The sequence below is a fragment of the Rhizobium rosettiformans W3 genome, assembly GCF_004912135.1.
Lineage (GTDB): Bacteria > Pseudomonadota > Alphaproteobacteria > Rhizobiales > Rhizobiaceae > Allorhizobium > Allorhizobium rosettiformans.
Genome location: NZ_STGU01000002.1, coordinates 1 through 437,546 on the forward strand (window position 1 = coordinate 1; position 437,546 = coordinate 437,546).

A 437,546-nucleotide genomic window follows, 5' to 3' on the forward strand; every position below is an offset into this window, starting at 1 on the left:
TTTCCCAAGGACCTGAAGACCATCGAGGATCGCGACCTGCCGCAGTTGGCGCGCGAGGTCCGTGACGAGATGATCGACGCGGTGTCGAAGACGGGTGGACATCTCGGCGCCGGCCTCGGCGTCGTCGAGCTGACGATTGCGATCCACAAGGTCTTCGAGACGCCGGATGACCGGCTGATTTTCGATGTCGGCCACCAGTGCTATCCGCACAAGATCCTGACCGGCCGCCGCGAGCGTATCCGCACGCTGCGCCAGGAAGACGGCCTGTCCGGCTTCACCAAGCGCGCCGAGAGCGAATACGACCCCTTCGGTGCCGCCCATTCCTCGACCTCGATTTCCGCCGGCCTCGGCATGGCGGTCGCAGCCGAGCTTTCAAAGTCGGACCGCAAGGTGATCGCCGTCATCGGCGACGGCGCCATGTCGGCCGGCATGGCCTATGAAGCCCTCAACAACGCCGGTGCGCTCGATGCCCGCCTGATCGTCATCTTGAACGACAACGACATGTCGATCGCGCCGCCGACGGGTGCCATGAGCGCCTATCTCGCACGCCTTGCCTCCGGCCGGACCTATATGGGCTTCCGTGAATTCGGCAAGAAACTGACCGCCTATCTCGGCAAGGGTTTTGACCGCGCGATCACACGCGCCGTCGAGCACGCCCGTGGCTACGTCACCGGCGGCACCATGTTCGAGGAACTCGGCTTCTACCATATCGGCCCGATCGACGGTCATTCCTTCGACCATCTCCTGCCCGTGCTGCGCAATGTGCGCGACAACCAGAAGGGCCCGGTGCTGATCCATGTGGTGACGCAGAAGGGCAAGGGCTATCCGCCGGCAGAAGCCGCAGCCGACAAGTATCACGGCGTCAACAAGTTCGACGTCATCACCGGCACCCAGGCCAAGGCCAAGCCGAATGCCCCGGCCTACACCTCCGTTTTCGCCGAGGCTCTCGTCGAGGAAGCCCGCCACGACGAGAAGATCGTCGGCATAACCGCGGCCATGCCCTCGGGCACCGGCCTCGACAAGTTGCAGAACCTGTTTCCCGAACGCACCTTTGACGTCGGCATCGCCGAACAGCATGCGGTGACCTTCGCAGCCGGGCTTGCCGCCGAAGGTTACAAGCCCTTCTGCGCGCTCTATTCGACCTTCCTGCAGCGCGGTTATGACCAGGTCGTCCACGACGTCGGCATCCAGAAGCTGCCGGTCCGTTTTCCCATCGACCGCGCCGGCTTCGTCGGCGCCGATGGCCCGACCCATGCCGGTTCCTTCGACACCGGCTTCCTCGCAGCTCTTCCGGGCTTCGTGGTGATGGCCGCCGCGGACGAAGCGGAGCTGAAGCACATGGTCCGCACCGCCGCCGCCTATGACGAAGGCCCGATCTCCTTCCGCTATCCGCGCGGCGAAGGCGTGGGCGTTCCCCTGCCGGATCGCGGCGACATTCTCGAGATCGGCAAGGGCCGTATCGTCAAGCAGGGCTCGAAAGTCGCACTCCTCTCCTTCGGCACGCGCCTGGCCGACTGTCTGCTCGCTGCCGAAGACCTGGATGCCGCAGGCCTCTCGACCACGGTTGCCGATGCCCGCTTCGCCAAACCCTTGGATCACGACCTCATCCGCCAGCTCGCCCGTCACCACCAGGTGGTGGTGACAGTCGAAGAAGGCGCCGTCGGCGGCTTCGGCAGCCAGGTCGTGCATTTCCTCGTCAATGAAGGCCTGCTCGACAACGGCCTCAAGGTCCGCTCGCTGGTGCTTCCCGATGTCTGGATGGACCAGGCCAAGCCCGAAGTGATGTACGCCAAGGCAGGACTGGATGCCGCCGGCATCCTAAAGACGGTGTTTGCGGCGTTGGGGCAGGACGTGCCGGGTGTCATTGCGGCGGGCTGAGGCAGGTTGACACTGCGCCGAGGATGATGGATTATACGTAAATCCGTATAAATCTTACAGGTGCCCGGTGGAACGTCTCGAGTACGATAACATCTTTGACGCCATGGCAGAGAGCCCGGCGGAAGCTGCGGATCTCCAGTTTCGCGCCGATCTGGTGTTGACCCTCCGCAAGTTGCTTGAGGAAAGAAAGCTGCGGCAGGCAGAGATGGCAGAGGCGCTTGGCGTGTCTCAACCGCGGATTAGCGAACTGATGCGCGGCAAGATCGAGCTCTTCTCCGCCGACAAACTGATTGGTCTGCTTGCGCGCCTGAATGTACGGCTTCGGCCGTCTGTCGACGCGGATGGCCGGGTTGTTTGTGAGGTCGTTCAGGCGGCCTAAGGCTTTGCTCTCAGCATCTGCAGCATGAGCTTGTATCGCTCAGCAGCCGTTTTCATGGCATGTCTGTCAACGCTGTTGGTGGTCTTGGTAAAGGCGTGCAGGATGTAGACCGTCTCCGCGAACTTGGCGCAGTAGATCGTACGATAAGCATTGGGTGCATTCTCGATCAGTTCTATGGCGCCCGGGCCGACCGTCTCGGTCAGATGCTTCCAGCGTGAAAACGGCGGTTCACCCCGCTGCACTGCCTGAAGGTCGGTGCCGAACTGTCGCTGGATCTCCCTTGGCAGATCGAGAAAGGCGCGTTTGGCCGCTTCGTTGACAAAGACGAACTTCTTCATGCGTCCACCCAGCCGCGCAATCCAAATAGACTTCAGGTTGCATTTCCGCATATCCGCGTAGAAACGGCAAGTCCGCCCCGCTCTGGACTTCCCCCGATCCCCCCGCTAGACCGGAGCCTCATCAGCAGACCCTCATACGGGTTCTGGAGGCTTCATGCAGACGGCTCACACCACGGATATCGCACCGGACGTCGCGCCCGATTGGGCGGCGATTGCGGTCGTCATTCTGGGTGTCACGGCCTTTGCGGTGGGGCAGGGGCTCACCTATCCGTTGATCTCGCTGATCCTCGAAAGCCGGGGTGTCTCCTCCAGCATGGCGGGCTTGAACGCCTCCGTCTTTGCGCTCGGCCTCGCCTCCTCGACGCTTCTGATCGGCAGGCTGACGCAGGTGGTGCGCGGCGACAGGCTGATTGTCGCCTCGCTGTGCGGCGTCTCCCTCTGTCTTGCCACCTTCTCCGCCTTCGACAGTCTCACCGTCTGGTTCATTGCCCGCTTCCTGCTCGGCTTCTGCACCAGCATAATCTACACAGTGTCCGAAGCCTGGCTGAACACCGCCTGTCCAGACCGCCTGCGCGGCCGCGTCTCGGGTGCCTATAGTGCGGGAATGTGTGCGGGCTTTGCCGCCGGGCCGCTTGCCATTCCGCTTGTCGGCATTGAGGACGGTTTTGCCTTCGCCATGACGGCGGCCTATGTCGCGCTCGTCGCCTTTGCCTCTGTCATGCTCGGCCGCTATGCCAAGACCAAGCCGGAAGCCTCGCAAGCCGGCGGGCTCCTGACCTTCGTCAGGCTCGCCCCCGTGCTGACGCTGATGGTCGTCGCCTTCGGCTTTTCGGATATCGCGGCGATCTCGATGATCCCGCTCTATTTCGTCGAGCGTGGCTACAGCCAGAATTTCGCGGCCTTCGTCGTCACCATGGTGGCGCTGCCGACGGCGCTGGCCCAGCCTTTCGTCGGCTGGCTCCTGGATCGCCTGTCGCGGCCCGTGATCGCTGTTTGCGGCTCGCTGGTCACGGCTGTTGCCTTCCTGGCGCTGCCCTTGATGACGTCGCAGGCAGCCCTGCTGATCACCATCTCGATCCTCGGGGCCGCGAGCTTCTCGCTCTATACGGCGGCCCTCACGTTGCTCGGCGAACGCTTTCGCGGCGGCCTGCTGGTCTCGGGCGCTGCCGTCTTTGCACTCGCTTATGCCATTGGCAGTGCCGCCGGCTCCGGCAGCACGGGCCTCACCATGGATCTCGTCTCGGTCGATGCCGGCCCGGTCTTCGTTGGCCTGCTGATGCTGGGCTTCACCGGCTTCTTCGCCGTGAATCTCATCCGTCTTCGCGCCGCGAAGGGCTGAGCTCATGCTCGAGACATCCCCGCCCGAGATCTTCGATTGCCAGACCTGTGGCGCCTGCTGCGCCTATTCTGCTGACTGGCCGCGCTTTTCCATGGAAAGCGACGAGGAAATCGCCGCCATCCCCGAAGCGATGATCGCCAGGGACGAAAGCGGGATGAAGTTCGAGAACGGTCGCTGTGCGGCCCTCACGGGAGAGGTCGGCAAGCATGTCGGCTGCGCCGTCTATCTCGTGCGCCCGCATGTCTGTCGAACTTGCATGCCCGGTGACGAGGAATGCAAGATCGCCCGCGCCGAGTTCGGCTTTCCGATCGAAGTCTTGCCGGAACCGGAGGCCTACGAGGCCTGACACGTCAGGGAATGGTGATCGTCACCTGGTCGGACGGCAATTCGCCGCCGATTTCAGCCGTTTGCGTCTTCTTGTCATAGACGCAGATCGAGCTGACGATTGCATCCGTCCCGACGGCCTTGCCGGTCAGGATGGCCACGCCATAGTTCTCCGTCCCGAAGGGATCGACAACCACTTTCGGCTGCTCAATGCGGCCTTCGGCGAGCGCTGTGCATTTGGCTGCAACATCCTTGGCGAATTCCTCCCAGGCGTCATCGGAAGAGGCGAGTGCCGCAAAGCCGGTGGGCAGGCTCAGCAGGACGGAGGCAAGGACGAGGCGGGGAAAACGGGACATGGCGAACCTTTGCGTGACGGGCAGGGTGCAGGCAAGATCGGGCGCAAACCGACTGCCTTCAAGTCCAAAAACGGAAGACATTTCTTTCGCCGACAGGCCGGATTTTGGAAGGGCAACGGTTGCCTGAGCGATGTTCCGCACCTATGTTCCCGTCACCTGCCAAAACGCAATCCATTTGCCAAAAGGAGATCTCACATGGCCTTCGAATTGCCCGCCCTCCCGTACGCTTACGACTCGCTGGCACCGTTCATGTCGGCTGAAACGCTCGAGTTTCACCACGACAAGCACCACCAGGCCTATGTGACGAACGGCAACAACCTCCTGAAGGCTTCCGGCCTCGAAGGCCTGTCGCTCGAAGAAGTCGTTAAGCAGTCCTATGGCAAGAATGCCGGCCTCTTCAACAATGCCGGCCAGCACTACAACCACATCCATTTCTGGAACTGGATGAAGAAGGACGGCGGCGGCACCAAGCTGCCTGGCAAGCTGCAGGCTGCGATCGACAGCGACCTCGGCGGCTACGACAAGTTCAAGGCCGATTTCGTCGCAGCCGGCACCACGCAGTTCGGCTCCGGCTGGGCCTGGCTCTCCGTTAAGGACGGCAAGCTCGAAATCTCCAAGACCCCGAACGGCGAGAACCCGCTGGTCCACGGCGCGTCCCCGATCCTCGGCGTCGACGTCTGGGAACACTCCTACTACATCGACTACCGCAACGCGCGCCCGAAGTATCTCGAAGCCTTCGTCGACAGCCTGATCAACTGGGACTACGTGCTCGAAATGTACGAAGCCGCAACGAAGTAAGCGGCTCCGCCACTTCATGAGTTTGAACGCCCGGTGCCCAGCGCCGGGCGTTTTGCTTTGCAGCAACATTTGGTCCAACGGTTCTAAGCAGTGGAACCATCGCGCGTCGCTCACGTTTCTTGGGCAAGATCCCGAAACAAGAAAAGGAGCCGACCATGGCGACGTCCAACCTGCAGGCAGAACTGCGTGAACTGCGCGAACAGATGACCGAGTTGAAGGATGTCATCGGCCGCCAGGCCTCGCGCACCGGCTATGATGCGCGCCACCGCGCAGCCGAAGCATGGCATGGTGCCGCCCGTGCGGCAGGCACGGTTGCCGATTATGCCCGTGACGGTGCAGACAGCGTGGCCGGCGTCGCCCGCCGCCATCCGGCCGCCACCTCCACGGCACTCATCACGCTCGGCATCATCGGCGGTGTCATCGGTTATCTCGTTGCCACCTCGACGCCGGCACGTGACAACCGCTGGCGCTGGCACTGAGGTCGCCGCATGGTGAAGGTGACCTATCACGTCGTCGCTCACGACGAGGGCTATGCCTACCGACTGGGTGACGTCTATTCAGAGCCCTATCCGACACATGAGGAAGCGCTTGCCGCCGCAAGGCAGGCAGCCGGGGCTCAGCAACTCGCAGATGGCGATGCCGAAATCAGCTGGCAGGACGCCGAAGGCGAGTGGCATCACGAACATGCGGACGGTGCGGACCGCCCCATGACGGACGTCGTCGACGATGTCGAGGACGACCGGTAGCCTGACTGTTTTGAGTCCAGGCAAAAGGGAAGCCCGTGGCGCGAGCCACGGGCTTTCTTAATTGAGGCCACTTCTGCGGCGTATGTCAGAACTCGGTCCAGTCCTGTCTCGCCGGTTCGGCGACAGCCGCCGACCCCATGCCGAAGGCGCGACCGAGCTTGCCTGCAAGCGCGCGTGCAGGCGAGGGGGCCGGGCTATCAACGGATGATGCCGCAGTTGGCAGGCGGCTGGCCGGCTGATGAACTGGCGCTGACGAAACTGTCCGATGCTGGCCGGCGGTCCGTGTCTGCGCGGCATCACCCTGGCCCAGGCGGAACTGGGCAAGCAGCGTATTGAGCGAATCCGCTTCCGCCGCAAGCGTATGCGACGCTGCCGTCTGCTCTTCGACCATGGCAGCGTTCTGCTGTGTGCCCTGATCCATCGCCGTCACGGCAAGATTGATCTCCTGCAGACCGGTCGACTGCTCGCGGGCCGCGACCACGATCGCACCGACATGATGACTGATCTCCTGCACGGCGCTGACGATCTTCTCGAGTTCCACGCCGGTTTCGCCGACAAGCGCAACGCCGTTGCCGACCTGCGCGGTCGACCGCGAGATGAGCGACTTGATCTCCTTGGCGGCATTTGCCGAGCGCTGCGCCAGTTCACGCACTTCCTGTGCGACGACGGCGAAGCCCTTGCCGGCCTCGCCCGCGCGGGCCGCCTCGACGCCGGCATTCAGCGCCAGAAGGTTCGTCTGGAAGGCGATATCCTCGATCACGCCGATGATGCTGGAAATCGACTGCGAGGACTGCTCGATCTCGGTCATTGCGGAGACCGCATTGCGCACGACCTCGCCGGATCGCTCGGCGCCGGAACGGGTGCTTTCGACCAGCTGGCCGACATCTTCGGCGCGCTTGGCGGTATCGCGCACGGTCTTGGTCACCTGTTCGACGGCGGCTGCGGTTTCCTCGACGGAGGCCGCTTGCTGTTCGGTGCGTCGGGCAAGGTCATCGGCGGAGGCGCGAATTTCGGCAGCACCCGCATGGATGGCATGCGCGTTGGCGCCGACGGTTCTCAGAGCCGCGTGCAGCTTCTCGAGCGAATCGTTGAAGTTGCCGCGCAGGCTGTCGAGATGGGCCGCAAACGGCTTCTCCAACCGGAAGACCACGTCGCCATCGGAGAGTGCGGCGAGACCCTTGGCCAGTTCGGTCATGGCAAAGCGCACTTCCTCAGCCTCCCGGGCCTTCTCGGCCTCGGCCTTCTGGCGATCCGCCTCGGCCTGTTCGCGCATCGTGCGACGTTCCTCGGCCATGCGGGCGCTGTCGATCGCTGCGTCCTTGAACACCAGCACGGCCTTCGCCATGCGGCCGACTTCATCCCCACGGTCAACGGCCGGCACTTCCACGGCATGATCGCCGGCGGCAAGACGGCTCATCGCATTGGTCATGCCGGTGATCGGCGTGACGATCGAGCGGGCAAGCAACCAGATCAGGCCGACGGCAAAGACGCCCGCGACGCCAGCGCCAAGCACCAGCGCCATTTCAAGCGCGAAATGCGCGCCGTCCACACGGGCGCGGGTCGCCGCCGTTTCAGCGGCAAGTGCAGTCTTGATGTCGGCGGCGGCAGCTCGGAAGGCATCGAGAGCGCCAGCTGCGCCAGAGGCGCCGATGGTAGCGATCTCTTCGAGAGAGGTCTGGCCGGCCTTGCGGGCGGCAATCTGCGGATCCGCGACTTCGGCTGCATAGGTCTGAGCGGCCGCGCGCATGGCATCCAGGCGCGCCAGGAGGGCACTGTCACCGGCCGCCAATGTCCGGGCTTCGGTGATCGCAGCATCGAGCGCCTGCCGCTCGGTGGTGACGGCGGCAAGCGTGCTTTCGCTGCCGAACAGCAGATAGCCGCGCTCGTTGGCTGCCTGCTCGGCCATAGCGGTTTTTGCGGCATCGACGAGAGTGACGATGCGCTGGGCGCGGTCCTGGTCGATCAATGCGGTCTTGGCCGTATAGGCCTGGACGAAGACCACGACGGAGGCCAGGAAGCATCCGGCCATGATGGTGCAAAAGGTAAGGATCAGCTTCTTGCTGAGAGAAAGGTTCTTGAGAAACATGTCTGGACTTTCGGGCGCGCGAAGAGGGCAGGGACAGCCGGAGAGACGGCGTCGCACTGCTGCGGTGACATGATCCGTTCGGGCGTTTGCGTCTCCATCATGGAGCGCTCAGGGGGACACCGGAAGCGACCGATCGCGGCGATCCTGTCGGAAACGATTTTACAAGCCGTTACCGCGACAAGGCAGAATTGTCGCAGTCGGACGATTTAGTCGCAGTTGCGACCGTTACTCGGCATCCTGCATGGCCACCTTGTTCGACACGACGAGCAGGATGTGGAGATCCTGTTCCGGGTAGTAGTCCTTGGCGCGCATCTCGAAGGTGGTCGGGCCGGTCTTCTTCACCCCTTGGCCGCAGAAGCTGACGATCGTTTCGGTGTTCAGCTTGTCGACGGTCAGGCGAAAATCGCCGATCGGCCCAAACCAGTTGTTGCCGGTGGTGAGGATGTAGGAGAGCCACTGTTCGAAATAGTAGATCCCGGCATCGGGGTTCTGCCTCTTTTCGAGCTTGATCGCGGCGTTAAGGAAAGCGTTGTCGGCGCAGTAGCGCTTCTGGACCTCTGAAAAATACTCCGTCGGCTTTCCATCCCAGACAAAGCTGAGACCCGAAATGCCGCCGACGCTTGGCTTGTATCTGTGCTCGACCGCAACATCGGCACCGGCCGGGAAGGTCGTCTCCCACCAGTAGATCGATTCGAGTTCCCAGACCGGCGCGTATTCGGGCTGCACGTCGCTGCCCGACCCGGCATTGATGTCGACGATCAGCCCCTTGGCGAGCCAATCCTCGATGACATCAGGCTGAAGCGTCTTCAGCGCCTCCGTCGTTTCCCCCGCGAGCGGTTGAAGCGGGATCTCCTGGTCTTCCACCTCGGTGGTGAAATCGATGCCACGCACCAGCACCCGCTGCTGCAGGTTCGGCTCGATCTCCTCGCCGTCCTGCGTCACGGAAAAGTCCATGAAGTTGTCGCTCTGTTCGTCCGGCACCGCCGACATGATCTCGACCGGGCCGCCGATCTTCGGCATGGGGAAGGCGACGATGGTGCTGACCGCCTTGTCGCTGGTGTTGCGATAGAGGTATTTCACCTCCACTTTTTCCGGCGAGATATAGAGATCCTCCCGCGCCATGGTGATCTCGTCGCTGCGGGTAAAGACCAGGCCGCCGGCCTCCAGCGTCGCCATCGTGTCATTGGCCAGTACGGATGTCGTGGCAAGCGCCGGCAAGGCGCACGCGAGCAGCAGTCTCGGCAGTGTCGTCACGGTCCAAATCCCCCGGAACCTGAAACAGAAAATGCCACCTTAGCGGTGGCATTCCGATTCTTGAACGACGCTTTCTGGGTGTTATGCGCGGGCCGGCAGAAGCGGGTAGCCGGCAAGCACGGCACGCGCTGCAAGCGTGGCAATCGTCGCCTTGACCAGGTCGCCCGGAATGAAGGCGAGCGAGCCGAGGACCACCTTGTCGAAAGGCGTGCCGGCAACGACCGACAGCCACGGCATGCCGCAGAGATAGACGACGCCGATGCCGCCGACGACGGAGGCGATGAAGAAGCCGGCCATCTGCCTGGCCGCCGACTGGCCTTCGCGCACGAGCTTTTCGGCGAGGAAGCCGGTGACGAAGGTGCCGATGATCCAGCCGAAGATATAGCCGCCCGTCGGGCCCATCAGCACGTTGAGGCCACCACGACCACCGGAGAGAACCGGCAGACCAACGGCGACGAGCACCACGAGCAGCGCATAGGCGGCCGCACCGCGCTTGGCGCCGATGATGCAGCCGGCAAGCATGACGCCCATGGACTGGGCGGTAATCGGGACCGGCAGCAACGGGATCGGCACGGGCGGAATGAAGCCCAGGACGATGATGATGGCGGTGAAGAGGGCGGAAAGGACGATGTCTCTGGTGGTCATGCAAGGGGTCCCCGGTAACTTTGAGGGTTTTAGTGACCCCTAATCCCCCGCGCGTCAATCGCCTCGGCGATCCGGTCCGCATCCTTCAACGTCGAAATGATCAGCGGGCCCAGCATGCGCGACAGCCTGACCGGGATGCCGCGCGCTGCATGCGCTTCCCTCAGCGCCTCGTAACGTGCAGCAATCTCGGGCACGAAACGTAAGACCAGCCCAAGCGCCAGCCCGAGGTCGGAAGCCTTGATCAGCCCTAGCCGCTCCAGCGGCCTGGCGAGATCCGTGATCGCGGCCATGAAGTCGGCAATGGTGGTCGAGGCCGTAACGGCAGCCGCGAGGAAAACGATGGCAACGAGCCGCAGCGTGATAACGAGCGCCTCGAGCGGCGGCAAGAGCAGCAGATTGACGGCGGCAAGAAAGGCAATGGTAAAGAGCACTGGCTTCAGCCGCCGCAGCCCTTCGCTAAGACCGACACCCGTGGAGAGATAGGCAAGGCCGGACAGGGCGAGCGCGGCGCCCAGCACCCATGGCCGGTCGACGAAATAGAGCGCGAGCCCGAAGGCCATCAGCCCTGCAAGCTTCGGCTTCACCGAAAGACGATGCAGCGGGCTTGTACCCTCGATATGCAGGCTCGTCAGCATCCGGCGATCTCCCGGTAGCGTGTGATGGCCGCTTGGCCAGCACCATCGAAGGCGAGCGCTCCCTGATCGAAGACCAGCACCCGCTCGAAATCTGCGACGAGGTCGAGATCGTGGCTGATGACAACGGCCTGTTCGGCCAGCCCCTCGATCGCGGTCTTGACGCGGGCGCGGTTTTTCAGATCCAGCTGGTTGGTGGGTTCGTCGAAGATCACCAACTCCGGACGGTTCACGCAGACGGCAGCAAGTGCCGCGAGCTGCAATTCGCCACCGGAAAGCTCATGCGGTCGCCGCGTGCCGAGATCGCCGATGCCGAACCGGTCCAGCGCCGCGTCCACCAGGCGCTCGACCTCGCCAGCGGCAAGCCCCCGCGACTTCGGCCCGAGCGCGATATCCTCGCGGATATTGGGCAAGATGATCTGGTTGCCCGGGTTCTGGAAAATGAAGCCGGTCTTCGCCCGTGCCGCTTGTTCGTCGGCAACGGTATCCAGCCCGTCCAGCGTCACCTTTCCCGACGTCGGCTTGGCAAGCCCCGCAATCAGCCGCGCAAAGCTCGTCTTGCCGGAACCGTTCAACCCGATGACGCCGATGCGCCGCTCGACGAGCGACAGCGTCAGCGGCAAGAGGGCCACGCGGTCGCCGTAACGCAGCTCGGCCTGGTCGAAACGGATATGCAAGGCGGATGGTCTCCGGGTGTCGTTGGTGATCCTATAGACCGACCGAGATCACGGTGCCAGAGACGAGTATCGGTGAGCCGAAGCAGACCAAGCTAACGCTTCGTGTCCCCGCTCTCCACAACCGTCGATTTTCCTTTATTGAACAAACCACGAACATGTCCTAGCCTCACGCCATGTCGATTCCCGTCCCCAATGCCCTTGCGCGCAAAATCTTCCTCGAACGGCAGGGCCTGTCGCGCTCGCCGACCAAGGCGCTCGGGCGTCAGGGGCTCTACGACCTGATCCATGATCTGGGCTTCGTTCAGGTCGACAGCATCCAGTGGGTCGAGCGGGCGCATCATCAGATCCTCTTTTCGCGCAACCAGACCTATCGAACGAAGGATCTTCGGCATCTCCTGGAAAAGGACCGCTTGCTCTTCGAGCACTGGACGCATGACGCCTCGGTGATCCCTTCAGCCTTCTTTCCCTATTGGAAGCACCGCTTCGTCCGCCGCGAGGCGCGCATCCGGCAGAACTGGGCGAGGTGGCAGGGGGAGGGCTTCGATCAGGCCTTCGAGGAGACCTATGCCCGCATCCGCGACCATGGCCCGGTCATGGCCCGCGACGTGAAGGCCGAGGATCACAAGTCCGGCGGCTGGTGGAACTGGCACCCCTCGAAGACGGCGCTCGAATTCCTCTGGCATACCGGCAAGCTCTCCATTGCCCGCCGCGAGGGCTTCCAGAAGGTCTATGACCTTTCCGAGCGTGTCATCCCTGCCGAACATCACGCGGCCGAAGTCGAACACGAGAGCTTTGTCGACTGGGCCTGCCGGGCGGCACTTACCCGCCTCGGCTTTGCGACCTCGGGCGAGATCGCGGCCTTCTTCGATATCGTCACGCCCGACGAGGCCAAGGGCTGGGTGACGGCCCATCGTGATGAGCTCGAGGAGCTGCAGCTCGAAACGGTCGACGGCAAGCCGCGCGCCTCCTTCGCCTTCGCCGACCACCTCGCGACCCTTCTCGACGCGCCCGAGCCGCCGGCACGCATCCGCGTACTCTCGCCCTTCGATCCCCTGATCCGCGACCGAAACCGCACCGAACGCCTCTTCGGTTTCTTTTACCGCATCGAGGTCTTCGTGCCCGAGCCGAAGCGGCAATACGGCTATTACGTCTTCCCGCTCTTGGAAGGCGACCGGCTTATCGGCCGCATCGACATGAAGGCCGAGCGCAAGGACGGCGTGCTCGATGTCCGCCGCCTCTGGCTGGAGCCGGGCGTGAAACCCTCTGCCGGCCGCATCGAAAAGCTGGAAGCCGAACTCCAGCGCGTCGCCCGCTTCGCCGGCATGGAGGCCGTACGCCTTCAGCCCGACTGGCTCGCCTGATCATCAGCAACACTGACGAGAAAGTCTCCTGGCGTGACCGACAACAGTGCCTACCGCATCGAACTCCGTGTGCCCGCCATCGACGATTACATGCGGCTACGCCTCGAATCCGGGCTGACGCCCTTCTCCCGCGAAGCCGCCGAGAAGGGCCTGCCGAACTCGATCTTCGGCGTCAGCCTGATGCTGGGCGACGAGACCGTCGGCATGGGCCGCATCATCGGCGACGGCGGCTGCTTCTTCCAGGTGACCGACATCGCCATTCTGCCCGGTCATCAGGGCAGGGGCTTTGCGAAATGGATCATGCAGGCGCTGTCGGATTTCATCGCGACACTGCCCAAGACGGCCTATGTCAGCCTCATCGCCGATGTCCCGGCCAATCGTCTCTACAGCCAGTTCGGTTTCGACGAGACGGCACCGCGGTCCGTCGGCATGGCGCGACGGGTCTTCTAGTCGCCTTGATAATCCCTTCAAATGACGTATATTGTTATTGTCAATTGAAGGGATTTAACCGTGCTTCACGCTGCTGAAAATCCTCTGGTGCCGATTCCGCGATCGCCGGGCTTTGCCGACGAAGCCGATCGCAGGCGCCTGTCGCAGACGGCGCTCAAGGCCTTTCGCCGCCTCGTCACCCACTGGGACCTCACCAGTCAGCAGTCGGCGGCTCTACTGGGCGTGTCGCTCAGCACCTGGGAGCGCTTGAAGCCGGATACTGCGACCAAGACCCTGAGCCAGGACCAGATGACCCGCATCTCCGCACTCACGGGCATCTACAAGGCGCTGCACCTACTCTTTGCCGATGCCATGGCCGATCGCTGGCCGATGCTGGAAAACAGCGGCCCGCTCTTTGATCGCCGCACGCCCGTGGCCGCGATGATCGAGGGTGGCATCCCGCATATGCTTGAAGTCCGCCGCTATCTCGATGCGGTGCGCGGAGGTCTCTGAGTGGAGGTGTCAGGCCTCCCGGTGGTGACTGTCGCTCATCCGAGGACGGTGCGGCTTGTCTCCACGGCTCGCCTTCGCGCGCCGGTGCTCGCGCCGCTGGCCGATAGCGATGACGAACTCTCTGAACTCGCGGAGATCGAGGCGGCGACCTCCAGCCGCATGCAGGCACAAGTGACGGGCATCTCAGGTCTGGCAGCCAATGAGCTCGTCTATGACGTGCCGCACGCCCATTTCATCAATGCGAGCTTCGCCTATGCCAAGCCCCGCGAGCCGAACCGCTTCAATGGCGAGACGCGTGGCGCCTGGTATGCGGCGCTCGCCGTCGAAACCTGCCTCGCCGAGATCACCTTTCACATGACGAACTTCCTCGCCCGCACCGGTGTCTTCGAGGCGGTGGCCGACTATGCCGAGATGTTCTGCAGCGTTTCCGGCGATTTTCTCGACCTGAGACCAATGCCTGCCCATCCGGCGCTGTCGGCGGACAAGGCGCGCGGCTATCCCGAGGGCAATCGCCTCGCGCTGGAAGCAAGACGGGCCGGGCTGAACGGCATCGTCTACCCGTCCGTCCGCCATCCCGGCGGCACCTGCTTTGCCATCCTGCGCCCTGCGGCGGTCCAGTCCGTGCGGCAGGGCGATGTCTGGCGGCTGATCTGGAAGGGCAGGCCGGAGCCGGTGGTCGAGGGGCCGGTCGGGTTTTGATCGTTTTCTAAGTCCTCGTGGGATGACTTTGAGCCTTTTGCCCTTCCCACAGCACCGGGTCACCCCCACCCGACGCTCCGCGTCGACCTCCCCCCTCAAGGGGGAGGTGGGTGGCCGCCGGTTGCGGCGATGACATACGTAAAGGGCGGCGGGAACCCTGCCGCAATTCCACCCTCCCCTTAAGGGGGAGGGTCGGACCGAAGGTCCGGGGTGGGGTGATCAGGCGGCTGCAAGCCGCCGCCACAACATCGATGGATCAAGGAAGACCCACAAAGCCTTAGACGATCTCCGTCGCCGCAATCCGGATTCCGAAGCCCTCAAGACCGACATAGTGGCGTTCGCGCGACGAAAACAGCCGGATCGAGGTAACGCCAAGATCCTTGAGGATCTGGGCACCCAAACCGATCTCCAGCCATTCGCTTTCGCGCGCCTGGGCTTCCGAATGATCTTCGCGATCCTGCTTGCCGCTGCGGGCTGTCGTCGAGATACCAACGCCGACAGAGCCTTCGCGCAGATAGACGATCACGCCGCGGCCCTTGTCGGCGATCCGCTTCATGATCCCGTCGATCTGCCTGTCGGTCCCGAAGACGTCCTTGCCGACATGCTCCAGATGCAGGCGCACCGGAATGTCCTCGCCATCGCGGATGTCGCCGAAGACGACGGCGAGATGTTGCATCGGATCCCAGGGCAGGGAATAGGCATAGGCCTTGGCCGGACCATAGGGCGTCTGGAGGTCGAACTTGGAGACGAGTTGGATCAGCGTCTCCTTGCGCTGGCGATAGGCGATGAGATCGGCGACCGACACCTGCTTGAGGCCATGCTTGACCGCGAAATCCGCAACCTGCTGGCCACGGGTGACGGTTCCGTCATCGTTGACGAGTTCGCAGATGACGCCGATCGGCGGCAGGCCGGCGAGCTTGCAGAGGTCGACGGCCGCTTCCGTGTGGCCGGAACGCATGAGCACACCGCCTTCGCGCGCAACGAGCGGGAAGATGTGGCCAGGGCGCACGAAATCGGAGGGGCCGACATTCGGATTGGCGAGGTTGCGCACCGTCAGCGTGCGGTCGTCGGCGGAAATCCCGGTCGTCGTCCCATGCTTGAAGTCGACGGAGACCGTGAAGGCCGTCGTATGCGCGCTGTCGTTTTCCGCAACCATGGCCGAAAGGTTCAGGCGCTTTGCCTCTTCCTTCGGCATCGGGGCGCAGACGATCCCCGAAGTGTGGCGCACGATGAAGGCCATCTTCTCCGCCGTGCAGTGGACCGCGGCGACGATCAGGTCGCCTTCGTTCTCGCGCCCGTCATCATCGGTCACGACGACGATTTCGCCGGCTTCGAAGGCGCGGATCGCCTCGACGACGCGCTTCTGGTCATAGCTCATGGGGCAAGTCCTTATCTGGTCCGGCCGTTCTGGCCGCGGTCTCTCAGGATATGATCGAGCAGGATGCAGGCGAGCATCGCTTCGCCGACGGGCACGGCGCGGATCCCGACACAAGGGTCGTGGCGGCCCTTGGTGCGCACATCGACCTCATTGCCATCGGCATCGATCGAGCGCTTTTCGGTCAGGATCGAAGACGTCGGCTTGATGGCAAAGCGCGCAACGATCGGCTCGCCGGTCGAGATCCCGCCCAGCACGCCGCCGGCATGGTTGGACAGGAAGACCCGCTTGCCATCGGCGCCGATCCGCATCTCGTCGGCATTCTCCTCGCCGGTGATTTCAGCGGCCTGGAAACCATTGCCGACTTCGACGCCCTTGACGGCGTTGATCGACATCAGACCTGCGGCGATATCCTGGTCGAGCTTGCCATAGACGGGCGCACCGATCCCGGCCGGAACACCCTCTGCGACCACTTCGATCACCGCGCCGACAGAGGAGCCGGCCTTGCGGATGCCGTCGAGATAGTCCTCGAACACGGGTACCATGGCTGCGTCAGGGCAGAAGAACGGGTTCTGGTCGACCTGCGCCCAATCCCAGTTGTCGCGATTGATCTTGTGCGTTCCGATCTGCACCAGCGCGCCGCGAATGGTCACACCAGGCATGGCAAGCCGTGCCAGCGCACCGGCCGCAACACGAGCCGCCGTCTCGCGGGCAGACGAACGTCCGCCGCCGCGATAGTCGCGGATCCCGTATTTCAGATCATAGGTGTAATCGGCATGGCCGGGGCGATAGCGCTTCGCGATCTCGCCATAGTCCTTGGAGCGCTGGTCGGTGTTCTCGATGAAGAGCGAGACGGGCGTGCCGGTCGTGATCATCGTCCCGTCTTCCTGCGGCATCACGCCGGACAAGACCTTCACGATGTCGTCCTCGCGCCGCTGCGTCACGAAACGCGACTGGCCGGGCTTACGCTTGTCCATGAAGACCTGCAGGTCCTCCTGACGGAAGCGGACGCCGGGAGGGCAGCCGTCGACGACCGCGCCGAGCGCCGGCCCGTGGCTTTCGCCCCAGGTGGTGACGCGGAAGAGGTGACCGAAGGTATTGTGCGACATGCGTGAGCTACCGTTCCATTCTCGTCCACCGGAACGTCTTCCGGCGGGCCCTGCCTTGGATGGTGTCACTCATAGAGCAAATCCGCGAAGGCTGTGAAGCGCTTTTGCGCCCGTTGCCGCCGATTTGCGACAACACAGTGTCACCGCAGGCGCGATGATCCGGAGCCCGAGGAGGCTTACGAGGCCTTGCGCTGCGGCAAGCGGTCGACGAAGCGGGTGAAGTCCTCGAAGGAAAGCGGCTTGGCGAAAGCATAACCCTGAAGATAGTCGCAGCCGAGCTGACGCAGAATGCCGGCATGCTCGTGTGTCTCCACGCCTTCCGCAACCGTTTCGATGCCGAGCGAGCGGGCGATCTCGACGATGTTGCGCACCAGGCTGCGTTCCTGCGGCTGCTGAGTCACCGGCATCACAAGCTGCCGATCGATCTTCAGCCGCTTCGGCTTGAGCTTCAACAGCGAGACGATCGAGGTATGGCCGGTGCCGAAATCGTCGATTTCGATGTCGATCCCGAGTGCCTTGATCTTCTCGATATTGTCGGATGCCAGCGTATCGCTCTCGTCGAGGAAGATGGATTCCACCAGCTCGAAGCAGATCGAACCAGGCGTGATCGCAAGCCCTGTCAGTTGGTCGATCAGATTGTCGTCATGCAGGCGCCTGGAGGAGACGTTGACGGAAATGCGCGGCACCTGCATGCCAAGCGCTGTCCAGCGCATCTGGTCCTTCAGCGCCGTCTGCAGCACCAGTTCGTCGATGCGGGCCATGACGTTCAGGTCTTCCGCCACTTTCAGGAAGTTGCCGGACGCGAGAATGCCGCGGTCGGGATGGCGCCAGCGGATGAGGGCTTCCGCACCGCAGAGCTGCATGCTCGATGCGTCGAATTGTGGCTGGTAGAAAACGACGAATTCATCCCGGTCGAGCCCGGCCAGCATGTCGTCGGCCATGCGCTTCTTGGCAACGATATTGGCCTGCAGGTCCGGCGTGAAGAACTCGTAGCAGTTTCTGCCCTTTTCCTTGGCCTGATAGAGCGCGATATCGGCATTGATCAGGACCTTGCGCGCATCCGGCGCGGGGCCATGCGCCTGGGCGATGCCGATCGACACGCCGCAGCGACAGTCGAAGCCTTCGAAGTCGAGCGGCTGGCGCATTTCCTCGATGATCTTGTTCGACAGGGTGGCGAGTTCGTCCACCGTCGTCTGGCGGCGGGCCAGAACCACGAACTCGTCGCCGCCGATACGCGCCACGAGATCACCGCGCGGCACATGCTTCATCAGGATGCGTGAGGCATGGACCAGCATCGCATCGCCCGCGGCATGGCCCAGCGTGTCGTTGATTTCCTTGAAGCGGTCGAGGTCGAGATGGAGGATCGCGAATTTGGCGGACTGACGGTCACCGCTGCGCGCCAGCGTGTCCAGCTCGAGATCGAGCTTGCGGCGGTTTGCCAGCGAGGTGAGCGGATCGTGCAGCGCGTTGAATTCGATCCGGTTCTTGGCCAGTTCCAGTTCGATGTTGCGCATGTCGGCTTCCGCCTTGGCGGTACGCAGCTGTTCGGCAAGCAGCGCATCGGCGGTCACGTCGAAGGCAATACCGATCAGCTTCTTTTTGCCGTCACGGCCGACATGCGGCTGCCCGACGGAGCGGATATAGCGTATCTCGCCGTTCTGCAGCACCACGCGCTGGGTGGTGTTGATGACCTGGTCGAGGGTGACAGCGCGCTTGGTGGCGAGCTGGATCTCGCCCCGGTCGTCGGGATGAAGGCGCGAAAGCCACACATGTTCGGGAACGGCCTTGTCGCTGAAGGGCACGCCATAGAGCTGGTGCATGCGCTCGTCCCAGATCGCGCTGCGCGTGACCGGATCGCCCTCCCAGGTGCCGCAATTGTAGGAGCCGAGAGCGAGGTCGAGACGCTGTGACGCTTCGGCAAGCTGATGCTCGCGACTGGAAAGCTCCTCGAGCGCGAGCTCAAGTTCAGCATTCTTGATGTCGCTGTTTTCCTTCGCCTTGCTGAGCGACTGGGTGACGAGGGTATCGGTCGTCACGTCGCAGACGATACCGGTAATGTTGCCGTCCAGCGTGCGTGCACCCACGGAGCGAAGATAGCGGAAGCTGTCGTCGGATAGGGGAACCCGATAATGGATGTCCCACCGGTCGGCGGACGCGGCGATGACACAGTCGAAATAAAGCTGCTCGGCGCGCCCGATATCATCCGCATGCAGCGAGGCGAACCAGTCCGCGAGCCTGTCCTCGTCTTCCGCGAGACTTTCGGGAAGACCATGCAGTCCGGCACTCCGGCTATCCCAGATCAGGGCATGGCTTGCCGTGTCGATCTCCCAGATGCCGATATTGGAGGTTTCCAGTGCCAGCTGAAAACGCTCCGACAATTCGAGCAGACGCTGCTCGCGACCCCTCAGGCGGGCAATGTTCAGATTGCGCTCGCGCAGCAGGTAAACGGCGAGAAGGACCGAGATCATCATCGCGGCGACGCCGGCAAGGACCAAAAGGCGGCTCGGAAGCAGACGGTTCATGGCTGCGTCCCAGCCGTCGTCCGGCACGCCATAAATCTGGAAGGAAAGGCCGTCTTTCGAGAATGCCATAGACACTGGCTGCTCATCGAAAAGCGAGACATCGCCGAAGACGATATCATTCCCGCTGGTCGAAGGCAGTGTCACCGCCAGCTTCGTATGATCATGATCCTCATGTTTCGGCATTCCGTCTTCCGACAGGAGCTCACCCGCATCGAAGAAGCGATCTCCATCAATCTCGAAGACGAGAGAGATCCATCCTTGATGCGCGTTCCAGGGCAGCGGAGGAACGGGAATGTCGATCGTGAAATTACGCTCCGACTGGGTAATTAAGGGAGTGAACGCCATACGTGCGGGATCGTTCAGAGCAGCAAAATGAATCGACCGGAGATGGTCGTTGTCGCGAAGAAGTCGTGAAATGGTCCGATTGAGCTCCGGGGGGGACAGCGTGTCATTGTCTGCGATGTCGTCGGCCAGACCCAGCGCAAGATCGATATCTCGGGCAATCTTTATCAGGATCTGGGACCGCAGATGGTCTATGCGGTCCAGCACTGCGTGCTCCACCCGGCCGCGTTCGCTGAGCGCCGTCTGCCGGTCGATCATGAACCCTGCGGAAACGATCAGGACGCTGAGTAAAGCGCCGCCGATCAGCCAGAGCATGCCGTTGCCCCACCTGCTATCGGCCCGCGAGTCCTTCATCAATTTACGCAAGTCTAGGTATCCCCTGATCCCGTTCCCGCTAAGTCTATGGCCCGGCGGTTAATTTAGGATTTCGGGAGACGCTGGCTTTTTTCCGTCGCTCTACTTTATCGCGGGTACACCAGTTGCTTGTGGATCACGGTAAAGAAATACAATCCAGGACTATTCACCCAAGGATAACCCGAGCGCAGCGCTTGATCCGGGGCTCCATTCGGGTCAACAATCCCATTGAAAAGTCATGATCGCGGGCGAATTCCGCCATATTCGGGAGGCTAGTTTGAAGTCGTTTTCAGCATTGATTTGGTCGAAGGTGGTTCGCATGCGTGTCGTGATATCCCTGCTTCTTGCCACGGCAAGCTTCCTCTCCCCCGTCGCCGTCCTCGCCGGCAGCGCCGATGTCGAAGCCACGATCCGTGACGTGAACATCGAAGGCATGAGCCTCGAACTTGATGACGGCAAGAGCTATGCCGTCCCGGCCGAATTCAATTTCGAGGGTCTGGAGCCGGGTCAGAAGGTCATCGTCTTCTACACGGAAGTGGACGGCAAGCGCGTCGTCGACGATCTGGAAGTCCTGCAGTGACGTGAAGCTCTGGCTGCTGATCTCAGGCAGCCCGCAGTCGCGATCAGATCCAGCCGATGCGCTTCTGGTCGCGATCGATCTTCAGAATACGGTCCTGCGGAATGTTCATCTCGCAGGCCTCGTCTTCGCCGACATCGCCGATCAGCCGGAAGCAACTGCGGATGACGCCGCCATGGCTGACGCAGACGGTCGGCATCTCCACTGATTTCAGCCAGGCACCGATCCGCCAGGACAGGATCTCGTAGCTCTCGGCATCGTCGCCGGGCGGAATGAAACCCCATTTCTGCCGTGCCCGCTCCGCCACGCGCTCCGGCGATACCCGTGCCAGTTCCGGCAGCGTCGAGCCTTCCCAGTCGCCGAAGGAGAGCTCCTTCAGCCGATCATCCATGCGGTATTGTGTGGGGTCGAGGTCCATGGCGGCACGCAGCCGCTCCATGGTGTCGCGCGTCCTGCCCAGAGGCGAGCTGACAAAATCGAAATCCCCGGCGCTGTCGCCAAGGATCTGTGCGAGCTTGCGGCCGTTTTCGCTCGCCTGCTGGCGGCCGACCTCGTTGAGGCCGATATCCTTCTGGCCCTGCATCCGCCCTTCGGCATTCCAGTCGGTCTGGCCGTGGCGGATCATGTAGATGAGCACGGCGCAGTCTCCGATGTCAGTCCTTGCCGAGAACGATGTCGGGCGCGTCGACCGACTTCATGCCGACGGTGTGATACCCGCAATCGACGTGATGGACCTCGCCCGAAACGCCGGTCGAAAGGTCGGACAGGAGATACATGCCCGACTTGCCCACCTCGTCGGTCGTGACGTTGCGCTTGAGCGGCGAGTGATACTCGTTCCACTTGAGGATATAGCGGAAGTCGCCGATGCCGGAGGCGGCAAGCGTCTTGATCGGACCCGCCGAAATCGCGTTGACGCGGATACCGCGTCCGCCCATGTCGACGGCGAGATAGCGAACAGAGGCCTCGAGCGCGGCCTTGGCGACACCCATGACGTTGTAATGCGGCATGACCTTCTCGGCGCCGTAATAGGTCAGCGTCAAAAGCGAGCCGCCATCATTCATGATCTTTTCGGCGCGGGCGGCGACCGCCGTGAACGAATAGACGGAGATGTCCATGGTGCGCGCAAAGTTGTCACGCGTCGTCTCGATGTAGCGGCCGGTCAGCTCGTCCTTGTCGGAGAAGGCAATCGCATGCACGACGAAGTCGATCTTGCCCCACTTGGCCTCGATATTGTTGAAGACGGCGTCGATGCTGTCGAGATTGGTGACGTCGCAATCCCCGGCGAGGAAGGCATCGAGTTCCTGGGCGAGCGGCTCGACACGCTTCTTCAGCGCGTCCCCCTGCCAGGTCAGAGCAATCTCTGCGCCCTGATCGCGGCAAGCCTTCGCGATGCCCCAAGCAATGGAGCGATTGTTGGCGACACCCATGATGACGCCGCGCTTGCCTGCCATAAGGCCGGAACCCTGAACCATATCGAGACCCTTTGAGACTTTCGGTGGACTTGCCTATGGCATAGGCCGTTCCGGCGTTCAAGATTGAAGCAGATCATCGAAAGGCCGACAGGGAACATTGGCTGTATACTTCAAAAATCCCTCATAAATCAGCGAGCAAGCTTCCGGCACTTGCCCGTGCGGCGTCGCAGCGCTCCGCGCAATCGGAGAATCTGGAACTCTCCGTCGCTCCTGCTGTTGGGGTCTCTTCACAGGAGGGCATGAGATGAACAAGATATCGAAGGCAGGACGACAGGCGGGTTACGCGGCCATGGCGTCCGGTGCCCTGGGCTTTGCGCTTGGAGGCTTCTTCGATGGCATTCTGCTGCACCAGATCCTGCAATGGCACCATCTCCTGAGCGGCCTGCCGCAGGCGGCGGCCGACCTGCGCTTCCTGATCCTGACCGACGGGCTCTTTCATCTCGCCATGTATCTTGTTGCGGCTCTCGGGCTGTTGTGGTTGTGGCGCGGCCGGGCGGCGGTCCTTGCGCCGGCTGCAGGCCGCCTCGGGCTCGCCTGGGGGCTGATCGGCTTCGGCTCTTGGCACATCACCGATGCACTCCTCTCCCACTGGCTTCTTGGCATTCATCGCATCCGCATGGATAGCGACATGCCGCTGGTCTGGGACATTCTCTGGCTGTGTCTCTTCGGTCTTGCGCCGGCTCTTCTGGGTGTCTGGCTCAAACGCGGGGGCAGGGGGAGCGGTTTCCATGCCGCACCGCTCGCTCTGGCAGTGATCACCGTCGCCGCGGGTGCGGTTCAGGCCTTTCCACCGGCCTCCGAGGGCCCGGTTGTCGTTCTCTTTCGATCGGGCATGGATGAGACGGGCGTGATGGCGGCGATCGCGGCCGTTGACGGATCGCTTGCGGGTCGAGACCCCTCCGGCACATTATGGGCCGTCGCTTTACCGGAAGGCGGTCCAGCAAGCAGCCTTTACGCCCATGGTGCGCTGGTGGTGAGCGGCGCCGGTTTGCCGGCGGGCTGCCTCGATTACACGCGACCGGATGAAGCCTGAAGCGCGCTCAGGACGAGATCAGATGTAAAGCCCTTCGCGCATGAGGCGCATGAGATCCGTCACCTTCTCGTCCGGCTTTTCCCACAGCATGACCCGCAGTTCTACCACAAGCGCACCGCGCCCGCCTTCGCCATTGGGAAGGCCGAGTTCGTCGATGCGGATCACCTGATCGGAATTAGACCATGCCGGAACCGTCACGGACACCATGGTGCCATCGGGACCTTCCACCTGACTTTCGCAGCCGAGCACGGCATTTTCGAGCGTGATCGGCAGCACGGTGCGGATGTCGAATTGGTCGACGAGGAAACGCTCTGCCTTGGCCACCTTGATGGTCACGGCAACATCGCCCCGCTGCAGACCCTGGAATTTGAGGCCTTGGTTCTTCAGGCGAACGACATGGCCGTCGGTCACCCCTTCGAGCGGCACGCGCACTTCGCGACCATCGTTCAGCGTGATCGGCACGGATTTCTGGTCAAGCAGATCGGTAAGCGCAACGACGGCCTCGGCAAAGATATCAGGGGCCTTTTCCGGCATCGGCGGCGGCGCACCCCGCAGGCGGCGGACCAGTGAGCTGAAGAGTTCGATCGGCGCAAGCAGCGGCGAGGCAGCAGGCTTGAGCGGCAGCCCCTCGGAAAGATCGGCCGCCTCCTGTTCGCGCCGCAGGTTCTCCGCGGCTGCAGCCGCTTCCGGACTGTCGCCGAAGATGCGGGAGACCGTTTCCTCGGTGCCGGACGCCGTCCCGCCAACCGATGCCGTTGCCCCTTGTGAGGCGCCGGCAGAGGCACCGCCTGCTGCCGCCTTCTCGGCGCCGGAGGCAGCGGTCGTCTCGGCGCTGTCGCTCGACGCGCCGGCCTGCGCCTTGGTTTTGGTCTCGGCGGCCTGATCCTTCGCGGCCTTGGCTTTTGCCGCCTGCGCGGCCTGCGCGGCATCTGCCTTGGCTTTCTCCGCCTCGGCGCGGGCGAGCTCTTCCAGCACGCGTTCGGCATTCGCCTTGGCCTGCTTCGCCTTTTCGGCTGCCTCGCGCGCTGCCTGGCGCTGCTGCATGATCGTCTGTTCGCGTTCCAAGGCTTCGACCTTCATGCGTTGTTGATCATACCGGCTGCGTTTGGCCGGATCCTTGAGCACTTCATAGGCACGGCCGATCTCAGCGAAGCGGTTATGCGCCTGCGGATCGTCCCGGTTCTGGTCCGGATGCACTGTTTTCGCCTTGGTCCGCCAGGCGGCCTTGATCTCATCTGCGCCTGCATCGCGCTTCACGCCGAGGATCGAGTAGAAATCACGCATCGAGGACACCAACACACCTCATGCGGAAGAGCCCGATCATGGCGCCCATCCGCGAAATTTTACGCCGCTCCGCGAAATTCATGCGGAGACGATTGCTACAGTTGGAAGGAGCGTCGCACGGGAGTTGCTAATCGAAGGTTACGCCGCATCGGGGCAGGGCGGGCTATTTCTTCGAGTTTGCTTAAGCAAATCTTTCGAATGCGACCGAAATCGATCCGCCGTTTACGATTGGCGGTCGAAGCTCATGAGCTGCCAGTTCCCGGTGCCGGAGGTGCAGGTCTTGCCGGAGAAATAGGCGATGCCTTCATAGGAATGGCGCGTGGTGGAGAAGTTGCGGCAGATGACGCCGTCACCCTTTTCCTCCTGGATCGCGGTGACCACGCCAGCGCTGCCGGTCGTGGCGTTCGCCCAGGGCAAAGGCTTTCCATCCGTCTTGGAAAGGTCGGCCGAAGACACTGCGCTTTGCACCGTGAGTTCGTCGGAATGGCTCGTGCCATTGCCCTTCTTGGCGATGGTGGAGGTGGAAATCGAGCTGTCGACGGTGTCTGAACCGAAGAGGTCCATGCTGCTGCCGAAGCACCCGCTGAGCGGAAGTGTCGCAGCGATGACGAGCAAGATCGAGCTTCTACGCATGCACCAACCCTTTGTACGCTCGACCGACTTTGCTATGTCTTTCAACGGGCCTAGGATCCAGTGCTTCGTCATCCGCGGCCAATATGCATATCGGGAGCATTTTACACAATATGTCAGATATCGGGTTAACAAGTGGTGACTTCACCGAAGAGAGCGAACCCTTTGCCCTCTTCGCGACCTGGCTGAAGGATGCCGAGGCCTCGGAGATCAACGATCCCAATGCGGTGGCGCTCGCGACCGTGGATGAGGACGGGCTTCCGAATGTACGTATGGTGCTTCTCAAGGGGTTCGATGCCAGAGGCTTTGTGTTTTACACGAATTTCGAGAGCCAGAAGGGACAGGAAATTCTCGGCCAGAAGAAGGCAGCAATGTGTTTTCATTGGAAATCGCTGCGCCGCCAGATCCGCCTGAGGGGTGATGTCGAGGTGGTTTCCGACGCCGAGGCTGACGAATATTACCAGTCCCGCCCGCTCGGCAGCCGCATCGGTGCCTGGGCGTCGAAGCAGTCGCGTCCGCTGGAAGGCCGGTTCGCGCTGGAAAAGGCGGTCGCCGAATACACGGCGAAATATGCGCTCGGCAACGTGCCGCGTCCGCCCCATTGGTCGGGCTTCCGCATCATCCCGCGATCGATCGAATTCTGGCACGACCGCAAGTTCCGCTTGCACGACCGCATCGAATTCCGCCGCGACGGCGACGGCTGGTCGAAGGTCAGAATGTATCCTTGAGCAGAGGGGAGGGGCTCAGCCGCCGACGAGCTTCGACGGCAGACCGGAAGCCAGCGCCTCGACATAGCGAGACTTCTGGTAGAGCCCGTTGAGCGAGATCCGCGGCAGAAGCTGCGGGCTCGCCATGGCAGCCGGTGTCAGCGTGCCCGGCCGCGTCGTCACCGAGAGTTTGAAACCCGCCCAATCGGCGTATCCCGCCGTCCGCAGTGTGGCGCTGCGCGCATCGCCGTAGGGGTAGGCGAAAGTAACAGGCCGCGTGCCGGTGATGCCGGCCACATATTCGGCGCTGTCATTGTATTCTCTGAGCAGATCGTCGTCGTTCAAGTCGGCAAGACCGCGATGGCTGACGGTATGCGCGCCGTAGGAGACGAGTGTGTTTCGGCCAAGCGCTGTCAGCTCCTCCCGGTCCATCACCGCTTCGGAGACTAGCGCATGCGGATTGATGCCCGCGGCATTGGCTGCCGCATCGAGTTGCGCCACACCCTTCGCCTCGTCTCCCGCCATCAGCATGCGGGCAACCGCATCGAACGCCGCCGTCTTGGCCTTCAGAGAGTTGCAATCGAGGTCGATCCGCCCCGCCGGCAGGCAAAGCGCCACCCGCGGCCGGGCTGCAATCAGCGCGCCAAGCGTATCCCACCACATCGTATGGCTGCGTTCTGAAAGCCCCTTGCAGACGAAGATCGTAAAGGGCACGCCATGGCGTTCGAAGACCGGCAAGGCATGGTCGCGGTTGTCGCGGAAACCATCATCGAGCGTGAAGACGGCGAAGGGCTGAGCCCCGTCCGGCTCCGCAAGGGCGGCCGGCACCTCGTCGAGGCCGATGAAACGATAGCCGCGCCTGGCCAGGATGCGGATCGCGGCATCGAGAAAGTCCGGCGTGATCGAAAGATGCCGGTTCGGCTGAAAGGCCTCGCTCTTTTCAGGATGAACGTGATGCAGCGTAAAGATCACGCCACGCCCTTCAAGACCGCGGGTGGCGCCGAGCCTGGACAGCAGGAAGGAAAACTCCAACCCAGCCGTGATCGACGCTCGCTTCAGCGCCTGTTTGAACCGTCCCGCCATGACCCCGCCTGAAACATCATTGTCCGCAATATCAGGCAGGCTACCTCTCGAGTCCTTAAGCGAGGTTCAACACATCGGCTCAATATTGTGGCGAATGCGGCCGCTCCGCAGCCAGGCGGGTGGCACGTCGAGCCAGCAGCATGGCAGGGATCGTCCAAAGCACCGGAATGAGGAATGTTGTCGAGAACGCGACCCGCGATGTGTCGCTTGCCGTCGCCTCTGCTAAGCCCAGACTGTTGCCCGCCAGACCGGCGAAGGCCGCACCGATTGCAAAACCCGCCGATTGAAGCGTCGGAATGAGCCCCGACGTCTTGTCACGCTCGCCAGGAACGCTCGCTTCCATTAACATCTGGCTGAGAAAAGCCCAGCTCGCGCCAAAGGCCGCGCCGACGACGATCTGCCCTGCAACGAGGAGCGGCAGCGTGCTCCAGTGGAACCCTGCAGCAACGATCACCATTCCGGCAAACTGCAGCACCGGACCCGCCTCGATGGCGCGGCGCCGCGCGCCTGCGGTCCCGACATGGGCAATGAGAACCGCAACGAGGCTCCAGCTCATCGCCATGATGGCCCCAAGACCGCCGGCGGCGAGCGGACCGAAACCGAAGCCACGCTGCAGACCGAAGACGAAATAGACGCCGCTTGTCGCCTGCGCCACCGGCATCAGCAGCACCAGCCAAAGTCCGGCTCCGACCGTGGATGTCAGGCCAAACGCGGTATGCGGCATCAGGCTAGAGCGCGATCTCCGATCCTGGCGAACACTGAGGCCAAGCAGCGCGAGCCCGAAGACCAACAGCATGGCGGACAGCCACACCCCCTGGGCCACGCCGGATGACAGGATCATGAGCAGCCCCACGGCGAGCATCACGAGCGGAGCGATCGGCACGGGCGCCTGCTCGCCAAGGCTCTCGCGTGTACGCGCTGTGATCAAGGCAAGCAGCAAGAAGACGAGCCCCAGGGGTAGGTTGATCAGGAAGGCGGTCCGCCAAGAGAAGCTTTCGGCAAGCCAGCCGGATGCAAACGGTCCGCCGAACGAAGCGCAGGTCCACACGATGGCTTCGACACCGAAGACCTTGGGCACCAGGCGGGACGGATAGAGCGCCGGGATGAGCGCGTAGCAGATGGCGGCAACCACGCCTTCGCCGAGCCCCTGTCCGACCCGCCCGAGGAGGACTTGCTCCATGGTATCGGCAAGAGCGGCCGTCAGTGTCCCGCCGAGAAAGACAAGCGTTGCGACAACAAGAACGCGCCGCGCACCGAAGCGCTGCTTGAGCCGGGCAGCCGTCACGCCCGCGACGATCGAGCCGATCAGATAAAGCGACACCGACCAGGCAATGAGGTGACCACCACCGATCTCCGCGATCGCACTGGGCAGCACGGTCGAGACGAAGAAGCTGTTGAAGGCGAAGAGGGCGACACCCATGCTCAACATCAGGGTGGTTGCGAGATGCGCTGGCAGAAGCAGCTCGTGCCATCCGCACTCGGTCCGGATCACTGGTGGAGGTTCCACGCTGCCATTTTCGGACAGGTCGACAAGCGTGTCGGTGGCGGTTTCGGTCATGGAGGCTCTCTCTGCAGACTGCGATTGGACGCGATTTCGGGTCATGCTACAACCTCAACCGAAGTTGAGGTAAAGTCATGGGCAAACAGAAATTGCATCTGACCGTCGGAGACGTTGCCAGACGCACCGGTCTCGCCGTCTCGGCTATCCATTTTTATGAGCGAAAAGGCCTGATTTCGGCCGACCGGACCGGCGGAAACCAGCGTCGCTACAGCCGCGACGTGCTGCGTCGGCTCGCCCTGATCCGGGCCGGGCAGGAGGTGGGGCTGCCGTTGTCGGAGGTCGCGGATGCCTTGTCGGCACTTCCGGAAGGCCGAACGCCGACAGCGGAAGACTGGCGGCAGATAGCGACCGGATGGGCGTCGAAGCTCGATGCGCGCATCCGGGTGCTCGAACGGCTGCGCAATGACCTCGATGGCTGCATCGGTTGCGGCTGCCTATCGATGCAGCGCTGCCAATTGATCAATCCCTCGGACGTACTCGCCGAGCAGGGTACCGGTGCCGTTACGCTGTCACGGTGACGGCAATGGCACTGTCAGCATTCGCCCGAGCGGTTAACCTTCCATTCACCATGTTCGAGCGACGTTATGTGGAATGATGGTCGCATTTGATCCCGATCGGCTGATTGTCGCCCCATTCTTGCCATAGGGCCTCAACCTCAAGACGGCGGATCGATCGAATCGAGCCTGTCACAGTCATCATTGAAATCCGGGCGGCATTGGAGTTTTCATGAGCAAGTTGTTGATCGCGTTCTCGTTTTGCGTGGCGATCCTCTCCCTCTCGAGCGCAGCTCACGCAGGCAGTGCCCAACTCCTCCTCGATGCCCGCACCGGCGAAGTTCTTGCCTCCGAAAATCCCGACGCACTCAATCATCCGGCCTCTCTGACCAAGATGATGTCGGTCTATATGGTCTTCGACGCCATCAAGGCAGGCAAGCTCAGCTGGGACAGCCCGGTTCCCTTTTCGAAACATGCCGCCTCTCGCCCGCCGACCAAGCTTTTCGTGAAGGCCGGTGACTCGATCACCGTGCGCGAGGCGGTTCTCGCCATGATCGTGAAGTCTGCCAACGATGCGGCGGCCGCCGTCGGCGAAAAGCTGGGCGGCAGCGAGGAAGGCTTTGCCGCGCTGATGACGCGCAAGGCCCGTTCGCTCGGCATGATGAATACCACCTTCTTCAATGCCTCAGGTCTGCCGCATGACCAGCAGTTCACCACGGCCCGCGACATGTCGACCCTCGGTGTCGCCCTGATGCGCGACTTTCCGAAGGAATACGAACTCTTCGCCACCAAGAGCTTCAAGTTCCGCGGCAAGACGATCAGCGGCCACAACAACCTGATGTATCGCTATAAGGGCATGGACGGCATCAAGACCGGCTATACCAATGCATCCGGCTTCAATCTCGTGAGCGCCGTGGAAAAGGATGGCCGCCGCGTGATCGGCGTGGTGATGGGCGGTCGCACGGCCGCCAGCCGGGACAAGATCATGGAGCGGCTGATCGACGCCAACATCAAGAAGGCCTCGACCGGCAGCCAGCTTCTGGTCTCCCGCTCGACGGGCGTTCAGATGGATATCGCCCGTCTTGGTGATGAAGTGCCGGTTCCGGCGTCGCGCCAGTCGGCCCTTGCCGCAGTCCAGAGCCTGGCCGGCGTCACCGGCGTCTCCGCGCCCGAAACCGCATCGGCGTATGCTCCCTCGGCGGGCACGCCCGTCCCGGCCGAACTCGTGCCCACCCCGGCAAGCCGTTTCGCCCCTGTCGATCCGCAGCACACCGCAAACACGCTCCCGGCTTCGACCGAGCGCAAGTGGCAGATCCAGATCGCCGCCGCGACCTCCGCCCAGGCAGCGATGGATCTCCTCTCCCAGGCCCGCCAGAAGGTCGGCGGCCCGCTTCAGGACCTCGACACCTATACCGAAATGGTCACCCGCAACGGCATCACCTTCTACCGCGCCCGCTTCACCGGCTTCGACAACAAGGAAGAAGCCCGCACCGCCTGCGACAAGCTGGTCCGCCAGCGCTACGACTGCGTGCTGATGCCGGCACGGGGGTGAGTGTTCGGCCCACTCGGATCGTCATTTGACAGCTTGGTCCGATCAGCAGGTTAGTCAGGGATGTCTGCAGGCTGACCGATCTTCGTCAGCAGTGCGACCGCGTCCTTGTCGAACGAATAGAACAATTCGCCGCCTAGCCATCTGCCCTCATGAGCGATCACGCCATCGGCGAAATCGCCGCCTGCCTCCAGCATGGCCAACCCGGCTTCGACTGCCGGACGGTTCATCGCGACATTCTCCGCTTCCAGGAGATCGCGGATCGACTGCCCCACTTCGCTCACAGACAATTTCGCACCGCGCCTGAGAACCCAGACGAATTCACAGAGGCAGGGCAGGGAGATCGCAATCAGCGAGGCTTCGGACATGATCCTGGCTGCAGCCGCTCCCTGAACGGGGTCATCTTGGAGAACGGCACGGATCAGGACATTCGTGTCGACCGAAATGTTCATTTCTCGTCGGCCCAGCCGGACGCTGCAATCTCGTTGATCTCGTCAACAGTGAGCGGCTTCTTCATTTTGCCGGCGTGACGGCCGATAAACGATGAGATGGTTCCTGCTGGACGTTCAGCTCGAACACGCAATTCACCGCCCGGCAACTTCTCCAGCGCGATCCTCTCTCCCGGCTTGATCCCGAGATGCTGCAGAAGCTCCCGCTTCAGCGTAACCTGACCCTTCATGGTGACCGTAAGCGATGTCATGGGACACTCCTTCACCTGAATTGTAATGGAAAATTACATTCCGGCAAGCTGCTCAAGGCAGGGCACGGGGTCCCATGTCCTCGAACAGCCGCAGCAAGTAGCCATCCGGATCCGCAACGACGAATTGGCGGTTGCCGACCTCATGGTCATCCCGGCGATACCATTTCTCTTCGAGCGGCAGATAAAGCGGCACCCCTGCCGCAGCGAGGCGGGTGAGGATGTCATTTACGCTCGGCACCAGGATCTGCAGATTAAGCCCGCGCCCGAAAGGCCGTTCCAAAGGCGCCTCATCGATCTCGAACGTGCGCCCAATGCCGATCTGATCGATCATCAGCTGTGCCTCACCAAGCGTCAGATAGCTGAAGCCTTCCTCCGGCCGCTCATAGGCAACCTCAAATCCGATCAGGTCGCAGTAGAATTCGCGGCTCGCCCGCCAGTCGCCAACGGCGAGTTCGGCGACGAGCCCATTCACCCTCAAGCCTTCGTCCCGCCCACCGTGATCTGGTCCATCCTCAGATGCGGCTGGCCCACGCCGACGGGCACCCACTGGCCGGCCTTGCCGCAATTGCCGACGCCCGTGTCGAGCTTCGTGTCGTTGCCGATCATGGTGATGCGCTTCATCGCGTCCGGCCCATTGCCGATCAGCATGGCGCCCTTGACCGGCGCGCCGATCTTGCCGTTTTCGATGAGGTAAGCCTCGGTGCAGCCAAAGACGAACTTGCCGGAGGTGATGTCCACCTGGCCGCCGCCGAAGGAAACGGCATAGATGCCTCTCTTCACCGATGCGATGATCTCTTCCGGCGTCTTGTCGCCCGAGAGCATGTAGGTGTTGGTCATGCGCGGCATTGGCTGGTGGGCATAACCCTGGCGACGGCCATTGCCAGTCGCCTTCATGCCCATCAGGCGGGCATTCTGCCGGTCCTGCATGTAGCCGACGAGCTTGCCGTTCTCGATCAGCACATTGTAGCCGGAGGGGGTGCCTTCGTCGTCCACGGTGATCGAGCCGCGCCGGTCGTTGATCGTGCCGTCATCGACGACGGTCACACCGGGGGCCGCCACCATCTCGCCCATCAGCCCGGCAAAGGCCGATGTCTTCTTGCGGTTGAAGTCACCTTCCAGCCCGTGGCCGACCGCCTCGTGCAGCATGACACCCGGCCAGCCATTGCCGAGCACGATGTCCATCGTCCCGGCCGGCGCTTCCTCAGCTTCGAGATTGACCAGTGCCTGCCGCAGCGCCTCGTCGGCACTCCGACGCCAGCTCTCTTCGGTCAGGAAATCCTGAAAGCCCATACGCCCGCCGACCCCGAAGGAGCCGCTTTCCTGGCGGTCTCCCGCACCCGTGACCACGGAAATGTTGATGCGGGTCATCGGCCTGATTTCGCGCACCCGGTGACCGTCGGCGCGCAGGATCTCCACAACCTGCCAGCTGGCGCCGACGGTTGCCGTCACCTGCCGCACCTTGGGGTCCTTGTCGCGCAGATAAGCGTCGATCTCGGACAAGAGCTTCACCTTCTCCTCGAAGGTCGGCGAGCCGATCGGGTTGCCGTCGCCATAGAGCTTGGCATTCGTCCGCTGCGGCGCCGTTGCATAGGAGCCGGAATAGCCGTGTGTCACCGCGCCCACCGCATCGGCCGCCCGGGAAAGGGCGGAGAGCGAGAGTTCGCCGGAATGGGCATAACCCACGGCCTCATCGGCGACAGCCCGCAGGCCGAACCCCTGGTCGGTATTGAACGAGCCGCCCTTCAGGCGCCCATTGTCGAAGGTCAGCGATTCCGCCTGCGCATGCTCGACGAAGAGCTCTCCGTCGTCTGCGCCCTTGAGTGCATCGGCGACGCGACGCGTCAGCGTGGCTTCGTCGCAATCGAAGAGGGAGAGAAGGTCCTGGGTCATGCAAGTCTCCTTGGGCGCTGGTCTCTGCATGTAGGCGCGCCACGAAAAAGGGGCAAGCCCGCCGGACTTGCCCCTGGATGGAATGTCATCACGATCCGGCGACCGGATGTGGCTTCAGGGCAGCTTGTCGTAACCTTCGCCGAAGCCCGCCAGTTCGATCGGGATACCGACGCGGTCCTGGTCAGCAGATTCGCGCAGCGCAAAGACCGCGGCCTTGCCGGCGCGCAGGATCTTCATCAGCTCCTCGTCGATCTCGACCTCGACATAACAGCCTTCCGAGAAGCAGCGGGTGAAATAGGCACGCCCGATATTGTTGCCGTCGACGAAGAGCTCCATCCCGTCCTTCAAGAGCACGCCGAGCGGGGCGAGAATGCGCAGGATGCGAGCCTTGCGGTCGGCCGTCTTCAACACGACGACCGAAAGGCCAACCTCCGGCCGGTCTTCGGCGATGACGTTCTGCATCAGGGCGCATTGCTCTTCTGCAGCGCCCGCCGGCTTGTCGCAGATGACAGACCAGGCGCCATGATTGGAACGGATCGAGCCCGGCTGTTGTTGGGGTTGCTGGCTCTGGGCTGGTGTGGCGAGTGCAGCGATCAGCACGGCGCTCGCGGTCAGGCTGGACCAGGCAAGTCTTGGCAGACCCATGAAAACCTCTGGAAAACGAATCATTGCCGACATTCTTGTCGCCGGGGGGTGCAAATGGGAAGCCCCGATGCCTGTTTTAAGGCCGAGTGCGGCATAATTGGGACTTCGCTTGCCGGGTGGAAGCGCAATCATGCGCCTCCTGCGGGTGCATCTGGGGAAAGCCTGTGCATCACGGGCGCATGTATTTGATGAAGCGCAAAAATGCCGCACCGGCTTTCGCGCGGGCGTATTGCGATTGCGGCCAATCTGTGATTTGAAACGGCGACACTAGCATGATTTTTGCGCTATGGTTTGATGTGGATCAAGCGCTTGTGGGAGACCAAACCGTGATGAAGAGAACCTATGCAGCCTTGGCCGGCTTGGCCTGTCTGCTTTTCGCTTCTGTAGGCTTCGCCGATCAGCCGAGGCCCTGGCAGATGGGTATGCAGGAACCAGCGACCTCCATCATGGAGTTCAACAGCTGGTTCGAGCAGTACACTCTGTGGTTCATCGTTCCGATCACCATCTTTGTTCTGATTCTTTTGATCCTCGTGGTCGTGAAGTTCCGCGCCGCCGCCAATCCGGTGCCGTCGAAGACGAGCCACAACACGGCGATCGAAATCGTCTGGACGGTGGCTCCGGTCCTCATTCTCTTCGCCATCGCGATCCCGTCCTTCAACCTGCTGACCTATCAGTTGAAGATGCCGGAAAATCCCGACGTCACGATCAAGGCGACCGCCACCCAGTGGCTGTGGTCCTATGAGTATGAAGGCGAGCAGGCCGTCTCCTTCGACAGCTACATGCTGAAGGACACCGACCGTGCAGCCATCGGCAAGGAAGACGTCGCCCGCTATCCGCGTCTCCTGGCTGTGGACAACGAAGTCGTCGTACCCGTCGGCAAGACGGTTCGCCTGCTCGTGACCGCTGCCCCGACCGACGTTATCCACGCTTTCGCGATGCCGGCTTTCGGTATCAAGATCGACGCCATCCCGGGCCGTCTGAACGAGACCTGGTTCCGCGCCGACCGTGAAGGTCTCTACTATGGCCAGTGTTCGGAGCTGTGCGGCAAGGACCATGCGTTCATGCCGATCGCCATCCGCGTGGTCTCAGACGAGCAGTATGCGACCTGGCTCCAGGCTGCGACCTCGGATCTCTCCGGCGCCAACCGCGCTCTTATGGCTGCTGTCGATGGCGCTCCCGCCGCCGTCCAGACGGCTGAAAACATCACGAACTGAGAGGAGTGAGGTCAATGGCTGGCTCTGTTGCCCACGACGAACACGCGCACGGCGCACATCACGACCATAAGCCGAGCTTCTTTGCTCGCTGGTTCCTGTCGACCAACCACAAGGACATCGGCACCCTCTACCTGATCTTCGCGATCGTGGCGGGTATCGTCGGTGCCGCTCTCTCGGTTGCCATGCGCATGGAGCTGCAGGATCCGGGCATCCAGATCTTCCACGGTCTGGCGTCCATGGTCTACGGCTTCGAAGGTGACGCTGCCATCGACGGCGGCAAGCACATGTACAACGTCTTCACGACGGCGCACGCCCTGATCATGATCTTCTTCATGGTCATGCCGGCGCTCATCGGCGGCTTTGCCAACTGGATGATCCCGATCATGATCGGTGCTCCGGACATGGCTTTCCCGCGCCTCAACAACATCTCCTTCTGGCTGATCGTCCCGGCCTTCCTGCTGCTCGTGCTTTCGATGTTCGTCGAAGGTCCGGCAGGCGCCTATGGCGTCGGCGGTGGCTGGACGCTCTATCCGCCTCTTGCGACCTCGGGCCAGCCCGGGCCGGCCGTTGACCTTGCGATCTTTGCGCTCCACGTCTCCGGTGCGTCTTCGATCCTCGGTGCGATCAACTTCATCACCACGATCCTGAACATGCGCGCTCCGGGCATGACGCTGCACAAGATGCCGCTCTTCGCCTGGGCTGTTCTGGTCACTGCCTTCCTTCTGCTGCTGTCGCTCCCGGTTCTCGCCGGCGGCATCACCATGCTTCTGACCGACCGCAACTTCGGCACGACCTTCTTCTCGCCCGAAGGCGGTGGTGACCCGGTTCTCTACCAGCACCTGTTCTGGTTCTTCGGTCACCCGGAAGTCTACATCCTGATCCTGCCCGGCTTCGGCATCGTCAGCCACATCGTCTCGACCTTCTCGAAGAAGCCGGTCTTCGGCTACCTCGGCATGGCCTACGCCATGGTCGGCATCGGTGCCGTCGGCTTCGTCGTCTGGGCACACCACATGTATACGGTCGGCCTGTCGCTTGCCGCTCAGCGCTACTTCCTCTTCGCAACGATGGTTATCGCGGTGCCGACTGGCATCAAGATCTTCTCCTGGATCGCGACGATGTGGGGTGGTTCGCTGAGCTTCAAGACCCCGATGGTCTGGGCCATCGGCTTCATCTTCCTCTTCACGGTCGGTGGCGTCACGGGCGTTCAGCTCGCCAACGCCGGTCTCGACCGCTCGCTCCATGACACCTACTACGTCGTGGCTCACTTCCACTACGTTCTGTCGCTCGGCGCCGTCTTCGCGATCTTCGCCGGCTGGTACTACTGGTTCCCGAAGATCACCGGCTACATGTACAACGAGTTCGTCGGCAAGCTGCACTTCTGGATTATGTTCATCGGCGTCAACCTGGTGTTCTTCCCGCAGCACTTCCTCGGCCTCGCAGGCATGCCGCGCCGCTACATCGACTATCCGGATGCCTATGCCGGCTGGAACTATGTCTCGTCGATCGGCTCCTACATCTCGGCCTTTGCGGTTCTCGTCTTCCTATACGGCGTCTTCGAAGCCTTCGCCAAGAAGCGCGTCGCCGGCGACAACCCCTGGGGTGAAGGTGCGACCACGCTGGAATGGCAGCTGTCTTCGCCGCCGCCGTACCACCAGTGGGAACAGCTGCCGAAGATCAAGTAAGCAGCACCTGATCTGCCCAATGATATCGGGCGCCGCGGTCTTCAAGGATCGCGGCGCCCGCAAAACCAACGAAAGACGGAATTCGGAAGCATGACGGTCATCGACAATCGCGACGTATTCGGCATCGAAGGCGAAGTCCGCCTGTCCGAAGCCGGCCCGCGCGATTTCTTCGCGCTCCTCAAGCCGCGTGTCATGTCGCTCGTCGTCTTTACGGCGCTTGCAGGCCTTGTCCTCGCGCCGGGCGAAATCAATCCCATCATCGGCTTCATCGCCATTCTCTGCATCGCGGTCGGGGCAGGGGCCTCCGGCGCGCTCAACATGTGGTACGATGCCGATATCGATGCCGTCATGAGCCGCACGGCGACCCGCCCGGTTCCCGCAGGCCGCGTCACGCCGGAAGAGGCGCTTGCCTTCGGTCTCGTTCTCTCGGTCTTCTCGGTCGGTCTGCTGGGCCTCGCGGTCAACTGGTTCGCAGCCGGCCTGCTCGCCTTCACGATCTTCTTCTACGCCGTCGTCTACACGATGTGGCTAAAGCGCTCGACGCCGCAGAACATCGTGATCGGCGGTGCGGCCGGGGCCTTCCCGCCCATGGTCGGCTGGGCCTGCGTCACCGGCGGCGTGTCGCTCGACAGCTTCATCCTGTTCATGATCATCTTCCTCTGGACGCCGGCGCATTTCTGGGCGCTCGCGCTCTTCAAGATGAAGGACTACGGCGCGGTCGGCGTGCCGATGATGCCGAATGTCGCGGGCATCCCCTCGACCAAGCGCCAGATCGCGGTCTATGCCGTGCTGACCGCCGTCACCGGCGTATTGCCGACCTTCACCGGCCTGTCCTCGATCGGGTACGGCATTGTCGCAGCCCTTCTCGGCGCCGTCTTCATCCACTGTTCCATCGCCGTCTGGCGCATGGCCGACGGCGATGAAAAGATGGTCCCGGCCAAGAAGCTCTTTGCCTATTCGATCTTCTATCTCTTCGCGATCTTCTCGGCTCTGATGATCGACTTCTATGTCGCGCCGCTCGCGGCAAGCTTCGGAGGTGCCGCCTGATGGACACCGTGGAATTGAACGAGAAGCAGAAGAAGTCCCGCCGCGGCCGCAACATCGCGCTCGGCGTGGTCCTCGCAGTGCTTGTGGTCATCTTCTACGTTGTGACCATCATCAAGATCGGTAACGTGGGTTAACGAGGCTTCGCACCGTGACTGTACAGAACGACAACACGAAGGTTTCGAACCGCCGCAATATCGGCGTGGCGACCGCTTGCGTCGTCTTCGTCGGTGGCATGGTCGGCATGGCCTATGCGGCCGTTCCGCTTTATCAGCTCTTCTGCCAGGTCACCGGTTATGGCGGCACGACCCAGCGGGTTGAGCAGATGTCGGAAGTGGTCCTGGATCGGACGATCAACGTCACCTTCGACGCCAATGCCTCTTCCGGTCTGAACTGGGATTTCAAGGCGGTCGACAAGAAGGTGACGCCGAGGATCGGCGAGACCGTCCAGATCATGTACACCGCGACCAACAATTCCTCCCACCCGGTCACGGGGGAGGCGATCTTCAACGTCACCCCCGGCGAAGCCGGTGCCTACTTCAACAAGGTCCAGTGCTTCTGCTTCACCGAGACCACGTTGCAGCCGGGCGAGACACTCGAAATGCCTGTTGTCTTCTTTGTCGATCCCGCCATCGTCGAGGCGGAGGAGACCAAGGGCATCGGCACGATTACCCTGTCCTACACCTTCTACCCGCGCGATGATCAGGAGCCGGTGGCCGCATTGTCGGTCGGGGAAGACAAGGAACAGCCGAAACTGTGAGAGGGCTCCGGTTCGCCGGAACTCGTAATGAAATTGACATTCGGGGATTGCTGAAATGGCCGAAGCGCACCAGAAGAACCACGACTACCACATCATCGACCCGAGCCCCTGGCCGCTTCTGGCCTCGATCGGTGCCTTCGTCCTCACCTTCGGTGGCGTCGGCTACATGCGCTACCTCAACGGCGGCTCGCTGAACCTGTTCGGCATCGATTTCGCCACGCCGTGGCTCTTCTTCATCGGCCTTGCCATCGTGCTCTTCACGATGTTCGCCTGGTGGGCCGACACGATCAAGGAGGCCCACGACGGCCACCACACCCGCGTCGTGTCGCTGCATCTGCGCTACGGCATGATCATGTTCATCGCTTCTGAAGTGATGTTCTTCGTTGCCTGGTTCTGGGCCTTCTTCGACGCCAGCCTCTTCGCCAACGAGGCGATCCAGGCCAGCCGCGTCGAGTTCACCGGCGGCCAGTGGCCCCCGGTTGGCATCGAGGTTGTCGATCCCTGGCACCTGCCGCTCTACAACACCGTCATCCTGCTGCTGTCGGGCACCTGCGTGACCTGGGCGCACCATGCGATGCTGCACAACGACCGCAAGGGCCTCGTGTCCGGCCTCGTGCTGACCGTTCTGCTCGGCATTCTGTTCTCGTTCGTTCAGGCCTACGAGTACATTCACTCGCCGTTCGACTTCAAGAACTCGATCTATGGCGCCACCTTCTTCATGGCGACCGGCTTCCATGGCTTCCACGTTCTGGTCGGTACGATCTTCCTGATCGTGTGCCTGTTCCGCGCCATGGCCGGCCACTTCACGCCGCAGCAGCATTTCGGCTTCGAAGCCGCTGCCTGGTACTGGCACTTCGTTGACGTCGTCTGGCTGTTCCTCTTCTTCGCCATCTACATCTGGGGCGATTGGGGTGCACCGCTCGCCCATTGATCCGGGTGATGAAAGTCTTGGAAGGGCGGCGAAAGCCGCCCTTCATGCGTTATGGCCTGCGACGATCCGGCGCTCGCCGGGAACCCCGGCTTCCTCTAAGGGTTGGCCGGGGACGAGAAGCAGCATGAAGGAGAGGTCTGATGACCGAAGACAACGCGAAATTTCCGCCGGTAGATCCGGTCAAGGCGGCGCTGACGGCGTCCTGCCCGCGCTGTGGCAACGGAAAGCTGTTTGACGGTTTGACCAAGCCAAAGTCCCGCTGCAGCTCCTGCGGCCTCGACCTCTCCTGGATCGATGCAGGCGACGGCCCGGCAATCTTCGTCATCCTGCTCGCTGATCTGCTTGTGGTCGGATTTGCCGTCTGGGTGGAGCTTACCTACCAGCCCTCCGTCTGGCTGCACATCCTGGTCTTCGCGCCACTCGGCGTGGCCCTCACGCTCTGGCTCATGCGATTCCTCAAGGCATTGCTCATTGCCCTGCAATACAAGCACAACGCCTCCCAAGGGGTAATCGACCGTGGCTGACACGCGGCTGACCGGGGAAAAGGGTGCTGAGAACCGCCGCACCTGGCGCTTCTGGGCGGGCCTGGTGCTCGTGCCCATTGCCCTTGTTGTCCTGTTGTCGCTCGGCACCTGGCAGGTCAACCGGCTGCACTGGAAGGAAACCCTGCTCACGGACATCCAGCAGCGAAGCAAGGCTGCACCAGTGGATGTCGCCGAGCTGGAACGCCTGATCGCCGCAGGAGAGCCCATCGACTACCGCCATGCCACGGCAAGCGGTGCGTACCTGCACGACAAGGAGCGCCACTTCCTCGCGACCTTCGAAGGCCAATCCGGCTTCTATCTTTACACGCCGCTGCAGCTCGCCGACGGCCGCTACCTCTTCGTCAATCGTGGCTTCGTGCCCTACGACCGCAAGGATCCCGCCAGTCGTCCGGAAAGCCTGATTGCGGGCGAGCAGACCGTCACAGGTCTCGCGCGGGCGGAACTTGAGGAGAAGCCTTCGTCCCTGGTGCCGGAGAACGACGAGCGGGCCAACATCTTCTACTGGAAGGACCGCGCCCGAATGGCGGCCTCCGTCGATCTGCCGGAAGACCGCGTCCTACCCTTCTTCCTGGATGCGGACGCAAGTCCGGTAGCGGGTGGCTTGCCGAAGGGTGGAGTGACGCAGATCGACCTGCCGAACAATCATCTGCAATATGCGATCACCTGGTACGGCCTTGCCGTCGCGCTTGTCGCCGTCACCATCGCGGGCCTTGTTAAGCGCAGAAGCTGATGGTCGCTCTCGGGCTTTTCCGCTAGAGACGTCGGACAGACCGCCGGAATCGCAGGCGGGCAGGGGGAACTGCATGTCCTATATCGCATCGACACTGGTCGCGCTCGTCGCGCTCGAACACATCTACATCCTCGTCCTCGAGATGTTTCTCTGGACGACCCCGACCGGCCGCCGCGCCTTTGGCCTGAAGCCGGAACAGGCAGAGGCCACCAAGGTGATGGCTGCGAACCAAGGTCTCTACAACGGCTTCCTCGCCGCCGGCCTGATCTGGGGCCTGCTGCATCCCGATCTGGCCTTCGGCTATCAAATCCAGTTGTTTTTCCTTGGCTGTGTGCTGGTCGCGGGCCTATATGGGGGTGCAACGGCCTCGCGGAAGATCTTCGTCATCCAGGCGCTTCCGGCGGCCATCGCCATCCTTGCTGTCCTGATTGCCGGCTGACCACATGAACATGCACATGAACCGCCCCCCTCTGACGATCAGGCTTTGCGGCCCGCGCGGCTTCTGCGCCGGCGTCGACCGCGCCATCCAGATCGTCGTCCTGGCTTTGAAGCGCTATGGGGCGCCGGTTTATGTGCGCCACGAGATCGTCCACAACAGGTATGTCGTGGAGGGGCTCGAGGCAAAGGGCGCAATTTTCGTCGAGGAGCTCGATGAGATCCCCGCCGAACACCGGGAGCAGCCGGTCGTCTTCTCGGCGCATGGCGTGCCGAAATCGGTTCCCGAAGATGCGGCGAGCCGCAACCTCTTCTACCTCGACGCCACTTGTCCTTTGGTCTCCAAGGTCCACAAACAGGCCATGCGTCACCAGCGCTTGGGTCGTCACGTGATCCTGATCGGCCATGCCGGTCATCCGGAAGTGATCGGCACCATGGGCCAGTTGCCGGAAGGTACCGTCTCGCTGGTCGAGACCGTCGAGGATGCCGCTGCCTATCAGCCCGCCGATGCCGACAATCTCGGTTACGTCACGCAGACCACGCTTTCGGTCGACGACACCGCCGGTGTCATCGCCAAGCTGTCGGAGCGTTTCCCCAACCTCACGGCCCCCTCGGCCGACAGCATCTGCTACGCCACCACCAATCGCCAGGAAGCGGTGAAGCACGCGGCTCCAGGCTGCGACCTCTTCATCGTCGTCGGCGCGCCGAATTCTTCCAATTCCAAGCGTCTCGTCGAGGTGGCCTTGCGGGCCGGAGCCACCCGCTCGCTGCTCGTGCAGCGCGCCTCGGAAATCGATTGGGCCGAGATCGGCGAGATCAAGACGCTCGGCATCTCCGCCGGCGCCTCGGCGCCGGAGGTCATCGTCGACGAAATCATCGACGCCTTCCGCGAGCGTTTCGACGCCAAGGTCGAGCTTGCCATCACGGCGGAAGAAAACGAGCATTTCCTCGTCAATCGCGAACTGCGCGACGTGGAGCTCACCCGCGAGGACATGGCCTGGGTGAATGGGTGAGGCATTGCGGATGGCTGTCCGCCGTACCTGGCTCTTGCAGCGGACACGTTTGCAGAATCCACACTGAGTGTGTATTATCATCGGCATGAAGAGCGCTGATGTCATTGCGGCATTGAAGGCGGATGGATGGTTCGTGGTCTCAACAAAAGGGAGCCACGTGCAGTTCAAGCATGCTCAGAAGCCCGGCCGGGTTACCGTCCCTCATCCGAAGCGGGATCTGCCGATCGGCACGCTCAAGAGTATCGAGAGACAGGCAGCTTTGAAGCTGAGGTAAACCATGCGCAGCTACATCGGATTGATTCATAAGGAGCCGGAGAGTGACTACGGCGTATCCTTTCCAGATTTTCCTGGCATCGCGACTGCCGGTACCAGTCTGGACGATGCACGCCAGATGGCAGAGGAGGCGCTCGCCTTCCATGTCGAGGGCATGGTCGAGGACGGTGAAGCAATCCCGGAGCCTTCCTCACTCGAGCAGATCATGGCCGACCCGGCCAACATGGATGCTGTTGCGGTCCTCATTCCGCTCAAGAGCCAGGCAAAGAAATCCGTCAGGCTGAACATAACGCTGCCCGAGGATGTCCTGCGGGAAATCGACGCCTATGCCGAAGCGCATGGCCTCACGCGTTCGGGCTTTCTTGCCCAGGCCGCAAAACGGCAGATGAAAGACGATGGTAATCCCGGCAATGCCAAAGGCTATGCACTTTCTGCATGAAACTGCTCTGCCGGTGACGCCCCATTTCCTGTGCCCCATGTCGTTCCAGGGCTGGCACAGGCGGCCGGCCCGTTATAGGACTCGGGACCTCATCGAAGCGGCACGGAACCTCACCTGTGGCAGTCTATACGGATATCAACGAAGTCGACCTCAAGGCCTTCCTGGCTGAGTATGATGCCGGCGAGCTCCTTTCCTACAAGGGCATCGCGGAAGGTGTCGAGAACACCAATTTCCTGCTCCACACGTCAAAGCAGCCGCTGATCCTGACGCTCTACGAGAAGCGGGTCGATCGCAATGATCTGCCCTTCTTCCTCGGCCTGATGCATCACCTCTCCGAGCGTGGGCTGTCCTGCCCGCTGCCTCTGCCGCGCAAGGACGGCGAGTTGCTGGGCGAACTCTCCGGTCGCCCTGCTGCGCTGATTTCCTTTCTGGAGGGCATGTGGCTGCGCAAGCCCGAAGCCCAGCATTGCCGCGAAGTCGGCAAGGCGCTCGCCGGCATGCATGTCGCGGGCGAGGGGTTTGACCTCACCCGCCCGAATGCCCTGTCGCTCGAGGGCTGGCAGACGCTTTGGGCCAAATCCGAGGCGCGTGCCGACGAGGTGGAAACGGGGCTTGAAGAAGAAATCGGCGCCGAACTCGATTTCCTCGCCGCCCACTGGCCTGGGGATCTGCCGGCAGGCGTCATTCATGCCGATCTCTTCCCCGACAACGTCTTCTTCCTCGGCGACGATCTCTCGGGCCTGATCGACTTCTATTTCGCCTGCAACGACTTCCTCGTCTACGATCTCTCGATCTGCCTCAATGCCTGGTGCTTCGAGAAGGACGGTGCCTACAACATCACCAAGGGCAAGGCGATGATCGAAGGCTACCTCTCGGTCCGCCCGCTTTCGGCCGAAGAGATCGCGGCCTTGCCCGTGCTGTGCCGTGGCTCGGCCCTCCGCTTCTTCCTCACCCGGCTCTACGACTGGCTGACGACGCCGGAAGGCGCGCTGGTGGTGAAGAAGGATCCGCTCGAATATCTGAAGAAGCTGCGCTTCCACCGCGCGGTGACCAATGCCTCCGAATACGGACTGATTTCATGAAACATGTCGAGATCTTCACCGATGGCGCCTGCTCGGGCAATCCCGGTCCCGGTGGCTGGGGAGCTGTCCTGCGTTACGGCGAAGTCGAAAAGGAACTCTCCGGCGGCGAAGCGGATACCACCAACAACCGCATGGAACTGCTAGCCACCATCACGGCGCTCAACGCGCTGAAGGACGCTTGCGAGGTCGATCTCTACACCGACAGCAAATATGTCATGGATGGCATCTCCAAATGGATCTTCGGCTGGAAGAAGAACGGCTGGAAAACCGCCGACAAGAAGCCGGTGAAGAATGGCGAACTCTGGCAGGCGCTCGACGCCGCCAACCAGCGTCACAAGGTCAAGTGGCACTGGGTCAAGGGCCATGCCGGCCATCCCGAGAACGAACGCGCCGATGAACTCGCCCGAAAAGGCATGGAGCCGTTCAAGAAGTCGGGCGGCTTCCCGAAGTCCCTGATGGTGAAGTGAACGAAGGGGCGGGGGAGAGCGCCGCGCATCATCCCCTTGCCCTTTCCCCCGATGCCCCTATGCTCCCGTCAAAACAACATCACGGGAGACATCCATGATCCAGCACTGCGTGTTCCTGCGCTTCAAGGCCGCCGTTCAGGAAGCCGAGAAGCAGGCGATCTATGCGGCCATCGCCGACCTGAAGGATGTCGTGCCGGGCATGATCGAGGTGAAGTCAGGCTCGAATGTCTCGCCCGAGGGGCTGAGCGGCGGTTATAATGACGGCTTCATCGTCACCTTCGAGGACGAGATGGTGCGCGACTATTATCTCAAGCATCCGAAGCATGTCGAAGTGGGCGAACGCATCGTCAGCGCCACCGATGGCGGCCTTGCCGGCATCCTCGTCTTCGATCTTGCCCACTGACCTCGGTCTGAAACGAAAAGAGGCCCGGTTTCCCGAGCCTCCACAATCTGTAACTTAAGACGGCGCCTCAAGCGCCGAGCTGCTCGATCATCGTCGCGGCAGAGGAAACCGTCGCCTGGCCCGGGTTTTCCTCGACATTCAGGCTCTTCAGCACGCCATCTTCCACCAGCATGGAATAGCGCTTGGAGCGAACGCCGAGACCGCCTGCCGAGAGATCGGCATCAAGGCCGAGCGCCTTGGTGAAGGAGGCATCCCAGTCGGCGAGGAAGTGGATCTTGCCCATGCCGCCGGAATGCTGGGCCCAGGCGCCCATCACGTGCCAGTCGTTGACGGCAACCACGGCAATGTCGTCCACGCCACGCGCCATCAGCGCATCACGGTTTTCCAGATAGCCGGGCAGGTGGTTCAGCGTGCAGGTTGGGGTGAAGGCGCCGGGAACGGCGAAGACGACGACCTTCTTGCCGGCAAACAGCTGCTCCGTGGTGATCTCTACCGGACCGTCAGCGGTCTTTTCCTTGAAGGTGGCCTGCGGAAGCTTGTCGCCAATGGCAATGGTCATGAAACTCGTCCTCGCTTGGTTGCGCCATCCAGAACCCCTCGGGATGGATGACGCGAATATAGGAACGGGTCATTCAAAGGCAAGCGTGGTTTCCATCGCCCGGTCGCCGCTGATCACCAGAATGCCCCATGTCTTCCCGGCGATCTTGTACTTCTTCGGCAGCTTGCCGATCGGCAGCGTCAGAAGCGTTTCACCGTCCACGTCTTGGGATGCGACGGCGTCGATGAAGACATGGCCGCTCGGCCCGCTGACAAAGGCCTTCGGAGTGGCTGCGCCCTTGGGCATCTTGAGCCGCACCAGCAATTCCTTCTGGTCGCTGCTCATCCGATGGTCGACGACATGGAAGTCGGCTGACGGCCCAGGCGGCACCTGCGCCTCGGCCGAGCGCACAAGCGCGGCCTCGACGGGGTTGGCCACCCCCGCAGCATCCGGCGCCACGCTGAGATCGGCCTGGAAGGGGATGCATATATTCTGGCAGACACCGACAAAGGCGCTCAAGGTCACCGCTTCACCGTTCGGCGCACCCTTCAGGGTCAGCGGCAGCGTGACCGGGTGATCGTAGCCGACATCCATCATGTCGCCGCTCATCAGCACCTTAGGCACGGGAAAGCCGACGCTCTGGACGGTATACTGCGCGCCCGGGGCAGGGGTGATGGCCGGCGGAATGCCGACATCGCCTGGCTCCTTCCAATAGGTGATCCAGCCTGGCTTCGGCTCGACGACCAGCGCACCGTGCCTCAGACCATCGCCGTCTTCCGGCAGCAGGATCAGCCGCATCCGGCCGCCTTCGTTCACGGCCCAGTCGCTGCTCGCCGCCACAGCCGGATCGGTGGGCAACAGCGAGACGAGAGCAACGGCCGCTGACAGCGCCAACACTGTCAGGCGGGAATTCGCCCGCATCAGGGCGGAACAAGACGGTTGTTTTCGTGTTTTCAAGCTCATGCTTTCGGCTCTAGAAGATCGCCGTGACCTTGGCCAGTCACGCTTGCTTCATGGTCATCATTTTGGGTTGATCGGAACCTGCTTCTGCCCCATCTTGAATAAGAGACCACATCTGAACCACGCATGAAGCCGATTGCCCACGAGGCAAACCAGGGAGGCAGGCATGGCATTGTCGTCGAAAACCGATCTGAGAGAACGCGGCTTCCTGGATGGCCAGTTGCTGATTGCCATGCCCGGCATGGCCGACGGCAACTTCGCCCGCGCGGTCGTCTATATCTGCGCCCATTCCGACGCCGGCGCCATGGGCTTCATCATCAACCGGTCGCAGTCCGTGACCTTTGCCGATCTGCTGCTGCATCTGGAACTGATCGACCGAAACGACGCGATCATGCTGCCCGATCACGCCCGCCATTTCCCCATTCAGTGCGGCGGCCCGGTGGAACAGAACCGCGGCTTCGTCCTCCACTCGGACGATTACCTCTCCGACAGCTCCATCCCCGTCAGCGACGACATCTCGCTGACGGCGACCCTCGACATCGTCCGCGCCATCTCGGATGGCCGCGGCCCCCGCCACGCCACCATGCTGCTCGGCTATGCCGGCTGGGGGCCCGGTCAGCTGGAAGAGGAGATTGCTCAGAACGGCTGGCTGCATTGTGCGGCCACCGAAAGTCTGATCTTCGACCGCAGCCTCGACAACAAATACGACCGGGCGCTGGCCCTGATGGGCATCAACCCGGCCATGCTGTCGATGGATGCAGGACACGCGTGAGGCAGATGGAAGAGGCGCCTGAGCGCCTCCTCACGCCCGCTTCATCAGCGGAAAGCGCTCCTTGAGCAACCTCAGAACCGACTCGGCGCCCAGTGGCGGCCCGAACAGGTAGCTCTGACCGTAGTCGCAGCCCATCATCGCGAGATCGGCGGCGTCCTGATCGCTCTGGATACCCTCGGCCACGACCTGCATGTCGAGCCCGCGCGCCATCGAGACGACGGAGCGCAGGAGGACCGAACGCTTGTCGGACTGGTCGCAGACCAGCGCCTTGTCGAGCTTGATCGTGTCGAAGGGGAAGCGGGTGAGGTAGGCGAGCGACGAATAGCCGGTCCCGAAATCATCGAGCGCCAGGCTGATGCCGGTGTCCTTCAGCTTCTCCAGCATCAGGCGCGCCTGCTCCGGATTTTCCATCACGACGCTTTCGGTCAGCTCCAGCTTGATCCGCCTCGGATCGCATTGCGTCTTCACCAGCATGGCGCGGATGTCGTTGTAGATATCGCTCGAGATCAGCTGGGCCGAGGAGAGGTTCACGGAAACGAAGATTGGCAGTTCGCCGGTCTGGCGTTCCCAGTCCATCAGGTCGCTCGAGGAGCGTTCCAGCGCGAACATGCCGAGTGGCTCGATCAGGTCGGACATCTCAGCAATCGGAATGAATTCCGTGGGCGAGATGTTGCCGCGCTTGGGATGATCCCAGCGCATCAGCGCCTCGAAGCCGGCAATCTCGCCATTGGCGAGCTTGACGATCGGCTGATAGGCCATCGACAGCTCCTTGCGCTCGATGGCGCGGCGAAGGTCGGTTTCGAGCTGCAGGCGATCGGTGCTGACGGTGCGGAAGGCCGGGCGGAAGGGCTCCACGCGGTTGCCGCCGGTGCGTTTTGCCCTGAACATCGCAAGCTCGGCATCCGCAAGCAGGCTCGCAGCACTTTCCTGCTGATCGACCCAGGAGACGAGCCCGATGGAAGCCGTGAGGCTGATCTCGCGATTGGCGAAGTTGAGCGGCACCATGATCGCCTTGGAAACGGCATCGGCGAAGTCGGCGATCTTGGCGGGATCCTTTTCCGACACCAGGATCAGACCGAATTCATCGCCGGAAAGCCGCGCAAGCGTATCCTGTGGCTTCAGGAGCCGCCGCAGGCGGCGCGTGATCGCGATCAGGATGTTGTCGCCCGCCGCAATGCCGAGTGCATCGTTCACCTGCTTGTAGCGGTCGATATCGATCGCCAGCACCGTCGGGCGCACGCTCTCGGATGATCCGGCGAGCGACAGGATCGCCTGGAGGCGATCGAGGAAGACCTCGCGGTTCGGCAGGCCGGTCAGATTGTCATGCATGGCGTCGACGAGGAGACGGTCGATCGAGTTCTTCTGCTCGGTCACGTCGATGATCGTGCCGACGCAGCGGATGACTTCGCCGTTCGAGCCGAGCACAGGCCGCGCGCGGATCTTCAGCCAGTGGAAGTGGCCATCCTCGGCGCGGATGCGGAATTCGTGGCTGAGCCGCCCCTTGCGGTGTTCCAGAAGCACGTCGAGCGTGGCGCGGAAACGGTCGCGATCGTCAGGGTGCAGGCGTGGCAGCCAGTTGCGTGCGGGCCCATGCATCGTGCCCGGCGACAGGCCAAGCCGCAGGGAAACATCGGGGCTAGTGACGACACGGTCGCGCGCCACGTCCCAGTCCCAGACGGTGTCGCCGGAGCCGGTGAGAGCCAGCGACTGGCGTTCCAGATCGGAGAACAGGCCCTGCTGATAGGCGCCGCCGGCAAAGGCATGCTGCATGACGGTAAAACCGATCAGGAGGACGATGAGAACGAGACCACCGCCCAGCGCCGGCTGGATGATGTCGTTGTCCAGCTGACCCGTCACCGTCATCCAGCCGCCGAACAGCCAGACAAGAATCAGCGCCCAGGTGGGCACCAGCAGCACCGCACGGTCATAGCGGTTGATGCCGAGATAGATGATGAGGCCAATGCCGGCGACGCCGGTCAGCGCGAAGGACACGCGCGCAATGCCGGCTGCGATCGACGGATCGAAGATCGCCACCCCGAACAGCACCGAAAGCCCCAGCATCCAGGCAAGCGTCGCATAGCCGAGATGCACGTGCCATCGGTTGAGGTTGAGATAGGTGAAGAGGAAGATCACGAGCGAGGAGGCAAGCGCAACTTCAGCCCCGGCACGCCATATGCGCACATCGGACGAGGTGAGCGAGATCAGCTTTTCGAGGAAGCCGAAGTCGACGCAGATATAGGCGAGCACCGCCCAGGCCAGTGCTGCTGCCGCCGGCAGCATCGATGTGCCCTTGACCACGAAGAGGATGGTGAGAAACACCGCCAGCAGGCCCGCAATGCCGAGCACGATGCCGCGATAAAGGGTAAAGGCGTTGACCGTATCCTTGTAGGCGTCAGGTTCCCACAGATAGATCTGCGGCAGTTCCGGCGTCGCGAGTTCGGCCACGAAGGTAATCACCGTGCCCGGGTTCAGCGTGATGCGGAAGACATCGGCATCGGGGCTAGCCACGCGATCGAGCGCGAAGCCTTCCGAGGGCGTGATCGCCATGATGCGCTGCGACCCCAGATCCGGCCAGAACATCCGGGACCCGGAGAGGCGGAAATGCGGAGCTACGATCACGCGCTCCAGCTGCTCTTCGGAGACGTTGGCAAGGGCGAATACGGCCCAGTCGCCCTGATGCTCCGGCGAGCTCGAGCGCACCTCGATGCGCCGGCGAATGCCGTCCGCCCCGGCGGCTGTTGAAACCTGGAAGGCCTCGCCCTGGTTCGTATAGATCTCGGTGGTCGCGGTCAGGTCCAGCGCATTGTCGTCGCGCGCAATCTTGACGGGCTCGACCGCAAGGGCCGCAGACGCGACGAGCGAGATCGTAAGCGCAGTGAGGACTGCGAGACAAAAGGCAGCGAGGCGTGACAGGGCGCGCCAGGAGGTTTCTGTACTGGTCATAAGGGCGTCTTGCCGTTCCGCGCCCTATGGCCGCCGATCAGGGAATAGAGCAGGTGATCGCGCCATTCCCCGTTGATTTTCAGATAATCCCGCAAAAGACCTTCCCGTTCAAATCCCGTTTTTTCGAGTAGCCTCAGGCTGTTGACGTTGTCCGGAATACAGGCTGCTTCAATACGGTGCAACTCGAGTGGCCCGAAGATGTAGGGAATTGCCAGTTGAAGTGCGGCAAACATGTGGCCTTGGCCTGCATGCCGCTGTCCCATCCAGTAGCCGATCATGCAGCTTTGCGCGGCTCCACGGCGGATCAAACCGATCGTAAGCCCGCCCAGCAAGGCGCTTTCCTCCCGATCGAAGAGAAAGAAGGGCACCGCCATGCCGGAGTGAAATTCCTGTTCATTACGCAGAACGCGCTGCCGAAAGGCACGCTCGGTCAGCTCGTCGGCGCGCCAGGTCGGCTCCCAGGGCTGGAGGAAGGCGCGGCTTTCGCGGCGCAGCTGGTGCCATGGCTCGAAGTCGCGAAAACGCGGGAGGCGCAGAAGATGCCGGTCGCTGTGAAGCTCCGGCATGTCCGGCTGCCGGGACAGAAACCGAAAGACCGAACGCGTCATCTTCAATCCCCGAGCGACAACCGGCGAGAATGCCGCCGGTAGAATTCAATGGATGCGGCGATCAGCCGACAGCCTTGCGGGCACCAGCCGGCTGATGGGTGAGGGCGCCTGCGATTTCATTCAGCGACACCAGCTGGTCGACCGGGCCGATCGCCGAAAGCGTCGGGGCCGTGTCGAAGAACAGGCGTCCGGCAAGATCGGTGAGCCGCTGCGTCGTGATCCCGGCAATGCGCTCCATCATTTCCTGGTTCGGAATGGTGCGACCATAAAGCATCATCTGTCGAGCGATCTGGCCGGCGCGGGCGGCAGGGCTTTCCTGGCCCATCAGCAGCTGTGCGCGGATCTGCGCCCGCGAGCGCTCGATTTCCTGGCTGTCGATATGTTCGGACGCCTTGCGCAGCTCCTCGATGATCACAGGCACGAGCTCCGGCAGGTTTTCGCCGCCGGTCGCAGCGTGAATGCCGAAGATGCCGGTATCGGAAAAGCCCCAATGGAAGGCATAGACCGAATAACAGAGGCCACGGATCTCGCGCACTTCCTGGAACAGACGCGACGACATGCCGCCGCCCAGAATATTGGCGAGGATCTGCGAACAGTAGAAGTCCCGCATGTGATAGGCCTTGCCCTCGAAGCCGAGCAGGACCTGCGTGTCCATGAGATCGCGTTCGACGCGGGACTCACCACCCGTGTAACGGGCCGCATCCATCACCGGCGTTGAAGACGGCGTCGTCGGAAGCGAGGCAAAGCGCTGCTCGACCTGCTTGACGAAGGCGTCATGGTCCACCTTGCCGGCGGCAACGACGAACATCCGGTCGGTCGTGTAATTGCGCGAGAGATAGTTGCGGATCTGGCCGCTGGTAAAGGACTGGACCGTTTCCGGCGTCCCGAGAATGCTGCGTCCGATCGTCTGGCCGCGATAAGCCTGCTCGGAGAAACGGTCGAAGACGACATCGTCCGGCGTATCATCGGCCGCGCCGATTTCCTGCAGGATCACGTGTTTCTCGCGCTCCAGCTCCTCTTCGTCGAAGACGCTGTCCGTCAGGATGTCGGCGAGAATATCGACCGCGAGCGGCACATTGTCCTTCAACACGCGGGCGTAATAGGAGGTTGTCTCGGTCGAGGTCGCGGCGTTCACTTCGCCGCCGACATTCTCGATTTCCTCGGCGATCTGTCGGGCGGTCCGCTGGTTGGTGCCCTTGAACGCCATGTGTTCGAGCAGGTGCGCGATGCCATGTTCGGCTTCCGTCTCGTTGCGCGAGCCGGATTTGATCCAGGTGCCGAGTGCCACGCTTTCCAGATGCGGCATGTTCTCGGTTACGACAGTCAAACCCGATGGAAGCCGGGTGCACTCAACATTCATGGTCCGTCTTTCCGCGCTTCCTACCTGACTGCCCTCGCATGTTCACTGATAAAGCCTTCAACGGCTTTCAGTTCCGCGGGCAGGACTTCGAAGCGCTCCTCCCTGTCCATCAGATCAGCAAGCCACGCCGGAAGCGCGGGGTCAATACCGGAGGCCGATTTTACTGCCGCCGGGAATTTCGCCGGATGGGCAGTGGCGAGCACGACCATGGGGCTCTGCAGCTTCTCGAATTTCTTCGCGACATGCACGCCGACAGCCGTATGCGGGTCGAGCAGATAACCGGTCTCGTCGAGCACGGCCCGGATCGTCTTCGCGACTTCCTTCTGCGTTGCGCGGCCGGCGCGGAAATCCTTGCGAATGAACTTGAGCGCCTCCGGCTTGATCTCGAAGGCGCCGGACTGCTTCAGGCCCTCCATCGAGGAGCGGATGGCGGACGCATCGCGGCCATAGGCTTCGAACAGCAGGCGCTCGAAGTTGGAGGAGATCTGGATGTCCATCGAGGGCGAGGTGGTGGCAGACACGCCCTTCATCTCATAGCGGCCGGTCTTCATCGTGCGCGCCAGGATGTCATTGTCATTGGTGGCAATCACCAGCTTGTCGATCGGCAGGCCCATCTTCTTGGCGACGTAACCGGCAAAGATATCGCCGAAATTGCCGGTGGGTACGGTGAAGGACACCTTGCGATCAGGCGCGCCGAGCGCGACCGCTGAGGTGAAGTAATAGACCACCTGCGCCATGATGCGCGCCCAGTTGATCGAGTTGACGCCCGATAGACCGACACGATCGCGGAAGGGCACGTCGTTGAACATCGCCTTCACGAGGTTCTGGCAGTCGTCGAAATTGCCCTCGACGGCGATCGCATGAACGTTTTCGTCCTTCGACGAGGTCATCTGGCGCTGCTGCACCGGCGAAACCTTGCCATGCGGGAAGAGGATGAAGATGTCGGTGCGGGACCGTCCGGCAAAGGCGTCGATAGCAGCGCCGCCGGTGTCGCCCGACGTCGCGCCGACGATCGTCGCGCGCTCGCCACGCTTTTCCAGAACATGGTCCATCAGGCGGGCGAGCAGCTGCATCGCCACATCCTTGAAGGCGAGCGTGGTGCCGTGAAAGAGTTCGAGTACGAAGGCGTTCGGGCCCGTCTGCACCAGCGGTGCAACGGCCGGATGCTTGAAGGTCGCATAGGCTTCGTCGATCATCGCCCGGAACGTGTCGGGCTCGATCTCGCCATTGGTGAAGGGCAGCAGAACCTCGAAGGCGACCTCTTCATAGGATTTGCCGCGCAGTCCGCGGATCGCCTTCTTCGACATCTGCGGCCATTCGCGCGGCACATAAAGACCGCCGTCACGGGCGAGACCCGCCAGAAGCGCGTCACAAAAGCCGAGGCTCGGAGCCTCGCCGCGGGTCGAGATATATTCCACGTCGCTCATCCCTATAGTTCAAGAAGTCGGAGCCGAAGCCGCCGTCAAACCTATGGCGTTTCCGATAAAGAGGTTTGCCCGTTTGCGCCAGTGCGCCGGCCAGGATTTCGCAAGCCCGGCAATTGGCTGTGGCCTCGTCGATGTCGGCCAATGTGCCGGCTTTTGCAGAGCAATCGAATTTTGACTCAAATTGCCGGCTACCCAATCGATTTTTGTCTTGGCCGCTGGTATAGACCATCCGCGAGGGCGCTGAAAAGCCTCAAGTTTGACTGTTTTTCGGCCTCTGGCCGAGCATGCGGAAGGTGAAGTCTCGTGTCTGTAAACGTGTCGCGCGGTGTTGTCGCCGTCTCGCTGATGATGGTTCTTTCGGGTTGCAACGCCGGCGGTCTCGGCAGCGGCCTTGGCCTTTCTTCGTCTCAGCCCGCCGCGGCGACCCCGGCAGCAGCGCCCGGGCAGGCGGCTTTCGTCCAGGGCTTCTGCCCGCAGATCGCATTGCGTGACGGCACCTCCTTCTACCGCAGCTATGTTCGCGGCAAGGACGGCGACGCCGAGCAGGTGATCTTCCAGGCCTCGCTCGCTGACACCACGCGCTCCTGCGCCCGTACGGAAACGACTCTCACCATCAATGCGCTGGTTCAGGGCCGCCTCGTTGCCGGTCCGCAGGGCAAGGCCGGCACGATCAACCTGCCGGTGCGCGTCACCGTCATGGATGGCGATCAGGAAGTGTTCAATGAGGTCGAGCAGTATCCGGTGACGCTTGCCGATGTGAACCTGCCGACGCAGTTCATCTACAGTAAGGCCGTCAACGTCCCCGGCAACGTCTCGGGCACGACCCGCGTCACGATCGGCTTCGAACAGCCGAAGAAGAAGTAAGGTCTCAAGACAGAGCGGGCCAGGCTTCTCGCAGCTAAGCCCGCCGCGTCAGCGCCACCAGATAGGTCGTTGCGCGCCCGCTCTCATTGACGAAAACACAGTCGGCAGGCGCGCCGAGTTGCAGGCAGTCGCCCGCCGAGAGCCGATGGCTGCGCACCCCTTCGACGAATTCGAGTTCGCCGTCCAGCACGTAGATCTGCTGATGCTGGAAGCTGAAGGCGGAAGCCGGATAGGGGATCCTGACGCCCGCGGGGAGCACCACTTCCAGCAGTTCCAGCTGCCCGCCATTCGCCGGCGAAAGCGTGCGCCGCGTGTAACCGGTCTCCGGATCGGTCCAGACCGGCTGCTCGAGCCGTCGAGCCAACCTCTCGCCTTCACCCTCCGCCAGAGCCAGCAAGACCGAGAGCGGCAGGCCGAAGGCGCCGGACAGTCGACCGAGCACGGTTGCCGTCGGACTTGCCTCGCAACGTTCCACCTTGCTGATCATCGCCTTCGAGACCCCGGACCGCGCCGCAAGCTCGGCGAGAGACCAGCCCCGATCCTCGCGTTCGCGCCGGATCCGATCGGCGATGGCGCGCGCCTGGCGATCCTCGTCCCGCGCATCGTGCCTGCGTGCCGTCTCTGTCATCTTAAGCCCTTGCCAAAATCAAAAGGTCCATCTTCTATAGTGGACGAAAGAATAAGATGGAGGACGGGGCGTCCACAAGCCTCGGGTCCGGCAAAACAACAAGAGGGGCACATCATCATGACGCGCGAGATCCGTTTCAACGCCTTCGACATGAACTGCGTCGGCCACATCCAGCAGGGCCTCTGGAGCCATCCCCGCGATCGCTCCATGGCGTATCGCAGCCTCGCTTATTGGACGGATTATGCCAAGCGCTTGGAAGCCGGCCTGTTCGACGGGATCTTCCTCGCCGACGTCGTCGGCATCTACGATGTGTTGAGCGGCAGTCCCGCGCCCGCACTGCGCGGCGCCGTGCAGGTTCCGGTCAACGACCCGATGATGCTGGTCCCGGCCATGGCCTCGGTCACGCAGCATCTGGCTTTCGGTGTCACCGCCAACCTGATGTACGAGCAGCCCTTCCTCTTTGCCCGCCGCATGGCAACGCTCGACCATCTGACGGGCGGCCGGATCGGCTGGAACATCGTCACCGGATACTTGGACAGTGCCGCCCGTGCGATCGGCCTCGACGGCCAGATGGCCCATGACGATCGCTACGATCTGGCCGATGAGTATATGGAAGTGGTCTACAAGCTCTGGGAAGGCAGCTGGGAAGAGGGAGCCGTCGTCGCTAACAAGGCAGGCCAGATCTATGCCGATCCGGACAAGGTGCACCCCGTCCACCATCATGGACGCCAGTACCGGGTGGACGCCTACCACCTTTCGGAGCCGTCCCCGCAGCGCACGCCGGTTCTCTATCAGGCAGGCTCTTCCCCCCGCGGCCGCCAGTTTGCCGCCACCCATGCCGAATGCGTCTTCGTCAACGGCCAGAAGAAGGAGGGCGTGCGCGAGATCGTCACCGACATCCGCAGCCGCGCCGAAGCGATCGGCAGACGGGCCGACGACATCAAGGTCTTCCTCGGTGCCACCATCGTCACAGGCCAAACCGAGAAGGAAGCGCAAGAGAAGTTCGAGGATTACAAGCGTTACGTCAGCTCGGAGGCTGCCCTGACCCACGCGGCGGCCTCCATGGGCATCGATTTCGCCAAGTTCGACATGGATGAGCCGGTGGAGACCGGCAAAAGCCAGGCGATCACCTCCAACATCAAGGCCATGGACCGGGCTGCCGGGCCGCAATGGACCAAGCGCAAGCTGCTCGAGCAGATGGTGCTCGGCAGCCGCCAGCCGCCGCTCGTCGCCTCCGCCGATCAGGTGGTCGACTGGCTTAAGGACTGGGTGGAGGAAACCGGCGTCGACGGCTTCAATCTCTCGCGCACCGTCGTTCCCGAATGCTTCGACGACATCGTCGAGCTCGTCGTGCCACGCCTGCAGGAGCGCGGCCTCTACAAGACGGAGTATCGCGAGGGACCGCTGCGCGAAAAGCTCTTCGGTGCGCCACGCCTGAGCGAGCGCCATGTGGCATCGAGCCATCGGTGGGGCCGGGGCTGACGCGTCGAGATCGCCGTGCACGGTTGCGCTCCCTTGAGCGGCCTGCCTTGCCCTCCGCGCGGGCCAAGTGCTAGCGTGGCGCAAATCCGGCGATGGCGCGACAGGCGTCCCGACGTCCGGCACAAAATGAGCGGGAGGCATTGCGTCGATCATGCCTCTCTGGGGGAGGCCTGATTGAGAATTGCAGTCGTGAGAAACCCCATTGCGGGTGGCCGCGCAGGTCAGAAGCAATGGGCACCTTTGCTCGCCGCCTTCAGCAACCGCTTCCCCGATCTGGAAATCCACGAAAGCCGCTCAAGCGGAGACGCCCGCCGGCTTGCGCGCGAGCTGGCAGCGCGCTCTTATGATCTCCTGGTGGTCGCCGGCGGCGATGGCACGATCAGCGATGTCGTCGATGGCGTCTTGATGTCGACCAACCCGGACATGCCGCTCGCTTTCCTGCCGACCGGCACGGGCTGCGATTTCATTCGCAATTTCAATCTTCCGAGCGATCCGGCAGCCCTGGCCGAACACATTGCGCAGGCACCTCTGCGCAAGATCGACGCCGGGCTGCTCATCTCCCGTGACGCCGAGGGCAACGAGCAGCGCCGTCACTTCGCCAACATCACCAGCGTCGGCATTTCCGGCGAGATCGTCGAGGCCGTCAACGCGCCCGGCAGAAGGCGCATTCTCAACGGACCCATCCGTTTCCTATTCCATTCCGCCCTCGCGATCCTGCGCTACCGGCCCTATGATTTCGAAGTGCTGATCGATGGGATGCGCGTGCATCACGGCAAGCTCGCCTTGACGGCGATCGCCAATGGTGGCTGGTTCGGCGGCGGCATGCATATCACCCCGGACGCCAATGTCGCCGATGGACGGTTCGAAATTGCCGTCATGCGCGAAGAGAGTGTCTTTGGTCTTCTGAATTTACTGGGACGCCTGCATAAGGCCGGTCATGTCGGCCATCCGCTCCTGAGCTTCCACAAGGGGCGCCGCGTTGAGCTCCGGCCGCGGGATCCTGCCCGTTTTCCGGTCGACGTCGATGGTGAGACCGCCATCCGCGGCGGCTTCATCGCCGAAATCCTGCCCGGGGTCCTGACGGTCAGGACTTGAGACCTGAGGCCTTTCGCCTCAGAACGCGCCTTCCCATTCCGCCATGGCGGCGATCACGCCCGGCAGATCGTTCATGCGCGAAATGACGGTTTCCGCGCCGGCATCCGTCAGCTTGTCGGCATGCGACGGATAGGTGTGCGAGGCGCCGGTGAAACCGACCACGCGCATGCCCGCCTCACGCGCGGCATGAACACCATGCACGGAATCTTCCACGACGATGCATTTGCTGGGGCTGACGCCGAACTGGCTGGCGGCATGCAGGAAGATATCCGGCTTCGGCTTGACCCTGTCAGCACCGAGATCCTTGGCCGAATAGATATGCGGCGCGAAGAACTCCTTGAGCCCGACCTTGGTGAGCATCATGTCCAGGCGATGCGCCGACGAGTTGGAGCAGATGCAGCGCGGACCTGAGATCCGCGACAGCGCATATGGCACGCCCTCGATTGCCTTCACCTCGCGTGCCAGGCGCTGGTCGAGAAGCTGCTCGGACTTGTCGATCAGGCTCGCCGACAGCGGAATGTCGATTTCCTTCTCGATAGAAAGAAGAATGTTCTTCCAGGTCATGCCGGCGAAACGCTCGCCCATCTCCTCGACCGAAATCGGGTAACCGGCTTCGGTCAGAAGCTTGGATTCGACCTTGGCTGCGATGATCTCGGAATCGACGAGCACGCCGTCGCAATCGAAAAGGGTGAGGTCGAAGCCGCTCATGAAAATATCCGTCGTGTCGTCCAGAAGAAGGCGGCTTCCTACACGATCGAGGGGGCGAGGACAATCGCGGCGCGCGCAGAGCTGCCGTGCCGAGGTTATCTCACTGCGAACTGGGCGCGTCGTGGTAGCTTGTAAAATCGCTGGCTGCGAAGTTCAGAAATCGTGCGAGATTAAGTCTAACTGTCACTCAGGAGGTGCTCCGTGTTTTCTGGCGTCGAATACAACAACGATTTCGAAGAAGCTTGCCAGGATCTCGCGGTTGAGCGTGACCCCCGCCAGGTGCGCCAGCGATTGATGAATATCGAATGGGTCTTGTGGGAAGCGATCAGAGGTTTGTTCATACAAATATCGAGCATTTTGGCGTGTCTGATCGTGCTTCCGCTAACCTACCTTATATCCCCGGATCGCTCTTGGGTCGTCGCGATAGGCGGCCTCCTGACATTCCTGATTTTGGGAACACTTATTTACTGGGTTTGCCGCATAGTCTTTTACTTTGAGATATCGAGGCATGTGCGGCCTCGCTCTTTTGGCCAGCCGGATTGGCGCTAACGCGTCGCGCTCCTACCTTTAGTCCCTTGCCATCGCCAGCAGCACTGCCTCGAAATCTTGGCCGTAGCGTTGCAGCCCGCCCGCCTTTTCCATCATGTCGGCCAGCCAGACGCCGTCGGCGGCGAGCCTGACGGCAATGAGCTTCGGATCCCCATCCGTCTCGGCGTGCCGCGCCATGCGCCCGTCGAGCCAGGACGACCAGAGAGCCCGCAGAGCCGGCTCCGAGACGATCGCGACCGACAGCGCCGCCCAGAGGCTGCGCTCGCCGAGCAGCCGGTCGGAAAAGCAGGCCCGCACATAAGCCCGCGTAAAGCGCCCGCGCGCCACGGGATCACCGGCCATCGTGCGGTCGATCTCGCGGTCCATCTGCTCGAGCAGGTCGGAAAAGACAGCCGCCAGCAGCGCCTGCTTGCTGTCGAAGTGGTGCAGCAAGCCGCCTTTGGTCACCCCGGCGCGGTCGGCGACCGCCTGGATGGTGATCGCTTGCGCCCCCTGTTCGGCGGCGATCTGGGCGGCGCAGTCGAGAAGCGCTCGCCGCACCTGCTCCGGCTGCTTTTTGCGGTGATGGGCGGAGATCGGCGCGCCGGCCGGCGAGGAAGCGGCAGGCATCAATGCGAGACCGTGTTCGACAGCGTGTTCATCACCACCACGCCGGTAACGATCAGCGCGATACCCGCGAGCGCGGCAAGATCGAGGCTCTGCTTGAGATAGAACACGCTGATCAGCGCCGTGAGCACAATGCCGAGCCCGCCCCACATCGCATAGGCGATCCCGAGCGGCATGCCCTTCAGTGCCTGGGAGAGCAGATAGAAGGACGCGACATAGAACATCACCATGCCCGCCGTCGGCAGAAGCTTGGTGAATTGCGCCGACTTCTGCAACAGCGTCGTGCCGATGACTTCGAGCACGATGGCCGCGGCCAGCGCGCCATAGGCGGTGAGGGTGGGGTTCATGGGCGGAGCTCCAGAAAAGAGAAGCTCAAAACATACCGTACGGTCGGTTTCTTTTCAAGGCATCTAACACCGACTGCCGAACGCTTCAGCCGGGCAGGGGAAACCACGCCAGAAACTGCCTCTCCCCCTCGGGCGAAAAGCGAATGATCCGGCTCTCTTCGACCCGTCGGGCAAGGCCGCGTTCGAGAAAATACGTGAGCAGTTCAGCCCCCAGGCTTCCCGCGAGATGTGTCCGCCGTTCGCTCCAGTCGAGGCAGGCGCGGCAGAGCGGACGGCGCTTGGCGCGGAGCCTGCCGATATCGAGACCCCGCGTTTCAAGCAGCGCCTCACCCTCTGTCGTCAGCGTCAGCGCCTCGTCCTCCGCCCGGATCGCCCCTTGCGCGACGAGACTGTCGAGCATCCGCACGCCATAATCGCCGGCCAGATGGTCGTAGCAGATCCGGGCTTTTCGCAGTTCCGGCTCCTTTGGCCCGGTGCGATGACGCAGATGCCCGCGCGTCGCCGAAAAACTCATCAGGCCTTCGATCATTTCGCCGACATGACCATCGGCCAGCGCGAAATAGCGGTGCCGACCCTGCTTGCGCTGGGCAAGCAGCCCGCCCTCTTCGAGCTTCGACAGATGCGAACTCGCCGTCTGCAGCGTCACGCCCGCAGCCCCCGCCAGCTCCGTCGCCGTCAGCGCCTTGCCGCCAAGCAGCGCCAAGAGCATGTTCGAGCGCGCAGGATCGCCGATCAGCGAGGCGATGCGTGCAATGTCGGGGCCTTCCGCCATGTGATCCTCTCCGGGTTTCAACCGCAGTCTGCCTCGCCAGTGTAGCCAAAGCTTCGATCCCGGTCGAACTGTCGAAGACAGGTGTTGGACAAAACTTCGATCTCGATCGAAGCATCCCATCTTTCCTTCATGGCAAACCCGCCTCGCAACCAACGAGGAGTTTCCCATGATCACCTGCATCATCCGCTACCGCATCGACCCCTTCGGCCGCGAGGACTTCGCCACTTACGCCCGCAACTGGGGCGAGGCGATCCCGCGCTGCGGCGCCGATCTCGTCGGCTATTTCGCCCCGCACGAGGGCTCGGCCACCACGGCCTATGGCATCTACCACATCGAGAATTTGGCAGCCTACGAGGCCTACCGCGCGAAGCTCGCCGCCGATCCGCTCGGCAAGGCGAACTACGAATTCGCCAGAAATGCCCGCTTCATCCTGGAGGAAGACCGCCTCTTCCTGAAGAACGTCTCCAACCCGGTATCCTCGAAGGTCCAGCCATGATCGCCGTCATCTTCGAGGTGACGCCCTTTCTCGGCGAGCGTCACCGCTATCTCGACCTCGCCGGGGACCTGCGTGCCCATCTGGAGGCGACCGACGGCTTCATCTCCGTCGAGCGCTTCGAGAGCCTGACGACGCGCGGCAAGCTGCTCTCGCTCTCCTTCTGGCGTGATGAAGAAGCGGTTCGCCGCTGGCGCAAGACGGAAGAACATCGTGCTGCCCAGTCCGCCGGCCGTGGCGGCGTCTTCGCCGCCTACCGCCTGCGGGTCGCTGAAGTGCTGCGCGACTATGGTCTGGACGACCGCGCCGAGGCGCCGGAGGACAGCCGCGCCCGGTATGGGTGAGGGGAGGGTTTTGGGGGTGAGGTCAGAAGTCCTCTCCCTCGACAAGCCATGCCCCGCTCTCTATGCATGACCGCATGCCCAAGACGCGCGACGATTCCTTGAAGGACACGGTGGCGAGCCGCATCAGCCGCGCGCTGGCGGAGCGCATCATCCATGGAGAACTCGTGCCCGGCGCGCGTCTGGCCCAGGATCATATCGCCGAGGAATTCGGCGCAAGCCATGTGCCGGTGCGCGAGGCCTTTCGCCGGCTGGAGGCGCAAGGCCTTGTCATCTCTCTGCCCCGCCGCGGTGTGCGCGTCGCAAGCTTCGACCTGAAACAGGTGCGCGAAGTCGCCGAAATGCGCGCGGCCCTCGAGGTGCTGGCCCTTCGCCACGCCGCCCCCAACCTCACGCCCGAGGTTCTGGCCGCCGCCGAGCAGGCCGCAGCCGATGCAGACGACGCCAAGGATGTCCGCACCTGGGAGGAGGCGAACCGCCGTTTCCACCGCCTGATCGTCTCCACCTGCGGCATGCCGCGGCTGCTCTCGGTCATCGACGATCTGCATGCCGTCTCCGCCCGCTTCCTCTTCGTCGCCTGGCGCGCCACCTGGGAAGCCCGCACCGACCACGACCATCGCGCCATCCTCGAAGCGCTGAAGTCCGGCGACGCGGCCGAGGCTGCCCGCATTCTCGAGCGTCACGTCCAGTGGATCGGCCGCGCGCCCCTGCCGGTGCCGGGACGTACAGAGACCGAGGGTTTCGCGATCGTCGGCTGAGTATCGCCAACGGGCTGTGCTGCACTCCACCTCCCCCTTGAGGGGGGAGGTCGCCGCAAAGCGGCGGGTGGGGGTGAACCCCGCGGACCTGTCCGACTTCCGCCACCGGCCGCTTCTTTGAATCGAAAAACCACCTCGCCATCGTCTCCGGCAAGCATCGCCGTCACCCCGCCCCGGACCTTCGGTCCGACCCTCCCCATCAAGGGGAGGGTGTTGGCGGCGCCTGCCATACGCCAGCCCTCATCCTGAGGTGCGAGCGAATACTCCCCTCGAAGGACGAGGGCGGATGTGATCTCTGTGGCCTTGCCCTTCGAGGCCTGCTGGCGCAGGCCCCTCAGGGTGAGGCTTCGAGCGCTCCGCCCGTTGAGCGCCACTTGCCTGCCGCTGGGAGAGGACCCTTGCTCCGCCCGCGGGGAAACCGAAGTCTGCCCGCGGGCAAAGCCTAAGCGCCGACGGCGCATGCCTCCCTCTCCCGCTGGTGGGGAGAGGGCAGGGGTGAGGGGCTGGTTCGTAATCCTGGTAAAAATTATAGATAAATATAAGCGCGCGCTTCGACTAAGTCGACAGTTTCCACCCCTTTCGTGGCGCTCCGCCTAAGATTCCTGATTTGCCGATCTTGGCATTCACGGATTCCATAGATAAAAGATTCTATGCCACTTAAAATTATCTATAAAACGGAGATTGCCCATGACGACCATTCTCGCACCCGCCGTCCGCGGTTTCGATCCTCTCGGCGTTTCAGGCCGTTCGCTTCCCGTGCAGGCCGCTCTTCTCCTCTTCGGCACCGGCGTGCTGGCGCTTGCCTCGCAGATCTCGGTGCCCATGGTGCCGGTGCCTATCACCATGCAGACCTTCGCGATCACCATGATCGGCGTGCTCTATGGCTGGCGCCTCGGCGCGCTGACCGTGCTTGCCTGGCTCGGCGAGGCGATGATGGGGCTGCCGGTGCTGGCCGGCGGCAGCGGTGGCCTCGCGCCCTTCGTCGGGCCGACCGCCGGCTACCTCGTCTCCTTCCCGATCATCGCAGCGCTTGCCGGTTATCTCGCCGAAAAGGGCTGGACGGGAGAGCGCGTGGTCAAGAGCTTCCTCGCCCATCTCTCCGCCAACATCCTCTGCCTCGCCATCGGCGGCGCCTGGCTTGGCACTCTCATCGGTGCGGAAAAGGGCTTGGCGCTCGGTGTCACACCCTTCATTCTGGGTGCCGTACTCAAATCCGCGCTCGCTGCTGCCCTGCTGCTGGCGCTGGCCCGCCGCCAGACGAGCAAGCTCGACCTCTGAGACGCTAACAACCGGCTAAAGCAAGCATGACCGTCCGGCTCCGCGCCCACCACCTGCTCTGCATGCTGACCTATGTCGGCAAGGGCTATTCGCCCGCCTTCGTCGAGAACTACGAGGTGATTGCCTCAAGGCTTTCGGGTGGCGAGGAGATCGAGCTGGTGGCGGGGCCGGACGATATCTGCGTCCCGCTGACCGCAGACCCTGACGCCCATTGCCATGGCGCAAGCGTCATAGAGCGGGACCGGGCAGCAGCCGACGCCGTCGCCTGCCTCATCGGCAGCCCGCTTGCGCCGGGTGCCGGCATTGTCCCGAGCGCAGCCTTGCTCGCCCGCCTGAGAAAAGCGTTCGCCACCGGTCAGATCCGCACAGCCTGTTCCGGCTGCGAATGGGCAAGTCTCTGTGACGGCGTCGCCGAGGGCGGCTATCTCGGTGCACGCGTCGATCCCGTGGACCAGGATGCGCGAAAGCGGCTGGGAGGGGTGGAGATCACGGGTCGATGAACTGAAGGAAATACTGTCCTTCCGCGGCGTTCCCCGCCAGGGTTTTCAGTTCCTCGGACCGTGTCGCATTGCCGAGCTTCTGCTGAATGACGCTGCGCCTCGCGAAATAAGGAGCCCAGTCCTCGGCATTCTCCGATGCCTTTTCCAGCAGGGCGTCGGCCTCGGAAAACTTGCCCTCTGCGGCCATGAGAGCGGCCCGGCTATCGAGAACGATGGCATCGTCCGGTAAGAGAGCAGAGGCGCGGTCGATGAGATCGGCCACCTCCGCCTTCGGCGTGCCAACGAGGAGACCCAGCTGCCCCTTGAGCGCCAGCGCCTGCGCGCGCAACTCGTTGTCCGTCCCCTCGGCCATTGTGTCCAGCATCTGGCGCAGTCTGTCCGCCGCCTGCAGGTCACCGTCCCAGCGGGCGATCTCGATCAGCGCCAGATAGATCCCGGCCCAGCCTTCGCCGAGATCATAACCTCTCTTCAGATGCACGGAGGCGGCGATCGGATCCACGGGCAGTCCATACTGACCGTTCAGATAGGCATAGCCGAGATCAGCGCTGCCAATTCCATCATTGCGTGACGCAGCCTCTACCAAGGCGGCGACCAAGGGCTTTGGATCGTCCCCCTCCTTGTAGAGCTCCGCCAGCGCCATGGCCTTTCGGCCGAGGGCCGATGTATGGCCGCGCGCAATCGACTGCTCATAAAGCTCCAGTGCCTTCTGCAGATCCTGCTCGACGCCCAAGCCGAGGCGGTAAAGATCGCCGAGATTGGACATGCCCACGGCCCAGCCGTCATCGGCTGCCTGCTTGTAAAGCTCGGCCGCCTTGTTGAGATCGGCAGGCAAACCCCGGCCGACATCATAGACGAGGCCGAGTTCGACGGCGGCGAGCATGTAGCCCTTGCTGACCGCTTCTTCCAGAAGCGTCTTCGCGCGCACATGATTCTGCAGTTTGACTTCGGTGCGGGCGAGCTGAAACGCAAGCCGCCCCATGTCGGGGTTTTCACGATAGGCGGCCTCGCAGGCGGGCTTCGCCTTTTCGGGGTCCAGATCCTTGAATCTGACGCCCGCTCGGCCGGCCGTGGTGCCCGGGTCGTTGTTGCTGGCGGCATAGCGGTCACAGTCGAGAACCGATTGTGTCTCGGCCTGCGCCGCGGAGAACAGCAGCAGAGAGAGTGCTGCAGAGCCAACAAGTCGACGGATTGAAATCTGAACCATGCGCATTCGAACCCCTTCGTCATCCCAGCCCGGTAGTGCAGGGAGATCACAGGACAGGAGCATTTCCGTCAACCAGCGCAAGCGGCCAAAACTGGAGGTATCCTAAAGGAGAGAATAAGGAAAAAATTATTGCGATACAGTGATTTAATTGCCCGCACGGGTGTCGGCTTGGGGCATAGGCCGCGAGCCTTGCCGATTCCGCACGGCTGGCATTCGACGGCAGGAACACACGCCGTGACAGCTCGCTCCATCCATGGCAATTTTGCCTGACGGAGGCCGCTCGATGATCACCCTCGACATGCTGCGCCAGATTATTCTCGCTCTGCCGACCACGGAGGAAACCACCTCCTGGAACGCCGTGTCCTTCAAGGTCAACGGCAAGGCCATGCTGTTCTGGAATCCGGCCCACGACTGCCCGGTCTTCAAGGTCCCCTTCGAGGAGCGCGACCACCTGATCGAGATTGACCCCGACACCTTCTTCACCACGGATCACCACCGGCCTTACCCCATGGTGCTCGCCCGTCCGGACCGGCTCGATATCGAATGGGCGAGGGAAAACCTCACCCGCGTCTGGCGGGCACAGGCGAAGAAGGCGGTGGTGAAGGCCTGGGATACGAAGCGGTAGCGGACCCGGTCGCGTCCTCCGGCGCAGTCCAGATCACAGCGCCAGCAGCGCCGACAGTGGCCCGCGCACCTCTGCCACCAGACCGGTCGGTGCATAGGTGATGCTCGCCGCGCCGTTGATATAGCCGACCAACGCCTTCTCGATCATCCGCGAGCCGAAGCCCTTGCGTTCCGGGGGCACGACCACCGGTCCACCGCGCTCTTTCCACTGGAAATGCAGCTCCGGCTCACCATCGCCCGGCTCGACGGACCACGAGATGGCGACCTTGCCCTCGGCATTCGATAGCGCGCCGTATTTCACGGCGTTCGTCATCAGTTCATGCAGTGTCAGCGCAAAGGCCAGGCTGCTTTTCGAAGACAGATGCACGTCCGGACCGCTGACCTCGACGCGGCTCGGATCTTGGATCGAGATCGCCGACTCGACCAGATGCGACAGTGTCGTCGACACCTGATTATGGCTGCTGAACAGATCCTGGGCATGGCTGAGCGCATGCAGACGCTCAAGAAACGCCACCCGCGATGTTGCCATGTCGCTGTCGTTTCGCAGCGTCTGGTTCGCGAGTGACTGGACGAGCGCCAGGATGTTCTTGATCCGATGGGAAAGTTCGCTGCGCAGCAGTTCCTGTTCGGTCTCGAAATTCTTGATCGCGGTGATGTCGCGCGACACCGAGAGGATACTCTCGACGCTGCCGTCTTCGGCGAAGATCGGGCTCACCTTGACGTCCCAGAAACGTCTGGTTCCCTTGACCGTATCGGCATAGCCGGTGAAGCGGGAGTCGCGGCCCTCACACGCCGCTTCGATCGCGGCGACAGCCGCCCGATTGCCCTCGTCACGCCAGAAGTCCGGCCAGGGGCAACCCTTGATGGCGTCGAAATCATCGACTTCCATCACACGCCGTCCACCATCGGTCATGTATTGCAGGCTGCCGTCCAGGCCGATGATCTTGATGCAGTCATCAGATGAAGCCAAAGCAGCCTGGACGAAACGATGATGTTGAATTTCTCTGGGAGACATAGGCATCCGGCACGCGTGACAAGGCTAGGCTGTTCGACTGAAGCTGTTGGCGACCGAATTTTTCAAACGCGCCCGACTGGCGCCTGTCCGATCCGATGTCTCCTATATAGCTCGCAACATCGTGACAGGACAGGGGCTGTTTTTAAAGGCACGGCGCGACGTGCCGCCCCTCGACAAGCTCCGTCAGATCGTCCTGATGTTGCCGAGCAGGAGGAACAGGGCCTTCGGACTTCCCATGTCCTTCATGGTCAACGGCAAGGTCTGGTATACGTAGCAACGAGGCGCCTTTCTTTTCTCAGCGATAGAAGGTGGCGCGTATCGCTGAGGAGAAACCTTTTGCGTCAGGGATGCAGGGGGTCTCAGTTCGCCAAGTTCCGGCTGACATCCTGCTTCTGATGCAGGACGCGAAGGACCTCGATCCGGTCTGGCTTGTCTCGGAAATAGATCACATGCGACCCAATCGACTGTTTCAGATAGCCTGCACGAACATCCGCCGGACGACCTCGTAAGGCGCCAGAAGCAAGCTGCACACAGGCCGTGCGGATATCATCCGTATAGGCGTCGGCTTGGTCCACGCCCCAAGTCAACGCTGTGTAATCCCAGATCTGGTCAATATCGGCTTCTGCGGCTGGCGAAAGCGCGAGCGCCTTCATTGGCCTTTGAACTCGGCTCGCTTGCGTGCCTTGAAGGCTTCGAAATCGAAGGGTCGAGGCTCGCCGGACTGCTCGCCTTCAATCAAGGCATCCTGCAGCGCCTTTACCTTGGCTTCGTGTTCTTCGAGTAGCCGAAGTCCCGCCCGCATCACCTCGCTGGCAGAGCCGTAACGCCCGGTCTCCACCTGCTCATTGATGAAACTGGTAAAATGGTCACCAAGCGTCACGGATGTATTGCGCGGCATATGCACGTCTCCTTGCTTGTACCAACATATAATACCAGGTGTGGGAAGACAAGTTTATCGCCGTGCGGCTGGCTTGATATGGGTTCGACGAGCTTAACTGCACTTTTCAACCTGGCTGCTATGAGCTTTGCAGCTTCCGCCTCCGCAAAGGCCCCACATCCCACCCCCGCACAAAATCTCAGCCCCTCTTCACCCTTCGGTAACCAACTTCGGTAACCATAAGCATCGTGTTCCCGTGCTGCGTCAGCGTAAGAGTGAGTAACCGATGGCTTCTGTATTCCCGATTGCCGAACTCCGCCGTTCGTCCGACCCGCTCGCCTGGGTCGACAGCATCATCAAGGGCGATTGCGTTTCCGCCCTCGAAGCCCTTCCCGACAAATCCGTCGACGTCATCTTCGCCGATCCGCCGTACAATCTGCAGCTCGGCGGCGCGCTGCATCGCCCGGACCAGAGCCTCGTCGATGCCTGCGACGACGAATGGGACCAGTTCGCCTCCTTCGAAGCCTATGACGCTTTCACGCGCGCCTGGCTGCTCGCCTGCCGCCGCGTGTTGAAGCCGACCGGCACGATCTGGGTCATCGGCTCCTATCACAACATTTTTCGCGTCGGCGCGACGTTGCAGGATCTCAACTTCTGGATCCTCAACGACATCGTCTGGCGCAAGACCAACCCGATGCCGAACTTCAAGGGCCGTCGTTTCCAGAACGCTCATGAGACGATGATCTGGGCCTCGCCCGATCCCAAGGCCAAGGGTTACACCTTCAACTACGATGCGCTGAAGGCCTCGAACGACGACGTGCAGATGCGCTCCGACTGGCTCTTCCCGATCTGCTCGGGCGGCGAGCGGCTGAAGGGCGACGACGGCAAGAAGGTCCATCCGACCCAGAAGCCGGAAGCGCTGCTCGCCCGCGTCATCATGGCCTCGACGAAGCCTGGCGACATAGTGCTCGACCCCTTCTTCGGCTCCGGTACCACGGGTGCGGTTGCAAAACGTCTCGGCCGTCATTTCGTCGGCATCGAACGCGAGCAGGATTACATCGATGCAGCCTCGGCCCGCATCGCCGCCGTCGAGCCTTTGGGCAAGGTCGAACTGACCGTCCTGACCGGCAAGAAGGCCGAACCCCGTGTCGCCTTCAACGTTCTGCTGGAAGCAGGCCTCGTGAAGCCCGGCCAGGTTCTGACCGATGCCAAGCGCCGCCATTCGGCCATCATTCGCGCCGACGGCACGCTGACGGCAAACGGCGAAGCCGGCTCCATCCACCGCGTCGGCGCCCGCGTCCAGGGTATGGATGCCTGCAACGGCTGGACCTTCTGGCATGTCGAAGAGAAGGGTGCCCTGAAGCCGATCGACGACCTGCGCGCGGTCATCCGCAGCCGCATGGGCGGCCTGGAATAGGCGGTTTCATACAGCGAGCAACCGGCGCGTCTCCGCGCGCCGGCACAGCTCTCGGTCAAATATTAGAACAATATCACATATTTATGACAAGCTTCGAGCAAGTCGAAGCCTCTAATCGGGCTGCATTCGATCTCTTGAGATCGATCTGGCGCGGGCAGGGGTCCGCCAACTCCACCCGCGCCAGCGCCTCATTCCTTCGAGGCTCGTTCCGTAGCACTATCCCGAAGCAGGCCACTCAACTGCACCGGTTCCCGATCCGGAAAACGGGCGATGATTTCCAGGTTGCCTCCCATCGCCTCCACATAATCCCTGAGTGTCGACAACAGCAGATCGTTGCGCCGTTCAAGTCGCGAAACGTTCTCCTGGTTGATGCCGAGCAGGGCGGCAAGCTTCTCTTGGGTCAGGTCGCGAGATTTGCGCAGTTCCTGCAGGGTTTGATAGTCCTCGAGCCGGGCCTGTCCGCGCGCTTCAAGGTCTTTCCGCTTTTCGATCGGTAGTTCCGACAGGAGATCGTCCAGTGCACGTGCCATGATCATTCATCCTTGAGGGTTTTGAGATGCGCGGCAAAGCGCCTGTCGGCCTTGTCGATCAGCACCTTGTAGAACCGCTGCTCGCTTACGCCGGATTTGTCGGCTGCCACCAGCAGGATCGCCTGCCGTTTTGGATCAAAGGCGAAAGCAAGTCGCCAGACACCGTCTGCAGCCCGAAACCGCAGTTCCTTCATATTGGCGTATCGCGAACCTTTAAGCGTATCCGCCCATGGTCTGCCGAGCATCGGTCCGTATGTCTTCATCAATGGCAGCGAGACGAAGATTTCATCCCGCACCGCTTCCGGCAGGGCCTGAAACTCCGGCTCGAAATCCGGATGCAAAAGAACGGGCCAACTCATGGCTCAATATGCTCTTGAATGCATATGCGTTCAAGAGCATTTTTCTTGATCAGAAAGAGACACCCAGCCCCTGCAGATCCGCTTTCAGCTTTTCCGCGCCCGTAAAATGCACCGCCTGCCAGCCGGCAGCGCGGGCCCCTTCGACATTGGGCAGACTGTCGTCGATAAAGACGGAATGCTCTGGCGACAGGCCGAAATCTGCGACATGCCGCTCATAGATCGCTACATCAGGCTTGATCAGCCCGACTTCGCCCGAAACCGTGACACCGCGCGGCAGGTTGAGGAAGGGATACATCTTGCGCGCCTCGGTGAAGGTATCGGCGGCAAAGTTGGTGAGCATGGTAACGTCCCGACCGGCATCGATGAGGCCGGTCATGATGGCGACGCTGTCGTCATAGGCGTGAGGCACCATCTCGGCCCAGTATGTCCGAAAGGCGCGGATATGCGCTTCCTTCTCGGGAAACTGCTCGATCAGCAGTGCTTCTGCGTCGGCCCAGCTGCGGCCGCGATCCTGCTCGATGTTCCAGTCATGGGTGCAGACGCGCTGAAAGAAGTCCGCCCGCTCGTCGGCGTCCGGAATGATCCGCGAAAAGGGCAGGTTCGGATCGTAATGGATGAGCACCTTGCCGATGTCGAAGACGATATGGCGGATTTCGGTCATGTCTTAGCCCTTAGGAGTTGGAAAGGCGGTTGGAATAGCCGCTGCAATTGCCTTCTTCATGACAGTCGGCAGCGCTTCCCCATCAAGTTCGGTGACCGGCACCCAGAAACCGTGATCTCCAGATGGCTTGTCGATTGGACCGACGCGAAAGATGGAGAGCCTCAGTTCGAAATGCGTGAAGACATGGGAGATGCTGCCCGCCGCCTGCCAGTCGGCCGGGAAGGGGGCCGCCTCTGTCCCGGTCTCGCCGTCCTGCCGCGAGGTCCAGTCCGTTGTCGGCACCTCAGTCATGCCGCCCAGCAGCCCGCTCTCCACCCGCTTGCGCAAAAGAAGTCGCCCCTCGCGATCAACCGCGATGAAGGCAGCTCCAAGCCGCACGGGCTTCGCCTTCTTGGCGGCCTTGACCGGGAAGCGCTCAGGCTCGTCGGTGGCGAGCGCGAGACAAGCATCATTGAACGGACAGAGCGCACAGGCCGGCCGCTTCGGCGTGCAGATCGTCGCGCCCAGATCCATCATCGCCTGGGCAAAATCGCCGGGACGGTCGATTGGCGTCAGCTCCGCCACCTTCGCCTTCATCTGCGGCTTCGATCCCGGAAGCGGCGCTTCGATCGCGTAGAGGCGCGAGATCACCCGCTCGACATTGCCGTCCATGACAGCCGCCGGCCGATTGAAGGCGATCGCCGCAACCGCTGCCGACGTATAGTCGCCGATGCCGGGCAGCGCGCGCAGTCCCTCTTCGGTATCGGGAAAGATGCCGCCATGCTCAAAGGCCACGGCCTCCGCACATTTCTTCAGGTTGCGGGCGCGGGCGTAATAGCCGAGCCCCGCCCAGGCGGCCATGACATCCTCGCTTGGTGCTTCCGCAAGATCCGTGACCGTCGGCCAGCGCGCAACGAACTTGGCAAAGTAAGCCTTCACGGCCGCAACCGTCGTCTGCTGCAGCATGACCTCGGACATCCAGATGTAATAGGGATCCGGCTTCACCCCGCGTTTGGCAGCCGAGGGCGAGATCCGCCAGGGCAGCTCACGGTGATGCCGGTCGTACCAGGTAAGAAGCGGAGCGGACTGCGGGGCTTTCATGGCCTTGTGGCTCGAAGGGATTGCGGCTACCTGTCGCGTCAGTTTGAGGGGACGGCTAGAATGCATCTATTGAAACGCACGATGAATGAAAACAACCTGGTTGCGATATACCTCGTTTTTGGTCTGGCAGCCCTGGGTGGATCGGTCGTGACCATTTTGTTCGCTGCGTCGGCAGTTTGGGCGATTATCTATCTCTCGATTGGCAAAATCGGTTGGGTCTGGCGAGATGGTATTCGCGCATTTGCGATCGCGATCGGCATCTACATCATTATAAATATTGGCTTTTTTGCTTTGAATTTCGGTCAGAATTTTGCTTCTCCGCTCTCGGAAATCCGCAAGCTTGCCCCGCAGATCCTCTTCCTCGGCGCAATCCCGGTGATGATGCGTCTCTCTTTGACATCTCCAGATGTGCTGCTTCGGAGCGCCCCTAGGGCTGCGGCGATCGGCGCGATCCTCGTATTGCCGCTCGCCGCCTTTCAGGCCTTCATCCTGGGGGAACGTGCAGAAGGCGGAAGCGGCAATGCGATTCCCTTCGCACTCACCTGCGCCTTTCTGTCTGTAGCCTCCCTGGTGTTGCTGCTGGAGCAAGACCGCCGTGTCCGTCTCCTCGGGATCCTCGGATTTCTCAGTGGATATCTGTGCATATTTCTGTCCCAGACCAAGGGAATGATGCCGGTTCCGCTCCTGGGCCTGGCTTTGGTCTTGGTCGGGCACCTTCGCCACAAATTGCGCTTGAGCCAGATCGTTATGATTGTTCTGGCTGTCTGTGTCTTTGTGGCTGTTGGCATCTTCGCGTCGGGAAGTTACCACCGGCTGACGGAAGTCACGGCGTTGGCAGGCGGCGCAGGTGACGCAGCCCTCAGCCGCTCGACATCGATCCGCCTTGATCTCTGGCAAAAGGCCCTGGCGGCATTTCTCCAGGATCCGATCTCCGGATACGGCTTGCAAAATCGTCGAGCGCTGATCCAGGAGTTCGGCTACGGCTACTCCCATCTCCACAACGGCTACATAACGGCGCTTGTTGACAACGGCGTGGTGGGGCTCTTGGGGCTTGTGCTTCTCTTGTTTGCACCCGTCTACATCGCCTGGAAGGCTCCGAATGACGCCATGCGAGAGCCGCGTCTGTTATTGGCGCTCGCGCTCGTCTTGACCTATGCCTTCGGCGGCTTGTCCAATTTCATCTTTGGCCATGATATATATGACGCCCTCTTCCTCTGGGGGGGCACGATCATTGCCGTATCGGCCACGCCGAAAGTGAGTGACGATGTCGAAGGATCAGCCTAGCCGCTATGGCGCAAACCAGATCGCCGAGATTGCCAATGGCATCGTCGACCCGGTGCTGGCGCGCCGTGCCGGCATCAACACGGCCTTGCTCGGCTCCTGGGAAGACATTGTCGGCGAAAGCTTTGCTGATTGCACGCGGCCGGAGAAGATCGCCTGGCCGCGGCGCTCCGATCTGCCGGAGGAGGGGGGGCACCGTCCCGGCGTGTTGACCATTGCCTGTGAAGGCGCGCGCGCGCTCTTCCTCTCCCATGCCCAGGGCGAGCTCATTGCCCGTATCAACGGCTTCTTTGGCTACCCCGCCATCGGCCAGGTCCGCATCGTGCAAAAGCCGGTCTCGGTGGCAAGCGCAAGGCCGAAAATTCGCAAGCTCGAAGGCGAAAAGGCGCGCCGGCTCCAAGCCATGATGGATGGTATCGAGGACGAGAATCTGCGCCGCGCGGTCGAACGGCTCGGCACGGCGGTGCTGCAGGCCAGGCGCAAATGAGATCGGCGGCCCGGCGGCATCCAACCCTTCGAAACTGAAGGGTTTCTGGCTGTTTAGTGCCGTCCGCCGATGTTCCGAGAGACCAAGTTTGGGCCAATCTTGGGCCTCGCGTTGCTCCTCCTCGATGCCGCGGCTACCAGTCGTGCGGGGGCCTTTGCTGATCGCAGGCCTGTTGAGCAGCAGGAAAAGCCGTGAACATCCACAATCCAGCGCCAGCTCCGGATCGACAGGTCGCGACCGGGAACACCGCAAAACCGCGAAAATGGCGGTACCCGGTTCCCCGCGCCGCAGCACCCTATGTCGCGCCGGTCTTGTTTGCGATCATCGCCGGCATTGACGGCCTCGGCACCAGCATTGCCTTTGCGGCACTGATCTTCGCCGGTCCGCTGGCCGCAGGTTTCGGGATGGGCGTCGGGGTCATCCTGCTCTCCAGCATCATCATCGCCTTGTGGATCGCGCTGCGCAGCCGTTATCCCTCCAGCATCGGTCAGGTGCAGGAAGCAAGCATCGCCATCCTCGCCACGGCAATTGCGGCGGCCACCGCGCAGCTGGAATTCGCCCCCGGTGAAATAAAGGTTGCCACCGCCTTTGCCATGCTCGGCACCAGTGCCGTGCTGACCGGCGCGGTCTTCTGGCTTTTTGGCCTTTTCCGGTTCGGCCGTCTCGTCCGCTTCATGCCCTATCCGGTGGTGGCCGGTTTCCTCGCAGGCTCCGGCTGGCTGCTCATCCAGGGCGCCGTCATGATGATCATTGGCGAGCGCGGTTTCGTTGATCTCCTGGTCCGCCCCGAAGGCCAGCAGGCGGTCGCCAATCTCTATGTCGCGGTTGTCTTTGCCATCGTCATGGTCTTTGCCCTGCGCCGGTCCACAAGCCCGCTCACCATGCCGCTTGTCCTCCTGGGTGGTGGGCTCGCCTTCTATGCCATGCTTGCGGTCATCGGCGTCGAAAGCGAGCAGGCACGAGCTCTGCAATGGCTGCCTGCTCTGCCGGTTGACGGCGGATTTGCCTTGCCGCAACCGATCGAGATCGTCACGTCGGCGGACTGGGGCGTGGTGCTCCAGGGGCTGCCCGCAATCGTGTCCGTGGCGCTGCTCGGCATGGTCGGGCTCCTCCTCAACACCAGCGGGCTCGAGGTCGCGACACGGCAGGAGATCGATGCCGATGCGGAACTGAGCACGACCGGCATCGCCAACATCGTCGCCGGCGGCTTCGGCGGTGCGCCGGGCTTCACCGGCCTGTCGATGACCCTGCTCGCCAACCGCATGGGCGCAAAGGCCCGCTCGGTCGGCATCGCCACAGCCGTCATGCTGGCACTGATGCTACCCTTTGCCGGAGAACTCGCCGGTGCCATGCCGACCTTCGTCGCGGCGGGTCTGATGATCGCACTCGGTGTGGAGTTGATCCATGACTGGCTTTGGCGCACCCGCACGCAGCTTCCCCGCATCGAATGGCTTGCGGTGCTCGCCATTCCGCTCGGCATGGCGGCCTTCGGCTTCATGGGCGGCATGGCGCTTGGCCTTGCGCTTTCCATCGCCACCTTCGTCTACAATTACGCCCGCCTTTCGGTGATCCGCATCAATGCCACCCTGCGCGAGCGCAAGAGCAGTATCGACCGCCCGCCGGCCGAAAACAGCCTCATCGAACTCGAAGGCGAACAGGTCCAGGTCTTGGAGCTGCAGGAGTTTCTCTTCTTCGGCACGGCAGAACAGATCATCGAGGCCATTCGCCGCCGTCTCCTGGATCGCAGCCGTCTTTCGCTGCGCTTCGTGATCCTGGACTTCCGTCGCGTCAGCGGCATGGATGCCGCCGCGGCCGCCACCTTCGTCAAGATTCGCAACCTGCTGGTTGGCAGTGAGGTCGAACTCGTCTTCAGCAGTCTGTCGCCCGAGATCGAGCAGGCTCTGACGCGAAATGGCATCGATTTCTCGTCGGATCCTTCGGTTGCCAGAGAACGCGATCTCGACCACTCCCTGGAGCGTTGCGAAGAAAAGCTGATCGCCGCGATCAGCCGTGAAGAGACCTGGCAGGACATCGAGGATTATTTCGCCCAGACGATCGGCCCGAGCGCGCGGTTGAAGGATCTCGTGGCTTCGATGGAGGAGATCCGTCTGCAGCCGGGCGACCGTTTCATCCGGGCCGGCGAACCCGGCGAAGATCTGTTCCTCCTGTGGACCGGCCGCGCCAAGGTCGAAGCCGTGCTCGCCAATGGAAAGCGCCTGCGTCTCAGAACCGTGAAGCCCGGCGTCGTGCTGGGCGAGATCGCCATCTACCGGGGCGGACCGCGCACGGCGGATGTCGTCGCCGAGGTTCCCTCGACGGTCTATCGTCTGGCCCGCCGTCAGCTGCGTTATCTCGAGCAGGCCGATCCGGAGCTGGCGCTTCTCGTCCACCGTCTCTGCGCCACCACGCTGGCCGAACGTCTGACCATCGCCAATCGCGTGGTCCAGTCCTTGCACGAGTGAGGTCGGGAAGCGCTGTGACCCTCCAGGATACCTCTCTTCCGCCGAAACCGAACGTCTTGCGCGGCAGCCCGTCCACCAGCGCGTCGCCGCTTCGCCCCGCAACGATGACTGCGCTGCTGGCGCCGCTGCTCTTCGCTGTGATTGCCGGCATCGATGGTCTTGGCACCAGCATCGCCTTCGCCGCCCTTATCTTTACAGGCTCCGTCTCAGCCGGCTTCGGCATGGGGGTCGGGGCCATTTTGATGTCGAGCATCGCGCTCACCCTGGTGATCACCCTCGGCAGCCGTTACCCCGCAAGCATCGGCCAGGTGCGCAAGCCCAATGTCGCGATCCTCGCGGCCGCGATTGCCGCAGCGCTGGCCTCGCCGGCACTCATGGATGCGCCCGATGAGGTCCGCATCATGACGGCCTTTGCCATTCTCGGAACGAGTGCCGCAGCGACCGGTCTCGTATTCCTCGTCTCCGGTGCCTTCGGCTTCGGCAAGCTCGTCCGCTTCATGCCCTTCTCTGTCATCGCCGGCTTTCTCGCCGGCTCCGGCTGTCTGATGATCCAGGGTGCGGTGAAGATGCTGCTCGCGGACCATGCGCTGTCGGATCTCGTGATGACTGTGGATGGCCGTCAGGCGCTCGCCAATCTCCACATCGCCCTGATCTTCGCCTTCATCCTGAACTTCTCGTTGCGCCGATCGAAGAGCCCGCTCGTTGCACCCGGCATCATGCTTGCAGCCGCGCTTCTGTTTTACGCAATGCTCGCCGCACTCGGCGTGGATGCCGAGACTGCCCGCAGCTTTCACTGGCTTCCCGCCCTGCCGGTCGAGGCAGGCCTTGAACTGCCGTCTCCGGTCGCAGTCCTGACGCATGCCGACTGGTGGGCCGTGGCCGATGCAGCACCCGCCATCGCCTCCGTCGTGCTGCTCAGCATGGTGGGCCTGTTGTTGAACACCAGCGGCCAGGAAGTCGCCACGCGACGGGAGATCGATGCAGATTCCGAGCTTCGCACGACCGGACTTGCCAATCTCCTTGCCGGTGGTTTTGGCGGCGCACCCGGCTTCAGCAGCATGAGCATGACCTTGCTTGCAACCCGCATGGGTGGCGCAAGCCGCCTGCCGGGTCTTGCAACGACTTTGGTCCTGGTCCTGATGTTGCCGTTTGCCGGGCAGCTGGCAGGCGCGATGCCGACCTTCGTCGCCGCCGGCCTGATGATCACGCTCGGCTATGACATGGCGGAGGAATGGCTGTGGAGCGCCCGCCATCAACTGCCGCGCAACGAATGGCTGGTGGTGCTGGCCATCCCCTTCGCCATGCTCGTCCTCGGCTTTCTGACCGGCATGGCGATCGGCCTCGCACTCGCCATCATCTCCTTCGTCTACAACTATGCGCGCCTCTCGGTTGTTCGCAGTGATACCTCCTTGATCGCCCGCCGCAGCAGCGTCGACCGACCACTGGTCGAAACCAGTCACCTCGAAGGCAGAGGCGATCAGGTTCAGGTGCTCGAGCTGCAGGAGTTTCTGTTTTTCGGTACGGCGGAACAGGTGGTCGCAGCGGTGCGCAATCGCCTGCAGCATCCGGAACGCCCGAAGCTGCGCTTCGTCATCATCGACTTCCGCCGCGTGAGCGGCCTCGACGCTGCTGCTGCGGCAGCCTTCGTCAAGATCCGCAATCTGCTGGCTGCAGCCGGCGCCGAACTCCTGCTCAGTGGCCTGTCACCGGACAAGCGGATGACGCTGAGGCGCAACGGTCTGGATGGGCTCGGCGATGCTGCAACACGCTTCGCGCCCGATCTCGATCATGCCATCGAATATTGCGAGCAGCGACTCCTGAGCGATGCCGGCAGCGACGAGAGCTGGCGGCGGGTCGAGGATTATCTGGCCCAGACCATCGGCCCCAGCGCTCGCCTGCAGGATCTTGTCGCCTCGATGGAGGAAATCCGTCTGCAGCCCGGCGACCGCTTCATCCGCGCAGGCGAACCGGGGGAAGATCTCTTCCTGCTCTGGGCCGGTCGCGCCAAGGTGGAAGCCGTGTTCGCCAGCGGCAAGCGCTTGCGCTTGCGCACCGTGAAGCCCGGTGTGGTGCTCGGCGAAATCGCCATCTATCGCGGTGGTCCGCGCACGGCTGATGTCGTGGCGGAAGAATCCTCGATCATCTACCGGCTCGCCCGCCGCCAGCTCCGCTATCTCGAACAAACTGATCCGGAGCTTGCGCTCCTCGTCCACCGCCTCTGCGCCACCACGCTGGCGGAACGCCTGACCATCGCCAACCGCGAGGTCAAGGCTCTGCATGAATGATCAGGTCACTTGCTGCTTGCGGTGAAGACCCCGTCCCAGTCGGCCGGTGCCGTTTCCGGCAGTTCCGCCAGCCTGTCGCGATAGAGCGCATGGGTGCCTGAAAGCGGGTTCGGCGACCGTTGGAGCAGGTCCTGCAGGTGGAGGCGTGCGGAGGAAAAGTCGCCTTCCTGCCAGGCTGAAATGAACATGGCATGGGCGGACAGCAGATCTGAATCGGCTGCGCTCTCTCCCTCTTCTCCGATCAGCGCATGGAGTGTCACCGGAGCGTTTCGTCCCACGACACGCACGCGATCGACTTCCGCGAAGGCGAGGCCGCTGGTTCTTGCCCGCACATCCTCTGTCACCAGGACCGAGACCTCATAGAGCTTGGTCATGCCCTCGACACGCGAGGCGAGGTTGACGCTGTCGCCGAGGCAGGAATAGCTGAAGCGTTGGTCGGATCCGAGATTGCCCACACAGGCCATGCCGGTATTGAGCCCGATGCCGATCTTGAGGTTCAGGCCGCTTTCGCGGTTGAGCCTTTCAAGCCCGGAGACCATGTCGAGTGCGGCGAGACACGCTTTTTGCGGATGGTCGGCAATGTCGAGCGGTGCGTTCCAGAAGGCCATGATGGCGTCGCCGATATATTTGTCGATCGTCGCCTCGCGCTTGAGAAGCACATCGGTCATCGGCGTCAGGAAGTTGTTGAGCAGACCGGTGAGCTCGGTCGGCGACAACCGCTCGGAGAGCGTGGTGAAGCCGCGGATGTCGGAAAAGAGCACGGTCAGTTCCCGGTCCTCGCCGCCGAGCGTCAAACCTTCCGGATTTTCCGAAAGCCGCTCGACCAGGGTCGGCGACAGATAGCGGCCGAAGCTCTCGCGCACGAACCGCTTCTCGCGGTGGGTGAGCATCAGAAGCAGGGGCAGGGCGGTCAGAAGCACTGCCGCGAGGCTCGTGAGCGGCAGCAGCGGATCAAACAGCGTCAGAGCGCGGGAAAAGGCAAGCCACGAGCCGCCGGTGATCAGGGCTGCGAGCACCAGGGCAACCACAACCGAGAAGGCCGGGGTGGCGGTCGCCAACACAGCAAGCAACACAAGTCCGGCCAAAACGGCGGCTGCCCGCTCAGCACCCACGATCCAGTCCGGCCGCTGCAGGAAGACCCCGCTCGCGATCTGATCGATGATCTCGGCATGCACCTTCACGCCCGCCATCGCGCGATCGACGGGTGTCGCGACGATATCGCGCAGACCCACGGCACTCGTTCCGACCAGGAGGATGCGCCCCTGGATCTGCGCCATCAGCGTCGCTGCCCTGGCGGGATCGAAGAAGTCGGCTGCGGAAATGACGGGCATGTTCGGCAGGCCCGAATAATAGATCCAGATCTCGCCATCGGCGGAGAGGGGAATGTCCAGCGCGCCGACCCTCAGATCCGTCATCGCCGACCCCTCCGCCGTTCCGGCAGAGCGCAGGACGAAGGAGCCGGCCTGCTGTGCGATCCTGAGCGTCTCGATCGAGAGCGCCGGATAGAGCTGGTCACCGCTTTTTGCGATGAGCGGGAAGGTGCGAATGATGTTGTCGGCCGTCGGCGGGAAGGAGAAATAGCCGAGAGCCGTTGCCCGCTTTGTCAGATCGGGCAGGTTCGACAATGCGCCGGAATAGGGGATCAGGCGTGCGCGCGGATCCGGTCCGACGAAGGAGAAGCCGGCCTTCGGCTCCGGTGCCGGCGAAGACCTCTCGTTGGTGAGCGCAATTCCAAGCGCCACGGCATTCGAGGCAACGGCCTCCGCCAGCTGCGCATCCGGATCCGGCAGGCCGGATCCCACCTCGATCGCAATCCCTTGGGCGCGCATCTCCTCGACCAGACGGCCAGGCGCTGTCCTGTCCGGCTCGGAAAACACGATGTCGAAGCCGATGGCAGCAGCCCCGAGCCCGCTTGCCCGCTCCACGATCTCCGCCACCGTGCGGCGCGACCACGGCCACTGCCCGAGCTTGCCGATCGAAGCCTCGTCGATATCGATGACGGCGACCGGCGGATCGGTCGCCTCGCGCGGCTTCAGCGTCTGGTAGGTGTCAAACACCAGCGCCGTCAGCCGGAAGGCCTGGGGGGCGAAGGCGGCATGGGCTGTCAGAACGGCAGAAAGCGCAGCCGCTCCAATCAGCGAGACGCCGAGCTTGCGTCGCTGTGAGGACGACAGTCGGCGCCGAGGAGTGTGGGCTGCGGCCATCGCGCGGCTTAACGGCTGCCGGCGAAGATGCCGGACGAGGACCAGGTGCCGTCCTCGGCAGAAAAGTTGCCCATGATGCCCTTGACCGGGTCGGTGCCGTTGGAGGCAAAGGCGCCGGTGACGGAGCTGCTCACGCCATCGGTTGTGCCGCTGCCGCTGAAGGTCGCCGCGCCGCTACCGAAATTGACGTTAGAGGTGAAGTCCCGGCCATCATAGTCCGTGATCTCCACGTCGCCCGTGCGGGTGCCGAAGTTCATCGTCGATCTCATCGTGCCAGTCGCGATGTATTGGTCACCGTTATTCAACACCGTACCTACGGCGTTTCCATTATAGGTGGCCGATCCAGAGGACGGTAGCCTGCCAACCTCCGGCGTCTTGCCGATGATCCAGTTGCCGAGATGGACAGATTGGGAGCTTTCGCCGCTAGCCGCCTTTCCCCACCAGCCCCAGGTCATGAAGCTGCAGGAATTGCAGATGGCGGAACTTGTGTCGTCGGCGAAGATCTTGGCGGGCACCACGTCCGACGACACGAGGTAGGAGCCGTCGACATCGCTGGCGGCGCCGATCAATCTATCATTCAGATAGGCGGTTTCGGAATTGCTGGAGGTCAGGTAAATCTCCTCGCGCTCGTCTGCCGTATCGATATCAATTGCACCTGTGAAGCTGTTGGTGCCCCCGTTGAACGAGAGCGAAACCGTTCCTGTGTCGAGGTCAATGCCGCTCCATGTTTTTACCGCCCCTGCTGCAAAGCCAGTCAGTGTCTGGTTGGCGAACGAGCGCGATACGTTTGTCTGCGTGAGGTTGTTGTTGCGGCTCAAGACATTGGCGCCAACGTCATAGGAGATGGTGCCCTCACCCTCGCCGGGGTCGGGAACATAGGTTTCGCCGCTCGCGACGATCACCATGTACTCGCCGTTCTTGCCGAATAATTCGTCGGAGCTCTCGCTGCCCCCGACAGTTTCCACAACGGATTGGGTATTCTCCACGTGCCCGGATGGACTCGTCAGGTAGCCGCCGCTGCTCAACGCCGCCAGACCGTGGCCTCCTTGCTCCAGACGCGCGAAAGTTCCGGCAGTGACATTGATCGCGCTGAACTGGCCTGTTCCGGTTCCATTGATCAGGATCGAGGCTTGAATGGCCTTCCCGACGGCCGCACTCTCCGAGCTGTTAACCCCTGACGCGGCCACGACGAGAAGGTCACTGTTGACCGCTCCCGATCCCGAAAGGGCCCGAGCAAGATCCGCATTGACGGCCCCGATCGACACGGCACCGGTCGCCGGATCCGGTTGCACCACATAATGCAGCACCTTCGTGCCAGTGAAGGTAGATGACATGCTGGCCGTCTGCCCACCGACGACAATAAAGGCATCGTTGACATCATTGCGCATGAGATAGGCGAGGAACTCGCCGCTGCCGGCATAGGCCTTGCCTTCCAGTTCACCAAGCAGCGTGCTCGAGCCTGATACGGTCGCGCTGGTTAAGCCAGACGAGGCGCTTTTGCCGTCAAGGGTGAAACTCTGTTCCTCGCCATGCGTGCCAGCCCAGCTGCCGTCCGCTTGGCGGGTCATCTGCCCGAAGCTGCCACTAAGCTCCCTGTAGCCCTCGTCCTCGGAAACGACCCCAACCGAGCCATCCCATGGTTCACCGCCGTCATCCGGCACCTCCGGCCGTGTGCCCACATCCCGCTGTGACTCACCCGCCACCTCTTCCACCGGCGTGGTCACGATCGGGCGCGGTTGCGGCACGGGGATGGTATTTTCGGACGGGAGCTGTGCCGAATTCGTCTGGCTGACGGCGCTGCTGGCTACTGTCTGGTCGGTGGGCGTATTGCTGGCGCCGCCACTCTGTCCGGGCCGGCCCGCAAGGAATTGCTGCAGCCCGCTCACCCATTGCGGCGGCGTGCGCTGGATGCGCGGCTGGCCGTCGCCGGCAACGATGGAAAAGCCCTGCTTGAACAGCCGCTGCGGCGCGCCGTTTCCGGTGAGCTGGACTTCCTTGCCATAGACCAGCGTCATATGCGGCGGCAAAGGCTGGCCATCCGGCGTCTGGCCGTTCAGGTTGATGTCGACCACGGCGCCACGAATGCCGGCGGTGCCGATCGGCGTATCGATCTTCACGTCGCCGCTTGCCTTGGAGGCCTTGCCGCCGATGAAGCGCAGCGCGCCCTTGGTCATGGTGGCCGCGAGCGAGGCCGTGTTCTTCTCGGGATCGTAGACGAAGCTGTCGATCACCACGGAGGAATTGGGGCCAACGGTGAAGGATGTGCCGTCGGCAAGCAGGATCTGCACCAGCCCCTGGCCGCTGGTCTCGATCCGGTGGTTGCGGATCACGGGATCCCCGAGCGAGATCAGCTTCGGTTTGCCACCCGCGTCGAAGGACCGCGCATCCGGATTGACCGCGGCAGTCACCCCGGCAATGTTCGTGTCGGCCTGCGCTGGAGCGGATGCCAGCAGGAGCAGCGCGGCAGAAGCGCAGAGCAGGGCGTGACGTCTGGTCGTCTTCATCATTGTGCTCCTAGAAAGCGGCCTGGATGCCGATCGACATCGAGATGTTGTCGAACGCCTTGATGTCGTAGTTCGACCAGACCTTGCGGTAGCCGGCCTCGGCCACGAGCGCCACCCGTTCGTTGAACGGCGTGATCTGACGCAGGTTCAGGCTGAATTCCCGGTCGCGCTGGCTTTCGCCGGCGTTGATCATGGCATCCGGATCGTCGTAGCGGCGACCGGCCACGGCGGCTTCCAGCCCGATGATCCAGGCCGGTCCGTCACCGATCAGCGCTGCATAGCGATAGGTGCCCGAAAGCCCAGCCCCCAGTTCGGTGGAGGAGAGATAGCCCGTCTCGGCATCGCGCCGGGTCGCCAGCAGGCGGCCGGTCAGGCTCAAATCCTCGCTGACATTGTGCGACCAGGAGAGCTGCCCGTCGTACCGGTTGCCGCTCTGAAGCTCCGCGGTCTGGCGCGATTTGGTGTTGGAATAGTCCTCGTAGCGATATTGCAAGCTGGCCGAGAGACTGTCGACCGGGGTCACCTGCCAGTCGAAATTGGTGGAGACGCCGGCCGAGGCCAGATAGCGGTCGCCCTCGATCAGCACGCCGCTGGTCAGCAGCATTACGGACAGCGACCGATCGTCGAGACCGAAGCGGCCGAGGTCGAAGACGGGGCCGGCATAGGCCTCGACGGCCGCCGTGTTCAGCGTGTCCCGATCGCGATAGCCGGCGCCATAGCCCGAGATGCCGGCCTCCAGCGCAATTCCCTGCAGATCGGTGTCGTGACGATAGCGGACGGCGCCGTTGATGAAGGCGTTCAAGTCGTCGCCGGCGACACTCAGGTCGTCGAGCGTGTAGGACAAGCCGTTCAGCGTGACGGTCGAATTGCTCGGGCCCGCGTTCGCGTTGCTCTGATAGCGGATCCCGGTCCGCACCATGCCAGAGAGCTGCGAAGGTGCCCCGCGCTGGTCGATGGCGGCGAGATATTGGTCGACCTTCGCCAGAACCTCCGGCGGAACGTCACCGACCGCCTTGGCTCCGTCGAAATACTGCCGCGCCGTTTCGTAGGCCCCGAGGCGATAGTAGAGCACGCCGAGTTCCAGCTGCAGCCGCGGCAGGCCGGGTGCGTAGATCAGCATGCGCTCCAGCGTCGAGATTGCACCTTCCAGATCGCCCGCCTGCGAGGAGAGTGCTGCATATTCGAAGGCCGTGTCGAGATCGTCCGGGGCGGCCATCATTCGTTCGAACAGCGCCTTCCGCTTGGCCTCGATCTCGCCAAGCGATGCGGCTCCCGTGCGCGGCGCGACATTCTGCGACTGTTGCGCAGCGGCTGGAACGGTGGAGAGGGTCAGGCTGAGCGCCAGAAATGCCAGGCTCAATGGATGTGCAGCGGAAGGGAATACTCCCGGGCTCTTTGGCAAGGGCATCTGAAAACTACTCGGACCAGGAATGGATGAAAGTCTTTAAAACAGGTTAAGCTTTTGTTTGAAGCGGAGAAACCGGAGATCACCGGCCAAGTTTGGGTTTTTCCCCGACTTCGGTTCGCTCGGCTTTTGCCCTTCACGAGCCGATCACAGATCGAGCCATGCGCTCGGCAGCAAGTCCCGGTCGTCACTGCCGGCGCTGCGATCTTCCCCTTGTTCTCGGTCTGAAATCGCGCGGGGGAGGTGGGAAAAGGTCACAGAACTTTGATTTTTCGAGGGGGTGCCTGCCTTGTTTGCCGCTCTTTGGCGTTATAACGGTGGACCCATCCAAGACCCTTGCAAGCAGGTAACTGACCCATGTCGACTTCCGAACTCTCGATCACCAAGCGCCGGCTCCTCGGCGGCATCGCCATCGCCGCCGTCTCCATGGCTCTCACCGCCTGCAGCGATGCCGAGGACAAGGCGGCGAGCGCTGAAGCCAATCCGGCCGTCAGCAACGAGACCACAGCCTCGACCACGCCGGCCGTCGAAATCCCGACCGCTGATCGCGATGTCGACATGGAAGCGGCCCTGAAGCCCGGCCCGTTGAAGGAAATGGCGCTCGGTGACCCGAACGCGCCGGTCAAGGTCATCGAATACATGTCGATGACCTGCCCGCACTGCGCGAATTTCCACGAAAAGACCTTCGACGCGATCAAGACCAAGTATGTCGACACCGGAAAGGTCTATTTCGTGCTGCGCGAATTCCCGTTCCCGCAGGACACCGCCTCGCTCGCCGCCTTCATGCTGGCCCGCTGCACCACCGAAGACAAGTTCTTCCCATTCGTCTCGATGTTCCTGAAGCAGCAGCGCACCTGGGCGGCTCCGTCCGATGGTGACGTGCGCAACGCCATGCTGCAGCTCTCCAAGCTCGGTGGTTTTACACAGGAGACCTTCGACGCCTGCTTGACGAACGCCCAGCTTGCCGGTGATGTGTCGGCAGTCCGCGATCGCGGCGCCCAGGAATTCGGTGTCCAGTCGACGCCGACCTTCCTGATCAATGGCAAGGCCTATTCGGGGGACATGTCGGTTGACACCATGTCGGCCCTCATCGACAGCCTTCTCTGATCGACGTTCCGTTCTGACGACGGGCGCCGGGGAAACCCGTGCGCCCGTTTTTCATGCGATGGCGTGGGGCATGACGCGATGAAATTCAACCGCCTGCGCCTGCTCGGCTTCAAGTCCTTCGTCGAACCCTCCGAATTCGTCATCGAACGCGGCCTCACCGGCATTGTCGGTCCGAACGGCTGCGGCAAGTCGAACCTTGTCGAGGCGCTCCGCTGGGTGATGGGCGAGAACTCCTACAAGAACATGCGCGCGTCCGGCATGGACGACGTCATCTTCTCCGGTTCCGGCAACCGTCCGGCCCGCAACACGGCGGAAGTCGGCCTCTATCTCGACAATTCCGACCGAACGGCACCGGCTGCCTTCAATGATGCCGATGAGATCCAGGTCACCCGCCGCATCGAGCGCGGTGCCGGCTCCGTCTATCGCATCAACGGCAAGGAAGCCCGCGCCAAGGATGTGCAACTGTTGTTTGCCGATGCCTCGACCGGCGCCCGCTCGCCCTCCATGGTCGGCCAGGGCCGCATCGGCGAGCTGATCCAGGCCAAGCCTCAGGCCCGCCGTCAACTGCTCGAAGAAGCCGCCGGCATTTCCGGCCTGCATTCCCGCCGTCACGAGGCGGAACTCAGGCTGCGCGCCGCCGAAACCAATCTCGAGCGGCTGGAAGACATCACAGCCCAGCTCGAAAGCCAGATCGAGAGCCTGAAGCGCCAGGCCCGCCAGGCCAATCGTTTCAAGCAGCTCTCCGCCGACATCCGGGCGCATGAGGCTATGCTCCTCCACATCCGCTGGGCGCAGGCCAAGCAGGCGGAAGGCGAGGCGGAAAGCGCGCTCAATCAGGCCATGTCCATCGTCGCCGAAAAGGCGAACCACCAGATGGACGCGGCCAAGCTTCAGGCGATCGCGAGCCTGAAGATGCCGGAGCTACGTGAGGAGGAGGCGAAATGTGCCGCAGCGCTCCAGCGCCTGCAGATCGCCCGCAGCCAGCTTGATGAGGAAGCCAACCGGATCCTGCGCCGTCGCGACGAGCTTACCCGCCGTCTCGCCCAGCTAGATGAGGACATCCGCCGCGAGGAGCGCCTCGTCTCCGAAAATGCCGAGGTGATCAATCGTCTGGCCGAAGAAGAGGCCGAACTCGAGGAGATCCTCGCCGATGCCGGACGATTCGCTGAAGAGGCCAAGGAAGCCTTCGACGCGGCTGCCGCGACGCTGGCCGACAGCGAACGCGATTTCACCCGCCTGACCGCCGAACGCGCCGAAGCCGCCGCCGGCCGCAACCAGCTGGAACGCGCCATCCGCGATCTCGCTGATCGCCGCGCCCGCCTGGAACGCCAGGTCTCCGACGCCTCCCGCGAAATCTCCGAGATCTCCGAACGCATCGCCGCTCTCCCCGATCCGGACGAAAAACGCGAAATGGTCGAGATCGCCGAACAGGCCGTCGCCGACGCCGAAAGTGCGGTCATGGAAGCCGAGGCCGCGCTGACCGAGGCCCGCCGTACGGAAAGCCACCTGCGCCAGCCGCTCGAAGCCGCGCGCGCCCGCGTCAACGGTCTCGAAACCGAAGCCCGCACAATCGCCCGCATCCTGGCCTCGACCACGACAGGGGACTTCCCGCCGGTCGCTGAAGAGCTATCCGTGGACCGCGGCTATGAAACCGCTCTCGGTGCCGCCCTTGGCGACGACCTCGACAGCGCCCTCGACCAATCCGCGCCCGCCCACTGGCACGGCAATGGCGACGGGGCAGGGGATCCCGCCCTGCCGACCGGCGCGAGGCCGCTCATCGCCCATGTCCGCGCCCCCGCAGCGCTCACCCGCGCGCTCCGCCAGATCGGCGTCGTCGAGGAGGCCGATGCGCTTGCCCTCATGTCGAAGCTCGCCCCCGGCCAGCGCCTTGTCACTCGCGATGGCGCCGTCTATCGTTGGGATGGCCATGTGACCGGCGCCGATGCCCCAAGCGCGGCCGCACTTCGCCTTGCCCAGAAGAATCGCCTAGCCGAAATCGAGGTCGAGACCGAGGAAGCCCGCGACCAGATGGTCGAGGCAGAGGATCGCCTGGCCGAAGCCGCAGACGCCATCCGCACCGAAGAGTCCCGCCTCACCGACGCCCGTGACCGCAGCCGCCTGACGGTTCGCACACTCGCCGAAGCCCGCGATGCGCTCGCTCAGGCCGAACGCGCTTCAGGCGATCTCATCCGCCGCCGCGAGGTGATCGAGGAGGCGGTCAACGGTCTGAAAGCGCAGATCGAGGAGATCGTCGAGCAGGAGGAAACCGCCCGCATCGAGATGGAGGAGACGCCCGACCTCTCCGCCCTCGACGCCCGCCTGCGCGAGGCAGAATCCGTTGTCGCACGCGATCGGGGCCTTCTGGCCGAAGCCCGCGCCCGTTTCGAGGGCCTTGCCCGTGAAGACGAGATGCGCCGCCGCCGCATCCTCTCGATCCGCCAGGAAAAGCAGAACTGGCAGAGCCGCGCGAAATCCGCCGAGGAGCAGATCGCGACGCTGCGCGAGCGCGAGGCCGAGGCCCGCGAGGAGATCACCGATCTCGAAATGGCGCCCGACGAATTCGAGGACAAGCGCCGCAACCTGATGACCGCCCTCGACAAGGCCGAGAAGGACCGCCGCGACGCAGCCGATCGTCTGATCGAGGCCGAGACCCGCCAGCGCGAGGCTGACCAGAAGGCGGCAGCGGCGCTCGCCGAACTTGCAGAAAGCCGGGAAAAGCGCGGCCGCGCCGAAGAGCGGCTCGTTTCCGCCCGCGAATGGCGCGTCGATGCCGAGGCCCGCATTGCCGAAGCGCTGAACGTCCCCCCGCACGAGGCCTTTCGCCTCACAGGCCTGAAGGATCCCTCGCAGATCGGGGATCTCCGCGAAGTCGAGCGCAATGTCGACCGGCTGAAGATGGAGCGCGAGCGCCTGGGCGCCGTCAACCTGCGCGCCGAGGAAGAGCAGAAGGAACTGTCCGACAAGCTCGCCGCCATGATCAAGGAGCGCGACGACATCATCGATGCGATCCGCAAGTTGCGCGGCGCGATCCAGAGCCTCAACCGCGAAGGTCGCGAACGCCTGATCGCCGCCTTTGACGTGGTCAACGCCCAGTTCCAGCGCCTATTCACCCACCTGTTCAACGGCGGCACGGCCGAACTGCAGCTGATCGAAAGCGACGACCCGCTCGAAGCCGGCCTCGAAATCCTCGCCCGCCCGCCGGGCAAGAAGCCGCAGACCATGACGCTGCTCTCAGGCGGCGAGCAGGCGCTGACCGCCATGGCCCTGATCTTCGCCGTCTTCCTCACCAATCCCGCGCCGATCTGCGTTTTGGACGAGGTGGACGCGCCGCTCGACGACCACAATGTCGAGCGCTACTGCAACCTGATGGACGAAATGGCCGCCTCCACCGAGACCCGCTTCGTCATCATCACCCACAACCCCATCACCATGGCCCGCATGAACCGCCTCTTCGGCGTCACCATGGCCGAACAAGGCGTCAGCCAGCTCGTCTCTGTGGATTTGCAGACGGCGGAGGCGCTGCGCGAAAGGGAGGCGGTGTGAGAAAGCTACTTCTCGCCATTGGCACGTTGTCCGGCTTGAGCGCCGCTCCCGTTCACGCCCAGATTGCCTCCCCGTCACTCGCCGGCAACTACCTGCCGAGCGTGCTGGCGACGTCTCCGGCGCATCGCGACAGTCTGATGGAGATGATCAAGGGCAAGCCCGGGCTGCCCTTCTGGGTGCGTGCTCTTGTGCGCCAGCCGCGCTACGTCGCGCTCGCCTCCGAAGAGGTGAAGGTCAAGGACAAGCGCATGCAGCTCTTCCGTGCCTGCGAGCCGCGGACATGCGAATCGAGCTGGATAAGGGTGCTCTATTCCGAGGATGGCAAGCGGGCACTGCTTTACGTGTCGGACGCAAAACTCGGCATCAAGATCTTCGGTGATCCGACGCCTGAGGAACTGGCCTTCCTCACCCGCTGATTTCCCTCCGGACTACAATCTTAAGAAGCGCATACGTGTATGCCGTTCTTCACTATGCTTTCCCACTTGGGTCCTAGAATCTCGCGAGCTGAAATGGCTTGGTTCGCTCCGGCTTCACCTTCCCGGAACATCTTGATCGCAAATGCCTGATCATAAGATCCATACACGATCGTCGGACCTGGCTGATAGGTTGTCGTGGCGTTGAAGGTCCCGTAATTCCCGTAGACGTTTGCTGTGCCATAGGTGTTATAGTGACCGGGCATTTGAGTAACGCCGACGCTGTTGTCGCTTGCGGCGCCGGTAATGATATAGCGATCGAAGCCAGCCTTGATTGTCTCAATGGCAGCCTGTTTTTCCGCGACTTTAGCAGCGCCAATGCTCCCACACATGGGTTCAGCACTCGTCTTCACGATGAGGGTGTCATTCGACGTACGCACTGCGGTGGAAGTTGTACATCCACTGAGGGCTGCTGCCGCTATCGTCAAGCATCCGAAAAATTGACGCATTTCATTCCCCTCTTTACCCCGGATCCAGAAGATCGAAAAACTGGAGCCCTTACAAGCAGGAATGGCGTTTTCAACAGACCTATCGTTTTAGGCTGCTATATCATGCGACCGCCTCACGCCGTGCCGGTCCGACCGGGAGCGCACCGCTGGCAAGGATCGAGCCGAGCACCAGCGGCAGGCAGACGAGATAGGCATTGCGGATACCAAAGGCTTCGGCGACGAAGCCGAGCAGCGGCGGTCCGAGGAAGAAGACGACGAAGGCCATCTGCGCGATCGCCGCAACATTGATGACGGCGGGCCGATCGGTGCGCTGGGCAGCCGCGGAGACGGCCATTGGATAAACGGCGCTGCAGCCGGCTCCCATCAATGCAAAGCCGAGAAGCGCCAGATAGGGGTGCGGCGCAAGCCAGGCCATGGCGATGCCAAGGGCGGCGACGGACAGCAGCACACGGCCCACCAGCCGCGCGCCGTATCGATCGACCACCGGATCGACGGTGAGGCGCGCGAGCGCCATGAAGAAGGCAAAGAGCGTGAGACCGGAGCCGGAGATGAAGGGCGAGACGTCGAAGGCCTCTTCCATGTAGATCGTCGACCAGTCGATGCCGGCGCCTTCGATCAGGAAGGCCGATGTGCCGATGATGCAAAGCGGCAGCAGCGAGAGCGTCGGCAGGGCGAAATGCGGTTGCTTGTCGGTGCTGCCCGCCTGAACGAGATGGGGTGCGTTCTTCATGCCGGCGATCGTGATCGCACCAATGACGAACATCGTGCCGAGAAGCACATGCATATGCGTCTGCATGGGGATGCCGGCCTGGCGCACCAGCGAGGCGGTCACGGCGGTGACGAAGAAGCCCAGGCTCCAGCAGCCATGGGCCCGGTTCATGATGCCGAAGCCCACCTGCGCCTCGATCCGTCCTATCTCGACATTGAGGCAGATTTCCAGCGCGCCGGCGAGAAGCCCGATGGAAAACAGGGTGACGAAAACATAGGGCGCCGAGGGCAGGAGCGGGATCAGGCTGAGCAGCAGCATGACGCCGAGCAGGGTAATGGCAAGCGTCACCCGCGATCCGAGACGCACGATGAGCGGCGACGAGAAGGTGAGCGAGATCAGCGAACCGATGGCCATGCCGATCAGCGTCATGCCCAGTTCCGCCTTGTTGACGGAAAGCTGCGTCTGCAGGTCCGGCAGGCGCGAAAACAGAGATCCGGTCGACATGGCGAACAGGAAGAAGGCGATATAGACGCGGTACTGCGGCTGAAATTGCATCGGTGAGACTCGATTTGTCTGATGACCCGTCAACGGCGTGCCAGCATTTCGCGGGCAAGTCCAGTGACGCCAGACGCCGATCGGTTCGCTTACGGAATAGACCGTCATCCTCGGGCTTGTCCCGAGGATCTGCCGAAAGTGGTCATAAGGGTGAGATCCAAGGGAAGGCCCTAAGCGTCCAAGTCGTGTCGAGCGGCAGTAGATCCTCGGGACGAGCCCGAGGATGACGAAAGGGGGGAATGGCGCCGCGCCAAAGAAGAAAAGCCGGAAGCCGTCACGCGGCATTCGACCCGTTGCCACTCGCCCATCCGCCGGCCCATGCGAGCCGTCATCCTCGGGCTTGTCCCGAGGATCTGCCGAGGGTGGTCATGAAGGTGAGATCCGAGGGAAGGCCCTAAGCGTCTAAGACGTGTCGAGCAGCAGTGGATCCTCGGGACAAGCCCGAGGATGACGACCGTCGGGGGCGCCCGCCCAAAAAAGAAATGCCGGAAGCAGGCTCCCGGCATCGTTCTATTGGCTATTGGCTACTGCCTACCCGCTACTCGCGCTCACCCAGCCTTGTTGATCTGGCGCGCCACCACGTCGTGGTTCAGCCAGAGCACCGGGGCCGACGGATTGGCCATCGCGCCGAAGATCAGCGCGCCGGTCGCTTCGACCACGAGCACGCTCAGGTAATCCGAGATCAGCGCCTTGGCGTCCTTGTGCATCTGGGCGATCTCCTGGGAGGTGCCGATCGTGATATCAGACTGGCCTTGGCTGTTGGGCATCGGCCAGTTGTTGAAGTCGTAGAACGGCTTCATGACGTCGCTCACCTGGAAATCGGCGATCTTCTGGAGCACGTCGTCGACGGTCGCGCCTTCGACCAGGAGTGCTTCGCAATCGGCCCAGATCTTCTCGGCGCGGGCGCCGGGATTTTCCTTCTTCAGCGCCTTCAGGAGCGGCAGAAGCGGAAGCTCGATGCCGGCAAAGACGTCGGACGAGTTGGTGCGGATTTCCGGGCAGTTGAAGACGGTCGCCTTGATCCCCGAAGCAAAAGCCTCTTCGGCAATCGCCTCGAGCTTCATCTTGGCATAGCCCTGGGTGTAGTTCGTATAGGTCTGCCAGCGATATTCGTCGCCGATCAGGATGCCCGTGCCGTGATAGCCATAGGCCGAGTAACGCACCTGGCCGCCGCTCTTCTCGATGCGGGCGCGGATCGCGGCACTGCCTTCGATCAGGTGGCGGAAGGTGTTGGCCGAGACTTCGTCGAAGTTCTGCAGGATCAGCTTGCCGAGATCGCTGTCGAGCAGCACCTGCGAGGACATGTGGCGTGCGCCACGGCCCTTGTAGATGCGGTTGGCGATCACGAGGAAGACCTTGGCCTTCGGAATGCCGCCAGCCATGGTATGCGCGAAATGCACGTTCTTGCCGTCGGCGATCATGCCTTCGAGCTCGGCCATGATGTCGGCCACGGCCTTCTGGAAGCGGGATACGCCAACCTGGCGGCACTTTTCGATATGCGCCCAGTCGAGCTTTTCCGTTTCCCAGTTTTCGAGCGTCAGCGAGGCGAGCAGGTCGGTGGGCGTTGCTTCGCCTTCCGGAGCGTCGAGATCGAAGCCGGCCATGGCGGGAATGTTGATGATCCGGCCACCGAGATTGGCTTCCGCCTGGGCAAGCTCTTCTTCCGTCAGCGGACGCAGCTTGTTGTTCTCGTCGCGGCGGCCAACGGTGATCCCGATGATCTCCATGCCGGCCTTCTTGGCCTGGTCGAGCAGGCCCGTGACATAGCCGCGCCCGAACAATTCACCGAAGAGAACGAAAACGTCGCCCTTTTTGTAGAGGTTGTTCTGCGGGATCTCGATCAGGGAAACCGGGCTGGTCAGGGTCATGTTTGATTCCAAATTACAATTGGCGTGCATGCCCACTAGCAAAGTGTGAGCCGCAGTGCATCATCCCGAAGCGATTTCTCCGGTCATTTTAAGTGACCGTTTATCGCAATGCGTGATGAGCTGTAACAATCGGTCCTTGCCAAGCGACGCCGAACCGGCTGCGCCGAAGCGCCAGAGCCTCCAGCCTCGGCATCCCGGTCGTTCTGACGACTTCTCACGCCGCCGTGAGCACGGACTGCCCACACTGCCGCAATTATGATGCATTGCAGCATAAACTTCGGGCCGTGGCGTTTCCAATCCGTCACAATTGCTGTAAACGGTGGAAAAACAAGCCTGTTCGGGTGGAGAGGGCAATGCGTAAATGGGTTTACACCTTCGGCGGAGGAGCGGCCGAAGGGAGTAGGGCCGAAATCGATCAGCTGGGAGGCAAGGGGGCCAATCTCGCCGAAATGGCGGCGATTGGCCTGCCGGTGCCGCCCGGCCTCACGATCGTGTCAGACGCATGTGGCCTCTATTACAAGAATGGCAAGAGGCTGTGCGAGGACTTGAAGGCCCAGGTGCTGCAGGGCATTGCCGGCATCGAAACGGCCACCGGCCGCGCCTTCGGCGACACCAGCCAACCGCTTCTTCTTTCCGTCCGCTCCGGCTCGCGCACCTCCATGCCCGGCATGATGGACACCGTCCTCAATCTCGGCCTCAACGACCGTGCGGTCGAAGCGCTCGGCCACCATTCCGGTGACGCCCGCTTCGCCTGGGACAGCTATCGCCGCTTCATCCAGATGTATGGCGATGTCGTCATGGGCCTCGATCACGAGGTCTTCGAGGAAATCCTGGAAGACGAAAAGGCCCGCCTCGGCCATGAGCTCGATACCGATCTCTCCGCCGTCGAATGGCAGCATGTGGTCAAGCTCTACAAGGAGATCCTCGAGCAGGAACTGGGCGAGCCCTTCCCGCAGGATCCGCATGTCCAGCTCTGGGGCGCGATCGGGGCTGTCTTTTCGAGCTGGATGAACCCGCGGGCCCAGACCTATCGCATGCTGCATTCGATCCCCGAAGCCTGGGGCACGTCCGTCACCGTCCAGACCATGGTCTTCGGCAATCTCGGCTCCACCTCGGCCACCGGCGTTGCCTTCACCCGCAATCCCTCGACGGGCGCCAAGGAGCTTTACGGCGAGTTTCTCGTCAATGCGCAGGGCGAAGACGTGGTTGCCGGCATCCGCACGCCGCAATCGATCACCGAGGCTGCCCGCATCGACAGTGGTTCCGACAAGCCCTCGCTCGAAAAGCTGATGCCCGAAGCCTTCGCCGAGTTCGAGACGATCTGCGCGCGGCTGGAATCCCATTACCACGACATGCAGGACCTCGAATTCACCATAGAGCGCGGCAAGCTCTGGATGCTGCAGGCCCGCTCGGGAAAACGCACCACGAAGGCGGCGATGAAGATCGCCGTCGACATGGTGGCCGAAGGCCTGATCACCGAGGAGGAAGCCGTCCTGCGCATCGAGCCGTCCTCGCTCGATCAGCTCCTGCACCCGACCATCGACCCGCGTGTCGAGCGCCATGTCATCGGCTCCGGCCTGCCGGCCTCCCCGGGGGCTGCCACCGGTGCGATCGTCTTCACGGCGGAAGAAGCGGTCGAGGCGGAAGCCGAAGGCCGCAAGGTCATCCTCGTCCGCGTCGAAACGAGCCCCGAAGACATTCATGGCATGCATGCCGCTCAGGGCATCCTGACGACCCGCGGCGGCATGACCAGCCATGCGGCCGTCGTCGCCCGTGGCATGGGCATCCCTTGCGTCTCCGGTGCCGGCACCATGCGCGTCGATCTCCGCAACGAAAAGCTCATCGGCATGGGTGTGACGCTCACCAAGGGCGACATCGTGACCATCGACGGCTCCTCCGGCCAGGTGCTGAAGGGCGAAGTCCCCATGCTGCAGCCGGAACTGTCGGGCGATTTCGCGCAGCTGATGGAATGGGCGGACCGCGCCCGCCGCATGACGGTGCGCACCAATGCCGACACGCCGGGCGATGCCCGCGCCGCCCGCTCCTTCGGCGCCGAAGGCATCGGCCTTTGCCGCACCGAACACATGTTCTTCGAGGGCGACCGCATCCATGTCATGCGCGAGATGATCCTCGCTGAAGACGAGGCCGGCCGCCGCGCAGCCCTCGACAAGCTACTGCCCATGCAGCGCTCTGACTTTACCGAACTCTTCACCATCATGCACGGGCTGCCTGTCACCATCCGTATGCTCGATCCACCGCTGCATGAGTTCCTGCCGAAATCCGACGAGGAGATCGAGGAAGTGGCGAACGCCATGGGGCTTGAGCCCGGCTTCATGCGCCGCCGCATCGATGCGCTGCATGAGTTCAACCCGATGCTCGGCCATCGCGGCTGCCGTCTCGCCATCTCTTATCCCGAGATCGCCGAAATGCAGGCCCGCGCCATCTTCGAGGCGGCAGTCAGCGCTGCCCGCGAAACGGGCGCTGCCGTCGTGCCGGAAATCATGGTCCCGCTGGTCGGCCTGCGCTCCGAGCTCGATTACGTCAAGGGCGTGATCGACCGCGTCGCAACCGAAGTCATGGGCGAGGCGAAGCTTCAGATCTCCTATCTCGTCGGCACGATGATCGAGCTGCCGCGCGCCGCGATCCGCGCCCATATCATCGCCGAAGCCGCCGAATTCTTCTCCTTCGGCACCAACGACCTGACCCAGACCACCTTCGGCATGTCCCGCGACGATGCCGCCCGCTTCATCCCGACCTACCAGAAGAAGGGCATCATCGTGCAGGACCCCTTCGTCTCGCTCGATTTCGACGGCGTCGGCGAACTCATCCGCATCGCCGCCGAACGCGGCCGCAAGACCCGCCCCGACATGAAACTCGGCATCTGCGGCGAACACGGCGGCGACCCGACCTCGATCCACTTCTGCGAGGATGTCGGGCTGGACTACGTCTCGTGTTCACCGTTCCGCGTGCCGATTGCACGGCTGTCGGCAGCCCAGGCGGCGATCAAGGCTAGGGCGTGAGGGGTGGGTGACGGCTGAAAATGTCGTTGGCCAACGTCCCGCTAAAACCCGAGTACTTCGCGCGTCATAAACACCTTCAACGGTGTATCCGCCATGCGCCCGAAATGGGCCAAGTGAAATTCAAGGCTGGCGGGTGAGCACTCAAGCGGGCTGTCCAGCATACCTGATCAACAATACTTCCCAGTCAGGTCTCTAGCGAGCAGCACTTGCCGTCTTCGCAAACCGCCCCGGAGGCACGCCCACATGCCGGCTGAAGGCCGTGCTAAATGTGCTGGCCGAGCCATAGCCGATCTTTTCGGCCACCGCATCCAGGCTCAGCTCTTGGTGTCGCAGCAGGTCCTTGGCCAATGCCATGCGCCAAGTCATCAGATATTCCATCGGCCGCAGGCCGACGGTGTGGCGAAAGCGGTCGAAGAAGGCGGAGCGGGACATGGCCGCCAGCCGTGCCAGCGCCTCCACTGTCCAGGGGCGATCGACTTGCGCATGCATGGACTGGAGCGCAAGCGCGATGCGCGGCTCGGCCAGCCCGCGCAACAGGCCGGGCGGAGCCTGTTCGGCTGGCACACTGCGCAGCGCCTCGATCAGCAGGATTTCGGCATAACGTTCCAGGATCAAATCGCGCCCGACATCTGCGCGCCGCGCCTCATCCCCAAGCAGGTGAACGAGTTGCGTCAAACGGGCCGCGCCACGCACATGGATCATGCGCGGCAGGAGCGACACGAACAGCGAGGCATCGGGGGCATCGAAGGAGAAATAACCGCCAAACTGCCGCATGTCAGGCTCGCCATCAGGCCGCCCATGGCGTTTCTCGCCGTCGGGTGCCGAAACCAGGGTCGTTGGATCGATCGAGACGGGCGGCGCAGGCTCGATGCTGCCCATGGTGAAGGCGGGCGTTGCCGGCAGCAGCAGAAAATCCCCTTCTTCGAGAATGACGGGCTCTTCGCCGTCAACAGCAAACCGGCAGCGTCCTTTGGTGATGGCGCAGAAACCGGGCTGGCCGAAGGAGGCGTAGTGAACCGCCCAGCGACCGGCGCCGCTAATGCCCTTGGAAAACACGGTGCGCGGTTTCAGAAGCGCGATGACATCGGAGAGCGGATCACGCATCTGGACTATCTCAAATGAAATTTGGAGTAATGGTCGATGATAGTCCAGCCTAGCGCGGCTAAACCTGGAACGTCAACAACAAACGCGTCCAGGAGTTTTCCATGCCAACCATCCTCATCACCGGCTGCTCGTCGGGCTACGGCCAGCATATAGCCCAGTATTTTCTCGACCGCGGCTGGACCGTGATCGCCACCATGCGCACGCCCCGAACCGACGTTTTTGCCCCGTCGGACCACCTGCGCATCCTGCCGCTCGACGTCACCAAGGCGGACAGCATCCACGCGGCGCTTGAAGCTGCAGGCCCGATCGACGCGCTGGTCAACAATGCCGGCATTGGCGTGGTCGGTGCCTTCGAGGCAACACCGATGGAGCATATCCGCAAGGTCTTCGAGACCAATACCTTCGGCACCATGGCCATGACCCAGGCCGCCATCCCAGCCATGCGCGAACGGGGCTCAGGCGTCATTGTCAACGTCACGTCCAGCGTGACGCTTGCGCCGATGCCGCTTGCTGCGGCCTATACGGCAAGCAAGCAGGCGATCCAGGGTTTCACCCAGTCGCTCGCCTATGAACTCGCCCCCTTCGGCATCGTCACCAAACTGGTCGAGCCTGGGTATGCGCCGACGACCCGCTTCTCGGCCAATACCGATATCAATGTCATGGATCTGCTTCCCGGCGCCTATCTCGATTTCGCCCGGCCGATCTTCGAGGCCTTTGCATCCCCAACGGTCGTCACCCGCGAAAGCGATGTTGCCGAAGCCGTCTGGCATGCGGTGACGGACGGCACCACGCAGCAGCGCTATCCGGCCGGGGCCGATGCGGTCGCGCTCGCGGCGGCTGCCTGATCGATCGGAACTAGCCCCGCAAACGCGCCTGCGGCAGTTGCCGCAGGCGCCGGGCCGGGTATAAATCCGGGTGCGTCGCATTCCGCGCTGCCATCACCCGGAGACCCCCATGCCCGGCTATTCCGCCCGTCTGCCCGCCATCCCGACCGTTGTGCTCGATGATGCCGTCACCCGCATCACCCGCTGGGATTTCGAGCCGGGCGCTGCGACCGGCCATCACACCCATGGCCTCGGCTATGTCGTCGTGCCGCTCACCGATTGCCATTTCCTGATCGAGGATGCCGCAGGCGAGCGCCACGTGACGTCGAAGGCCGGCGAGGCCTATCGGCGCGAGGCCGGTGTCGAGCACAATGTCATCAATGGCGGCGAGCAGCCGATGAGTTTTGTCGAGATCGAGTACAAATGAGCGACGACCAGGCATTGCCGCGTTTCGTCACCGACTTCGAACCGCATCATGGCCTCGCGGTCCCGGTGGCAGATGGCGTCCAGCGACTGACGGCGCCCAATCCTGGCCCGTTCACCTTCCACGGCACCAACACCTATATCGTCGGTCAAAAATCCGTCTGCGTCATCGATCCCGGCCCTGACGATGACGCGCATTTCGACGCCCTGATGGCAGCGCTGAAGGGCAGGGAGGTCACCCATATCGCCGTCAGCCACACCCATCGCGATCATTCCCCGCTTGCCCGCCGGCTGAAGGACAAGACCGGCGCCGTCGTCGTCGCGGAAGGCCCTCATCGGCCCGCCCGACCGCTGTTCGAGGGCGAGGTGAACCCCTTTGCCGAGAGTTCGGACACGGATTTCGTACCAGACCGCACTCTGGCAGACGGCGAGAGTATCGAGGGCGACGGCTGGCGTTTAAGCGCGGTGCACACGCCGGGCCATACGGCGAACCACGCAGCCTTCGCGCTCGAAGACACCGGCATCCTTTTCTCCGCCGATCATATCATGGCCTGGGCCACCTCGATCGTCGCGCCGCCCGATGGCGCCATGAGCGACTACATGGCCTCGCTCGATCGGCTGCTGGAAAGGCAGGACAGCCTTTATCTCCCCGGCCATGGCGGGCCGGTCGACGATCCCCAGACCTTCGTGCGCGCGCTCCGCACTCACCGCCTGATGCGTGAAGAGGCAATCCTCGCGCGCATCCGCTCGGGCGACCGGTCGATCGCGGACATGGTCAAGGTCATCTACGCCTCAACCGATCCCCGCCTGCACGGCGCGGCTGCCTTGTCGGTGCTCGCCCATCTGGAAGATCTCGTGGAGAGGGGGCAGGTCGTCACGGAGGGCGCGCCGAGACTGTTGGGGGAATATCGGCCGGGTTGAGCCTTATGCGCGCGGCCCCCCTCTGTCGGCTTCGCCGACATCTCCCCCGAAGGCGGGGAGAGTGGCCACCCCGCAAGCCTGTTGCCCCTATTGATGAGGTAAAGTGGTCCGTTAGACGCGACGCTCCGCTCTCCCCCCTTGTGGGGGAGATGTCACGCCGTGACAGAGGGGGGTAACACGCGGCAGCAAGTCAGACGTCTTCGAGGGTCCCATCTCAGTTCCCTGCGATCCCCAGAAGCTCCGCATCCAGCGCATGCAGGAAACCCTCGGCGATCTGGTCGCTGATCCCGAGATCATGCGGCCCGTAACGCGCGGCAACGCGCATGTCGACAAGCGTCATCTCCGCCTCTTCGCGAAGCCGCACCACGGCATCGAAGGGCAGGCCGAGCACCAGCGTGCGGGTGGAAAACTGCAGCCGCGCCACGCCCTCCGGTTCGCCGTCGGAAAGCGGCACCATCAGCCCCGGCTCCGGACGCGCGGTGGGCAGCGGCCCGCTTTCCGGCAAGGCTTCGTCCTGCGGCGCGGGGTTCGCTCCGGCGGCGGGATCGACGGGCTCGAGCGGCGTCTCCGTCGTCGGACGAAGCTCCAGCGCCGGCAACCCATATTCCTCGCCGCGGCTTGCCGTCAGCACCAGCCGGTTTTCGCCCGCCACCTTGCGCACCGCCTCATAGACGCGGTCGATCGCCCCTTCATAGCGCCGCCCGTTGAGCCCGGGATAGGCGGCGGTCTGGGCATCGGCGGCGTTAGGGGGCAGTTCAGGGCGCGGCAGGAGATGCTGCTCCGCCGCCGGTTCCGATACCCAGGCGGGTCGGTCGGAGAGATCGGTCGCCACTTCGGTCAGCGGCGGCTTGGTCATGTAGAGATAGTAGCCATAACCGGGCAGCGCGATCGGCAGCGCCGCATAGATCAGCGCCCAGGCCGAGGCGATGCCGCCGAGCGCGCCGATCTGCCAGAGCCGCGCGAGCCCGAGCAGGGCAAGCGGCACGGCAAGCAGCGCCGGCACGGCCGCGGCGAGAACCAGCATCACGAAATCGGGTGTCTTCAGAGGGCCGAAACGATGCGCCAGCACCACGATGACAAGCATGACCAGCGAAAACAGCGCCAGCCGCCGTGCAAAAAAGGCGGAGCGGGACACCGGACGGTCATAGCGGATATGCATGCGGATCTACCGGAATCAGGAGTTTGCACCAGATGTAACGGCTCGCAGGAAGGCCGTCGATATCTAAGCGGATCGTTCTTGTCTCAGGGCTCGGTCGCGCCCCTGCCGCCCAGAAGCGGATTGTCTCCCAGCACCGGCCCTGGAATGCTGCCACCGTCGGGTGCCGTGCCGAAGTCGTCGGGCGCTGGCACGAGCCCCTCTTCGACGCCCGGATCAAGCGGCGGCAGCGCCGGCGCGTCGAGCGCGAGACCGCCATCGGGCAGGCTCGGATCGGGCAGCGGCGGGGCGTCAGGTGTCAGCGGCACATAAAGCGAGACGGTGACGATGACGGCGATCACCATCAGCCAGGAGCCGATGATGCGGGCAGGGATGACGAGCCAGCCCCCCTGGAAAGGCCTGAGCATCAGGCCTGGCACCAGCAGGATCCACAGCGCGCCGAGCACAGCGGAAAAGGCGAACTCCTTGATGCCGATCCCGAAATCATCGAGCCCGATGAAAAGCGAGAAGGAAAAGCCGACGACAGCGGCTGCCACCGGCGCCACGACACGCCGGATCCGGGCAGGTAACCACAGGACCACGCCCGACAGCATCACCGCGATCGGCGCAATCAGAAAGAGTTCATGCCCGAGCGGGCTTTGCAGGATGGCACTGAAGATCGGGTCGAAAAACAAGAGCATCGGCGCGATGATGCCGAGAAAGGCAAGCGTGATCGACAAGACCTCGCTGCGGCGCTCGGCAAGGCCGATGGCGACGGAGAGCCCGAGCATGGCCAGCACTAGATCATAGATCGACAGCGTGAAGAGATAGCCGAGCTCGAAGAAGGCAAATTCATGGGGAATGGCCAGCGAGGCGGCCACGATCGACACGCCGCCGAGAAAGAAGGCGAAGGCAATGCGAAACGCGGGACTGCGCAGACCGGCCTGCAGGCGCAGACGGGCAGCCCCGGCTTTGCCGACCTCGGATGAAACCGAGCGCTCGACCGGCCCGCCAACCTCCGCCGCAGCGCGAGCTTCAGCCTTGGCGCGGCCGGAGCCGGACTCGGCGCGCCCCGTCTTCTTCTGTGGCTGCTTCTGCTTCTTCATGTCCTCGACCTGATCCCGCGCCGCAAGCTGCGTGTCCATGCCTATTCCACAGCCCACTTGATTTGTCACCGCTGAGGACTGCAGAGTGTCGCGAGTGCGGGAGGTCCGATCATGGCCATTGTCATGCTGTCAGCCGTCACGCGCATCGAGCGCAAGGCGGCAACGAGCTTCGTCTTCGACACCGTCAACCGGCTGGGCGGCTGGATCGACGACGTGCACATGTATTCCAACCTCATGAACACCATCCGCTTCACGCTGCCCGCCGGCGCTTTCGCGGATCTGGTCGCTGCTCTTGAGGCCGAGGCTATCCTCGTTGAACCGCTCGCTGGCCTCGGAGACATGCGCGATCCCGCCGCCGAACGCATGGGCACGCTTCAACTGACCTTCATTCACGACGAGCCGGATCTGAAGCGGGAGGTGCCGTCGGTGCCGGGCTAGCTTTAAGCTCGGTGATCGCGGGGGGCCTCAACGCAGAAACCCGGCAGTTGCCTGCCGGGTTTTTGTATCTTGGGTGAGGTGTGGAAGACCTTAGGCCGCGCGACGGTCGTGGCGGCCTTCCTCGACCTCTTCCACGATCTTCGCCACGAAGGCATCGAGATCGCCGGGATTGCGCGAGGTGATGATCGCCTGGTCGGTGACCACGGCCTCATCGCGCCAGTCGGCACCGGCATTGATCAGGTCCGTCTTGATCGATGAATAGGAGGTTGCCTTGCGGCCCTTCAGGCCACCGGCTTCGACCAGAAGCCACGGACCGTGACAGACGGCTGCGACAGGCTTGCCGGAATTGAGGAAGGTCTTCACCAGCTCTACCGCCTTGTCTTCCTTGCGCAGGAGGTCCGGATTGATCTGGCCGCCGGGAATGACGAGTGCGTCGAAGTCGTCGAGCTTGACCTCGTCGAGCGTCAGGTCGACATCGACGGTGTCGCCCCAATTGTCTTCGTCCCAGCTCTTGATCGGTGCCTTTTCGAGCGAGGCGATCTTGACCTTGGCACCCTTGGCCGAGAGCTGATCGAGCGGCACGCGCAGCTCCGAGCGCTCATAGCCATGGGTGGCGAGGATGAGGATGCGGGCGGATGTGATGGAAGGCATGGTATGTCCTTATCGTTGGGTTTCGTCGCGGGGGATGCGAGGGAAACGGCCTCGCCGCCGCATCGTTCCGGGAAAATCGCATGAGACCCCATCGGAAGGTGTTGCCGCCCGCCTTCCGCTTTGCTAATCAGGCCGCGATTTGCAGCGCCGCCCGCGGCCTCGCAATCCAGTTGGGGCGTCGCCAAGCGGTAAGGCACCGGTTTTTGGTACCGGCATTCCCAGGTTCGAATCCTGGCGCCCCAGCCACATTTTCCCTAAGCGGCACCAAGCCTCATCATCGTCTCGATCTCAATCCATCCATGGCAGCGTGCCTTTTGGCAGGCGGCGGCCGGCGAGGGTGGCGATGGCGGCGAGAGCCAGCACCATCAATGTCGACAGCACGGCAACGGCGGCGGCGGACGTGGAATTGCCCTCGTATTGCAGGGCAAACACCATCACCCCGATGGTCTCGTGACCGGATGACCAAAGCAGGGCGGAGAGGGTGAGCTCGTTGAGAGCCGTCATCACGACGAGGATCGCGCCGGCGGTTGCGGCCGGCAAGATGCCGGGCAGGAAAATCGAAAGGATGCGGCGGGCAAGACCGGCCCCGGCCACGCGCGCTGCCTCGTCGAGGGATGGATCGGTCGAATGGGCCGCCGCAGCGACCGGTCTGAGGACCAAGGGCAGGAAGCGGGCGAGATAGGCGATGACGAGGATGGCCGAGGTCCCGTAAATCGACACACCGATCAGCGGCAGCGGCTTCAGGAAGGCGAGGATCATCCCGAGAGCCACGACGGTCCCCGGAACGACCCAGGGCGCTTCGATGACCATGTCGAGCAGTCGCAGCAGCCGGTTTTTGCGGCGCACGCCGAGAAAGGCGAGCGGAACTGCCACCAGCACGCAGATCGCGGCCGTCATTGTCGCCAGCATCAGGGAATTGCCAAATGCCCGCCGCACGGTCTGATTGTCGAGCACGGCGCGGAACTGGTCGAGGTTGGCCGTGTCGGGTCCGAAGGCGACACCGATCGCGGGCAGGAGCGCTGTCATCGTCAGCGCCGCAAGCGGAACCAGCGAGAGGACCAGCACGACCAGCCAGAGCAGGGCCTCTATCAAGGGCGCGGATCGTCGGGGCACGAATGGTGCGCCCGCCGGCAATGGCACCGCGATGCGGGTGGTCACCAGATTGCGGGCCAGGATTGCAAGTGCTGCCATCAGCGCAAGCACGAGCGCCAGCGTGGCGACCTGCCCTGCCGTAGCCGGGCCGAAGCCATTGAGCCGCTGATAGATCAGCGTCGTCAGCACCGAGATGCGGCCCGGAATCCCGAGCAGCGCCGGCACGCCGAAATTGCCGATCGCCGCCGTGAAGGCAATCAGGCTTCCGGCGAGCACCGAGGGCATGACGATCGGCAACACGATGCCGCGTCCAATCCGGGCAGGCGGTATGCCGAGAATGCGCGCCGCTTCCACGAGGTCGGCGGGCAGCGCACGCAGGGCTGCGCGCACGGCGATGAAGACCAGCGGCATGTGCTCGATGCCCATGACGAACGCGATCCCACCCATCGAGTAAAGCGGATTGGTCGTGCCGGGTGGTGGCGCGAGTCCCAGTGGTTTCAGGATCGGTGACTGAGCGCCGCTGAGCTCGATCCACGCGAGCGCCATGGTCTGCGAAGGGATGATCAGCGGCATCAGGATGAGGAAGGTCAGCGCTGCCCGCGTGCGCAGCTTGAGGAGGCTGACGGCGAAGGCGAGAGCAACACCGAGAAGTGTCGAGACCGCGACGGACAGCAGCGAAGTCTGCAGCGTGCCGGAAAGCGCGCGCAGTGTCGAGCGGCTTGAAAGCGTGGAAAGCATCAGCCCGAGTGCCGCGCCGTCTTCCCCTGCCTGAAAGGCGCTGGCGAAGAGCCGGACGAGCGGCCAGAGCGTGGTGATTGCGACATAGAGAACGAGAAGGGAGACGAGCAGATGCTCGCCTCCCGAAGCACGCGGCTGGCGCATGATGAGATCAGCCGCCGAACAGCTCGGCGAACTTCTCCTTATTCTCGGTGTCGGCCTTCAGCATGGCGTCGCTGTCGGCAGGCAGGATCTTCAGCGTCGAGAGAGCCGGATAGCCGTCCGGCTGGGTGACGCCGGGCAGGATCGGGAAATAGCCCTGGGCGGTCGCCTGTTCCTGAGCGGCCTTCGACAGCTGCCAGGCGACGAAGGTCTTGGCAGCCTCGACGGCATCCGAGCCCTTCAGCACGGCGACTGGCTGGGTGATCGAGCTGACACCCTCCTGCGGGAAGACGAAATCGACCGGCGAGCCCTTCTTCTTGGCGTTGAGCGCCATGTATTCGATGATGATGCCATAGGCTTTTTCGCCGCGCGCCACGGCCTCGATGACCGTGCCATTGCCCTGACCGGCGACTGCGCCGGCCTCGGCCAGTTTCTCGTAATAGGCCCAGCCGAATTCCGGCTGCTGGGTCATCGTGCCGACATGGATGACGGCCGCACCCGAATAGAGCGGGCTCGGCATGATCAGGCTTTTCGCCGCATCGGCTTCAAGCAGGTCGTTCCAGCTTGTCGGCGCAGTCTTCACCAGGTCGGTATTGTAGACGATGCCCGTCGTGATCACCTTGGTGCCGAAGAAGGTCTTGTCAGGGTCGATAAAGGCGGGGTCGATGCCTTCGACCGGCGCTTCGGCAAAGGAAAGCAGGCGGTCATCATTCTTGAGCTGGGTCATCGCCACAGTGTCGGCGATCAGGATGACGTCGGCCGGGCTGTTGCCGGCGGCATATTCGGCCTGGAGCTTGGCCATGACTTCGGTCGTGCCGGAGCGGAAAAGCTCGACCTTGATCTCGGGATGGTCGGCATTGAAGGCCTCGATGACCTGGGTCATCTGGTCCTGCGGCTGCGACGTGTAGACCGTGATCGTATCCTCGGCATGCGCGGAGAGGGCAAGACCGGCAAGGATGGTGGTGGCGACGAGAGTGCGAATGGACATGGGATCCTCGTTGAATGGGCGGGGCGCAAATCGTCTCCGGCCCGGACGATGGGGGACACCCGCCGGGGCGGCGGGCAGGCGTAGTCGCCTAGCGCAGCGAGATGACGGCCGGACGACAGGCCGATGATGTTCCCGTGACATTGGCGGCCTCGCGGCTGGCATTGCCATCGCCGATCACCCACCCGCCTGTGAAGGCGAGTTTGATTGGCGTGCCGGGCGAAAGCCGCTCGGAAAGCGGCAGGCTCACCACGTCCCCGTCGACCTCGGTCGGCAGGCAATGGCTGAGAAAAGTGCCGTTCTGAAAGACTTGCCCGACCAGTTCGGTTTTCAGCTGGCCACCCTCTGTCACGTGTCTCAGATCCGAGGCGTGGAAGCAGAGCCAGCCATATCCAACGGGCGCGTCTCCGGGCAGGTCGAGAAGCTCTCGTCCCAGCATGACCAGATTGCGACCGCCTTCCGACTTGATCACCTTCACCGGGAGGGTTCGGCCCCGGCCGATGAAGCGGGCGACCATCGGCGAGGCCGGTTTCCGATAAAGCTCTTCGGGTGTGCCGACCTGCTCCAGTTGCCCCCTGTCCATGACCGCAACATGCGTGGCAACCGCCATGGCCTCGTCCTGGTCATGCGTGACGAAAACGAAGGTGGCGCCCGTCAGGCTATGGATACGGCGAAACTCGGACAGCATGGTCTCACGCAGATGGGCGTCGAGATTGGCAAGCGGCTCGTCAAGCAGGATCAGCCGGGGCCGCGTGGCCAGTGAGCGGGCGAGCGCCACCCTCTGGCGCTGGCCGCCCGACAGTTCATGCGGGCGCCTGTCGCCAAGCCCTTGAAGACCGACAACCTCGAGCACCTCGTCAATGCGCGCTGCACGCTCCACAGCGTTCAGGCCGGCAACCCTGAGCCCGAATTCGATATTGCCGCGCACCGTCATGGTCGGCCACAGCGCGTAGGACTGGAAGACCATGCCGATCCGCCGTTTCTCGGGCGGAACGAAAGCCACCTCGCTTGCAACCGCCTCGTCGTCGAAGTGGATCGCGCCGCCATCGGGCATTTCCAGTCCCGCGATCAGCCGCAACAACGTGGTCTTGCCGCAGCCGGAGGGGCCGAGCAGGGCGAGAAAGGCACCGTCGGGGATGGCAAGCGACACGGCATCGAGTGCGAGATAGGTGTCGAAGCGTTTCGATACGGCTTGCAGCGTCAGTCGGGGCAAAGGGGCTTTCTCCTGATTTCGAGGCACCCTTGCCACCGGGAAATGACATCAGCATGAAGCTGCGAAGCTGCGGAAAGGCTCCGCCGGTGTCCGGCGGTGCGTGCTGGCGATCATCAGGCAAAATAGTTGACTATTCTGGTTATGTATTGCATGACGACAGCCACGATCAATCCGCGGCCCGCAAGCCTGGCTGCCATCTTCACCCGCATCGAGCCATTCCCGGCGGTGTCTCATGGCCTTTCGCCCTCGCATGCAGACGCAGACGCGTCACTATCGCACCATTGAGCCGTTGCGCGTCCGAACCTGGCCGGGCGTGGTGGCCGATGTCTGGCATGTTCAGGGCGCTCAAGGGGCCGGGGGCTTTTACCTGTCACCGGATCCGCGCCTTGTCGTCTTTCTGGGGACGCTGCCGCGCAGCCTGTCCTTGAGAACGAGCGAGACCGGTCATCCGATGTCCGATGTCGCCATGCTCTATGTGCCGGCCGGCCAGCCGCTGTGGAGCGCCATGGAGGGCGAAGAGACATTCGCGCATCTCGATTTTCATCTGGAAGCGGGGCCACTGCAGCAAAGACTGGCGGGCCTCATACCCTCCGGCAAGCTGACAGAGACGGTGATGCTGGCCGATGCGGCAGACGTGAAGGGAATGCAGAGCCTGGCGCGCATGGTGGCCGACGAGATCGAGCGCCCTTCGCGCCCGGCCATGATGCTAGACGGTCTCCTGTCGGCGATGCTGGCAGAGGTTCTGAACCTGCCGCACGAACCGATGGAGCACACGGGCGGCCTGTCGCCGCGACAGATATCCGCCATCAGGCGCCACGTGTCCGAAGCGCTACCGAGGCGCACCAGCGTCGCGGAACTGGCAGATCTCTGCGGCCTGTCCGAAAGCTGGTTCAGCCGGGCCTTTCGCCAGAGCACCGGGGAGACGCCGCAACGCTGGCTCACCCGTCAACGGCTCGAGACCGCCATGGAGATGATGCTGTCGACAGACCGTGGCCTGGCGGAGATCGCGGACGCCACAGGCTTTGCCGATCAGGCCCATCTCACCCGCGTCTTTCGCGCATCCAAGGGGCTGCCGCCGTCGCAGTGGCGACGCATGCGGGCCGGTTGCGACTGAGGAAAACAAGGCGAAATTGCGAAAATTGAGCAGATCCAGTCAAATCGCGGAGCTTTCGTTCAAGCGCCGTCCAAAAACAAGACTTATTCAGTCATGAATTCCCTTCGTCTTGTTGGATGGACCATGAACACCAGGATAGCCCTTTTCGCCGGAGCCAGTCTCCTTGCCCTTCATGCCGCTGCTGTCGCCCAGGAGGCCGCAACGACGGAATTGAACGAGATCGTCGTCTCTGGGCAGGGCGATCCGACCGCGCCGACAGAAGGCTATGTTGCAAAGAGCGCAGCCTCGGGCACCAAGACCGGCGCGCCGGTCCTTGAAACCCAGCGCTCGGTGTCGGTCGTCACCCGGGACGAAATCGACGATCGCGGAGCCGAGACGCTGGGCCAGGCCTTGTCGACCACCGCCGGTGTCGTTGGCGAGCCCTTCGGTGCCGATCCGCGGTTCGACAGCCCTGTGCTGCGTGGTTTCGACATGCGCAACGCTCAGTATCTGAACGGCCTGCGGCTGATGCGGTCCCAAGGCGCGCCCTCCTACGACATCTATGGTCTGGAGCGGGTCGAAGTGTTGAAGGGCCCGGCTTCCAGCCTCTATGGCTCCGGCACGCCCGCGGGCGTGATCAACATGGTGCAGAAGCATGCCCAGTTCAAAGATGCCTATGAAGCAGGAACAGGCCTTTCGATCGATGGCGATGCGGAAGTCTTTTTCGATGCCAACAAGGCCCTGACCGACACGTTTGCGGCAAGGCTGACGGGCAAGCTCGCCAAAACCGAGGAAGACATCGACGAGCTGACCAACAAGCGCGGCTATCTCGGTCTCGCCACCCGCTGGTCGCCTTCGGATGCGACCACAATCGATTTCCTCGGATCCTATCAAAAGGATTCCCCCATCACCCCGGCCGGCATTCCCTTCGCTCTGACGGGGCAGGGCAATGACGAAGACCTGCGCGACCTTTACGCGGGTGACGCGTCGGTCGACGACTCCGATCGCCGGATGACGAATCTCGGCTATGAGCTGCACCATGAGTTCGACAGCGGCTGGGCGCTCGACCAGTCGGCGCGCTACCAGAAGTTCGATTGGGACTATACGGGCTTTTATGTCTCAACCCTGACGGCACCCTCGACGATCAATCGTGGTGTGATCTTCCAGGATGAAGACACCTGGACGGCCAACCTCGATACCCGCGTCTCCGGCGACGTGCAGACGGGCGTGGTTGATCACAAGCTGCTCTTCGGCCTGGATCTGCGCAAATATGGTGACAACACCACGACCGAATTTGCCACCTCTTCGGCGCTCGATTTGACGAACCCTACATCCGCGACTGTCGGCGCGCCCTGGTACATCAAGACCGACGACCTGACGCTCGAACAAGCCGGCATCTATGCCCAGGATGAGCTGTCTTACGACAAGTGGCGCGCGACGCTTGGTATCCGGCACGACTGGACAGACCAGCAAGGCACGTCGACCAACAACTTCTCCGGCGCGACGGTCATCGACCAGCAGGACAGCGCCACGACAGGCAATGTCGGTCTGTCCTATGTCTTCGACAGCGGTTTTGCCCCCTATGTCAGTTATGCAACCTCATTCGATCCCGAAATCGGCACCGACATCGACGGCAACCAACTGAAACCGACGACTGGTGAACAGTGGGAAATCGGCGTGAAATACCAGCCGACCTCGTTCGAGGGTCTCTTCTCTGTCGCCCTCTACGATCTGACGCAGGACAATGTGAGTGTGACGGTCAGCGAGGGCGGCCTGAGCGGCATCCGCCAGATCGGTCAGGTCAAGTCGCGCGGTCTTGAGATCGAGGGAGCCGCCGAGATTGCCATGGGCTGGAGCGTCAAGGCGGCCTACAGCTACAACGACGCCGAGCAGGTAGGCACGAATGACGGCAAGATGCCGGCCAACATGCCGCGCCACACCGGCAGCCTCTGGCTGGCTTACGACTTTGCCGAGGATACGGCTCTGGAAGGGCTGACCCTTGCCGGCGGCATCCGCTACATCGGCGAGCGCTTCGGCGACAATGCCAACACCTATGAACTCGATCCCGTAACGCTGGTCGATCTGGCCGCGAAGTACAAGGTGACGGATAAGGCCACGCTTGCGGTGAACGTGAACAACCTGACAGACGAAACCTATGTCGCCAATTGCGGCTCGTTCGGTTGCTATTACGGCTCCGGCCGCTCCGTCATGGGAACCCTGACCGTCCGGTGGTAAAGCTCGATCGATCCTATCGCCGGCGCGCCTTCCTGCAGCTCCTTGCTGCCACGGGGTTCGCCGGCCTCTCGTCTCCGCTTCACGCGACCTCTGCGGCGTCTTCAGGCGCCGCAGACCTGCGTCTGGCAGCCATCGACTGGGCCATGCTGGAAACCGCCTGGGCGCTGGGGCATAAGCCGGTCGCGGCCTGCGAATTGATCCGCTTCCGCGTCGAAAGTCCGGCCGTTCCGCTGCCGCAAGAGACGCTCGATCTTGGCCTGCGCGGCGCTCCCAATTTCGAGCAGTTGCGGTTCGCAGCACCCGACCTGATCCTTTCCTCCCCATTCTACACCCGGCACGAAGCAGCTCTTTCGGCGGTCGCACCCGTCTTCAGCCTGCCGTTGTTTGTCCGCGGCGAACCCTCGCTGCCGCATGCGCTCAATGCCCTCGAAGGGCTCGCCGAACGACTAGGCGATCGACAAGCGGGAGAACGGGCACGACGGGCGGCGGAAGACCGGTTCGACCGCATCGCCAACCGTCTCAAACCGCAGGTCGGCCGGCCCGTCATGCTGATTGATTTCGGCGATTCCCGTCATTTCCGCGCCTTCGGTTTCGACAGTCTCTACGGCTCGACGCTGACACGGCTCGGCCTCGTCAACGCCTGGCAGGATGGGACGCAATTCTCCTTTGCCGCCCCCGTGCCGATCGATCGCCTGGCGGAGATGTCCGACGCCAGTTTCGTGATCGTCAGCCCGATCCCGATCGAGGCACAGGCGCAGTTGCAGCGTTCCGTGCTGTGGAATGCGCTTTCCCCCGTCAAGGCAGGCCGCGTTCACCAACTGGCCGCCACCAATGCCTTCGGCGGCGTGCCCTCTGGCCTCGCCTTTGCCGAAGGCCTCGCAGACGCACTGGCCACCGCATGAAATTGCTGCCCCTTCTTCTCCTGGCTGCAGGCGCGTTGCTGTGGTTTGTCGCCGCAAACGCCCTGCTGCCGCTCGCTGCCTGGCCCGAGGCGCTTGTGCCGGCCGGCGATCGCAGCGTCGCCGAGATCCGCCTCGTCTTCGGTCTGATGCCGCGCGCTGTGGTCGCGCTGCTGGTCGGAGCGGCACTCGGTCTTGCCGGCGCCCTGTTGCAGCGTGTGCTGCGCAATCCGCTCGCCGATCCGACCGTGCTCGGTGTCTCCGCCGGAGCGCAACTGGCTCTCGTTTGCGCCACGCTCTTTGCGCCGGCAGTTCTCGCGCAAGGCCGGTTGCCGGTGGCTCTGGCCGGCGCCGCCGCGTCTGCAGCCCTCGTTCTCATCCTCGGCCAGAGACGGGGCTTCGAGCCGGCCCGCATGGTCGTGGTCGGCATGCTTGTCGGCCTGATGGCCTCGAGCCTTGCCACGGCATTGACCCTTGCCCGCGGCCAATACCTGCTGTCGCTGGTGATCTGGAACGGCGGGTCTCTGGTCCAGCAGGATTGGTCGGCCGTCATCCGTCTCGCTTTCGCGCTGGGCGTCTGCCTTGTCCTGGCCCTCGGTCTGATCAGGCCGATGCAGCTTCTGGCGATTGGCGCGGAAACGGCCGGTGCCCTCGGCCTGCGCGTCGGTCTCGTCCGCTTGGTCGTCATTGCCGTTGCCGTTCTCCTGACCGCCATTGTCTCGGCCGAAGTCGGGCTGATCGGCTTCATCGGTCTGGCGGCGCCAACGATCGTGCGCACGCTCGGGCTGCGGACCGAAACCACAAGGCTTCTCGCCTGCATGGCCGCCGGCGCTGGCCTTCTTCTCCTCTGCGACAGCGGCGTGCTGCTGATCGATCACGCCGTTGGCGAGATGTTCCCGGTCGGCGCCGTCACGGGCCTGATCGGCGGGCCGCTGATGCTCTGGCTCCTGCCGCGGCTGTCCGGCCGCACCCCGCCCGCCTCTGGAGAGGCGACAGCGACGCAGCAGACCGGTTCAGCCTGGCGGCCGCTTGCGGTCCTGGCGGTCCTGCTGGTCGCCGGATCGCTGATCGGGCTGGCGCTTGGCCGCGGCCCCGGCGGCTGGAGCTTCCTCCAGGCCGGCGACATTGCCGCCTTCTTGCCGCTGCGCCTGCCACGCCTGGTCGCGGCCATTGCTGCCGGCGCGTTGCTGGCCGGTGCCGGTGCCATTCTGCAGAGAACGACATCCAATCCGCTCGCTTCGCCAGAGGTCATGGGCGTTTCCGCCGGTGCGGCCCTCGGCTTCGGCCTGGCGGTCTTTTTCGTGCCCATGCCCCAGCCATGGATGTTCCTGATTGCCACAGCACTGGGTGGAGCCGTGGTCTTGCTGATCGTCGCGCGCGCGGCGATGAAGGCGGGCCTGCCTTCCGAACGCATCCTGCTGATGGGACTGGCGCTCAGCGCGCTGGCATCGGCCGTCCTCTCGGCCATGATGGCAGGCGGTGATGCCCGTGCCTGGATCATCCTCACCTGGCTTGCCGGCTCCACCTCGGCGATCGGCATGGTCGAGGCGGTGATCCTGGTTGCGCTCGCCGTGCTCCTCATGATCTTCTCTCTGCTCGCGGCGCGGTGGCTGGCTGTCTTGCCGCTCGGTGTCGAAATCGCCTCCGCACTGGGGCTCTCGCGCTTTGCCCGTGTCAGCCTCTTCCTGGTCGCCGGGGTCGCCACCGGCACGGCAACCGTTTTGGTCGGGCCCGTCAGCTTCGTGGGACTGATGGCGCCGCATATCGCCCGCAGGATCGGGCTCAACTCGGCCGCCGCCTTCACCGCCGGCGCCATGCTGATCGGCGGCTTCCTGATGATGCTGGCCGATGCCGGCGCGCGGCTCGCCGCCTTTCCCTACGAACTCCCGCTCGGCCTGTTTGCGACCCTGATCGGGACGCCCTGGCTCCTGCTCACCATGACGAGACAGACGCGATGACCTGCCTGTTTGAAATCCGCGATCTCACCATCGACCTCGGCGGAGGCCGCACGCCGCGCCGGGTGATCGACGGCCTCGACCTCGACATTCCCGCAGGCCGCACCGTCGCGCTGATCGGCCACAACGGCTCGGGCAAGTCGAAGGCCCTGGCGCGCCAGATCGAAGTCACCGCCGGCGAGATCCGCACCATCGGTCGGCCGCAACGGGACTGGTCGCCGCGCGACCACGCCCGCGCGCTCGCCTATCTTCCGCAATACACGCCGCCGGCCGAAGGCATGACGGTTCGCCAGCTCGTGGCGCTCGGCCGTTATCCCTGGCACGGCGCGCTCGGTCGTCCGAGTTCAGAGGATCGGGCAGCCGTCGAGGCCGCAATCGCCGAATGCGGTCTTGCAGACTATGAAGGTCGCCTGGTCGACACGCTCTCGGGTGGTGAACGCCAGCGCGCCTGGCTTGCGATGCTGCTTGCTCAAGGGGCGAATGCGTTGCTCCTGGATGAACCGATTTCGGCGCTCGACATCGCCCATCAGATCGAGGTCATGAATCTCGTCCACCGTCTGTCGGAAGCCGGTCGTTCGGTGGTCGTCGTGCTGCACGACGTCAACCTCGCGGCCCGCTTTTCCGACCACATCGTCGCGCTGAAGGGTGGAAAGGTTGTGCTGAACGGATCACCTGATGATCTGATGCAACCGGAAGCCTTGTCACGGGTCTACGGTCTTGCCATGGATGTGGTGACACGTCCCGGCCGCTCCCCGCTCGCCAGCGCCCTTTAAGGGTGCAGAGGACCATTGCAGGATATCGCATGCTGAAACAATTTTTTGCCTATTACCGCCCCTGGAAGGGCCTGTTCTGGCTGGATTTCTCCTGCGCGGTCGCTTCCGGCCTCTTGGAACTTGCCTTTCCGCTCGCTGTCACCGCCTTCATCGACAGGCTGCTGCCGACCGGCAACTGGACGCTGACGCTGATTGCGGCAGCGGGCCTGCTCGCGATCTATCTCGTCAACGCCGCCCTGATGGCGATCGTGATCTATTGGGGCCACAAGCTCGGCATCAACATCGAAACCGCCATGCGCGCCAAGGCCTTCGAGCATCTGACGACGCTGTCTTGGCGCTGGTATGACACGGCCCGGACCGGCAAGTTGGTCGCCCGTGTCACGCGGGATCTGGAAGAAGTGGGCGAGGTCGCCCATCACGGGCCGGAAGACCTGTTCATCGCCATCATGACCTTCGTCGGCGCCTTCATCCTGATGCTCAACCTGCATGTGGAGCTCGCCCTGGTCACCGCCCTCATCGTGCCGGGCACGGTCGCCATCGTCTCGATCTATGGTGGCCGCATGACGCGCACCTGGCAGGAGATCTACGGCCGCATCGGCGCCTTCAACGTGCGACTGGAAGAAACCATCGGTGGCATCCGCGTCGTCCAGGCCTATGCCAACGAAGAGCACGAACGCAAGTTGTTCGCCAAGGACAATGCCCGATACCGCAAGACCAAGCTCGACGCCTACCGGGTGATGGCCGCCTCGTCCTCGCTGCATTACATGGGCATGCGCTTCGTCCAGGTGGTGATCATGGTCATCGGCTCGTCCTATGTGCTGTCAGGTGCCATGTCGACGGGCAGTTTCGTCGGCTTCCTGCTTCTGGTCGGCGTCTTCTTCCGTCCGCTCGACAAGATCAGCGCCGTCATCGAGACCTATCCGCGCGGCATTGCCGGCTTCCGTCGTTATCTCGATCTGCTGGCGACCGAACCCGAAATCACCGACAGCCCGGATGCGCGGCCGGTTTCCAATCTCCGCGGCGAGATCGTCTTCTCCGACCTCTGTTTTGCCTTCACCCCGGGTCGCCCCGTGCTGCATGACATTTCACTGCATGTGAAGCCGGGGGAGACGATCGCCTTTGTCGGCGAGTCCGGTGCCGGCAAGTCGACGCTTCTGTCGCTCCTGCCACGCTTCTACGAGCCAACCTCCGGCACGATCACCATCGACGGCATGGCACTGCCTGCAATGACCGTCGAAAGCCTGCGCCGCCAGATCGGCCTCGTGTCGCAGGATGTCTTCCTGTTTGGCGGCACGCTGCGGGAAAACATCGTCTATGGCCGGATCGGCGCAAGCGACGACGAGGTCCTGGAGGCCTGTCGGCGCGCGCAGCTGTCGACCATGCTGGAGAACCTGCCCGAGGGGCTGGAGACGATTGTCGGCGAGCGCGGCATCATGCTCTCCGGCGGTCAGAAGCAGCGCGTCGCGATCGCCCGCGCCTTCCTGAAGGATCCGCCGATCCTGCTGCTCGACGAAGCGACCTCCGCCCTCGACAGCACGACGGAGCGGGAAATCCAGTCGGCGCTGGAGGAATTGTCCAAGGGCCGCACGACGCTCGTCGTCGCCCACCGGCTCGGAACGATCCGCAATGCCGACCGCATCGTCGTCATGCAGCAGGGCCGGATCGTCGAGGTCGGCAATCATGCCGAACTGATGAAGCGGGAAGGGGCCTACGCCAAGCTCGCCGCCTGACGGGGGGACCAGAGGCCAGACCTCTGCGCCTGGAGCCTCAACTCCAATAGGCCGCAGCCGTGAACCGGTTCTTCGCCAGACCGAGGCCTGCCAGATGGCTCCGCGCCTCCCTGGCACGCTCGGCATCGGCAGCAAACCAGACGTAAGTGTCATCCGGGACCGCAGCGGATTTCAATGCTTGGACCAGGTCGTCGGTTCGCGCCACCCTCTCGTCGGCTGCGAGATGACCGAGGTCTTCCCTCGCGCTGGTCAGGACGGCCGTCACCGTCCCTTCGGCGAGCGACAGCATCCGAGCGATGGCTGGCTGGGCTGTCTCGTCGCCGAACAGAAGCAGGTTCGGCGCGGCCGGGCACCAGCCGCCGCCGGGTCCCATGACCCCCACCGTCTCTTCAACGGGCTTCCGGCCGATCCAGTCGCAAGTGGGGCTGCCAGCGTGGTGGAAGATGTCGAAGTCGAGCCAGTCCTCGTCCTGCGCCGCCACCGTGTAGACAGGCCTGTGGATCTTCTGCTCCGGCCAGACGGTGCGCCCCGTGCGCGCGATCCGTGGCCATTCCGGCGCGTCGGGATCGGCAGACAAAAGCAGGCGGAAATGCAGGCTGCCGGTCGCAAAGCGTGGCGCTTCATCGCCTCTCAGACGCACACGGCTGAAGCCGGGCGAAACGCGGATGATTGACTCGACCTGCATCAGGGAAAGCCCGGGGGCCAGCGCCCCTTCGTTGACCTGTTCCCATTCAATGGTCATACCGCGTTCATCGAACACTTCGGCAAGATTGCCCTGCAATGTCAAAAGCAGGCGCTGCTCTGGGCTCTCAAGTTCAACGACGCAATCGCCATCGAGCCGACGAAACACGGCCGTGCTGCTCCAGATCGAAAACCGTCGTTCGTCGTCTGTGCCCGTCAAGGCAACGTCAAGACGCGAGGCATGCGCTTCAAGCAATTCAAGAGCCTGGCTATGCTGCCCCTTGATCGTCCCGGCCAACCGGTGCGTCATGTTTCACCCTCACGCTAGTGGATCTTCTCCGTCTATAAACATGAGCAGCAATGTCAACTATAATCGCCCGTTCGCGCGATAGGGCCGTGTGACCCAATTCACCCCGAAACAAGCCAAAATCCGCCTTATCCTGCTCGTTTCGCGGCGAAACATGCCGCTTTTGCCAAAGCGAATCGTTTGAAATCGCGCTAAACAATCCGTCCATGGGGAATTCTCTGTGGGGACTGCATGGCACATCTTGCCGAGGGTGAGATCGCACTACCGCGCATTGCGCGCATCGAATGGCCGACCGTTGCACTGGCCGCTCTGATATACGGAGGCTTTGGTTGCCTCACTTATTTCTGGCGCGACATTCCCATCTGGATACTGGTCCCGCTCGGGGCCTGGCTCATCGCCTGGCACGGCTCGCTGCAGCATGAGGTCATCCACAATCACCCGACCCGCCATGTCTGGCTCAACGATGCGATCGGCGTGCCGCCGATCTCGCTCTGGCTTCCCTATCATGTCTACAAGGAAAGCCATCTCGCCCATCATCGCGACGAGCATCTGACCGATCCGATCGAGGATCCGGAATCCTATTATTTCACAGCCAAGGACTGGGACCGCTTCGGCTGGTTCGGCCGGACGCTGCGCGAATTCAACCTGACGCTCGCCGGCCGCCTGACCGTCGGCCCGGCCATCATCCTCGGCTCCTTCCTCTGGCATGAGGCGATGAAGGTCATCCGCGGCGAGGGCGACAGCCGGCGTCTCTGGGCGGGCCATGCCATCGGCGTCGCTGCCGTCCTCTGGTGGGTGCTGGTCATCTGCGAGATGCCCTTCCTGCTCTTCTTCTTCGGCTTCGTTTATTGCGGCACGGCGCTGTCGCGCCTGCGCTCCTATGCCGAACATCGCTTTGCCGACAATCACGAGGAGCGCACGGCCATCGTCGAGCGCAGCCCGCTCTTCGGCCTGCTCTTCCTCTACAACAACCTGCATGTGCTGCATCACCGCGTGCCGGGCCTGCCCTGGTACATGCTGCCCCGCTTCTACGAGCGCCACCGCGATTTCCTGGTGCGGCTCAATGGCGGTCTCGTCTATCGCGGCTATGTCGATGTGGCCCGTCGCTTCCTCTTCCGCAAGCACGATCGCCCGACCCATCCGAGGCACTCCTGACCGGGGCGGGAAAGACGAGGCTCGCCAGCCTCGCAATGTATGTCGCACCGCCGGTGGTGGTGGAGGCTGAGCGCGCGCTCTGGGCCTTCCTGCGCGATCACCTGCGCGGGGCGGGCATGACCGGCGTTCCCGAGACCCTGGACGAGCAAGTCGCCCATCACGAGGCCTGGCTCGATCCGCGCCTCATCCTCGCCCAGACCTGCGGCTTCCCCTTCGTAAAGCGCCTGCGCGGCCGGGTGCGTCTCGTCGCAACCCCGGTTTATGATGCACCGGGCTGCGAAGGCTTCAATATGTGCAGCGTCATCGTGATGCGCAAAGCGGATGCGCCGGCAGACCTTGCCGCCTGCGCTGGCTTGACGGTGGCGATCAACGAGCGCGGCAGCAATTCCGGCTACAATCTCCTGCGCGCCGCCATCGCCCCGCATGCCGGAGGCAAGCCCTTCTTTTCGCGCGTCGTCGAGACCGGCGGGCATATTGCCAGCATGGCGGCCGTGCAGAGAGGCGCCGCCGATCTCGCAGCCATCGATTGCATCACCTTCGACCTCCTGCGCCGACACGCCCCGGAGCGACTGGAGGGCCTCGTCGTTCTCGACAAGACCCCGTATGGCCCTAATCTTCCCTTCATCACCCGACTGTCGGCAACCGACGAGGAACTGACCGCCTTGCGGTCTGCCCTGAAGGCCGCGATGACCGCCCCCGAGCTCCTGGAAGCCCGCGCCGTGCTCGGCCTGAAGGATGTGGTGGTTCTGGAGGAGACGGCTTACGACATCCTTCTGCAGCACGAGCAGGCGGCAATCAGGGCAGGTTATTCGGATCTCCCTTGAGACCGGCTTCGACCAGTTACAGCTTCACCTTCACCGGGCGCCAGACGATGGTCTCAGGCGTGCGGTCATAGGGATTGCCCATCAGCGTGATCTTGCTGTTGCGCGTGTCGCAATGGGTGCAGCGGAATTTGAGCGAATGGGGGTCGCGACCCTGTCCGTAGAAGGTCGCGAGGTCCTTGGCCAGGAACCGCCCCTGGCGCTGGCAGTCGCGACAGGTCGCGACCACGAGCATGTTGTGGCGGATGGCTTTTCCAAGAGTATCGATCACGCGGGTCATGAATGGTGATCTTGAACAAAACAAGAACATCGTCAAGTGCTGAGATAAGGCGGGCATACTGGAACGCCTGGTTTTCAAGGCTTTCCACAGCCTCGCAGAGCTTGTGGCAGCGTCTCGACAAGAACTGCTAGGTCACTGAAAATTAACCATAAACCTCACGGTCCGTAAGTCATCTGTTAACCTTGATCTCTCTATATAGAAGGCGCTTCCACCAAGGTAATGCGTCGCGAAGCGCTCGGTTTCTGTATTGCGTATCGGGGGAGGGCGTCATCCACGGCGCTCTCCCAATTTCGCATCACCCGGGCGTTCCCTCTGGGGCATGAGGCCCTCGCGACGAGAAGCATGGCCCGATCAGCGGGCATGGCAGAATTTGCGTTTCACGACATGAAAAAGCCTCCGCGCCAGATCGGCCGGAGGCTCTTGACTGTGCCGTCAGTGTAAGGTCAGTCGGCCGTCAGGAACTCGGCGCAATAGCTCTTGCCGCCATTGGTGCCGGGGCGATCGACAACGGTGCGCACGCCGCGGATGACATAATCGGAGGAGACCGTGAGCTGGACTTCGCAGCGCAGATATTCGGTGCGCGCGCGGGTCAACAGTTTGCCCTTTTTGCCGTCGCCGAGATCTTCATAGGTTGCCGGAACGGTGCGGGTGTTGAAGCCGCCGCGCCAAGTATAGAGCGTCGAGGCACCGGAGGCGGCATCCGAGACGGGCGGACCGAACTTGGCGAAGAAGGCACCCGCCTGCTGGCCGTTCCACCGCGTCTCGATCTCGTTTTTCGGAAGTCCCCCTGTCGTCGTGCAGCCCGCGGCAGCAAGGCAGGCTGTCGCGATCAATCCGGATGTCATGCTCTTCAGCAAATTCATGTGAGTGTCCTTTGAACCCCTGTAAGGCCGGTCCCACAGTCGTCCACGACGCACCGTCGGCCACAACCAGCCCATGACTGCTTTACTGCGAAACCATCAGGCGCGAAATGGATGGATGCGACCGATACTTGAAATTTCCGACCGGTGACTTCTTGGCAACGGCACCCGTCTTGTTGAGCGGCGTAACAGCTCTTTGGCCACTATCAGCCGCACCTTTGTCCTGCCTGATCGGTCGCACAGACCCAAGAAATCAGGGCGATACGCGGACCTGTCACGAATGTTTCAACTTTCTCGCGGCTTTTTGCGATTCCCTGCTTGTGCAACGAAAAACGCTGGTCTATAGAGGCGCCGCTGGTCACGGAGTGTAGCGCAGTCTGGTAGCGCACCACGTTCGGGACGTGGGGGTCGAGTGTTCGAATCACTCCACTCCGACCAGCTGATCTTCCCGAAAATCCCGACTTCCTCTAAACCATCCCCGAGACGCTCTGACGCCCGTTAGCGCGTTGTTTTGGCCGTTCCGGCCGCTCTGGTGTCAGGTTGTATTCTTTACAAACAGTGGTGGTGAATACCTATCTCGGCTTCACTTGAGAGTTGGGGGTATCCCCTGCAAGCCGTTGCTGAGGCATGTAGATTAGGCTATCTTGAATTGCATTTGAGAGCCTGTGCCCTGATGGCGGCATATCGGCGGCTGCTACCAATGATTGCAAAGAAACGGTCTGGTGAGCATGACTTCAGGTTCAAGAAAACGTCGCCAGCGCCAGGACAAGATCACGTTGTCCGATGTTGCCCATCAGGCCGGGGTCAGCGCAATCACGGTCTCCCGCGCCTTGCGTGAACCGGAAAAGGTCTCTCCGCCCTTGCGCGAAGCGATCCTGAAAGTCGTTGAAGAGATGGGTTATGTGCCCGACCTCGCGGCCAGAGCACTGGCCAGCAAGAACAGCGGCCTCGTCGGCGTCATGTCTCCCGGCCTGACCAGCCACGCGTTCCTTGCGCTGATCCGGGGCATCGAGGATCGGGTGCGCTCTTCCGATCTCCGGATTCAGTATGCAAGTGCCGAGACGGACACCGAGGACCAGCTTCGTCAGTTGCGTTTCTTTCTCTCGCAGAACCCGGCAGGCCTCATCCACGTCGGCCAGATTGGCGATCCGGCAATTGACGATCTCCTGCGACATGCCCCTTGCCCGGTGGTCGAGATCATGGACGTCAGTCGCGAACCGTCGGATATGGCGATCGGCATCGACCATCGGCAGGCTGCCAAGACCGCCACGCGTCATCTGCTGGAGAAAGGCTATCGCCGCATCGCCATGCTCGGCGGCGCCTGGGATTTTCGCGCCCGCCGTCGTCTGGAGGGCTTCCGCGCCGTGCTGGAGGAGGCTGGCCTCTTCGATCCCGCGCTCGTCCTCTCCATCGATGGTAGCACCAGCGTCGGCTTGGGCTGCCATCTTCTCGACCGTTTGAAAAGCGAGGCGCCCGATGCCGAGGCCGCCTTCTGTCACAATGACGATATCGCGCTCGGCGTGCTCTTCGAATGCCAGCGGCGGGGATTGGCTGTGCCTCAGGATTTCGGCATCTGCGGCTTCAACGATCTCGATTATGCCGGCTTTGCCTTTCCAGCCATCACCTCGGTCCGTGTCCCGCGCTATGAGATCGGCTATCGCGCCGTCGACATGATCATCAGGGCGGCGGGATCCGACACCTCGCCGACGAAGCGGGTCGATCTCGGCTATCAGCTGGTCCAGCGCGGCTCGACAGCCCGAACGGGGTGACACGACGTCACCCCGGTCGATCCGCAGGCGTGACGGTCAGGCGGCGCGCGCCTGGCGGTGCATCGCGCTCCCGCCGTGATTGCCGAGATTGAACTGGCCGATCATGCCCTGCAGCTTCTGGGTTTCGTTGGAAAGGGTTGCGGCCGCCGCACTGCTTTCCTCGACCATGGCCGCATTCTGCTGGGTCATCTGGTCCATGCCGTTGACGGCGCTGTTGACCTCGACAAGGCCGGATGACTGTTCGCGTGCGGCGGTCGAGATTGCCACAACATGGTCGTTGATTTCGACGATGAGCTGACTGATCGACTTCAGCGCCCCACCGGTGTCACTGACCAGCTTCACGCCGGACGCGACCTCCGTGGCGGAATTCTGGATGAGATCCTTGATCTCCTTGGCGGCCTTGGCCGAGCGCTGCGCCAGTTCGCGCACTTCCTGGGCAACGACAGCAAAGCCGCGCCCGGCTTCGCCCGCGCGGGCCGCTTCGACACCGGCATTGAGCGCCAGCAGGTTGGTCTGGAAGGCGATTTCGTCGATCACGCCGATGATGTTGGAGATCTTCGACGACGAGTCTTCGATGCGGCTCATCGCATCCACCGCATGGGCCACCACATCGCCGGATTTTTCGGCGCTGGACTTGGCAGAGCCGGCCACCGTGCGGGCTTCCTGGGCGCGCTGGGCAGACGAGCCGACATTGGCGGTGATTTCTTCGAGCGCTGCGGCCGTCTCTTCGAGATTGGCCGCCTGACTCTCCGTGCGCCGCGACAGGTCACCGACGCCCTGGGTGATTTCCCTTGTGCCCTGGCTGATCAGATCCACGCTGGTGGAAATCTCCTGGAAGGTATCGCGCAGCTGCGAGACCGAGCGGTTGAGATCATGGCGCAGGAACTCGAATTCGGCCGAGAAGGGCTCCGTCAGTTGGAAGCCAAAGTCGCCCGAACAGAGACGCTTGAGGGCCTCGCCGAGCGAACTGACGGTCCGCACGCGGGCGGTGACGTCAGTCGCGAACTTCACCACCTTCACCACCTTGCCATTAATATCCAGGATCGGGTTGTAGGAGGCCGAGATGATGACTTCCTTGCCCGTCTTTGTGACGCGCTTGAACTCCGAGCTCTGATAGCGACCTTCGCGCAGGGCCTGCCAGAAGGCCTTGTAGTCATTCGACGTGGCATAGTCTCGCTCGACGAACATGCTGTGATTCTTGCCAATCAGCTCCGGCAGCGAGTAGCCCATCAGGTTCAGGAAGTTCTCGTTGGCCCCCATGATCGCGCCATCGACGGTGAATTCGATGATCGCTTGGGACCGCGAGATGGCGGCGATTTGGGCAGCATAGTCGACATTCAGCAGGCGTGCCTTGGCGTCGGCCCATTCCACGACGAAGCCGACGGTCTTGGCGCCCTGTTTCAGTGGCGTCACGAGCAGGTCGAACACACGGTTGCCGACCGTGATGGTGGCGCTGTGGCGGTTTTTCAGCGCGGCCAGCATGTTGCGCTGATGCGACGGGTTCTTGTGGAAGACGTCGATATTGCTGCCGATGAGAGAGGCGACGCTGAACTTCGGCAATTCCTTCTTCAGGTCCGATTCCGCTTCTTTCAGCAGCTCCATGACCGCCGGGTTCATGTAGGTGATGTTCAGATTGGCATCGGCCACCATCACGTTGGCCTGCAGCGCGTCCAGCGCCAGCGTCTTGGCAACAGTCTTGGCATTCGCAAACCCCGGCAGTCCCATCATTTCCTCCGATCGACCAGCAGCCCCTGCGCTGGCACTGAGAACATTAGCTGGAGAAAAAATGCATACAAAAAATAAATGAAGAGCTAAAATATGAACGGCTTGTCTATCTTTCATGCGAAATTTTGCAGTGCCTGACCCTGGCTCTGACACGTCGATCTCGAACGGAAGCGCCTTCCGCGACAGGACGGCGCGAAGCATGCAATGGAAGTGTAGGGGCCGGCGGAGGGCGCTCAGCCGGCCGCGCAGAGATGTGACGCCGAACGGTCGAGGGCGTCGAGAAAGACTTCGAGATCGGCCATGTATGTGACGCCGTTAAGGGTCGAGACCGGCCGATAGGCGGCCCCCCCGATCCAGATCCCGATGTCTGCAGAGAGCGCAGTGCGCAACTCGTTCAGGTGCCGCTCGAGGGCTGCTTTCCGTCCGGTCAGGGCACTGAGGCAGACGCAGGAGACATCCCGCCGATGCGCGGCATCGGCGATCTCGGCGGCGGGCAGATTGGCGCCGAGGAACAGGGCGTTCCACCCCCTCAGCCGGGCAAGAAGGGCTGCAACCAACGCGCCGATGTCGTGCTCTTCCCGCTCCGGGGTGGTGGCTATCAGACGCGGCGCATCGCCTGCCGGCTGAGGGCACTGGTCGAAAAAGCCGCCCAGGATACGCTTGATCTGGGCGGTGGTCATGTGCTCGGCCGCGATCGTCGCATCACCCTTGGCCCATAAGGATCCGATTTCCCGCATCAGCGGAAGCGCGGTCGTTCGGATGAATTGTTCCGGCGTGTCCCGTTCGGCCCGCGCCTGCAACAGGCTCTGCAGCCGGTCGCTGTCCATCGCCTTGACGGCCTCGAAAACCTCCGACAGATCCGCGCGGGCCCGCAATTCCGCCTCGAGCCGCAAGAGCGCATCGGTCGGCAGTGATACGAGATTGCCGATCCGGTGGCCGCCATCGCTGCAGGACTTCAGCAGTCTCAAGCGTTCCACCTGCTCCCGTGTATAGAAGCGGCGTCCCGTCGGGCTGCGTTCGGCCGGCTCGATTCCATAACGCCGTTCCCAGGCATGAAGCAGGAGTTTTGGAACCCCGCTCGTGGTGAGCGCCTCGGCGAGGCCGATCAGCGCTTCCCCCTTGTCCTGCCGTTTTCGATGCATGCTAGCTCCGGTTCGTACGGAGTATATTAGCCAATCATTCCAAAATGGAAAGCTGCCGAAGGCATGCCCTCGGATGCAAACGAAACGGCCCGCGCGAGGCGGACCGTTTGCGGGATGCTTAAAAGGCGGCTCAGCCGTCGATGTCGTCGAGAAGCTGCCGTGCGGCACTGGTGGTGACCCGGCGGGTCTCGACCTCGTCCCGCCGGCTTGCCAGCAGTTCGGTGGCCAGAAGCTGTTCTGCAAGATCAGCCGGCAGCGAAAGAATGACCCGGCCTTCATGCGCATTCAGCCCGCCGAGCTCCGTCCGCTTGGCCGTGATCATGCCGCCGGCCACCGTGTTGTTGGTGTCGGGGTCGATCAGGATGAAGGCGCCGGTGCCGCGGTTCAATTCGTAAGGATCGAATATCGCCGTCTCGTCGAAAGACAGATGCACCTTGCCGATAGCGTTCATCTGCAGCATCTCGGCTGCCTGCCACTTGCCGGACTTGAGATCGAGCTGCTGCACCGGCTGCACCTGCACGCGCTGGCGACGCGAGCCGGCCTTCAGCCAGTAGCGCTTGCCTGGCACGATACCGTCAGGCTGCAGCGCAACGAGCTGCGCGTCGAAGGCAAGGCCCGTCTGCGGCTGGGCATCGAGCGAGACGATCATGTCGCCGCGCGCCACGTCCACCTGGCGGTCGAGCACCAGCGTGATCGCGTCACCCGCGACGGCGGCGTTGCGCACGAGGTCGAAGGTCACGATCTGCTTGACGTTCGCCACCTGACCGGATGGCAGGATGGCGACGCTGTCGCCGGGCTTCACCGCACCGCCGGCAACCGTGCCCTGATAGCCGCGGAAGCTTTCGCCTGGACGCGAGACGCGCTGCACGGGCAGGCGGAAACCGGTCGACTGGCCGGAGCGCAGGGTGGCGAGCTCCAGCGTCTCGACCAGCGTCGGGCCCTCATACCACGGGATCACCGCGCGGGCGGAATAGACGACGTTTTCGCCCTTCAGCGCCGACATCGGGATCGCGGTCACCTGGCGCACGCCAAGCGTGAGCGCGAGTGCCTTGAACTCGGTGCTGATCTGATCGAACACGGCCTTGTCGTAAGAAACGAGGTCGAACTTGTTGACCGCCAGCACGAACTGCTTGATGCCCATCAGCGAAGCGATGGTGGCATGGCGGCGGGTCTGTTCCAAAAGGCCGGCGCGCGCATCGACGAGCAGGACCGCGAGATCCGCCGTCGAGGCGCCGGTCGCCATGTTGCGGGTATATTGCTCGTGGCCGGGCGTATCGGCAACGATGAAGGAGCGGCGGTCGGTGGCGAAATAGCGATAGGCGACATCGATCGTGATGCCCTGTTCGCGCTCGGCCTGCAATCCGTCGAGCAGCAGCGCGAAATCGGGCAGGCCGAGATCGTTCTGGCTTCCGGAGTCACGCTTCAGGCTGGCGGCCTGGTCTTCCTTGACGGCCTTGGTGTCCCACAGCAGACGACCGATCAGCGTCGACTTCCCATCATCGACGGAGCCGCAGGTGATGAGACGCAGCGGACGCGAGTCGCGGATGACGGGTGCGGTGTCGGTATGCGGAGCCTCGGAAACGAGGGCGGTGCTGGCAGCTGCGGTCATCTCAGAAATATCCTTCGCGCTTCTTCTTTTCCATCGATCCGGCCTGGTCGCGGTCGATGGCGCGGCCCTGGCGTTCGGAGACGGTGGCGATTTCGAGTTCGGCGATCACCTCGTCGAGGGTGGTCGCATGGGAACGGATGCCGCCTGTCAGCGGCCAGCAGCCAAGCGTGCGGAAGCGCAGCATGCCTTCCTGGATCTGTTCGCCGGGCAGGGCCTCGAAACGCGGGTCTTCGGCCCACATCAGCATGCCGTCACGCTCCACATATTTCTGCTTCTTGGCATAATAGAGCGGCGGCAATTCGATGTTTTCGGCCTGGATGTAGCGCCAGATATCGACTTCGGTCCAGTTCGACAGCGGAAAGGCGCGCACGCTCTCGCCGCGGCGGATCATGCCGTTATAGATGTTCCAGAGTTCCGGGCGCTGGTTGCGCGGGTCCCATTTATGGTCGGGCGTGCGGAAGGAATAGATGCGCTCCTTCGCGCGGCTTGCTTCCTCGTCGCGGCGCGCGCCGCCGAAGGCTGCATCATACTTGCCGGCGTCGAGCGCCTGGCGCAGAGCCTCCGTCTTCATCACGTCGGTATGATAGGCCGAACCATGGGTGAAGGGGCCGATGCCTTCTTCCTTGCCGCGCGGATTGGTGTGCACGATGAGGTCGAGATCGAACTTTTCCGCCGTCGCATCGCGAAACGCGATCATCTCGGGGAACTTCCAGCCGGTGTCGATGTGGAGCAGCGGGAAGGGCACGCGGCCGGGGAAGAAGGCCTTGCGCGCCAGGTGCAGCAGCACGGACGAATCCTTGCCGATCGAATAGAGCATGACCGGCTTCTCGAACTCGGCTGCCACTTCGCGGAAGATATAGATCGCCTCATTCTCGAGCGCCTTCAGATGCGGATCGAGCGGCGGCTTGGTCTGCGCGTCCCGCGAATGCGGATCGAATTCGGATGTGTGTACGTGCATGGTCTTCTTTTTCTTTCCCTGGGCTCTCGCCCTCTATCTTCGGTCGCTTTGCCCCTCATCCCCCTGCCGGGACCTTCTCCCCGCAGGCGGGGAGAAGGGGCAGAACGGTAACCGCGTTGCCCTTCTCCCCGTTCACGGGGAGAAGGTGGCGGCAGCCGGATGAGGGGCAGCTACCTAAGCGAAATCAGTTCAAGCCGGCGTCGGCACCAGAGACGTCGCCGCCTCCGGCACGTGCAGGCCGCATTCGCGCTTCTCGTCATTCTCCCACCACCAGCGACCCGCGCGCTCCGGCTCGCCGGGCTTGATCGCCCGGGTGCAGGGCTCGCAGCCGATCGAGGGATAGCCGCGCTTATGCAGCGGGTTGGTCGGCACGCTCTCGGCCTCGACGTAAGTGTTGATGTCGTCGAGCGACCAGTCGGCCAGCGGGTTAACCTTGATGAGGCCGCGCTCGGCATCGTATTCGGCAAAGGGCGTGGCAGCGCGATTGCCAGACTGGGAGCGGCGCAAACCGGTGATCCAGAAGCGGGCGCCGGAAAGCGCCTCCGCCAGCGGGACCAGCTTGCGCACATGACAGCAGGCATGGCGGGCTTCGACGCTTTCATAAAAGCCGTTCAGGCCGTATTTCGAGGCATAGGCGTCGATATCGTCCTGCTTCGGGTAGAAGCGCTTGATCGCGATGCCGAAGCGCTCTTCCGTCTCGGCGATCAGATCGACCGTCTCCTTGAAGAGGCGGCCCGTCTCCAGGGTGAAGACATCGATTGGCAGGCCGGCAAGCCCGATCGCGGCCGTGATCACCTGGTCTTCGATGCCCAGCGACGTCGTGAAGACGGCGCGGCCATCAAGACCGGCGACGATGCGCAGGCGCTCGGTGAGGTTTGCGGAGGCGAGTTGCTGGTCCAGTGCTCTGGCCAGATCTGCGGCGGTGGTGACAGTCATCATGGAATCCCTGCTCAGTGGCGCCATTATCCGGCAAGAGCAGGGAAACGGACAGAAATCGACGTTCGCCCTGTCGCGGTCAAAGAGCAAATATCTCTCTTGCACGCGCGGATCGCGGCAATTCGTCCCCTGAGCGCTGAAATCACCCGTGGAACCCGGCGGTAAATTGCGCTATGGCCTGAACCCAAGAATGTGGGGCCGTTTCTGGCGGACGTTGACGATCGATGATCACACAGAAAGCCAAATATGCGCTGCGGGCGCTGACGCTTCTTGCCCGCGCCGAGCCGGGCGAGCCGATCCAGATCCCCGACATTGCCGATCAGCAGAAGATCCCGAAGAAATTCCTCGAGCAGATCATGCTCGATTTGAAGCGCGGCGGCATGGTGGAAAGCCGACGGGGAAAGCAGGGCGGCTATCTCCTGCTCCGGCCGGCAAGCGAGATCACCTATGGCGAGGTCCTGCGGCTGATCGACGGTCCGGTGGCGCCGCTTCCCTGTCTCTCGCTCACGGCCTATCGCCGCTGCGAGGATTGCGACGGCGAGACGGATTGTGAGATCCGTCGCGTCTTTGCCCGCGTTGCCGATGAGACCCGGGCCGTGCTGCTGACGACCAGCCTGGCGGATGCCGCGGCCGATGCGGGCGACGCGCCGCACTGAGCGCCGATCGAGGCGATCCCATCACCTGAAATACGCGCACAAAAAAAAGGCCCCGGGGCCGAAGCTCCGAGGCCCATCACGCACCCTTGGATCAGGAAGCGTTGGAGATGGTGCGGTTGACGAGGGTCACCGACTTGTCGGCATTGACCTTGTAGACTTCGCGAACGTCACGGCCGTCACCGTTGGCAAAGGTGTGGAAGAAGGTCGAACCGGCCGGTGCCTTTTCCAGCTGAACATTGGCGTTGTCATAGGTGATCGAGCCCGGGATCGGTTCAACGGCTGCAAAAGCGGCCGAGCCGGCTGCGAGGGAGATGAGGGCTGCAGAGATGATGGTCTTCATGGTCTTGTTCCTTTCAAGGGTTGGGGTGGCGGCGGCCTGGTTGGGGGAAGGGGGAGAGGGGAACCGAGCCGGCCGCCGAAGGGTGCGTCCTTTAGAGGCGCGTTGATTACGAAGCGTTGGAGACAGTGCGGTTGACGAGGGTCACCGTCTTGTCGGCGTTGACCTTGTAGACTTCGCGGACGTCACGGCCGTCACCGTTGGAGAAGGTGTGGAAGAAGGTCGAACCGGCAGGTGCCTTTTCCAGCTGGACGTTTGCGTTGTCATAGGTGATCGAGCCCGGGATCGGCTGAACGGCTGCAAAAGCGGCCGAGCCGGCTGCGAGGGAGATGAGGGCTGCAGAGATGATGGTCTTCATGGTCTTAATTCCTTGTGCGTTGTGTGTGGCGGCGGCTCGGGGCGGTGGAGAGGGGCCGAGCCTGCCGCTGGAGGTCTTCAGCGTCTTGGGAGGCGCGTTCGTTCAGGCGCTTCGGATTAGGAAGCGTTGGAGATCGTGCGGTTGACCAGGGTCACCGACTTGTCGGCATTGACCTTGTAGACTTCGCGAACGTCACGGCCGTCACCGTTGGAGAAGGTGTGGAAGAAGGTCGAACCGGCAGGTGCCTTTTCCAGCTGAACGTTTGCATTGTCATAGGTGATCGAGCCCGGGATCGGCTGGACGGCGGCAAAAGCGGCCGAACCGGCAGCAAGCGAGATGAGGGCTGCAGAGAGGATGGTCTTCATGGTCGTATTCCTTATCTTGAATTGAGCAACACCGCATGTGTTCAGCTCATGATTGTGGATATGGGTAGAGTTCTACCCGGGATCTCAGATCGTCTGGCGCGTCAGTCGTTCGCTACGGAACGGGAAACGAGGGAGACGGTCCGGTCTGCGTTCACCTGATAGATCTCGTGGACTTCGGATCCATTGGCGTAGAAGGTATGGAAGAAGTTCGAACCGGCGGGAGCCTGTTCGAGCCTCGGCTGCGCACCGCCATAGGTGATGGAGCCCGGGATTGGCTCGATCGCGAAAGCGGCCGAAGCGGCTGCGATGGTGGTCAGGAGTGCTGCTGCGATGGTCTTCATTTGCATGTACCTTTAGAACCTTGCGGATCGAACTGCTTGGTTCGATGAGTTGTATTTGGCGCAGGATGATTGGGATTACAATACCCCTTTGCGCACAATCGAACTGATTGGTTCGGTGAAAGTACCCGGTATCACGGGAGGCACTTGAAATTATGATTGAATGAAAACAGCGGGTTAGGCTGTCTTTTTGCCGTCATTTAACTATGACATACAACGATTATTTTTTATTTCTTTCCTTTTGTGACTGCTGTTTGAGGGCAGGAGGGGGTGGAAGAGGGCGCGGGGGAGGCCTGCTCTGGTCGCGCCGGGGCGCGAAACCGAAACGCTTCGCCACACAGTCTGCCCACCTCATCGCGACCCGCACCGCGGTCGAAGCGTTTCGCCGAAATCGCTCCTGATGAAAAACTTCGGCCACTTCCCCGTCTCAAGGCAGAACGACCATCGCGTCGACCACCCGTGGCAGGGAAACGCTTTTGCGAACTTCTCACCCCGCGTTGACTAAGATGACCTGTTCGGTAGTCTTAAATCGTTAACGCCAGAGAGGAGGCACAGACATGACGTGCATTGGGAAAAATCTTGCGGCGTTTCTCGTCGGATTGAGCCTGTCCACCGGCCTCGTGCTGCCGGCAGGGGCGGCGGAGCTCTTGAACGTCTCCTATGATCCGACCCGCGAATTCTATCAGGACTACAACGCAGCCTTTGCCAAACACTGGCAGCAGGAGACCGGTGAGACCGTCACCATCGACCAGTCCCATGGCGGCTCCGGCCGTCAGGCCCGCGCGGTCATGGAAGGTCTGGAGGCCGATGTCGTGACCCTTGCCCTGCAGAGCGACATCGACATCATCGCCGAGCGGGCGAAGCTACTCGCCCCGGACTGGCGCAACCGCCTGCCGAACAATTCCTCGCCCTACACCTCGACCATCGTCTTCCTGGTGCGCAAGGGCAATCCCAAGGCCATCCAGGACTGGGGCGATCTGGTGAAGGGCGACGTGCAGATCGTTACGCCCAACCCGAAGACCTCCGGCGGCGCTCGCTGGAACTATCTCGCCGCCTGGGCCTGGGCCAACAAGGAATTCGGCGGTGACCAGCAGCAGATCCGCGATTACATCGCCGAGATCTACCGCCGCGCTCCGGTGCTCGATACCAGCGCCCGCGGCGCGCTGACGAGCTTTGCCCAGCGCGAGATCGGCGACGTGCTGATCTCCTGGGAAAACGAGGCCTATCTCGCCGGCAAGGAATTCGGTGCCGACCAGTTCGACATCGTGACCCCGTCGCTGTCGATCCTTGCCGAACCGCCGGTCGCCGTCGTCGATGTCAATGTCGAGAAGAAGGGCACCCGCAAGGAGGCCGAGGCCTACCTCGACTACCTCTATTCGGCGGAAGGCCAGACCCTCGCGGCCAAGCACTTCTACCGTCCATCGCGCCCCGACCTCGTGCCGGCAGGCTCCGGTCCGGAATTGCCGAAGCTCGACCTCGTCACCATCGACGATCCGCTCTTCGGCGGCTGGGCCAAGGCGCAGCCCGAGCATTTCGGCGAAGGCGGCGTCTTCGACCAGATCTACCGCCCCTGATGGGCGGCTCCTCCCGAGAGAAGAAGGCGGCTCGCCAAGGGCCGCCTTCTTTGCTTTTGGCCGCAGAGGGAAGTGCAGCGCGCGGGCCTGTGGCCTTCCCGGTGTTGCCCTGCAGCAGGCTTTCGGCTAAACGAGAGCCATCCACAAGGACCCGGTGAAACTCCGGGTGGCTCTTCTGGCCGCCGATCCGTCAGACAACACAGCAACGCAACCATCCTCTTTTCCTGGCCCGAGACCCGCTCGGACCGTTGCAACAACTGTGAAAAATCAACAATGCAAAGCTTTACCAATTACCGCCGCGAGTGGTTCTCCAACATCCGTGGCGATATCCTCTCGGGCATCGTCGTCGCACTAGCCCTGATACCGGAAGCCATCGGCTTTTCCGTCATCGCCGGCGTCGACCCCAAGGTCGGCCTCTACGCCTCCTTCGCGATTGCCTGCGTCACCGCCTTTGTCGGCGGCCGTCCCGGCATGATCTCGGCCGCCACCGCTGCCACCGCCGTCATCATGGTGACGCTGGTCAAGGAACACGGCCTGCAATATCTCTTCGCCGCCACCATCCTGATGGGCGTGATCCAGATCCTCGCGGGCTATCTGAAACTCGGCCGCGTCATGCGCTTCGTCTCCCGCTCGGTCATCACCGGCTTCGTCAACGCGCTCGCCATCCTGATCTTCATGGCTCAGCTGCCGGAGCTGATCGGCGTGCCGGGCTTGACCTATGCCATGATCGCCGGCGGTCTCGCGATCATCTACCTCTTCCCCTATGTCACAAAGCTCATCCCGTCGCCGCTGGTTGCCATCATCGTCTTGACGACGCTCGCCTGGTGGACCGGCATGGACCTGCGCACCGTGGCGGATCTCGGCGAACTGCCCTCGACGCTGCCGGTCTTCCTCCTGCCGGACGTGCCCCTCAATCTCGAGACGCTGCAGATCATCCTGCCTTACTCCGTGACCCTTGCCGCGGTCGGCCTCTTGGAATCGCTGCTGACGGCCCAGATCGTCGACGACATGACGGACACGCCGAGCAACAAAAGCCAGGAATGCATCGGCCAGGGCACCGGCAACATCGCCTCGGCCCTGATCGGCGGCATGGGCGGCTGCGCCATGATCGGCCAGTCGGTCATCAACGTCAGTTCGGGTGGCCGCGGCCGTCTCTCCGCCTTCGTTGCCGGCGCCTTCCTGCTCTTCCTGATCGTGGTGCTCGACGATCTCGTCCGCATCATCCCTATGGCAGCGCTGGTTGCCATCATGATCATGGTCTCGATCGGCACCTTCTCCTGGCGCTCGATCCTCGATATCAGGCGCAATCCCTGGCAGTCTTCTGTGGTCATGCTGGCAACCGTCGTCACGGTGGTCGCGACCCACGACCTCGCCAAGGGCGTCATCGTCGGCGTGTTGCTCTCCGGCATCTTCTTCGCCGGCAAGGTGGCCAAGCTCTTCCGCGTGACCCGCCATGCCGACGAGATCACGGGCGCGGTTACCTACCGCGTCACCGGCCAGATCTTCTTCGCCTCGGCCGAGAGCTTCATCCATGCCTTCGACTTCTCCGATGAAGCCCGCAAGGTGATCATCGACGTCAGTGCTGCCCATCTCTGGGACATCACCGCTGTCGGCGCGCTCGACAAGATCGTCCTGAAGTATCGCAAGGCCGGTATCGAGGTCGAGGTTCTCGGCTTCAACGAGGCAAGCGCCGACATGGTCGACCGCTTCGCCCTGCACGACAAGGACGAGCGGCTCGCCGCCAGCGCTGCCTTGCACTGAGCTGTCTTGCACTGAGATGAAGGGCCGGGGGCGCCGTTCGAATTGGCGCTCCCAGCCTTCTTACCGCGCGATCAAGCAAAGGTGACGTCGAAAAGCCGGGCCGGCGCACTACTCTTGCAGGTGTGTCCCAACCTGGAGAATGATCATGAACCGCGCAGTCTCCCCCGCCATGCCTGTCCTTGCCACCCTTGCCGGCGCCGCCCTGTTCGCCGGCGCTGCCCTGTTCGCCGGCGCTGCCATGGCCCATCACGGCTGGTCCTGGGCCGAAGCAGACCAGATCGACCTGACGGGCAAGATCACCGCGATCTCCTTTGCCCCGCCGCATCCGACACTGGAACTCGACACAGCCGACGGCGCCTGGCGCATCGAGCTCGGCAATCCCAACCAGACCCAGCGCTCCGGCTTCGTCGAAGGCGTCGTTGCCATCGGTGACGAGGTCACCGTGCGCGGCAATCGCTCCCTCGATCCGGATGAAAAGCGCCTGAAGGCCGTGCGGGTGATTGTGTCGGGCAAGAACTACGACATCTATCCGAACCGCATCGTCACCAACTGACCGGCATGGAGTGGCTGGCAATCCTCACGGCACCCGTGGGCCAGGCGCTCATCCGCTGGCCCATTCTCTACATCTTTGCCAATGCCAGCCACATCCTCTCGCTCGCCATGCTGATCGGCGCGAGCGCCCTCCTCGACCTGCGCCTGCTCGGCGGCCTTGCCCGCCTGCCGCTCGCAGAGACGGCGGTCACCCTGTCGCGCGCGGCGGCCCTGGCCTTGGGCGCAACCATCCTCACCGGCGCGCTGCTCTTTACCGTCCGCCCGCTCGAATATGCCGACAACACCGCCTTCCTGATCAAGATCGGCCTGGTGTTCCTCGGCACGATGAACGCACTCGCCGTTCGGGCCTCAGGGCCTTGGGCAGCCCTGATAGCCGGCGCCAGCCCAACGCCGGCGCTGCGGCTTGTGGCATCCGCATCGCTGGCCATCTGGCTTGCCGCCCTGCTTGCCGGCCGCTGGATCGGCTTTCTCTGAGGCAGCCATCCGCCTCGGACCAGACGCCCGGGTTTCCCCCTAAAATGACAATCGTCAGATCATTGCGCTTGCCGCGGGCAGTGCTACTCTCATCCCGTTGTTTCGGGGGATTTCAACATGCCACAATTGTCTATCTGGTATTTCCGCACGGCCATTCTGTTCCTGATCGCCGGCATCTGTCTCGGGCTCTACATGTCGATCACGCACCAGTTCGAAGCGACCGGTGCCCATGCGCACATCAACCTGCTCGGCTGGGTGACGATGGCGATCTTCGGCATCTACTACGCGCTGAACCCGATCCAGGCCGCAAGCCGCGTCGCGAAGGTGCAGTACATGCTCTACACGGCAGGCATCCTCGTCATGGGCCCGTCGCTCTTCCTGATGCTGAGCGGCAACCAGGCGCTGGAACCGATCGTCGCCGTGTCCTCGCTGGTCACCTTCGCCGGTGTGCTGCTCTTTGCGGTGATCCTGTTTACGCGTCGGGCTTAAGGGGCAGGGGCGCTTCCGGCTGCCACCGCAAAAGCGCCTCCAACCCCACAGGCGTCAACCCATAGACGCCTCGTTCCACGCGTTCGAACCAGCCATAGACATTGCCCTGCAGGATCTTGGCCGCCTCCGGCACATGGTCGCGGATCTCGCGCACCTTGAGCGGGCCGGCCTTGAGTGCCGCTGCACAGCCCAATGCCTGCTGGCGATAGGCGGTCATCAGTGGCGTTCGCGTGCTGCCGCCGACGGCAGGGTCGCCCTTCCGCTTCTGGTGTTCGCGCATCAGCCGCGACCGCCGTTTCGGATTGGTCCGCGGCATGGGCGTGACGGAGCCGACGATCACGCTGACCTCGCCGCGATCCGAAATGCCGAGCATGCCGATCCCGAGCCGCCGGCAGAGGTCGCGGTAGCGTTTGTCGCTCTCGCGGCCCCGGCGCTTGGCCGAGACACGGGCGGCGATCCAGACCTCGTCGGCGATCGAAGCGCGATCGACCGCCTGCAGGATGAGTTCGAGATTGAAGCTGAGCTTCAGTTCGCACACGACGAGGAGCGTCGGATCCCCGTCGCTCACCCCCACCACATCGCAGCCGCCGACTTCACCCTTCACGGTATAGCCGGCGCCTTCGAGGAAGGCTTTGACGGGTTGGTAGAGTGAAGTTTCCATGCCGTTCCAGGATTCGGGTTGCGGATCGGTCCGACACCTACCGCGCTTCGTCCCCGCGCGTCACCTCTAAAGCGTCCGTGATGCCCGCAGGAAACGGGTGGCTCGTCCCCCTTCATCGGGTGCATGCTGACGCTCAAGCTGCAAGGAGACCCCAGCATGAACCCCGATCCGACCGAAGACCCTCGATGGCAGGCCATCGCACGCCGTGATGCAGCCATGAACGGCCGCTTCGTCTATGGCGTTTTCTCGACCCGCATCTTTTGCCGTCCGTCCTGCCCGTCGCGTCCGGCGGGGCCGCAGAGCCTCACCTTCTTCGAAACGGCAAAAGCCGCCCGTGAGGGCGGCTTCAGGGCCTGTCTGCGCTGCTGTCCCGACGAGCCGGACAGCGCCCCGGTCGATGACCCCGCCTAGACGAGGAAGATCGAGATAATCGGAAAGGCCGTCAGCAGAATGATGCGGAAGACGTCTGCGGTGATGAAGGGGATGATCCCCTTGTAGGTCTCACGGATTGGCACGTCGCGCGCCATCGCCGATATGATGAAGAGATTGAGCCCCACGGGTGGCGTGATCATCCCGATCTCGGCGACCATCAGCACCAGGATGCCGAACCAGATGGCGAAATGCTCCGGGCTCATGCCGAAATCCATGGCCGTCACGATCGGGAAGAAGATCGGGATCGTGAGCACGATCATGGAGAGCGAATCCATGATGCAGCCGAAGATGATGTAGAGAAGCAGGATGATGATCAGCACCGTCATCGGCGCAAAGCCCTGCGCCGTCACCCATTCCGCGCCCACCTGCGGCAGACGGGAGAAGGCGAGGAAGGAGTTGAACACCGAGGCACCGAGAATGATGAAGAAGATCATGCCGGTCGAAACTGCCGTCTCCTTGAAGCAGTCGAACAGCGACTTGCGATCCAGCCCGCCATTGACGAAGGCGACAAGCCCGGCACCGGCAGCACCCACAGCAGCCGCCTGGGTCGGCGTGAACCATCCGAGATAGATCCCGCCGACGACCGCAAAGAAAATCGCAACAACCGGCCAGACGGCAATCAGCGCCGGCACGCGATCCTTCCACGGAATGCGTGCGGCATGGCCCGCCGATTCCGGCTTCAGCCGTACATAGATGGCGATGACAACGAGATAAGAGATCGCCGCGATAATGCCCGGCACGAAGGCGGCGAGGAAGAGCTTGGCGATGTTCTGCTCGGCAAGGATCGCGTAGATCACCAGCACCACCGAGGGCGGGATCAGGATCCCGAGCGTACCGCCGGCGGCAAGCGAGGCCGTGGCAAGGCCGCCGGCATAGCCGTTGCGCTTCAGTTCCGGCAGCGCCACCTGCGCCATGGTTGCGGCCGTGGCAAGCGACGATCCGCAGATCGAGCCGAAGCCGGCAGATGCGCCGATCGCAGCCATCGCGACGCCGCCCTTGCGGTGCCCTAGAAAGGCCGCCGCCGCATTGAACAGCGCCTGGCTCATGCCGCCGCGCGCCGCAAACTGGCCCATCAGCAGGAAGAGCGGAATGATCGACAGCGAGTAGTTCGCATTCGTGTTCCAGGCGAGCACCTTCATCTGCGCCAGAACGGGCGTCCACCGGTCAAGCACCAGATAGGTGCCGACAACGCCGGTGGCGAGCATGGCCGCCCCGATCGGCACCCGCAGGAAGATGAGCAGAATGAGGACGGGGAAGGACCAGAGTCCGATTTCAATGCTGCTCATCAATGGGCTCCCATCGCAGCGACAATGGTCTTGCCGCGGCGCATGTCACGGATATCGGCAGCGATCACGAAGAGGCAGACGATCACATTCACAACGAGAAGGGCAAGCGCGACCGCAAAGCCCCACCACACCGGCATCAGGAGCAGCGGCGTGGTTTCACCATTGCCGATCTTGTCCATCGTGCCGACGGCATGGCGCCAGGTGACGAGCCCGATCAGCACGGCGATCACGATGTCGCCGATCAGTTGGGTCCAGTTCATCGCTTTCGGGCCGAAGGCGGAGATCAGGATATCGACGCCCACATGGCCGCGCTTCAGCTGGCAATAGGGCAGGAAGGCGAAGACGGCGAGGCCGCACAGCGCCTCGACCAGCTCGATCTCGCCGGGCAGGGGACGCAGGGTCAGCCCCCCGAGGATCGAGGCCACGGTCAGCCCGCAGGCGACGACGAGACAGAGGCCGCCGAACAGGACCAGGCTCGCGGCAAGCCCATGGCAAGCCCGCTCCAGTCTGTCGAAGCCGGTGGAAGAGGCAGTCGCCATCAAGAAGTCCTCTGGTAGGCTCAAAAGGTCCGGGCGCCTTCCGACAAGCGCCCGGACAAGTCGGGGAGGTTATTGCGTGTTCGCCTGGATCAGGGCCAGCGCGTCATTGTAGAGCATGGTACCATCGAGGCCCTTGCTGTCCATCTCCGCGATCCAGGCCTTGGTCACGGCCTCGCCGGCGGCCTTCCAGCGCGCGGTCTCGGCTTCGTCCAGCGTGATGATCGTGTTGCCGGCCTTGTCGGCAATGTCCTTGCCGCGCACATCGCCCTCATCCATGGCCTTGCCGAAGAGACGGGCGAGTTCCTTGCCGGAATTGTCGTCGATCACCTTCTTCAGGTCGTCGGGCAGAGCATCGTAGCTGTCCTTGTTCATCGCAAAGACGAACGTGCCGGTGTAAAGGCCGGTGGATCCGGAAAAGCCGGTATGGTTTGGCGCAAGCTCGGCGATCTTGATCGCCGGCGTCACTTCCCACGGAACGACGGAGCCGTCGATGACGCTCTTCGACAGGCTTTCCGGCACGGCGGTGACCGGCATGCCGACGGCAGAAGCGCCCATGGCTTCGAGCATCTGGTTGACCACCTTCGACGTGCCGCGCAGCTTCAGGCCCTGCATGTCTTCAAGCTTCTGCACGGGCTTGGAGGCGATGGTGTGAATGAGGCCCGGACCATGGGTGTGGACTGCCAGGACATGGTAGTCGGTGAGCTCGTCCGTCAGATGCTTTTCGGCATATTCCTGGAAGGCGACCGAGGTTGCTTCCGCCGTGGTCACCATGAAGGGCAGTTCGAAGGCTTCCGACTTCGGGAAGCGGCCGGGCGTGTAGCCGAACAGGGTCCAGGTGAGATCGACGACGCCGTCCTTGACCTGGTCGACGAGGTCGGACGGTTTTCCGCCGAGCTGCATGGCCGGGTAGAGTTCGACGGCGATGCGGCCTCCGGAATCGGCCTGGATCTTCTCGGCCCAGGGGGCCAGCACCTTGGCAGGGATGGTCGCCTGCGGCGGCAGCATCTGGTGCAGCTTGAGAGTAACATCCGCAGCAAAGGCTGCGGCTCCGGTCAGGCAAAGTGCAGCACCGGACAGTCCGGCGATCAGAAATTGGCGCAACATGAATTCCTCCTCCCATGTTTTGTCAGCTTGGAAAGTCCCCGGCTCGAGGCGTCGAAGCGATCACAATCATGACCTGGAGTCATGTAAAGTTCGCGTCACCTGGCTCCTCACTCCCACCCGGCAGACCTTTCCTTGTCAGTTATGATTACAGAAGGGATGCAGGCAGGCAAATAATTATGTAGCCGGAACCCATAACCAAATCTGTATGGATCGCCGCCCTCAAGCCTCGACCGAATGCGGCCTGTCATCAGCTCTTCCCCGGCGCATCCCAAGCCTGTCATGCCGTCGGGCCTTGGCGGCACTTTCATCAGCGGTTATAGCTCGCGCTTTCCGCCCGGTCATGAAGATGCGGGGCGAGCTTGTGTCGATCTGCAAGGATGATCCTGAATGCGCTTTCCGACCGTTGACCTATCTCAGACGTCGCGTCGGCTGCTTGTGGCCTTCAGCCTGGTGTCGGCTGTCGGCCTGACATCCTGCGCCGGGCGTCCGGGACCGGAAACGCTCGGCACCGTCGCCCTGAACGACTATCAGCCGAGCCGGGTCGAAACGCTTTACAGCGTCACCACGCGTGATCGCGCGGAGCCGGGCACGAATGTCTTCACCACGACCCGGACGCGCGAGCCGAACTACGCCAGTTTCGACATCTCCATCCCGCCGAACCACAAGCCCGCCAATATCGAATGGCCAAAGCCTGGCCGCAAACCCGATCCGAAGACGGATTTCGCCGTGGTCTCGCAGTCGGTGCTGGATCGCGCTGCCCTGCTGCAGGCCGTGCGGACGCAGGACAAGGCGCCACCCGTCGTCTTCGTCCATGGCTACAACTACAATTTTCAGGAATCGCTCTTCCGCCTCGCGCAGCTGAAGACGGACAGCAATCTCGACGGCACGCCCGTGCTCTTCTCCTGGCCTTCGCTCGCCGCCCTGCCGGCCTATGTCGCCGACAAGGAATCCGCCACCTATTCCCGTGATGCGCTTGCCAATCTCCTGAGTGACATGACCCGCGCCCGCAACGGCCAGGTCGACGTCTTCGCCCACTCCATGGGCGGCTGGCTCACCATGGAGGCGCTGCGCCAGCTCAGGCTGGAGGGCAAAGGCGACGTGCTGAACCGGCTGCGGGTGATCATGGCCGCGCCCGACATCGACGAGGGGGTCTTCACCGCCCAGCTCGACGTCATCGGGCGGATGCGCACACCCATCACCGTTCTCGTGGCGCCCGATGATCGCGCGCTGCAGGTCTCCAGTTTCCTTGGTGCGGGCAACCGCGTGGGCGCGCTCGACGCGCGCAATCCGGAAGTGGCCGAAGCGGCCAAGCGTCATGGTGTCGCAATCATCGACATCTCCTCGCTGGAGCCGACGGATGTCACCAACCACAACCGCTTCTTCGACGTGAAGCAACTGGCCACGACCCTGAGCAAGCCCGCCGCCGCAGCCACGATCGGTGATGCCGGCGCCTTTGTCCTGGATGCCGCGGCACAAACCGTCTCGAGCCCGTTCTCTCTCGCCGCGCGGGTTCTCCGCCGCTAGACCTCGGACCGAATCCTCCATCTCGGCATCTTCTCGCCTTGCAAGGCTGGCTTGCATTTCCTCGGCTTGACCGTGACGGAATTTGCGTGTCTTGCGCAATTTATACGCTGGTTTACCGACTCGTTTACTCCTTGGTGTCACAAGCTTCGGTCCATGCATGGACGCTAATAAGCGTTCGATCCCCTTCAGTTCGTGGTCCGGTTCATGGCTTCTTCTCTGTCCGATGCCGAAGCGGCTGCGCCTGCGCTCGCCGTAGGTCGCGCCAAGCCTCTTTCGATCGTTGCTTTATCCCTCGTTCCGAAGCTCGTATTGCGTGCCCCGCGAACGGGATTGGTGCTTACGGCGCTCGCCGTCCTGGCATTGCTCGGTGCTGTTCTGGCGGAGGAAAGCCTGCTGAAGTTCGGCTGGGGCCTGGTGCTTGCCCGCCACGGCATCGATGCGACCGAAGGCACGCTCGGTCTGTCCATGGTGCTCGGCGTCATCGCCTCGCGCGGCCTCGTCCGCTTCCCCCGCCGCAGACGGGAAACGGAAGACGAGACGGCCGATGATCTCGCGCGCGCCATCGCGCTCCTGCCGCAGCAGGAAAACGCCAGCGCCGGCCTCGTGCGTCTCGGCGACAAGCGCATCCTTTTCTCCGATTGTGGCCAGGGCTTCATCATGTATGCGCGCCAGGGCCGCTCGCTGGTCGCGCTCTTCGACCCCGTCGGACCAAGACATCTCTGGGCGCCGCTGGTCGAAAAATTCGTCGCGGAAGCACGCCGCAGCCGCAGCCGCCCGGTCTTCTACCAGGTCTCCGCCGATTTCCTGCCGGTGGCCGTCGACATGCGCCTGCAGGCGCTGAAACTCGGCGAACAGGCCATCGTCGATCTTACCCGCTTCTCGCTGGCCGGCGGCGATTGGGTGAAGCTCCGCCGCTCGATCAACCGCGCCGAACGCGATGGTCTCTGCTTCGAGCTCGTGTCCGCAGACGCCGTGCCCCCAATGCTGGACCAACTGCAGGCGGTATCAGACGCCTGGCTGTCTGCGCACCAATCCGGAGAAAAGGGCTTTTCCCTCGGCACCTTTGACCGCGCCTATGTGGCCTCCGGCCCCGTCGCCGTCATTCGCCTCGAGGGCCGTATCGTCGCCTTCGCCAGCCTGATGACGGCTTCCTCTGATGGAGATGCCTTCATCGATCTCATGCGCCATGTGCCGGGTGTGCACCGGGGCATGATGGATCTGCTCTTCGTGAAGATCATGGAGACGCTGAAGGCGGAAGGGTTTCGCACGCTCAACCTCGGCATGGCGCCGCTGGCCGGGCTATCCGATCACAGCCGCGCCCCGGCCTGGAACCACGTCGCCCGCCAGATCTTCGACCACGGCGAGCGCTTCTACAATTTCCGCGGCGTGCGCGCCTTCAAGGAGAAGTTCGATCCCGACTGGCAGCCCCGCTATCTCGCGGTCCCCGGCCAGGGCCTGCCGGTCCTCTCGCTGATCGATGTGACGCTCCTGATCGGCGGCGGTCTGAAGGGCCTGATGCGCAAATGAGCGGCGTGATCGCCAAGACGCGCCACAGCCACCTGCACAGGCTCGTTGCCGCAGGGGCCTTGGCCCTGCCGCTCGTGACCGGCGTCGCAGCCGCATCGAGCGCAGACGGCATCGTCAGCCTGCCGCAGGATCGCATCGTCGCCCCGGATGACGGCAATATGGGGGGCGTCGTTGTCATCATCTCCGACGCCAATGGCTGGGATGGCGCCGAGCAGGCCGCGCTGGAGACGGTCGTTCACGCCGGCGCAGTCGGTGTCGGCGTTGATCTGACGACGTGGCGCGCCGCCCTCTCGCGTGAGACCGAACGCGACTGCCTCTTCCTGCCGGCCGATATCGAACGCCTGACGCGACGATTGCACCGCAGCCACAAGGCCGATTTCTACCGTCCGCCGCGCATCCTCGGCTTCGGCGAGGGAGGAGCGCTCGCGCTGGCCATGGCGGCCCAGACCCCGAACGGGAGTTTCGCGGAGACGATTGGAGAAACGGTCGCCGTCGATCCGACCGAGGCGATCGCGCTGCCGAAGCCGCTTTGCACGCCGGCCCCGCGCCGCGAAACGCCCGAGGGGACGTCCTACGGCCTGTCGCCCGGCAGCCTGCCCAATCCGTTGCGTGTGGTCTTCTCCTCGGCCGCCAACAAAGCGGCACGAAACCATGCGCAAGAGCTGAAATCGAGCCATCCGGATGTGGTGATCGCAGAGGGGGAGGGCGGTGCCGCGCGCATCCTCTCCGCCGAAGCGTCCGACCTCGTGGCCCGGCTGACCCCGGCTGATGAGGCGCTGGATCTTCCCCTGGTCGAAGACATCGTCGAGCCTGAACACGATACCGTCGCGATCTTCTATTCCGGCGATGGCGGCTGGCGCGAGATCGATCAACGGGTCTCGGCCCGACTGAACGAGAAGGGCGTGCCCGTCATCGGCGTCGACGCCCTGCGCTATTTCTGGAGCGAGAAAAGCCCCGAAGCCACCGCCGCCGACCTGAGCGCGATAATCGCGCACTACCGCAAACGCCTCGGCGTCTCCAAAGTCATCCTGATCGGCTATTCCTTCGGCGCCAACATCCTGCCCAAGGTCTATGGCCTCCTGCCCGAGACGGACCGCACTTCGGTCACGCTCCTTTCGCTGCTCGCTCTGTCCCACCAGGCCGATTTCGAGATCGTGCTGGGAAGCTGGGTCGGCGTGACCGGCCCCGCCAAACACGGCGATCCTGTCGACCACCTGGCCGAGGTTGAGGCCTCCAAGGTCCAATGCGTCTACGGTCAGGAAGAAGAAGACAGCGGCTGCCCCGCGCTGGAGCCCCGCGCAAAGCAAGGCCTCCAACTCATCCCCCGCCCAGGCGGTCACCATTTCGACGAGAATTACGAACTGGTGGCGGATCGGATACTCGAGCGGATCGTCGGACGGTGACCTAGTGGAAGGCCCGCACAACGCGCGCCGCGCGACATGAAGCCCATCACCGGTCGCTGGTTTCCCAGCGTGGGTTGATCCAGGGTTCCTGGTTGGACCGGGGGAGCGGCGTGTTGCCGAGGATGTGATCGGCGGCCTTCTCGCCGGTCATGATCGAGGGACCGTTCAGGTTGCCATAGGTCAGCCGCGGGAAGATGGAGGAATCGACGACACGCAGGCCGTCGACGCCGATCACCCGGCATTCCGGATCGACGACGGCCATCGGATCGTCCTTGGCGCCCATCTTCGATGTGCCGCAAGGGTGGTAGGCGCTTTCCAGATGTTCGCGCAGGAAGGCATCGATCTGATCATCCGTCTGCACGGTCTCGCCGGGCTGGATTTCCGGTCCGCGGAAGGGGTCGAAGGCTTTCTGGCCGAAGATCTCGCGCGTGAGCCGCACGCAGTGGCGGAACTTCACCCAGTCTTCCTCGTGGCTCATATAGTTGAACTGGATGACCGGATCGGCCATCGGATCGGGCGAGCGCAGCGTCACGGCGCCGCGTGACTTCGAGTGATTGTAGCCCACATGCACCTGGAAGCCGTGGCTCTTCGCGGCCGCCTTGCCGTCATAGGAGATGGCGACCGGCAGGAAGTGGAACTGGATGTCGGGCTGCTTGACGCCGGGGGCGGAGCGCACGAAGGCGCAGCTCTCGAACTGGTTCGAGCCGCCGAGCCCGGTGCCGGAGAACAGCCATTGCGCGCCCGCCACCCCCTGCCAGAACCAGGGCAGCCAGGAATACAGCGAAACGGGTTTCGTCGAGACCTGCTGGAAGTAGAATTCCATGTGGTCCATGAGATTGGCGCCGACCCCCGGCCGGTCTGCCTTCACCTCGATGCCCATGTCCTTCAGATGCTGCGCCGGACCGATGCCGGAAAGCATCAGGAGTTTCGGCGAGTTGAAGGTCGAGGCGGAAACGATGACCTCGCGATTGGCCTTCACCACCTCGATTCTGCCGTTGCGCTCGATCTCGACACCGGTGGCCCGGCCGTTTTCGAGGACGATTCTGCGGGCAAAGCAACGTACAAGCTCCACATTGCCCCGCTTCATGGCGGGCTTCAGATAGGCATTGGCGGCAGACCAGCGCCGCGAGCGCCAGATGGTCTGCTCCATCAGGCCAAAGCCTTCCTGCTTCTCGCCGTTATAGTCTTCAGTCGTTTCGAACCCAGCCTGCTTGCCCGCTTCGACAAAGGCGCGCACCAGAGGATTCTTCGCCGGGCCACGCTGGACATGCAGCGGCCCGTCAGTGCCACGCCAGCCCTCCTGGCCGCCATGCGAATTTTCCATGCGCTTGAAGTAGGGAAGCACGTCTGCATAGCCCCAGCCCTTGGCGCCACTCTCTTCCCAGCGGTCGAAATCATCGGCCGAGCCGCGCACATAGACCATGCCGTTGATCGAGGACGACCCACCGATCACCTTGCCACGAGGTGCTGTGATCCGCCGATTGTTGAGGTTCGGCTCGGGCTCGGAGAGATAACCCCAGTTGTAGCGCTTCATGCTCATCGGCCAGGCCAAGGCCGCCGGCATCTGGATGAACGGCCCGACATCCGATCCGCCATATTCCAGCACCATGACGCTGTGCTTGCCGTCTTCCGACAGTCGATAAGCCAGCGCCGAACCGGCCGAGCCGGAGCCAATGATGATGAAGTCTGCGTTCTGCATGCCTATCCCCAAAACAAACTGTTTCTACTGCCCATTCCAGCTCTCGTTATCGACCCCTTAACAGGAGAGCTGAGCCGGCGCCGGCGGCGTCTCAACACCCTCCCCTTGAGGGGGAGGGTCGGCACGCAGTGCCGGGGTGGGGTGATCCTAGGAATGGACAACCTCAAGAAGGTCACCCCCACCCGCGCGTGCCGCGCGACCTCCCCCCTCAAGGGGGAGGTAAAAGCTCAATACGGCGCCTCGCACTTGCCCATGCCGACATAAACCGTCTTCAGCTCGGAATAATGTTCCAGCGCCGCTGCCGAGTTCTCGCGGCCGAAGCCCGACTGTTTCGAGCCGCCGAAGGGGATTTCGACCGGGCAGAGATTATAGGTGTTGATCCAGAGCGTGCCGGCTTCCAGCTGATCGACCACGCGGTGCGCGCGGGAAAAGTCGGCTGTGAAGACACCAGCCGAGAGACCGAATTCGGTGGCATTCGCCCGTTCGATCACCTCCGCCTCGTCCTCGAAATCGAGCACGCACATCACGGGCCCGAAGATCTCTTCGCGCGCGATGGTCATGTCGTCGGTGACATCGGCAAAGACAGTCGGCTGGATGTAGAAGCCTTCACCCGTGACGCTGTTGGGAATGCCGCCGCCGGTCACGAGCGTTGCGCCCTCGGCCTTGCCCTTGTCGATATAGGAGAGCACCTTTTCGCGCTGCGCGAGCGACACCATCGGCCCCATCTGGGTTGCCTCGTCCTGCGGATCACCGATGACGATGGCTTCCGTGCGCGCCTTCAGGCGGGTGAGGAAGGTCTCCTTGATCGCCTTGTGCACGAAGACGCGCGTGCCGTTCGAGCAGACCTGGCCGGTCGAATAGAAATTGCCCAGCATGGCGCCCGAGATCGCGCTGTCGACATCGGCATCGTCGAAGACGACGAGCGGCGACTTGCCGCCGAGTTCCATGGTGACATGCTTAAGTTGGCTGGCAGCCGCCCCCGCCACCTTGCGCCCCGTCGGCACGGAGCCGGTCAGCGACACCTTGGCGACATCGGGATGGCTGACGAGCAGTGGCCCGGTCTCGCGATCCCCCTGGATGACATTGTAGACACCCTTCGGTGCGCCGGCCTCGATCAGGATCTCGGCGATCTTCAAGGCGCCGAGCGGCGTCACTTCCGAGGGCTTGAACACCATGGCATTGCCGGCGGCGAGTGCGGGTGCGCCCTTCCAGCAGGCGATCTGCTGCGGATAGTTCCAGGCGCCGATGCCGACGACCACGCCGAGCGGCACGCGTTTGGTATAGGCCCAGTCGCCGCCCAGCGGGATCTGGCTGCCGTTCATGGCAGTTGCGATAATGCCGCCGAAGAATTCGAAACTGTCGGCGCCCGACGACGGGTCGGCGACGATCGTCTCCTGGATCGGCTTGCCGGTGTCGAGCGTCTCGAGCTCGGAAAGCTCGCGATTGCGCTCGCGCATGATCTCGGCGGCCTTCTTGAGCACGCGGCCCCGTGCGGCGGGGCTCCAGGACGCCCATTCCTTCTGCGCTCGCTTGGCAGACGCGATCGCCTTTTCGATGATCTGAGGCGTTGCCGCATGCAGCCTGGCGATCACCTCGCCGGTGGCGGGATAGATGCTTTCGATAACGGTGCCGTCGGTATCCTCGACATACTCGCCATCAATGAAGTGGGAGGCCTGTGGTTGAGCTTTCATGTCCTGTCTCCAGACGGGTGGTTTCTCTCCACCTCCCCCTTGAGGGGGGAGGTCGCCGCGGAGCGGCGGGTGGGGGTGATCTTGGCTTCTGGCGTCGCTACGGTCATCACGCTTCACCCCACCCCGGACCTTTGGTCCGACCCTCCCCCTCGAGGGTAGGGTGGGAGGCGAGCTGCCCCGTCACATAATCCTCGACCAATGCGACAGAGGCATCAATCGACAGGGGGGCGGCCTTCAGCGATTGACGGATGTAGAGCCCGTCGATCATGGCGGCGGCGCCATCGGCGATCCGGCTCGCTTCGGCCGGGCCACAGAGCGGCCTCAGCCCCGACATCAGGTTGGAATGCAGCCGCCGGGCATAGAGCGCCAAGAGCCGGCGCACCTCTTCCGACCGCTGCGCCTCGGAATAGAAGGCGAGCCATGCGGCAACGACCTGGCTGTCGAACTGGTCGGCCTGAAAGGAGATGCGGATGACAGCTGAAATCCGTTCGCGGGGCGTCGCCGCGGCCGAAAGGGCTGCTCCCGCATCGGCGCGCAATTGCCGCAGCAGCGAACGGATCGTCTCGATCAGCAGCCGGTCCTTCGAGCCGAAGTAATGATGCGCCAGCGCCGCCGAAACACCCGCCTCGCGGGCGATCTCAGACATGGTCACGGTCAGCGAGCCATGATGGCCGATCGTCTTCAACGCGGCATCGACAAGCGCCTTCCGGCGCACTGGCTCCATTCCAACCTTCGGCATGCATCCTCTCCAATCTTGACCCATGATAATTTTGATTGACTGATCAATCAATAAAAAATTGCAGGAAATCCCGCCCTTCTGACGCCCGTCGTTTAACCGTAAACCGGATGCCGTGCGCTGCCGGCGCTGGCATGAAATCGCCCGCAGCTTTGCGACGCAGGGCCCCTTGAAACCCTTGCTGCGCAGGCACTTTCGCCGGATCCACGAAGCGCGTGTGATGCCAAATCCGAGATGGTTGCGACATGAAACTTTCATCCAGCTGTCACACTACGGAAAGCCTTTGTTGACGATTGCTCGCCACATTTCTGCCCATAAAAACAAATGCATACTGGAGTATCGCGTATGGGTGCGGGGGTGGCGGAAGATTTGGGCGCGCTGCGGCGCTTTGCCAGCGATCAGCTGGTGACGCTGGCGAAACTCGTCGTCGAAAATGCCTTCCAGCCCATTGTCGAGGTCGGCACCGGGGTCGTCTTCGGCCACGAAAGCCTGATGCGCGGCCATGATCGCATCGGTTTCCAGAGCCCCCTCGATCTCCTCGATCAGGCCGCCGAGACCGGCCAGCTCCTACCCCTCGAACAGATGGTCGCCACCCGGGCGCTCGCCAAATTCGCCACGCTGCCCGATTGTGCCGGCGCCACGCTCTTTCTTAATCTCGATGTCCGCTTGATCCCCGAAGGCAATGCGCTGGTCGACACCCTGCTCGACCAACTGCGCAAGGCCCATGTGCCGCCGTCCTCCGTCTGCTTCGAGCTCTCGGAGCGCTTCGACAACACCCGCGTCCCGGAATTTGCAGCCCTCGTCGAGCGCCTGCGCCGCTCCGGCTTCAAGCTCGCGATCGATGACTTCGGTGTCGGTCATGGCGAGATGAAGCTGCTCTGCGACTATCCTGTCGACTATGTGAAGATCGACCGCCATTTCATCGCCGGCCTCGACAGCAATCCGCGCAAGCGCCACCTCGTCAAGAACATCGTCAACTTCTGCCATGTGCTGGGCGTGCGCGTCATTGCCGAGGGCATCGAAACCGAAAGCGAATTCCTCGCCTGCCGCGAATTCGGCGTCGATCTCGTCCAGGGCTGGTACATCGCCCGCCCCAGCACGCTCGTTTCGGAGCTGAAGAGCGCTTTCCCGCATCTCCAGGATGTCGGCAAGGCGCGCCGCACCAGCCAATCCCTCGACGAGATCCTGATCCGCAAGCAGATCGAGACGCTGCCCACCGTCTACGAACACGAGAACATCGACCACGTCTTCGATCTCTTCCGCCGCAATCCCGGCCAGTCCTTCTTCCCGGTGCTCAATGCGAATGGCGAACCGCGCGGCATCATCAACGAGCGGCATCTGAAGGAATACATCTACCAGCCCTTCGGCCGCGATCTCTTGAAGAACAAGCTCTATGAGCGCTCGATCTCGCATTTCGTCGACCGCGCCCCGATCGTCGGGCTCGATGCCGAGGCCGAGCGGCTGATGACCATCTTCGCCAATATGGAAGGCTCCGACTGCGTCATCCTGACGGAAAACATGCGTTACGCCGGTGTCGTCTCGGCCGGCTCGCTGATCCGCATCATGAGCGAAAAGCAGCTGAAGACCGCCCAGGACCAGAACCCGCTGACGGGTCTGCCCGGCAACCGCGCCATCCGCGATTTCATGCGCACGGCAGCCCTCGATGGCGATGGCCCGCGCTTCTTCTGCTACTGCGACTTCGACCACTTCAAGCCGTTCAACGACCATTACGGCTTCCACCAGGGCGACCACGCCATTTCGCTCTTCGCCGCACTGCTCCGCCGCTACTTCTTCTCCGAAGGCGATTTCCTCGGCCATGTCGGCGGCGACGATTTCTTCATCGGTGTCACCGACTGGACCCGCGAGGAACTGACCGAGATCCTCGACCGCCTGCTGTCCGATTTCCACGACGACGTCATCGACCTTTACTCTGAAGCCGACCGCCAGACCGGCCATATCAAGGGCCTCGACCGCCAGGGCCGCGAGCGCGAATTCCCGCTGATGCGCTGCTCGATCGGCGTGCTCGAACTCCCAGCCGGCCTCGTCATCGACGACGTCAACCGCATCAGCGGCGAGATCGCCGACCTGAAGAAGCAGGCCAAGGAGAACGAAGGCGGGCTGTCCTTCGGGCTGATCGATCTCTGATCAATAGGCCGGGCTGGCAACTCCGGAAATAGATGCGAGATCCCTTCGGTCTCGCTTGATTGCCCGTCAAAGATGCGCAAGATTGCGATGCACTCCAGACGGGATTCTCCAATGAAAAAACCGATTGCTTTCCTCGGCGGCCTGCTCCTGCTCGCCAGCTGCCAGACAGACGTGCCGCAGTCCGTGGCCGACTCGCAGGTTCCGCCATCCGCGTCCGTCCGCAATCAGGTTGTGCAGATTGTCTTGAACAATGGCGGCAAGATCGGCGATTTTGTTCGGCCCGAGATCTCCAGCGTCGTGCTCCTCGACCCTCAGACCAGGACCTATGCCTTCTGCGTGCGCGCCTGGAGTGCGCAAAGACAGCGCCAGCCTGATGTTGTCGGCATTTCGGTGCGTGACAACAAGATCCTGGGCTCGACGGCCAATGACTATCGCTGCCGCGACAAGCGCCTGCGTTACTATCCCTATCCAGAACTCAAGGCCGTCCGCGGCTCTAGCTGATGATCGGCAAGCAGCCTGGGAGCGTCGAAGGTCTATCGGTGCGCCCGGAGCCGGCTGACCAGCCGGATGTCCAGCGCCTGCTCGATCTGTCCGACGCAGTGGCCGCCAGCCTCTACCCGGGCGCCTTGCGCCAGCCGTTGAACGCCACCGGTCTCGCGAGAGAAGACATCAACGTCTTCCTGGCCCGCGACGCTTCCGGTCAGGCGCTTGGCTGCGCCGCACTTCTCGACCTTTCCGACAGCACGGCCGAACTCAAGCGCATGATCGTCGACCCTGACCATGCCGGCCGGGGCATCGGCCGCAGCCTTCTGTTGACAATCCTGCAGACGGCCAGAGGTCGGGGCCTCCGGTCCGTACTGCTCGAAGTCGGCATCCGCAATGTCGAAGCGCGCCGGCTCTATGAAAGCGTCGGCTTCCGCGACCGAGGCCCCTTCGACCGCTACCAGCAGACGGAGATTGCCACCTTCATGGAAATCGAACTTTGAGGGAGGCTGCTCCCTCCCGATACCATTTGCCACGTCGGACAAAGGGCCTCCTTTTCATCGCATTTCAGAGGCTCTATGCCTGACCTCAAGCATTCGATCCAAGGAGCTTCCCATGTCACTGCCTGCCACCATGCGCCATGTCGATCTGTCCGGACATGGCGGCCCTGAGGTCATGCGCTTTGTCGAGGGGCCGCTTCCGGTTCCCCGGCCGGGCGAGATCCTGGTGAAGGTCGAGGCGGCAGGCGTGAACCGGCCGGATGTTGCCCAGCGTCAGGGCGCCTATCCGCCGCCGAAGGATGCAAGCCCGATCCTTGGGCTAGAGATCGCTGGCGAAATCGTCGGCCTCGGCACTGGCGTCACGGATTTTCAGATCGGCGATCGGGTCTGCGCGCTGGCCAATGGCGGCGGTTATGCCGAATATTGCGCCGTGCCGGCCAGCCAGGCCCTGCCGTTCCCCAAGGGCTATGATGCGGTGAAGGCCGCGGCATTGCCGGAAACCTTCTTCACCGTCTGGGCCAATCTCTTCCAGATGGCGGGTCTGACCGAAGGCGAGACCGTGCTCATCCATGGTGGCTCGTCCGGCATCGGCACGACGGCGATCCAGCTGGCGAAAGCCTTCGGCGCCACGGTCTTCACGACCGCCGGCTCGGCGGAGAAATGCGCCGCCTGCATGGATCTCGGAGCCACCAGGGCGATCAACTACAAGGCAGAGGATTTCGTCGAGATCGTCAAGGAAGAGACCGACGGCAAGGGTGTGGATGTCGTGCTCGACATGATCGGTGCGGCCTATTTCGATCGCAATCTGCAGGCTCTCGCGAAAGACGGCTGTCTCTCGATCATCGCCTTTCTCGGCGGCTCCACCGTCGAAAAGGCGAGCCTTGCGCCGATCATGGTGAAGCGCCTCACCGTCACCGGCTCCACCATGCGTCCGCGCACGGCTGAAGAAAAGCGCGCCATCCGCGATGACCTCGCCACCGAAGTCTGGCCCCGCCTGGAACGCGGCGAAGTTGCGCCGGTCATCCATCAGGTCATGCCGTTCGAGGACGTGGTCGAGGCCCATCGGCTGATGGAAAGCTCGGCGCATATCGGCAAGATCGTGCTGAAGTTGGTATAACGGCTAGCGAGGCGAGGGCGCTCGTGCGGTCTCTTGGGAGCGGACCTCCGCTCCCTCAAGATGGCCTCGGCTCTTACCGCCCCGGCAGCGATCGCGCCGTGAGCTTGTTGCCGTCGGGGTCCCGCAGATAGGCGACGAACGAGCCATCGGGCCGCGCGCAGGGCGGCGTCTCGATCGAGGTGCCGCCATGCGCCACGCCGTCATCGTGCCAGGCCTGAACCTGATCCGGATTGTCGGCAAGCAGGCCGATCGTGCCGCCATTGGCAGCCGTTGCCGGCATGCCGTCGATCGGTGCGGTGATCATCAGTCGCCCGCCCTTGTGCTTGTAAATGAGCCTGCCGCGCGCATCCGTCTCACCGGGCGTCCCGCCCAGGGCCTGAAAGGTGGCGTCATAAAACTGCTTCGACCGTGCAAGGTCGTTGCTGCCGATCATGATATGCGTGAACATCACGTCTCCAGATAAAATGCTTCAAAATACCGGTCGGCCGTGCCGCCCGTACGGTGTGGTCTGCCGGTTCATGCTCAGATCCCCGAGCCGTCGAGCTCGGCCTCGTCTTCGCCCTCCCAGGCAGGTGGCCGCACCATCGCGTCCATGTTGACCCCGGGCAGCGGCATCCAGCATTTGAGCTCCGGCTCGGCATACTGAACGATCAGTCCCGGCGTCGAGTCAGAAGATCTCCAGCCGTCGGCCCCGAACCGGTCGCCCTTCGACCAGTAGACGAGATCGACCGCACCCGGCCCTTGTTCGGAGGCGCGAATGGTCACGAGAATGCGGCTACCGTCGCGCGGCGCCGTGCGCATGTTCCGCCAGCGGATGGATTCGTTCATGGTGATGTCCTCCCGTTTTGAAGCGGAGTGTCGCTGTGGGAGGAGGGGCGGTCAATAAGAATTGCCGGAAGTGCGTCAGATGACGCGGGCAGTGTTTTCCCAGTTGGCGGGAGCGGGACTTTACTTCTGAGTCAATGATGGCAGCTTGCGTAGTGAGTTTGAAGGTGTTGCTGGGACTTGCACGAGATGAGCGAGCGACTGACGACCGCGGTCAAGATGGGCATCAGTGCCCGTCAGATTCTGAACAAGGCGCGGACGTTTCCGGATGCCAATGTCAAAAACCCATTCGGTTTAGATGGGTCCCATATCGGTGTCGAACCCATGCTACTCGCTCTATCAATGGAATTGGCGCTGAAGGCTTGGTACGTTTTTGACTACGACAAGACGAGGAAACGCTGGTACCACGATCTCGACAGGATTTTTGACAGCCTGACCGAAGGAAGCCGGCAGAAACTGGACACCGCCTTCAAAGCGACTGTGGCGCCGCTCCACCCTAGCTTCTTCTGCATTGATTATGGGATCCGAGACGTGCTTTTCCAGCACAGAGATGCATTTGTTAGGTGGCGTTATCTCCACGAAAGGGGAGAGCCCATGATGTTTGAGCGATCGGTTTTTGAAGCAACGCTTGAAATGGTTATCGTGGAATTTGAGAAGCGTTATCGCACGGAGCAGATAGGTGTGCCGGCGCTTTCTAGGAGGCTCTAGATCAGAGCCCATCAAAGCCCTATCGGTTTCGTGTGACCGTCACTCCAACTCTCCACCCAAGCCAGTACCGCCTCGCCGTCATGGCCGATGTCGCGGTCGACATCCGCCAGGGCTTGCTCCATGTCCGCGTGCCACCGGTTCAGGCCCTCGACATAGGTCTCGATGGCGCGCTGAACGATGTGCTCCCGCGTCTGCCCGGTCTGGCGGGCCAGACTGTCGATGGCGCCGCTCGCCGCCTCGGGTAACATTATTTCGAGCTTCGTCATATTTCGTGCCTTGCCGGATCCACTCGACGCACCTACCTTACTCTCATCGGCAACGTAACGAAAGGAAGGTGATCCAATGTCTAATGAGATTTCGGTCTGCGTACGTGACTTTGGAAAGGGTGCGGTTTTGACGGGGCAGCCCTCGGCCTGATCCAGCCTTCCTTCGGGTGGTCTTCCACCCGGGTCCGGACAAAGGACTAAAGCTCATGGGAGCCACCCTCAGGGTGGCTCTTTTGATTCCGAGCCCATGCTGCTTGTGAAGGGCGCTTAGAGCCCGACCGTGCCGAAGCCCGGCACCTTGATCCCCGGCCGCGCGAAATCCACACCCGCCACAAGCCCGAGGAAATTCACCTCCAGACCGCTGCGCACACCGACCGAAAGCCCGGCCAGACCGCCGAGGCTCAGATGCAGGTCGCGCCCATCCTTGTCGAGATGATAGAAGGCGCCGCCGGGCAGATAGTCGCGGCCGACCGCATCGGCCGGCAGGACGGCTCCGAGTTCCGGCACCTCACGCAGCACATGCGCAACGAATGTGTTCGAGTTCGGCCCCGGATAGATCCGGTAGCCGCCGGGCTTTCCATAGGCATAGCCGGCGATCGCCGCCTCCACCATCGGGATCAGGCGCTTGGCCTCTTCGCCCTTGATCTCCACCACCAGCCTTGGCGGGTTGGAATACCAATAAGCGTCCGGCGCCCGGTGGTTGCGGCGGATCGGCGAGCCCCAGCCGACCTTGTCATAGCGCTGGTATTCGCCGTTTTCCTCCTTGGTGACGATCCAGGCATGGCTGGCGATTGCGCCCTTCAACCCGCCGGTCATGGCGGAAAAGACATAGATCGCAGCCTCCGGGCTTTCCTTGGCCGTCGGCAGCAGTCCGGAAGAGCTCCACCGCGCCGAACTCCAGCCATCCGGATGGTCGCGTGTCGCCCAGAGACCGGCCGAAACCAGCGTCGGCAACACGAAGACGAGCAGGATGACGGAGACGATGCGCAGCAGAAATTTCAATCCGGACCTCGAACAGCGGGACAATGCATGCTTTAACAAGCATCAGACAATATTGGCATTTTGAGGCAGGTCATGGAAAATCCGATCACGGTAGAGGTCACGCGCGGTCAACTCGTCGAGAGCCGCCATCGCGGCATGGCCGTGGTCGTCGATGCCGAAGGTCGCATTGTCTTCTCCGCCGGCGATGTCGATTCCGGCGTCTTTCCCCGGTCCGCCTGCAAGGCCATGCAGGCCCTGCCGCTGGTCGAAAGCGGTGCCGCGGATGCCTATGGTTTTGGCGATAGGGAACTGGCACTCGCCTGCTCCTCCCATTCCGGCGAGCCGGAGCATGTCGCAACCGCCGCCGCCATGCTGAAGGCGGCGGGGCTCGATGAGAGCGTTCTCGAATGCGGCGCCCATTGGTCCTCGCATCAGTCTGTCCTCATCGATCAGGCCCGCACGCTCGACAAGCCGACGGCGCTTCACAACAATTGCTCGGGCAAGCATTCGGGCTTCGTCTGCACCTGCAGCCACACCGGCGAGGAGCCGCGCGGCTATGCCGGCTTCGACCATCCGCTGCAGCAGGCAATCCGCGCCATCATAGCGGATCTCACCGGCGCCGTGCTGTCGCGGGACAATTGCGGGACGGACGGCTGCTCGATCCCGACCTATGCCGTGCCGCTCACCGGCCTTGCGCGCGGCTTCGGCAAGCTCGTCACCGGCAAGGGCTTGGAGCCGCTGCGCGCCGCCGCCGCCCGCCGGCTGATCAATGCCTGCATGGCCGAACCCTTCTACGTCGCCGGCACGAAGCGCTTCTGCACCAGACTGATGCAGGTCGCGCCTGGCCGCATCTTTGCCAAGACCGGGGCCGAAGGCGTCTTCTGCGCCCTGCTGCCGGACAAGGGTCTTTCCTTCGCCGTCAAGGCGGAAGATGGCGCCACCCGCGCCGCGGAAGCCATGATCGCCGCCCTGCTGGCGCGCCACTTCGATGAGGACAGCGAAGAACGGGCCGCCCTTATGCGCCTTGCCAATCACGGCATGACCAACTGGAACGGCCTGGCAGTCGGCTCGGTCCGCGTGACCGACGTTCTCTTCGCCTGAGCCTCGTTCTCTGAAGCGTCCCACGCCCGCGATCGCGCCGGTTGCGTCGGCCAGATCCTGCCTCAAGGGAGGTTTAACCCTTCACGGCTAGACTGGCGGTCCGATGGATCATGCGCAACCGATGAGGCCGCATTCATGGATGTTTCGAGCCGAGGGATGAACCGGACCTCCGGCAGCAATGCCGGTCGTCGCTGGACCCTGCCGATCGTACAGAACGGCCGCCGGCTCGAGCTCGAATGCCTGGAAACGCTGGATCAGCTTCTCGCCCTCAAGGAGGAGTGGCAGGCGCTGGAGCGGCGCACGCCCGAGCCCTTCACCTATTTCCAAAGCTTTGACTGGTGCATCAGCTGGTGCCAGGCCTTTCTCGACGGGGAGGCGGCAGCCGATCAGAAGCCCTCGGTCTACGTGCTCTGGGACGGCGGCGACTGCCTGATGATCTGGCCGCTGATGACGCGTCGTGTCGCCGGCACGGTCCGGGCGGTCGTGCCCCTGTCGGCGCCGATGAACCAATATGCCGCGCTGCTCTACGATCCCGCCCGTTTCGACCTCACGCTTGGCAAGCTTGTCTTCGACGGCATCTGCGGCCGCGGCGAGGGGGATGCGATCTGCCTCGATCACGTGCCGCAGACGGCGTTGCTGGCGCGCATTATCGGCGGCCGGGGCGTCTCGCCCCTCACAGAACAGCAGTCCTCGATCCTCAATCTCACCGACATCGCCGATTGGGAAAGCCACCACCGCGCACTTCCAAAAAAGCAGCGCCTGCAGCGCAACAGCCGCCGCAACCGGCTTGAGAAGCTCGGCCGGCTCGACTACCGGGTGCTGACCCCGGCCGATGCCGAGTATGCCGATCAGGTCGACCGCTGCATCGCGATGAAGCAGGACTGGCTGAAAGGCACCGGCCGCCTCGGCCGTGATCTCTTCGACCCGCGCTTTGCCGCCTTCCTGCGCGGTCTCGGCCAGGGTACCGGCCCGGACGAAGGTTGCGTCTATCTCCATGCGCTGACGCTCGATGGCGTTCCGATCGCCATGGAACTCGGCATGCGCTTCCACAAGGATTATTATTGTTTCCTTGGCGCGATCGATCTCGGCTATCAGCAATATTCGCCCGGTAAGGTGCAGATGGAAAGCGCCCAGCGCTGGGCGATCGAGAGCGGCATCCACCGCTTCGATTTCCTCAACGATCCCTCCGCCTACAAGTCGAGCTGGACCAATACCAGCGAGCCGCTCACCGCGCTCTACGTGCCGCTCACCGCCCTCGGCCAGGTCTATTGCCGCCAGTGGATGGCGGGCCTGCGGCCGCGTCTGCGTGCGCTCTATCACGGTCTGGGGCCGGCCTGGCGGGGACGCTTCCGCCATGTGCTAGACAGGCTGCAAGCCCTTGTCGGCCGCGCCGGCGGCAGCATGAGCCTCGTCTTGTGCTGCATACCATGATCGCAAGGCTGAGGCAGAAGGCCGTCCATGCCGTGCGCGATCCGGGCTTGCGCGGCGCGCTCGTCAGCATCACCGTGCGCATCGCCGCAGCCTTCGTCGGCCTCGGCCTGCAGATCCTGCTCGCCCGCCTGATGGCGCTGGAAGACTATGGCGTCTATGTCATCCTCTGGACCTGGGTCAGCGTCGTCGGCCAGATCGGCGTTCTCGGCTTCTACGATTCCGCCGCCCGCTTCATTCCCCGCTACGGGCGAAGGGAAAAACAGGCCCATCTCACCGGCTTCCTCGCAACGGGCTTTACGGCCGTCATCGCAGGCTCCGGTGTGATCGCGGCCCTGGCGCTGGTCTTCCTGGTGGTGCTGCCAGGCCTCGTCGATCGCGCCTTCCTGCTGCCGCTTGCAGTCCTTGCGCTCGGCTTTCCCGTGCTCTCGCTCGAAACCTATCTGACCGGCGTCTTCAGAGGCTTCGGCTGGTATGCGCTTTCTACCATTCCGGGCTTCATCTTCCGCCCGGTGCTGATCATGCTCGGTGTCGGCATCGCCCGTCTCACCGGTCTGCCTCTGGATGCCGTAACGGTGCTTGTCATCGTCGTGCTCGCCTCCGTCGTCGTGCTGGTTGCCCAGGCGCTGCTGTTGCGCGCTCGCCTGCCGAAGCGGGAGATGCCTGTGACCAGCCATGAGCGTCGCCGCTTCTGGCTGCTCGCCTCCGTCCTGATGATGCCGGCCATGACGGCGGAGGAGCTCTTCGTCTGGATCGACGTGCTGATCCTCGGCTTCCTCGTCTCGCCCGACCAGGCCTCGCTCTATTTCGCTGCTCAGCGTTCCCTCTCGCTCGCAGCCTTCGTGCAATATGGCTTCATGCTGGTCGCCGCCCGCGGCTTCTCGCTCTCGCTGGCCTCGGCCGACCGGACAGGCCTGCAGGCCCGCATCACCCGCTCCACCAATGCCACCTTCTGGCTCACCATCCCCTCGGTGGCGCTGACGCTGGTCGCCGGTTATCCTTTGCTCCACCTCTTCGGCGAGGCCTTCGTCAAGGCCTATCCCTGCCTCGTGCTGCTCGGGCTTGCCTATGTCATCCGCGCCGCAACCGGCCAGGCGGCCGAACTCCTGGTCGTCCAGGGCCGCTACCGCCTGAGCCTCGTGATCGTCTCGATCTCGGTCTTTGCCTGCGCCCTGCTGATGCTGCTGCTGGTGCCCCTCTGGGGCATCACCGGAGCCGCCGTCGCCATGGTCCTCGTGCAGACGCTGCGCCTCGTAGTGGTCACGGCACTTGTGCATCGGCACACCGGCTATTGGGTCCTAGTCCGGCCGTTTGCGCGCGTCAAAGCGTAGTGACCAGCGGTCAATCCACCTCTGCCAGCCGCTTCTCCCACATCGCCTTGAAGCCCGGGCGGGACTGGATGCGGGCAAGCCAGGCTGCCGTCTTCGGATGAGCATCGAACAGCGGCTGGTAGGCCTGGGCGTAACGCACGATCTCGCCGAGATTGATGTCAGCCACGGTGAAGCGGTCGCCGACGGCAAAGTCGTGGGCGGCAAAGTGCTTTTCCAGAACGCCGAAGGGTCGCGACAGGATGCGGGCAACGGCTTTCGCCTCCTGCTGGCCGGCCTCGGTGGAAAGCCGTCCTTCGTTATTGGCCATGGAGATCTTCAAGGCTTCCGTTTCGATCGAGGTCGCACCAAACAGCGACCATTGCAGCATCTGCGCCTCTTCGATGAGATCGCGCGGCGCGGTCGGCCCACCATGTTTCTTGGCCACGTAAAGCGTCTGTGCGAGCGACTCGTTCAGCACCAGCCCGTCATCCTCGATCGTCGGGATGCTGCCCATCGGATTGATCTCGAGAAACGCCGGTGACCGCGTGTTGAGCCGTGCATCGGCCGCCATCGGGTCCGCGAGCTTGTAGGCCTGCAGTACCGGGACCAGTTCGAAGGGCGAGCCAAGCTCCTCCATCAGCCAGAGAATGCGCGTCGCGCGCGACTTGTAGACGCCGTAGATCTTCAGCATTTGGAACTCCCGTGATTGTTGCTGCGGAGGCTATCCCGCGTCAGGTCTCCGGGAAAGCCGGTTGCGCTGATGGGACCGATGAAATTTCCTGATTGCTGGTGGAATTGACAGAACCGGCCTGCCGCGCGTATTTCTGCGCTTCCAGGGTCTGCAGTTCACCCAGGCGTCACCGCCCCGGCAAGGGGAGCTAAACCTGCCTTTCTTCTGATCGACGAAGCTCGTTTTTCCGTGCCCCGTCGGAAGTCGGTGACCACCGGCCATGTTGGCTGCTCAAGGCAGCCGGGCACGACCAGGAGAAATGAGATGTCAAGGACGTCACATGCCTATTCCGCGCCCGATCTGTCGGCGCTGGCCAAGACCCTGAAGCGCGAACTCGAAGCACGGGCGCAAGTGCCCGGCCATGTCGAGCTTTTGAACATGCTGACGCGTGCCGTCGGCTATCGCAACTACCAGCATTTTAAGGCTAGCCGCGCCGCGGAAGATCGACTGGCCAACCCGCCGATGATCGAGGCCGAACCGGCGGCCGATTTCCGTCGCGTGGAGCTCACCGCCCGCTGCTTTGCCGGCACCGACACTCTCATGCGCTGGCCGGGCAAGCTCAACCAGCAGCAGCTGGCGCTCTGGGTGCTGTGGTCCTTCCTGCCCGCAGGGGAGGAGATGCCGGAAAAGACGGTCAATGAGGTGCTCTCGCGCCACAACGGCTTTTCAGATCACGTGCTGATCCGCCGGGAACTCGTCAACATGGGGCTTTTGAGCCGCACGCGCGATTGCAGGCTCTATCGTCGGATGGAGAAGCGCCCGCCGCCGGAGGCGCGCGAGCTGATCCGCCTCGTCACGGGCCGGCGCCGCAGCGCCTGATCACAAGAGGCCGATCGGCGCTGGGGCGCGATATCGTGCAGATGTCGCGTCTCAGCCGGCCTTGTTGAACAAGAGCCGGTTTCTGTCGCTGACAAAGCGCGACCATTCCGGGTGGAAATTGCTGACCTCCAGCATTTCCCGCACGCTGTCGCGATCGACCGGATGGGAGAAGTAGTAGCCCTGGCCGGCCTTGCAGTCGAGCGAGAGCAAATGCTCGGCCTGTGCCTGTTCCTCGATGCCTTCGGCAACGACCCAGATGCCGAGGCCGCGCGCAATATCGAGAAGCCCCTTGGTGATGACCCCGCCACCACCGGCATCCGACAGGCGGCGCACGAAGCATTTGTCGATCTTGATGATATCGACCGGCACGGTCAGGAGATGGGTGAGCGAGGCAAAACCCGTCCCGAAATCGTCGAGCGCCACCTTGATGCCGGCTTCGCGCAGCGCATGGATCTCTTCGGCAACGACATTGTCCTTCTGCGCGAGATAGACAGACTCCGTCACCTCCGCTGTGATGGTCATCGGCTCGAGCCCCGCCCGAGCCAAGGCGTCGATAATCCGTCGCGTCAGCCCGCCGCGATGAAAATCGGCCGCAGACAGGTTCAGGCCGATACGGGAGAAGAGAAGACCCTCGCGCTTCCACTCGCTGGCTGCCGCGGCGATCCGCTCCAGCATGCGCTCGGTGATCTCGATCGCCACATGGGCGTCCTTCATCGCCTCGTGAAAATGGGCTGCCGCCACCAGACGCCCGTCCGGCATGGTCATGCGGCAGAGCGATTCAAACCCCATGATGCGGCCCGTTGCGAGCTCGACCACCGGCTGGAAATGCGCATCGATCCTGTTATCGCGCAGCGCCTGATCGACCTCCTGCACTGAGCGGAAGCGCTTGGCGATCGAGGTGCCGAGGCCTGCCTGATATTCGAGATAGCGGCCGCGGGCCCGTTCCTTGGCATGGTAGAGCGCGTAGTCGGCATTCTGCCGCACCTGCTGCGGGCTGCGTTCCGCGCCGGCCTTGGCGCCGCCCAGCGTCGCTGCGGGATAGATCAGGTGTCCGCCGCAATCCGCCGGCTCCTTGATCCGCGAGATCAGCGTTTCGGCGAGCGCTGCAGGCTCCGTCGTCACGATACAGGGAACGATCACGGCAAATTCGTCGCCGCCGAGGCGAAACGCCATGCCGGCCGGCGCTTCCTGTTTCATGCGTTCGGCCACGATCCGGATCAGATCGTCACCGGCACCATGGCCGAAGGTGTCGTTGACCATCTTCAGATTGTCGAGATCGATCAGCATCAGGGCCCAATCGGGCTCGCGCCGCGAGACTTCGGCAATGACCTCGTTGAACCGGCTGCGGTTCGGCAGACCCGTCAGGCCATCGGTATCGGCCAGACGCCGCCGCTCTGCCATGCGCTGATCGCGCTCAATGGCGATGGCGCAGAGATGTACGCAGGCCTTGACGATCTGCCGCTCCTGCTCGGAGGGCCCCCTGATGTTGCGGTAGTAGAAGGCGAAGGTGCCGAGCACCTTGCCCGATCCGATGATCGGCGTCGACCAGCAGGCCTTCAGACCAAGCGGCAGGGCAAGCTGCTTGTAGGGCTGCCAGTATTCATGGCTGTCAATGTCCTCGACCAGCACCGGCTCGCCGTAATAGGCCGCTGTCCCGCAGGATCCGACGCCATGACCGATCGCAACGCCGTCGATGGCAGAGGTGTATTCCAGGGGAAGGGAGGGGCCGGCCAGATGCCGCAGCCGCCGATCCTCGTCAAGCAGCAATACCGAGCAGACGATGTCGTCGGTCGTCGTCTCGACTTCGCGGCACAGATAATCCACGGTCTCGGCCAGTGACTGGCCGGTCGCAATCTTCTCGAGGATTATGTTCTGCAGAGGAAGAAGCATGTGACCCACGACAGGTTAACTGCCGCAAGTAAATCAGAGTGAGCTTAAACAGAAATTACGAGAGTTCGAAAGGTCGCATATTGGTTTCCGCGCGGTTAACGTCACGCCTTGCTCGTGCCGCTCATCCGCCGGCGATGACGTTCCCGCGCAATGTGAGATGCGCATGGGTCGTGTCGCCATCGGAAAGGGCGCCGCCCACCCGATCGTTCCAGCGATAGCCGACGACCGCGCCCTGCTGCGCCCCGTCCACGACATTGCCGCTGATCAGCGTCTGGCCCGAACCCTCGACCACGCTCACCCGCATGCCCTCGGGGCTGCCGCGCAGGATGTTGTCGCTCACGATGACATTGCGTAGATAGGGCCCCCAGCCGATCGCAAGTGCTGCCGTCTCCGCACCCTCGACGAGATTGCCGGTCACCAGCGTGTCCGCCTCGACCGAGATGCCAAAACCGAAGCCGCTGACCGTCGGCTCGTAAGGTCCCTTGTTGACGATCCCGCGCACGACGTTGTCGCTCACCGTCGAGAGCCGCCCGCCATGATCGAAATTGGCAACCGAGATCCCGATGGCCGCCCCGTCGACGATATTGCCAGTGATCAGCGCGCCCTCGAACTCGAATTCTGCGTAGATGGCCGTCTCCCCGGAGCGGAAGGCCTGGTTGCTGCTGATCGTGATGTTGGAGGCGGAATTCGCCCGGATGGCGGAAAAGGCGCAATCGGAAACGTGGTTGCCCGAGACCAGCACATTGTCGGCCCTGAAGATGTTGATGCCGTTGCCATACTGTCCGGTGCCGCCATTGGTCGCGCCGATGCGCGCCACCCTGTTGCCGCTGATGACGGTGCCGTCTTCACCCTTGGTCCAGCGATGAACCAGAATGCCGCCATTGCCGCAGTCGAAGACTTCGTTGTCCCGGATCGTGAAGGCTCTGCCTTCGATCGCCCAGATCCCGGCTTCTGCCGCACCGGACAGACGCGAGCCTTCGATGCGCCCGCCAGACCGCGCGACATAGATCCCGCATTGCGGCTGCCGACGACTTCGCAACCGTCGATGACGACCTCGTCGACACTGCGAAATGAGAGAAGCCCCTCGGTGTAATCGGCAAGCCACCGATTGGCACCGTCGAAGGTGATGCCCGAGAGGCTGACGCGCCTGATGTCCTGGGCGGCGATCAGATGCCCGTCACCGCGATAGACGAGCCGGGTCAGGCCGGGCACACCGGTCAGGCGGGTACCATCGCGCTGTTCCAGATTGGCAACTTCATAGGTGCCGACCGGCAGGAAGACCGGCTGGCCCACGGCTGCCGCCCGATCGATCAGATCTTGCAGCCGGCGGCTCTGGTCGTCTTCCGTGCCCGGCAGGATGCCGGCCTCGGCCGCATCGAACCCGCCGCGCAGCTCCGCCATGGCCAGCGTCTGGGCTTGCGCCACGGGCCTGCGCCCGGGCAGGCCCGCCGTCGCGAGCAGCCCGCCAAGGCCGATCATGACTTGGCGTCGAGAAGGCATGGCCTGTCGGTTCCCTGTGGAATCGTGATGTCCGGGACCTTGGAGGAAGCGGGCAGGGGCGGCAACAACAGGCTTAAAACAATGTTAACGGCGAGACTGAACGACTTCGCCTTTGGTCTAAGCATTTCCTGTCAAGGATTTGAGCCAGATCAAGGAAAAAGTTGCCGCTCATCTTATGGTGAAGCTCGAAAGACATGAACGCGAAGGGAGTTTCGTCATGCTTCGTCTGGCCGCAGTTCTCTACATCCTCGTCGCAAGCGCCGTTGGCGGTGCTTCGGTGATCGCGGTCCTGTCGCTCGACATGCGGGAAGGCTGGCAGATAGCGGCGGCCTTTGCGGCCGGTCTGGTGATCTCCATTCCGATCGCCGCCGTACTGGGGAAGAAGATCTACAACGCTCTTCAGGGCCCCAAGCCCGTCTGATCCATGCCATTCGGCGTGGGACACAAACCCTTTCTGTCCTGGCGGAGCGGCAAGGGGTGGTGGATAACCGGTCCCATGACGACCGGCCGGCGTTTTCTCGGGGGAGGGAATGCCGGCCGGGTCTATGTCCGCAGGGATGTGCGGCTAGCGACCTTCGTCCTGTTCGAAGCGATCAAACTGCGCTTCCAGCCCCTCGGTAAACCGCATGTAGAGGCGCCCGAAGGTCTCGACCTCTTCGTCCGACCATCCGGCCGTTGCTTCCATGATTGTCTCCCGCTTGATCGCCTCGATGTCGTCAAGCACCTTGCGACCGGCCTCCGTCACCCGCACCAGGCTCCGGCGTCCGTCCTCCTGTGAGGCGGCGCGTTCCAGAAGACCCTGTTTCACCAGATCGGCCACGATCCGGCTGCCGCGCGACGGATCGATGCGGAGCTGCTCGGCAATCGTCCCGACCGTCACTTCCTGCTGGCTGCCGATCCGCTTGATCACGCCGATCGCGTCGAGGTCGGAGAGCTCGAGCCCCGTGCCGATCCGTCTCAGCGCCATGCGCCCGATGAAGCGGCGCCCGATCAGGAGCCGCATGCGCGTCATGGCGTGACCGATGGCGGCCAATGGCGGGGCGCCGACAGGCGAGGGGCCATCGGTGTCGGGCAGATCTTCAAGGACCGTGGGTCTGGAATGCGAAGCAGATGTCATGGGCGGACCATAGCAGAGCCTGACGGCAGCGAAAAGCAAAATAGATGCGATCAGCAAATATGTGCTATTGACATATAATTGCGAGAGGCACATTTTGCGGTCAGACAGGAGCCCCCGATCCATGACCAAGTCCAGCACAGCCGCGCCAGCCGGCCCGGAACCCCGCTTTGAACCCCACCCGACGCCGCGTTCGGCAGCAGGCATGACCGCGCCCGCCGAGGGCCCGCTGGTCACCGATCCCAGGCTCCGCCTGTTCGTCTATCTCCTGCTGATGTCTGCCATGTTCATGGCGACCCTCGACAACCAGATCGTCTCGACCGCGCTTCCCACCATCGTCGGCGAGTTCGGCGAACTGGAGCGCTTCGGCTGGGTCGGCTCCGCCTATCTGCTCACCACCAGCGCCGTCATGCCGCTCTATGGCAAGCTGGGTGATCTCTTCGGCCGCAAATACGTGATCATGGCAGCGATTGCGATCTTCACGCTCGGCTCGCTCGTCTGCGGTCTCGCCGTCTCCATGGACACGCTGATCGCCGCCCGCGTTCTCCAGGCGCTCGGTGGCGGCGGCATCATGGTCTCGATTTTCTCGATCAATGCCGATCTCTTCGAGCCGCGTGAACGCGCCCGCTATCAGAGCTATTCGAGCCTCGTGCTGATGGAGTCCGGCGCACTCGGTCCTGTCCTCGGCGGCACGCTCTCCGATCTCTTCGGCTGGCGCTCGATCTTCCTCGTCAACCTGCCGATCGGCATCGCCGTCTTGATCGGCCTTGCCTTCCTGCTCCCCTATCGCAAGCCTGATAGAAAGCCGAAGATCGATTACGCCGGTGCCATCCTGCTGGCCGGTGCCGTCGCCTCGATCGTCTTTTGGGCCGATAGCGGCCAGATCTTCGGCTCGCTGATATCATGGGAGAGCCTCGCCGTCGTCGCCTTCGGTGCTCTCTGCGCGGTCGGCTGGGTCCTCGTCGAACGCCGGGCACCGGAACCCGTCGTACCGCTCTCCCTCTTCTCCAAGCCCACGATCAATCTGCTCTTGGTCATCTCGCTCGTTTCGGGCGCCATCGGCATCGGCTCGGTCAACTATATCGCCCTTTACCTGCAGACCACGACTGGCCTCTCGCCCTCGATGGCCGGCCTGCTCTTCGTCGCGACCACGGGCGGCATCGCCTTCGGCTCCATCGCCGCCGGTCGCCTGATCGCCCGCACCGGCCGCTACAAGCCCTTCTCAATCGCGTCTACAGCGCTTGGCGTCATCAGCCTCGGCATCTTCTCCTTCCTGCATGCGGGAACGCCGCTGATCTTCATAGCGCTCGTCATGCTCCTGCAGGGCTTCGGCGTCGGCATCGGCCAGCAGGTCCCCGTCATCGGCGTGCAGAACGCTGCCTCGCGCGCTGACGTCGGCGCTGCCACCGGCACGGTGACTCTCACCCGCATGGGCGGCGCTGCAATCGCCATCTCCATCTACGGCGCCATCGTCAGCTCCGGCCTCACCCATGTGCAGATCGCGCTGCCCGGCGGCGTCGACTTCCGCAACCTCACACCCGAGGGCCTGGCTGCCCTGCCGGACGCCGCCCGCGCGCTCGTCGCCAATGCCTATTCCGAGGCCTTTGTCCCGCTCTTCCTGACGGCGTCGGGCATGATGGTCATCGGCCTGATCTGCGCGCTTCTGCTGCCCAACATCCGCCTGCCGCGCGAAGGCGAGGGGAAGGTTGCGGATGCGTCACTTCAGCCTGCAGAGGCCTGAGACTGAAACAGGGGCAGATACACCCGCACCTCTGCCCCGCCGCTCGGTCCCCCGGAGATCTCTATAGTGCCGCCATGGGCACGGGCGAGCGTCTGAACAATAGCGAGGCCCAACCCCGCGCCGCCAGTGTCCCTGGCCCGCGACGGCTCTCCGCGCGTAAAAGGTTCGAGCAGCAGCGCTCGCATATCCTGGGGCACACCTGGCCCCTCGTCGCGCACGAAGAGCACGGCCTCTTCTCCGATGCGCCTGACCCCAACTTCGGCCTGGCTCCCGTATTTCACCGCATTGTCCACGAGGTTTCCGAGGATGCGCTTGATCGCCAGCCGGTCGGCCAGCACTTCGATCGTTCCGTCGGGGATCGATCCGAGCGTGACCGGAAGTCCGTTCTGCCGAAGATCGGCAGTTTCACCTGTCACCCATTCACCAAGGTCGATCAGTTCCTCGTCCAGGCTCCCCTGTGCGCCGCGGGCAGTCAAGAGCGCGTCGTCGAGCAGCCGGATCATGTCCTCGATGTCGCGGATCGCCTTTTCACGATCGGTTGCCTCGGGGATCGCCTCGACCCTGAGCCTCAGCCGCGTCGCAAAGGAGCGCACGTCGTGCTGCACGCCGGAGATCAGCGCCAGCCGCGAGGAGAGCAGCAGCTGCAGGCGATCCTGCATCCGCCCGAAGGCCTGGATCAGGCTGCGCACCTCCCGCGTCCGGCCCGAGACCGCAGGCAACCGGATCGGCGGGCCGGACGGATCCATCCGGTCGGCGGCGCGCGCCAGTGTCAGCAGCGGGCGGATTTCCCGCTGCACCAGCAGCAGCACCAGGAGCCCCATGATCGTGCCGACCAGCCCGGCGCCGAGCCCGACCGGAAGGCCGAAAAGGTTGAACCCGGGTGCCACGCGGCCCGCGACGATCAGGAGCGACCCGTCGTCGAGGCGCAGGATATAGGTGAGCGGCAGAAAGCTCGCTCCGCCCCAGCGCAGCAGAAGCGGCCGCAGGACGCGCCCCTCGGCGATCCGGATCGAAACCAGGCTTTGCCCGAGGACTTCGCGATGGCGGGCAAACTCGGGGCGTCCGGTTATGTCTTCGCCGCCAGGATGCGCCGGCACCTCAGTTGATGGCGACAGGCGCCCCTGTGTTTCGTCGGCGGCCAGGGAAAATGAGAGCGGCGGGGAACTCAGCGCCGCCACGAGCCCCGCCCGCTCGCCAGGATCGGTGCGTGACAGGATCCTGGTGATCGTCGCCAGCCGTTCCGGCGAGGTGTCGTGCAGGTTGGAAACATTGCTTCTGTAATAGGCCGCAAGAATGAGCAGCCAGAGCACCAGCAGCACGCTGGCACCGATCGCCATCAGGCGTGCCGAAAGCCCGAGCCGTCCCATCACGGCGCCTGCCGGACGGTTGCCGTCATCAGATAGCCGCCATTGCGCACGGTGGTGATCAGCCGGCTCTCCGGGTCGAGCGTTTCGAGCTTGCGCCTGAGCCGCGAAACCAGAATGTCGACCGTGCGGTCGAGCGGGTCGGCTTGGCGGCCATGGGTATAGTCGAGGATCTGATCGCGCGACAAAACCCGGCGCGGATGCTCGACGAAACAGGCGAGCAGGTCGAATTCCGCGCTGGTCAGCCCCGCCGGCTCGTCCCCGAACATCACCACGCGCGCATCGAGATCCAGGATGAACCGATCGAAGGCAAAACGCCGGACCTTCGGCTGGCGCAGCTGCTCGTTCAGGCCGGCCCGCCGCAGGATCGCCCGCACGCGGGCCAGGAGTTCACGCGGGCCGAACGGCTTGCTCAGATAGTCGTCGGCGCCGAGTTCCAGTCCCACCACCCGGTCGGTCTCGTCGCTTTTCGCCGTCAGCATCAGGATCGGCACATGAGATGTCGTGCGCAGCCGCCGGCAGATCGACAGCCCATCCTCGCCCGGCAGCATCAGGTCGAGGATGATAAGGTCGGGCATGCCTTGCCTGAGGGCGACATCGAGCGCGCGTCCGCTTTCGGCGGGCGTCACGGCAAAGCCTTCCCGTGTCAGCAGGTTGCTGACCAGTTCGCGGATATCCGGGTCGTCGTCGACGAGGATGATGGTGGGGGCGGCATGAGGCATGGTGGAAAGCATGCTGGCGCCCCCCGCTGAAATCAAGTCACGGCGATGCATTGATACAAAATGCTACATTCGGTTCATCGGCCAGAAAAGCGCCCCTCCCATTGTCATCCTCGACGAAGCGACTGGCTCTCCGGTCTTTCGCCACAGACCCACTTCATCCGCAAAGAGGATTGACCCGATGAACAAGACCGCCCTTCTGCTCACCGCGCTGATGAGCGTCGCCATGGTTTCCGAGGCGGCCGCCTGGAGCCGCAATCGCACCGTCACCAGCAATCAGGGATCGTCGAGCATGAGCGCCACGGGCACCTGCGCCGGAGGTACATGCACCCGCAGCGCCGTGCGCACCGGTCCGCGCGGCAATTCCATGAGCGCCAACGGCTCGGTCACCTGCGATCCGAGCTACCAGAACTGCACCCGGACCAAGACCTACAACGGTTCGAACGGCGGTTCCGCCACCGTTACGGGCAGCGTTAGCCGCTGACGTTGCCCGGCCGGACGGTTCTCTCTCACCCCCACGCGGAATCGTCCGGCCTCTCTATCCCTGACCGGCAGCAATGCCCTGCCATGGAGTCGCTCAAGCCCGTCCCGCTTGCCGGAGCGGCTATCCCGTTTCCTTGATGCCCTGGCCGCCGCGAGCGCGGTTGCCGAATTCCCCCGATAGAGACGAGGTCTCCGATGTTCTCCCCGTTGACCGAAACCACCTTCCGCCTTGCCGTACTGCCGATGGCCGCCAGCCTGATGCTGCTCGAATATGGCCTCGCACGCCTCGCCCATCACGACGAAAGCCACGACCTGCGCGAGACGGCCGCCTCCCTCGGCGTCGCCCTTGGCCATGTCCTGCTCAGGGGGGTGGAATCGGCCCTGCTGGCAGTGCCGTTCCTCTTCCTCTACGAGCACCGGCTTTTCGAGTTTTCGAGTGCATCGCCGCTTGCCATGCTGGCGCTCTTTTTCGCGGCCGATTTCCTCTACTACTGGCAGCACCGCGCCAGCCATGTGATCCGCTGGATGTGGGCCACCCATGCCGTCCATCATTCGCCCACCCGCATCAACTTCACTGCAGCCGTGCGCCTTGGCTGGACCGGAGCGATCTCCGGCCAGTTCCTCTTCTTTCTGCCGCTTGCCTGGTTTGGCTTCCATCCGGCCGCCATTGTCGCTGTTCTCAGCCTGAACCTTTTCTATCAGTTCTTTCTGCATACCGAGCTTGCCCCGCGTCTCGGTCCCCTTGAATGGGTGCTGAACACGCCGGCCCATCACCGCGTCCACCACGCATCGAACGACACCTGCCTCGATCGCAATTTCGGCGGCATTCTGATCGTCTTCGACCGGATGTTTGGCACCTTTGCCGAGGCACCCCGCAATGAGCCTTTGCGCTATGGCCTGCGTGGCCGCAGTCCGAGCGTGAACCCTCTGCGCATCGCCTTCGGCGAATGGGCGGCAATCCTGCGCGACCTTGGCAGGGCGGCCAGCCTGCGCGCTGCCCTGTCCATCGCCTTCGGCCCGGTCACCCGCCGGCCGGCGGGCCGAAAGCCGGAGGCAGGCGCTGCCGAACCATGCCGGCAGGCGCCCAACCCCTTGCCCTTGGGCGAAAGACAAACTCAACCAGCACAGACAGACGGAGACACCGCATGACCGCCACCCGGAATTATCTCGCCATCCTCATGGTGCTCGCCGGCGCCGGATTGGGCCACGCCCAGCAGGGCATCACGCTGACCCCGGAAGGACGGGCAAAGCTGATGGAGGCGGCCCGCCTGTGCCGGGCGGATATCGAGCGCTTCTGCGCCAATGTGAAGCGCGGCGAAGGTCGCATCCTGCTCTGCCTCTCGGACCACCTTGCCGAGCTGCAGCCGGACTGCCGCACGACGCTCGACGCCGCGCGCAAATCCTGAAACGGGGCGCGAAGCCGGCCTTTGCCATAAGCTTCGCGCCAGCCGCGACTGACAGGGTACAGGCAACGATGTCAGTGAATCGGTGCAGCATGTCCAAACCCACCCCCTCCGGCCCGGTCTCCCTCCTGTCCAGACGCCTTGTGTCGCTCGGGCTGGGCACGGCGCTCGTCGGGTCGCTATCGGGCTGCATCCTCGTGACAGACACCAGCCGGATGAACATCGACGTCTTCCAGGATGAGGTCGCCCCCGTCTGGTATGATCCGGCGCGCACGCCGCCGGCTGCCGATCAGACCGCGCCGCAAAAGCGCAATCTCTACCAGACGCAGTTCCACCAGACCTATGGTCTGCCGGTGACCAATCCGCTGCATCGGACCATGTATGGTCTGGTGGTGGATGACGGCCACACGCTGTCGCCGATCCCGCTTGACCGGGTGCGCTCCGACATGCTGCGTCAGGAAGTGGTCTATCAGACCGTCGAAGCCCCTGGCACCATCGTCGTCGACACCAAGGCGCACTACCTCTATCTCGTCCAGCCGGGCGGCAAGGCGATCCGCTATGGCGTCGGCCTTGGTCGCGACGGCTATGCCTGGTCGGGCAGGGGCGTGATCCAGCGTAAGGCGAAATGGCCGCACTGGACCCCGACGGACGACATGGTGGAGAACAATCCGAACCTGCGCTCTGTGTCTGCCGAACGGGGTGGTCTCGTCGCCGGCCGCAACAATCCGCTCGGCGCCCGCGCGCTCTACATCTACCAGAACGGCAAGGACACGCTTTACCGCGTCCACGGCACGCCCGACTGGCAGTCGGTCGGCAAGGCAACCTCATCCGGCTGCGTGCGCATGTTCAACCAGGATGTCATCGATCTCTTCGACCGGGTGCCGGACAACACCCCGATTGTTGTCATTTAGCGACACTCTTTTGCGACCTTCCCCCTCTCTCCAAAACGTGAAAGGGGGGCGGCGTTGCTTTAATTGAACCTTTCCTGTTTGCATCCCATCATCGCGGAACAAAGCGCACCTCCCAGCGTCTTCATCCGCAGAACTGCTACAGGAAACTCATACCTTCATGTCCTCAACATCGAATCTGACCCGCCGTTCGCTTCTGTCCTTGACAGGTCTCGGCGCGGCATCCCTGCTTGCAAGCTGCACCACCTCGCGTCCTCTGCCGCCGGGCACCCGGCTGGAAGGCCCCGTCGTGCCGGCTGCCCCGAAGGGCCGCACCCCCGAACTCGACGCCATGTATGGCGAAGTCTATGACGGCGGCTACGTCATTCCGGCTGTTCCCTACTGGCGCATCCCGGAGCGCTTCTACCGCCAGCAGGTCATTGATCCCACCGGCGAGGCCCCCGGCACCGTGGTTGTCGATACGCCGAACCGCTTCCTCTATCTCGTCGAGCGCGGCGGCACCGCCATGCGTTACGGCGTCGGCATTGGCCGTGATGGGTTTGCCTGGGGTGGCCAGGGTGTCATCCAGTGGCGCCAGAAGTGGCCGAAATGGACCCCGCCGGATGAAATGATCGCCCGCCAGCCGGAACTCGAGATCTATTCCGTCCGCAACGGCGGCAAGCCCGGCGGCCTCGACAATCCGCTCGGGGCGCGCGCTCTCTACATCTTCCAGAACGGCCAGGACACGCTCTACCGCCTGCACGGCTCGCCGGAATGGAATTCCATTGGCAAGGCCGTGTCCTCGGGCTGCGTCCGCCTGATGAACCAGGACATCATCGACCTCTACGAGCGCGTGCCGACCAAGGCAAAGATCCTCGTTCGCCAGTAACGGCAGGCGACCGCCTTCCGAAATTGCCCGACAAACGAAAGGCCCCGCCGATGACGACGGGGCCTTCTTGTTTGGTACTGTTGCTGGATCAGGCCGCCTCAAGTGCTTTTTCGATCTCCAGCACCGAATGGCCGGTGAGATCCTTGTCCAGTTCGCCGACGAGCACGGCCGAAAGCTGCTTGTGATAGCCTTTGCGCATTTCGCCGAGCGTCCGCGGCGCCGCAACGATCACCAGGTCCTTGATCTTGCCGTCGAGGACCTGGCGGTTGAGCATGTCGGTCACGCCACCGCTGAAGCCGTCCTCTTCCTGCTGGTCGTCATCCGGATTGGCAGCACTGCTGGGATGACGTCCGCCGGAAGCGATCTTCGAGCTGTCGATCTCCTCCGCCGGAATGGCCCGGAGCTTGATGTTCAGCGCATTGCCTTCGTTCTGGAACAGGCTCAGCTTCTCGCCATCAGCGACGGCAATCACGGCGTTCTGGGGCACTTGCATGGGCATTCTCCTTCATGGTCCGCGCGGCAGCCACGCAACGTGGTCGCCGCCATTGACCTGGAGTTAACCCCTTGAAAGAAGATGAGTTCCTTGTTCCATGCCGTGTCCAAGACAGCGCAATGCGGACACTCATCCGCGGCATCTAAAGGGGCTGAACGAGCTCGCAGCCCCGGCATTCATGGTTGCGATCGTCAGCCCGTTGGCGATCTCGATCTCCGCCTCGCTTTCCGGACAGGCATCGACATCGGCAAGGCAGCCGCTGTCGATGAAAGCCTGGTTCTGGGCGAGGAAGTGCTCGGACACGGCCTCACGGCCCACATGGTCGAGGATCTCGGCCAGCGCCTTGGCATAGACATCGCACTTCTTCGTCTGCCAGTCCGAGCGCTCCCCGACGACCGTGCCCGCCTCCTGCTCGGCCGCCGCCGCCTTGACGGCAATCATCGTGCTGCCGGCGAGAAACAGGGAGAACGCGAGGCTTAAGGAAAGGCTGAAGCGAGCTGTCATCGGTCTCATCGCTGATAGGTCTCGAAGATCGCCGCGCCGATCTCCGCAATCGCCGCATCCCGCACCTTCAGCGGATGATCAGTCCGGTCCATGTAGATGGCAACGATGAGAGGCGCCCCCTGAGGGGGCCGAACAAGGGCAATGACACCGCGCGTGCCATGGCCGCCAGCGCCGCTCCTGTCGGCAATCTGCCAGCCCTCGGGCAGCCTCGAGCGCAACAGCCCGCCGGCCACGGCATTGCCCGCCATCCACTCTTCCAGCTGGTCACGCGCCTGAGGCTCCAATACGTCCTGAAGCAACAGCCGGCGCAAGGTCTCGGCCATCGCTTGCGGTGTCGTCGTGTCGCGCGGATCGCCCGGCTTGGCTTCGTTGAGTTCAGGCTCGTACCGGTCGAGCCGCGTCGTTTCATCGCCGATCTGCCGCAGGAAGCCCGTCACCTCCGCCGGCCCACCCAGTGCCTTCAGGATAGCATTGGCGGCCGCATTGTCGCTGGTGCGCAGCGTCATTTCGCAAAGCGCGCGGGTGCTGATGCTCGTGCCGACACGCCTTTCCGTGACCGGAGAATACGGACGGAGATCCGCCTGTCGGATCGTCGTCTTCTTGGCAAGCACCGCCTCGCCGCGCGACAGCGCGGCCGCACAAGCAAACGCCTTGAAGGTGCTGGCCATGGCAAACCGCTCGTTCTGCCGGTAACCGGTGACGGTGCCATCGCCGGTATCGATGACGGTGAAACCCACCCGCATGTCGAGCTTCTGTTCGACGCGCTTGGCCGACGCCACGATCTCCTCCGGACCGGCCTCCGCGAAAGAGGGCAGGGCAGCGAGAACGATCAAGGGCAAAAGGAGGATGCGGATCCCGGTTGCGATCCGGTGGGGCGAATGAAGTGGTACTGAAATCATGCAAGTCTCCTGTTCGCCCTGCATCGAGGGCAAACAGGGCGGCAGCAAGGCGTGACCGGACCTTTCCCGTCTCGGCTTCAGGTCGGCATGCGGGCGCAGTCTCAGACTTCCTCGATCGCCTCGAGCTGCGTCTTCAGCCGCTTCAGGCTTTCCCGCAGGCTTTCGATCTCGCCGATGTCGCAGCCGAGCTGGCTGCCAATCGACTGGAAGACTTCCAGCGCGCGCGCCTTCAGCTGCCGGCCTTCTTCGGTCAGCGTGATGAAGACGACGCGCTCGTCGGCCGCATCGCGACGCCGCGCGACATAGTTGATCTGTTCGAGCCGCTTCAGGAGCGGAGAGAGCGTGCCGGAATCAAGCCCCACCTTCTCGCCAAGCGCCTTCACCGAGATGTCGTCCTCTTCCCACAGGGCCATCATCACCACATATTGCGGATAGGTGAGGCCAAGCGGCGAGAGCAGCGGCTTGTAGGCACGGGTGAAGGCATGCGCGGCGCCGTAAAGCGCGAAGCACAGCTGCCTGTCCAGCTTCAGTTCCTTTTCCAGCGTTTCCTTGTCCATAGCCCTTGATGAACCCCCATCGGCTTCTATTGTTTCCACAGTGACCAAAACGGCCGTGAATTTCAATGTGCAAAAAACAATTGCACACAATTCAATTGTGTTCTATATAGAAGCTCACCAACCCGAAAACAAGGAGAACACCCTATGGCTATTCTTTACACCGCACATGGACATGCCACCGGCGGCCGCTCCGGCCACGGCGCCTCTGACAACGGCGTTCTCGATGTGACGCTGACCACCCCGAAGGAACTCGGCGGCGACGGCGCGACCGGCACCAATCCCGAACAGCTTTTCGCCGTCGGTTACTCCGCCTGCTTCCTCGGGGCACTGAAGGCCGTCGCCGGCAAGGAAAAGGTGAAGATCCCGGAAAATGCCAAGGTCTCCGCCGACGTCGGCATCGGCCCGCGCGAAGACGGCACCGGCTTCGGCATCGAGGTGAAGCTCTCGGTTGAAATCCCCGGCATGGAGCGCGAACTGGCAGAGCGTCTGGTCGCCGCTGCCCATATCGTATGCCCCTACAGCCACGCCATGCGCACCTCGACCGAAGTGCCGGTCTCGGTCGTCTGATCGATCGCAATCGAGATTGTTAACCGCCCGAAGGCCGGCCTCGCGCCGGCCTTTTTGCGTTCGGGGCAGGGGGGGCGGGAACACTTGGCCGGGATTTCGGTTCGCTCTTGAGACCCACAAAACTCGAGGACAACCCCATGCACACGACCACGGCCAATGAAATCCATGAAGACGCCCGCCTCTCGCCGGATGCCCCGGTGGACGAGAGCACCCGTTACCAGATCCGCCACCGCTATCCCGCAGCCGCCTTCCGGGGCCCGCTTTTCGAGGGACGTGACCGGATTGCGCTTGGCATGGCGACCTTGATGCTGCTCGGACCGCTGGCCGCCATGCCGCTCGGCCTAGCAGGCTAAGGGCTTTATGCGCTGATTTCGAGCAGCCCCTGACGCAGCATCACCGGATCGCTTGCGATCCCGGCCTCGATCTCGGCATGCACCTCTTTCCAGATCGGCACGGCACTGGCGAGTGCCGCCGCCCCCTCGGCTGAGAGCTTCAGCCGCTTGCCGCGCTTGTCCTTCGGATCCGGCTCGATCGTCACCCATCCGCGGGCGGACAAGGGCTTCAGCGCCGCCGTCAGTGTCGTGCGATCCATGGCCAGAAGTCTGGCAACAGGTCCCATCGGCGGCGGCTCCGGCCGGTTCAAGGCCATCATCAGAGAAAACTGCTGGTTCGTCAGCCCCGTCGGCTTCAAGGCGAGATCGAAGCGTCGGGCAAGCGCCCGGGCTGCCCGCTGCGCATGCAGGCACAGACAGGTATCGCGCACATGAATGGTGGTGGAATAGGGAATCAGGGGCATGTTTGACATGGGCTAAATATGTTGATATCAACGTAAATGTCAAGAGGAGGATCAGAACAATGGAATATGCCGCCAAACTGGAGACGGAGGTCGATCCGGCCTCGCGTGTCGTCTCGCGCGAGGAATGGCTTGAGGCCCGCAAGGCCCTGCTGCAGCAGGAAAAGGAGCTCACCCGTCAGCGTGACCGGGTCAATGCCGCCCGTCTGGCGCTGCCATGGGTGAAGGTGGAGAAAGACTACCGCTTTGAGACGTCGTCAGGCGAAAAGACGCTGTCGGATCTCTTCGACGGCCGCAGCCAGCTGATGATCGACCATTTCATGTTTCATCCCGATTGGGATGCCGGCTGCGAGGGCTGCTCCTTCTTCGCCGACCACATCGACGGCATGCTGCCCCACCTCAACAATCACGACGTGACCCTTGTGGCCGTATCGCGCGCGCCGATCGAGAAGATCGAAGCCTATAAGCGCCGCATGAACTGGCATTTTCCCTGGGTCTCGTCCTTCGGCAGCGATTTCAACTATGACTTCCACGTCTCCTTCACCAAGGAAGAGCTCGCCTCCGGATCGGTGAACTACAACTTCCGCCAGACCCCGAGCGAGCAGGCCTTCGACGAACTCCCCGGCCTCTCCGCCTTCTACAAGAACGAGAAGGGCGAGATCTTCCATACCTATTCGCAATATGCCCGCGGCGGCGAAGAGGCGCTCGGCGCGCTGATGATCCTCGATCATGCCCCGCTTGGCCGAAACGAGACGGGCACGCTGAGTTTCGTCAAGCGCAAGGACGAGTATGTCGCAAAGCCGGCCGCATCGTCCGGCTGCTGCCACTGAGGGAGAAAAGGTCATGGAATTTCCCAAACCGAGCGAACACCACAAGGTGCTCGACCGCCTCGTCGGTGACTGGCTCTATGTCACCTCCAGCGCGGTAGAAGGGTATGATCCGGAAGATCCCTTGAAACGCTGGACCGAGAAGGTCCGTTCCATCGGCGGCCGCTGGGTCGTGGCCGAAGGGCAGGGCGGCATGGGTGACGATACCGCCACCATGATCATGACCCTCGGCTATGATCCGCGCAGCGGCCACTATGTCGGCAGCTGGATCGGCTCGATGATGGACACGTTCTGGGTCTACAAGGGCTGGCTCGAGGACGAGGGGCAGACGCTGGTGCTGGAGGCCGAGGGCCCGAGCATGCAGGACCCAGAACGCACCGAGCTTTATCGCGACGTCATCCACTTCATTGATGATGACACGCGCAGCTTCTCCGGCAGCGTTCGCCAGCCGGACGGCAGTTTCAAGACCTTCATGACCAGCCAGGCAAAACGCATCGGCTGAAGCCGGGCATCACAAGAGAGAGGGACAACGCATGCATGGCACATTCATCTGGCATGAACTGATGACCCCGGACCCGGCCGCAGCCAAGGCCTTTTACGGCCCGCTCCTCGGATGGGAACCGACCGACATGGACATGGAAGGCTTCACCTACACCACCTTTGCCGTGCCGGGCTTTCCCTCGGGCGTCGCGGGCATGATGGCGCTGACCGACGAGATGAAGGGGCAGGGCATTCCGCCCAACTGGACCGGCTACATTGCCGTCGACGATGTCGACAAGACCGCCGCGGAATACGAGGCAGAAGGCGGTGCGGTCCATCGCGCGCCGGAAGACATCCCCGGCATCGGCCGCTTCGCCGTCGTCGCCGATCCGCAAGGCGCGGTCGTCTGCATCATGACCCCGAAAATGCCCGACGGCGAGACCGGCAGTTGGCCAACCCCCGGCAGCACTGGCACGGTCGGCTGGAACGAGCTGATGGCCGGCGACTGGGAGAAAGTCTGGGATTTCTACGCCACCCGTTTCGGCTGGGAAAAGGACATGGCCGTCGACATGGACGCCATGGGCATCTACCAGACCTTCAAGCTCGGCGATCGCGGGATCGGCGGCATGATGACCAAGCGTCCGGAAATGCCCATGCCCTATTGGGGCTTCTACTTCATCGTCCCGGCCATCGATGCTGCGATCGAGAAGATGCAGTCGCTCGGCGGTGAGCTATTGATGGGCCCGCATCAGGTCCCCGGCGGCTCCTGGATTGCTGCCTGCGTCGACCCCCAGGGCGCCTATTTCAACCTGACGGCCGCGCAAAAGTGACAGGCAAAAGGCCGGAGCACGTATCGCGCTCCGGCCTTTGAACTGGTCTGCTGAAGGATTTCTCGAGCGCCGGCCTCAGCCGCGCTTCACGGCCTTCTTGACGGCGCGCTTCTTCGGCGCGGGCGCCTGTTCGGCCTCAAGCGCCTCGCGTTCCAGACGCAGCGCCTTCAGCGCTTCGGTCTTGCGTTCGCGCGCGGTTGCTTCCTGCGCGATCAGGGAACGGGCGACACTGTCGGTGGTCGCGGCCTTGTCCTGCGGCGAAATCTTCTCGGGCTTGAAGAATGTCTCTTTGGTGGCGGTCATGTCCGGGTCCTTCCTGCAGCCTGGCTGCCTGTCGCGGCATGGGTGGAGGGGGATGGCTTCAGTCCAGGGGACCGGAACCGGGTGACGGAGGAAGGCGTCGCGCTTTCCTCGGGCAGACATCCGCGCGCCCGAAGGCGCACGGAGGGTGTCGGCATCAGCGCGCGCGCACAGCCTTCTTCGGCGACGGCAGCAGGCCTTCGCGCTGCATCTTCTTGCGCGCGAGCTTGCGCTGGCGGCGAACGGCTTCAGCCTTTTCGCGAACGCGCTTTTCAGACGGCTTTTCAAAGGCGCTGCGGGCCTTCATTTCGCGAAACAGGCCTTCGCGCTGCATCTTCTTCTTCAGCACGCGGAGTGCCTGGTCGACATTGTTGTCACGAACGAGAACTTGCACGGTCGTTTCCTTTCCGGGCTTTGGGCCCGATTGATCTGGAGTTGCGAAAAGGGGATACGCTAGGCTAACGCGCCAGGCCCCGGCGGAGATCCCGAACAGGTCGGGAAAGATGGCAAGCGAAACGCAGGAAGCGTTCGAAGCAAACAAAAAAGGCCGGGCGAAACCCGACCTTCCCTCGCCACTCAGCCCCCCTCTGCCAGTACTTCCGTGGTCAGCGGGGCGAGCGACAAAATATTAAGCGGCGCGCAGGTTGTCGGCCGAGCTCTTGCCCGAGCGCTTGTCCTGGACGATGTCGTACGAGATCTTCTGGCCTTCGACCAGATCACGCATGCCGGCACGCTGAACGGCGGAGATGTGGACGAACACGTCGGCAGAGCCTTCATCCGGCTGGATGAAACCAAAACCCTTGGTGCTGTTGAACCACTTAACGGTACCTGTGTTCATAACGATTTCCTTTCAATCGTTGGAGATGCCGGCGAGACATTCGCACGGCGGGTATATCGACGTTGAAGGAAATCTGGCGTGCGCCGGAGGCGCGTAGACAAAGTCGCTCGCAATCTTCGATAGCGTCAATATAGGGGCTCAAAGCCCCTGACACAAGCTCAAATGGCCAAAGCCGCCTACAGGCCCCCGCCACGACCGGGGTCGAACCGGCCCAACGACCTGATATGATTGCCACAATCGCGGTCGGTCGCCTTACTGAAAAATGAATCCGGAGGCCAGATCGAAGAGCCGGTTCGGCGATTTTTATCCATATCGGAAAATTGCGATGATTTTGTTCGCCGGAAGCGCAGTTCCCACAAAAACAGTACGAGAATTTTCACGCGCGATAGTTAGGAACAGGCCGGTCGGCGCTGCGCTTCAGTATGTTGCGCCGGCCTGTCCTCACTCATCCACGGGCTCATCCGATGAACAAGTTTCTCGCCGCCACCGCCATTCTCCTGATCACCGCCACGACCTCCGTCGCCGGCACTTTCTCCTTCCCGTCCGACGATCCGGCCGCTTCCGTTGAAATCCCTGACGATTGGCAGCCGAACGAGACCGATTACGGTGTCGAAGGCAATTCGCCCGACGCCGGCACCTATATCTCCTTCGATGTCGCCGGTGACGAGGACATGGACCAGGTCATGACCGACGTCTTCGCCTTCCTCGAAGAAAACGGCGTCGTGCCCGATCCGGCAAGCCAGCACGAATCGAAGGATCAGCTGAACGGCATGCCGTTCCAGACCATCGACTGGAAGGGCACTGACAAGGACGGCCCCGTCTCGATCGGCGTCGGCATCATCGGCCTCTCCGAAGAAAAGATCGCCATCGTCACCTATTGGGCATCGACGGAAACCGAAGCGGAGAACATGCCCGAAGTCGGCAAGATCCTCGCTACGCTGAAGCCGGTGAACTGAGCCAGCGGCTGCCTGCCTTCCGAAGCCAACACCATGACACCCCGCATGTTCAGCGCGGGGTGTTTTGCATCTACGCTCGCATCGATTTGACAGGTGCGGTGAAAGCATAGCCCCGCCCGTAGATCATCTTGACCGGGAGCGGCCGTCCGCAATGGCCCTGCACCTTGCGTCGCAGCCGGCTGACGACGGAGTCGAGATGACGGCTATCCCAATGGGGAATTGGCCGCGCAATCTGGCGGACAAGATCATCGCGCGAGATCGGCTCGCCTGCGCGCTCCAGCACCAGGGCGAGGAAGGCGAACTCCGTCGCGGTCAGTCGGGTGACGCAGCCGTCTGGCGCGGTCAACTGCCAGCCCTCGCGGTCGAGTGACCACGCATCCCGGGCGCCCACCGATTCGGAGCCTTGCCCCGCGCGGGCAGACAATCGACGCGCAAGGCTCAGCACTGCAGCTTCGATCTCGCGCAGTGTCGCCTGCTTCATCAGGTAGATGTCGGCCCCCGCCTCGAAGCCCCGAATGCGATCTTCAGGTTCGGCAAGTGCCGTCAGCATGATGATGCCGAAGTCCGCAGTTCGGCGGATCTCTTCGGCCAATTCAAAGCCATCCGCGTCCGGTAGTCCGACGTCGAGAATGACGATCTCGGGAGCATCTGCCGCAACGGCGTCCCGGAAGCTGGCGCCATTGCCAACGCCGCGGGCATTCAGTCCCTTGAGTGTGAGATAATCGACGAGATCGGCGCGCAGGGACGGCTCGTCTTCGACCACGAGGACAGAAATCATGACGGATCCTGGATTGGTGTAGGCCGGGCGGCGAGCGGCAGGCGGACCTCGGCGATCGTGCCGCCGCCTTCGCGGTCAGAAAGCGAAATTGTACCCGCGTGATAATCGATCAGCTTGCGGGCGCTGTAGAGGCCGATACCAACCCCGGCCGTATCGGTGGTATTGGCGCCGCGATAGAATCGCTGGCCGATCTTGCGGCTGTCCGTTTCAACGATGCCGATTCCTTTGTCGGCAACACGAAAGACAAGTTTTCCGTCAAGAACGCTGACGCTCAGGCTGACGGTCTCTTCGGCGCGTGAGTATTTGAGGCCGTTGTCGATGAGGTTGGTCAGAACCGTCACCATCATCGCCCGATCAAATGGAGCTGCAATTGCGGCATGATCACGCGATATCTTTAGGCGGCCATCCTGCTGAACGGCGACAAAGTGTTGCCGGACATCGTCCAGAAGAGCGTCAATCGCCGTCATCTCGATCTCGGGCCCGATGATCTGGTGGCGTTCCGTAATCAGGAAGCGATCAATCAGGCCGAAAAGGCCCGCTGCCGCTGAGGCGATCTTTGCCAGCCGGTCGCGAATGGATGGGGCTGGTTCCTCGAGCGTCAGCGCGATCATTTCGGCGGAGCGGCTGATCACGGCAAGCGGCGTGCGCAACTCGTGACTGACCAGCCGCACGAATTGATACTGCTCCTCGCGCAGCGTCGTCTCCGCCGCCAGGCGCTCGGAAAGCTCCTCCTGCAGCCGCCGCCGTTCCGCCACTTCGGCTTCGAGCGCTTCGACCGAGGTGGTCAGCGAATGCGCATACTGCATGACGAGCGTCACCAGCATGAAGAGATTGAGTAGGCTGAAGAACAGGCCCCACTCGAGGAACATCCAGGCCTGTACTGGGTCGTCGAGCAATTGTGCCTGAGGCGGTGCCTTGAAGAATTGCGCGCCGCTGCGGACAAACAGGACCAGGACATGCAGGGCCATGACGATCAGGATCGTCACCCGTAGCAGTTTCGGTTGGAGCATGTCCTCTGCCACCGCACGCGAAATGACGATCAGCACGATCAGCGCCACGAGATTGACCGTATGCACTCGGATGGCAACATTCTCGGGCGTCGTGTCGAAACCATAGGCGAAGCCGGCAACGGTGATCCCGATGCAGGCTGCAAGCACCCGGAAGCTGAAGCGTTTGCGCATCAGCTCCAGATAGCCTGCCACAAGCAGAAGGATGCCCGTCATGACGAGCGTGTTGTCCGTCAGAAGATAGAGCGCACTGGGATCTGGCCCCCGCATTCCGATCCGCCAGAAGCCAAGAGCGCCGCAGAGCGACCCGAAGACGATGAGCTTCGGCCCGGCAAGCCGCGGACGCAGCATGGCCAGGATGATCCAGATGATGGCGTTGAGGACCTTTCCTGCGACGACGCTTGTCAGTGCGGTCACCGGATCGAGGGCGGGTAGCATCTTGAGCCAAGTAATGTAAGTTTTCGTGAAAGTATTGCTTCGCGATCATTAGCTTCGTCGCGGAAGAGTTTCTGTGTCGTCCGTCACAGATGCTTGCGTAAAGAGCCTGCCGACAGAATTGGACAGAATTGATCCGAATTCGTTCGTGGCAAGCCGAGCAACCTTCCTCCAAAAACCGGTCGACGGCGCGGAAAGCGCCAGAAGAACTGCTTGAGAGGATCATTATGAAACCCTTTACGCCAGCCCATGGCACGACGCCGCGCCGCCGGATCCGCACCGGCCTCTTGCTCGCCTCGACGGCCATGACGTTCGTCGTTGCTGGTCCGGCGGCGGCCAACGACGTCAACGGCACCGTGATCTGGAACGCCGATTTCAACTATGGAGGCCACATTCTGGTGGGCAACGGCACCACGGGCTTGATGATCGTCGAGGATGGCGCCGAGGTTCTCAATACATCTGCCTTTGTCGGGGCGAGCAGCAGCATGACTTCGCCGAATGGCGAGGTGATCGTCCGAGGCGCCGGCTCGTCCTGGCTGAGTTCCGGTGAAGTATATGTCGGTTACGGGAGCGATGGGCTGTTGCAGGTGCTCGACGGCGGTTATGTCGCCGTCGCGGGCTCTATGCACGTGGGTGCCTCGTCGGGGCGAGGCGATGTCATCATCGATGGGGGCTCGCGCTTGGAGATCGTCGGCGGCGATCTGATCCTCGGCGGCAATAGTTATGGTACGGTAACGGTCTCTGGCGGCTCGACCCTTGCCGTGGGTGGCGGAACTGGCGACATCGTCCTGGGTAGTTCATCGTCGGCTGCTGAGCTTAACATAGGCGCGGGTGGCGGCACAGTCAGTGCAGGTGCCGTTCAGTTCTCGAACTCGACGTCCTCATTGGTCTTTGATCATGGTCTTTCGTCGTTCACATTCGATACGAAACTTGAGGGCGGTGGGCAGATATTCAATGACAGCGGCACCACGCTCCTCAGCAGTGATGTCCAAGACTTCGCCGGAACGGTGTATGTTCGGGGAGGAGCGCTCATTCTAGACAATCTCGCGATCAGCGGCGCGGGGGTTGTTTTCGGCGGCGCTCTCGGTGGAATCGGTTCGCTCTCGGGCGTGATGTACGTCCAGAACGGCGCGACGCTAGCGCCAGGCAGCAGTGCGGGGATTGGTCAGCTCGACGTCGGCGGCAACGTGAACTTATTCACCGGCTCGACCTACGAGGTGCATGTCGACAGCGCCGGCAATGCCGACAAGGTCGTCAGCGGCGGCGGCGTCTATATTGATACTGGCGTCACGCTCAACGTCCTGGCGCAGAACGGTACGGACACCGGGTCAACCTACAATCCGTCCACGACCTATACCATTCTTGAGGCCGGTTCCAGCCTCACGGGCACCTTCGACACCGTCAACGAGAACTTCGCCTATCTCGATGCCAATGTCACCTATGATGCGACCAAGGCCTATCTGACACTCACCCGTTGTGTTAGCTGCGGCACCTTCGCCTCGCTGGCCAATACGCCAAACCAGTCGGCGGTTGCCGGTGCCATCGAAAGTCAGGGATCAGGCGCCCTCTACAACGCCATCCTCGCTTTGCCTGTCGGCGAGCCCGGTGCGGCCTTCGAACAGCTCTCCGGTGCCGCACATGCCTCCGTCGAGACTGGCTATCTCGACCGGAGCCGCCTGACCCGAGACGTCATCTCCAACCGCCTGCGCGATGCCTTCGAAGGCGTCGGCGCACCTGCCAAGGGAGAGCGCATCGCTGGCTATGACAAGGCGCCGCAGCAGCTTCTGCCGCGGGACAACCAGCCGAACGGCGTCTGGATGAGTGGTTTTGGCGCTTGGGGCCGGTATGACGGGGAGGGCACCGGCTCGAACTTCGATGTCGATGGCGGCGGCGTGCTCTTCGGTGGCGACCGCGAGCTCGAAAACGGCTGGCGCCTCGGTGTTGCCGGCGGCTATTCGCGGGAAAGCTTCGGGGCCGACGGCGTCTCGGCCAGCGGCTCCGCCGACAGCTACCATCTCGCCGCCTATGCGGGCCGTCGGGCCGGGCCGCTCGGCCTGAAATTCGGCGCCGCCTATGGCTGGTCGGCCATCGAGACCGAGCGCAATGTCGCTTTCACCGGCTTCTCGGACACCTTGACCGCCGATTACAACGCCCGCACCGCCCAGGTCTTCGCCGAAACCTCCTGGCGCATCGACCGCGACCTCTGGCATTTCGAGCCCTTTGCCGGCCTCGCTTATGTTCATGTCGACCGCGACGGCTTCACCGAGCAGGGCGGTGTCGCAGCGCTGACCGCCGATGCTCATTCTGCCGGCCAGTGGCAATCGACACTTGGCGTCAAGGTCGATCGTGACATCGCGGTCAATGGCGCACTCGGCAAGGTAAAGGGCTCGCTCGGCTGGCGCCACGCCTTCGGCGACACGGCGACGGAGGCAAGCTACGGTTTCGCCACCGGCGATACTTTTTCCGTCGCATCCGCCGCCATGGCGCGTGATACGGCGCTCGTCGGCGCCGGTGTCGAGTTCGAGCTCGGCAAGGCCTCGACCGTCTCCTTGTCCTATACCGGCCAGTTTGGCCAGGAGGGTTCCGAGCATCTGGTTTCTGGCAATCTCGGTCTGCGCTTCTGAGCCTCTGACCGTTAAGCTCACCTCGGCCTTCGGGCCGGGGTTGGGGGTCGCCAATCACCCCGGCGGCCCCCTTTGTTGTCACCGGGCTGCGCATTCCCCCGCTCATTCGCGCCTCGGCGAAATGCCGCAGGTTGCTTGAGGCCGATGTTCCATGGCGACAAGGCGGCGCTGATCTGTTAGGAGACCCACGCCCGCTGAGGAGTGGCGGGCGATTTTCAAGCCACGAAAGCCAGCCTGTCATGACCATTGCTGAGGGCCTCTCCTTCGGATGCCCCCTGTCGCGCGCCCCGATCCTGGGCGCATCCAGCCTCTTCGCTGCCTTCCTTTCTCGCATCCATCCGTCGGAGGTCCGCCTGTGAGTGCTGCATTCGACTATCGCGACGAACAGATGGCCGAGGAGACGACACCCGATGCCAAGACCTGGCTGAAGATCGTCAATGCCTATCGCAAGCCCAACCTGACGCGCTCGAGTTTTGAGCTCGGCGTAACACTTGTGCCTTTCATCCTGCTCTGGCTCGGCGCCTGGGCAAGCTTCGAATTTTCCTTCTGGCCGGGGCTCGTGCTCGTCGTGCCGGCCGCTGCCTTCCTGCTGCGCCTCTTCATCATCCAGCACGACTGCGGCCACGGAGCCTTCTTCGCCCGCCGCTCGGTCGACGACTGGACCGGCCGCCTGCTCGGTGTCCTGACCTTCACGCCCTACGACTACTGGCGCCGGGCGCATGCCGAACACCATGCCACCGCCGGCAATCTCGAAGAACGCGGCGTCGGCGACATCACCACGCTGACCGTCTCCGAATATCGCGCTCTGCCGCGCTGGAAGAAGCTCGGCTACCGCCTCTATCGCAACCCTCTCGTGCTCTTCGGCATCGGCCCGATCTGGGTCTTCCTCCTGAAACAGCGTCTGCCCTTCGGCATGATGAAGGACGGCGCTTTGCCCTGGGTCTCGACCATGGCCACCAACGCCGGCATGGTCGCGATGGCCGCGCTGATGATCTGGCTTGCCGGTCTCGATACCTTCCTGATCGTGCATCTGCCGATCGTCCTGCTCGCAGGAGCCCTTGGCATCTGGCTCTTTTATGTCCAGCACCAGTTTGAAGACACCCATTGGTCGGCCCCGCCGGAATGGCAGTTCCAACACGCCGCCCTGCATGGCGCCTCGCATTACGACCTACCCTGGGGCCTGCGCTGGCTGACCGGCCATATCGGCGTGCACCACGTGCATCACCTTTCCAGCAAGATCCCCTTCTACCGACTGCCGGAAGTCCTGCGCGACCACCCGGAGCTGAAGTCGATCAGCCGCATCACGCTGAGGGAAAGCCTCGCCTGCGTGAAACTCGTCCTCTGGGACGAAGCCCGCGGCCGTCTGGTGTCGTTCCGCGAAGCGCGGCGGATGGCTGTCGTCGCCTGATCTCTGCAGTACGATCTGGAAATCGGGACGCCCGTTGCTCAGCCGAGCAGCGGGCGTTTTTTTCTCTATGATGGCAAATGAGACCGCAGCTCAGCTTTTCGTACCCGTCTCCCAACCCGCCACCCATAGTTTGCGCAGCCTGTCGCCCTCGCGGCGAAAATGCGTTGCCGTTGCGCGGCAGTCTCTGATCCTGTCGACCCGGAAATTCCTAATCCCCTCCCGCAACTCGCACCAGCCGACGATCACAGCCGCGTCGGCATAATGAATGACGGCGATCGGCTTGATCGTCCGTGTGGTCGCCTGCTGCTGTTCGTTGACATAGTCGATCTCGAGCTTCTCCTCGTCGCGGATCGCCCGGCGGATCATCGCAAAGTCGATGGCCTCGGGCGCTTCCGCGACGCGGCCCCAGGCATAAAGCGTGCGCGAGATCATGGCCTCGCGCAAAGGATCGGGAAGGGCAGCCGCGATCTTGTCCAGCACCCGCGCGGAGGCGTCGCGCAGCTCAGGGTCGGCTGTCCGCTTCGTCAGCGCCATGCCCAAGACGATCGCCTCGGTCTCCTCGGCTGAAAACATCAGCGGCGGCAGGTGAAATCCGGGGCGCAGGATATAGCCGATGCCGCGCTCACCCTCGATCGGCACGCGCATCGCCTGAAGGGCGGCGATATCGCGATAGATCGACCGCTGCGTGACCTCGAGCTTCTCCGCGATCTGCTGCGCGGTAATCGGGTGGTCCGCCAGGCGCAGGATCTGGATGATCTCGAACAGCCGGGAAGCCTTGCGCATGCGATGTCCTCGTCACAACTGACACACCTCTGTCAGTTGGCTCCCGGTATAGCATGGCGCAACAGGCTGAAAAACAGGTGAGAATCTGGGTCAGCCATCCATCGCGCAACCGAGACAACTGACATGGCCTATGCCGAAAATCTCTGGCTTTTCACCCTCCTGCTCGCGGGCATCATCGTCGTGCCCGGCATGGACATGATCTTCGTCATCGCCAATGGCCTGACCGGCGGTCGACGCGCCGGCATTGCCGCCACCTCCGGCATCATGCTCGGCGGCGCCTTCCACACCCTCTTCGGCACTATTGCCGTCACGGCCCTCTCGACGTTGGTGCCGCAGCTTGCCGGCCCCATGCTGGTGATCGGTTCCGCCTATATGATCTGGATCGGTTATACGCTGGCCAGAAGCGCCATCGTCATCGACGGCATCGAGGCGTCGAAGCTGCACCGGACGGTCCGCATCTTCAGCCAGGGCCTGATCACCTGCCTGCTCAACCCGAAGGCCTGGCTCTTCATCCTCGCCGTCTATCCGCAATTCATGCGCCCCGAATACGGCCCCTTCTGGCGCCAGGCGCTGATCATGGGTGCTCTGACCTTAATCCTGCAGGCAACCGTCTATGGCGGACTGGCCATCGCGGCGGCCAAGGGGAGGGATGCGCTCACCGCGAAACCTGAAGTCACGATCTGGATCGGCCGCGCCGCCGGCTGGCTGCTGGTGGCTGTGGCGGCGCTGATGCTGGTGGAAGGGTGGCGAAGTTGGTGACGGTTCGGGAAGGCAGTCGGCGCCCTACAGTCCCACCGCCTTGCGCAAGGCCTCGTTCATCCGCGACTGCCAGCCATCGCCGGTCGCCTTGAACCGGTCGATGACCTCCTGGTCGAGCCTCAGGCTGATCGCCTTCTTCGGCGTTTCGGCCTTGGGGCGCCCCAGCTTGCGGTCGATCGAGGCAGCAAGTTCGGGAAACACCTCGCGGAAGGGACGCAGTTCCTTCAACTCCTCCTCGGTCATCTCCGGATTGTCAGGATCAGACGCAATCATCGCCTGGATCTCTGCCTCTTCCGCATCCGTAAGTGGCCGGGTCGATGAGAATTTGCCCTTCATATCTCGCTCCTTTCCTTCCGGCTGGCCGGTCGCATGGAGATAATGGAGATCGCCTCGCGTCCCATTGGCAAAAAGACAACCGCGACGATGATGCGCCCTTGGAACTCACCGATCGCGATGGCCCGACCGGTCTTTGCCACCCGGATCGAAGCGCTCAGGAAGAACGACACGTCCAGATCCGCGAAGTCCAAGCCGTGCTTCGCCAGATTCTGCTGCCGCTTCGGTTCATCCCAGACGATCACCATAGTTTATGTATATACGGAAAATCCGCAAGCCGGCATCCTTGCTTTTGAGGGGAAACCGCTCAACCTCTGGAAGGCAAGAGGATCACCGCAGCACCCACAAGGCAGATCGCAGCGCCCGTGAGATCGAACCGATCCGGCCTTTGCCCCTCGATCACCCAGAGCCAGATCAGCGACGCGGCGATATAGACGCCGCCATAGGCCGCATAGGCGCGCCCCGCCGCCTCAGACGGCACGAGCGTTAAGAGCCAGGCGAACAAGGCGAGCGAGACGAGGCCGGGCAGGAGCCAGAGTGGCGACCGGTCGAGCTTCAACCAGGCCCAGAAGGCAAAACAGCCGGCAATCTCGGCAAGCGCCGCAAGCGGATAGATGAGGAAGGTCATGCCGGCGATCCTGCCATGTCGCGCCACGGCGGGAAAGGGCAGGGGCAAGTTCAGCCCGAACGGCCCTGCAGATTGAGCACGTGGCAGACGCGCGGCACGAGCTCCGCCTCCTTCGGCACGCAGACGAAGAAACCCTGCACGCTGTCGAAACCGAGCTGCACGGCGGTTTCCATCTGGTCTTCGCTTTCTACGCCCGCTGCCGTCACGATCATGCCGAGATCATGGCCAAGCGCGATCACATGGCGCACGATCGCCTTGTCGACGGGATTGGTCAGCGCGCTGCGCATCAGCGCATGGTCGATCTTCAGGCGGCGGAAGCGGTGGTTGCGCAGCGCCGAAAGCCCCGCATGGGTGGCGCCGAAATTGTCCATGGCGAGCGAGAAGCCGCAATAATGCAGCGCCTCGAGCGCCAGCCCCACGGCCTTGGAGAGCGGACCGTAAAAGGCGGGCTCCGCCACCTCGATCTCGAACATCTCGGGCGTCAGGCCGAAATCCTGCACCATGTCGGTCAGCCTGAGGGCGAAGTCTCCGGCGCAAAGGTCGAATGGCGTCGCATTGATGCTGATCCGCCCCAAATCGTGGCCCTCGGCCCGCCAGCGCGCCGCCTGGCGCAGCGTGGTCGACAGAACGAAATCGCGAATCGAGAGCGACAGCATCGGGTCGCGAAAGACGGAGCGGAAATCCTGCGCGACAGCCAGCCGGCCCGGGGACAGACGCCAGCGCAACAGTGTTTCCACGCTGTCCACTTCGCGATGATCGACGGAATAGATGGGCTGATAGGTCAGCTCGAAGCGACCGCGTTCAAGCGCGCGCTTCGCGTTGTTGATCAGAACGATGTGATCCAGACTGCTGTCCACGCTCAACCCCATGTAACCCCCGCGCGCTTTCGCGGGAATTGTGGCGACGCCGAGTATATATCAGGGATGGTTGCGGGGAGGTGAACAAAATCTGGGGACGATGCCGAGCTTTCGTCACTCAGTTCTTGTGTTTTGTCGCAAAATTGAAACCTCAGCGCCGGAGGCTGCCGAGGATCCCCCGCACCAGCGCCCGGCCCACCGAAGTCGCGACCGAACGCGCCGCGCTCTTCATCGCCGCCTCGATCACCGTTTCGCGTTGGTAACCGGAGCTCCGCTTCGTCGTCCGCCCGCTCGTCGTTTCCGCGGGCTCGTCGCCAAAGCCGGGCAATGTCCAGCGGCCGGCCGCGCTGTCGCCGCCGGCGGCCTTTTCCTCCGCTGCGCGCTTTGCCGCTTCCGCCTCCGCCGCCTTCTTTGCCCGCGCCGTCAGGATCTCGTAGGCCGATTCCGAATCGAGATCGATGTCGTATTGGCCGGCAACGGGGCTCAGACCCATCACCTTCTGCCGTTCGGCGTCACTGAGCGGCCCGACGCGACCCGAAGGCGGGCGGATCAGCGTGCGCTCGACCATGGAGGGGATACCCTTGGCCTCCAGCGTCGAGACCAGCGCCTCGCCGATGCCGAGCTGGGTGATCGCAGTGGCACAGTCGAAGGCCGGGTTGGGGCGGAAGGTATCGGCCGCCGTCTTCACCGCCTTCTGCTCGCGCGGGGTATAGGCTCTGAGCGCATGCTGCACGCGGTTGCCGAGCTGGGCGAGCACGGTCTCCGGCACGTCAAGCGGGTTCTGCGTGACGAAATAGACGCCCACTCCCTTGGAGCGAATGAGCCGCACCACCTGCTCGACCCGCTCGATCAGCACCTTCGGCGCGTCGTTGAAGAGCAGATGCGCCTCGTCGAAGAAGAAGACGAGCTTCGGCTTGTCGAGATCGCCCACTTCCGGCAGCTCCTCGAAGAGTTCGGAGAGCAGCCACAGCAGGAAGGTCGCGTAAAGACGCGGGTTCATCATCAGCTTGTCGGCGGCAAGGATCGAGATCGCGCCGCGCCCGTCATGGGTGGTGCGCATGATGTCGGTCACGGCCAGCGCCGGCTCGCCGAAGAAATTCTGTGCCCCCTGCTGTTCTAGGATCAGCAGACCCCGCTGCAGCGTCGCGATCGAGGCCTTGGAGATCAGGCCGAACTGGCTGGAAAGCTCGGTCGCATGTTCGGCCATGTAGGTCAAAAGCGCCTGCAGATCCTTCAGGTCCATCAGCGGCAAGCCGCCCTGATCGGCAATCTTGAAGGCGATGTTGAGCGCGCCTTCCTGCGCCTCCGAGGCATTCATCAGGCGTGAGAGCAGCAGCGGGCCCATCTCGGCCACCGTGGTGCGCACCCGGTGGCCCTTTTCGCCATAGATGTCCCAGAAGATGACGGGAAACTCCGCCGGCGCATAATCGGTGAAGCCGATCTGCTCCGCCCGCTGGGTAATCCAGTCTTTCGGTTCGCCCATGGCCGCAATGCCGGAGAGATCGCCCTTGATGTCGGCGGCAAAGACGGGAACGCCGGCCTCGGAAAAGCTTTCGGCCAGCACCTGCAGCGTCACGGTCTTGCCGGTGCCGGTCGCGCCGGTCACGATGCCGTGGCGGTTGCCATATTTCAGCGCCAGATATTCCGCCTTGTTCAGGCTGTCGTCCGGATTGCGGCTGGTGCCGAGATAGAGCGAACCTTCTTGCAGCATGCGGACCTGTCTCCCATTCGTCATCAGGACTTCAGCTTGTTCTTATAGGAGGAGTGTGAGACATCGACAACGGTCGGATGACCCGCCATGATGCGGTTCAATTCGTGGGCGGCATCGAAGGACGGACAGCACCTTTCGTCCCCGCAATTTTCAGGGGCTCGAGGCCACCGGTGCTTGAGTTCGGAAACAACATCCATTACGTTGACGTTAACGTCAAAAATCGCCTCAGGAGGACTCTGTAGATGAGCGAAATCGTCACCCGCATCGCCGATAACGTTGGTATTTCCCCGGACAAGGCCGAAACGGCCCTCGGCATGATGCTCGGCTTCCTGCAGCGCGAAGCAGCAGACGGTCCGGTCGCCCGCATGATCGAAGCGATCCCCGGTGCAGCCGAACTCGTTGCCAAGCACAATGGCGAAGGCGCCGGCGGCGGCGGTCTCCTCGGCGGCCTGATGAGCGCCATCGGCGGCGGCGGCATCATGGGCCTCGGCCAGCAGCTGATGTCCCAGGGTCTCGGCATGGGTGAAATCTCGACGCTCGCCAAGGAAACCATGGCGGTCGCCCGCGAATACGCCGGCGCCGACGTGGTGGACGAGGTTGTGGCCTCGGTCCCGGGCCTGAGCCAGTTCGTCTGAGACGAATTGCAAGGTTTGAAATGACAAAGCCGCCGGGGCAACCTGGCGGCTTTTTTGCGTCTTGCAGGCAGAGCGCCAGCCGCTCCTCCTCTCCCCGCCTGCGGGGAGAGGGTGGCCGAGCGAAGCGGAGGCCGGGTGAGGGGAGTCGCGAGCGCTTGGCCGCCCTATGGTTGCAGATGAGAAAGCCCTCAGCTAGTGTTACGATTACATTGAAAACCTGGGGCGACCATGCTGATCCGAACCTATGCCGATATTCAAAGCCTCAAGGGCAACGCCGCCTTAAACCCCGCCGAGAAGAAAGTGATCGACAACTGCATCCGCGGCGAACTGACCATCCTCGGTAGTGGGACCCGACCTAAGCGCTCGAGCAAAGCACGCACTATCCGCGCGGACCTGCTGCGCTACCTTATACTCGGCGGCTGCGATCAATGCAGGGTGCATGAGATGGGTGTGCTGGTGGATGGCGCATGGATCGTTGGCAAGCTCGATCTGAGTTTTGCACGAGCCAAGGGCGCTGTTCATTTAAGCAATTCCACTTTCGCCGAACCCTTCTTGGCGAGTGAGGCGTCTTTCGATCGGTTGGTACTCAATGGCAGCAGCCTGGTCGGTCTCAATGCGGAGGGCGTCAGGATCAGGGGCCATGTCCTCCTTGACGAAGCGAAGAGCACGGGCCCCGTGTCATTCGGCGGAGCCGAGATTGGTGGTCAATTCTCATGTAGTGATGCAGAGTTGAATGGCGAGCAGGATAGCGCCCTGAATGCGCAGAGTGCAATGATAAGGGGAGGGGTCTTCCTCCAGAATTTGAAGAGCACCGGTGAGGTCTCGGTTGCCGGCGCCGATATCGGTGGTCAACTCTCGGCGAAAGGCGCCGAGTTGATTGGCGGCGAGGGCTTTGCCCTGAATGCTCAGAGCGCCACGATCAGGGGCGGCGCCTTCCTCGACAATCTGAAGAGCACTGGCGGGGTCTCGTTTGCCGGTAGTGAAATCGGCGCTATCCTCTCGGCGAGAGGCGCCGAGTTGATTGGCGGCGAGGGCTTTGCCCTGAATGCTCAGAGCGCCAGGATCAGGGGCAGCGCCTTCCTCGACAATCTGAAGAGCACTGGCGGGGTCTCGTTTGCCGGTAGTGAAATCGGCGCTATCCTCTCGGCGAAAGGCGCCAAGTTGAATGGCGGCGAGGGCTTTGCCCTGACTGCTCAGAGCGCCACGATCAGAGGCGGTGCCTTCCTTGAGAATTTGAAGAGCGTTGGCGAGGTCTCGTTCGCCGGTAGTGAAATCGGCGCTGTCCTCTCGGTGAAGGAGGCCGAGTTGGATGGAGGCGAAGGCAACGCCTTCAATGCGCAGAGCGCCACCATCAGGGGGACGCGTTCCTCGACAATTTTAAAAGCACAGGCGAGGTCTCGTTTCCCGGCGCGGAGATCGATGGTCAACTCTCATTCCACGGTGCCGAGTTGAATGGCGGCAACGGCTATGCCCTGAACGCCCAGCGTATCGTCGTTAGGGAGGGTCTTTACTGGCGGCAGCTAAAAATCGTTGTTGGGAGGATAGACCTCAATACTGCGCATCTCGGCGATCTTGTGGATGACGAGCAAAGCTGGAACGAGGTGTTTTCATTGAGTCTGGTTGGTATGACTTATGAGGATCTCGCCGGCCCCCATGATCTCCCCTCCCGTAAACTTTGGCTCAAGAAGGGGGCCAAATTTATCGGCCAATTCCACCCCCAACCCTACCAGCAACTTGCCAAATTCTACCGCGAAACGGGCCATCGCCATGAAGCCCGTGAAATCTTGATCGAAAAAGAAAAGGAGCAGCGCAAGGCGGTGAGAACATCGATCTGCAGCGCAACAAAGGAGCTCCATAGCGGTAGTCCTCCCCCGTTGAGAACTATCCTGCCGTGGTTAAAGTATGTTCGTCGGAGATACATCGATTTCTTTTTGTTGCCTTGGCTGAAGTTTGGGTTGAATTGGTTCTGGGACAAGCTCAGCCGAAGGATTACTGGATACGGCTACAAGCCATGGCTCAGCTTCGGGCCGCTGCTCACCCTCGTCGCCGCTATGGCCATTCTTTCGCACATTACCTGGAAGCAAGGCGATTTCGCGCCCAATTCTGATGTCATTCTTACCTCAGCTGACTGGAAGGCCTATACAGAAGGTACGACCGAGCGCCCACCATCCGCCACACCGGCTGCCGATTGGTCTAATGGCCCAAATCGGCAGACGGGCGAAGGGGCGGGCCCAGGTCGTGACTATGAGACCTTCAACGCGCTCGCCTATGGGGTTGATGTTGTCGTTCCGGTTCTTAATCTCGGCCAGACAGCTGCCTGGGCTCCCTCGACCAGTCGCGGGCCCTGGGGTTGGTGGCTCTTTTATCTGCAGAAACTCTTCATCATTGCGGGCTGGGGAGTTACTGCCATCGTTGCCGCTTCCATCTCCGGCATGATCCGCCGCGACGACTAGCGCTCCGTCCAGCCACAGCAAAACCTCGATCAACCGCCGGGTGCAAATCCGGCGGTTTCTTTTTTCCAATCTCCAAGCCGCTCTTGTTCCATCCCTGCAACCACGGGACACGTGACGAACACCGAAGCTCGACACTGTTTGAGAGGCGAAATTCAGCCTCCTCAAAAATGGGGGTGCCCCTTTCTCGCAGGGGCATCGGCTGTTTTCGGCTTCAACCAATTTTGGATGCAAACGGCATTTTTCCCGTTTGACGTTTGTTATTTTTGCCAAACGGCCAAGTCGCTTTAGCAGTCGTTAACACAACGCAGGCTTGATGAAGGCATTGTCTTGTGCCGAGGGGCTCTCATGCTGTCGAACTACCTGAACGCGAATAAACTTGCCGATGATATGAAAGCGATTTCGACGGCCCAGGCCATGATTTCCTTCAGTCCGGATGGCACCATTCTTCATGCCAACGAGAACTTCCTGACGACGCTCGGCTATACGCTCGATGAGATCGTCGGAAAGCATCACCGGATGTTCTGTGAGGAAGCGATCCGCACCTCGCCGGATTATCAGCGCTTCTGGTCGGATCTCGCCGCCGGCAGGTTCCAGAGCGGCCAGTTCCGCCGATTGAGCAAGGCCGGCGACGATGTCTGGATCGAGGCGACCTACAATCCGGTCTTCAGCGGCGGCCGCGTGGTCCGCATCCTGAAGATCGCCTCCGACATCACCGCAAGCAAGATCGCCTCGCTGCATGACGGCAACCGCTTGAGAGCGATCGACCAGTCCCAGGCGATCATCGAATTCGAAACCGATGGCACGATCGTCGAAGCCAATGAGAATTTCCTGAAAGCCATGGGCTATGAGCGGGCCGAGATCATCGGCAAGCACCACCGCATGTTCTGCGACCCCTCTTATATCGAGACCTCCGAATATGCAGGCTTCTGGGAGCGGCTGCGCGGCGGCGAATTCATTTCGTCCAATTTCGTGCGCTACGGCAAGGGTGGGCGTGAGGTCTGGATCCAGGCCGCCTACACGCCGGTCTTCAATTCCCGCGGCAAGGTCTACAAGGTGATCAAGGTCGCAACCGACATCAGCCAGCGCATGCGGGCGGTGAAGATCATCGGCCAGGCGATCAAGCGGCTCGCCGAGGGTGATCTCACCCTGCGTCTCACCGAAGTTCTCGACCCGGTGCTTGAAAACACCCGGCTCGACGTCAACACCGCCGCCCAGGCGCTGGACGAAACCATGGCCGGCATCGTGCGCGCCGCCCAGGCGCTGTCGGAAAATGCCGCCGTCATCAGCGACGTCTCCAACAGCATTGCCGCAAACGGCGAGCGCCAGGCCGCGACCGTCGAGGAAACCGCAGCAGCGCTTGAAGAGATCAACCGGACCGTCAAGGACACGAGCAGCCGCACCCATGCCACAACGCGCCTCGTCAGCGAGACCCGCGCCAATGCGGAGGCCTCCGGCACGGTTGTCACCCAGGCGACATCAGCCATGGACGAGATCGCCGGCTCCTCGCGCGAGATCGAAAACATCATCGGCGTCATCGATGAGATCGCCTTCCAGACCAACCTTCTGGCGCTCAATGCGGGTGTCGAAGCGGCCCGTGCGGGCGAAGCCGGCAAGGGTTTTGCGGTCGTGGCCCAGGAGGTGCGCGAACTTGCGCAGCGGTCGGCCAGTGCTGCCAAGGACATCAAGGGGCTGATCGCGAAATCTGCGGATGCCGTGCGCCATGGCGTCACCCTGGTCGACAAGACGGGCCACGCCCTGCAGTCGATCGTCAACCAGGTGCAGGAGATCGACACCAATGTCGACGCGATCTCGATCTCCGCGCGCGATCAGGCGCAGGGCATTGGCGAGATCAACAGTTCGATCAACATGCTGGACAAGGTAACGCAGCAGAGTGCCGCGACCGTCGAGGAAGCGAGCGCTGCCGCAACCTCGCTCGCCGAAGGCGCCCGCGATCTCTACGCGCTGGTCTCCCGCTTCCAGACAACCGTCTGCAAGAACGGAGCCGTCCCGCATCCGGTGAACCGGGCGGCGTAAGGGGCGCGCCGCTGGCCAGTCAGTCGAGACAAGAGGTTCGTCCTTAGACGATTCCGTCTCTGACATTGGCCCATAGGAGGATCGCCTGCCCACGCCCGGCGATCCACCGCTTTGACATGGCAACGTCTTCGAACTGAGACTTGGTGTAGGCGCATCTCGCGGAGCCGGGTTGCGCGGGCTGGTGTACACATCCTTGGCGTTTATCAATTTTAGCAGTCGATCCTGAAGAGTTTAGCAAACTTTAATGTTCGGGTGATTATCTGTGTTCGCCGCTCGTCAAGAGGTTTCGAATATGCTCACTGATTTCCTGCGCACTGCCAAATATGCCGATGACATGAGAGCGCTCTCGAACGCTCAGGCCATGATCTGGTTCAAGCCTGATGGCACCATCCTGGATGCGAACGAAAACTTTCTGAAGACGCTCGGCTACCGCCTGGACGAAATCGTGGGCAAGCATCATCGCATCTTCTGCGAAAAGGCCATCCGCAGCGCTCCCGAGTATCAGCGCTTTTGGTCAGACCTCGCGGCAGGAAAGACCCAATCCGGTCAGTTTCGTCGTCAAAGCAAGGCCGGTGAAGACGTTTGGATTGAAGCGGCGTACAACCCGGTCTTCCATGGTGGCCGCGTGGTTCGAATTCTGAAAATCGCGTCCGACATCACTCCCACCAAGATCGTCGCGCTACACGACAACAACCGACTGCGCGCCATCGATCAATCCCAGGCGATTATCGAGTTCGAACCCGACGGCACAATCGTCGAGGCCAACGACAACTTCCTCAAGGCCATGGGATACGATCGTTCGGAGGTCGTCGGCCAACATCATCGCATGTTCTGCGAGCCCATGTATCGCGAGACATCGGAATACGCGCAGTTTTGGGAAAATCTTCGCGCGGGGCACTTCAATTCAGCGAATTTCTTGCGTCTCGGCAAAGGAGGCCGTGAAGTCTGGATCCAGGCAGCTTACACGCCGGTCTATAATTCCCGTGGCAAGGTTTACCGCGTGATCAAGGTGGCGACCGACATCAGCGGTCGCATGCACGCGGTGAAAATGATCGGCGCGGCAATCAAGAGGCTTGCCGAAGGTGATTTGACCGTACGCCTCACCGATCCGCTGGATTCGGTCCTGGAAAAGACCCGAGTGGACGTCAACACCGCTGCAGAAGCGCTCGACAAGACCCTGAGCAGTATCGTTCGCGCCGTGGAGGCTCTGTCTGCAAATGCAACGGTGATCAACGATGTCGCCAACGGCATCGCCACAAACGGTGAGCGTCAGGCGGCGACGGTAGAGGAAACGGCCGCCGCAATCGACGAGATCACGACGACGATCAAGGACACCACGAAACGCACGCAGGCAACCATGCAGTTGGTGGGCGATATGCGCTCCAATGCGGAGGGCTCCGGTCTCGTCGTCAAGCAGGCCACGTCTGCCATGGACGAAATTGCAAGCTCATCGAAGGAAATCGAGAACATCATCGGCGTGATCGACGAGATCGCCTTCCAGACGAACTTGCTTGCGCTCAATGCCGGTGTCGAAGCGGCACGCGCGGGCGAAGCCGGGAAGGGGTTCGCGGTCGTTGCCCAGGAAGTCCGCGAACTGGCGCAGCGCTCCGCCAGTGCTGCAAAGGATATCAAGGGTCTGATCGCAAAGGCGTCCGGCGCTGTCCAGCATGGCGTCTCCCTTGTCGACAAGACGGGACAAGCACTGCAATCCATCGTCAATCAGGTCCAGGAAATCGACGGGAACGTGGATGCCATCGCCGTGGCCGCCCGCGAGCAGGCGCAAGGGATCGGTGAGATCAACAGCGCCATCAATACGCTGGACAAGGTCACGCAGCAAAGCGCGGCAACAGTGGAGGAGGCCAGTGCTACGGCCGCAGCGCTTGCCGAAAGTGCCCGCGAGCTCTACGCGATGATTTCACGCTTCCAGACCTCGATCGCCAAGAACGGTTCGATACCGCATCCGGTGAACCGGGCGGCTTAAAGGCGCGCGCCTCAGGCGCAACCGCCCGTCACAGCCTGAAGCGGATCACGTATCGCGTGCCACCATCCACTTCCCGGCGCATCTCGCCGCCCACCTGGGCGACGAAGGCATCGACCAGACTGGTGCCTGAGCGCCGGGTCGTGTCGTCGGGAATGCCGATCCCGTCATCATCGACGGTGAGCTGCGCTTCTTCATCGCCGAGCCGGACCAGGGTCAGCTGGATCGTGCCGCCCTCACGTTCGGCAAAGGCATGCTTGACGGCATTGGTGATCAGTTCGAGCGTCGCAAGCGCAAGCGGCGAGGCACGGTCGGCCGAGATCAGGATGCCCTCGGCCAGTGACGCCACGAGCGTGATGCCGCGATCCTCCGGAACGAGGGTCGCCGGATCGCAGGCGCGGGCCAGGAGATCACCGAGATCGATGTTTTCGCCGTGGTTCGAGCGGTAGAGCAGATCATGCACCTCCGACAGCGCCCGAACCCGGCTCTGCAGATCCTTGGCGTCGAAGCTGCCGCGGCGCGCCTGAATGCTGATCAGGCTGGTCACCAGCGCCAGATTGTTCTTCACCCGGTGGTTCATCTCGCGCACCAGCTCCGCCCGCTGCTGCGCCAGGCTTTCCGCTTCGGCAAGTTTCAGCGCCCGGATATCGGCCTCCCGCTGAACGAGCATGCTGCGCCGGGCAAGAAAGGTTGCAGCCAGGGTGAAGCCGCCCATGGCGAGCATCAGCAGCCAGACGGGAAAGGCGCTGCGCACCGTCGCGGAAAGCACATCCCCCGTGGGCACGCCGAAATTGGCCACGAGCGGAACCCCTCCCAGCCGGCTGAAGGCATAGATGCGGCGGATGCCGTCGGAAACGGCGAGCGCCTCGTAGACCCCTTCATTGGCTGCGGCCATGTGCTGCCGCGCCGGCGTGTCGGCTGGCAGTGTGATCGCTTCGCCCGGCTCCTGCCGCACGAGAAGCTTGCCGTCATTGCGCATCAGCGACGCCGCCTCGCCGCTGCGCGCCGCCACCGAGCGCAGGAAGGTGCGGGCCGTATCGGTTGCGATCGAGGAGACGATCATGCCGCGAAAATCGTTCGTCACGAAGGGGCTTGTGACGATCAGCGCATCTTCCCCGCCGGGCTCGAGCTTTATGCGGTCGACAAAAAGGTCCGCTCCGCCGGTGATGGCATCGATATAGTCGCGCTGGCCCATCTCCATGTCGACGGGGAAGCGGCGGCTGGAGGCGACCATGCGCCCCTCATTGCTCACCACCACCATGCCGAAATTGTCGGGCATCCGCCCATCGAGCCCCGCCAGGAAGCTGTGAAAGGCCTCCGACTGCAGGAACTCCGCCGTCTCGCCATTGGCCCGGCTGCGCGCCGCGCCGTGCTTGATGAGTTCGGTGTCGAACATCCGCTGCGAATATTGCCGCACCAGCGTCACCGTATCGACGGCATGGTCGGTGGCAATCGCCTGCTGGTCCTGGAACGCGATGCCGCCCCAGATCAGGCAGCCCAGCACCGGCAGCAAGATGCCCCCGATCTGGATCGTCCGAAACCAGCGCAAGACAATATCGGGACCCCAGACAGTCAAGCCACGTGTCCTTTTGCAGATGCGTTCAATTGTTCAAGGCTGTTCGTTTAGAGCAGGTTGAAGCCGCCTTGGCAACACGCGGAGCGATACTGGACGCCACTTCTCGTTCAGCGTTTCGGAACGATCTGCCCGGCCATGCCGTTGGGGAAGGGAGACCCAAGCAAGACCGGAGAATGACGATGACAGAGAGTGCCATGAACCACCGCGAAAACGGCGTGCGCAAGCTGAGCGACGGCAAGAGCCGGGAGCGCGTCGATGAAACGCTCGAGGCTTCCGTGGATGCCACAAGCCATGATGCTGTGCGCGAGGCAAGCCGCCTCGGCGCCTCCGACACCTATCTGGTCGACCAGGACATGGAAGACATCGACCAGCGCCAGGGCGAAGACGGCCTGGACGGTCGCCCGTCGCCGATGGCCAATGCCGACAATCCGGAGCGCTAAGCTCGAAAGCAATCCAGGCCGCCGGTGAGGCGGCCTTCATGCATGAGGGGGAAGACGAGATGGACTGGCAGAACATGCTGTTCCAGGGATGGCCGGGTATCGCACGGACCCTGCTGGTCGGAACGCTCGCTTACGTCACCCTCGTCCTGTTCCTGCGCATCTCCGGCAAGCGAACCCTGTCGAAGCTCAATGCCTTCGACCTCGTGGTCACCGTGGCGCTGGGGTCGACGCTCTCGGCCATCCTGCTGCAGGAATCGATCGCGCTTGCAGAAGGCGCGACAGCACTCGGTCTGCTCATCCTGCTCCAGTATCTTGTCACCTTCGCCTCAGTGCGATCGAACAGCGTCGCCAAGCTCATTCGCTCGGAGCCCACCCTTATCGTGCGCAGCGGCAGTTTTTGCCACGATGCCATGATGCGCCAGCGCATCACCGAAGACGAGATCATGAGCGCCGTGCGCTCCAATGGCAGCCAGGGTCTGGACGAGGTCGAGGCCGTCGTTCTGGAAAGCGATGGCACGCTGAGCATCATCAAGGGCTAACTTAAGCGATCCTGCACCAGCTCTGCACGGCTGGCGAAGCAGGCAAGTCTCAAACGACACCCTCGTCCGCCGACGGACCCGTCTTGCTGCGGTTCACCGACTCTTCGCCGCGCTTACCCTGCCAGGGCCAGCGGCCGGAAATCTCCACCTCCAGCGACAGGCTAAGGAAGGTTCGGATCAGAACGATCACACCGAGCACCAGCACCGAGTTGAGGCTCGGCTCCACCGCCACGGTGTTGATGATGTCGCCGGCCACCATCAGCTCGAGCCCGAGAAGGATCGCCCGGCCCATGTCGGCCCGCAGGTTGCCATAGGAGGACAAGCTGCGCGGCGCCGTCAGGTAGCGCCAGCCGGCAATCGCAATCCCGATGACGATCACCGCAACACCGACGGCTTCGATCAGCCGGGTGATGACATGCATGATGCTGGCAAATTCCATGGGGGCCCCTCCTTGTCTCAAAGGGGGCAACGTGTGCCGCCGCGATCGGTTGCAAGGAAGATTTTTGAGCGACGGCACCTTTCGTCCACTCGCGCGTTGAAGCTGCGAACACTCCTCTCACGACAAAACAGGGAGACCGACATGCAGGATTTCGATCTGAGCGCCATGACCGAAGACGAGCTGGATCGGCTGATTGCCGATGCCAAGCGCGAGCGCAGCACCCGCAGCGACCCGAGCGAACGGGCGGCTGACGCAGACGGCGTACGCGGCCAGGACGTCAACGATCCGAACCACGGCGCCATCACCACGCCGGCCCCGCATCAGGTGCGCGAGCATGGGCCTGAAGGCCTCGAACCCGGCGCCCGCGTTGAGGGGAGCCGCGTGATCGATGCGGATGAGGCGCAAGAAAGCGACCGTATCGAACAGGCCGCCCGCCGCGTCGTCTGACACGTCCATAAGCTTCGATGGCCGCCCCCCGGGCCATCCGCGGCCGCCATGCATCGTCCCCCGGATGCATGGCGGCCTTTTTGATGCGCGACCCGCAGGGGTCAACGTCCCCAGGCATGCCATCGGCAAACACGTCGCATTGCGTGTGATCGGGTCTCGCGCTAGATCGCCTGCGTGATCACCGCTCTTGCCGCCTATCTCGCCTTGTTTCTGGCTGCCTTCCTCGCCGCGACCATCGTCCCGGCGCAGTCGGAAGCCGTTCTGGTCGGCCTGATCCTGGCAGACAAGCAGCCGCTGCTTTTGCTGCTCCTCGTCGCCACCACCGGCAATGCCTTGGGTTCGGTGGTCAACTGGCTGCTCGGCCGCTTCATCGAACATTTCCGCGATCGCCCATGGTTTCCCGTCTCGCCGGAAAAGCTCGCCCGCGCCGAAGCTTGGTATCGCCGCTTCGGCGTCTGGTCGCTGCTCCTGTCCTGGGTCCCGATCATCGGCGATCCGCTGACGGTCGTCGCCGGCGTGCTGAAGACACCCTTCCTCACCTTTCTCGCCCTGGTCACCCTGGCCAAAGCCGGCCGCTACATCGTGCTGGCGGTCGTCACGCTGGGAGTGATCGGTTGATACAATCTGTGCCTGCGTGTCATCGCGAGAGAATCTGCTAAAATTCGAATGGACGTGTTGACGCGATCGTCACCCCTGCCTGCGAGACTTCCCACTGAAGGCCGCTCGACCCGAGCATCTCTGACCGGTCTGGAGGAACATCATGCACATTTCGAATCTGGCCGCGCTGGCCACGCTGACCCTTGCACTCACCGCGGCTCCCATAGCACCGCTCCCGGATGACGCAGGGTTCGGCGCGCCGGTTGCCCTCGCCAAGGATAAAGGCGGCGGGGGAGGCGGCGGAAACGGCGGTGGTAATGGAGGGGGTAACGGCGGTGGCAATGGTGGTGGCAAGGGCGGCGGCAAGGATCGCGGCTCTGAAACCCGGGAGGCCAAGGCTGCAGACCGGGGCCGGTCCAGCACCACGGGTAAGGAAAAAGGCCGTCGGGGCAATTTTCTGACCGAGACATTTGCCGTCATCACCGGCAAGGCCCAGCGGCCCGGCAAGACGCAGCTTTCGGAAAAGCGGACGATGCGCCCCGGCAAAAAGCAGCCGCTCGCTGCGCCGGTTGAGCCTGTGACGACGCTTGCATCTGTTCCAAAGGTCAAGCCGGACATCCGCCCGCTGAAAGCTGACCTGGCAGGCCTCAACTCGCTCAATCGCAACTACCACGCATATCTGAATTCGGCAGATCCGCGTATGAGCGCGATCCGGGACTATGCGGTCACCTATGCGACATACGAGCTTGCAAGCGGCATCGACACGCTGCCCACAGATGTGACCTTGGGAGATGAGGCGTTGCGGGCAGCGCTCGAGGCGGCGGCCAAGCCGGGAGCCGTTATCGACGATGATACGCTTGCCTGGGCGAAAGATGTTCTCGGCGTTGGTCCAGCCGTCGGCAAGATCGACGAAATCCGTGAGGATCTCGCCGCGGCCGAGCCGGTCGAACCGCCGCTCGATCCGATCACTGATCCCGTAACGGATACGGTCACCGATCCCGTGGTCGATCCGGGCACAGATGTAGTCGAAGAGCCGGTGCCGGTGGGCGAGCCTGTAGACGAAGCGGCTCTTCTCCCATCAGCCTCGGCGGTTACGCCGAGCGAAACGCAATAATGCGAGCCGACCTCGATTAAGGTGGAATGGCGGTCAGGCGGTGAACTTCACCCCGGCCTCCATGGCCGCCGAGATCAGGGCCTTGCGGCCATCCTCTTCCTTGGCCTTGCCTTGCGCCACGGCAGCAAGCACGAGAAGCGCCTTGTCCAGCTGCTCGCCGTCTTCCTCCGGCCAATCCTCGATCAGCGCCCAGGATGCGCCGAGCGAGCTGTCGACCACCACATCCTCCCCCTCTTCGCCGATCCCGTGCAGGATCACAGGCTTGCTCCAGGTCTTGCTCATTGTCTTGCATCCTCGTCTCGTCCCGGAAGGCACGAAAGCCCAGGGGTCACATCTGGCGGTCTCCCTAGCCGAGAATGCCGGCAACTACCACCGATTCCGGTGACCCTTCTAAAGAGACCGTTGAGCGCGCCCAAAGGCAGCAGAAAGGCCTCTCACGTCTCCACCACCTCGACCACCGGTCTCCCGTCGATCTCAAGCCTGACGCGCCCGCGCTCAGTGCTGACAAGGCGGATCGGCCCTGCCTTTTCCGAAAGGCGTCGACGCAGCAGGATCAGCCGCGTTTCCAGATTATCCTTGATATCAGGCAGCATCAGACTGCCCTCGCGACGGATCTCGCGGTTCAAGAACTCCTGCTTTCCGCTCTTCAGATATTCGTCGATCAGATATTTCAGCAACCGCCCCGGCACGCCGCGGATCAGGTAGTCGTCGTCGAGGAAGAGCGAGCCGTCGCGCGGATAAAAACGCAGCCGGAAGATCTTGGCTGACGTCGCGGCCGCCTGCGGTTCCGCGGTTGCGGCTGGCCGGGGCGCGGGGCGCTCCCGTTCCTGCTCGGCAAGCAGCAAGGCATGCGCAAGCTGCCCTGCGATGATCTCGAAGGCCTGCTCGTGGCCGTGGCGAAAGGCAAAGCGCGCCTCGGATTCGGCAAACAGCAGCCCGACGAGCCGTCCATGCGCCACCAGCGGCACGGCGATCTGGCTATAGGGCATGGAAAGCGCGGGCAGGGGAATGCTGTCGGCGTGCGACAGCCCTGCCATCGAGCGCACCGCCTCCGCATAGCGTCGCCCGCGGCTGAGATCCGTGATGCGCACGGTCTGCCGGGTCGCCGCGGACACACCGATGATGCCTTCGCCGATCGGAACCTCCGCCCCGAAGCCGAAGCGGTCATAGCCATGGCTGCCGATGGTGATCATCCGCCGGGCGCTTTCGTCGGGCACCAGCACCATCGCATGTCCGACACCGAAGAGGTGAGCGAGACCGTCGAGCGTCGTGTCGAGCAGGCTTTCCGTGTCGCCCGCCTGGCTGAGCAGCCGCGAGAGCTTCGACGTCGCAGCCATGAGGTCGGGCGGATCGCGCTCAGGCGCGACCTCCAGCGGATGCGGCGCCGGCACCTCGCGGCAATCGGTCACCCGATAGATGTCGGCCGCCTTCAGCCGCATGACACTCGCCATGCCCTGTTCCAGGATCGCAAGATGCGCCGACAGCTTGTCGAAGAGTTCGCCATCGGTCTCGGAGCGATCGAAGACGAGGTCGAGTATATGCTGGACGCCGGTCAGCCCGTTCACCACCATGACCGTGGCAAGCCCATTCTTTGCAACATTGTGGGCCGTCTTGGAGAAGAACTGGTTGGACAGCGCCACGTGGTGATCGTCGACGTAATGCACATGGCTGAGATAGGAGACATTCGGCATGCCGTCCGCATCGGTCGTGGCGATGACGGACGGGATGACCCCTTCGAAACTGTCGCGGATGCGGCTGAGCGGGATCATGCAGGGTCTCGCGCAAGCGAAAGATCGCCGAGCCGTCGCCCGGCGCCGGGCCCCGGTGTCTGGTCGAAGACGTCGGTCGGCCGGAAGGAGATGTGGAAGAGATCTTGGTCCGAGAGCGTGCTGGAAAGCTGCAGCCGGGTGACGCCGAGGCTCGTCATCAGCGCGAGTTGCGCGCGCACATAATGCTGCCCCCAGGCCGTCGCGGCCTCGTCCGCCGGCCCGCATGCGGCAATGATCCCCTTGATCTGGCAGGAGCGGTAATTGTCGGCCTGAACGAAGGTGGTAGAAACGGGCCGGCCCGGTCGGGCTTCGGCCGCCGCCCGTGGCCACTGGCTCCGCGACACCAGTACATGCACGAGCCCGGTGCCACGGTCATGGCGCGCGCCGGATCCGCGGCCGATCATCGGGCGGTGCGTGTCGTCGCGCGTCGCCACCAGGATCATCACCTGGCCCTCGATGAACTGTGCCACCTCGGATTCAAGCACCTTTCGCCCTCCGGAAAGGCCGCAGATTATGCGCTTAGGATAGTCTTAGCAATCGCGCCTACGCCTTAGGATTGTTTTAGGAAGCCCCTTTTTTGGGACTGATCTATGCCCCTCGACATTCTCGCCGGGCCAGGGGGCAGGCGAAAGAAACATGAGGGAAAGACCATGACACATCAGCATCATTCCATCACAGCCGTTCCTGATCTGAACGATCGTTACGATCTCTATGGCGCCGTCCACAAGGGACTGCGCAAGGCAGGCTGCGACCTGCTGGTCCGGCTCGGCGCAACCGATTTCGATGACGCCGCAGAAACAGAAGAGGTGCTCGGCCTGCTGCGCACCTATCTGATGCTCGCCGCAGCCCATGTCGGCCATGAGGATGATCACATCCATTCGGCACTCGCCGCGCGCGGTGTGGCAACCGACACCGTCGATCATCAGCACGACGATCACCGGGAGGCCTTCGAGGACCTCGAAAAGCTGGCCCGCGGCGTGGAGACATCCTGGCCCATGCATCGGCGCGCCAATGGCCGCCGTCTCTATCTCGCTTTCGCGGCCTATCTCGCGGAAGACCTCGGCCACATGCATGAGGAGGAAACGGTGACGGCACCGGCCCTCTGGCGCCAGTTCACCGATGAGGAACTGCTTGCCATCGAGCTCAGGATCGTCTCGTCGCTGTCGCCGGAGAAGAACATGGCCTTCATGCGCATCATGATCCCGGCCATGAACCCACAGGAGCGCGCCGCCATGCTTGGCGCCATGCAGAAGGGCGCGCCGCCGGAAGTCTTCGATGCCGTCATCGAGTTTGCCGTCCGGCCGGCGCTCAACGCCAGGGCTTTCGGCGATCTCGCCGGCCGCCTGCAAATCGCAGCCTGAGGAGTACGACCATGCATCGCATCGCACTCGCTTTTTTTCTGCTCGCCCCGGTTCCGGTTGTTCTGGCAGCACCCGCCGACACTGCGCCGACCGGGGTCTATGTCACGGACCCTGCCCATACGAGCCTCACCTGGAAGATCAGCCATTTCGGCCTCTCCAACTACACGGCCCGCTTCACCGGGCTGGAGGCGCGGCTCGACTGGAACGCCGAGCGACCGGAAGTCTCGACAATGACGGTCAGCGTCGATCCGCTCTCGGTGAGGACTGACTGTCCCCATCCCGAGGTGGAGGATTTCGACGGCAAGATCGGCGGCAATGCCGATTTCCTGGCGGCAAAGCCTATCAGCTTCAAGACCCGCTCGATCACCATGACCGGGGAGGGGACGGCGACGGTTCTGGGTGACCTGACCTTCCGCGGCGAGACCCATCCGGCAAGCCTCGACGTGCGGTTCAATGGGTCGGTCGCCGAACACCCGATGGACAAGAAGCCGAGGCTCGGCTTTTCCGCCACGGGCGTCGTCCACCGCACCGATTGGGGCCTCGGCTTTGCCGTGCCCGCACTCGGCGAAGACGTCGACGTCATGATCGAGGCGGAATTCGTGCCGTTCGAAGGCTGAGCGGAAACCCGTCCCGAATACGGCCTCCGCAGGATCCGACGGTCCTGCGGAGGCCTCTATGCGCGAACAGCCATCAGGAAGAGACGGGGAAAGGCAAGCAGCCGACGCCCGTCGGCCATCGGCGGATAGGCAGCGTCGATGCGGGTCAGATAGGCGCGGCGAAACGCATCGCGCAGCCCCGGTTCGACAGCCGCCAGATAGGGGCGAAAACCCGTGCCCTCGACCCAGTCGACGATCGCCTGCGCATTCGCCATCGGATGATAATAGACCGTGTGCCAGACCTCGACTGTGCTCGACAGGGGCTGGAGACGTTCGAGATAGGTGGCAGGGCTCGGCAGCGGCCGGCGCCGCACCCGGCCATCGGCAAACGTTTGAGCCCAGGGCCCGTCCGCCCCCGTTTCCTCCATCGCCCTGTGGCTTGGCTCCCCGAGATTGTCGGGCATCTGCACCGCCAGCACGCCGCCCGGCGCCAGTGTCTGCATCAGATCGGCGAGCACATCGAGATGGCCCGGCACCCATTGGAAGACCGCATTGGCAAAGAGCAGGTTCGCCGGCGCGTCAGGCCGCCAGGTGGAAAGATCGGCCTTGAGGAAGGATGTGAACGGCAACCGCGCACGCGCCTTCTCCAGCATGTCATCATCGCTGTCGAGGCCGCTCACGGCGCCGAGCCCGAAGCGCTCGACGAGCTGTTCCGTCGAATTGCCCGGCCCGCAGCCGAGATCGATGACCCGCTCGGCCGCCTCAATTGGCACCCGCGCGAGCAGATCCCGTGCCGGCCTCGTCCGCTCGTCTTCGAATTTCAGGTAGTCTTGCGCATTCCAGGCCAAATCCGTCTCCTCCGGCATCTGATGCCGAGCGATGTCATCACGCCGTGCGGCCACCTTCGGCGAACGCGCGCCGCGCCCGCTCGATCTCGTCGCGATGCTCTTCGGCCCAGAGCCAGACGCCACAAAAGGCCTCGCCGAGGCTCTGCCCGAGGGGGGTAAGTTCATAGTCGACACGCGGCGGGATCACCGGATGCACCGTACGCTTCACCAGCCCGTCCTCCTCCATGCGGCGAACGGTCTGGGTCAGCATCTTCTGGCTGATGCCGCCGACGGTCCGCCCAAGCTGGGTGAAGCGCAGCGTGCCATGCTCCTCCAGCGCTTCCAGGATCAGCATGGTCCACTTGTCCGCCACCTTGCCGATGATGTCGCGCACCAGCGCTTCCACCGCCGGATCGACGGGCGGATAGGCGGAACCGACCGTCTCAGGCTTGCGTTCCGCCGCGGCAGTCGCCTTGCTCATCAGTCACTCTCCAATCGGTAAGTATAATTCTTTTGGGTGCCTACTTCGTTATGGAGAGTATGGCGCCTAGTTTAGGTCAGCACAACAGCAATGAGGTTTTCCCATGCAAATGACAGGCAACACCATCCTCATCACCGGCGGCGGCTCGGGCATTGGCGCAGCACTCGCGCATCGCTTCCATGATCTCGGCAACACCGTGATCATCGCGGGCCGTCGGCGCGAAGCCCTGGAGGAAGCGATCGGCGACCGGGCGAACATGCACGCTCTGGTGCTCGACATAGAGGATCCGGCCGCCATCAAGCGCTTCGCCGCAGAACTCGTCACCCGCTTCCCCGACACCAATGTGCTGATCAACAATGCCGGCATCATGCGCTTCGAGGTGCTCGACAAATCCCGCGACCTCGGTGACGCGGAAGCGACCATCACCACCAACCTGCTCGGCCCGATCCGACTGACCGATGCTCTGGTCGAGCATCTCTCGGCGCGTCCGAACGCTGCCGTCGTCAACGTCTCCTCGGGGCTTGCCTTCGTGCCGTTGGTGGACACACCCACCTATTCGGCCACCAAGGCCGCGATCCACAGCTATACGCAGAGCCTGCGGGCGGCGCTCGACGGCACAATCGAGGTCATCGAGCTCGCACCGCCTGCCGTCCAGACCGAGCTGACCCCCGGTCAGTCCAACCGCGAGGGCTATCTGCCGCTCGATGCCTTCATCGACGAAGTCATGTCCCTTTTTTCGAAGGACCCCACGCCAGCCGAAATCCTTGTCGAGCGCGTCGGGTTCCTGCGCAAGGCAGAAGCCGAAAACCGCTTCGATCAGACCTTCGCCGCGATCAACGACTTCGCCCGCAAGGCGCGCGAAACAAAAGCCTGAACAGCCAGCCTGTTCCGCAGAGAGGGCCGCGCCGCTTCCGGTGCGGCCTCCGCTCACGCAGACCCGAGCAGTCCATCGAGTGATGCGACCACCTTGTTGGGCGCAAACGCCGCATATTCCTCCGGTGCATTGCTTCGGTTGATCCATTGACAGGTGAAGCCGAAAGCCTTGGCGCCGGCAATGTCCCAGCGGTTGGAGGACTGGAAGGCGATATCGGGCGCGGCAAGCCGATAGGTCGAGGTGACAAGCGCATAGGCCGCCGGCGCCGTCTTGTAGATCTTCAGCGCATCGACAGAGAAGATGTCGTCGAGCAGATGCCCGATGCCGGCAGCCTCGACGGCCTCGTCGAGCATTCGCCTCGTGCCATTGGAGAGGATCGCGATCTTGGCGCCGCTCTCGCGCAGTGCATAAAGCACGGCCGGCACTTCGGGAAAACAATCGAGCTTTCGATAGGCATCGAGAAGGTCGCCCCGCAGAGCCTTGTCGACGCCGGGAAACCGGCTGAAACAGAAGTCCAGTGCATCCTCGGTCAGCGCCTGGAAATCGCGGTACTGCCCCATAAGGCTCGTCACCCAGGTATATTCGAGCTGCTTCACCCGCCAGAGATCGGAAAAAGCCTGTGCATCCGGCCCCAGCGCTGCCGCATGACGCCGGACGGCGGCATGCACATCGAACAGCGTGCCATAGGCGTCGAAAACATAGGCCCTGGCCTCGCTGGCGCCAGCTTCACGGGGTGCGGTCTCGTCTGTCATGAAAGCTCCTCCTCAAGGGAGGGTAGGGCGCAGTCACCACAGGTTCAAGCGCCGGAGTGACCAGTTCGGGCACCCCTTCGTGCGCAGATCAGCTCCGCCGCGCCGCCAGTCTGCCCCGGTCGTGCTCTACCATCGAAAAACCGCGCTGCGTCAGCCGGAACTGCCGCTTCTGAAACTCGCCGCGCACCTCGACCAGCCCCTGTTCCTGCGCTTCGAAAAGCGTCTTCAGGCTCGTCCCCTTCGGCGGCGTCTGCCACTCCCGACCTTCCGCCGCATGCAGCAATACCATGATCTTGATCATCGGGGTCTTTCCAAGCTCTCGTCTAATGTGCTGACCGTGCCCGCAGAAGGGTCGTCAGGATCAGGCGCTTCTATGCATGAGCTTACTTTGAAGGTCGATCGGAAATCTAAAGGCGTCATAGGGTCGCGCACACGACTCACCCACCCAGATCCTGATCGATCTCCGTCAGCGCCCGATCCACATGCCCCTCGAAGACCAGCGTCTCTTCTTCGGTGATGATCAGGATTTCCGGCGCGCCGCGCACGCGCACATGCTGCGATTGCGCCAATCCCTCGTCCAGTCCGCGGGTCAGGAGATCCATGAAGCGCGTGCCCGGACCGGTGATCGCGATCGGCATCGTCTCTTCCGCTAGGCTCAGCATGCGCGACAATCCCTGACCGAGCGCAAGTCCCGCCTGGCGGAAGGCATATTCAGATGCCCGGTGGCCCTGGCGGGCACGGCTTGCGATCTTCTCCATCTCGAGAAGCGGCACGAATTTCGCCGGGATCGTGTCCGGCGGCACTTCAAACGCCATGCGCAGGATGCCGTAGAAGCCGGCAGAAGCCTCGATGCAGCCGATCGCGCCACAGCGGCAGCGCTTGCCGTCATCGGCATGCAGCATATGGCCGAAATTCGGCGCCCGGAATTCGAGGTCGCCATGCTGGTCGCGATAGGCAATCCCGAGCCCGATCGAATGGCCGAGCGACAGCGTGGCGAGCGAGACGAGCGGCGCGCCCCGGTTCTTTTCCAGCCGCAGCGCCAGCGCATGGGTCACAAGCAGGCTCTCGTTGAAGAGGTGGACCCGACTGCCGGCGAAATCCGCCAGTGCCGATTGGAAGTCGAGCTCCTCATAGCCGAAGACCGGCGACCAGAGCAGTCTGGCGCCGTCGCGGTCGACCAGACCCTTGCTCGAAATCGAGATTGTGGAGATGGCGGCAGCCGGCAGCCGCGAGCGCTGGATCAGCCGTTCGATGGCAGCACGAAACGCCTGAAGAAAGCGCCGCGGCGATTCCGGCCCCTGTTCGCGCGCCTCCTCGAATCGGTCGATCATCGTGCCGCGATAGTCGGCCAGGGAATACTGAACGGCATGCGAGGAGATGCGAACGGCAATCACGTGCGCGGCGTCTCTTTTGCGGGCGAAGAGCGCGCGTGGACGCCCGCGCTGGCCGGCATTGGCGACTTCGCGCCGTTCCAGCAAACCATTTTTCTCGAGATGCGAGGTAATTGCCGAAACGGTCGCGGACGAGAGCCCCGTCGCTGCGGAAAGATCGGTATGCGCCAGCGGCCCCTCCCGCCGCAACGCCTTGAGCACCAGCCCGTTGTTCTGATGGCGAACGGCCTCCGTGCTCGCCCTCGGACTGGCAGTCATGATGGGTCTGTCGCCCGCTCTTGTATGGTCCACCGCATGCTCCTCCCAAAGCATTTGGTCACTGTCTTTGCAAGCCTCCTCCGGCCTGTGTTGACAGGGTGGGAATCTTCTGCCAGTTATTTTCTCGACTGTCGAGAAAAACCATTGGACGGGGGTCCATGGGGTAAGGGCAGTTTCGCAGCGGGTCGTAGGTTGGGAGGTCTTCCGACGGTCCGCTATCACCTTGGGAGGTTTAAAATGAAATCCGTTATGAAGCTGATGGCAGCCACTGCCGTCATCGTGAGCCTGCATTCTGTCGCCAACGCCGAAGGCCTGACGGTCGGCGTTTCCTGGTCGAACTTCCAGGAAGAGCGTTGGAAGACCGACGAAGCCGCGATCAAGGCAGCACTTGAAGCCGCTGGCAACAAGTACATCTCTGCCGACGCTCAGACGTCTGCCGCCAAGCAGCTGACCGACATCGAAAGCCTGATCGCACAGGGCGCAAACGCTCTGATCGTTCTGGCCCAGGATTCCGAAGCCATCGGCCCGGCCATCGAAAAGGCCACCGCTGAAGGTATCCCGGTCGTCGGCTACGACCGCCTGATCGAAAACCCGGATGCCTACTACATCACCTTCGACAACAAGGAAGTCGGCCGCATGCAGGCCCGCGAAGTGTTCAAGGTGAAGCCGGAAGGCAACTACGTCTTCATCAAGGGCGCCTCGACCGACCCGAACTCGGACTTCCTCTACTCCGGTCAGATGGAAGTGCTGAAGGAAGCCATTGACTCGGGCAAGATCAAGAACGTCGGCGAAGCCTATACCGACGGCTGGAAGCCGGAAGCTGCCCAGAAGAACATGGAGCAGTTCCTGACCGCCAACAACAACGCCGTTGACGCTGTTGTTTCGTCGAACGACGGCATGGCCGGTGGTGTTGTCGCCGCTCTCGAAGCCCAGGGTCTCGCTGGTTCCGTTCCGGTCTCCGGTCAGGACGGCGACAAGGCCGCTCTGAACCGCGTCGCACTCGGCACGCAGACCGTGTCTGTCTGGAAGGACAGCCGCGAACTCGGCAAGAAGGCCGCCGAAATCGCCAACGAACTCGCCGCTGGCAAGTCAATGGACGAAATCGAAGGCACCGTGAAGTTCTCCGGCGGCCCGAAGGGCACCGAAATGAACTCCTACTTCATCGCTCCGCTGCCGATCACCAAGGAAAACCTCAACGTCGTCATCGACGCTGGCTGGATCTCCAAGGAAGAAGCATGCCAGGGCGTTGCCGCCGGCTCGGTTGCCGCCTGCAACTGATCGCGTGACTGACCTTTAGAGCTTGAGCCGGGACGCCGCAGCCTTTTGCGCTGCGGCGTTTCGACTGATCGGGAGCATCGCGGCAGGAGCGCGGCGGACGGCTTTAAGGGGCCAGCCTTCGCATACTCCATAGCCGCCGAAGAACGAGAGATGCCTCGATCCGCATGGCGGGCACGATGCCCGCAAGCCGCACGCCGGATGCGTGCCCTTCGCAAGCCGACAAACGACTGGGGAGAATTATTCGTATGGCGGATCACAGCCTAGCCACACCCGCGCATGGTGCCCGGGCATCCAATGTTTCAGCGCTCAAGCGCTTCTTCCAGGCCACCGAGATCGACACGCGCCTGCTCGGCATGGTCATCGCGCTCGGCCTGATCTGGGTCGGCTTCGACATCCTGTCGAACGGCCTGTTCCTGACCTCGCGTAACCTCTGGAACCTCTCGGTTCAGGCGGCCTCCGTGTCGGTCATGGCAACCGGCATGGTCCTGGTTATCGTCACCCGCAACATCGACCTGTCGGTCGGCTCGATCCTCGGCTTTGTCGGCATGATCATGGCCGTGCTGCAGGCTCGCATCCTGCCGCCGATCATCGGCTTCGAACATCCGATGATGTGGATCATCGCGCTGTCGGCCGGCATCCTCGTCGGCACCTGCATCGGTGCGCTGCACGGCGCCATCATCGCCTTCCTCGGCGTTCCCGCCTTCATCGTCACGCTCGGTGGCCTGCTCGTCTGGCGCGGCGCGGCCTGGATGGTCACCTCGGGCGCGACCGTTGCCCCGATGGACACCACCTACCGTCTGATGGGCGGTGGCGCGGATGGTTCGATCGGCGTGACCGCCAGCTGGATCGTCGGCATCGTCGCCTGCCTGATGATCGTGCTGTCGATCCTCAACACCCGCCGTCAACGCCGTCGCTTCGGCTTCCCGCTGCGTCCGATCTGGGCGGAGTATTTCCTGGTGGCCTCCGGCTGCGTCGCCGTGCTCAGCGCCGTCTGGGTCGCCAACAGCTATTACATGCCGGTCAACCTCGCGCGCCGCTATGCCGAGGAAAACGGCATCGCCTGGCCGGAAGGCGGCCTGCAGATTGGCCTCGGCATCGCCGTCCCGGTTCTGATCGCTATCGGCATCGCCATGGTCATGGCCTTCATCACCAACCGCACCCGCTTCGGCCGCTATGTCTTCGCCATCGGCGGCAACCCGGAAGCCGCTGAGCTCGCCGGCATCAAGGTGAAGTGGGTCACCGTCAAGCTCTTCGCTCTGATGGGCGCCCTCTGCGCCATCGCCGCCGCCATCTCGACCGCCCGTCTGAATGCTGCGACGAATGCCCAGGGCACGCTCGACGAACTCTACACCATCGCCGCAGCCGTCATCGGCGGCACGTCGCTTGCCGGCGGCGTGGGCACCATCGCCGGCGCCATGCTCGGCGCCATCGTCATGCAATCACTGAATTCGGGCATGGTCCTGCTCGGTCTCGACACACCGCTCCAGAGCATCGTCATCGGTATCGTGCTCGTCGTCGCGGTCTGGCTCGACACCGTCTACCGCGCTCGTGCGAAGTAAGGGGAGTTGAACTCATGTCTGAAAATCGCACCCCCCTCGTGGAAATGCGCAACGTTTCCATCTCCTTCGGCGGTATCCACGCCGTGGACGACGCCACGATCGACCTCTTCCCGGGTGAAGTCGTGGCCCTGCTCGGCCACAACGGTGCCGGCAAGTCGACCCTGATCAAGATCCTGTCGGGCGCCTACAAGCGCGACAACGGCGACATCCTGATCAAGGGCGAATTCGCCGACATCAACAACCCGCGCGACGCCAAGAAGTATGGCATCGAGACGATTTACCAGACGCTCGCCGTCGCCGATAACGTCGATGCCGCCGCCAACCTCTATCTCGGCCGCGAGCTGCGCACCGCCTGGGGCACGCTCGACGATGTTGCGATGGAAGCCAAGGCGCGTGAAGTCATGGGGCGCCTCAACCCCAACTTCCAGCGCTTCAAGGAGCCGGTCAAGGCTCTGTCCGGTGGTCAGCGTCAGTCGGTGGCGATCGCGCGTGCGATCCTCTTCGACGCCCAGATCCTGATCATGGACGAACCGACGGCCGCCTTGGGTCCGCAGGAAACCGCCCAGGTCGGCGATCTCATCCAGCAGCTGAAGAAGGACGGTCTCGGCATCTTCCTGATCAGCCACGACATCCACGACGTCTTCGACCTCGCCGACCGCGTCTTCGTCATGAAGAACGGCCGCGTGGTGGGCCATGCCCGCACCGAAGACGTCACCAAGGACGAAGTCTTGGGCATGATCATCCTCGGCAAGTGCCCGCCCGGCGCCATCCCGGGCCCGGGTGCCATGCAGACGGCATGAGCGTCGCCAAGATGAAGTGAGACAGGCGAGGGGGCGTTAAGCTCCCTCGTTTTCGTTTATCGGGTCAGTAACCGGCTTCCCGTTGATGCCGGAACGCAAGGATATAGACCAGGTCTGCTTCTTCGTCATAGCGATAGAGGGCGACATACCCCGTCTCGCCAAACGGGATGACCAATTCGCGCATAGGGGAATGGCCCTCGATGGGGCGCCCGATTAATGGAGATATCTCAAGTCTGAAAAGAGACTGTTCTACAATCCGACCCGCCCTTGCCGCGGCCTCGGGGGAATGACGGCTCAAGAACACGCGGCACCGCCCGATGCCGGCAGCCCCCGCTTTGTGACGACTAGTCGTGGCACTCCGGCGGCGCCTTCTCGTCCGGAGATCCCCAGCTGCACAGCCAGGCACTCACTTCTCCACCCGTCAGATGTTGGCCATCTGCCTGATAGTCCTGCCAGGATTGTTCCGCTTCCGCAAGAAAGCCGGCACGACCATCTTGCCGCTCCAGATAGTCTCGCACAGCCTCATCAAGCAGCTGGTCCTCGGTGCGTTGCGTGCGGCTCGCGAGTTCCGCAAGCCGAGCCTTCAGCGCATTATCGAGAGTGAACGGGCGGTTCATCCGGGTCACCTGACCTTTTGGTGTGTGGAATGAATATACGACAAGCCTTTCGCTCTGTCGACGCGCCCCGCTCCATGGAACAACACCCTGAGCCCCGCGGTTGGCACCATCAGCCGGTCCGTCCGCAACGCCGCCCGGCGCCTCGATCTGATCCCGGAGCCTACCCGATGTCTTATTCCCGTTTCGCCGCGATGATCGCCACGTCGACTGTGGTTATGTTCGCGCTGATGTATCTGAACACCTACGCCCTGGACCATGTCACCTACAGTCAGACGCGCACTTGGATGGCGCTCCTGATGGGGGCCGTCATGGCTATGATCATGATGGGCTTCATGGCGTCGATGTACAAGAACCAGCGCTGGAATGCCGTGATCATCGCCGGCAGCGTCGTCGTCTTCGCCTTCTCTCTGTGGCTCGTGCGCAGCCAGGAGACGGTCGGCGACGTGAGCTACATGAAGGCGATGATCCCGCATCATTCGATTGCGATCATGACCAGCGAGCGGGCGCATATCCGCGATCCGCGCGTGCGGGAACTCGCCGACGGGATCATCGAGGCGCAGGTGCGCGAGATCGCGGAGATGAAGAGGCTGATCGCCGAACTCGAAGCCAATCCGCCGGCGGATGATGCCCCGGATCTTGCCCCATCGCCGCAGACGACGCCGCAGCCGTGAGGAATGCGCGGGGGAGGGGCGATCAGACGCCCTTGATCAGGGCCCCGATCGTGCCGCCGACGAGCAGCACGATGCCGATCAGGAAGGTGAGCGCCGCCCCGGGGCCGCGAGTCTTGGCATCGGCGTAATATTCTGCCGCATAAAGCGCCCGCGCCGCCGTCCAGCCGAGACCCAGCAGCCCGGCCAGCATGTCGGAGACGTAATAGCCGAAGATCCAGAGCGACGGCAGGAAGAGCACCAGCTGCTCGACGGTGTTCTGCTGGACGCGAAAGATCCGCTCGAAATCCGCATTTCCGGTGGTCTTGGGTGCCTCCACCCCGAACTTGCGGCGGGCCTGACCGACTTTCAGCAGGAACCAGCAATAGGTGAGCAGGGCGGCAAAGGTGGAAAGTATGGTGAAGCGCATGATTTTTCTCGGCAACACATGTCGATCGTAACCATTGATTGGTAGGCGGCGTGTCATGATTAGGCAAGCAAGGAAGGTTACGATCACAGTGCGTTTGTGAAGAGCGCGGCGCTTGTGGGATGAGACCGTTTCCGCCATCATCAAGCGCAATGCTTCGCAAGCGCAAGCTGCAGCCCGTGTGACAAGACAAAGAGACGTGATGAGTACCGATCCATTCAAGTTTGGCCGCGCCTACGACCTGCATGAGCTGGTCGCCGACGGGATCATCCATGGCATCGGTGTCGTCTTCGCGCTGGTCGGCGCCACCGCGCTGATCTTCTATGCCACCGTCTATTCCGACTATGCCAATATCGCCGCGAGCTGGATCTATGGCCTCGGGCTGATCATCGCGCTCGGTGTCTCCTTCACCTACAACATGTGGCCGCATTCACGCGTGAAGTGGATCCTGCGCCGCTTCGATCACTCCGCGATCTTCATCCTGATCGCTTCCACCTACACGCCCTTCCTCGTGCAGGGTGCCGACCGCCCGCTGATCCTGGCACTCCTCATCGGCATCTGGATCACGGCCTTTACCGGCATCTGGCTGAAGTTCCGCTTCCCCGGCCGCTATGACCGTCTCGCCATCCTGCTCTATCTCGCCATGGGCTGGAGCGGCGCCTTCGCCATGGGGCCGCTTTCGGAAATCATCCCGGGCGTGACGCTGACCCTGATCATCGTCGGCGGCTGCATCTATTCCGCCGGCGTCGTCTTCCATGTCTGGGAACGCCTGCGCTTCCAGAATGCCATCTGGCACGCTTTCGTGGTGACAGCCGCCATCGTCCATTACTCGGCGGTCTTTACGGCGATCAGCCTCGGCTAAAGCGTACTCACCCTTTCCCCGAACGTCATCCTCGGGCCTGTCCCGAGGATCTACCGACGCCTGCCTCACACTTGACGCCTGCGTCCTTGCCGAGCCCGTCACCACAGGTCCCAGAGCCCCAGTCACAACTCCACATTCGACGACCGAAACCAGCTCCCCCTCAGATCCCAGTCACCTCGGCCTGCTTGGCAATCTGCTTGGCAGTCGCCGACGCACCGATGCGGAAACCCGCGAGCGTCATGGGAAAGCTCAGCGCCAGCGAGACGCCTGCCAGCACCAGCGTCGCCGTCAGCGGCATCATGCCTATCTGGGCCGCAAGCAGCTGCAGTTCCGCGCTGGTGATGCCGTTCACCCAGACGATCGCGAGCAGGATCAGCGACCCGAGCAGCACCGCCACCACGGCAAGCAGCGCCGAAAGTTTCAGGCTCAGGCCCCAGCCGGGCCGCGCCTTCAGCCGCTGCGTCACATAGCTGCCCGCCGAGGAGCCCGCGGCCATCAGCACGGCCACATTCCCGGCAGACGACATGCTGTCGCCCCAGCCGAAGGCATCGAGCGCCAGCACCAGGAGATAGATGGCGAGCTGCGCTGCGATGAAGACGAGCGTGTAGCGAAGCAGGAGGCCGGGAAGCATGGAGGTCATGAAATCTGTTTTCCGTCTGGGGTGGTCTTGCCTTTAAGCTCTTGTTGCCCGATGTGTCGACGCGGCGAAGTAACGCCCGTCACACCACCATCTCGCGCGGCGCATTTTCCACCGCAAATTGCAGAAGCCCCATCATGACCACGTCTCTCATCCTCCGCGACGCAACCGAAGCCGATCTGCCCGCAATCCTCGCCATCTACAATCACGCAGTGGCCGAGACGACGGCGATCTGGAACGAGATCCTGGTCGATCTCGACAATCGCAAGGCCTGGTATGATCTCCGTCAGGCGAGGGGCTTCCCGATCCTCGTTGCCGAAGTCGATGGCCGCATCGCCGGCTACGCCTCCTACGGCGACTGGCGCCCCTTCGATGGCTTCCGCCAGTCGGTCGAGCACTCGGTCTATGTCGAGAAGGACCATTATGGCCGCGGCCTCGGCAAGGCGCTGATGTCAGCCCTGATCGAGCGGGCGAGGGCGGGCAACATCCATGTCATGGTCGCCGCCATCGAGGCCGGCAACACGGGCTCCATCGCCCTCCACAAAAGCCTCGGCTTCCGCCTCGTCGGCACCCATCATGAAGTCGGCAAGAAGTTCGGCCGCTGGTTGGACCTCACCATGATGGAGCTGAAGCTCGACTAAAGGTCCTCCTCGGCGATCCCAAAGGGGGGCCGCCGTCAGGCCCGCTCCATGCCGCGCCAGCGCACGCCGGAGATGATGAAGCCGTCCGTCGGTCCCGTCGGCACGGTAGTGAGCGAGACTGACAGATCCTGTTCCGGCACCTCGTAGTCGATGACGCCGGCCAGCAGCCGCGCTGCCTCCTTCAGGATCTCGACGGTCGCCATCTCGCCCGGACAGCGATGTCCGCGTGCGGTCGATCCTGCCCCTTGCGGAATGAAGCTGTAATCCGCCTCGTCCCGGCGCACCCCGCGCCCGGGTCGGAATTCGTCCGGTGCGCGAAACGCCTCTCCGGCATGGCAGCTGCCATAGAGGTCGAGCATCAGCCATTGACCGCGCCGAATACGGTAACCCTTCCAGTCGAACGACGCCCGGGCCACCGCACCGACAAAGGGAAAGAAGGGCGAAATCCGCCGCACTTCCTCGGCAAAATCCGTCAGCCGCTCGGCATCGGGTTCGGCCAGGATCTCCTTCCATTGCGGATGCCGCTCGAACCGCAGCGCGGCAAAGACGATGTAGCGGCCGATCGCAACCAGCGGGCGGATCAGGTTGATCAACTCGACAGCCGCGACCGTCGGCGAGAGCAACTGGCCATGCACGTCGCGATAGCCCGCAAGCATGGCCATCGGTGAGCCCGGCATCGGCGTGAGCTTGCCGCGCCGGATCTCGCGGAACGCCGCGCGAAACCGCCGTTCGAGAAGCGAGCGGCGAAACAGCGTGCCGAAGGTCCGAGGCCCGACATGGCCGGCATTCTCGATCATGTCGGCAACCAGCGCGGCATCGTCTTCGAGCAGGTCTGCATCCACAGGCGCCTGCGTCCAGGAAAGGGCCGTGCGGAAGAGGATGAGGTCGAGCTCCTTGCCGAGCGCCACGGCCCCCATGCGCGACCAGTCCGGCACCCGCTCCAGGAACTGCCGGCGGAAGGTCGCGACAAGACGGTCGAGCGACCCCTTGTCCTCCATCAGGATCCGCACGAAGAGCGCCTTGCGATGGCGATGCGCGGCCCCATCCAGCTGCTGCACGCTGCCCCTGTCCTGCAAGAGCCGCAGCACGGTCTGCGGCATGGCGCCGACGCGCGTCAGTCGGGCATCGTCGTAAATCAGCCGCGCCGCGATCGGCCCGGTCATGCAGATCACGTCGCGCAGCATCAGCCGGGTGCGGAAGATCGGCGTATCGAGATCGGCAAAGCGCCGCGGCAGGAAGCCATAGCCTTCGCGCATCAGGGAAAGCGTTTCGTCGAAGGCGGGACTGCGCGGGATCTTCGGCGGCCAGAACCGGCTGCCTCCGCCGCGGTAATCGACCACGCGATCTGGCGTCCCGGTCGCCTCCAGCTGCACCGGTCTAGTGTCCTGCACGATCATCTCAAGTCTCCCCAAGCCGAGGCACCCCACGCACCTCGCTTGCGGGCGAACATCGCGGCGGACCATTTGTTCCGCGCGTTTCTGGAAAATGGCGAAAAAAAGGTGGGAACGAAGCTCGCGGCCGCCGGTTGGCTCTCTGCCGACGCTCGGAAGTCGGCAAAGAACGAGGAAAAACAACAGGAGACACGGCCATGGGCAGCGGCACAGGCGACAGCAAACACTTCGGCAAAGGCAGCCAGGGCAAGGGCGATGGTTCAGGCGGCATGACCAACCTGCAGGAAGGCATGCTGGAGGAAAACCAGGTCCTTTCCAACCGCGATAAGGCGCAGCATCCTGAGACACGCGGTCTCGACAGCAAGAATGTCCAGACGGAGCAGTATCAGGATCACTCGGCCAATCGCCGGTCGAGATGATCGGCCGGCCCGGAATTGCTGACTAGCCGGAGCACGGTTCGGTTGGTCTGGGCGGGCCACGAGGCGCAAGCGACGCGGCCCAGAGGTTTGCCCGGCCTCTTTACAAAGACGCGGCCTTGAGGATTTATCCTGTTCTTTGGCAGGAGACTCCTATGACCTTCGAAACCTGGCTTGCCTTCGCCGCCGCCTCTGCGGTTCTCTTGATCATTCCTGGACCGACCATTCTTCTGGTCGTCTCTTATGCGCTGGGGCAGGGCTGGCGCAGCGCGCTGCCCGTGGCAACCGGCGTGGCGCTTGGCGATTTCACCGCCATGACGCTCTCCATGCTCGGCGTCGGCGCGATCCTTGCCACCTCGGCCACCATTTTCACGGCGCTGAAATGGCTGGGTGCGGCCTATCTCGTCTATCTCGGCATCAAGCTCTTCCGCGCTGGCGGCACCCTTGATGTTAAGCCGCAGACGGACCGGGCAACGACCATGAAAATGGTGGGTCACGCCTGGGTCGTCACTGCCTTGAACCCGAAGAGCATCACCTTCTTCGTGGCCTTTCTGCCGCAGTTCCTCGACAAGCATGGCGACTTCTTCACCCAGATGGTGATCTTCGAGACCACCTTCCTTGTCCTCGCCTTCCTGAATGCCGCCGGCTATGCCCTGATCGCCTCCCGCGCACGAAACCTCGTCCGCAGCCCGCGCGCCATTGGCCTCTTCAACAAGACGGGCGGGACGCTGCTGATCGGTGCCGGTGTCGCAACCGCCACGCTCCGCTCCGCGCCCTGATGGTGCAAGACGGGCGAGGCCTTGGCACCCCGCCCGTCCAGTTGGAAAAGATCAGAGCAGTTTCAGGAGCGCCTTGGCGGCCTCTTCCGAAGACGCCGGGTTCTGCCCCGTGACCAGCTTGCCATCGGTCACGACATGCACGCCCCAGTCGGCACCCTTCTCGTAAAGCCCGCCGCGCTCCTGCAGCATGTGCTCGACCAGGAAGGGCACGACCTTGGTGAGGCCGACGGCCTCTTCTTCCGAATTCGTGAAGCCCGTCACCTTGCGGCCCGAGACCAGCGGCTGGCCGTCCTTGCTCTTCACATGACGCAGCACGCCCGGCGCATGGCAGACCGCGCCGACCGGCCGATCCTTGGCGGCAAAGGCTTCGATCAGAGCGATGCTGTCCTTGTCTTCGGCAAGGTCCCAGAGCGGGCCATGGCCGCCGGGATAGAAGACCGCGTCGAAGTCGGAAGGATCGATCTGCGAGAGCGGCGTCGTCGAAGCCAGCAGCTGCTGCGCCATCTGATCCGCCTTGAAGCGATCCGTCGCCTCGGTCTGTGCATCCGGCTCGTCGCTCTTCGGGTCGAGCGGCGGCTGGCCGCCCTTCGGCGAGGCAAGCGTGATCTCCGCGCCGGCATCCTTCAGCACGTAGTAGGGCGCGGCAAACTCTTCCAGCCAGAAGCCGGTCTTCTTGCCGGTGTCGCCGAGTTTGTCATGGGAGGTGAGAACCATCAGGATTTTCATGGGTGGTTTCCTTTGTAAGATGTTGATCGTGTTTTCATGCTGGCCGCAGGAGCCTCACCCTTCGAGGTCCGGCTGCGCCGGATTCCTCAAGGCGAGGGGAGATCTTGGTGTTTCAGGCGGCAGACGCCCTCATCCTGAGGAGCCCTCGCAAAGCGAGGGCCTCGAAGGATCATTCTCTTGCAAATCAGTCATCCGGGCCGACGCGGATCACCCGCTTGCCGAAGGCCTCGCCGCGCAACAAGCCGATGAAGGCGCGCGGTGCCTCTTCCAGCCCGTCGATCATCTCTTCGCGATAGGTGATCTTGCCGGCCTCCACCCAGCCGCCCATTTCCTTGGCAAAGTCGCGATAGAGGTGACCGAAATCGTCGAAGACGATGAAGCCGCGCACGGTGATGCGCTTCTTCAGGAACATGCCCATCAGCCAGCCCAGGCGGTCCGGGCCGTCGGGCAGGGAGGTCGCATTGTATTGCGAGATCAGTCCGCAGAGCGGAATGCGCGCGCCGGTATTCAGTTGCGGTGCCACGGCATCAAAGACCTTGCCGCCGACATTTTCGAAATAGATGTCGATGCCCTCGGGCGTTGCGGCCTTCAGCTTTTCGGCAAAGCCATCCGCCTTGTAGTCGACGCAGGCGTCGAAGCCGAGCGTATCGACCGCATGACCGCATTTCTCCGGCCCGCCGGCAATGCCGACGACCTTGAGGCCCAGGATCTTGCCGATCTGTCCGACGGTCGACCCCACAGGTCCGGTGGCACCCGCAACCACCAGCGTCTCGCCGGCCTTGGGCTTGCCGATTTCCTTCAGTCCCGACCAGGCCGTGAAGCCCGGCATGCCGGTCACGCCCAGCGCCCAGGACGGATGGCTGGGATTGGCACCCAGCGGCGTCACGCCCTTTCCGTCCGACAGCGCATAATCCTGCCAGCCGGTAAAGCCGACCACCCAGTCGCCCTCCTTGAAGCCTTCGAGCTTCGAAGTGACCACGCGCGACACCGTGCCGCCCACCATGGTCTGGCCGATCTCGACCGGCGCCGCATAGGACGGTGCGTCGCTCATCCGCCCGCGCATATAGGGATCGAGCGAGAGAAAGACGGTGCGCAGCAGCATCTGCCCCTCGGCCGGCTCGGGGATGTCGGCGGTCTCGAGCCTGAGCGTCTGGTCGGTCGGTTCGCCCTTGGGGCGCTCGGCCAGAACGAAGCGGCGATTGCTCGTGGTCGATTGCGGCATGGAATGTCTCCTTGTCTGGCGGGCCCTGCCGATGAGGCAAGTCCCTCTGGAAAGGGCACCGCCACCCGCGGCCTTGGGAGGCAGGCACGGGTGGCGGCGTTCATGAGCCGGTCAACGGGTCTCTTCTATCGTTGTTCCATGACATTCTGTCGCGGCCATGGCAGGCCGCCCGCCTCCCCTTGAGGGGGGGGGAGGTCCCGCAAAGCGGCGGGTGGGGGTGAAGAACGCTGGCTTTCTCCGTCGCCCTCAATCGATCCGCACCCGCGCCATCTCGCCACGAATGCGGATGTCCGGCTTTGCGCCCGGCGTGTTCGGAAGCGCGCTGTCGACATAGGAGGCGATGGCGTCCACGCCGTAGGAAACCGGCGTCGGCACCAGGAAATGCAGCGAGGCATCAAGCATCTTGCCGGAAATGCGGATCTCCTCGGTGTTCAGCACGCGCTCGAAGGCAAGCCGCGCTCTCAGGGCCGCTCCGCTTGCCGCGACGCTCGCCGCATGGCCGGTGAAGAAGAAGTCGCCCGCGTCGCTGTCGACATCGATTGTCGCAAAATCCCCGTCGAGCCGCATGCGCGCGGCCTTCTGCCGGATCGAGATCCGGGCATCCGGCGCAAGCCGCGCGTCGAGCATCAGCGTGCAATCGTCCCAGTCATCCCAGCCGAAGAAGCCGCTGCGCTCGCCCATATGGACGCGAAGCGTATCGCCATCCCGTTCCATCCGCGCCGCACCGGCGCAGTCGCCGCCGAACCAGCCCGACCGCCAGATTGCGCCCCAGCCGTGGCGGGTGCCGGAAAGAACGGCCTCCCGCGCGCCATCGCCGCGGGTCGAGATCCGGATGTCGCTGGCGGCACCGGTGACCGAAAGCTGTGTGACGCCAGCAAGATCCACCGGGCCGGAGATTGCATCGCTCGCACGGATCATCTGCATGCCGCCATCGATGACGGCCAGCCCCACGAGACCACCGAGAAGTGAGAGGATGACAGTTCTTTTGCGCATCAGGGCTACTCCTGTTTTCGGCGCGCCGCTCGGCAGCGGGCCGGTTTCGATGCCGTCATCTGCTGCCTCGTGAGCCTGATCCGCGACCTCGATCGCGATCCGGGTCGACCGGGATCGCGCTTTCGGTCATGGTCACCGGGCATTCCGATCCGTTATCACCGAAATATTCGCATGCTTCTTGTCCCGCTCTCCTTCCTTGTCGCCCTGTTCCTCGCCGTTTTTCTCGTTCGCCTGCTCGGCGAGGGGCGGGAGACCTGGCGCCACAATGGCCTCTTCCTCGCCTTGCTGGCACTCTATGTGGTGCAGAGCCTGCTGGTCGGCCTGCGCTGGGGCTATGGCGTGATGGCGGTCCTGCCGCTGCTGCCGGTCATGGCGAGCCTCGTCCCCGCCCTGTCTTATCTCGCCTTCCGCGATCTGACCCGCGAGACACCGGGGCTTGACCTCAGCGACTGGCCCCATCTCCTGCCGACTTTGGCCACGCTGCTCCTGCTCGTGATCGGCCGGGCGCCGGTCGATCTCGTCATCATCGCCAACTTCCTGGGGTATGGCCTGGCCGTGCTCTGGCTCGCCCGCCTCGGTCCGGATGGACTGGTTGCCGCCCGCCTCGACGGTTCGCTGCGTTCTTATCGCGCTCTGCTGCTGACCGGCATTGCGCTTGTCGCATCTGCGCTCACGGATGTGGCGATCAGCCTGGACATGCTCTGGTCCGGTGGTCGCTATTCGCCGATGGTCGTCTCGGCCGCCACCACCCTCATCCTGCTTCTCCTCGGCATCGGCGCCGTGACGGCAGGTGCCGAGGAGGCGGGCGAGGGGCGCCTCGCCGATCACGAAGGATCAGCAGGAGAGAGCGACGACAGGAACCCGCGAACCACGCTGCCCACGCCGAGCCCACAAGCGGATCAACCCGCTTCCAACGAAGGCGTGGCTGCCTCCACGCCATCGGCCAAGACCGCCAGCGACGAGCACCGCCGCCTCGCTGCTGATCTCGACCGCCTGATGACGGAAAAGCGCCTCTGGGCCGACCCGGACCTCAACCTCGCCCGGCTCGCCCGTCGCCTCGGATCCCCCGCCCGCGCCGTCTCCGAAACGGTCAACCGCGTCCATGGCATCAGTGTCTCGCACTACGTCAACAACCACCGCATCGAGGAAGCCTGCCGCCTGCTGTCCCAAACGGACATGCCGGTAACCCGCATCCTCTTCGAAGCCGGCTTCGTCACCAAGTCAAACTTCAACCGGGAATTTTTGCGCGTCACCGGCCAGAACCCCAGCGACTGGCGACGGCGAGCACTCCCACCTCCCCCTTGAGGGGGGGAGGTCGCCGCGAAGCGGCGGGTGGGGGTGGATCCATTCAAGAGAGCGGAGGTTCAGTTCCTCCGATGCCCACAAAGTCCCTTGCTGGCACTCAATCGCAATCGAGGATATATTGCGGCCCTAGAAAGGATATGCCGCCATGCCGCTCTACATCAAGGACCCGGAAGTCGACAGGCTCGCGACCGAGTTGATCGGGCTGACGAACACGAGCAAGGTCGATGCGGTCCGGGATGCCCTGAAGGGCGCCATCGCGAGCCACAAGGCGAAACTCCCCGTGCGCGAACGCCTCGCCAGGACCCTCGCCATGGCCGAGGCCGCCGGCCCGTTTCACCCCGGTGATCACAGAAAAGAAACCGATGAGATGTGGGGCGAGACCGACGGATGATTTTCATCGATGCGTCCGTCGCGGTTGCGATCATCACGCGAGAAGATGACGCCGCCGATCTGATGGAGCAACTGGACCAGGCAGGCGGCCCCTTTTTCGTCTCCGGCGTCATGCGGATGGAAGCGACGCTCTCGATCGCGCGGCGGCTGGCCGAGAGAGACAGTCCGGCAGCGCCGGACATGGTGGCAACGGCACGAAGGCTCGTCGACCAGTTCATTGCCGATTTGGATGCAGTTGAACTTCCAATCACGACTGAAGTCACCGCGAGGGCTTTGGACGCGGCCCAGCAATACGGCAAGATCGTCAATTATCCAGCGAGACTGAACCTCGGCGATTGCTTCAGCTATGCCTGCGCCGCCATTTCCGGAGCGAAAGTCGCCTTCAAAGGCGACGATTTCGTCCACACCGACCTGGGTTGGTAAACACGCCTACCCTTGAGGAGAGGGCTCCCTTTCACCGCGAATAGGCCGTGATCACCTCGAGAAACGCATCCCCATATCGCTCCAGCTTCGACTGGCCGATGCCGGAAATGCCGAGCATCTCGTCCTCGTCCATCGGACGCTCCGTGGCGAGCGCAATCAGCGTGGTGTCGGGGAAGATGACGTAGGGCGGCACGGATTGTTCGCGCGCCAGTTCCATGCGCCTCGCCCTCAAGGCCTCGAACAGTTCCTGATCCGCCTGGTCGAGACCGGCCTTGGCATTGGCGGTCCGCGACGACTGTCCGCGCGCCGCCTTGCCGGTCGTTGGCCTATCCTTGCGGAACCGCACCTCCACCTCGCGCTTGAAGACCGCGCGCGCACTTTCCTCCAGTGTCAGCGCGCCATAGGCGGTGTGGTCGACGCGGATATAGCCGGCTGCCAGCAGCTGTCGATAGACCGACTGCCAGGTCTTGGAGGGCAGATCCTTGCCCGCGCCGAAGACCGGCATATCGCAATGGCCGAAGCGCTGCGTCTTCTCGTTCTCGTTGCCGAGGAGCACATCGATCAGATGGCCGGTGCCGAAGCGCTCGCCGGTGCGGTAGATGGCGGCCAGCGCTTTGATCGCGGCGTCGAGCCCGTCCCAGGTCTCGACCGGTTTCAGGCAGGTGTCGCAATTGCCGCAGCCGCCCGCGTGGCTTTCGCCGAAATGCTTGAGAATTGCTTGTCTCCGGCAACCCGGCGTCTCGCAGATCGCGAGCAGCGCATTGAGCTTGGCCCGCTCGACCCGTTTCACCTCGTCGGAAGCGCCACCCTCGTCGATCATCCGCCCGCGCTGGATGACATCCGCCATGCCATAGGCCATCCAGACTTCGGACGGGAGGCCGTCACGCCCTGCGCGGCCCGTCTCCTGGTAATAGGCCTCGACCGAACCCGGCAGGTCGAGATGCGCGACATAGCGCACGTTGGGCTTGTCGATCCCCATCCCGAAGGCGACGGTGGCGACCAGACACAGCTCTTCCTCCTTCAGAAACGCATCCTGATTGGCATCGCGGAGCGCCCGGTCCATGCCGGCATGATAGGGCAGCGCCCTTATCCCCTGATCGTCGAGCCAGTTCGCGATCTCCTCCACCTTCGCGCGGGAGAGACAATAGACGATGCCGCTCGAGCCCTTGTGGCGCGAGAGGAAGCGCAACAGTTGTTGCCGCGGCTGGTCCCGCTCGACGATCTCGTAGGCGATGTTCGGCCGGTCGAAGGAGGTGGTGAAAACCGCGGCATCCTGAAGCCCCAGCCGCTCGATGATGTCTTCCCGCGTATGCGGATCGGCGGTCGCCGTCAGCGCCATGCGCGGCACGCCGGGAAAGAGATCGGCGAGCTTGCCGAGTTCGCGATATTCCGGCCGGAAATCATGCCCCCATTGCGACACGCAATGCGCCTCGTCGATGGCAAAGAGCGCGATCTCCACCCCTTGCATCATCTCGAGGAAACCGGGCGTCACCGTCCGCTCCGGCGTCACATAGAGAAAGTCGAGCTCGCCGCGATCGAGCGCCCGCCGGATCTCGACATATTCCTCGCGCGACAGTGTCGAGTTGAGCGCCGCGGCTCGGACTCCGAGCCCTTTGAGCGCCTCCACCTGATCTCGCATCAGCGCAATCAGCGGCGACACGACAACCCCGACGCCGGCGCGGCAGAGTGCGGGCACCTGGAAACACAGCGATTTGCCCGCACCCGTCGGAAAGAGCACCACCGCATCCCCGCCCGACACGACGTGGGAAACCACCTCCGCCTGCCGCCCGCGAAAGGCCGGATAGCCATAGACGCGCTTCAAGACGGAAAGCGGGCTCTCCTGGGGCTGGTCAAAGAGCGGATCGGTGAGGGAATGAGTCGGCATGGGGCATGGTGTAGCCGACGGGGGAGGGGATGGCCACGGGCAGGCCGAGTTTCCCGGTGGAGAAGTCCGATGCTGCCTTGCCAGTCCCTCGGTCGACTGCTCCTGATCGGGTCCTCCTCCCAATGTTCCGGATCCTCCTCCCATGCCATCCGCATCCTTCAAGCTCTATCTCGCCGGCCCCGAAGTCTTTCTGCCCGATGCCCGCGCCATTCTCGACGCCAAGGCAGCGCTCACCCGCGCTTACGGTTTCGAGCCGATCTGCCCCGGCGATCTCGCCATCCCGCCGGCGCCGACCAAGCACCAGTTCGGCCTGAATATCTCGGAGATCGACGAGAGCTTCATGAACCGGGCCGATGGCATCATCGCCAACCTGACGCCCTTTCGCGGCATTGCCGCCGATCCCGGCACGGTCTTCGAACTCGGCTACATGTGCGGCGCCGGCAAGATCGTCGCCTGCTACACCAATATCGCCGACAGCCACTTCAAGCGCAGCGCGGATTTCTATGCCGGCGCGGTTCACCTCGCAGAAGATGGGCGCAAACGGGCGCCGGATGGCACCATGCTCGAGGATTTCGAGATGATCGAAAACCTGATGCTGCACGGCGGCGTCGAGCGCCGCGGCGGCCCGGTCTGTGTCCATGCCGCAGAGCCCGACAGGCTCTGGACCGATGTCACCGCTTTCGAGCAGTGCTTGAAGGTGCTCGCGGCGAAGGGATGATCTGACCGTTTGGCTCGGGGCTCAGAAGTCCCAGGGGTTGACGAGCTCGACCCCGCAATCGCGAAAGTCATCGATGTTGCGTGTCGCAAGGGCCCCCGCTTTGGTCCGGGCGACCGCCGCAATCATGCCATCCGGCGCGGACATCGGCTGCCCCCGACGTTTCGCCTCGGCCATGATGGTGCCATAGGTTAGGGCCGCCTCTTCGTCGAAACCGTAAATGCGGCCGACGAAGCGGCTCCTCCAGTCCTTGAGTGAGAGTTCGAGCCGTGGTGCGCGCTCCTCATCGCGTATCTTCGCAATCCCATACGCGATCTCGCCAATGACGATGCTGGAGAGTGCCAGCTCCGCATCATGGCGTATGAGCCAGGCAATCACGGCCTCGTTCGGCACCTTGCGGAAGGTTTCGGAGACGACATTGGTGTCGAGAAAAATCAAAGCTCCGGCCCCTCATGGCCCATGCTGTCGGCGCGGATGGAAGCATCCAGATCGATGTCGAGCGCCGACTGTGCGCTGATCCGGCGATAAAAGTCCGCAGCGGCTTCGCGACCCGTTTGCTGCGTCTCATAGGCTTCCAGCGCCCGTTCGACGATATCGGCGATCGAGCGGTTCTCTCGACGCGCCAGGCGATGCGCCAGATCACGGGCACGAGCGCTGCGGACGGAAAGCTGTGGTTCGGCCATGGGAAGTCTCCTTGGAGGAGAAATTTAGTATGATTATGGCGTGCCATCAAGATGGCAGCAGATGGCTAGCCATCCGATTACGCCGTGCGGGGGCGACAGAGGTTCCCCTTAAACCCAGGGCTTGCGAGCCGCCCATGCCGGTGCAAGGCTGCGGCTCCTACCGGAGAGTTCCCCCGTGAATCAGCATGTACCGCCGAAGCCGCCGCTCGGCCCCAGTTTCCATCGGCTCTTGGCGTCGAGCGGGCTGGCCAACCTCGCCGATGGCATCGGCATCGTCGCCTGGCCCTGGCTTGCCTCGCTGATTACCCGCGATCCCCTGGCGATCGCGCTGGTCGGCGTGGCACAGAAACTGCCCTGGTTTCTCTTCGCCTTGCCGTCCGGCGTGATCACTGATCGTTTCGATCGCCGCCGGCTGGTCATCGCCATGGATGTCCTGCGCTTCCTCGTCTTGATCATGCTTTCGGTGGCCATGCTGATGCCCGGCATGCTTCCGGAGGTTCCGGTCGATGAATTTCCGGCGACGCTCCTTTACGGCCTGTTGCTGATCTCGGCGCTCGTCGTCGGTTTCGCCGAAGTCCTGCGCGACAATTCCGCCGTCACGCTCCTGCCGGCAATCGTGCCCCATGCCCGCCTTGAAACGGCCAATGGCCGCATGGGCAGCGTGGAAATGGTGATGAACATGATGATCGGCCCGCCGCTTGCGGGACTGGTGATCGGCCTCGCCTTACCCTTGGCCTTCGGGCTTTACGGCCTCGCCTTTGCCTGTGCCGGCCTGCTCGTTCTGTCGATCCGGGGCAACTTCCGCTCGCAGCGGCCGGAAGCGCGCCACTGGATCTCGGAGATCCGCGAAGGCACCGCTTATCTCTTCGCCCGGCCGTTGCTGCGCGACCTTGCGATCGGCCTCGGCGGTCTCAATGCCATCGAAGTCATGCTGCTCACCGGCCAGCTGCTTTATGCACAGGAGGTCATGGGCCTCAGTTCGGCAGGCTACGGCGTGTTGCTGAGGGGTCTTGCCGCGGGCGGCCTTGTCGGCGGTCTCTTAGGTGAGAGCATCATCCGCCGGTTCGGCGCATCCGCTTGTTTGAGAGCGACCATCGTCGGCTGCCTCACATGGGCCTTGGTCATCCTTGTCATGCCGCGGCCGGTCTTCGTCTGGGCGGCCCTGATGCTGTCCAGTCTCACCGGCATGGTGTGGAACATCATCACGATGTCGCTGCGCCAGCGCCTCATCCCCCCGCATCTGCTCGGCCGCATCAACAGTGTCTACCGCTTCTTCGGGCTCGGCACCATGCCGCTCGGCATGCTGATGGCGGGCGCGAGCGTCAGCCTCACCGAGGCTTTCCTCCCGCGCAGCCAGGCGCTCGCCATGCCCTTCGTACTCGGCGCGGTACTCTCCCTCCTGCTGCTCGCCGGCATCTGGACCCGCGTTTCGCCGAAGGCACTCGCTGCATTCCAGGCGGGGTAAGGCTGTGTCCTTCTCCCCGCCTGCGGGGAGAAGGTGCCCGAAGGGCGGATGAGGGGCGGCCTCGAAGCCCCCGTCTGGGAAGGTCAGCCTTTCTTGGGCGCAGGCTTCGCGGTCGGATCTTCAAACCGAATGCCGCAATTGTTCTTGAGCGACGCCATTTCGATCGCCTTCATCTCACCCTTCAGGCGCGCCACTTCTGCGGCGGATGCGCCGTCGCCCTTGGCGAAGAACAGCGCTGGCCAGAAGATCACAAGGCCAACGCCGACGGCCACCGCGTCATTGTCGGCCTTCTTCTGCTGAACTCCGCTTGCTGCGATGGCGCGGGCCGAAACGGCTGTTGCCTCTTCCCGCAGGCGATCGCAGGAGAGGCTTTCGTACAGTGTCGGTGAGACATAGGCTGCTTCGATTTCCGATGGCTTGCTCGCGCAGGACGAAAGAACTGCGCCAAGGCAGATGGCAGAGACGATTTTGATGTTCATGAAAACCCCCGGTTGTTGACCCGAGAGCGGTTTCATCCCGTTGCCGGGAGGTCAAATGCAAAACCTGCAGGTCTTTGGCGAGGCGCCAGATGTCCACAACCAAAAGTGATTCATGCCTGTCGGTCCCATGCCGGCAAGGGCAGAGGGCAGCCGCCCCCGCCCTGTCTCAAGAGCCGGCCTGCCTCACTTCAATGGCTCAAACACCATCGAATGACCGTTGATGCAATAACGCAAACCCGTCGGCTTCGGGCCGTCGGGGAAGACGTGGCCGAGATGGCCGCCGCAATTGGCGCAGCGGATTTCGGTGCGCACCATGCCGAAAGACATGTTGCGATGTTCGGTCACGGCGTCAGGCTTCACCGGCTCGAAATAGCTCGGCCAGCCACAGCCGGCGTCGAACTTCGTGTCGGAGACGAAGAGCGGCTCGTCACAGGCGGCGCAGCGATAAAGGCCCTTTTCGAAATTATCCCAGTAGGGGCCGGTAAAGGCACGCTCGGTGCCGTGTTCGCGCAGGATCCGATACTGCTCCGGCGTCAGCTGTTCGCGCCATTCGGCATCCGACTTGACGACCTTCGGGGCGGTGGTGGAAGCGGTCATGATCTTCTCCTTGTCGAGGCCGGGTCCGCGGCAAGCATTGCCGGCCCGGCGTTGCACTATAGATAGGGTGCGCCATGTCGAGCGGCAATTGTCCCTCTCGCCCCTTTGGTCGTTGAACCCCTCTCGTCCTTTCACGCAAAGCTGAATGACTTGGCCCCGATCTCACCGAATCGTGGGTTGACGCGTCCGTGAAGGGGACGTGTTCCGTTTTTGCTTGAGACGAAGGTTGGCTTGTCCTAACACGGTCGCACCTTGTATCGACTGACACTGAAGACCCGATCCGATGCCCACGGGGAGATGGAATGCCTGAGATGACGAGCGACCTGACCTGGGTCGCCATGCTCTTGCCCTTCGCGGCAGCCGTTGTAGCGCCATGGCTCACAGCCCGCTTCGGCGCCGCCGCTGCCTGGTTTCTGGCGCTTGCACCAGCGCTTGCTTTTGCCCATTTCGCCGGCTTTCTGCCGGAGGTCGCCGCCGGCGAGCGGGTGACCGGCGGCTATGCCTGGGTGCCGAGCCTGAACCTCTCCTTCTCCTGGTTCATCGACGGCCTATCGCTCACCTTCGCGCTGCTGATCACCGGCATTGGAGCCCTGATCGTGCTCTATGCCGGCGGCTACATGAAGGGCCATCCGCAGCAAGGGCGCTTCATCGGCTTCATCCTGCTCTTCATGGGCGCCATGCTGGGTCTGGTGGTGTCCGACAGCTTCCTGATGCTCTTCGTCTTCTGGGAGCTGACATCCATCACCTCCTTCCTGCTGATCGGCTTCGATCACAGCCGCGAGGCCTCGCGCCGCGCGGCTCTGCAGGCGCTGGTCGTGACCGGCGGCGGCGGTCTGATCCTGCTGGCCGGCATGATCTTCATCTGGAACATCACCGGCGTCAGCCAGCTCTCGCTGCTCCTGTCGACGGGGGACGCGCTGCGCGAAAGCCCCTTCTATCTCGCAGCCCTGCTTCTCGTCCTCGGCGGCGCCTTCACCAAGTCGGCCCAGTTCCCGTTCCATTTCTGGCTGCCCAATGCCATGGAAGCGCCGACGCCAGTCTCGGCCTATCTCCACTCGGCCACCATGGTGAAGGCCGGCGTCTATCTCCTGATGCGCCTCAACCCGGTCATGGGCGAAACGCCGGCCTGGGAAATCCTGCTGCCCTTCTTCGGCGGTATCACCCTTCTGGTTGGCTCGATCCTCGCCGTGCGCCAGACCGATCTGAAGCTGATGCTCGCCTATACGACGGTCGCCTCGCTCGGCCTGCTCGTTATGCTCACGGGCTTCGATACCGAACATGCGGTCGAGGCGGCGGTGCTTTATCTCGTCGCCCATTCGCTCTTCAAGGGCGCGCTCTTCATGGTCGCCGGTGCCATCGATCACGAGTCCGGCACGCGTGACATCCGCAAGCTCGGCGGCCTCGGCAAGCTGATGCCGATCACCTTTGCCGCGGCACTTCTCGCCGGCATTTCCATGGCCGGCCTGCCGCCGCTTTTCGGTTTCCTCGCCAAGGAAGAGATCTATTACGCGCTCGCCGGCACCAGCCCGCGCGCCATCCTCTTCACCGCCGTCGCCGTCATCGGCAATGCGCTGATGTTCGTCATCGCCTTTGCCGTCGGCCTGAAACCCTTCATCGGCCCGGATGGCGATACGCCGAAACATGCCCATGAAGGGCCCGTCATGCTCTGGATCGGACCGCTGACGTTGTCGGTTCTGGCGCTGCTTGGCGCACTCTTCTCCGGCATCGCCCACCGCTTCGTCACCTCGCCCATGGCAAGTGCTGTGGATGGCGAACTGCAGACCGTCACCATCGGCCTCATCCCGTCCCTGGGCGCCGCCCTTGCGCTCTCGGTCGTCACCGTCATCCTCGGCGTGGTTCTCTACATGGGGCTCGAGCGCCTGCGTGCGGCTGTCGACCGCGTGGTCACCGGCCTTGGCCTGAGCCCGGACAGAGGCTTCGACCATTTCATCTCCGGTCTCGTCCGCTTCTCGACCTCGGTCACCCGATACGTCCAGAACGGTCGCCTCGAGACCTACATCACCGCCTCCTTCGTCTTCGTCGCCATCGCGCTCCTGGTCACTCCCTTCGTCTATGGCGAACTGCCCACGGTGCTCAATCTGCCGACGGAGTTCGACCTGCACGAGATGGCGATCCTGGTGATCGCGGTCATCGGCGTGATCGCGGTGCTGACGGCCAATGACCGCCTGACCGCCATTGTCTGCCTCGGCATCCAGGGCTTTGCGGTCGCCGTCATCTTCCTGCTCTATGGCGCACCGGATCTGTCCTTCACCCAGTTCATGGTCGAGACGCTGTCGGTCGTCATCCTGGCGCTGGTCATGACCCGCCTGAAGCTGTCGCCGTCCGATCACCGCCCGGCGCTCGCGCGCCTGATGGATGGTTCGCTCGCCATCGCCTGCGGCCTCGGTTTCGGCCTTATGCTGGTCGCCGCCACGTCCGGCCCGTTCGATGGCTCGCTCTCGGCCTTCTTCGCCGAATATTCCAAGATCATCGCCCATGGCGCCAATGTCGTGAACGTAATCATCGTCGACTTCCGCGGCGTCGATACATTGGGCGAAATCGGCGTCGTCATGATCACCGGCCTCTCCATCCTCGCCCTGATCCGCATCCGGGTGGGCGGTGCGCCGGCAGCACCGGTTCTCGCCGAGCCCGTGCCCTCGGACGTCGCGCCCCATCCGGCGCCGCCGAAAAAGAAGCGGGGGACGGCGAAATGAGCATGATGTCTAGAAGCCTTTCCGCGATGGAGGCCCAGCGATGAACACACTGATCTTCCGCACCTTCGCACCCTTCCTCACGGTGCTGATGCTGGTCTTCTCCATCTTCGTGCTGCTGCGCGGCCACAACGAGCCCGGCGGCGGCTTCATCGGCGGCCTGATCGGGGCTGCGGCCTTCGCCATGTATGGCATCGCCTTTGGCGTCCAGGCCGTGCGCCGCGCCATGGTTTTCCACCCGATGTCGGTCGCCGGCTGCGGCCTTCTGGTGTCGACGCTGTCGGGCGTCATCTCTGCGCCGCTCGGCTATCCCTTCATGACCGGCGTCTGGGTTTATCCCAGCCTGTTCGGCGTCGAAGTGCCGCTCGCTACGGTCATCTCCTTCGACATCGGCGTCTATCTCGTCGTGGTCGGCACTTTCACCTCGATTGCCCTTGCGCTCGAAGAAAGGGATGACGGCTGATGGAAGTCATCTTCTCCCTCGTCGTCGGCATTTTCTTCGCCGCCGCCGTCTATCTCATGCTGTCGAAGAAGATCGTGCGCATCCTGCTCGGCATCGTCCTGCTCGGCAATGCCGTCAACATGCTGATCTTCACGGCCGGTCGCTTGACGCCCTCCATCCCGCCGATCATTCCCGGCGGCGTGGACGTGCTGCCCGCCGGAACCGCAAACCCGCTGCCGCAGGCCCTCATCCTGACGGCGATCGTTATCTCCTTTTCCTTCTTCTGCTTCCTGCTGGTGCTGACCTACCGCGCCTATCAGGACCTTGGCACCGACGACACCGATGAGATGCGCGTTGCCGAACCGAAGGACGAGCCGCTGCCGCCCACCGGCTACTGAGCAGGAGATTGAAGGACACCATGGCTGCCCCATCCACCACGCCTGTCGATTACGCCGCCGCCTATGTCATGGAGCCGATGACGGCTGCCCATTGGCTGGCCGTCACGCCGATCGCGCTCTGCATCTCCGTCGGCGCCGCGCTGATGATGATCCGCCACCGCACGCACTGGCATTCGGCCGTGGCTCTCGTCGGGCTCGGCCTGCTGGTCCTCGTCGATGTGCTTCTTCTGCTCAAGGTCATGGCGGACGGGCCGCTCACCATGATGATGGGCCGCTGGCTGCCGCCTTTCGGCATCGCGATCACCGTAGACCTCACCGGCGCGCTTCTGGCGCTCGCTGCCGCCATCGTCGCCTTCTGTGGCGCGCTCTATGCCCATGTCGAGATCGACAACAGCGGCCGCCGCTACGGTTTCTATCCCCTGCTGATGATGCTGATGGCCGGCGTCTCCGGCGCCTTTCTGACCGGCGACCTCTTCAACCTCTATGTCTGGTTCGAAGTGCTGCTGATCTCTTCCTTCGGCCTGCTGATCCTCGGTTCCGAGCGGGAGCAGATCGATGGCGCGCTGAAATATGCCGTCCTCAACCTGATGGCGACGACGCTCTTCCTGATCTCGGTTGGCTATCTCTATGCGATCTTTGGCACGCTCAACATGGCCGACATCGCGCTGAAGGTCCCTGAATATGCCGACACTGCGCCGCTGATGACGCTGTCGGCGCTCTTCATCCTCGCCTTTTCGATGAAGGCGGCGGCCTTCCCGGTCAATTTCTGGCTGCCGGCCTCCTATCACACCCCGCGCGTTGTCGTGTCGGCCCTCTTCGCCGGCCTTTTGACCAAGGTCGGCGTCTACGCCCTGCTGCGCGTCACGGTCATGCTGATGCCGGTCGAGCGCGAAGCCCTGAGCCTCGTCATCGCGGTCGTCGCGGCTCTCACCATGATCTTCGGCGCACTCGGTGCACTGGCCCAGAGCGACATCCGCCGCTTCCTCGGATTTGTCGTCGTGGCCGGCATCGGCAACATGCTGGCGGGCGCGGCAATCGGCGGTAATCTCGCCGTCGGTGCGGCGATCTTCTATGCGCTGCATTCCATCCTGTTGATGACCGCGCTTTACCTCGTGGCCGGCGAAATCGGGCGTCTGGGCGGCAGCTTCCGTCTCGACCGCGTTGCAGGCCTCTGGACCGCAGCACCCGCCTTCGCGGCCATTTCGCTTGCGCTCTTCTTCGCCGCAAGTGGCCTGCCGCCGTTCTCGGGCTTCTGGCCCAAGGCACTTCTGGTCAAGGCCTCGATCGATATCGGCGCCTGGTGGCTCGCAGCCTCGGTGCTCGTCTCCGGTTTCCTCACCACCATCGCCTTCGGCCGCGTCTTTCTCTTCACCTTCTGGCGTCCGGTGTCTCAGCCGGCGGATGGCTCGGCTGCAGCAACGGTTCCACTGCCGTCTCCCGGCCGCTCCGCAATCCGCTGGCGCATGGCGCCGATTGTCCTGCTCACCGCCTTCACGGTCTGGTTCGGCCTCTTCCCCGACAGCCTCATCGTGCTGACGCAGCAGGCCGCGGGAGGTCTTTCCGATCCGACAGCCTATATCCGTTCGGTCTTCCCTGAAGGAGGTGTGCGATGAGCCTTTATGCGATCAGCATCCTGATGGCGGTGATCTGGGCCACCGTGTCCGGCAGCTTCACGCTCCTCAACCTGATCTTCGGCTTCGTCCTGTCGCTGCTGACACTCTACCTCCTGCGCGAGCGTTTTGTCGGGCGTGACTATACGAGCCGCACGCGCCGCGTTCTGTCGCTCGTCTTGCTCTTCCTCGTCGAGCTCGCCAAGTCCGCCTGGCGCGTGGCGACACTGGTTCTGAGCCCGAAGATGGACCTGAAGCCCGGCGTCTTCGCCTATCCGCTGACGGTGAAAAGCGACTGGGAGATCTCGTTGCTTGCCAATCTCATCACGCTGACCCCGGGCACGCTCTCGGTTGACGTCTCCGAGGATCGCCAGACGCTCTACGTCCATGCGCTCGACTGCTCGGACATCGAAGCCGCTCGCCGCGATATTGCCGATGGCTTCGAGAAGAAGATCATGGAGGCCTTTGCCTGATGACCCCTGACCTCATCGTCGAATATGCCGCCATCTTTGCCATTGTGATCCTGGTGATCGCGCTGCTCTTGACCGTCTACCGCGCCGTGGTCGGCCCGACCCTGCCGGACCGCGTCATCGCGCTCGACATGCTGGTCGGTATCGTCATCGGCTTCATCGCGGTCATTGCGCTGAGGACCGGCTACACGCTCTATATCGACATCGCGATTGCGCTCGGCCTTGTCGGCTTCCTCGCGACCGTCGCCTTTGCCCGCTTCATCCTCGCCCGCGGCTGCGTCGGAGAAGGGGAGGGCGTGGAGACGGCAAAGCCTGCGGCGTCGAACACGGGGAAGGCGGTTGCCTCCGGCACTGCAAGGCTCGCGGCAGCCAAGGCCCCTAAGAAACCCAAGGCAGTCAAGCCGGCCGCACCGCTCGGCAGCAAGGAGGCCAAATGATCTCGCTTCTCGCAGCCTTGGGCGTTGCCGCCCTCATGATCGTCGGCGCGCTCTTCTCGCTGATTGCCGCCATTGGCCTCAACCGCCTGCCTGACCTCTATACCCGCATGCATGCGGCCTCCAAGGCCGGCACCGTCGGCTCCGGCCTCCTGCTTCTGGCCGTAGGCCTGCACGCGGCGGATGTCGCGACCTTCGGCCGTGCGGTCGCGGGAATCGTCTTCTTCGTCCTGACGGCACCCGTTTCGGCCCATCTTCTCGCACGCGCCGCGCACAAGGTGGGCTATCCGCTTTGGTCCAAATCGGTTCGTGACGATATGATCAGATAATCATTCTGACGTATTACTGGTTGCGCTCACCTGTTCTTTAAAATCGGAAACATGTGATCCCAGTGAAAAACGCGTCACATTCAAAATAGAAAAAGATTTATACCCGTCAAATCTAGTAGAAATCTGCAGTGGACATTTACGCTCGGAATGTTAATTCACGTTCGAGAGCGCTGACCTGTTGCGTTTCCGGTCTGTAAGCGAAGTTGAGTTTCAGGTGCGACTGCACCGCAAGGCCTGATCTTCGCCATAGTCGGCGTACAGAAAAACCGAACGGTTTGGGGACCGTGTCGGACGTTTGGTGATCTTTGTGGGGTTGAAAATGATCTGCCGGATTGCACTGCGTGCAGTCTGGCTGACGTGTCGAATATTGTCTGCGAGCTTCGGCGGATGCTCGTGGGAGATGAACAGGAGAAGTGAATGAGTGAAGAACAACAGGGTCCGAACCAGCAATTGCTGGTGGAACTGACAGCCGACATCGTCTCGGCCTATGTCAGCAACCACGTGGTCCCGGTCACCGATTTGACCAATCTGATTGCCGACGTCCATCAGGCCTTGAACAACACTGCCTCGCCGACCCCGGCTCCGGCTGTCGTTGAAAAGCCGAAGCCCCCGGTTCCGATCCGCAAGTCGATCGAAGACGATTACCTGATCTGCCTCGAGGACGGTCAGAAGTTCAAGTCGCTGAAGCGTCACCTGATGACCCACTACAACATGACCCCGGAAGAGTATCGCGAGAAGTGGGGCCTGCCGGCCGACTATCCGATGGTCGCTCCCGCCTATGCCGAGGCCCGTTCGCGCCTCGCCAAGGAAATGGGTCTCGGCCAGCGCCGCAAGCGCGGCAAGTAAGATATCGCCACCATCAGGATGGCGACACGAACAGGGGCCGGTCATTCGACCGGCCTTTTTTGCGTCAGGGATAAGGAAAATTTTCCGTATCCTGCAGCGGTCTCGCCAGGGGGGGGAAGCGCCCGAAATCTATCTCGTACCATCTACCCCTAAATTCACGGGGTTCACAGGCGTAAGATCTCTGCTAGCTTTAATAGGAAGAAAATCCTATTTCGAGACAGTCCATGGCAGATGACCCTGCACCCGTCCCACATGTAGTCCTATCCGATGCCCAAAGCATGGAATGGGAGCCGACAGGCGACCCCATCCAGACAGACGAAGCCGACCCGGCGAGACCGATCACCGCAGAACGCCGGCTTCTTTGCATGATCGTGCGCCAGCTGACCGAGGAATTGCTGCGCGCCACCGGCCTTGAAAACGATGGCGATCCCGGCCGTCGTGCCACGAGCCATGTTCGGCAGGTGGCCATGTATGTCTGCCACGTCGCCTATTCCATGCCGATGGGGGAGGTGGCCCAGGCTTTCGGACGTGACCGCTCCACCGTCGGCCACGCCTGCCGCATGGTCGAAGATCGCCGCGACGACCGCGCCTACGACACCTTCGTCGCAATCGTCGAGCGCATGGCAAGTGCCGTCCATCTTCTGGCCGGCCATCGCATCTGAAAGGGGAAAAGCATGACCCGGAAGAACCACCAAGCGGAGAGCGCTCGCAGGGTAGGAGGGGAGGCACCCCCTCCGGGCAGAACGGGCAGTTTCACGAAAACCCTGTCCCGGAGCGAGCGCAAGCACATCCGTCAGCTGCTGCGGCGGTCTCTCGCCGGTCCGATGAGGCTCCAAGCGGCCTCCACCATGTCGAACACCGACGCCGCAGCGGGCGAGCCATCCGCCGCTCTCGTCGCGCGTCTGGTGTCGGCAGGGCTTCTGACGCCTTCACCGGAAGGATACCGCGCAACTCCGGAGACGGCCGCCTGGCTCCGCCGCGATCTCTGCGATCTGCCGGACGAGGCGCATCAGAGCCAGCATCGGGTCGTAGAGGTTCAGACGCTGGCCATGCCGGAGGGCCGCCAGTCCGTCCGCCGCAATCTGCAGGAATCGCCGCTCTTTCCGCTGCTTCGCCTGAAGGAGAAGGATGGCCGTTGCTTCCTGCCCCAGGAAGCGGTGGGAGCCGGCGAGCGGCTGGCCGCCGATTTCGACTTTGCCGGCCTGCAGCCCCGCATCACCGCCAGCTGGGAGCCGCGCCTCGCGAGCCGAAGCTCGGGTGCGGCTCCACCCGCGGTCGAACTCGCCGACAGCACACTGGCTGCCAGACGCCGCGTGACCCGCGCGGTCGAGGCAATGGGGCCGGAACTCGCAGGCGTGGCGCTCGATGTCTGCTGCTTCGGCAAGGGGCTGGAAACGGTGGAGCGCGAACGCCAATGGCCCGCCCGCTCCGCCAAGCTAATGCTGCGCGCCGCTCTCCTCACGCTCGCCCGCCACTACACCCCGCCACCGTCCCGTCCAAGACCACGCCACTGGGGCGAGGAGGGTTTCCGGCCGGAGATCGGGTAGGGGAAGTACGCGTCGGCAACCCGCTTAAACCATCCGTCGGGCGGCCTCTTCGCGGATCCGCTGGATCATCGACCGCAAGCCGTTGGCCCGCTGGGCGGTCAGGTGTTCCAGAAGACCGAGCTGCTTGAAGAGATCGAGCGCATCGAAGGCGACCACCTCGGAGGCTCGTTTGCCCGAATAGGCTTCGAGCACGATCGCAACCAGCCCGCGCACGATGAAGGCATCGCTGTCGCCGCGAAATGTCATAACGGGATCCGGCCCGTCGCCGGATGTCACCGACAGCCAGACCTGGCTCGCGCAGCCCTGAACCTTGTTCTCCGCCGACTTTTCCGCATCCGGCAGATCCGGCAGCGCCTTGCCGAGCTCGATGACATAACGCATCCGGTCCTCCCAGTCGTCCAGGAAGCCGAAGTCGTCGATCATCTCGTTCAAAGTTGCCATGCTGCCCACCCTGCGTTTTGTCGGACCGATATAGTTGAGACATCGCCGCTTTTGAACCGGCTGCGGCAAGGAAACCTGTCGATGACTCAACTCACGCCAGTTGTGGGTTCAGGTGGGGGCGGATGGGCCAGGCTCATCGATCTCCGGCAGGACAATTTGCATGCGTCCATGCCGGATCGTGGCGATTTCAACGCGAGCATCTGCGACACGATAGTCGATAAGGTAGTCGCCGACGACAAGCGTCCGGAAGCCGGCGATCTGCAGGCCGTGCTGGGTGTTCCCCGCATCCGGAAAATCCTGCAGCGGCTGGCGTGCCCGTTTCATGACCTGCAAGAAGCTGCGCGCGGCAGCCGGACTGTGATCCTTCAGATAGGCGCTCTCACGGCGAACAAATGCTGCAGCCTTTCGAGAGAGCCGGATCGGTCTCATGCCACCTTACCGGCGATCATGCGTTCCATCTCCGCGAGAACGGTGTCAAAGTCCTCGTGCTCCCCCGCATTCAGCTCTGCACGCGCCTCGATGGTCGCGATGATATCAGCGCCTTCGTTGAGCAGATAAGTCTTCAGCGCGCGCAGGATGATGTAACTGCGGGAGCGCTCCGTGCTTTCGGCAATTCGGTCGATGTCTGCAAGAATGTCCGACGGAATGCGCACCGTGACGGAATCGGTCTGCTTGGGCGAGGCCATGTCCTGCTCCTTCTTCCCCGTAAGACATCGTAAGACAAGTTGCCTGGTTTCTCAACGCTTGGCCGGTCCGATCGGCAGACCAGAAGAAAAAGCCGCGCAGCTTGCGCTACGCGGCCCGGCAAATGCCGAAGTCAGTCAGGGACAGGCAGACAGGCATCCGGTCCATGGCAGGGCCGGCTGCAAGCGGGAAAGGGGCGGGCATCCGCCCCGGAATTCTTGGAAAGATTGCGGGAGCAATCGAGGCGAGCGCTGAAAGCCTCAGGGCTTCGGCGGCTGGTAGGGTTTGGGCAGGTGCTTCGGGCGTTCCGTCGGTGTGACCGTGCCGGTGATGACCGGCGCCTCGATCTCGACATTGGCGAGCTGCGGCGTCTCCACCTCCGGCTTGACGATGTCGACCACGCCGCGCTTCGGCAATGGGTTTTCGTCGGCCACGGCGGTTGCGCCATCCTCGGTGAACTGCTTGTCGAGCAGCTGATAGGCGACAAGCGCACCTTCGCGGGCTCGCTGTCCGAGCGCCTGGAAGGTCGCGGCACCCTTTTCGCAGACCTCCGGCTTCTCGACGCAAAGCGAGGTCACATAGTCATAGGCGCCGCTGGCGGCGGTAATGGCGGCACCCATGTCGAAGCCCGCGCCGTCCTTCTCCTCGGCGGGCGGTGCCGCCAGGAAGGACAGGGCGACGAGCGTCGCGGTGCAATAGAAAGTTCCCTTGATCAGAAACCACATGGTCTTCACCAATTCCCTGTTGCCCGGTCTTTGCCGGAACGGTCCGGGTTTCCTCCCGAACTCATGGACGCCACCCTAGGTTTGATTCGCCAAAATCGCTTTTCGAAACCCGCTCGGCTTTGAGACGAATTCGAGTAAAATTTGAACGATCGCTTGGTTCCCGGGCCCTTGTCTCGGAGTTTATCGATCGGCGTTAAGCATAAATGTGGCAGGCGCCCGGCAATCCACCGCTTCTCGGCAGCCTCGCCGACCACAAGCGTTAACGCCATTTCTAAAAACTGAATGATTTCAGCGCTTACGCCCCGTTAACCATGTTTGGGAAAGCCTCCGTCGGCTGTCCTGTTTCGGGTCAGAACGGCCGTTCCGGGCCGTTCGCAGGCCTCTGCCTTATCTATTCCTTAAGCGCGTCCGGCCTATCCTTGAGCGGTAAATCAGAGGAAGCGGTCGCGGATTTCTGGCGTGGTTGTATTGCGTAAAATGTCGGATGGACTGACGATGTCGATGGACGGGCTGCTGGCCCGGCTCCTCTCGCGTCACGCCGCCGGCCGCCCGGTCGATCGGGCGGAAATCGCAGCGCTTCGCAAGCTGACCTTCGCGCTCTCGCCCACCTTCTTTGCCGTGCCGGTCGCACTGACCTTCCTGTTCGGTGCTGCAACCGGTCTGCCGATCGGCTTTGCTCTGGCAACGGCGCTGTATCTCTTGGCCGCGGTGGCGCTGGTTGCCGGCCGCCGCCTGGGCGCGAACGGCACTGAACCCACCGTTGGTGGTGCAGAGGCATCAGCCGCCGACCCATACGAATTTTGCCCCGGCCTCTTCCTGACGCTGGATGCATCCGGCGTGGTGCGTTCAGCCGGTGGCCGCGACCGCCAGATGTTCCTGTCCTTCCTGCGCGAGCCCCTGTCGCGGCCCTTCGTCGATCAGGTGCATGTCTCCGACCGCCTGGCTTTCGTTCAGTCGCTCGACGAGCTGCGCCTCGGCGCCGATGTCGTCGTCACCGACCTGCGCCTCGATCGCCCTGTCATCGGTCTCGATCAGGCCCAGTTCCTGAACGTCCGCCTCGACATGACCGCCGTGCGCGCCGAAGACGGATCGCTCACCTCTGTCCGTGCCCAGATGCTCGATATCGAGGGCGAAATGCAGATGCGCGCCGCCGTCGCCCGCAAGGAAGAAGAGGCAAGCGCTGCCCACGAGATCAAGAGCCGCTTCCTGGCTGCCGTCAGCCACGAGATGCGCACGCCGCTCAACGCCATCCTCGGCTTCTCCGACATCCTGATCGGCGAATACTTCGGCAAGCTCGAAAACGACCGCCAGCGCGAATATGTGCAGCTGATCCGCCAGTCGGGCGCACATCTGCTGTCGGTCGTCAACACCATGCTCGACATGTCGAAGATCGAAGCCGGCCGCTACGAACTGCTGCTCGAGGAATTCGATCTCGCCGCGTCGCTCACCGAATGCGAGCGCATGCTCTCGCTCCAGGCCCAGACCAAGGGTGTGAAGCTGACGAGCCGCCTGCCGAGAGGCTTGGGCGAGGTCACCGCCGATGGCCGTGCCCTGCGCCAGATCGTCATCAATCTGGTCGGCAATGCTATCAAGTTCACCGACGCCGGCGGCGCGGTCATCATCGATGCCGCGCGCCACGGCAACGAGGTCGTCATCAGCGTCAGCGATACCGGCATCGGAATTCAGCCGGAAAAGATGGCCCTGATCGGTCGACCCTTCACACAAGTGCAGAACGATCTCAATCGCAACTACGAGGGTTCCGGCCTGGGGCTTTCGCTGGTAAAGGGATTGACGGCCCTCCATGGCGGCACCTTCCGGATCGAAAGCCGGCCGGGCGAGGGCACCGTGGTCATGGTCACCCTGCCGGCAGACGGCTCGGGTGCGCAGGCCGCAGGCGAAACCAATATGGTCGAGTTCCCGCCGCGTCTGGCTGAAGCGGGATCCGAGGCTAAGAAGGGTGGGAAAGCACCGGAGTATGACGAAGCGGAAGCGAAAATCGCCTGAGAAGAAGAAGGCGGGCGGAACGGCCCTACTCCTTCTGTCCAAGGGCGCAGGCGCAGTCGTGCGTCTGGCCGGGCGACATCCGCGCGCCGTCGGCGGTGCCTTCTGCTTCACCCTCGTATTCGGCACGATCGCCGCCAACGCCCTCTGGTACCAGCCGGGCCAGCATCCGTCGCCCTTCCTGCGCACGCGCAATGCCGAGGACTTTACCGCCCTTGCCGGCGTGCCGCGGGCCCCGCTCCTGAGCGAGCGGGACCCCGAGACCGTGACCACCTTCCGCATCGAACGCGAGAAGCCCGGCACGGCCGAAGCGCCTGCAGCAGACGGGTCGACAACGGCGCCCGCAGCGCCAGCGGCCGGAGGCCAGACCCTCGCCACGCTGCCGGCAAGCCTGCCGGCCAATGCCGAGGAAACCGCAAAGCTCATTCGCGAGGTCCAGGCCGAACTCCTGCGTCGCGGCCTCTATGACGGCGAAGCCGATGGTGTCATCGGTCCGCGCACTGAAACTGCGATCTCTCTCTTTCAGAAGACCGTTGGCATGGAGGCAAATGGCCTGGTGACCCCGGAGCTTCTCGCCGCCCTGACCCTCGACCGAGGCGTCACCGCCGCAGTGCCCGCTCAGCGCCCTGTGATGGATGTGAAGGCAGACACAGAAGATCCGGTCGCCGCAGCGATCCGCAGCGCCGAAACCCAAGTCGTCACCGCGCCGCGCCGTCCGGTTGTTCCGGTCCAGGCGCTGCCACCCAAATCCGTGGAACGCAATGCGCCGCCCCCGGTCCAGCAGGCCAATTTCGACCCGGGCCTTGTCATGGAGATCCAGCGCGGCCTCAGCAACATGGCCTATCGCAACGTCACCATCGACGGCGTCGCCGGCGAAGACACCCGCGCCGCCATCCGCCGCTTCGAGCGCCACTACCAGCTTCCGGAAACCGGCGAGCCGAGTGCAGCCGTCCTGAAAAAGCTGAAAGATATCGGGGCGCTTTAATCCCTTTGTCTAGGTGAATTTTCATAGTCCCTAAAGTAATCCCTCATTAATGATACGATTGGTATTCTTCCTCGATTGGAGGAGGACAATCCATGATTGCTGCGATGAGCGCGCGCTTTGAGGACGATCACCAGGCGACGGTGCCGGAGGCCCCGCAAACCGCAGAGGTCGATGCCGCCACCCTGCGGGGCATCGTCCAGCGCCTGGCGGAAGAGGCATCCACGCTCGGGGTTGACCTGGTCGATATTGCCGGCGCAATCCAGGATGTCGCCGGCATTTCCAAGCGTCATGCCGTCACCTTCGATGGCATCACCCGGACAGCGCTGTCCATCGCCGAGACCAACCGCGAGGTGGCCGCCTCGCTGCGCGAGACGGATCAGACCGCCGGTGAAGCTCGCCGCATGCTGACGGACTCTGCAACCCGCCTGACCGGAGCGGTCGGCAAGATCGACCACATGGTCGAGACATCGGAAGAGATCGGCACCGAGATCGGCAGCTTCTCCCAGTCGCTGACGGAAGTCGACAAGGTGGCCGAAGAGATCGGCACGATCGCCCGCCAGACCAATCTGCTCGCGCTGAATGCCGCGATCGAAGCCGCGAGAGCTGGCGAGGCCGGCAAGGGCTTTGCCGTTGTCGCCGCCGAAGTGCGTGCCCTGGCACTCCAGACCTCCCAGGCGACCGGCGCGATCCAGGAAACACTGAACCAGATCCGCCAGAAGATCGTCCGCCTGACCGAAGCGGGCCATGGTGCGACCGCCAGCGCCCGCGACGTGCGCGAGACCTCGCAGGCCATGAACAATTCCTTCTCCTCCATGGAGCAGGTCATCACCCGTATTCTCGACGGTTCCTCCGCTATGGCCCAGACGACGGACCAGGTGGATCGCCAGTGCTCGGAATTCGTCGCAACGCTCAGCGACATGTCGGCCGAAGTGCGCCAGTCCGACCACCACCTGCAACAGACCGCCGGTCGCGTCGACAAGGTCGTGGCGCTGTCGGAAACCTTGATCCAGTTGACGGCCAGTGCCGGCATCCGCACGGCAGACAGCGACTGGATCGATACTGCCGTCGATGTCGCCGCCCGCATATCCGAGGTCTTCCAGCAGGCGGTCGATAGCGGCCGCATCCGGACAAGTGACCTCTTCGACCGCAATTACCGCCCGATTCCCGGCACCGATCCGGTGCAGATGATGACCGGCTTTACGGAATTCACCGATCAGGTCCTGCCCGCCATCATCGAGCCCGTCGCCGGGTCCTCGGAGCGCATCGGCTTCTGTGCTGCCGTGGACGAGAACGGCTACCTGCCGACCCACAACAAGAAGTTCTCCGCCCCGCAGCGCCCGGGCGACACCGTCTGGAACACCGCCAACTGCCGCAACCGCCGCATCTTCAACGACCGCGTCGGCCTCGCCGCCGGCCGCTCGACTGCACCCTTTCTCGTCCAGACCTACCGCCGCGATATGGGCGGCGGTAATTTCGTCCTGATGAAGGACATCTCCGCCCCAATCTTCGTCGCCGGCCGCCACTGGGGCGGGCTGCGTCTGGCGGTGAAGGTGTAAAGCGTCGCTTGACGCGCTACAGTCCGCGTCTTATCTTTGCGCATGAGGATCAGCTCCGTTCTGCACAAGGGACTGCGTCGTTTGATTGAGGCGGATGATAGCTCCGGCCTCCAACTCGCCGTCGTGCCGAAGCTTCGGCGGATGTTGTCCTTCCTGCAAGACATGCAGCGTGAAGACGAACTGCATGATGTGCCCAGTTGGAAAGCCCACCGCCTGAGCGGAGATCGGAAGGGCACCTGGAGCCTCTTTGTGACCAAGAACTGGCGCCTGACCTTTCGCATCGAAGCTGACACCGTTGAGATCGTTGATCTCGACTACGAGGATTATCACTAGGAGGCAGGGATGAATATGGATGCGGGCTATCGCATGAAGTCGCCGGCTCATCCGGGTGAGTTCATCCGTCATGAAATCATAGAGCCGCTCGGGCTTAACGTCACAAGCGCTGCCACCGCCTTGGGTGTCACTCGTGCAGCCTTGTCCGCGTTGCTCAACCAACGGGCAGGCCTGTCCCCGGAGATGGCCCTGCGCATCGAAAAAGCCTTCGGCGTATCGATGGATACCCTGATGCGCATGCAAAACAGCTTTGACATCGCGATGGCAAGGCGCCGGGCCGACGAGATTGTGGTGGCTCCATACAAGGCAGCTGTCTGAAGCAGCCTGATCCCTCCACGCCCACCCTCGACGCCGACCCCGCAATCCCCTAAACCCATGCCCCATGCGCATCCGCTCCGACATCTTCGTCTCCGCCCTGACCCGCCGCGTCTTTTCCGATGGCGGTTATGCGGCCGTCGTCGCAAAGGGCTCGGAGGCGTCCGGCGCCATCTTCGTGCGTCAGCGATTTCGCGATGGTCTGGAGACGCTCTATGGTCCGGCGCCGCAGGCGATGATCGGGGAGGGGGAGCGCGATGACAGGATCTTTGAAGCGCGCCTCACGCGCGCCGAGCCGGAGGCCGTCGAAGCGCTGATTATGCGCGAGCAGAAATTCGACAGCGATCTCTGGCTGGTCGAGATCGAGGTGGACGATCTCGGCACCTATCTCAGCCTGACGGATCAGAAGGGTTGATCACCGCATAAGCTATCGAACCCACCTTCCCCTTGAGGGGGTGGGGTGACCACCGCGCCGACAGCGGCCAAGGTCGACCACCATCGCTCAAATGCCCAAAGCCTGCCCCTTACCGCTTGCGCGCCCGCAGCACCTGCCGCCCGTGCTCGTCGCCGACCGGCTGGCGTTTCGCCGAGCCCTGGTTCGCCGCCTTGAGGCTTGTCGCACCCGGGGCGGGAACCTCACGCTGGTCGGTCTCGCGGGCCACCACCGGCAGTTCGTCCCCGGCAAAGGTGTAGCGATCGGCGCGGATCCAGCTGTCGATGCGCGCTTCCGCCTGATCCGGATCCATGCCGAAGAGCAGGGTCTCTGCGCGGCTTGCGTCATTCTCGCGCCGCGCGAGATGCGGGTAGATGTGCTCGAGGATGAAGACCGCGTCACGATCGTCCATCGCAACGCCTGCCAGCGTCGTGGCCAGCTGCCGGCCGGAAATGTCGAGCAGGATGCGCTCGGCGAGCCACCGGCTGGAGGACAGCATGTCGGCTAAGGTCGTTGCGAAGAAGCCGCCGTCATGGGCACGTGCGAACCGCACCAGAAGCGCCGTCTGCACCGGCGTTGCCTGCCGGCGACCGAGCCGATCCTCGCGTGGCGGCCGCTGCTGATAGGCCATGCGCTTGATGGTCTGGCGCAGCGCCTCTTCCCGCGCCACAGGCTCTGGCACGATCTTTTGCGGTGCAACCGCGCCCGACAGATCGCTCATCTCGAGATCCGCCATCACCTTGTCGAAGCTCGACGGGGCGATCTTTTGGAGTGGCTCGACCTTGGTCTCTTCCACCTTCGCCTTTTCCGGGCGCGGCGGCAGCGCGTGGCGCAGGGAAACCAGCGCGTCGATCACGGTTGGCGACAGCCGCTCACGCTTGACGATGGCGCGCGCATGATCGGCCCCTTGCGTGCGCGCGATCATGATCAGCATGTCGTCGGACAGGGCCGGTGAGGAGGCGAGGAAGGGTGCCGCAATCGAGATCGGCTGGCTTGCAATGAAGGCCGCGACCGATAGGGGCAGGTTCGGGCTTCTTGACAAGGCGGCCACCGCCTCTCGGCGGGCTTCCATGGATGACCCTGCAAACAGCGGCTGGAACAGTTCGGCAAATTGTCGGAGTTCGGATTTGCCGGGGAAGGAGAGCGCCTGGAAACTCGTGACCGTGGCCATCAGAACGACATCCTTGTTCCGCGCGCCGGCCGGCTTCTCAAGCTCCCTGAACTGTTCGCTCACCACAAACCACTCCAACGCAATACAGATGTGATCGAGATTAGAACAAATTTGTTAGCAAGCTGTTAACTAAGCTATGGCTTCCTGTGGACAGGTGGATGGTCAAGGCAGGCGATTCACCGCATGTTTCCGATATTAGGCATATGCGTACCCCGTTTCGTGGGGTGAACCGCGACATAGGGGAACGCGTCGGAGAAAGGCGCAGATGACCCCGGTGCGTGTAAGACATTCCGCAGCATGAACCGGATTGTGCCGGCCCTCGTAATGGGAGGGCAGGGCGAGATGACCCTCTCGACCCTCTCGATCTTTCTTCTCGAAAGGAGACGAGCATGGCGGACATCATCAGGATTTCGGATCGGCTGAACCCTTCGCGCCGCTCTCCCCGCACGGGCGAGCACAAGGCAGAGATCCTCTTCTTCACCGGCATTCGCTACGAGCGGCTGGACCCCAATGCCATATGGCCGCGGGTGGAACTGCCGACCTTGCCGGCCTTGCCCGCGCCTCAGGGCCCTGCCTTCGGCCCAGGACGCCGCCCCTACTGATCTGCCCCTGAGCGGATGCACGCGCCTCCACTTGTCGTGCGCGGCATAATCCAGCGTCGTCACGACCGGCAGCACCGCGTTGAGAGACGGACGTGTGCCAATCCGCGATCACAACTTCGTGCAACTCGTCGACAACTGTGACGCGCGTTACTGGTTTAATTACTTTTACAATACAATATAAAATTAGAAATCGCGGTATATTGCTGCAATGCCTGCAGGTGTGACGTCCTCGCCTGCACCAAGCGGAGACCTGGTGCCAATTCATGCTGGTGAAGATTGCCAAGGACCGTATCCGCAAAGGCATGTTCGTCGAAAGCGTTGCCTGCCCCAGTCGTGAATTTGCCCGACGCCGTTTCCTGATCAAGAGCGATGCCGAACTGGCCGCCATCCGCGCGACATCGGCCCAGGAAGTCTCCATCAACATCCGGCTCGGCCTTGATGCCGAGGGTCGCGCGCCGCAGGCGGACAAGGGCCGGCAAGCCCTCGACCGTGCGCAGGTCGCTGCAGTGCGCAGTGACGTTTCCCAGTCGGCCAAGGCCCTGCGCACCAGCCTGAACGGTCTCGTCGAAGGCGGCGCGCTGGACATGGACAATCTCTCCCAGGCGGCCGATGAAAACGCCTCCCTCTGGTCCGACAGCACGGTCGTCGCTCTGGAAGTGACCCGCTTGAAGAGCAAGGACGAGACGACCTACGTGCATTCTCTTGCCGTGAGCGGCATGATGACGCTTCTCGCCCGCTCGCTGGAGATGGCCGAGGATACGGTCCGCATCCTCGGCGTCGCCGGCATGCTGCACGACATCGGCAAGCTGCTCATACCCAACGAAATCCTGACCAAGCCCGGCAAGCTCACGGATGAGGAGCGCCATGTCATCCGCAACCATCCCGAGGGTGGTTACCGCCTGCTGCAGACCTATCCGGAATTGCCGCAGGTCGTGCTCGACATCTGCCGCCTGCATCACGAAGCGCTGGATGGCTCCGGCTATCCGCTGGGCCTGAAGCAGAAGGAACTGAGTCTGCCAGTGCGGCTCAGCACCGTCTGTGACGTCTTCGAAGCATTGACCTCCGTCCGGCCTTACAAGCGCCCCTGGACGTCGACCCAGGCACTCGACTGGATGTTTGCAAGACCGCAATTCTTCGATCGCAAGCTGGTCATCCGGCTCGGCAGCGTGCTGGCCGACGCGCCGCAGCCCTGATCGGATCTCAGCGCCCGGTAAACGGCAGGCATTCGGCGTTGGCCAGGAACGCCCGCGCCTCCGGTTCATAACTTGCCTGCGGGGCAAGCACGCGCAGCACCACATAGCCTTCGGTGCCCGGATGTTCGACGAGGATCGTCTCGGCGAGTGCTGCGATCGGCGTCTTTCTGAGCTGCGCCACCTGCACTGGCGTGGCCACCAGCACATCGAGATCGCCGGCCACCGAAGTGCGGTCATTCATTGAAAAGACTTCGTTTGCGTCGCGGTCGTAGAGCGCGACCGACCAGAAATCGACGCCCTCTCCCAAAGCAACGAGCGAGAGCGGCTGGCGCTCGATGTCGAAATGGCAGACCGCGACCCTGAGATAAGGATCAAGGCTCGCGAGCCCCACCGCATCGGGACGTGCCGAAAGCGGGTGGAAGACGAAGGGCGCCCCTTCCGAGGTCACGCGCGTATAGGCGTCGCGACCCGTGAAATGCGGCACGCCCAGGATGATGATGATGTGCAGGAGAGCGGCACCGATGATACCGGTGATGATGGCGTAGAGAAACTTGCTCATTGGCCGCATCCGATCTGCTCGATGACCGGCATGGAGAGACCCGATAGGCCGGTGGAGGCGGCCGCCGGTGTGTCGAGCAGCGTCAGCACCAGCTGAAATGCGCCCGTATCGGGAATGGCGAGCCAGTTGCCGGATTTCGCCGTGCGCGAAATCACAATGTCAAAGGATCCGTCGCGGCGTCGGAGCACGGTTTGCGAGTTCTTGGCCGTCGGGCGCTCCGCGCCGGCATCCAGCGGATTGCCGTCGGCATCGGCGGCATAAAGCGTCCAGAGCCGCGTCGTCGGCGTGCGTCCGCTCATCCGGTAGGAGCAGGTTCCGGTCAGCGTCAGCCCATCCTTGTCACGCACGGCGGTGAACTGCAGCCCCTCCGCTGATCCATAGAGCAGGCGCCCGCCCTTGGCCCGATGCGCCTTGGCATAGGGATCGGCAGAGGCCGTCTGCGCCGTCGGAAAGGCCCGCCATCCGGCCACCTCGATCGCCCCGAAACCAACCGAGGCATTCAGCATCGAAAGGGCCGACAGGATCCCGCCGGCAAAGGCGATGATCAGCGCAGTGGCGACAATGAAGGGAACACGAAACACGGGCGGGTTGAGACCTCGAGGCAACGGCGGCAAGGCCGCTCTGGCAGTGCCCGAGGCGTATCACTGATTCGGGGGTGAGGGAAGTTTGGGAAGAGGAGGATGCTCGCAAGGCTCTCGCCGACTACCCGGCTTTGCGTGGCCGACCGCCTTTGGCACCGTTCGCGCGCGCAGCCGCAGCTTTAGCCTCCGACTTTGCCTGCCCGGCTAGGCGAGCAAACTCCCGCGTCATCCAGGCCTTTGTCCCGAACACCCCAGCAATCAGAGCCGGCACGAACAAATCGACATCCAGCTCAGGCCAATGAAGGTTGAAGCCGAGCCCGTCGATTTCAACAGCGGCCAGGGCTTCGGGCGAGGCCGACTGCAGATCCTGAACCAGGGCCGTGGGAAACGCATAGACGCATCCGTTGGCCAAATCGATCACAAGGCGGCCGGTCTTTTTGTCGTATCGCGCGGCAACGGCGCGGGGCTCTGTGTTAAACATCGCGCGGCCTTGCGCTTCTGCAGCGTCAAGTTGCTTTTCGTCCAGATCAGCCATGAATCCGCTCCCATTCTTTCAACAACCGACCCTGCACGGCGGCAACTTCGGTCATGATACGTCTAAGGTCCGCGCGCGTGATACCGATGCTATAAATCAGTTCCGGCTTGCCATTTTCGCCACGAAGATTGATTTTTGCCTGTCCTGGCCCGGTGACGTGAATATGTGCGGGTTCGTGATCCTGCGTGTAGATCACGAAGCGAAAACCGAACGCGCGATGGACGACGACCATACCCTAGAATAACCCATCCGTTGGGTTCGTCAAGAATGGTGGAGGCTACCGCAACACCCCCGCCGCCAAGGCCCGCTGAATGCCGCGCACATCCGTGCCCTTCTTCAAGGTCTTCGTCACCGGATCGGCGCTGCCCGAAACCCAGATCTTCAGCTCGCTGTCGAGATCGAAGGTGCCGGCCGTCTCGACCGAGAAGCGGGTAATCGCCCGGTAGGGCACGGACATGTAGTCGACCTTCGAGCCGGTAATGCCCTGAACGTCGATCAGGATCAGCCGCTTGTCGGTGAAGACGAAGACATCGCGGATGACCCGGAAGGCAAGCGAGACCTGCTCGCCGTCGATCAGCACGCCGTCCAGGCGCTTGGCAAGATCACCAGGATCGACGCTTGATCCGTGGCCCAGCAATCCGTCGAACAGTCCCATGGTGATCCTCCTGCTGTGTTGAGAAGGGAGATGGGGAGGGGGCGCGAAGCCGTCAAGACCGGTTCGGCCCCATGGCCATCACAGCTTTTCGCAAAAGGCGATGCGGTTGCTGAACGGGTCGGTCACCGTCATCTGCAGGCCCCAGGGCGCATTCTCCAGGCCCGGCTTCAGATAGCGGTAGTCTTTCGCGGTCAGTTCGGCGTGAAAGGTCTTGATGCCGCGCATCCAGGAGAAGGCCTTGGCGCCGGGCGAGGCGTCGCCGGCATGTTCGGAGAGATGCAAGACGCAAGTCCCGCGCGACACCTGGCAGTAAAGCGGAAAATTCTCGCCGAAGCGGTGCTCGAAATCGACGGAGAAGCCCAGGAAGTCACGGTAGAACTCCATCGCCTTGTCGACATCGAAGATGCGGAAGATCGGAATCGGGGCTTCGATTGCGATGTCGGCTTGCGGGCGCTCATTGGCCGCGATCCGGGCCGCGAGAATGTTCCAATGCTCGAAGCCCATTTGCCTGGCCACCAGTTCCAGTGCCCGGGAATGGGTAATCTCAAGATTGGCTTTGGCCAGTTCCGCCTTCAGCGTTCTTGCCATCAGTTTGGCATCGCGAAAATCGCGCATGGTCTTTCCTTCCTCGGTGGCAACAGGTCACATCAGTGTCCGCGTTTGCTGATCCGTCGCCATCTTCCGGAGAGGGAAAGGATGAGGAGGTGTTCTTTATGCATTCACCATCGCGTTCCAAGGAACGCCGCGGAGCGGCAGGCTGCATCGGCCTGCCAGAGAGGCTAGCAGACCCCTTCGCCAAGGCAAGATGGGTAAGGCGCCTTTCTGCGTTCCTGTCGCTTCCGCCGGCCCCGTCTCACCCCACCCGTTCGTAAAACGCCTCGATCGTCGCCACTTCCAGGCCGAGTTTGGTCAGCGATGCATGCACGCTCATGTGCCGCTCGTCATGCAGGATGAACCAGTCGTCGAAGCCGAAACGCGTCTTCGAGCCGTCGGCATCCGGCACGTCGCGGGAATACTGCCAGCGGAAGGCGCAGCCGGCCTGTTCGCCGTCCGCCGTGCCGTCGATCAGTGTTTCCCGGCCCTCGTAGCGGTTTTCGCCGCGCTTCAGGATCGTCCAGGCCAGCGTGTCGGAATGGCCGTCGTCGAAGAAATAGTCTTCCGTCAGCGAGAGCACGTTGGCCGAGGCATCGAAGCGTCCGCGAGCATCGATCGTGAACCGGTTCTGGAAGCCGCCGAGGCGGCCGATCGTCATGCCGTAACCACGCAGGGTGCCGGAGAAGAATTCCTCCAGGATGAACTTTGGCTCTCTGTCTGCAAATTCCTGAAGCTTCACGGCGTCTCTCCTGGGTTGCCGGTTGGACCGGAGAAACACGGGGAGGGCGGCCCGGGTTCCCTGAGCCGTCAACGGGCCTTTGCCCCCTTACTCTTTTGCCGATGCCGCGCTATCTGGTGATCCGACAACCCAATCCCAAGAGGAGGATCACCATGGGCAAGCGGATCGTGTTTACCGGCGGCAGCGGCAAGGCGGGGCGCCATGTCGTGCCTTATCTTCTGGACCAGGGCCACAAGGTGCTGAATGTCGACCGCGCCGTGCTCGATCACCCCGGCGTGCACACCCTGCTGACGGATGTCACCAATGCCGGTGAGGTCTTCAACGCGCTGTCCTGCCATTTCGGCTACGACGGTTACGAAGAAGAGGGCGGCCCGAAGGCGGTCGATGCCGTTGTGCATTTCGCAGCCGTGCCCCGCATTCTGATGCATCCCGACAATAAGACCTTCGCGGAAAACACCGTCTCGACCTACAACATCCTCGAATCCGCCGCCAAGCTCGGCATCAAGAAGGTCATCATCGCCTCCTCGGAAACCACCTATGGCGTCTGCTTTGCCGAGGGCGACAAGGACTACAAGGAGTTCCCCCTGACGGAGGACTATGACACCGACCCGATGGACAGCTACGGCCTGTCCAAGGTGGTCAACGAAAAGACCGCCCGCGCCTTTGCCATGCGCTTCGGCATCGATGTCTATGCGCTGCGCATCGGCAATGTCATCTCGCCCGAAGATTATGCCGCCTTCCCCGGCTATCTGGCCGATCCGCCGGTGCGCAAACGCAATGCCTGGTCCTATATCGATGCCCGGGATCTCGGCCAGATCGTCGATCTCTGCGTGAAGAAGGACGGCCTCGGCTTCCAGGTCTTCAACGCCGTCAACGACACGATCACGGCGACCATCCCGACGCGCGAGTTCCTCGCCAAATACGCGCCGAATACACCGATCACCCGCGACATCGAGGGCTTCGAGGCGCCGCTCTCGAACCGCAAGATCCGCGAAGTTTTAGGCTTCAAGGAAGCGCATGACTGGCGCAAATATGTGAAGGTCTGAACGGACTTTCTGAAGTCGATCCACCCGCCCGGACAGTGTTTCGGGCGGGGCGGCCTGTTCACAACCTGCGCTTACGCGGGCGAAGCACCCAATCCCTGCGATTTTGCTGGGCATAATCCCAAAAAGACACACCAAACCCAGCCCTCCTCGTATATGAGAAAAGTAGAAACCCCTACAATGGCGGGGTCGGGAAGGTGGAGCCTTGACCGAAAAGCGCATCGCGATTGCCAACCTCGCGCAAAGCGAGATCAAGGGACGCAATTTCGTCACCTTCGACGTGGCGATGAACGGCCATGTCATCGCGACCGTGGACGCACCGCTGATGTCGGGCCGCATCCTGTGGACCCATGCGGCCTTTCACGGCTTCAGCGATTTCAATCCCGGCGAAAAGGTCCTGCTCGAGGCCGAGGTCGACCGGGCGCTTTCGCCACCCGCAACCGTGGGACAGGCGCCCTTATGGCGCCATCATTGATCTCTGTGCCTTCAGCCGTTCCACCGCGGCAGCTGCGTCGCCAGTACAAAGGCGATGGCAAGCGATAGGATCATCGCGAGCACGAAGGCGAGCAGGAAGAGCCCGAAGGCCCTGACGAGCCCAAGGCCCAGATCCTGCATGAACCAGCGGATCTGCGCCTGCCCGTACCACAGGACTGCGGCGGCGAAGATCAGCACGGCCGCCATGATCCCGCTTCTGCCCGGCACCGCAATGAAGTCCACCGAAAGCCCGATCAGCATGACGAAGGGTGCGGCCACATAGCACTGGCTGAAGAAGGGCGGCCGAAGGGTCGAGCGGGTGAGAGCCATGCGCTTGAGCTTGATGAGGGTGACGGCCATGGCCATCGGAAAGATCCCGAAAATCACGCCACGTGCGATCAAGAGGTTGGAGGTCGATCGGGTCAGAGCCTCGATGTCGGCAGCACTCGCCCCGAGTGGCGTCGGAAAGGCGGCGGACAGTGCCTGTGACAGAAGAAGCGTGATCAGGAGAAAGAGCGGCGGGCTCACCGTATCGTCATACTGGTCCTCGGGCCGGTCGCTGAGCTCGATATCGGCATATTCCATCATGCTGAGCGGCCGCGTCAGCGCCCGCCAGAAGGTGAGGGGATAGAAGACCAGCCAGGACACGAGCTCGTAAAGCAGCTCCTCCAGCGACTTCAGCAACCTCATGAAATCCATGGCCAACTCCATCCGACCGAATGCGGCCCAACACTCTTGGCCGGCCCGACGATGCCAGCAGGGAGGACAGGGCGCAAGGGAGGCATGACAAAGCCGCGTCCCCACCCACCTCCCCCTCGAGGGGGGAAGGTCGCCGCAAAGCGGCGGGTGGGGGTGACCACATCTGCGGTGTGCTCAAGCGTCACCCCACCCCGGAGCTCCGCTCCGACCCTCCGCCTCAAGGGGAGGGTGGATGCCCGCCGCCGCCGGTCAGCCCTCATCCTGAGGCGCGAGCGAAGCGACATCGGAAGAACGAGGGCGGGTGGTCAAGCCGGCCTCGATCCTTCGAGGCCCTCGCAATGCGAGGGCGCCTCAGGATGAGGGGTATTGTTTGGTCACTCCGACATGAGCTGCACACTGCTCCGAACGGTAATCCACCAGCCCTTGTCCCGAAGCGCAAGCCATCTGCCACCCACCTTCCCCTTGAGGGGAGAGGGCGCCGCGAAGCGGCGGGTGGGGTGCGACCACATCTGCGATATGCTCACGGGTCACCCCACCCCGGAGCTCCGCTCCGACCCTCCCCCTCTAGGGGAGGGTGGATGCCCGCCGCCGACGGTCAGCCCTTGTCCAGACCATAGGCTATCTCTACACACCTCTCTTGGGGGACGCTACCGGTCAGCCCTCATCCTGAGGTGGGAGCGAAGCGACCCTCGAAGGACGAGGGCGGGTGGCCAAGCTGGGCCTCGATCCTTCGAGGCCCTCGCCTTGCGAGGGCGCCCTCAGGATGAGGGGGACCATCTGCCACCCTGACGTGAGCTGCAAACTGCTCCGAGCGATGATCCACCAGTCCTTGTCCCGAAGCCTCTCGTCAGCCCTTCGCCTCAGGGGACGGGCCAATAGGCCTTGAGAATCGCCCCACCCCCTGCCAGTGTCGCGGCCATTGTCAGCTCCGGAGATGGAATGCTCGTACTCTTCCGCAAGACGCCGATCCTTGGCGCGCTTCTGGCCCAGGTCGTGGCCCTGCCGGTGGTGGCGGCCGTCACGGCGCCGCTTACCAGCTCGGTCGAGCGGCTGCCGCTGATTGCCATCGCACTCCTTCTTCAAGGGGCGCTTGCGGCGCTGATCTGCGGCCTGCTGAAGCTGCCGCGCTGGTGGCTGCTGATCGCCTTTCTCTTCCCGATTGCCATGGGCTCGGCGCTGCTGGTCGGCAATCTGCCCGCCTGGCCCTTCGGGCTCGCCTTCCTCGTGCTGGCGCTCGTCTTTTCCAACACCACCCGCGGCCGCGTGCCGCTTTATCTCACCAATGCCGAGACTGCCTCGGTGCTCAAGGATCTGATGCGCGATCGAAGCGCCACGCGGGTGCTTGATCTCGGCTGCGGGCTTGGCGGCGTCGTGCGCGCCCTCAATGGCGAAGGCCGAAAGGCACGCGGCGTGGAAAACGCCCCCGCCGTCTATCTCGCCGCCCGTTTCCTGGCGGCCGTCACCGGCCGCGGCGAAATCCGCCGCGGCGATCTCTGGAAGACGGATGTATCCCAGGAAGACGTGGTCTACGCCTTCCTCTCACCCGCCCCGATGGCCGCGCTCTGGCAAAAACTCTCCACCGAAATGAAACCCGGCAGCCTCTTTGTTTCCAATAGTTTCGCCGTGCCGGATGTCGACCCGGACGAGATCTGGGAGCTCTCGGATAGTCGCAAGACGCGGTTGTTTTTGTATCCGATCGGGAAGGCGGAGTGAGGCGTTATCTTCTCCCACGCGTGCGGCAAAACGGTGCACAACGGCCGATGGCCCGCAAGGTCCGTCGCGTGCCGCAACCGCACGGGCAAGCGGTGCGACGGTGTGGGATCCATCTCTAGGCTACTATCGGGGCCGCAGGTGGCGAGAGGTTTGCGCCATAAGCGGACATTGCGCTCCTATGAGCCGGCCTTATGTCCGGTCTATTGCGAGAGGTTGCTGATTTGAAGCTGGTACGGGTATCGAGCCAACCTGAATGGGAGGCGTATCATCGGATTCGACGGCATGTGCTGTTCGATCTGCGTGGACTGTCTGGATACGACGAGCACCATCCCGACGACAGAAAGCCGAAGCACATTCCGCTGATTTTTGCCGATGGCGATGAGTTTGTTGGCGCGGTCCGTCTTGATTTCACTGGGGACGGGAATGGAGTGGTTCGCACCGTCGCAATCGTCGCCGAGCGCCAGCGGCAAGGTATGGGACGAGCCATGATGACCGCCGTCGAGACTCAGGCAAGGACTTATGGCCTTAATGGGCTTGAGGCGCACGTAGCGCCGGACGCAGTCGGTTTTTACCGCAAGATCGGCTGGGAACTTGTCGATGCAAATCGGCCCAACCCTCTAATGGCAAAGCATTTTGCGTGACCGCTTTGGACCATATCCGGACAAACGCTCGAAGCGGCAGGCTTCACCTCGCCCCCATACCCTCACGCCACCCCGCGCTCGGTCTCTTCGTTGAGGCTCACCCGCCAGCTGTTGCGGCCGTCGGCCTTGGCGGCGTAGAGCGCCCGGTCGGCGAGGTCGAGCAGGCGGTCGAAATCGCCTTCGTGCTGGATCGTGCCGCAGGCGGCGCCGACGCTGATCGTCACATGCTGGTTGCGGTCGCCGGTATGGGCATGCGCGATGCCGAGCTGGCGCACGGCGCGCCGCAGGCTCTCGGCAAGCGCTGCTGCCATGTCCTGATCCGCATCCGCCAGTATCGCCACGAATTCCTCGCCGCCATGGCGGGCGAGATGCGCCTCGATCGGCAGCGCCCGGCGCATGGCACGCGCCACGCGTTTCAGGCAGTCGTCGCCGGCACCATGGCCATAGGCATCGTTATAGGCCTTGAAGTGATCGACATCGGCGACCAGCAGCACGACGCGCGAGGCCGCATCCGGGCTTTCGCCCGTCAGCCTTGAAAGCTCCATCTCCGTGCCCCGGCGATTGGAGAGGCGGGTGAGCGGATCGGTGACGGAGAGACGGGCGAGATCCTTGTTCTGGCGCGACAATTCCCGCTTCAGCGCCTCGTTTTCCTCCATCTGCAAATGGCTGGTGAGCGCCTCGACCTCGAGCTGGTAGGAGACGAGCAGCGTCATGATCACGGTCGGCATATAAACCGCCAGATGCTGGATCACATAGGACGGTGTGACACCTTCGAGGAACCAGATCGCCGAATAGTTCAGACAGAAGGTGAAGATGCTGGCGCGCAGCGCCGGGCGGAAGGGGGAGGCGGCGGCAATGGTGATCGCCATCTGGAAGCTGGTCGCCGCATAGAAATAGGTCAAAACCCCCGGGCTCGAACTCGACACCAGGATGATGCACCAGCAGACATTGGCAAGAAGCGCCACGAGGATCGCGGCGATCTCCTTCTTTTCGATCGGGTGGTTGCCGGCGATATAGGCAAAGAGGCCGATGGTGATCGGCACGATCACGGCAAAGCGCAAAACGGCGGAAAGCACCGTGACATCGCCCAGCAACCAGAGATCGAAGAGAAAGCAGCTGAGATAGAAGGTGAGGACACAGAATACGGCGGCTCGGAGCATGCGGCTGCGGAGAGGAGCCCGGTATTCCAGAAAGGCCGCATATTGCTCCGCTGAAAGCCGCGGTCGTGCGGGAAGTCCGAGCCATCTCATCATGGATGTCCAATCACCGATTGAAAAACTGGTCCTTAGAAAACGAGACGAAGCTAGGGCAGGCCCCCTTAATTTGGGGTGAAGCTTGTGTCCCAATACGAGAAATCAGGGATGAACAAAGAGGCTATGGTAAAGGAAGAGTCAATGCGCTTGCGGCAGATTGGTGTTCCATGCACAATCCTGTTTCAATTCAGGATGGTATCCGCCGGCAGGTCGTGGGATCGATCGTAGACAGACTGCAGATCGGTCGAATCAGGCCGGCGGACGTCGCGCGGGAAAGACCGCATCGTAACCGCACCGTAAACCTGCAATTGTCTTAACGTGTGGTTGCGCCGGTCGTTTCCGGCTCGATGGCCGCCTGGGCCGTGCCAGTGGCGGGCGTGGCAAGCGCCTGCGCCGCCTTCAGGCGCGCGGCGAGATCGCGGATCAACCGCGTCGACTGCGCCGAGAGCGAGCGCGGGCGTACCATCGGCGGTAGCGCATCCGGATTGGCGGCATCCGCGACCTCAGGCTTTTCTTCCCGCTCCGGCATGGGCTGGTCGATGCCGAAGATCGGCTTCAGGTCGATGCCCTGGTGGGCATAATCCATCAGCTTCTTGAAGGTCATCGCCGGCAGCGAGCCGCCGGTCATGTTGTTGGTCGAGGTATAGTCGTCATTGCCGAACCAGACGGCGGCCGTGTAGTTGCCGGTGTAACCAACGAACCAGGCGTCGCGATAGGCCTGGGTCGTGCCGGTCTTGCCGCCGGTCAAGACCCCATCGACGGCGGCGCGCCGCGCCGTGCCGATATAGGGGATCTTGGTCATCATCTCGTTCATGCAGATCGCGGCCTGCTCGGTCAGGATCTGGGCCGGTGCCGGGGCATCGCGCTCGAAATCATAGAGCACGTCGCCGGCATAATTGCTGATCTGGGCAATGCCATGCCGGCGCGAGGCCTTGCCACCCGCCGGCAAGACGGCATAGGCGGTCGCCTGGTCCATGACGGTCACTTCCGCCGTGCCGAGCGGGATGGTCACATCCTTTTTGATCGGCGTCTCCACACCCATGGCCTTGGTGGTCTGGATGATGGCGTCGATGCCGAACTTTTCCTTGGCAAGGCGCACGGGAACCGTGTTGATCGACTTTGCCAGCGCCGTTTCCATGGTCACCCGGCCGGCATAGCTGCGGCCGTAATTCTGCGGGCTCCAATTGCCCCAGGAGACGGGACCGTCGGTCACCACGGTCTGCGGCGTATAGCCGTTCTCCATCGCGAGCGCGTAAGTGTACATCTTGAAGGACGAACCCGGCTGACGCAGCGCCCGTGTGGCGCGGTTGAACTGGCTTTCGCCATAGTCGCGCCCGCCGACCATGGCGCGCACGGCGCCGCCATTCTCGATCATGACAAGCGCGCCCTGGCGCACATTGTAGCTCTCGCCATATTCGCGCAGCGACGAGGCGACCGCTTCCTCCGCCGCCTGCTGCAGGCCGAGATCGATGGTCGTGCGCACGACGAGCGTGTGATCCTTGAACTTGGCGGCGATCCTCTGCACTTCCTCGAATGCCCAGTCGAGGAAGAAGTCGGGTGCATCCTTCTCGTCGCGATCGATGACGGAAGCCGGGTTGCGCCGTGCCGCCACGACCTGACCCTCGGTCATCAACCCGCTCTGCACCATGTTGGTCAAGACGTCATTGGCGCGCGCACGCGCCGCCGGCAGGTTCACATGCGGGGCATATTTCGCCGGCGCCTTGAAGAGGCCGGCCAGCATCGCCGCTTCCGCCAGCGTCACCTCGGTGATGTTCTTGCCGAAATAGAATTGCGAAGCCGCTGCCGCCCCGAACGTGCCGCCGCCCATATAGGCGCGGTCGAGATAGAGCGAGAGGATCTCTTTCTTCGAGAGGTTCGCCTCGAGCCAGAGGGCCAGATAGGCTTCCTTGATCTTGCGCTCGATCGACCGTTCATTGGTGAGGAAGAGGTTTTTCGCCAGCTGCTGCGTCAGCGTCGAGCCGCCCTGCACCACGGTGCCGGCCTTGGCATTCTCGGTCATGGCGCGGGCGAGGCCCATGAAGTCGATGCCGAAATGCTCGAAGAAGCGCCGGTCTTCGGTCGCAAGCACCGCCTTCACCAGATGGTCGGGCAGCTCGTCCACCGGCACGGAATTCTCGTGGATGATGCCGCGGTGGCCGATCGTGTTGCCATAGCGATCGAGGAAGGTGACGGCGAAATTGTCGTGGTTGCGCCAGTCTTTCTTCGTTTCCTCGAAGGCCGGCTGGGCAAGCGCCAGAAGCACCACGGAACCGGCCGTACCAAGCGTCATCGCCTCGCCGGCAAGCTCGAAGCCGAGCTTCTTCAGTCCACGCACCCGGAAACGGCGGAAGAAGATGGTGATCTCTTCCCAGGCCTCGGTGAGTTCGTAGCCGGCATTCCACAGGGTGGAATCGAGCCAGCTGTCGATCTTCAGAAAGATGTGGCGCTTGAGCCGCGGCGGCTTCTCGGGCCTGCCTTCGGTCGGGCCGGAGGCCAGTCGATCGTCCGCACCGGCAGCGTCCACACGCTCCATCGGCTCCAGATCGTCAGGCTTGTCCTTGTCGGCCACCGTGGCTTTTCCCGAAAACTTGTTGTCTGCGCCCTTGACGCGCCCGCCGATAAGGATCAGGACCCGGAGGAACCGTAGAGCAGGCCGTCGTCCTCGAAGTGATGGGCGATTTGCCGACAAAGGACAAGCGCTTTCGCTGACCATGGTGAACCCGGCCGCGGCGGATAGGTGCTTTTGCCGATCAGCGTTGCACCCCTGCACCGGCCGCGGCTGTCGACCATGAGGCAGGCGCCGATGACCGCGATGCCTTGCACAGCAAGAGCCAGTTGAACGAGACCATGACCGACCAACCCTTCTGGAAAACCAAGACGCTCGCCGAGATGAGCAATGCGGAGTGGGAAAGCCTCTGCGATGGCTGCGGCCTCTGTTGTCTCAACAAGCTCGAGGACTGGGACACCGGCGAAGTGGTCTTCACCTCGGTCGCCTGCAAGCTGCTCGACGGCGACAGCTGTCGCTGCGCCGACTACGAAAACCGCCAGCAGACCGTGCCCGACTGCATCCAGCTGACGCTTCAGGGCCTGCGCGAAATCAAGTGGCTGCCGCCGACCTGCGGCTATCGCCTGATCGACGAGGGCCACGACCTCTATTGGTGGCACCATCTGGTCTCCGGCAATCCCGAAACCGTCCACGAAGCCGGCGTCTCCGCCCGTGGCCGCACGATCTCGGAAGAGGGGTTGGATGTCGAAGACCTCGAGGACTACGTCGTCGACTGGCCGCTGAAGGTGGGCGCGGAACGGGGGTAGGGGCTCGCGAGGCTTGAGCCTTTTCGTCGACCTGAGCGTCAGCCGATGCCGAGGAAGACCGCGAGATTGCGAGTGACTGCGAGCATCTTCTCTTCGCGCACCTGTCCGATCACCCGTCCGACCCGCTCACGCTTCACCGACATGGCCTTGTCGATCATCACCCAAGAGGGGTGCATGAGCCCGTTTTCTGCATCGGGTTCCAGAGGCACGCGCACGAGGGGAGCGTCAATGGGGGTGCTGGTGACGAGAAGCAGTGTCACCGTGCCAGTCTCTGCGAAACTGTCACTCTGAACGATGAGTCCGGGGCGCGGCTTGCCGAAGTCACCCGACATGGCGACCGTAACAAGGTCGCCGCGTTTCACGTCGGAACCTCAGGCAGGTGATCATCAAGATCCTGGAGCACGTCGTCGAGGAAGGCGTCAAGTCCGACGTCCAGTCTGTCGGCCTCGGCCGTCAAACGCGCCTGGCGGGCGCATTCTTCGTTGAAGCCGGCTCGGCGCGTATCCGGGAGCCAGATCTGCACAGGGCGCAATCCCTGGGCTCTCAGATGTTCGCGCCGCTTTTGCACGCGCCGTCCCACGGGTGTTGCCATCACGGATCTCCATTCAGGAATGTTACATGTAACGCATCCGTGCCTTCCGGACAAGATCTCCCTTGATGGTCTGCGCCTTGTCCCGGTCACGCCCGTCCCCCACCCCGGAGCTGCGCTCCGACCCTTCCCCTCTAGGGGAGGGTGCTTCGCGAGTGATTGTTGCCGTCATTCAATTGAAGTACAGTATGGCAGGAGAACGCCATGACCAACGCACTCGTCCAGACACGCATCGATCCCGAGATCCGCGACCGCGCGGCCGCCGTGCTGGAGGGCATGGGGCTGACCGTGTCCGATGCCGTGCGCATTCTGCTCACCCGCACTGCCAATGAAGGCGCTCTGCCGATCGAGCTCCTGTCGGACCCTGCCGTTCACGATGCCTGGTTTCGCGCCAAGGTGCGAGAGGCGCTGGAGGATGCGCGCGACGATGTCGAGGATAATGCTGTGGCGGACATCTTCGCGCAACGCAGAGCAGCAGCCCTCGCCAAGGAGACGGGGCGGTGAGGCTTACCTGGTCAGCACTGGCAATTGCTGACCGTTTGGCGATGTTTGACTTCATCGAGCAGGAAAATCCGGCCGCTGCCGTTCGCATCGACACGAAAATTGAGCTGGGTATCCGTCAACTGCTCCAGTTTCCTGAGAGCGGACGGACCGGTCGGGTAACGGGGACGCGGGAACTGGTGATCTCCGGAACGCCCTACATCGCCGCCTATGCCGTCCTTCCGGATCGCATTCGCGTTCTGCGTATCCTGCATGGGGCACAGATCTGGCCTCACGCGCTTTAGTCGCGTCCTTCCAAAAAATCCTCACGCCACCCCTTGACCCTCCCATGATGGGAAGGTCCATGTATCATGGCGGAGGTGACCGCTATGAACATGCAGTCCAGGCCTGATGGGGCCAAGAAGACAATTGAACCGATCCTTCTGCCCGTTGAGGGCATGACCTGCGCTTCCTGTGTGCGCCGGGTCGAAAAGGCGGTGGCCGCCGTGCCGGGCGTGGAACAGAGCGCGGTGAATTTCGCGACCGAGACGCTCTCGGTGACGCCGGGTGCGGGCTTCTCCGCCGAGGCCTTGCTCGAAGCGATCGACAAAGCCGGCTATGAGGCAAGGGCCGAGACGCTGGTGCTCGAGGTCGAGGACATGACCTGCGCCTCCTGTGTTTCGCGGGTCGAAAAGGCGCTGAAGACGGTGCCGGCGGTCGAGACGGCGAGCGTCAATCTGGCGACCGGCGAGGCGGTGGTGAAGGTGCTGGGCGGGGTCTCGGCTGTGCCGGCACTTGCCGCAGCGGTGGCCAAGGCGGGTTATGCCGTCAGGCTGTCCGGTGGTGACGGCGGTGCGCAGGCGAGCGGGCAGGGGGGTGCAAGCCATGACGTCCCGGGAGAGGCAACGTCGTCGGCGCATTCGGCGTCCTCCGCAGGCCAGGCCGTCGATGGCCGCGAGATCCGGCGCGAGAAGGAGATCTCGGCTCTGAAGCGGGACTTCCTGGTCGCGCTCGTGCTCACCCTGCCGCTCTTCATCATGGAAATGGGTGGGCATCTCTATCCGCCGCTGCATCATCAACTGATGCAGGTTTTCCCTGGCAACACGCTGTATTATCTGCAGTTTGCACTGGCGACTGCGGTGCTGGCTGGTCCCGGAAGGCGCTTCTATCTGAAGGGCATCCCGGCACTCGTGCGGCTGGCACCCGACATGAATGCGCTGGTCGCGATCGGCACGGGGGCAGCCTATCTCTATTCCGTCGTGACGACTTTTGCACCCGGTCTGCTGCCGGAGGCCGCGCGCCATGTCTATTACGAAGCTGCGACCGTCATTGTGTCGCTGATCCTGCTCGGACGCCTGCTCGAAGCCCGGGCCAAGGGCCGGACGGGGGCGGCAATCCGCAAGCTGGCGGGCCTGCAGGCCAAGACCGCGCGCGTCGAACGCGACGGGCAGACTCGCGACGTGCCGCTCTCCGAGGTGAAACTCGGCGATGTCGTCGTGGTCCGTCCGGGCGAGCGCATTCCGGTCGATGGCCGGGTGATCGATGGGGCGAGTGCCGTCGACGAGGCGATGATTTCGGGCGAGCCGATCCCCGTCGAAAAGTCTGTAGGGGCGACCGTCATCGGCGGCACGGTCAACGGCTCCGGCTCCTTCCGCTTCGAGGCGACCGGTGTTGGGTCAGACATGATGCTCTCACGCATCATTCGCATGGTGCAGGAGGCACAAGGGGCGAAGCTGCCGATCCAGAAGCTCGTGGATGAGGTGACCGCCTGGTTTGTGCCCGCGGTCATCGGCGTCGCCGTCTTCACCTTCCTGATCTGGCTGATCTTCGGGCCGGAGCCTGCCTACACCCATGGCCTGGTGGCGGCGGTCGCCGTTTTGATCATCGCCTGCCCCTGCGCCATGGGGCTGGCCACGCCGACCTCGATCATGGTCGGCACGGGTAGGGCGGCCGAACTCGGTGTGCTCTTCCGCAAGGGCGAGGCATTGCAGAGCCTGAGCCAGATCGACTGGGTGGTGATGGACAAGACCGGCACGATCACGGCCGGGCGTCCGGACGTGACGGAGATCGTGACCGCTAAAGGTTTCGACGAGGCGGAAGTGCTGCGTCTGACCGCAAGCCTCGAGGCGCGCTCGGAGCATCCGCTGGCGGATGCGATTGTGCGGGCGGCCGAGGCACAGGGCATGGCGCTGGCGTCGGTGGAGACCGTCGAGGCGGTGGCAGGCTTTGGCGTGACCGGCATGGTCGAGGGTAGGCGGGTTGCCGCTGGTGCTGATCGGTTCATGGTGAGGCTCGGTGTGATGCCACACGGTCTCTCCCCCCTTGTGGGGGAGATGCCCGGCAGGGCAGAGGGGGACTTTTCGTCAGGTTCGCTGTCAGATCAAAGACCCCTCCCCAACGAGGGGAGAGGGGCTGACGCCACCGCCAGCCTGCAGGCTGCCTTGACCCGTCTTGCCGATGAAGGGGCAAGCCCGCTCTATGTTGCGATCGACGGTAAACTCGCGGCCGCCATTGCAGTGGCGGATCCGATCAAGGAGACGAGTGCGGCGGCCATCGCGGCGCTCAAAGCCCGCGGGCTGAAGCTGATGATGGTGACCGGCGACAACAGGCGCACGGCCGAGGCTGTGGCGAAGAAGGCAGGCATTGATGCCGTGGTGGCGGAGGTGCTGCCCGAGGGAAAGGTGAGCGCGATCAAGGCGCTGCAGGCGAAAGGTGAATCAGTCGCTTTTGTCGGCGACGGCATCAATGACGCGCCGGCGCTGGCCACTGCGGATGCCGGGGTTGCCATCGGCACCGGCACAGATGTGGCGATCGAAAGCGCCGATGTCGTGCTGGTCGGCGGCGACCTGATGGGGGCGCTGCATGCCATCGAACTCTCGGACCGTGTCATCGGCAATATCCGCCAGAACCTCTTCTGGGCCTTCGGCTACAATGTCGCGCTGATCCCGGTGGCGGCGGGGCTGCTCTATCCGTTCTTTGGGCTGACCTTCTCGCCGATGCTGGGGGCGGCTGCGATGGGGCTGTCGAGCGTGTTTGTGTTGACCAATGCGCTCAGGCTGCGGACGGCGAAGGTGACGGGGTGAGGGGACACTCTCCCCCCTTGTGGGGGAGATGTCGGCGTAGCCGACAGAGGGGGGCGAACTGTTGGGACGCTGGCGGTACAAGGTCGGTGCCTCTCGGCACCCCCCTCTGCCCTGCCGGGCATCTCCCCCACAAGGGGGGAGAGCGGATTGCGGCCGGGGCCGCTGCTCCGCCCCGTCCTCCCCCGCCTGGGGGCAGGTATCGCGGCCTCTGCCCACAATGGAGAGAGAACGATAGGAGAAACGCCATGACGATGAACATCGGGGAAGCCTCGTCCGCTTCGGGCGTGTCGGCGAAGATGATCCGCTACTACGAGGAGATCGGGCTGATTGCGCCGGCGGGGCGGACGGCCTCGAATTACCGGTTTTACGATGCCGACAGCGTCAACCGGTTGCGCTTCGTGCGGCGGGCGCGAAGCCTGGGCTTCTCGCTCGAGGAGACCGAGCGGCTCCTGAAACTCTGGGACGACAAGGCGCGGGCGAGTGCCGAGGTGAAGGCGCTGGCGCTTGATCATGTCGAGGAGCTCGACCGCAAGATTGCCGAGATGCAGGCGATGCGCGACACGCTCTCCCATCTTGCCGAACGCTGCCACGGCGACGACAGGCCGAACTGCCCGATCCTGGCCGATCTCGAAGGCCGGCCGCTGCGGCAAAAAACCGCCGCGAAAGAGGCCCGTGGAGGCTGTTGCGGGGATTGACCTTGCCCCCGTGGGAAGGTGCAGAAAGGAAGCCAGAGCTGCGGCTGACGGCCGCCGGCAACACGGAAGGATAACACCATGATCGGACAGACGGTTTTCAAGATCGAGGACATGACCTGCGGCCATTGCGAGAAGACCGTGGTCAAGGCGCTTGCCGAGGTTCTGCCGGGCAAGGCGGTCACCATCGATCTCGCCGCCCGCAAGGCCTTCGTCGAAGGCGATGCGGCTCTTGCCGAACAGGCGATCCGCGAGGCGGGCTATACGCCGGTGCGGGAAGTGTGAGGGAATAGGCAGTAGCCGATAGCCGATAGCCAATAGCCAGTAGGGAGTAGGGTTGGTCCGCAGCAGAATCCAAGCACTGCGCGGGGTTGCCACGTGCCCCCGGAACCATTCCAATCTCTCTGCCTACTGCCTACTGCCTACTGCCTACTGCCTACTGCCTACTGCCTACTACCTCCTGCCGCCCTTGCAATCCCCGCAAGCCTCAATATATATGAAGTATCGTATATATTTTTGGAGGCAGAGCCGTGAGCAAGGACTACATCGCCATCACCAAGGAAATCTCGAGCGGAATCAAGATCCTGCGCAAGGACATTCCGGACGTGATGCAGGGTTTCTCCGCCATGGCGGGCGCTGCCACCAAGGACGGCGCGCTGTCGAAGAAGGTGAAGGAACTGGTGGCGCTCGGCATTGCCATCTCTACCCGCTGCGACGGCTGCATCGGGTTTCACACCGAAGCCCTGATCAAGCTCGGCACCACCAAGGCGGAATTCGAGGAGACGCTCGGACTTGCCGTCTATATGGGCGGTGGCCCCTCGCTGATGTATGCCGGCCATGCCATGGCCGCCTGGGAGCAGTTCGGCGGGCCGGACGCCTGAAAAGGAAATAGAGTGGTGCTCCCGTGATGATCTGCGGGGGCCTCCGGCCGGCGCGGTCGGCCCTGCAATTTTCCCTGAAAATGTACGGGATATTCGCATTTGCGTTACCTAAATTAGCGAAATATTTGTAAGCCTGACCGATGATTGTTCCCTAGAGCTGCTGTGGGGGCGGCCGGACAGGGAATGACAGGAATTGAGTGACGCGGATGTGGGCGCCGGACCCTCGGGAGCAAGGGGCCGGATGGACTGTATGTTGCGCATGCCGCCCGAAGTGGAGCGCGCCGAGGAGCGGGATTTCGGCGCCGAGCGGATCCGGCATCTGCGCCATGCCATCATCGTCGGCCTGATCGTCTACAACATCTACAATCTGACCAGCCTGCACCTGATGGCGGATATCCAGCCCTTCACGGTGGCGATGCGCCTGCTCGTGCTGGTGCCGGGCTCGCTGGCGATCTTCTACCTCGTGCCGCGCGTGCCGCCGGCCTTGCGCGAACTGCTCCTGCTCGGCGGCATGTTCGTCGCAAGCCTTTTGCCGCTCTACCTCCTCTACATCTCGCAATCGGCCTATGCGAGCTATACGCTGGGCGAGCTGCCGCTCGTGCTTCTCTTCGGCAACATGTTGCTTGTTTTGCGGTTTCGCCTTGCGCTGATCTTCACCAGCGTCACCTCTCTGGCCGCTCTTTGGGTGATCCACTACAAGCCGGACTTCGACCCGAACCTCGTCTTTCCCCTGACCGTGCAGGTGGTGACCGGCCTCTTCTTCACGCTCTACGGCAACTGGCATGTCGAGAGACAGCGCTGTCTCACCTATCTCGCCCGGTATGATGCGCAAAACCGCGCCGACCGGGCCGAACGCCGGGGCGACGCGCTGCGCGACCTGACGCTGACCGACATGCTGACCGGCATCCCGAACCGCCGGCATCTCGACGAGACGCTGCATGCCTGGCTGGAGCGGGACGGCGAGGTTCTGCTGATGATGGTCGATGTCGACCACTTCAAGGCCTTCAACGACCGTTTCGGCCATGTTGCGGGCGACGATTGCCTGCGCCGGATCGCCGAAGCCCTCTCGACCTTCGCCGCCCGCCATGACGGCTTTGCCGCCCGCTACGGCGGCGAGGAATTCACGCTTCTGTTCGGAAGCGAAGCCGCCGCCGGCGGCCCGTTCATCGCCGACCGGCTGGTGCGCAGCATCCGCGATCTCGCCATCCCGCATCCTGCCCGCACAGACGGCCTGACCCATGTCACCGTCTCCGCCGGCTACGCCGCCACGGGCGAGGGCGGCGTGCGGGAGGCGCGCGATCTCGTGACCCGGGCGGATCTCGCGCTTTACGAGGCGAAGAGCGCCGGGCGGAACAGGTCGAGGGCGGGGTGAGGATGGTCGGTAAGGTGTGCCTTAACGGAACGGCACGCCTCTATTAGAAAATCTGAAGTTGAGGCGTCCTACGATGTTGTAGCGCGCGATTTTGAAATTCTCGTTGGCTTCCGGCGTACTTCGGGTAGAATTTCTGAAAGTCTCCGAGGCTGAGATATTCTACGAGGCAAAGGGCCAAGACGCGAGCCGCCTTTAATGTGTTTTCTCACGCTATGAGTATTGTCCATAGCGAACCGCAGTGCGTCAAGCACCTGCGCCATATCGAGGTGTAAATCGTTCAGCTGCTTTAATGTTACCCACTGCATTACTCGCCTTTTTGATTTTTTAGTCAGCCTCTCTACAATTAGTCCACCATCTGAGCGTTGATGTATGAGGCCATGCGCCAGAAAATTTCGATTATCTCGGCAAGCAAGGAAATCCTTGCGTAAGTCTACACAGTGCTGCTTGAAGCGCTTATTCCGGTTTTCAATAAGGAGGTAGCTTATGAGCAAGTCAATTTTCGCCTCACCTCCGAGAGTTTCTACCAAATCGTACCCAACCGGATGCGAGGCTAGGTACGCATGTAGAGTGGCTTCAATCAGGTTCTCGATCTTTGCCCAGCCAACAATCAGCAATCCAATGAAGTATATTCCAGCATGATCTCCGGGTATATTTACCTCGTCTCTCTTGGTGGTCATATTCTGAATCGCCCCTTATGTTGGATCGAATTCAAAGTTACCTAGTGTTTTTTCAACGGTCCATAATAAGTTTACAGTACACCTCTAAGTGGGAGTTTGTTTTTTTTGATCGCTCTATCTAGTGCATTTGTCGATGTAACCGCCAAATTTGATGCGGCAGGTATATCGCCTCGGCGTTCGATGGTCTCAAAGGCAAAGTCGAATCTTGCAGAAGGAGGTAGTAATTACCTCCCCCTTCTGCTGTGCTGGGCATCTCCCCCTCAATGAGGCAGATCGGATTTCATCTGCCTCTCACTTCGCAATAGGAAAATAATCCTTGACAGTGTGACGGTCATTCGCTAGGGTTTTGGCATGATCGGAAAGCTGTGGCCTTGAAGGCCGGGGCGCTTCCGGAAGAGGTTTCGGTAAGGGTCCGCTTGGCGGGCCCTTCTTTCGTTTCGGAGGCGGCCATGCTGGACGGGGATAAGTGCGGCGAGGCGCTGCCTGATGTCATCGAGGTGAAGGCGGCGGGCGCTGGCGATCTGGAGCGGTTGCTGCAGGAATTCACCGCCGAGATGCGCGCCCAGTTCGACCTGTTTCGCCGCTTGCGGGCCGGCGCCGAGAGCCTGATCGACGGGGCCGACGAGGGGCTGGCGAAACTGGCACGCGCCGACATCAAGGCGGCGACCGATGCGATCGCGCTGATCGTGCGCACGCTGGAAAAGATCGATGCGCTGTTGCGCCAGCTGGAGCGCGATCGCTTGGACGCCGAGGAACGGCTGATGGAGGCGCGCGATCCGGAGGTCTTGCGCGGCGAGGTCGAGGCACTGATTGCGGCACGGGTCGAGGCGGAGCTGGCCGCACGACTGGATATGGCGGTGGCCGCGCGTATGGCGGAGGTTTCGGGATTGGCCGAGGGAAGGGGACCGCCACCCTCCCCTTGAGGGGGAGGGTCGGAGCGCAGCTCCGGGGTGGGGTGTTGGGGGCAGATTTGCCCCTGTTTGAGGGGAAGGACTCGCAGCCCGGGTCACCCCCACCCGCCGCTTTGCGGCGACCTCCCCCCTCAAGGGGGAGGTGGAATCCGCGGTTAGGGCATCGTCCCCTGTCCCCTTTGTGGCATGGGCTTCCGGGGATAGCTGCGATGAGGGGGAATCTGAGTTGATCGTTTCTCGCTAGATTTTGTTGATGGATTGCCAACTGAACGGATCCCCTCACCAACAAAATCTGAGGTTTAGCCCTGATAGGGCTAAGCCCTCTCATAGCCTTCGCGCGACGTCGCGCTCAGGCCTCCGTTCGCTGAAATCGATTCACCGGATCGATTTCTGGCCTTCGGCCACCGCTTCGAAGCCTCTCCCACAAGCGGGAGAGGTGTCGATCTGGCTGGCCGCGCGTTCCTTCTCCCCCCGCTGTGGGGGAGAAAGCGAAATCGAAGGTTTAGGCGAGCGCAAGCCGCCTAAACTTCAGATTTCGCAAGTGAGGGGATCGGTTACAGGCACCGGACCAAACGGACGCTTCGAGGCCCGCTGGCGCGGGCACCTCAGCATGAGGGCGGAGTGAGACCTTACGTTGTTTTGCATAACCGCCGGGGAGGCTGCCGATGACGCCGAAATCCCTTGGGCGGCGGATGAGGGATCGGGTGATCGAGACGGAACGGGCTGCGTCCCTTGTGATCGGCGAGACGGCGGTGGAAGCCGAGGCGCTGGCCGGGAATGGCAGGAGGACCATGGCCGCTTTCGAGACTGTTTCCACGACCATTGCGCCCGAAACCTGGGCGGCGGCGGGGCTTGATGCTCCTGATGCTGAGATACGGCATCGGGCGCGGGATATGAGGATGGCGGCAGGGGCGGTCGGGGATGGTGCAGGTGTCGCCGCCCGCCCAGATGGACCGCTCGACCTCGCAACGCTGCCCCCTGCCGATCTCGCCTTTCTCGCCCGCGACTGGAAGCTTCTGGCGCGGCCCGAGCAATGGCCGCCGGAGGGGGACTGGCGAAGCTGGCTGATCCTCGGCGGGCGCGGATCGGGCAAGACGCGGGCAGGCGCCGAATGGGTGCAGGCGCAGGTGCTGGCGGCGGGCAGAAGGACGGATCTGCGCATTGCGCTGGTGGCGGAAACGCTGGGCGATGCGCGGGAGGTGATGATTGACGGCGCCTCGGGGCTTTCGCGGATTGCCAGGCGCATGCGGCCGGAGGTGGAGATTTCGCGGCGGCGGCTGGTTTGGCCGAACGGGGCGATTGCGCAGATCTTTTCCTCCGAAGATCCCGAAAGCCTGCGCGGGCCGCAGTTTCATCTCGCCTGGTGCGACGAGCTCGCCAAATGGAAGCACGCCGAGGAGACCTTCGACATGCTGCAGTTTGCGCTGCGGCTCGGCGAAAACCCGCGCCAGGTGGTGACCACGACGCCGCGGCCTGTGCCGCTGTTGAAGCGGTTGATGGCGGACGAGGCGACGCGGCTGACGCGGATGGCGACGGCGGCCAATGCGGCGCATCTGGCGCCGGGTTTTCTGGAGGCGCTCGCTGCCCGCTATGGGGGCACGCGGCTCGGGCGGCAGGAGCTGGATGGCGAGCTGATCGAGGACCGGCCGGATGCGCTTTGGAAGCGCGCGCGGCTCGATGAGATCGTGGTGAAACTGGCCGAACCCTTGCGGCGCATCGTCGTGGCGGTCGATCCGCCGGCGGGTGGGGTGTCCGCCTGCTGCGGGATCGTGGTGGCGGGGCTGAAGGAGAATGGCCAGGCGGTGGTGCTGGCGGATTGTTCGGTGGAGGGGGCTGCCCCGGCAGGCTGGGCCCGGGCGGTGGTTTCCGCCTACAGGCGGTTCGAGGCCGACCGGGTGGTGGCCGAGGTGAACCAGGGCGGCGACATGGTGCGCGCGGTGCTGGAAGGCATCGAGGCGCGGCTGCCGGTGACGACGGTCCGGGCGACGCGCGGCAAGTTTTTGCGCGCCGAGCCTGTGGCGGCACTTTACGAGCAGGGCCGGGTTCTGCATGCGGGGCGGTTCGTCGAGCTCGAGGATCAGATGTGTGACTTCGGGCCGGAGGGATTGTCGAACGGGCGCTCGCCGGACCGGCTGGACGCGCTGGTCTGGGCGCTGACGGCGCTGATGCTGGAGGGCGGTGGCGAGCCACGGATACGGGGGGTGTGAGACCCCTCATGCTGAGGTGTTCGCACGCAGTGCGGACCTCGAAGCATCCGGCCCGCGTGAGGTTGGCCTCGACCCTTCGAGGCCCTCGCAGAGCGAGGGCTCCTCAGGGTGAGGGGCGAAAGAGCATGCGGCCTTCGCCCCTCATCCCCCTGCCGGGACCTTCTCCCCGTGAACGGGGAGAAGGCGGATCCGGCCGCCGGCTGCGCCTCCTTCTCCCCGCTTGCGGGGAGAAGGTGCCCGAAGGGCGGATGAGGGGCATTGGCCAGCAAACAAAAACCGGCGCCCTCTCAGGCGCCGGTTGATCATGCAATGCGGTGGATCGGTTTACTTGACCGACGGGGTCGGCTGGGATGGCTGGCGGACCTGGCGCCATTCGTTTTCGAGGCGCTGCAGGACATGGGCCGGGATCGTGGCCGGGGCGGCGGTCTTGGGCGAAGTGGTGGTCGTCGTCTGCATGTCTTCCCTCCTCATGCTGGAAGTGTCGGCTTCCAGAACGTCTGCGTGGGCGGAAAGTTCCACACTGTTAAAGCTTTGTAAATGTGAACGGAACGCGCTCTAAACGATTGAAATTTCTTCAATCGTTTTAGTTTTCAACTTTTTTTCCTGAAAGCTCTCGAGTGCCTGGCGGCCGAGGGCGGCCACCGTCTCCGAAACGAGGATCTGATCATGCGGATCGACCGGCGAATCGTCTTCGCGGGGCTGCGCCATGCCGTCTTCGGCGGGCGGTTGACCCAGGGGCAGGTGGAGGGGATCGAGGCGGTGCTGACGCGCTTTTGCGCCCGCGGCTGGGCCGATCCGCGCTGGCTCGCCTATATGCTGGCAACCGCACATCACGAGACGGCCGGCACGATGCAGGCGGTCCGCGAGACGCTGGCTGCGACCGACGAGGAGGCCGTGGCGCGGCTGGAGCGGGCCTGGCGCGGTGGCAAGCTGCCGACGGTAAAGACACCTTATTGGCGGCGGGATGCCGAGGGGCGGAGCTATTATGGGCGGGGGCTGGTGCAGATCACCCATCGCGAGAATTACGCCAAGATGAGCCGGGTGACCGGGCTCGATCTTGTGGCAGAGCCGGATCTGGCCCTCAGATTGGACGTCTCCGCGACCATTCTGGTGGTCGGCATGACCGAGGGGCTGTTTTCGGGCGCAAGGCTTTCCGACTTCTTCTCCGGCACCACGGCGGACTGGACGGGCGCGCGAAAAATCGTCAACGGCACGGATCGGGCGAAGAAGATCGCGGTGACGGCAAGGAGCTTCGACGCGGCCATCCGCGCCGGGCTGGTGGTGTGAGCGGGCGCATTGAGCGGTGGCGCCGGCGGTGCTATCGGCTGTTGCGCTGCAACAGCTCTTGAAGGTGCCCCATGATCCGTCACATCGTCTTCTTCACTGTGAGCCCCGAACATCTCAAGGCGGTCCGGGCGGGGCTGTCGATCCTGACGGAAATCCCGAGTGCTGCGCGGCTGGAGATCGGCACCAATGTGAAGACCGACGGCTTTCACCGCAGCATCGACCTCGTGGTTTACGGCGAATTCGAGGATGAGAGAGCCCTTGCCGCCTACAAGGCGCATCCGCTCTATGAGGAGAGCATCCGCCGGGTGAAGCCGCTGCGCGAGGAGCGGTTTGCGGCGGATTATGTGGTGGAGGATGCGGTGCGAGGGCGGGTGTGAGTGGCCTCTCAGGCCGGGTTTAGCAAGGGCTCCAATCGGTCTGCAAGAAGGGACGGATCGTCCGTTCCGATGATCAGCGCCTCGATCACATATTTCAGCTGCTCCTGCTGTTCTACATCGAGAACCAGATTGTAGCCGTTGATGGCGATGAAATAGCGACCCGAAAGCCAGGCTGTCCGCTTGTTGCCCTGCTCGAAGGCATGTGCCTTGCCGATTGCCTGGACAAGGCAACTGGCGAGCCAGGAGACGGAGGATATCTGGCGATACTCTGCCTGGAACCGCGGACGGTGCAGCGCACCTTCGAGGGCGAGGCGGTCGCGCAGATAGTGGTTCTCCGAAGTGCCGCGAAGCAAACGTCTGTTGATCGCAATCACATCCTCGATTGCAATCCAGAGGGGTTCGCTCATGTGGTCACTTGGCCAAATGATCCAAGATGATCTTGTCGGTCACGAGCAGGTCTTCGACGAAATCGTCGACCTCCGGAGGATTTGACACCGGCTTAGCAGCCTTTGCCAGCTGTGCGCCGGGTACGACAGCCGCCTGCGCCCGGTCAGCGCCGGGTCCGGCATCGATCTTGTTCGTTTTCGAGCGCGGGGTCATGGGAGAAATATAGAGTACCTTCGAGTTTATTGCCAGATGCGGCGTGGCGGAGGTGGAGCTTGGGCTGCCCCTGCGGCAGGCGATTTGCGGAGCAGCGGGGCGCCCGGTTCAGCTCTGCTTCAGCACGACTTGGCCGAGATCCGCAGCATGGGCCTCAAGGGCCGCCATTGCTTCCGGCCAGATGGTCGCGTCGATATTGAGGGCGGTTCTCAGCCAGGCGAGCGTCATGCGTTGGGTGACGGCGAGGCGTTCGGGATCTTCGTCGTCGGTTTCCCTGGCGTCGTAACCGGCGATGCCGCCGAGGCCGTGTTTGCCTCTGAAGAGGGTCAGCAGCGCTTCGGCGCCCGGGGCGTGGCGATAGGGATCGACATGCCAGTCAGCGCCGCGGGGTGTCAGATGCGGATTGTCGTCGGCATCACCGGCAACAACCAGGGTGCGGGTCGTGAGCGTCGAGAAATCCGGGTTGAGCGTGGTGTAGTTCTTGCGGGCGTGATCGCTGAGGCTGTCGCCGCCGAGGCCGGGGGCGGCGAGAAGCACGCCGGCCTTGATGCGCGGCTCCGGATGGCGGACGCGGGTGACGGCCGGGTCGGCGGTGTCGGTAAGGCCGGCGCCGAGCAGCATGCCGACGGTCTGGCCGCCGAGGGAATGGCCGATCGCCGCGATGCGGTCATGGTCGAGCCGGCCGGCCAGTATGGGCGCGGCCTCTTCGATGGCGGCCAAATTGTCGAGGATCAACCTCATGTCGTCGAGCCGCGACTGCCAGAAGAAGGGATAGCCGGGTGCTGCCTCGCCCAGGCCCGCGACCTTGGAATTGGCATGGGTCGGCTGGATGACGATGAAGCCATGAGCGGCGTAGAAATCGACAAGCGGGCCATAGCCATCCTTCGAAGGAATATAGAGCGAGGGGCCGTGTCCATGCGAGAGCAGGATGATCGGGAGATCGCCTCCGGTCATGGGGGCGGTGACGCGCAGCTCCAGGGGGCGGCCGCGGTCCGGCGCGGGCAGGGTGATCGGGTTGATGGTGATGGTGGTTTGCGGCGCGAGCGAGGGAATGGCGCGGGCCTTGGTGACGAGATTATTCATGGGAAGCCTCCGGGGACTGGATTTCGAGGGGCGATCGGGCTAGGGATTAATCGGAACACTGTTCCGAATGCTGGATGGATATACGGAACGAAGTTCCGTTTAGCAAGGGCTGCGCGAAATTTTGGCGTGCGGCAGGAGAATGCGCATGGGCGATGAGGCCGAGAACCACCAGGAAAGCGCGCCGCAGGAGGAGATGCCGCGGGTGCGCGCCGATGCGCGGCGCAACGAAGATGCGCTGCTGGAGGCGGCCAAGGCGATCTTTTCGGAAAGCGGCGTCGACGCCCCGGCACGCGAGATAGCAAGCCGCGCCGGCGTCGGCGTCGGCACGCTCTATCGCCGCTTCCCGAGCCGCGCGGAGCTGGTGATCGCTGTCTTCAAGCGCGAGGTCGATACTTGCACGGCGGAGGCGGCCGTGCTGGCCGAAAACCACCCGGCCGGCGAGGCGCTCACCCTGTGGCTGCGCCGCTATACGAAGTTCATTGCGACGAAGCGGGGTCTGGCCCAGGCCCTGCATTCCGGCGATCCGGCCTTTCAGGGTCTGCCCGACTATTTCCGTCAGAATTTCGAGCCGGCACTGACACGGCTCTTGGACGCCGCCGTTGAGGCGGGTGTGGTTCGGCCCGGAATCGAGCCGTATGAACTGCTGCGCGCCATCGGCAACCTGGCGTCGATCAAGACTGCGGCCCCGGACGGGGAGACGCCCGTGATGGTCGAGCTTCTGATCGATGGTTTGCGGTTTGGCGCTGGCAAGGACATGGCTGGCTGAAGCAGCCAGATGAAGCTGAGAATGTGCACAGACGAGGCCCGGGCCGACCTTTGATGGCCGCCCGATCCGTTTTTCATTCCTGTCGAGGAACAGATCCCATGAAACTTCCCTTCCGTCTGCCCTGGGCTGAAGCCCGGGATCGAGCCGCCATGCCTGAGGAGAAGGCGCTCACTCCCCGTCCGGGAACGGCGCTGGCGCTGATTGCCGGCGAAGGCGAGGCCCGGTGGACGGGGAGGTCCTATGCGGCGCTGGCGCGCGAGGGCTTCATGAAGAACCCGGTGGCGCATCGCTGCGTGCGGCTGGTGTCGGAGGCGGCCGCGAGTATCGCCTTCCTTGCTTATCAGCGGGAGACGGAGCGGCCGGAGCATCCGGCGCTAACGCTTCTCGCCAGGCCGAACGGGGCGATGACGGGGGCGGATTTTCTGGAAACGCTCTACGGGCAGCTGCTGCTTTCGGGCAATGCCTATGTGGAGGCAGTGGCGGCCGGTGGGCGCGGTTCGGAGCGGGCGGCGGAGCTGCATCTGCTGCGGCCGGATCGGGTGAGCGTGGTGACAGGCGCCGATGGCTGGCCGTCGGCCTATGACTATCGCGCCGGCACCAGGGCCAGGCGGATTGCGTTGGACGGGCTCTTGCATCTCAAACTCTTTCACCCGCTCGACGATCACGAGGGCTTTGCGCCGCTCGCGGCAGCGCAAGTTGCGCTTGATCTGCACAATGCGGCGGGGCGCTGGAACAAGGCGCTCTTGGACAATTCGGCACGGCCTTCCGGTGCGCTGGTCTATCAGCCGAAGGAGGGCGGCAATCTCTCCGCCGACCAGTATCAGCGGCTGAAGACCGAGCTCGACGAGGGCTATTCCGGCCCGATGCGGGCAGGGCGACCGCTGCTGCTCGAGGGCGGGCTCGACTGGAAGTCGATGGGGCTGTCGCCCAAGGACATGGATTTCGTCGAGGCGAAGAACGGCGCTGCCCGCGACATCGCGCTCGCCTTCGGCGTGCCGCCCATGCTGCTCGGCATTCCCGGCGACAACACCTATGCCAATTACCAGGAGGCCAACCGCGCCTTCTATCGCCTGACCGTGCTGCCGCTCGTGACGCGAACCGGGGCATCGCTCTCGGTGTTTCTGGGCGAGCTGACGGGCGAGGCGGTGAGGCTGGTGCCGGATCTGGATACTGTGGCGGGCTTGGCAGCGGAACGGGATGCGCTCTGGGCGCGCGTCGGCGCGGCGGCGTTTTTGACGGACGAGGAGAAGCGGGAGGCGGTGGGGTATTGAGGGGCTCTTTACCTCTCCCCCCCTGTGGGAGAGGTTACAAAATCGAGGGCTTGAGAGCGATCAGGGCTAAACTTCAGATTTTGTTGGTGAGGGGACCGGTAAAGATGGCACCTGGGTTGGGGCGCGCGCGCCACTCTGCTGGACGGAAGGGTGGGGTGTCACGGGCGCAGTGGCAACTGAACGGATCCCCTCACTTGCGAAATCTGAAGTTTAGGCGGCTTGCGCTCCCCTAAGCCTTCGATTTCGCTTTCTCCCCCACAATGGGGGGAGAGGGAGCGGGCCGCACAGCACTGCGCCTATTGCTGCTTAACGAGTTTAGATCCTTCAGCCCTTGTCGTTTTCGCCCGTTGACGGCGCCGGCGAGAGCAACAGTGGCGCGACAGAAAGCCGGCGGCTGATCATAGCGAGCGCGGTACGACGCAGGGTATGCAGGCGATGGCCGAGTGCGGTCATCTCCGCTTCGAGTTTGATGTCGCAGGCTTGAGCACCCTTGCGGCCGTAGAAGACATAGGCGAGCGCGATCGACAGCATGGCCATGAGACCGGCGGCGATCAGCACGTCGGAGAGGAAATGCGCGCCAAACGCGATGCGGTTGAGCGCGGTCAGCGCGGCAAACAGGCTGAGCAGCACGAAGACGCAGCGCCGCCAGACAACAGGCACGAAGAAGGCGAGCGGGACGAGGCAGACGACGACCGCGGCCTCGCCCGAGACGAAGGAACGATCGTCGAAGAAATCGCCGCCGAAGGCCCAGGCATGCACGAAGAGATCGTCTCCGCCGAAGTCGATGGTGCTGCGCGGGCGCGGACGGTCGAAGATCGGCTTGAAGATGCCGTTCACCAGAAGTGCCGGGCCGAGCAGGAAGAGACTTGCGAAATAGAGCGTGAAACGTGGCGGGAAAAGCGACGGCCGCGAGGGATAGATGAGTTTCAGCACCAGGCCGAAGACGAGCACGATGGTGAGCGTCAGCGGGAAATACTGGCCGAAGGCGCGGAAGGTGTTGAGCGCGGTCATCTTGCTCGCCGGAAAGCCTCGGCCTTCGACATAGAACAATCGGCTGACGGCGATGTCGATCTGCGGGAAGGTGACGAAGATTGCCGACAAGGTCAGCGTGACGAGCAGCGCAATGAGAAGCGGTTTTTCCTGGAAGGTGCCGCGCGGCGCGCGCACATCCTGCGTGACATAGACCATGACCATCCCCCGATGTCCTTGAACCCATGCCTTTGATCGCCCGGCAGGATGAAAGCCGTATGACGATTGCATTGTGGTTTTGTGGCAAAGGGCGGGACGACCGGCCACTTCCAGTTCTGCTTGAAGGAGCTGAATCGGTCTGTGAAGGCCCGGCGCCAAGCGATTCACCAGACTCAACAATCGGGTGACGCGGGAAGGGCCTCGCAGACGACGGATGATGGGAAAAGAGACGCCGGCCGCAGCCTTTTCGGGCGGGATCGTACCGGCCGGCGTCGATCCAGAAGCTAACCGCGAAAGATGAACAAATGACTGATCTCGGCCATGACGGCGGAGTGACTTCCGCACGTCTGATCGGTGCTGTCGCGGGCTCCGCGATTTCGCTGGTCTACCTGCTTCCCAAGCATCGCCGCGAGGCGGCGGTGCGCTTCCTGACCGGGGTCGCCTGCGGGCTGATCTTCGGCGGCCCGACGGGTGTCTGGGGCGCGACGCGGCTTGGTCTGGAGGGTCGGCTGTCGCCTTCGGAGGTGATGCTAGCCGGCGCCACGCTTGCCTCCTTCACCGCCTGGTGGGGGCTGGGGCTGCTGGTGCGGCTGACCGGCCGGGCGGGGGAGAAGGTGCGATGACATGGCGGCTTCCGTATGGAGAACAGCCCCTCATCCGGCTGCCGCCACCTTCTCCCCGCAGGCGGGGAGAAGGGCATCGAGGCCGGCGTCTTGCCTCCTTCTCCCCGTTCTCGGGGAGAAGGTCCCGGCAGGGGGATGAGGGGCAATCCCAAGGGCATCTTTCTTCCAAACGGGATCACCCCCACCCGCCGCTTTGCGGCGACCTCCCCCCTCAAGGGGGAGGTGGGTGCCAGCACAATCAACATCACGAGGAGACGGGCCCATGCAGGCTTTGGAAACGGAGGGTAGGCCGCGGTTTTGTTCTGCCGGGCTGACGCTGAAGGGCGTGGCGGGCGACGGGCGGTTTTCGGGTTATGCAAGCCTGTTCGGCGAGGTGGATCTCGGGCGCGATGCGATCGAGCCGGGGGCCTTTGCCGCGTCGCTTGCAAAGCGCGGGGCAGGCGGCGTGCGCATGCTCTACCAGCATGATCCGGCCGAGGTGATCGGCCGCTGGACTGATATCCGCGAGGATGAGCGCGGGCTTTATGTCGAGGGCAAGCTTGCCACCGATGTGGCCCGTGCCCGCGAGGTGCATGCGCTGATGAAAGCGGGTGCGCTCGACGGGCTGTCGATCGGCTTTCGGGCGGTGAAATCCCGCAGCGATCGCAAGAGCGGCGTGCGGCGCATTCTGGAGGCCGATCTCTGGGAGATCTCGGTGGTGACCTTTCCCATGCTGCCGACGGCCAGGGTCTCCAATGTCAAGCACAGGCGGTTTTACCGCGACAGGGAAACCGAGCTTGTCCGGCTGATGCGCCGGGCGGCCCGGTCGATGGCGAACAATCACTTCATGAAAGGATGAGCGACATGGAAGAGGCGATGACGGCAGGTGAGGGCATGATGGAGGCGGTGGGCAAGAATGCCACCGCTGCGGGCGGGGCAGGCGGCAGGCGCGGCAAAGGCGGGCCGGCAAGGCTGGCGCCGGAGGTAAAGGCGGCGCCCGATACGGTGACGGCGGCCTTTGCCGAATTCATGACGGCCTTCGAGGCGTTCAAGGAGGCCAATGACGAGCGGCTGGGCGAGATCGAGGAGAAGCTGTCGAGCGATGTCGTGACTCGCGACAAGGTGGAGCGCATCAATAAGGCGATCGACGAGCAGAGCCGGCTGCTCGACGAGATCGTCTTGAAGAAGCGCCGTCCGGCGCTGGAACGGCCCGGCCGCGACGAGGCGGGGCTTGCCGAACACAAGGCGGCCTTCGAGGCCTATGTGCGCCGCGGCGACGACCAGGCGCTGCGCGATCTCGACGAGAAGGCGCTGTCGGCGGGCGTTTCCGGCGATGGCGGTTATCTGGTGCCGCCGCAGGTGGACGAGGAGATCGGGCGGAGGCTGCGGGTCATCTCGCCGATCCGGTCGCTCGCGACCGTGCGGCAGGTCTCCGGTTCGGTCCTGAAGAAGCCGTTTGCTGCCTCGGGCTTTGCGAGCGGCTGGGTGGCCGAGACTGCAGCGCGGACCCAGACCGGCACGCCGGAACTCTCCGAACTCGCCTTCCCGACCATGGAGCTCTATGCCATGCCGGCGGCAACGCAGGCGCTGCTCGACGATGCCGCCGTCGACATCGAGGCCTGGATCGCGGCCGAAGTCGACATCGCCTTCGCCGAACAGGAGGGTGAGGCCTTCGTGTCGGGTGATGGCGTGCTGAAGCCGAAGGGGTTCCTCGCCTATGACCAGATCGACGACGCCGCCTGGGAATGGGGCAAGATCGGCACGGTTGCCACCGGCGCGGCCGGGGCCTTCGCGGCAAGCGGGGCCTCCGACGTGCTGATCAACGTGGTCTATGCGCTGAAGGCGGGGCACCGCCAGAACGGCAGCTTCGTGATGAGCCGACGGACGCAAGGGGCGGTGCGCAAGCTGAAGGATGCCGACGGCAACTATCTCTGGGCACCGCCGGCACGCGCCGGTGACCCTGCCTCGCTGATGGGCTTCCCGGTGGCGGAATCCGAGGACATGCCTGACATCGCGGCCAATGCGACGGCAATCGCCTTTGGTGATTTCCGGGCGGGGTATCTGGTCGTCGATCGGGTGGGCGTGCGGGTGCTGCGCGATCCCTATTCGGCCAAGCCTTATGTGCTGTTCTACACGACCAAGCGCGTCGGCGGCGGCGTGCAGGACTTCGAGGCGATCAAGCTGGTGAAGTTCGGGGTGTGAGCGTTTGACCCTCCCCTCGAGGGGGAGGGTCGGAGCGTAGCTCCGGGGTGGGGTGAAACCGCGCCGGACTGGGGCCCGGTCACCCCCACCCGCCGCTTTGCGGCGACCTGCCCCCTCAAGGGGGAGGTGAGGTGGTGGCCGCCCTTGCTTTGCCATTTCGCCCCTCATCCGCCTGCCGGCACCTTCTCCCCGCAGGCGGGGAGAAGAGCGAATGCGGCTGGCGGCGGCGCCTCCTTCTCCCCGTTCACGGGGAGAAGGTGCCCGAAGGGCGGATGAGGGGCAGTCACCTAGGACATCAGCGTATTCTCAAACTGTAGGACACCCTCATGACCATCATCGAACTCACTTCACCTGCGGTGGAGCCGCTGACGCTTGTCGAGGTCAGGGCGCATCTCAGGCTCGAGACGGAGGAGGAAGACGCGCTGCTTGCAGCACTCGCCATCGTCGCGCGCGAGCATCTGGAGCGCGAGACGGGGCTGGTTCTGGCGGCGCGGGATTTCAGGCTGTGTCTCGACGACTGGCCGGCGGATGGGATCGCGATGATCCCGCGTGGGCCGGTCAGGGCAGTGTCTTCGGTGACGGTTTACGATGGCGAGGGTGAGCCGCAGGCGGTGGATATTGCCGGGCATCTGCTCGATGGCGAGGCCCGTCCGGCAAGGCTCTGGCTGCGCGCGGTGCCGGAGCCGGGACGGGCGATGAACGGGATCGAGGTGGAGTTTTCTGCCGGCTTTGGCGAGAGCGGCGCGGATGTGCCGGAGACGCTGAAGCGGGCGATGTTGCTGCATGTCGCGGCGATGTTTGCGACCCGCGGCGTGGTTGCGGCCGAGGCCCAGCCTGCGGTGGTGCCGCCAGGCTATGACCGGCTGATTGCGCCCTTCTGCCGGCGGGGGCTCTGACCATGGCGCTTCTGGATATCGATGCCGGTCGGCTGACAGCGCGGCTGGTGCTGGAACGGCCGGAGGCGGTTGAGGACGGCCAGGGCGGGGCGGTGGCGGGGTTCGTTGAAGTCGCTCGCGTCTGGGCGCTCATCGAACCGAAGGTCTTTGGTGAGGCGGAGAAGGGGCCGGGGCTTGTGTCGGAGGTGACGCATCATGTGACGATCAGGGCACGGAGCGATCTCGTCGCCGGCCAGCGGTTTCGCAAGGGGACGCGCATGTTCGACATCCTGGCCGTGCGCGACCCCGATGAGACGGGGCGGTTTCAGGTCGCGCTCTGCCGCGAGGTGACGGGATGACCCGGGCGCGGGAGGGGGCCGCGCTGGAGGAGACCGGGATGCTGCTCGGCGACTTGCTGCGACGCGCGCTGCGGAAGCGGCTGGCGCGGCGGCCGGAGCAGGGTGGATCGGCGGAGAATGATCTCCCGTCCGTGGAACGGGACCACACAGGGCGCGGTGACGCGGCGAGCGGACAAGCCATTTCGGATCGTTGAGCGACGGCGCAGGCAACGGGGTCTTGTCACTCTGTGCGGCCCCTGAAGCGCGCACAGTCGAACGCAATTCAAGACGGGAAGTGTGAAACATGACCAATGCAGTCAATGCCTTGCTGGCGGCGCTTCAACAGGCGGTGAAGGCGGATGCGGATCTGATGGCGGTGCTGGGACCGCAGGGGATCCCCGATCGGACGGTTCGGCCGCAGCGCTTTCCGGCCGTGATTGTCGGCTTGGTCGAGGCGCGGGATTTTTCCACCGGCGAGGCGGAAGGGGCGGAGATCCTGCTGACGCTTGAGGCCTGGAGCGCGGTGTCGCGCCGCGAGGCCGAAGCGCTGGTCGCTGAGGTCCGGCGGGTGGCGCACGGTTTGCCGGAGACCATGGACGGGTTCCGGCTGGTCAATTTCCGCCACCGGCGTACGGTCAGCCGACGCGAGGTGAAGGCCGGACTGTTTGTCGCGGAGGCGAGCTTTCGGGCGGTGGTGGAGTGAGGGCTGGCTCGTTGGCGTTGAGGCGGCGGCTCTGGAAACGCACCGGACATTGAGTTATGTTTTCTGAGGGTTTCAATGGGCTTCACATATGGGTGTGATCGCGCAAAGCATGAACGGACGTGTGGCGGATCCGGAGAGGTTTCCGGAGCTCAGAACGCTGCTCGCGCGCATCCATGCGGCTTGTGACCCGATCGAGGTGATCCTTTATGGCAGTCGGGCGCGCGGTGAGGCGACAGCACAGAGCGACTGGGACCTGAAGGTTATCGTCGCCGACGAGGCGCCGGAAAGCTTGCTGTCTCCGTTGTTCGGCTGGTCTCTGCAGGAGGGCTCGGGTGTTCATGCGGACGTGTCCGTGGCGCGTCTTTCGGACTTTGAAGCCGATTTGAACGTCGCGAATTCGGCGGCCAGCCATGTCGCCGACGACGGCATTCTGCTTGTCCGCTGAACTGCATATCGCCAACGCCTTGCGTCTGGCCCGGGACGACCTGGAGGCGGCCCATCTGCTTTTTCAGGCTGACAATCGCAACGACGCCTACCACGCACAGCAGGCGGCAGAGAAGATGCTGCTTGCGCTGCTGACCTCCGAGGGTATTCGTGCCGAGCGCCGGGATGCCCATCGCATCGACGTCTTGCGGGACCTGCTGCCGGACGCTGATCCGTTCAAATCACGCTTCTCGAAACTCACCTATCTCACCGTCTTTGCAACGACTTACCGTTATCCCAAGGATGCCGGCCGGATCCCCATGCGAGCGGAACGCGATCAGCTGGAGGAGGCTTTGACCCTGCTGGAGCAGATCCTGATCGATCTGGCTGAGCATTTTGGCGTCGAGCTTGTCGCTTCCGATCGCTTGCCGGCGGCGCGGGTCACGCCGCCCCGGCGTTAAGCTTCCACCCGCCCCCGCCTTGCAATCACCGCCAGCGCCAGGATCGCCGCGAAGCCCGTGGCGGCAAGCAGAGTGGCGAGGACGAGGCCGGCATGGATGCCGGCGCGGTCGATGACGGCGGTCATCAGCACGGGGGCGGTGGCGTTGGCGAGGTTTTGCGGAAGGGAGAGGCGGGCCGATTGGCGGGCGAAGCGGCTGGCCGAGAAGAAGGCGAGCGGCATCGTGGCCCGTGCCAGCGCGCTGACGCCGGAGCCGAATCCGTAGAGCGCGGTGAAGATGAGCAGGCTCGACGGCGTGCCGGAAAAGAAGATCAGCATGAGCGTCGAGGCGGTCAGCATGGCGCCGCCGGCAAGCCCCGTGGTGACGGGCGAGGAGCGCTTGCCGAGCACCAGATCGAAGGCGCGGGCGGAAATGCCGAAGACGGCGCGCAGCGATCCAAGCTGGAGCGCGAGCGCCGGCGTGGCGCCGGAGAGTTCGAGAATATGCAGGAGCTGTGGCGAGAGCCCGAAGGTCATCAGGCTCGAGAGCGAGCTCGACAGGGCGATCAGCAGGAAGGCGGCAAGCGCCATGCGGTGGCTCAGGGCGAGCGGCTCGATCGCATCGGCGGCGCGGTCTTCCTCCGAGCGGGTGATGGCGATGCGTCCGACGGCGAGATGCACGGGCAATGCGATGAAGACCTGGGCGGCGGCGGCGGCGAGAAGTACACCGCGCCAGCCGAAGGCTTCGCCGGCGAGCGTCAGCAGCGGCCAGCAGACGGCCGAGGAAAGGCCGGTGAAGATCATTAGGATGCCGATCGCGCGGCGGGCCCCGTGACCTTCGCGTTCGACGACGGCGGCGAAGGCCGGCACGGTGAGCGCGAAGGAGCCGCCGGCCCCGAGGATGAGCCAGGCGATGGCATAGGTGACGAGGCCAGTGGAGAGCGAAAGGGCGATGAGGCCCGCGGCCATCAGGACGGACCCCATGGCGAGCACGCGGGACGCCCCGTGGCGGCCGATCATCCGGCCGGTCCAGGGTCCGAGAAAGGCCATGGTCAGCATCATCACGGTGAGCCCGGCAAAGGCCATCTCATTGGCGAGCCCGAGTTCGGCGGCCATGGCACGCCCGAAGACCGCCGGCATTTCATAGGTCGTGCCCCAGCCGAGGATCTGCGAGACCGCGAGCGCGGCGACGAGGAGAGTACGGGAGAGGTTCATGCGGAGACTCGAGACGGGGAGAGGCGAAGCGGCGGGTGGCTTCTTCTAGGCCGGTTGCCGGGTGGGCGATAGGGCGAAATCTTGTGGGGGGGCAGCACCTCTGCCTGGACCTCATGCTGAGGTGCCCGAGCAGGGCGAGGGCCTCGAAGCATCCATCTGTTTTCAAGCTCTGGTGGCCTCGACCCTTCGAGGCCCGGCTAAGCCGGGCACCTCAGGGTGAGGGGACATGCATGCGTTCGCCGCGACCCTGCCTTTAAGGGAGGGTCGGACCGCAGGTCCGGGGTAGGGTGATCGCTCCCGAAAGTATCCGCGCTTGACGCTGGTCACCCCCACCCTCCGCTTTGCGGCGACCTCCCCCCCTCAAGGGGGAGGTGGGTGGCGGACCCGAGCGTCTCGTCCCGGCAGCAGTCAGCATTCACATCATCAAGGAGAGACGCCATGGGCGCGCAGAAGGGCAAGGATCTCTTGCTGAAGGTCGAGGATGGGGCAGGATTTGTCACGGTGGCGGGATTGCGGGCGAAGCGGCTCTCGTTCAATGCGCAATCCGTCGATGTGACCGACAGCGAAAGTGTCGGGCGCTGGCGGGAGCTGCTGGAAGGAGCCGGTGTCCGGCGGGCGGGGCTGACCGGCTCGGGCCTGTTCAAGGACGCGGCGTCCGATGCGCTTATCCGGGCGGCGTTCTTTGGCGGGTCGATCCTGACCTATCAGGTGGTGATCCCGGATTTCGGCACGGTAACGGCGCCGTTTCAGGTGACCGCGCTCGACTATGCCGGCAATCACGACGGCGAGGTAACCTTCGAGATCGCGCTGGAATCGGCCGGTGCCGTTTCCTTCGCGGCGCTGTGAGGCGGCCATGCGGGGATATGGCGCAGAGGAACGGGCGGAGCCGATGACGGTGAGCCGCGCCAACCGCCATCGCGGCGAGGTCGAGGCGGTAATTGATGGCGAGCGGCGGATCCTGTGCCTGACGCTCGGCGCCCTGGCCGAACTGGAAACGGCCTTCGGAGCGGAGAGTCTGACCGATCTTGCCGCACGCTTTGCCGGCGGCAGGCTGAAGAGCGCGGATCTCACGCGCATTCTGGCCTGCGGCTTGCGTGGCGGCGGAAACCGGCTGTCGGATGCCGATGTGGCCGAGATGGCCGTCGAGGGCGGGGTGGCGGGTGCGGCAAAGGTGGTCGGCGAGCTGCTCGCGGTGACCTTCGGCGCGCCGATGGTTGAAGCCGGCCTGGACACGTCGAGACCGGGCGAGGGTCGCACCTCCCCTTGAGGGCCGCAGGCGGGCAAGAGATCAGGCGCGACGTGCGGCCCTTCCCCTGGGAAAGCGCCATGACGCTTGGGCTCTCCCGCCTGCGGCTTTCACCCGAAGTGTTCTGGCGCCTGAGCCTGCCCGAATTGGCGGCGATGGCGGGGGCGTTTGCTGACCAGAGCGGGCTGACGCGGCGCGAGGTCGAGACGTTGATGCGGAGGTTTCCGGATTGAACGTGGGCGTGGGTAACGTCAGGAATGAACCTAGGCGCTGATCGTGGACCGGCGGCCCATGGCGATGGTTCACCCCACCCGCGCGTTCCGCGCGACCTCCCCCCTCAAGGGGGAGATGGGTGGCACGAGCACCGGGGTCGCCTCGGGGTTAGGAGGACTGAGCGGCGAGCAGGTTGTGCAATGCAGTCAGTCGTTGAACGAAGGCCGGATAGGCACGCTGGAGCCGCTGCACGTTGTCGACGACCTTCTCGGGCCTGAGGTCGAAGCCGTATTTGTGACGGACGAGGTGACGAAAGCCCTTGAGCTCGGTCAGATCGATATGCAGATCTGGCGGCAACAGCGCTGGCCTGCGGCCTGAAATCTCCGAGGCCATCTGGTCGAGGACATCCTGGTGAATCGTCGGCCCTGAGGGTGCAGATCCGTCGAGATCACGGGCAAGGCTCATGAGGATGTCCTCGATCCCGTTATAGACATTGTGCACGCCGAGCGAAGCCGCCGAGACGGCACCCCAATCCCCATCATCAACATCCTGGCGGTGGCGATCGAAGAAGTCTGCGAGCTGACCGAGTTCGCGTTCGCATCGCTCGAGCCTCGGCGACAGCCTGGAGAATTCAGCCAGCGTGAACGGCGTCATGCAGGAGCTCTTCTACCCGGGCAGGGTCAAGATCGGTTTCGAAGATGAGGTCATAGTCGATGTCGGCTCCCCGCAAGTGGGATGCGACGAGCTGTTCGGCGCGCAGACGGCGCACGGGGTCGAGCCTTCCACGCACCAAGAGGTCCACATCCGAATGGAGCCGGAATTCGCCGCGCGCGAGGGACCCGACGGGGGTGATCTCGAAGTCTTGCCTAGCTGCGTCGAGCACAATCTCGTTGACCAGACGCTGCGCAAGCGCGCGTCGAGGTTCGAGCCTTTCGGCAATCAGCCTTTGCATCTGGTTCATCGGTCGTTCTCCTAGCATCACCCTAGCGCAAGCAAGACCGTGCCGGAAGTCGCCTTCGTTTCTCCAGTCTCCTCGATGCTGGAGAGCCGCCTTCCACCTTCATGAAAGGAACATCCCATGACCGATGACGATGTGCTTGACCTGTTTGTCGATCTCGATGCGGGCGCGGCGCTGGCCGTGCTGGAGGATCTCGAAAGCCGGTCCGCGAGCTTTGGTCGGGCGCTGACGTCCGCTTTGCGCGGTGCGACCACGGGCGGCAAGGGGCTGGAGGAGGTCTTGCGCAGCGTTGGCATGCGGCTGACCGACATTGCCCTCTCGGCAGGGTTGAAGCCGCTGGAAGGGCTGCTGGGAGACGCCGCCGAAAGCGTGATCGGCAGCCTGAGCGCCGGTTTCGACCGGATTTCGGGCGCCGGCGTGACGGCCTATGCGGCGGGCGGCGTGCCAGGGCGGGTCATGCCCTTTGCCGAAGGGGGCGTGGTCGCGGCGCCGACCTATTTTCCGATGTCCGGCGGAATGGGCCTGATGGGCGAGGCAGGCGCTGAGGCGATCCTGCCTCTGAAGCGAGGGGCCGACGGCGCGCTCGGCGTGGCGGCGGAGGGCGGCGGCGGGACCACGGTCATCCATTTCCAGGTGACGGCAAGCGATGCCGCAAGTTTTGCGAGAAGCGAGGGCCAGATTACCGCCATGCTGGCGCGCTCGGTCGGGCGCGGGCGGCGGGGGCTTTGAGGTTGGCGGTAGGTGGTAGGTGGTAGGCAGTAGGCGCCAGGCAGTAGGGAATGGGGAAGCTAGTCCTTCGAGGCCCACGCGGGGCGCGGGCGCCTCAGGATGAGGGCGGTTGCGGCGGATGGGTGGTCACGGGTGATAGGTCCTGGACCAGATAATGTAACCAGCCAACTTATGAGACGACCTGTCTCAGGCGATGACGTCCAGATCCGTCTGACGAAACTCGTCGGCGGTGGCGAGGATCGGAACGCCGTGAAATTTGGCGCAGGCATAATGCAGGCAGTCGCCGAGGTTCAGGCCATGCCGGCCGCTGCGGTAGCGATCGGCGGCCAGAAGAGCGAGCCTCGTCGTCTCGGCGGCGGGTGGCAGATCACGGACGTCGATGCCGCGTGCATCGAGAAACTCGCGCACCAGATTTTCAACGGTCGGGATCGGCAGGTTGAACTTGTCAGGGCTGGCAAGGCCGAGCACGGTTTCAAGAACGGCCACCGGTGAGGTGAAGGGATCACTGGGTCCAGCCAGCGACTGCGATACGCGATCGGCTTCCGGCTCGTTCGACAGAAGCGCAATGATGGCGCATGCATCGACGAACATCAGCCCTTGTCCCACAGGGTATCGAAGGCCTGGCGGGGAAGCGGCTTCTGCGCTTGCTCCTCGAGCACCACCTGATGCTTGGCGCGGAGGCGGGCAGCCGTCTCGAGCGGCGTCTCGGCAAGGCTGCGCCGCTCGATCGCTTCGCGCATGGCGATGACGATGGCGTCGGTGATGCCGACGCCGGCCATCTGCGCGAACTGCCGTGTCAGCGCATCGGCCTCCGGATTGTTGACGTTGATGGCCATTTTGGCTCCATGTAGATTTTCTCGTCTCACAATGTAGATCAGGCTCGCCGTTTTTCCAAGGTTGCCCCGCTGGACGCTCGCGGGTTCCGGCGCGTACGCAGGCGGTTCTCCAACCAAATCCATCAGATGGAGGCATTCATGGCCTTTCATGAGCAGCGTTTTCCGCTGCGGCTGTCGCTGACATCGAGCGGTGGGCCGGGGCGGCAGACGGATATTGTGTCGCTGTCGAACGGGCGCGAGGCGCGCAATCGGCGCTGGCGGTTTTCCAGACGCCGCTACGATGTTGGGACGGCGGTGCGGTCGGTGGCCGATCTCTATGCTGTCTTGGAATTCTTCGAGGCGCGCGGCGGGCAGCTGCACGGCTTTCGCTTTCGCGATCCCGTCGATGGTTCCTCCGCGCGGCCGGGCGAGGCGGTGACGCCGCTCGACCAGTGGATCGGGACAGGCGACGGCGAGACCGCGGCGTTTCAGCTGGTGAAGGCCTATGGCGATGGCGCGGCGGTGGAGCGGCGGCCGGTGGTGAAGCCGGTGGCCGGGTCGGTGCGGATCGCGCGCGATGGTGTCGAACTGACCGAGGGGTTCACCTGCGATGCGGCGACCGGGATCGTGACGTTCGCGGCCGGGCATGTGCCGGGTGAGGGTGCCGAGATCCGGGCGGGCTTCGACTATGACGTGCCGGTGCGGTTCGACACCGACCGGATCGAGATCGATCTCGAAGCCTTTCGGGCCGGGCGCATTCCCTCCATTCCGCTGATCGAGGTGATCCCATGAAGCGACTTCCGCAAGCGCTGGCCGCGCATGTGGCGACCGGCGAGACGACGCTTTGCCGTGCCTGGCGGGTGACCTGCCGCGATGGCTTTCGGCTGGGCCTGACCGAGCACGACCAGCGGCTGGTCTTTGACGGCACGGTGTTCGAGCCGGGCACGGGGTTTGCCGCGACCGAGGCAAGCAGCGCCAGCGGGCTCGCCGCTCCCGGCGCGGAGGTGCGCGGCGGGTTTTCGAGCGAGGCGATCACGGAAGCCGATCTGGCCGCCGGGCGTTATGACGGGGCGCGGGTCGAGCTTTTTCTCGTCAACTGGCAGGCGCCGGAGGACCAGCATGTGCTGGTCACGGTGCAGGAGATCGGCGAGGTGAGCCGGGCGGGGCCGGGCTTTTCAGCCGAACTCCGGAGTTTTGCCCATCGCCTGCAACAGCCGGAGGGGCGGATCTACAACCGGCGCTGCGACGCCGATCTCGGTGATGCCAGGTGCCGGGTGAATATGGCGGTCGCGAACCGCCGCGTTTCGGCTGTGGTTGCGCAAGTGCTCGCGGCAGACCATGTGGCGGTGTCGGGGCTGCCGGATCTGGCCGAGGGGCATTTCCGGCTGGGCCATCTGCGCTTCGATGCCGGCCTGCTTGCCGGGCGGCGGGTGGCGATCGAGGAGAGCGGGGCGGCGGAAGGCGGGCTGGTGATGCTGAGGCTCTGGCTGCCACTGGAGGCGCGACCGGCAGCCGGCGATGCCGTGACGCTGACGGTCGGCTGCGACAAGAGTTTCGCCACCTGTCGAGAGAAGTTTGGCAACCAGCTGAATTTTCGCGGGTTTCCGCATATGCCGGGCAGCGACTTTGCCTATTCCTATGTCAGCGGCGACAGCACCCATGACGGCGGGGTGCTTTATCGGTGAGGCGCAGGCACCTCCCACCCGCCCTCGTCGTTCTGATGTCGCTTCGCTCCCACCTCAGGATGAGGGCTACCGCTCGGTCTGCTGGATCTATGCCTCTCAGAGCCGCTGCCTCATCCTGAGAAGCCCTGCGCAACCAGGGCCTCGAAGGATCCTATTTCGCATGTCCGAGCGTCAGAGCCCTCTCCGGGTCACCCCCACCCGCCGCTTTGCGGCGACGTCCCCCCTTCAAGGGGGAGATACGGGCGCTGGCGCCCGGCCCATCTTCCCCCAGCATGAAAGGACTACATCATGAAAATCATCTGCCCCGACGGAGACGGCTATTCCTACTATGTCCAGGCGGTCGACGAGACCCGGTATGCGCGGGTGAACGGCGTCGAGACATTTCTGGTGAAGGCCGGCGACTACTGGAACGGGCCTGACGGCAGCGATGCGCAGAACTATCGCGAGCGCTGCGAGGCGCGGGTGACGACGGAGGATGCGGTCGGCTCCACCTGGCGCTATGCCTTTCACCTGAAGATCCCGGAGAACTATCCGGAATTCAGCCCGAAGCAGACGCTCGGGCAATGGCATAACGGCTCCTATGACAGCGTCTTCAACCGTTACGAGGAAGGTGTCTTCACCATCTGCCTCAACAACAAGGAGACGGGCGTGTTCGACGAGACCGAGGTCACCGTCACCAAGGGCGTCTGGAACACCTTCAGCTATACCTTCACCTGGCACCCGACCGCCGGTGCCGTGGCAGCGTCAGTCAACGGGCGCACCGTGCTGCGGCGAAGCGGGTTTGCGCTTCTGCCGGCGGCGACGACCTCGGTCTATTTCAAGTATGGCATCTATCGCAACATGGCAGCGGGGCTCGTCGGGCCGGATCAGCAGGTGAGTTATCGCCGGGTAAGCCGGGCGGCGGTGTGAGGGGGTAGTGACTTGGTAACACCCTCCCCTCGAGGGGGAGGGTCGGACCGGAGGTCCGGGGTGGGGTGACGACCGCCTGCTCCTCAAGTTCACCCCCACCCGCCGCTTCGCGACGACCTCCCCCCTCAAGGGGGAGGTGGGTGGCTGCAGGCGGTCCGCCCTCATCCTGAGCTGCCCCGCGCGAGCAGGGGCCTCGAAGGACCCTGTTATGGGCCTCGACCCTTCGAGGCCCTCGCGCAGCGAGGGCACCTCAGGGTGAGGGGAAATCTTGGCGAGTGTCGCGGCAATGCCGCGCTTCGCCTCAATCTTATGGATCTGCGTCCATCGGCAGATCCGGAGGCCGCATGCGGCCGTGGCGGATCGTCACGAGGATGATCCGGTCTGCCTCGATCCTGTAGTCGATCAGATAGTCGCCGGTCACCAAGGTGCGGGCACCTGGGACGGGGAGGCTGCGGGCAACCGGGCCGGCTTCGGGATGGGCCGTGAGAAGAAGCTTCGCATCAGAGATCCGCGCGGCGAAAGCTTTCGCTGCCGCTGGATTGCGTTGCTGCAGATAGTGCATTTCCGTTCGAAGCCAGCGCGCCGCCGATTTCGAAAGGATGACGTGCATCAGGCGACCTTATCGGATGCGATGCGCTTCAAGTCCTTGAGGACCTCGTCCAGATCTTCCACGTCGCCTGCTGCGACCTCGGCGAGGCCCTGTTGATAGGCAAGAATATCTGCGCCTTCCTGTTGAAGATAGGCTTTCAGTGCCCGGACCATGACCCAGCTGCGTGAGCGTTCGGTCGCCCGTGCGATTGTCTCGATATCGGCGAGCACGTCCGCGGGTATGCGGAGCGTAATCGGATCAGACAGTGTGGGCTTGGTCATCGGAGCCTCCATGGCGAATGTAATACATTGTAATACGGATTGGCTGCAGGGTGAAGGGGGAGATGCGCGAGGCGGGGTTACCTTCATCCTGAGGTGCCCCTGCGAAAGCGGGCGTCGAAGGATCCTTCAATGGGCCTCGACCCTTCGAGGCCCTCGCGGGGCGAGGGCGCCTCAGGGTGAGGGGCGATGGCAGCGCGCAGGCTCTCCCCCCGCGGTCGGGCGTTGCGGCGCGCGCGATCCCCGCGCTTTTGCTTCCGAGACCCATCACCTGTTGGCACCATACCAACTCACAGGAGCCTCCCATGTCCATCAATGCACAAGTCCTGGCGGTGGCCGGGATGTGGATCGGCACGCCCTATCGGCATCAGGGGGCGGTGAAGGGGGTGGGGTGCGATTGTCTGGGGCTCGTCCGCGGGATCTGGCGGGAGCTTTATGGGCAAGAGCCGGAAGCGGTGCCGGCCTATGCGCCTGACTGGGCGGAACGGGGCGGAGAGGAGCGGCTGTTGGCGGCGGCGGCTCGGCATTTTTTGAGCGTGCCGTCCTTTGCGGAGAGCCGGCCGGGAGATCTGGTGCTGTTTCGCTTTCGACCCCATCTGGCGGCGAAACATGCGGGGATTTTGGCGCGGCTGCCAGACGAGTGTAGCGGCACGGACGGCGCTGCCTGCCTTGAAAGAGCCGGCGCCGTGCCCATCCCCGATGCCTTCATCCACGCTTACGAGCAATCGGCGGTGACGCTGTCGGCGCTGGTGCCGGGGTGGCGGCGCAAGATTGCCGGCATCTATCGCTTTCCTGAGAGGATCTGACGATGGCGACCATTCTTCTGCAGGCGGCGGGGGCGGCCCTTGGTTCGGTCTTCGGCCCTGTCGGTGCGATCATCGGGCGCGCGGCGGGGGCACTGGCGGGCAGCGTGATCGATCGCAGTCTGCTGGGCGGAACGCGCGAGGTGAATGGCGCGCGGCTCTCCTCGGCGCGGCTTGCCGGCGCGAGCGAGGGAACGGCGATCCCGCGGCTCTATGGCACGGCAAGGCTTGGCGGCACGCTGATCTGGGCGACTCGCTTCGAGGAGGAGACGGTGACCGAGCGGACCGGCGGCAAATCCTCCGGCGGCACGCGCACGACCACCTATCGCTACTATGCCAATCTGGCGCTCGGGCTTTGCGAGGGGCCGATCGCCGGCGTGCGGCGTGTCTGGGCCGACGGGCGCGAACTCGACACGGCCGAGATCGAGATGCGGGTATACAGCGGCACGGAAAGCCAGCCGGCCGATCCGCTGATTGCGGCCAAGCAGGGCAGCGGCCGGGCGCCAGCCTATCGCGGGCTGGCATACGTTGTCTTCGAGCGGCTGCCGCTGGATGATTTCGGCAATCGCATTCCGCTTCTTCAGTTCGAGGTCATCCGGCCCGTGGGGACGCTGGAGGAGAAGATCAAGGCAGTCACGATCATTCCCGGTGCGACCGAGCATGGTTATGCGACCACACGTATTTCGGATGCACCGCGCGAGGGCGAGAAACGCTGGCTGAACCGCAACACGCTGTTTGCGTCGACCGACTGGCAGGCCTCGCTGGATGAGTTGCAGGCGCTCTGCCCCAACCTCGAAAGCGTGGCGCTGGTGGTCGCCTGGTTCGGCACGGATCTGCGCGCCGGAAATTGCCGGGTGCTGCCGGGCGTCGAGGTGAGCTATCGCCGCGAGGAGAGCCGGGCGTGGGGCGTGGCAGGCTTGTCGCGCGATGAGGCTTACGTGGTGTCGCGCCATGCTGGTGGCCCGGCCTATGGCGGCTCGCCGAGCGATCAGAGCCTCATCGAAGCGATCCGCGACCTGAAGGCGCGCGGCTTGAAGGTGACGCTCTATCCATTTGTTTTGATGGACATTCCCGCAGGAAACGGTCTGCCCGATCCCTATGGCGGAACCGAGCAGGCGGCCTATCCCTGGCGGGGGCGGATCACGGCCTATCCGGCGAGCGCCGACAAGACGGCGGCGGCGCGGGCACAGGTTTCGACATTCGTGACACGCAGCGAGGGCTACCGGCGGTTCGTGCGGCACTATGCGACGCTCGCGGCCTCGGCCGGCGGGGTGGACGGATTCCTGCTGGGCTCGGAACTGAAGGGGCTGACGACGCTGCGCGATGAGGTCAACGCCTTTCCCTTCGTCGAGGCGCTGGTGTCGCTGGCCGGCGAGGTTCGCGACATTTTGGGAGGCGCAACGGCGATCTCTTATGGAGCGGACTGGAGCGAATATTTCGGCCATCAGCCGGCGGATGGCTCGGGCGACGTTTTCTTCCATCTCGACGCGCTCTGGGCGAGCCCTGACGTCTCGGCTGTCGGCATCGACAATTACATGCCGTTGGCCGACTGGCGGGATGACGATCTGGAGGAGGCGAGCCCGGACGGGTTTGCGGGCGCTGACGATGCGGAGGCTTTCGCCCGCATGCTGACGGCGGGCGAGGGCTATGACTGGTTCTATGCCAGCGCGGCGGACCGGCAGGCGCGGGTGAGGACGTCGATCACCGATGGTGCCTATGGCAAGCCCTGGGTGTTCAGGTTCAAGGATCTCGAAAGCTGGTGGGGCAACCGCCACTACAACCGGATCGGCGGGATGGAGCAGGCAAGCCCGACGGCGTGGATGCCTGAGATGAAACCCTTCTGGTTCACCGAACTCGGCTGCGGCGCGGTGGACAAGGGGGCGAACCAGCCGAATGTCTTTGTCGACGCGAAATCGGTGGAGAGCGGCAGGCCGTATTTTTCAGCGGGTCAGCGCAGCGACAGCCAGCAACGGCGGTTTCTGGAGGCGCATCTCGACCACTGGCAAGGCAGTGACGCGCCGGCGGGCATGGTCGATCCCGAGGGCATCTATGTCTGGACCTGGGACGCCCGGCCTTTTCCCGCCTTTCCGGAGAATTCCGGGCTCTGGGCCGACGGGTTGAACTGGCGCACGGGGCATTGGCTGAACGGGCGGTTGGGCACGGCGACATTGGCCGATACCATTGCTGCGATTCTCAGGGATCACGGCTTTGATGACTTCGATGTGTCGGAGGTGGCGGGCGATCTCGGTGGTTACGTGAAGGGGGATCTCACTTCGGCGCGCGATCTGATCGAGCCGCTGATCGAGCTCTTCCAGATCGACGTGATCGAAGAGGGCGGGCGCTTGAAGTTTCGCACGCGGCCGACGGCGAGCCTGCCAGCGCGGGAGATCACCGTGCTGGCTGACCTCGCCGACCAGCCGCTCTGGAGCGAGACGCGTGGCCATGACAGCGATTTTGCCTCGGAAGCGCTGGTGACCTTCTACGATCCGGCCGCCGATTATGCCGAGGCGAGCGTGCGCTCGCGCAAGGTGGAGGCGGCGACCGAGCGACAGCTTGTCCGCGACCTGCCGGCGGCGATCCCTGAAGAGACGGCGCTCGCCGCGGCCGAGGGCTGGCTGCGCGACAACCGGCTGGCGCGGCGCACTCAGCAACTGGCGCTGGGGCCGGGGGAGGTGGCGGTCGAGCCGGGGGATGTGCTGCGCTTTCCCGAGGGGCCAGAGGGGCGCTTTCTGGTGCAAGGGATCGAAGACGGTTTCGAACGGCGGCTGACGCTCAGGGCCTTTGCGGGAAACGTGTCTGCACCGGTTGCCGTTGTGGATCCTGATCGTTTGCCGGATGGTGGCGGTGCCCAGGGTTTCGCGCCGGTGGTGACCTTCCTCGATCTGCCGAGGCTGGAGGGTGCAAGCCATTCCGGCGATGCGAGCGTCGCGGCTTTTGCGCGCCCCTGGCGGCGGCTTGCGGTGTCGAGCTCGCCGGAGGCGGAGGCATACCGGCTCAGACTGACGCTCGATCGCCCGGCAACGATCGGGCGGTTGGTCGAGGCGTTGGGGCCGGGGCCCGTCGGACGCTTCGATCCGGGGAATGCAGTCTTGGTCGATCTCATCGGCGGGGCCTTTGCCTCGGCCAGCCGCTTGGCCGTGCTTTCGGGCACGAACCGGCTCGCCGTCCGCGCGGCACATGGTGGCTGGGAGGTCTTGGGCTTTGCCGAGGCCGAGGAGGTGGCGACGGGTCGCTTCCGGTTGACGGGTCTGCTGCGCGGGCTGGGCGGCACGGAGGATGCGACCGCTGCCGGGGCGGTGGTCGGAGCCGAGGTCGTGCAGCTCGACGAGGCGGTGCGATCGCTGGGGCTTGTAAATGCCGAACGCGGCGCGGCGCAGAACTGGATCCTGGAGCCGATGGGGCTGGTGACGGAGCTGTCGGGACCCTTTGTCTTCGACGGCGGCCTGCGGGCCGAGACGCCGCTTTCGCCGGTGCATGCGCGGGTGGTGCGGCTGGTGTCGGGCGATCTGCGGATCTCCTGGATCCGCCGCAGCCGCATCGATGCCGATGCCTGGGCTGAAGGGGAGGTGCCGCTTGACGAGGCGGAGGAGCGCCACCGGCTGGAAATCATGAATGGCAGCGCCGTGGTCCGCACGGTGGAGGTCGGCGAGGCGGAGTTTACCTATGCAGCTGCCGATGAGCTGGCCGATTTCGGAATACCGCAGACGGTACTTGGCTTGCGCCTGCGCCAGCTGGGGCGGCTTTCCGCCGGTCTGCCGCTGGAGGCGGTGGTCGCAGTTCGATGATGATCAACGAAGAGGAGAAGGACATGCTGGAGATGAAACCCTGGTATCAGTCGAAGACCGTCTGGGGCGCCCTGATTGCGATGGCGGCGCCATTGTTCGGTCGCGCCGGGCTGGAGCTGGGCGGCGCCGAGCAGGCGGAGATTGCCGACGCGCTGACCACGCTCGTCGGCACACTTGGCGGGCTTCTGGCGCTTTACGGGCGGCTGACAGCGACGAAGGGCGTGGGCGGTTGAGGGGCGGCACCTTTACGACGTAAGGAATTTCCATTACCTTGGGCACGATCAACAGGTCCAGGCCCATGAATACGATCATTCGCAAAGTCAGCACCATCACCGACAAGGGACAAACTACGATCCCGAAGCCCATTCGGGACGCGCTGGGGGTGGGTTATGGCGGTCGGATCGCCTTCAGTCTGGATGAGAACAACCGGGTCATTGTCGAACGGGATGATGCGGACGAGCAAGATCCGGTGCTCGACGGATTTCTCGATCTTCTGGCCAGAGATATGGCAGCAAGACCTGAGGCCTTCGGGGAGATCCCGTCCGGCCTCAGAGCGCGGATGGAGGCTTTGACCGCTGGCGCGGATGTGGATCTCGATGCCCCGATCAAGGGTGAGGTCGATCTTTGAACGATGGAGACCGTCAACGGCTGGATCATCCGTACTCACCCGCTGTTCCTTGATCAATTGGAGCGGTTGACCGCTGCCGTTGAACGAGAAGCGCGGAAAAAACCGGGCACTTTCCGGTCAGGCGCCAATTTCAAGCTTCTCAGTGCGCTCAACAAGTTGGTTTTCGAAGTCATTCCGGCCGACCCGACATTGGCCATGTTCCGGCAGGGCGGGACATTGGGGGCTGAGCGCAAGCACTGGTTCCGTGCGAAGTTTGGCAATGGCCGATTTCGGCTCTTCTTTCGCTACAATTCGGCTGCGAAGGTCATCGTTTTCGCTTGGGTCAACGATGCGGAAACACTGCGCAGCTATGGCTCTCGCAGTGACGCCTATGCCGTCTTCCGCGGCATGCTGGAGGACGGAAACCCGCCGGACAGCTGGAAGGAACTGCTGGATGCGGCTTCAAGTGATGTCGCTACGAGGCGCTTGGAAGCCCTGACTGAGGCCTCGGCCAAGCTGGACAAGAACAACCCGTGAGATCGGGTTCCGCCCGCTTCACACACAAGATTACGAGGCATTCATTTGCCATTCAGACGCCTTGCGGTACATAATTTGCCGAAGTGGACGTCATCCAAGAAGTAGCAGCAATGGCATCTTTCATGAAATACACGGGCCTGGCACTGGCCTTGACCGTGGCGGCTTTGCCGGCGGGCGGGAGCGATGCCGTGGCGGCGGACTGCAGGGCGGCGGCGGCGCGCGTCGTGGCCGAAGTGGGCGGACAGTTGCTTTCCGTGCGCGGATCGGGCGGTGAATGCGTGATTGTCGTGCTCGTTCCGGGCAGTGGCAGCGAGCGGCCGCGTAAGGTCACCATGCGTGTCGCACAGTGACCGTGGCCGCGTGACTGTGCCGAAAGCCTGACTCTCCGCCGATCAAGGGGTGAACCGCATGCGCATTCTCGTCGTCGAAGACGATGTCAACCTGAACCGCCAGCTCGTCGAAGCCCTGCAGGAAGCAGGCTATGTGGTCGACAAGGCATTCGATGGCGAGGAAGGTCATTTCCTCGGCGACACAGAACCCTATGACGCCGTTATCCTCGATATTGGCCTGCCGGAAATGGACGGCATTACCGTTCTGGAGAAGTGGCGTGCGGCAAGCCGGGTCATGCCGGTCCTGATCCTGACGGCGCGTGACCGCTGGTCGGACAAGGTCGCCGGCATCGACGCCGGGGCCGACGACTATGTGACCAAGCCCTTCCATGTCGAGGAAGTGCTCGCCCGCATCCGGGCGCTGATCCGCCGTGCGGCCGGTCATGCCTCCTCGGAAATCGTCTGCGGCCCCGTCCGGCTCGACACCAAGAGCTCCAAGGCGAGCGTCGAGGGCGTGACGCTGAAGCTCACCTCGCATGAATATCGCCTGCTCTCCTACCTCATGCATCACATGGGCGAGGTCGTCTCGCGCACCGAACTGGTCGAGCATCTCTACGACCAGGATTTTGACCGGGATTCCAATACGATCGAGGTCTTTGTCGGCCGTCTGCGCAAGAAGCTCGGCGTCGACATGATCGAGACCGTCCGCGGCCTGGGCTACCGCATCCAAGCGCCGGCGAAATGAAGATCCGCTCGCTCACCGCGCGCGTCCTGCTGCTTGCCACCCTCTGGTCGGCACTCGGTCTGGTGACGATCGCGGTGGCGATATCAGCCCTCTATCGCCAGGGCGTCGAACGCGGCTTCAACAATCTGTTGCGCGCCCAGCTCTACAATGTCGTCAACTCCGTTTCGATCGGTGACGGCGAGAGCCTGACCGGCTCTCCGGCGCTGGGCGATCTTCGCTTTTCCCAGCCTGCCACGGGGTGGTATTGGCTCGTCGAGCCGCTCGGCAATTATGCGACGGCGCCGCTCGCCTCTGCCTCGCTTGGGGTCGCCAATCTGGCGGTGCCCGATGTGGAGGTGACGCCCTTCGACCAGAATTACGAGCGCTTCTACGAAATGACGGACGAGGCCGGAAACGCGATCCGCGTCGCCGAGACCGAGGTCGTGCTCGATGACCAGGGGCGGGCGGCGCGCTTCCGCGTCTCCGGCAATCTGCAGGTGATCGAAGACGAAATCGCCTTCTTCACCAGCCGGCTCTATGCGGCGCTCGCCGTCGTCGGCATTGGCGGCTTGATCGTCAATGGTCTCGCCATTCTCTACGGCCTGAAGCCGCTCGACCGGGCCCGTCGGGCGCTGGAGCGCATCCGCCGGGGCGAGGCCGAGAGGATCGAAGGGGACTTCCCGAGCGAAGTCCAGCCACTCGCCAACGAGATCAACGCGCTGATCGACAGCAACCGACGTATCGTCGAGCGCGCCCGCATGCAGGTCGGCAATCTCGCCCACTCGCTGAAGACGCCGATTGCCGTTCTCGTCAACGAGGCCCGAACGCTCGAAAGGCAGCAGGCCGAGGTGATCTCCACCCAGGCCGAAGCCATGCAGGCGCAGGTGACGACCTATCTGAACCGCGCCCGCATCGCCGCCCAGCGCGACAGCGTTCTGGCGCGAACGGAAGCCCAGCCCGTGCTGGAGCGGCTTGTGCGGGTGATGCGCAAGCTGAACACGGAGGTTTCCTTCGAGCTCGACATGGCGCCGGATCTGACCTTCGCCATGGAGCAGCAGGACGTGGAGGAAGTGGTCGGCAATCTCCTGGAGAACGCCTCGCGTTTCGCGCGCTCCAAGGTGGTCACAAGGGTGACGGTGACCACCCGCGATGACGACGTGACCGATGGCCGGCGGGGCTGGATCGAAGTGCTGGTCGAGGACGATGGTCCGGGACTGGCGCCGGAGCAGATCGGCGAAGCGCTGAAACGCGGCCGCAGGCTCGACGAGAGCAAGCCGGGTACCGGCCTTGGCCTCTCGATCGTCAAGGAGATTTCCGGGGAATATCAAGGCGCCTTCGGACTTTCGCGGGCCGCGATCGGCGGTCTTCGCGCACAGTTGATCCTACCGGCTGTGACAAAGGACACTGCGTGATTGATTTTCCTGTGAAATTACATAGGTGTATAGGACCGGTTCCGGCGGGTTGACCTTCGTCTCCTCCGAATACGGGACATTCGCCTTCGGGCAGCAACGATCGACGGGATTTGGAACGGCCTGATGGGTGTGAAGCGCTTCGGAATTCTGACAGCCACCGTTCTGGTGTCTCTCGCGCTTGCGGGCTGCACGACCTCGGGCGGTGGACGCACCGTCGCAGCCAACTCCGCAGTCTATATCGCAGCCCTTCAGGGCGGTATCGTTGCGCGCACCGGCGTGAAGCTCTCTCGCAGCGAAACCCAGCGGGCGCTGGAAGCCGAATATCGCGCACTGGAAGCCGCCCCCGGCGGCCAGCCCGTCACCTGGGCCGGCGGCGATGTGCGCGGCGAGGTCGTGGCAGCGGCACCCTATCAGGTCGGTCAGCAGAATTGCCGCCAGTTCACCCACAAGGTGGTCAGCGGCGGTCGCGAACTGCAGGCGCGCGGCGCGGCCTGTCGCAACCCGAACGGCACCTGGACGCCGCTGAGCTGAGGCTCAGGCCCAGTCTTTTCTATGAAGGTGACATGTTGAGCTGTCACGTCCACTTGACTTAGGTCAAGGCTGGGCGGGTTATGACAGCTTAACGAATTCTTGCGGCCAAACGCCTCAACTTTGCGTCAAGGGAGGTTTGGCTGTTGGAATGCACCCGTCCTTGCCGTAATTGAGTTTCATGTTGTTCTGGATCATCTCCGCCCTGCTGACGGTCGTTGTTGCCGTCCTTTTGTTGTCCCCCCTGATGCGGGCTTCGGCCCGCGCGACGCGTTATGACGAAGGGGAGGCGGCCGTCTATCGCGATCAGCTGCGGGAGCTGGAAAGGGACAAGGCGGAAGGTCTGATTTCGGCCGAGGATGCCGACTATGCCCGCGCCGAAATCGGTCGGCGCCTGCTTGCCATTGCGGGTCGCGAGACGGCAGGTGAGGAGGGGGCCGAGGTCGCTGCTGAAGCGCCCGCGCCACGCCGCCGCTATACGCTCTCCCAGGCCTTCATCCTGCTCTGTCTTCCCGTCATCGGGCTCGCGGGCTATCTCGAAATCGGGAGCCCGGGAACGCCGGATGCGCCGCTTGAGGCGCGCATCGAAAATCCCGGCGAAGACGTCGATCTACTCGTCGCCAAGGTCGAGCGGCATCTGGCGACCAGCCCTGACGACGGTACTGGCTGGAATGTGCTGGCGCCCGTCTATTTCCGCATCGGGCGCTATGCCGATGCCGAGCTCGCTTACCGGAACGCGATCCGGATTCTCGGGCCTGATGCCGAGCGCATGAACGGACTGGGCGAGACACTGGTGCTGCGCAATGACGGGATCGTCACCGACGATGCCCAGATGGCCTTCCAGGCGGCGCTGAAGCTCGAGCCGAACAATCCGCGCGCCGATTTCTACCTGGCGCTGGCCCTCGAACAGTCCGGCCGTCGCGCCGAGGCGCTCGCCGCCTTCCAGGATATCGCCAAGGCTTCGCCCCCGACAGCGCCGTGGATGCCGCTGGTCAACCAGCACATCGCAGCCAACAGCGCAGGCATGCCGCTCGCGAACCCGCCGGCTGAGACGGCCGCCGCCGGCACCGCGCCGGCCAATTCCGCAGCACCCGGCAATCCCTCTGCAGAAGACATCGCTAACGCGCAGTCCATGTCGGAGGCCGATCGCGGCGAGATGATCCGCGGCATGGTGGCAAGCCTTGATGCGCGGCTGAAGGAAGATCCCAACAATTTCGAAGGCTGGATGCGGCTCGTCCGCTCCTATGCCATGCTGAAAGACAAGGAAAAGGCGGAAGCCGCGCTGCAGGATGGCCTGAAGGCCTTCCCGGCCGCAGGCGCCGAGGGCCAGCAATTGCTCGCGATGGCGAGGGAGCTTGGCCTTGATGTCGAGGAGGTGAGCCAGTGACCCGCAAACAGAAACGCCTGGCCGTGATTGCAGGCGGCATGGGCTTCATCCTGACCGCCGTGCTTCTGGTGATGTTCGCCTTCGGCCAGTCGATCGCGTATTTCTACGTGCCCAATGATCTCGCGCAATCCGATGTCCAGCCCGGCACCCGCATCCGCCTTGGCGGACTGGTCGAGGCAGGCTCCGTGGTGCGGGGCGAAGGCTCGACCGTCACCTTTACCGTGACCGACACGCTGAGCCAGCTGCCGGTGACCTATACGGGCATCCTGCCGGATCTCTTCCGCGAGGGGCAGGGCGTTGTGGCCGAGGGCCGTTTCGAGGGCATGGACAAGGTCTTCGTGGCCGATACCGTGCTCGCCAAGCATGACGAGACTTACATGCCGAAGGACGTGGCCGACCGTCTGAAGGCGCAAGGGGTGGAACTCAGCGGCAAGGAAGAGATCCAATGATCATCGAGCTTGGCCATTATGCTCTGGTGCTGGCGCTTGCGACCAGTCTGATCATCTCCGTCCTTCCGGTGATCGGCGCAAGGCGGGGCGACGCCGCGATGATGGCGGTCGGCACGACCGGGACCTATGCGCTTTTCCTGCTCGTCGCCTTCTCGTTCGCCGTGCTCACGTATGGCTATGTCGTCTCCGACTTCTCGGTCCAGAACGTCTACCAGAACTCCCACTCCTTGAAGCCGATGATCTACAAGGTCTCGGGCGTCTGGGGGAACCATGAGGGGTCCATGCTCCTCTGGGTGCTGATCCTCGCCTTCTTCAGCGCCATGGTCGCCTTTTTCGGCACCAACCTGCCGGACCGGTTGCGGGCGAATGTCCTGGCCGTTCAGGCCTGGATCACGACAGCCTTCACGCTCTTCATCCTCCTGACCTCCAATCCCTTCATCCGCTTGTCGCCGATCCCGGCGGAGGGCCAGGATCTCAATCCGGTCCTGCAGGACATCGGTCTCGCGATCCATCCGCCGCTGCTCTATCTCGGCTATGTCGGCTTCTCCGTCTGCTTCTCCTTTGCGATTGCGGCCCTGATGGACGGCCGCATCGACGCGGCCTGGGCCCGTTGGGTGCGGCCCTGGACGCTGGCCGCCTGGGTGTTCCTCACCGCCGGCATCTCCATGGGCTCTTACTGGGCCTATTACGAGCTCGGCTGGGGTGGCTGGTGGTTCTGGGACCCGGTCGAGAACGCCTCCTTCATGCCCTGGCTTGCGGGCACGGCGCTGCTGCATTCCGCGCTGGTCATGGAAAAGCGCGATGCCCTGAAGATCTGGACGGTGCTGCTCGCCATCATCGCGTTTTCGCTGTCGCTGCTCGGCACCTTTCTGGTTAGATCGGGCGTGCTGACCTCCGTACATGCGTTTGCCACCGACCCGACGCGCGGCGTCTTCATTCTCGGCATTCTCGTCATCTTCATCGGCGGGGCCTTCACGCTCTTTGCGCTGCGCGCGCCGATGCTGAAGGCCGGCGGGCTGTTCCAGCCGATTTCGCGCGAGGGTGCGCTCGTCCTCAACAACCTGATCCTGACCGTATCGACCGCCTCTGTCCTGATCGGCACGCTCTACCCGCTGCTCCTGGAAACGCTGACGGGTGAGAAGATCTCGGTCGGTCCGCCCTTCTTCAACATTACCTTCGGGCTTCTGATGATCCCGCTGCTGGTGGCGGTGCCCTTTGGGCCGTTCCTCGCCTGGAAGCGTGGCGATCTCTTAGGCGCGCTGCAACGGCTCTATGTCGCGGCTGCACTCTCGCTCGTGCTGGGCCTCGGTCTCTGGTATGCGCAGAATGGCGGGCCTGTCATGGCGGTGGCTGGCCTTGCGCTCGCCTTCTTCGTCATGGGCGGGGCGATTGCCGATCTCTGGTATCGCGCCGGTTTCGGCAAACATCCGCTTTCCACCGCCTGGAGCCGCTTCAAGGGCCTGCCGCGCTCGGCCTTCGGCACGGCGCTGGCGCATTTCGGCCTCGGCGTGACCGTGCTCGGCGTCGTCGCAGTCACCACCTTCGAGACGGAAACGGTCGTGGAGATGAAGCCGGGCATGACGGCGGAGGCCGGCGGTTATGTCGTGACCTTCGACGGCATCCGCGCCGCGACCGGCCCCAACTACACCGAGGACCAGGGGCACTTCACCATCCGCGAAAGTGGCGTGGAAGTGGCCGACGTCTGGTCGTCGAAGCGGCTTTATACGGCACGGCAGATGCCGACCACGGAAGCCGGCATTGTGACCTTCGGTTTGAGCCAGCTCTATGTGTCGCTGGGGGATCCGATGGCCGATGGCGGCATTGTGGTGCGCATCTGGTGGAAGCCGTGGATCCTCTGCATCTGGTACGGCACGCTTGTGATGATGGCGGGCGGGATCGTCTCGCTGTCGGATCGCAGGCTGCGCGTCGGCGCTCCAAAGCGGGCCAAGGTGGCGGCGAAGCCGACGCTGGAGGCTGCGGAGTGACGGCTCGGATCAAAGACATTGCCCCTCATCCGGCTGCCGCCACCTTCTCCCCGCAAGCGGGGAGAAGGGCGGACCCGCCGACGTCGGCCATCCCCTCTCCCGGCTTGCGGGGAGAGGGCCACGGTGAGGGGCTGGGACGTCCCACACTCCGGCGTCTTTTCCTCTGTCTCGCCCTTCTGTTCACCCCCATCCACGCGCTTGCCGTGAACCCCGACGAGGTGCTTGCCGACCCCGCTCTCGAACAGCGGGCACGGGCGCTGTCGGCGGAACTGCGCTGCATGGTCTGCCAGAACCAATCGATCGACGATTCGAACGCCGAGCTGGCCCGCGATCTTCGCATCGTGGTGCGCGAGCGGCTGGTGGATGGCGATACCGACGAGCAGGTGCTCGACTATGTCGTGTCGCGCTATGGGGAATTCGTGCTCCTGAAGCCGCGGCTCAGTGTCCGCACGATCGCGCTCTGGGGCGCGCCGGCGACGCTTGCGATCATCGGTCTGATCGTGGCTGTGGTTTATACCCGCAGGCGCGCCGTGCAGCCGGTGGCGAAGCTTTCGCCGGAGGAAGAGGCGCGGTTGCGGAGAGTGCTGGACGCAGAGTGATGGCCGCTAGTCCTGAGCGCTCATAGAGCCACGATGAAGCAATCCAGGTGCGTCAGGAAGGCGGCTTCCGTAATCTCTCGCCTGATGATTCTTGTCATCTCCTCCCCGATGAGTTGGTTCGCCTCGATGGACGGCAGCACTACGTCGTAGCCATTGATATTCAGGAACATCACGCCTGCAAGCCATGCGGTGCGCTTGTTTCCCTGAATAAAAGCGTGGGCGCGGCTAAGGGCTACGATAAGCCTGCAGGCGAGAACACTGACATCATCTTCGCTCTCGTACTGAAAAAGGTTTCGCGGGCTCATGACCGCGCTTTCGAGCGCGCCCGGATTAATCAGCAAGTGCTGCTCTCGGGTGATGATGACGGCGCCCTTGTTAAGGGCAATGACCTCGGACAGTTCGATCCATCCGGGTTCAGTCATCACTTGGCGAGCAGATCCATCAGGTGTTTGTGACGTTCATGTTCAAGCCTGACGACGTCGTCACTTTTCGGTCTCGGCTTGCCGACATGAGCAGGCTTCCGCGCCGGACGCTTCACCGGCGAAGATGTTGTCGCTTCCGACAGATTTGTTTCTTTGCTTGGTTTGTCCATCACGTCACCTCAACAACAACATAGCCTCGGAAGAGTGTTGTTTCCAGAGACGCTTCCAAGTCTCTGGATTGGCTCGAATTTTCGGCAGAAATTCGTCTTAGCAGTGCGCTCCAGACAGTCCCTCAGGGCGTCTTTCCGACGGCGACCATGAAAGATTACGAAGAATTCATCTGCCGTACAGTTCGTCGTAACGTGACCCTCTCTATATCTCACTTCATCCACCGCTTCCCACCCGCCGGGTTGTCCGGCGGCTCCAGTCAGAAGAACAGATGAAGGTAGATTCCATGTCTGAACATAACGGTCGCTCCCTCAAGACGATCCTGAAGACCTCCACCGCTGCCGGCCTTGCCGCCGTCATGCTGGTGACGGCCGCTCCCTTCGCCGCCGTTCCGGCGCTTGCTGCTCCCGTCGAAGTCGATGCCCCGCAGGTTCCGAGCTTCGGCGACGTCGTCGAGGCCGTCCTCCCGGCCGTGGTGTCGGTTCGCGTCCAGTCGAACGTCCAGCCGGCATCGAACGATGAAAGCAACTTCTCCTTCAATTTCGGTGGCCGCAGCTTCGAAGATCTGCCGGATGACCACCCGCTGAAGCGCTTCTTCCGCGAATTCGGTGGCCCGGGCATGGAAGGCCCGCGTGACCGTGGTCCGCGTGCAGAGCGTGGCCCCGGCCGCCTGCGTCCGACCGCTCAGGGCTCCGGCTTCTTCATCTCCGAAGACGGCTATATCGTCACCAACAACCACGTCATCGACGACGGCCAGGCCTTCACCATCGTGATGAACGACGGCAAGGAATATGACGCCAAGCTTGTTGGCAAGGACAGCCGCACGGACCTCGCGCTGCTGAAGGTCGACTCGCCCAATACCAAGTTCACCTATGTGAAGTTCGCCGACGACGAGAAGGTTCGCGTCGGTGACTGGGTCGTGGCCGTCGGCAACCCCTTCGGTCTCGGCGGTACGGTGACGGCCGGGATCATCTCGGCCCGCGGCCGCAACATCGGCTCCGGCCCTTACGACGACTACCTGCAGATCGATGCCGCTGTGAACCGCGGTAACTCCGGTGGCCCCGGCTTCAACCTGAACGGCGAAGTCGTCGGCATCAACACCGCGATCTTCTCGCCTTCGGGCGGCAACGTGGGTATCGCGTTTGCCATCCCGGCCTCGGTTGCGACCGACGTCATCGCCAAGCTCAAGGAAACCGGCACGGTTTCGCGCGGCTGGCTCGGCGTCCAGATCCAGCCGGTGACGGAAGACATCGCCGACAGCCTTGGTCTCGCAGAAGACTCTGGTGCGCTCGTCGTGGCACCGCAGGCAGGCTCTCCGGGTGAAGAGGCCGGCATCCGTCAAGGTGACGTCGTGACCGCCGTCAACGGTGATCCGGTCAAGGATCCGCGGGATCTCGCCCGCCGTATCGCAGCCTTTGCGCCGGACACCACGGTCGATGTGACCCTGTGGCGTGATGGCAAGGCAACCGAAGTGAAGGTCAAGCTTGGCGAACTGCCGGCCGACCAGGCAGCAAGCGCCGAAACCGAGAACAATGCCGCCCCGGCTCCGGAAGCCGAGCAGGAACTCTCGGGCCTTGGTCTCTCGGTTCGCCCCGCAGAGGGTGGCAAGGGTCTCGCGATCGTCGACGTCGATCCCGAAAGCGAAGCCGCCGACAAGGGGCTGAAGTCCGGCGAGACGATCACCTCGGTGAACAACCAGGAAGTCTCGTCCTCCGCCGACGTCCAGAAGGTTCTGGACCAGGCCAAGAAGGACGGCCGCACCCGCGCGCTCTTCCAGGTCGAATCGGAAAACGGCAGCCGCTTCGTGGCTCTCCCGATCAGCCAGGGCTGATTGTGATCTGACAAGGGGCGCCGGCGGTCTTGGACCGGCGGCGCCCTTTGTCGTTTCTGACGGTCGGTGACCGTCACTAATCAGGAAAGGACGAAGCATGGGGATCGCGGAACACGGACAGCCGAAGTCCGGCGAAACCGGCTATACGGTGGCGGATGCCGACGCTAATGTCGCCCGTATGAAGATACTTGTCATCGAAGACGACCTGGAAGCCGCAGCTTACATGACCAAGGCCTTTCGTGAGGCCGGCATTGTCGCCGATCACGCAAGCGATGGTGAGAGTGGCCTCTTCATGGGCACCGAAAACACCTATGACGTCATGGTGGTCGACCGCATGCTGCCGCGCCGGGATGGCATCTCCGTCATCAGCGAGCTGCGCAAGCGCGGTATCGACACGCCCGTCCTGATCCTCTCGGCACTCGGCCAGGTGGACGACCGCGTGACCGGCCTGCGCGCCGGCGGCGACGACTATCTGCCGAAGCCCTATGCCTTTTCCGAATTGCTCGCCCGCGTCGAGGTGCTTGGCCGCCGCAAGGGCAAGCCCGAGCAGGACATGGTCTATCGTGTCGGCGATCTTGAGCTTGACCGGCTCTCCCACGAGGTGAAGCGCGCGGGCAAGGAAATCCTGCTGCAGCCGCGCGAATTCCGCCTGCTCGAATATCTGATGAAAAATGCCGGCCAGGTTGTGACGCGCACCATGCTGCTCGAAAACGTCTGGGACTATCACTTCGACCCGCAGACCAATGTGATCGATGTGCATGTCTCGCGGCTGCGGTCGAAGATCGAGAAGGACTTCGACCGGCCGCTTCTGAAGACCGTGCGTGGCGCAGGCTACATGATCAAGGACGAAGGCTGACATGCGGCTGAAGTCCCGTCTCGGGGTGCTGGCGAAGTCCACGGCCGTCCGGCTCTCCGCTCTCTACATCCTGCTTTTCGCGCTGTGCGCAGCCTTCCTCGTCTTCTACGTCACCGGTCTCGCCGAGCGTATACTGAGCAATCAGACGCGCGAGTCGCTGAAGCAGGAGGTGACCGAGATCCAGGGCGCCTTCGAGCGCGGCGGCATCAACCAGCTGCTGCGCACCATGGAGCGCCGCGCTCGCCAGCCGGGGGCGAACCTCTATGTGATCGCAAGCCCCAATGGCGAGATCCTTGCTGGCAATGTCGCCTCGCTGCAGCCCGGCGTCTTCGACGAGGAGGGCTGGACCAATTTCCCCTTCCGCTACCAGCGTTATACCGACAGCGGCGGCGTCAAGCGCCACTTGGCGACCGGCCATGTCTTCGTTCTGGAGAACGGGATCCGCGTGCTTGTCGGCCGTGACCTCGGTGAGCCAGGCAAACTGCGACAACTGGTGCGCCAGGCCCTGATGGTGGCGCTGCTGATCATGGGTGTCGGCGCCGTGGTTATCTGGTTTGCCATCGGCCGCAATGCCTTGAAGCGCATCGACCGCGTCTCGGCCGCCAGCCAGAAGATCATTTCCGGCGACCTTTCGCAGCGACTTCCGGTCTCCGGCTCGGGTGATGAATTCGATCGCCTCTCGTCTTCGCTGAACGGCATGCTGGGGCGGATCGAGCAGTTGAACGAGGGACTGAAACAGGTCTCCGACAACATCGCCCACGACCTCAAGACGCCGTTGACGCGCCTGCGCAACAAGGCCGCCGATGCGCTGAACGAAGACGATGCGCAGGCGAAGCGGGCAGCACTCGAGACGATCATCGCCGAATCCGACCAGCTGATCCGCACCTTCAACGCGCTTCTGATGATCTCCCGTGTCGAAGCCGGTTCGATTGCCGCTGAACTGTCGGAGATCGATGTTTCCGCAATCGCCGCCGACAGCGCCGAACTCTACGAGCCGGTGGCGGAAGAGGCAGGCCAGGTGATGATCTGCGAGATCGCACCGGGCCTCTCGGTCCGCGGCAATCGCGAACTGGTGGGGCAGGCGATCTCCAACCTGATCGACAACGCCATCAAATATGGCAGCCAGGGCGAGACCGGCTCCGAGATCCGGGTGCGGGTATCCAGCGGACCGCAAGGCGTCGAGATCGCGGTTTCCGACCAGGGACCCGGCGTGCCGGAGGACAAGCGCGCCGAGGTGGTGAAGCGCTTCGTTCGTCTCGACAAGAGCCGCTCGAAGCCTGGTACGGGCCTCGGCCTGTCACTGGTCGAAGCGATCATGGCGCTGCATGGCGGACGGTTGGTTCTGTCCGATACGCGATCGGATCCGGACAACCCCGGTCTGACGGTGACCATGGTGTTCCCAGGCATGAAGCCTTGAGCGGAACCACGCTCATTCGGCGGCATGCGTTCTCATCGCAGATCTTTGGTGTAACCTGACCCGGTTTGAGATTCGCAAGAAATCTCGACCGGGAGAGGAGACACTGATGGGGAACGGCAGGACGAGCAGATTGTCCGAGGTGGCCGACGGGGTGATCCGTCCGCTGAATCAGACGGAACTGAAGGCGGCAACCGCGCTCCTCAAGGACCTCGTCAAGCAGGAACCGGGCCTTGCGGACCATCTGGCTGCCGACGGGCCGCTGCGCAGCTTCATTCTATCAGCCTTTACGCTCTCCCCCTATCTGCGCGACATTGCCAATCTGAAGCCCTCGCTTCTGCTGGATGCCGTGGCCTTGCCGCTGGAGCCGCAGATCCTCGATGCGGTCGAAGAAGCCCGCCGGGCCTGGATGCCGGATGAAGCCGGCGCCGTGCCGGGGGAAGCCGAGGTGATGACCCGGCTGAGACACGCCAAGCGCAAGGTGGCCTTTCTGACGGCACTTGCCGATCTCGCCCGCGTCTTCATGGCCCGCGACACGACGGCCTGGCTGACGGCGGTTGCCGATGCGGCGGTGGCCGCGGCGATCGACCACCTGCTGCTCGCCGGTCACGAGAGCGGCAAGCTGACGCTGAAGAACCGCGAGAACCCGGCGGAAGGCAGCGGGCTCGTGGTGCTCGGCATGGGCAAACATGGCGCCCGTGAGCTCAACTACTCCTCCGACATCGACCTCGTCATCTTCTACGATCCCGACACCGGCATCCTGAAGGAGCCGGACGATGCCATGGAAACCTATGGCCGCATGATGCGCCGTCTGGTCCGCATCCTGCAGGAGCGGACGGCCGATGGCTATGTCTTCCGCACCGACCTGCGTCTCAGACCCGATCCGGGCTCGACGCCGCTTGCGGTGCCGGTCGAGGCGGCGCTGATCTATTATGAGGGCAGGGGGCAGAACTGGGAGCGCGCGGCCTTCATCAAGGCGCGGCCGGTGGCCGGCGACTTGAAGGCAGGCGAGGGCTTTCTGCGCGAACTCGTACCCTTCGTCTTCCGTAAATATCTCGATTATGCGGCGATTGCCGACATCCATTCGATCAAGCGCCAGATCCATGTGCACAAGGGCCATGGCGCGATTGCGGTGAAGGGCCATAATGTCAAGCTCGGCCGCGGCGGCATCCGCGAGATCGAGTTTTTCGCCCAGACCCAGCAGCTGATTGCCGGCGGTCGCATGCCGGACCTGCGCTGCCGTCCGACCGAGGAGGCGCTGAAGGCGCTGGCCGCGGCGCGCTGGATCGACGAGCAGACGGCCGATGAGCTCATCGACTGCTACTGGTTCCTGCGCGATATCGAGCACCGCATTCAGATGGTGCATGACGAGCAGACTCATGTGCTGCCGGAAACGGAGGCAGAGCTGAAGCGCATCGCCTTCATGCTCGGCTTCATCGACACGACGGCCTTCTCCCGCGCGCTCGAGACAACGCTGCGAACGGTGGAGAAACGTTATGCCCGCCTCTTCGAGAAGGAAGAGGGCCTGTCGAGCGCGACGGGCAATCTCGTCTTCACCGGCCAGCAGGACGATCCGGATACGCTCAAGACGCTGAAGGCTCTCGGCTTCGAGCGGCCCGAAGCGATCTCTGGCGTGATCCGCACCTGGCATTATGGCCGCTACCGCGCGACCCAATCGGTCGAGGCGCGCGAGCGGCTGACGGCGATGACGCCGGACCTCTTGAAGGCCTTCGGCGAGAGCAGGCGGGCCGACGACGCGTTGCTGCGCTTCGACAACTTTCTCTCAGGACTGCCGGCGGGCATCCAGCTCTTTTCGTTGCTCGGCAACAATCCCGCCCTTCTCGACCTGATGGTCAACATCATGGCGGCCGCCCCCCGGCTTGCCGAGATCATCGCCGAACGCCCGCATGTCTTCGACGGCATGCTGGACCCAAGCCTCCTGGTCGAGCTTCCCACCCGTGACTATCTCGGCAAGCGGCTGAAAAGTTTCCTGTCCAGCGCAAGGCATTACGAGGAAATCCTCGACCGTCTGCGCATCTTTGCCGCCGAACAGCGCTTCCTGATCGGCATTCGCCTGCTGACCGGTTCGATCGGCGGCGCCCAGGCGGGGCATGCCTTCACCGATCTCGCCGGCCTCGTCATCGACGAGGCACTGAAAGCGGTGATCGCCGAAATGGAAGCGGCCCATGGCAGGATCCCCGGCGGCCGCGTGGCGCTGGCCGGCATGGGCAAGCTCGGCTCCTACGAGCTGACGGCAGGGTCGGATGTCGACCTCATCCTGCTTTACGAGCATGACGACGACGCGTCGGAATCCGATGGCACAAAGCCGCTCGATCCCGTGCGCTATTTCACCCGGCTTACCCAGCGACTGATGGCGGCCCTTTCGGCGCCGACGGCCGAAGGCGTGCTCTACGAAGTCGACATGCGGCTTCGCCCCTCCGGCAACAAGGGACCGGTCGCCACCCGGCTGCGCTCGTTTGCCCGCTATCAGCGTGAGGAGGCCTGGACCTGGGAGCATATGGCGCTCTCAAGAGCGCGCATGATTTCAGGTGATCAAAGCCTGATCGAAGAGGCCGAGCGCATCATCGAAGAGGTGCTGGCTGCCCCGCGGGATCAGGCGAAGACTGTCAAGGACGTGGCCGAGATGCGCGCGCTGATCGAAAAGGAGAAGCCGCCGAAGGACATCTGGGACCTGAAGCTCATCCCCGGCGGCCTGATCGACATTGAATTCATCGCGCAGTATCTCGCCCTTATCGCCCCCGGCAAGGGGCATCGGGTCCGCACGAACGAGCTCTCCACCGCCGATGCGCTGAAGGCACTGGGCGCGCTCATCGATCCGAACGACCTCGACACCTGCCTGATAGCGCTGAAGCTTTACACCGATCTCTCGCAGGTCATCCGCCTTTGCATCGACGGTCCCTTCGAGCCGGGCAATGTCCCGGCAGGTCTGACCGACCGGGTGGCGCGCGCCGCCGAAAGCCCTGATTTGAAAACCGCTGAGGCCGAGGTGAAGCGGCTGTCGAAGGCGGTGCGCAAGGTGTTTTCAAGGGTGATGGCGCGGTCTTGAGGGACGCAGCAGCCGGCAAGGTCAGGCCGGGCGGTTGGCGATCAGTCTCAAGGGCTTCATCGCAAAACCGACAAGCAGGTTGAAGGTTGAGCGGTCGAGGAGGAAGACCAGGAGCGCCACGATCGGCCAGACGGCGCAGGCGAGAATGAAGGCGGTAAGCCAGTCGTCGACGGTCAGATGCGCAAAGGTTGCCGCGGCAAGCAGCGCGAAGGGCAGGGCAAGCGGTCCCGCGACGCGCCGCATGATGCCGCTCAGCGTCAGGTGACCGCCGAAATCGAAGAGCGAGCGAAGGGCTGCCGCGCAGGCCGCGCCGACAATGCCGAACTGCATGGTGAGCAGCACCAGCACGCCGGCAAAGGGCAAGAGCAGCCCCAGATGCAGCTTGGCGATGAGGTCAGGTCGGTGCTGGCTGTGGATCAGCCAATAGGGCGCAAAGATCAGCGAATTGAGCCAGATCGAGGTGACGAGGATCGTCGCGGGCAGACGCGCCCGCTCGGCAAAGGCCTCGCCGAGCCAGAGCGTCAAGAGCGGATCCATCAGCAGGATCGTCGAGGCGCAGATGCCGCCATAGAGCAGGGCGGTGACGATCAGCACGCGCGCGGTCAGGGCTTTCGCCTCTTCCGATTCCGAACTCGCAAGCCGTGGGAAGATGGCCCGGGAAATGGCACCGGGAATGATCTGGCTGCGCGAGATGAGGTTCAGCGGCACGGCATAATAGGTCACGGCGGCCACGCCGAAGAAGCGGCCGATCATCAACTGGTCGAGCGAACCAAGGATCGGCGTGAGCACCGAGGAGATCGTGACCCAGCCGCCATAGGAGAGAAGCCGGCGGGCCCGGTCCCGGTCGAAATCGCGAAAACGCAGCGGCCCTTCGATGTGGTTGATGGCGATGAAGATCGCGAGCATCAGGAGCACGCGGGCGAGCACGGCACCTGGAATGACCGTGCCCAGATCCGGAGAGACGAAGACGGCGAAGGCGAGCGGCAGGATCTGGGCGAAGATCGCGCCCGAGACCTGCAGCACATTGGCGAGCGCAAAATTCTCCCGCGCTTCGATCGCGTCGATTCCGGCGCCGTTCAGAATGACGAGCGGCAGAAGGAGCGCGATCCACGGCATGGCCGCCTTGACCTCGCCCTCGATCTCGGCGGGCACCTGCACCACGCCGCCGACGATGTACGAGCCGAGCAGATAAAGCAGGAATGCGCCGAAACAGGTCATCGACGCGTTGATGGTGAAGGAGGTGACGATGACGCGCGCGCGTTCTCGCTGATCGGATCGGTCGAGGCGGGCGAGTGCATTGATCGTGGCAGGCGCAAGGCCAAGCTCAAGAAATCCGAGATAAGCGATCATCACCCAGATCAGCGAAATCACGCCGTAACGGGCGTCGCCGACATAGTCGATGTAGACGGGAACCGTCAGGATCATCACCGGAATCGGCAAGAGGGCGCCGATCAGGTTGATGATGAAATTGACGTAAAGCCGATTGCGCGGCTTGCCTTCGCTGGCCATTGCGGTCCCTGTCTGTCCCTCCGGTTTCCACCGGATTGTCCCGACCCTGTCATGGACCGGGGACCCTTACGGATGGGTAAGTCCGGCCGCGCAATCGGCAGGAAGGGTTAAGGGCGGGTAAACGGGGCCGCCCTTACGCGCTGCGCTTCAGGCCCTGGGCGACCACGACATCCGGGATGCGCAGCGACACGACGGTGCCCTGGCCTTCGCGGGAGCGGATCTTCAGCGAGCCGCCGTGGAGGGCGACGAGGGAGCGGGAGATGGCGAGGCCGAGGCCGGAGCCGCCCTTGGACTTGGCGTACTGGCTCTGCACCTGTTCGAAGGGATTGCCGATCTTGCCGAGCGCGCTCTTCGGGATACCGATGCCGGTATCGACGATGGAGACGAGGACCGCGCCTTCGACCTTGCGGGCGCGGAGAGCGATCCGTCCGCCCTCATCGGTGAACTTCACCGCATTGGAGAGGATGTTGAGCAGGATCTGCTTGATCGCGCGGCGATCGGCGACGAGCGAGAGGCCGCAATCGACGCGCTGCTCGACGGTGATGTTCTTTTCTTCGGCCGGGATCGCGGTGAGACGCATGCTCTCTTCGATCAGCGGGCAGAGGTCGATCGTCTCGCAGCGGATCTTCATCTGGCCCGCCTCGATCTTCGACATGTCGAGAATGTCGTTGATGACGTTCAGGAGATGTTTGCCGCTCTCGTGGATGTCCTTGGCATATTCCTCGTATTTCGGCGAGCCGACAGGGCCGAACATGCGGGCAAGCAGGATCTCCGAGAAGCCGAGAATTGCGTTGAGCGGGGTCCGGAGCTCGTGGCTCATATTGGCGAGGAATTCCGACTTCGCCTTGTTGGCAGCTTCTGCGCGCTGCTTCTCGGCGAGATATTTTTCGTTGGCGTCGGAGAGTTCAGTCTTCTGGCGCTCGAGGATCTTCTGCGAGGCGGACAGGTCGCCGATGGTGGCCATCAGGCGGCGTTCCTGCTCGCGCAGACGCTCCTGGTGGCGCTTCAGAAGCGTGATGTCGGTGCCGACCGAGACGAGACCGCCGTCACGGGTGCGGCGCTCGTTGATCTGCAGCCAGCGCTCGTCGGCGAGCTGTACTTCCGAGGTGCGGGAATTGGTGCCGTCATCGGCATCGGCGATGCGGCGCTGGATGATCGGCTTGCCGGCGGCCGCGAGCACCAGAGAGCGTTCCTTGCCGGGCACGAGCACGTCGTCGGGCAGGCCATAGACCTTCTGGAAGTGGCCGTTCCAGGCGACGAGCTTGTCGTTCTTGTCCCAGAGCACGAAGGCTTCCGAGGTGCATTCGATGGCGTCGGCGAGACGCTGGTCGGCTTCGGCATAGCGCTGGGCGAGGCGATGCTGCTCGGTGACGTCCATGGCAATGCCGATGACATGCAGGTCGCCGGTGCTGGAGGAAATGATCTGGGCGCGGGCGCGCATCCAGACATAGTGGCCCTGGGCATGGCGCATGCGGAAGATCTGGTCGATGTGGCGGGAGCTGCCACGACCGACGGAGCGGGCGAGCGCGTAGAGATTGCCGTCATCGGGATGCATCAGGCGGGCGGCATCGGCGAAAGCGAGCGGCTCGGTCGAGGGGGCAAGGCCCAGCATCTCATACATCGAGCGCGACCAGACCAGCTTGCGGCTTTCGAGATCGAAGTCCCAGAGACCGCAGCGGCCGCGCGCCAGGGCGGTTTCGACACGCAGATTGGATTCGAGGAAGGTGTCGTCGGCCTCACGGGCCCGCTTCACCTGGTAGAAATAGGCGTAGAGGATGACGAAGAGAATGACGGTGATGCAGGTGAAGAGCGTGACATTGAGCGAGAGCTCGCGGCGCCAGAAGTCTTCCACCGCCTGCAGCGAATGAGCTGCAACAATCATCGCGCCGTCGGTGCCGACTGGCGTGAAGATCGCGTGATGCGGGATGCCGTTGAGATCCGTTTCGATCGCGCCGGTCCGGCTGCCGGATTTGCGGATGGTCATCACTTCCGGCAGGAGGCTCGACAGCATCAGGCCAACCTGGGCGGTGGCTTCCGGCGAGGAGCCGAAGACGCGGCCGGCCGGATCGACCAGAAGCACGAAGGCGCCATTGGCGAAGTGCTCCCGGTCGAGGAATGTGGAAAGCCGCTTCTCGGCTTCGGCGCGGTTGCGGGTTTCGAAGAGGGCCTGATGCTCGCCAAGGGCCGCATTGACGGTGGCGGCGATCAGCGCCGTCGACTGGCGAACCGCACTTTCCATGCGCTGGTGTTCGCTCATGATCCCGATCGTGCGGGCAAGCGCCACGACGGCGAGAAATGCGAGAATGAGGATTGGGATGGCGCGCCGCAAGGCCGTCTCGATGCGCCTTGAGCGGGCCGTGGCCTGGCTCTGTCCCGAATGAGACGCTCCGAACAGGGACCGTCCCAGCCTTGCGAAGAATTCACCCATGTCCGAAAATTTGATGCGCAGCCGCTCATCGGCTGCGGTGACCCGCCGCGCGTCCAACATCGTCCCTGCCTCTGTCCCTCGTGTGATTCGCAGCGCCGCTTGCCCGAATCTGACGCCAAGGAATCATGACCGATTCGCCTTGTCCAGACCGGGTGCGTAAAGAAAATATTAACCCATTGCTCCGACTCCGCTTTTTTATTGGCGTATCGGCAAGAGGCTGAATCTGATGGAGAATCCGCGCGTGTTCAAAGGCTGATAGTGGTCCGCAGAACGAAAGAAGGCGCCGATTTGACCGGCGCCTTCCTAGTCTAATTTGCGGCTGCGTCAGCCCTTGAGAATACGCTCGACGATGTCGCGGACGTCTGTGGACAGCGAGGCCGAGGCTTCGATGGTTGCAAGGGCCGCACGAGCCTTGTCGGCGCGTCCGGATTCGAGCAGGCGCCAGGAGCGCATCGCGGTCAGAAGTCGGGCGGCAAGCTGCGGATTGCGCGGGTCGATCGCGAGGATCTTTTCGGCAAAGAACTGGTAGGCCGCACCATCCGCACGGTTGAAGCCGGTCGCATTGCCGAAGGCGAAGGTGCCGACGAGCGAGCGGACGCGGTTCGGATTGGTCGGCTGGAAATGCGGGCTCGTCATCAGCGCCTTGACCCGTTCGAGGCTGGCAGCCCCGGGGATCGTGGCCTGGATGGTAAACCACTTGTCGAGGACCAGCGCATTGGAGGCGAAGCGGGCTTCGAAGGCGGCGAGTGCCTCCTTCGTTTCCGCCGCATCCGGGAAGCGGTGGGCAAGAATGGTGAGCGCCTGCGACAGATCCGTCATGTTGTCGGCGCGGGCGAAGGCGTCAGCAGCCAGTGCCGGCGCGTTTTCGGCGATCGACAGGAAGGAGAGGGCGATGTTCTTCAGCGCCCGCTTGCCGGCACCCGCGGCATCCGGGGAGAAGGGGCCGGAGGCCGAGTGGGCGGCGTGAAGCTTGCGGAAGACATCCGCGCCCGCCGTCGCGATCGCCGAGAGCACGGCCTGGCGACCGGCATGTATGGCATCCGGATCGTTGTTCCCGCCGAGTTCGCGCGCGATGTCGGCTTCGCTCGGAAGTGTCAGTGCCTGGGCGCGGAAGGCCGGTTCCAGCGCTTCATCGGCAGCGACCGCGAGCAGGACGTCGACGAAGGCAGAGTTTGCGGCGACGGCGCCACCGTCACGCGCGGTCTTGGCCGCGTCTGTCAGGACCGGCAGCGCGAGGTCGGTGATTGCCTGCCAGCGCGCGAAGAGATCGCTGTCGTGGCGGGCGATGTGGCCGAGATCCTCGGCGCTCTGGGCGAAATGCAGGGTGACCGGGGCCGAGAATCCACGGTTGAGCGAGACGACCGGGCGGCTGCCGATGCCGGAGAAGGTGAAGGTCTGGGCACGCTGGGTGAGATGCAGCACGTCGCTGGTGACATCGCCGCCCGCAATAGCGGAAGCCGAGGCTTCCGAGCCGTTTTCGGAAATGAGCGCGAAGCGCAGCGGAATGTGCATCGGCTCCTTCGTGCTCTGGCCGGGTGTGGCCGGGATCATCTGCTCCAGTGACAGCGTCAGCGTCTTGGCGCTCGCGTCATAGGTGGAGGAGACGGTGATCTGCGGCGTGCCGGCCTGATGGTACCAGAGCGAGAACTGGGTGAGATCCTTGCCGCTTGCGTCTTCGAAGCACTTGACGAAGTCTTCGACGGTCGCGGCATCGCCATCATGGCGCTCGAAATAGAGATCCATGCCCTTCTTGAAGTCGTCGCGGCCGAGAATGGTCGCGATCATCCGGGTGACCTCGGAGCCCTTCTCGTAGACGGTCGTCGTGTAGAAGTTGTTGATCTCGCGATACTTCGTCGGGCGCACCGGATGGGCGAGGGGACCGGCATCTTCCGGGAACTGCTCCGAGCGCAGATGACGGACTTCCGCGATGCGCTTGACCGAGCGCGAGCGCATGTCGGCCGAGAATTCGTGGTCGCGATAGACGGTGAGGCCTTCCTTCAGGCAGAGCTGGAACCAGTCGCGGCAGGTGATGCGGTTGCCGGTCCAGTTGTGGAAGTATTCATGCGCGATGATCGCTTCGATATTCGCATAGTCCTGATCGGTCGCGGTCTCGGGATCGGCCAGGACATACTTGTCGTTGAAGATGTTGAGGCCCTTGTTCTCCATGGCGCCCATGTTGAAGTCGGAAACGGCGACGATCATGAAGATGTCGAGATCATATTCCCGGCCAAAGACCTCTTCGTCCCATTTCATCGAGCGCTTCAGCGCGTCCATCGCATAGGCCGCGCGCGGCTCCTTGCCGTGCTCGACATAGATCTTCAGTGCGACTTCGCGGCCGGACATGGTGGTGAAGGTGTCTTCGACCACGCCAAGGTCGCCCGCGACGAGCGCGAAGAGATAGGACGGCTTCGGATGCGGGTCGAACCAGGCGGCGAAATGCTTGTCCGGGCCGAAGCCGGCGCCACCGAGGAAGTTGCCGTTCGACAGCAGGAGCGGGTTCGCAGCTTTGTCGGCGATGATGTTGATCGTATAGACGGCAAGCACATCCGGACGATCGGGGAAATAGGTGATGCGGCGGAAGCCTTCCGCCTCGCACTGGGTGCAGTAGATGCCGTTCGAGCGGTAGAGGCCCATCAACTGGGTATTGGCCTCAGGGTTGATCATCGTGACAACGGTGATCTCGAAAGGCGTCGATTCCGGCAGATCGCGGATCGTGAGGCTCTCGGGCGTCGCGGTGTAGCGCGCCGGATCCATCTCGATCTGGTCGAAGAGCAGGCTCGTCATGGTGAGGTCGTCACCATCGAGCACCAGCGGCGCAGTCGCATCGACACCTTCGCGGCGATGAAAAATCAGGCGGGCTTCCACCTTGGTCTCGGTCGGATCCAGTTCGAAGGTCAGATCAACCCGTTCCAGAACGAAGTCGGTGGGGCGGTAGTCTGCCAGATGAACGATCCGGCCCGTATCTGTGCGCATAATATGTCCTGGTCGCTGCGGGGTTGGCCACCACGGCGCAGACTTGAAGATGCCTGGAGCCGAATGGGGTCAAGTTGCGGGCGATGATTGCAGCAATTTCTGAACGATTGTTAAAACACGAGTTATTTTTACGATGCTCTGGTCGCAAGAAGCGGATTTCATCGCTCGAACTGCGTCAATCGCACGCGAAGTCCAAGAATAGTCGGACAATTGATCTTGCGAAATCTCTTGCGCAGCTGTGACGCGGCTCACTTCAGCCGTAGCTGCTGCCGCAACTCGTCGTCGCTGTCCATGCCCTGGATGATCACGCCCGACCAGCCGAGCCCGTCGTAATCCTCATATCCGAGCGTCTTGGCGAAGGCGACGATGGCCCCGCTCTGATCGTAGTAGCTGCCCTTGGCAAGCTGCTGCGGATTGTTGAGCGCGAAATGCGTGTAGATCCGCTCCGGACGCGATGAAGCAATCACCATGTTGCTGCCGTCGAGCAACAGAACCTCGGTCTTCTCTGCGACTTGTGGCGGCAGGTTGGCTTCCTTCTCGACGATTGCCTGACCCTGAGCCTGCCAGTCGAAATAGACGCCGAGCGTGCCGAGAAGCGCGCCATCGCTGCGGCCGGCCGCGCGAATGCCGGTGGCATAGACGAGGACGTCGCGATTGTCGTGCAGGGGGCTGCGCTTGACGGTGTCGACGATGTAGTCGTCACCGGTCTGGCAGCTGCGCGCAGCTTGGAACCAGGTGTCGCCCGAGAGGTCCCGGTCCTTCAGGCTGCGGTGGTAGCGGGGATTGGCGGAAGCAATGACCTTGCCCTTCGTGTCCGTCATCACGAGATCCAGATAGACGGTATAGAAGCGGTTGATCACGCCGAGGCGGGCGGCGGCATGCTGGGCGCGGTCGGCGGATGGCTGTTCAAGAGCTTCCCACAGCGCGCTGTCGGTCGCCCACCAGCGCACATCGGCCGTGCGCTCGAAAAGATTGCGCACGATGAACTGGACGAGCGTCTGCGCGAGATCGATGAGCCGGACGCCCTCCATCTGCTCGACGAGATCGTCTGCCATGCTGCGGCTCTGCCGGATGCGCCCAAGCACGTTCTGCTGGAACCGTTCTGCCGTCTCATTGGCTCCCTGCGCGAGGCGCTGGACCTCGTTGGCGACCACCGCGAAACCCTTGCCGGCCTCGCCGGCGCGCGCGGCCTCGATCAGGGCGTTGATCGCCAGAAGCCGGATCTGCCGGACGATATGGGCGTTGTCGGCGCTGAAGACTTCGAGGTCGGATCCGATGCTCTCCGTGACGAGGCGCATGGACCGGGGCGTGGCGCGGATCTCTGAAATCGGATTGGTCTGATAATCGGCCTGCGGCATGGCGCCAAACCCCGGTTTGAAAAAGACGAACCTGAAAAGTCGGCAGCACGCTGCCGAATAAATATGACTTATTAAGAGGAAATATATTTTCCCGCATTAAACGAGCAGTTAACGCTTCATGGCGGGAATCCCGGGGTTTTCAGGCCATTTCTGGGGCCAATACCGCAAAAATCCGCACTTGCACCCACCCGGCACCCATGCAACCTAGGTCCGGTCGATTCAGATGTTTCGACCTCTTCGAAATCATCCCGAGGCGCTTGTCCGCGCCGGCCCGCATTCAAGACAGTCGTGACCATGGCCTTTGCCGATCCCAATCCCTTGCGCGGCATCGTGCTGAAAGTCTGTTCGGTCACGGTCTTCGTTGCCATGCAGACCTGCATCAAGCTTGCCGGCAACGGCATTCCGCCGGGCCAGATCAGCTTTCACCGGTCCGCTTTCGCGATCCTGCCGATCGTTGCTTATCTCGCCTGGCGCGGGGAGCTCAGGGTCGCCATGCAGACCGACAACCCGTTCGGGCATGTGAAGCGCGGCCTGCTTGGGGTCTGCGCCATGGGTGCGGGCTTCTACGGTCTTGTGCACCTGCCGCTGCCGGACGCGATCGCCATCGGCTATGCCATGCCCCTAATTGCCGTCGTCTTCGCCGCGATCTTCCTGAAGGAGACGGTGCGGCTCTATCGCTGGACGGCCGTTGTCATCGGGCTCGTCGGCGTGTTGATCATCTCGCTGCCGAAGCTGACCCTGTTCGGGGAAGACGGGATGGGCTCGGAAGCTGCCGTCGGGGCGGTCGCCGTCCTGATTTCGGCAACGCTCGGGGCCGGAGCCATGCTGCAGGTCCGCCAGCTCGTGCGTGAGGAAAAGACCTCGACCATCGTCCTGTTCTTCTCCCTGACGGCAGCCTTGCTGTCCGCGCTGACCTGGTTCTTCGGCTGGGCGGATCTGTCCTGGCAGGCGCTGGGCCTTCTGGCACTCGCCGGCTTCTTCGGCGGGCTCGGGCAGATCTTCCTGACCGAAAGCTATCGCTTCGCCGACGTCTCGACGATTGCGCCGTTCGAATACTGTTCGATTATCCTGGGCTCGATTGCCGCCTACGCGCTGTTTTCAGAAGTGCCCACCGCAACGACCCTCATCGGCGCAGCGATCGTCGTTTCCGCCGGCATCTTCATCATCTACCGCGAACACCAGCTCGGCCTTGAGCGACGGGCTGCCCGCAAGGCGTCGACGCCGCAGGGCTGAAGCTCAGCGCCCGGGCTCGATTTCAAGCTCCATCTGCTCTTCCGGATCGGGCTCAGGCTCGGGGAGGGGGGAGGCGTTGTCCGCGCCCTGCATCGGCAGGATGGTGGCCTGGAAGTCGGCCTTGTCCTCCGGCGTGACAGCGTCGGGACGCCGCGTGATGCGATAGGCGGCGTAGCCGGCATAAAGGGCGAAGGCCAGTCCGAGGAAACCGATCAGCGCATTCGGGCCAAGCCATTCCATCAGCGTGCCGGCCATGATCGGGCCCGTCACCGTGCCCATGCCATAGAGGATCATGATGGCACTGGACAGGGTGACATATTCATGCGGCTCGGCCAGATCGTTCGCATGGGCGACGTTCAGCGAATAGACGGGGTAAAGCACCGTGCCGACGAAGAAGCCGGCGACATAGAGCGCAGTCGGCTCGTCTGCGCCAAAAGCGATCATCAAGGCGCAGGCGCCGACGCCGAATAGGCCGGAGGCGATCATCACGAGGCGGCGGTCCATGCGGTCCGAGATGCGTCCGATCGGCACCTGGGAAAGCGCCCCGCCGGCAAGGAAAGCGGCAAGCAGCGTGGCACCCTGCGCGGTGGTCATGCCGATCGTCTGGGAATAGACGCCGCCGAGGCTGCCCCAGGTACCCGACAGGGCACCCGACAGAAGCGAGCCGAAAAAGGCGATCGGCGATCGCCGATAGAGACGTTTCAGATCGAAGCGCGCCTCGGCAATGGGGCTGGGGGATTGCGCGGTGGACAGCGCCACCGGGAAGAGCGCGAGCGAGAAGATCAGCGCGCAGATCATGAAGAGTTCGGGCCCGTTCACATCGCCCAGCGGCACGATGTATTGCCCGCCGATCGAGCCCACCAGGCAGGTGACCATGTAGACCGAGAAGAGCGCGCCGCGATTGTCGTTGGTGACGCGCTCGTTGAGCCAGCTTTCGATCAACAAATAGGCGCCGGCAATCGCAAAGCCGGACAGGCCGCGGAAGATCATCCAGGCCCACCACTCGACGACCAGCGCGCAGAGCAGGATCGAGACGGTGAGGATCGTGATGAGGGCGCCGAAGACGCGCACATGCCCCACCCGACGCACGAGGATGGGCGTGACGACGCAGGAGACCGTAAAGCCGAAGGTGTAGCCCGTGGCGATGACCGAGATGATGAAGGTCGACCAGCCCTCGTTCAGCGACCGGATCGGCAGCATGTAGCCCATTAGGCCGAAGCCGGCCATCATCATCAGGGTCGACAGCATCAAGGTGGCGATCGAGGCGAGACTGGACAGCATTGGGCCTCCCGGAAGCAGTCTGGACAAGAATAGTGCCAGCATCGCCAGCCGTTTGAAATGTCGAATACGACGCGACGGGGCGCAATGCGAATGCAATCTGCGACTTGAGCAGGGGTAGCGTAATAAATTATTGAAACATCGCGAGGAATTCGTTTACCTTGACAACTGTCACAAGATGAGAGGCCTCGGACGAAGGGACGGGGTCCGCCAAAGGGATCGAATGAAGCCGACACGGGCGACGACACGGCAGACCGCTTGCAGGCCAGAGCGCCTGCGCGTGCCGTTTGTTTCCGCCTTCGCAGATAGCGCAATCAAGTCCGGGAGCGTGTCATGACGCTGTCTGTCTCGGAGATCGTCGGCCATCCCCAATTCGTTCCGGCCCTGCGCGCCTATGCGGCCAAGCTGCGCGGCCAGTTCGACCAGAGCCCGCGCCTGTCGCGCATGCTGGCTTCGCATCAACGCTGGCTTCTGAGCCAGGCGGCCTTTGCCTTGCAGCTTGAATACGATCCCTCGCAGCCGGGAAGCGGGCTCACCACCACCAATCTCCGCGAGATCATCACCTCCAACAATGCGGCCAGCCGCAACACGGTGCTGAACTTTCTCGATCAGCTGCTGAGCTACAAATTCGTCCGCATCGTGGGTGATCCCAATCGTCGTCCAAAGCGCTACGAGGCGACCGAGCTGCCGACCCAGGCCATGTATCAGTGGCTGATGACCAATTTCGAGCTTCTCGATCACCTTGATGGCGGCGACCGGGCAGCCACGCTTGCCGCGCAGCCGGAGCTGTTCAAGCTGATCCAGCCGCAGGTTGCCCGGCGCGCCTGCCTCAATCCAAGCTGGCTGGAACCGCCGCCGCGGGTCGCGCTGTTTCTCTGGACGGAAGCCGGCGGTCTTGTCATGGACGAGCTTGTGCGCCGTGCTATGGAGCTCTCCCCCGATGGCGAGGGCTACAATATCGGCCGCATCGACGCGCGCGTGATGGCCGAGCATTTCATGATCTCGCGTACCCATCTGCAGCGCCTCTTCCGCCGTGCGGTGGAAACGGGCTGCCTGCATTGGCCGGACGGCGACCGCAATCACTGCATCCTGCGGCGGGATTTCCTTGACGAATATTGCAAGTGGCAGGCGATCAAGTTCTCGATCATCGACTTTGCCCATGAGAAGATCTGCGGGCCTGTCCGCCTGGGAAAGCATGATCCGCGCCTCGGCGTGGCACGGGAAGCCTGAACCTCGAAGAGGGCGAGGTAGGCGAGCTTCCGTTGTCTTCCAGCGCCATCAAAAAAACGAAAAGGCCCGCAGCGATGCGAGCCTTTTTGTATCTGAGAGGTGTGGGAGAGGATCAGAAGCCGAGCGGCTGCAGAGCCCGCTGCTCGCCACGATCCTGCGCCTGCTGGCGCTTGCGGGCGGCCTGGGAGAGTTCGGCCGATGCGTTGACCGCTTCGCCGATGTGATGCACGGCCTGACGCAGGCTGCGGACGGGATGAAATGAGATCATGGTCGTGTCCTCTGCTTTTGACGCATGGCAAATTCGATGACCGTATTAGTTCATCGATGGACCGTTGTTGCAATGCACAATGCGGAAGGGCTGCTATGCAGGCGAAGCAGAACGGCGCGCAGATCGCTCCGCGCAGACCGGATCAGAGACGGCTTTCGGCAAAGCTGGCGGCCGGGCGGGCGATGCGGCCGGCATGACCTGCGAACCGGGCGCTGAGCTGCTCGACAGCAACGGAGGGGCTGGAGCGATTGTAGGGCGTGCCGGTACGGCCATGATCGCCAGCGAGACGCAGGGTCTCGAACTTGCAGTGAATGGGGCGGGTCCGAAGGCTCACGACGGTATTCCTTGTAAAGTGTACCTCCCACTTTGCCGATTGAATATCGCAGTGCAGCATAGATTCGGCAAGCAGCCCGACTGCGGGCCTGCCATGCGTCAATCGCATGGCAGATTTCATAATTCGTTTACATTGCCTGAAATTTAGCCGTTGGGCGGTGTCTGGAGCCGCTCGGAGAAGACGAGCAGGTCCATCCAGGCGAGCGCCTTGCTGGCCGGTGCGGCGAGCAGTTCCTGGGGGTGCAGGGTCGCGAGTGCCGGAACCGTATGGCCGCCCGCGCCGATGTCGCGCCATTTGCCACGCAGAGCGTGAATGGTGCCCGTCTCTCCGAAGAAGAAGCGTGCGGCGAAATTGCCGAGCACGAGCACGAGGCGTGGCTCCACCAGTGCAATCTGCCGCTCGATGAAGGGTCGGCAGATGGCGGTCTCCGGTCCTGATGGCATGCGGTCGCCCGGCGGACGCCAGGGGATGACGGTGGAGATGACCACGCTCTCACGCGTTTGGCCGATCGCCGACAGCATGCGATCGAGCAGCAGACCGGCGCGTCCCGAAAAGGCCATGCCTTCGCGGTCGTCGTCTGCGTTCGGCATGGGGCCGATCACCATGATGCCGGACGTGCCTGCGCCCTGGGCGGTGATCGTGGACCGGGCCGACGTCTTCAGGTTACAGCTCGTGAAGCCTTCGATGGCGGTCTTGAGTTCGGCGAGCGATCGCGCGCTTTCGGCCGCGAACCGCGCCTCGGCAATCGCGTTCTCGTCCGGGATGGCCGGCAGGGCGGAGCCTTGTGCGGGCTGGGCACGCGCCGGCTGGCGTTCGCTCTGCGGCGCGCCGCGTGCGGCAAGCGTGCGGGCCGGGAGATTGCCCGAGGACGCGTCGGCCGCCGGCCGTGCCACCTGGCGGGCAGCCTTTTCCGCCGCAAAGGCTGCAATGCGATCGACCGGATCGTCCTCCACGAGCCAATCGACACCCGCTTCCGCATGAAATGCGAGAAGCGCGGCGAGCTCTGCTGGCGTCATGTCGCGGGCCTGGATCATGAGGCTGTTCTAGTGTGTTTGGCCTGGTCAAGGCAAATGGAAAGCGGGGAGGTGCACTGCCGTTTAGCCCCTCGTGTTCACGCGACGCTGGCCGCCCCTCATCCGCCCTTCGGGCACCTTCTCCCCGCGAGCGGGGAGAAGGCCATGACGGCCACCGCTGGCGCTCCCTCTCCGCGCTTGCGGGGAGAGGGCAGGGTGAGGGGCCGTGGCAGGACCGACGGGGCGGTGATCATCTACGGCGCCCTCAACAAGGCGAGTTCACGCCACCCACTGCTCGATGTCGTCGCGCTCGCCGATCAGGGACAGGCCGTGGGCGATCGAGACCAGTTCGCCGCCGGTTTCGATGCGGCTTGCGTCGAAGCGGCGGTGGAAGATGTCGCGCACGGCCGGCACGAAGGAGGTGCCGCCGGTGAGGAAGACCTTGTCGATGCTGTCGGCTTGGGTGTTGCTCGTCGTCAGTACCTCATCCAGCGCCTGTTCCATGCGCGTCAAATCATCCGCGATCCAGCTCTCGAAGTCGCGCCGTGTCACCCGCTTTTCGCCGGCCTTGCCGAGCGGGGAAAAGCGGAACTCGGCCTCCTCTGCGGAAGAGAGCGCCATCTTGGTCGCAGAGACGGCCTGATACAGCGGATAGCCTTCGTCATGGTCGATCAGGTCAATGAAGAGCTCAAGCTTTTCCGGCTCTTCCGCCTGACGCACCAGAGACTTGAGATCGGTGAATTCCTTCATCGTCTTGAACACCGACAACTGGTTCCAGCGCGAGAAGGCGAGATAGTAGTTGCTCGGCACGTCGAGGAGCTTGCCGAAGCTCTTGAACTGGCTGCCCTTGCCGATCTCGGGTGCCACCAGCTGGTCGATGATGCGCGCATCGAACTGGTCGCCGGCGATGCCGACACCGGAATGGCCGATCGGGGTGGCGCTGAGCTTGCCGCCTTCGGTGGAAAAGCGGATCAGCGAGAAGTCGGTCGTGCCGCCGCCGAAGTCGGCAACCAGAACGGTCGCATCGCGCTTCAGCGTGCGGGCAAAATAGAAGGCCGCCGCGACCGGCTCATAGACATAGTGGATTTCCGGAAAGCCGAGACGGGTCAGCGCCTCGTTGTAGCGCGTGACGGCGAGTTGAGGATCGGGGCTTGCGCCGGCAAAATGCACCGGCCGGCCGGCCACCAGCCGTTTCGTCTCGTCAGGCCAGCCCTCGCCGGCATAGGCCTGCAGGCGCTTCAGGAAGACTTCCATCAGATCCTCGAACTGGAAGCGCCGCGCATGCACCAGCGTGCCCTGGAACAGGGCCGAGGCCGCAAAGGTCTTGATCGACTGCAGGAAGCGGCAATCGCCGGGATTGTCGATGAAGGCACGAATGGCGGCCTGGCCCGCCTCGACCTTCAGGGCGCCGGCTCCGAGCTGCGGATCCTTGAGGAAGGAGAGCGCCGTGCGCATGCTGTCGGTGGTGCCGGCAGGAGAGGTGAAGGAGACGGACCGGGTGTCGTCTCCGCTTTCCGCGACGGCGATCACGGTATTGGTCGTGCCGAAATCGAGCCCCAGCGCCTGAGCCATGGCCATCGCTCCTTTGATCTGAATGATTGTCTGTGGGAACCGGCATGCCGGCTGTCGTCGGCGTAACCGAGAACGAAAGAGGGCGCCTGATGCCACAGGGACCGGGCAAGGGCAAGCGACCATTTTGTGACATCTACGGCAGAACGCGCTCCTGCGTGCTGTCATCCCGCGCGGCCGCCCCCTCTGCCTGGCTTGATGCGGGCACCATCAGGCGGTAGGGGAAGGGCGCAAAGCGATCACCGGAGCCGGAAAGATGTCACGCACCGACTATCAGACGGCAGTAGGCCAGCTCGGCATCATTGAAACCCTTGCGGCCTATGATCCGCACATTGCCGGTACCCCGCCGCTCGGCATCCACACCGAAACGAGCGACATCGATATTCTCTGCCATGCGCCGGACCAGGCGACGTTCGTAGCAGACATCTGGCGCGCCTATGCACAGATGCCAGGCTTCCGCCTCTGGCAGTGGAGGGCAAAAGACCGGCCGGTCATCGCGACATTTCACGCCTTCGATTGGGACTTCGAGCTCTTCGCGAGCCCCATGCCGGTAGCCCAGCAATCCGGATGGCGCCACTTCACGGTGGAAAGACGGCTGCTGTCTCTTGGCGGCGATGGCTTCAAGCGCGCCATCCAGCTTTTGCGGCAGCAAGGCCTCAAGACCGAGCCGGCATTCTGGTCGGCGCTGAAGCAAGAAGGCGATGGCTATCTCGGACTGCTGTCGCTGGAGCAAGCGACGGACGCGGAACTCTGCGTTCTCCTGGGCGCTGCGGGGTTCGGCCAAAGCCGGTCCGGGTGAGCTGCTGCGTGTAGGCGAGCATCAGACGTCGAGATAGGGCCGAGCCGCGAGGATCGGCGTGTCGAGCGTGTCGAACTCGTCGTCATAGGATTCGAGCTTGGTCAGGAAGTGATCGATGATCCGGCCATAGCTTGCATGGCGAGAGCGCGGAACACGCACCCGCTCTTCGACGATGGTCTGTTCGGTTTCGGTCGCGAAAGCGGCAGGGTCGAGCGCCTGCAGCATCCGGTCTTCATGTCCGGCATCGGTCATCACGGGAACTCTCATCTCCCAGGTTTCTCGCTTTGGAGTAAACGCAAGAGATTTCCAAGCCGTTCAGCCGATCAGTCGCATTTTAGGCAATGCGAATTTGAGGGCTGGTCTCAGCCCCCTCAGATCGATTTTGCCGCCCCGCCATCGACCCTCAGCATCGTGCCGGTGATGTAGCTCGCCGGCTCCGAGCAGAGAAAGGCCGCGGAGGCTGCGAATTCCTCGACGCGTCCGAGCCGCTGCGCGGGGATCGACTTGACGGAGGCCGCGCGTACGTCGTCGAGCGACTTGCCCTGCTTCTTGGCATTGGCGCCGTCGAGCTCGTCGATGCGGTCGGTATGGATGCGGCCCGGCAGGATCATGTTGGCCGTGACGCCGTAAGAGGCAAGCTCGGCCGACAGCGTCTTGTTCCAGCCGACCAGCGCGCCGCGCAGGGTGTTCGAGAGCGCGAGATTGGGGATCGGCTCGAAGACGCCGGACGAGGCGACCGTGAGGATACGGCCAAAACCTTGGGTCTTCATCAGCGGCGCGAGCGCATTGGTGAGCGTGATGACGCGCACGACCATCGACTGGAAGAAGGTGTAGAGCTTCTCCGCATCCATCTCCTCGGCCGTCCCCGGCGTCGGGCCGCCGGTGTTGTTGACGAGAATGTCGATGCCACCGAGCTTGTCGTGCACGGCATGCAGCATCTGGTCGACGAAATGCGCATCCGCGAGGTCGGCCACTACATAATCCGCCTTGCCGCCGGACGCCTTGATCGCCTCGACATTGGCCTTAAGCTTTTCCTCGGTGCGGCCGCAGATCAGTACGTGAACACCTTCTGCGGCAAGCGCCTTGGCGATGCCGAGGCCGAGGCCGCGAGAGGCGGCGAGCACGAGCGCGCGTTTGCCGGAAATGCCGAGATCCATGGGGTATCCTTTCGTGATGCGATATGATCGCGTCAACCTATCAATGCATCCCGGCAAGGGGAAGCTTGGAAGATCGAAGGTCGTCGGTGTGGAGTTCAGCGAGAGCGCAAGCTGCGCTCGGGCAGGCGGCCACTTTTCAGAGGCGCGGCCTTTCCATGCAGCCAGCCTTGGAAACGCTGCGCGCCGGCAATCCTGGCGCATTCCTGCTGCGTCTGCGTTTCAACGCCTTCCGCGACCATCACGATATCGAGCGATTTCGCAATCTCACCCACAGCGGAGACGAAGACCTGAGCAATCCTGTCGTTCTCCAAACGCTGGATGAAGCTCTTGTCGATCTTGACGATGTCGATCGGCAAATCGCGCAGGAGGGTGAAGGAGCTGTTGCCGGTGCCGAAATCATCGAGTGCGATCCTAAAGCCGAGTGCCCGCAGATCGCCCAACAGGCGGAAGACCTTCTGGTCGGCGTTGATCAGAACCGTTTCGGTCAATTCAAGAATGAAGCTGGAGGCGCTGCGGTTGGTTTCCCGCAGTACCCGAACAAGCATGGGAAGCAGACCGTCGTGACGGAGCTGAGCGCCTGAGATGTTCACCGAGATCAGATCAACGTCGAGGAGGTCGAGATCCTCGCAGGCCTTGCGGAAGACCCATTCGCCGAGGCGGTCGATGAGCTCCGATCTCTCTGCAACCTGGATGAAGGTATCAGGCGGTATCGAACGGCCTGTCTGGTCGGTCCACCGCAACAGTGCCTCCACTGCCACTCCACGTCTGTCGACGTCGACGATCGGCTGATAGTGAAGGTCGAGTTGGTTGAGGATGATCGCTGCATGCAGGTCGCGGGAGATCTGGCGATCCGCCGCTTGCTTCCGCTGCATGTCGCCATGATAAAATGTGACTTGTCCGCGCCCGGAGCGCTTGCCGACATAAAGTGCCATGTCGGCCTTCTTCAGCAGGTCTGACCCTTGATCCGCGTCGGCGGGTGCCGAGGCGACCCCGATCGAGATGCCGTGAAAAGCGCGCGTCTCGCTGTTGGCGTGCAACTCCTCCCCGAGGCGCTCGAGGAAACGCCGCGCGTCATGGGCGATCGCCCGGTGGTCGTTTCCGGGGACAATGACTGCGAATTCATCGCCTCCGAGTCGCCCGACGACCCAGTCGGCTTCCTGTTGGGCGCGTCGACCGAGCGTTTCCAGTACGGCGTCGCCGGCGTGATGACCAAAGCCGTCGTTCAACAGCTTGAAATGGTCGACATCCAGCAGCATCAGGGTGAAGTCGTCATAGGGCAGGCCGTTAATCTGCCGACGGCGTATTTCCGCCAGCCTGCCGTTGAGCACCTCCAGAAATCGGCGCCGCGTCAGGCAGCCGGTCAGGTCGTCGCGGGAGTAGTCCTCGCTGACCCGTTCTGTTGTAAGTGCACCGGCTTCGACAGCCGTGCGCATCCGCGGACGGCTTGCCATAAGGGTGAAGGCGATAAGGCTGCAGCCGACTGCGACCGTGGAGAAAAGAGAGGGCAACGGGCCGGTGCCGGGGAATGTGGTTGCCGCGAAGGCGCTCCCGGACGCGACACAACTGACCGCAAGGCACATCGCCTCCGATTGAGCGAGATCTCTCAATCTCTTCAAGGGGCCGACCTTCATCACAAATTCGTCGCTCTAGGAGAGATGATGCGCCGCATGACGACAGGTTTCCCGCTCGATCAAGATTGCACCCAGTTTTGGCACATAGCGATTGAAGGTCGGTTAATTCCGATCAGAACGGCACCTTGCCGGGATTGAAGATCCTCTCTGGGTCGAGCAGGTTCTTGATCTCTCGGGCGAGTACCTGCTTCACCGGGTCGACATGGGAGAGATAGGCCGAGCGCTTGTCGAGGCCGACGCCATGTTCGGCGGAGAAGCTTCCACCGGATGCCAGGATGCCGGCATAGACGCCGTCTTCGACCTTTGCCTTCAGATCCGCGAGCAGAGGGCCGGGGGCGGCAAGCGCGATATGCAGGTTTCCGTCGGCGATATGGCCGTAGACATAGGCCTCGTAGCCGTCGCCGATGGCCGATAGGCGCTCGGTCAGATCGGCGACATAGCGATCGAGCAGGGAGGGCGGCATGGAGACATCGAAGGAGGGCGCGTCGGGAAAGGCTGCGAAATAGAAGCCGGAATCCTCGCGCAGATCCCAGAAGCGGCGCGCCTGGTCCGACGACTGCGCAACGAGCCCGCCCTTCAGATCGGCCTCCTCCCAGACGTCGGCGAGCGCTTCCTCGAGGTGCGTGACGGCCGCTTCGGCGCTCTCACCGGAGACCTCGACCAGCAACAGCGCGCTCCCGCCTTCGAGCCAGGAGAGGTCGAAGCCCTTGAGCGCGGCATGATCTCTCACGTAACGCGGCCACATCATTTCGGCGGCTTCGAGCATGAGGGCAGGATGGCGGCGCAGCCGGGCGGCAACAAGAAGCGCCCGGGCGGCATCCGCGACGCCGAGGAGGGCAACGGCGCGGTGCTGCCGGATCGACTCGAGTTTCATCACCACACGCGTGACGAAGCCGAAGGCGCCTTCACCGCCGATCAGAAGCTGCTTCAGGTCCGGCCCGGCGGAGACCTTCACCACCCGCGTCATGTCGGAGAAGATTTCGCCAGAGGGCAAGACGGCTTCGAGGCCGAGGATCTGGTGGCGCATCACACCATTGCGGAAGGCGAGGATGCCGCCGGCATTGGTCGAGACCATGCCGCCAATGGTCGCCGAGCCACGCGAGCCGAGATCGATGCCGGTGGTGAGACCATGCGGTGCAAGTGCCGCCTGCAGTGCCTCGAGCGTGACGCCCGCTTCGACCTCGACGGTTTCTTCGTCGACATGGATGGCGAGGATACGGTTGAGCCGGTTGCTGGACAACAGGACCTGGCCGGCAAGGCTCGTGCCGCCGCCGACAAGACCGCTCAGGCCACCCTGTGGCACGACGGCGACATGGTTTGCGCGGCACCAGGAGATCAGCGCCGCGGCCGCCTCCGTCGAAGCGGGTTGCGCCATGACACCGGCCTTCAGATTGCCAGGGTCTTCGCCGGGATGCCGGCCGGCAAGGGCCTCCGGGCCGAGGATGCGGAGCTCCGGATGCAGCCCTTCGAGCGCAGGGGCAAGGTCATGGGGCGAAAAGGTCGGATGCGAAGACATGGGGGCGCCTGATCTGTTTGCCGCTTCTTCGCCGGAAACGCCGGTCGCTGCAAGCCGCCCGGCAGCCTTTCCCGCCCTGTCCGCTCGCCTCAAAGCTCGGCGGGGAAGCCGGGCGCTCTGAGATCCGTGCCGACAGCGTCTTCGAGGAGCTTCACCACCTGCGACGACCAGGCGTCGCCGCCATAGGCCGAGCGGGCGCGGATGAAGGTCTGCATCGCATGGGAGGCCAAGTCGAGCGGCACGCCGAATTCGCGACCGAAGCCGAGCGCAAAGCCGAGATCCTTCACGGCGAGATCCATGGTGAAGTTGATGTTGTAACTGCCGTTCAGGATCACCTGGCCCTCGGTCTCGTGCACGAAACTGTTGCCCGAGGAGGCCTTGATGATGTTGAAGGCATCGGTGAGGTCGATGCCGCCCTTCTTCGCCAGCATCAGCGCCTCGCCGGTGGCGATTAGGTGGATGAAGGCGAGCATGTTGGTAATGACCTTGATCACCGCTGCCTTGCCGAGCGGCCCGGCGCGGAAGATCCGCTTGCCCATGGCCTGGAAGGCCGCAAGATGCAGGTCGTAGAGGTCGCTGTCACCGCCGATGATCACGGTGATCTCGCCGGAGGCGGCCAGATGCACGCCGCCGGTCACAGGCGATTCCAGCATGCGGATGCCGGCAGCGGCTGCGATCTTGCCGAGCCGCAGGACTTCCTGCTCGTCGAGCGTGCTCATCTCGATCCAGGTGCTCCCCGGTTTCAGCCCCTTGAGGATGCCGCGTTCGCCGGTCAGAACCCGTTCACTGACCTTGGGCGAGGGCAGGCAGGTGATGACGGCATCGGCGGCTTCGGCCACGGCCTGCGGATCGGCGGCGAATGTGGCGCCGGCGGCGACCAGTTCGTCGGCATTCTTCGGATCGAGGTCGTTGACGACGACGGTAAAGCCTGCCCTGACCAGACTGCCGGCGAGGTGGCGGCCAAGATGACCAAGCCCGATGAAACCATATGTGAGTGCCATGTCGCGTTCCCCTGCTGGCGTTTTGGCAGAGACTGCGACAAAGCGGGAAAGGGTTCAAAGACAGATTTTGGCCTGCGACGGGTTTTGGCGCAGGCGGAACAGAGCCCAGCGATTTTCGTTGCGGGTGAGGATGCGCGGCCGCCGAGAGCAGCCGTGCCGGCAGCGAAATCGTCGCATTGACCCTTACGTTCACGTAAGATATTCTCGCGCTTCACACCGCCCTGCCGGAATTTGCGCCTCTGCGCGTCGCGCTTCGGCTCGACAATCCGGTTGGGTTTTGTCAAGGAGGATGGCGGAAAGCACCGCCTGGCGAGGAATGATTGATGAGCACCGAGATGGAACTGCCTGAACGCGAAAGCATGGAATTCGACGTCGTGATCGTGGGCGCTGGTCCCGCAGGTCTCTCGGCGGCGATCCGGCTGAAACAGGTCAATCCGGATCTCACCGTCGTCGTGCTCGAAAAGGGTGCGGAAGTCGGCGCGCATATTCTGTCCGGTGCCGTGGTCGATCCGATCGGCATCGACCGGCTGATCCCGGGCTGGCGCGAAGAGGCCGATCATCCCTTCAAGACCCCCGTCACCGACGACCAGTTCCTCTTCCTCGGCCCTGCCGGCTCGGTTCGCCTACCGAACGCCCTGATGCCGCCGCTGATGAACAATCACGGCAACTACATCGTCTCGCTCGGCAATGTCTGTCGCTGGCTGGGCGCCCATGCCGAAGCGCTCGGCGTCGAGATCTATCCGGGCTTTGCCGCTTCCGAAGTGCTCTACAATGACGACGGCGCCGTCATCGGCGTGGCGACCGGCGACATGGGCATCGAGAAGAACGGCGAGCCCGGCCCGAACTACACCCGCGGCATGGCGCTGCTCGGCAAATATGTGCTGATCTCGGAAGGTGTTCGTGGCTCGCTCGCCAAGCAGCTGATCGCCAAGTTCGATCTCTCCCGCGAAAGCGATGTGCAGAAATACGGCATCGGCCTCAAGGAACTCTGGCAGGTCAAGCCCGAGCATCACAAGCCGGGCCTGGTCCAGCACTCCTTCGGCTGGCCGCTCGGCATGAAGACCGGTGGCGGCTCCTTCCTCTACCATCTCGAAGACAACATGGTCGCCGTCGGCTTCGTCGTGCACCTGAACTACAAGAACCCCTATCTCTATCCCTTCGAGGAGTTCCAGCGCTTCAAGACCCATCCGGCGATCGCCCAGACCTTCGAAGGCGGCAAGCGTTTGTCCTACGGTGCCCGCGCCATCACCGAAGGTGGCTACCAGTCGGTACCGAAGCTCTCCTTCCCCGGCGGCGCGCTGATCGGCTGTTCCGCCGGTCTCGTCAACGTTCCCCGTATCAAGGGCTCTCACAACGCCGTGCTCTCCGGCATGCTGGCGGCCGAGAAGATTGCCGACGCGATCGCGGCCGGCCGCGCCAATGACGAGCCGATCGAGATCGAGAACGAATGGCGCAAGACCGATATCGGCAAGGATCTGAAGCGCGTGCGCAACGTCAAGCCGCTCTGGTCCAAGCTCGGCACGGCGCTCGGTGTTGGCCTCGGCGGCATCGACATGTGGATGAACCAGCTGCTCGGCTTCTCCTTCTTCGGCACGCTGAAGCACGGCAAGACGGATGCAGAATCCCTGGAGCCGGCGGCACAGCACAAGCCGATCGCCTATCCGAAGCCCGATGGCGTCCTGACCTTCGACCGTCTCTCCTCGGTGTTTCTCTCGAACACCAACCACGAGGAAGACCAGCCGGTCCATCTCAAGGTCAAGGACATGGAGCTGCAGAAGCGCTCCGAACTCGGTGTCTATGCCGGTCCTTCGACCCGCTACTGTCCGGCAGGCGTCTATGAATGGGTGGAGAAGGACGGCGAAGAAACCTTCGTCATCAACGCCCAGAACTGCGTGCACTGCAAGACCTGCGACATCAAGGACCCGAACCAGAACATCACCTGGGTGCCGCCGCAGGGCGGCGAAGGTCCGGTCTATCCGAACATGTGATGTCAGTTCGAAGGGCGGTCGAGAGGCCGCCCTTTTGGCATCTCAGGGGGAGTAGGCGCGCGAAAGGCGGTCTGCTGCTGCGCGTAGGCGTCTGTCTCTCGTCCACAGGGACATTTCAGGTGCGAGCACCGCCGATGTCAGGAGATGCGCATCAACATATCCTATTCCACTGCCCATCAGGCTATGCTGTCGGATGATCGACAGCACCTCTCGCTCACGGGCAACAGCAGCTTGCGGTAGTTTCAAGAAGGATTGGATCACGAAATCGTAGTCTCTCATCGGACCGAGCGCAATTTCTCCGATGACGAAAGGATGAGCAAAGGCTTGCTTCCGCCGGAGCAAGGCCTCAAGCCTATTGTCGCTGCGGCGCAGGTGGTCGATCCATATCGATGTGTCAACCAGTACCCTCATCTTGACCGAACGTGCCGTCTGAGTTCCAGCGTCTGCGAGGCGGCGCCTTCAGATCCGGCTGGCTACCACCCAGTGCAATTAGTCTGCGCGCGGCCTCGCGTTGCACCAGCGCAGTCAGTGCCTCTTTCATGACCTCCGAGGTACTCGCGATGCCGGTGAACTCCTTGGCATCCGCAAGCAGTTCATCATCGACCCTGATCGTTGTGCGCATGATCTGCCTCCTGTGGTGCAAAACTACCATCCCTGTCGCCGTGCTTCAATCCGATGCCAGACGTCTGGCTCCGCCCCATCTTCGCCATCTCTCTTAACGCGCACCCTCAGATTTAACCCGCCATTAACCATAAATTCCTAGGCTCCTGGGCAACGAATCGTATCCCAAGGACCTCTGAATCATGACCATTTCCCGCCGCGGTCTCCTGTTCGGTCTGCCGCTTTTCCTGGCCGGCTGCCAGTCCGTTCCCAATCAGCAGGCCATGTATGGCGACATGCCGGACGAGCCGCATCCGCTGAAGAAGGTGCCGCTGGAAAAGATCAAGCCGGAGCTGCGCCGGCAGGAAGTGGCCTATGAGACGAAGCATCCGGCCGGCACAATCGTGGTCGATACGCCCGAGCGCCGGCTCTATTACGTCATGGGCGGCGGACGCGCCATGCGCTACGGCATTGGCGTCGGTCGCGCTGGTCTTGCGCTTTCCGGTAATGCCTATGTCGGCCGCAAGGCGGAATGGCCGACCTGGACGCCGACACCGAACATGATCCGCCGTGATCCGGAAAAGAACCTGAAATATGCTGGCGGTCTCCCGGGCGGCCCGAACAACCCGCTCGGCGCCCGCGCCATGTATCTCTACCGTGGCGGCAATGACACCATGTTCCGCATCCACGGCACCAACCAGCCCTGGTCGATCGGTCAGGCCATGTCGTCCGGCTGCGTGCGCATGATGAACCATGACGTGATCGATCTCTATGCCCGCGTTGATGTCGGCAGCAAGGTCGTGGTCATCCAGGCCTAGAGGTCTCCTTCTCCTGCAAATCAAGGGCGCTGGTCTGTCGACCGGCGCTTTTGCGTTTGGTCCTGCCTGTGGGCAGACGGTCACGCGCGGTCACGACTGCGAAATCGATCTTTCCGCCTCGCGACTTCGCCCCAATCTTCAATCAGTGAAACTTTACGCCGTGCTTCGGCGTCCTATGAGCTGTTGACGCTGTGTCGACCAATGCCGACCGCTTTGAGCCTTTCCGCTCAAGCCGGTCAGGACTAAGTGGGAACGGATTTTCCGGCTTTCGGGCCGCATCGATGATTCGAGAAGGGAGATTGAATGACACAGGACACCAAGGCGGCAATGTCGGATCTCGGCGGTTGCCAGATCGAGGCGACCCTTCAGCTTCTCGACGGCAAATGGAAGGGCGTCATCCTCCATCATCTTCTGAAAGACGAGGTTCTCCGCTTCAACGAGATCGTCAAGCGGCTGCCATCGATCACGCACCGCATGTTGTCGAAGCAATTGAGGGAGATGGAAGTGGCCGGCCTTGTCGCGCGCACCGTCTATCCCGTCGTCCCGCCGCGGGTCGACTATTCGCTGACGCCACTCGGACGCAGCCTTGAGCCGGTGATCCAGGCCCTGGGCCGCTGGGGGCAGGAAAACCTCGTGACCGTGGAAGGTGCTGCCCTGAAGCCGAGCGAGAGCCCGACCGGCAGCGCCGCCATCATGCGCTCTGCGGCGTAATCGGAGTATTTCAGGAAACGACCTGTCGGCGGGAAAGAAGTCCCGTCGACAAAAGCACGCCGAGCCCCGTGACGAGAGCTGCAGCAAGCGTCGAGACACCCAGCGGCTCGGCAAGCAAGACCGCGCCACCGATGGCCGCGGCCACAGGCGTGATCGCCGTATAGGCGGCAGCCTGGGTTCCGCCGAGAGCCCGAACCGCCGTTCCGTAGAGCAATGTGGCAACGAGGCCGGAAAGAAGCCCCTGCGTGACGGATTGCAACGCGATCTCTCGCCATGGTGCCGTCGGAAACTGTGTGCCGACGAACGGCAGGGCGGCGAGATTGAGGATCGTCGACCAGACGCAGATCAGAGCGGCACCTTCGAAGGCATCGAGGCCGCTGCGGCGGAAGGCATGGGTGTAGACCGCCCAGAGCGTGGCGCCGATCGGCAGGATGGTGAAGCTGATCCAGCTCAAGCCCTGATCTCCCAGATTGCCGAACAGCAGCACCGCGCCACCTGCCAGGATTGCCAGCATCCCGAGCTTGCGCCACCTGTCGGGCCGCTCCCCGAGAAAAACCATGCCGATCAGCGCGACCGCGAGCGGCATCAGCCCCGGAAGCAGGACACCGGCTGCCGAGGCCGGCGTGTGGCGCATGCCGAAGGCCACGATCTGGAAGAAAGGCGCGCCGGAGCCGAGAACCATCAGCGCGAGCGGGCCCATGGCACCTTTGGGAAAAAGCCCGGTCCGCCACCAGACGGGTGCGAGCACGAGCGCGGGGATCCCGTAGCGCAGAAGGCTCAGATCGAGCGGCCCGAGCCCGGCGCCGACGCTGTGGCGGGTGGAGACCAGCCACGAGGCCCAGATCAGCACGACCGACAGGGCCGACAAGGCGCCGAGTGCCGATCGGCCGGAGCCGGGAAGGGGAGTGGTGCCGATGGCGGACATGGGAGCTCCGGGAGAACCTGTTCGGGCGCTATCTTAAGTCCACTGCTCCGATGTGTCCTTGCGCAGTTTGCGTCTCAGGACTACGAATTTGGCAGAATCTGTCAAATAGAGCCACCAAGGTGAGGCATGCTGCCAAAACTCGACAAGTTCGATCATGCGATCCTGAAGATCCTCCAGGATGATGCTCGCACCACCAATGTCGAGATCGCCGACAGGGTCGGCCTGTCGCAATCGCCCTGCCTCAGGCGCATTCGCCTGATGGAGGAGAGTGGCGTCATCCGCGGCTATCGTGCCGATCTCGATCGACGCATGCTGGGGCTGGAGCTCACCGTCTTCGTTGCTTTCAAGGTGGCGCGCCACACGCGTGAGAATGCCGATGCGCTGCACGAAGCCCTTCTCGATATTCCCGAGGTGGTCGCCTGCTACATGATTTCGGGTGAGTCCGATTTCCTCGCCGAGGTCGTGGTCGAAAACCTCTCGGCCTATGAGACGCTGCTGACGGAAAAGCTGCTGGTCCTGCCGAACGTCACCGACATCCGCTCGAACTTCGCGATCAGGAGCGTCAAGACCGGCGCGCCGTTGAAGCTTCCGGTCCAAACCTGACGGATGACGTTTCGGCCGCTGCCGAGGCAGCGGCCGCCAGTCAACGGCCAGTGCACACCGGCTCAGCCCGGGAAGCCTTCCAGCACGATCTTGCCACGCGCCCGGTTGCTCTCGATGATCCGATGAGCTTCGCGCAGGTTCGTCGCCGTGATCGGACCGAGCACGGTGTCGAGCGTCGTGCGGATCTTGCCGGCGTCGATGAGTTCGGCGACATGCGTCAAGAGCTTGTGCTGCTCGATCAGGTCGGGTGTCTGGAAGAGGGGTCGCGAGAACATGAACTCCCAGTGCAAAGACACGACCTTCTGCTTGAAGGCGAGGATGTCGAAGCCTTCCGGAAAGTCGTCGATCAGGCAGATCCGGCCCATCGGCGCGATGATCTCGGCCATGGAGAGGCGATGCTGGCTGCTATGCGTCACCGAGAAGATGAAGCCGGGAGCGCCGATGCCGAGCGCCGCATACTCTTCGGCGAGCGGCTTGCTGTGGTCGATCACGTAATCGGCGCCAAGCGATTTTGCCCACTCGGCCGTCTCCGGGCGGGAGGCGGTCGCGATGACGGTCAGATCGGTCAGCTTCTTGGCGAGCTGGATGGCAATGGAGCCCACGCCGCCGGCACCGCCAGTAATCAGGATCGCATTCTCCGCGCCGAGCACGGCGTCCTTCACCTTCAGCCGGTCGAAGAGCGCTTCGTACGCGGTGATCGCCGTCAGCGGCAGGGCGGCGGCCTCTGCGAACGAGAGGGTGGCCGGCTTGCGGCCGACGATGCGCTCGTCGACGAGATGGTATTCGGCGTTGGTACCCGGCCGGTTGATGGCGCCGGCATAATAGACCCCGTCTCCCGGCTGGAAGAGCGTCACGTCACGGCCGACGGCCTTGACCACGCCGGCCGCGTCGTAGCCGAGGATGCGCGCCTCGCCGGCGGCCGGCGTAAAGCTGCGGCGGACCTTGGTGTCGACCGGATTGACCGAGATCGCCTTGATCTCGACCAGCAGGTCGTGGCCTTCCGCCGTCGGCATGGGCAGATCGAGATCGACCAGCGCCGTCTCTGAGGTAATGGGCTGGGGGTGATGGAAACCGATGGCTCGCATGGAAAAACTCCTGTCTTGCGTTTGCACGCCGCCCATTAAGAACATAGATTGCCCGGGCGCAAGAATGCACATTTTGTGTTTGTAGGCACAAAATCAGACCTCGGTACACAAAAGGATACTGTCGATGTCGCGACCCCGCGCCAAGATGACCAACAACTTCCCCGGCTGCCCGGTGGAGACCACCTTGAGCTTTCTCGACGGCAAGTGGAAAGGGGTCATCCTCTATCACCTGCTCGTCGACGGCACACTGCGCTTCAGCGAACTGCGCAGACGCCTGCAGGCGGTGACGCAACGCATGCTGACGAAACAGCTGCGCGAACTGGAAGAGCAGGGGCTGGTCGTGCGAACCGTTTATCCGGTTGTACCGCCGCGCGTCGATTACGCGCTGACCCCGCTTGGCCAGAGCCTGCGGCCGGTCATCATGGTCCTCGAGCAATGGGGCAGCCGTCACGTCCGCTGTGAGGATGGCCAGCGGCTCCTCGTCACGCCGGACGCGATCGAAAACGAGGCCTCAGCCGCGTGACGGCTTCTTTTCGAGCGCGATGGAGATGAGGAAGATCACGAGGCCGAGCGCCGAGAGGACGGAGCCGACATAGCCGGTGGCGCCGTAGCCATAGCCGGCCGCGATCACGAGGCCGCCAAGCCAGGCGCCGATGGCATTGGCAATGTTGAAGGCGGAGTGGTTGGTCGCAGCCGCAAGCGTCTGGGCATCGGCGGCGACATCCATGAGCCGGGTCTGCACGGCCGGGCAGGCGGCAAAGCCACAGCCGGTGAGGAAGACGCAGATGCAGAGCATGACCGGGTTATGCGCGGTCAGCGAGAACACGGCCATCAGCGCGATGTTGAAAGCGAGCATGCCGCCGATCGTGCCCTTCAGCGAATAATCGGCCATGCGGCTGCCGACGATATTGCCGACATTCATGCCAATGCCGAAAAGCGCCAGCACGACCGCGACCATGCTGGCCGGCAGGCCTGCTGTGTCCGTGACCGTCTTGGCAATATAGCTGAAGATGGCGAACATGCCGCCGAAGCCGACGGCGGCGACGCCGAAGGAAAGCCAGACCTGCAGCCGTGTGAAGGCCGACAGCTCCCGGCGGATGCTTGCTCCTTCCGCCACTTCATCTTTCGGCAAGTAGAGTGCGATGAGCGCAACCGTGATCGCCCCGATCGCGGCCACCATCAGGAAGGCGGCGCGCCAGCTCATCAGCTGGCCGAGAAAGGTCGCGATCGGTGTGCCGATCAGGGTGGCGATGGTGAGACCCAGCATCACGCGGCCGACGGCGCGCACGCGCCGGTTCGGCGGCGCCATGGAGGCGGCGACGAGGGCAGCAACGCCGAAATAGGCGCCATGCGGCAGACCGGTGACGAAGCGAAGGGCCGTGAATGCGGAAAACTGGGTGGCAAGGGCGCTGGCGAAATTGCCAAGCGCAAACAGGCCCATGAGCAGCAGAAGCAGCGTCTTGCGCGGAAGTTTTGCGGCAAGCGCCGCAATGATCGGTGCGCCGATGACGACGCCAAGTGCATAGGCGCTGATCACATGGCCCGCCTGGGGCACGGTCACGCCATAGGTCTGCGCGACTTCCGGCAGGAGGCCCATGATCACGAATTCGCCGGTGCCGATGCCAAAGCCGCCGGCCGCGAGTGCCACTTCGATGAGACGGATGGTGCTGGGCGTGAGGGGCGGCACGTCACGGACGTCGGCATCAAGCGAGGGCGTGAGGCTCGGGCAATCGGTCATGAAATCACCATGGGCCCGCACGAGGCTGTGGGGCGCAAATACGCTTCCGGGGAAGCCGGGATGAAGAAGAAAAGCCCTTAGGCCGCTTGGAAAGGAGAATTGTTGTTTATCATATCCGTGTGCACTGCGGCAAAGGCTTTTGCTCGCCATCTTGAAATTTGCCCGCGCACTCTCGATCTGCAGGCGCGTGTCGAAACTTTTGAAGTATCAGCACGTTGTGCGGTTTGGCCTTCCCAAGGCCGCGAGAGGGCGAAATGAAAATCAAGGCAGTACTCAATCGTGACGGTGGCACCTTCAAGACCACCGACATGCAGACCTATTGCGAAAGCGCGACCCGTGCTTTTGCCGCAAAGGGACACGAACTTGTCTGCGATGTGGTGCCCGGCGCAGAGATTGTCGAGGCGCTGGAATCCGCAAGCGGTGAGGCCGGTCTCGGCGCGCTTCTGGCGGGTGGCGGTGACGGCACGATCTCCACGGCCGCAGGCATCGCCTGGAAGGCAGGCCTGCCCCTCGGCGTCATCCCCGCCGGTACGATGAACCTCTTTGCCCGTTCGCTGAAGCTGCCGCTCGACATCTGGAAGGTGCTTGATCTGCTCGCAGGCGCCAAGGTGGCGAACGTGGACATCGCGACGGCCAACGGACGCCCCTTCGTCCACCAGTTTTCCGCAGGCCTCCATGCGCGCATGGTGCGCATGCGCAACCAGATGGACTTCGCCTCGCGCATCGGAAAAATCCGGGCGAGCACCAGCGCCGCCTTCGGCGTGATGCTCGATCCGCCGCGCTTCGAGGTCGTCTTCGACATCGATGGCGATGGCCGCAGCGACGAGCGACCGATCTCGGCGATATCAGTGTCGAACAATCCGCTGGGCAATAATTCGCTGTTCTTCGCCGACCGGGTCGACACCGGCAAGCTCGGCGTCTATCTCGCCGAACCCCTCGAGCCGACGGGCGTCGGCAAGCTCGCCTTTGATATCCTGCGCGGCAAGTTCAAGGAAAACGAGGCGGTCACGGCCTCCACCGCCGAGCGGGTGCACCTGCATTTCCCGAAATACCGCAAGGGGGCGGCCTGTGTGCTCGACGGCGAGCTCTTGCGCATGCCGCCCGATGTCGAGATCAAAATCCATGCCGGCGAGCTCAAGGTGCTCGTGGCGCCCGAACAGCCGACAGCCTGACAAGAAAACGCCCGGCAGAAGACCGGGCGTTTTAGATTCTAGTGGCTGAAGGCCGCCGCGATCAGGTCGCGGGTATAGGCCTCCTGCGGATGGTCGAAGATCGCCTCCGTCTCGCCCTGCTCGACGATCTTGCCGTTCTTCATCACCACCACATGGTCTGACATGGCGCGGATGACCGAGAGGTCATGGCTGATGAAGACATAAGACAGGCCGTGTTTGTCCTGCAGATCTCTCAAAAGCTCGATCACCTGACGCTGGACGGAACGGTCGAGCGCAGACGTCGGCTCGTCGAGGATGACCACCTTCGGCTTCAGGATCATCGAACGGGCAATCGCGATACGCTGGCGCTGGCCGCCCGAAAACTCGTGCGGATAACGGTTGCGCGCTGCCGGGTCGAGGCCCACTTCCTTCAACGCCGCAATCGCCCGGGCGTCCCGCTCGGCCCGGCTGAGCTGCGGCTCGTGCACGTAGAGGCCTTCCGTGATGATCTCGCCGACCGTCTGGCGCGGCGAGAGCGATCCATAGGGGTCCTGAAATACCAGCTGCAGCTGCTTGCGGAAGGGGCGCATACCGGCCCGGTCGAGGTTCGAGATGTCCGCCGTCTCGAAGCGGAACGCGCCATCGGCTGCGAGCAGCTTCAACAGAGCGCGACCGAGCGTTGACTTGCCCGAGCCGGATTCGCCGACGATGCCGATGGTCTGGCCCTGGCGGAGCCGGACGCTGACCTGATCAACGGCCCGGAAGGTACGGTTCGGACGCAGGAAACCACCGCTGCCGATGTCGAAATCGACGGTGACATTGCGGCCTTCCAGGACGACCGGGGCATCATCCGCCGGTGGCGGCTTGGTGCCCGTCGGTTCGGCGGCCAGCAGCATCTTCGTGTAGTCGTGCTGGGCATTGCCGAAGATCGCGTCGCGGCTGCCCGTCTCAACAATCTCGCCCTTGCGCATGACAGCAACGCGATCGGCCACGTGTTTGACCACGCCGAGATCGTGGGTGATCAGCACGATCGCCATGCCGAAGCGCTTCTGCAGATCGGCCAGCAGATCGAGGATCTGTGCCTGGATGGTGACGTCGAGCGCGGTCGTCGGTTCGTCGGCAATCAGCACGTCTGGCTCGTTGGCCAAGGCCATCGCGATCATCACGCGCTGGCGCTGGCCACCGGACATTTCGTGCGGATAGCTGTCGATACGCCGCTCCGGGTCGGGAATGCCGACCAGCTTCAAGAGTTCCAGCACGCGGGCGCGGGCCTGAGCCTTGTTCATGCCGCGATGGTGGATCAGCGGTTCCGATATCTGCTTGCCGATCCGGTAGAGCGGATCGAGCGAGGTCATCGGCTCCTGGAAGATCATGGTGATCTTTGCGCCGCGCACCTTGTTCAATTCGCCGACCGGTAGGCCGACGATGTTTCGTCCGCCATAGACGGCCTCGCCCGTGACATCGCCGTTCTTCGCCAGCAGGCCCATGATACCCATCATGGTCTGGCTCTTGCCCGAGCCGCTTTCGCCAACGATGGCCAGCGTTTCGCCCTTTTTCACCGAGAAGCTGATGCCCTTCACCGCTTCCACTGGGCCGTCGGGTGTTGCGAACGTCACCTTCAGGTTGGAAACGTCGAGCACGGTTTCGTTGTGTGTCTTGTCGTCCATGCTCATCGGTCCTTCGGATCCAGTGCATCCCGCAGGCCGTCGCCCACGAAATTCAGCGAAAACAGGGTCGTCACGAAGAAGATCGCCGGGAAGATCAGAAGCCATGGGGCATTCTGCATGCTGGCCGCACCTTCCGAGATCAGCGTTCCCCAGCTGGCAAGCGGCGCCTGGACGCCGAGGCCGAGGAAGGAAAGGAAGCTCTCGAGCAGGATGACCTTCGGCACGATGACGGTGACGAAGACGATGACCGGGCCGATCGTGTTCGGGATGATGTGACGGCGGATGATCTGCCAGTCGGTCAGGCCCAGCGCTTCTGCGGCTCCGACGAATTCGCGGCGCTTGAGCGACAGCGTCTGGCCGCGCACGATACGGGCCATTTCCAGCCACTCCACCGCACCGATGACCAGGAAGATCAGCACCACTGATCGCCCGAAGAAGACGACGAGCACGACGACGAGGAAGACGAAGGGCAGCGAATAGAGGATCTCGACGAGACGCATCATGACGTTGTCGACGCGGCCACCGAGATAGCCCGATGTGGCGCCATAGACGACGCCGATGCCGAGCGAGACCAGGCTGGCCGCCAGGCCGACCGCAAGTGAGATCTGCCCGCCGAGCATGACGCGAACCAGAAGGTCGCGGCCGTTCGAATCCGTGCCGAAGGGGAAGGTGACCTGATCCACGGTTCCGGACACGGTAAGGCTTCGACCGTCCGCCGCCGTCTCCACGACTTCCGAATTCTTGAATTCGTTGTTGCGGTCGAAATAGCGGATCGTCCGGGGATCGATTTCCTCATCCGAGCTGACCACGGCCGTGAAGCGGCCATCCTCAACGGTGAAGCTGTCGAGGGTCACTCTCGCCCGCTGGGCGACACTTTCGGCGACTTCCTGGAGTGTCTCAGGATCAGGCCGTGGAGAGAGGCTCGGCGGCACGCTGACATAGGAGGAGAAGACCTGGTCGTAGCTGTGGGCCACGAAGAAGGGACCCGCAAAGGAAAACAGCGTGATGAAGATCAGGAGCACGCAGCCGGTAATCGCGGCCTTGTTGCGCCGGAAGCGCATCATGGCGAGCTGTGCCAGGCTGCGTCCGGCGATCTCGGGCTGAGGGATAAGGGTGGTATCAGTCATTGCGAACCCTCGGATCGAGCAGGCCATAGGCGATATCGACCAACAGGTTGAAGACGATCACGAACACGGCGACGAGGATGACAGTGCCCATGACGAGGGGATAGTCGCGGTTGAGCGCGCCGAGCACGAAGTAGCGACCGACACCGGGGATGGTGAAGATCGTCTCCACCACGGCAGAGCCGGTAAGCAGGGCGGCAGCGCAAGGTGCGAGATAGGAGACGATCGGCAGCATCGCGCCGCGCATCGCATGCGTGACGACGACCACGCGCGATGGCAGGCCGTAGGCGCGTGCCGTGCGAATATGGTCGGTATGCAGGGCCTCGATCATCGCGCCGCGGGTGAGACGGGCGAATACGGCAAGCTGCGGCAGGGCAAGTGCCGTCACCGGCAGGATCAGGTAACGCAGCGATCCATCACCCCAGCTGCCCGCGGGCAGCCAGTTGAGGATCACGGCAAACAGGAGCGTGAGCACCGGACCCACGACGAAATTGGGGATCGTCACGCCGATTGTCGCAAAGGACATGACGGCGAAATCGATCGTGCTGTTTTGCCTGAGTGCTGCGACCGTGCCGAGCAGGACGCCGCCGACAAGCGCGACGAGGATCGCAATCCCGCCAAGCTGGATCGAATAGGGCAGGGCCTTGCCGATCAGTTCGGAGACGGTGTTGTCCTTGTAGATGAAGCTCGGACCGAGATCGCCGGTGACGGCATTGCCGATATAGCTCAGATACTGGCTGATCAGCGGCTGGTCGAGTTTGTAGGTGGCCATGATGTTGGCCATCGTCTGAGGCGGAAGCGGGCGCTCGAGATTGAAGGGGCCGCCCGGCGCAAACCGCATCAGAAAGAATGAGATGGTGACGACAATGAAGATCGTCGGGACGGCGCTCATCAGCCGTCGCAGCACGAAGGATGTCATGTCCTGCTCCTGAATGGACGACGCGCGGCTTGAACCGTGCGTCGTCCGGTCACGTGACGAGATTATTCAGCGACGCGAAGGAAGCGGCTGAGATGCTCGTTGGCAGCATTGTCCTGCCAGCCGCTGACGCGGTCGGAGACCAGCCACAGGTTCGCCGTGCTCATCAGCGGAGCGATCGGCTGATCACGCATCAGGATGACTTCGGCATCATGCAGAATCTTCTTGCGGGCGTCGGCATCGCCTTCGGTGTAGGACTTTGCCATCAGCGCGTCGAACTCCGGATTGTTGTACTTGCCGTAGTTGAACGAGGTGTTGGTCGAAACGTTCAGCGCCAGGAAGTTTTCCGCATCGGCGTAGTCGGCAACCCAGCCGGCACGCGCGACGTTGAAGGCGCCGCCTTCCTGCAGATAGGCATAGTGCGAGGCCACGTCGAGGTTGGTCATGGTGACATTCGCGCCGAAGGTGTTCTTCCACATGTCGGCAACAGCCGTCGCCACGCGCTCGTGGTTCGGGTTGGTGTTGTAGCGGATCTCGATGTTGAGCGGCTTGCCGCCTTCACCGTACCCGGCTTCCTTCATCAGTTCGATTGCCTTGTCTTCGCGGTCGAGCTGCGACATCTCGGCGAAGTCGGCCTTGGCTGCAGCATAGCCACCGAGACCATCGGGAACGAGGGAGTAGGTCGGCAGCTGTGCACCGGAGTAGATCTCCTCGGCCAGGAAGTCGCGATCGACGGCCATAGACAGGGCCTGGCGGACGCGCACGTCGCTATAGGGCTCCTGACGGGTGTCGAAGACGTAGTAATAGGTCGAAGCCGACGGCGAAACGCGGACCTGTTCGCCATAGCTTTCCTTCAGGCGGTCGATCTGGTCGGCCGAGAAGTTGTAGACGAGGTCCATTTCCTTCGCTTCGAAACGACGGACCGAAGCGGCCTGATCGTCGATCGGGTAGAAGACGACCTTGTCGATCTGGGTGTTGGCGGCATCCCAGTGGTTCTCGTTCTTCACGACGACGAGGTTGTCGTTCGGTACATGGCTTTCGAGTTTGTAGGCGCCGTTCGAGACCATCACGCCGGGCTTCACGAAGTCCTTGCCGTTCTTTTCGACGCTTGCCTTGGAGACGGGAAGGGCGGTCTGGTGGGCCAGCAGTTCGAGGAAGAAGGGGGTCGGGCGCTCAAGCGTGATCTCGAGCGTCTTGGCGTCAACGGCTTTCGCGCCGATTTCTTCCAGCTTCGCTTCACCCTTGTTGGCCTTTTCGGCGTTCTTGATCGGGTAAAGGATGTTGGCGTATTTGGCAGCGGTTTCCGGGTTCTGGACGCGCTGGATCGAGTAGACGAAGTCTTCAGCCGTTACCGGCGAGCCGTCTGACCACTTGGCGTTTTCGCGGATCTTGAAGGTGTAGACCGTGCCGTCGTCAGAAATGGTCCAGCTTTCGGCCGCACCCGGGACAATCTCGCCCTTGGCATCATAGATGGTCAGACCCTCGTAGAGATCCTTCAGAATGAAGGCCTCGATATCAATCGAGGTATTGGCCTGATCGAGCGTCTGCGGCTCGCCGGAATTGCCGCGATGAAGCACGACTTCAGCCAGCGCCTGGCTCGCGCCAAACATCAAGGAGGTGAGGAGAAGAGAGGTGCCGAGCAGCCGGCGCGTCTGGATAGACATTCGTTTGGAACTCCCAGTTCACGTTAACGGAAGGGACAGAAGAGTATTCCTGATGGCGTGACAACCCGCATTTTTTACGGCTACCCCATTTTTGAGGTGGAAATTTGGGGGATGGCCTGTGACTTGGCACGAAGATTTCGCATGACCGTTTTATGACGAAATAAAATTATCGCGCCCAATTCTGTGCAAAATGCGACAGGGACGGCTGAAGCGCCGTCCCTGCAGGGGCTCTCGTCATAACGGGGTCCAGAAGCGGCGTCAGATCCGCGGCAGATAGGTCTGGTAATCGAAGCTCGACACGGTACGCAGATAGGCCATGGCCTCCTTGCGCTTGGTGTCCCCATAGATCCGCTGATACTCAGCCCCGAAGATGTCCTTGATGAAAGCCGAGGCGCGGAAGCGCTCGACGGCGGTCAGGAAGTCGTAGGTCAGCATGTCAGGGTTTTCAGGCGCGCTGTCCGGCGTCGTCACCGGACCTGGATCGAGATCCTCGTCGAGGCCAAGCAGGATGCCCCCGAGGATGGCGGCGAGCAGCAGATGCGGATTGGCGTCCGCACCGGCCACACGGTGTTCGATACGGGCGGCGGGGCCGTCCTTGTCGGGGATACGGACAGCCGTACCGCGATTGCCGAAACCCCAGTCGATCTTGTCGGGCGCAAAGGAGCCCGGCTGAAAGCGGCGATAGGAATTGGCAAAGGGCGCGAAGATCAGTTGCGCATCCTGCATGCTCTTCAGCATGCCAGCGGTGATCGACTTCAGCTTCACCGGATCGCCGCCCTTGGCGTCGAGGATGTTCTTCCCGTCCTTGTCGATGATTGAGGCATGCACATGCAGCCCGGATCCGGCGTGGTCGCCGTAGGGCTTGGCCATGCAGGTGGCCTTGAAGCCGTGGCGGCGGGCGGCGAAATCGACGACGCGCTTCAGATAAATGCAATCGTCGGCAGCGGCCATCGCATCCGGCTTGTGCAAGAGATTGACCTCGAACTGGCCGGGGCCGAATTCGGCGGTCGTCGCATCCGCCGGCAGACCCATGTGGTCGCAGTATTCGCGGACGGTCTCAAGGAAGTCTTCCATCGCGGCGGTCGCGCGCATGTCATAGAGCTGGTAGCCCTCGACTTCGCCATTCATGACAAGCGCCTTCGGCGGCATCGGCACGCCGGTGTCGCGGAATTCCGGCTCCATGACGTAGAATTCGAGTTCGGTGGCGACGACAGGCGTGAGGCCTTTGGCCTCGAAACGCTTCAGCACATTGGCCAGGATCGCGCGCGGGCAGACGTAATGCGGCTCACCATCAAGCGTATGCATGGTGGCAAGCACCTGCTTGGAGCCGGCTGGCCCCCAGGGGAGCGTCGTCAGCGAATTCTTGTCCGGCGTACAGATGCCATCGGGATCCCCCAGCGTCAGCGAGATCTTGGTGATGTCGTCATTGTCATCGCCCCAGATGTCGAGAGACTGGGTCGAGGCCGGCAGACGCACGGTATTCTTCCAGACCTTCTCCTCGGCTTTCAGCGGAATCATCTTGCCGCGCAGGTCGCCATTCATGCCGACAAGCAGCACCTCTATGCGTGCGGAAGGGTCGGCTGCGGTCTGATCGGCGGCCTCGGTCGATGCTGTCATGGAGAAACTCTCGTTGGCTTTCGGGGCGGATTTGGCCGGAGGAACGCGGCAATCGGTGCCTTGCCAAACGCGTTTTGGACGGTCATGTTCGTAGCCGATAATGTTCCGCCTTTCAATGCGGGGCAAGACCGTCACACGGACCATGTTTGGCCGTGAAACCAACGGCTTCCGCCCCGATCGAGGATCCGACCCATGAACAAGCCAGTAACCGCCGTCTCCAACCTCGGTGCCATCGACGCTGCCCATCATCTTCACCCCTTCTCGGACATGAAGAAGCTGAACGCGGCCGGCACCAAGATCATCACCCGGGCGGAAGGCGTGCATATCTGGGATGCGACGGGCAAGCAGTATCTCGATGCTTTTGCGGGACTCTGGTGCGTCAATGTCGGCTATGGCCGTAAATCGATTGCCGATGTCGTGCATGCCCAGATGCTGGAACTGCCCTATTACAACACCTTCTTCGGCACCACGACGCCGCCGACCACGCTGCTTGCCCAGAAGATCGCCGAAAAGACCGGGCCGAAGCTCAACCGCGTCTTCTTCTCCAATTCCGGCTCGGAAGCCTCAGACACCTGGTTCCGCATGGCGCGCGTCTATTGGAAGGCGCTGGGTCACGAGACCAAGACGCAGGTGATCGCCCGCAAGAACGCCTATCATGGCTCCACCGTCGCCGGCGCCTCGCTCGGTGGCATGAAATGGATGCATGAGCAGGGCAACCTGCCGATCGAAGGCATTCACCACATCAACCAGCCCTACTGGTATGCCGAGGGCGGCGATCTCTCGCCGGAGGATTTCGGCATCAAGGTCGCTCGAGAACTCGAGGAGAAGATCCTCGAACTCGGCGAGGAAAATGTCGCAGCCTTCGTCGCGGAGCCGATCCAGGGGGCAGGCGGCGTGATCGTGCCGCCGTCCACCTACTGGCCGGAAATCAAGCGCATCTGCGCCAAGTACCAGATCCTGCTCGTTGCCGACGAGGTGATTTCCGGCTTCGGCCGTCTCGGCTCGTGGTTCGGCCATCAGCACTACGATTTCGAGCCGGATCTCGCGCCGATCGCCAAGGGGCTGTCGTCCGGCTACCTGCCGATCGGCGGCGTGCTGGTGTCTGACCGGGTGGCCGAGGTCATGGTCAACGAGCTCGGCGACTTCTACCACGGCTACACCTATTCCGGTCACCCGGTGGCAGCCGCCGCTGCACTCGAGAACATCCGCATCATCGAGGAAGAAGGCCTGGTCGAGCGCGTCCGCGATGACACCGGTCCCTATCTCGCCCAGGCACTGGCCTCGCTCAGCGATCATGAGCTGGTCGGCGAAGCCGTCAGCGTCGGCCTGATGGGCGCCGTCCAGATCACCGCCGACAAGGCGACCCGCCGCCGCTTCAAGAAGCCTGACGATACCGGCACCGCCGTGCGCAACCAGTGTGTCGACGCCGGTGTGGTGCTGCGCGCCACCGGCGACCGCATGCTCTTCTCCCCGCCGCTGATCATCGAACGGTCGCAGATCGACCAGGCGGTGGATACACTGCGCAATGGTCTGGACTGGCTGAAGGACAATCGCGGCGAGGGGTGAGGGGCATGTCTGGTGCCCTGCACCGTATGGTGATATATACGTGTGATATCACTCGGAGGATGGCATGCGCACATTGGTGAACATCCCAGATGCTGACATTGAAGCCTTGGACAGGATCGCTGCCGAAAAGCAGGTATCGCGTGCTTCATTAATCAGGGAAGCCGTGGGTGACCTGCTGGACCGACACAAGGACGATGTTGTTATGAACGGTTTCGGACTGTGGGCTGGATCTGAGGTCGAAGACGGCTTGGTCATTCAGCGTAAACTTCGTGCCGAATGGTGAAGGTGCTTTTCGACACGAATATCGTGATCGACATGCTGAAGGGCGTTCCAGCCGCACGGGACGTGCTGAGCAATTATCCACAGCGGGCAGTCAGCATCATCACCTGGATGGAAGTCATGGTCGGCACGCCCGCCGCCCTCACTAACGCTACCCAAGATTTTCTGAAAGGATTTGAACTCATCGGCCTTGACGAAAACGTTGCCGAGCAGGCCGTTGTCATACGGAAGGCCCATAGACTCAAATTACCTGACGCGGTGGTCTGGGCTACCGCTAAGGTGAACGGCCTTAGCTTGCTGACGCGCGACACCAAAGGCTTTCCGCGTCAGCATCCCGATATCATCGTACCTTATGTACTTTGATACGCCGCCGGCCCAAAGCCCTCACGGCATGAACTGCCCACCATTCACGTCGATCGTCTGGCCGGTGATGTAGCCCGACAGCATGGGCGAGGCGAGGAAAAGGTATGCGCCGACGCAATCGGCTGGCGTGCCTGTACGCTTCAGCGGCACGCTGCCGGCAACCTGATCGAGCTGACCCGGCAGGGCATATTTCTCCTGGAAAGGCGTGGTGATGAAGCCGGGCGCCACCGCATTGACGCGGATGTTGTGCTTGCCGAATTCCAGCGCCATGCCCTTTGTCACCGCGCCGACAAAGGCCTTCGATGAGCCATAGACGCCCGAACCCGCCGTGCCGCCCGTCCGGGCTGCAACGGACGTGGTGTTGATGATGAAGCCGCCATGCGCTTTCAGATGGGCGACTGCCGCTTGGCTGGTGGCAAGCACGGAGCGGGCGTTCACATCCATTACCTTGTCGTAATGGGCATCGGTCATCTCTTCGTAGAGCACGCGCGCGATCATGCTGCCGGCATTGTTGATGACGCCGTCGAGGCGCCCGAAGGTCTTGGCCACATGGTTGACCGCCCCGGCCATTGCCTCTGAGGATGTGGCATCCGCCTTGACCAAGACAACGCTGCCGCCCGCCGCCTCGATATCGCGGGCAATCGCGTGAGCGGCTTCGGCGTTGGAATTGTAGTGCAGACCGACAAGAGCACCCTGGGCTGCGAAGGCCCGGGCGAGAGCCTCGCCGATGCCGCTCGATGCGCCGGTGATCAGCACGGCCTTTCCGGCGAGATCGGGGATTGTGAGTGTTGTCATGGCCTGGTCCTCCTGTTGTCAGACAAGCTTAGAGCGGCCTTGCCGGCATTTGGCAAGGCCGCTCCTGGCCTGTGAGATCTAACTGGGGCGGATCAGGCCGATTTCCAGTCGAAGGGAAGCGGCGCCTCGCGGAAGGCAAAGCGGTCGAGATGGCTCGAGACCACGCCCTTCATCCGCTCCAGCACCTCGTCTGACTGAGCCTCGATTTCGACCGTAAGAGCATGCTCCTCCGAGGTCATCACGGCCGTCGCCTCGGCGAATTTCACGACGCCCTTCTGGTCGGTCAGTTCCACCTCCAGCTTGTGCGCCCAATGCTTGCAGAGCTGCTGCAGATATTTCCAGCCGCTGTCGGTCGGGACGACTGCGATTGCTTTTGCCATGGTCAGAGCCTTTCGATCTTGCCGACCGCTTCGTCGAGGATGCGGGCGACTTCCAGTTGGGTCTCGCGGGTAACGCCCTCGCGGGACAGACAGTCGTGCAGCGCCTGCTTCAGGTTGCCCATGGCGCGGCGGACCGGCGCCGCGTCCGTCCGTTCGCTGACCTTGGCAAGAGCCGTCAGGCGGCCGATCGCGATGGCGACCTCGTGGGCGCGCTCGGCCAGATGCTGGCGCCCGGCTTCGGTGATCGACATCAGCTTGCGCGGACCTTCGCTATCGACCTCTTCCGCGAGCCCCATGTCGAGCAGCAGCGTCATGGTCGGATAGACCACACCGGGCGAGGGGGCATAGGCCCCACCCGAAAGGCTCTCGATCTCGCGGATCAGGTCATAGCCGTGCCGCGGCTGGTCCTCGATGAGCTTCAGCAGCACGAGCCGCAGTTCGCCGCCTTCGAACATGCGCCGGCGCTCGCCGCCGCGCCCGCGCGGGCCGCCCTGCATAGGCCCGCCAAAGGCGCCGCGGTGGCGCATGGCATGCATGGCTTCACGAAAGGCGAAGAAGGGATTTCCGCGCTCGCCGCGGCTCTGGTGGCAGTGTCTCATGGAAATCATCTCCGTTGGAATTGCATCTAAGATATATCTTAGAGTTATCACTGCAAGAGCGAAATCGGAAAAATTCACAGGCCGACGCGCTTTGCGCCTTCGTATCGGCCACCTATGATGATTGCGGATTCGTCAGGATGAGGGGCAGCGCCGATGGGCGAGAAGCGGCATGAATACCGGGTGACCGTCACATGGCAGGGAAATGCCGGAACAGGGACCTCTGGCTACCGCGATTACGGCCGCGACCACATCATATCGGCCGACGGCAAGCCGGACATTCTCGCGTCTTCCGATCCGGCCTTTCGCGGCGATCCGGCACGCTGGAACCCGGAAGACCTCTTCCTTGCCTCCCTCTCGGCCTGTCACAAGCTCTGGTACCTGCATTTCTGTGCCGTCTCCGGCGTCATCGTGACGGCCTACGAGGATCACGCGGAAGGCGTCATGGAGATGGACGCAGACGGCACGGGCCGCTTCATCGACGTGCTGCTGAAGCCCCGCGTCACGATCAAGCGCGGAACCTTCCCGGATCTCGCGCTCGAACTGCATAGCGACGCACATGAAAAATGCTTCATCGCCAATTCCGTGAATTTCCCGGTGCGGTGCAAGGCGGAGATTGTGGAGGCCTAGCCGGCGGCTGGATCGATCCGGACCAATGCATAGCCGAAGGTGGACGCATCACCAGGTCGTCCGAAGTTGTAGGGAACGCTCACCTTGCCTGATGTGTAGGGACGGGGCACGCCAATCCGTTCAATCCACTTGCCGAGGGAACCAGGCATGTCCTCAGTCTTCCCGACGCGCCAGACGACCAGGAGAGGTGTGGATGTCGAAATGCGTGTGTCCCCCATCAATTGGGAATAGCCAGCGATGAACACGGGCAGATCCGGACGAAGGATGCGGAGATTGCCCGCCAGATGGACGTCTGACGCCAGGATCGCCATGGGCTGTTCTTCGACCCGCTGCAGGATCTCCGACAGCGCGGCACCATAGTCGGTATTGAGCTTCGTATAGTCACCGAACCAGCCATGCGCGGGTATGCGAACGAGCATGACCAGGGGCATGCAGATCAGGATGACCTTCGCGAGCGACCACATCCGAGAGAGGTAGGGCTCAATCTCTATATCGAGCTGATCCAGCTTGGTCGCCAGATATAGAGGCAGGATCAGAAAGATCGGAGACAGCCAGCGGTCTTTGATGTTGGTGCTATCGCTGACCAGAATGAGCACCAGAAGCAATGCAAGAGCGCAGAGCATGATGCGGCCAAGGAGCAGGCTCCACCGGTTGTTTCTCCGGATCGTCTGCGAGAGGCTACGGGGGTAAAGCAGAAGGAATGTCAGGAAAGTGAGACCGGCGAAACCGATCAAGGCACCAGCCAGCGAGATCGTTCCGAGTGCGACTTGCGCCCACTTGCTGGTGACATCCTGGCCTTCGAGCTTATTGATCGTTCCCTGCGTTGCGAGATCCAGATGGTCGAGCAGCCACAATGCATGGGGGAGGATCACGAGAAGACCAACGATGGCAGCAACAAGAATGCGAAGGTCGAACAGTCTCTTGCGGAATTCGGGATCGATGACAACCGCGAGGAAAGCTGCCGCCGGCAGCAGGGCGAAATTGTATTTCGAGATCAGACCGATCCCGGTGGCAAATCCGAGCAGCGCGTAACTGTACCAAGATGGCGTGTCGAGCGTCCGGATGAGCGCATAAATGAACAGCGCCGAAGCGAACACGGCCGCCACGCTGTGGGTCAGGTCACGTTGCGATTCGAATACGAGCTGCGGGAAAGTGAGAAGCCCCAGAACGGCAACCACCGCCAGTTCCTTTGACCGGACCATGCGCATCGCGGCGAGACCGAGGAACAGGTAGGTCAGGAAGAGAATGACGTTCTTCAGGAATGCCAGAGCGAAAAGATGGGTGCCCAGCACCTGGAAGAGGGCCGTCTGCACCCAGTTGTAGAATGGCGGCTGCGTGTCATAGCCGAAGGCCGGCCATTGGGCATAAAACACCTGCGCCGATTCATCGAGTTCGAGCGAATGCGGGATCAGCAATCGAACGCAAAGTTGCGTCAAAAAGTATCCGCCGAGGATCCAGAAGACGAGGCTTGGACCGTTCTTCAGTCGTGTGATCATGGTCAGGCAGAACCGTTCCGAAACACCGTCCGCACGATGTAGTTGGGCTGGGCATCATCGCGGTAATAGGTCCGAGCGATCATCTCGGCGAGAATGCCGGTGGTGATCAGCTGAACGGACGACAAAAAGAGCATGAAGCCGAGGATCAGCAGCGGTCGGCCGCCGATGTCCTCGCCGAAGATGACCTTTTCGATGAAGAGCCACGCAAGAATAAGCGCGCTCAAGAAACCGGTGCCGAGACCGAGAGAGCCAAAGAAGTGCCCCGGCCGCGCCTTGTAGCGCATGAAGAACATGACCGAGAGCAGATCGAGGATCACGCGGAATGTGCGGGAGATGCCATATTTCGATGTCCCGTGCTGGCGGGCATGATGGGTCACTTCCATCTCGCCGATGCGTGAGCTTGGCACGACGCTCGCGACCCAGGCGGGGATGAAGCGGTGCATCTCACCCATCAGCTTGACCTGCTTGATGACCGAGGCGCGGTAGATCTTCAGGCTGCAGCCATAGTCGTGCAATTTGACGCCCGTGATGCGGCCGATCAGATAGTTGGCGCACCAGGACGGGATCTTGCGCAGGACGAGACCATCCTTGCGGTTCTTGCGCCAGCCGACGAGTAGGTCGAGCTCGCGCTCTTCCAGCGCCTGGACCATTGTCGGGATGTCCTTCGGATCATTCTGCAGGTCGCCGTCGAGTGTGGCGATCAAGCGGCCGCGAGCCGTGTCGATGCCCGCCTGCATGGCAGCCGTCTGGCCGAAATTCCGCTGCAGTTCGACGATCTTGAGATCAAGGCCCGGGCGGCTGAGATAGCCGCGAGCGGTCAAAAGGGTCCGATCGGCGCTGCCGTCATCCACCAGCACCAGTTCCCAGGCGCCGGCATAGGCCGCCATGGCGTCCATGACCCGCTCGATCAGCGGGCCGACACTTTCTTCTTCATTGAAGATCGGCACCACGAGGGAGAGCTCTGGAGCTTCTATCCCTGGGACGGTTTCCAGGCCGGTTTCGATCACAGCACTCACGCATAAACTCCATGTCGACCCGATGGTCCCGCCTTGGCAATTCGTGCTAAGGCGGCCGGGACCAAGTGTGGGTGCACGACTATATGAAATCGAATCAGGATGCCAGCCAGGAGCGGTGGTTCCACCGCAATCGCATGTGGCTCGTGACCGCCGCGACACTGATCGCCTATGTGGCTTTTCTTGAGGTGGCCTTCGGCATCCGTGCCCTGGCCTCCGAGCTGTCTGCGATCGGCATCGCGCCGCTTTTGACCGCGCTGATCCTGCTGGTCGCAACCTATGTCGTGCGCTGCTGGCGCGTCGCGGATTATTTTCCGCGCGAAACTGAAGGCCGGTTCCGTCGCCTGCTGAGACTGACGCTCGTTCACAACCTTCTCAACATCATGCTGCCGCTGCGCTCGGGCGAGGCCAGCTTTCCGCTTCTGATGCGCTCGGAGTTCGGCATGCCCCTTGCGCGCGCAACGGCTGCCCTGCTGGTCATGCGCCTCCTGGACCTCCATGCGCTGCTGGCCGCCGCCGGCATCGGTCTCGTCATCGGCAAAGACTGGGCCCTCCCAGCGCTTCTTCTCTGGCTCGCCTTCCTGCTGGCGCCGATCCCGATTTTTGCTCTGAAGGGGCCAATCCTGAAGCTTTCTGCCCGCCTGCCGAAACGTCTGCAGACCCTGGTCGACGAAATCGAAAACGGATTGCCGGCAAGCCCTGTCGCCTTCCTGCGTGCCTGGGGCGCGACGCTTCTCAACTGGGGTGTGAAGGTCGTGGTCCTGGCCTGGGTGCTGCGCCTGATGGACGTGGCGCCGATCGCCGCAAGCTTCGGCGGGGCGCTCGGCGGCGAACTCTCGTCGGTGCTACCGGTGCATGCGCCGGGCGGCGTCGGCACCTATCCCGCCGGCATCGTCGCCGGGACCCTGTCCTTCGGCGCCGATGCTTCTTCTGCTGCCCTGGCTCAGATCGGCAAGGCGGCCGTCAACGCCCACCTTCTGATCCTGATATCGGCCTTCGTGGGGACCGGGCTCGCCGTCCTGATTGCGCCGTCGAAAAAGTTATGACCGTGAATTCGCAGTTGTAACCTCGCATTCGAGTCTGTTTCGTGTTTCGATCACTCTCGCAATGCCGATATCAGCGCGCGCAGCGCCGGCGGAGATTGGCGTCGGCTGGGGTGGTAAAGGTGGAGACCGGGAAAGGGCACGCACCATCGATCCAGCACCTGGATCAGGCGACCATCGGCGATCTCCTCAACGACTTCCTCTTCCATCATATAGCCGAGTGCCGCACCGGCGCGGACGGCCGCGGCCATCAGAGGACCGTCATTGGCGACGAACTGGACGGTCGGTCGGATCTGAAATTCGCGGCCGGCTTCCTCCAGATCCCAGGGCATAATGGCGCCGGATTTCAACCGGAAACCAACGCAGACATGATCATGCAGATCTGACGGCACGCGCGGCTGCGGGTACCGGTCGAAATAACTCGGCGTGCCCACGATGACAGCTCTCAAGGCGGGGCCGACGGGGATGGCGATCATGTCCTTATCGACTGACATGTGAAATCTGATACCCGCATCGAAGCCCGCCGCCACGATGTCGGTGAGACCGTCTTCGACATTGATCTCGACATGCACATCCGGATGAGCCAGCAGGAATGCCGGAAGCTTGCGGAGTAGGATCGTCTGCGCCGCATAGGTGGACGCGGTGATCTTCACCTTGCCGGAGACACGTTCGCGCCAATGCGCGAGAGCCGCCAGGCCCTCATCGATATGGGCGAGTGCAGGAGAGACCGTATCCAGCAATCGCGCACCGGCTTCGGTGGGCGCGACGCTGCGCGTGGTCCGGGCCAGCAGTCGCACATCGAGCCGCGCCTCGAGATTGCGCATGGCGTGGCTGAGCGCGGAGGCCGAAATGCCGAGCTTCGCAGCGGCGCGCGTAAAGCTGCGTTCCTGGGCCACCGTGGCGAAGGCAAGCAGATCGTTGAGGTCGTTGCGTTCCATTCCTGAATTTTGTTCACAAGCACGTGCGATCGGCAAGCGGTAATCCTCACGGGGATGCCGGTTTATCTCTTGGTGAACGCAAACCATGGAGCTTCAACATGAACCTTAGAGATTTTCGCACGCTGGGTCGTTCGGGCCTGATCGTTAGTCCGCTGGCTCTGGGGACCATGACCTTCGGCGCCGAGCGTTGGGGTGCAGGGGAGAAGGTATCGAGAGAGCTGTTCGATACCTATGTCGCGGCCGGAGGTAATTTTCTCGATACAGCCGACATCTATTCCGGAGGGCACAGCGAAGAAATGCTGGGTCGGTTCGTTGTCGACAGCGGTCTGCGCGACCGTCTGGTCATTGCAACCAAATCCGGGTTTCCCCGTGGCCAGGGCACGCCGCTCTGGGGCGGCAACGGAGCCAAGAATATCCGGCTGGGCATCGAGGGCTCGTTGACGCGGCTGAAGACCGATTACATCGACATGTACTGGATGCATGTCTGGGATCAGGTGACGCCGGCGGAAGACGTTCTGGAAACGCTCACCCGGGCCGTGCGCGCCGGCAAGATCCTGCATTATGGCTTCTCCAACACACCCGCCTGGTATGTCGCAAAGGTGGCGACGCTCGCGGCCGCCCATGGCCTGCCGGCCCCGATCGGTCTGCAATACGGCCATTCGCTGATCGAGCGTGGCGTCGAACTGGAAATCTTGCCGGCGGCAGCCGAATTCGGCATGGGCCTCGTGCCCTGGAGCCCGCTGGCTTTCGGTCTGCTTACCGGCAAATACGACCGCCGTATGCTGGAGCACGCAAACCGGCCAACAGAACTGCCCGACAGCGGTGCGAAGAGCGCCGAGAGCGAAAGTGACGGCCGGCTGAACGGGGATAACCCCTATGGCGGCATGCTGTTCACCGCGCGCAATTTCGCGATCGTCGATGTGGTGAAGGAGGTGGCCGCTGAACTCGGCCGGTCTCCGGCGGAAGTCGCGCTTGCCTGGGTCACCGGACGCAAGGGGGTCTCATCGGTACTTGTGGGTGCCAGCCGCGTCGAGCAATTGACCCAGAACATGGCCTCGCTCGACATCATCCTCGACGCGGATCAACTGCTCAGGCTCGATGAGGTGAGCGCGCTGCCGCTGCTCAATCCCTACTTCATCTTCAAGATGCCCTCCGAAGCTCTCTTCGGGGGGGCCAGAGTGACTTCCTGGCAAGGGGCCTGAACGAAAGCGGGCGGCTTATGGGCCGCCCGCTTGATCTTGTCATTGAAACGCCGTCTCGAAGAAGCTTCGAAGTTTGCGCGAATGCAGCGCCTCGGTCGGCATGGCGCCGAGCTTTTCCAGCGCCCGGATGCCGATCTGCAGATGCTGGCTGACCTGGGTCTTGTAGAAGGCCGTCGCCATGCCCGGCAGCTTCAATTCGCCATGCAGCGGCTTGTCGGAAACGCAGAGCAGCGTTCCATAGGGCACGCGGAAGCGGAAGCCGTTGGCGGCGATCGTGGCCGACTCCATGTCGAGCGCGATGGCGCGGGCCTGGGAAAGCCGCTTGACCGGACCGCGCTGGTCGCGCAGTTCCCAGTTGCGGTTGTCGATGGTCGCGACCGTGCCGGTGCGCATGATGCGCTTGAGCTCGAAACCTTCGTAGCCAGTGATCTCCTCGACCGCATCTTCGAGCGCCAGCTGCACTTCCGAGAGCGCCGGGATCGGCACCCAGACGGGCAGGTCGTCGTCGAGAACATGGTCTTCGCGCATATAGGCATGCGCCAGCACGTAGTCGCCGAGCCGCTGGCTGTTGCGAAGCCCGGCGCAATGGCCGAGCATCAGCCAGGCATGCGGCCGCAGCACCGCGATGTGGTCGGTAATCGTCTTGGCATTTGATGGTCCGACGCCGATATTGACCATGGTGATGCCGCCATGGCCCTTCTTCTTCAGATGATAGGCCGGCATTTGCGGCAGGCGGCCGAGCGCCACACCTTCGGTCGGCTCGGAATGGCCCGACGGTGTCAGGATATTGCCGGGCTCAACGAAGGCCGTGTATTCGCTGCCGCCTTCGGCCATCAGCTTGCGGGCATAGGCGCAGAACTCGTCCACGTAGAACTGGTAGTTCGTGAACAGCACGAAGTTCTGGAAATGATTGGCGCCCGTTGCCGTGTAGTGCGACAGGCGCGCCAGCGAATAGTCGATGCGCTGCGCCGTGAACGGGGCGAGCGGATGCGGTTCTCCGGGCAGGGGCTCGTATTCGCCATTAGCAATCTCGTCATCCGTGACCGTGAGGTCAGGCGTATCGAAGATGTCGCGCAGCTGCATGTCGACGAGGCCGCCGGCCGAGGCTTCCACATGAGCGCCTTCCGCGAAGGCGAAATGCAGCGGTATCGGGGTCGAGGATTCGGAAACCGTGATCGGCACCTGGTGATTGCGCATCAGAAGCGCGAGCTGTTCCTTCAGATAATGGCGGAAGAGCTGCGGGCGGGTGATCGTCGTGGTGTAGATACCGGGTGAGGTGACGTGACCGTAGGAAAGGCGGCTGTCGACATGACCGAAGCTCGTCGTTTCGATGCTCACCTGCGGATAGAAGGCGCGGTATCGCCCTTCGATCGCGCCGCCCTTGGCGAGCGCCGAAAAGGCGTCGATCAGGAAAGTGGTGTTGCGATCATAAAGCTCGGTCAGAGCGTCAACCGCGGCTGTGGCGTCGGTAAACACCTGCGGCTGGAAAGGCTCGGGGCTGATGGAGTTCTGCGGTGCTGGGGACAAGATTCGTGTGTTCATGACGCATTATAGGAAACGAAACTTGACAAGCAAACGACGTCGGCGATCGAGCGACAAGATTTCTTTGGGGGCCTATAGGCTGCTCTGCGTCAGCAGAAACTCAGAAGCTCGGACGGCAGCTGTTGAGGCCGGTCGGCGCGCAGCTCGCCACGAGGCCCGAGGAGAGGTGCCGGACGGTTGGCTGGTTGTTGACGACGAGTTGGGCAAACATGAAGGCAAAGAGTGCCATGCTCAGGGAGATGATGGTGAAACGCCGTGCCAGCTTGGCCATGTCCTTGCTCCTTTCCGATCCGATGGAAAGGTTTTAGCGCCGCGGCGCTGAACGTGATCTGAGACCTCAGTTCATCTGGCATTCAGAAGGGTTAACCGCTCCGAGCCAAACCCACGTCTGTCCTTGTTTTCTCGATCGGGATCGGGATAACATCTCCTCGGCGGGCATCGTCTCGCCAGTCTTTCCCGCCGGGCCTCATTCGCGACTGCTGCACCGTCAGCGTCGGAAGGGCAGTCCCGGCAACTGGTGTTTTCCCATGACTGATACAAATGAAGTTCCGCTCCGGTTTGGCCGTATCGCGGCGACCTTGCCGGTGAAGGATATCGAACGCGCCAAGGCGTTCTACTGGGATCTGCTCGGTTACAAACCGGTCTTCGAAAACGGCGATCCCGTAGGCTTCGTCATTCTGGAGCGCGACTCGGCCGAACTTCACCTGACGCTTCAGAAGAGCCACAAGGCGGCCGACTTCAACATCGCCCACATGATGGTCGAGGGCATCGACCAGCTTCATGCGCTCGTGCAACAGCGTGGCCTGAAGGTCGTCAAGCGCCTGCAGGACAAGGACTACGGTCTGCGCGCCTTCGTGTTCGAGGATCCGGACGGCAATCGCATCGACGTCGGTCAGCGTCTCTGATCGCAGCTTCGAAACAAAAAGGGGCGCCGGTTTCAGCCGGCGCCCCTTCCTGTCTCAATGTCTCGCGGTCTTAGAGGCGGGTCCAGGTCTGGCTCTTGCAGAGCACGGCCATGACACAGCCCTTCATCTTCAGCGAATTGCCGGAAACGGAGCCGGAGCCGGCATAGGTCTTGTCGGTTTCCGGATCGGTGATCTCGCCCTTGTAGCTGTCGCCCGAGCCGGACATCTTGCCGATCTGCTTGCCAGTGAACTTGCCGCTCTTCAGCGTCACGCAGAAGGCGCCGCCGCAGGGAGCGATCTGGGCCGTGGCGCCGGACGCGGTCTTCCAGTTGCCTTCGATGGGCTCGGCGGCCTGGGCCGCCATGGCCGAAAGTGCAAGCGCTGCCGCAATGATGATGGAACGCATGGTCTGATCTCTCCTCCCGAGATGATGGTTCGCTCCCGTGGCCGGAGACGGTCCTCTCCGCAGCCGGTCCAACGGTTAAGAATTATCTTACGCACACGTAAAGGTAAAAAGCAATGCGCCCGCAAAACGGAGGCGTGGAAAGCTGCCATTCGCTGGACATCCAGCACTTTTCCAAAATCGCTTCGGAAAACGTGGTGAAGATTCCGTTGATTTGCCAGCGTGAAGCTTTCGTAAATTTTGAGCGGAATGCCTTGGGTTGCAGGGGATGTGATACTTAACGGAATCCGAAGTTTACGAAGCTTTTGTACTTTGTTTTCAGCAAATTAAGGATGCATTTTAAGCGACTTTCAAAAGCCCTTTGGCATAGTCGACCCATCAAACGAGCAGGGAAAAACCCCGCCAAACCTGACCCAAGCGAGAATGACCGGACAAAGAGCCGGCGCCGCTTCGGAAGGGCCCGCAAGGGAAAACAGGGACGACCGAGAAACTAGGCAAACAGGGACAAAACCAATGGCACGCTTTGAAATGCACAATTCCGAAAATGCCACGATGGGTGGCGAAACCCGGGCTGACGTCTTCCGCGACATGGGCCTGATGTATGCAACCGGGCGCGGTTGCCCGGTCGATCTCGTCTCGGCCCACAAATGGCTGAACATCGCTGCGATCAAGGGCTGTGACCGCGCTGCCGAGCTGCGCGCCGATCTCGCCCAGACCATGAGCAAGGTCCAACTCGCCGAGGCGCTTCGTGCCGCCCGCGAATGGATGACCATGCACTGATCAATTCCGGCCGCGACCGCGGCAGGAGCTTTCAACGACAATAACCCGAGTGGGGAACGTGGCGGGGACCTTTGGACGGGGCCAGGGCCAACACTTCATCAAGACCGCGACCGGCAGGAACAAGGCCGGCGCGGTCTTTTTCATTGGGCCACGGTCAGCCGATCGCCTTCAGCACCTTCGGCAGCGCCGCTTCGAAGAGGTCGAGATCGGCGGGTAGACCGGTGGAGACGCGGATGCAACGGTTGAGCGGAGCGACGCCCGGCATGCGGATGAAGACGCCATGCTCCATCAGACCATCGACGATCGCACGGGCATAGACACCGTCTCGCCCGGCATCGATGGCGACGAAATTGGTGGCCGAGGGCAGGGGTGTCAGCCCGTTTGCCTCGGCGATGCCCGCAATCCGTTCGCGCGCAGCCTTGATCCGCCCGACGACGTCCACGAGGTAGGCCTTATCGGCAAGCGCGGCCAATGCCGCTTCGGTGGACAGGCGCGGCATGCCGAAATGGTTGCGGATCTTGTCGAAGGCCGAAACGGTCCCGGGCGTGCCGATGCCATAGCCGACACGCGCACCGGCCAGACCGTAAGCCTTTGAAAATGTGCGGGTGCGGATCACGTTCGGCAGATCGATCAGCGCATCGGCGGCGGGGATCGAACCTTCAGGTGCCGTTTCGCTGTAGGCTTCGTCAAGGACGAGAAGCGTGGTCGGGGGCAGGGCGCGGGCGAAGGCGATGACGTCTTGCGCATCCCACCAGCTGCCCATCGGATTGTCGGGATTGGCGAAATAGACGAGCGGCGCATCTTCCTGGCGCACCAGCGCCAGAAGCGCGTCGAGATCCTCGCGGTCGTCCCGGTAGGGTGCCGTGACGAGGCGTCCACCGAAACCGTTCACATGGAAGTTGAAGGTCGGATAGGCGCCGAGCGAGGTGACGACCGGCATGCCCGGCTCGATGACGAGACGGACGATCAGGCCGAGCAGATCATCGATGCCTTCGCCAATGACGAAATTCTGCGGCGTGAGGCCCAGATGGGCAGCAAGCGCACCCTTCAAGGCATGGTTTTCCGGATCGTTGTATTTCCAGATCTCGCCCGACTTTTCGGCGATGGTCGAAAGAACCGAGGGCGCCGGGCCGAAGCCGCTTTCATTGGCGCCGATACGGGCGCGCACCGCAAGTCCGCGTTGCCGCTCGATGGCTTCGGGGCCGACAAATGGGACGGTTGCGGGAAGGGAGGCGGCAAGCGGCGTGAAGCGGGAAAATGCGGTCATTGCGAAGCGGGTTCCGGCAGATCGATGTCGATCTGCTCACAATAAGAAGCGCAGCTTCTGACGCAAGGCCGGATCCGCCGTGAACGGATCGGTGAAGATCGATTGTCTTAGCGGCCGAGCCGGGCGCCGTTGCCATTCTGGAAGGGCCTGATCGGTGCCTTGATCTCATCGCCCAGGAGGAAGTCGGCGCGAACGATCCTGTGCAGCATGTGTTCAGAGATCGGCGCAATGAATTTCACACCGACGCGATTGCCGTTGCGATAAGCCTCCGCACAACCGATCCGGTCGGCCAGACCGACGATCTGCAGATAATAATGGGAGGAAAGGCCGATTGCGGTCGTCAATTCGAGCGCCGCACCGCCTTGCGAGATGTCGACCACTTCGCAGCTGCGGATCGTGATGCCCGTCAGGCCGGGTCTGACCGACATGACCTTGGCCGGCCGGCGGACATAGAAGCGTTCCCACTTCCGTTCGTACATCTCCGAACGAACCCCGGCCAGATGCGTCGCATTTTCCATCGCCATGTCCGTCACCCCCAGTTCCTGTTAGTCGCACTGTGGAGGTGATTATTTGCATTAGCATCAAGAACTTCGATCAAGTTTTAACGATGCCGAATATTACGTTTCAATCCGATGGCTATGCGGGGCAAGGGCTCACGCGCGCGCGGATACGACGGAAAGAGTGGTCCAAGGCCGGCGCTCTCGGTCGGCGCGATGCCCTCAGTGGCTGGTCTCGAAGGACAGCCGGACGACATGATGGAGAAACTCGGGGTCGATCAGCATGTTGAAGCCGATCGTGAGCTTCTCGGCTTCGCGCCGGATGAGGGTGCAGCCGATGTGATCGCGGATCCCCAGGATTTCCAGGAAGAAATTTGCGGGTACGATGACATGCGGCGAGACTTCGAGTTCGGCGCCGTAAAGCGAGATGGTGCGGATCAGGCAGCGCTGGGTTTTTGCCATGCTGAGATGATGGCCGACAAAGACGATCTTGCCGGGGCGATCGATCTTGAATTTCTCGAACATCTGATCCCGAGGGATGTCCGATCTTGCGTCCGGTATTCTTTGCAAGGGCATGTCACCCTCCCACCGTGTCACATTGTAAGAAGAGGTTACGGCAAGGTCGTTACCGGATGGTGCAGAAAGTGGCTCGATTGCAAGCGATGTGAAATTTTCCCCATGGAGACAAACGCTTCCCGACTTTGCCGCTGTCTCATTTCGACAAGTGATGAGGAGCCTGGGCGGGAAAGCAGGCTGAGTGCCGCGGGTCCTGAAGGCGCGTCTGTTCCACTTTGTCCCAGCGGGCCAAACTTGACCGAAAATCGCCACAAGGCTAGGCCTTCCTGCATGGCATCGCCGCCGGTCCGGCCGACGCGATTCTAAATGGTGGCATTCGGGAGTGCGGCGCGTGACGGGACGACTGGTGATTGTCGGGGCAGGGCAGGCAGGTTTTGCGCTGGCTGCAAAGCTGAGAGCTCTGAAAGACGACAGACCGATCACCATCCTCGGCAGCGAGCCGGAGCTGCCCTATCAACGCCCGCCGCTATCGAAAAAGTATCTGCTCGGCGAAATGAGCTTCGACCGACTGCTGTTTCGGCCGGAAGCCTGGTACGGCGAGAACGACGTCGAAATCCGCCTTTCCACACCGGTCGAGGCAATCGACCGTCCCAACCATCTCGTGCGTCTCTTCGACGGCAGCGAAATTGCCTATGAGACACTTGTGATCGCAACTGGCGCAACCCCGCGAAAACTGCCGGCAGCGATCGGCGGTGCGCTGGATGGCGTCTTCATCGTACGAGACAAGGCCGATGCCGATCGACTGGCGACCGTGATGAAGCCCGGGCACCGGCTGCTCATTGTCGGGGGCGGTTATATCGGGCTTGAGGCTGCCGCGGTCGCGCGCAAGCTGGGGCTCGAGGTGACGCTGATCGAAATGGCAGACCGGATCCTCGCCCGCGTTGCCGCCCGTGAAACCGCCGATGCGATCCGGAAAATTCACGAGGGCGAGGGTGTGGTGATCCTCGAAGGGACGGGGCTTACCCGTCTGATCGGCGACGAGGTCCGCGTGAAGGCCGCAGAGCTTTCAGACGGCCGCGTGATCGACGCGGACATGGTGATTGTCGGGATCGGTGTCACGCCGAACGACCAGCTCGCCGCCGATGCCGGGCTTGAGGTTCAAAATGGCATCGTCGTGGATGGTTTCGGCCGTACCACTGACCCGCAGATCTATGCTGCCGGCGATTGTGTCGTGCAGGATTGGAAGGGCCAGTCCGTCAGGCTTGAATCCGTCCAGAATGCCGTGGATCAGGCAGAGGCGATTGCGGCTGTATTGGCCGGCGGGTCCGCACCCTATGATCCGAAACCCTGGTTCTGGTCGGATCAGTATGACGTGATGCTCCAGATCGCGGGCTTCAATCTGGGTTACGACAGGACCGTCGTTCGCCCGGGCGCCCGCGAGGGAAGCCTCTCCATCTGGTATTTTAAGGGAAGCGACTTCATCGCGGTCGACGCGATCAACGATGCCAAGGCCTATGTGACCGGCAAGAAGCTGCTGGAGCTCGGCAAGCCCGTCGATCCCGCTCTGATTTCCGATCCGGAACTGGATCTGAAAAGCCTTCTGGCCTGACGGAGCCCATTTGCCGATCTCGCGGCGGGGCAGGGGAGCATTCGCGGAAAAAAGGAAAGGGCCGGACAAAGCCGGCCCTTGAGACTGAAACCTGATGCGCCACTTAAATGGCGGCAGCGCGCTCCAGGATGGGAACGCACATGTCGAGATCATGCGACGCCAGATGCGCATACCGCATGGTCATGGTCAGGGTCTGGTGACCGAGCCACATCTGCACGCGACGTATATCGATCCCGCCTTGCACGAGACGCGATGCGCAGGTGTGGCGCAGCACGTGAGGCACCACATCCTTGTCGTCGGCAAAGCCGACGGCATCCTTGGCATTGTGCCAGGCAATGCGGAAACGCTGCTGGTCGATTTCCGCGAACGGGCCCGAGTAACGCCGATCCGAGGCTTCGATGGCCGCGAAGGCACGCTGCGTGAGGGGAACCGAACGCGACCGGCCCGATTTCGTCACCCAGAAGGTCACGCGATCCTTGTGTATGTCGCCCCAACGCAGGTTCAGACCTTCGCTGAGACGCGCTCCGCTATCCACCAGGAAGAGGCAGAACCGGTAGTAAAGTTCAGAATGCGCCCGGATTTCGGAAAACAGGAGGTCTTCCTCATCCCTGTCGAGAAAGCGGATTCGCCCTGCCTTCTCTTTCTGACGCTTGAATTCCGGCAGGCTGTGAACGTCTCCCATCTTATACGCCTTTCGCAGCAGTTTGCTTAAGGCCGCCATCTTTCGATTGATGGTGGCGTTGCTGTTACCGCGTTTGCGCAATTTGCCGATCAATTGGTCGAGCATCTCCTGGGAAAAAGTCGAGAAACTCGGAAAATCAAGGAGATCGTGAAGCTCTCCGATAAAATTGGTTACGTTATATTTGTGGCTGCCATTCATCCACAACAGGTCGCCATATTTGCCGAACAGTTCGCGTAAATTGGTCTCGCGCACCTCGTGCAGGATCGTTCCCTGACTGTACTGATAATGAACCGAATAATCGGGCACGCCTTTAAAGACGTCAAAACCCTTCACGGCCGGCATTTCCACCTGCATGTATCCCCCAAATTTCCCTTTGGCGAGCACGCGAACGAGCTCACCGCCCGTCCCCACGGGCGCTATATATCGTTATAACTTATAAAAAGTATAGTGCAGAACAGCACAAACTTTTTCGGAGTGGCTCGCTTCGAGCCGTCTGAATGCTGTCGATGGGTATCCTTTCGTTCAGATCTTGTGGGCAGAGGCCCGGGTCAAGTCATTGAATTTCCGACAGGAGACGAACTGATCCCCGAATGGTCGAAAGGGGTCCGGCTCATGACAAGCCGGACCCCACACTTTTTCGTTAATCCGCTGTGGATTAGAACGAGCGGGTCAGGCGAACGAAGCCGTCCCAGTTGTCGTCGCCACCGTCCAGGTCGACGTAACGAACGTCGGCCGAAGCGGTCAGGCCAGCAGCAAGCTTGTACTCGACGAGCAGGTCAGCGGCCCAAGCGTCTACAGAGGTGAAGTCGCTGCCAGTTGCGCCGGCGGCTGCTACGTTGCCGAAGTAAACAACCTGAGGGGTGATCGAGAGCTTTTCGGTCGCCTTGAACGTGTAAGCAGCGCCAACGGTCCACTCCGATTCGAAGTCGTAACCATAGGAGTAACCAGAGGCCCATGCAGCAGCGATGCCGAGCGTGCCCGGGCCAAGGTCTGCCGACAGAACACCAGCAACTGCACCTTCTTCAGAACCGAAGTCGTAAACGCCGTTGACAGTTACCGTAGCAACGCCAAGCGAAGTAGACACTACGCCTTCGATGCCGACTTCGTTGTCAAATTCGCCGATTGCCGCGCCTGTTCCATCAAGAATTTCGATGTCAGAGAGGTCGTCTACGCCGAGGCCAACGGTGAAGGCATCAGACGTGTAGGTGTAAGAGATGGTGTTGAAGCGCGTGTTGTTGAAGAATGCGTCGGATTCACCAGCCAGACCCCAGTCGTCAGCCCAGGTGAGCGCGCGACCAACCTTGAAGCCACCAACGGTGATGTAGGCCTGCTCAAGATCAACCGACTGGTTGTCAGAGCTTGCGCCCTGGCTGTCAGCCTGAATGCGTACATAGGAACCAATCGTGCCGATTTCCGAGTCGTTCTTCGCTTCGAAAACGAGACGAGCGCGAACTGCGGTGTCGAAGTCTTCGTCGTCAGATTCGTCGAAGCCGAGGGTCGCACGAACTTCGCCGCCGATCTTGAGGCAGGTTTCGGTGCCGGGGATGTAGAAGTAACCGGTGCCGAAGGCGTCGCAAACGCGAACGTATTCCATGGGCTCGGGCTCAGCAGCGACGATTGCGTCAGCAGCCTGAGCGCCGGAAACTACTGCGAGAGCAGCAGCGGAGCCGAGAAGAAGGCTCTTGATGTTCATTATTGACCTCCAGTCAAGTTTCGTATGGGTCTGGGTTATTTGGCTGAAGGACAGCATTCCCTGCCCCATCCCCGTCGGTTTCAGAAGACGGACGATCCACCGCCTCGCTTCCGAGGTTGAAAATACAAAACCCCGTCGGTCATGCAATCACCAAAGAGTGGAATGGTGGAAAAGCTGCCACCCTTCCGGCTGCGCTGTTGCTCAAACGCCACAAAGTCACCCACGCACCCCTCCATTCATTTAGGTTTCGTTAAGAAAAGCCAGCCAAAACCGGCGCTTATCGAGGGTTTTCGTCGGTCGTTCGTGGTGGCTACCCTGCGCTCGCTTTCCCGTTTTGAGACAGAATTCTGCGAAAAGTTGCACTTAAAACCATCATCGCTCGCGCCAGGGTCGCAGCCGCGTTCCCGCCTTTATAACGTCATGACACACAAAATCGGCCGAAGCAGGCCGGTGCGGCGGCAGAATCATGTCGCGAGTCACGGACGATTCGTCTTGCCGAGCAAAAACGCGCGGTCGCATCGCCTTCGCTAAAATGTTGAGAGCGGAGAAAAGGCCTTGCAATCGCTGATTCAAGCAAATAATCAGGCGGCACCGGAGAGGTGGCCGAGTGGTCGAAGGCGCTCCCCTGCTAAGGGAGTATACGTCAAAAGCGTATCGAGGGTTCGAATCCCTTCCTCTCCGCCATCGAATCTTTTCCTTCACACAATCTCCCTGAGCGTCGCGCACGGCTGCCGCGTGCCTTGTTCCGGCAGCTTGCCTGAGCGCCAGGAGCTGCGCTGACGGGCGTTCAATCGGCACCAGTTCTGTACACAACGGCCGCCTCGCTGCGAGCGGCGCCACGCCGGAACCAACCAAACTCTTGAAAAGACGTGATTATTCCTTCAGGTCGGCGCCTTCGCTGTTATAATTGACTGGAGGTCAATAATGAACATCAAGAGCCTTCTTCTCGGCTCCGCTGCTGCTCTCGCAGTAGTTTCCGGCGCTCAGGCTGCTGACGCAATCGTCGCTGCTGAGCCCGAGCCCATGGAATACGTTCGCGTTTGCGACGCCTTCGGCACCGGCTTCTTCTACATCCCCGGCACCGAAACCTGCCTCAAGATCGGCGGCGAAGTTCGTACGCAGGTCGTTTTTGACGACGGCGTAACCCTCGACTTGAGCAATGACCCCGCTTGGGAAACTGGCGTCCGCGCTCGCGTTGCTTTCGAAGCTCGCAACGACAGCGAAATTGGCGTTATCGGCTCCTACATCCGTCTGGAAGGCAGCAAGATCAACAGCGGCTCCGGCAGCGTTGGCGTTGAGCAGGCCTATATCGATGTCGGCGGCTTCCGCGTCGGTAACTTCACGACCTTCGTTGACGACTTCGGTCTGCCGGGCGAAAGCGACTTCTTCTTCTCGGGCACCAAGTTCAACGCCATCCGCTACGTTTACGCAGCTGACGCCTTCACGGTCGGTCTCGGTCTCGACCACGTCGCCGCTGAAGACGACGGTCTCGGCGCAGAAGGTATGGTTTCCGCAACCTTCGGTGCTGTAACCGCCACCCTCTACGGCGTTTACGACTTCAACGCTGAAGAAGGCGCTGTTGCCGGTACGGTCGCTGCTGACCTCGGCCCGGGCACCCTGACGCTTGCTGCTGCCTACACTTCTGGCATCAGCGCTTACACCGACCCGAGCGCCACTTCAGTTGTGGGTGGTCTCGTTTGGGAAGACAACACCGCTGAGTGGACCGTTGGCGCTTCTTACGGCTTCCAGGCAACTGAAAAGCTCCGCCTGACGGCTACCGCCAACTACTACGGCGACTTCCTGATCGAGTCTGACGTTGACGCCTGGTCCGCTGACCTGCTCGCTGAGTACAAGCTCGGCACCGGCCTCACCGCTTCTGCCAGCGTTCAGTACTACGACGTAGAAGACAACGGCGACGACTGGACTGGCTTCCTGCGCCTGACCCGTTCGTTCTAATTCGATCTCCAGATCGGATAAGGGAAGCCCGGCCTTGTGCCGGGCTTTTCTGTTCCAACGAGCGACAGCGCGTTCGATCGCTCCAATCGGCTAAACTCCCGCGCCTCACCTAGCCAGGAACGCCCCGATTTTCTCCGCCAGTCCATCCACATGCAACATCGGCGCATGGCCCTGGCCTCTGGCCTCGACGGCGACGAGACGCGGATGTCGGCGCTGCATGTCCTCCACTGTCTCGCGCGACAGCAGCCGCGAAAATGCGCCTCGAACCACCATCATGGGCTTGTCGACAAGCAAGGTGAATTGCGGCCAGAGGTCCGGCAGCCCTTGGGCGAGATCGGCGGCGCGGAATTGTTCGGCAATCGCGGGGTCGAAATCTGCCACCAGCTTGCCCTCGATCTCTCGATAGAGCGCTCTGGCCATCCCGGCCCAGTCTTCGGCGCCGAGCGCTGGAAACTCCGCGCCATGCGTCGCTTGCAGGATTTCGGCGGCCTCGCTGAAGGTAGACGGAGCCCGTCGGCTGCCGAGGTAGCCCTGGATCTGCTTCAAACCCTCTGCTTCCAGCACCGGACCAATATCGTTCAGCACGAGGCGCTCGATCCGCCCGAGATGTGTCATCGCCAGCACATGCAGGATAAGGCCGCCGCGCGAGGTGCCGATAAAGTCTGCCGTTTCGATGCTCAACCGGTCCAGCACGCTGATGACATCGCCGGCCTCGACCGGGATCGTATAGCGCTCCGGCTGCGGGTCGCGGTCCGAGAGCCCGCGGCCACGCGAGGAGATTGCGATCACCCTGCGGTCATAAGGCGCTGCCGCCAGAATCCGGGCGAGATCCTCGAAATCGAGTACGTTGCGTGTCAGGCCAGGCAGGCCGACGACCGGTATGCCGCCATTGCCCTCGCCATGGATGCGCACATGCAGCCTGAGGCCGTCGGGAACGGTGATGAAGTGGTCGATGCTCTCGCTCATGTGCTCTCCCCGCATAAAGAAACTGACGGGAGCCTAGCGGAGGTGATGCCGCCGGTCATCCAACAATCAGGGGAGGGCGCGCGCTATCGCCCGAAGCGCAGGTCGTGCACGATGTCGGTCTTCTGGCCGAGCCGGCTCTTGTAGACCTGGTAATTCTCCATCACCCGCATGACGTAGTTGCGCGTCTCGGGGAAGGGGATGCGCTCGATCCAGTCTACGACCTCGTCGATCGACTTGCCGCGCGGGTCGCCATAGCGGTCGATCCATTCCGGCACTTTGCGCGGACCGGCATTATAGGCGATGAAGGTCAGGATATAGGAGCCGCCGAAGGCGTCGATCTGCTCGCCGAGATAATGCGCGCCAAGCGTGGCGTTGAAGCCGGCATCCCGCGTCAGCTTCTCCGGGGCATAGGCAATGCCATGCCGCGCCGCCACGCCCTTGGCCGTTGAGGGCAGAAGCTGCAACAGCCCGCGCGCATCGGCCGGCGAGACGGCGGCCGGATTGAAGGCGCTTTCCTGGCGGGCAATGGCGTAAGCCAGCGCCTTGCCGGAACCTGCAATATTGGCCGACGACGGGATGACGCCGACGGGGAAGGCGAGGGCCGGCACATCGATCCCCCGTGCATAGGCCGTCTTGCCGATCTGCAGCGACAATTGATGCCCGCCCTCTGATTTCTCCGCCCGTGTGCTAAGGAGGGCCAGTTCGCCGGGGCTGTCCAGCTGGTCGGCGAGCGCCCGGTAAAGGCTCTGCGCCCGCCAGCCATGGCCGGCCGCCTCGTAGCGTGCAATCGCCTGGATCGCCTCGCGGCCCTCGAAGCGGGCGCGGTCGGCGCTGCTCGGGCGCGGATAGGGGATCTCGATCCCCGCGCGATCGATGCGGGCTGCGGCGAGCTGACCGTAAAACGTGCTGGAATGCTGTGCGGCGCGGGCGAAATAGTCGCGCGCCTTGCCGTCCTTGGCCACCTCCGAGGCGCGGCCCAGCCAATACCAGGCGCGGCTTGCCGAAAGGGGTCGGTTGGAGACCTCGAGGATGCGGCCGAAATGCCGGCTTGCGGTCTTGGGATCGTTCAGCGCCCGCAGCGCATACCAGCCGGCGTGGAATTCGGCGTCCGCCACATCCGTCGCCTCGGTCGCCACGTGGCGGGAGACGATCCGGTAGGCCTCGCGATATTGGCCGAGATCGGCAAGCCCGCGGGCGACGATGCGCTGCTCGTCCCACCAAGCGCCGCCATTGATCAGCACCTTGGGGTCACGCGGCATCTGCTCGATCAGCTTGGCGGCCGCTTCGAATTCCTGTTTGCGCCGCAGGTTTTCAATCCGGATGAAGAGATAGGCCGGGTCCTTCGCCCAGGACTTGTCGACCGCGGAGATCAGTGCATCGACATTTCGCGCGCGTGCAATCAGCCCGGCCCAGGCCTTGTAGAGCGACTGCGCCTCGCCGAGCGTCGAAAACCGTTTCGCCTGGCTCGCGCGCTCGCGATAGAGCAGATAGTCCATGCGGGCGCGGTGGTCGGCGGTGGTGAGCAGGCCGGAAAACTCCGCCATCACCCGGTCTTCGGTCGCGACATCGAGCGCATCGCCGCGCCAGAGAGTGCGGATGAGGCTTGTGGCCTTCGCCTTGTCGCCGGTTGCAAGATGGGCGCGCGCAAGCAGCATCGTGCCTTCGGTCGTCTCCGGCGCGGTGTCGCCGAAGGCGGCGAGAACGGCCGAGGGTGCCGGGTTTTCGCGGAAAAGCGCTTTTTCCGAATTGGCACGGAAGGCTTTAAGCCCCGGCCAGCCGGTGAGCTGCCGTTGTGCGGTGGCAATCTCGGTCGCCGGCACGTCGCGCAGGCCCGACATTGCAATCGACCAGGTCAGCATGTGCCGGTCGAGTCCTTCGGGCATGCGGTTGCGGATTAAAATCGCCTGAGCGCCATCGCGATCGGAGAGGGCATCGAGCCCGGCCTTCAGCTGCGGATTGACGGCGGCGAGCCGCTCTCCGCGCGGAATGGCACCCGTCGTCTCGAAGGAGGGCGGCGTTGCCTTGGTCGGGGCAAAGCCGAGCGGCTTGATCGCCGGCACGGGCACGGACGCCGGTGGCTCGGCAAGCGCTGGCAGCGACGACACGGCAAGGCCGAGGCCGAGAACGGAAGCTGAGAGAAGGGTCGTTTTCATCCACACACCGCAATCATAGCACCACGCGGGAAGTAGGCCGAGAACGGGGTTAACAAAGCCTTGACGTGATCGATCACATTCTCTCGAACGAAGCCCCGGAAAACCGTCACAAAACTCCCTTGCATGCGCTTGTCGCACCCGAAGGTGCGAAGTAATGTGCCCCCGATTTAGTTTCAGAATGCGGCCGAAGCGTGAATCTCGGCCCCCGGGGAGTTCATTGCATGTATCAGGGATCCATTCCCGCACTCGTCACGCCGTTCACAGATGAGGGCGCCGTCGACGAGCAAGCCTTCGCCGCCCATGTGGAATGGCAGATTTCCGAAGGCTCTTCCGGCCTCGTTCCCGTCGGCACCACGGGGGAATCGCCGACGCTGTCCCATGACGAACACAAGCGGGTGGTCGAACTCTGTGTCGAAGTCGCCGCCAAGCGCGTGCCGGTCATTGCCGGCGCCGGCTCCAACAACACGGTGGAAGCGATCGAACTTGCCCAGCATGCCGAAGCCGTCGGCGCCGATGCGCTGCTCGTCGTCACGCCCTATTACAACAAGCCGACCCAGAAGGGCCTGATCGCCCATTACAAGGCGATCGCCGAAGCCGTCTCGCTGCCGATCATCATCTACAACATCCCCGGCCGCTCGGTCATCGACATGTCGCCGGAAACGATGGGGGCGCTTGCCAAGGCGCACAAGAACATCGTCGGTGTGAAGGATGCGACCGGCAAGATCGAGCGCGTCTCCGAACAGCGCATCACCTGTGGGCCGGATTTTGTCCAGCTCTCGGGCGAGGATGCAACCGCACTCGGCTTCAACGCCCATGGCGGCGTCGGCTGCATTTCCGTCACCGCCAATGTCGCCCCGCGCCTCTGTGCCGAATTCCAGGCGGCAACGCTGGCTGGCGACTATGCCAAGGCGCTCACTTATCAGGACCGCCTGATGCCGCTGCACAAGGCGATCTTCCTCGAGCCCGGCCTCTGCGGCGCGAAATATGCGCTGAACCGCACTCGCGGCATGAACCGCACCGTCCGCCTGCCGCTGATGGCGACGCTGGAAACCTCGACGGAAGGGGCGATCGATGCGGCGCTGAAGCATGCAGGGCTGACGAACTGAAGAAATGACCTCAAGGCCGGCGGAGACGCCGGCCTTTCTGTTTGAAGGGCCAGCCGTCATCGCGATCCCCGGTCGAGGCGCCCTTTTGATCTGCACGAAGCGCTTGGGCGAGCCGCGCTTCCGATCCCGCACGCACGGGACATCCGCCAGAAAACTTGTTCCCTGATGGGAACGACACGGCCCCCGCAGGCGTATAGCCGGGCGGGCTTTGTGGCGTGGCGGGTTTTTTGCCGCCGTCGCGAAGCCCAGCGGACGAGACATCGAAGAGGAGTGCCGGATGACTGTCGTGCTTGCCACCGTGTGCGAAGATGGCGTGGTGCTGGGATCGGATTCCCAGATCACCGACAAGGGGCGGGGCATGACCTATCCGGCCGAAAAGCTGCATCCGCTCGGCAAGGATGCCGCCTGGGGCGGCAGCGGCGCGCGCTCCGTGCTGACCGATGTCGCCCGGCTCTTCACCGAAAACAACGCCGCGATCCTGGAAGCCCCCGATATCGGTCGTGCGCTGCAGGCCCAGGTCCTGCCGATTCTGCGCCACCACTACGAGACCTTCATCCCCGATGTGCCGGGCGAGGAGGGCGGCGGCACGCCCTCGGCCTATGTCATGGCGGCGGGCTGGCGCGACGGCGAGCCCTGGATCATCGAAATCACGCCGTCCGGCATGATCGGCCATTATGCCGATATCGGTTTCCACGCGATCGGCAGCGGCGCGCCCATGGCCCAGCAGGCGGGCGCGCTTCTCTCCCACTTCCACCTGACGGAACGCTCCACCCGCTTCGGCTGCGCCGCCGTCCTGCGCGTGCTGCAGGCGCTCGACCTCACCTCGGCGAGCGTCGGCAAACCCTTCAGCCTCTGCCGCATCGACGCCGACGGCGCCCATCACCTGAGCGACAAGGAGATCGAGGAGGTCGCGACCCTTGTGCGCAAATGGGAAAAGGCCGAGCAGAAGGTGATCGGCGATGTGTTTGATTGAGGGGGGCGGAAGATGTGCCGAGCGTCATCGCCTGCCTGCCGCTGATGGCACGTTGGAAGCCGAGCCGGAGCATGCAGGGCCCATGAACCGAGGGAATGAGCTCAAGGCCGGCGAAGACGCCGGTTTTTTTAGGTTGGGGGGCGCTGTTTACGATAGCTTTTATCACGTCGCTCCCACCGACGTGTCAGGTTCATAGTTCACGGAAGCATGACGTATTTGTCAGCCTCCGCAGATGCGAAGTTGATACGGACTTCGTTCTTGGCCAGCCGGAATGCCTTCTCGTACGTTTCACCATGAGCGAGTGCCCTGTAGAAGGAGCGGGTGAAGGCAATAGCAGCATTGTCGTCGATTGAGGTGGTGCAGCCTATGACGGCCTTCACATGTGGTGACGCAAGCCTTGCGACACTCTCTGAGTAACACGCGTTCAGTAGCAAGCAGTCGACGCTAGGATTTAACTCAATCAACTCGGCGATTGCCTCGGCAGATACCTCTGATGCATTACCATTGACGTCTTCGAAGAGGAGGACTCCTCGATCTCCATGGCCGCTGAAGTGAAGGATCTGTGGTTTAACGTTCATGACCTCCATCTGCAGTTGGTTGGTCCTCACCGCCCAGCGATGTTCGATTTGGACCACAGTCATGGGCTCGTTGACAAGCTTCAACTGTTCCCGCAAATCCCTAGCCTCTTCATCCAGGCGAAGGGATTGCTGATCGACGGGGGACGCGGCTAGCATAAGAGCCTTCATTGTGAGTTTTGCCTTCCTTATGAGTGGCGCCCCGCGGAACATTGTCTCCAGATCGGTTGAATTCTGGAAAAGATCGAGATTGCCTTCCGCTGGAGCATTGCTTTTTAAAGCCGAGTACAACTCGGTTTGCTCGGCACCAAGCAGTATCCGGTCTAGGAGGTAGGGCTCTGCTTCCGCTACTGCGCATGCCTTGTCCCAGTAAGGAGGGCATTCTTCCGAGAAACGCCCAAAATGTTCAGCCAGTAGACTCTTCGCATCTCGATCATCTTCAGTGTCGAACCACCCGATCGTTATCTCTTCGAGGCCGTCATAATAATTTGTCAGCAAGCCTTTCGCGAGGCCTAGACGCGCTTCGGGATTCGACAAGAAAGAGCCGCGATAGATGATTTCGTGCCTCTCCATTCGGTTCGCTACCTTCTCCGCTCCAAGTTGAAGGAGCTTAGCCTGAACGTTGGGCGGTTGCTTTTCGAGGCTATCAAAAGACATGCCTAGGTCGGCGATAGTGAGATGGCGATTTTCAAGTACGCACCAGACACAGTACTGCCTGACGATGTCATCCGGATATGAGCCCAATGCTTTGACGATCTGACCGTTCGAATGCCTCGGATCGAAGAGGTTCTCGATATCCTTGTTCAGACCTACCGTGATCAGCGCGAGCTTCAGAACCTGGGGATCCGCAGTGTCGATGTTGATCTTGAGTCCAGACAGATCAAGCCTACTAGGATCACTGACCTGCATTGCGGCCAGAACTCGTACAATTGGATCGACTGTCTTCAGCGAAGGTACTTCTTCAATGCGACCGTTGTACATCCGTGACAGGGCGGCGACGGCTGCTGCCACGATCTCGGGGTTGCCTTGGTGGGCCTGAAGGGCGAGTTCCACGTAGCGAGTGCACCCAGCGCGAGTGCCAAATTGGGCGAGTGCGTTCAGACACCAGCGAATTACTTTATGGTCTGCATGTGCGAGCACAATACCGTTGACGATTTGCTCGAAGGCGTTTCGATTGTCAGGTCGTAGGGTAAAGCCTTGGCGGTAAAGGCGTGACACGTCCTGCAGCGCAGTCTTTTTGCGCCGGGCGCTACCGTTCTCGATTTCGTACTTAAGGAATGCCGTCTTTCCGGCGGAAATAACTGGCGACACTACCTGTGATCGCCGCGCGCTGACACAGCATCGAGGACAGCGAGCGTCCATGGCTCGAAGTCGTCAATGTTGTTTGGTTTGGTTCGGATATCCATCCATCGAGGATCATTGATCGATAGCCGCCGTGTGGTGGGTTCGAACCAATCCGGACACGTCCAATCCATTAGAACAATGATCGCGCCACGATGCTCGTCACGATCGACCTTCATTACGAGGATTGGCTGCGGGTGTGAGATCGCCTCTCCATGGACTGCTGCCGCAGAAATATCTAAATCGGAAAGAATTGCCTCAAGAGCATTCTCACTAGCGCCATAATCGCCATCAGAGAACAGAGTGCGGTCGTGGAAACTCACACCTCCAGGGAAGCCGATGGTGCGCTTGTTGGCAAAGGTGTCATGATCGTCCCGATATCGCCCCAGCCTGTAAGAAAGTACCTCGCATCCTCGCCTGACGACTGAGAAGGTCCATACGGGGAGCCTGTCTTGATGCTCGTCGGTATGAGCGTAGTGCAATGCATTTGCAAGTTCCGCACTACGTGCGAACTGCCTCCAATCGGCTAACAGCTCAAGTTCGCAATCAGCAACGAAGCTCGCGTCGATCAATAGCGCCGGTTCTTGGTGGAGGTCGCGCGTCCGACGCCGGGCGGCAAAACGCTCCTTATACTTCGGCGGAATCTCAGGGTCTGATATCAGTGCGGTCAGAAAGAACATTCCCGGCTCAGTGCGAAAAAAAGCCGAAGTCGATCGCCGCTGAAGAATGTCCGAACTCAGTCTCGCCTGAAGGGTTTTCTCCTGGGTTTTGCCGTAGAGGTGTTTTGGCACCAGACGGGCCTTGTAGGCCGCGTCCAGGATGCCCTTCGCCGTCATGGGGCGGCGCGAAACTCTGAGAACCTTTTGCGCGATTTCGAGATAGCTATCCATTGCTCTTCAAGTTTCCAAAGCCGCAAAATCATACATTGTCGCACGTAATACAACAAGTAGTCCTGCGGGCTACTCAACCGGGAATACTCATAACGTTGCCTTCTGTCCCACTTAACATTTCAACATTCCGCAGGCTCGCGCGATTCTGTCGCCAGATCGATCTCCACTTTTGGCCAGGCGCCATAACCGATTATGGCGGCGCTGAACGCGCGTGGCCACCATCTCCCCACCTTTATTTCCCCCCCATCCTCCATTACATACCTGTCATACCCGCAACGCCCCGCCCGGGCGCTAGGCGACACACGACAAAATCACGGGCGAAACGGAAGATCAGGCCATGGCCCCCAAAGGCTCACAGCGCGTCGTCAACAAGATCGTTGCGGAAAACCGCAAGGCGCGCTTCAATTATGAGATCGTCGACACCTACGAGGCCGGTCTGGTTCTGACCGGCACGGAGGTCAAGTCGCTGCGTGAGGGCAAGGCCAATATTGCCGAATCCTATGCCTCCGACGAGGGCGAGGAGATCTGGCTGATCAATTCGCATCTGCCGGAATATCTGCAGGCGAACCGCTTCAATCACGAGCCGCGCCGCCGTCGCAAGCTGTTGCTCTCCAAGCGCGAGATCAACCGCCTGCGCGCCTCGATCAATCGCGAGGGCATGACGCTGGTGCCGTTGAAAATCTATTTCAACGAGAAGGGCAGGGCGAAGCTGGAGCTGGCGCTCGCCAAGGGCAAGAAGCTGCACGACAAGCGCGAGACCGAGAAGGAGCGCGACTGGAACCGCCAGAAATCCCGCCTGTTGAAGACGGGCTGATCATGGCGCTCTCGAATCTGAAGGTCACCGTCGGCCCCTTCGTCTTCGAGGCGAGGTTCGAGCGCGAAAAGGCGCCCGAGACCTGCCGCATTTTCGAGACCTTCCTGCCCTTCCGCAATCAGGCGATCCATTCGCGCTGGTCGGGCGAGGCGGTCTGGGTGCCGCTCGGCGATTTCCAGTTCGGCGCCGGTTTCGAAAACCACACGGCCCATCCCTCCCGTGGCGACATCCTGCTTTATCCCGGCGGCTTCAGCGAAACCGAGCTGCTGTTTGCCTATGGCTCCTCGCAGTTTGCGAGCAAGATGGGCGTTCTGGCGGGCAACCATTTCCTGACGGTGACGAAGGGGCAGGAGCAGCTGGAGGCCATGGGCAAGATGGTTCTGTGGCAGGGCGCGCAGGACATCGCCTTCGAGGCGATGTGACTTCATGAAATAGCTTACAGGGGAGGGGGCGCCAGAATACCCCCCTCTGCCCTGCCGGGCATCTCCCCCACAAGGGGGGAGAGCGGCTGAGCCGCCGGCCTATCGCCCAGCGATGTTTTTTTGGGATCGAGCAGCAAATGGGACGCCCCACCTCCCCTCGAGGGGGAGGTCGCCGCAATGCGGCGGGTGGGGTGAACCCTGCTTCGAGTTCGATGTTTTCACGATCTCTGTAAACTTTGGGCCGTCACCCCACCCCGGAGCTTCGCTCCGACCCTCCCCCTCAAGGGGAGGGTGTGGCCGCGTCGCAGCCATGCCCCACTCTCCCCCCGTGTGGGGGAGATGTCACGAAGTGACAGAGGGGGGTAACGTGCGGCTAAGCGATAATCGTGGGGCCGGGCGCCCGCTCGCCCTCAATGCTCGTCTTCGCTCGCCGTCGCCGGCTCCGGCGCGCGGGGCATGCCGCGTTCGGAAGGGTCGCGGCCGATTTCGGCCTTCAGCGTCATCAGGTCGATGAAGTGGTCCGACTGGCGGCGGAGATCATCGGCGATCATCGGCGGCTGGGTGGCCATGGTGGAGACGACCGAAACCTTGCGGCCCTTGCGCTGCAGCGCTTCCACCAGCGTAGTGAAGTCGCCGTCGCCGGAAAAGAGCACGAGATGGTCGACGGTTTCCGACTGCTCCATCGCGTCGATGGCCAGTTCGATATCCATGTTGCCCTTGACCTTGCGGCGGCCCATGCTGTCGGTGAATTCCTTCGCCGGCTTGGTCACGACCTTGTAGCCGTTATAATCCAGCCAGTCGATCAGCGGGCGGATCGAGGAATATTCCTGGTCCTCGATGAGGGCGGTGTAATAGTAGGCGCGCAGCAGATAGCCGCGCTTCTGAAAAGCCTTCAGAAGCTTGCGATAATCGATATCGAAGCCGAGGCTCTTGGAGGCAGCATAGAGATTGGCGCCGTCGATAAAGAGTGCAATTTTCTCGCGGGGGTCGAACATCTCGATATCCTTACGTCAAAAAATGATCAGTCTCGGCAATTGGCAATCAAAACAATACCTTGCCCCTCCACATATGACCACTGCTTTACATTATGAAATGATCATATAAAAATCTATCTAGGGCATCGCATGACGCAATCCAAGCAGCTTGCGGTTGAAATGTGGTGTAAAGAGGGTCTTTTCCGGCCTTCATTTTTGGGCTTGGCGGGGCGACGGCACGAAAAACTTGAATTTGCCGTCCATTGCCTGTATCGCACCCGTCAATCCCACGCATTCAAGATCGCAAAGGACAGGCAATGGCCCGTGTCACCGTTGAAGATTGCATCGACAAAGTCGAAAACCGCTTCGAGCTCGTTCTGCTCGCGAGCCACCGCGCGCGCCAGATCTCCCAGGGCGCGCCGATCACCATCGATCGCGACAAGGACAAGAACCCGGTTGTGGCGCTGCGCGAAATCGCCGACGAGACGCTTTCGCCCGACGACCTGAAGGAAGATCTGATCCATTCGCTGCAGAAGCACGTCGAAGTCGATGAGCCGGAGCAGGAGCCGAGCTCGATGCTCGCCAACACCGGCACCGCCGGCAAGGGCGAGGAAGAGGACGACCTGCCGGAAACGCTCACCTTCGACCAGATGTCGGAAGAAGAGCTGCTCGCCGGTATCGAAGGCCTGGTTCCGCCGGAAAAGAGCGACGATTACTAATCGTCAACCTGTCGGAAATTAGTCTGCTTCGGACTGTAGGATAAGCGTGCGCCAGTCGTCTCGACTGGCGCGCTTTTTCGTTTCTAGGAGACGCGTGGAATGATGCGGCAATACGAGCTCGTGGAGCGGGTGCAGAAATACAAGCCCGATGCCAACGAAGCTCTGCTCAACAAGGCCTATGTCTATGCCATGCAGAAGCACGGCAAGCAGACACGCGCCAGCGGGGACCCCTATATCTCCCACCCGCTCGAAGTTGCCGCCATCCTCACCGACATGCATCTCGACGAATCGACGATTGCGGTTGCGCTGCTGCACGATACGATCGAAGACACCTCGGCCACCCGCGCCGAAATCGACGAACTCTTCGGCGAGGATATCGGCCGCCTGGTCGAGGGCCTGACCAAGATCAAGAAGCTCGACCTCGTCACCAAGAAGGCCAAGCAGGCGGAAAACCTGCGCAAGCTCTTGCTCGCGATTTCGGATGACGTGCGCGTGCTGCTCGTCAAGCTCGCCGACCGCCTGCACAACATGCGCACGCTCGAGCATATGCGCGACGACAAGCGCGCCCGCATCTCGGAAGAGACGATGGAAATCTATGCGCCGCTCGCCGGCCGCATGGGTATGCAGGACATGCGCGACGAGCTGGAGGACTTGTCCTTCCGCTACATGAACCCGGAAGCCTATGAGACGGTCACGAACCGTCTCGCGGAACTGTCGACCCGCAACGAAGGCCTGATCACCAAGATCGAGGACGAGTTGCGCGAGTTGCTGGTGGCCAACGGCCTGCTGAATACGTCGGTCAAGGGCCGGCAGAAGAAGCCCTATTCCGTCTTCCGCAAGATGCAGTCGAAGTCGCTTTCCTTCGAGCAGCTTTCCGACGTCTATGGTTTCCGCATCCTGGTTGACGACATCCCCGGCTGCTACCGCGCGCTCGGCATCGTGCACACGCGCTGGCGCGTCGTCCCCGGTCGCTTCAAGGACTATATCTCGACGCCGAAGCAGAACGACTACCGCTCGATCCACACCACGATCGTCGGCCCGTCCCGCCAGCGCATCGAGCTGCAGATCCGCACGCGGCGCATGCATGACATTGCCGAATTCGGCATCGCGGCCCACAGTCTCTACAAGGATGGCGAAAACGGCGATGCGAGCGAGCCGCTGCAGCGCGAAAGCAATGCCTATTCCTGGCTGCGCCACACGATCGAGGCTTTGGCTGAGGGCGACAATCCCGAAGAGTTTCTGGAGCATACCAAGCTCGAACTCTTCCAAGACCAGGTCTTCTGCTTCACGCCGAAGGGCAAGCTGATCGCGCTGCCGCGGGGCGCAACCCCGATCGACTTTGCCTATGCCGTCCACACCAATGTCGGGGACACCTGCGTCGGCGCCAAGATCAACGGTTCGATCATGCCGCTCGTCACACGTCTGTCGAATGGCGACGAAGTCGAGATCATCCGCTCCGGCGTGCAGGTGCCGCCGGCGGCTTGGGAAGAGATCGTCGTCACCGGCAAGGCGCGCGCTGCCATCCGCCGTGCGACCCGCATGGCGATCCGCAAGCAATATGCGGGTCTCGGCCAGCGCATCCTCGAGCGCACCTTCGAGCGCGCCGGCAAGGTCTTCTCCAAGGACACCCTGCGTCCGGCGCTGCATCGTCTTGGCCAGCGCGACGTGGAAGATGCGATCGCCTCCGTCGGCCGCGGCGAGACCTCCTCGCTCGACGTGCTTCGCGCCGTCTTCCCCGACTATCAGGACGAACGCGTCACGGTAAAACCGTCCTCGGACGAGGGCTGGTTCGCGATGAACAGCGCCAATGGCATGGTCTTCAAGATCCCGGGGCCGGCCCATCCCAAGGGCGATGTGCCGACGGCCGGCGATGGCCCGGATCCGCTGCCGATTCGCGGTCTGTCGGGCAATGCCGAGGTGCATTTCTCGCCTGCCGGAGCTGTCCCCGGCGACCGCATCGTCGGCATCATGGAAGACGACAAGGGCATCACCATCTATCCGATCCAGGCATCCGCCCTGCAGCGCTTCGAAAACGAACCGGAGCGCTGGATCGATGTGCGCTGGGATCTCGACGAGGCCAACAAGTCGCGCTTTGTCGCCCGCATCCTGATCAATGCCCTGAACGAGCCGGGGACCTTGGCAACAGTCGCGCAATGCGTCGCGCGCCTCGACGTCAACATCCGGGTGCTCAACATGATCCGCATCGCCACCGACTTTACCGAGATGGCGATCGATCTCGAGGTCTGGGATCTGCGCCAGCTGAGCCAGCTGCTCGGCGAGCTGAAGGAGCTCGACTGCATCTCGACCGTCAAGCGCGTCTACGACTGAGGCGAGAGCATGGAGCTCACGGAAGAGGCGGGTGGTGATCACCGCCGCTCGCCTGCTTATCAGCCGTTTGCCTCCGATTTCATCACATTCCTGCCCAATTGGTAAACCTCGCGGGCTCTGTCATGCGTCCAGCGCATGGCTGTATTCAATTCTTGTCTCTGGTGCTTTGTGCGCCGCAACATTACCTTCGGGACAACAAAGGAAGAGAACGAACCGAGGATAAAACGATGTTTACTCCGATCCGCAAAATCGCCCGCGCCCTTCGCGTCCCGACTGCTGCTGAGCGCGAAATGAACTACCTGAACGGCGCCCGTGACCTGGTCGACCTGGAATACCGCCAGCGCGAAATCGATCGTGGCATGTTCCGCCGCGGCTGATTGCCTTCGGCCTGACACAAAGCCGATCTAAGCCTTGCTGTGACGCCGGTTTCCGCCGGCGTCTTTTGCTTTTTGGTCACGGTGTCAGCCGCTTTTCCTTGCCGAGACCGTCGAGGATCAACTACATATCCCGCATGCTGTTTCGACGCCGGCAACCGATTTCAAGACTGACAAAGCTGCGTGAGCTTTTCTGGCCGCGTCGAGGCTTCATCCGGTCGTTTCACTATCTCACCAAGCGCGTCTTGCGCCTGTCGGCAACGCCGCATGCCATCGCCGCTGGCGTGGTGGCGGGGGTGGCTTCCTCCTGGACGCCGTTCATCGGCCTGCACTTCGTGCTCGCCTTCGCCATCGCCTACCTGATTGCCGGTAACATGGTCGCCGCGGCGATCGGCACGGCCTTCGGCAACCCGCTGACCTTCCCCTTCATCTGGGCGGCAACCTGGGAGGTCGGGCATCGGCTGATCGGCAAGGGCAATCCGACAGCGCAAAGCGTCGATCTGGAAAAGCGCTTCTCCCTGTCCGCGATAGAGAGCATGTGGCAGCCGATCCTGAAGCCGATGTTGATCGGTGCAATCCCCCTTGCGATCGTCAGCGGCATCATCATCTATTGCATCATCTATTTCACCGTGGCGAAGTTCCAGGCGCGGCGCCGGGAGCGGCTTGCCGAACGGGCGCGTGCCCGCCTTGCGGAAGCCCTCCAGGGATCGAGCATCTGACATGATCATCGGCATTGGCAGCGACCTCGTTGATATCAGGAGGATCGAGAAGTCGATCACCCGCTTCGGCGAGAAATTCACCGCCCGCTGCTTCACGGAGGAAGAGCAGGCGCGTGCCAATGGCCGCAAGGACAGCGCCGCATCCTATGCCAAGCGTTTTGCCGCCAAGGAGGCCATGGCCAAGGCCCTGGGCACGGGCATTGCCGAAGGTGTCTTCTGGAAGGAGATGGGCGTCGTCAATCTTCCGAACGGCAAGCCCGGTCTCGAACTGACCGGTGGTGCGGCCAGATGCCTCGAGCGTCTTCTGCCGCCGGGCCATGTCGCCCAGATCCATCTGACCATCACCGACGAATTTCCCTATGCCCAGGCATTCGTCATCGTTGAAGCCCTGCCGGAAAGTCGCTGAGTTATCTGGTCGCGCTGGTCGGCGGGGCTTCGCGGTTGCCGCGCTCGCCCGAACCGACTAGAGAGAGCAGGATTTTCGCAAGAAGGAACCGACCCGCGTGAGCGAAGAAAAGAAGCAAAGTGCCCTCTGGGAAAACGTCAAGGTCATCATCCAGGCCTTGCTCCTGGCCATGGTGATCCGGACCGTGTTCTTTCAGCCCTTCACGATCCCGTCCGGCTCGATGATGCCGACGCTGCTCGTCGGCGACTACATCTTCGTCAACAAGTTCTCCTACGGCTATTCGAAATACTCGCTGCCTTTCTCGCCGGACCTCTTCGAAGGCCGCATCTTTGCGAGCGAACCGGAGCGCGGGGACATCGCCGTCTTCCGTTTCCCGCCGAACCCGAGCATTGACTACATCAAGCGCGTCGTCGGCCTGCCGGGCGACCGGATCCAGGTCATCGGTGGTGTTCTGAACGTCAACGGCACCCCGGTTCCCAAGGTTGAAGACGGCGTCTTCACCTCCGACTACCGCCTCGATCCCGGCACCGACGTGCCGGTCTTCCGCGAAACGCTTGATAACGGCGTGAGCTATGACACGCTCGATCAGGCCCAGGGCACCCGTGGTGACGACACCCGCGAGTTCATCGTGCCGGAAGGCCATTACTTCATGATGGGCGACAACCGCGACAATTCGCTGGACAGCCGCTTCGACGTTGGCTTCGTGCCGGCCGAGAACCTGATCGGCAAGGCGTCGCTGATCTTCTTCTCGCTCGGCAACGACACTTCGTTCCGCGAAGTCTGGAAGTGGCCGGCCAACATGCGCTGGGATCGCCTGTTCAAGGTGGTCGAATGACGGACAAGAAGGTGGTCGGCGAAAAGGATTGGGAGCAGCTTCAAGCTGCGATCGGCCACAAGTTCGCCGACCGCGACCGCCTGATGCGGGCGCTGACGCATGCCAGCGCCCAGGTCTCGCGGGGGAAGAAGGGCGACTACGAGCGGCTGGAGTTCCTGGGTGACCGGGTTCTCGGCCTGTGTGTCGCCGAATTGCTCTTCAAGACCTTTCGGGACGCCACCGAAGGCGAGCTTTCGGTGCGCTTCAATCAGCTGGTCAGCGCCGAGGCCTGCGCCTCGGTTGCCGACGAGATGGAGCTGCACCGCTTCATCCGTACCGGCTCGGACGTGAAGAAGATCACGGCGAAGAACATGCTGAATGTCCGCGCCGACGTGGTGGAAAGCCTGATTGCGGCCATCTACCTCGAGGCAGGACTGGAGGCCGCGCGCGGCTTCATCCTGAAATACTGGACCAGTCGTGCTGCCCGCGCCGATGGCGCCCGCCGCGACGCCAAGACCGAATTGCAGGAATGGACGCATGCCAAGTTTGGCAAGCCGCCCATCTACAAGGTTGCCGATCGCTCCGGACCGGATCATGATCCCCGCTTCACGGTGATCGTCGAAATCCCGGGCCTGAAGTCCGAGGTCGGCATCGAACGATCCAAGCGTGCCGCCGAGCAGGTGGCCGCAACGAAGATTCTCGAACGCGAAGGCGTCTGGGCGAAGGCCTCCGACGCGAACTGATTGGAAGATATGACCGAGACCGAACCCCATGACAGTGGCGAAGCCACCGGCAACACCCCGACCCGATCCGGCTTCGTTGCCCTGATCGGCCCCACCAACGCCGGCAAGTCGACGCTGGTCAACCGCTTCGTCGGCGCCAAGGTGTCGATCGTCAGCCACAAGGTGCAGACGACGCGCGCCGTGATGCGCGGCATCGCGATCCACAAGAACGCCCAGATCGTCTTCATGGACACGCCCGGCATATTCAAGCCGCGGCGCAAGCTTGATCGCGCCATGGTGACCTCGGCCTGGGGCGGCGCCAAGGATGCCGACCTGATCCTGCTGCTGATCGACAGCGAGCGCGGTCTGCGTGGCGACGCCGAGGCGATCCTCGAGGCGCTGAAGGATGTGCCACAGCCGAAGATCCTCGTCTTGAACAAGATCGACCGCGTTCGCCACGAAGATCTCTTCAAGCTTGCCGAGACTGCCAACGAGGCCGTCAAGTTCGACCGCACCTTCATGATCTCGGCCACGACCGGCTCCGGCTGCGACGACGTCATGGACTACCTTGCGGAAACCTTCCCGGAAGGCCCGTGGTATTACCCCGAGGACCAGATCTCCGACCTGCCGATGCGCCAGCTCGCCGCCGAGATCACCCGCGAAAAGCTCTTCCTGCGCCTGCATCAGGAGCTTCCGTATTCTTCGCATGTCGAGACGGAAAAGTGGGAAGAGCGCAAGGACGGCTCGGTTCGCATCGAGCAGGTGATCTATGTCGAGCGCGACAGCCAGAAGAAGATCGTGCTCGGGAAGAACGGCGACGCCATCAAGTCGATCTCGACCGCATCCCGCAAGGAACTCTCCGAGATCCTCGAGCAGCCGGTGCACCTCTTCCTCTTCGTCAAGGTGCGCGAAAACTGGGGCAACGATCCTGAGCGCTTCCGCGAAATGGGCCTGGAATTCCCGCGCGACTAGTTGAGACGAAGCGAAGGGCTGTCAGCCCTTCGCCACCCGCCTGGCGACAAAGTCCGAGATTGGCGGTCCGATGAGGATGATAAGGATCAGCCGCATGGTCTGCAGCGCCATGATGAAGGACATGTCGACCGGGGTGGTCGCGGCGATGATCGCAATCGAATCGAGCCCGCCGGGGCTTGTCGCGAGATAGGCGGTCAGCGGGTCGATGTCATGCAGCGACCAGAGCAGGAAGGCCATTCCGCCGCAAAAGGCCATCAAGACCAGGATGGATCCGACGATCTGGGGCAGGGCGCCTGCGGCGTGCCGCAATATGCGGCGCGTGAAGGACAAGCCGATTCGCCAGCCGATCACGCCATATCCGAGGGCGAGCAACCATTCCGGCAGCTGCAGCGTGATGTAGCCCATCACATGCAGGGTCGTGGTGACGATGAGCGGCAGAAGCATCGTGCCGGCCGGGATGCGGAAACGGGCGGCGACGGACGCGGCCGCAAGCGCTGCCGCCAGTGTCAAAGCGAGATCCCGCCAGTCTGTTTCGGGAAACCAGATGACGGCCTTGGTCGCACCGCCTTCGGCGTTGAAGACGAAAGCGGCGACCAGCGATGCCCCGGTCGCAACGAAGGCGACGCGCAGATACTGCATGAATGCGACCAGCCGCGGATCACCCCCATGCGCCTCCGCCATCAGCACCATGGCAGAGGCCGCCCCGGCAGAGGTTCCCCAGATGGCGGTCGTGCCGGGCAGCACATCGGCTTTGGCCATCAGATAACCGAACAGGCTGCTTGCCCCGATGATTGACAGCACGATCGCCAGGAAGATCACCCAGTCATCCGCAACCGTTGCGAGCGTGCCGAGATCGATCGAGCGGGCGATGATGCAGCCAATCAGCGAATGGGCGAAGATGTAAGGGTAGCGGTGGACCGAAAGCCGCGCGCCATTGGTGGCAACCAGGATGGCCGCGACCATGGGGCCGAGCAGCAGGGCGCCTGGGATATGGGCGAAGAACAGACCGCCCGCGATGGCAAAGGACAGGATGAAGAGGATGACCCAGCGCAGGAGGACCGGAAGCGGCGTGAGCAGGCCGGGTGCTGGCAGTGCGCTCGCGGCGGCTTCGGAAACCGTTGCGGCGTCCGCGCCCTTCGGCTCGGGCTGCGGTCGATCCTCGTTGTTGCTGTCCGAAGGCATGGCCATCTCCGTCCTTCGTCTGAGGCCTCATTCCGGGAAAGGGCTGGACGAAAGCGCAATTTCGTAAAATAAATGAGGCGCACCTCACAAACGAGTTTTATGAGAATGACCTCGCAAAAGTCAAGTTCGGCGACGACAGAGGCCGCACAGCAGGCGCCCCCGGTGCCGACGGCGAAGGAGCCCAAGCGCAAGCGGGGGATCGCGCGTGTCGCGAAACTCCTGGACGCCGGTGCCGCCGTCTTCGCTGAGCAGGGCTACAAGGCCGCCACCATGACGGAGATCGCCGCCCGCGCCGGCGCGCCGATCGGGTCACTCTACCAGTTCTTTCCCAACAAGGATGTGCTCGCCGACGCTCTGGTCGCGCGCTATGCCGAGCATGTCGAGGCAGCGCTCGACCGGATCAGGGCGCAGGTCGCCGATCTCGACGGTACCCAGCTCGCCGACAGGCTGCTCGACGTTCTCGTGGCCCATGCCGCCGAACGGAGCCTGGCGCTCAGCCTGCTCGATGCCCGCTGGGAGCAGCCCGGCGTGCGGCCCGGTGTCTTGCGGGAAAGCTTGCGCCGGCGGATCGCGGAGATCCTCACGCTCTGGCGTCCCGAGCTCGCCGAGGATCAGGCGCAGGCCATGTCGGTGGTCCTCTTCCAGGCCATGAAGTCACTCGTGCAACTGCATGAAGAAAAACGCTATGCCGGCAAGTCCGAAGCGATCGCGCATTGGCGCGGCTGGGTCCAGCGCTACCTCGCTGAAATCTGAACACGCCGTCGAAAAGCCTCGCTCCGGATGCCGCTCTGCGGTAAAACCCGATCATGCAATGGACAGATGAGGCGATCCTTCTGGGGGTGCGGCGGCATGGCGAAACGAGCGTCATTGCCGAGATGATGACGCGCAGCCGCGGTCGGCATCTGGGCATGGTGCGTTCCGGTCGTTCGCGTACCATGCAGCCCGTGCTGCAGCCGGGCAATCGTCTGGAAGTGACCTGGCGGGCGCGCCTGGACGAACATCTGGGCGAATACCGCATCGAGCCCCTGGTCTTGCGGGCAGGGCGGCTGATGGAGAGCGCCACGGCGGTTTATGGTGTCCAGGCCTTGGCGGCCTTGCTCAGGCTTCTGCCGGAGCGCGATCCACATCCGCATCTCTTCGAGGCGCTCGATGTCATTCTCGATCATCTGGAGGAGCCGGCAACGGCGGGCGAACTCTTCGTCCGCTTCGAGCTTGCGCTGCTCAATGATCTCGGTTTTGGCCTGGATCTCGAAGAATGTGCAGCGACCGGCGCCCGTTTCGACCTCGCCTATGTCTCACCGAAGTCGGGGAGGGCGGTCAGTCGTGAAGCGGGTGCGCCCTGGGCCGACAAGATGCTGGCGCTACCGGATTTCCTGACACCTGGCACCAACCGGGCAGCAGATCCCGACAGTCTGGCAGCAGCCTTTCGGCTCACGTCCTATTTTCTGGATCGACACGTCTACGTGCCGCGCGGGTTGGAGCCGGGCGCGGCACGGGAGGGCTTCTGTCAGGCCGCGTTGAAGACCTTGCGCTCGCTCGATGCCACGGGCGCATTGGCCGCGCCCAAGAACACGGCCTGATCTTCCGGCGCGGATTTGGCCATGTGCTCGTGAATGGCGGCCTGCAGTTCGCTGATATTGCGATAGCTACCGCCGTCGAGGTCGATGACCGGATATTTGACGGCGATGAACTTGACCCTGTCGCCGTCGGGAATGGTGATGCCAACCGGGATCCCGGCATATTCGATGACTTGCTTCTTCATAACGAAATTCCCCGCTCGTGCACTGAAAGCACGGCGCTGTTTCAATAGTCGTTTGTGGATGTCAGGCTTAGGTCTGCGTCACATTCGACAGGAGCAGGCGTGATGACGTTTCACCATCACGAGGCACGGGGTCGTCTGCCAGGATCGGATGGCACCATGAAACACAACTTGCATTTCGCTGACCTCCTTACTTTGGCTGCGGCCTCCAACGCGGAGGCCAAGCATGGTTCGTCGTCAGTGTCCGAACCAGCAGGCACAAGGTAGGTGCTGGCTCGGAGTCCGTCAACGGCAGGCCCGCAAAAAATAAAATAATTTTCTGTGACAGTCGCTGTCAGCTGAGAACGCAGGAATTTTGATCCGGCATGCAGGAAATGCCGAAAAATGATCTCACTTTGGGCGAAATTATGCCATGCCGAGCGCGGGCCGTTCGACGGCCTTTTCGCGGATCGGCCAATGCACCACAGCCGCGAAGATGCCGAGGCCCACACCCAACCACCAGACCTGGTCATAAGTTCCGAAGTGGTCGTAAAGATAACCGCCCATCCACACGCCGAGGAACGAGCCGATCTGGTGGGACAGGAAGACGAGGCCACCGAGCAGGCCCAGATGGCGGGTGCCGAACATGATGGCGACCAGGCCATTGGTCGGCGGCACGGTGGAAAGCCAGAGCAGCCCAATGACGGCGGCAAAGATCACCACCGAGAGCGGCGTCTGCGGCAGAAGCAGGAAGAGCGTCACCGTGATCGACCGGCCGATATAGATGAAGGCGAGGAAATACGGCTTCGAATAACGCTGCCCGATCCAGCCGGCGGCGAGCGAGCCGATGATGTTGAAGAAGCCAATGAGCGCCATGGCGATGACCGCATAGCTGGCCTCGATGCCGATATCGCCGAGATAGGCCGGAAAATGCGCGGTGATGAAGGCGACCTGGAAGCCGCAGACGAAGAAGCCGGTGGTCAGCAGCAGATAGCTCTTATGCGCAAAGGCCTCCTTCAGCGCTTCGGCGATCGTCTGTTGATACTGGTTGCCGGATTGCGTGCCCGATTGCGCATTGCCGCGGAGTGGAAAGGCGAGCAGCGGCACGACCAGCATCATGACGGCGATGATGACGAGGCTGTCCGACCAGCCGAAGGCCGAGATGAAGCCCTGGCTCAGCGGCGCAAACAGGAACATGCCGGCAGATCCCGCTGCCGTGCCGATGCCGAACGCCATCGACCGCTGTTCGGGCGTCACGTTGCGGGCAAAGGCAGAAAGGATGACGCTGAAGGAGCCAGCCCCGATCGCAAGCCCGATCAGCACGCCGCCGCCGATATGCAGCCAGATGGGTGCTGTGGCATTGGCCATCATCACGAGGCCTGCGGCATAGAGCACGCCGGAGGAAATCAGCACGCGGCCGGTGCCGTATTTGTCGGCCAGCGCCCCGAAGAAAGGCTGGCTGATCCCCCAGAACAGGTTCTGGAAGGCCATGGCAAGCCCGAAGGTGGAGCGGTCCCAGCCCCGGTCGGCGAGCATCGGCAACTGGAAGAACCCCATGGCCGATCGCGGCCCAAAGGTCATCACCGCGATCAGCGATCCGGCGAGAATGATGAGCCAGGGCATGGCGGGTCGGCTTGCAGTGTTCATGCGGATACTCCTCTGTCGATCACACATTAGTGCAGTCGATTGATGAGCAGAAACGCCTTTTGATGAACTGGCCATCAAGGGAATTGATGGACGTCAGGTGGCGATTCTCGGCCGTCTGCCATCAAAGCCCCTCATCCGCCCTCTGGGCACCTTCTCCCCGCAGGCGGGGAGAAGGCCTCGGCGCCGTCCACGCGTTCCTCCCTCTCCCCGCCTGCGGGAGAGGGTAGGGTGAGGGGCAATAGCCGCAAGCTTGGGCGCTTGGGCCCGCCTCTACCTAGGAGATCGAAGGTATTCAGGGGCTAAGTAGCCCCCATCTCACCGCTGCTTGATCGCCCAGCCATCGCGGGTGCCGATGACCGTTACCGCATCGCCAACCCGCACCAGACCCTCGCCGCGCGGGACGGCGTTCCAGCCGAACAGGACCCCGGGCACGCGGCGGTCGGCGGACATGCGGATGCGGCCCAGGGCGGGCATCGGGTTGGCGCCGTCGCGTGATCCGGTCTCCTGGTCCTGGGTGGTCATGATGCAGCGCGGGCAGGGTTTGACGAAATCGAAGCGGAGGCCGCCGATCTCGATCCCCGTCCATGTGTCCTCGGCCCAGGGGGCGTCGCAGTCGAGCACGATGTTCGGGCGGAAGCGGTCCATGTCGACCGAGCCTTCGCTATGGCGCGCCATCTCTTCATTCAGTGCCCGGAGCGAACCTGTCGTGGTGACGAGGATCTGGTAGCCGTCGGCAAAGCCCATCGGGGAATTGTCGCCCGCCCATTCCGGACTTGCGTCGCGGCGGCTTTCACCATCGATGAAGACCAGTTTCACTGGCCGGCCGAAGAGGTCGGAGAGCTTGTCGTTGACGCTATCATGGGCGACGGCGGCGCTGACGATCGAGCGCCAGATCGCCACATCCATGCGATTGTCCGGCTGCGGCGGGGCGACCATCATTTCGGGCCCGTCATCGAAGCGAAGAGTGAGATAGGCCGCACCGGGAAGGGCCGAAAGCCGCGCGAGCTCCGGCAGTTCACGCTGGGTGATGAAATGCCCCGAAGGGTCGACCAGCATCATCCGCCGGTCGCCGGCAAGGCCCATGGCCTCGATCCGCGCCTGAGGCAGCGCAATGCCGCGGGCACTCTTGAAGGGATAGATGAAAAGCCCGGAGATCTGCATAGTGCTGTTGCCTTAGATTTCGTCGCGGAAGAGGGTGAGGAAAAGCGTCAGCCGCTCATGCCGCTCCTTGGCGAGCCTGGCGCCGGTCACGGTCTGGAAGCCCTCGGAGAGTTTCAGGAGCTTTGCCGGGAAATGATCGATCGCATAGGAGCGGTCGTCGAGCGGGCGATACTCGGCTCCGGGATCGGCGGGATGGTAGAGACCGGACCCCATGCGCCCGGCAATGTAGAAGCAGCGCGCAACGCCGACCATGCCGATCGCATCCAGCCGGTCGGCATCCTGCAGCATCTTGGCTTCGAGCGTTTCCGGCGGGATATTGGCGGAAAAGCTGTGGGTCAGGATCGCATGCGCGACCGCTGCGATCTTCTCTTCAGACCAGCCGAACCCTGCCAGAATGCAGCTCGCCTTCTCCGCCGCAAGGCGCGAAGCCTGCGAGCGGAGCGGCGAGCTCTTCTCGACGGCCACGCAATCATGCAGCAGCACGGCGGCCGCGAGAATCTCCGCATCGCCGCCTTCGCCGGCCTGGATCTTCATCGCATTCTTGAAGACGCGGTGGATATGGGCGAGATCGTGCGAACCATCGTCACCCTCTGTCGCATGGGCGAGGAGCTGGGCGGCGAGGGCCTCGTGCGGATGAAAATCGGCGGCGGTGAGAAGGGCGGTCAAGCGATGGGTTCCCGTTTCAGCTGGCCGCATCTAGCCTTGCGGACGCTCCCTGTTCAACCGCCCACGATCAGATCCCTGTCGGTGCCTCGTCCTCGTCCACGGCAGCCGGCCGGACCGTCTTGCCGGTCAGGATCTTCTGATAGAAGAGCCCGATGCCGATCAGGACGAAGCCGAGCCCGATGAAGGACAAGGCGCGAAGCACGCCCTCGAGGTTCGCCATGTCGATCAGGAAGACCTTGGCGACAGTCAGGATGACGATGACGGCCGAGGCGATGCGCAGGCTTCTGGCGTCGAAACGCGAGCCGAGCGCCAGAAGCCCGACACCGATCGCCAGCCAGGCGACGGAATAGGTGTAGGTCTCCGCCTGCTCGAACCCTTTCCAGTAGGGAATGAACTCGCCCTGCCAGAAGCGACGGACGGAGAGCGTCACCCAGGCAAAGCCGAGCACGGCGCCCGAGAGCGCGAGCAGGATCACATAGGGCAGGGGCCGCTTGTCACGGGCGTAGTAGGCAAGGCCCGCATAGCCGAGGCCCGGCAGAAGGTAACCGATCAGCAGCAGGTTGATCAGCGGCCAGCTGCCGGTGCTCTCGCCGGTGAAATAGGGATTGAGCGCGCCGAGATGCAGGCTCACCGTCTGCAGAATGGCAATGCCGCCGGCCAGCATGGAGCCGTAACGGAAGACGGGGCTCGGCGATTTCAGATCGAGCGTCATCAGGATGCCCGAAAGGCCGACGACCAGCAGCGTGTAGATCGATTGCTCGCCAAGCGTCGGCACGCTGGAATCCAGGACACCGCCATTCATGGCATGGCGCACCAGAATGGCGATAGTGAGCAGGCCGAGAAGGCTCGCCAGCCCCTGAAGGGCATTGCGAACCCTCGCACCGGACCAGTTGCGCAGTTCATAGGCCGAGAGCAGGGCCAGCAGCGCCGGGATGCCGTAGCCGGGTAGCAACTGGTTCAAGATGGGCGTCTGCGACAGCGCTTCCGGGCCGACCAGCGTCGGGTCCCAGGCGATGCGGACCAGCACGCCCGCGAGGGCCGCGACCATCACCCAGGGCAGACCGCTCCAGTGCCGCTTTCGGGTCGCCATGAGATAGGCAAAGCCGAGAGGCGCGAGCAGGATGGTGGTGATGATGCCATCGGTCAGAGCATGAAGCGCCAGCGCGAAGGCGGCGATACTGCCGACCAGCAGCAGATCGATCCCACGACGGAAGACGGACTGAGCCCCCTGGCGAGAGAGGAGTTCTGCGCCGGCGATCAAAACCGCTCCGAGGGCAATGGCGAAGAGGGCATGGCTCCAGTCCCGCGCGTAGACGCCGTAGAAGACGAAGCTGATGGTCGCGAGCAGGACCGGCAGGATCGCCACGATCACGGACCAGACGGTCGAGAACAAGGGATCCTCGGCAAAGCGGCGACGGATCTGGGCCAGTCCGAGCAGGACGAAGACGGCGGCAAGCCCGAGCAGGATCAGCATGACCGGCTCGCCAAGGGCCGTGACGGCGGTCTCGTCCCATCCGAAGCCGAAAAGCAGGATCTGGGCCTGCAGGATGAGGCCTGACTTCACGACGGCACCCAGCAGGGCGCCGACGGACGCAAGGATCGTCGGCCAGAAAGCGCCATGCCGGGCGCTGCCGGCCGCGGCCAGTGTAGCGATGAGCGCGGCAAAGCCGAAGAGCGGCAGCGAGACGGTCGGTCCGCGGTCGAGCATGACAAGGGCGGGCAGCAGCACGGCGAGCGACAGCGTGATGTCGAGCCCGAGCGGGCCGGAGGCCATGCGGCGCCCGAGAGCGTCCAGAGAGAGCGGCGAACCCGCAACCGCCGGATCATCCTTCGTGGCGCCCGGCCAGATCAGCAACCAGGCGGCAATCATGGCGATCAGGGACAGGGCAATCGGCGTGATGTCGGTCATGTCGATGAGCGCGACCAAAGCCCAGAGGCCGAGCAGCGCCTGCGCGATGGCCGGCACGACAAGCCAGCCCTTGAGCCGTGCGGCAAACGACGTCGCAACCTGCGCAACCGTCAGGTAAATGAAAAGCGTCCAGAGGTTCGGCGCCGTCGTGGAGATCAGGAGCGGCGTCAGCATGGAGCCTCCAAGACCCAAGCCGGCAAGTGCCTGACCATGCAGCAAGGACAGGCCGAGCACGCCGAAAGCGGTCAGCGCCAACAGGATGAAGGCGAGCGTCGGGCCGATGAACTCGTAGATTCCATGAGCGGCGTAAATGGCGCCGAACAGGGAGACGGCACCGGCTGCCGTTAGGATGCCGGGCACCATGGCATTGGCATAAAGCGCTTCTGCCTTGGGCAGCGCCTTGCGGCGGACCAGCTCGCCCGCAGCGATCAGGACGAGGCCGAACAGGGCGGCAAGCGTCAGCCGCACGCCGGGGCCGAGCAGCCCGCTCTCGATGGAGTAGCGGACGAGGAAGACGCCACCGAGTGCCAGCGCCAGGCCGCCGGCCCAGACCGCCCAACGGGCGCCAAGCAGGTTTTCCAGGCTTTCGGCCGGAGCGGCCGGCGCAGGCGGGGTGCGTGCTGCGACGGGCATGGTGTCGTCATCCGTCAGCGATGCGGGCTCGCTCTGTTGGGGTGCGGGAGCGGGGGCCGGGGATGGCTCTTCCGGCTCGGGCGACGTCACGACTTGCTCGGCAATTTCTGTCCGCTCTTGTCCCGCGGGCTGTGCGATAAGCGGTTCCGCGTTCGCGCCGCCCGCGGGGTTCAGTCGCAGCAGCCGTTCGCGGACATCGCCCAGTTCCTTTTCCAGCCGGTCGATCCGTTTGGTCGCGCCCCGGTTGATGACAAAGAGAACGCCGATCAGGATCAGCGGCAGCAGTTCGAACATATGGCCTCGCAGCACTTGCGGTCTAAGGCCTCAAACTAATCCATTTCCCGGGAAGGGAAAGCGTAGTGTGTCACGTGGCGATCCCGAGGTTCGCCGCATGACTGTCCTTCGATGTGCAGCCCTTGCAATCACCGGCGAAACTTTCTAAATCGGCACTACCGGCGATCGCCGGTTTTCTTTGGTGTCAATTATGCTCAAGATGAGCATAAATAATGCAGGAGATGGTCATGGAAGCGAGAAACCTGTCGCAAGCCAACCGCACGCCCCGCACGGCCGCAGAACGTTTCGGCGTCTGGGAGCGTCCGGACCTGACCTATTCGCCTGCCGTCGCCAAGGAAACGGAGCATCTCTACGAGCGCGTGCGCGACTTTATCCCCGCGATCGAATGGCCGGTCTTTGCGCCCTACATCCATGCCATCAACCGGCTGAAGAAGGAGCGCGGCGCCGTCATCCTGGCGCACAATTACCAGACACCGGAAATCTTCCACTGCGTCGCCGACATCAAGGGCGATTCGCTGCAGCTCGCCCGCGATGCCGTCAGCGTCGATGCCGAAATCATCGTCCAGTGCGGCGTGCATTTCATGGCCGAGACCTCGAAGCTGCTGAATCCGGAGAAAACGGTGCTGATCCCCGATGGTCGCGCCGGCTGCTCGCTGTCGGAATCGATCACCGGTGCCGATGTCCGCCTGCTGCGCGAGCGCTATCCCGGCGTGCCCGTCGTCACCTATGTGAACACCTCTGCCGACGTGAAGGCCGAGACCGACATCTGCTGCACTTCGGCCAATGCCGTCGACGTGGTCAACAGCTTCGACAGCGATACCGTGCTCTGCATCCCCGACGAATATCTGGCGATGAACGTCGCCAACCAGACACATAAGAAGATCCTGACCTGGAAGGGCCATTGCGAGGTGCATGAGCGCTTCACGGCGGACGAACTGCTTGAATACAAGAAGACCGACCCGCGCATCGAGATCGTCGCCCATCCGGAATGCCATCCGAGCGTACTTGCGGTCTCAGATTTTGCCGGCTCGACCAAGGGCATGATTGATTACGTCAAGACCAAGCGCCCCGCGCGCGTTCTGCTGGTCACCGAATGCTCCATGGCCTCCAACATCCAGGTCGAGCTGCCGGAGGTCGATTTCGTCAAGCCCTGCAACCTCTGTCCGCACATGAAGCGCATCACCCTGCCGAAGATCCTCGACAGCCTGCTCTTCATGACGGAGGAAGTAACCGTTGATCCGACAATCGCGGGGCGCGCAAGGCTTGCCGTCGAGCGGATGATCAATCTGAAGAACTGACATACCGGCCGGCCGGGGAGGGCTGAATGGCGACCAATCTTGAATCCATGCGGCCGCAATCCTGGCAGGGCATCGATGACATCGTCATCGTCGGTGGGGGGCTCGCGGGCTTGTTCTGCGCGCTGAAGCTGGCACCACGTCCCGTCACGGTGCTGGCTGCCGCCCCGATCGGGCAGGGCGCGTCTTCGGCCTGGGCGCAAGGCGGCATCGCCGCGGCCATGAGCCCGGGCGACAGTTTCGACAAGCATCTGGCCGATACGGTCACGGCCGGTGCCGGGCTTGTCGAGGAGAAGATGGCGCGGCTGATGATCTCCGAAGGGCCCGACCGCGTGCACGATCTGCTCGGCTACGGTGTCCCCTTCGACCGCGATCTCGAAGGCCATTTGCTGCTGTCGCGCGAAGCCGCCCATTCCGAGCGCCGGATCGTCCGCGTGGCCGGTGACCGAGCCGGCGGCGCGATCATGGAAGCGCTGATTTCAGCCGTTCGCCGTACGCCTTCCATCCGCGTCATGGAAGGCTATGTCGTCGAGGAATTGATCGCCGAAGGTCGTTTCGTCTCCGGCGTCATCGCAAGACCCGATGCCGGCCAGTCGAAGACCCGTGTCGCCTTTCCGGCGCGCGCCGTCGTGCTCTGCTCCGGCGGCGTCGGCCATCTCTATCAAGTCACGACCAATCCCGCCGAAGCGCGCGGCACCGGAGTCGGCATGGCCGCCAAGGCCGGGGCCGTGATCGCCGATCCGGAATTTGTCCAGTTTCACCCGACCGCGATCGACATCGGTCAGGATCCGGCTCCCCTTGCGACGGAAGCGCTGCGCGGTGAGGGCGCAGTCCTCGTCAACAAGGCCGGCCACCGCTTCATGACCGACCTGCATCCCGATGCGGAACTGGCCCCGCGCGACATCGTCGCGCGCGGCGTCTTCGCCGAAGTGGCCGCAGGCCGCGGCGCCTTCCTCGATTGCACCAAGGCGATCGGCAAGGACTTCGCCAAGCGTTTTCCGACGGTCCACGCCTCCTGCATTGCAGCCGGCATCGATCCCGTTACGCAAGCCATCCCGGTCGTGCCGGCCGTGCATTACCACATGGGCGGCGTGCTCGTGGATGCCGATGGCCGGACCTCCCTCGACGGGCTCTGGGCGGCCGGCGAGGTGACCTCCAGTGGCGTGCATGGGGCAAACCGCCTGGCCTCCAACTCGCTGCTCGAAGCCGTCGTCTTTGCCGGGCGTATTGCCGATTCGATCAAGGGCATGTTGCCGGAATCGGCCCTCTACGAATGGCCGCAGACCGCCGGGGAAAACGATGACCTCGTGACCGTGGAGGACAGCCCCGAACTGAAGGATCTCCGCGCCCTGATGAGCCGTCATGCGGGCGTGATCCGTGAGGAGGCGGGCCTGAAATTGCTGATCCGCGAACTGGTGCAATTGGAGCGCAAGCGCCCCCGCGTCCGCTTTTCCAATATCGTTTCCACCGCCAAGCTGATTGCCGTGGGTGCCTATCTGCGCACAGAAAGCCGCGGCGCCCATATGCGCGCGGATCACCCCGGTCCGCAGGAGGCGCTGCGCCAGCGCACCTATCTGACGCTCAAGGATGCAAACCGCATCGCCGCCGAACTGGCTGGATGAGGAGATCACGCCAATGACCCCGAGCCTGCGCCCGCAGCTTTCGCCGCTGATGATCGAGGATCTCGTCCGCAATGCTCTGCTGGAAGATCTGGGTCGCGCCGGCGACATCACCACCTATGCCACGATCGGTCCGGAAAAGACCGCGACGGCGGGCCTGAACAGTCGGGAGGCGGGTGTCGTCGCGGGGTTGCCACTGGCGGAGAGCGCCTTTCGCCTGATTGACCCCTCGGTTCGCTTCGAGGCGCTGGTCGGGGATGGAGATCGGGTCACACCCGGTCAGCCGATCGCTCGCGTTTCAGGCCCGGCGTGCTCGGTCCTATCGGCCGAGCGGGTGGCCCTGAACTTCCTGATGCATCTTTCGGGCGTCGCCAGCTACACCGCCCGTTTCGCGGCCGAGATCGCCCATACATCGGCGCGCGTCACCTGCACCCGCAAGACGCTGCCGGGCTTGAGAGCGGTCGAGAAATACGCCGTGCGGCTCGGTGGCGGCTCCAACCACCGCTTCGGCCTCGACGATGCGATCCTCATCAAGGACAACCACATCGCGGTGGCGGGCGGCGTGGCATCGGCCATCAACGCCGCTCGCGCTTATGCTGGCCATCTGGTCAAGATCGAAGTCGAGGTCGATGGGCTCGACCAGATGCGGGAGGCGCTGACAGCGCGGCCGGACGTGATCCTGCTCGACAACATGGGGCCGGATCTCTTGCGTCAGGCAGTCGCGATCAACCGCGAGCATCATAGCCTGAGCGCCGAGGCCTATGCCGCCGACGTCCGCCGTGTAGTCCTGGAGGCATCCGGCAACGTCAACATCGACACGATCCGTGCCATCGGCGAAACCGGCGTCGACTACATCTCGACATCCAAGATCACCATGGCAGCGCCGACCCTGGATATCGGGCTGGACATCGTCCTCACCTGAATTCACGACAAAGTTTGCGTGCAATTTTGCGATGCGGCAGACCCATCTCATCAATCCATTCGAAAAAAAGCGATAAGCGTCAACGCCTTGCTGATATATCAGCAAATGCTTCGCTAGTTCTCACCCGTGATTCCTGGTTTTTGACCCCCGAAATAGAATCTCCTAGCCCTGAAGCATGCATGCAAATTGTATTGCGGGCTGGGATACAGACGGAGTTACCTCTGTAACGTGTGGGGCAAAGTATGACGACGACTATCGTGAGGCCTGATAGCGCTACCGCAGGCACGTTGATCCGAAACAATGCTTCGGACATGGCGTCTTCTACTGCAATTGAGCTGCTGGTCGGCCAAGCAGAGCATCGGCTGGCCGAGCCGCTGTCGGGCGCGCATGCCTCGGGAGCCGAGTTTTCGGCGGCAAACACCGGAATGACCGAAGACGATACTGTCAGCGTTCTTGAAGTCCTCGCCGAGATGCAGCGCATCATCGACAGACACATCGAGAAAACGGAAAAGCAGCAGGGCGATCGCTGATCTTCCTGCCGCTCTTCAAGCTTTGCGATCCTGAGCCTCGGCCGTGGCGGCGGTTGTCGCTCAGGCTTCCTTCGACCGGGCGTCGACGAAGCGCTCTGGCAGTGCGACCACTTGCGGCGAGCCGTGATAGGTCACCTGCGGGAACGGGATGGAAATTCCGTTCTCGTCGAAGGACTTCTTCACCTTCTTGATCATCTCGCGCGACGTCGGCCAGAAGTCCGAGGCAGCCGTCCAATACCAGAGCGTGATGACAACGGCGCTGTCGCCCAACTGATCGACATGGGTCGAAATGGCAGGATCCTTCAGTACGCGTGAATCGGCTTCCGCATGTTCCCGCATGATCTTTTCGGCCAGATCGATATCGTCGTTGTAGTCGATCCCGACCTTCAGCTCGAAACGGCGTGTCGGCAGGCGGCTGAAATTGGTGATCGGCACGTTCCACAGCGTCGAGTTCGGCGCGAGCCGGTACAAACCATCCGGCGTCTTCAACTCGGTTGCGAAAAGACCGATCTCGACGATGATGCCGGAAATGGATCCGGTGTCGATATATTCACCGACCCGGAAGGGGCGCAGCACCAGAAGCATGATGCCGGCCGCGATGTTCTGCAACGTGCCCTGCAAGGCAAGACCGATGGCAAGACCGGCGGCACCGAGAGCCGCGATGATCGAGGCGGTCTGCACACCGAACTGGCCGAGCACGGTGACGAAGACGAGGATGAGGGCGCCATAGCGCACGACATTGGCAAAGAAGCGGGCGAGCGTCTCGTCGATGCCTCGCACCTGCAAAAGGCCCGCATGGGTCCAGCGGCTGAGCAGCGATGACAGCCACCAGCCGATGAAAAGCAGAAGCAGGGCCCCGACGATCGAGAAGGAATACTCGACAGCCAGCCGGCTCGCCTGAGCCAATGCCGCCTGTGTCGCGAGAAGTGCTTCGTTGGCCTGTGTTTCCATGCGGTCATGCTCCCTGGCTGTTGCTGTCCAAGGGGCTAGATGGTGCAGGGGATAGCGAGGTCAACCATTTGCTCGGGAACCGAGTTTCAGCCCAGGTGCCGGCCGCTCCTCCAGAACCTGGCGACGGAAGCGGAAAAGGGCAGCCGGCCGGCCACCCGTGGCGGCTTCGGTGGAGCCCGTCGGCTCGACCAGTTCGGCGCCTTCCACGAGGCGGCGGAAGTTCTGCTTGTGCACATGATGCCCGGCAATCGCCTCGACCGTGCCCTGCAGATCGGTGAGCGTGAATTCCGGCGGCATCAGTTCGAAGATGACAGGCCGGTACTTGATCTTGCTCCTGAGCCTCGCAAGCGCCGTGGCCGCAATCCGCCGGTGATCGTGCCGCATGGCTCGTCCAAGCGAAGTGCCGACCCGACGCTGCTCGATCCTCCCGTCCTGTACGGCCTCTTCCATGAGCCCGGCCTCGTAGAGCAGTTCATAGCGCTCGAGCACGCGCTCTTCATCGAAGGGGAAATCATCAAGGCCGAAGGCAAGCTTCAGCCGGGATCGTCTCGACGACGGAGCCGCTTCTTCCGCCCAGGCTGTGAGGGCTGGCAGGATGACGCTGTCGAGCACGACCGGCCGTCCCTGCCGCCAATCTTCCCAAGGCAGATAGCCATACCAGTCCCGCCATTGAGCGCCGGAAAGTTCAAGGCGTGCGTCCCGGTCGATGTCGAGCCGGGTCAAGGCGAGATAGCCGACGGACACGACATGCGGACCCTGATCGCCGGGCATCTTGTGACGGCCGCGATCCCCGAAGGTGTAGAGTTGCTCGATATAGCCGAGCTCCAGCGCCGTCTGCGCCTCGACGGTATGCCGCAGCGACATTTCCATCGTCCGGTGCCGGTTGGGATCGAAGGGACCGAAGGGCAGGGAATCGAGCCTCTCGCCGTCCTCTCCGACCACCAGCAGGCGAGGGGTGCGAGCGCTGATCGCGACGATCGCGGCGTTGAGGCCGATCTCGATCTCCGCCGGTGCCGTCATGGGAGAGCAGGCTCGCGGAACGGCAAGGGCAGGGTGAAGGGCGTGTTGCCGTCGGCATCCGCACCGCGTCCGATGGCCTTCACTGCCTTGACGAACCGTCCACCGCGCCCCAGCAGGGCATCGCCGATCTCGACCAAACGCATGTTCGGCGTGGCAAAGGGCGAGGCTTCGCGCAGCCGCCGCGCCAGGGCATCTTCATCGTCATCCGGTGCGACCGCAAGGCTTGCGATCATCGCAGCTGCGGGCGAGCGCGAAACCCCCATCCAGCAATGCACCACCAGCGGCGAGGCCTGGTCCCATGCCCGGGCGAAGGTGATGATCTCGGCCACATGCATTTCCTGCGGCGCGATCAGGTCGCCGGTCCCGGCGAAGCTGATGTCGTTCATCGAAAGCTTCAGATGTCGCGCGGCCTGGATGACCGCCGGTCTGTGAAAATCCTGGTTGGCGGCGAGCAGGCTGATCATCTCGCGCGCCTTGTGGCGGACGGCCATTTCCGCGATGCGTGAAAGCGGGGAAACGACGATCAGGCTCATGCTCTGGCCCAGGTGGTCGATTGCCGGTCGGCCTCGATTTCCTCGAAACGCTCGAGAAACTTCGCCTGCGCCTGATAGGCGGGCAGGGGATCGATCAGGATCGTATCGCGGGTGAAGCCCTTGGGCTGGCCGAAGAACTTGCGTGCCTCGGCCTCGGCAAAACCGGCAAGAACCGTCGCCTCGAAGAAGGCGGAGATCATGTCGGCCTTCTTGATCAGGTCCTTGAGTGCGGCCTTGGGATGGGCTGGCAGGCCGAAGCGGAGATGAATCGCCGCCTCGAGCCGCTTCTCCACCACCTTGTAACCACCCCCGACGACGGCCTTAAACGGCGAGATCATGTCGCCGATCACATATTCCGGCGCATCATGCAGCAGCGCGACCATCAGATCGTCGGCCGTTGCCTTCGGGTTCGAACGACGAAAGATGTCTTCGACGATAAGACTGTGCTGCGCCACCGAAAAGGCATGGTCGCCCGAGGTCTGGCCGTTCCAGCGCGCCACGCGCGCGAGGCCATGGGCGATGTCGGTGATCTCGACGTCGAGCGGCGAGGGGTCGAGCAGGTCGAGCCGACGCCCGGAGAGCATGCGCTGCCAGGCGCGGCTGGAGGGGAGAGGAACGGCCGAACCCATGTCAGGCCTCCTCCGCAGCAGACGGGAAGGTGAGCCCGCTCCAGCCCGGAAGGGCAACGGTGACGGGCACGTCGCCTGCAAGGATAGGCTCCCCGGCCGCCATGGCCTCACCGGCCTTGTCGATCCGGATGACCGCAAGGCCGCGTTCGCCAGCGATGGTGCCGAGCGTGCCGATCGTCTTGCCGCCGATGGTCAGATCGGTCCCCGCGACAGGTAAGGGCGCGTTCGCCGAGACGATGACGGTACGTCGTCGCGCCGTCGAACGGTGCTGCATGCGCGACACCACCTCCTGTCCGACATAGCAGCCTTTGCGGAAGGAGACGCCGCCCGACTTGTCGAACAGGACGTCATGCGGAAAGGCATCCTGCAGCGCGTAGTCGGCACCCGATTCGGGCACACCATGCAGGATGCGAAGCGCATCATAGCCATCGCGTCCACCGGCTTCGCCATGCTGACCAGGCTTGCGGCGAACCTCGGTGCCGGCCAGTGCGAACCGATGGTCCGCCACGCCGTCGCCGGCTTCACCCCAGGTCACCGTTGCACCCGTCTCCGGCAGCGTCTCGATCGTCACGGCTGCCCGGAGCTTGTACATGGTCATGCGCTTGACGAAGGCTTCCAGCTGATCCGCTCTGATGTCGATCAGGAATCCGTCTCCGTCACGCGAGATGAGGAAGTCGAACAGGATCTTGCCCTGCGGTGTCAGCAGCGCGCCGGGCAGTGCTCCCTCTGCCCCGAACCCACCGAGATCGGTGGTGATGAGGTTCTGCAGGAAGTGTTCCGCATCCGCCCCCGTGATTCGGACAAAGGCGCGATCGGGCAGGAAGGCTGAAGGCATGGGGATCACCGGACTGTTGCTTTGCCACTGAGTTAGGCGCTGCCAGTCTAGACGACAAGAAGCCCGGATCACAGCCCACAGATAGGATGGCGATCAGTCGCCGACGCTCAGGAATTTCCAGCGGCCGTCCGGCGTGATGCCGACGCGGAAGAAATTGTAGTTGCCGTATTCCTGCATCTCCGCGACGTCGCCTGCGGTGACGATGCGCAGCAGTTCGACCTTCTCCTGTGGTGTCAGCAGCGCGAGCGACTTTCCGGCAAAATAGGGCCAGACATAGGCCTCGTCGGCCGTTCCCTTGTCGAGCTGGACGAACCCCGTCGAGAAGATATCGAGAAGGATTGCCAGAACCTCGATCCCGTCGCTGTCACCGGAGATCGCCTTCAGCGCCTCGATGGGATCCTGATCGGGCGTCTGCAGCGGCACCACGGTCTGGTCGGGGCCCGGGTTCATCAGCGGCCGGAGCTTCGAGATGTCGCCGGTCGTGGCGGCGTCGATGATCAGCTGCCGCATACGGCGAACCGGTTCCGGCGCCTTCTCGATGTCGTAGATGACCTCGGCCGCCGGTTCGGGCGGCTCGACACTCTCCACCGCCTCCGGCTCGTTCCGCTTGATGAGCGGATCCGGATCCGGAATGACGGGGATCGAATCTTCGATGACGTCCTCTTCGTCGCTCGCCAGAGGCTCGGCCTCGTCAGACGACGTGTCAGCCGCAGGCGGCGTGATGTCCTTGATGTCGGACAGGGCAAGGGCCGGCAGCGTCGGTGCCGTAGAAGCAAGCATGAGCGTCAGCGCGCTCGTCAAGCGAAACAGCCTGACCCGCGACGAGATCATCGTTCTGTTCCTCGATTTGTAACTTACTGGAGCTGGCGCTCGGGCGAGAACTCGCCGGCGAGCAGCCGGGTCTTCAGTGCGTCGAGGATAGCCTCGGCACCGTGTTCGCCATGAATGCGGATGGTCTCGCGCATGGCAAGCGCGAAGGCAGCATCCGCGATGATCTCGGGCTCGATGCCGTCTGCCATGCCGTCGGCCCAGGCTTCGTTCTGGTATTCCAGCGCAGCCTGCATCTTTTCATGAACGATCATGTCGTCGATTTCGTTGCGGCGCGGTTCCATGGGCATTCCTCGAAGCACTTACTCAGTCCTTAACGACCCTATCAGCCTTTTGCCAAAACGACACGGGGGCAGACCAAAAGAGGTGAATTAATCGTTAATTTCCGAAACGTGCGGTAATTTCTGTGGCGAGTGTTGCGCCTTCGTTACGGTAATTCTGCTCTGCACGAACTGCGGCCGCTGTGCAAGAGGTATAGACGGAGGCGAAGGACCGATAGCCCCGGTTGTAGGCGGCTGTCAGGCGCGCGCGGCGCTTCGGCTCCGTCCTCGTTTCCGCATCCAGCAGCGCCTGCAGCGACTGGCGCCATTCCGGTTCGCCATCGGCGCTGCAGAGATTGCGCAGATAATGCACGGCGCCGATGATCTCCGAGAGCCGCGCGAGGCGATCGTCGTAAGGCGTTGCCTTCTCCGTCTCCACCGGCGGCGGGAGCGTGATCACGTTGCTCTCCTGCGCGCGGGCGGGCTGATGGAGCATGGAAACGGCAAGCAGTGCGGCCGCGCCGCTGATCATCCTGATCCCGGTCATGCGGCACCTCCTGCGCGAAGGCCGGGCGTGAGGCGCATCACGCAGGCCAGGACGCTTTCAGGCGTCGGAAGACGGAGGATTTCCTCGGGCAGGAACCACCCGGCCTCCAGGGCATCGCTCTGGGCAATGGCCGGCGCCGTCTCATCCGCATCCACCTGAAAAACGGAAAGCATGAAATGGCTGCCGCTGACGCCCGCCTCGGGCAGGAGCTCCACCGTTTCGAACAGGCGCGGATTGCGCCCGACCAGCCCCGTCTCCTCGAAGAGCTCCCGCAGCGCCGTTTCTTCCGGCGTTTCACCCGGTTCGGAGCGGCCGCCCGGAAAGGCATAGAGATCGGCAGCCGGCGGATTGCCCCGGCGAACGAGGAGAAAGCGCCCGGCCCGTTCAACGATGGCGGAAGAGGCGAGGCGGGGCATGCTCATGGAAAGAAGAACTCCGGTCGAAGACGGCGCCGCTTCGGCGAAGCAGCGCATCGGGATTATCGCGGGCTTTGCGCGAGCCTGCAAGCAGCCCGTCACCTTGACCGGTGACAGGCGGACTGCCATCTGTGAGGGATGTGTGGACGTTTTGCCCTGACTGCCAGCCCGGAAGAGGTTGCCGAGCTCCTGAACGTGATGGAGCTCGAAGGCTTTCCGCCGCGCTACAACATCGCGCCGACGCAGCCGATTCTGGTGGCCGTTGCGGCGCCACCCGCCGATCCCGGCTCCAACCGGCCGGACCGCATGGCCGTGCTGGTCCGCTGGGGCCTCATTCCCTCCTGGGTCAAGGACCCCAAGGAATTCACCCTTCTGATCAATGCTCGCTCCGAGACGGCGATCGAGAAAGCGTCGTTTCGCGCAGCCATGCGCCACAGGCGCATTCTCGTGCCCGCATCCGGTTTCTACGAATGGCACCGGCCGCCGAAAGAGAGTGGCGAGAAGCTGCAGGCCTACTGGATCCGCCCCAAGAAGGGCGGCATCGTCTGCTTCGGCGGCCTGATGGAAACCTATATGTCGAAGGATGGCTCCGAGCTCGATACCGGCTGCATCCTGACCGTCGGTGCCAACAGCACGATCGGCCAGATCCATGACCGCATGCCGGTCGTGATCGAGCCGCAGGATTTCAGCCGCTGGCTGGACTGCCGCCAGGGCGAGCCGCGCGATATCGTCGACCTGATGCGGCCGGCCGATGAAGATTACTTCGAGGCGATCCCGGTTTCCGATCTTGTCAACAAGGTCGCCAATGTCGGCCCCGAGTTGCAGGTTCCCGTGACCCCGCAGCCCAGAAAGCAAAAACCCGCCGCAGACAAGGCTGACGACGGGCAGATGAATCTCTTCTAGATCGGGGCTCTCAGGCCACCTTGGCAGCCGGCTTCGGCTTCAGCATCAGCGCTGCGGCCAGCACGGCCTTGAGGCCGAGCGGGCGGTACTTGGAATCCAGATTCTCGTTTGCCGGCTTCTGCTGCTCGGCTTCAGTCTGCGTCGTCATCGTCATGTTCCTCGGGAGTGTTTCCTGACCGGTGTTTTTTGTTCGCGGCTCTCTCTGCGGAGATCATGACAAAAGCGTGACCGAGGCTGTGACTCAAATCAAATTTGAAGAAAAAGAGTAGAAATGGAGAGCCCCGCGCAGGCTTTCGGCTCTGGCGGGGCGCAAAACTGCGAGTTTTTGGAGAAAAATCAGCTCAAACGCCGCGATCCATCTCCGAAAGTCCCTTTTCGGCTGATTCTTCGCCGATGGTCAGCGTCCCATAGCGGCGATGCCAGTTGCGCGCGCCGAAGGGCAGCGAGCAGAGATAAAGCAGCACGGTCACGACAAGCACTTCCCAGGTGAAGCTCATCAGCAGTGCAACGTAAAGCACGACGCCGAGAATCATCGGCAGCACCAGATCCCGGCGCACGTGGCTCGTCTCCGACTTGCCGGACCACACCGGCAGGCGGCTGACGAGCAGATAGGCGATGACGATCGTATAGGCGGTGCTCGCATAGGCGAATATGCCGACAGGCGCCACGCCGAGGAAGCCGAGATAGACCGGAAGCAGCACCAGCGCGGCGCCCGCGGGTGCGGGAACGCCGACGAAGAATTCCGACTGCCAGGGTGCCTTGGTCTCGCGTTCGTCCATGACATTGAAGCGCGCAAGCCTGAGACCGGCGGCGATCGCGTAGATCAAGGCGGCAATCCAGCCCAGCGAACGGGCCTGGTCGAGCACGAAGACATAAAGGACGAGCGCAGGGGCGACGCCGAAATTGATGATGTCGGCAAGCGAATCCATCTGTGCGCCGAACTTCGAGGTCGCCTTCATCATCCGCGCGATGCGGCCATCAATGCCGTCCAGGAAGGCGGCCGCGAGCACCATGGCAACGGCCAGCTCATAACGGTTTTCGAAGGCGAGACGAATGCCTGTGAGGCCCGCGCAGATCGCGAGCACGGTGATCAGGTTCGGAATGATCAGGCGCAACGGTATTTCCCGCAGCCGAGGCCCGCGAGCCCCGCCATCCGCGGCGCCTGCGGTGCGCACGTCGGTCGAAGGCGTCTGATCGTCCATCGGAAACCTCCTCAGCTGCGGCGACTGATCACCGGACCCTTGGCCGAGCCAAACTCGGCAATCACGGTCTCGCCGGCAATGGCGGTCTGGCCGAGCGAGACGCGCGGTTCTGCACCGGCCGGCAGGAAGACGTCGAGGCGCGAACCGAAGCGGATGAGGCCGAAGCGTTCACCGGCATCCAGCGGCTCGTTGGGGTTGGTCCAGCAGATGATGCGGCGGGCAACAAGACCTGCGATCTGAACCACGCCCACCTGGCCATGCTTGCTTTCGATCACAAGGCCATTGCGTTCGTTGTCGGTCGAGGCCTTGTCCAGCTCGGCATTGAGGAACTGGCCTTCCTTGTAGGCGATCGTCGTCACCCGGCCGCGCACCGGAGCGCGGTTCACATGGCAGTTGAAGACATTCATGAAGATGGTGATGCGCAGCATCGGCTCATGGCCGAGGTTGAGCTCTTCCGGGGGAACGGACATCTGCACCGACGAGACGCGGCCATCGGCCGGGCTGATCACCAGATCGTCGTCCTGCGGCGTCACGCGCTCGGGATCACGGAAGAAATAGGCGCACCACAGGGTGAGGATGAGGCCGATCCAGAACAGCGGATCCCAGATCCAGCCGAGCACCAGCGACGCGACGAAGAAGGCTGCGACAAAGGGATAACCTTCCTTGTGCACGGGAACGATCGTCTTGCGGATGGTTTCGAACAGGTCCATTGGATCCTCGGTCTTTTGAATTGTGTCGCCCGTGACTACTCTGAAAGCCGCAGATGGGCAATGCCGACGGTCAAATCAAGGCAGCTTAAAGAACCTGTGACAAACCATCGCTAGCCCAAAAAAGGATCGACTTGTTGAGACCGCGGCGAGATTTCGTAAATAACTGCACCCTAAAAAAGGGGTGGTGAAAATCGTAAGAGATCCGGGCCGGCACTGCCAGAATGCCAGCTCGGGCAAGGACTGACTATTGCAGCTCGCCAGGCAAATCGAACAGTTTCCGGATAAGTCACCGCTCGTGACCCTCTCCTGGTATTCGCCGATCGGCGCGCCTCCACCAGCCGGCATCGGATCGCTGACCCCGGCCCGCATCACCGACTATCGGGACCTCCAGGATACCTCCGTGTGCTTCCTGGATTGCGCCGACAGGGCGTCGATGAGGGAGGTCACCCGTCTGCGGCAGGCCTATGGTCCGGCCCTTTACCTGGTGGCGGCGACGGAAGGCGCAGGCGCGGCGTTCCAGTCCGAACTTTTCGAGACAGGCGTGGATGACATTCTGCTGCAGGACGGGCCGGAGCATCTCTTTCGCTGTCTGCTGCGCGCCAAGCGTCACCTGACGCTGCTGCAACAGCAGGAACGGCGGCTGGACGATCTGCAGGAACAGCTCGATCGCTGGCAGGACGGGCTCGACCACCTGCCGACGCCGATCTATCTGAAAGACGTCGACGGGCGCTATCTCGGCTGCAACACCGCCTTCAGCCAGTTCGTCGGCACGACCCGCAGTGGCGTGATCGGCCAGACGCTGGCGGATTTCCTGCCGCAGGAGGTCGCGGATGCCCATCGGGAATCCGATCTCGAAGTGATGCGCAAGGGCGGCGTGCTCCGGGTCGAAACGGATGTCTGCGTGCCGGAGACGGGCATGCGCCACGTCATGCTGCACAAGGCGTCGATCGAGTCGGCGGACGGACAGTTGCGCGGCATTGCCGGCGTCATGATCGACATCACCGAGCGCAAGGAGCTGGAAGCACGGCTGACCGCAGCGGCCGAGCGCGATCCGCTGACCAACGCGTATAACCGCCGCAAGTTCTTCGAGGTCGCCGCCTCGGCGATCGAACATCGTCCGGATGGCGGTTCGGCCTTCGCCGTTGCCGTCATCGACATCGACCACTTCAAGTCGATCAACGATGAACTCGGCCATGGGGAAGGGGATCTCACCCTCTGCTCGATCGTCGATACCCTACGGAGCCATGAAGACCAGGGTGTCGTGGTCGCACGCGCGGGCGGCGAAGAGTTCTTTGCCTTCTTCGCCGGCGAAAATGCCGAACGCGCCGCGGAGATCCTCGAGCAGATGCGCGGTGACGTTGCCCGATACTGCCAAGTGACGACCGTTGCCGGTGCTGCTGGCACGATCAGTATCGGTCTCGCCGCGTTCGATCCAGAACAGGAGACGGTGGATCAGGCGCTGCGCCGCGCCGATCTTGCGCTCTACCGTGCGAAGCGTGACGGCAGAAACCGCCTCTGCCTCGCACCGTGACCGGCAGAGCGCCGGTCACTCTCAATAGATCTGAGGATCAGTTGGCCGGCGGACGGCGAACGACCACGCCCAGTTCGTCGCTTTCGCGCACCTGCCGCAGCATCTCTTCGGCCTGCGTGGCCTCCCGCTGGCGGTTCCACATTGAGGCATAGAGCCCGTTCTGCGCCAACAGTTCGGTATGGCTGCCTCGCTCCGCGATCTCGCCGCCCTTCAAGACGATGATCTCGTCGGCACTGACGACCGTCGAGAGACGGTGGGCAATGACGAGCGTCGTGCGGTTCTTGGAGACGATGTCGAGGGCCGACTGGATTTCGTGTTCAGTCGTCGTGTCCAGCGCCGAGGTCGCCTCGTCCAAGATCAAGATCGGAGGTGCCTTGAGCACGGTCCGGGCAATCGCGACGCGCTGCTTTTCACCGCCGGAGAGCTTCAACCCGCGTTCGCCGACCTTGGTGTCAAAGCCTTCCGGCAGATCCTTGATGAAATGCGAGATCTGCGCGACCTCGGCCGCCTGCTGGATTTCGGCATCGGAAGCGCCGGGTCGGCCGTAGCGAATGTTGTAGGCGATGGTGTCGTTGAACAGCACGGTGTCCTGCGGGACCATGCCGATCGCAGCGCGCAAAGACTTCTGCGTGACCTCTCGGACATCCTGACCGTCGATGGTGATGGAGCCCTGCTGGACGTCGTAGAAGCGGTAGAGCAGGCGGGAAATCGTCGACTTGCCAGCCCCCGACGGGCCGACAACGGCGACCGTCTTGCCGGCCGGAACCTCGAAGGACACGCCCTTCAGGATCGGGCGGTCCGGATCGTAATGGAAATGGACATCCTTGAACGCAATGGCGCCCTGCGCAATGGCAAGCGGCTTCGCGCCGGGACAGTCGACAACTTCGGCCTGCACCTCGAGCAGATCGAACATCTGTTCAATATCGGTCAGGCCCTGGCGGATTTCGCGGTAAACGAAGCCGATGAAGTTGAGCGGGATCGACAGCTGCATCAGCATGGCATTGACGAAGACGAAGTCGCCGATCGTCTGCTCGCCGCGCTGAACGGCAAGCGCCGACATCACCATGATGATCGCGGTGCCGATGCCGAAGATCAGGCCCTGGCCGAAGTTCAGCCAGCCGAGCGATGTCCAGACCTGCGTCGCCGACTTTTCGTAACGTGCCATGGAGGCGTCGAAGCGCTTGGCCTCCATCTCCTCGTTGCCGAAATATTTGACGGTCTCGAAGTTGAGGAGCGAGTCGATCGCCTTGGTATTGGCATCCGTGTCGCTGTCGTTCATCGCGCGACGGATGCCGATGCGCCAGTCGGAGGCGCGGATGGTGAACCAGATATAGGCCCAGACCGTGAAGGCGGTAACGCCGAGATAGGAGAAGCCGTAGGTCCACCAGAAGATTGCGGCCGTCAGCAGGAATTCGATCAGGGTCGGCACGGAGTTGAGGATCGTGAAGCGCACAATCGTTTCGATGCCCTTTGTCCCGCGCTCGATGATGCGCGACAGGCCGCCGGTCTTGCGCTCCAGGTGGAAGCGCAGCGACAGCTGGTGCATGTGCACGAAGGTCTTGTAGGCAAGCTGGCGCACCGCGTGCTGGCCGACGCTGGCAAACAGCGCATCACGCAGCTGGTTCAGGCCAACCTGGGCGATGCGGGTGACGTTGTAGAAGATTACGAGTGCGACGGCACCGAGAAGGAAGGTCGGCAGCAGGCCGGCCATATCCAGGCGGCCGTCGAGCGCATCGGTGGCCCATTTGAAGAAATAGGGCACGAGGATCAGGACGAATTTCGAGATGATCAGGAAGATCGTCGCCCAGACGACCCGCATCTTGAGGTCGAAGCGATCCGCCGGCCACATATAGGGCCAGAGATTTACCAGGGTCTGCATCGGATTGCCGTCGTCGGCCGATACCGTCTTCTTCTGTGCCTCAGCCATCCCCGACCCTCTCTCGTGCATGCAGATCAAAAAGCGGCGATCCCTTGGGAGGATCGCCGCCGTCATTCAATTAGGTTCTCGCTTGCGCGAATACAATAACGGATCTGTGAAAGCTCAGTTCACCGCCTCACCACGCAGACGCTTGCGGTGAATTTCCTCCGCATTCGGCAGGGCATCGCGCGGAACCGTGAAGATCTGGCCGGGCTCGATCCGGTCCGGATTGTTGATCTGGTTCTCGTTGGCGAGATAGATCGTGGTGTAGCGTACACCCTGGCCATAGACGCGGCGCGAGATCTGCCAGAGCGTGTCGCCACGGCGGATGATCACGCTGCTGTCACTCTGGGCAAGCGGCGCCTGCTGGATCGTCTTCGGCTCCGCGGAAGCCGTTTCAGCCGGCGCGGCCGGTGCGGCGGAATCCTGGGTCGTTGTCGCCGCAATTGCTGCCGGGGTCGGCTCGTTCAGAAGATCACGGATCAGCGCCACGAGCTTGGGTAGTGCGGCGCCGAGGGCGTCGACATTGCCGTTCGGAACCGACTGCAGGAGCGCCAGCGCTTCCTTTGCCTTGGCGGCATGGGATTCGATGGCCGACGTAAAGGCCGGATCACCATTTGCGCCGGGGCGGAAGCCCACGATCGACTGCAGGCCGATCTCGGTCGCCGAACGGGCGGCCGCCGCCTGTTCGAGTGCCGGCTTCTGGCCATTGGCATAGAGGTTTTCGAGGATCGTCATCGCCTTGGTGAGGGCGATCCGCAGCCGTTCGAAATCAGCCTCTTCCGGGCTTGCAGCCGCAGCAGATGCCGGCGCCGTCTGAGCGACGACGGAGACCTGCTCGCCGGCCGGACGCTCGAACGGAACGGAGGCGCGCACGACGACCTTGCCGGTCGCGTCGAGCAGTTCGACCTCGATGATGTGATTGCCGACCTCGAGCTTCATCTCGCCTTCGATGACGAAATTGCCGCTCGGGTCGCTCTTGGCTTCGCCGATCGCTGCCTTGTCGGCAAAGCCGCGCACGGTTGCGCCTGCGGGCGCCTTGCCGGCGACGAAGATGCGGTCACCCTCGATCTCGACGGCGGTCACCTGCACCTCGGTGGCGCCGGGAAGCGATGCCGGGGCGTAGCTCGACGATGTGCCGGCGGGAACGGCCGCCGTCTCGGCGCTGCCCGGCATGATTGGTGCCGAGTTGGCGATTTCGTTGGAGGCAGCCGGCAGATCCGGAATCACCGCACCGCCGGCGGCTGCCGGCTCGGACGTTTGCGCTGTCGCCGCATCCGCACTCGCAGTTCCTGCAGCCTGTGAGGCGCCGGCGTTGGCGGTACCTGGAAGGGTGATCATGCGGCTGGCTTCGCCGGGCTTGGAGACCATCGCGAGAAGCTCGCCCTTGCCGCCTTCCGGAACGGAGATCGTTGCGACTTCTTCCGAGGTCACGACCTTGCCATCCGGCGCCGTGGCGCGGATCTGGAGCGAATGATCGCCCGGCGCAAGCGGTTCGTCGAGCACGGCGGCGAAATCACCGGTGCCGTCGACGGTCTGCGAGGAAATGACGTCGCCGCCATTGAGGATCTCGACCTTGGCGCCCGGAACGGCATTGCCGGCAATCACGGTCGAACCGTCGGGCTCGACGCGGAGAATGTCGAAGCGCGGCGCAACATCCGTCGGGGCTTCCGCGACCGGTGCCGGGGCGATCGGATTGCCGAGCAAGGCGTCCTTGATGGCGGCGATCATGCTGGCGGCCTTGGCCGGATCCGAGGGCAGGTCTTGCACCATGGCGAGTGCCCGGGCCGCATCGGCCTGAACCGCCTTGATGCCATCCATGACCGTGGCTTCCAGGCCTTCGGGGATCTCGATGGTGGAGAGAGCCTGGAGTGCGCCCTGGGCAAGCGTTTTCGCTGCCGTATAGGCTTCGATGCTCGGCGTGCGGCCATCGGCAAACAGCGCGGAAATCCCGTCCACGGCCTTCACGGCTTCGCCCTTCAGGCGATCCATCTTCTCGGCCGCTGCGGCTGCAACATCGGCAACAGCTTCCTCGGCCGTGGCCTTGGCCTCGTCGGCTGCAGACTTTGCGGCGTCCGCCGCGGCGTTCACGGTCGGCAGATCGCCCGTCGGCGGATTGAGCCGCGGCATGATGACAAAGACCATCAGCAGGCTGACGATGGCAAGGACGATCAGGACCACCCACAGGGCACGGTTCTTCATTTCACAAGTCTCCCGGCGGAAAAGCCGCCATTCCCTTGGAATTGCTAGCGTCAACCCGATGAATCGACAAGCGGCGATGGATCAATCCACCCTGCTGCAGAAGGGTTTTCAGCCAATTTTGTTGACCTTAGTCAGCACAGACTGTTTTTTGCCTCGCATGAGCGAACAGAAAACCCCGATTCGATCCGTCTGCGTCTATTGCGGCTCACAGCCCGGACGCGATCCCGCCTTCATGGAAGCGGGCCGTGCCTTCGGCCGCGCGCTGGCTGAAAACAACCTCCGCCTCGTCTATGGCGGCGGCACCAAAGGCATCATGGGGGCGGTTGCCTCAGGCGTTCTGTCCGCCGGCGGTCACGTCACGGGCATCATACCCGAATTCTTGGTTGACATGGAAGCGACGCGCCATTCGCTCGGCCAGTTGAACGAGCTGATCATCACCAAGGACATGCATGAGCGCAAGCATGCGATGTTCGAGCGCTCGGATGCCTTCGTCACCTTGCCCGGCGGCATCGGCACGCTGGAAGAGATCGTCGAGATCATGACCTGGGGCCAGCTCGGCCGTCATGCCAAGCCGATGGTCTTCGCCAATGTGAACGACTTCTGGAAGCCGATGCTGGAACTCGTCGACCACATGTCGGCCTCCGGCTTCATCCACACGGCGCATCTCGTGCGCCCGCTGGTCATCGACCGGATCGAGGACATCGTGCCGGCCATCCAGGCGCGTTGGGCCGAGACGGGAGCGCCCGAAGGTGACCCGGCGACCATTTCCAAGCTTTGAGCGTAATCAGCGCTGCCGAAGCATCGGCAGCGTGTAGATGACGAGTGCTGCCCAGATCAGCGGAAAGGCGATGGCCTTGGCCGTGCTGAAGGGCTCGTGGAAGACGAAGACGGCGGTGATGAAGATCATCGACGGCGCGATATACTGCATGATGCCGATCGTCGACAGCCGGAGCAGCTTGGCGCCGTTGGCATAGAGGATCAGCGGCACCGCCGTCACAAGGCCGGCGGAAGCAAGCAGGATGGTATCGGTCGTGTTGCCCATCAGGAAATGCCCGCCGCCCTGCAGGTTCAGGTAGACGAGATAGGCGAAGGCGAAGGGGGTCAGCAGCAGGACCTCCAGAAGAAAGCCCTGGTTCGGCCCGATCGGGAGCGTCTTGCGGAAGAAGGCGTAAAAGCCCCAGGAGAAGGTCAGCGCCAGCGCCACCACCGGCAGCCGCCCGGCTTCGACGGTGAGGATAACCACCGCGACGACGACGAGCGCAAGTGCGGCGATCTGCGTCCGCTTCAGCTTCTCCTTGAGGAGCACAGCACCGAGCAGGATCGAGAACAGGGGATTGATGAAATAGCCCAGCGCCGTGTCGAGAGCATGACCCGCACCGATGGCCCAGACATAGATACCCCAGTTGACGCTGATCAGTGTCGCAGTCACGGCCGCCATGCCGAGCATGCGCGGATTGCGCATGGCCTTCTTCAATTCGTCGGTGCGCTTGAGGATGATCAGCAGCAGGCCCGCGACCGGCACCGACCAGAGAATGCGATGCGCGATCACCTCGGCCGGCGAGATATGCGCCAGCGCCTTCATGTAGAGCGGCAGGAAGCCCCACAGGAGATAGGCAGAGAGCGCGAAGAGAAAGCCGTTCAGGCTGTCCCGGTTCTCCGCGGGAGCGGTGACGTCGGCCATGGTGTTTCCTGACTTTTGTTATGCTTGGAAACGGAATTACGCCTCAAGGGTTGCAGGCGCCAATTCATTTCTGTGAAGCATCGTTCAGGCAGACCGATCATTGGCGCGTCGTTCTCACTCCGCCGCGATCTTGCCTGCCAGCTGCCGGTTCTTCATCAGCTTGTACACGATACTGTCCATCAGAGCCTGGAAGGATGCGTCGATGATGTTCTCGGAAACGCCGACCGTCCACCAGCGCGCGCCGGAGGCGTCCGTGGATTCGATCAGGACGCGCGTGATGGCTTCCGTACCGCCGTTCAGGATGCGGACTTTATAATCGGCCAGTTCGAGATCAAGGATCTCGCTTTGATACTTGCCAAGGTCCTTGCGAAGCGCGATGTCGAGCGCGTTGACCGGTCCATCGCCTTCGGCCACCGACATCACCATCTCGCCATCGACGAGCACCTTCACGACCGCTTCCGAGACGGTCTTCAGCTTGCCATGGCTGTCGAAGCGACGCTCGACCATCACACGGAAACTTTCCACCGCGAAGAAGTCCGGCACGGTGCCGAGCGTCTTCAGCGCGAGCAGTTCGAAGCTCGCATCCGCGCCCTCATAGGCATAGCCCGAAGCTTCGCGCTCCTTGACGACCGAGATCAGCGTGTCGAGCTTCGGATCGTCCTTGGCGACCGTGATGCCGCGGCGCTTCAGCTCGTTGAGGAAGTTCGCCTTGCCGCCCTGATCGGAAACCATGACCTTGCGGAAATTGCCCACACTTTCCGGCTCGACATGCTCGTAGGTCTTCGGGTCCTTCAGAAGCGCCGAGGCATGGATGCCGGCCTTGGTGGCAAAGGCCGAGCCGCCGACATAAGGCGACTGGTGGTTCGGTGATCGGTTCAAGAGTTCGTCGAAGGCGCGTGACAGGCGGGTGAGGCCGACGAGCTTTTCCCGGTCGATCGAGGTCTCGAAGCGCGACGCATAGGTTTCCTTCAGACAGAGCGTCGGGATGATCGTCACGAGATCGGCATTACCGCAGCGTTCGCCAAGCCCGTTCAGCGTTCCCTGGATCTGTCGCACGCCCGCCTCGACGGCTGCAAGCGAATTGGCGACCGCCTGGCCGGTGTCGTTATGCGCGTGAATGCCGAGCGAAGAGCCGGGGATGCCGGAGGCGATGACGGCCTGGACGATCTCGCGGATCTCCGGCGGCTGTGTGCCGCCATTGGTGTCGCAGAGCACCACCCAGCGCGCGCCAGCGTCGTAGGCTTGCCTGGCGCAGGCGATGGCATAGTCCGGATTGGCCTTGTAGCCGTCGAAGAAGTGCTCGCAATCGACCATGGAAAGCTTGCTCGCCGCGACCACGGCCTTGACGCTGTCACGGATGCTTTCGAGGTTTTCCTCGTTGCTACAGCCGAGCGCCACCTTCACGTGATAATCCCAGCTTTTGGCCACCAGGCAGATCGCATCCGCCTTGGCCTGCAGGAGTTGGGTCAGCCCCGGATCGTTGGAGGCGGAAATGCCGGCGCGTTTGGTCATGCCGAAGGCGACGAAACCGGCCTGTTTCGTCCGCTTCCTGGAAAAGAAGGTCGTGTCCGTCGGGTTGGCCCCAGGATAGCCGCCCTCGATGAAGTCGATGCCGAATTCGTCCAGCATGGCCGCAATGGCGATCTTGTCCTCGACCGAAAAATCAATCCCCGGCGTCTGCTGGCCGTCGCGGAGCGTCGTATCGAACAGGGTGATCTTGTCGCGTGTCATGCTGATGTCCTTGGGCAAACGCTTGTGTTCGGGGTTTCACCCCCCTCTGTCACTGCGTGACATCTCCCCCACAAGAGGGGAGAGTGGTGGCCGTGGGCGTCGGGCTCCCCACCTCCCCCTTGAGGGGGGAGGTCGCCGCGGAGCGGCGGGTGGGGGTGAACCAGACCACGAGTTCGGCGTGTCAGACTTGCAATGAGCTCCCCACGGTCACCCCACCCCGGAGCTTCGCTCCGACCCTCCCCCTCAAGGGGAGGGTGAGGCCACGCCGCATCCGCAATCCGCTCTCCCCCCTTGTGGGGGAGATGGCTGGCAGGCCAGAGGGGGGTAACTGCGAGCGCGAGCATGATCTAGTTCTTCCCCGCAAACCGATCCGTGGCGCGGATCAGCTGGTCGAGAATGCCAGGCTCGAGATAGGCGTGGCCCGCCCCCTCGATCAGGTGGAAATCGGCTTTCGGCCAGGCCTTGTGCAAAGCCCAAGCATACTTCGCCGGGCAGGGCATGTCGTAGCGGCCATGGATGATCACGCCCGGGACATCCTTCAGCTTGTAGGCATCGCGCAACAGCTGACCTTCCTCCAGCCAGCCGGCATGGACGAAGAAGTGGTTCTCGATGCGGGCAAAGGCGAGCGCGAATTCCGGATCATAGAAGTGGTCGGAATAGTCAGGGTTCGGCAGGAGCGTGATGGTCTCGCCCTCCCAGGAGCTCCAGGCCACCGCGCAGCGCAGCTGTTCCTCGCGGTCGGTTCCGGTCAGCCGGCGGCGATAGGCCGCCATCATTTCGTGGCGTTCGTTTTCCGGGATCGGCGCGCAGAAACGCTCCCACTTATCCGGGAACATCTCGGAGACGCCGAACTGGTAGTACCAGTCGAGTTCGGCCTTGGTCAGCGTGTAGATGCCGCGCAGCACGAGTTCGGACACCCGCTCCGGATGCGTCTCGGCATAGGCAAGCGCCAGCGTCGAGCCCCAGGAGCCGCCAAAGACAAGCCACTGTTCCGCACCGATCATCTGACGCAGCCGCTCGATATCGGCGACCAGATGCCAGGTGGTGTTCGCCTCGATCGAGGCATGCGGCGTGGATTTGCCGCAGCCGCGCTGGTCGAACAGGATCACGTCATAGAGCGCAGGATCGAAGAGACGGCGATGTGATGGGCTGGTCGCACCACCCGGGCCGCCATGCAAGAAGACGGCGGGCTTGGCGCCCTTGGTGCCGAAACGCTCCCAATAGATCTGGTGCCCGTCGCCGACATCAAGCATGCCGGTCTCGAAGGGTTCGATTTCGGGGTAGAAGCCGCGCAATTCAGTCGTCATGTCATATCCTTTTCGGTGGCCAGGCCACCGTATCGTGATCGGGATGCTGCCGAGACGTAGCGGCGATCCCGGCATTGCCCTCGGGAAGATCCGAGCGGTTCGTCGGGTTTTCTGGAAGTGAAAAGAGCTTGTCGAAATAACTGACGCGGCTTTCCACGCCATCCTGCGAGACGGGTTCGGCCAGCTCCGGCTTGTCGAGGCTGCCGATCGTCACGCTGATATAGGGCGAACCCTTGGTGCGGAAGAAGAGCGGCGTGCCGCAGTCCTTGCAGAAGCCGCGCCCGCACGGGTCCGACGACTGAAACCAGCCCGGCTCGCCGCGCACCAGGAGAAAATCCTCCTGGCGGGAGCCGGCAAGCGCCATGAAGAAGTTGCCGCTCGCCTTCTGGCACATGCGGCAGTGACAGATATGCGGATAGCCGACCTCGCCCGCTATTCTGTAGCGGATCGCGCCGCACTGGCAGCCGCCCGAATGCACCTGACGGGTCATTGATCATCCTCCGGCGGCCACTGGGCCGTGTCGTGGTCCGGGTGCTGGAAGCTCTCGACCGAAGCGCAGAATTCTTCCATGGCCGGGGTGGTAAAGGCGGGCTTCTCGAACAGCTGATCGATCCAGGGCAGGCGCTGGTGATGGTTGACCTGGATTTGCGGCTCGAAATGCTCCGGATGATCGAAGGCGCCGATGGCGAGCTCCACCCCGGTCGGATGCTGATAGGTCAGCGGCGTACCGCACTTGCCGCAGAAGCCGCGCTTCACCTTGGCCGACGAACGGAACAGCATCGGCTGTCCGCGCGTCCAGGTCAGATGCGCCTGGTCGGCGGTGACGAAGGCGCCGAAGAAGGAGCCGAACTGCTTCTGGCACATCCGGCAATGGCAGATCGATGGGCGCCCAAGCTTCGACGCCTGGAACCGGATCGCCCCGCACTGACAGCCACCGCTTTCGATATCACTCATCTCGACGTCCTCATTGCATCGTCACATAGACCGTCACGCCGATGATCACAGCAGCGACCAGAACGCCCTTGGCTATCAGCCCGTAAAGCAGCCATTTCGGCATCTTCGTATTCGGGTTCGGCTGCGTCACGACTTCGCCTCCGGCCACTGCTCTGTGTCCCGGTCCGGATGCTGGTAGGACACGACCTCGGTGAGGAAGGGCGCATCCTGGAGATCATCAAGCGTCGCGCGCTCTGGCAGAGTTGAGATGGCGTCGACAAAGGCGAGTTTGCATTCCACCCCGAACTGGATGGTCGGCGGCAGCTGCGACGGATCGTCGAAGGCGCCGGCCGCGAGCGACAGCCCGTCCGGCGCCTCATAGCTGAGCGGCGTGCCGCAATCGCCACAGAAACCGCGTTTCACGAAGTTCGACGAGGCAAAACGCTTCGGCGCCCCCCGCGTAAAGGTGACCTGCGCCTCGCCAACGGCAACGAGCGGCGCATAATAGGCCCCGAAGGCCTTCTGGCACATCCGGCAATGGCAGACGGAAACATCTTTCGGTTGGCCTTCCATGCGGAACCGCACGGCGCCACACTGGCAACCGCCGGTGTGGGTGAGGGGGGAGGTCATGGGGTTGGCCTCCTCGGATGGTGGGTGCGGCTACCCCCCTCTGTCCTGCCGGACATCTCCCCCACAGGGGGGGAGAGCGGTACCCCGTCGACCTCGCCAATTGATGTCAACAGTTCAGAGTTTGACTGCCGCAGCGCATGCTCCCCCGCTCTCCCCCCTTGTGGGGGAGATGTCACAAAGTGACAGAGGGGGGTAACCCGCGCCGCAGCCGAAACCATTTTAACGCTTGACCTCCCAACTCGTCACCCGCTCGCCCGTCTCCTTGTCCTTGCCGTCCTTGAGCTGGATGCCCTTGGCAGCCAGGTCATCGCGGATCTTGTCGGCTTCGGCAAAGTTCTTGGATTTGAGCATTTCGAGCCGCATGTCGACGAGCGCCTGGACAGCGGCCGAGAGGTCGTCGCTCACCTCCGCCTTCTTTACCGTCACACCGAGGAATTCCAGCGAGCCCTTGAGCAAAGCAACGGCCTGTTCCATCGTCGGATTATCAGATGCTGTCTCGCCACCGCGCTCGTAGGCAATTGTTCCCTTCGCGTAATTGGCTAGTACCGACAGCCTCATCAACGCTTCGGGCGAGTTTAGGTCATCAGCAAGTCGACCGAGAAATTTCTCATCGAGCTGAGCCTGGATATCTCCCGCCGCATCGATGATTCTGAGCCAGCCCGCCAACCGCGCTTCAGCCTCCTCCAACCGCTTCACCGAAAAGTCGATCGGCTCGCGGTAATGCGTCATCAGCATGGCCAACCGCAGCACTTCGCCCGGCCACTTTCTCCCGCCGAATTTCTCCGTCGCCAACAACTCGTTGATCGTGACGAAATTGCCCTCCGACTTCGACATCTTGCGGCCTTCGAGCTGCAGGAAGCCGTTATGCATCCACACGGTTGCCATCAGGTCGTTGTCGAAGGCGCAGCAGGATTGGGCGATCTCGTTTTCGTGGTGCGGGAAGATCAGGTCCAGGCCGCCGCCATGGATGTCGAACTGGTGCGGTTTCGTCTTGGCCGCCGGGGAGAGGCGATCCTTGATCTCTTCCCAGAGATAGCGGTCGGCCATGGCGGAGCATTCGATGTGCCAGCCGGGGCGACCGAAGATCGCATGTTGCTCGCCTTCGAAGGTGAAATGCGCCGGCCAGCCGGGCTCGGTATCGGCCGATTGCTTCCACAGCACGAAATCCGCCGGGTTCATCTTGTGGCTTTCAACGGCGACGCGGGCACCAGCCTGCTGGTCCTCGAGCTTGCGCTTCGACAGCATGCCGTAATCGGCCATCGAGGCGGTCGAAAACAGCACCTCGTGGCCCTCCGAACCGCTGGCGACATAGGCATGACCCATGTCGAGCAGCCGCTGGATGATCACGATCATCTGCGGAATATTGTCGGTGGCCCGCGGCTCGACGGTCGGCTTGAGGCAGCCGAGGGATGCCACATCCTCGTGGAACTGGCTCTCGGTCTTGCCGGTCACGGCGCGGATGGCGTCGTTGAGGCTCATCGAGCCATCGGCGATCTGGCTGCCGAAATCACGCAAGGCGCGTGCGTTGATCTTGTCGTCGACATCGGTGATGTTGCGCACATAGGTGACCTTGTCGGCGCCATAGGTGTGGCACAGCAGCCGGTAGAGCACGTCGAAGACGATCACGGGGCGCGCATTGCCGATATGGGCGAAGTCATAGACGGTCGGGCCGCAGACATACAGGCGCACATTGTCGGGGTCGATCGGCTCGAAGTCGACCTTCTCGCGTGTGAGCGTGTTGTAAAGCTTGAGGCCGCCGGCCATGTGAAACTCCCAGAATGATGTACCCGGCTGGACCGGGTCGTTTGTCATCTGGGGCTATGCAGGAGACGAAAACGGCCAGGCCAGCGCATGCGCTAGCGAATAATGATCCCGCAAATGATGCAGAGGCTCGTTTTCATGGCCGCTGTTATGGCGCGCGTCGCTGTTTTGGTCAAGGGCGCTTGCGGTGTCTTGAAGCAGGTCATCTCGGTGCCGTAGGCTGTGGATAGTTGCCCTTCGGCTTAAGTCTTTTTCAAGATAACTACCCCAAATCTAGTGTGGCATTCCCCCGCCTACGGAGATGATCTTCGGCATGGACCAAACCCTGCATCTGCCTACCATCATGATCGTCCATGCCCTGATCACCCTGATCTCGACGGTCGTGACGATTTACATGTGGCTGAGAAACCGGGACAGCCGGATCCTGCCGCTGCTGGTGGCCGCCGGATTGGCAGCTTGCGCGGCCATGCTCCTGCACTCGGCCCGCAGCACGCTGCCGCTTGTCCTGTCGTCAGGTTTGGGTCTTGGGCTGGGCGTTCTCGCGGTCGGAATCTATTGGCAGGCGGTTGTCGCCTTCGAAGGCGGGAAAGTCTCCCTCACCAAAGCGTCGCTCGGGATCGTGCTGTGGGCGGCCCTCTGGCTGACGCCCGTCTTTCATCAATCCATGGCAGCGCGCACCACCATTCTCGGGCTGCTGGTGGCCGGCTACTGCTTCCTGACGGCGCGCGAGATCATGCGGCGCGCCAGGATCGAACCCTTGCCCTCCCGGTCGGTCGCAGCACTCGCCAATGTCATCCGCGGCGCAATCTGGCTGGCACCGATGCCGCTTTCGATCTTCGTCGCCCCGGCCTATGCCGCAGACGGGACGACGGCACCCTGGTTCGCCTTCGTCGTTCTAGCCAATTCCATGATGATCGTGCTGTCGCTGGTCGCCCTGCTGATGCTGGGCAAGGAGCGCGACGAGCTCAGATATCGCCTTGCTTCCGAGCGCGATCCGCTGACCAATCTCGCCAACCGCCGTACCTTCGTGGCGGCTGCGAACAAGGTGCTGACGTCGGAGGAGGGCGGCGCAAGCCTGCTTCTGCTCGACATCGATCATTTCAAGGTCGTCAACGATACCCATGGCCACGCGGCCGGAGACCAGGTCCTGCTCGCCTTCTCGCGGGCCATCGAGCAGCACATGCCGAGCGGCTGGCTCTTTGCCCGCATCGGCGGTGAAGAATTCGCCTGTCTGATGCCCCGCATGAGCGCGCAGAAGGCGGTGGCGGTAGCCGAGAACCTGCGTCTCGCCGTGGCCGACATGCTGATACCGGCGCCGTCTTTCCTGCGGGTCACGGTCAGCATCGGCGTCAGCGAAGCGAAGGGGCGGGGTGGAGACCTCGATGGACTTCTCGCCACGGCGGATGCCGCCCTTTATCGCGCCAAGGCCGATGGTCGAAACTGTGTCAGGCTCTACGAACCAGCGGTCCTGCTCGCCGAGACCGGCAATGCGCTGGCCCTTGCCGTCGAACAACCGCGCCGTCGGCTGGCGCACATGCGGCGCCGCGCGGGCTGATTAAGCCGCCGGGCGCGGCAGCCTGAGGATCCCCAGCACCAGAGCGCATCCGAGGACGATGACGGCCCCGCCGCAGAGCTGCAGCGCCGTCAGCGGTTCGTCGAGCACGAAGGCACCGACCAGCACGGCGACCACCGTTACCACGAATTCGACGCTGATCGCGGCCGTCGCGCCGATGCTTTTGACCAGCCCGAAATAGAGGACATAGGTCAAGGCGCTCATCAAGGCGGCAAGGGCGATGAGATAGACATAATCGATGGCTGCCGGCGTGCCCGGAACGGGCACGAACCAAAGGAGCGGCAGCGTCAGGGCCCCGCCCGCGATGAACGATCCGATCGTGACTTCCCAAGGGCCTGTGCCGCTCAGATGTCGGCTGGCATAATTGCTGCCGAAAGCGGCGGAGAAGGTCGAGCCCACCATGGCGAGGCAGCCGAGCAGGAAGGCGCTGGTCACGGGAACGGCGGGAAACCCCACCAGCATGATGATGCCGATCGTGCCAAGCGCAAGGCCGAGCACGCGCGCCGGCGTGATCCGCTCCAGTCCCCAGAGCTGGGCAATGACCATCGAAAACAGCGGGATGGAGGCGACGAAGATGGCGGCCATGGCCGTGCCGATCAGCGGCGTGGCGTAGGAAAGGCCGATAAGCTGGCCGGCGACCGTCGTTGCGCCGACGGCAGCGAACGGCAGCCATCCGGCACTGAAATCAAGCCTGCGCCGCATGATCCTCGCGATGGCAAAGAGGAGCGCGCCTGCGATGAAGCAGCGAAAGGTCACCGCCCCGATCCAGCCGAAGGCATCGACCACGTGCAGGAGCAGCAGAAAGGAAAGTCCCCACGCCAGCGACAGATAGGCATAGGCGGCGAAATCTCTGGGGGACATGAAGTGGTCCTGAAAATCGCCGGTCGGCAGCTCCCTGAAGAGAGGGGCGAATCTGCTATTCCGGCATCCGATAATCGACGATCTTGCCTTCGCGCAGTTGGTAGAGCTTGCCGGTTTCCGTCTGGTCCGGGCCGACCAGCGCCATCAGCTTGGCCGCCACTTCGGACGGATGCGGCACGGTCTGCGGATCTTCACCCGGCATGGCCTGGGCACGCATCGCCGTGCGCGTCGGGCCCGGGTCGACGGACAGGATGCGCAGGGGCAGGCGCTGCGTCTCGGCAGCCCAGGTGCGGGCAAGCGCTTCGACGGCCGCCTTGGAGGCGGAGTACGGGCCCCAGAAGGGCTTGCACTTGTGAGCGGCACTCGACGACAGGATCAGCGCGCGGCCCTGGTCCGACTTGACCAGCAACGGCTCGAGCGAGCGGATCAGGCGCCAGGTTGCCGTCACATTGATCGTCATGACCTTGTCGAAGACCTTGGCTTCGACATGGCCGATCGGCGAGATGACCCCGAGAACGCCGGCATTCAGCACCGCGATATCGAGCTTGCCCCAGCGTTCGAAGATGTGGCCGCCGAGCTGGTCGATCGCTGCCATGTCCGAAAGGTCGAAGGGCACCAGCGTCGCCGTGCCGCCAACCGCCTTGATCGCGTCATCAAGCTCTTCCAGTCCGCCGACGGTTCGAGCACAGGCGATGACATGCGCGCCGGCCTTTGCCAGTTCGATCGCGGTGAAATAGCCGATGCCACGCGAGGCGCCGGTGACGAGCGCGAGACGGCCCTTGAGGTCGATTGTCATGGTCTGTCCTATGTCCCTAGAGCATGTCCGGCCTAAGCTGATCACATGCTCTATCTCCTTGTTTTGACGCAGTCCGGACGCAAAACCGCTGGCGCACTTTTGCTGGACTTGCTCTGGAGCTCAGCCGTTGGCGGCGAGCATGCTTTCCTTGCGGCCCGGCTTTTCGCTCTCCTTGTCGAGGAGGCGGGTCGGGTAGTCGCCGGTGAAATAGTGATCGGTAAATTCCGGATTGTTCGGATCGCGCGGCTTGCCGCCGACGGCCATGTAGAGCCCGTCGATCGACAGGAAGGCGAGGGAGTCGGCGCCGATATATTTCGCCATGTCCGCCTCATGGGCATACTGGTTGGCGAGCAGCTTGTCCCGGTCCGGCGTGTCGATGCCGTAGAAATCGGGATGGAAGATCATCGGCGATGCGACGCGGATATGCACTTCCTTGGCGCCGGCATCGCGGATCATCTGCACGATCTTCAGCGAGGTCGTGCCACGCACGATGGAATCGTCCACCAGCACGACGCGCTTGCCCTCGATCATCGCCCGGTTCGCGGAATGCTTGAGCTTGACGCCGAAGGCGCGGATCTGCTGGGTCGGCTCGATGAAGGTACGCCCGACATAGTGGTTGCGGATGATGCCGTATTCGAACGGGATGCCGCTCTGCTGGGCATAGCCGAGCGCTGCCGGTGTGCCGCCATCCGGCACGGGGACGACGACATCGGCTTCAACAGGCGCTTCCTTGGCCAGGTTGATCCCGGCATTCTTGCGGGTCGTGTAGACGTTGCGGCCGGCGACGACGGAGTCGGGACGGGCGAAATAGACATATTCGAACATGCAGACGCGTTCCGGCTGCGGCCGAGCCGGCATGCGGGATTCGATCGTCACCGAACCATCCGCCTGGGTCTCGCAGATCACCACTTCGCCATTCTTCACGTCACGGACGAACTTGGCTCCGATGATGTCGAGCGCGCAGGTCTCGGAACAGAAGATCGGCTTGCCGTCGAGTTCGCCCATGACCAGAGGCCGGATGCCGATCGGGTCGCGGGCGGCAATCAGCTTGGTGCGGGTGAGGGCGATCATCGCATAGCCGCCTTCCATCTGGCGGATGGCGTCGATGAAGCGGTCGGTCGTCGAGGCATGACGCGAGCGGGCGATCAGATGCAGCACCACTTCGGTGTCCGAGGTCGACTGGCAGATGGCGCCGGTCGCGATGATCTGGCGGCGCAGCGTCAGGCCGTTGGTGAAGTTGCCGTTATGGGCAATCGCGATGCCGCCTTCCTCGAGTTCGGCGAAGAGTGGCTGCACATTGCGCAGTGCAACTTCGCCCGTCGTCGAGTAGCGCGTGTGGCCGATCGCCTGCGGACCCGGCAGCTTCGCCAGCGTCGCCGGATTGGTGTAGTGGTCGCCAACGAGGCCCATATGCTTTTCGGTGTAGAACTGCCGGCCGTCGAAGGAGACGATACCGGCCGCTTCCTGGCCGCGATGCTGAAGCGCGTGCAGGCCGAGCGCGGTCAGCGTCGCTGCATCCGGATGCCCGAGAATGCCGAACACGCCGCATTCTTCGTGAAACTTGTCATCATGGCTGCCGTAGACGACATGGGAGGGGCTGGACTGCTTCATGGCGAGGGCCTTTGCTCCGGGAACAGATGCGGGTGCAACGCTTTGAACAGGGAAGCCGCCGGTCTGTCCCGATCCGGCGGCGTCTGTCTTGTCTCAAGTCGCGCGGCTTTCGAGCCGCGAGAAGATCAGTTGTTCTGGGCCGGAGCCTGGTCGGCAGGGGCCTGTTCCGCCGGTGCCTGATCGGCAGGGGCCTGCTCGCCGGCTTCGGTCTCTTCGCGGCCGAGGATCCGTTCGCGGATCTGCGGTTCGATATCTTGCGGCAGAACGGCTTCGAGCTTCAGCACCAGCGAATCGAGGAAAGGCTTCGACTTGGATTCGTTGACCCAGTCCGGGCGCTGGCGAACGTCGATCAGCCAGTTCCAGAAGGCGACGGCGACGACTAGAAGCAAAAGGCCGCGAGCCGCACCGAAGAGGAAGCCCAGGGTACGATCGAGCGCACCGATGCGGCTGTCGATGATGAAATCGGCGATGCGCGAGGTGATGAAGGAAATCACGATCAGCGCGATCAGGAAGATGATGCCGGCAGAACCGGCCATCGCGATCCTGGGATCGTCGGTGTAGCTCATCAGATAGGGCACGAGCAGGGGATAGAGATAGTAGGCGGCGGCGACAGAGCCCGCCCAGCTCGCGATGGACAGCACTTCGCGCGAAAACCCGCGCACCATCGCCAGCACCGCTGAAAACAGAACGACGCCGATGACGATACCGTCGAAAATTGTGATGGGCATAAATTCCAACTCCAGGGCCACCGGCAAGACCGGCATTGATGTCACCGCGATACCGCCGGAACGCGTGAAATCACGCGTCGGACCGGATCAACCGTCCTCCTGATCCCTTGGGGCCTTCAGCCGGGAACCGGCGATGCGCGCCACGAGATCGGGAAGGCTGTCCACTTCCCTCCATTTGCCCTTCGAACCCTTCGGCAGGTCCGGCGAGGCAGCCGGCAAGACCGCGGCGGAGAAACCAAGCTTTTCCGCCTCTTTCAGCCTCTGGGCAGTGTGGGCTACGGGCCTCACCGCCCCCGACAGGCTGACTTCGCCGAAATAGACGCAATCGGCCGGAAGGGCAAGACCGGCCAGCGACGAAACCAAAGCCGAAGCGATTGCCATATCGGCTGCCGGTTCGCTGATCCGGTAACCGCCGGCAACGTTCAGATAGACGTCGTGCTGACCGAGCCGCACACCGCAATGCGCTTCCAATACCGCCAAAATCATGGCGAGGCGTGAGGAATCCCATCCCACGACGGCGCGGCGTGGTGTTCCAAGCGATGTTGCCGCCACCAGCGCCTGCACTTCGACCAGCACCGGGCGCGTGCCCTCCATGCCGGCGAAGACGGCCGCACCCGGGGCTTTCTCGTTGCGTTCGCCGAGGAAAAGCTCGGAGGGGTTGGCCACTTCGCGCAGGCCCTTGTCGGACATTTCGAAGACGCCGATCTCGTCGGTCGGTCCGAAGCGGTTCTTGACCGTGCGCAGGATGCGGTAGTGATGGCCCCGGTCACCTTCGAAGTAGAGGACGGCATCCACCATATGCTCGACCACGCGCGGGCCGGCGATCTGGCCTTCCTTCGTGACGTGACCGACCAGAACCATGGTGGCCCCGGTCTGCTTGGCAAAGCGGATCATCGCCTGCACGCCGGTCCGGACCTGCGTGACTGTGCCCGGTGCGCTGTCGGCCGTGTCGCTCCACAGCGTCTGGATCGAATCGATGATGACGAGGTCCGGCCGCTTGCCTTCGGAAATCGTCGCCAGAATGTCCTCGACGTTGGTTTCGGCGGCCAGAAGCACATCCGTGTCGGCCGCACCCAGACGCTGCGCACGCAGCCTGACCTGCGCGACGGCTTCTTCGCCCGAGACATAGATGATGCGATGACCCCGCCGCGACAGGGCCGCTGCCGCCTGCATCAGGAGCGTCGACTTGCCGATGCCCGGATCCCCGCCGATCAAGACCGCCGAACCACGCACGAAGCCGCCGCCCGTTGCGCGATCGAGTTCACCCATGCCGGTCGGAATGCGCGGCGCCTCCTCGATCTCGCCGGACAGTGAGGTGAGCGTGACGGGACGGCCCTTCTTTGGCACTTTGCCGGGCCCGGAGCCGATCCCGCCCATCGGGTCTTCTTCAACAATGGTGTTCCATTCGCCGCAGCCATCGCATTTCCCCGCCCAGCGGGAATGAACCGTGCCGCAGTTCTGGCAGACGAATTGAGTTCTGACTTTGGCCATGAATTAAAG

The 437,546-nt window shown here is 63.0% G+C and carries 460 protein-coding genes, 3 tRNA genes, 2 pseudogenes and 1 other annotated feature (1 of these 466 running past the window's edge); of the genes and pseudogenes, 237 read left to right on the forward strand and 228 right to left on the reverse strand.

Annotation, left to right across the window (positions count from 1 at the left end; genetic code table 11):
* Both dxs and FAA86_RS03190 read left to right on the forward strand, forming a co-directional pair.
* Positions 1–1,878: 1-deoxy-D-xylulose-5-phosphate synthase (dxs, locus tag FAA86_RS03185; protein WP_136538344.1), on the forward strand; the 1,878-nt coding region annotated here is incomplete at its 5' end.
* Positions 1,879–1,945: 67 nt separating this feature from the next.
* On the forward strand, positions 1,946–2,257 hold the full coding sequence (locus tag FAA86_RS03190; RefSeq protein ID WP_136538345.1) for a helix-turn-helix domain-containing protein: 312 nt from the start codon (positions 1,946–1,948) through the stop codon (positions 2,255–2,257).
* Here the strand turns inward: FAA86_RS03190 and FAA86_RS03195 are convergent.
* Complete coding sequence (locus FAA86_RS03195) at positions 2,254–2,595, reverse strand: type II toxin-antitoxin system RelE/ParE family toxin (protein WP_136538346.1); 342 nt, start codon at positions 2,593–2,595, stop codon at positions 2,254–2,256. The two genes, FAA86_RS03190 and FAA86_RS03195, sit on opposite strands and share 4 nt — an antisense overlap.
* Positions 2,596–2,749: 154 nt before the next feature.
* On the opposite strand from FAA86_RS03195, the gene FAA86_RS03200 reads away from it, so the two are divergent.
* Both FAA86_RS03200 and FAA86_RS03205 read left to right on the forward strand, forming a co-directional pair.
* Positions 2,750–3,934: an MFS transporter gene (locus FAA86_RS03200; RefSeq protein ID WP_136538347.1), complete on the forward strand. Its 1,185-nt coding sequence runs from the start codon at positions 2,750–2,752 to the stop codon at positions 3,932–3,934.
* A gap of 4 nt (positions 3,935–3,938) precedes the next feature.
* The gene (locus FAA86_RS03205; RefSeq protein WP_136538348.1) at positions 3,939–4,280 is read left to right on the forward strand and encodes a YkgJ family cysteine cluster protein; all 342 of its coding nucleotides are present in this window, start codon (positions 3,939–3,941) and stop codon (positions 4,278–4,280) included.
* Between the two features lie 4 nt (positions 4,281–4,284).
* Here the strand turns inward: FAA86_RS03205 and FAA86_RS03210 are convergent, their stop codons facing one another.
* Positions 4,285–4,614, reverse strand: coding sequence for a hypothetical protein (locus FAA86_RS03210; protein ID WP_136538349.1), 330 nt, complete (start codon positions 4,612–4,614; stop codon positions 4,285–4,287).
* 195 nt (positions 4,615–4,809) lie between these two features.
* Here FAA86_RS03210 and FAA86_RS03215 point away from each other — a divergent pair, with 195 nt between their 5' ends.
* The 3 genes from FAA86_RS03215 to FAA86_RS03225 all read left to right on the forward strand — a co-directional run bounded on the left by FAA86_RS03215 (position 4,810) and on the right by FAA86_RS03225 (position 6,158).
* Entirely contained in the window at positions 4,810–5,412 is a 603-nt protein-coding gene (locus tag FAA86_RS03215) for a superoxide dismutase (protein WP_136538350.1), read from the forward strand.
* A gap of 155 nt (positions 5,413–5,567) precedes the next feature.
* Positions 5,568–5,891 carry a hypothetical protein gene (locus FAA86_RS03220; RefSeq protein WP_136538351.1) on the forward strand — a complete coding sequence of 108 codons (324 nt, stop codon included), beginning with the start codon at positions 5,568–5,570 and terminating at the stop codon, positions 5,889–5,891.
* Positions 5,892–5,900: 9 nt separating this feature from the next.
* Positions 5,901–6,158: a DUF2188 domain-containing protein gene (locus FAA86_RS03225; RefSeq protein ID WP_136538352.1), complete on the forward strand. Its 258-nt coding sequence runs from the start codon at positions 5,901–5,903 to the stop codon at positions 6,156–6,158.
* A gap of 85 nt (positions 6,159–6,243) precedes the next feature.
* Here the strand turns inward: FAA86_RS03225 and FAA86_RS03230 are convergent, their stop codons facing one another.
* The 5 genes from FAA86_RS03230 to FAA86_RS03250 form a co-directional block, all read right to left on the reverse strand.
* Positions 6,244–8,244, reverse strand: coding sequence for a methyl-accepting chemotaxis protein (locus FAA86_RS03230; protein WP_136538353.1), 2,001 nt, complete (start codon positions 8,242–8,244; stop codon positions 6,244–6,246).
* A 225-nt stretch (positions 8,245–8,469) separates the two neighbouring features.
* Positions 8,470–9,498, reverse strand: coding sequence for a DUF4424 domain-containing protein (locus tag FAA86_RS03235; RefSeq protein ID WP_246034988.1), 1,029 nt, complete (start codon positions 9,496–9,498; stop codon positions 8,470–8,472).
* An 81-nt stretch (positions 9,499–9,579) separates the two neighbouring features.
* Positions 9,580–10,143, reverse strand: coding sequence for a biotin transporter BioY (locus FAA86_RS03240; protein ID WP_136538354.1), 564 nt, complete (start codon positions 10,141–10,143; stop codon positions 9,580–9,582).
* A gap of 29 nt (positions 10,144–10,172) precedes the next feature.
* Positions 10,173–10,778 (reverse strand): energy-coupling factor transporter transmembrane component T family protein, encoded by a 606-nt coding sequence (locus FAA86_RS03245; protein ID WP_136538355.1) that lies wholly within the window; start codon positions 10,776–10,778, stop codon positions 10,173–10,175.
* Positions 10,772–11,452, reverse strand: coding sequence for an energy-coupling factor ABC transporter ATP-binding protein (locus FAA86_RS03250; protein ID WP_136538356.1), 681 nt, complete (start codon positions 11,450–11,452; stop codon positions 10,772–10,774). Before FAA86_RS03250 ends, FAA86_RS03245 begins: the two co-directional genes overlap by 7 nt.
* Positions 11,453–11,625: 173 nt before the next feature.
* On the opposite strand from FAA86_RS03250, the gene FAA86_RS03255 reads away from it, so the two are divergent.
* The 4 genes from FAA86_RS03255 (at position 11,626) to FAA86_RS03270 (ending at position 14,454) form a co-directional block, all read left to right on the forward strand.
* Complete coding sequence (locus FAA86_RS03255) at positions 11,626–12,813, forward strand: winged helix-turn-helix domain-containing protein (RefSeq protein ID WP_136538357.1); 1,188 nt, start codon at positions 11,626–11,628, stop codon at positions 12,811–12,813.
* A gap of 90 nt (positions 12,814–12,903) precedes the next feature.
* Positions 12,904–13,263: a GNAT family N-acetyltransferase gene (locus tag FAA86_RS03260; protein ID WP_210309842.1), complete on the forward strand. Its 360-nt coding sequence runs from the start codon at positions 12,904–12,906 to the stop codon at positions 13,261–13,263.
* 87 nt (positions 13,264–13,350) lie between these two features.
* On the forward strand, positions 13,351–13,755 hold the full coding sequence (locus tag FAA86_RS03265; protein WP_246034989.1) for an antitoxin Xre-like helix-turn-helix domain-containing protein: 405 nt from the start codon (positions 13,351–13,353) through the stop codon (positions 13,753–13,755).
* Entirely contained in the window at positions 13,756–14,454 is a 699-nt protein-coding gene (locus FAA86_RS03270; RefSeq protein ID WP_136538360.1) for an RES family NAD+ phosphorylase, read from the forward strand. It begins immediately after the preceding gene.
* A 277-nt stretch (positions 14,455–14,731) separates the two neighbouring features.
* On the opposite strand, the gene ribB is transcribed toward FAA86_RS03270, so the two are convergent.
* The 3 genes from ribB to FAA86_RS03285 form a co-directional block, all read right to left on the reverse strand.
* Positions 14,732–15,832 (reverse strand): 3,4-dihydroxy-2-butanone-4-phosphate synthase, encoded by a 1,101-nt coding sequence (gene ribB, locus FAA86_RS03275; protein ID WP_136538361.1) that lies wholly within the window; start codon positions 15,830–15,832, stop codon positions 14,732–14,734.
* Positions 15,833–15,843: 11 nt separating this feature from the next.
* Positions 15,844–16,938 (reverse strand): chorismate synthase, encoded by a 1,095-nt coding sequence (aroC, locus tag FAA86_RS03280; protein ID WP_136538362.1) that lies wholly within the window; start codon positions 16,936–16,938, stop codon positions 15,844–15,846.
* 176 nt (positions 16,939–17,114) lie between these two features.
* Entirely contained in the window at positions 17,115–20,168 is a 3,054-nt protein-coding gene (locus FAA86_RS03285) for a putative bifunctional diguanylate cyclase/phosphodiesterase (protein WP_136538363.1), read from the reverse strand.
* A gap of 307 nt (positions 20,169–20,475) precedes the next feature.
* Between FAA86_RS03285 and FAA86_RS03290 the strand changes: the two genes are divergently transcribed.
* The gene (locus FAA86_RS03290; RefSeq protein ID WP_113460690.1) at positions 20,476–20,736 is read left to right on the forward strand and encodes a DUF1344 domain-containing protein; all 261 of its coding nucleotides are present in this window, start codon (positions 20,476–20,478) and stop codon (positions 20,734–20,736) included.
* 43 nt (positions 20,737–20,779) lie between these two features.
* On the opposite strand, the gene FAA86_RS03295 is transcribed toward FAA86_RS03290, so the two are convergent.
* Together FAA86_RS03295 and fabI are read right to left on the reverse strand one after the other, a co-directional pair.
* A complete protein-coding gene (locus FAA86_RS03295) occupies positions 20,780–21,370 on the reverse strand; it encodes a histidine phosphatase family protein (protein WP_136538364.1) in 591 nt (196 codons plus the stop codon).
* A gap of 16 nt (positions 21,371–21,386) precedes the next feature.
* Positions 21,387–22,205 (reverse strand): enoyl-ACP reductase FabI, encoded by an 819-nt coding sequence (gene fabI, locus FAA86_RS03300; protein WP_113460604.1) that lies wholly within the window; start codon positions 22,203–22,205, stop codon positions 21,387–21,389.
* Positions 22,206–22,449: 244 nt separating this feature from the next.
* On the opposite strand from fabI, the gene FAA86_RS03305 reads away from it, so the two are divergent.
* On the forward strand, positions 22,450–23,238 hold the full coding sequence (locus FAA86_RS03305) for a DUF2243 domain-containing protein (RefSeq protein ID WP_136538365.1): 789 nt from the start codon (positions 22,450–22,452) through the stop codon (positions 23,236–23,238).
* A gap of 18 nt (positions 23,239–23,256) precedes the next feature.
* Here the strand turns inward: FAA86_RS03305 and FAA86_RS03310 are convergent, their stop codons facing one another.
* Positions 23,257–24,522, reverse strand: a complete 1,266-nt coding sequence (locus tag FAA86_RS03310; protein WP_136538366.1) for a DnaJ domain-containing protein — start codon at positions 24,520–24,522, stop codon at positions 23,257–23,259.
* Between the two features lie 222 nt (positions 24,523–24,744).
* Complete coding sequence (locus tag FAA86_RS03315) at positions 24,745–25,200, reverse strand: RT0821/Lpp0805 family surface protein (protein WP_167494874.1); 456 nt, start codon at positions 25,198–25,200, stop codon at positions 24,745–24,747.
* A 65-nt stretch (positions 25,201–25,265) separates the two neighbouring features.
* Between FAA86_RS03315 and pdxH the strand changes: the two genes are divergently transcribed.
* Positions 25,266–25,880 carry a pyridoxamine 5'-phosphate oxidase gene (gene pdxH / locus FAA86_RS03320; protein WP_136538368.1) on the forward strand — a complete coding sequence of 205 codons (615 nt, stop codon included), beginning with the start codon at positions 25,266–25,268 and terminating at the stop codon, positions 25,878–25,880.
* A gap of 15 nt (positions 25,881–25,895) precedes the next feature.
* On the opposite strand, the gene FAA86_RS03325 is transcribed toward pdxH, so the two are convergent.
* The gene (locus tag FAA86_RS03325; protein WP_136538369.1) at positions 25,896–26,942 is read right to left on the reverse strand and encodes a polysaccharide deacetylase family protein; all 1,047 of its coding nucleotides are present in this window, start codon (positions 26,940–26,942) and stop codon (positions 25,896–25,898) included.
* Positions 26,943–27,021: 79 nt separating this feature from the next.
* Positions 27,022–28,500 (reverse strand): MFS transporter, encoded by a 1,479-nt coding sequence (locus tag FAA86_RS03330; RefSeq protein ID WP_167494875.1) that lies wholly within the window; start codon positions 28,498–28,500, stop codon positions 27,022–27,024.
* 77 nt (positions 28,501–28,577) lie between these two features.
* Between FAA86_RS03330 and soxR the strand changes: the two genes are divergently transcribed.
* Both soxR and FAA86_RS03340 read left to right on the forward strand, forming a co-directional pair.
* The gene (gene soxR / locus FAA86_RS03335; RefSeq protein ID WP_136538371.1) at positions 28,578–29,021 is read left to right on the forward strand and encodes a redox-sensitive transcriptional activator SoxR; all 444 of its coding nucleotides are present in this window, start codon (positions 28,578–28,580) and stop codon (positions 29,019–29,021) included.
* A gap of 208 nt (positions 29,022–29,229) precedes the next feature.
* Positions 29,230–30,549, forward strand: a complete 1,320-nt coding sequence (locus FAA86_RS03340) for a D-alanyl-D-alanine carboxypeptidase (protein WP_136538372.1) — start codon at positions 29,230–29,232, stop codon at positions 30,547–30,549.
* A gap of 50 nt (positions 30,550–30,599) precedes the next feature.
* Here FAA86_RS03340 and FAA86_RS03345 read toward each other — a convergent pair whose 3' ends face one another.
* The 5 genes from FAA86_RS03345 to FAA86_RS03365 all read right to left on the reverse strand — a co-directional run bounded on the left by FAA86_RS03345 (position 30,600) and on the right by FAA86_RS03365 (position 33,781).
* Complete coding sequence (locus FAA86_RS03345; RefSeq protein ID WP_136538373.1) at positions 30,600–30,998, reverse strand: type II toxin-antitoxin system VapC family toxin; 399 nt, start codon at positions 30,996–30,998, stop codon at positions 30,600–30,602.
* A complete protein-coding gene (locus FAA86_RS03350; protein WP_136538374.1) occupies positions 30,995–31,246 on the reverse strand; it encodes an AbrB/MazE/SpoVT family DNA-binding domain-containing protein in 252 nt (83 codons plus the stop codon). The genes FAA86_RS03345 and FAA86_RS03350 overlap by 4 nt, the downstream gene beginning before the upstream one ends.
* A 52-nt stretch (positions 31,247–31,298) precedes the next feature.
* Complete coding sequence (locus FAA86_RS03355; protein WP_136538375.1) at positions 31,299–31,724, reverse strand: bleomycin resistance protein; 426 nt, start codon at positions 31,722–31,724, stop codon at positions 31,299–31,301.
* Complete coding sequence (gene tldD / locus FAA86_RS03360; protein WP_136538376.1) at positions 31,721–33,136, reverse strand: metalloprotease TldD; 1,416 nt, start codon at positions 33,134–33,136, stop codon at positions 31,721–31,723. The genes FAA86_RS03355 and tldD overlap by 4 nt, the downstream gene beginning before the upstream one ends.
* A 114-nt stretch (positions 33,137–33,250) precedes the next feature.
* Complete coding sequence (locus FAA86_RS03365) at positions 33,251–33,781, reverse strand: invasion associated locus B family protein (RefSeq protein ID WP_113460688.1); 531 nt, start codon at positions 33,779–33,781, stop codon at positions 33,251–33,253.
* Positions 33,782–34,107: 326 nt separating this feature from the next.
* On the opposite strand from FAA86_RS03365, the gene coxB reads away from it, so the two are divergent.
* The 15 genes from coxB to FAA86_RS03440 all read left to right on the forward strand — a co-directional run bounded on the left by coxB (position 34,108) and on the right by FAA86_RS03440 (position 44,799).
* On the forward strand, positions 34,108–34,995 hold the full coding sequence (coxB, locus tag FAA86_RS03370; RefSeq protein WP_136538377.1) for a cytochrome c oxidase subunit II: 888 nt from the start codon (positions 34,108–34,110) through the stop codon (positions 34,993–34,995).
* Between the two features lie 14 nt (positions 34,996–35,009).
* Positions 35,010–36,677, forward strand: coding sequence for a cytochrome c oxidase subunit I (ctaD, locus tag FAA86_RS03375; protein WP_136538378.1), 1,668 nt, complete (start codon positions 35,010–35,012; stop codon positions 36,675–36,677).
* A 90-nt stretch (positions 36,678–36,767) separates the two neighbouring features.
* A complete protein-coding gene (locus tag FAA86_RS03380) occupies positions 36,768–37,724 on the forward strand; it encodes a heme o synthase (protein ID WP_136538379.1) in 957 nt (318 codons plus the stop codon).
* Complete coding sequence (locus tag FAA86_RS25080; protein WP_136538380.1) at positions 37,724–37,858, forward strand: hypothetical protein; 135 nt, start codon at positions 37,724–37,726, stop codon at positions 37,856–37,858. Before FAA86_RS03380 ends, FAA86_RS25080 begins: the two co-directional genes overlap by 1 nt.
* A 14-nt stretch (positions 37,859–37,872) precedes the next feature.
* Positions 37,873–38,481, forward strand: coding sequence for a cytochrome c oxidase assembly protein (locus FAA86_RS03390; RefSeq protein WP_136538381.1), 609 nt, complete (start codon positions 37,873–37,875; stop codon positions 38,479–38,481).
* Between the two features lie 55 nt (positions 38,482–38,536).
* Entirely contained in the window at positions 38,537–39,412 is an 876-nt protein-coding gene (locus tag FAA86_RS03395) for a cytochrome c oxidase subunit 3 (protein WP_113460589.1), read from the forward strand.
* A gap of 140 nt (positions 39,413–39,552) precedes the next feature.
* Entirely contained in the window at positions 39,553–39,936 is a 384-nt protein-coding gene (locus FAA86_RS03400; protein WP_136538382.1) for a DUF983 domain-containing protein, read from the forward strand.
* On the forward strand, positions 39,929–40,687 hold the full coding sequence (locus tag FAA86_RS03405; RefSeq protein ID WP_136538383.1) for an SURF1 family protein: 759 nt from the start codon (positions 39,929–39,931) through the stop codon (positions 40,685–40,687). The genes FAA86_RS03400 and FAA86_RS03405 overlap by 8 nt, the downstream gene beginning before the upstream one ends.
* Before the next feature lie 73 nt (positions 40,688–40,760).
* Positions 40,761–41,126 (forward strand): DUF1304 domain-containing protein, encoded by a 366-nt coding sequence (locus tag FAA86_RS03410; protein WP_113460586.1) that lies wholly within the window; start codon positions 40,761–40,763, stop codon positions 41,124–41,126.
* A 10-nt stretch (positions 41,127–41,136) separates the two neighbouring features.
* Complete coding sequence (gene ispH / locus FAA86_RS03415; protein ID WP_377344444.1) at positions 41,137–42,135, forward strand: 4-hydroxy-3-methylbut-2-enyl diphosphate reductase; 999 nt, start codon at positions 41,137–41,139, stop codon at positions 42,133–42,135.
* An 85-nt stretch (positions 42,136–42,220) separates the two neighbouring features.
* Positions 42,221–42,409, forward strand: coding sequence for a type II toxin-antitoxin system HicA family toxin (locus FAA86_RS03420; RefSeq protein WP_136538972.1), 189 nt, complete (start codon positions 42,221–42,223; stop codon positions 42,407–42,409).
* Positions 42,410–42,412: 3 nt separating this feature from the next.
* The gene (locus FAA86_RS03425) at positions 42,413–42,847 is read left to right on the forward strand and encodes a type II toxin-antitoxin system HicB family antitoxin (RefSeq protein WP_136538385.1); all 435 of its coding nucleotides are present in this window, start codon (positions 42,413–42,415) and stop codon (positions 42,845–42,847) included.
* Between the two features lie 116 nt (positions 42,848–42,963).
* Positions 42,964–43,929, forward strand: coding sequence for a homoserine kinase (locus tag FAA86_RS03430; RefSeq protein WP_136538386.1), 966 nt, complete (start codon positions 42,964–42,966; stop codon positions 43,927–43,929).
* Complete coding sequence (rnhA, locus tag FAA86_RS03435; protein WP_113460582.1) at positions 43,926–44,396, forward strand: ribonuclease HI; 471 nt, start codon at positions 43,926–43,928, stop codon at positions 44,394–44,396. The genes FAA86_RS03430 and rnhA overlap by 4 nt, the downstream gene beginning before the upstream one ends.
* A gap of 94 nt (positions 44,397–44,490) precedes the next feature.
* Positions 44,491–44,799 (forward strand): Dabb family protein, encoded by a 309-nt coding sequence (locus tag FAA86_RS03440; protein WP_136538387.1) that lies wholly within the window; start codon positions 44,491–44,493, stop codon positions 44,797–44,799.
* Positions 44,800–44,866: 67 nt separating this feature from the next.
* On the opposite strand, the gene FAA86_RS03445 is transcribed toward FAA86_RS03440, so the two are convergent.
* The gene (locus FAA86_RS03445) at positions 44,867–45,358 is read right to left on the reverse strand and encodes a peroxiredoxin (RefSeq protein ID WP_113460580.1); all 492 of its coding nucleotides are present in this window, start codon (positions 45,356–45,358) and stop codon (positions 44,867–44,869) included.
* Positions 45,359–45,427: 69 nt separating this feature from the next.
* Positions 45,428–46,258, reverse strand: coding sequence for a protein-disulfide reductase DsbD domain-containing protein (locus FAA86_RS03450; protein ID WP_136538388.1), 831 nt, complete (start codon positions 46,256–46,258; stop codon positions 45,428–45,430).
* 205 nt (positions 46,259–46,463) lie between these two features.
* Between FAA86_RS03450 and FAA86_RS03455 the strand changes: the two genes are divergently transcribed.
* The gene (locus tag FAA86_RS03455) at positions 46,464–47,069 is read left to right on the forward strand and encodes a YqgE/AlgH family protein (RefSeq protein WP_136538389.1); all 606 of its coding nucleotides are present in this window, start codon (positions 46,464–46,466) and stop codon (positions 47,067–47,069) included.
* Between the two features lie 30 nt (positions 47,070–47,099).
* On the opposite strand, the gene FAA86_RS03460 is transcribed toward FAA86_RS03455, so the two are convergent.
* The 4 genes from FAA86_RS03460 to thrC form a co-directional block, all read right to left on the reverse strand.
* Positions 47,100–50,012, reverse strand: a complete 2,913-nt coding sequence (locus FAA86_RS03460) for an EAL domain-containing protein (RefSeq protein ID WP_136538390.1) — start codon at positions 50,010–50,012, stop codon at positions 47,100–47,102.
* On the reverse strand, positions 50,009–50,620 hold the full coding sequence (locus tag FAA86_RS03465) for a GNAT family N-acetyltransferase (RefSeq protein ID WP_113460576.1): 612 nt from the start codon (positions 50,618–50,620) through the stop codon (positions 50,009–50,011). Before FAA86_RS03465 ends, FAA86_RS03460 begins: the two co-directional genes overlap by 4 nt.
* A 61-nt stretch (positions 50,621–50,681) precedes the next feature.
* Positions 50,682–51,980 (reverse strand): M16 family metallopeptidase, encoded by a 1,299-nt coding sequence (locus tag FAA86_RS03470; RefSeq protein WP_136538391.1) that lies wholly within the window; start codon positions 51,978–51,980, stop codon positions 50,682–50,684.
* 20 nt (positions 51,981–52,000) lie between these two features.
* A complete protein-coding gene (gene thrC / locus FAA86_RS03475) occupies positions 52,001–53,407 on the reverse strand; it encodes a threonine synthase (protein ID WP_136538392.1) in 1,407 nt (468 codons plus the stop codon).
* Positions 53,408–53,710: 303 nt separating this feature from the next.
* On the opposite strand from thrC, the gene FAA86_RS03480 reads away from it, so the two are divergent.
* Positions 53,711–54,271, forward strand: coding sequence for a hypothetical protein (locus FAA86_RS03480; RefSeq protein WP_136538393.1), 561 nt, complete (start codon positions 53,711–53,713; stop codon positions 54,269–54,271).
* A 34-nt stretch (positions 54,272–54,305) separates the two neighbouring features.
* Here FAA86_RS03480 and FAA86_RS03485 read toward each other — a convergent pair whose 3' ends face one another.
* Positions 54,306–54,899, reverse strand: coding sequence for a helix-turn-helix domain-containing protein (locus FAA86_RS03485; RefSeq protein ID WP_136538394.1), 594 nt, complete (start codon positions 54,897–54,899; stop codon positions 54,306–54,308).
* A 117-nt stretch (positions 54,900–55,016) separates the two neighbouring features.
* On the opposite strand from FAA86_RS03485, the gene FAA86_RS03490 reads away from it, so the two are divergent.
* Positions 55,017–56,381: an LLM class flavin-dependent oxidoreductase gene (locus FAA86_RS03490; protein ID WP_136538395.1), complete on the forward strand. Its 1,365-nt coding sequence runs from the start codon at positions 55,017–55,019 to the stop codon at positions 56,379–56,381.
* Between the two features lie 174 nt (positions 56,382–56,555).
* Positions 56,556–57,476, forward strand: coding sequence for a diacylglycerol/lipid kinase family protein (locus FAA86_RS03495; protein WP_136538396.1), 921 nt, complete (start codon positions 56,556–56,558; stop codon positions 57,474–57,476).
* A gap of 18 nt (positions 57,477–57,494) precedes the next feature.
* Here FAA86_RS03495 and FAA86_RS03500 read toward each other — a convergent pair whose 3' ends face one another.
* Positions 57,495–58,184, reverse strand: a complete 690-nt coding sequence (locus FAA86_RS03500) for an HAD family hydrolase (RefSeq protein ID WP_136538397.1) — start codon at positions 58,182–58,184, stop codon at positions 57,495–57,497.
* Between the two features lie 201 nt (positions 58,185–58,385).
* Between FAA86_RS03500 and FAA86_RS24490 the strand changes: the two genes are divergently transcribed.
* On the forward strand, positions 58,386–58,733 hold the full coding sequence (locus tag FAA86_RS24490; protein ID WP_167494876.1) for a hypothetical protein: 348 nt from the start codon (positions 58,386–58,388) through the stop codon (positions 58,731–58,733).
* Positions 58,734–58,751: 18 nt separating this feature from the next.
* Here FAA86_RS24490 and FAA86_RS03505 read toward each other — a convergent pair whose 3' ends face one another.
* The 3 genes from FAA86_RS03505 to FAA86_RS03515 all read right to left on the reverse strand — a co-directional run bounded on the left by FAA86_RS03505 (position 58,752) and on the right by FAA86_RS03515 (position 60,458).
* Entirely contained in the window at positions 58,752–59,342 is a 591-nt protein-coding gene (locus tag FAA86_RS03505) for a TetR/AcrR family transcriptional regulator (protein ID WP_167494877.1), read from the reverse strand.
* Positions 59,342–59,686 carry a DMT family transporter gene (locus FAA86_RS03510; RefSeq protein ID WP_136538399.1) on the reverse strand — a complete coding sequence of 115 codons (345 nt, stop codon included), beginning with the start codon at positions 59,684–59,686 and terminating at the stop codon, positions 59,342–59,344. Before FAA86_RS03510 ends, FAA86_RS03505 begins: the two co-directional genes overlap by 1 nt.
* Before the next feature lie 85 nt (positions 59,687–59,771).
* On the reverse strand, positions 59,772–60,458 hold the full coding sequence (locus FAA86_RS03515; protein WP_136538400.1) for an ArsR/SmtB family transcription factor: 687 nt from the start codon (positions 60,456–60,458) through the stop codon (positions 59,772–59,774).
* A 166-nt stretch (positions 60,459–60,624) separates the two neighbouring features.
* Between FAA86_RS03515 and FAA86_RS03520 the strand changes: the two genes are divergently transcribed.
* The 5 genes from FAA86_RS03520 to FAA86_RS03540 all read left to right on the forward strand — a co-directional run bounded on the left by FAA86_RS03520 (position 60,625) and on the right by FAA86_RS03540 (position 63,828).
* On the forward strand, positions 60,625–60,954 hold the full coding sequence (locus FAA86_RS03520) for an NIPSNAP family protein (RefSeq protein ID WP_136538401.1): 330 nt from the start codon (positions 60,625–60,627) through the stop codon (positions 60,952–60,954).
* Complete coding sequence (locus tag FAA86_RS03525) at positions 60,951–61,295, forward strand: antibiotic biosynthesis monooxygenase family protein (protein WP_136538402.1); 345 nt, start codon at positions 60,951–60,953, stop codon at positions 61,293–61,295. The genes FAA86_RS03520 and FAA86_RS03525 overlap by 4 nt, the downstream gene beginning before the upstream one ends.
* A 74-nt stretch (positions 61,296–61,369) precedes the next feature.
* The gene (locus FAA86_RS03530) at positions 61,370–62,050 is read left to right on the forward strand and encodes a GntR family transcriptional regulator (RefSeq protein ID WP_136538403.1); all 681 of its coding nucleotides are present in this window, start codon (positions 61,370–61,372) and stop codon (positions 62,048–62,050) included.
* A 687-nt stretch (positions 62,051–62,737) separates the two neighbouring features.
* Complete coding sequence (locus tag FAA86_RS03535; RefSeq protein WP_136538404.1) at positions 62,738–63,328, forward strand: biotin transporter BioY; 591 nt, start codon at positions 62,738–62,740, stop codon at positions 63,326–63,328.
* A 26-nt stretch (positions 63,329–63,354) separates the two neighbouring features.
* Positions 63,355–63,828, forward strand: coding sequence for a DUF1284 domain-containing protein (locus FAA86_RS03540; protein ID WP_136538405.1), 474 nt, complete (start codon positions 63,355–63,357; stop codon positions 63,826–63,828).
* On the opposite strand, the gene FAA86_RS03545 is transcribed toward FAA86_RS03540, so the two are convergent.
* Positions 63,815–65,032, reverse strand: a complete 1,218-nt coding sequence (locus FAA86_RS03545) for a tetratricopeptide repeat protein (protein ID WP_167494878.1) — start codon at positions 65,030–65,032, stop codon at positions 63,815–63,817. The two genes, FAA86_RS03540 and FAA86_RS03545, sit on opposite strands and share 14 nt — an antisense overlap.
* Before the next feature lie 283 nt (positions 65,033–65,315).
* Here FAA86_RS03545 and FAA86_RS03550 point away from each other — a divergent pair, with 283 nt between their 5' ends.
* Entirely contained in the window at positions 65,316–65,657 is a 342-nt protein-coding gene (locus FAA86_RS03550; RefSeq protein WP_136538407.1) for an MmcQ/YjbR family DNA-binding protein, read from the forward strand.
* A gap of 33 nt (positions 65,658–65,690) precedes the next feature.
* Here the strand turns inward: FAA86_RS03550 and FAA86_RS03555 are convergent, their stop codons facing one another.
* From FAA86_RS03555 to FAA86_RS03565, 3 genes are all read right to left on the reverse strand, one after another.
* Complete coding sequence (locus FAA86_RS03555) at positions 65,691–66,626, reverse strand: PAS domain-containing sensor histidine kinase (RefSeq protein WP_167494879.1); 936 nt, start codon at positions 66,624–66,626, stop codon at positions 65,691–65,693.
* Between the two features lie 404 nt (positions 66,627–67,030).
* Entirely contained in the window at positions 67,031–67,324 is a 294-nt protein-coding gene (locus tag FAA86_RS03560) for a type II toxin-antitoxin system RelE/ParE family toxin (RefSeq protein ID WP_136538409.1), read from the reverse strand.
* Positions 67,321–67,569 carry a type II toxin-antitoxin system ParD family antitoxin gene (locus FAA86_RS03565; protein ID WP_136538410.1) on the reverse strand — a complete coding sequence of 83 codons (249 nt, stop codon included), beginning with the start codon at positions 67,567–67,569 and terminating at the stop codon, positions 67,321–67,323. The genes FAA86_RS03560 and FAA86_RS03565 overlap by 4 nt, the downstream gene beginning before the upstream one ends.
* A gap of 265 nt (positions 67,570–67,834) precedes the next feature.
* Between FAA86_RS03565 and FAA86_RS03570 the strand changes: the two genes are divergently transcribed.
* Entirely contained in the window at positions 67,835–68,965 is a 1,131-nt protein-coding gene (locus FAA86_RS03570; protein WP_136538411.1) for a site-specific DNA-methyltransferase, read from the forward strand.
* 188 nt (positions 68,966–69,153) lie between these two features.
* Here the strand turns inward: FAA86_RS03570 and FAA86_RS03575 are convergent, their stop codons facing one another.
* Genes FAA86_RS03575 through mutY form a run of 4 tightly spaced genes read right to left on the reverse strand, consistent with a single transcriptional unit; the run spans position 69,154 to position 71,595 of the window.
* Complete coding sequence (locus FAA86_RS03575; protein ID WP_136538412.1) at positions 69,154–69,495, reverse strand: XRE family transcriptional regulator; 342 nt, start codon at positions 69,493–69,495, stop codon at positions 69,154–69,156.
* A 2-nt stretch (positions 69,496–69,497) separates the two neighbouring features.
* Positions 69,498–69,854, reverse strand: coding sequence for a type II toxin-antitoxin system RelE/ParE family toxin (locus tag FAA86_RS03580; protein ID WP_136538413.1), 357 nt, complete (start codon positions 69,852–69,854; stop codon positions 69,498–69,500).
* Between the two features lie 49 nt (positions 69,855–69,903).
* Positions 69,904–70,515: an HAD family hydrolase gene (locus tag FAA86_RS03585; protein ID WP_136538414.1), complete on the reverse strand. Its 612-nt coding sequence runs from the start codon at positions 70,513–70,515 to the stop codon at positions 69,904–69,906.
* 3 nt (positions 70,516–70,518) lie between these two features.
* Positions 70,519–71,595 (reverse strand): A/G-specific adenine glycosylase, encoded by a 1,077-nt coding sequence (mutY, locus tag FAA86_RS03590; RefSeq protein ID WP_136538415.1) that lies wholly within the window; start codon positions 71,593–71,595, stop codon positions 70,519–70,521.
* A gap of 60 nt (positions 71,596–71,655) precedes the next feature.
* On the opposite strand from mutY, the gene FAA86_RS03595 reads away from it, so the two are divergent.
* The 4 genes from FAA86_RS03595 to FAA86_RS03610 all read left to right on the forward strand — a co-directional run bounded on the left by FAA86_RS03595 (position 71,656) and on the right by FAA86_RS03610 (position 78,110).
* Positions 71,656–72,879 (forward strand): O-antigen ligase family protein, encoded by a 1,224-nt coding sequence (locus tag FAA86_RS03595; protein ID WP_167494880.1) that lies wholly within the window; start codon positions 71,656–71,658, stop codon positions 72,877–72,879.
* On the forward strand, positions 72,860–73,363 hold the full coding sequence (locus tag FAA86_RS03600; RefSeq protein WP_136538417.1) for a DUF721 domain-containing protein: 504 nt from the start codon (positions 72,860–72,862) through the stop codon (positions 73,361–73,363). The genes FAA86_RS03595 and FAA86_RS03600 overlap by 20 nt, the downstream gene beginning before the upstream one ends.
* Positions 73,364–73,554: 191 nt before the next feature.
* A complete protein-coding gene (locus tag FAA86_RS03605) occupies positions 73,555–75,825 on the forward strand; it encodes a SulP family inorganic anion transporter (RefSeq protein WP_136538418.1) in 2,271 nt (756 codons plus the stop codon).
* 14 nt (positions 75,826–75,839) lie between these two features.
* Positions 75,840–78,110, forward strand: coding sequence for a SulP family inorganic anion transporter (locus tag FAA86_RS03610; RefSeq protein WP_136538419.1), 2,271 nt, complete (start codon positions 75,840–75,842; stop codon positions 78,108–78,110).
* Positions 78,111–78,115: 5 nt separating this feature from the next.
* Here the strand turns inward: FAA86_RS03610 and FAA86_RS03615 are convergent, their stop codons facing one another.
* From FAA86_RS03615 to FAA86_RS03625, 3 genes are read right to left on the reverse strand one after another with little or no spacing between them, the layout of a single operon-like run.
* The gene (locus tag FAA86_RS03615; RefSeq protein ID WP_136538420.1) at positions 78,116–80,314 is read right to left on the reverse strand and encodes a CHASE2 domain-containing protein; all 2,199 of its coding nucleotides are present in this window, start codon (positions 80,312–80,314) and stop codon (positions 78,116–78,118) included.
* A gap of 8 nt (positions 80,315–80,322) precedes the next feature.
* Positions 80,323–82,818, reverse strand: a complete 2,496-nt coding sequence (locus FAA86_RS03620; protein WP_167494881.1) for a FecR domain-containing protein — start codon at positions 82,816–82,818, stop codon at positions 80,323–80,325.
* Between the two features lie 10 nt (positions 82,819–82,828).
* Positions 82,829–84,178, reverse strand: a complete 1,350-nt coding sequence (locus tag FAA86_RS03625; RefSeq protein ID WP_136538422.1) for a tetratricopeptide repeat protein — start codon at positions 84,176–84,178, stop codon at positions 82,829–82,831.
* A gap of 402 nt (positions 84,179–84,580) precedes the next feature.
* On the opposite strand from FAA86_RS03625, the gene FAA86_RS03630 reads away from it, so the two are divergent.
* The 3 genes from FAA86_RS03630 to FAA86_RS03640 all read left to right on the forward strand — a co-directional run bounded on the left by FAA86_RS03630 (position 84,581) and on the right by FAA86_RS03640 (position 89,289).
* Positions 84,581–85,330, forward strand: coding sequence for a thioredoxin domain-containing protein (locus tag FAA86_RS03630; protein WP_136538423.1), 750 nt, complete (start codon positions 84,581–84,583; stop codon positions 85,328–85,330).
* Positions 85,331–85,408: 78 nt separating this feature from the next.
* Entirely contained in the window at positions 85,409–88,873 is a 3,465-nt protein-coding gene (locus FAA86_RS03635; protein WP_136538424.1) for a chromosome segregation SMC family protein, read from the forward strand.
* Complete coding sequence (locus tag FAA86_RS03640) at positions 88,870–89,289, forward strand: Ivy family c-type lysozyme inhibitor (protein WP_136538425.1); 420 nt, start codon at positions 88,870–88,872, stop codon at positions 89,287–89,289. Before FAA86_RS03635 ends, FAA86_RS03640 begins: the two co-directional genes overlap by 4 nt.
* Before the next feature lie 20 nt (positions 89,290–89,309).
* Here the strand turns inward: FAA86_RS03640 and FAA86_RS03645 are convergent, their stop codons facing one another.
* The 3 genes from FAA86_RS03645 to FAA86_RS03655 all read right to left on the reverse strand — a co-directional run bounded on the left by FAA86_RS03645 (position 89,310) and on the right by FAA86_RS03655 (position 92,921).
* Positions 89,310–89,795, reverse strand: coding sequence for a hypothetical protein (locus FAA86_RS03645; RefSeq protein WP_136538426.1), 486 nt, complete (start codon positions 89,793–89,795; stop codon positions 89,310–89,312).
* A 100-nt stretch (positions 89,796–89,895) separates the two neighbouring features.
* Positions 89,896–91,059 (reverse strand): MFS transporter, encoded by a 1,164-nt coding sequence (locus FAA86_RS03650; protein WP_136538427.1) that lies wholly within the window; start codon positions 91,057–91,059, stop codon positions 89,896–89,898.
* 548 nt (positions 91,060–91,607) lie between these two features.
* On the reverse strand, positions 91,608–92,921 hold the full coding sequence (locus tag FAA86_RS03655; protein ID WP_167494909.1) for an enoyl ACP reductase FabMG family protein: 1,314 nt from the start codon (positions 92,919–92,921) through the stop codon (positions 91,608–91,610).
* A 359-nt stretch (positions 92,922–93,280) separates the two neighbouring features.
* Here FAA86_RS03655 and ppdK point away from each other — a divergent pair, with 359 nt between their 5' ends.
* The gene (gene ppdK, locus FAA86_RS03660; protein WP_136538429.1) at positions 93,281–95,947 is read left to right on the forward strand and encodes a pyruvate, phosphate dikinase; all 2,667 of its coding nucleotides are present in this window, start codon (positions 93,281–93,283) and stop codon (positions 95,945–95,947) included.
* 192 nt (positions 95,948–96,139) lie between these two features.
* Here the strand turns inward: ppdK and FAA86_RS03665 are convergent, their stop codons facing one another.
* Positions 96,140–97,051 (reverse strand): AraC family transcriptional regulator, encoded by a 912-nt coding sequence (locus FAA86_RS03665; RefSeq protein ID WP_136538430.1) that lies wholly within the window; start codon positions 97,049–97,051, stop codon positions 96,140–96,142.
* Between the two features lie 101 nt (positions 97,052–97,152).
* On the opposite strand from FAA86_RS03665, the gene FAA86_RS03670 reads away from it, so the two are divergent.
* The 3 genes from FAA86_RS03670 to FAA86_RS03680 all read left to right on the forward strand — a co-directional run bounded on the left by FAA86_RS03670 (position 97,153) and on the right by FAA86_RS03680 (position 99,219).
* Entirely contained in the window at positions 97,153–97,896 is a 744-nt protein-coding gene (locus FAA86_RS03670) for an SDR family oxidoreductase (RefSeq protein ID WP_136538431.1), read from the forward strand.
* Between the two features lie 109 nt (positions 97,897–98,005).
* Complete coding sequence (locus FAA86_RS03675; RefSeq protein ID WP_136538432.1) at positions 98,006–98,302, forward strand: cupin domain-containing protein; 297 nt, start codon at positions 98,006–98,008, stop codon at positions 98,300–98,302.
* Entirely contained in the window at positions 98,299–99,219 is a 921-nt protein-coding gene (locus tag FAA86_RS03680; protein WP_136538433.1) for an MBL fold metallo-hydrolase, read from the forward strand. The genes FAA86_RS03675 and FAA86_RS03680 overlap by 4 nt, the downstream gene beginning before the upstream one ends.
* A gap of 214 nt (positions 99,220–99,433) precedes the next feature.
* Here the strand turns inward: FAA86_RS03680 and FAA86_RS03685 are convergent, their stop codons facing one another.
* On the reverse strand, positions 99,434–100,378 hold the full coding sequence (locus tag FAA86_RS03685; RefSeq protein WP_136538434.1) for a DUF1499 domain-containing protein: 945 nt from the start codon (positions 100,376–100,378) through the stop codon (positions 99,434–99,436).
* A gap of 83 nt (positions 100,379–100,461) precedes the next feature.
* Positions 100,462–101,499 carry a hypothetical protein gene (locus tag FAA86_RS03690; protein WP_136538435.1) on the reverse strand — a complete coding sequence of 346 codons (1,038 nt, stop codon included), beginning with the start codon at positions 101,497–101,499 and terminating at the stop codon, positions 100,462–100,464.
* Between the two features lie 72 nt (positions 101,500–101,571).
* Between FAA86_RS03690 and FAA86_RS03695 the strand changes: the two genes are divergently transcribed.
* Positions 101,572–101,898, forward strand: a complete 327-nt coding sequence (locus tag FAA86_RS03695; protein ID WP_136538436.1) for a hypothetical protein — start codon at positions 101,572–101,574, stop codon at positions 101,896–101,898.
* Positions 101,899–101,988: 90 nt separating this feature from the next.
* Here the strand turns inward: FAA86_RS03695 and FAA86_RS03700 are convergent, their stop codons facing one another.
* Positions 101,989–102,549, reverse strand: coding sequence for a type 1 glutamine amidotransferase domain-containing protein (locus tag FAA86_RS03700; protein WP_136538437.1), 561 nt, complete (start codon positions 102,547–102,549; stop codon positions 101,989–101,991).
* A gap of 171 nt (positions 102,550–102,720) precedes the next feature.
* Here FAA86_RS03700 and FAA86_RS03705 point away from each other — a divergent pair.
* Positions 102,721–102,795 (forward strand) — tRNA-Gln (locus tag FAA86_RS03705).
* Positions 102,796–102,837: 42 nt separating this feature from the next.
* On the opposite strand, the gene FAA86_RS03710 is transcribed toward FAA86_RS03705, so the two are convergent.
* The 3 genes from FAA86_RS03710 to FAA86_RS03720 all read right to left on the reverse strand — a co-directional run bounded on the left by FAA86_RS03710 (position 102,838) and on the right by FAA86_RS03720 (position 106,718).
* Complete coding sequence (locus FAA86_RS03710; protein ID WP_136538438.1) at positions 102,838–104,523, reverse strand: ABC transporter permease; 1,686 nt, start codon at positions 104,521–104,523, stop codon at positions 102,838–102,840.
* Between the two features lie 7 nt (positions 104,524–104,530).
* The gene (locus FAA86_RS03715; protein ID WP_136538439.1) at positions 104,531–105,508 is read right to left on the reverse strand and encodes an ABC transporter substrate-binding protein; all 978 of its coding nucleotides are present in this window, start codon (positions 105,506–105,508) and stop codon (positions 104,531–104,533) included.
* Between the two features lie 88 nt (positions 105,509–105,596).
* Entirely contained in the window at positions 105,597–106,718 is a 1,122-nt protein-coding gene (locus FAA86_RS03720; protein WP_136538440.1) for an ABC transporter ATP-binding protein, read from the reverse strand.
* Positions 106,719–106,950: 232 nt separating this feature from the next.
* On the opposite strand from FAA86_RS03720, the gene FAA86_RS03725 reads away from it, so the two are divergent.
* The 6 genes from FAA86_RS03725 to FAA86_RS03750 all read left to right on the forward strand — a co-directional run bounded on the left by FAA86_RS03725 (position 106,951) and on the right by FAA86_RS03750 (position 115,403).
* The gene (locus tag FAA86_RS03725; protein WP_136538441.1) at positions 106,951–107,832 is read left to right on the forward strand and encodes a helix-turn-helix domain-containing protein; all 882 of its coding nucleotides are present in this window, start codon (positions 106,951–106,953) and stop codon (positions 107,830–107,832) included.
* 123 nt (positions 107,833–107,955) lie between these two features.
* Positions 107,956–110,046: a TonB-dependent siderophore receptor gene (locus tag FAA86_RS03730; RefSeq protein ID WP_136538442.1), complete on the forward strand. Its 2,091-nt coding sequence runs from the start codon at positions 107,956–107,958 to the stop codon at positions 110,044–110,046.
* Positions 110,040–110,948 (forward strand): iron-siderophore ABC transporter substrate-binding protein, encoded by a 909-nt coding sequence (locus FAA86_RS03735; protein ID WP_167494882.1) that lies wholly within the window; start codon positions 110,040–110,042, stop codon positions 110,946–110,948. The genes FAA86_RS03730 and FAA86_RS03735 overlap by 7 nt, the downstream gene beginning before the upstream one ends.
* Positions 110,945–112,903, forward strand: coding sequence for a Fe(3+)-hydroxamate ABC transporter permease FhuB (fhuB, locus tag FAA86_RS03740; protein ID WP_136538443.1), 1,959 nt, complete (start codon positions 110,945–110,947; stop codon positions 112,901–112,903). Before FAA86_RS03735 ends, fhuB begins: the two co-directional genes overlap by 4 nt.
* On the forward strand, positions 112,900–113,673 hold the full coding sequence (locus FAA86_RS03745; RefSeq protein WP_136538444.1) for an ABC transporter ATP-binding protein: 774 nt from the start codon (positions 112,900–112,902) through the stop codon (positions 113,671–113,673). The genes fhuB and FAA86_RS03745 overlap by 4 nt, the downstream gene beginning before the upstream one ends.
* A 29-nt stretch (positions 113,674–113,702) precedes the next feature.
* Positions 113,703–115,403, forward strand: coding sequence for an ABC transporter ATP-binding protein (locus tag FAA86_RS03750; protein ID WP_136538445.1), 1,701 nt, complete (start codon positions 113,703–113,705; stop codon positions 115,401–115,403).
* Between the two features lie 37 nt (positions 115,404–115,440).
* Here the strand turns inward: FAA86_RS03750 and FAA86_RS03755 are convergent, their stop codons facing one another.
* Positions 115,441–116,394, reverse strand: a complete 954-nt coding sequence (locus tag FAA86_RS03755; RefSeq protein ID WP_136538446.1) for a siderophore-interacting protein — start codon at positions 116,392–116,394, stop codon at positions 115,441–115,443.
* 228 nt (positions 116,395–116,622) lie between these two features.
* On the opposite strand from FAA86_RS03755, the gene FAA86_RS03760 reads away from it, so the two are divergent.
* Positions 116,623–117,546 (forward strand): fatty acid desaturase, encoded by a 924-nt coding sequence (locus FAA86_RS03760; protein WP_136538447.1) that lies wholly within the window; start codon positions 116,623–116,625, stop codon positions 117,544–117,546.
* 35 nt (positions 117,547–117,581) lie between these two features.
* The gene (locus tag FAA86_RS03765) at positions 117,582–118,370 is read left to right on the forward strand and encodes a phosphate/phosphite/phosphonate ABC transporter substrate-binding protein (RefSeq protein ID WP_136538448.1); all 789 of its coding nucleotides are present in this window, start codon (positions 117,582–117,584) and stop codon (positions 118,368–118,370) included.
* Positions 118,371–118,386: 16 nt separating this feature from the next.
* Here the strand turns inward: FAA86_RS03765 and FAA86_RS03770 are convergent, their stop codons facing one another.
* Positions 118,387–118,647: a hypothetical protein gene (locus FAA86_RS03770; RefSeq protein WP_136538449.1), complete on the reverse strand. Its 261-nt coding sequence runs from the start codon at positions 118,645–118,647 to the stop codon at positions 118,387–118,389.
* A gap of 443 nt (positions 118,648–119,090) precedes the next feature.
* Positions 119,091–119,510 carry a hypothetical protein gene (locus tag FAA86_RS03775; protein WP_113458324.1) on the reverse strand — a complete coding sequence of 140 codons (420 nt, stop codon included), beginning with the start codon at positions 119,508–119,510 and terminating at the stop codon, positions 119,091–119,093.
* A 358-nt stretch (positions 119,511–119,868) separates the two neighbouring features.
* Between FAA86_RS03775 and FAA86_RS03780 the strand changes: the two genes are divergently transcribed.
* Both FAA86_RS03780 and FAA86_RS03785 read left to right on the forward strand, forming a co-directional pair.
* Positions 119,869–119,945 (forward strand) — tRNA-Pro (locus FAA86_RS03780).
* Positions 119,946–120,235: 290 nt separating this feature from the next.
* Positions 120,236–121,276 (forward strand): LacI family DNA-binding transcriptional regulator, encoded by a 1,041-nt coding sequence (locus tag FAA86_RS03785; protein ID WP_167494910.1) that lies wholly within the window; start codon positions 120,236–120,238, stop codon positions 121,274–121,276.
* A 36-nt stretch (positions 121,277–121,312) separates the two neighbouring features.
* On the opposite strand, the gene FAA86_RS03790 is transcribed toward FAA86_RS03785, so the two are convergent.
* From FAA86_RS03790 to FAA86_RS03810, 5 genes are all read right to left on the reverse strand, one after another.
* The gene (locus FAA86_RS03790) at positions 121,313–123,001 is read right to left on the reverse strand and encodes a methyl-accepting chemotaxis protein (protein WP_136538450.1); all 1,689 of its coding nucleotides are present in this window, start codon (positions 122,999–123,001) and stop codon (positions 121,313–121,315) included.
* A 233-nt stretch (positions 123,002–123,234) separates the two neighbouring features.
* The gene (locus FAA86_RS03795) at positions 123,235–124,143 is read right to left on the reverse strand and encodes a MerR family transcriptional regulator (RefSeq protein WP_136538451.1); all 909 of its coding nucleotides are present in this window, start codon (positions 124,141–124,143) and stop codon (positions 123,235–123,237) included.
* A 130-nt stretch (positions 124,144–124,273) separates the two neighbouring features.
* Complete coding sequence (gene cysN / locus FAA86_RS03800; RefSeq protein ID WP_136538452.1) at positions 124,274–125,752, reverse strand: sulfate adenylyltransferase subunit CysN; 1,479 nt, start codon at positions 125,750–125,752, stop codon at positions 124,274–124,276.
* Between the two features lies 1 nt (position 125,753).
* The gene (cysD, locus tag FAA86_RS03805) at positions 125,754–126,710 is read right to left on the reverse strand and encodes a sulfate adenylyltransferase subunit CysD (protein ID WP_136538453.1); all 957 of its coding nucleotides are present in this window, start codon (positions 126,708–126,710) and stop codon (positions 125,754–125,756) included.
* 189 nt (positions 126,711–126,899) lie between these two features.
* Complete coding sequence (locus FAA86_RS03810; RefSeq protein ID WP_136538454.1) at positions 126,900–127,646, reverse strand: phosphoadenylyl-sulfate reductase; 747 nt, start codon at positions 127,644–127,646, stop codon at positions 126,900–126,902.
* A 224-nt stretch (positions 127,647–127,870) separates the two neighbouring features.
* Between FAA86_RS03810 and FAA86_RS03815 the strand changes: the two genes are divergently transcribed.
* A complete protein-coding gene (locus tag FAA86_RS03815) occupies positions 127,871–128,302 on the forward strand; it encodes an RrF2 family transcriptional regulator (RefSeq protein ID WP_113458383.1) in 432 nt (143 codons plus the stop codon).
* A 91-nt stretch (positions 128,303–128,393) separates the two neighbouring features.
* Here FAA86_RS03815 and FAA86_RS03820 read toward each other — a convergent pair whose 3' ends face one another.
* From FAA86_RS03820 to FAA86_RS03835, 4 genes are all read right to left on the reverse strand, one after another.
* The gene (locus FAA86_RS03820; RefSeq protein ID WP_113460868.1) at positions 128,394–128,642 is read right to left on the reverse strand and encodes a hypothetical protein; all 249 of its coding nucleotides are present in this window, start codon (positions 128,640–128,642) and stop codon (positions 128,394–128,396) included.
* Between the two features lie 106 nt (positions 128,643–128,748).
* Complete coding sequence (locus FAA86_RS03825) at positions 128,749–128,997, reverse strand: hypothetical protein (protein ID WP_136538455.1); 249 nt, start codon at positions 128,995–128,997, stop codon at positions 128,749–128,751.
* A gap of 116 nt (positions 128,998–129,113) precedes the next feature.
* Positions 129,114–129,362 (reverse strand): hypothetical protein, encoded by a 249-nt coding sequence (locus FAA86_RS03830; protein ID WP_136538456.1) that lies wholly within the window; start codon positions 129,360–129,362, stop codon positions 129,114–129,116.
* Positions 129,363–129,463: 101 nt separating this feature from the next.
* Positions 129,464–129,703: a hypothetical protein gene (locus FAA86_RS03835; protein ID WP_136538457.1), complete on the reverse strand. Its 240-nt coding sequence runs from the start codon at positions 129,701–129,703 to the stop codon at positions 129,464–129,466.
* A gap of 554 nt (positions 129,704–130,257) precedes the next feature.
* Between FAA86_RS03835 and FAA86_RS03840 the strand changes: the two genes are divergently transcribed.
* The 5 genes from FAA86_RS03840 (at position 130,258) to FAA86_RS03860 (ending at position 134,550) form a co-directional block, all read left to right on the forward strand.
* Positions 130,258–131,274, forward strand: coding sequence for a sulfate ABC transporter substrate-binding protein (locus FAA86_RS03840; protein ID WP_136538458.1), 1,017 nt, complete (start codon positions 130,258–130,260; stop codon positions 131,272–131,274).
* Positions 131,275–131,418: 144 nt separating this feature from the next.
* Positions 131,419–131,474: a sequence feature (sul1 is cis-regulatory element that is thought to sense ions involved in sulfur or methionine metabolism; They are found in Alphaproteobacteria), on the forward strand.
* Positions 131,475–131,547: 73 nt separating this feature from the next.
* Positions 131,548–133,035, forward strand: a complete 1,488-nt coding sequence (locus tag FAA86_RS03845; protein WP_136538459.1) for a SulP family inorganic anion transporter — start codon at positions 131,548–131,550, stop codon at positions 133,033–133,035.
* A gap of 145 nt (positions 133,036–133,180) precedes the next feature.
* Positions 133,181–133,588, forward strand: coding sequence for a DUF6152 family protein (locus tag FAA86_RS03850; protein WP_377344371.1), 408 nt, complete (start codon positions 133,181–133,183; stop codon positions 133,586–133,588).
* 5 nt (positions 133,589–133,593) lie between these two features.
* Positions 133,594–134,061, forward strand: a complete 468-nt coding sequence (locus FAA86_RS03855) for a DUF6644 family protein (RefSeq protein WP_136538460.1) — start codon at positions 133,594–133,596, stop codon at positions 134,059–134,061.
* Positions 134,062–134,178: 117 nt separating this feature from the next.
* On the forward strand, positions 134,179–134,550 hold the full coding sequence (locus tag FAA86_RS03860) for a hypothetical protein (RefSeq protein WP_136538461.1): 372 nt from the start codon (positions 134,179–134,181) through the stop codon (positions 134,548–134,550).
* Here FAA86_RS03860 and FAA86_RS03865 read toward each other — a convergent pair.
* A complete protein-coding gene (locus FAA86_RS03865; RefSeq protein WP_136538462.1) occupies positions 134,534–135,211 on the reverse strand; it encodes a DUF2161 domain-containing phosphodiesterase in 678 nt (225 codons plus the stop codon). The genes FAA86_RS03860 and FAA86_RS03865 overlap by 17 nt on opposite strands.
* Positions 135,212–135,367: 156 nt before the next feature.
* On the opposite strand from FAA86_RS03865, the gene FAA86_RS03870 reads away from it, so the two are divergent.
* Positions 135,368–135,622 carry an Ada metal-binding domain-containing protein gene (locus FAA86_RS03870; RefSeq protein WP_281281682.1) on the forward strand — a complete coding sequence of 85 codons (255 nt, stop codon included), beginning with the start codon at positions 135,368–135,370 and terminating at the stop codon, positions 135,620–135,622.
* On the opposite strand, the gene FAA86_RS03875 is transcribed toward FAA86_RS03870, so the two are convergent.
* From FAA86_RS03875 to FAA86_RS03885, 3 genes are all read right to left on the reverse strand, one after another.
* A complete protein-coding gene (locus FAA86_RS03875; protein ID WP_136538464.1) occupies positions 135,619–136,929 on the reverse strand; it encodes a TRAP transporter large permease in 1,311 nt (436 codons plus the stop codon). The two genes, FAA86_RS03870 and FAA86_RS03875, sit on opposite strands and share 4 nt — an antisense overlap.
* Positions 136,929–137,468 (reverse strand): TRAP transporter small permease, encoded by a 540-nt coding sequence (locus tag FAA86_RS03880; RefSeq protein WP_136538465.1) that lies wholly within the window; start codon positions 137,466–137,468, stop codon positions 136,929–136,931. Before FAA86_RS03880 ends, FAA86_RS03875 begins: the two co-directional genes overlap by 1 nt.
* A gap of 69 nt (positions 137,469–137,537) precedes the next feature.
* A complete protein-coding gene (locus FAA86_RS03885) occupies positions 137,538–138,572 on the reverse strand; it encodes a TRAP transporter substrate-binding protein (protein ID WP_136538466.1) in 1,035 nt (344 codons plus the stop codon).
* A 387-nt stretch (positions 138,573–138,959) separates the two neighbouring features.
* Here FAA86_RS03885 and FAA86_RS03890 point away from each other — a divergent pair, with 387 nt between their 5' ends.
* The 3 genes from FAA86_RS03890 to FAA86_RS03900 all read left to right on the forward strand — a co-directional run bounded on the left by FAA86_RS03890 (position 138,960) and on the right by FAA86_RS03900 (position 143,026).
* Positions 138,960–140,096, forward strand: a complete 1,137-nt coding sequence (locus FAA86_RS03890; protein ID WP_183954583.1) for an alpha/beta hydrolase — start codon at positions 138,960–138,962, stop codon at positions 140,094–140,096.
* A gap of 204 nt (positions 140,097–140,300) precedes the next feature.
* Positions 140,301–141,623 (forward strand): phosphatidylglycerol lysyltransferase domain-containing protein, encoded by a 1,323-nt coding sequence (locus FAA86_RS03895; protein ID WP_210309808.1) that lies wholly within the window; start codon positions 140,301–140,303, stop codon positions 141,621–141,623.
* A complete protein-coding gene (locus tag FAA86_RS03900; RefSeq protein WP_136538468.1) occupies positions 141,620–143,026 on the forward strand; it encodes an AcvB/VirJ family lysyl-phosphatidylglycerol hydrolase in 1,407 nt (468 codons plus the stop codon). Before FAA86_RS03895 ends, FAA86_RS03900 begins: the two co-directional genes overlap by 4 nt.
* A gap of 46 nt (positions 143,027–143,072) precedes the next feature.
* Here the strand turns inward: FAA86_RS03900 and betA are convergent, their stop codons facing one another.
* From betA to betI, 3 genes are all read right to left on the reverse strand, one after another.
* Entirely contained in the window at positions 143,073–144,725 is a 1,653-nt protein-coding gene (gene betA, locus FAA86_RS03905; protein WP_136538469.1) for a choline dehydrogenase, read from the reverse strand.
* A 227-nt stretch (positions 144,726–144,952) separates the two neighbouring features.
* Entirely contained in the window at positions 144,953–146,416 is a 1,464-nt protein-coding gene (gene betB / locus FAA86_RS03910; RefSeq protein ID WP_136538470.1) for a betaine-aldehyde dehydrogenase, read from the reverse strand.
* A gap of 106 nt (positions 146,417–146,522) precedes the next feature.
* Positions 146,523–147,155, reverse strand: a complete 633-nt coding sequence (gene betI / locus FAA86_RS03915) for a transcriptional regulator BetI (RefSeq protein ID WP_136538471.1) — start codon at positions 147,153–147,155, stop codon at positions 146,523–146,525.
* Between the two features lie 342 nt (positions 147,156–147,497).
* Between betI and FAA86_RS03920 the strand changes: the two genes are divergently transcribed.
* The 4 genes from FAA86_RS03920 (at position 147,498) to FAA86_RS03935 (ending at position 151,397) form a co-directional block, all read left to right on the forward strand.
* A complete protein-coding gene (locus FAA86_RS03920; protein ID WP_246034990.1) occupies positions 147,498–149,297 on the forward strand; it encodes a bifunctional diguanylate cyclase/phosphodiesterase in 1,800 nt (599 codons plus the stop codon).
* 111 nt (positions 149,298–149,408) lie between these two features.
* Complete coding sequence (locus FAA86_RS03925) at positions 149,409–149,798, forward strand: lipoprotein (RefSeq protein WP_136538473.1); 390 nt, start codon at positions 149,409–149,411, stop codon at positions 149,796–149,798.
* A complete protein-coding gene (locus FAA86_RS03930; protein ID WP_136538474.1) occupies positions 149,798–150,283 on the forward strand; it encodes a GNAT family N-acetyltransferase in 486 nt (161 codons plus the stop codon). Before FAA86_RS03925 ends, FAA86_RS03930 begins: the two co-directional genes overlap by 1 nt.
* 112 nt (positions 150,284–150,395) lie before the next feature.
* Complete coding sequence (locus tag FAA86_RS03935) at positions 150,396–151,397, forward strand: NAD(P)H-quinone oxidoreductase (protein WP_167494883.1); 1,002 nt, start codon at positions 150,396–150,398, stop codon at positions 151,395–151,397.
* Positions 151,398–151,470: 73 nt separating this feature from the next.
* On the opposite strand, the gene FAA86_RS03940 is transcribed toward FAA86_RS03935, so the two are convergent.
* Positions 151,471–151,845 carry a VOC family protein gene (locus FAA86_RS03940; RefSeq protein ID WP_136538475.1) on the reverse strand — a complete coding sequence of 125 codons (375 nt, stop codon included), beginning with the start codon at positions 151,843–151,845 and terminating at the stop codon, positions 151,471–151,473.
* A gap of 74 nt (positions 151,846–151,919) precedes the next feature.
* The gene (locus FAA86_RS03945) at positions 151,920–152,225 is read right to left on the reverse strand and encodes a hypothetical protein (RefSeq protein ID WP_113460560.1); all 306 of its coding nucleotides are present in this window, start codon (positions 152,223–152,225) and stop codon (positions 151,920–151,922) included.
* A gap of 186 nt (positions 152,226–152,411) precedes the next feature.
* Here FAA86_RS03945 and FAA86_RS03950 point away from each other — a divergent pair, with 186 nt between their 5' ends.
* Positions 152,412–152,930 (forward strand): hypothetical protein, encoded by a 519-nt coding sequence (locus FAA86_RS03950; protein WP_167494884.1) that lies wholly within the window; start codon positions 152,412–152,414, stop codon positions 152,928–152,930.
* An 11-nt stretch (positions 152,931–152,941) separates the two neighbouring features.
* Here the strand turns inward: FAA86_RS03950 and FAA86_RS03955 are convergent, their stop codons facing one another.
* Both FAA86_RS03955 and FAA86_RS03960 read right to left on the reverse strand, forming a co-directional pair.
* Complete coding sequence (locus FAA86_RS03955; protein ID WP_136538476.1) at positions 152,942–153,196, reverse strand: CopG family ribbon-helix-helix protein; 255 nt, start codon at positions 153,194–153,196, stop codon at positions 152,942–152,944.
* A gap of 267 nt (positions 153,197–153,463) precedes the next feature.
* Positions 153,464–154,198 carry a DUF3750 domain-containing protein gene (locus FAA86_RS03960; protein ID WP_136538477.1) on the reverse strand — a complete coding sequence of 245 codons (735 nt, stop codon included), beginning with the start codon at positions 154,196–154,198 and terminating at the stop codon, positions 153,464–153,466.
* Between the two features lie 72 nt (positions 154,199–154,270).
* Here FAA86_RS03960 and FAA86_RS03965 point away from each other — a divergent pair, with 72 nt between their 5' ends.
* From FAA86_RS03965 to FAA86_RS03975, 3 genes are all read left to right on the forward strand, one after another.
* Positions 154,271–155,278, forward strand: a complete 1,008-nt coding sequence (locus FAA86_RS03965) for an asparaginase (protein WP_136538478.1) — start codon at positions 154,271–154,273, stop codon at positions 155,276–155,278.
* Between the two features lie 156 nt (positions 155,279–155,434).
* Positions 155,435–156,709 (forward strand): GNAT family N-acetyltransferase, encoded by a 1,275-nt coding sequence (locus FAA86_RS03970; RefSeq protein WP_167494885.1) that lies wholly within the window; start codon positions 155,435–155,437, stop codon positions 156,707–156,709.
* A complete protein-coding gene (locus tag FAA86_RS03975; protein ID WP_136538480.1) occupies positions 156,694–158,037 on the forward strand; it encodes a lipopolysaccharide biosynthesis protein in 1,344 nt (447 codons plus the stop codon). Before FAA86_RS03970 ends, FAA86_RS03975 begins: the two co-directional genes overlap by 16 nt.
* A gap of 10 nt (positions 158,038–158,047) precedes the next feature.
* On the opposite strand, the gene FAA86_RS03980 is transcribed toward FAA86_RS03975, so the two are convergent.
* Positions 158,048–158,707 carry a glutathione S-transferase family protein gene (locus FAA86_RS03980; protein WP_136538481.1) on the reverse strand — a complete coding sequence of 220 codons (660 nt, stop codon included), beginning with the start codon at positions 158,705–158,707 and terminating at the stop codon, positions 158,048–158,050.
* A 303-nt stretch (positions 158,708–159,010) separates the two neighbouring features.
* Here FAA86_RS03980 and FAA86_RS03985 point away from each other — a divergent pair, with 303 nt between their 5' ends.
* Positions 159,011–159,565, forward strand: coding sequence for a DUF2087 domain-containing protein (locus FAA86_RS03985; protein ID WP_136538482.1), 555 nt, complete (start codon positions 159,011–159,013; stop codon positions 159,563–159,565).
* Positions 159,566–159,616: 51 nt separating this feature from the next.
* On the opposite strand, the gene FAA86_RS03990 is transcribed toward FAA86_RS03985, so the two are convergent.
* Positions 159,617–161,455, reverse strand: coding sequence for a putative bifunctional diguanylate cyclase/phosphodiesterase (locus tag FAA86_RS03990; protein WP_136538483.1), 1,839 nt, complete (start codon positions 161,453–161,455; stop codon positions 159,617–159,619).
* Between the two features lie 121 nt (positions 161,456–161,576).
* Positions 161,577–162,955 (reverse strand): annotated as a pseudogene (locus FAA86_RS03995) (TIGR03808 family TAT-translocated repetitive protein).
* A gap of 217 nt (positions 162,956–163,172) precedes the next feature.
* On the opposite strand from FAA86_RS03995, the gene FAA86_RS04000 reads away from it, so the two are divergent.
* Positions 163,173–163,376 (forward strand): hypothetical protein, encoded by a 204-nt coding sequence (locus tag FAA86_RS04000; RefSeq protein ID WP_113460547.1) that lies wholly within the window; start codon positions 163,173–163,175, stop codon positions 163,374–163,376.
* Between the two features lie 144 nt (positions 163,377–163,520).
* Here FAA86_RS04000 and FAA86_RS04005 read toward each other — a convergent pair whose 3' ends face one another.
* The gene (locus FAA86_RS04005; RefSeq protein ID WP_136538484.1) at positions 163,521–164,072 is read right to left on the reverse strand and encodes a MarR family winged helix-turn-helix transcriptional regulator; all 552 of its coding nucleotides are present in this window, start codon (positions 164,070–164,072) and stop codon (positions 163,521–163,523) included.
* Between the two features lie 202 nt (positions 164,073–164,274).
* Here FAA86_RS04005 and FAA86_RS04010 point away from each other — a divergent pair, with 202 nt between their 5' ends.
* Complete coding sequence (locus FAA86_RS04010) at positions 164,275–165,810, forward strand: MDR family MFS transporter (RefSeq protein WP_136538986.1); 1,536 nt, start codon at positions 164,275–164,277, stop codon at positions 165,808–165,810.
* Here the strand turns inward: FAA86_RS04010 and FAA86_RS04015 are convergent.
* The gene (locus FAA86_RS04015; protein WP_136538485.1) at positions 165,792–167,177 is read right to left on the reverse strand and encodes a sensor histidine kinase; all 1,386 of its coding nucleotides are present in this window, start codon (positions 167,175–167,177) and stop codon (positions 165,792–165,794) included. The two genes, FAA86_RS04010 and FAA86_RS04015, sit on opposite strands and share 19 nt — an antisense overlap.
* The gene (locus FAA86_RS04020; RefSeq protein ID WP_281281683.1) at positions 167,177–167,908 is read right to left on the reverse strand and encodes a response regulator; all 732 of its coding nucleotides are present in this window, start codon (positions 167,906–167,908) and stop codon (positions 167,177–167,179) included. Before FAA86_RS04020 ends, FAA86_RS04015 begins: the two co-directional genes overlap by 1 nt.
* A gap of 166 nt (positions 167,909–168,074) precedes the next feature.
* Between FAA86_RS04020 and FAA86_RS04025 the strand changes: the two genes are divergently transcribed.
* From FAA86_RS04025 to FAA86_RS04045, 5 genes are all read left to right on the forward strand, one after another.
* The gene (locus FAA86_RS04025; protein WP_183954582.1) at positions 168,075–168,377 is read left to right on the forward strand and encodes a hypothetical protein; all 303 of its coding nucleotides are present in this window, start codon (positions 168,075–168,077) and stop codon (positions 168,375–168,377) included.
* 194 nt (positions 168,378–168,571) lie between these two features.
* Positions 168,572–169,525: a sterol desaturase family protein gene (locus FAA86_RS04030; protein WP_136538486.1), complete on the forward strand. Its 954-nt coding sequence runs from the start codon at positions 168,572–168,574 to the stop codon at positions 169,523–169,525.
* Complete coding sequence (locus FAA86_RS24495) at positions 169,522–169,782, forward strand: cysteine rich repeat-containing protein (RefSeq protein WP_167494886.1); 261 nt, start codon at positions 169,522–169,524, stop codon at positions 169,780–169,782. The genes FAA86_RS04030 and FAA86_RS24495 overlap by 4 nt, the downstream gene beginning before the upstream one ends.
* An 89-nt stretch (positions 169,783–169,871) precedes the next feature.
* The gene (locus FAA86_RS04040; RefSeq protein ID WP_136538488.1) at positions 169,872–170,690 is read left to right on the forward strand and encodes a L,D-transpeptidase; all 819 of its coding nucleotides are present in this window, start codon (positions 169,872–169,874) and stop codon (positions 170,688–170,690) included.
* A gap of 157 nt (positions 170,691–170,847) precedes the next feature.
* Positions 170,848–171,555: a L,D-transpeptidase gene (locus FAA86_RS04045; protein ID WP_113460543.1), complete on the forward strand. Its 708-nt coding sequence runs from the start codon at positions 170,848–170,850 to the stop codon at positions 171,553–171,555.
* Positions 171,556–171,643: 88 nt separating this feature from the next.
* On the opposite strand, the gene FAA86_RS04050 is transcribed toward FAA86_RS04045, so the two are convergent.
* The 4 genes from FAA86_RS04050 to FAA86_RS04065 all read right to left on the reverse strand — a co-directional run bounded on the left by FAA86_RS04050 (position 171,644) and on the right by FAA86_RS04065 (position 174,008).
* The gene (locus FAA86_RS04050; RefSeq protein ID WP_136538489.1) at positions 171,644–172,048 is read right to left on the reverse strand and encodes a host attachment family protein; all 405 of its coding nucleotides are present in this window, start codon (positions 172,046–172,048) and stop codon (positions 171,644–171,646) included.
* 129 nt (positions 172,049–172,177) lie between these two features.
* On the reverse strand, positions 172,178–172,552 hold the full coding sequence (locus FAA86_RS04055) for a hypothetical protein (RefSeq protein ID WP_136538490.1): 375 nt from the start codon (positions 172,550–172,552) through the stop codon (positions 172,178–172,180).
* A gap of 5 nt (positions 172,553–172,557) precedes the next feature.
* On the reverse strand, positions 172,558–173,451 hold the full coding sequence (gene bla, locus FAA86_RS04060; RefSeq protein ID WP_136538491.1) for a class A beta-lactamase: 894 nt from the start codon (positions 173,449–173,451) through the stop codon (positions 172,558–172,560).
* Positions 173,452–173,552: 101 nt separating this feature from the next.
* The gene (locus tag FAA86_RS04065; RefSeq protein ID WP_136538492.1) at positions 173,553–174,008 is read right to left on the reverse strand and encodes a MarR family winged helix-turn-helix transcriptional regulator; all 456 of its coding nucleotides are present in this window, start codon (positions 174,006–174,008) and stop codon (positions 173,553–173,555) included.
* Between the two features lie 144 nt (positions 174,009–174,152).
* Here FAA86_RS04065 and FAA86_RS04070 point away from each other — a divergent pair, with 144 nt between their 5' ends.
* Both FAA86_RS04070 and FAA86_RS04075 read left to right on the forward strand, forming a co-directional pair.
* Positions 174,153–174,575: an organic hydroperoxide resistance protein gene (locus tag FAA86_RS04070; RefSeq protein ID WP_113460538.1), complete on the forward strand. Its 423-nt coding sequence runs from the start codon at positions 174,153–174,155 to the stop codon at positions 174,573–174,575.
* 137 nt (positions 174,576–174,712) lie between these two features.
* On the forward strand, positions 174,713–174,928 hold the full coding sequence (locus FAA86_RS04075) for a hypothetical protein (RefSeq protein ID WP_136538493.1): 216 nt from the start codon (positions 174,713–174,715) through the stop codon (positions 174,926–174,928).
* Positions 174,929–174,933: 5 nt separating this feature from the next.
* Here FAA86_RS04075 and FAA86_RS04080 read toward each other — a convergent pair whose 3' ends face one another.
* Positions 174,934–175,380 (reverse strand): MarR family winged helix-turn-helix transcriptional regulator, encoded by a 447-nt coding sequence (locus FAA86_RS04080; protein WP_136538494.1) that lies wholly within the window; start codon positions 175,378–175,380, stop codon positions 174,934–174,936.
* Between the two features lie 50 nt (positions 175,381–175,430).
* Here FAA86_RS04080 and FAA86_RS04085 point away from each other — a divergent pair, with 50 nt between their 5' ends.
* Genes FAA86_RS04085 through FAA86_RS04095 form a run of 3 tightly spaced genes read left to right on the forward strand, consistent with a single transcriptional unit; the run spans position 175,431 to position 177,505 of the window.
* On the forward strand, positions 175,431–176,198 hold the full coding sequence (locus tag FAA86_RS04085) for a DUF899 domain-containing protein (RefSeq protein ID WP_136538495.1): 768 nt from the start codon (positions 175,431–175,433) through the stop codon (positions 176,196–176,198).
* Positions 176,199–176,211: 13 nt separating this feature from the next.
* Positions 176,212–176,697 (forward strand): DUF1579 domain-containing protein, encoded by a 486-nt coding sequence (locus FAA86_RS04090; protein WP_136538496.1) that lies wholly within the window; start codon positions 176,212–176,214, stop codon positions 176,695–176,697.
* A 31-nt stretch (positions 176,698–176,728) separates the two neighbouring features.
* On the forward strand, positions 176,729–177,505 hold the full coding sequence (locus FAA86_RS04095; RefSeq protein WP_136538497.1) for a VOC family protein: 777 nt from the start codon (positions 176,729–176,731) through the stop codon (positions 177,503–177,505).
* A gap of 75 nt (positions 177,506–177,580) precedes the next feature.
* On the opposite strand, the gene FAA86_RS04100 is transcribed toward FAA86_RS04095, so the two are convergent.
* From FAA86_RS04100 to FAA86_RS04110, 3 genes are all read right to left on the reverse strand, one after another.
* Complete coding sequence (locus tag FAA86_RS04100) at positions 177,581–177,808, reverse strand: hypothetical protein (RefSeq protein ID WP_136538498.1); 228 nt, start codon at positions 177,806–177,808, stop codon at positions 177,581–177,583.
* Between the two features lie 154 nt (positions 177,809–177,962).
* A complete protein-coding gene (gene rpsU / locus FAA86_RS04105) occupies positions 177,963–178,199 on the reverse strand; it encodes a 30S ribosomal protein S21 (RefSeq protein WP_113461985.1) in 237 nt (78 codons plus the stop codon).
* Positions 178,200–178,433: 234 nt separating this feature from the next.
* Positions 178,434–178,643, reverse strand: a complete 210-nt coding sequence (locus tag FAA86_RS04110; protein WP_113461984.1) for a cold-shock protein — start codon at positions 178,641–178,643, stop codon at positions 178,434–178,436.
* Positions 178,644–179,107: 464 nt separating this feature from the next.
* On the opposite strand from FAA86_RS04110, the gene FAA86_RS04115 reads away from it, so the two are divergent.
* On the forward strand, positions 179,108–179,599 hold the full coding sequence (locus tag FAA86_RS04115) for a histidine kinase (RefSeq protein WP_113461983.1): 492 nt from the start codon (positions 179,108–179,110) through the stop codon (positions 179,597–179,599).
* A gap of 70 nt (positions 179,600–179,669) precedes the next feature.
* Here the strand turns inward: FAA86_RS04115 and FAA86_RS04120 are convergent, their stop codons facing one another.
* Together FAA86_RS04120 and FAA86_RS04125 are read right to left on the reverse strand one after the other, a co-directional pair.
* Positions 179,670–180,377 (reverse strand): response regulator transcription factor, encoded by a 708-nt coding sequence (locus FAA86_RS04120; protein ID WP_136538499.1) that lies wholly within the window; start codon positions 180,375–180,377, stop codon positions 179,670–179,672.
* The gene (locus FAA86_RS04125; RefSeq protein WP_136538500.1) at positions 180,374–181,822 is read right to left on the reverse strand and encodes a sensor histidine kinase; all 1,449 of its coding nucleotides are present in this window, start codon (positions 181,820–181,822) and stop codon (positions 180,374–180,376) included. Before FAA86_RS04125 ends, FAA86_RS04120 begins: the two co-directional genes overlap by 4 nt.
* A 224-nt stretch (positions 181,823–182,046) precedes the next feature.
* On the opposite strand from FAA86_RS04125, the gene FAA86_RS04130 reads away from it, so the two are divergent.
* A complete protein-coding gene (locus tag FAA86_RS04130; RefSeq protein ID WP_136538501.1) occupies positions 182,047–184,443 on the forward strand; it encodes an autotransporter outer membrane beta-barrel domain-containing protein in 2,397 nt (798 codons plus the stop codon).
* 388 nt (positions 184,444–184,831) lie between these two features.
* Positions 184,832–185,851, forward strand: a complete 1,020-nt coding sequence (locus tag FAA86_RS04135; protein ID WP_136538989.1) for a fatty acid desaturase — start codon at positions 184,832–184,834, stop codon at positions 185,849–185,851.
* A gap of 90 nt (positions 185,852–185,941) precedes the next feature.
* On the opposite strand, the gene FAA86_RS04140 is transcribed toward FAA86_RS04135, so the two are convergent.
* Positions 185,942–186,634 carry a helix-turn-helix transcriptional regulator gene (locus FAA86_RS04140; protein ID WP_136538502.1) on the reverse strand — a complete coding sequence of 231 codons (693 nt, stop codon included), beginning with the start codon at positions 186,632–186,634 and terminating at the stop codon, positions 185,942–185,944.
* A 123-nt stretch (positions 186,635–186,757) separates the two neighbouring features.
* Here FAA86_RS04140 and FAA86_RS04145 point away from each other — a divergent pair, with 123 nt between their 5' ends.
* Complete coding sequence (locus tag FAA86_RS04145; RefSeq protein WP_136538503.1) at positions 186,758–187,393, forward strand: LysE family translocator; 636 nt, start codon at positions 186,758–186,760, stop codon at positions 187,391–187,393.
* Positions 187,394–187,417: 24 nt separating this feature from the next.
* On the opposite strand, the gene FAA86_RS04150 is transcribed toward FAA86_RS04145, so the two are convergent.
* The 5 genes from FAA86_RS04150 to FAA86_RS04170 all read right to left on the reverse strand — a co-directional run bounded on the left by FAA86_RS04150 (position 187,418) and on the right by FAA86_RS04170 (position 190,922).
* Positions 187,418–187,729 (reverse strand): BrnA antitoxin family protein, encoded by a 312-nt coding sequence (locus FAA86_RS04150; protein WP_136538504.1) that lies wholly within the window; start codon positions 187,727–187,729, stop codon positions 187,418–187,420.
* A complete protein-coding gene (locus FAA86_RS04155; protein ID WP_136538505.1) occupies positions 187,726–187,974 on the reverse strand; it encodes a BrnT family toxin in 249 nt (82 codons plus the stop codon). Before FAA86_RS04155 ends, FAA86_RS04150 begins: the two co-directional genes overlap by 4 nt.
* Before the next feature lie 59 nt (positions 187,975–188,033).
* On the reverse strand, positions 188,034–188,354 hold the full coding sequence (locus tag FAA86_RS04160; protein ID WP_136538506.1) for a YnfA family protein: 321 nt from the start codon (positions 188,352–188,354) through the stop codon (positions 188,034–188,036).
* Between the two features lie 50 nt (positions 188,355–188,404).
* A complete protein-coding gene (locus tag FAA86_RS04165; protein ID WP_246034993.1) occupies positions 188,405–189,211 on the reverse strand; it encodes an EAL domain-containing protein in 807 nt (268 codons plus the stop codon).
* Between the two features lie 151 nt (positions 189,212–189,362).
* Positions 189,363–190,922, reverse strand: coding sequence for a helicase HerA-like C-terminal domain-containing protein (locus FAA86_RS04170; protein WP_136538507.1), 1,560 nt, complete (start codon positions 190,920–190,922; stop codon positions 189,363–189,365).
* A gap of 242 nt (positions 190,923–191,164) precedes the next feature.
* Between FAA86_RS04170 and FAA86_RS04175 the strand changes: the two genes are divergently transcribed.
* From FAA86_RS04175 to FAA86_RS04195, 5 genes are all read left to right on the forward strand, one after another.
* Positions 191,165–191,557: a DUF937 domain-containing protein gene (locus FAA86_RS04175; RefSeq protein WP_102021634.1), complete on the forward strand. Its 393-nt coding sequence runs from the start codon at positions 191,165–191,167 to the stop codon at positions 191,555–191,557.
* Positions 191,558–191,785: 228 nt separating this feature from the next.
* Positions 191,786–193,009: a hypothetical protein gene (locus FAA86_RS04180; RefSeq protein ID WP_136538508.1), complete on the forward strand. Its 1,224-nt coding sequence runs from the start codon at positions 191,786–191,788 to the stop codon at positions 193,007–193,009.
* Positions 193,006–194,010: a hypothetical protein gene (locus FAA86_RS04185; RefSeq protein WP_136538509.1), complete on the forward strand. Its 1,005-nt coding sequence runs from the start codon at positions 193,006–193,008 to the stop codon at positions 194,008–194,010. The genes FAA86_RS04180 and FAA86_RS04185 overlap by 4 nt, the downstream gene beginning before the upstream one ends.
* 345 nt (positions 194,011–194,355) lie before the next feature.
* On the forward strand, positions 194,356–196,044 hold the full coding sequence (locus FAA86_RS04190; protein WP_136538510.1) for a methyl-accepting chemotaxis protein: 1,689 nt from the start codon (positions 194,356–194,358) through the stop codon (positions 196,042–196,044).
* A gap of 292 nt (positions 196,045–196,336) precedes the next feature.
* On the forward strand, positions 196,337–198,025 hold the full coding sequence (locus FAA86_RS04195) for a methyl-accepting chemotaxis protein (RefSeq protein ID WP_136538511.1): 1,689 nt from the start codon (positions 196,337–196,339) through the stop codon (positions 198,023–198,025).
* A gap of 28 nt (positions 198,026–198,053) precedes the next feature.
* Here FAA86_RS04195 and FAA86_RS04200 read toward each other — a convergent pair whose 3' ends face one another.
* Positions 198,054–199,598 carry a sensor histidine kinase gene (locus FAA86_RS04200; protein ID WP_136538512.1) on the reverse strand — a complete coding sequence of 515 codons (1,545 nt, stop codon included), beginning with the start codon at positions 199,596–199,598 and terminating at the stop codon, positions 198,054–198,056.
* 179 nt (positions 199,599–199,777) lie between these two features.
* Between FAA86_RS04200 and FAA86_RS04205 the strand changes: the two genes are divergently transcribed.
* Entirely contained in the window at positions 199,778–200,038 is a 261-nt protein-coding gene (locus FAA86_RS04205; RefSeq protein ID WP_136538513.1) for a hypothetical protein, read from the forward strand.
* Between the two features lie 38 nt (positions 200,039–200,076).
* Positions 200,077–200,577 (forward strand): DUF421 domain-containing protein, encoded by a 501-nt coding sequence (locus tag FAA86_RS04210; protein ID WP_246034994.1) that lies wholly within the window; start codon positions 200,077–200,079, stop codon positions 200,575–200,577.
* Between the two features lie 49 nt (positions 200,578–200,626).
* Here FAA86_RS04210 and FAA86_RS04215 read toward each other — a convergent pair whose 3' ends face one another.
* On the reverse strand, positions 200,627–201,016 hold the full coding sequence (locus FAA86_RS04215) for a DUF1622 domain-containing protein (protein ID WP_136538514.1): 390 nt from the start codon (positions 201,014–201,016) through the stop codon (positions 200,627–200,629).
* Between the two features lie 141 nt (positions 201,017–201,157).
* On the opposite strand from FAA86_RS04215, the gene FAA86_RS04220 reads away from it, so the two are divergent.
* From FAA86_RS04220 to FAA86_RS24815, 3 genes are all read left to right on the forward strand, one after another.
* A complete protein-coding gene (locus tag FAA86_RS04220) occupies positions 201,158–201,463 on the forward strand; it encodes a hypothetical protein (RefSeq protein ID WP_136538515.1) in 306 nt (101 codons plus the stop codon).
* 177 nt (positions 201,464–201,640) lie between these two features.
* The gene (locus FAA86_RS04225; RefSeq protein WP_136538993.1) at positions 201,641–202,081 is read left to right on the forward strand and encodes a YqaA family protein; all 441 of its coding nucleotides are present in this window, start codon (positions 201,641–201,643) and stop codon (positions 202,079–202,081) included.
* Positions 202,082–202,223: 142 nt separating this feature from the next.
* Positions 202,224–203,174: a hypothetical protein gene (locus tag FAA86_RS24815; protein ID WP_183954579.1), complete on the forward strand. Its 951-nt coding sequence runs from the start codon at positions 202,224–202,226 to the stop codon at positions 203,172–203,174.
* 33 nt (positions 203,175–203,207) lie between these two features.
* On the opposite strand, the gene FAA86_RS04240 is transcribed toward FAA86_RS24815, so the two are convergent.
* The 3 genes from FAA86_RS04240 to FAA86_RS04250 form a co-directional block, all read right to left on the reverse strand.
* Complete coding sequence (locus tag FAA86_RS04240; protein WP_113461966.1) at positions 203,208–203,456, reverse strand: DUF982 domain-containing protein; 249 nt, start codon at positions 203,454–203,456, stop codon at positions 203,208–203,210.
* 152 nt (positions 203,457–203,608) lie between these two features.
* Positions 203,609–204,943, reverse strand: a complete 1,335-nt coding sequence (locus FAA86_RS04245) for a GAF domain-containing protein (RefSeq protein WP_136538517.1) — start codon at positions 204,941–204,943, stop codon at positions 203,609–203,611.
* Positions 204,940–205,428, reverse strand: coding sequence for a hypothetical protein (locus FAA86_RS04250; RefSeq protein WP_136538518.1), 489 nt, complete (start codon positions 205,426–205,428; stop codon positions 204,940–204,942). The genes FAA86_RS04245 and FAA86_RS04250 overlap by 4 nt, the downstream gene beginning before the upstream one ends.
* A gap of 165 nt (positions 205,429–205,593) precedes the next feature.
* On the opposite strand from FAA86_RS04250, the gene FAA86_RS04255 reads away from it, so the two are divergent.
* On the forward strand, positions 205,594–206,304 hold the full coding sequence (locus tag FAA86_RS04255) for a hemerythrin domain-containing protein (protein WP_136538519.1): 711 nt from the start codon (positions 205,594–205,596) through the stop codon (positions 206,302–206,304).
* Positions 206,305–206,315: 11 nt separating this feature from the next.
* Positions 206,316–206,921 carry a YceI family protein gene (locus FAA86_RS04260; protein WP_136538520.1) on the forward strand — a complete coding sequence of 202 codons (606 nt, stop codon included), beginning with the start codon at positions 206,316–206,318 and terminating at the stop codon, positions 206,919–206,921.
* Positions 206,922–206,977: 56 nt separating this feature from the next.
* On the opposite strand, the gene tam is transcribed toward FAA86_RS04260, so the two are convergent.
* Both tam and FAA86_RS04270 read right to left on the reverse strand, forming a co-directional pair.
* Positions 206,978–207,748, reverse strand: a complete 771-nt coding sequence (tam, locus tag FAA86_RS04265; RefSeq protein WP_136538521.1) for a trans-aconitate 2-methyltransferase — start codon at positions 207,746–207,748, stop codon at positions 206,978–206,980.
* Positions 207,749–207,785: 37 nt separating this feature from the next.
* A complete protein-coding gene (locus tag FAA86_RS04270) occupies positions 207,786–208,208 on the reverse strand; it encodes a winged helix-turn-helix transcriptional regulator (protein ID WP_136538522.1) in 423 nt (140 codons plus the stop codon).
* A 103-nt stretch (positions 208,209–208,311) separates the two neighbouring features.
* Between FAA86_RS04270 and FAA86_RS04275 the strand changes: the two genes are divergently transcribed.
* Positions 208,312–209,082, forward strand: a complete 771-nt coding sequence (locus FAA86_RS04275) for an SDR family oxidoreductase (RefSeq protein ID WP_136538523.1) — start codon at positions 208,312–208,314, stop codon at positions 209,080–209,082.
* Positions 209,083–209,135: 53 nt separating this feature from the next.
* Here FAA86_RS04275 and FAA86_RS04280 read toward each other — a convergent pair whose 3' ends face one another.
* The 3 genes from FAA86_RS04280 to FAA86_RS04290 form a co-directional block, all read right to left on the reverse strand.
* Positions 209,136–209,834, reverse strand: coding sequence for a haloacid dehalogenase type II (locus tag FAA86_RS04280; protein WP_136538524.1), 699 nt, complete (start codon positions 209,832–209,834; stop codon positions 209,136–209,138).
* Between the two features lie 88 nt (positions 209,835–209,922).
* The gene (locus FAA86_RS04285) at positions 209,923–210,135 is read right to left on the reverse strand and encodes a hypothetical protein (RefSeq protein ID WP_246034995.1); all 213 of its coding nucleotides are present in this window, start codon (positions 210,133–210,135) and stop codon (positions 209,923–209,925) included.
* A gap of 136 nt (positions 210,136–210,271) precedes the next feature.
* On the reverse strand, positions 210,272–211,483 hold the full coding sequence (locus FAA86_RS04290) for an ROK family transcriptional regulator (RefSeq protein ID WP_167494887.1): 1,212 nt from the start codon (positions 211,481–211,483) through the stop codon (positions 210,272–210,274).
* Between the two features lie 237 nt (positions 211,484–211,720).
* On the opposite strand from FAA86_RS04290, the gene xylF reads away from it, so the two are divergent.
* From xylF to FAA86_RS04305, 3 genes are all read left to right on the forward strand, one after another.
* Complete coding sequence (xylF, locus tag FAA86_RS04295; RefSeq protein WP_113461957.1) at positions 211,721–212,761, forward strand: D-xylose ABC transporter substrate-binding protein; 1,041 nt, start codon at positions 211,721–211,723, stop codon at positions 212,759–212,761.
* 245 nt (positions 212,762–213,006) lie between these two features.
* The gene (locus FAA86_RS04300; RefSeq protein WP_113461956.1) at positions 213,007–214,320 is read left to right on the forward strand and encodes a sugar ABC transporter permease; all 1,314 of its coding nucleotides are present in this window, start codon (positions 213,007–213,009) and stop codon (positions 214,318–214,320) included.
* 14 nt (positions 214,321–214,334) lie between these two features.
* A complete protein-coding gene (locus tag FAA86_RS04305) occupies positions 214,335–215,120 on the forward strand; it encodes an ATP-binding cassette domain-containing protein (RefSeq protein WP_136538526.1) in 786 nt (261 codons plus the stop codon).
* A gap of 64 nt (positions 215,121–215,184) precedes the next feature.
* Here FAA86_RS04305 and FAA86_RS04310 read toward each other — a convergent pair whose 3' ends face one another.
* Both FAA86_RS04310 and FAA86_RS24500 read right to left on the reverse strand, forming a co-directional pair.
* Complete coding sequence (locus FAA86_RS04310; protein ID WP_136538527.1) at positions 215,185–215,526, reverse strand: type II toxin-antitoxin system RelE/ParE family toxin; 342 nt, start codon at positions 215,524–215,526, stop codon at positions 215,185–215,187.
* Complete coding sequence (locus tag FAA86_RS24500) at positions 215,465–215,737, reverse strand: CopG family ribbon-helix-helix protein (protein WP_167494888.1); 273 nt, start codon at positions 215,735–215,737, stop codon at positions 215,465–215,467. Before FAA86_RS24500 ends, FAA86_RS04310 begins: the two co-directional genes overlap by 62 nt.
* Positions 215,738–215,904: 167 nt before the next feature.
* On the opposite strand from FAA86_RS24500, the gene FAA86_RS04315 reads away from it, so the two are divergent.
* Positions 215,905–216,408 carry a DUF305 domain-containing protein gene (locus FAA86_RS04315; RefSeq protein WP_136538528.1) on the forward strand — a complete coding sequence of 168 codons (504 nt, stop codon included), beginning with the start codon at positions 215,905–215,907 and terminating at the stop codon, positions 216,406–216,408.
* Positions 216,409–216,430: 22 nt separating this feature from the next.
* On the opposite strand, the gene FAA86_RS04320 is transcribed toward FAA86_RS04315, so the two are convergent.
* Positions 216,431–216,814, reverse strand: a complete 384-nt coding sequence (locus FAA86_RS04320) for an MAPEG family protein (protein WP_136538529.1) — start codon at positions 216,812–216,814, stop codon at positions 216,431–216,433.
* Between the two features lie 199 nt (positions 216,815–217,013).
* Here FAA86_RS04320 and trhA point away from each other — a divergent pair, with 199 nt between their 5' ends.
* On the forward strand, positions 217,014–217,673 hold the full coding sequence (gene trhA, locus FAA86_RS04325) for a PAQR family membrane homeostasis protein TrhA (protein ID WP_113461950.1): 660 nt from the start codon (positions 217,014–217,016) through the stop codon (positions 217,671–217,673).
* A 160-nt stretch (positions 217,674–217,833) separates the two neighbouring features.
* Here trhA and FAA86_RS04330 read toward each other — a convergent pair whose 3' ends face one another.
* Positions 217,834–218,313: an ABZJ_00895 family protein gene (locus FAA86_RS04330; protein ID WP_136538530.1), complete on the reverse strand. Its 480-nt coding sequence runs from the start codon at positions 218,311–218,313 to the stop codon at positions 217,834–217,836.
* A 134-nt stretch (positions 218,314–218,447) separates the two neighbouring features.
* Here FAA86_RS04330 and FAA86_RS04335 point away from each other — a divergent pair, with 134 nt between their 5' ends.
* Complete coding sequence (locus tag FAA86_RS04335; RefSeq protein WP_136538531.1) at positions 218,448–218,951, forward strand: GNAT family N-acetyltransferase; 504 nt, start codon at positions 218,448–218,450, stop codon at positions 218,949–218,951.
* Positions 218,952–218,986: 35 nt separating this feature from the next.
* Here the strand turns inward: FAA86_RS04335 and FAA86_RS04340 are convergent, their stop codons facing one another.
* Positions 218,987–220,348 carry a cytochrome P450 family protein gene (locus FAA86_RS04340; RefSeq protein WP_136538532.1) on the reverse strand — a complete coding sequence of 454 codons (1,362 nt, stop codon included), beginning with the start codon at positions 220,346–220,348 and terminating at the stop codon, positions 218,987–218,989.
* A gap of 191 nt (positions 220,349–220,539) precedes the next feature.
* Here FAA86_RS04340 and FAA86_RS04345 point away from each other — a divergent pair, with 191 nt between their 5' ends.
* Positions 220,540–220,761 carry a hypothetical protein gene (locus FAA86_RS04345; protein WP_113461946.1) on the forward strand — a complete coding sequence of 74 codons (222 nt, stop codon included), beginning with the start codon at positions 220,540–220,542 and terminating at the stop codon, positions 220,759–220,761.
* 152 nt (positions 220,762–220,913) lie between these two features.
* Positions 220,914–221,537 (forward strand): LysE family translocator, encoded by a 624-nt coding sequence (locus FAA86_RS04350; protein ID WP_113461945.1) that lies wholly within the window; start codon positions 220,914–220,916, stop codon positions 221,535–221,537.
* Positions 221,538–221,588: 51 nt separating this feature from the next.
* Here the strand turns inward: FAA86_RS04350 and FAA86_RS04355 are convergent, their stop codons facing one another.
* The 3 genes from FAA86_RS04355 to FAA86_RS04365 form a co-directional block, all read right to left on the reverse strand.
* Positions 221,589–222,263 carry a type 1 glutamine amidotransferase domain-containing protein gene (locus FAA86_RS04355; RefSeq protein ID WP_136538533.1) on the reverse strand — a complete coding sequence of 225 codons (675 nt, stop codon included), beginning with the start codon at positions 222,261–222,263 and terminating at the stop codon, positions 221,589–221,591.
* 184 nt (positions 222,264–222,447) lie between these two features.
* Positions 222,448–223,485 carry an NADP-dependent oxidoreductase gene (locus FAA86_RS04360; RefSeq protein WP_136538534.1) on the reverse strand — a complete coding sequence of 346 codons (1,038 nt, stop codon included), beginning with the start codon at positions 223,483–223,485 and terminating at the stop codon, positions 222,448–222,450.
* A gap of 246 nt (positions 223,486–223,731) precedes the next feature.
* Positions 223,732–224,478, reverse strand: coding sequence for a hypothetical protein (locus FAA86_RS04365; protein ID WP_136538535.1), 747 nt, complete (start codon positions 224,476–224,478; stop codon positions 223,732–223,734).
* Between the two features lie 171 nt (positions 224,479–224,649).
* Here FAA86_RS04365 and FAA86_RS04370 point away from each other — a divergent pair, with 171 nt between their 5' ends.
* The 3 genes from FAA86_RS04370 to FAA86_RS04380 all read left to right on the forward strand — a co-directional run bounded on the left by FAA86_RS04370 (position 224,650) and on the right by FAA86_RS04380 (position 226,596).
* On the forward strand, positions 224,650–225,783 hold the full coding sequence (locus FAA86_RS04370; RefSeq protein ID WP_136538536.1) for a helix-turn-helix domain-containing protein: 1,134 nt from the start codon (positions 224,650–224,652) through the stop codon (positions 225,781–225,783).
* Positions 225,784–225,928: 145 nt separating this feature from the next.
* Positions 225,929–226,174 carry a type II toxin-antitoxin system VapB family antitoxin gene (locus tag FAA86_RS04375; protein ID WP_136538537.1) on the forward strand — a complete coding sequence of 82 codons (246 nt, stop codon included), beginning with the start codon at positions 225,929–225,931 and terminating at the stop codon, positions 226,172–226,174.
* Positions 226,171–226,596, forward strand: a complete 426-nt coding sequence (locus tag FAA86_RS04380) for a type II toxin-antitoxin system VapC family toxin (protein ID WP_136538538.1) — start codon at positions 226,171–226,173, stop codon at positions 226,594–226,596. The genes FAA86_RS04375 and FAA86_RS04380 overlap by 4 nt, the downstream gene beginning before the upstream one ends.
* Positions 226,597–226,627: 31 nt before the next feature.
* Here the strand turns inward: FAA86_RS04380 and recQ are convergent, their stop codons facing one another.
* Positions 226,628–228,481 carry a DNA helicase RecQ gene (gene recQ / locus FAA86_RS04385; RefSeq protein ID WP_136538539.1) on the reverse strand — a complete coding sequence of 618 codons (1,854 nt, stop codon included), beginning with the start codon at positions 228,479–228,481 and terminating at the stop codon, positions 226,628–226,630.
* Between the two features lie 142 nt (positions 228,482–228,623).
* Between recQ and FAA86_RS04390 the strand changes: the two genes are divergently transcribed.
* A complete protein-coding gene (locus tag FAA86_RS04390) occupies positions 228,624–229,199 on the forward strand; it encodes a nucleoside 2-deoxyribosyltransferase (RefSeq protein WP_136538540.1) in 576 nt (191 codons plus the stop codon).
* Between the two features lie 21 nt (positions 229,200–229,220).
* Here FAA86_RS04390 and FAA86_RS04395 read toward each other — a convergent pair whose 3' ends face one another.
* Positions 229,221–229,634: a type II toxin-antitoxin system VapC family toxin gene (locus FAA86_RS04395; RefSeq protein ID WP_136538541.1), complete on the reverse strand. Its 414-nt coding sequence runs from the start codon at positions 229,632–229,634 to the stop codon at positions 229,221–229,223.
* Positions 229,631–229,879, reverse strand: coding sequence for a plasmid stabilization protein (locus FAA86_RS04400; protein WP_136538542.1), 249 nt, complete (start codon positions 229,877–229,879; stop codon positions 229,631–229,633). The genes FAA86_RS04395 and FAA86_RS04400 overlap by 4 nt, the downstream gene beginning before the upstream one ends.
* Before the next feature lie 175 nt (positions 229,880–230,054).
* Here FAA86_RS04400 and FAA86_RS04405 point away from each other — a divergent pair, with 175 nt between their 5' ends.
* Positions 230,055–231,344, forward strand: coding sequence for an MFS transporter (locus FAA86_RS04405; RefSeq protein WP_167494889.1), 1,290 nt, complete (start codon positions 230,055–230,057; stop codon positions 231,342–231,344).
* Positions 231,345–231,427: 83 nt separating this feature from the next.
* Here the strand turns inward: FAA86_RS04405 and FAA86_RS04410 are convergent, their stop codons facing one another.
* Positions 231,428–231,823: a hypothetical protein gene (locus FAA86_RS04410; RefSeq protein WP_136538544.1), complete on the reverse strand. Its 396-nt coding sequence runs from the start codon at positions 231,821–231,823 to the stop codon at positions 231,428–231,430.
* A gap of 183 nt (positions 231,824–232,006) precedes the next feature.
* Positions 232,007–232,420, reverse strand: a complete 414-nt coding sequence (gene msrB / locus FAA86_RS04415) for a peptide-methionine (R)-S-oxide reductase MsrB (RefSeq protein WP_136538545.1) — start codon at positions 232,418–232,420, stop codon at positions 232,007–232,009.
* Between the two features lie 311 nt (positions 232,421–232,731).
* Here msrB and FAA86_RS04420 point away from each other — a divergent pair, with 311 nt between their 5' ends.
* The 10 genes from FAA86_RS04420 to FAA86_RS04465 all read left to right on the forward strand — a co-directional run bounded on the left by FAA86_RS04420 (position 232,732) and on the right by FAA86_RS04465 (position 241,207).
* Positions 232,732–235,134, forward strand: a complete 2,403-nt coding sequence (locus FAA86_RS04420; RefSeq protein WP_136538995.1) for a putative monovalent cation/H+ antiporter subunit A — start codon at positions 232,732–232,734, stop codon at positions 235,132–235,134.
* A gap of 40 nt (positions 235,135–235,174) precedes the next feature.
* Positions 235,175–235,594, forward strand: coding sequence for a Na+/H+ antiporter subunit B (locus FAA86_RS04425; protein ID WP_136538546.1), 420 nt, complete (start codon positions 235,175–235,177; stop codon positions 235,592–235,594).
* Complete coding sequence (locus tag FAA86_RS04430; protein ID WP_136538547.1) at positions 235,594–235,971, forward strand: Na+/H+ antiporter subunit C; 378 nt, start codon at positions 235,594–235,596, stop codon at positions 235,969–235,971. Before FAA86_RS04425 ends, FAA86_RS04430 begins: the two co-directional genes overlap by 1 nt.
* Before the next feature lie 20 nt (positions 235,972–235,991).
* On the forward strand, positions 235,992–237,584 hold the full coding sequence (locus FAA86_RS04435) for a Na+/H+ antiporter subunit D (RefSeq protein WP_136538548.1): 1,593 nt from the start codon (positions 235,992–235,994) through the stop codon (positions 237,582–237,584).
* Positions 237,581–238,054: a Na+/H+ antiporter subunit E gene (locus FAA86_RS04440; RefSeq protein ID WP_136538549.1), complete on the forward strand. Its 474-nt coding sequence runs from the start codon at positions 237,581–237,583 to the stop codon at positions 238,052–238,054. The genes FAA86_RS04435 and FAA86_RS04440 overlap by 4 nt, the downstream gene beginning before the upstream one ends.
* Entirely contained in the window at positions 238,054–238,488 is a 435-nt protein-coding gene (locus FAA86_RS04445) for a cation:proton antiporter (protein WP_167494890.1), read from the forward strand. The genes FAA86_RS04440 and FAA86_RS04445 overlap by 1 nt, the downstream gene beginning before the upstream one ends.
* On the forward strand, positions 238,485–238,814 hold the full coding sequence (gene mnhG, locus FAA86_RS04450; protein WP_136538550.1) for a monovalent cation/H(+) antiporter subunit G: 330 nt from the start codon (positions 238,485–238,487) through the stop codon (positions 238,812–238,814). Before FAA86_RS04445 ends, mnhG begins: the two co-directional genes overlap by 4 nt.
* A gap of 417 nt (positions 238,815–239,231) precedes the next feature.
* On the forward strand, positions 239,232–239,660 hold the full coding sequence (locus FAA86_RS04455) for a Ros/MucR family transcriptional regulator (RefSeq protein ID WP_113461927.1): 429 nt from the start codon (positions 239,232–239,234) through the stop codon (positions 239,658–239,660).
* A gap of 224 nt (positions 239,661–239,884) precedes the next feature.
* Positions 239,885–240,322 (forward strand): helix-turn-helix domain-containing protein, encoded by a 438-nt coding sequence (locus FAA86_RS04460; RefSeq protein ID WP_136538551.1) that lies wholly within the window; start codon positions 239,885–239,887, stop codon positions 240,320–240,322.
* 186 nt (positions 240,323–240,508) lie between these two features.
* Positions 240,509–241,207, forward strand: a complete 699-nt coding sequence (locus FAA86_RS04465; protein WP_246034997.1) for a DUF6456 domain-containing protein — start codon at positions 240,509–240,511, stop codon at positions 241,205–241,207.
* Positions 241,208–241,231: 24 nt separating this feature from the next.
* On the opposite strand, the gene FAA86_RS04470 is transcribed toward FAA86_RS04465, so the two are convergent.
* The 4 genes from FAA86_RS04470 to FAA86_RS04485 form a co-directional block, all read right to left on the reverse strand.
* Positions 241,232–241,648, reverse strand: coding sequence for a SufE family protein (locus FAA86_RS04470; protein WP_136538552.1), 417 nt, complete (start codon positions 241,646–241,648; stop codon positions 241,232–241,234).
* 108 nt (positions 241,649–241,756) lie between these two features.
* Positions 241,757–242,077, reverse strand: coding sequence for a type II toxin-antitoxin system RelE/ParE family toxin (locus FAA86_RS04475; protein WP_136538553.1), 321 nt, complete (start codon positions 242,075–242,077; stop codon positions 241,757–241,759).
* Entirely contained in the window at positions 242,074–242,334 is a 261-nt protein-coding gene (locus tag FAA86_RS04480) for a CopG family ribbon-helix-helix protein (protein WP_210309807.1), read from the reverse strand. Before FAA86_RS04480 ends, FAA86_RS04475 begins: the two co-directional genes overlap by 4 nt.
* Positions 242,335–242,592: 258 nt before the next feature.
* Positions 242,593–243,057, reverse strand: a complete 465-nt coding sequence (locus FAA86_RS04485) for a DUF5330 domain-containing protein (protein WP_136538554.1) — start codon at positions 243,055–243,057, stop codon at positions 242,593–242,595.
* A 501-nt stretch (positions 243,058–243,558) separates the two neighbouring features.
* Here FAA86_RS04485 and FAA86_RS04490 point away from each other — a divergent pair.
* The 6 genes from FAA86_RS04490 (at position 243,559) to FAA86_RS04515 (ending at position 248,662) form a co-directional block, all read left to right on the forward strand.
* Positions 243,559–245,061 (forward strand): sensor histidine kinase, encoded by a 1,503-nt coding sequence (locus FAA86_RS04490; RefSeq protein WP_136539001.1) that lies wholly within the window; start codon positions 243,559–243,561, stop codon positions 245,059–245,061.
* Positions 245,033–246,043, forward strand: coding sequence for a peptidoglycan-binding domain-containing protein (locus tag FAA86_RS04495; RefSeq protein WP_136538555.1), 1,011 nt, complete (start codon positions 245,033–245,035; stop codon positions 246,041–246,043). Before FAA86_RS04490 ends, FAA86_RS04495 begins: the two co-directional genes overlap by 29 nt.
* Before the next feature lie 92 nt (positions 246,044–246,135).
* Positions 246,136–247,599: a methyl-accepting chemotaxis protein gene (locus FAA86_RS04500; protein ID WP_136538556.1), complete on the forward strand. Its 1,464-nt coding sequence runs from the start codon at positions 246,136–246,138 to the stop codon at positions 247,597–247,599.
* Between the two features lie 42 nt (positions 247,600–247,641).
* Positions 247,642–247,932 carry a type II toxin-antitoxin system RelE/ParE family toxin gene (locus tag FAA86_RS04505; RefSeq protein ID WP_136538557.1) on the forward strand — a complete coding sequence of 97 codons (291 nt, stop codon included), beginning with the start codon at positions 247,642–247,644 and terminating at the stop codon, positions 247,930–247,932.
* A 15-nt stretch (positions 247,933–247,947) separates the two neighbouring features.
* Entirely contained in the window at positions 247,948–248,250 is a 303-nt protein-coding gene (locus tag FAA86_RS04510; RefSeq protein ID WP_374725518.1) for a HigA family addiction module antitoxin, read from the forward strand.
* 64 nt (positions 248,251–248,314) lie between these two features.
* Entirely contained in the window at positions 248,315–248,662 is a 348-nt protein-coding gene (locus FAA86_RS04515) for a DUF1491 family protein (RefSeq protein ID WP_136538559.1), read from the forward strand.
* Positions 248,663–248,771: 109 nt separating this feature from the next.
* Here the strand turns inward: FAA86_RS04515 and FAA86_RS04520 are convergent, their stop codons facing one another.
* Positions 248,772–249,914, reverse strand: coding sequence for a DUF2336 domain-containing protein (locus tag FAA86_RS04520; protein WP_246034999.1), 1,143 nt, complete (start codon positions 249,912–249,914; stop codon positions 248,772–248,774).
* A gap of 326 nt (positions 249,915–250,240) precedes the next feature.
* On the opposite strand from FAA86_RS04520, the gene FAA86_RS04525 reads away from it, so the two are divergent.
* Together FAA86_RS04525 and FAA86_RS04530 are read left to right on the forward strand one after the other, a co-directional pair.
* On the forward strand, positions 250,241–250,453 hold the full coding sequence (locus tag FAA86_RS04525; protein ID WP_113461918.1) for a hypothetical protein: 213 nt from the start codon (positions 250,241–250,243) through the stop codon (positions 250,451–250,453).
* Between the two features lie 263 nt (positions 250,454–250,716).
* On the forward strand, positions 250,717–251,646 hold the full coding sequence (locus FAA86_RS04530; RefSeq protein WP_136538560.1) for an HD-GYP domain-containing protein: 930 nt from the start codon (positions 250,717–250,719) through the stop codon (positions 251,644–251,646).
* Positions 251,647–251,653: 7 nt separating this feature from the next.
* Here the strand turns inward: FAA86_RS04530 and FAA86_RS04535 are convergent, their stop codons facing one another.
* The 7 genes from FAA86_RS04535 to FAA86_RS04565 all read right to left on the reverse strand — a co-directional run bounded on the left by FAA86_RS04535 (position 251,654) and on the right by FAA86_RS04565 (position 255,309).
* Positions 251,654–252,205, reverse strand: coding sequence for a DUF1254 domain-containing protein (locus tag FAA86_RS04535; protein ID WP_136538561.1), 552 nt, complete (start codon positions 252,203–252,205; stop codon positions 251,654–251,656).
* Positions 252,202–252,786 carry a DUF1214 domain-containing protein gene (locus FAA86_RS04540; RefSeq protein ID WP_136538562.1) on the reverse strand — a complete coding sequence of 195 codons (585 nt, stop codon included), beginning with the start codon at positions 252,784–252,786 and terminating at the stop codon, positions 252,202–252,204. Before FAA86_RS04540 ends, FAA86_RS04535 begins: the two co-directional genes overlap by 4 nt.
* Before the next feature lie 121 nt (positions 252,787–252,907).
* Positions 252,908–253,321: a DUF2442 domain-containing protein gene (locus tag FAA86_RS04545; protein WP_136538563.1), complete on the reverse strand. Its 414-nt coding sequence runs from the start codon at positions 253,319–253,321 to the stop codon at positions 252,908–252,910.
* Positions 253,314–253,553 carry a DUF4160 domain-containing protein gene (locus FAA86_RS04550; protein ID WP_136538564.1) on the reverse strand — a complete coding sequence of 80 codons (240 nt, stop codon included), beginning with the start codon at positions 253,551–253,553 and terminating at the stop codon, positions 253,314–253,316. The genes FAA86_RS04545 and FAA86_RS04550 overlap by 8 nt, the downstream gene beginning before the upstream one ends.
* 45 nt (positions 253,554–253,598) lie before the next feature.
* Entirely contained in the window at positions 253,599–253,976 is a 378-nt protein-coding gene (locus FAA86_RS04555) for a PH domain-containing protein (RefSeq protein ID WP_136538565.1), read from the reverse strand.
* Positions 253,977–254,054: 78 nt separating this feature from the next.
* The gene (locus FAA86_RS04560; protein ID WP_136538566.1) at positions 254,055–254,591 is read right to left on the reverse strand and encodes a glyoxalase superfamily protein; all 537 of its coding nucleotides are present in this window, start codon (positions 254,589–254,591) and stop codon (positions 254,055–254,057) included.
* A gap of 238 nt (positions 254,592–254,829) precedes the next feature.
* The gene (locus tag FAA86_RS04565; RefSeq protein ID WP_167494891.1) at positions 254,830–255,309 is read right to left on the reverse strand and encodes a DUF3833 family protein; all 480 of its coding nucleotides are present in this window, start codon (positions 255,307–255,309) and stop codon (positions 254,830–254,832) included.
* Between the two features lie 152 nt (positions 255,310–255,461).
* On the opposite strand from FAA86_RS04565, the gene FAA86_RS04570 reads away from it, so the two are divergent.
* Both FAA86_RS04570 and FAA86_RS04575 read left to right on the forward strand, forming a co-directional pair.
* Positions 255,462–256,355, forward strand: a complete 894-nt coding sequence (locus tag FAA86_RS04570; RefSeq protein WP_136538568.1) for an NAD-dependent epimerase/dehydratase family protein — start codon at positions 255,462–255,464, stop codon at positions 256,353–256,355.
* A gap of 202 nt (positions 256,356–256,557) precedes the next feature.
* The gene (locus tag FAA86_RS04575; RefSeq protein ID WP_136538569.1) at positions 256,558–256,827 is read left to right on the forward strand and encodes a hypothetical protein; all 270 of its coding nucleotides are present in this window, start codon (positions 256,558–256,560) and stop codon (positions 256,825–256,827) included.
* 11 nt (positions 256,828–256,838) lie between these two features.
* On the opposite strand, the gene FAA86_RS04580 is transcribed toward FAA86_RS04575, so the two are convergent.
* Positions 256,839–257,525 carry a permease gene (locus tag FAA86_RS04580; protein ID WP_136538570.1) on the reverse strand — a complete coding sequence of 229 codons (687 nt, stop codon included), beginning with the start codon at positions 257,523–257,525 and terminating at the stop codon, positions 256,839–256,841.
* Positions 257,526–258,464: 939 nt separating this feature from the next.
* Here FAA86_RS04580 and FAA86_RS04585 point away from each other — a divergent pair.
* Positions 258,465–259,238 (forward strand): class I SAM-dependent methyltransferase, encoded by a 774-nt coding sequence (locus FAA86_RS04585; protein ID WP_136538571.1) that lies wholly within the window; start codon positions 258,465–258,467, stop codon positions 259,236–259,238.
* Positions 259,239–259,429: 191 nt separating this feature from the next.
* Positions 259,430–259,879, forward strand: a complete 450-nt coding sequence (locus FAA86_RS04590) for a GNAT family N-acetyltransferase (protein WP_136538572.1) — start codon at positions 259,430–259,432, stop codon at positions 259,877–259,879.
* Between the two features lie 62 nt (positions 259,880–259,941).
* Here FAA86_RS04590 and FAA86_RS04595 read toward each other — a convergent pair whose 3' ends face one another.
* On the reverse strand, positions 259,942–261,129 hold the full coding sequence (locus FAA86_RS04595) for a GGDEF domain-containing protein (RefSeq protein WP_246035000.1): 1,188 nt from the start codon (positions 261,127–261,129) through the stop codon (positions 259,942–259,944).
* A gap of 316 nt (positions 261,130–261,445) precedes the next feature.
* Positions 261,446–263,665, reverse strand: coding sequence for a transglycosylase domain-containing protein (locus FAA86_RS04600; protein ID WP_246712291.1), 2,220 nt, complete (start codon positions 263,663–263,665; stop codon positions 261,446–261,448).
* 314 nt (positions 263,666–263,979) lie between these two features.
* Here FAA86_RS04600 and FAA86_RS04605 point away from each other — a divergent pair, with 314 nt between their 5' ends.
* The gene (locus tag FAA86_RS04605; protein ID WP_136538574.1) at positions 263,980–264,444 is read left to right on the forward strand and encodes a YcgN family cysteine cluster protein; all 465 of its coding nucleotides are present in this window, start codon (positions 263,980–263,982) and stop codon (positions 264,442–264,444) included.
* A gap of 38 nt (positions 264,445–264,482) precedes the next feature.
* On the opposite strand, the gene FAA86_RS04610 is transcribed toward FAA86_RS04605, so the two are convergent.
* Together FAA86_RS04610 and FAA86_RS04615 are read right to left on the reverse strand one after the other, a co-directional pair.
* Entirely contained in the window at positions 264,483–264,806 is a 324-nt protein-coding gene (locus FAA86_RS04610) for a type II toxin-antitoxin system PemK/MazF family toxin (protein ID WP_113462156.1), read from the reverse strand.
* Positions 264,803–265,036: an antitoxin MazE family protein gene (locus FAA86_RS04615; RefSeq protein WP_136538575.1), complete on the reverse strand. Its 234-nt coding sequence runs from the start codon at positions 265,034–265,036 to the stop codon at positions 264,803–264,805. The genes FAA86_RS04610 and FAA86_RS04615 overlap by 4 nt, the downstream gene beginning before the upstream one ends.
* Before the next feature lie 201 nt (positions 265,037–265,237).
* Between FAA86_RS04615 and FAA86_RS04620 the strand changes: the two genes are divergently transcribed.
* The 7 genes from FAA86_RS04620 (at position 265,238) to FAA86_RS04650 (ending at position 271,541) form a co-directional block, all read left to right on the forward strand.
* Positions 265,238–265,537 carry a type II toxin-antitoxin system RelB/DinJ family antitoxin gene (locus FAA86_RS04620; RefSeq protein ID WP_113462154.1) on the forward strand — a complete coding sequence of 100 codons (300 nt, stop codon included), beginning with the start codon at positions 265,238–265,240 and terminating at the stop codon, positions 265,535–265,537.
* A complete protein-coding gene (locus FAA86_RS04625) occupies positions 265,534–265,818 on the forward strand; it encodes a type II toxin-antitoxin system RelE/ParE family toxin (RefSeq protein WP_136538576.1) in 285 nt (94 codons plus the stop codon). Before FAA86_RS04620 ends, FAA86_RS04625 begins: the two co-directional genes overlap by 4 nt.
* Positions 265,819–265,902: 84 nt before the next feature.
* On the forward strand, positions 265,903–268,596 hold the full coding sequence (locus FAA86_RS04630) for a heavy metal translocating P-type ATPase (RefSeq protein WP_136538577.1): 2,694 nt from the start codon (positions 265,903–265,905) through the stop codon (positions 268,594–268,596).
* Positions 268,597–268,847: 251 nt separating this feature from the next.
* Positions 268,848–269,291, forward strand: coding sequence for a Cu(I)-responsive transcriptional regulator (gene cueR / locus FAA86_RS04635; RefSeq protein ID WP_136539007.1), 444 nt, complete (start codon positions 268,848–268,850; stop codon positions 269,289–269,291).
* A 78-nt stretch (positions 269,292–269,369) separates the two neighbouring features.
* Positions 269,370–269,573, forward strand: a complete 204-nt coding sequence (locus FAA86_RS04640; protein WP_210309806.1) for a heavy-metal-associated domain-containing protein — start codon at positions 269,370–269,372, stop codon at positions 269,571–269,573.
* Between the two features lie 245 nt (positions 269,574–269,818).
* Positions 269,819–270,169 (forward strand): carboxymuconolactone decarboxylase family protein, encoded by a 351-nt coding sequence (locus FAA86_RS04645; RefSeq protein ID WP_136538578.1) that lies wholly within the window; start codon positions 269,819–269,821, stop codon positions 270,167–270,169.
* Positions 270,170–270,410: 241 nt separating this feature from the next.
* The gene (locus FAA86_RS04650) at positions 270,411–271,541 is read left to right on the forward strand and encodes a GGDEF domain-containing protein (protein WP_136538579.1); all 1,131 of its coding nucleotides are present in this window, start codon (positions 270,411–270,413) and stop codon (positions 271,539–271,541) included.
* 68 nt (positions 271,542–271,609) lie between these two features.
* Here the strand turns inward: FAA86_RS04650 and FAA86_RS04655 are convergent, their stop codons facing one another.
* Complete coding sequence (locus FAA86_RS04655; protein ID WP_136538580.1) at positions 271,610–272,218, reverse strand: hypothetical protein; 609 nt, start codon at positions 272,216–272,218, stop codon at positions 271,610–271,612.
* Between the two features lie 449 nt (positions 272,219–272,667).
* Here FAA86_RS04655 and FAA86_RS04660 point away from each other — a divergent pair, with 449 nt between their 5' ends.
* Positions 272,668–273,141, forward strand: a complete 474-nt coding sequence (locus tag FAA86_RS04660) for a hypothetical protein (protein WP_136538581.1) — start codon at positions 272,668–272,670, stop codon at positions 273,139–273,141.
* Positions 273,142–273,920: 779 nt separating this feature from the next.
* On the forward strand, positions 273,921–275,336 hold the full coding sequence (locus FAA86_RS04665; RefSeq protein WP_377344400.1) for a DNA-packaging protein: 1,416 nt from the start codon (positions 273,921–273,923) through the stop codon (positions 275,334–275,336).
* A 324-nt stretch (positions 275,337–275,660) separates the two neighbouring features.
* On the opposite strand, the gene FAA86_RS25085 is transcribed toward FAA86_RS04665, so the two are convergent.
* Positions 275,661–275,792, reverse strand: a complete 132-nt coding sequence (locus tag FAA86_RS25085; RefSeq protein WP_281281684.1) for a hypothetical protein — start codon at positions 275,790–275,792, stop codon at positions 275,661–275,663.
* Positions 275,793–276,002: 210 nt separating this feature from the next.
* Here FAA86_RS25085 and FAA86_RS04670 point away from each other — a divergent pair, with 210 nt between their 5' ends.
* Both FAA86_RS04670 and FAA86_RS04675 read left to right on the forward strand, forming a co-directional pair.
* Positions 276,003–276,623 carry a glycoside hydrolase family 19 protein gene (locus FAA86_RS04670; RefSeq protein WP_136538582.1) on the forward strand — a complete coding sequence of 207 codons (621 nt, stop codon included), beginning with the start codon at positions 276,003–276,005 and terminating at the stop codon, positions 276,621–276,623.
* Between the two features lie 71 nt (positions 276,624–276,694).
* Entirely contained in the window at positions 276,695–277,000 is a 306-nt protein-coding gene (locus FAA86_RS04675; protein WP_136538583.1) for a Dabb family protein, read from the forward strand.
* 8 nt (positions 277,001–277,008) lie between these two features.
* Here FAA86_RS04675 and FAA86_RS04680 read toward each other — a convergent pair whose 3' ends face one another.
* The 3 genes from FAA86_RS04680 to FAA86_RS04690 form a co-directional block, all read right to left on the reverse strand.
* The gene (locus tag FAA86_RS04680) at positions 277,009–277,407 is read right to left on the reverse strand and encodes a type II toxin-antitoxin system death-on-curing family toxin (RefSeq protein ID WP_136538584.1); all 399 of its coding nucleotides are present in this window, start codon (positions 277,405–277,407) and stop codon (positions 277,009–277,011) included.
* Positions 277,408–277,411: 4 nt separating this feature from the next.
* Positions 277,412–277,600: a hypothetical protein gene (locus FAA86_RS04685; protein ID WP_136538585.1), complete on the reverse strand. Its 189-nt coding sequence runs from the start codon at positions 277,598–277,600 to the stop codon at positions 277,412–277,414.
* 108 nt (positions 277,601–277,708) lie between these two features.
* Entirely contained in the window at positions 277,709–278,683 is a 975-nt protein-coding gene (locus FAA86_RS04690; RefSeq protein WP_136538586.1) for an alpha/beta hydrolase family protein, read from the reverse strand.
* 139 nt (positions 278,684–278,822) lie between these two features.
* Here FAA86_RS04690 and FAA86_RS04695 point away from each other — a divergent pair, with 139 nt between their 5' ends.
* The gene (locus FAA86_RS04695; protein WP_136538587.1) at positions 278,823–279,449 is read left to right on the forward strand and encodes a TetR/AcrR family transcriptional regulator; all 627 of its coding nucleotides are present in this window, start codon (positions 278,823–278,825) and stop codon (positions 279,447–279,449) included.
* Between the two features lie 98 nt (positions 279,450–279,547).
* A complete protein-coding gene (locus tag FAA86_RS04700) occupies positions 279,548–280,720 on the forward strand; it encodes a phage portal protein (protein WP_136538588.1) in 1,173 nt (390 codons plus the stop codon).
* A gap of 324 nt (positions 280,721–281,044) precedes the next feature.
* Here FAA86_RS04700 and FAA86_RS04705 read toward each other — a convergent pair whose 3' ends face one another.
* Positions 281,045–281,914: a phosphatase PAP2 family protein gene (locus tag FAA86_RS04705; RefSeq protein ID WP_167494892.1), complete on the reverse strand. Its 870-nt coding sequence runs from the start codon at positions 281,912–281,914 to the stop codon at positions 281,045–281,047.
* A gap of 299 nt (positions 281,915–282,213) precedes the next feature.
* Between FAA86_RS04705 and FAA86_RS04710 the strand changes: the two genes are divergently transcribed.
* The 8 genes from FAA86_RS04710 to FAA86_RS04745 all read left to right on the forward strand — a co-directional run bounded on the left by FAA86_RS04710 (position 282,214) and on the right by FAA86_RS04745 (position 287,512).
* Positions 282,214–282,531: a DUF6107 family protein gene (locus tag FAA86_RS04710; RefSeq protein ID WP_136538590.1), complete on the forward strand. Its 318-nt coding sequence runs from the start codon at positions 282,214–282,216 to the stop codon at positions 282,529–282,531.
* 262 nt (positions 282,532–282,793) lie between these two features.
* Positions 282,794–283,369 carry an HK97 family phage prohead protease gene (locus FAA86_RS04715; protein WP_136538591.1) on the forward strand — a complete coding sequence of 192 codons (576 nt, stop codon included), beginning with the start codon at positions 282,794–282,796 and terminating at the stop codon, positions 283,367–283,369.
* A gap of 5 nt (positions 283,370–283,374) precedes the next feature.
* Positions 283,375–284,712, forward strand: a complete 1,338-nt coding sequence (locus tag FAA86_RS04720; protein WP_136538592.1) for a phage major capsid protein — start codon at positions 283,375–283,377, stop codon at positions 284,710–284,712.
* A gap of 326 nt (positions 284,713–285,038) precedes the next feature.
* A complete protein-coding gene (locus tag FAA86_RS04725) occupies positions 285,039–285,608 on the forward strand; it encodes a head-tail connector protein (protein ID WP_136538593.1) in 570 nt (189 codons plus the stop codon).
* Between the two features lie 2 nt (positions 285,609–285,610).
* Positions 285,611–285,946 carry a phage head closure protein gene (locus tag FAA86_RS04730; RefSeq protein WP_136538594.1) on the forward strand — a complete coding sequence of 112 codons (336 nt, stop codon included), beginning with the start codon at positions 285,611–285,613 and terminating at the stop codon, positions 285,944–285,946.
* 283 nt (positions 285,947–286,229) lie between these two features.
* Positions 286,230–286,628, forward strand: a complete 399-nt coding sequence (locus tag FAA86_RS04735) for a DUF3168 domain-containing protein (protein ID WP_136538595.1) — start codon at positions 286,230–286,232, stop codon at positions 286,626–286,628.
* Between the two features lie 88 nt (positions 286,629–286,716).
* On the forward strand, positions 286,717–287,073 hold the full coding sequence (locus FAA86_RS04740; RefSeq protein ID WP_136538596.1) for a nucleotidyltransferase domain-containing protein: 357 nt from the start codon (positions 286,717–286,719) through the stop codon (positions 287,071–287,073).
* Entirely contained in the window at positions 287,039–287,512 is a 474-nt protein-coding gene (locus FAA86_RS04745) for a HEPN domain-containing protein (protein ID WP_136538597.1), read from the forward strand. Before FAA86_RS04740 ends, FAA86_RS04745 begins: the two co-directional genes overlap by 35 nt.
* On the opposite strand, the gene FAA86_RS04750 is transcribed toward FAA86_RS04745, so the two are convergent.
* A complete protein-coding gene (locus tag FAA86_RS04750) occupies positions 287,509–288,705 on the reverse strand; it encodes an MFS transporter (RefSeq protein WP_136538598.1) in 1,197 nt (398 codons plus the stop codon). The two genes, FAA86_RS04745 and FAA86_RS04750, sit on opposite strands and share 4 nt — an antisense overlap.
* Positions 288,706–289,143: 438 nt before the next feature.
* On the opposite strand from FAA86_RS04750, the gene FAA86_RS04755 reads away from it, so the two are divergent.
* Genes FAA86_RS04755 through FAA86_RS04765 form a run of 3 tightly spaced genes read left to right on the forward strand, consistent with a single transcriptional unit; the run spans position 289,144 to position 290,184 of the window.
* The gene (locus tag FAA86_RS04755) at positions 289,144–289,551 is read left to right on the forward strand and encodes a phage major tail protein, TP901-1 family (RefSeq protein WP_136538599.1); all 408 of its coding nucleotides are present in this window, start codon (positions 289,144–289,146) and stop codon (positions 289,549–289,551) included.
* 7 nt (positions 289,552–289,558) lie between these two features.
* Positions 289,559–289,972 (forward strand): gene transfer agent family protein, encoded by a 414-nt coding sequence (locus FAA86_RS04760; RefSeq protein ID WP_136538600.1) that lies wholly within the window; start codon positions 289,559–289,561, stop codon positions 289,970–289,972.
* Between the two features lie 59 nt (positions 289,973–290,031).
* On the forward strand, positions 290,032–290,184 hold the full coding sequence (locus tag FAA86_RS04765; protein ID WP_136538601.1) for a phage tail assembly chaperone: 153 nt from the start codon (positions 290,032–290,034) through the stop codon (positions 290,182–290,184).
* Positions 290,185–290,332: 148 nt separating this feature from the next.
* Here the strand turns inward: FAA86_RS04765 and FAA86_RS24900 are convergent, their stop codons facing one another.
* The gene (locus FAA86_RS24900; protein ID WP_246035003.1) at positions 290,333–290,818 is read right to left on the reverse strand and encodes a DUF86 domain-containing protein; all 486 of its coding nucleotides are present in this window, start codon (positions 290,816–290,818) and stop codon (positions 290,333–290,335) included.
* Positions 290,796–291,125 (reverse strand): nucleotidyltransferase domain-containing protein, encoded by a 330-nt coding sequence (locus FAA86_RS04775; RefSeq protein ID WP_136538602.1) that lies wholly within the window; start codon positions 291,123–291,125, stop codon positions 290,796–290,798. Before FAA86_RS04775 ends, FAA86_RS24900 begins: the two co-directional genes overlap by 23 nt.
* Positions 291,126–291,242: 117 nt before the next feature.
* Between FAA86_RS04775 and FAA86_RS04780 the strand changes: the two genes are divergently transcribed.
* Positions 291,243–291,851, forward strand: a complete 609-nt coding sequence (locus FAA86_RS04780; protein WP_136538603.1) for a phage tail tape measure protein — start codon at positions 291,243–291,245, stop codon at positions 291,849–291,851.
* A gap of 186 nt (positions 291,852–292,037) precedes the next feature.
* Here the strand turns inward: FAA86_RS04780 and FAA86_RS04785 are convergent, their stop codons facing one another.
* Both FAA86_RS04785 and FAA86_RS04790 read right to left on the reverse strand, forming a co-directional pair.
* Positions 292,038–292,442, reverse strand: coding sequence for a type II toxin-antitoxin system VapC family toxin (locus tag FAA86_RS04785; protein WP_136538604.1), 405 nt, complete (start codon positions 292,440–292,442; stop codon positions 292,038–292,040).
* The gene (locus FAA86_RS04790) at positions 292,442–292,687 is read right to left on the reverse strand and encodes a type II toxin-antitoxin system VapB family antitoxin (RefSeq protein WP_136538605.1); all 246 of its coding nucleotides are present in this window, start codon (positions 292,685–292,687) and stop codon (positions 292,442–292,444) included. Before FAA86_RS04790 ends, FAA86_RS04785 begins: the two co-directional genes overlap by 1 nt.
* A 138-nt stretch (positions 292,688–292,825) precedes the next feature.
* On the opposite strand from FAA86_RS04790, the gene FAA86_RS04795 reads away from it, so the two are divergent.
* The 3 genes from FAA86_RS04795 to FAA86_RS04805 all read left to right on the forward strand — a co-directional run bounded on the left by FAA86_RS04795 (position 292,826) and on the right by FAA86_RS04805 (position 295,260).
* A complete protein-coding gene (locus tag FAA86_RS04795; RefSeq protein WP_136538606.1) occupies positions 292,826–293,458 on the forward strand; it encodes a DUF2460 domain-containing protein in 633 nt (210 codons plus the stop codon).
* On the forward strand, positions 293,455–294,351 hold the full coding sequence (locus FAA86_RS04800) for a DUF2163 domain-containing protein (RefSeq protein ID WP_136538607.1): 897 nt from the start codon (positions 293,455–293,457) through the stop codon (positions 294,349–294,351). Before FAA86_RS04795 ends, FAA86_RS04800 begins: the two co-directional genes overlap by 4 nt.
* 288 nt (positions 294,352–294,639) lie before the next feature.
* On the forward strand, positions 294,640–295,260 hold the full coding sequence (locus tag FAA86_RS04805; protein ID WP_136538608.1) for a heparin lyase I family protein: 621 nt from the start codon (positions 294,640–294,642) through the stop codon (positions 295,258–295,260).
* 307 nt (positions 295,261–295,567) lie between these two features.
* Here FAA86_RS04805 and FAA86_RS04810 read toward each other — a convergent pair whose 3' ends face one another.
* Positions 295,568–295,870 (reverse strand): type II toxin-antitoxin system RelE/ParE family toxin, encoded by a 303-nt coding sequence (locus tag FAA86_RS04810; protein WP_136538609.1) that lies wholly within the window; start codon positions 295,868–295,870, stop codon positions 295,568–295,570.
* Entirely contained in the window at positions 295,870–296,130 is a 261-nt protein-coding gene (locus FAA86_RS04815) for a CopG family ribbon-helix-helix protein (protein WP_113462432.1), read from the reverse strand. The genes FAA86_RS04810 and FAA86_RS04815 overlap by 1 nt, the downstream gene beginning before the upstream one ends.
* Before the next feature lie 302 nt (positions 296,131–296,432).
* On the opposite strand from FAA86_RS04815, the gene FAA86_RS04820 reads away from it, so the two are divergent.
* The 13 genes from FAA86_RS04820 to FAA86_RS04885 all read left to right on the forward strand — a co-directional run bounded on the left by FAA86_RS04820 (position 296,433) and on the right by FAA86_RS04885 (position 309,272).
* Positions 296,433–296,933, forward strand: a complete 501-nt coding sequence (locus FAA86_RS04820) for a C40 family peptidase (RefSeq protein WP_136538610.1) — start codon at positions 296,433–296,435, stop codon at positions 296,931–296,933.
* Positions 296,934–296,935: 2 nt separating this feature from the next.
* On the forward strand, positions 296,936–300,715 hold the full coding sequence (locus FAA86_RS04825) for a baseplate multidomain protein megatron (protein ID WP_136538611.1): 3,780 nt from the start codon (positions 296,936–296,938) through the stop codon (positions 300,713–300,715).
* Positions 300,716–300,738: 23 nt separating this feature from the next.
* A complete protein-coding gene (locus tag FAA86_RS04830) occupies positions 300,739–300,948 on the forward strand; it encodes a hypothetical protein (RefSeq protein ID WP_136538612.1) in 210 nt (69 codons plus the stop codon).
* Positions 300,949–301,013: 65 nt separating this feature from the next.
* Positions 301,014–301,343, forward strand: a complete 330-nt coding sequence (locus FAA86_RS04835; protein WP_136538613.1) for a type II toxin-antitoxin system PrlF family antitoxin — start codon at positions 301,014–301,016, stop codon at positions 301,341–301,343.
* A gap of 3 nt (positions 301,344–301,346) precedes the next feature.
* Complete coding sequence (locus FAA86_RS04840) at positions 301,347–301,859, forward strand: type II toxin-antitoxin system YhaV family toxin (RefSeq protein ID WP_136538614.1); 513 nt, start codon at positions 301,347–301,349, stop codon at positions 301,857–301,859.
* 137 nt (positions 301,860–301,996) lie between these two features.
* Entirely contained in the window at positions 301,997–302,209 is a 213-nt protein-coding gene (locus FAA86_RS04845; RefSeq protein WP_167494914.1) for a hypothetical protein, read from the forward strand.
* A 58-nt stretch (positions 302,210–302,267) separates the two neighbouring features.
* Positions 302,268–302,933: a response regulator transcription factor gene (locus tag FAA86_RS04850; RefSeq protein WP_113465527.1), complete on the forward strand. Its 666-nt coding sequence runs from the start codon at positions 302,268–302,270 to the stop codon at positions 302,931–302,933.
* Positions 302,930–304,324 carry an ATP-binding protein gene (locus FAA86_RS04855; protein WP_113462398.1) on the forward strand — a complete coding sequence of 465 codons (1,395 nt, stop codon included), beginning with the start codon at positions 302,930–302,932 and terminating at the stop codon, positions 304,322–304,324. Before FAA86_RS04850 ends, FAA86_RS04855 begins: the two co-directional genes overlap by 4 nt.
* Before the next feature lie 123 nt (positions 304,325–304,447).
* On the forward strand, positions 304,448–304,855 hold the full coding sequence (locus FAA86_RS04860; protein ID WP_113462397.1) for a hypothetical protein: 408 nt from the start codon (positions 304,448–304,450) through the stop codon (positions 304,853–304,855).
* 178 nt (positions 304,856–305,033) lie between these two features.
* Entirely contained in the window at positions 305,034–306,239 is a 1,206-nt protein-coding gene (ccmI, locus tag FAA86_RS04865; RefSeq protein ID WP_136538616.1) for a c-type cytochrome biogenesis protein CcmI, read from the forward strand.
* The gene (gene ccmE, locus FAA86_RS04870; RefSeq protein ID WP_136538617.1) at positions 306,236–306,688 is read left to right on the forward strand and encodes a cytochrome c maturation protein CcmE; all 453 of its coding nucleotides are present in this window, start codon (positions 306,236–306,238) and stop codon (positions 306,686–306,688) included. The genes ccmI and ccmE overlap by 4 nt, the downstream gene beginning before the upstream one ends.
* The gene (locus FAA86_RS04875; protein WP_136538618.1) at positions 306,685–308,673 is read left to right on the forward strand and encodes a heme lyase CcmF/NrfE family subunit; all 1,989 of its coding nucleotides are present in this window, start codon (positions 306,685–306,687) and stop codon (positions 308,671–308,673) included. The genes ccmE and FAA86_RS04875 overlap by 4 nt, the downstream gene beginning before the upstream one ends.
* A 131-nt stretch (positions 308,674–308,804) precedes the next feature.
* The gene (locus tag FAA86_RS04885; protein ID WP_136539016.1) at positions 308,805–309,272 is read left to right on the forward strand and encodes a cytochrome c-type biogenesis protein; all 468 of its coding nucleotides are present in this window, start codon (positions 308,805–308,807) and stop codon (positions 309,270–309,272) included.
* Between the two features lie 20 nt (positions 309,273–309,292).
* On the opposite strand, the gene FAA86_RS04890 is transcribed toward FAA86_RS04885, so the two are convergent.
* Positions 309,293–309,694, reverse strand: coding sequence for a type II toxin-antitoxin system death-on-curing family toxin (locus FAA86_RS04890; protein WP_136538619.1), 402 nt, complete (start codon positions 309,692–309,694; stop codon positions 309,293–309,295).
* A gap of 454 nt (positions 309,695–310,148) precedes the next feature.
* Here FAA86_RS04890 and FAA86_RS04895 point away from each other — a divergent pair, with 454 nt between their 5' ends.
* The 4 genes from FAA86_RS04895 to FAA86_RS04910 all read left to right on the forward strand — a co-directional run bounded on the left by FAA86_RS04895 (position 310,149) and on the right by FAA86_RS04910 (position 317,030).
* Entirely contained in the window at positions 310,149–311,693 is a 1,545-nt protein-coding gene (locus FAA86_RS04895) for a Do family serine endopeptidase (RefSeq protein ID WP_136538620.1), read from the forward strand.
* Positions 311,694–311,790: 97 nt separating this feature from the next.
* Positions 311,791–312,549 carry a response regulator transcription factor gene (locus FAA86_RS04900; protein WP_281281687.1) on the forward strand — a complete coding sequence of 253 codons (759 nt, stop codon included), beginning with the start codon at positions 311,791–311,793 and terminating at the stop codon, positions 312,547–312,549.
* A 1-nt stretch (position 312,550) separates the two neighbouring features.
* Positions 312,551–313,966, forward strand: coding sequence for a sensor histidine kinase (locus FAA86_RS04905; RefSeq protein ID WP_136538621.1), 1,416 nt, complete (start codon positions 312,551–312,553; stop codon positions 313,964–313,966).
* Between the two features lie 106 nt (positions 313,967–314,072).
* A complete protein-coding gene (locus tag FAA86_RS04910; RefSeq protein WP_136538622.1) occupies positions 314,073–317,030 on the forward strand; it encodes a bifunctional [glutamine synthetase] adenylyltransferase/[glutamine synthetase]-adenylyl-L-tyrosine phosphorylase in 2,958 nt (985 codons plus the stop codon).
* Positions 317,031–317,051: 21 nt separating this feature from the next.
* Here the strand turns inward: FAA86_RS04910 and FAA86_RS04915 are convergent, their stop codons facing one another.
* The 4 genes from FAA86_RS04915 to FAA86_RS04930 form a co-directional block, all read right to left on the reverse strand.
* Positions 317,052–318,539, reverse strand: coding sequence for an oligosaccharide flippase family protein (locus FAA86_RS04915; RefSeq protein WP_136538623.1), 1,488 nt, complete (start codon positions 318,537–318,539; stop codon positions 317,052–317,054).
* Between the two features lie 133 nt (positions 318,540–318,672).
* Complete coding sequence (locus FAA86_RS04920) at positions 318,673–321,027, reverse strand: PAS domain-containing sensor histidine kinase (protein WP_136538624.1); 2,355 nt, start codon at positions 321,025–321,027, stop codon at positions 318,673–318,675.
* Between the two features lie 264 nt (positions 321,028–321,291).
* Complete coding sequence (pepN, locus tag FAA86_RS04925) at positions 321,292–323,940, reverse strand: aminopeptidase N (RefSeq protein WP_136538625.1); 2,649 nt, start codon at positions 323,938–323,940, stop codon at positions 321,292–321,294.
* Between the two features lie 248 nt (positions 323,941–324,188).
* Positions 324,189–325,298 carry a methyl-accepting chemotaxis protein gene (locus FAA86_RS04930; RefSeq protein WP_136538626.1) on the reverse strand — a complete coding sequence of 370 codons (1,110 nt, stop codon included), beginning with the start codon at positions 325,296–325,298 and terminating at the stop codon, positions 324,189–324,191.
* A gap of 294 nt (positions 325,299–325,592) precedes the next feature.
* Between FAA86_RS04930 and FAA86_RS04935 the strand changes: the two genes are divergently transcribed.
* Entirely contained in the window at positions 325,593–326,531 is a 939-nt protein-coding gene (locus FAA86_RS04935) for a DMT family transporter (RefSeq protein ID WP_136539020.1), read from the forward strand.
* Between the two features lie 3 nt (positions 326,532–326,534).
* Here FAA86_RS04935 and FAA86_RS04940 read toward each other — a convergent pair whose 3' ends face one another.
* Positions 326,535–327,812: an MFS transporter gene (locus FAA86_RS04940; RefSeq protein ID WP_136538627.1), complete on the reverse strand. Its 1,278-nt coding sequence runs from the start codon at positions 327,810–327,812 to the stop codon at positions 326,535–326,537.
* Between the two features lie 330 nt (positions 327,813–328,142).
* On the opposite strand from FAA86_RS04940, the gene FAA86_RS04945 reads away from it, so the two are divergent.
* Complete coding sequence (locus tag FAA86_RS04945; protein ID WP_113461583.1) at positions 328,143–329,039, forward strand: hypothetical protein; 897 nt, start codon at positions 328,143–328,145, stop codon at positions 329,037–329,039.
* 112 nt (positions 329,040–329,151) lie between these two features.
* Here the strand turns inward: FAA86_RS04945 and FAA86_RS24505 are convergent, their stop codons facing one another.
* The 4 genes from FAA86_RS24505 to FAA86_RS04960 form a co-directional block, all read right to left on the reverse strand.
* Positions 329,152–329,307: a hypothetical protein gene (locus FAA86_RS24505; RefSeq protein ID WP_167494894.1), complete on the reverse strand. Its 156-nt coding sequence runs from the start codon at positions 329,305–329,307 to the stop codon at positions 329,152–329,154.
* A gap of 142 nt (positions 329,308–329,449) precedes the next feature.
* The gene (locus tag FAA86_RS04950; protein WP_113461582.1) at positions 329,450–329,641 is read right to left on the reverse strand and encodes a hypothetical protein; all 192 of its coding nucleotides are present in this window, start codon (positions 329,639–329,641) and stop codon (positions 329,450–329,452) included.
* Between the two features lie 143 nt (positions 329,642–329,784).
* On the reverse strand, positions 329,785–330,675 hold the full coding sequence (locus FAA86_RS04955; RefSeq protein WP_136538628.1) for a uracil-DNA glycosylase: 891 nt from the start codon (positions 330,673–330,675) through the stop codon (positions 329,785–329,787).
* 258 nt (positions 330,676–330,933) lie between these two features.
* The gene (locus FAA86_RS04960; protein WP_136538629.1) at positions 330,934–332,226 is read right to left on the reverse strand and encodes an Hsp70 family protein; all 1,293 of its coding nucleotides are present in this window, start codon (positions 332,224–332,226) and stop codon (positions 330,934–330,936) included.
* Positions 332,227–332,479: 253 nt separating this feature from the next.
* On the opposite strand from FAA86_RS04960, the gene FAA86_RS04965 reads away from it, so the two are divergent.
* Positions 332,480–333,022, forward strand: a complete 543-nt coding sequence (locus tag FAA86_RS04965; RefSeq protein ID WP_136538630.1) for a DUF4269 domain-containing protein — start codon at positions 332,480–332,482, stop codon at positions 333,020–333,022.
* 21 nt (positions 333,023–333,043) lie between these two features.
* Here the strand turns inward: FAA86_RS04965 and FAA86_RS04970 are convergent, their stop codons facing one another.
* From FAA86_RS04970 to FAA86_RS04990, 5 genes are all read right to left on the reverse strand, one after another.
* The gene (locus tag FAA86_RS04970; RefSeq protein WP_136538631.1) at positions 333,044–333,274 is read right to left on the reverse strand and encodes a hypothetical protein; all 231 of its coding nucleotides are present in this window, start codon (positions 333,272–333,274) and stop codon (positions 333,044–333,046) included.
* Between the two features lie 119 nt (positions 333,275–333,393).
* The gene (locus FAA86_RS04975; protein ID WP_136538632.1) at positions 333,394–334,179 is read right to left on the reverse strand and encodes an SDR family oxidoreductase; all 786 of its coding nucleotides are present in this window, start codon (positions 334,177–334,179) and stop codon (positions 333,394–333,396) included.
* A 95-nt stretch (positions 334,180–334,274) separates the two neighbouring features.
* Positions 334,275–335,687, reverse strand: coding sequence for a putative bifunctional diguanylate cyclase/phosphodiesterase (locus FAA86_RS04980; RefSeq protein ID WP_167494895.1), 1,413 nt, complete (start codon positions 335,685–335,687; stop codon positions 334,275–334,277).
* Positions 335,688–335,922: 235 nt separating this feature from the next.
* Entirely contained in the window at positions 335,923–337,326 is a 1,404-nt protein-coding gene (locus FAA86_RS04985; RefSeq protein WP_136538634.1) for an FAD-binding oxidoreductase, read from the reverse strand.
* An 89-nt stretch (positions 337,327–337,415) separates the two neighbouring features.
* A complete protein-coding gene (locus FAA86_RS04990) occupies positions 337,416–338,327 on the reverse strand; it encodes an NAD(P)-dependent oxidoreductase (protein WP_136538635.1) in 912 nt (303 codons plus the stop codon).
* A gap of 323 nt (positions 338,328–338,650) precedes the next feature.
* On the opposite strand from FAA86_RS04990, the gene FAA86_RS04995 reads away from it, so the two are divergent.
* Entirely contained in the window at positions 338,651–340,315 is a 1,665-nt protein-coding gene (locus FAA86_RS04995; protein ID WP_136538636.1) for an electron transfer flavoprotein-ubiquinone oxidoreductase, read from the forward strand.
* Positions 340,316–340,357: 42 nt separating this feature from the next.
* Here FAA86_RS04995 and FAA86_RS25160 read toward each other — a convergent pair whose 3' ends face one another.
* Both FAA86_RS25160 and FAA86_RS05005 read right to left on the reverse strand, forming a co-directional pair.
* Complete coding sequence (locus FAA86_RS25160) at positions 340,358–340,726, reverse strand: type II toxin-antitoxin system VapC family toxin (RefSeq protein ID WP_136538637.1); 369 nt, start codon at positions 340,724–340,726, stop codon at positions 340,358–340,360.
* Positions 340,710–340,937: a type II toxin-antitoxin system VapB family antitoxin gene (locus tag FAA86_RS05005; RefSeq protein WP_113461571.1), complete on the reverse strand. Its 228-nt coding sequence runs from the start codon at positions 340,935–340,937 to the stop codon at positions 340,710–340,712. Before FAA86_RS05005 ends, FAA86_RS25160 begins: the two co-directional genes overlap by 17 nt.
* Positions 340,938–341,118: 181 nt before the next feature.
* Between FAA86_RS05005 and FAA86_RS05010 the strand changes: the two genes are divergently transcribed.
* Positions 341,119–341,733 (forward strand): L,D-transpeptidase, encoded by a 615-nt coding sequence (locus FAA86_RS05010; protein ID WP_136538638.1) that lies wholly within the window; start codon positions 341,119–341,121, stop codon positions 341,731–341,733.
* Between the two features lie 303 nt (positions 341,734–342,036).
* Positions 342,037–342,444, forward strand: a complete 408-nt coding sequence (locus FAA86_RS05015) for a winged helix-turn-helix transcriptional regulator (protein ID WP_136538639.1) — start codon at positions 342,037–342,039, stop codon at positions 342,442–342,444.
* 10 nt (positions 342,445–342,454) lie between these two features.
* Here the strand turns inward: FAA86_RS05015 and FAA86_RS05020 are convergent, their stop codons facing one another.
* Positions 342,455–343,369 carry a DMT family transporter gene (locus FAA86_RS05020; RefSeq protein WP_136538640.1) on the reverse strand — a complete coding sequence of 305 codons (915 nt, stop codon included), beginning with the start codon at positions 343,367–343,369 and terminating at the stop codon, positions 342,455–342,457.
* A gap of 129 nt (positions 343,370–343,498) precedes the next feature.
* Here FAA86_RS05020 and FAA86_RS05025 point away from each other — a divergent pair, with 129 nt between their 5' ends.
* Positions 343,499–343,972, forward strand: a complete 474-nt coding sequence (locus FAA86_RS05025; protein WP_136539021.1) for an Lrp/AsnC family transcriptional regulator — start codon at positions 343,499–343,501, stop codon at positions 343,970–343,972.
* Positions 343,973–344,034: 62 nt separating this feature from the next.
* Here FAA86_RS05025 and FAA86_RS05030 read toward each other — a convergent pair whose 3' ends face one another.
* Entirely contained in the window at positions 344,035–345,057 is a 1,023-nt protein-coding gene (locus FAA86_RS05030) for a zinc-binding alcohol dehydrogenase family protein (RefSeq protein ID WP_136538641.1), read from the reverse strand.
* Between the two features lie 124 nt (positions 345,058–345,181).
* On the opposite strand from FAA86_RS05030, the gene FAA86_RS05035 reads away from it, so the two are divergent.
* Positions 345,182–345,580, forward strand: coding sequence for a winged helix-turn-helix transcriptional regulator (locus FAA86_RS05035; RefSeq protein WP_136538642.1), 399 nt, complete (start codon positions 345,182–345,184; stop codon positions 345,578–345,580).
* Here FAA86_RS05035 and FAA86_RS05040 read toward each other — a convergent pair.
* A complete protein-coding gene (locus FAA86_RS05040) occupies positions 345,569–346,795 on the reverse strand; it encodes an MFS transporter (protein ID WP_136538643.1) in 1,227 nt (408 codons plus the stop codon). The genes FAA86_RS05035 and FAA86_RS05040 overlap by 12 nt on opposite strands.
* Positions 346,796–347,049: 254 nt before the next feature.
* On the opposite strand from FAA86_RS05040, the gene FAA86_RS05045 reads away from it, so the two are divergent.
* Positions 347,050–347,967, forward strand: coding sequence for a diacylglycerol/lipid kinase family protein (locus tag FAA86_RS05045; RefSeq protein ID WP_136538644.1), 918 nt, complete (start codon positions 347,050–347,052; stop codon positions 347,965–347,967).
* A gap of 38 nt (positions 347,968–348,005) precedes the next feature.
* Here the strand turns inward: FAA86_RS05045 and FAA86_RS05050 are convergent, their stop codons facing one another.
* The 5 genes from FAA86_RS05050 to FAA86_RS05070 form a co-directional block, all read right to left on the reverse strand.
* Positions 348,006–349,613 (reverse strand): ABC transporter ATP-binding protein, encoded by a 1,608-nt coding sequence (locus FAA86_RS05050; RefSeq protein ID WP_167494896.1) that lies wholly within the window; start codon positions 349,611–349,613, stop codon positions 348,006–348,008.
* 2 nt (positions 349,614–349,615) lie between these two features.
* A complete protein-coding gene (locus tag FAA86_RS05055) occupies positions 349,616–350,740 on the reverse strand; it encodes an ABC transporter permease (protein ID WP_136538645.1) in 1,125 nt (374 codons plus the stop codon).
* Complete coding sequence (gene oppB, locus FAA86_RS05060) at positions 350,733–351,656, reverse strand: oligopeptide ABC transporter permease OppB (protein ID WP_136538646.1); 924 nt, start codon at positions 351,654–351,656, stop codon at positions 350,733–350,735. Before oppB ends, FAA86_RS05055 begins: the two co-directional genes overlap by 8 nt.
* A 62-nt stretch (positions 351,657–351,718) precedes the next feature.
* Complete coding sequence (locus FAA86_RS05065) at positions 351,719–353,317, reverse strand: peptide ABC transporter substrate-binding protein (protein ID WP_136538647.1); 1,599 nt, start codon at positions 353,315–353,317, stop codon at positions 351,719–351,721.
* A gap of 258 nt (positions 353,318–353,575) precedes the next feature.
* Complete coding sequence (locus tag FAA86_RS05070; RefSeq protein WP_136538648.1) at positions 353,576–354,934, reverse strand: glutamine synthetase family protein; 1,359 nt, start codon at positions 354,932–354,934, stop codon at positions 353,576–353,578.
* A 192-nt stretch (positions 354,935–355,126) separates the two neighbouring features.
* Between FAA86_RS05070 and FAA86_RS05075 the strand changes: the two genes are divergently transcribed.
* From FAA86_RS05075 to FAA86_RS05085, 3 genes are all read left to right on the forward strand, one after another.
* Positions 355,127–356,500, forward strand: a complete 1,374-nt coding sequence (locus FAA86_RS05075; protein WP_136538649.1) for an aspartate aminotransferase family protein — start codon at positions 355,127–355,129, stop codon at positions 356,498–356,500.
* Positions 356,501–356,564: 64 nt separating this feature from the next.
* On the forward strand, positions 356,565–356,783 hold the full coding sequence (locus FAA86_RS05080; RefSeq protein WP_136538651.1) for a ribbon-helix-helix domain-containing protein: 219 nt from the start codon (positions 356,565–356,567) through the stop codon (positions 356,781–356,783).
* Entirely contained in the window at positions 356,777–357,142 is a 366-nt protein-coding gene (locus FAA86_RS05085) for a type II toxin-antitoxin system VapC family toxin (RefSeq protein ID WP_136538653.1), read from the forward strand. The genes FAA86_RS05080 and FAA86_RS05085 overlap by 7 nt, the downstream gene beginning before the upstream one ends.
* Before the next feature lie 21 nt (positions 357,143–357,163).
* Here FAA86_RS05085 and FAA86_RS05090 read toward each other — a convergent pair whose 3' ends face one another.
* From FAA86_RS05090 to FAA86_RS05100, 3 genes are all read right to left on the reverse strand, one after another.
* Positions 357,164–357,937 carry an SDR family NAD(P)-dependent oxidoreductase gene (locus FAA86_RS05090; RefSeq protein WP_136538655.1) on the reverse strand — a complete coding sequence of 258 codons (774 nt, stop codon included), beginning with the start codon at positions 357,935–357,937 and terminating at the stop codon, positions 357,164–357,166.
* 92 nt (positions 357,938–358,029) lie between these two features.
* A complete protein-coding gene (locus FAA86_RS05095) occupies positions 358,030–358,317 on the reverse strand; it encodes a DUF2218 domain-containing protein (RefSeq protein WP_136538657.1) in 288 nt (95 codons plus the stop codon).
* A gap of 2 nt (positions 358,318–358,319) precedes the next feature.
* Complete coding sequence (locus FAA86_RS05100; protein ID WP_136538659.1) at positions 358,320–358,916, reverse strand: PadR family transcriptional regulator; 597 nt, start codon at positions 358,914–358,916, stop codon at positions 358,320–358,322.
* 153 nt (positions 358,917–359,069) lie between these two features.
* Between FAA86_RS05100 and FAA86_RS05105 the strand changes: the two genes are divergently transcribed.
* On the forward strand, positions 359,070–359,543 hold the full coding sequence (locus FAA86_RS05105) for an OsmC family protein (RefSeq protein WP_136538661.1): 474 nt from the start codon (positions 359,070–359,072) through the stop codon (positions 359,541–359,543).
* On the opposite strand, the gene FAA86_RS05110 is transcribed toward FAA86_RS05105, so the two are convergent.
* Together FAA86_RS05110 and FAA86_RS05115 are read right to left on the reverse strand one after the other, a co-directional pair.
* Positions 359,540–361,039 (reverse strand): ArnT family glycosyltransferase, encoded by a 1,500-nt coding sequence (locus tag FAA86_RS05110; RefSeq protein WP_136538663.1) that lies wholly within the window; start codon positions 361,037–361,039, stop codon positions 359,540–359,542. The two genes, FAA86_RS05105 and FAA86_RS05110, sit on opposite strands and share 4 nt — an antisense overlap.
* Positions 361,040–361,041: 2 nt before the next feature.
* Positions 361,042–362,055 carry a glycosyltransferase family 2 protein gene (locus FAA86_RS05115; protein WP_246035004.1) on the reverse strand — a complete coding sequence of 338 codons (1,014 nt, stop codon included), beginning with the start codon at positions 362,053–362,055 and terminating at the stop codon, positions 361,042–361,044.
* 83 nt (positions 362,056–362,138) lie between these two features.
* On the opposite strand from FAA86_RS05115, the gene FAA86_RS05120 reads away from it, so the two are divergent.
* On the forward strand, positions 362,139–363,098 hold the full coding sequence (locus FAA86_RS05120) for a lysylphosphatidylglycerol synthase domain-containing protein (protein WP_136538665.1): 960 nt from the start codon (positions 362,139–362,141) through the stop codon (positions 363,096–363,098).
* 50 nt (positions 363,099–363,148) lie between these two features.
* Here the strand turns inward: FAA86_RS05120 and FAA86_RS05125 are convergent, their stop codons facing one another.
* Entirely contained in the window at positions 363,149–364,033 is an 885-nt protein-coding gene (locus tag FAA86_RS05125) for a LysR family transcriptional regulator (protein WP_136538667.1), read from the reverse strand.
* Positions 364,034–364,131: 98 nt separating this feature from the next.
* Between FAA86_RS05125 and FAA86_RS05130 the strand changes: the two genes are divergently transcribed.
* The gene (locus FAA86_RS05130; protein WP_136538669.1) at positions 364,132–365,235 is read left to right on the forward strand and encodes an aldo/keto reductase; all 1,104 of its coding nucleotides are present in this window, start codon (positions 364,132–364,134) and stop codon (positions 365,233–365,235) included.
* Between the two features lie 39 nt (positions 365,236–365,274).
* Here the strand turns inward: FAA86_RS05130 and FAA86_RS05135 are convergent, their stop codons facing one another.
* Both FAA86_RS05135 and FAA86_RS24510 read right to left on the reverse strand, forming a co-directional pair.
* The gene (locus FAA86_RS05135) at positions 365,275–366,777 is read right to left on the reverse strand and encodes an AMP nucleosidase (protein ID WP_136538671.1); all 1,503 of its coding nucleotides are present in this window, start codon (positions 366,775–366,777) and stop codon (positions 365,275–365,277) included.
* Between the two features lie 100 nt (positions 366,778–366,877).
* Positions 366,878–367,048: a hypothetical protein gene (locus FAA86_RS24510; RefSeq protein WP_162760191.1), complete on the reverse strand. Its 171-nt coding sequence runs from the start codon at positions 367,046–367,048 to the stop codon at positions 366,878–366,880.
* Positions 367,049–367,304: 256 nt separating this feature from the next.
* Between FAA86_RS24510 and FAA86_RS05140 the strand changes: the two genes are divergently transcribed.
* On the forward strand, positions 367,305–367,682 hold the full coding sequence (locus FAA86_RS05140; RefSeq protein WP_136538673.1) for a glyoxalase superfamily protein: 378 nt from the start codon (positions 367,305–367,307) through the stop codon (positions 367,680–367,682).
* Positions 367,683–367,752: 70 nt separating this feature from the next.
* On the opposite strand, the gene FAA86_RS05145 is transcribed toward FAA86_RS05140, so the two are convergent.
* The gene (locus FAA86_RS05145; protein ID WP_136538675.1) at positions 367,753–368,088 is read right to left on the reverse strand and encodes a DUF2147 domain-containing protein; all 336 of its coding nucleotides are present in this window, start codon (positions 368,086–368,088) and stop codon (positions 367,753–367,755) included.
* 510 nt (positions 368,089–368,598) lie between these two features.
* Between FAA86_RS05145 and FAA86_RS05150 the strand changes: the two genes are divergently transcribed.
* Complete coding sequence (locus tag FAA86_RS05150; protein WP_113461547.1) at positions 368,599–368,865, forward strand: SEL1-like repeat protein; 267 nt, start codon at positions 368,599–368,601, stop codon at positions 368,863–368,865.
* 154 nt (positions 368,866–369,019) lie between these two features.
* Here FAA86_RS05150 and FAA86_RS05155 read toward each other — a convergent pair whose 3' ends face one another.
* The 3 genes from FAA86_RS05155 to FAA86_RS05165 all read right to left on the reverse strand — a co-directional run bounded on the left by FAA86_RS05155 (position 369,020) and on the right by FAA86_RS05165 (position 371,205).
* A complete protein-coding gene (locus FAA86_RS05155) occupies positions 369,020–370,132 on the reverse strand; it encodes a pyridoxal phosphate-dependent aminotransferase (RefSeq protein WP_136538677.1) in 1,113 nt (370 codons plus the stop codon).
* 107 nt (positions 370,133–370,239) lie between these two features.
* Positions 370,240–370,656 carry a PilZ domain-containing protein gene (locus FAA86_RS05160; protein ID WP_113461545.1) on the reverse strand — a complete coding sequence of 139 codons (417 nt, stop codon included), beginning with the start codon at positions 370,654–370,656 and terminating at the stop codon, positions 370,240–370,242.
* Positions 370,657–370,851: 195 nt separating this feature from the next.
* Positions 370,852–371,205, reverse strand: coding sequence for a hypothetical protein (locus FAA86_RS05165; protein ID WP_113461544.1), 354 nt, complete (start codon positions 371,203–371,205; stop codon positions 370,852–370,854).
* Positions 371,206–371,536: 331 nt separating this feature from the next.
* Here FAA86_RS05165 and FAA86_RS05170 point away from each other — a divergent pair, with 331 nt between their 5' ends.
* Entirely contained in the window at positions 371,537–372,754 is a 1,218-nt protein-coding gene (locus FAA86_RS05170) for an NAD(P)/FAD-dependent oxidoreductase (RefSeq protein ID WP_136538679.1), read from the forward strand.
* 103 nt (positions 372,755–372,857) lie between these two features.
* Here the strand turns inward: FAA86_RS05170 and FAA86_RS05175 are convergent, their stop codons facing one another.
* Both FAA86_RS05175 and FAA86_RS05180 read right to left on the reverse strand, forming a co-directional pair.
* Entirely contained in the window at positions 372,858–373,790 is a 933-nt protein-coding gene (locus FAA86_RS05175; RefSeq protein ID WP_136538681.1) for a tyrosine-type recombinase/integrase, read from the reverse strand.
* Between the two features lie 301 nt (positions 373,791–374,091).
* The gene (locus FAA86_RS05180; protein ID WP_136538683.1) at positions 374,092–375,129 is read right to left on the reverse strand and encodes a porin; all 1,038 of its coding nucleotides are present in this window, start codon (positions 375,127–375,129) and stop codon (positions 374,092–374,094) included.
* 593 nt (positions 375,130–375,722) lie between these two features.
* Between FAA86_RS05180 and FAA86_RS05185 the strand changes: the two genes are divergently transcribed.
* A tRNA-Ser gene (locus tag FAA86_RS05185) sits at positions 375,723–375,813 on the forward strand.
* 240 nt (positions 375,814–376,053) lie between these two features.
* Positions 376,054–377,085: a porin gene (locus tag FAA86_RS05190; protein ID WP_136538685.1), complete on the forward strand. Its 1,032-nt coding sequence runs from the start codon at positions 376,054–376,056 to the stop codon at positions 377,083–377,085.
* Between the two features lie 105 nt (positions 377,086–377,190).
* Here the strand turns inward: FAA86_RS05190 and FAA86_RS05195 are convergent, their stop codons facing one another.
* Positions 377,191–378,051, reverse strand: a complete 861-nt coding sequence (locus tag FAA86_RS05195; protein WP_136538687.1) for an alpha/beta fold hydrolase — start codon at positions 378,049–378,051, stop codon at positions 377,191–377,193.
* Positions 378,052–378,134: 83 nt separating this feature from the next.
* On the reverse strand, positions 378,135–380,204 hold the full coding sequence (locus tag FAA86_RS05200) for a lytic transglycosylase domain-containing protein (RefSeq protein ID WP_136538688.1): 2,070 nt from the start codon (positions 380,202–380,204) through the stop codon (positions 378,135–378,137).
* Between the two features lie 221 nt (positions 380,205–380,425).
* On the opposite strand from FAA86_RS05200, the gene dapA reads away from it, so the two are divergent.
* Together dapA and FAA86_RS05210 are read left to right on the forward strand one after the other, a co-directional pair.
* A complete protein-coding gene (dapA, locus tag FAA86_RS05205; RefSeq protein WP_136538690.1) occupies positions 380,426–381,310 on the forward strand; it encodes a 4-hydroxy-tetrahydrodipicolinate synthase in 885 nt (294 codons plus the stop codon).
* A 277-nt stretch (positions 381,311–381,587) separates the two neighbouring features.
* Positions 381,588–382,283 (forward strand): Ntn hydrolase family protein, encoded by a 696-nt coding sequence (locus FAA86_RS05210; RefSeq protein ID WP_136538692.1) that lies wholly within the window; start codon positions 381,588–381,590, stop codon positions 382,281–382,283.
* A 197-nt stretch (positions 382,284–382,480) separates the two neighbouring features.
* Here FAA86_RS05210 and FAA86_RS05215 read toward each other — a convergent pair whose 3' ends face one another.
* Together FAA86_RS05215 and FAA86_RS05225 are read right to left on the reverse strand one after the other, a co-directional pair.
* Positions 382,481–383,911 carry a CHAT domain-containing protein gene (locus tag FAA86_RS05215; RefSeq protein WP_136538694.1) on the reverse strand — a complete coding sequence of 477 codons (1,431 nt, stop codon included), beginning with the start codon at positions 383,909–383,911 and terminating at the stop codon, positions 382,481–382,483.
* Positions 383,912–384,168: 257 nt separating this feature from the next.
* Complete coding sequence (locus tag FAA86_RS05225; protein WP_136538696.1) at positions 384,169–385,089, reverse strand: winged helix-turn-helix domain-containing protein; 921 nt, start codon at positions 385,087–385,089, stop codon at positions 384,169–384,171.
* A 337-nt stretch (positions 385,090–385,426) separates the two neighbouring features.
* Between FAA86_RS05225 and smpB the strand changes: the two genes are divergently transcribed.
* Both smpB and FAA86_RS05235 read left to right on the forward strand, forming a co-directional pair.
* Positions 385,427–385,903, forward strand: a complete 477-nt coding sequence (gene smpB, locus FAA86_RS05230) for an SsrA-binding protein SmpB (RefSeq protein WP_113378446.1) — start codon at positions 385,427–385,429, stop codon at positions 385,901–385,903.
* A gap of 2 nt (positions 385,904–385,905) precedes the next feature.
* On the forward strand, positions 385,906–386,325 hold the full coding sequence (locus tag FAA86_RS05235) for a DUF3830 family protein (RefSeq protein WP_136538698.1): 420 nt from the start codon (positions 385,906–385,908) through the stop codon (positions 386,323–386,325).
* A 410-nt stretch (positions 386,326–386,735) separates the two neighbouring features.
* Here the strand turns inward: FAA86_RS05235 and FAA86_RS05240 are convergent, their stop codons facing one another.
* Positions 386,736–387,320 (reverse strand): LabA-like NYN domain-containing protein, encoded by a 585-nt coding sequence (locus tag FAA86_RS05240; RefSeq protein WP_113459210.1) that lies wholly within the window; start codon positions 387,318–387,320, stop codon positions 386,736–386,738.
* 296 nt (positions 387,321–387,616) lie between these two features.
* Here FAA86_RS05240 and rpoZ point away from each other — a divergent pair, with 296 nt between their 5' ends.
* The 8 genes from rpoZ to era all read left to right on the forward strand — a co-directional run bounded on the left by rpoZ (position 387,617) and on the right by era (position 394,353).
* A complete protein-coding gene (rpoZ, locus tag FAA86_RS05245) occupies positions 387,617–388,018 on the forward strand; it encodes a DNA-directed RNA polymerase subunit omega (protein ID WP_136538700.1) in 402 nt (133 codons plus the stop codon).
* Between the two features lie 99 nt (positions 388,019–388,117).
* A complete protein-coding gene (locus tag FAA86_RS05250; RefSeq protein ID WP_136538702.1) occupies positions 388,118–390,346 on the forward strand; it encodes a RelA/SpoT family protein in 2,229 nt (742 codons plus the stop codon).
* 227 nt (positions 390,347–390,573) lie between these two features.
* Complete coding sequence (locus FAA86_RS05255) at positions 390,574–390,723, forward strand: DUF3563 family protein (protein ID WP_113459212.1); 150 nt, start codon at positions 390,574–390,576, stop codon at positions 390,721–390,723.
* Positions 390,724–390,857: 134 nt separating this feature from the next.
* The gene (locus tag FAA86_RS05260; protein WP_136538704.1) at positions 390,858–391,439 is read left to right on the forward strand and encodes a DUF2062 domain-containing protein; all 582 of its coding nucleotides are present in this window, start codon (positions 390,858–390,860) and stop codon (positions 391,437–391,439) included.
* 1 nt (position 391,440) lies between these two features.
* Positions 391,441–391,845, forward strand: a complete 405-nt coding sequence (gene acpS, locus FAA86_RS05265) for a holo-ACP synthase (RefSeq protein WP_113459214.1) — start codon at positions 391,441–391,443, stop codon at positions 391,843–391,845.
* Between the two features lie 97 nt (positions 391,846–391,942).
* Entirely contained in the window at positions 391,943–392,680 is a 738-nt protein-coding gene (gene lepB / locus FAA86_RS05270; RefSeq protein ID WP_136538706.1) for a signal peptidase I, read from the forward strand.
* A complete protein-coding gene (rnc, locus tag FAA86_RS05275) occupies positions 392,677–393,402 on the forward strand; it encodes a ribonuclease III (RefSeq protein ID WP_113459216.1) in 726 nt (241 codons plus the stop codon). Before lepB ends, rnc begins: the two co-directional genes overlap by 4 nt.
* A 9-nt stretch (positions 393,403–393,411) precedes the next feature.
* Positions 393,412–394,353: a GTPase Era gene (gene era, locus FAA86_RS05280; protein ID WP_136538708.1), complete on the forward strand. Its 942-nt coding sequence runs from the start codon at positions 393,412–393,414 to the stop codon at positions 394,351–394,353.
* Between the two features lie 21 nt (positions 394,354–394,374).
* Here the strand turns inward: era and FAA86_RS05285 are convergent, their stop codons facing one another.
* Complete coding sequence (locus tag FAA86_RS05285) at positions 394,375–395,535, reverse strand: AbrB family transcriptional regulator (protein ID WP_136538710.1); 1,161 nt, start codon at positions 395,533–395,535, stop codon at positions 394,375–394,377.
* Positions 395,536–395,640: 105 nt separating this feature from the next.
* Here FAA86_RS05285 and FAA86_RS05290 point away from each other — a divergent pair, with 105 nt between their 5' ends.
* Complete coding sequence (locus tag FAA86_RS05290; protein ID WP_246035005.1) at positions 395,641–396,288, forward strand: TetR/AcrR family transcriptional regulator; 648 nt, start codon at positions 395,641–395,643, stop codon at positions 396,286–396,288.
* A 53-nt stretch (positions 396,289–396,341) separates the two neighbouring features.
* Positions 396,342–397,115: a DNA repair protein RecO gene (recO, locus tag FAA86_RS05295; RefSeq protein ID WP_136538714.1), complete on the forward strand. Its 774-nt coding sequence runs from the start codon at positions 396,342–396,344 to the stop codon at positions 397,113–397,115.
* 2 nt (positions 397,116–397,117) lie between these two features.
* On the opposite strand, the pseudogene FAA86_RS05300 reads toward recO, so the two are convergent.
* The 5 genes and pseudogenes from FAA86_RS05300 to FAA86_RS05320 form a co-directional block, all read right to left on the reverse strand.
* A pseudogene (locus FAA86_RS05300) lies at positions 397,118–397,297 on the reverse strand (hypothetical protein); the annotation flags it as partial.
* Positions 397,298–397,699: 402 nt separating this feature from the next.
* A complete protein-coding gene (locus tag FAA86_RS05305) occupies positions 397,700–398,920 on the reverse strand; it encodes an MFS transporter (RefSeq protein WP_167494897.1) in 1,221 nt (406 codons plus the stop codon).
* Between the two features lie 315 nt (positions 398,921–399,235).
* Positions 399,236–400,081, reverse strand: coding sequence for an MOSC domain-containing protein (locus tag FAA86_RS05310; RefSeq protein ID WP_136538718.1), 846 nt, complete (start codon positions 400,079–400,081; stop codon positions 399,236–399,238).
* A 12-nt stretch (positions 400,082–400,093) separates the two neighbouring features.
* Positions 400,094–400,747 (reverse strand): HD domain-containing protein, encoded by a 654-nt coding sequence (locus FAA86_RS05315; RefSeq protein WP_246035006.1) that lies wholly within the window; start codon positions 400,745–400,747, stop codon positions 400,094–400,096.
* A 67-nt stretch (positions 400,748–400,814) separates the two neighbouring features.
* The gene (locus FAA86_RS05320) at positions 400,815–403,583 is read right to left on the reverse strand and encodes a DUF2339 domain-containing protein (protein ID WP_136538722.1); all 2,769 of its coding nucleotides are present in this window, start codon (positions 403,581–403,583) and stop codon (positions 400,815–400,817) included.
* A 227-nt stretch (positions 403,584–403,810) separates the two neighbouring features.
* On the opposite strand from FAA86_RS05320, the gene nadA reads away from it, so the two are divergent.
* The 4 genes from nadA to FAA86_RS05340 all read left to right on the forward strand — a co-directional run bounded on the left by nadA (position 403,811) and on the right by FAA86_RS05340 (position 407,949).
* Positions 403,811–404,881: a quinolinate synthase NadA gene (gene nadA / locus FAA86_RS05325; protein ID WP_167494898.1), complete on the forward strand. Its 1,071-nt coding sequence runs from the start codon at positions 403,811–403,813 to the stop codon at positions 404,879–404,881.
* A gap of 26 nt (positions 404,882–404,907) precedes the next feature.
* A complete protein-coding gene (locus FAA86_RS05330; protein ID WP_167494899.1) occupies positions 404,908–406,500 on the forward strand; it encodes an L-aspartate oxidase in 1,593 nt (530 codons plus the stop codon).
* A gap of 13 nt (positions 406,501–406,513) precedes the next feature.
* Complete coding sequence (nadC, locus tag FAA86_RS05335; protein WP_136538724.1) at positions 406,514–407,419, forward strand: carboxylating nicotinate-nucleotide diphosphorylase; 906 nt, start codon at positions 406,514–406,516, stop codon at positions 407,417–407,419.
* A gap of 242 nt (positions 407,420–407,661) precedes the next feature.
* Positions 407,662–407,949, forward strand: a complete 288-nt coding sequence (locus FAA86_RS05340) for a hypothetical protein (RefSeq protein ID WP_136538726.1) — start codon at positions 407,662–407,664, stop codon at positions 407,947–407,949.
* A 60-nt stretch (positions 407,950–408,009) separates the two neighbouring features.
* Here the strand turns inward: FAA86_RS05340 and FAA86_RS05345 are convergent, their stop codons facing one another.
* From FAA86_RS05345 to FAA86_RS05385, 9 genes are all read right to left on the reverse strand, one after another.
* Positions 408,010–408,900: a mechanosensitive ion channel family protein gene (locus FAA86_RS05345; RefSeq protein ID WP_136538728.1), complete on the reverse strand. Its 891-nt coding sequence runs from the start codon at positions 408,898–408,900 to the stop codon at positions 408,010–408,012.
* Positions 408,901–408,960: 60 nt separating this feature from the next.
* A complete protein-coding gene (locus FAA86_RS05350; RefSeq protein WP_136538730.1) occupies positions 408,961–409,920 on the reverse strand; it encodes an NUDIX hydrolase in 960 nt (319 codons plus the stop codon).
* Positions 409,917–410,453: a tyrosine phosphatase family protein gene (locus FAA86_RS05355; RefSeq protein WP_136538732.1), complete on the reverse strand. Its 537-nt coding sequence runs from the start codon at positions 410,451–410,453 to the stop codon at positions 409,917–409,919. The genes FAA86_RS05350 and FAA86_RS05355 overlap by 4 nt, the downstream gene beginning before the upstream one ends.
* Positions 410,450–411,082 (reverse strand): YfbR-like 5'-deoxynucleotidase, encoded by a 633-nt coding sequence (locus FAA86_RS05360; protein WP_113459230.1) that lies wholly within the window; start codon positions 411,080–411,082, stop codon positions 410,450–410,452. Before FAA86_RS05360 ends, FAA86_RS05355 begins: the two co-directional genes overlap by 4 nt.
* A 1-nt stretch (position 411,083) precedes the next feature.
* On the reverse strand, positions 411,084–411,917 hold the full coding sequence (gene ygfZ, locus FAA86_RS05365) for a CAF17-like 4Fe-4S cluster assembly/insertion protein YgfZ (protein ID WP_136538734.1): 834 nt from the start codon (positions 411,915–411,917) through the stop codon (positions 411,084–411,086).
* Between the two features lie 93 nt (positions 411,918–412,010).
* Complete coding sequence (locus tag FAA86_RS05370) at positions 412,011–412,748, reverse strand: hypothetical protein (RefSeq protein ID WP_136538737.1); 738 nt, start codon at positions 412,746–412,748, stop codon at positions 412,011–412,013.
* Between the two features lie 23 nt (positions 412,749–412,771).
* Complete coding sequence (locus FAA86_RS05375; RefSeq protein WP_102021450.1) at positions 412,772–413,029, reverse strand: hypothetical protein; 258 nt, start codon at positions 413,027–413,029, stop codon at positions 412,772–412,774.
* A 94-nt stretch (positions 413,030–413,123) separates the two neighbouring features.
* A complete protein-coding gene (locus FAA86_RS05380) occupies positions 413,124–413,552 on the reverse strand; it encodes a TIGR02301 family protein (protein ID WP_246035007.1) in 429 nt (142 codons plus the stop codon).
* Positions 413,549–413,974 carry an NUDIX hydrolase gene (locus FAA86_RS05385; RefSeq protein WP_136538739.1) on the reverse strand — a complete coding sequence of 142 codons (426 nt, stop codon included), beginning with the start codon at positions 413,972–413,974 and terminating at the stop codon, positions 413,549–413,551. The genes FAA86_RS05380 and FAA86_RS05385 overlap by 4 nt, the downstream gene beginning before the upstream one ends.
* Positions 413,975–414,106: 132 nt before the next feature.
* On the opposite strand from FAA86_RS05385, the gene FAA86_RS05390 reads away from it, so the two are divergent.
* Complete coding sequence (locus tag FAA86_RS05390) at positions 414,107–414,871, forward strand: SOS response-associated peptidase (protein ID WP_136538741.1); 765 nt, start codon at positions 414,107–414,109, stop codon at positions 414,869–414,871.
* Positions 414,872–414,881: 10 nt separating this feature from the next.
* Here the strand turns inward: FAA86_RS05390 and FAA86_RS24515 are convergent, their stop codons facing one another.
* The 3 genes from FAA86_RS24515 to FAA86_RS05400 form a co-directional block, all read right to left on the reverse strand.
* Positions 414,882–415,019, reverse strand: a complete 138-nt coding sequence (locus FAA86_RS24515) for a hypothetical protein (RefSeq protein ID WP_167494900.1) — start codon at positions 415,017–415,019, stop codon at positions 414,882–414,884.
* 193 nt (positions 415,020–415,212) lie between these two features.
* The gene (locus FAA86_RS05395) at positions 415,213–416,073 is read right to left on the reverse strand and encodes a CDP-alcohol phosphatidyltransferase family protein (protein ID WP_136538743.1); all 861 of its coding nucleotides are present in this window, start codon (positions 416,071–416,073) and stop codon (positions 415,213–415,215) included.
* A gap of 11 nt (positions 416,074–416,084) precedes the next feature.
* Complete coding sequence (locus FAA86_RS05400; protein ID WP_281281702.1) at positions 416,085–416,804, reverse strand: phosphatidylserine decarboxylase; 720 nt, start codon at positions 416,802–416,804, stop codon at positions 416,085–416,087.
* Positions 416,805–417,030: 226 nt separating this feature from the next.
* Here FAA86_RS05400 and FAA86_RS05405 point away from each other — a divergent pair, with 226 nt between their 5' ends.
* Positions 417,031–418,314 carry a sensor domain-containing diguanylate cyclase gene (locus FAA86_RS05405; RefSeq protein ID WP_136538747.1) on the forward strand — a complete coding sequence of 428 codons (1,284 nt, stop codon included), beginning with the start codon at positions 417,031–417,033 and terminating at the stop codon, positions 418,312–418,314.
* A 37-nt stretch (positions 418,315–418,351) separates the two neighbouring features.
* Here the strand turns inward: FAA86_RS05405 and FAA86_RS05410 are convergent, their stop codons facing one another.
* On the reverse strand, positions 418,352–420,241 hold the full coding sequence (locus tag FAA86_RS05410) for an ABCB family ABC transporter ATP-binding protein/permease (protein ID WP_136538749.1): 1,890 nt from the start codon (positions 420,239–420,241) through the stop codon (positions 418,352–418,354).
* A 114-nt stretch (positions 420,242–420,355) separates the two neighbouring features.
* Entirely contained in the window at positions 420,356–422,434 is a 2,079-nt protein-coding gene (locus FAA86_RS05415; protein WP_136538751.1) for a LysM peptidoglycan-binding domain-containing protein, read from the reverse strand.
* Between the two features lie 157 nt (positions 422,435–422,591).
* On the opposite strand from FAA86_RS05415, the gene FAA86_RS05420 reads away from it, so the two are divergent.
* Entirely contained in the window at positions 422,592–423,212 is a 621-nt protein-coding gene (locus FAA86_RS05420; RefSeq protein WP_113459240.1) for an LOG family protein, read from the forward strand.
* 6 nt (positions 423,213–423,218) lie between these two features.
* Here the strand turns inward: FAA86_RS05420 and rarD are convergent, their stop codons facing one another.
* From rarD to cysS, 7 genes are all read right to left on the reverse strand, one after another.
* A complete protein-coding gene (rarD, locus tag FAA86_RS05425; RefSeq protein WP_113459241.1) occupies positions 423,219–424,115 on the reverse strand; it encodes an EamA family transporter RarD in 897 nt (298 codons plus the stop codon).
* 114 nt (positions 424,116–424,229) lie between these two features.
* Positions 424,230–425,846, reverse strand: coding sequence for a citramalate synthase (cimA, locus tag FAA86_RS05430; RefSeq protein WP_136538753.1), 1,617 nt, complete (start codon positions 425,844–425,846; stop codon positions 424,230–424,232).
* A 347-nt stretch (positions 425,847–426,193) separates the two neighbouring features.
* A complete protein-coding gene (pip, locus tag FAA86_RS05435) occupies positions 426,194–427,153 on the reverse strand; it encodes a prolyl aminopeptidase (protein WP_136538755.1) in 960 nt (319 codons plus the stop codon).
* A gap of 1 nt (position 427,154) precedes the next feature.
* Positions 427,155–427,643 carry a GFA family protein gene (locus tag FAA86_RS05440; RefSeq protein WP_136538757.1) on the reverse strand — a complete coding sequence of 163 codons (489 nt, stop codon included), beginning with the start codon at positions 427,641–427,643 and terminating at the stop codon, positions 427,155–427,157.
* Positions 427,640–428,107, reverse strand: a complete 468-nt coding sequence (locus FAA86_RS05445; RefSeq protein ID WP_136538758.1) for a GFA family protein — start codon at positions 428,105–428,107, stop codon at positions 427,640–427,642. Before FAA86_RS05445 ends, FAA86_RS05440 begins: the two co-directional genes overlap by 4 nt.
* 126 nt (positions 428,108–428,233) lie before the next feature.
* Entirely contained in the window at positions 428,234–428,716 is a 483-nt protein-coding gene (locus FAA86_RS05450) for a GFA family protein (protein WP_136538760.1), read from the reverse strand.
* A 219-nt stretch (positions 428,717–428,935) separates the two neighbouring features.
* Positions 428,936–430,480 carry a cysteine--tRNA ligase gene (gene cysS, locus FAA86_RS05455; RefSeq protein WP_136538762.1) on the reverse strand — a complete coding sequence of 515 codons (1,545 nt, stop codon included), beginning with the start codon at positions 430,478–430,480 and terminating at the stop codon, positions 428,936–428,938.
* 310 nt (positions 430,481–430,790) lie between these two features.
* Here cysS and FAA86_RS05460 point away from each other — a divergent pair, with 310 nt between their 5' ends.
* Positions 430,791–432,032 carry a GGDEF domain-containing protein gene (locus tag FAA86_RS05460; protein ID WP_167494901.1) on the forward strand — a complete coding sequence of 414 codons (1,242 nt, stop codon included), beginning with the start codon at positions 430,791–430,793 and terminating at the stop codon, positions 432,030–432,032.
* Here the strand turns inward: FAA86_RS05460 and FAA86_RS05465 are convergent, their stop codons facing one another.
* The 6 genes from FAA86_RS05465 to FAA86_RS05490 all read right to left on the reverse strand — a co-directional run.
* The gene (locus FAA86_RS05465) at positions 432,033–432,911 is read right to left on the reverse strand and encodes a DMT family transporter (RefSeq protein WP_136538766.1); all 879 of its coding nucleotides are present in this window, start codon (positions 432,909–432,911) and stop codon (positions 432,033–432,035) included.
* 55 nt (positions 432,912–432,966) lie between these two features.
* A complete protein-coding gene (locus tag FAA86_RS05470; protein ID WP_136538768.1) occupies positions 432,967–433,707 on the reverse strand; it encodes an SDR family NAD(P)-dependent oxidoreductase in 741 nt (246 codons plus the stop codon).
* Positions 433,708–433,827: 120 nt separating this feature from the next.
* Positions 433,828–435,318 (reverse strand): amidophosphoribosyltransferase, encoded by a 1,491-nt coding sequence (purF, locus tag FAA86_RS05475; RefSeq protein ID WP_136538769.1) that lies wholly within the window; start codon positions 435,316–435,318, stop codon positions 433,828–433,830.
* Positions 435,319–435,443: 125 nt separating this feature from the next.
* Entirely contained in the window at positions 435,444–436,046 is a 603-nt protein-coding gene (locus FAA86_RS05480) for a CvpA family protein (RefSeq protein WP_136538771.1), read from the reverse strand.
* Between the two features lie 87 nt (positions 436,047–436,133).
* Positions 436,134–437,537, reverse strand: a complete 1,404-nt coding sequence (gene radA, locus FAA86_RS05485) for a DNA repair protein RadA (RefSeq protein WP_136538773.1) — start codon at positions 437,535–437,537, stop codon at positions 436,134–436,136.
* Between the two features lie 3 nt (positions 437,538–437,540).
* Positions 437,541–437,546 carry the end of a type II toxin-antitoxin system RelE/ParE family toxin gene (locus FAA86_RS05490; protein ID WP_210309805.1) on the reverse strand. It continues 303 nt past the right edge of the window, so the window shows 6 of its 309 coding nt (coding positions 304–309); its start codon lies beyond the right edge, outside the window; the stop codon is at positions 437,541–437,543.

What these genes read in the sequence shown, in the direction of transcription:
- FAA86_RS03195 (WP_136538346.1), bottom strand. Translation starts at nt 2,595, where the DNA reads ATGAAGAAGTTCGTCTTTGTCAACGAAGCGGCCAAACGCGCCTTTCTC.
- FAA86_RS03200 (WP_136538347.1), top strand. Translation starts at nt 2,750, where the DNA reads ATGCAGACGGCTCACACCACGGATATCGCACCGGACGTCGCGCCCGAT.
- FAA86_RS03205 (WP_136538348.1), top strand. Translation starts at nt 3,939, where the DNA reads ATGCTCGAGACATCCCCGCCCGAGATCTTCGATTGCCAGACCTGTGGC.
- FAA86_RS03210 (WP_136538349.1), bottom strand. Translation starts at nt 4,614, where the DNA reads ATGTCCCGTTTTCCCCGCCTCGTCCTTGCCTCCGTCCTGCTGAGCCTG.
- FAA86_RS03215 (WP_136538350.1), top strand. Translation starts at nt 4,810, where the DNA reads ATGGCCTTCGAATTGCCCGCCCTCCCGTACGCTTACGACTCGCTGGCA.
- FAA86_RS03220 (WP_136538351.1), top strand. Translation starts at nt 5,568, where the DNA reads ATGGCGACGTCCAACCTGCAGGCAGAACTGCGTGAACTGCGCGAACAG.
- FAA86_RS03225 (WP_136538352.1), top strand. Translation starts at nt 5,901, where the DNA reads ATGGTGAAGGTGACCTATCACGTCGTCGCTCACGACGAGGGCTATGCC.
- FAA86_RS03230 (WP_136538353.1), bottom strand. Translation starts at nt 8,244, where the DNA reads ATGTTTCTCAAGAACCTTTCTCTCAGCAAGAAGCTGATCCTTACCTTT.
- FAA86_RS03240 (WP_136538354.1), bottom strand. Translation starts at nt 10,143, where the DNA reads ATGACCACCAGAGACATCGTCCTTTCCGCCCTCTTCACCGCCATCATC.
- FAA86_RS03245 (WP_136538355.1), bottom strand. Translation starts at nt 10,778, where the DNA reads ATGCTGACGAGCCTGCATATCGAGGGTACAAGCCCGCTGCATCGTCTT.
- FAA86_RS03255 (WP_136538357.1), top strand. Translation starts at nt 11,626, where the DNA reads ATGTCGATTCCCGTCCCCAATGCCCTTGCGCGCAAAATCTTCCTCGAA.
- FAA86_RS03260 (WP_210309842.1), top strand. Translation starts at nt 12,904, where the DNA reads ATGCGGCTACGCCTCGAATCCGGGCTGACGCCCTTCTCCCGCGAAGCC.
- ribB (WP_136538361.1), bottom strand. Translation starts at nt 15,832, where the DNA reads ATGAGCTATGACCAGAAGCGCGTCGTCGAGGCGATCCGCGCCTTCGAA.
- aroC (WP_136538362.1), bottom strand. Translation starts at nt 16,938, where the DNA reads ATGTCGCACAATACCTTCGGTCACCTCTTCCGCGTCACCACCTGGGGC.
- FAA86_RS03290 (WP_113460690.1), top strand. Translation starts at nt 20,476, where the DNA reads ATGCGTGTCGTGATATCCCTGCTTCTTGCCACGGCAAGCTTCCTCTCC.
- fabI (WP_113460604.1), bottom strand. Translation starts at nt 22,205, where the DNA reads ATGGTTCAGGGTTCCGGCCTTATGGCAGGCAAGCGCGGCGTCATCATG.
- FAA86_RS03305 (WP_136538365.1), top strand. Translation starts at nt 22,450, where the DNA reads ATGAACAAGATATCGAAGGCAGGACGACAGGCGGGTTACGCGGCCATG.
- FAA86_RS03310 (WP_136538366.1), bottom strand. Translation starts at nt 24,522, where the DNA reads ATGCGTGATTTCTACTCGATCCTCGGCGTGAAGCGCGATGCAGGCGCA.
- pdxH (WP_136538368.1), top strand. Translation starts at nt 25,266, where the DNA reads ATGTCAGATATCGGGTTAACAAGTGGTGACTTCACCGAAGAGAGCGAA.
- FAA86_RS03325 (WP_136538369.1), bottom strand. Translation starts at nt 26,942, where the DNA reads ATGGCGGGACGGTTCAAACAGGCGCTGAAGCGAGCGTCGATCACGGCT.
- FAA86_RS03330 (WP_167494875.1), bottom strand. Translation starts at nt 28,500, where the DNA reads ATGACCGAAACCGCCACCGACACGCTTGTCGACCTGTCCGAAAATGGC.
- soxR (WP_136538371.1), top strand. Translation starts at nt 28,578, where the DNA reads ATGGGCAAACAGAAATTGCATCTGACCGTCGGAGACGTTGCCAGACGC.
- FAA86_RS03340 (WP_136538372.1), top strand. Translation starts at nt 29,230, where the DNA reads ATGAGCAAGTTGTTGATCGCGTTCTCGTTTTGCGTGGCGATCCTCTCC.
- FAA86_RS03345 (WP_136538373.1), bottom strand. Translation starts at nt 30,998, where the DNA reads ATGAACATTTCGGTCGACACGAATGTCCTGATCCGTGCCGTTCTCCAA.
- FAA86_RS03350 (WP_136538374.1), bottom strand. Translation starts at nt 31,246, where the DNA reads ATGACATCGCTTACGGTCACCATGAAGGGTCAGGTTACGCTGAAGCGG.
- tldD (WP_136538376.1), bottom strand. Translation starts at nt 33,136, where the DNA reads ATGACCCAGGACCTTCTCTCCCTCTTCGATTGCGACGAAGCCACGCTG.
- FAA86_RS03365 (WP_113460688.1), bottom strand. Translation starts at nt 33,781, where the DNA reads ATGGGTCTGCCAAGACTTGCCTGGTCCAGCCTGACCGCGAGCGCCGTG.
- ctaD (WP_136538378.1), top strand. Translation starts at nt 35,010, where the DNA reads ATGGCTGGCTCTGTTGCCCACGACGAACACGCGCACGGCGCACATCAC.
- FAA86_RS03380 (WP_136538379.1), top strand. Translation starts at nt 36,768, where the DNA reads ATGACGGTCATCGACAATCGCGACGTATTCGGCATCGAAGGCGAAGTC.
- FAA86_RS25080 (WP_136538380.1), top strand. Translation starts at nt 37,724, where the DNA reads ATGGACACCGTGGAATTGAACGAGAAGCAGAAGAAGTCCCGCCGCGGC.
- FAA86_RS03395 (WP_113460589.1), top strand. Translation starts at nt 38,537, where the DNA reads ATGGCCGAAGCGCACCAGAAGAACCACGACTACCACATCATCGACCCG.
- FAA86_RS03400 (WP_136538382.1), top strand. Translation starts at nt 39,553, where the DNA reads ATGACCGAAGACAACGCGAAATTTCCGCCGGTAGATCCGGTCAAGGCG.
- FAA86_RS03410 (WP_113460586.1), top strand. Translation starts at nt 40,761, where the DNA reads ATGTCCTATATCGCATCGACACTGGTCGCGCTCGTCGCGCTCGAACAC.
- ispH (WP_377344444.1), top strand. Translation starts at nt 41,137, where the DNA reads ATGCACATGAACCGCCCCCCTCTGACGATCAGGCTTTGCGGCCCGCGC.
- FAA86_RS03420 (WP_136538972.1), top strand. Translation starts at nt 42,221, where the DNA reads ATGAAGAGCGCTGATGTCATTGCGGCATTGAAGGCGGATGGATGGTTC.
- FAA86_RS03425 (WP_136538385.1), top strand. Translation starts at nt 42,413, where the DNA reads ATGCGCAGCTACATCGGATTGATTCATAAGGAGCCGGAGAGTGACTAC.
- rnhA (WP_113460582.1), top strand. Translation starts at nt 43,926, where the DNA reads ATGAAACATGTCGAGATCTTCACCGATGGCGCCTGCTCGGGCAATCCC.
- FAA86_RS03440 (WP_136538387.1), top strand. Translation starts at nt 44,491, where the DNA reads ATGATCCAGCACTGCGTGTTCCTGCGCTTCAAGGCCGCCGTTCAGGAA.
- FAA86_RS03445 (WP_113460580.1), bottom strand. Translation starts at nt 45,358, where the DNA reads ATGACCATTGCCATTGGCGACAAGCTTCCGCAGGCCACCTTCAAGGAA.
- FAA86_RS03450 (WP_136538388.1), bottom strand. Translation starts at nt 46,258, where the DNA reads ATGCGGGCGAATTCCCGCCTGACAGTGTTGGCGCTGTCAGCGGCCGTT.
- FAA86_RS03455 (WP_136538389.1), top strand. Translation starts at nt 46,464, where the DNA reads ATGGCATTGTCGTCGAAAACCGATCTGAGAGAACGCGGCTTCCTGGAT.
- FAA86_RS03460 (WP_136538390.1), bottom strand. Translation starts at nt 50,012, where the DNA reads ATGACCAGTACAGAAACCTCCTGGCGCGCCCTGTCACGCCTCGCTGCC.
- FAA86_RS03465 (WP_113460576.1), bottom strand. Translation starts at nt 50,620, where the DNA reads ATGACGCGTTCGGTCTTTCGGTTTCTGTCCCGGCAGCCGGACATGCCG.
- FAA86_RS03470 (WP_136538391.1), bottom strand. Translation starts at nt 51,980, where the DNA reads ATGAATGTTGAGTGCACCCGGCTTCCATCGGGTTTGACTGTCGTAACC.
- thrC (WP_136538392.1), bottom strand. Translation starts at nt 53,407, where the DNA reads ATGAGCGACGTGGAATATATCTCGACCCGCGGCGAGGCTCCGAGCCTC.
- FAA86_RS03485 (WP_136538394.1), bottom strand. Translation starts at nt 54,899, where the DNA reads ATGACAGAGACGGCACGCAGGCACGATGCGCGGGACGAGGATCGCCAG.
- FAA86_RS03490 (WP_136538395.1), top strand. Translation starts at nt 55,017, where the DNA reads ATGACGCGCGAGATCCGTTTCAACGCCTTCGACATGAACTGCGTCGGC.
- FAA86_RS03500 (WP_136538397.1), bottom strand. Translation starts at nt 58,184, where the DNA reads ATGAGCGGCTTCGACCTCACCCTTTTCGATTGCGACGGCGTGCTCGTC.
- FAA86_RS03505 (WP_167494877.1), bottom strand. Translation starts at nt 59,342, where the DNA reads ATGCCTGCCGCTTCCTCGCCGGCCGGCGCGCCGATCTCCGCCCATCAC.
- FAA86_RS03510 (WP_136538399.1), bottom strand. Translation starts at nt 59,686, where the DNA reads ATGAACCCCACCCTCACCGCCTATGGCGCGCTGGCCGCGGCCATCGTG.
- FAA86_RS03515 (WP_136538400.1), bottom strand. Translation starts at nt 60,458, where the DNA reads ATGGCGGAAGGCCCCGACATTGCACGCATCGCCTCGCTGATCGGCGAT.
- FAA86_RS03520 (WP_136538401.1), top strand. Translation starts at nt 60,625, where the DNA reads ATGATCACCTGCATCATCCGCTACCGCATCGACCCCTTCGGCCGCGAG.
- FAA86_RS03525 (WP_136538402.1), top strand. Translation starts at nt 60,951, where the DNA reads ATGATCGCCGTCATCTTCGAGGTGACGCCCTTTCTCGGCGAGCGTCAC.
- FAA86_RS03530 (WP_136538403.1), top strand. Translation starts at nt 61,370, where the DNA reads ATGCCCAAGACGCGCGACGATTCCTTGAAGGACACGGTGGCGAGCCGC.
- FAA86_RS03535 (WP_136538404.1), top strand. Translation starts at nt 62,738, where the DNA reads ATGACGACCATTCTCGCACCCGCCGTCCGCGGTTTCGATCCTCTCGGC.
- FAA86_RS03540 (WP_136538405.1), top strand. Translation starts at nt 63,355, where the DNA reads ATGACCGTCCGGCTCCGCGCCCACCACCTGCTCTGCATGCTGACCTAT.
- FAA86_RS03545 (WP_167494878.1), bottom strand. Translation starts at nt 65,032, where the DNA reads ATGGTTCAGATTTCAATCCGTCGACTTGTTGGCTCTGCAGCACTCTCT.
- FAA86_RS03550 (WP_136538407.1), top strand. Translation starts at nt 65,316, where the DNA reads ATGATCACCCTCGACATGCTGCGCCAGATTATTCTCGCTCTGCCGACC.
- FAA86_RS03560 (WP_136538409.1), bottom strand. Translation starts at nt 67,324, where the DNA reads ATGAAGGCGCTCGCGCTTTCGCCAGCCGCAGAAGCCGATATTGACCAG.
- FAA86_RS03565 (WP_136538410.1), bottom strand. Translation starts at nt 67,569, where the DNA reads ATGCCGCGCAATACATCCGTGACGCTTGGTGACCATTTTACCAGTTTC.
- FAA86_RS03570 (WP_136538411.1), top strand. Translation starts at nt 67,835, where the DNA reads ATGGCTTCTGTATTCCCGATTGCCGAACTCCGCCGTTCGTCCGACCCG.
- FAA86_RS03575 (WP_136538412.1), bottom strand. Translation starts at nt 69,495, where the DNA reads ATGGCACGTGCACTGGACGATCTCCTGTCGGAACTACCGATCGAAAAG.
- FAA86_RS03580 (WP_136538413.1), bottom strand. Translation starts at nt 69,854, where the DNA reads ATGAGTTGGCCCGTTCTTTTGCATCCGGATTTCGAGCCGGAGTTTCAG.
- FAA86_RS03585 (WP_136538414.1), bottom strand. Translation starts at nt 70,515, where the DNA reads ATGACCGAAATCCGCCATATCGTCTTCGACATCGGCAAGGTGCTCATC.
- mutY (WP_136538415.1), bottom strand. Translation starts at nt 71,595, where the DNA reads ATGAAAGCCCCGCAGTCCGCTCCGCTTCTTACCTGGTACGACCGGCAT.
- FAA86_RS03595 (WP_167494880.1), top strand. Translation starts at nt 71,656, where the DNA reads ATGCATCTATTGAAACGCACGATGAATGAAAACAACCTGGTTGCGATA.
- FAA86_RS03600 (WP_136538417.1), top strand. Translation starts at nt 72,860, where the DNA reads ATGTCGAAGGATCAGCCTAGCCGCTATGGCGCAAACCAGATCGCCGAG.
- FAA86_RS03615 (WP_136538420.1), bottom strand. Translation starts at nt 80,314, where the DNA reads ATGGCCGCAGCCCACACTCCTCGGCGCCGACTGTCGTCCTCACAGCGA.
- FAA86_RS03620 (WP_167494881.1), bottom strand. Translation starts at nt 82,818, where the DNA reads ATGAAGACGACCAGACGTCACGCCCTGCTCTGCGCTTCTGCCGCGCTG.
- FAA86_RS03630 (WP_136538423.1), top strand. Translation starts at nt 84,581, where the DNA reads ATGTCGACTTCCGAACTCTCGATCACCAAGCGCCGGCTCCTCGGCGGC.
- FAA86_RS03635 (WP_136538424.1), top strand. Translation starts at nt 85,409, where the DNA reads ATGAAATTCAACCGCCTGCGCCTGCTCGGCTTCAAGTCCTTCGTCGAA.
- FAA86_RS03645 (WP_136538426.1), bottom strand. Translation starts at nt 89,795, where the DNA reads ATGCGTCAATTTTTCGGATGCTTGACGATAGCGGCAGCAGCCCTCAGT.
- FAA86_RS03650 (WP_136538427.1), bottom strand. Translation starts at nt 91,059, where the DNA reads ATGCAATTTCAGCCGCAGTACCGCGTCTATATCGCCTTCTTCCTGTTC.
- ppdK (WP_136538429.1), top strand. Translation starts at nt 93,281, where the DNA reads ATGCGTAAATGGGTTTACACCTTCGGCGGAGGAGCGGCCGAAGGGAGT.
- FAA86_RS03665 (WP_136538430.1), bottom strand. Translation starts at nt 97,051, where the DNA reads ATGCGTGATCCGCTCTCCGATGTCATCGCGCTTCTGAAACCGCGCACC.
- FAA86_RS03670 (WP_136538431.1), top strand. Translation starts at nt 97,153, where the DNA reads ATGCCAACCATCCTCATCACCGGCTGCTCGTCGGGCTACGGCCAGCAT.
- FAA86_RS03675 (WP_136538432.1), top strand. Translation starts at nt 98,006, where the DNA reads ATGCCCGGCTATTCCGCCCGTCTGCCCGCCATCCCGACCGTTGTGCTC.
- FAA86_RS03680 (WP_136538433.1), top strand. Translation starts at nt 98,299, where the DNA reads ATGAGCGACGACCAGGCATTGCCGCGTTTCGTCACCGACTTCGAACCG.
- FAA86_RS03685 (WP_136538434.1), bottom strand. Translation starts at nt 100,378, where the DNA reads ATGCATATCCGCTATGACCGTCCGGTGTCCCGCTCCGCCTTTTTTGCA.
- FAA86_RS03690 (WP_136538435.1), bottom strand. Translation starts at nt 101,499, where the DNA reads ATGGACACGCAGCTTGCGGCGCGGGATCAGGTCGAGGACATGAAGAAG.
- FAA86_RS03695 (WP_136538436.1), top strand. Translation starts at nt 101,572, where the DNA reads ATGGCCATTGTCATGCTGTCAGCCGTCACGCGCATCGAGCGCAAGGCG.
- FAA86_RS03700 (WP_136538437.1), bottom strand. Translation starts at nt 102,549, where the DNA reads ATGCCTTCCATCACATCCGCCCGCATCCTCATCCTCGCCACCCATGGC.
- FAA86_RS03710 (WP_136538438.1), bottom strand. Translation starts at nt 104,523, where the DNA reads ATGCGCCAGCCGCGTGCTTCGGGAGGCGAGCATCTGCTCGTCTCCCTT.
- FAA86_RS03715 (WP_136538439.1), bottom strand. Translation starts at nt 105,508, where the DNA reads ATGTCCATTCGCACTCTCGTCGCCACCACCATCCTTGCCGGTCTTGCC.
- FAA86_RS03725 (WP_136538441.1), top strand. Translation starts at nt 106,951, where the DNA reads ATGGCCTTTCGCCCTCGCATGCAGACGCAGACGCGTCACTATCGCACC.
- FAA86_RS03730 (WP_136538442.1), top strand. Translation starts at nt 107,956, where the DNA reads ATGAACACCAGGATAGCCCTTTTCGCCGGAGCCAGTCTCCTTGCCCTT.
- fhuB (WP_136538443.1), top strand. Translation starts at nt 110,945, where the DNA reads ATGAAATTGCTGCCCCTTCTTCTCCTGGCTGCAGGCGCGTTGCTGTGG.
- FAA86_RS03745 (WP_136538444.1), top strand. Translation starts at nt 112,900, where the DNA reads ATGACCTGCCTGTTTGAAATCCGCGATCTCACCATCGACCTCGGCGGA.
- FAA86_RS03750 (WP_136538445.1), top strand. Translation starts at nt 113,703, where the DNA reads ATGCTGAAACAATTTTTTGCCTATTACCGCCCCTGGAAGGGCCTGTTC.
- FAA86_RS03755 (WP_136538446.1), bottom strand. Translation starts at nt 116,394, where the DNA reads ATGACGCACCGGTTGGCCGGGACGATCAAGGGGCAGCATAGCCAGGCT.
- FAA86_RS03760 (WP_136538447.1), top strand. Translation starts at nt 116,623, where the DNA reads ATGGCACATCTTGCCGAGGGTGAGATCGCACTACCGCGCATTGCGCGC.
- FAA86_RS03765 (WP_136538448.1), top strand. Translation starts at nt 117,582, where the DNA reads ATGTATGTCGCACCGCCGGTGGTGGTGGAGGCTGAGCGCGCGCTCTGG.
- FAA86_RS03770 (WP_136538449.1), bottom strand. Translation starts at nt 118,647, where the DNA reads ATGACCCGCGTGATCGATACTCTTGGAAAAGCCATCCGCCACAACATG.
- FAA86_RS03775 (WP_113458324.1), bottom strand. Translation starts at nt 119,510, where the DNA reads ATGAATTTGCTGAAGAGCATGACATCCGGATTGATCGCGACAGCCTGC.
- FAA86_RS03785 (WP_167494910.1), top strand. Translation starts at nt 120,236, where the DNA reads ATGACTTCAGGTTCAAGAAAACGTCGCCAGCGCCAGGACAAGATCACG.
- FAA86_RS03790 (WP_136538450.1), bottom strand. Translation starts at nt 123,001, where the DNA reads ATGGGACTGCCGGGGTTTGCGAATGCCAAGACTGTTGCCAAGACGCTG.
- FAA86_RS03795 (WP_136538451.1), bottom strand. Translation starts at nt 124,143, where the DNA reads ATGCATCGAAAACGGCAGGACAAGGGGGAAGCGCTGATCGGCCTCGCC.
- cysN (WP_136538452.1), bottom strand. Translation starts at nt 125,752, where the DNA reads ATGACCGCAGCTGCCAGCACCGCCCTCGTTTCCGAGGCTCCGCATACC.
- cysD (WP_136538453.1), bottom strand. Translation starts at nt 126,710, where the DNA reads ATGCACGTACACACATCCGAATTCGATCCGCATTCGCGGGACGCGCAG.
- FAA86_RS03810 (WP_136538454.1), bottom strand. Translation starts at nt 127,646, where the DNA reads ATGACTGTCACCACCGCCGCAGATCTGGCCAGAGCACTGGACCAGCAA.
- FAA86_RS03815 (WP_113458383.1), top strand. Translation starts at nt 127,871, where the DNA reads ATGATCACACAGAAAGCCAAATATGCGCTGCGGGCGCTGACGCTTCTT.
- FAA86_RS03820 (WP_113460868.1), bottom strand. Translation starts at nt 128,642, where the DNA reads ATGAAGACCATCATCTCTGCAGCCCTCATCTCCCTCGCAGCCGGCTCG.
- FAA86_RS03825 (WP_136538455.1), bottom strand. Translation starts at nt 128,997, where the DNA reads ATGAAGACCATCATCTCTGCAGCCCTCATCTCCCTCGCAGCCGGCTCG.
- FAA86_RS03830 (WP_136538456.1), bottom strand. Translation starts at nt 129,362, where the DNA reads ATGAAGACCATCCTCTCTGCAGCCCTCATCTCGCTTGCTGCCGGTTCG.
- FAA86_RS03835 (WP_136538457.1), bottom strand. Translation starts at nt 129,703, where the DNA reads ATGAAGACCATCGCAGCAGCACTCCTGACCACCATCGCAGCCGCTTCG.
- FAA86_RS03840 (WP_136538458.1), top strand. Translation starts at nt 130,258, where the DNA reads ATGACGTGCATTGGGAAAAATCTTGCGGCGTTTCTCGTCGGATTGAGC.
- FAA86_RS03845 (WP_136538459.1), top strand. Translation starts at nt 131,548, where the DNA reads ATGCAAAGCTTTACCAATTACCGCCGCGAGTGGTTCTCCAACATCCGT.
- FAA86_RS03850 (WP_377344371.1), top strand. Translation starts at nt 133,181, where the DNA reads ATGAACCGCGCAGTCTCCCCCGCCATGCCTGTCCTTGCCACCCTTGCC.
- FAA86_RS03855 (WP_136538460.1), top strand. Translation starts at nt 133,594, where the DNA reads ATGGAGTGGCTGGCAATCCTCACGGCACCCGTGGGCCAGGCGCTCATC.
- FAA86_RS03860 (WP_136538461.1), top strand. Translation starts at nt 134,179, where the DNA reads ATGCCACAATTGTCTATCTGGTATTTCCGCACGGCCATTCTGTTCCTG.
- FAA86_RS03865 (WP_136538462.1), bottom strand. Translation starts at nt 135,211, where the DNA reads ATGGAAACTTCACTCTACCAACCCGTCAAAGCCTTCCTCGAAGGCGCC.
- FAA86_RS03870 (WP_281281682.1), top strand. Translation starts at nt 135,368, where the DNA reads ATGAACCCCGATCCGACCGAAGACCCTCGATGGCAGGCCATCGCACGC.
- FAA86_RS03875 (WP_136538464.1), bottom strand. Translation starts at nt 136,929, where the DNA reads ATGAGCAGCATTGAAATCGGACTCTGGTCCTTCCCCGTCCTCATTCTG.
- FAA86_RS03880 (WP_136538465.1), bottom strand. Translation starts at nt 137,468, where the DNA reads ATGGCGACTGCCTCTTCCACCGGCTTCGACAGACTGGAGCGGGCTTGC.
- FAA86_RS03885 (WP_136538466.1), bottom strand. Translation starts at nt 138,572, where the DNA reads ATGTTGCGCCAATTTCTGATCGCCGGACTGTCCGGTGCTGCACTTTGC.
- FAA86_RS03890 (WP_183954583.1), top strand. Translation starts at nt 138,960, where the DNA reads ATGCGCTTTCCGACCGTTGACCTATCTCAGACGTCGCGTCGGCTGCTT.
- FAA86_RS03895 (WP_210309808.1), top strand. Translation starts at nt 140,301, where the DNA reads ATGGCTTCTTCTCTGTCCGATGCCGAAGCGGCTGCGCCTGCGCTCGCC.
- FAA86_RS03900 (WP_136538468.1), top strand. Translation starts at nt 141,620, where the DNA reads ATGAGCGGCGTGATCGCCAAGACGCGCCACAGCCACCTGCACAGGCTC.
- betA (WP_136538469.1), bottom strand. Translation starts at nt 144,725, where the DNA reads ATGCAGAACGCAGACTTCATCATCATTGGCTCCGGCTCGGCCGGTTCG.
- betB (WP_136538470.1), bottom strand. Translation starts at nt 146,416, where the DNA reads ATGAAAGCTCAACCACAGGCCTCCCACTTCATTGATGGCGAGTATGTC.
- betI (WP_136538471.1), bottom strand. Translation starts at nt 147,155, where the DNA reads ATGCCGAAGGTTGGAATGGAGCCAGTGCGCCGGAAGGCGCTTGTCGAT.
- FAA86_RS03920 (WP_246034990.1), top strand. Translation starts at nt 147,498, where the DNA reads ATGGGTGCGGGGGTGGCGGAAGATTTGGGCGCGCTGCGGCGCTTTGCC.
- FAA86_RS03925 (WP_136538473.1), top strand. Translation starts at nt 149,409, where the DNA reads ATGAAAAAACCGATTGCTTTCCTCGGCGGCCTGCTCCTGCTCGCCAGC.
- FAA86_RS03930 (WP_136538474.1), top strand. Translation starts at nt 149,798, where the DNA reads ATGATCGGCAAGCAGCCTGGGAGCGTCGAAGGTCTATCGGTGCGCCCG.
- FAA86_RS03935 (WP_167494883.1), top strand. Translation starts at nt 150,396, where the DNA reads ATGTCACTGCCTGCCACCATGCGCCATGTCGATCTGTCCGGACATGGC.
- FAA86_RS03940 (WP_136538475.1), bottom strand. Translation starts at nt 151,845, where the DNA reads ATGTTCACGCATATCATGATCGGCAGCAACGACCTTGCACGGTCGAAG.
- FAA86_RS03945 (WP_113460560.1), bottom strand. Translation starts at nt 152,225, where the DNA reads ATGAACGAATCCATCCGCTGGCGGAACATGCGCACGGCGCCGCGCGAC.
- FAA86_RS03950 (WP_167494884.1), top strand. Translation starts at nt 152,412, where the DNA reads ATGAGCGAGCGACTGACGACCGCGGTCAAGATGGGCATCAGTGCCCGT.
- FAA86_RS03955 (WP_136538476.1), bottom strand. Translation starts at nt 153,196, where the DNA reads ATGACGAAGCTCGAAATAATGTTACCCGAGGCGGCGAGCGGCGCCATC.
- FAA86_RS03965 (WP_136538478.1), top strand. Translation starts at nt 154,271, where the DNA reads ATGGAAAATCCGATCACGGTAGAGGTCACGCGCGGTCAACTCGTCGAG.
- FAA86_RS03970 (WP_167494885.1), top strand. Translation starts at nt 155,435, where the DNA reads ATGAACCGGACCTCCGGCAGCAATGCCGGTCGTCGCTGGACCCTGCCG.
- FAA86_RS03980 (WP_136538481.1), bottom strand. Translation starts at nt 158,707, where the DNA reads ATGCTGAAGATCTACGGCGTCTACAAGTCGCGCGCGACGCGCATTCTC.
- FAA86_RS03985 (WP_136538482.1), top strand. Translation starts at nt 159,011, where the DNA reads ATGTCAAGGACGTCACATGCCTATTCCGCGCCCGATCTGTCGGCGCTG.
- FAA86_RS03990 (WP_136538483.1), bottom strand. Translation starts at nt 161,455, where the DNA reads ATGCTTCTTCCTCTGCAGAACATAATCCTCGAGAAGATTGCGACCGGC.
- FAA86_RS04000 (WP_113460547.1), top strand. Translation starts at nt 163,173, where the DNA reads ATGCTTCGTCTGGCCGCAGTTCTCTACATCCTCGTCGCAAGCGCCGTT.
- FAA86_RS04005 (WP_136538484.1), bottom strand. Translation starts at nt 164,072, where the DNA reads ATGACATCTGCTTCGCATTCCAGACCCACGGTCCTTGAAGATCTGCCC.
- FAA86_RS04010 (WP_136538986.1), top strand. Translation starts at nt 164,275, where the DNA reads ATGACCGCGCCCGCCGAGGGCCCGCTGGTCACCGATCCCAGGCTCCGC.
- FAA86_RS04015 (WP_136538485.1), bottom strand. Translation starts at nt 167,177, where the DNA reads ATGGGACGGCTCGGGCTTTCGGCACGCCTGATGGCGATCGGTGCCAGC.
- FAA86_RS04020 (WP_281281683.1), bottom strand. Translation starts at nt 167,908, where the DNA reads ATGCTTTCCACCATGCCTCATGCCGCCCCCACCATCATCCTCGTCGAC.
- FAA86_RS04025 (WP_183954582.1), top strand. Translation starts at nt 168,075, where the DNA reads ATGAACAAGACCGCCCTTCTGCTCACCGCGCTGATGAGCGTCGCCATG.
- FAA86_RS04030 (WP_136538486.1), top strand. Translation starts at nt 168,572, where the DNA reads ATGTTCTCCCCGTTGACCGAAACCACCTTCCGCCTTGCCGTACTGCCG.
- FAA86_RS24495 (WP_167494886.1), top strand. Translation starts at nt 169,522, where the DNA reads ATGACCGCCACCCGGAATTATCTCGCCATCCTCATGGTGCTCGCCGGC.
- FAA86_RS04040 (WP_136538488.1), top strand. Translation starts at nt 169,872, where the DNA reads ATGTCCAAACCCACCCCCTCCGGCCCGGTCTCCCTCCTGTCCAGACGC.
- FAA86_RS04045 (WP_113460543.1), top strand. Translation starts at nt 170,848, where the DNA reads ATGTCCTCAACATCGAATCTGACCCGCCGTTCGCTTCTGTCCTTGACA.
- FAA86_RS04050 (WP_136538489.1), bottom strand. Translation starts at nt 172,048, where the DNA reads ATGCAAGTGCCCCAGAACGCCGTGATTGCCGTCGCTGATGGCGAGAAG.
- FAA86_RS04055 (WP_136538490.1), bottom strand. Translation starts at nt 172,552, where the DNA reads ATGACAGCTCGCTTCAGCCTTTCCTTAAGCCTCGCGTTCTCCCTGTTT.
- bla (WP_136538491.1), bottom strand. Translation starts at nt 173,451, where the DNA reads ATGATTTCAGTACCACTTCATTCGCCCCACCGGATCGCAACCGGGATC.
- FAA86_RS04065 (WP_136538492.1), bottom strand. Translation starts at nt 174,008, where the DNA reads ATGGACAAGGAAACGCTGGAAAAGGAACTGAAGCTGGACAGGCAGCTG.
- FAA86_RS04070 (WP_113460538.1), top strand. Translation starts at nt 174,153, where the DNA reads ATGGCTATTCTTTACACCGCACATGGACATGCCACCGGCGGCCGCTCC.
- FAA86_RS04075 (WP_136538493.1), top strand. Translation starts at nt 174,713, where the DNA reads ATGCACACGACCACGGCCAATGAAATCCATGAAGACGCCCGCCTCTCG.
- FAA86_RS04080 (WP_136538494.1), bottom strand. Translation starts at nt 175,380, where the DNA reads ATGTCAAACATGCCCCTGATTCCCTATTCCACCACCATTCATGTGCGC.
- FAA86_RS04085 (WP_136538495.1), top strand. Translation starts at nt 175,431, where the DNA reads ATGGAATATGCCGCCAAACTGGAGACGGAGGTCGATCCGGCCTCGCGT.
- FAA86_RS04090 (WP_136538496.1), top strand. Translation starts at nt 176,212, where the DNA reads ATGGAATTTCCCAAACCGAGCGAACACCACAAGGTGCTCGACCGCCTC.
- FAA86_RS04095 (WP_136538497.1), top strand. Translation starts at nt 176,729, where the DNA reads ATGCATGGCACATTCATCTGGCATGAACTGATGACCCCGGACCCGGCC.
- FAA86_RS04100 (WP_136538498.1), bottom strand. Translation starts at nt 177,808, where the DNA reads ATGACCGCCACCAAAGAGACATTCTTCAAGCCCGAGAAGATTTCGCCG.
- FAA86_RS04110 (WP_113461984.1), bottom strand. Translation starts at nt 178,643, where the DNA reads ATGAACACAGGTACCGTTAAGTGGTTCAACAGCACCAAGGGTTTTGGT.
- FAA86_RS04115 (WP_113461983.1), top strand. Translation starts at nt 179,108, where the DNA reads ATGAACAAGTTTCTCGCCGCCACCGCCATTCTCCTGATCACCGCCACG.
- FAA86_RS04120 (WP_136538499.1), bottom strand. Translation starts at nt 180,377, where the DNA reads ATGATTTCTGTCCTCGTGGTCGAAGACGAGCCGTCCCTGCGCGCCGAT.
- FAA86_RS04125 (WP_136538500.1), bottom strand. Translation starts at nt 181,822, where the DNA reads ATGCTACCCGCCCTCGATCCGGTGACCGCACTGACAAGCGTCGTCGCA.
- FAA86_RS04130 (WP_136538501.1), top strand. Translation starts at nt 182,047, where the DNA reads ATGAAACCCTTTACGCCAGCCCATGGCACGACGCCGCGCCGCCGGATC.
- FAA86_RS04135 (WP_136538989.1), top strand. Translation starts at nt 184,832, where the DNA reads ATGGCCGAGGAGACGACACCCGATGCCAAGACCTGGCTGAAGATCGTC.
- FAA86_RS04140 (WP_136538502.1), bottom strand. Translation starts at nt 186,634, where the DNA reads ATGCGCAAGGCTTCCCGGCTGTTCGAGATCATCCAGATCCTGCGCCTG.
- FAA86_RS04145 (WP_136538503.1), top strand. Translation starts at nt 186,758, where the DNA reads ATGGCCTATGCCGAAAATCTCTGGCTTTTCACCCTCCTGCTCGCGGGC.
- FAA86_RS04150 (WP_136538504.1), bottom strand. Translation starts at nt 187,729, where the DNA reads ATGAAGGGCAAATTCTCATCGACCCGGCCACTTACGGATGCGGAAGAG.
- FAA86_RS04155 (WP_136538505.1), bottom strand. Translation starts at nt 187,974, where the DNA reads ATGGTGATCGTCTGGGATGAACCGAAGCGGCAGCAGAATCTGGCGAAG.
- FAA86_RS04160 (WP_136538506.1), bottom strand. Translation starts at nt 188,354, where the DNA reads ATGACCTTCCTCATCTATCCGCTTGCGGCGCTTGCCGAGATTGCCGGC.
- FAA86_RS04170 (WP_136538507.1), bottom strand. Translation starts at nt 190,922, where the DNA reads ATGCTGCAAGAAGGTTCGCTCTATCTCGGCACCAGCCGCAATCCGGAC.
- FAA86_RS04175 (WP_102021634.1), top strand. Translation starts at nt 191,165, where the DNA reads ATGAGCGAAATCGTCACCCGCATCGCCGATAACGTTGGTATTTCCCCG.
- FAA86_RS04180 (WP_136538508.1), top strand. Translation starts at nt 191,786, where the DNA reads ATGCTGATCCGAACCTATGCCGATATTCAAAGCCTCAAGGGCAACGCC.
- FAA86_RS04190 (WP_136538510.1), top strand. Translation starts at nt 194,356, where the DNA reads ATGCTGTCGAACTACCTGAACGCGAATAAACTTGCCGATGATATGAAA.
- FAA86_RS04195 (WP_136538511.1), top strand. Translation starts at nt 196,337, where the DNA reads ATGCTCACTGATTTCCTGCGCACTGCCAAATATGCCGATGACATGAGA.
- FAA86_RS04205 (WP_136538513.1), top strand. Translation starts at nt 199,778, where the DNA reads ATGACAGAGAGTGCCATGAACCACCGCGAAAACGGCGTGCGCAAGCTG.
- FAA86_RS04210 (WP_246034994.1), top strand. Translation starts at nt 200,077, where the DNA reads ATGCATGAGGGGGAAGACGAGATGGACTGGCAGAACATGCTGTTCCAG.
- FAA86_RS04215 (WP_136538514.1), bottom strand. Translation starts at nt 201,016, where the DNA reads ATGGAATTTGCCAGCATCATGCATGTCATCACCCGGCTGATCGAAGCC.
- FAA86_RS04220 (WP_136538515.1), top strand. Translation starts at nt 201,158, where the DNA reads ATGCAGGATTTCGATCTGAGCGCCATGACCGAAGACGAGCTGGATCGG.
- FAA86_RS24815 (WP_183954579.1), top strand. Translation starts at nt 202,224, where the DNA reads ATGCACATTTCGAATCTGGCCGCGCTGGCCACGCTGACCCTTGCACTC.
- FAA86_RS04240 (WP_113461966.1), bottom strand. Translation starts at nt 203,456, where the DNA reads ATGAGCAAGACCTGGAGCAAGCCTGTGATCCTGCACGGGATCGGCGAA.
- FAA86_RS04245 (WP_136538517.1), bottom strand. Translation starts at nt 204,943, where the DNA reads ATGATCCCGCTCAGCCGCATCCGCGACAGTTTCGAAGGGGTCATCCCG.
- FAA86_RS04255 (WP_136538519.1), top strand. Translation starts at nt 205,594, where the DNA reads ATGACACATCAGCATCATTCCATCACAGCCGTTCCTGATCTGAACGAT.
- FAA86_RS04260 (WP_136538520.1), top strand. Translation starts at nt 206,316, where the DNA reads ATGCATCGCATCGCACTCGCTTTTTTTCTGCTCGCCCCGGTTCCGGTT.
- FAA86_RS04270 (WP_136538522.1), bottom strand. Translation starts at nt 208,208, where the DNA reads ATGAGCAAGGCGACTGCCGCGGCGGAACGCAAGCCTGAGACGGTCGGT.
- FAA86_RS04275 (WP_136538523.1), top strand. Translation starts at nt 208,312, where the DNA reads ATGCAAATGACAGGCAACACCATCCTCATCACCGGCGGCGGCTCGGGC.
- FAA86_RS04280 (WP_136538524.1), bottom strand. Translation starts at nt 209,834, where the DNA reads ATGACAGACGAGACCGCACCCCGTGAAGCTGGCGCCAGCGAGGCCAGG.
- FAA86_RS04285 (WP_246034995.1), bottom strand. Translation starts at nt 210,135, where the DNA reads ATGATCAAGATCATGGTATTGCTGCATGCGGCGGAAGGTCGGGAGTGG.
- FAA86_RS04290 (WP_167494887.1), bottom strand. Translation starts at nt 211,483, where the DNA reads ATGACTGCCAGTCCGAGGGCGAGCACGGAGGCCGTTCGCCATCAGAAC.
- xylF (WP_113461957.1), top strand. Translation starts at nt 211,721, where the DNA reads ATGAAATCCGTTATGAAGCTGATGGCAGCCACTGCCGTCATCGTGAGC.
- FAA86_RS04300 (WP_113461956.1), top strand. Translation starts at nt 213,007, where the DNA reads ATGGCGGATCACAGCCTAGCCACACCCGCGCATGGTGCCCGGGCATCC.
- FAA86_RS04305 (WP_136538526.1), top strand. Translation starts at nt 214,335, where the DNA reads ATGTCTGAAAATCGCACCCCCCTCGTGGAAATGCGCAACGTTTCCATC.
- FAA86_RS24500 (WP_167494888.1), bottom strand. Translation starts at nt 215,737, where the DNA reads ATGAACCGCCCGTTCACTCTCGATAATGCGCTGAAGGCTCGGCTTGCG.
- FAA86_RS04315 (WP_136538528.1), top strand. Translation starts at nt 215,905, where the DNA reads ATGTCTTATTCCCGTTTCGCCGCGATGATCGCCACGTCGACTGTGGTT.
- FAA86_RS04320 (WP_136538529.1), bottom strand. Translation starts at nt 216,814, where the DNA reads ATGCGCTTCACCATACTTTCCACCTTTGCCGCCCTGCTCACCTATTGC.
- trhA (WP_113461950.1), top strand. Translation starts at nt 217,014, where the DNA reads ATGAGTACCGATCCATTCAAGTTTGGCCGCGCCTACGACCTGCATGAG.
- FAA86_RS04330 (WP_136538530.1), bottom strand. Translation starts at nt 218,313, where the DNA reads ATGACCTCCATGCTTCCCGGCCTCCTGCTTCGCTACACGCTCGTCTTC.
- FAA86_RS04335 (WP_136538531.1), top strand. Translation starts at nt 218,448, where the DNA reads ATGACCACGTCTCTCATCCTCCGCGACGCAACCGAAGCCGATCTGCCC.
- FAA86_RS04340 (WP_136538532.1), bottom strand. Translation starts at nt 220,348, where the DNA reads ATGATCGTGCAGGACACTAGACCGGTGCAGCTGGAGGCGACCGGGACG.
- FAA86_RS04345 (WP_113461946.1), top strand. Translation starts at nt 220,540, where the DNA reads ATGGGCAGCGGCACAGGCGACAGCAAACACTTCGGCAAAGGCAGCCAG.
- FAA86_RS04350 (WP_113461945.1), top strand. Translation starts at nt 220,914, where the DNA reads ATGACCTTCGAAACCTGGCTTGCCTTCGCCGCCGCCTCTGCGGTTCTC.
- FAA86_RS04355 (WP_136538533.1), bottom strand. Translation starts at nt 222,263, where the DNA reads ATGAAAATCCTGATGGTTCTCACCTCCCATGACAAACTCGGCGACACC.
- FAA86_RS04360 (WP_136538534.1), bottom strand. Translation starts at nt 223,485, where the DNA reads ATGCCGCAATCGACCACGAGCAATCGCCGCTTCGTTCTGGCCGAGCGC.
- FAA86_RS04365 (WP_136538535.1), bottom strand. Translation starts at nt 224,478, where the DNA reads ATGCGCAAAAGAACTGTCATCCTCTCACTTCTCGGTGGTCTCGTGGGG.
- FAA86_RS04370 (WP_136538536.1), top strand. Translation starts at nt 224,650, where the DNA reads ATGCTTCTTGTCCCGCTCTCCTTCCTTGTCGCCCTGTTCCTCGCCGTT.
- FAA86_RS04375 (WP_136538537.1), top strand. Translation starts at nt 225,929, where the DNA reads ATGCCGCTCTACATCAAGGACCCGGAAGTCGACAGGCTCGCGACCGAG.
- FAA86_RS04380 (WP_136538538.1), top strand. Translation starts at nt 226,171, where the DNA reads ATGATTTTCATCGATGCGTCCGTCGCGGTTGCGATCATCACGCGAGAA.
- recQ (WP_136538539.1), bottom strand. Translation starts at nt 228,481, where the DNA reads ATGCCGACTCATTCCCTCACCGATCCGCTCTTTGACCAGCCCCAGGAG.
- FAA86_RS04390 (WP_136538540.1), top strand. Translation starts at nt 228,624, where the DNA reads ATGCCATCCGCATCCTTCAAGCTCTATCTCGCCGGCCCCGAAGTCTTT.
- FAA86_RS04400 (WP_136538542.1), bottom strand. Translation starts at nt 229,879, where the DNA reads ATGGCCGAACCACAGCTTTCCGTCCGCAGCGCTCGTGCCCGTGATCTG.
- FAA86_RS04410 (WP_136538544.1), bottom strand. Translation starts at nt 231,823, where the DNA reads ATGAACATCAAAATCGTCTCTGCCATCTGCCTTGGCGCAGTTCTTTCG.
- msrB (WP_136538545.1), bottom strand. Translation starts at nt 232,420, where the DNA reads ATGACCGCTTCCACCACCGCCCCGAAGGTCGTCAAGTCGGATGCCGAA.
- FAA86_RS04420 (WP_136538995.1), top strand. Translation starts at nt 232,732, where the DNA reads ATGACGAGCGACCTGACCTGGGTCGCCATGCTCTTGCCCTTCGCGGCA.
- FAA86_RS04425 (WP_136538546.1), top strand. Translation starts at nt 235,175, where the DNA reads ATGAACACACTGATCTTCCGCACCTTCGCACCCTTCCTCACGGTGCTG.
- FAA86_RS04430 (WP_136538547.1), top strand. Translation starts at nt 235,594, where the DNA reads ATGGAAGTCATCTTCTCCCTCGTCGTCGGCATTTTCTTCGCCGCCGCC.
- FAA86_RS04435 (WP_136538548.1), top strand. Translation starts at nt 235,992, where the DNA reads ATGGCTGCCCCATCCACCACGCCTGTCGATTACGCCGCCGCCTATGTC.
- FAA86_RS04440 (WP_136538549.1), top strand. Translation starts at nt 237,581, where the DNA reads ATGAGCCTTTATGCGATCAGCATCCTGATGGCGGTGATCTGGGCCACC.
- FAA86_RS04445 (WP_167494890.1), top strand. Translation starts at nt 238,054, where the DNA reads ATGACCCCTGACCTCATCGTCGAATATGCCGCCATCTTTGCCATTGTG.
- mnhG (WP_136538550.1), top strand. Translation starts at nt 238,485, where the DNA reads ATGATCTCGCTTCTCGCAGCCTTGGGCGTTGCCGCCCTCATGATCGTC.
- FAA86_RS04455 (WP_113461927.1), top strand. Translation starts at nt 239,232, where the DNA reads ATGAGTGAAGAACAACAGGGTCCGAACCAGCAATTGCTGGTGGAACTG.
- FAA86_RS04460 (WP_136538551.1), top strand. Translation starts at nt 239,885, where the DNA reads ATGGCAGATGACCCTGCACCCGTCCCACATGTAGTCCTATCCGATGCC.
- FAA86_RS04465 (WP_246034997.1), top strand. Translation starts at nt 240,509, where the DNA reads ATGTCGAACACCGACGCCGCAGCGGGCGAGCCATCCGCCGCTCTCGTC.
- FAA86_RS04470 (WP_136538552.1), bottom strand. Translation starts at nt 241,648, where the DNA reads ATGGCAACTTTGAACGAGATGATCGACGACTTCGGCTTCCTGGACGAC.
- FAA86_RS04475 (WP_136538553.1), bottom strand. Translation starts at nt 242,077, where the DNA reads ATGAGACCGATCCGGCTCTCTCGAAAGGCTGCAGCATTTGTTCGCCGT.
- FAA86_RS04480 (WP_210309807.1), bottom strand. Translation starts at nt 242,334, where the DNA reads ATGGCCTCGCCCAAGCAGACCGATTCCGTCACGGTGCGCATTCCGTCG.
- FAA86_RS04485 (WP_136538554.1), bottom strand. Translation starts at nt 243,057, where the DNA reads ATGTGGTTTCTGATCAAGGGAACTTTCTATTGCACCGCGACGCTCGTC.
- FAA86_RS04490 (WP_136539001.1), top strand. Translation starts at nt 243,559, where the DNA reads ATGGACGGGCTGCTGGCCCGGCTCCTCTCGCGTCACGCCGCCGGCCGC.
- FAA86_RS04495 (WP_136538555.1), top strand. Translation starts at nt 245,033, where the DNA reads ATGACGAAGCGGAAGCGAAAATCGCCTGAGAAGAAGAAGGCGGGCGGA.
- FAA86_RS04500 (WP_136538556.1), top strand. Translation starts at nt 246,136, where the DNA reads ATGATTGCTGCGATGAGCGCGCGCTTTGAGGACGATCACCAGGCGACG.
- FAA86_RS04505 (WP_136538557.1), top strand. Translation starts at nt 247,642, where the DNA reads ATGAGGATCAGCTCCGTTCTGCACAAGGGACTGCGTCGTTTGATTGAG.
- FAA86_RS04510 (WP_374725518.1), top strand. Translation starts at nt 247,948, where the DNA reads ATGGATGCGGGCTATCGCATGAAGTCGCCGGCTCATCCGGGTGAGTTC.
- FAA86_RS04515 (WP_136538559.1), top strand. Translation starts at nt 248,315, where the DNA reads ATGCGCATCCGCTCCGACATCTTCGTCTCCGCCCTGACCCGCCGCGTC.
- FAA86_RS04525 (WP_113461918.1), top strand. Translation starts at nt 250,241, where the DNA reads ATGGCGGACATCATCAGGATTTCGGATCGGCTGAACCCTTCGCGCCGC.
- FAA86_RS04530 (WP_136538560.1), top strand. Translation starts at nt 250,717, where the DNA reads ATGCTGGTGAAGATTGCCAAGGACCGTATCCGCAAAGGCATGTTCGTC.
- FAA86_RS04535 (WP_136538561.1), bottom strand. Translation starts at nt 252,205, where the DNA reads ATGAGCAAGTTTCTCTACGCCATCATCACCGGTATCATCGGTGCCGCT.
- FAA86_RS04545 (WP_136538563.1), bottom strand. Translation starts at nt 253,321, where the DNA reads ATGGCTGATCTGGACGAAAAGCAACTTGACGCTGCAGAAGCGCAAGGC.
- FAA86_RS04550 (WP_136538564.1), bottom strand. Translation starts at nt 253,553, where the DNA reads ATGGTCGTCGTCCATCGCGCGTTCGGTTTTCGCTTCGTGATCTACACG.
- FAA86_RS04555 (WP_136538565.1), bottom strand. Translation starts at nt 253,976, where the DNA reads ATGGGACTGTTCGACGGATTGCTGGGCCACGGATCAAGCGTCGATCCT.
- FAA86_RS04560 (WP_136538566.1), bottom strand. Translation starts at nt 254,591, where the DNA reads ATGCGCGATTTTCGCGATGCCAAACTGATGGCAAGAACGCTGAAGGCG.
- FAA86_RS04570 (WP_136538568.1), top strand. Translation starts at nt 255,462, where the DNA reads ATGGGCAAGCGGATCGTGTTTACCGGCGGCAGCGGCAAGGCGGGGCGC.
- FAA86_RS04580 (WP_136538570.1), bottom strand. Translation starts at nt 257,525, where the DNA reads ATGGATTTCATGAGGTTGCTGAAGTCGCTGGAGGAGCTGCTTTACGAG.
- FAA86_RS04585 (WP_136538571.1), top strand. Translation starts at nt 258,465, where the DNA reads ATGCTCGTACTCTTCCGCAAGACGCCGATCCTTGGCGCGCTTCTGGCC.
- FAA86_RS04590 (WP_136538572.1), top strand. Translation starts at nt 259,430, where the DNA reads ATGTCCGGTCTATTGCGAGAGGTTGCTGATTTGAAGCTGGTACGGGTA.
- FAA86_RS04595 (WP_246035000.1), bottom strand. Translation starts at nt 261,129, where the DNA reads ATGAGATGGCTCGGACTTCCCGCACGACCGCGGCTTTCAGCGGAGCAA.
- FAA86_RS04600 (WP_246712291.1), bottom strand. Translation starts at nt 263,665, where the DNA reads ATGGAGCGTGTGGACGCTGCCGGTGCGGACGATCGACTGGCCTCCGGC.
- FAA86_RS04605 (WP_136538574.1), top strand. Translation starts at nt 263,980, where the DNA reads ATGACCGACCAACCCTTCTGGAAAACCAAGACGCTCGCCGAGATGAGC.
- FAA86_RS04615 (WP_136538575.1), bottom strand. Translation starts at nt 265,036, where the DNA reads ATGGCAACACCCGTGGGACGGCGCGTGCAAAAGCGGCGCGAACATCTG.
- FAA86_RS04620 (WP_113462154.1), top strand. Translation starts at nt 265,238, where the DNA reads ATGACCAACGCACTCGTCCAGACACGCATCGATCCCGAGATCCGCGAC.
- FAA86_RS04630 (WP_136538577.1), top strand. Translation starts at nt 265,903, where the DNA reads ATGAACATGCAGTCCAGGCCTGATGGGGCCAAGAAGACAATTGAACCG.
- cueR (WP_136539007.1), top strand. Translation starts at nt 268,848, where the DNA reads ATGAACATCGGGGAAGCCTCGTCCGCTTCGGGCGTGTCGGCGAAGATG.
- FAA86_RS04640 (WP_210309806.1), top strand. Translation starts at nt 269,370, where the DNA reads ATGATCGGACAGACGGTTTTCAAGATCGAGGACATGACCTGCGGCCAT.
- FAA86_RS04650 (WP_136538579.1), top strand. Translation starts at nt 270,411, where the DNA reads ATGGACTGTATGTTGCGCATGCCGCCCGAAGTGGAGCGCGCCGAGGAG.
- FAA86_RS04655 (WP_136538580.1), bottom strand. Translation starts at nt 272,218, where the DNA reads ATGACCACCAAGAGAGACGAGGTAAATATACCCGGAGATCATGCTGGA.
- FAA86_RS04660 (WP_136538581.1), top strand. Translation starts at nt 272,668, where the DNA reads ATGCTGGACGGGGATAAGTGCGGCGAGGCGCTGCCTGATGTCATCGAG.
- FAA86_RS04665 (WP_377344400.1), top strand. Translation starts at nt 273,921, where the DNA reads ATGGCCGCTTTCGAGACTGTTTCCACGACCATTGCGCCCGAAACCTGG.
- FAA86_RS25085 (WP_281281684.1), bottom strand. Translation starts at nt 275,792, where the DNA reads ATGCAGACGACGACCACCACTTCGCCCAAGACCGCCGCCCCGGCCACG.
- FAA86_RS04670 (WP_136538582.1), top strand. Translation starts at nt 276,003, where the DNA reads ATGCGGATCGACCGGCGAATCGTCTTCGCGGGGCTGCGCCATGCCGTC.
- FAA86_RS04675 (WP_136538583.1), top strand. Translation starts at nt 276,695, where the DNA reads ATGATCCGTCACATCGTCTTCTTCACTGTGAGCCCCGAACATCTCAAG.
- FAA86_RS04680 (WP_136538584.1), bottom strand. Translation starts at nt 277,407, where the DNA reads ATGAGCGAACCCCTCTGGATTGCAATCGAGGATGTGATTGCGATCAAC.
- FAA86_RS04685 (WP_136538585.1), bottom strand. Translation starts at nt 277,600, where the DNA reads ATGACCCCGCGCTCGAAAACGAACAAGATCGATGCCGGACCCGGCGCT.
- FAA86_RS04690 (WP_136538586.1), bottom strand. Translation starts at nt 278,683, where the DNA reads ATGAATAATCTCGTCACCAAGGCCCGCGCCATTCCCTCGCTCGCGCCG.
- FAA86_RS04695 (WP_136538587.1), top strand. Translation starts at nt 278,823, where the DNA reads ATGCGCATGGGCGATGAGGCCGAGAACCACCAGGAAAGCGCGCCGCAG.
- FAA86_RS04700 (WP_136538588.1), top strand. Translation starts at nt 279,548, where the DNA reads ATGAAACTTCCCTTCCGTCTGCCCTGGGCTGAAGCCCGGGATCGAGCC.
- FAA86_RS04705 (WP_167494892.1), bottom strand. Translation starts at nt 281,914, where the DNA reads ATGGTCATGGTCTATGTCACGCAGGATGTGCGCGCGCCGCGCGGCACC.
- FAA86_RS04710 (WP_136538590.1), top strand. Translation starts at nt 282,214, where the DNA reads ATGACTGATCTCGGCCATGACGGCGGAGTGACTTCCGCACGTCTGATC.
- FAA86_RS04715 (WP_136538591.1), top strand. Translation starts at nt 282,794, where the DNA reads ATGCAGGCTTTGGAAACGGAGGGTAGGCCGCGGTTTTGTTCTGCCGGG.
- FAA86_RS04720 (WP_136538592.1), top strand. Translation starts at nt 283,375, where the DNA reads ATGGAAGAGGCGATGACGGCAGGTGAGGGCATGATGGAGGCGGTGGGC.
- FAA86_RS04725 (WP_136538593.1), top strand. Translation starts at nt 285,039, where the DNA reads ATGACCATCATCGAACTCACTTCACCTGCGGTGGAGCCGCTGACGCTT.
- FAA86_RS04730 (WP_136538594.1), top strand. Translation starts at nt 285,611, where the DNA reads ATGGCGCTTCTGGATATCGATGCCGGTCGGCTGACAGCGCGGCTGGTG.
- FAA86_RS04735 (WP_136538595.1), top strand. Translation starts at nt 286,230, where the DNA reads ATGACCAATGCAGTCAATGCCTTGCTGGCGGCGCTTCAACAGGCGGTG.
- FAA86_RS04740 (WP_136538596.1), top strand. Translation starts at nt 286,717, where the DNA reads ATGGGTGTGATCGCGCAAAGCATGAACGGACGTGTGGCGGATCCGGAG.
- FAA86_RS04745 (WP_136538597.1), top strand. Translation starts at nt 287,039, where the DNA reads ATGTCGCCGACGACGGCATTCTGCTTGTCCGCTGAACTGCATATCGCC.
- FAA86_RS04750 (WP_136538598.1), bottom strand. Translation starts at nt 288,705, where the DNA reads ATGAACCTCTCCCGTACTCTCCTCGTCGCCGCGCTCGCGGTCTCGCAG.
- FAA86_RS04755 (WP_136538599.1), top strand. Translation starts at nt 289,144, where the DNA reads ATGGGCGCGCAGAAGGGCAAGGATCTCTTGCTGAAGGTCGAGGATGGG.
- FAA86_RS04760 (WP_136538600.1), top strand. Translation starts at nt 289,559, where the DNA reads ATGCGGGGATATGGCGCAGAGGAACGGGCGGAGCCGATGACGGTGAGC.
- FAA86_RS04765 (WP_136538601.1), top strand. Translation starts at nt 290,032, where the DNA reads ATGACGCTTGGGCTCTCCCGCCTGCGGCTTTCACCCGAAGTGTTCTGG.
- FAA86_RS24900 (WP_246035003.1), bottom strand. Translation starts at nt 290,818, where the DNA reads ATGACGCCGTTCACGCTGGCTGAATTCTCCAGGCTGTCGCCGAGGCTC.
- FAA86_RS04775 (WP_136538602.1), bottom strand. Translation starts at nt 291,125, where the DNA reads ATGAACCAGATGCAAAGGCTGATTGCCGAAAGGCTCGAACCTCGACGC.
- FAA86_RS04780 (WP_136538603.1), top strand. Translation starts at nt 291,243, where the DNA reads ATGACCGATGACGATGTGCTTGACCTGTTTGTCGATCTCGATGCGGGC.
- FAA86_RS04785 (WP_136538604.1), bottom strand. Translation starts at nt 292,442, where the DNA reads ATGTTCGTCGATGCATGCGCCATCATTGCGCTTCTGTCGAACGAGCCG.
- FAA86_RS04790 (WP_136538605.1), bottom strand. Translation starts at nt 292,687, where the DNA reads ATGGCCATCAACGTCAACAATCCGGAGGCCGATGCGCTGACACGGCAG.
- FAA86_RS04795 (WP_136538606.1), top strand. Translation starts at nt 292,826, where the DNA reads ATGGCCTTTCATGAGCAGCGTTTTCCGCTGCGGCTGTCGCTGACATCG.
- FAA86_RS04800 (WP_136538607.1), top strand. Translation starts at nt 293,455, where the DNA reads ATGAAGCGACTTCCGCAAGCGCTGGCCGCGCATGTGGCGACCGGCGAG.
- FAA86_RS04805 (WP_136538608.1), top strand. Translation starts at nt 294,640, where the DNA reads ATGAAAATCATCTGCCCCGACGGAGACGGCTATTCCTACTATGTCCAG.
- FAA86_RS04810 (WP_136538609.1), bottom strand. Translation starts at nt 295,870, where the DNA reads ATGCACGTCATCCTTTCGAAATCGGCGGCGCGCTGGCTTCGAACGGAA.
- FAA86_RS04815 (WP_113462432.1), bottom strand. Translation starts at nt 296,130, where the DNA reads ATGACCAAGCCCACACTGTCTGATCCGATTACGCTCCGCATACCCGCG.
- FAA86_RS04820 (WP_136538610.1), top strand. Translation starts at nt 296,433, where the DNA reads ATGTCCATCAATGCACAAGTCCTGGCGGTGGCCGGGATGTGGATCGGC.
- FAA86_RS04825 (WP_136538611.1), top strand. Translation starts at nt 296,936, where the DNA reads ATGGCGACCATTCTTCTGCAGGCGGCGGGGGCGGCCCTTGGTTCGGTC.
- FAA86_RS04830 (WP_136538612.1), top strand. Translation starts at nt 300,739, where the DNA reads ATGCTGGAGATGAAACCCTGGTATCAGTCGAAGACCGTCTGGGGCGCC.
- FAA86_RS04835 (WP_136538613.1), top strand. Translation starts at nt 301,014, where the DNA reads ATGAATACGATCATTCGCAAAGTCAGCACCATCACCGACAAGGGACAA.
- FAA86_RS04840 (WP_136538614.1), top strand. Translation starts at nt 301,347, where the DNA reads ATGGAGACCGTCAACGGCTGGATCATCCGTACTCACCCGCTGTTCCTT.
- FAA86_RS04850 (WP_113465527.1), top strand. Translation starts at nt 302,268, where the DNA reads ATGCGCATTCTCGTCGTCGAAGACGATGTCAACCTGAACCGCCAGCTC.
- FAA86_RS04855 (WP_113462398.1), top strand. Translation starts at nt 302,930, where the DNA reads ATGAAGATCCGCTCGCTCACCGCGCGCGTCCTGCTGCTTGCCACCCTC.
- FAA86_RS04860 (WP_113462397.1), top strand. Translation starts at nt 304,448, where the DNA reads ATGGGTGTGAAGCGCTTCGGAATTCTGACAGCCACCGTTCTGGTGTCT.
- ccmI (WP_136538616.1), top strand. Translation starts at nt 305,034, where the DNA reads ATGTTGTTCTGGATCATCTCCGCCCTGCTGACGGTCGTTGTTGCCGTC.
- FAA86_RS04875 (WP_136538618.1), top strand. Translation starts at nt 306,685, where the DNA reads ATGATCATCGAGCTTGGCCATTATGCTCTGGTGCTGGCGCTTGCGACC.
- FAA86_RS04890 (WP_136538619.1), bottom strand. Translation starts at nt 309,694, where the DNA reads ATGACTGAACCCGGATGGATCGAACTGTCCGAGGTCATTGCCCTTAAC.
- FAA86_RS04895 (WP_136538620.1), top strand. Translation starts at nt 310,149, where the DNA reads ATGTCTGAACATAACGGTCGCTCCCTCAAGACGATCCTGAAGACCTCC.
- FAA86_RS04900 (WP_281281687.1), top strand. Translation starts at nt 311,791, where the DNA reads ATGGGGATCGCGGAACACGGACAGCCGAAGTCCGGCGAAACCGGCTAT.
- FAA86_RS04905 (WP_136538621.1), top strand. Translation starts at nt 312,551, where the DNA reads ATGCGGCTGAAGTCCCGTCTCGGGGTGCTGGCGAAGTCCACGGCCGTC.
- FAA86_RS04910 (WP_136538622.1), top strand. Translation starts at nt 314,073, where the DNA reads ATGGGGAACGGCAGGACGAGCAGATTGTCCGAGGTGGCCGACGGGGTG.
- FAA86_RS04915 (WP_136538623.1), bottom strand. Translation starts at nt 318,539, where the DNA reads ATGGCCAGCGAAGGCAAGCCGCGCAATCGGCTTTACGTCAATTTCATC.
- FAA86_RS04920 (WP_136538624.1), bottom strand. Translation starts at nt 321,027, where the DNA reads ATGTTGGACGCGCGGCGGGTCACCGCAGCCGATGAGCGGCTGCGCATC.
- pepN (WP_136538625.1), bottom strand. Translation starts at nt 323,940, where the DNA reads ATGCGCACAGATACGGGCCGGATCGTTCATCTGGCAGACTACCGCCCC.
- FAA86_RS04930 (WP_136538626.1), bottom strand. Translation starts at nt 325,298, where the DNA reads ATGCCGCAGGCCGATTATCAGACCAATCCGATTTCAGAGATCCGCGCC.
- FAA86_RS04935 (WP_136539020.1), top strand. Translation starts at nt 325,593, where the DNA reads ATGGCCTTTGCCGATCCCAATCCCTTGCGCGGCATCGTGCTGAAAGTC.
- FAA86_RS04940 (WP_136538627.1), bottom strand. Translation starts at nt 327,812, where the DNA reads ATGCTGTCCAGTCTCGCCTCGATCGCCACCTTGATGCTGTCGACCCTG.
- FAA86_RS04945 (WP_113461583.1), top strand. Translation starts at nt 328,143, where the DNA reads ATGACGCTGTCTGTCTCGGAGATCGTCGGCCATCCCCAATTCGTTCCG.
- FAA86_RS24505 (WP_167494894.1), bottom strand. Translation starts at nt 329,307, where the DNA reads ATGATCTCATTTCATCCCGTCCGCAGCCTGCGTCAGGCCGTGCATCAC.
- FAA86_RS04955 (WP_136538628.1), bottom strand. Translation starts at nt 330,675, where the DNA reads ATGATCCAGGCCCGCGACATGACGCCAGCAGAGCTCGCCGCGCTTCTC.
- FAA86_RS04960 (WP_136538629.1), bottom strand. Translation starts at nt 332,226, where the DNA reads ATGGCTCAGGCGCTGGGGCTCGATTTCGGCACGACCAATACCGTGATC.
- FAA86_RS04965 (WP_136538630.1), top strand. Translation starts at nt 332,480, where the DNA reads ATGTCACGCACCGACTATCAGACGGCAGTAGGCCAGCTCGGCATCATT.
- FAA86_RS04970 (WP_136538631.1), bottom strand. Translation starts at nt 333,274, where the DNA reads ATGACCGATGCCGGACATGAAGACCGGATGCTGCAGGCGCTCGACCCT.
- FAA86_RS04975 (WP_136538632.1), bottom strand. Translation starts at nt 334,179, where the DNA reads ATGGATCTCGGCATTTCCGGCAAACGCGCGCTCGTGCTCGCCGCCTCT.
- FAA86_RS04985 (WP_136538634.1), bottom strand. Translation starts at nt 337,326, where the DNA reads ATGTCTTCGCATCCGACCTTTTCGCCCCATGACCTTGCCCCTGCGCTC.
- FAA86_RS04990 (WP_136538635.1), bottom strand. Translation starts at nt 338,327, where the DNA reads ATGGCACTCACATATGGTTTCATCGGGCTTGGTCATCTTGGCCGCCAC.
- FAA86_RS04995 (WP_136538636.1), top strand. Translation starts at nt 338,651, where the DNA reads ATGAGCACCGAGATGGAACTGCCTGAACGCGAAAGCATGGAATTCGAC.
- FAA86_RS25160 (WP_136538637.1), bottom strand. Translation starts at nt 340,726, where the DNA reads ATGAGGGTACTGGTTGACACATCGATATGGATCGACCACCTGCGCCGC.
- FAA86_RS05005 (WP_113461571.1), bottom strand. Translation starts at nt 340,937, where the DNA reads ATGCGCACAACGATCAGGGTCGATGATGAACTGCTTGCGGATGCCAAG.
- FAA86_RS05010 (WP_136538638.1), top strand. Translation starts at nt 341,119, where the DNA reads ATGACCATTTCCCGCCGCGGTCTCCTGTTCGGTCTGCCGCTTTTCCTG.
- FAA86_RS05015 (WP_136538639.1), top strand. Translation starts at nt 342,037, where the DNA reads ATGACACAGGACACCAAGGCGGCAATGTCGGATCTCGGCGGTTGCCAG.
- FAA86_RS05020 (WP_136538640.1), bottom strand. Translation starts at nt 343,369, where the DNA reads ATGTCCGCCATCGGCACCACTCCCCTTCCCGGCTCCGGCCGATCGGCA.
- FAA86_RS05030 (WP_136538641.1), bottom strand. Translation starts at nt 345,057, where the DNA reads ATGCGAGCCATCGGTTTCCATCACCCCCAGCCCATTACCTCAGAGACG.
- FAA86_RS05035 (WP_136538642.1), top strand. Translation starts at nt 345,182, where the DNA reads ATGTCGCGACCCCGCGCCAAGATGACCAACAACTTCCCCGGCTGCCCG.
- FAA86_RS05040 (WP_136538643.1), bottom strand. Translation starts at nt 346,795, where the DNA reads ATGACCGATTGCCCGAGCCTCACGCCCTCGCTTGATGCCGACGTCCGT.
- FAA86_RS05045 (WP_136538644.1), top strand. Translation starts at nt 347,050, where the DNA reads ATGAAAATCAAGGCAGTACTCAATCGTGACGGTGGCACCTTCAAGACC.
- FAA86_RS05050 (WP_167494896.1), bottom strand. Translation starts at nt 349,613, where the DNA reads ATGGACGACAAGACACACAACGAAACCGTGCTCGACGTTTCCAACCTG.
- FAA86_RS05055 (WP_136538645.1), bottom strand. Translation starts at nt 350,740, where the DNA reads ATGACTGATACCACCCTTATCCCTCAGCCCGAGATCGCCGGACGCAGC.
- oppB (WP_136538646.1), bottom strand. Translation starts at nt 351,656, where the DNA reads ATGACATCCTTCGTGCTGCGACGGCTGATGAGCGCCGTCCCGACGATC.
- FAA86_RS05065 (WP_136538647.1), bottom strand. Translation starts at nt 353,317, where the DNA reads ATGTCTATCCAGACGCGCCGGCTGCTCGGCACCTCTCTTCTCCTCACC.
- FAA86_RS05070 (WP_136538648.1), bottom strand. Translation starts at nt 354,934, where the DNA reads ATGACAGCATCGACCGAGGCCGCCGATCAGACCGCAGCCGACCCTTCC.
- FAA86_RS05075 (WP_136538649.1), top strand. Translation starts at nt 355,127, where the DNA reads ATGAACAAGCCAGTAACCGCCGTCTCCAACCTCGGTGCCATCGACGCT.
- FAA86_RS05080 (WP_136538651.1), top strand. Translation starts at nt 356,565, where the DNA reads ATGCGCACATTGGTGAACATCCCAGATGCTGACATTGAAGCCTTGGAC.
- FAA86_RS05085 (WP_136538653.1), top strand. Translation starts at nt 356,777, where the DNA reads ATGGTGAAGGTGCTTTTCGACACGAATATCGTGATCGACATGCTGAAG.
- FAA86_RS05090 (WP_136538655.1), bottom strand. Translation starts at nt 357,937, where the DNA reads ATGACAACACTCACAATCCCCGATCTCGCCGGAAAGGCCGTGCTGATC.
- FAA86_RS05095 (WP_136538657.1), bottom strand. Translation starts at nt 358,317, where the DNA reads ATGGCAAAAGCAATCGCAGTCGTCCCGACCGACAGCGGCTGGAAATAT.
- FAA86_RS05100 (WP_136538659.1), bottom strand. Translation starts at nt 358,916, where the DNA reads ATGAGACACTGCCACCAGAGCCGCGGCGAGCGCGGAAATCCCTTCTTC.
- FAA86_RS05105 (WP_136538661.1), top strand. Translation starts at nt 359,070, where the DNA reads ATGGGCGAGAAGCGGCATGAATACCGGGTGACCGTCACATGGCAGGGA.
- FAA86_RS05110 (WP_136538663.1), bottom strand. Translation starts at nt 361,039, where the DNA reads ATGATCACACGACTGAAGAACGGTCCAAGCCTCGTCTTCTGGATCCTC.
- FAA86_RS05120 (WP_136538665.1), top strand. Translation starts at nt 362,139, where the DNA reads ATGAAATCGAATCAGGATGCCAGCCAGGAGCGGTGGTTCCACCGCAAT.
- FAA86_RS05125 (WP_136538667.1), bottom strand. Translation starts at nt 364,033, where the DNA reads ATGGAACGCAACGACCTCAACGATCTGCTTGCCTTCGCCACGGTGGCC.
- FAA86_RS05130 (WP_136538669.1), top strand. Translation starts at nt 364,132, where the DNA reads ATGAACCTTAGAGATTTTCGCACGCTGGGTCGTTCGGGCCTGATCGTT.
- FAA86_RS05135 (WP_136538671.1), bottom strand. Translation starts at nt 366,777, where the DNA reads ATGAACACACGAATCTTGTCCCCAGCACCGCAGAACTCCATCAGCCCC.
- FAA86_RS24510 (WP_162760191.1), bottom strand. Translation starts at nt 367,048, where the DNA reads ATGGCCAAGCTGGCACGGCGTTTCACCATCATCTCCCTGAGCATGGCA.
- FAA86_RS05140 (WP_136538673.1), top strand. Translation starts at nt 367,305, where the DNA reads ATGACTGATACAAATGAAGTTCCGCTCCGGTTTGGCCGTATCGCGGCG.
- FAA86_RS05145 (WP_136538675.1), bottom strand. Translation starts at nt 368,088, where the DNA reads ATGCGTTCCATCATCATTGCGGCAGCGCTTGCACTTTCGGCCATGGCG.
- FAA86_RS05150 (WP_113461547.1), top strand. Translation starts at nt 368,599, where the DNA reads ATGGCACGCTTTGAAATGCACAATTCCGAAAATGCCACGATGGGTGGC.
- FAA86_RS05155 (WP_136538677.1), bottom strand. Translation starts at nt 370,132, where the DNA reads ATGACCGCATTTTCCCGCTTCACGCCGCTTGCCGCCTCCCTTCCCGCA.
- FAA86_RS05160 (WP_113461545.1), bottom strand. Translation starts at nt 370,656, where the DNA reads ATGGCGATGGAAAATGCGACGCATCTGGCCGGGGTTCGTTCGGAGATG.
- FAA86_RS05165 (WP_113461544.1), bottom strand. Translation starts at nt 371,205, where the DNA reads ATGCCCTTGCAAAGAATACCGGACGCAAGATCGGACATCCCTCGGGAT.
- FAA86_RS05175 (WP_136538681.1), bottom strand. Translation starts at nt 373,790, where the DNA reads ATGCAGGTGGAAATGCCGGCCGTGAAGGGTTTTGACGTCTTTAAAGGC.
- FAA86_RS05180 (WP_136538683.1), bottom strand. Translation starts at nt 375,129, where the DNA reads ATGAACATCAAGAGCCTTCTTCTCGGCTCCGCTGCTGCTCTCGCAGTA.
- FAA86_RS05190 (WP_136538685.1), top strand. Translation starts at nt 376,054, where the DNA reads ATGAACATCAAGAGCCTTCTTCTCGGCTCCGCTGCTGCTCTCGCAGTA.
- FAA86_RS05195 (WP_136538687.1), bottom strand. Translation starts at nt 378,051, where the DNA reads ATGAGCGAGAGCATCGACCACTTCATCACCGTTCCCGACGGCCTCAGG.
- FAA86_RS05200 (WP_136538688.1), bottom strand. Translation starts at nt 380,204, where the DNA reads ATGAAAACGACCCTTCTCTCAGCTTCCGTTCTCGGCCTCGGCCTTGCC.
- dapA (WP_136538690.1), top strand. Translation starts at nt 380,426, where the DNA reads ATGTATCAGGGATCCATTCCCGCACTCGTCACGCCGTTCACAGATGAG.
- FAA86_RS05210 (WP_136538692.1), top strand. Translation starts at nt 381,588, where the DNA reads ATGACTGTCGTGCTTGCCACCGTGTGCGAAGATGGCGTGGTGCTGGGA.
- FAA86_RS05225 (WP_136538696.1), bottom strand. Translation starts at nt 385,089, where the DNA reads ATGGATAGCTATCTCGAAATCGCGCAAAAGGTTCTCAGAGTTTCGCGC.
- smpB (WP_113378446.1), top strand. Translation starts at nt 385,427, where the DNA reads ATGGCCCCCAAAGGCTCACAGCGCGTCGTCAACAAGATCGTTGCGGAA.
- FAA86_RS05235 (WP_136538698.1), top strand. Translation starts at nt 385,906, where the DNA reads ATGGCGCTCTCGAATCTGAAGGTCACCGTCGGCCCCTTCGTCTTCGAG.
- FAA86_RS05240 (WP_113459210.1), bottom strand. Translation starts at nt 387,320, where the DNA reads ATGTTCGACCCCCGCGAGAAAATTGCACTCTTTATCGACGGCGCCAAT.
- rpoZ (WP_136538700.1), top strand. Translation starts at nt 387,617, where the DNA reads ATGGCCCGTGTCACCGTTGAAGATTGCATCGACAAAGTCGAAAACCGC.
- FAA86_RS05250 (WP_136538702.1), top strand. Translation starts at nt 388,118, where the DNA reads ATGATGCGGCAATACGAGCTCGTGGAGCGGGTGCAGAAATACAAGCCC.
- FAA86_RS05255 (WP_113459212.1), top strand. Translation starts at nt 390,574, where the DNA reads ATGTTTACTCCGATCCGCAAAATCGCCCGCGCCCTTCGCGTCCCGACT.
- FAA86_RS05260 (WP_136538704.1), top strand. Translation starts at nt 390,858, where the DNA reads ATGCTGTTTCGACGCCGGCAACCGATTTCAAGACTGACAAAGCTGCGT.
- acpS (WP_113459214.1), top strand. Translation starts at nt 391,441, where the DNA reads ATGATCATCGGCATTGGCAGCGACCTCGTTGATATCAGGAGGATCGAG.
- rnc (WP_113459216.1), top strand. Translation starts at nt 392,677, where the DNA reads ATGACGGACAAGAAGGTGGTCGGCGAAAAGGATTGGGAGCAGCTTCAA.
- era (WP_136538708.1), top strand. Translation starts at nt 393,412, where the DNA reads ATGACCGAGACCGAACCCCATGACAGTGGCGAAGCCACCGGCAACACC.
- FAA86_RS05285 (WP_136538710.1), bottom strand. Translation starts at nt 395,535, where the DNA reads ATGCCTTCGGACAGCAACAACGAGGATCGACCGCAGCCCGAGCCGAAG.
- FAA86_RS05290 (WP_246035005.1), top strand. Translation starts at nt 395,641, where the DNA reads ATGACCTCGCAAAAGTCAAGTTCGGCGACGACAGAGGCCGCACAGCAG.
- recO (WP_136538714.1), top strand. Translation starts at nt 396,342, where the DNA reads ATGCAATGGACAGATGAGGCGATCCTTCTGGGGGTGCGGCGGCATGGC.
- FAA86_RS05305 (WP_167494897.1), bottom strand. Translation starts at nt 398,920, where the DNA reads ATGAACACTGCAAGCCGACCCGCCATGCCCTGGCTCATCATTCTCGCC.
- FAA86_RS05310 (WP_136538718.1), bottom strand. Translation starts at nt 400,081, where the DNA reads ATGCAGATCTCCGGGCTTTTCATCTATCCCTTCAAGAGTGCCCGCGGC.
- FAA86_RS05320 (WP_136538722.1), bottom strand. Translation starts at nt 403,583, where the DNA reads ATGTTCGAACTGCTGCCGCTGATCCTGATCGGCGTTCTCTTTGTCATC.
- nadA (WP_167494898.1), top strand. Translation starts at nt 403,811, where the DNA reads ATGGAAGCGAGAAACCTGTCGCAAGCCAACCGCACGCCCCGCACGGCC.
- FAA86_RS05330 (WP_167494899.1), top strand. Translation starts at nt 404,908, where the DNA reads ATGGCGACCAATCTTGAATCCATGCGGCCGCAATCCTGGCAGGGCATC.
- nadC (WP_136538724.1), top strand. Translation starts at nt 406,514, where the DNA reads ATGACCCCGAGCCTGCGCCCGCAGCTTTCGCCGCTGATGATCGAGGAT.
- FAA86_RS05340 (WP_136538726.1), top strand. Translation starts at nt 407,662, where the DNA reads ATGACGACGACTATCGTGAGGCCTGATAGCGCTACCGCAGGCACGTTG.
- FAA86_RS05345 (WP_136538728.1), bottom strand. Translation starts at nt 408,900, where the DNA reads ATGGAAACACAGGCCAACGAAGCACTTCTCGCGACACAGGCGGCATTG.
- FAA86_RS05350 (WP_136538730.1), bottom strand. Translation starts at nt 409,920, where the DNA reads ATGACGGCACCGGCGGAGATCGAGATCGGCCTCAACGCCGCGATCGTC.
- FAA86_RS05355 (WP_136538732.1), bottom strand. Translation starts at nt 410,453, where the DNA reads ATGAGCCTGATCGTCGTTTCCCCGCTTTCACGCATCGCGGAAATGGCC.
- FAA86_RS05360 (WP_113459230.1), bottom strand. Translation starts at nt 411,082, where the DNA reads ATGGGTTCGGCCGTTCCTCTCCCCTCCAGCCGCGCCTGGCAGCGCATG.
- ygfZ (WP_136538734.1), bottom strand. Translation starts at nt 411,917, where the DNA reads ATGCCTTCAGCCTTCCTGCCCGATCGCGCCTTTGTCCGAATCACGGGG.
- FAA86_RS05370 (WP_136538737.1), bottom strand. Translation starts at nt 412,748, where the DNA reads ATGATCTCGTCGCGGGTCAGGCTGTTTCGCTTGACGAGCGCGCTGACG.
- FAA86_RS05375 (WP_102021450.1), bottom strand. Translation starts at nt 413,029, where the DNA reads ATGGAACCGCGCCGCAACGAAATCGACGACATGATCGTTCATGAAAAG.
- FAA86_RS05380 (WP_246035007.1), bottom strand. Translation starts at nt 413,552, where the DNA reads ATGACCGGGATCAGGATGATCAGCGGCGCGGCCGCACTGCTTGCCGTT.
- FAA86_RS05385 (WP_136538739.1), bottom strand. Translation starts at nt 413,974, where the DNA reads ATGAGCATGCCCCGCCTCGCCTCTTCCGCCATCGTTGAACGGGCCGGG.
- FAA86_RS05390 (WP_136538741.1), top strand. Translation starts at nt 414,107, where the DNA reads ATGTGTGGACGTTTTGCCCTGACTGCCAGCCCGGAAGAGGTTGCCGAG.
- FAA86_RS24515 (WP_167494900.1), bottom strand. Translation starts at nt 415,019, where the DNA reads ATGACGACGCAGACTGAAGCCGAGCAGCAGAAGCCGGCAAACGAGAAT.
- FAA86_RS05395 (WP_136538743.1), bottom strand. Translation starts at nt 416,073, where the DNA reads ATGGACGATCAGACGCCTTCGACCGACGTGCGCACCGCAGGCGCCGCG.
- FAA86_RS05410 (WP_136538749.1), bottom strand. Translation starts at nt 420,241, where the DNA reads ATGGCTGAGGCACAGAAGAAGACGGTATCGGCCGACGACGGCAATCCG.
- FAA86_RS05415 (WP_136538751.1), bottom strand. Translation starts at nt 422,434, where the DNA reads ATGAAGAACCGTGCCCTGTGGGTGGTCCTGATCGTCCTTGCCATCGTC.
- FAA86_RS05420 (WP_113459240.1), top strand. Translation starts at nt 422,592, where the DNA reads ATGAGCGAACAGAAAACCCCGATTCGATCCGTCTGCGTCTATTGCGGC.
- rarD (WP_113459241.1), bottom strand. Translation starts at nt 424,115, where the DNA reads ATGGCCGACGTCACCGCTCCCGCGGAGAACCGGGACAGCCTGAACGGC.
- cimA (WP_136538753.1), bottom strand. Translation starts at nt 425,846, where the DNA reads ATGACACGCGACAAGATCACCCTGTTCGATACGACGCTCCGCGACGGC.
- pip (WP_136538755.1), bottom strand. Translation starts at nt 427,153, where the DNA reads ATGACGACTGAATTGCGCGGCTTCTACCCCGAAATCGAACCCTTCGAG.
- FAA86_RS05440 (WP_136538757.1), bottom strand. Translation starts at nt 427,643, where the DNA reads ATGACCCGTCAGGTGCATTCGGGCGGCTGCCAGTGCGGCGCGATCCGC.
- FAA86_RS05445 (WP_136538758.1), bottom strand. Translation starts at nt 428,107, where the DNA reads ATGAGTGATATCGAAAGCGGTGGCTGTCAGTGCGGGGCGATCCGGTTC.
- FAA86_RS05450 (WP_136538760.1), bottom strand. Translation starts at nt 428,716, where the DNA reads ATGACCTCCCCCCTCACCCACACCGGCGGTTGCCAGTGTGGCGCCGTG.
- cysS (WP_136538762.1), bottom strand. Translation starts at nt 430,480, where the DNA reads ATGGCCGGCGGCCTCAAGCTTTACAACACGCTCACACGCGAGAAGGTC.
- FAA86_RS05460 (WP_167494901.1), top strand. Translation starts at nt 430,791, where the DNA reads ATGGACCAAACCCTGCATCTGCCTACCATCATGATCGTCCATGCCCTG.
- FAA86_RS05465 (WP_136538766.1), bottom strand. Translation starts at nt 432,911, where the DNA reads ATGTCCCCCAGAGATTTCGCCGCCTATGCCTATCTGTCGCTGGCGTGG.
- FAA86_RS05470 (WP_136538768.1), bottom strand. Translation starts at nt 433,707, where the DNA reads ATGACAATCGACCTCAAGGGCCGTCTCGCGCTCGTCACCGGCGCCTCG.
- purF (WP_136538769.1), bottom strand. Translation starts at nt 435,318, where the DNA reads ATGAAGCAGTCCAGCCCCTCCCATGTCGTCTACGGCAGCCATGATGAC.
- FAA86_RS05480 (WP_136538771.1), bottom strand. Translation starts at nt 436,046, where the DNA reads ATGCCCATCACAATTTTCGACGGTATCGTCATCGGCGTCGTTCTGTTT.
- radA (WP_136538773.1), bottom strand. Translation starts at nt 437,537, where the DNA reads ATGGCCAAAGTCAGAACTCAATTCGTCTGCCAGAACTGCGGCACGGTT.